Source organism: Microbispora rosea, assembly GCF_044460045.1.
Taxonomy (GTDB): Bacteria; Actinomycetota; Actinomycetes; order Streptosporangiales; family Streptosporangiaceae; genus Microbispora; species Microbispora rosea.
In genome coordinates this window covers 113,799-575,171 of the sequence record NZ_JBITJO010000003.1, presented here as the reverse complement: position 1 = coordinate 575,171, position 461,373 = coordinate 113,799, and the positions used below count along the sequence as shown (strand labels likewise).

Sequence of the window (461,373 nt, the reverse complement as noted above, 5' to 3'; positions counted from 1 at the left end):
CCGATCGGCTGGCCGCCGTAGATGGGCAGCACCCGCGTGCCGAGGTCGCGGCCGTAGCGGTGCATGGCCTCCGACACCTGCACGGCCAGTTCGCGGGTGGGCACCAGCACCAGCCCGCCGGGCTCGCCGCCGTCGGCTTCCAAGGCCGCAGGGTGGCCGGCATGCAGCCGCTGGAGCATGGGCAGGGCGAACGCGGCCGTCTTGCCCGTGCCGGTCGCGGCCTGCCCGAGGAGGTCGCGGCCCTCCAGCAACGGCGGGATGGCCTCCCGCTGGATGGGCGTGGGCTCCTCGTAGCCGAGACCGGTCAAGGCCTTGAGGAGCTCGGGGCCCAGCGCCAGATCGGCGAATCCGGGTCCTTCATCGATCTCGTTCACGACCATGTCCTGCTCCTGGTCCTGCTCCTGGTCCCGGCTGTGGCGGGGCGAATGTGCACGGGACGACCCTATGGTCTTTCCGCCCTTACCCCGAACGCCGCCCCCGGCACCCGCCCGGTGCGCCCTGGGTTCCAGGGCGCACCGGGCCGCGTGCCGCCGTCCTCGTGCGGGCCGTCAGCCCAGGTCGCGGGTGGTGCGCAGCAGTGTGGCCAGTTCGGTCACGGCCGGGTCATCGGTCCGCGCCGCCAGGCGGTCGGCCTGGTCGATCAGCTCGGCGAGGCTCCAGGTCCCGCCCTTCCCGGACCCCCGGCCGCGCAGATGCCCGGCGAGATCTGCGGCCACGGCGTCGACCTGGAGACGGACGGAGGCGCTCCCCCACAGGGCCGGGGCCAGCGCGAACACGTCGACGCTCCGGTCCGCCTCGGACGGCCGCCGGGTGTCGGGGTCCAGCCAGCGCACGGTGGCGGTGGCGAGCCGGCCGTCCGCGTCCGGGCGCAGGCGCACCCGGTAGAGCGCCGTGACCGAGTGACCGGGACCGATCTCCCCGCCGTCCTTGCTGTCGTCGCGGAAGTCCTCCGAGGTCAGCGCGCGGTCCTCGTAGCCGAGGAGCGAGTACGACTCGACCGCCGACGGGTTGAAGGAGACCTGCGCCTTGGCGTCCCGGGCGCGCACCTCCAGCGTGGTGGTGAGTCTTTCGGTGAAGGCCTTGCGCACCTCGTCCTCCGTGGAGACGTACACGGCCGCGCCGTCGCCCCTGTCCGCGAGCTGCTCCATGAGCTCGTCGCCGTACTCGCGGCCGACGCCCACGCACAGCAGGGTGATCTTCTTCCCCGCGTACTCGCTCACCCGGTCGAGGATCGCCTGCCAGGCGGTCTCGCCGGTGTTGGCCAGGCCGTCGGAGAGCAGGATGACGCGGTTGGTGGCGTCCTCGCGGAAGGCACCGGCCGCCAGCCGGTAGCCGGTCTCCAGGCCGTCCGACAGGTTGGTCGATCCGCCGGCGCCGAGCATGTCGACGGCCTCGTGCAGCTCGGACCGGTAGGTGACCGCCGTCGTCTCCGCGACCACCTGGGCCGTTTCGCGGAAGGACACGATGGACACCTGGTCGCCGGGCACGAGCTGGTCGACGAGCGTGTGCAGCGCCCGGCGCACGAGGTCGAGCCTGCCGGGCTCGGCCATGGACCCGCTGACGTCGACCACGAAGGTCAGGCTGACGGGCCGCCGCACCGACGCGTCCGGCTCGCGGGTCTGCAGGCCGACGCGGAGCAGCGCCGCCTGTTCCCCGGGCAGCCTGGCCCCGTCGAGGTGGACGGCGAAACCGTCGCCGTCCGGCTCCGCATAGTCCTGGCGGAAGGCGTTGACGAACTCCTCCGTACGCACCTGCCCCGGTTCTGGCAGGCGCCCCTCCTGCAGGACACGGCGGGCGTAGCCGTAGGAGGCCGTGTCGACGTCGAGGGCGAAGGTCGAGGGCTCCTCCGCGCGGTGCTCCCCCTCTTCCCTGTCGAGTGAGGGCATCTCCGCGCCGGTGTCGTCGTGCCGGGCCGAGTCCGGGAATCCCCGGGGAGCGGCCGGCGCTCTGGCCCCGGCGTCCGGCGCGGCCGGTCCGACGGCACAGGCGGTGGCGAACAACAGGGCGATCACAGTCAGAACCGCGAGGATCGGGCTGGACTTCTTCATGGGCGCCTCCGAGGTAGGTCCACCCTCTAGGACGGACCCCGGACGGCCGTGCGCCGCCTCGGTCATCCAAGTGAGGGCGAACCGTTCCCCGCTCGTGATCATCGAGGCCCGGTACGTCACCCCTGCCTCAGCGGTCACACTCCCGGAGCCGCCCAGGAGGACATACCGTGTTGGTCGTGGATCTTCGGGAGCTGAGACGGGCCAGGTTCGCGGTGTCGGTCACCTTCGCCCTGCACGGAGCGGTGACCGGCGGCTTCGCCTCCCGCATCCCCTGGATCCAGGACCACGTCGGGGCCGGGCCCGGCGGGCTCGGGCTCGCCCTGCTCGCGCCCGCGGTCGGCTCCATCCTCGCGATGCCGACCGCGGGACGCCTCACGCACCGGTTCGGCGGGCGGGCCGTCACCCGCGTCTCGATCGGCCTGTGGTGCCTGATCCTCGTCCTGCCCCCGCTGGCGCCGGACCTGCCCCTGCTGTGCGCGGCGCTCATGCTGTACGGCGCGGTGGCCGGCATCGGCGACGTCGCGATGAACGCCCAGGGGGTGGTGGTCGAGCAGCGGCTCGGCCGTTCGATCATGTCCGGGCTGCACGGCATGTGGAGCGTGGGGACCCTCGTGGGCGGCGCGGTGGGCACGCTGGCGGCGAGCACGGACCTCGACGCCCGGCTCCATCTGGGCGGCACGGCAATCGTGCTGTTCCTCGTGGCCCTGGCCGTCGGACCGCTGCTGCTCGACGTGCGGGCGGGCGAGGACGAGCCGGCCCCGCCCCACTTCGTGCTGCCGCCGCGCGGAGTGCTGCTCATCGGGCTGGTGGGCTTCTGCGCGGTGTTCGGCGAGGCCGCCGCCCAGGACTGGTGCGCGGTCTATCTCCGTCAGGTCGCGGGCGCGTCCCAGGCGCTGGGCGCCGCGGCGTACACGGCCTTCGCCTGCACGATGGCCGCGGGCCGGTTGTGCGGCGACGCGGTGGTGCGGCGGCTGGGTCCGGTGGCGACCGTGCGCGGCGGCGGCGCGCTGGCGGCGCTCGGCGGGCTGCTCGTCGTGGTCTCCCGTACCCCGGTGCCGGCGATCGCCGGGTTCATGCTGATCGGCCTGGGGATCGCCGTGGTCATCCCGCTGGTGTTCGCGGCGGCGGGCAACGCCGGGCCCTCACCGAGCGCAGGTGTCGCGGGCGCGGCCACCGTGAGCTACGCGTCGGGGTTCTTCGCGCCGAGCGCCATCGGCGGGATCGCCACGCTGGCCGGACTTCCCGTCTCGTTCGCGCTGGTCACCGCGCTGCTGCTGGCGGTCCTGCTGGGCGCGCGCAGGCTCGCGCCCTCGGCCGGGAAGGCGCGTCAGGAGACGCGGCAGGCCCCGCACGGGCAGTAGCGCCCGGACCTCTGCCGAGGTCTCCGTCGTACGCGTACGGGAGCCCGCCCAGCGGGACAGGCGACGGCCCAGGGACTGGGCCGGGCGCTCGACGGCGCGGTAGGTCAGCGCGGAGCAGGCGAGCACCACCCCGAGCAGAAGGACGGCCATGGCCAGGCGTTCGGCGAGGGAGAAGCGGCCCGGGTCCGTCGTCAGCCGCCGGAGCACCTGCACGGCGAGGGGATGCAGCAGGTAGACGGAGTAGCTGATCAGGCCGAGCCCCACGAGGGCGCGGGGCATCGGCCGGCGCCGCAGAAGACGGGCGGCCAGGAAGGTGGCCCAGGCCGCGGCGACGGCCGTGGACCAGCCCCAGGTGAACGCCAGCGCCTGGTCGGCGGGCATGCCCCAGCCGGGGCCGAACGCCCACGCGGCGCCGATGGACGCGACCGGGACGGACACCAGCGCCCACCCGCTCCTCTTCCAGCGCAGCCGCCCCTGGTCGAGCCGGTAGAGCACGGTGCCGGCGAACATCGTCGCGAGGATGGCGAGGCTCTGCCACGCCCCGATCCGGCTGTTGGCGCCGAGCAGCACGAGAGCCAGCACGGCCGCGGCCGCGGTGCCGCACACGCGCAGCCGCCCGCGACACGCCAGCGACGCGGCCGCCGCGAGCAACACGACCGCCGTGACGACCACGACCTGGGCGGTGCCGGCGCCCCTCGACAGCGCGCCCGCCGGAAGCAGTCCGCCCACGGTGACGGCCGCGGCGGCGAAGGCGAGCATGCCCGTGGTGCCGGCACGGTGCACGCCCGCCACGAACATCGCCGTCACGAGCAGGTAGAAGACCATTTCGTACGACAGCGTCCAGAACACGTTGACGACGCTGACCACCTGAAGGAGGTCCTGCAGCATCGTCAGGTGCGCCAGGGTGGAGATGCCCGGATTGTCGGCCAGCTGGCTCGGCAGCGTCGCGTACACGCCCGCGGCGCCGAACACCGTCCCGGCCGCCGCGGCGACGAACCACAGGGGATACAGGCGGAAGACCCGGTTGATCCAGAACCCGCCGACGCTGCCGCGGCGTTCCAGCGAAACCGGCACCACGTAGCCGCTGACGAGGAAGAACACGAGCACGCCGTACTGGCCGAAGTTGAACCACTGGCTCGCGCCCGCGCGCACCTCGGGAAACAGCGCGTCCACGCAGTGCTCGAACACCACGACGAGCGCGGCCAGGCCACGCAACGCGTCCAGCCATCCCTGCCGCGGCGACTGCGACGGCGGCCGCGGCCGCGCGGGTGACGCCTCCTCTCCGACACCGGTCCGGTTCGTTTCCACAACATCGACGAACATCCGGTCAGGGTAGGGGGTCAACCTGGGAAAAGCGTAAGCGCCCCCCTGGACCTTACGGCCTCAGGGGGCGCATACGTACCACTATGTCAGGTCTGCACAGTTTCGGGCGTCGGCGTCCCCAGCCGCGCCCGGCACCCACCGAACGTTCGCGAACGAGGCGGAGAACGCGCCGTCGGTGTAGACGAGGAACGGCGTGTTGACGTTCTCGAAGTCCAGGTTCGGCGAGAAGCAGGACACCGGGATCTTGACGGTCGCCTTCGTGCCCGCCGGCAGGTTCTGGAACAGCGACGTCGCCACGACCTCCGCGAAGCAGGGGTAGACGCAGTGCGCGCTGATCACCGTGCGGGCCGCCGGCGGCTGGTGGACGATCGTGTCGAAGACCAGCGCCGCATCGGCGTTCAGGTAGCCGCGCAGGTCGCTGCCGCCCGCGGGATCCTGCATGTAGAGCTGCGCCGCCCCTGCGCCGTTCCAGGTCGCCTTCAGCCCGTCGCCCTGAACGGTGACGTCCGACGGGACGACGGCGATCTCCGCGTGCGCCGCCTCGCCGTCCACGCCGATCTCCGTGCCGCCCCAGTTCTCGGCCGAGCCGATGTAGCTCTTGTACGGCGCCACGTCCTGGCGGTTGTAGACCTCCAGGTCCTCCGTCGCGGTGCCGCCGCCGCCCGTGCCGGAGCAGCCGGACCCGGGTGAGGTCTCGTCGAGTGTGCCGACCGACCCGGTCTGCCCGTAGCGCAGGCCGTAGCCCAGCGGGAAGAGCGGGTCGTAGCCCTCCTCACCCTGCTTCTGAGAGGGGGGATTCAGCGGCGACTGGCAGGCGCTCCTCGGCCACGAGTACGACAGCGTGCCCGTGTAGCCGGGGCCGCTGTGGCGGCTCCTGACCAGCAGGTCGGCCACGCCGCCGCCCTCGGTGCCGGGCAGCCAGGCGACCACGAACGCGTCCGACCGGTTGAGCTCCTTGTTCACATGCAGCGGACGGCCGGTGACGTAGACGGTGACGACCGGCGCGCCCTTGCCGGAGACCTTGTCGAGCACCGCGAGGTCGCCGGGGTAGAGAGCGGCCGCCTCCAGCGAGCGGCGGCCGAGGTCGCCCACGCCCTCGGCGTACGGCGTCTCGCCGATCACGGCGATCACCGTGTCGTACGCGCCGGGGTCCACGCCGTCGGCCGTCTCGCTGAAGGTCACGTGGTCCGCGCCGAGGACCTCCCGCAGGCCGCCCAGGATGGTCGTGCCGTTCGGGAAGTCGGCGTTGGTGTTGCCGGTGCCCTGCCAGCTGAGGGTCCAGCCGCCGGTCTGGTTCTGCATGCTGTCGGCGCTCTTGCCGACCACCAGCACCTTCGACCGGGGGGACAGCGGGAGCACCTTGCGGTTGTTCTTCAGCAGGACCTGCGACTCCCGCACCGCCTTCCTGGCCAGCGCCCGCGCCTCCAGGGCCTTCGCCGAGCCCGCGCCGGGGCGCGCGGAGGGCTTGGGCGCGTCGAACACGCCCGCCCGCAGCTTCACCCGAAGGATGCGCGTCACGGCGTCGTCGATCCGGGACATCGGGATCTCCCCCGCCTCGACCTGGGCGATCGTGGTGGAGATGAACGCCTTCCAGTCGTTGGGCACCATCACCACGTCGATGCCGGCGTTGATCGCCCGGGCGCAGTTCGAGTTCGTGCAGCCGGCGACCTGGCCGATGCCGTTCCAGTCGGAGACGACCACGCCGTCGAAGCCCATCTTCCGCTTGAGCACCTCGGTGAGCAGTTTCTCGCTGCCGTGCACCTTGCCCTCGGTGATGCCGAGGTCCTCGTTGGTCCAGCTGTTGAAGGACGCCATGACGGTCTGCGCCCCTGCGGCGAGCGCGCCGTAGTAGCCCTGGCCGTGGATGTTGACCATGTCGGCCTCGGACGAGGGGTTGACTCCCTGGTCCTGTCCCTTGAGCGTGCCGCCGTCGCCGATGAAGTGCTTGGCCGTCGCGATCACGCCCCGGTCGCCCAGCCCGCGTGGGCCGCCGCCCTGGAGGCCGCGGACGACCTCGTAGCCGTACGCGCGGGTGATGCGGGGGTCCTCCGAGTAGCCCTCGTACGTGCGGCCCCAGCGATCGTCCCTGACGACGGCGAGGGTGGGCGCGAAGGCCCAGTCCTGGCCGGTCGCGCGGACCTGTGCGGCGGTCGCGGCGCCGATGTCGTGCAGCAGGCACGGGTCGTGCGCCGCGCCGAGGCCGATGTTGTGCGGGAAGAGCGTCGCGCCGAAGACGTTGTTGTTGCCGTGGACGGCGTCGATACCCCAGATGACCGGGATCCTGGTCCTGGTGTTCACCGACGCCTGCCAGTATGCGTCGGCGAGGGCGAGCCAGTCCCCCGGGGCGGCGTGCTTGTCGCGGCCCGGCCAGGATCCGCCGCCGTTGAGCACGGAGCCGATGCCGTACTGCGCGACCTCCTCCGGAGTGATCGCGGAGATCTCCGGCTGGGTCATCTGGCCCACCTTCTCGGCCAGGGTCATCCCCGCGACGATCTTCGCGACGCGCTTCTCGTCGGCCGGGTTCCGCTTGATCTCGCTCGTGACGGCCGGCCAGTCGGGCAGCGCGGGCAGGCGCTTCTCGATGCGCGCGCAGCCGTGGTCCATGTCCGGCTTGCCGACCACCGGCCGGACCGCGGGATTTCCCGGGGGCTTCCCCGGCGGCTTCCCCTGCGGCTCGCCGGGGGGCGCCGCCGCGACGGCGCCCGGCAGCAGGGCGAGGCCGGCCAGGGCCGACAGCAGCCGCCGGCGGCCCGGCGGGCGAGGGGTGATGAGTCTGCGCATGAACGTCCGTTCTCCAGGAGCCACGTGGGCCAGATCGGGTGTTACGGGCGTGTTGCGCAGATCGTCACCCCGTAAGACCCATCGGTCAAGAGAGCGCTCTCCAGCCCCGGCGGGCCTCACCGAGGATGACTAGGAAACATTCCCCTCGGCGGGCGCGGAGTCGCCGATGGCATTTCCGGTGCGAGGCAGGACGCGCAGGACGGCCTCCCGGGACCCGGCGACCCGCAGACCCTGCTCCTCGGCGTCCGCGAGGCCGAGGCCGCCGCTGAGGAGGGCGAGGATGCGGGGCGGCGAGCCGGTGACGGTGGCGTCGGCGTCCGGGTCGGCGCCCAGGCGAAGCGAGACCCGGCCGGCGTCGGCGTCGATCACCACGCTCTGGTCCCCTGCGTGGATCTGGATCGAGGACGCGGGCCGATCGGGCTCGTGGTCGATGAGGAACATCCGGACAGGCAGGCGCAGCCACTGACCACGGAAGGCGTCCTCGGCCCGGTGGTCGCGCATCAGGGGCACGCCCCAGCGGCCGAGCGCGTCGATCACCGGCGCCAGCCCGGCGCCGCGCTCGGTGAGCCGGAACAGGGTGGTGGCGATCGGCGGCGGGGCGTCCTCGCGTTCCACGAGCCCGGCGGCCTCCAGCTCGCGCAGGCGGTCCGCGAGCAGGTTGGTGGCGATCCCCGGCAGCCCGGAGCGCAGGTCGGTGTAGCGGCACGGGCCACGCGACAGGAGCTCACGCACGATCAACAACGTCCATCGATCGCCGACGACATCGAGTGCTTTGGCCACCGAGCAGTACTGACCATAGGAGCGCATGGCCGGAGCCTACCATTCAACTTGAAACTATCACGTAGTCAGTTGACTTTCTTGTCTTATAACTTTAGAAGTACGTCATGACCAATCTCGAAAGGCGGGCGGCCGCCGCGGGCGCGAGCGCGTCCCCAAGCCCGCCCCCCTTCACTCCTCCCCCCTTCAATCCTCCACAGGGCGCGGGTGACCCGCGTGCCGTCTTCGCTGTGCTGGCGCTGGCCGTATTCGTTTCCACGCTCGACGTGTTCATCGTCAACATCGCCGTTCCGGCCATCCAGGCCGACTTCACGGACTCCACCGTGGCCGGGGTGTCCTGGGTCCTGAACGCCTACGCGATCGTCTTCGCCGCGCTGCTCGTGCCCGCGGGCAAACTCGGCGACGTCGTCGGACGGCGGCGGGTCTTCATCGCCGGGTTGTTCGCGTTCGGCCTGGGCTCGGCGCTGTGCGCGGCGTCGCCGTCCCTCGGGTTCCTCATCGCCGCCCGCATCCTGCAGGGGGCCGGAGCCGCCGCGATCACCCCGGCCTCGCTCGGCCTTCTGCTGCCCTCCATCCCACCGCGGAGCCGGGCGGCCGCGATCGGCGTCTGGTCCGCCCTGGGCGCGGTCGGCGCCGCCTCGGGTCCCTCACTGGGCGGGCTCCTCACCCAGGTGAGCTGGCACTGGATCTTCATCGTCAACGTCCCCCTGACCGCGATCGTGCTCGCCGGCGCGTACCGCGTGCTGCCCGAGATCCGCGACCCCGCCCGCCCGCCGCTGCCCGACGGTCTCGGGACCCTCGTCCTGATCGCCGCCGTCTCCCTCGCCACCCTCGGCCTCGTCCAGGGGCACGCGTGGAACTGGGACGCACGGGTGATCGGCTGTTTCGCCGCCGCCGTCGTGCTCGCGGCCGTGTTCGCCGCGCGCTCCCGGCGGCACCGCGCCCCGGTCCTGGAACTGAGCATCGTGCGCGTCCCGGCGTTCGCGCTGTCCGCCCTGTCAGCGGCCCTGTTCTCGGCCGCGTTCTCGGCGATGCTGCTCGCCAACGTGCTCTTCCTCACGGGGACCTGGCACTACTCGATCCTGCGGGCCGGGCTGGCCCTGACCCCCGGCCCCGTCGCGGCCGCCGTGTGCGCGCCGTTCGCCGGTAGGCTCGCGCAGCGCGTCGGCCCTGGCCTCGTCGGCGGTGCGGGCGCCCTGTTGTTCGGGATCGGATCGGTGATGTGGGTCGCGTTCATCGGTGCGGAGCCCGCCTACTGGTCGCTCTTCTTCCCTGCAATGCTCGTCGGCGGCGGCGGAGTGGGCCTCGCCCTGCCCGCGTTCACGATCGCGGCGACCGCCACTCTGGCGCCGCAGACGCTGGCCACCGGAATCGGCGCGCAGACCATGTTCCGTCAGATCGGTTCGGCCCTCGGCGTCGCCGCCTTCGTCGCCGTCTTCGGCACCCCGACCGCGGCGACCGTGATCGGCGCTCACGACGACGTCCGCTGGTTCATGATCGCCGCGGCGGCCGGCGCCGCCCTCGCCCTCGTATTCATCCGGCGCCCCGGCGGCGCCGACCGGCATCCGGCGCACCGGCAGCGCGACCAGATCGGGGAAGAGGCATGAACGAAGAGATCGCGGCGCTCTCCCAGGTCGCCACGTGGCCGAACGCCGACCGGCGCACCAGGATCGTGCTGGCGAGCCAGTTCACGGCCGCCGGGCTCGACGCGGAGGGTTTCGGGTTCTTCGCGGAACTGTCGTCCCGGACGCCGCGCGACGGTCTCCTGCTGGCGCTCGCCGGCGCCTTCCAGTCCCGGTTGGACGGCCAGGCCGAGGCGGCGATCGCCAAGCTCGACGCCGCCACCACGCTGGACCTCGGGCTTCCCCACTACTACCGCGGGATCTCCCTCGCCGGCCTGCCCGGGTGCGCGGGCCGCGCGGAGACCGTGGTCGCGGATCTGGAGTTCGTCCTCATGGTCAAGGACCAGTTCCCGCCGGGCTTCATGCGGCCCGTCCACGCGGCGCTGGCACGCGCGTACGACCTGCTCGGACGCGCCGAGGACGCCGCGCGGGCACGCGGCCGGGCCGGCCACCTGATCACCGGCTACTGGGCGAATCCCGAGGACGGGTTCCGTTTCGTCCCCCCGCGCCTGGTCGAGCACGCACAGGGCGTCCACGTGGCGCAGGGCTACGACTTCGCCGACGTCGGCTTCGTCGTCACCGGCACCGGGGTGGTCGCCGTCGACGCCGCCAGCACGCCCGAGCACGCGGCCGCGGCACTCGGCGCGCTCCGCGAGATCACCGAGCTGCCCGTCACCCACGTGATCCTCACGCATGCCCATCTGGACCATGTCGGCGGCCTCGACGCCCTCACGGCCGACGGCGCCACGGTGATCGCCCAGGCGAACTTCCCTCGCGAGCTCGCGATCCAGAACTCCGGCCCGCCGCCGCTGGGCTACTACCTTCCGCGTGGCCACGGCCGCCAGGCCCACGTCGTCCCCGGCCGGCTGGTGGACGCCGTGGAGAGCCTGACCGTCGGCGGCGTGGACTTCACGCTCATCCCGATCGCCGGAGGAGAGACCGAGGACGGGCTGGTCGTCCACCTCCCGGATCTGGGCGTGGCCTTCGTCGGCGACATGTGCATGCCCTATCTCGGCTCGCCGACCGTCGCGGAGGGCTCCGCGCAGGGCCTGTTCGACGCCATGCGGGTCGTCATGGACCTGCGGCCGCGCACGCTGATCCACGGGCACCCGGCGCTGACCGAGAACTACCCCGTCGAGGCCTTCCCCGGGCTGCTGGCCGCACTGCGCGACCTGGAGCGGATCACCGCGGCCGGGATCTCGGACGGTCTGACGCTCGCCGAGATCCTGCGGCTCAACCACCTGCCGGACGTTCTCCGGGACCACCCCGCCGCGGTGATGCCCTACCTCGTCACCCGCGACACCTTCATCCAGCGGGTGCACCGCGGGCGGACCGGCTACTGGCACAGAAGCGGCGAGGGCGTCGAGCGCTTCACCTCCGCCGAGCTGTCGGCCGCGCTGGACCTGCTGGGTGGCCGGAGCGCGGCGGCCTTCGTCACCGCGGGGCTCGAGCTCGCACGACGCGGCGAGCATCCGCTGGCCCTGCACGTCGTCGACCTGGGCCTGCTCAGCCACGCCGGCGCTCCCGAGCTCGCCGGCCTGCGGCAGAGCCTGCTGGAGTCGATGGTCGCGCGGAACCAGCTGCTCAACCCGTTCAAGTTCATGCACTACGCCTCACTCGCCGGGCTCGAACTGGACCCGGCCGAGTGACGGGTCCCGACGCCGCCTCGTGAAAGTTTCGGCTCTTCCGGCCCCGGAGGGCGGCCGGGGCCGAGGTCATCGCGTACGGGCCGGCAGGCGGGCGGGCCGGGTCTTGATCGCGTTCCCGGATCGTGTCTAAGGTCCGGGGAGCCTCGAAGCCGAAGATCGGCACTCCGTCCCCCGCGGCCACGTGACGCCCGGCGCTTCGCCTGGCTCTGCCCACGGCCCCGCCCGACCGTCCATCCCCCAGGTGAGGCACCATGAGACGCATCCGCGCGTGGTTCACGGCGCTCGGCACGACCATCCTGATGATCGCCGGGCTGTTCGCGCCCGTCCCGGGGTTCGCCGCCGCCGTGACGCTCCACCCCGGCGTCATGTGGTACGACACGGCGGGCAACCGGCTGCAGGCGCACGGCGCCGGGTTCTTCAAGGTCGGCTCGACGTACTACATGGTCGGCGAGGACAAAAGCGCCGGCGCCACGTTCACAGCGGTCGCCTGCTACTCCTCCACGGACCTGGCCACCTGGACCCGGGTGGGCAACGCGCTGAGCCGGCAGGGCAGCGGCGACCTCGCCGCGGGGCGCATCGTGGAACGGCCGAAGGTGATCTACAACTCGGCGACCGGCCAGTACGTGATGTGGGTGCACATCGACAACTCCTCCTACAGCGACGCGCGGGCGGGTGTGGCCACCAGCCCGACGCCGTGCGGGCCGTACACCTACCGCGGCTCCTCGCGGCCGCTGGGATTCGAGAGCCGGGATCTGGGCCTGTTCAAGGACGACGACGGCACGGCCTACCTGCTGACCGAGGACCGCAGCCACGGCCTGCGCATCGACCGGCTCTCCGCCGACTACACCCAGGCGGTGAGCACGACGGCGGTGCTCGCCGACCTGGAGTCTCCGGCGATGGTCAAGGTGAACGGACGATACTTCCTGTTCGCCTCGCACCTGACCGGCTGGTCCACCAACGACAACTCCTACGCCACCGCGACCTCCCTGTCCGGGCCGTGGAGCGGATTCACCACGTTCGCCCCCTCCGGCAGCCGCACGTTCGACTCCCAGACCTCCTCCGTCGTGCCGGTGTCGGGCTCGTCGGGCACCACGTACCTCTACGTCGGCGACCGGTGGAACCCGAACGACCTCAACAGCTCGACGCCCGTGTGGCTGCCGCTCACGATCAGCGGCTCCACCGCCTCCATGAACGCGTTCTACGACTCCTGGACCATCGACACGGCGACCGGCACCTGGGCGGCCCCGCAGGCCCCGCAGAACTTCACGCTCGTCGGCGCGCAGTCCGGGCGCTGCCTCGACGTCGCCGGCGGCGCCGCGACCAACGGCTCGACAATGCAGATCTACGACTGCAACGGCGGCGCGAACCAGAAGTGGTCCCTCACCTCCTCGGGCGAGCTGCGCACGTTCGGCGGGACGAAGTGTCTCGACGTGTTCGACCAGCGGACCACGGCGGGCGCGACGGTGGGCATCTGGGACTGCAACGGCGGCGCCAACCAGAAGTGGACGGTCAACTCCACCGGCACCGTCGTCGGCGTCCAGTCCGGCCTGTGCCTGGACGTGAACGGCAACCAGACGACCAACGGCGCCAAGGTGCAGCTATGGACCTGCAACGGCGGCGCGAACCAGCGGTGGACCCGGGCCTGACGGGCTCCCGCGGTTCCCCGCCGTCGGCGGGGAACCGCGGGGCCGGCTACAGCGACTTGAGGAAGGCCAGACCGTCCACGGCGAGGGAGTCCTGGCTTGGTGCGAGCGGCCGCCAGATGGAGGCCGCGGTGGCGATCGTCTGGTTGTGGGCGGTGAAGGATTCGATAACGAGGGGGCCCGCATAGCCCGCTTCATCCAGGGCCTGGGTGAAGGCGGGCCAGTCGAAGCGGTCGGCGCCTGGTGTGCCCCGATCCGTTCCGCAGACCTGCACATGCGCGATCCGGCCCGCCGCGGCACGTACGGCTTGCGCCGGATCCTTCTCCTCGATGTTCATGTGATAGACGTCGAGCGCCAGGCCGCATCCGCCGGGCAATGCGTCGAGAGCCTGCTCAACGGTGTTGAGCAGACTGGTCTCGTAGCGGTTGAGCGGCTCGACCGCGATCGCCACACCGTGCTCGCCGGCGTAGTCGACCACGGGTTCCAGGTTGTTCCGGAGCTCGGTGTAGATCGTCCGGCGCTCGTCGTTCGACATCCGCCAGGTCCTGCCGACGGAGGCGTAGGCGGGCCCGCCGATCACCGGGGAGCCCACGGCCGCCGCCACGTCCACGCAGTGCCGCAGGTAGTCCTGGGTCTCCTCGACGACCTCGGCCGTGGCCGCCACGAGCTCCCGCCCCGGCGGCATGACCAGCACCACCGATGCCTTCAGCCCGTGCTCGGCCAGCAGCGCCGCGGCCTTGTGAGGATCCCAGTCGCCGGGCCGCTCCACCGGCAGCTCGATGACGTCGAACCCCCAGGCCGCGACCCGGGGCACCAGGGACGCGAGGTCGTCGTCCGTCAGCGGCGACGCCCACACCCACGTGTTCACTCCGAGAGGGAACGCGCTCACCCCTTCTTACCGCCCCACTTCTCGGGGAATCCGGGCATGCCCTCACAGCCGCACAGCGCGTAGTGCAGCGGCGGCATGTTCGGCTGCAGGTACCGGTCGAGGGTCTCCGCCGTGATCTTGGGCTGCGGAAGGTTCCACACCTTCGGCACCTCCTCACCCTTGAGGATCTTCAAGGCGGCGATGATCGGTGTGCGCCACTGGTAGGTGGGGTACGTGGGAGCGACAGCGGTAAGACCGTCGTCCTTCCACTTACGCAGGAAGTCCTGCTGGTCCTCACCGGTCATCGGCGGGACGGGCACGCCGGCGTCCTCGAACGCCTCAGCGACGGCCACCGAGGTGGCTCCCGAGTCCATCCAGACGCCGTCGAGCTTGCCGTACCGCTGGATGTAGTCGTTGACGATTCCCTTGGCCTTGGCCGCGTCGCCGTCGGTGAACTCCACGCCGACGACCTGGAGGCCGCTGGAGTCGAAGGCGGCCTTCGCCGCGGACCAGCGGGTCTCCAGCACATCCACCCCAGGGCTGATGCGCAGCGCCAGAATCTTCCCGCCCGCCGGCACCTTCTCCACGAGGAACTCGGCCGCGTCGGCACCGAACGCGTAGCCGCCGATCGGCTTGATGAACGTCACCGGGCAGTCGGTCTCCACGCCCCGGTCGAAGACGATGACCGGGACCTTGCCGCAGGCGCCCTTGACGGCTGGAGTGAGCGTCGCCGTGGTGTTGGGCGAGACGATCAACGCATCGCAGCCCTTGGCCTGCAGCTCGGCGATGTCAGAGATCTGCTTGTCGTCCTTGCCCTCGGCGTCGAGGGCGGTGAGCTCGGAAATCTCCTTGTGCAACGCCACCTCGGCCTGCATGGTCTTCCAGCCGACCTGCCGCCAGGGATTGTCGACCGCCGCGTTGGAGAAGCACAGGTGGTACGGCCCGTCCTTCTTCTTGTACTCGGCGGTGGACACCATCTGCGGCGCGATGGCCTGCTCCCAGGGCTTGTCCGCCGGTCCCTCCGCCGTCTGCGAGCGCATCGCGAGCTGAGCGTCGTAGTCGGCCTGGACGAAGAACTTGGACTGCTCACCGGTTCCCGAGGCCGGCGCCGTCGAAGCGGCCGCGGGCGGCGCCGTGCCGGCGCCCGTGTCGGCGGCTGTGGTGGTGCTGGGCTTGTCGCTGGTGCAGCCGCCGACGGCGAACACCGTCAGAGCCGCGGCGGCGAGGATGAGCGGTCTATGAAACCGCATGGGCGTCTCCTTTTACTTTCGGGGCATCGAGGAAGGGAAGACGGATGGCTCCGGCCGCTACGGCGGCGATGAGGACGACGCCCTGCACGGTGAACTTCAGCGCCCCAGAGACGCCGTACAGGTTGAGCAGGGTGAACAGGGCCTCCAGGGTGAGCGCCCCGGCCATCGCGGCGATGACCGTGCCGCGACCGCCGCCCAGGACGACGCCGCCCAGGACGACCGCGGTGATTGCCTGGAACTCCAGTCCCTGGCCGACCTGAGCGGACACTCCGGCGAACCCGCCGAGCAGGATTCCGGCCACTGCGGCGGACACGCCCGAGAGGGTGAAGGCGATGAGCCTCACCCGGGTCACCCGTACGCCGGACAGGGCGGCCGCGCGCTCGTTGTCGCCGATGGCGATGAGTGTCCTGCCGAAGTTCGCCCGCATCAGCAACACGGCCGCGACGGCGACGACCACGAGGGTGAGCACAGCCCATCCGGTCTGCCTGCCGAACATGCGGAACGCTTGGGAGAGCGCGCCGCGCGGTGCGCCGCCCGTCCACAGGAAGACCGCGCCGGACAGCACGAGCATCATGCCGAGCGTGGTGATGAACGACGGCACGCGCAGGAGGGTCGTCACCGCACCGTTGACCAGACCGACGAACAGGCCGAGCACGATCAGCAGGGCCAGCACCGGCCAGGTCGCCGCCTCGTCCCCGTCGATCAAGCGGGCGGCGACGACCACCTCGACGGTGACCAGCGATCCGACCGACAGGTCGAACTCGCCGGAGACGATCACCAGGTACTGCCCGGCGGCGAGGATGACCAGGGGCGCGGCGCGCCTGACGAAGGAGAGGAACCCGGCGGGCTCCAGGAAGAACGGGTTGACGATCGCGATGGCGGCCAGCAGCACCGCCAGCACCGCGAGAATCGGCAGCGCACGCTTCACGTCCGCCTCCTTCCGATCAGGCCCGTACGCCGGGCGTAAACGGCAACGGCGACGACGATCACCACGCCCCGCACGACGTCCTTGAAGAAGGAGTTCACTTCCAGCTGGTTGAACACGCTGTCCAGGACGGCGAGCAGCAGCACGCCGCCCACGGTGCCCGCGACTCCGCCTCTGCCCCCGGCCAGCGCGGCGCCGCCGAGGACGACGGCGGCGATGGACTCGAGGTCGTATCCGCCGTCGGTGCCCACGGTCGGGGCTCCGGCGCCGAGCCTGCTGGCCAGCAGCAGCCCCGCGATGCCGGCACAGAGCGAGCACAGCACGTGCGTGATGATGATCACCCGGTCGGTGCGGATGCCGGACAACCTGGCGACCTCGACGTCACCGCCGACGGCGTACACCCGGTAGCCGTATTTGGTCCGTCTGAGCAGGAACCAGGCGACGAGTGCGACCGCGGCCCAGAGCAACGCCGAGACGGGCACGGGGCCCAACCGGTCGTAGCCGAGGTGCTGGAAGGACTCCGGCACCCGGCCGGCCGGGCCGTCGTAGAGGTCGCCCAGGATTCCCTTGATGATCAGTGAGATGCCGAGTGTGGCGATGAACGCGTGCACGCGCAACTTGCTGATCATCAGACCGTTGACCAGCCCGACCAGTGCGCTCACTCCCATGACGGCGCCGACCGCGAGCACGATGTTGGAGTCCTGGCCCGCCATGGTCACCGCCGCGACCAGCGAGGCCAGGCTGATCAGATAGGCGACCGACAGGTCGAGGGATCCCGCCAGGATGGCCAGCGTCTGGCCTACCGCGACGATCCCGAGCGCCGCCGAACGCTGCTGCACCCCGACGACGGTCTCCATCGTGAGGAACTGGCCACCGTCCACGGCTACCAGCGCCCAGCCCACGAGGATCACGCCGGCCAGTGCCAGGAAGACGACACTCGTGGGGTTCACCAGCGCCCCGAACCTGGCCCTGCCATCAGCGAGCACGTTCTGGGTCATGAGGACACCTCACCCGCGGCCAGGCTCATGACGGCCTCCTCTGAGGATCCTGCGGGAAGGGTGCCCGCGATGCGGCCCTCCCGGAGCACGACGATGCGGTCGCTCATGCCGATCAGCTCGGGCAGCTCGGAGGAGATCATCATGATCGCGACGCCGTCTTCGGCCAGCTCGCGCATCAGGTCGTGGATGGCCGCCTTGGCGCCCACGTCGACCCCACGGGTGGGCTCGTCGAACAGGAGCACCTTCGGGGCGACGGTCATCCACTTGGCGAGCACGACCTTCTGCTGGTTGCCGCCGGACAGATAGCGAACCTCCTGCTCCTCGCGGGGCGGCGTGAGCCGTACACGTTCCAGCAGTTCCCGCACCCCGCTGCGGCGAGCACCACGGCCCATCGCGCGGGTCACGAGAAGGGCGTTGTCGCGCACGGACTGGCGCAGGGCCAGGCCCTCGCTCTTGCGGTCCTCGGTCACCAGGCCGACTCCGGCACGGATTCCCTCGCGGACCGAGCGCGGGCGCACCGGCGTCATCTCGCCCCGGGTGAACGGCTCGGCACCGAACAGGGCCTTGGCCAGCTCCGATCGGCCGGATCCCTGAAGCCCGGCGATGCCGACGATCTCTCCCGCGTTCAGCTTCAGGTCGATGTCGTGCAGCCGGTCGTTGCCGCCGCCGGTGACCTGGAGCCGTGTCTCCCCGACCGAGGTGGAGCGTGGCGGGAAGTAACCGTTCAGATCGCGCCCGACCATGAGGCGGACCAGATCCTCGGAGGTGACGTCCTCGGTGGCGGCCGTGGTGACCAGCCTGCCGTCCTTGATGACCGTCACGTGATCGCTGAGGTCGAACACCTCGCGCAGCCGGTGAGAGATGTAGAGCACGGCGATGCCTCGCTCCTGCAAGCGCCGCACCAGCCGGTAGAGCAGTTCGACCTCGTGCTCGGCGAGCGCGGCGGTGGGCTCGTCCATCACGACGATCCGGGCATCGAGCGACAGCGCCTTGACGATCTCCACGACCTGCTGCTGAGCGACCGACAGGCGCTTGACCAGCTGTCGGGGGCCGAAGGAGTCCTCACCCAGTTCGGCGAGCAGCCGGGCGGTCGCGGTGTCCATCGCGATCCGGTCGACCAAGCCGCGCCGTACCGGTTCCCTGCCGAGGAAGACGTTCTCGGACACGGTCCGCTCGGGCAGCAGATTGAACTCCTGGTAGATGATCGCCACGCCGGCGCGCTGGGCCTCCAGCGGATGGCCGAACGATACGCGCCGGCCGTCGATCTCGATCGTTCCCTCGTCGTGTGCGTGCACTCCGGCGAGGATCTTCATGAGCGTGGACTTGCCCGCTCCGTTCTCCCCCACAATCGCGTGGACCTCGCCCGGCACGACCGCGAGGTCCACGCCGGATAACACCCGCACGCCGAAGAAGCTCTTGCCGATGCCCGTCATGGTCAGCATCGGGCCTACTCCGCCACGGGAACGGAAGACAGAAAAGCCTCGCTCATTCGGCCGTACTGCTGGGCTCGCTGGATTCTCGGCTCGGGCACGCCGTTAATACAGGTCATAAACTCGCTCCCGGCCCGGCACCCCGTCTGCTTGTCAGAACTTTAGGTGCGCCGCTACATATCGCCGCGAGCGTATACATGACTTATGACTTTGGTCAAGCAAAAGACGCGTAGGGTAAAACATAAGGAAACGTCGAGTAGTAAGGAGTGCCAGTGGCTCAGGGCATGCCCGGCGGGACCGGAGCGGGATCACTGCTCTCGATCCTGCGTGACGGGCGAGCGCGTACCCGCGCTGAGCTGGTCCAGCTCACTGGTCTGTCAAGAAGCGCGGTGTCCCAGCGGATTGACGCTCTGCTGCACCAGCGCTTGATCCTGCCCGCCGAGGACACGACTCCATCGGGCGGCAGGCCCGCCACCGCCTTCTCCTTCAACCGTGAGGCCCGCGTGGTGCTCGCCGCCGACCTCGGCGTCACCCACGCCAGGATCGCCGCCAGCGACCTCGGTGGAGCGGTCCTGGCGGAACGTGCCGCCGACCTGCCCATCGACCGCGGACCTGAGCCGACGCTGAGCTGGGTTCTCGACACCTTCCGCGAATTGCTCGCCGAGTGCGGTCATCCGGCGTCGGACGTCTGCGGAGTCGGCGTCGGCCTCCCCGGCCCTGTGGACCACGAAAGCGGCACGGCGGTCAACCCACCGATCATGCCGGGCTGGGACGGCTTCCCCGTACCCGGCTGGCTCGGCGAGCGGCTCGGCGTTCCGGTGCTCGTCGACAACGACGTGAACATCATGGCGCTGGGCGAGCACTGGGCCGTCCACCCCGAGGTCGAGCATCTGATCTTCGTCAAGGCGGGCACCGGCATCGGCTGTGGCATCATCGCCGGACGCCGGCTGCATCGCGGCGCCCGAGGGGCTGCAGGGGATATCGGCCACATTCGCATCCCCACCATCGACCAGGTGCAGTGCCGCTGCGGCTACGTCGGCTGCCTGGAGGCCGTGGCCGGCGGCGCGGCTCTGGTCGCCCGCCTCCGCGACGCGGGGCTTGATGTCGCCGACGGCCGGGATGTCGTCCGCCTAACCAAGGAAGGCAATCCCCTGGCCATCCGCCTTGTCCGGCAGGGCGGCAGAGAGGTCGGCAGCGCGCTCGCCTCGATCGTCAACTTCTTCAACCCCACAATGATCGTGATCGGCGGCGACCTGGTCGAAGCGGGCGATCACCTTTTGGCGGGCGTCCGCGAAATGGTCTACGGCCGCTCGTTGCCACTGGCCACCCAGAGTCTCAGCATCCGTGCCAGCGAGCTCGGTGACCGGGCGGGCGTTACCGGCGCCGCTGTCATGGTCATAGAGCGCATCCTGGATCCCAAGACCGTCGATCGGTCGGTTTCCACATAACTTCTGCCGAATCAAGGGTCTTCTATGAATATTGGGCCACCCCTACGGCGAGAAAGGGGTGGCCCGTTTCCTTTCCGGTCCCGCCGCCGGCTCAGGACTGGTTGAACAGCGACAGCGTCAGCGTCGAGTGATACTCACCGGCGGCGACGTCGACCGGAGTGCGCAGGGCCAGATCGGCGTTGACCTCCGAAGTGCCGATCTCGTCCGCGGAGTTCGCGATCGACACGAGCAACTCCTGGCCCTCCAGACCCACGGCGGGAGCGTCGCTGCCGTCGGAGATGACACTGGAGACCGGCTCACCGGCCGACACCGCCCCGGTTGAGGAGTCGGTCAGCAGGCGGGGCTTCCAGCCGAGGTATTCGGGGCCGATGGTCTTGGACGGGTCGTCGGCCGCGGTGAACTGGCCGGCCTGGCCGACGACCGCCCAGTACTCCCCATCGGGGATGTCCTCCGGGTTGCGGGTGTCGGACACCGTGACCGTCGGCAGGGTGCCGGTGAACTGGCGGGCGGCGGCGTCCGAGCCGTTCTCGGCGAGGGACACCCCGCTGTTGTCGGCGACCGTCATCGACAGCTGACCGGGCGTGGTGGTGGGCTCGATGTTCACCGACACGTCGATGCCGTCGCCGGAGCCGTCGCCGGGTCCGTCGGCCGCCATCGCGGGACCGACCACACCCGAAAGCGCCAGGCCGAGCACCGACACAGCCAGTATCCGGGTGGTTCTCTTGGTCTTCACGTGATGACTCCATCTTTTGGGAGGCATGGGGTGCGGGGCCGGCCGGCCAATCGTCCGGCCGGCCCCGGTCAGTGCTTTCAGTGCGGCGGTCAGGCGCAGCTGATCGCGTTGTAGGCGGCGTCGTAGGTCGAGGTGACCTGCTTGCCGCCGATCGTCGCGGTCCCCTTGACAGTCGCCTTGCCCGCGCCGATCTGCCCGGCACGCGCGTTGAAGGACTGGTACGCCTGCTTGCCCGGGGCCACGTCGGCCACGGTCGTCGAGCCGTACGGGGTCGACAACGTCACGCTCGCCGGCGCGTCGCCATCGTTGACCGCCGTCACCGCCACGTACGCCGACGTGCCCACGCAGCGGGACGTGGCGGTCACGGTCAGCGGAACGCTGGGAGAGGAAACCGGGGTGAAGCCGAACCGCTGGTTGTCGTCATTGCTGCAGGTCCACTGGATCAACGCGGCGCCGTCGGCCTGGGACTTGCCGTTGATGTCGAGGCACAGGCCGCTTACCGCCGAACTGATCTGGTAGGCGTCTCCGGACGGGATGAGATAGAACCTCTGGTTGACCTGGTCGGTATTGCCGTCGGGATGGCAGGAGTACTGGACGAGCTGGGTGCCCGTCGCGGTCGAGCCGGTCGGCACGTCAAGGCACTTGCCGCTCTTGACGTTCTTGAGCTGGTAGGCGCCCGCGGTGAAGGGAATGGCCTCCCACTGCTGCTCGCCGCCCTCCGTCGCACTCATCTGAACGATCTTGGCGTCGTTGGCGGTGGAGGCGTTCTGCGGCGCGACGTACTTGCCGCTGTGCTTGGGAGAGATGGTGTACACACCCGCGGCCCCTCCTCCGACCGTGATCGTCGTGACCATGCCCGCCCACTTCTTGCCGTCGAAGCCGGAGTGGAGCCTGCAGATGACCGTCCAGGTCCCTTCCTTGTTCAAGGTGTAGGAGACCGACGGACCTCCCGGCGAGACAGGGCCCTTGGTGACCTCGAAGATGTCGCCGCCGTTCGGGTCCGGATTGCCGCCGGGCGGCACGAGCCAGACATCGTGTGGCATCCCCGCATCCGCGTTGAAGTGCCAGGTGATGGTGCCACCGAGAGCGATCTCGCAGTTGCCGGGACTCCACCCCGTCCCCATGGCGTAGATGTCGCACGTCGTGGGGAGCGTCTTGCCGCCGTCGGCCACCGTGAAGACGGCGCTCTGCGGGGTGGAGGCGTTACCTGAGTAATCGGTGGCCCGGTAGTCGACCGTGTACTTCCCCGGGTTCTTGAACGGGACCGGCGCGTCGTAGGCGGTCCACTCTCCGCCGTTGACGCGATACTCCACCTTTTCCACCCCGGCACAGCCGACATCGTTGGCGTTGAGCTTGAGGGTGGCCGAGTCGATGTAGGTGTTCTGCTGGCTGGGGTGGGCCCGGCCCTCGATCTGGTGCGACACCGTCGGTGCCTGAGTGTCCTCGGCGCACGTGGTCGAGGGCTTGAACTCGATCTTGACCAGCTCCATCTTCATTGTGGAGTTGACCTGGCTGCGGCAGCAGCCGAAGGTCCAGCGCCCCATGTAGAGGGCGCCGTCGGGCCCGAACCTGGTCGGGATCACAAAGCTGCTGTTCGGCGTGCCGAAGTGGTTGACCGGCAGCCAGTCGTTGACCCGGAGCATCTGGTTGTTGTCCTCCCGCAGGCGGACCTCCTTCCAGAACCCGTTGTCTGCACCGCGGTTGGTGATCAGCCACGAGCCGTCGTAGTAGGGCGGGAAGGCGCCGGGACCGTAGCTGTCCTTGTATCGGTAGACCGGGCCGGTGACCGGCTGCATGCCCCCGGGGCCCAGGTCGCCGAAAGCCAACGGATCCTGACCGCCCGGGTTGTTGGGGTACTTGCGCCAGATCGTCGCCGGTTTCGCGGGGCCTGGGATTTCATCGAGGCCCTGGAATGTGGGTGGCGAGCTCTTGCCGCCCGGCGGAGCCCAGGCGAGGTCGGCCGGGATCTTGTCGAGCGTGCAGTCGTACTGCTGGCCGGTCGAGGAGTTGGTCTCGTAGTTCCAGCGCCACGTGGTGTTGGTCTTCGAGTTGTCGCCGACGCAGAACGGCCAGCCCTGGAAGCCGGGCCCGTCGACCAGATCCCACTCACAGGTGCCCGCCGGGGCACGGTTGGCCTGGTCCACCGAGTTGTCGTGGCAGTACTCGCCGACGACGACCGTACCCGGGTGGGCGGGGTCGGTGTGCACCGTGAAGGGCTGCCGGAAGCCCATGGCATAGATCTCCGGCCGGGTCTTCGGTGTCCCCGGCGGGAACATGTTGCCCTTCGGGACCGTGTAGGTCTTGTCCAGGCCGGGGTCGGGGGCGCTCCCTGAGGTCGGAGGCGGAATGTCCTCGATCGGTTTGATGCGCAGGACCTTGCCGCGCAGGTCGGCGGTGTTGGCCGCCGTCTTGCGCGCGTCCCAGCGCTCGGAGGCGCGATGGTCCATCGGCGGGTAGCCGTTGTGGCCGGGCGCGTTCGGGGAGGTGTCGTCGCCGACGCCGAGGTAGAGGTTGCCCTCGGAGTCGAACACGAGGCTCGCGCCGCCGACATGGCCGGGGCCGTTGTCGGTGGGGCCGCCCGGGAAGCCTGAGGGGTTGCCCGAGATCTTCGCCTTGGGCACGCGCAGGATCTGCCGCTCATCGTAGGGATGTGCCGGGTCACCGGCTCCGCCTGCTTGCGCGGGCTCGAACGCGGTGCCGGCCTCGTTCAACGTGAAGCGGCTGATCAGGTTGTAGCCGACCGTCTGCTGGTTGCCCGTGGTCGGCCAGTCGGGGTTGCGCGGGGAGTAGTAGACGTAGATGTCGCGCTTGTCTGGGTTCGATAGGTCGAAGCCCGGCTCCAGGCTCATCCCCAGCACGCCGTCCTCGGAGTTGCCGTGGTCGGCGCGCGTCGGGATCGTCGCGACCGTGGTCGAGTTGTTCGGCGGGCCGTTCGGATCGTGCATCTTCACGTAGCCCTGGGACTGGTAGCCCGTTGTGGGGCCGATCTCGGTCCAGTAGAGCTTGCCGTCCGACGCCACGTCGAGAGCCATCGGGCCGTTCGCGTTGTCGACCAGGGTCGTGCGAGTGAAGTTCGACCAGACGGTGCCCGAGCAGTCGGTCTTGTCGCCCTCGCCGGCGACCCAGCGCACCCCTCCGACGATCTGCTTGACCAGCGGGTTGTCGCCGCCGTTCTCGCTGTAACGCACGCCGAAGTGGCCCTGCGAGGTCACCCAGCTCCGTCCGTCGTTGTAGGACCGCGGGGTGGTGGTGCCGTCCTTGACCCTGTCGCCGTCGTAGAGCTTGCACCACGTCGTGGGGTGGTCCTGGCCCATCTTCTGGCTGCCGGTGTTGTAGGTGCGCTCGTCGAAGGTCTCGAGCACGTGGTGGGTGCCCCGGACGCTGCGGACGAAGTTGTAGTGCTCGTCGGCGATCTGGTAGGTGTCGGGCAGGTCTTTGGTGGAGAGGTGGTTGTGGTCGGCGACCTGGACGGTCGCGGCGTTGCCGGTGGCCGACCCGTTCGAGTGGGCGGTCATCGTCGTGCCGATGAGGCTGTCCGGCCCGCCGTCCCACCAGTCCCACACGGAGACGCCGGCGCCGGCGTCGGTCATGTTGTGCACGGCCGCGATCCCGCCGCTGTTCTGGGTGAAGCGGATCAACGCATCGCGCTGGGCCTGGTCGAGGAGCGGTCCGGGCCGGCCGCCGCCGGCCCACGACCACGATGAGTTCAGGAACAGGATCGCGTTGTATTGGGCCAGGTTCTGGTCGGTGAAGATCCGAGGGTTCTTGTTCGGGTTGTCGCAGTTGTTCGCGCCGCCACCGTTGTTGTCGCAATCCTCCCAGTCGACCTCGTAGCCCTCGGCCTCGAGAGCGGCCTGCACCACTGGGCGCCCGTTGTCGATCCCATCGGCGTGCCGGTATCCGGTCGTGCCGGTATAGATGAGGATTCTCTTGCCGTCCTCCGCCTTGGCCGGAGCCGCAAGGAAACCATTGTTGGCCGGCCCGGTGCTCGTCGCAGGGGCAGCAGCAGCAGCCTGGGGGGTGCTCTTCGCTTGGGCAGTGGTCGCCGGGGTGAGCATCTGAGCCCCGAGAGCGACCGTAGTCAGCGCGATCAGAGAACGCCTCACACTCCGCGCGGGCAGCGCGGCGTTCCGCATACCACTCACTTCCTCTCCCAATGCGGCGGCGACAGCCCCGCGGCCGGAGCAATATGGTTCGACCGCCCGAGGTTCAGACGTAGCGTCTGCACCTTTTGTCCATGTGTCAAGAACTTTCGCCTCGAAATCCAAAAAGTTGATGGCCGATCTGCCGTTGATTCCTTCGTCAAGAGCGTTAGTTGTCTTGATCCAGACGGTTTCGTCAGTTAGCGTCCCCGCTATGAGCGGTCAGAGGGTTCACCGGCGGCTTCTCAGCGTCGCTGCGGCCACAGTGTCGATCACCGTCGGAGCACTGGCTCTGGCGGGATGCAGCGACGATTCCGGGGAGGCGACGGCCAAGGGGCGCGACCTGACCGCGCTTCAATGCCCGATGGTGGAGACCGAGCAGAACGGGCTCAACCAGTACACGCCCGCGAAGAACGCCTTCGATACGGCGGAGCTGCTCGGCTTGGAGCTCGCTGAGGCGCGCGAGAAGGCGGCCCGTCACAACTGCGAGATCATCGTTTCCCGCGAAGACGACAAGAGCCGGCCCGTGCCGATAGAGATCGACCCGACGAGGATCTACGTCTACATCGCGCATGGCGTCGTCAGCCAAATAGAGGGGGTCGGTGGCGGTCTCTAAGGTCGGCGACCCGATGCGACTTCTCACCAGGGCTTCCGTGATCGCCGCCGGCCGGCGATCACGGTGGGTCGTGATCGCCGTGTGGCTCGCGCTCGCGATGCTCGCGGTGCCGCTACAGGCCAAACTCAGCGAGCGTGCCGCCGACGAGAGCGAGACCTTCCTCGTCCGGGGATCGGAGTCGGCGGCGGTCAAGCGGATCATCGACGAGCGGTTCCGGCGCGGCAGCGAGACGGCGGCGGTGATCGCCTACTTCCGCGAGAGCGGGATCACCGCGGACGACGGACGGCGCGCCGACACCGACGCCCTCGCGCTGTGCCGGTCCGGCGCGATCCCGAACTTGACGATGGTCGCCACCCCGTACCAACGCGCGTGCGGCGAGACCGATCCGCTCGACATGAGCTCGGGCGGTTCGCTGCTCACCTCACCCGACGACACCGTCATCCTGAGCACGGTCCTGATGACCGATGACTCGACGCCCAACGTTGAGCAGGCGGTCGCGGCGATCCGCGAGGTGGTCCCGCCGGCCACCGGCGACAAGAGCGGATTGAGGGCCTTCGTGACCGGCCGTGCCGGCTTCGAGGCCGATCGGCAAGCCGCGTTCGGAGGGATCAACGGAACCCTTTTGGCGGTCACTGTCGCCGTACTGCTGCTCCTGCTGCTCGTGACCTACCGCTCGCCGCTGGTCGCTCTGGTGCCGCTGGCCGTCGTCGCCCTCGCCTATCTGGTCACCTCCGGCCTCGCCTACGGCCTTGTCGCCGCCGGCCTCACCGAGGTCAGCGGCCAGACGACCTCGATCCTGGTCGTGCTGATGTTCGGTGCGGGCACCGACTACTGTCTGTTGATCGTGGCGCGGTTTCGCGACGAGCTGCGCCGGACGCGGGACGCCGAGGAGGCGATGGTCGCCGCCGCCCAGCGCACCGCCCCAGCGATTCTCTCCGCCGGAGCAATCGTCGCCGGCACGATGATGGTCCTCGCCCTTGCCGACTTCAACGCCACACGCGAAATGGGCCCGATCCTCGCCCTCGGTGTCGCGATCATGGTCTGTGCCGGCCTGACGCTCCTGCCCGCCGTGCTCATCGCCCTCGGGCGACGGGCGTTCTGGCCCGCGGTTCCCCGCCTCGAGCCCGAGTCCGCAGCCGCGGTCACGTTCTGGGGGCGCGTCGCGGGCCTCGTTCACGCACGCCCGGGAGTGATCGCCGCGGCGGTCACCGCCGTCCTCGCTGCGGGCGCGCTGGCCGGCATCGGCGCGCGTCCTGCGCTCGACTTCTCCGAGTCCTTCCGCGAGGCGCCGGACTCGGTCCGCGGCCAGCAGGTGATCCGCGACCACTTCATCCCCGGCCGGTCGGCACCGCTTCGCATCGTCGTGGCCGCCGAGGTAGGCGGGAAGGTCCAGAGCGCTCTCACCGAAGGCACGCACACACCGGTCGCCGACATGCACGCGGTGGCCAGATCGGTCGGGGCGGACGGAGACTCTCCGGGGGCGGAGGCGCAAGGCGAGCGAAGTTCGGCGAAGGACTTGCTCATCTTCGATGCGGACCTGCGAATGGATCCGTTCTCAGAGCAGTCCACCGACGCCGTCCCGGCGCTGCGCGAGGTCGCCGAGCGCGCGGCCGGCGGCCAGACCGTCCTGATCGGCGGGACCGTGGCCGAAAACTACGATGCCCGCCAGGCACTCGGCCGTGACACCAGGCTGATCGTCCCGGTCAGCCTTGCCCTGATCCTCGTCGTCCTCGCTGTGCTCCTGCGCGCGGTGGTGATGCCGCTCTACGTGATCGCGACCGTGATCCTCTCCTTCGGCTTCGCCCTCGGCGTCGGTTCCCTCATCTTCACCCACCTCCTGGGCCAGCCGGCCTCAGACCCGAATCTGCCGATATACGCGTTCATCTTCCTCGTCGCCCTGGGCGTCGACTACAACGTGTTTCTCCTCAGCCGGATCAGCGAGCGGCGTCGGCAGCAGGAAACCCGCCGTGCGGTGACGGAGGCCCTTGAGCGAACCGGTGGCGTGATCACCTCCGCCGGCCTCGTGCTCGCCGCCACCTTCGCCACTTTGATGGTGATTCCGATGGAGGCGCTGTTTCAGATCGGCTTTGTGGTCACCCTGGGCCTGCTCGCCGACACCTTCCTCGTCCGGGCCCTGCTCGTCCCCGCTCTCGCGACGATGCTCGGCGAGCGGAACTGGTGGCCGTTCAAGCAGACCGCTACCCCGGACTGACGTCGCCGGTGCCGTGACCCAGGCGCTGCGAGATCCACCAGCGCACGGCCGCGGCGGCGGTCTGCGGCGGCACCTGGTGCCCGCCGCGGAACTCCTCGTACGTCACCTCGTAACCGCTCTCCCTCAGCTCGGGCACGAGGCGCCTGCTGCATTCGTCGATCGGCAGCACACGGTCGGAGACGCCGTGCGAGACGAAGATCCGGGGTCGGCCGTGCCGGATCATCGGCGCCATGAACCCCGGGGAGAACGCGAGCACGGCCTGGAACAGGTCGCCGTTGGCCAGTCCCAGCGACAGCGCGTAGGAGGCGCCGTCGGAGAATCCGGCCACGGCCACCTCGCCGACGGCGACGGCCGTGCGGGAGAACGCCTCCTCCAGCGCGGCGTCGATCCTGGAGACGTCCGCGCCGTAACCGCCGACGATGACGTCCCAGGTGGCGGAGACGGCCTGCGGCGCGAGCAGCAGCACGCCGAGATCCGACGCCTGCGGGAGCAACCACTCCAGCGCCTGCTCCGCCGTGCCGCCCGCGCCGTGCAGCACGACGGCGAGCGGTAACGGCCCGGCCGCCCCGGCGGGCGGCACGGACAACAGGGCGCGCCCGTCCAGGCGGTGCACCCCCGGCTCGGGAGAGGACGCCGTCCGTGCGACGGCCACGGGGCGGGCGGACAACCGGCCGTGCCGCACGCCCTCCTCGGGCCCCGGATGGGGCCGGCTCCGCTCCGGCGTGCCCATCGGCCTCACCCCCCGCCCAGGGTCTACCCCTCCTGCCCGCGGGTCACCGCGGATACGGCCCGGCTTCAGCCGCGCGCCGCGGCGATCACCTCCGCGACCAGCGCGGGCGAGGTGACCCGGCGGACGTACTCGGGCTGGCGCAGCTCCCCGCCCATGAAGGGATACGGATTGCGGTGGACGGCCGGGCTGGGCTCGTCGACCAGGGCGGCGAAGTGGACCTCCCTGGCCCCGGTCGTCTCGACCACCCGGCTCACGTTGCGCGGGGTGATGCCGCCTCCCGGCATGACGACCAGCCGGTCGCCCGCCCGCCGCACCAGTTCGGCGATCAGCGGCGCGCCCTCCAGGGCCGAGCTGTCCTGGCCGGAGGTGAGCACCCGGTCGATTCCCAGGCCGGCCAGCGTCTCCAGCGCGGCGAACGGGTCGGCCGTCATGTCGAAGGCCCGGTGGAAGGTGACCGAGAGCCCGCCGGCGGCGTCGATCAGCCGCTTGGCCACCTCGGTGTCCACCTCCCCCGCCGGGGTGAGCACGCCGATCACGACGCCCTGCGCCCCGGCGTCCCGCACCGCCGCCACGTCGCGGACCATGGCCCCGACCTCGTGCTCGTCGTAGACGAAGTCGCCGCCGCGCGGCCGGATGATCACGTGGACCCGGATCGCCGACACCGCCGCGAGCGTGGCCTCGACCGTGCCCAGGGTGGGCGTCAGGCCGCCCTCGAAGAGCGCGGAGCACAGCTCCACGCGGTGCGCGCCGGCGCGCTCGGCGGCCAGTGCCCCGGCCGTGCTGTCGATGCAGATCTCGTACGTCAGGCTCATGTCTCCCCCTCGGAAAGCTGCCGCTCAGAAAACAGCCGCTCAGAAAACAGCACTGATCTCGCCGACCGGGACTCCCCCGCCCAGCACGGGGACGGTCGTGAACTCGGCCGCCGCAGAGACGTCCGCGCCGGCGGCCCGCAGCGCCGCGAGCGCGATCGCGGTCGTCGCCCGGGGCCCGCCGTCGATCGCCTTGACGGCCGCCGCGTGCCCGGAGGCGAGCGCCACGACCAGCACCCCCTCGGCGCCGCCCTTCACCACGGCCCCGGGCATTGCCCGCATCAGGCGGGTGTTCACGTGGCCGGTCCCGCCGACGTACTCCGGGTGCGCGCGCATGGCGTCGGCGACCGCGCGCGGCGGCGTCCCCTGCGCGGACACGACCATGGCACGAACCGCGCGGGCCAGACCCGTCAGCGAGATCCCGAACAGCGGGGCGCCGCAGCCGTCGACGGCGACGTGGGCGGCCTTCTCCCCCGACAGCTCCTCCACCACCGCCCTCACCCGTTCCTGCACGAAGTGGCCGGGGTCGAGGTAGGTGGCGGTGGGCGCGCCCGCGGCCACGGCGGCGGCGAGCATCGCGGCGTGCTTGCCCGAGCAGTTCATCCGCTCCCGCGACGGCCCGAGGCCCGCCCGGACCAGGGCCTGCCGGGCGGCTTCGTCCTCCGGCCAGTCCAGTGGGCAGCCCAGGTCGCCGAAGCCGAGCCCGGCCTCGGCGAGCATCCCGGCCACGAGCCGCACGTGGAAGTCCTCCCCCGTGTGGCTGCCCGCGGCGATCGCGAGCGCGGGGCCCTGCAGGTGGGCCCCGGCGAGCAGGCAGGCGAGGGCCTGGAACGGCTTGGCCGACGAGCGCGGCAGCACCGGCGCGTGCACCGGGCCGCGCGCGACGGCGACCTCGCCGCCCGCCGACAGCGCGACCGCGCTGCCGAAGTGCACGCTCTCCACGAAACCGGACCGCACGACCTCCGCGAGCGGGGCGTATTCAGCGAGGGACACGAGTGATCTTCCTCCTGCGCGCGCCGCCCCTGCCCGCAACGGAGCGGTCGAGGGAACGGGCGAGCGCGGACAGCGACGCGTTGACCACGAGGTAGACCAGCGCGACGACGATGTACGTCTGGATGAGCAGGCCGTTGTAGTTGGCCAGGACCTTGCCGCTGTAGAGCAGCTCGGCGTAGCTGACGACGAAGCCGAGCGAGGTGTCCTTCAGAAGGCCGACCGACTGGCTGACGATCGAGGGCAGCACCCGGCGGGCCGCCTGCGGCAGCACGACCAGGCGCATCGACTGCCCGTGGGTGAGCCCGAGGGCCAGGGCGGCCTCTCCCTGCCCCCGCTCCACGGACATGATCCCGGCCCGGAAGACCTCGGCGAACAGCGCCGCGTTGGACACGGCCAGCGGCGCCACGAGCTTCCAGAACAGCGGCAGGTCCAGGCCGTACCTCGGCAGCGCGAACAGCACGAGGTAGACCAGCAGCAGCGCCGGGATCGTCCGCACGGCCTCGACGTACGCCGCGGACGGCAGGCGGACCGCCCGGCGCCGCGACAGCCGTCCGAGCGCGAGCGCGATCCCGGCCGCCATCGCGAGCGCGGCGGACACGACGGCGGCCAGCGCCGTGGACCACAGCCCGCCGAGCAGGTAGCGCCACATCGGCCAGGTCGCGTACGGCTGCCAGCGCTCGGCGGCGAGCTGCCCGTTGGCGGCGAACTGGCGCACGGCCAGGGCCACCAGGGCGAGCAGCACCAGCACGCCCGCGACGGTGGCGAGGCGGATGCGGCGGCGGGCGCGCGGGCCCGGCTCGTCGAACAGCAGGTTGCTCATCGCGCCACCGCCAGCCGCCGTTCGAGCCGCCCGGTCACGAACCCGGCGCAGGCGGCGATCGCGGCGTACGCCAGGCCCGCCCCCACGAAGATCGGGATCGGCTGTGCCTCCAGAAGGTTCACCCGGTTGGCGGCGGCGGTCAGCTCGACCACGCCGACGGCCGCCGCGAGCGAGGTGTTCATCGTGAGCGCGATGAAGATGTTGCCGATCGGCTGCACGACCGTGCGCAGCGCCTGCGGCAGCACGACGTGGCGCAGCGACTGGCCGAACGTCAGCCCCAGCGCCCGGGCGGCCTCGCCCTGACCCGAGGAGATCGCGTTGACGCCCGAGCGGAGGGCCTCGGCGATGTAGGCGCCCTCGTACAGCGCGATCACCACGACGGCCGTGGTGGTCAGGCCGGCCTTGAGCCCGATCTCGGGCAGGCCGAAGACCGCGAGCACGAGCAGCACGAGCAGCGGGAGGTTCTGCAGGGTCTCGACGTAGACCGTCGCGACCGCGCGCAGGACCGGGACCGGCCCGACCCGCATCGCCACGATCACGAGCCCCACGACCGCCGCGCCGGCGAACGACGCCACGGTCATCTGGAGGGTCACGACCAGCCCCTGCCAGAACTCGGGCAGGTGATCAAGCAGCGCCGACATCAGGAACCCGGCACCGACCCGATCTCGGGCGGCGTGGGAGCCTCGCCCTGCACGACCGTGCCGAGGGAGTTCTTCCAGATGTCCTGCCAGACGCCGTTCGCCTGGATCTTCTTCAGCCAGTCGTTGACGAACGACTTGAACTGGTCGTCGGCGTGCTTGAGGCCGATGCCGTACGGGTCCTGGGTGAACGGCTTGGTCACGACCTGCAGCTCGGGGTCCTTCTTGGCATCGGCGACCAGCAGCGTCTCGTCCTGCACGTAGGCCACGCCGCGGTCCTGCTTGAGCGCCTGGACGCACTCGGGGTCGCCGCCGAAGGTGATGATCTTCGCCTGCGGCGCGAGCTTCTTGATCTCGGGAATCGCCGGCGTGTTGGCCCCGGCGATGACGGTCTTGCCGTTCAGGTCCTGCGGCGAGGAGATCCCCGTCGTGCCCTTCTTGACCGCGATGGACAGGCCCGAGGAGTAGTACGGCCCGGCGAAGGAGACCTGCTCGGCCCGCTCCGGCGTGATCGTGTAGGTCTGGAAGACCACGTCGACGGTGCCGTTGCTCAGCAGCGCCTCACGGGTCTCGGACGCCGCGTTGACGATCTTCACCTTCGGCTGCCCGATGATGTACTTGGCCAGAGCCTTGCCGAGGTCGGCGTCGAAGCCCTCCACCTCGCCGGTGGCGGGGTTCTGCTGGGACAGCAGCGGCGCGTCGAGCGAGCCGCCGACGATCAGCTCGCCGCGCTGCTTGATCTTCTCCATCGTCGAGCCGGGCAGGATGTCCGCGGCGGCGGCCACCGGAGCCTTGGCGAGCACGCCGCTCCCGCCGCCCTCGCTCGGGGCCGCGCCTGGCACGGCGGAGCTCGCCGAGTCCGTCCCGGCACAGGCCGTCAGGCCGGCCATCGCCACGGCGGCGACAGCGGCCACCCGCTTAATGGACACCATCGGGGTCCACCATCCTTTGCGATCAGTGCGTGAGTACCTTGGCCAGGAAGTCCCTGGCCCGATCGGTTCGAGGCGAGTCGAAGAAGGCGTTCGGCTCCCCCGTCTCGACGATCCGGCCGCCGTCCATGAACACCACGCGGTCGGCCGCGCGGCGCGCGAACCCCATCTCGTGGGTGACGACGACCATGGTCATGCCGTCGGCGGCCAGGCCCGTCATCACGTCGAGGACCTCGCCGACCATCTCCGGGTCGAGCGCCGAAGTGGGCTCGTCGAAGAGCATGGCCTTGGGCCGCATGGCGAGCGCGCGGGCGATGGCCGCGCGCTGCTGCTGCCCGCCCGACAGCCGCGCGGGCTGCTTGCCGGCCTGCTCGGCGATGCCGACCCTGGCCAGCAGCTCGTGGGCGGTCCGCTCGGCCTCGGCGCGGCTCACGCCGCGCACCTTCATCGGCGCGAGCATCACGTTCTCCAGCACGGTCTTGTGCTGGAAGAGGTTGAAGTTCTGGAAGACCATCCCCACGTCGGCCCGCAGCCGGGCCAGCGCGCGGCCCTCCGCGGGCACGGGCACCCCGTCCACGAGGATCTCGCCCGAGTCCGCCGCCTCCAGCCGGTTGAGGCACCGGCACAGCGTCGACTTGCCGGACCCGGAGGGGCCGATCACCACCACGACCTCGCCGCGCGCCACGTCGAGATCGACGTCGTGCAGCACGTGGTGCTCACCGAACCACTTGTTGAGGCCTCGTACCCGAATCATCGCCATCTTCCTTCGAAATCGAAGTTATGGCGGACCGTAATGGATGATTCTGGTCGAAGTCAACGCGTTGGCGCACTAAGTCACGTCGTGGTATCTCTTACCTCCATGCCAGGTAAAGAGAGGTTGCCGGTGCGGGGGGCGCAGGGCGACCTCCTGCGCCTCGTCGCCGCCGGCCACGCCGAGTCGCGGGCGGAACTCGCCCGCCTGTCCGGCCTGGCGGCCTCCAGCGTCTCGCTGCGCGTCGAAGAACTGATCGGCAGCGGGCTGCTGGTGGAGGAGGGCGCGGGCACCTCCCGCGGCGGCCGGCGGCCACGCCGGCTGCGGCTCAGCCCCAGCGCGGGACTGCTCGCGGTCGCCGATCTGGGCGCCCACCACGCGCGCCTCGGCCTCCTCGACCTCAGCGGCACCCCGCTGGTGGTCGAGGAGCGCCCCTGCGAGATCGCGGACGGCCCCGAGGCGACCATCGACTGGATGGCCGGCGCGTTCGAGGACCTGCTGGCCGCGCACGGCCCGCCCGGGGTCCCGCTGCGCGGGGTCGGCACGGGCATCCCAGGGCCGGTGGACCCCGGGACCGGCCGGGTCGTCGCACCCTCGCGCATGCCCGGCTGGAACAACTTCCCCGTAGCGGAGCGCCTCGGCGCGCACTTCGACCTGCCGGTGCTCGTGGAGAACGACGCCAACCTCATGGCGGCCGGGGAGGCCAGGTCGTGGCCGAAGTGCGAGACGCTGATGGTGCTCAAGGCCGGCAGCGGCATCGGGTGCGGTGTGATCGTGAACGGCACGCTCCACCGGGGGCGGGGCGCGGCCGGGGACATCAGCCACGTGCGGGTCAGGAGCGACTCGTCGGTCACCTGCTCCTGCGGCCACGACGACTGCCTTGAGGCCTACGCCAGCGGCGCGGCCCTCATGAGCGTGCTCAACGAGCAGGGCATCGAGGTGCGGCGGCCGGCCGACGTCGTCGCCATGGTGGAGGACGGGGTGCCCGAGGCCACCGCCCTCGTCCGCAACGCCGGCCGGCTCATCGGCGAGGTGCTGACCGTGCTGGTCAACTTCATCAACCCCGACGCGATCGTGGTCGGGGGCAGCCTGTCGCCGGCCGAGCCGCTGATCGCGTCGATCCGCGCGGCCGTGTACGAGCGGTGCCTGCCGCTGGCCACCCGCGACCTGGAGATCTCCACCACGCGGTCGGGGCCCGACGCCGCCCTGCTCGGTGCCGGATCCCTGCTGCTCGACGCCGTGCTCGCCTGAACACCGACCCTGAACGGACAGCCGTACGTGACCCGCTACTGCCTCTTCGACCTCGACGGCACTCTGACCGACCCCGAGACCGGCATCGTCGCGTCGCTGCGGCACGCCCTGTCCGCCGTCGGGATCGCGGAGGCGGAGCACGAGCGGCTCCGCGCCATGATCGGCCCTCCCCTTCCGGAGGGACTCCTCCTGCTCGGCGTGCCGCCGGAGCGTCTGGACGAGGCGATCCACGCGTACCGCGAGCGCTACACCGACAGGATGTACGAGAACGAGGTCATCGAGGGAATCCCCGCCGTGCTGGAGGCGCTCGTCGCCGACGGCTGGACCCTGGCGGTGGCGACCTCGAAGCCGGCCGTCTACGCGGAGAAGATCCTGGTGCACTTCGGGCTCGACGGCTTCTTCGCGTACGTGGCCGGGGCGACGCTCGACGGGTCACGACGGCACAAGGCGGACGTCGTCCGGCACGCGCTCGACGTCCTCGGCGCCCCGCCCGAGGCGGCCGTCATGATCGGCGACCGCGGGGAGGACGTCGCCGGCGCGGCCGCCTGCCGAGTGCGGAGCATCGCCGTCACCTGGGGGTTCGGCGACGTGGCCGACTTCGCCGATCCCGGCCTCATCGCCGTGGTGGACACTCCCGCACGCCTTCTCGAGGCGCTGTCCCAGACAGCCGCGGCCACCCCTCCGACGAGCTGAACGACGAGGATGAACCCAGCGTACCTGGCTGGGAGATGCCGGAATGAACAGGACGTTTTCCGGTTTGGCGGTGCCATAGGCGCGCCGCGGGGTGAAGTCCCTGTCGGGCATTAGAGACCTTTGATGGTAAGGGTTATATGGCCTCACCTCGGCGTGAGCTGGCAGCCGGTCGTCACTGTGCTACATGGGGTGCATGAGGTATTCCGATGGCGCGGCTTGACCGCCGAGCAGCGATTACGCCGCAAGCGGGTGCGGATGCAACCAGCCGACCGCCTCGCCGAAGGCGCCAGTGACGCCCAGATCGCGCAGGAGTTTCGCGTCTCGCGGATGTCGGCAAACCAATGGCGGCGAACCCCACGGCCTGAAACGAGTTAACGAGCAGGGTCGCACTGATGATCACACCGGAGATTCTTGCGAAGGACCTGACAGTTATCTAATATTCAGCCAGCATCTGCGCTATGGAGAAGCCCATGGAGGACAGCACTCTATCCGCGCTCGGCCTTGATGCCTTAAGCCAAGGTATTCGGTTCTTGTTCGAACAGGCAACTATAGCTCTGGGTAGACGCCGCGAGCGGAAGGACGAGGAGCGGACAGCCTCAGAGCCTGCGCCACTGGCGGGTGAACTAGAGCCGCTTGTCGCCGACGAGCCAACTCTGCACAGCCGTCACAAGCAAATTGAGACACTGATCGACGCCCTTCGGGACTACGCCGAAGGCTCCCGGGCTATCGCTATCGATCCTGAACTGCTCAAGAATACCGCTGCCCTTCGAGAGCACCTTGAAGCGATCTACGGACAGCGATTCACTATTGCAGGTGAAGCCCGCCCCGAGTCGGGCCCCCTGACGATACAAGAAATAAAAATTAAAAGAGTCGGCGTCGGAGCGGAGGCCATTGCAATCGAAGCGGACGAAATATTAGAAGGAAAGGTGCAGACCAAAGTTGAAATCGAAGACATAGAAGGCACGTTCAAGGGGCAAAAATTCGGGCGCATAGGAAGATGACGACACTTGGATTCCGACGCCTTATTTGAGTCGGCTATAGCTGACTATCTTGCTGATCATTTTGTTGATAGGACATGGCTTGTCGAGCGGATAGAACAGCACTTCGCGAATCCGGAAAACCGGTACATCCTCGTTACTGGAGGTCCTGGGACAGGTAAGAGCACCTTGGTTGCAGGGCTGACGCGGCGACATAGAATGTCGCCGCGTTATTTCATTCGCGGGAAAGATGTTAATACACTCATAGGTAGCGATGCCTGGACCATGCTCTTGACATTCGGATACCAGTTAATGGTCCTAGATCCTCGACTGATGCAGTCTTCCACCTTATCTTCGGTGCTACTGACTGTAGGACGGGTGAGGCCAGAAGGATCTGTCACACTATATGACATTCAAGAACTTTTCGCATCGCCTTTCTCTCGCATAGCTCTTGAGGGTTACGCAAACATAACAGACCTTGGTGGTGAGTTTATTGGCTTCAAGATAAATCGTATGGCAACCGAGTCCAGGGTGATTGATGTAGGAAATCTAGAGCAACTCGCCCTGCTTGAGCCGGCGAAGAGGCTCGCCACCCTAGAGCCCAATATCCAGCTGGTAGTTCTGATTGACGCTATCGACGAGTTGCGTTATCGCTGGAGCCGCCGAAGTGCCGCGGACGTTCTCGCCTGGCTGGAAGATTGTCCCGAACTTCCCTCCAACATGCGATTCCTGATTACATCGCGATCTGATGATGCGCTGTTGGAGGTGTTCCGGCGACGCCATGAGAGATCATTAGCCGAGATATCTCTTGACGTGGCAGCCGAAGAGCTTTCCGAACTTGATGCGAGCGATGATATTCGCCGGTATCTGAGTGATGTTCTTGCGGAGAAACACATTGCTGACCGGCTGTCGGATCCTTCCCTTGCCTACTGGGTTGCCGTTCGCGCTGCCGGTAACTTCCTTTATGCGACCTTATGGGCTCGCGCGGTGCGACAGGCAATCACCCAACGCGATGATGATCTCCTGTCTAGTCTAACGAACATATCCGGACTCCCCGATGGTCTACATGGCATCTATGACTACTTTATGATCCTTATCAGAGAATTAGTGAGGAGAAGGCATGGTCACTGGTCTAGCTGGGCAAGTGAATGGCAGGAGCTCTATTTTCCTGTTCTTTCCATACTTGCCGTGGCGCGAGATCACCTCTCTGTTGATAATTTACGGGACCTCTCAGGCATTCACGGCAGGTTGGACCTAGTTCTCTCGGACCTTTCTCCATTTCTACTTCGGAGTCCCAGCGGTGTACGCCTTTGGCATGAGAGCATGGCTGAATTCCTGACTACTTTCCAGGAGGGTGATTGGCCTGTGGATCCGGTGGCTAGTCACTTCACGATGGCCCAGCGCTTGATCAGCAGATATGGTGACGACTGGTCTCGATGCGATGACGAGTACGCTCTTGCGCACACTGCAATTCACCTTGTCGAATCCGCCGCCGGAACCACCGGTTCTGTTCATGAGCAGGCCGTTGGCCTATTATTAGAATTACTTGGCAACGCAGACTTCGGCACAGTCAAGGCCAGAAGACTAGGCATTGATAGAATTTTAGCGGACTACATAGCCGCAGAACAGCTATTCAAAATCAACCACTCGGATCAGGCGCCGTCCCTTATTGACGGACTCGCGATTGTGGTAGCCAAATACGCCGAATGGGATACCCAAAATGTCCCGGATGTACTCCATGCAATCCTTGGCTACCGCCAGGGCGCCGACGAACTCAACGTCCAGCTACTGACACGCCTACGTGATACTGATTTTCTCGCAGGGTTCGTGCCTGACGAACAAATGCGTGGCACTCTTCTAATTGGTCTCGCTCACGGTCTCGCCACTCGCATGCGACGAACCGGAAAGTCGGAATCCATAGGGGATGCATATCAACTACTTCAATGGGCAGCAGACACCGTGCATACGCTTACCGGAAATACAACAGTTGCGCGCCGACTATCTAGTATCTATTACGATTTGGCCTATATAGACTATCTGCGTGGAAATTGTGTCGAAGCAGCCGCGCTGTTCCAGCTGAGCATTGCAGCGGCCGTCGCTGCGGGTAATTCCATAGGGGCCATGACTACCCGCATTGTTTGGATGCGCATGGAGGTTATGTTGGATCAAAGCAGAGCGGACGAGTTTCGTCAATTACTTGACAGCGCGCTGCCGGTTTTCGTCGAGGGACCACATGCTCAGCGGCGATCGATGAACGTTCACGCTCATCAAGTGGAGCTTGCCCATATGATTGATAACCTGGAGCTCGCGATAGAACACCTCAGATTTATCGAAGAGGATTCTTGGCTACGAGCGAATCACCGAGAGGATCTATTGTTAGGGTTCCGGGCCCGCTGTGCCATCCTGCAGCACGAGTGGGATGTCGCGCGACGACACCTTGCCAGACTATTGCAGGAAGAGTTGCACGAAACGCCCTCTGGTCGCGAGGAGTTGTCGCGAGACCTGTTCGACTATGGTCGTGCCTTGCTGGGGACAGGTGACCCTGAGGGGGCACGGAAGGTTTGGGAGTTGGGGCTGCGTACTCCAGATTACGCTGCCAACTGGTACTGGAAACCACTGATCCAAAAGGCGATTGATCAGCTTGACCATCTACCTTGAGCTCAGTCGACGTGTTTGCCACTTCGCAGCGGCGCTGCGCCCTTGCGTAACAAGCTAACCGATTCGGCTACTCGCTTCAGTCCAGGAATATGCCCGAACACGCTTGTGGATGCCGTCGGAAACTTTGGCAGGCAGTTCCCGTGTTCACCGTGGTTCGCTCGACGGAGGCGCCCTGCCGTGCCCCTGCAGCCTCGCCGGGCACCGGCGTGCACCAGTGGCAACGCCGTGGGAAACGCAATGTCTGAGGTTACGGCCACTGCTCGTCCTTTCACGGCAACAGCCTTCTCGTCGCGTTCGGCGGCGCGGCGACAAGGGACCTGCCAGCTCCAGCCCAGCCGATGCAGCAGATAACACACCCCGCCCACGGTGTAACTCACGTGGAACAGGCGCCTGACCACCTCGGCGATTCGGGCCAGGGTCCAGCGCCGGTCGTACCAGCCGTAGGCAATCGGTCCTTTCCGAAGGGCCTGCTCCAGGCGGATGAGCTGGGCGTCGTCGCGCTAGCACGCCGCCCCGCCTGTTCCTTCGGAGGCAGGGGCCTCGCGTCCGCCGCCACCGGTTGGCCGACATCTGCGAGACCCGAAACTCCTGCGCGATCTTGGCATCACTCGCGCCTTCGGCGGAGCGGTCGGCTGCTTGCATCCGTATCTGCTCGCTACGTAATCACTGCTCGGCGGTCAAGCCACCGCCATCGGGATACCTCATGCACCTCAGGTAGCACCGCGACGACCGGCTGCCGGCTCACGACGAGGTCAGGCCATATAACCCTCACCTTGAAGGTCTCTAACGGTATCGAACACCCTTTAAGGGCGCTCAGCGGGCCGTGATGCACGAATACGCCCCTGTGCGTTGGGCGTTCGGAACGCGGCACGGCCTTCCGCCAGCGTACGGGGCGATATTGCCTTGACGTGATCGGGAGGGTTATGGCTACATCACTGTCGTGATCATCGCTTTCCTTCGGAAACTTCCCAGTCGTTCCAGCACATCCGAATCAGGAATTCATGAGCGCTCGTCGCCCCGCGAACAGAGCGGCAGATTCCATAAGTCATCAATCACCCGGCTGCTGGCCTGCCTCGCAACCGCTCTGGCGGTGACAGCCGGCCTTTTTGTCGTGCAAACACCGGCTGCCTCGGCCGCCGACATCACGACCGACCTGGGCATCACGGGCGGCGGTGACGTGGTGGCGGGAGGAGGCAGGGCCTTCATCGCCGGGAACGACCAACTTCTCGTCGTCAACGCCAACGGCACGTTCAACACCGCTGTCGGCGGCCTGTCCGCGCGGAGCCTTGCCATCACGCCGGACGGCACACGGCTGTATGCGGCACTACGCGATCCGAACTGGATCATGGAGCTCGACACCGCCACTCTCGACACCACCCGGGAGATCAGCCTGGCCGAATACCCATGCCCGACGAACTTGGCACTGTCGGGCAGATGGCTCTGGGTGGGATACGGGTGCGACCAATGGGATGGCGGTGTCGTCGGCATCGACTTGTCGTCCGGATACCGATCACGACTGATCCGGGTGGCGGCGACCTATGCCAGCCCCAAGGTCGCCGCCGCCGGAAATACTCTGGTGGTCGGCGACTCAGGGCTCTCCCCGGCAAACCTGACGGTGTACGACGTGAACCCGTTCCGGGTGACCCAGCGCGGCATCATCGACGGCCACGACTACCACACGGGCTTCCTGGGAGACCTCGCCATCACACCGGACGGCTCGACGATCATCGCGGCATTCCCCGATTCGGACGAATACGTCTCCTGGGACACGACCAGCCTCCAGAAGGTCCGCGCCTACGGCCCGGATCCGTCCTCCGGCTTCTACTCCCCGGTCGTCGCGGTCAGCCCGGACGGAACTCGCGTCGCGGCCGGACGTGGGACCGAGTCCGGACTAGGCGTGACCCTGTACGACAGCGCGACGGCGGCCCCGGTCTACACCGGCACCCTCACGGATCATGGCGGTCTGATGGACCTGCGGAGTCTCACTTTCTCAAATGACGACCTCTTCGCGGTATGGAGAGACCTGGACAGCGACCACCTGCACCTGTGGCGGCTGGAAACCGGCACGCTCCCGGCATCCACGTTGACCCTGACGGCTCCGTCCACCGGGACCGGGACCGGGGCCGACATACTCACCCTGACCGGCCGGCTCACGCTGCCCGACGGGTCGGCTCCGGGCGAGCAGCCGCTTTCGGTGACCCGCTACGTGAACGACAGCGCCGCACTCACCCGCGAAGTGACGACCGCGGAGGACGGCACGTTCACCTTCACAGACAGGCCGAGAAGCGCTGGGGTGATCAGATACGACGTGATCTGGAACGGCAGTCCGACCGTGCACTGGAGCACCGCCTCGGCGACCGTCACCTTGGTCAAGGCAGAGTCGTCGATCACCCTGTCCGGACCGGAGACGGGCACCGTCGGCACACAGCTCAAGGTGAGCGGTGTGCTTTTCCAGGGTGGTCAGCCCATGGGTACCACCACCCCGTTGAAAGTCCTACGCACGGTAATCACCAGCGAGGGCACCGTGGTCACCGAGCTGCCGCACCCACGCATGATCATCTTCGACGGAAGATTCACCTTCACGGATACACCCACTGAAGCGGGCGAGTACTCGTATCGCGTTGAGTTCGACGGCGACCGGGCGAGCCTGCCGACGACGGCCACCTTCGACGTGACGGTCGAAGAAGCGGGACAGGGATGACCCGGCTCTGACGGTGCGCGGCGGCCTCGGCCGGTCGAAGACAGGCCGAGGCCGCCGTCTCTGATCTCTAGGCCACCTGGCCGGCCGGGGCGGCGGCCGCGAGCCGTACGGCGTTGGCAGCGGCGTCGTCGATCTCACGCTGGGCGGCGAGGTCGGCCTCCACGCCGGAGCGGTAGGCGTCGATCTCCGCGCGCATCCGGTCGTCGTCCCAGCCGAGGACGGGCGCGATCAGCGCGGCGACCTCGGGGGCCGCCGCGAGCCCGTGGTCCCGCTCCTCGATGAAGACCCGGGTGCGCCGGACCAGGACGTCCTCCAGGTGCAGCGCCCCCTCATGCGTGACCGCGTACACGGCCTCGGCCTTGAGGTAGCCCTCCGCGCCGGGAATCGGCTCGCCCAGGCCGGGATCGGCCTCGACCAGCGCGAGCACCTCCTCGACGCAGGAGCCGTACCGGCCGAGCAGGTGCTCGACGCGCGCGACGGGCAGCCCCGCGCGCCCGGCGAGACGGCGCCTGTTGTTGCGCAGCGCCTCGAACCCGGCGGCCCCGAGGACCGGGACGCGGTCGGTGACCGACGCGGGCACCTTCTGGCCGAGGCCGGCCACCGCGACGTCGACGGCGTCCTTGGCCATCACGCGATAGGTGGTGTACTTGCCGCCCGCGACGATGACCAGGCCGGGCTCGGGCCGGATGACCGCGTGCTCCCTGGACAGTTTGACGGTCGGCGACGACGACCCCGACCCGCTCAGCAGCGGGCGCAGGCCCGCGTAGACGCCTTCGATGTCGTCGTGGGTGAGCGGCGTCCGCAGCACGGCGTTGACGTGCTCCAGGATGTAGTCGATGTCGGCCCGGGTGGGGGCCGGCTCGACCTTGTCCAGGTCCCAGGGGGTGTCGGTGGTGCCGACGATCCAGTGCGGGCCCCAGGGGATGACGAACAGCACGCTCTTCTCCGTGCGCAGGATCAGCCCGGTGTCGAGCCGGATCCGCTCCCTCGGCACGACGAGGTGCACGCCCTTCGACGCCTGGACCGTCACCGACCCTCCAGAGCCCGGGGAGCCCCCCGCGAGCCGCTGGATCTCGTCGGTCCACACGCCGGTGGCGTTGATCACCTGACGGGCTCTGACCCGCAGCTCGGTGCCGCCCTCCAGGTCGCGCACCACCGCGCCGGTGACCCGTGCCCCTCCGTCCGGCAACTCGTCGCGCAGGAACCCGGTGACCTTCGTGCGGGTGGTGACGCAGGCGCCGTACTGCACGGCCGTGCGGGCCACCGTCATCGTGAAGCGGGCGTCGTCGACCTGGGCGTCGTAGTACTTGATCGCCCCGACGAGCGCGTCGCTGCGCAGGCCGGGGGCCTCCCGCAGGGCCCGGCTGTGGCTGAGCTGGCGGTGCCGCGGCAGCACACGGGCGCCGCCGAGCGTGTCGTAGAGCAGCACGCCCGCGCCGACGTAGCCGCGCTCCCACACGCGGTGACGCAGCGGGAACAGGAACGGCACCGGACGCACCAGGTGCGGGGCCAGCCGGGTCACCAGCAGGCCCCGCTCCCTGAGCGCCTCCCGCACCAGCCGGAAGTCGAGCTGCTCCAGGTAGCGCAGCCCGCCGTGGATCAGCTTGCTCGACCGGCTCGAGGTGCCGGCCGCGAGGTCACGGGCCTCCACCAGCGCGACGGACAGGCCACGCGAGACCGCGTCGAGCGCGACCCCGGCGCCGACCACCCCGCCGCCGACGACCAGGACGTCGAACTCGTCCTCGGCCAGCCTCCGCAGCGCCGCCTCCCGAGCGCGGGGACCCATGGGTACAGACATATCGGTGTTGACTCCCTCGTTCTTGTCAGCCGGCCCTGTTCTGTCGGCCGGCTCAGTCGACGTCGACCCAGTCGAGCGTCCGCTGGACGGCCTTGCGCCATCCGGCGTAGCCGCGCTCGCGCTGCTCGTCGCTCCAGGTGGGCTCCCAGCGGCGGTCCTCGTGCCAGTTGCGCTTGAGGTCGTCGGTGGACTTCCAGAAGCCGACGGCGAGCCCGGCGGCGTACGCGGCGCCGAGCGCGGTGGTCTCGGCGACCACCGGACGCGACACCGGGACGCCGAGGATGTCGGCCTGCATCTGCATGCACAGCTCGTTGGCCGTCACGCCGCCGTCCACCCGCAGCACGTCGAGGACGACGCCGGAGTCCTGCTCCATCGCGCCGACCACGTCCTTGGTCTGGTAGCAGATCGATTCGAGCGTGGCGCGGGCCAGGTGGGCGTTGGTGTTGTAGCGGGACAGGCCGACGATGGCGCCGCGGGCGTCCGAGCGCCAGTAGGGCGCGAACAGGCCGGAGAACGCGGGCACGAAGTAGACGCCGCCGTTGTCCTCGACCTGCCGGGCGAGCGCCTCGCTCTGCGACGCCCCCGAGATGATCCCGAGCTGGTCGCGCAGCCACTGCACCGCGGAGCCGGTGACCGCGATCGACCCTTCCAGGGCGTACACGGGCTTGGCGGAGCCGAACTGGTAGCAGACCGTGGTGAGCAGGCCGTGCTGGGAGCGTACGAGCTCGGTGCCGGTGTTGAGCAGCAGGAAGTTGCCGGTGCCGTAGGTGTTCTTGGCCGTGCCGGGCTCGAAGCAGACCTGGCCGACGGTCGCGGCCTGCTGGTCGCCGAGGTCGCCCGCGAGGGGGACCTCGCCGCCGAGCGGGCCGCCGGCGCGGGTCACGCCGTACAGGTCGGGGTTGGAGGAGGGCCGGATCTCGGGGAGCATCTGACGGGGCACGCCGAAGAACGACAGCAGCTCGTCGTCCCAGTCGAGCGTCTCCAGGTTCATCAGCATCGTGCGGCTGGCGTTGGTGGGATCGGTGACGTGGACGCCGCCGTCGACGCCGCCCGTCAGGTTCCACAGCAGCCAGGTGTCGGTGTTGCCGAAGATCGCGTCACCGCGCTCGGCGGCCTCACGCACGCCGGGGACGTTCTCCAGGATCCACTGGATCTTGCCGCCCGAGAAGTAGGTGGCGGGCGGCAGGCCGGCCTTGCGCCGGATCACCTCGCCCTTGCCCTCCCGGTCCAGGGCCGAGGCGATGCGGTCGGTGCGGGTGTCCTGCCAGACGATGGCGTTGTAGTAGGGCCGGCCGGTGCGCCGGTCCCAGACGACGGCGGTCTCGCGCTGGTTGGTGATGCCGAGCGCCGCGAGGTCGGAGGCGTGCAGGCCCGCGGTCCGCATCGCGGTCTCGATCACCGCCCGGGTGCGCTCCCAGATCTCGGTCGGGTTGTGCTCGACCCAGCCCGCCTGCGGCAGGATCTGCTGGTGTTCCAGCTGGTGGCGGGCGACCTCGTTGCCGCCGTGATCGAAGATCATGAAACGGGTGCTGGTCGTCCCCTGGTCGACCGCGCCGACGTAGTCTGCCATTCTCGTTGCGCCTCTCGTTTCGGTGAGGTGGACGTTGCTGGTCTCGGCCCCGGGGTGATCAGCCGGCCTGCGCGGCAGGCTCCGGTGTGCGGCCGGGCTCGGGCGCGTCCGTACGCGGCAGGAAACGGGCGACCAGGAGCTGGTAGAGCCCGGCGCCGATGACGCCGCCGACCAGAGGGCCGATGATCGGCACCCAGAAGTAGAGCCCACCGTACTGGTCGCGGAACGCCGAGCCGTACCCCGTGAAGAACGAGGCGAGGCGCGGGCCGAAGTCGCGGGCGGGGTTGATGGCGTAGCCGGCGTCGGTCCCCCACGCCATGCCGATCGCGACCACGAGCAGGCCGACGATGACCGGCGCGAGGTTGGCGAGCGGCGCGGAGTTGCGCTCGTCGGAGATCGCGAAGATCAGGAACAGCAGGATCGCCGTGCCGATGATCTGGTCGCGCAGCGCTCCCCATTGGGTGACCGGCAGCGTGCCGTTGCCGGGGAGGGTGGAGAAGACCCCCTGTGTCTTGATCGTGTGGCCGGGGTCGACCTTGGCCAGGACCTCGGCGTAGTTCCACCGGACGAGCAGCGCCGCCACGAAGGCGCCCGCGGTCTGCGCCAGCGCGTACGGCAGGACCTTCCGCCAGGAGAAGTCCTTGAAGACCGCGAGGGCGACCGTCACGGCCGGGTTGAGGTGGGCGCCGCTGATGCGGGCGGCGGTGTAGACCCCGAGGGTCACCCCCAGCCCCCACGCCCACGCGATGCTGTCGTGGTCGCCGATGCCGCCCGCCACCACCTGGGCGACCACTCCGACGCCGAACAGGATGAGGATCGCCGTGCCCGCGAACTCGGCCGCGAGCTCACCCGCAAGTGGATTGAGTAGCCGCCGGTCGCTTCGCCCTTCCGCCATGTGTCTCCTCCTTGACCGCGCCCGTCACATCCAGAAGTGCCCGTTGTGAGCACTGCCGGTCGTCCGGACGTTAAACGCCGCCCAAGGGAGCGTCAACGAAAGATCGTCGGCATTGTCGAACACTGGTCACATTCAGAACCGCGTACTACGCTCCCCGGGTATGACGCGAACAATCACATTTCGCGCGAACCTGTCCCATTACCGAAGATCTTTCAGCAGCTCAACGCACCTGCACCGGCGGGGTGTCGGCATTGTCGAACACCGGTCGACAGCGCTAGGATCCGGGGCGTGCCAGGTCCGGTCCAGTCCATCGAGCGCGCCGCCGCGATCCTGCGGCTGCTCGCCCAGGGATCGGGGCGGCTCGGCCTCACCGAGATCGCGAACTCCCTCGGACTGGCCCGCGGCACGGCGCACGGCATCCTGCGCACCCTCCAGCTCGTCGGCTTCGTCGAGCAGGACGAGGCGACGGGCAAGTACCAGCTCGGCGCGGCACTGCTGCACCTGGGAACCAGCTACCTCGACGTGAACGAACTCCGCTCCCGGGCGATCAACTGGGCCGACGCCCTGGCCGCGCGCAGCGGCGAGGCGGTGCGGATCGGCACCCACCTGCAGGGCAAGGTCCTGGTCGTCCACCATGTCTTCCGGCCCGACGACAGCCTGCAGACGCTCGACGTCGGCATGCTCCTGCCCATGCACGCCACGGCGATCGGCAAGGTGCTGCTCGCCTACGACGCCAACGCGGCCGCCGCGCTGCACGACGCCGTACAGGACGGGGAGCTGGAGCAGTTCACCCGCCGCACCGTGCGAACGCACAGGGAGATGTCGCGCGTGCTCACGACCGTGCGCGAGCACGGCTGGGCGTCGGACGTCGACGAGGCCGGCATGGGCGAGGCGGGGGTGGCCGCCCCGATCCGGGGGTACGGCGGTCTCGTGGTGGGCGCGATGGGCATCTCCGGCGCCACCGAGCGGATCTGCGATCCCGGCGGGCGCCCCCGCCCCGACCTGGTGGGCTATGTGCGCGACGCGGCGCGGGCTGTCTCCCGCGACCTCGGCGCTTCCCGCTGGTGACCCTCTCCACTCCCCACACCGCTTCCGCCGCCAGAAGGTAGGCCCGCCGTGACCCAGCGTTATGTGATGTCCATCGACCAAGGCACCACCTCGACCCGGTGCATTTTGTTCGACCAGCGCGGCCGGCTGGTCTCGGTGACGCAGCGGGAGCACAAGCAGCACTTCCCCCGTCCCGGATGGGTGGAGCACGACGCGGTCGAGATCTGGCGCAACCTGGAGCGGATCGGGCCGGAGGCGCTCGCCCAGGCGGGCATCGGGCCCGGCGAGGTCGCCGCCGTCGGCATCGCCAACCAGCGGGAGACGGCGGTGCTGTGGGACCGGCGCACGGGTGTCCCGGTCGCCCCCGCCGTCGTCTGGCAGGACACCCGGACCGACACGCTGGTCGACGAGCTGTCCCGCCGCCCCGACGCGCACGTGGTGCGCGAGCGCTGCGGCCTGCCCCTGGCCACGTACTTCTCCGCCCCCACCGTCCGCTGGCTGCTGGACAGCACCGACGGGCTGCGGGAACGCGCCGAGCGCGGCGACGTCCTGTTCGGCACGATGGAGAGCTGGCTCATCTGGAACCTCACCGGCGGGCCGGACGGGGGCGTCCACGTCACCGACGTCACCAACGCCAGCCGCACGCTGCTGATGAACCTGCGCGACCTCGACTGGGACCCGGTCCTGCTCGGCTTCTTCGGCATTCCCCGCGCGATGCTGCCGCAGATCCGCCCGTCCAGCGAGACGTACGGCACGGCACGGCGGGTGCTGCCCGGCGTGCGGATCTCCGCCGCGCTCGGCGACCAGCAGGCCGCGCTGTTCGGGCAGACCTGCTTCCACCGCGGCGAGGCCAAGTGCACCTACGGCACCGGCGCCTTCCTGCTGCTCAACACCGGAACCGAGCCGGTCGCCTCCACCCACGGCCTGCTCACGACGGTCGGCTACCAGATCGGCGACCAGCCCGCGGTGTACGCCCTGGAGGGCTCCATCGCGGTCACCGGCGCGCTCGTGCAGTGGTTCAGGGACCGGCTCGGGATCATCAGCACCGCCCCGGAGATCGAGACCCTGGCCCGCACGGTCGACGACAACGGCGGCTGCTACATCGTCCCGGCGTTCTCCGGGCTGTTCGCGCCCCACTGGCGCAGCGAGGCCCGCGGGGTCATCGTCGGGCTCACCTCGTACATCACCAAGGGCCATCTCGCCCGCGCCGTGCTGGAGGCCACAGGCTGGCAGACCCGCGAGGTGGTGGACGCCATGAACGCCGACGCGGGCATCGCCCTCACCACGCTCAAGGTCGACGGCGGCATGACGTCCGACAACCTGCTCATGCAGTTCATCGCCGACGTGCTGGACGTGCCGGTGGTCCGGCCCATGGTCGCGGAGACCGTCTCCCTCGGCGCGGCGTACGCCGCCGGGCTCGCCGTCGGCTACTGGCCCGACCTGGAGGGCCTGCGGCGCAACTGGCACCGCGCCGCCCAGTGGACGCCGGCGATGGACCCGCAACGGCGCGAGGACGAATACGACAACTGGCGGCGGGCGGTCGAGCGCGCCCTCGACTGGATCAAGCCCACCGCCGGCTGAGACGAGGCCGGCTCGCGGGCCGGCCGGATCCCGCTGCCGCCGCCTTCGCGCCCATCACGTCGGCCGCTACGAAGTCCTGGCCCCGCCGCCATTGTCTTCAGTTCTGTGACCGGATAATGTCATCCGGTCAAACAATTGGGATGGGGATATGACCAGGGTGGGACGGCCCCCGCAGGATCCGGTGCGCCAGGTGGAGCGGGCGCACCGGATCCTCGACGCCGCCGCCGAGCTGATCGGCCGCTGGGGCTACGACAAGACGACCATCGACGACGTCGCCAAGCAGGCCGGCGTCGCCAAGGGCACCATCTATCTGCACTGGAGGACGCGCGACGCGCTCTTCGCCGCGCTACTGCGCCGGGAGCGGGTGCGGATGCTCGAGGAGGTGCGGCGGAGCGCTCCCGCCACCCCGCGTGAACTGTTCGCCGGGATCGCCGCGGGCTTGCTGCGCCGGCCGCTGCTCAAGGCCGCCCTGGTCGGCGACTCTGAGGTGCTCGGCAAGCTCGTCAGGCAGAAGCGGCACGGCCCCGGCGCGGTGAACCCGGGCGAGGCGTTGGACGCCTACTACGCCGCGCTGATCCAGGTGGGCGCGGCCAGAGACCTGTCGGGCGACCACGTCCTGGTGATCGGCTCGATCATTTACGGGTTCCTCACCGTGCCGTGGATGCTCCCCGGCGGGCCTCCCCCGGAGGAGCGACTCGCCCCGCTGCTCGCCGACATGGTCGAGCGCGCCATCGGCACCGGACGGGCGCTGCCCGATGACGCCGTAGACGCCGTGGAACGGGCCACCCTCGACTATCTCGACTCGATGACGGACGTCGCCCGGCGCAAGCTGGCGGACTCCCTGAGCTCTCCGAGGAGCGTGTGACATGAAGGTCGTCATCCCCCTTGACGACACCGGTGCCGACCTCGCCACCGTGGGCGGGAAGGGCGCCTCGCTGGCCACCCTCGCACGGGCAGGGCTGCCCGTCCCCGGCGGCTTCCACATCACCACCGAGGCCTACCGGGCCTTCGTGGCGGACTTCCGCGAGGAGACGCTGGCCGCCGCCGCGGCGGGCGACGCCGAGCGGATCGCAGCCCTGTTCGCCGGGCGCGAGCTTCCCGAGCCGATCGCCGCGGAGATCCGCGCCGCTCATGCGGCACTGGGCGACGACGTCCCGGTGGCCGTGCGCTCGTCCGCCACCGCGGAGGACCTTCCCGGCATGTCGTTCGCCGGGCAGCAGGACACCTTCCTCAACGTCAGAGCCGATGGGCTGCTCGACGCGGTCAAGCGCTGCTGGGCCTCCCTCTGGAACTCCCGCGCCATCGCCTACCGGGAGCAGAACGGCGTGCCACACGACGACGTCGCCCTGGCGGTCGTGGTGCAGGAGCTCGTGGACGCCGACGCGGCGGGCGTCATGTTCACCGCCGACCCCGTCACCGGCGCCCGCGACTCGACTGTGATCAACGCGTCGTGGGGCCTGGGTGAGGCCGTGGTCGGCGGCCATGTCATCCCCGACACGGTCGTCGTCTCCGGGGCCGCGGTCGTCGAGGAGCGCACCGGCGACAAGACCGTCATGACCGTCCGCGCCCCCGGCGGCACCCGCGAGGAGCCGGTCCCCGAGGACATGCGCCGGGCTCCCGTCCTCTCCCGGGCGCAGGCCCTGGCGCTGGCCGAGCTGGGAGCGCGCGTCCAGGCGCTGTACGGCACGCCGATGGACGTGGAATGGGCCATGCGCGCGGGCACGTTCGCCCTCGTCCAGGCCCGCCCGATCACCGCTTCCGGGTCACGGGTGGAGGAGTGGAACGACAGCCTGAAGGGCGACTACCTGTGGACGTCCGGCAACCTCGGGGAGGCCATCCCCGACGTCATGACGCCCATCACCTGGTCGTTCGTCCGTCTGTTCATCAACGAGGCCATGTCGGCCTCCGCGCTGCCCGGCTTCGACCTGGTCGGCAACATCGGCGGCCGTTTCTACATGAACCTGAGCATCGCGGTCTCCGTCGCCCGGGCGTTGGGCATGGGGAGCAGGCTCGGTGCGATCGAGCAGGTCTTCGGCAAGCTGCCGCCGGGCCTGGACGTGCCGCCGCTCGGGATGTCCCGGTGGCAGATCATCACAACGGCGGTGCCCTTGGCCGTACGCCGCCAGCGCAAGGTCAAGGCGAGCCTCGGAGGCATGCGGGCCTTCCTGTCCACCTCCCTGGAGCGATGCGAGGAACTGCGCGCCGCGATCCGGTCCACCTCGTCGGCGCCGGAACTGGCCGGCCTGTGGTCGCGGGCCGTCGAGCCGCATTTCCGCACGGCCTGCCGCATGCTGGAGGCCGCGGGCCGGCAGGGTGGCGGCACGCTCGTCTTCACCCGCGGCAGGCTGCGCACGCTGGTGGGCGAGACCGACGCGGACGCCATCCTGACGGGCGCGGGCGGCGAGGGCGAGCTGGCCAGCCTCGGCCTGATTACGGGGCTGGGCCGGCTGGCATCCGGCGAGATCACCAGGGAGACCTTCGCCCGGCTCTACGGCCACCGCGGACCGCACGAGTTCGAGGTGGCCGTCCCGCGCCCCGGGGAGGACCCCGCCTGGATCGACGCCCAGCTCGCGGGGCTGCGGGACACACGGGCCGACGCGGACGTCCTGCTGGCCCGGCAGCGCAAGGCCAGGGAGGAGGCGTGGGCGCGCTTCGCCCGGCGCCACCCCCGCCGGGAGGCCGGGATGCGGGCCAGGGTCGAGCGCTGGGCCGGGGTGGTGCGCGACCGCGAGGCCACCCGGTCGGAGGTCATCCGCGCGTTCTGGGTGCTGCGGGCGTTCGTCCTGCGGGCCGGCGAGCTGACCGGTCACGGCGGTGACCTCTTCCACCTCTACCTGGACGAACTGCTCGACGTGCTCCGCGGCGACGCCACTCCCTTGCAGCGGGTGCCCGTCCGGCGGGCGACGTACGAGATGTACGCGGCGCTCCCGCCCTACCCGACGCTCATCGTGGGCCGGTTCGACCCGGTCCGCTGGGCGGCAGACCCCCGCAGGCGCGCCGACATCTACGATGCCCGCGGCGGCGTCCCCCCGGCCGTGGACACCGTGACCGGCTTCCCCGGCGCGCCGGGCGTGGTCGAGGGTGTCGCCAGGGTGATCGCCCGCCCCGAGGACGGCGATCGGCTCCGCCCCGGTGAGATCCTGGTCACCACGCTCACCAACGTGGGCTGGACGCCGCTGTTCCCGCGCGCGGCGGCCGTGGTCACCGACGTCGGGGCGCCTCTCTCGCACGCCTCCATCGTGGCCCGCGAGCTGGGCATCCCCGCCGTCGTGGGCACCGGCAACGCCACCATGCGGGTACGCGACGGCGACAGGATCAGAGTGGACGGCGCGAACGGCACGGTGGAACTGCTCGGCATTTGAAGCCGCTGACCGAACTCGGGGCCGCTACCGGCGATGCGGAACGGCGGGCATGGCCCACCACCCGCCGGTCGCGGCGGCGGCGACGCCCCGCCATCCGCGCGGAGCCGGAACGGCTCAGGAGGTCGGGCCGATGTCGGGCTCGGGTTCGGGCATCGCCGACTCGGTCCCGGTCGGCGGCGGCGTCTCCGCGGCCGGCGTCTCGATGTCGGACACGTCGCCGATCATCTCCTCCAGGCCCCCGTCGTCCGGTTCCGGCGTCAGCGGCTCGGGCGAGGCGCCCCGCGCGTCCTTCGCTCCTGATCTGTCCGCCACCACGTCCGCGTCTCCTCCCACGTGTCCTCGCTGCTGTCCGCCGGTCCCCCCGGCCTGCGGATCGCGCATGACCGCTCACCTGCCCCCGTCGTACGGCCTTCATTCATCCTCGCAAAGGCCTGTCATGCGTACGCCCCGGCCTCCCGGGGGTAGACGACAGGTGATCGGAGCGAGGAGTGGACGGGATGGACAGGCGTCGGCGTGAGCTGGTCGACCGGGACCTCGACGAGGCGGCGGCGGACCTCCTGGCGCACGACCCCCGGCTGCGCGGCCTGGACGTTCGGATCCGCTTCGACGGCGGGGTGGCGCACGTCGAGGGCGACGTGCCGTCCGCCGCCGAGCTCGCTGTGCTGCGCGAGCGTCTCGGCCGCCTGGCCGGGGTGCTGGCGGTGTGGGACCGGGTGCGGGTGGCCGGCGTCTCGCCCCGCGTCATCGATCTCGGCTGCGGCGGCACCAAGCAGCACCGCGACAACATCGGCATCGACCTGCGCCCCGGCCCGGTGGTCGACGTGCTGGCCGACCTGGCGTACGGAGTGCCGCTGGCGGACGAGGCGGTGGACCAGATCTTCGTGGTGCACGTGCTGGAACACCTGGCCGACTACCTGCCCCTGCTGCGCGAGTGCCACCGCGTGCTGCGGCCGGGCGGCGTGCTGCACGTCCTCGCGCCCTGGTGGCGGCACGTCAACGCGGTGGCCGACCCCACGCACGTCAGGCTGATCGACGTGCAGACGTTCAAGCACCTGTGCCGGCCCGACGACGCGGGCCGGTGCTGGTATCCGCTGCTGGTCACGCGCGACGAGTCCACGGTCTTCGCGGACCTCGTCCCGGCGAAGGACGGCCGGGAGCCCGCCTGCGAGCGGCGGCTGGCGCGTTTCTTCGACTGAGCGGTCCGCCGGGTCGCCGAAGGCGCCCACACCGCGGCAATCCACCCGCACTGGGGTAATTCGTCGCCCAAATCGTCATGGTGTTCGGGCTGACACTACGGGTAGTGGCGCATCGTGGGTAGGTGACGGAGGACCACGGGGGTGGGCAGATGGAGCAGGGCATCCCCCCTTCTCATGATCGTGGGCTCATGCGCGCGTTGACGGGCATGCTGGAGGACAGCCATCTGGTGGCGTTCGAGGACATCCCGTCGCTGGTCGACCGCCACAAACGCGATGCGGGCTTCGCGGAGGTCGGCATCTACCTGGCCGACCTGCAGCAGAGCGTGTTGCGCCGGTTGTACGGCCCCGGCGGGGATGACGCCCAGCCGGAGGAGTTGAAGATCGACACCACGCTCGCCGGGCTCGCCCTGCAGGAGGTGCGCACGCTGCGGAGCGTCACGGAGGGCGACGCCCCCGACCAGTGGTGGGTTCCCGTGCTGGACGGCACAGAGCGCCTCGGCGTGCTGCACATGACCCCCACGTCGGAGGGCGACGACATCGAGGAGCGCATGCGGCACATCGCGTCCCTCATCGCGCTGATCGTCGTCAGCAAGCGCTCGTTCAGCGACTGTCACGCGCGGCTGGTGCGCAGCCGGGAGATGAACGTGGCGGCCGAGATGCAGTGGAACCTCATGCCGCCGCTGACCTTCGCCACGCCGGCGGTGACCATCGGCGCCGTGCTGGAGCCGGCGTACGAGATCGGCGGCGACGCCTTCGACTACTCCACCTCCGGCTCCATGGCGCACGTGAGCGTCTTCGACGCGATGGGCCATGACGTGTCGGCCGGGCTGACCGCGAACCTCGCCGTGGCCGCCTGCCGCAACCACCGGCGGCAGGGCATGAGCCTGGCGCGTAACAGCGAGGCGATCGAGCGCGTACTGATCGAGGAGTTCGGCCGGGGCGACCGCTTCGTCACGGCGATCATCGGCGACCTCGACCTCTCCACCGGCCTGTTCACCTGGGTCAACCGCGGCCACCACGCGCCGGTGCTGATCCGCCACGGCCGCTGGACGTCCACCCTGGACTGCCCGCCCGCCCACCCGATGGGGCTCGACCTCGGCCTGCCCGTCGTTCCGTGCCACGAACAGCTGGAGCCCGGCGATCGGATCCTTCTCTACACCGACGGCATCACCGAGATGCGCAGCCCCGACAGCGGCGAGTTCGGCCTGGGCCGGTTCGTCGAGTTCATGATCAAGCAGAACGCCGCCGGACTGCCGGTGCCCGAGACGCTGCGCCGCCTGATCCGGACCGTGCTGGAGTATCACGACAACCGGCTGCACGACGACGCGAGCGTGCTGCTGGTCGAGTGGCACGGCAACGCGCACGAGAAGCTCAGCCCTTGACCCGCCCCGCGACGCTCTCCCGCGTGATTCGGGGCGGAAGGGCCGAACCCCCGTCCGCCGCCGGGGACGTGCTCGCGCGGTCCCCGGCGGCGGGTGTGAGTGGGGCTAGCCGTTCCAGGTCCACTTCTGGTTGGTGCCGCCGTGGCAGGAATACAGCTGGATCTTGGTGCCGTTGCCGGTGCCCTGCCCGGTGGCGTCCAGGCACAGCCCGGACTGGACGCCCTGGATGGAGCCGTCGGAGTTGACGCGCCACTTCTGGTTGTCGCCGCCCCAGCAGCTGTAGATCTGCACCTTGGCGCCGTTGCCGGTGCCGGCCGCGTCCAGGCACTTGTTGCCGTACACGCGGATCTCGCCCGCGGAGGTGGAGGACCAGGTCTGGTTGGTCTGGCCGTTGCAGTCCCACAGCTGCACCTGGGTGCCGTCGGCGGTGCTCGCACCGGGCACGTCCAGGCAGCGGCCGGAGGCCACGCCCTTGACCGGCCCGCTACCGCCACCCGTGGTGGGGGTGGTGGTCGGGCTGGGCGAGGGGGACGGCGTCGTGGTGGTGGTGCCGTCGAGGCCGAGGAAGGAGATGGCGTAGGCGAGTTGGCCGTTCATCGGCAGTTGGTGGCCGACGCCGGAGATGCTGATGCCTTCGACGGTGGCCTGGGTGGAGGTGTTGCCGTAGCGGGTGCGGGTCCAGGAGGACTGGGGGTGGTCGGTGAAGGCGGGGGTCTGGCTGAGCCCGTTGAGGTTGGTCCACTGTTTGATCTCTTCGCCGTAGTTGGGGTAGGCGAGTGTGGTGTCGGTGGTGCCGTGCCAGAGTTGGATGCGGGGGTAGCGGCCGGTGTAGCCGGGGTACATGGCGCGGGCCTGGTCGCCCCATTGCTGGGCGGTTTTGATGAGCTGGCCGCCGGAGCACTGGCTGTTCCACAGGGAGCCGTTGGTGGTGGCGAAGCAGCCGGCGGGTACGCCGGAGTAGGCCGAGGCGGCGGAGAACACGTCGGGGTATTGGGCGGCCAGGACGTTGGTCATCATCGCGCCGGAGGAAAAGCCGCTGACCACGATGCGGGAGGGGTCGACGTTGTAGCGCTGGCGGGTGTAGGCGACCATGGCCATGATGCCGGTGGAGTCGCTGCCTCCGTCGCGGCGTAGCGCGGCGGGGGTGGACACGTCGAAGCATTTCTCGCTGCGGGTGGCTTCGGGGAGCACGATGATGTAGCCGTAGCGGTCGGCGGCGGTGACGTAGTCGTGGCCGTTGCCGTTGAAGATCGCGCTGGCCGAGCCGCCGCAGTAGTGGACCAGGACCAGCAGGGCCGGGCGTGCGGCGACCCTGTCGGGCACGTAGAGGTACATGTTCAGGTTCGTGGGGTTGGTGCCGAAGCCGGTGACCCGGGTCAGCGAGGCCGCCGCGGCGGGCCGGATCCCCAGGAGCATGCCCGCAACCGCCAGAGGCAAGGCAGCGGCCGCCAGTAGGACTCTGAGCCTTCGTTTCACGCCATGTCCTTCCATCTTGAGATGACGCGCATGCCGCGCGCGCTCGGCCTCGCTCCGAGGCGGCACCGCAGGCTCCATGGCACTCGAGGTAGCGTTGTTAGCGCTAACATCGAACTGGACGAGTCGGCCATTCCTCTCCTCGCGCGACCGGCCGGTGGTGATGCGCCGGAGCAAATACGAAGCGGGGAGGTGTCGTCAAGAGGACCGGCGTCCGCGTTTCACGGCGCCGCACGGGCCGGACGTCGTTCATCTGGAGTTATCGACGACGGCGGCCCCGCTGTCGGCCTCGCCGTCGTGCTGAAACTTTCATCGACAAATGTCCTCGCACGGCTCGACAATTGCCATGTTTTCGGAGGCAGGAAGGCTCATGGGAACGCGTTTGACGCGCATTCGGCGAGCGCGGTGGCCGAAAGTTTCAGAAGAGTCTTGACACATTTCGGGGAGATTTCCAGACTGAGTCCCCGAGGCGGTCTCCCCCTGCCAGGTCGGTGGTGAAGTGGCGGGGGGTTGCCGTCCGCAACGCCCTCGTGGTGTGCATCCCCGTGATGGGACGCGGTGCCGATCCCGCGGATGTCCGCTTTCCGTTGTTCAGTTGTGGAGGCTCAGGCATGGATACGAACGCCACCCCCTTAGATCGGCTCCGGCGGCCAGGCCGCGGCCGGGTGCTGCTCGCCGGCGCCCTCGGCGTTCTCAGCGCGATCACCGCCGTGGCGGTGTCGGTTCCCGCCGACGCGGCGGCGAGCACGCTGGGCGCGGCGGCCGCGCAGAGCGGCCGTTACTTCGGCACCGCGATCAGCGCGAGCAAGCTGGGTGACTCGAACTACACGACGATCGCGAATCGTGAGTTCAACATGATCACGGCCGAGAACGAGATGAAGATCGACGCGACCGAGCCGAACCAGGGGCAGTTCAACTTCACCAACGCCGACCGGATCTACAACTGGGCGACGCAGAACGGCAAGCAGGTGCGCGGGCACACGCTGGCCTGGTACTCCCAGCAGCCGGGCTGGATGCAGTCCCTGTCGGGCAGCGCGCTGCGCCAGGCGATGATCAACCACATCAACGGGGTGATGGCCCACTACAAGGGCAAGATCCCCTACTGGGACGTGGTCAACGAGGCCTTCGACGACAGCACCGGCGGTCGGCGCGACTCCAACCTGCAGCGCACCGGCAACGACTGGATCGAGGTCGCCTTCCGCACCGCGCGAGCCGCCGACCCCGCGGCCAAGCTGTGCTACAACGACTACAACATCGACAACTGGACCTGGGCCAAGACCCAGGGCGTCTACAACATGGTCAAGGACTTCAAGCAGCGCGGCGTGCCGATCGACTGCGTGGGGCTGCAGGGCCACTTCAACAGCGGCAGCGCCTACAACAGCAACTACCGCACGACCATCTCCAGCTTCGCCGCCCTCGGGGTCGACGTGGCCATCACCGAGCTGGACGTCGAGGGCGCCTCGGCCACCACCTACGCCAACATCGTCAACGACTGCCTGGCGGTCTCCCGCTGCGTCGGCATCACCGTGTGGGGCGTACGCGACAGCGACTCCTGGCGCTCCAGCCAGACCCCGCTGCTGTTCGACGGCAACGGCAACAAGAAGGCCGCCTACACCTCGGTCCTCAACGCCCTCAACAACGCCTCACCCAACACCTCGCCCAGCCCCACCCCGCCGGTCAGCCCAAGCCCGACCCCACCGGTCAGCCCTAGCCCCAGCCCGACCCCGCCGGTCAGCCCGTCTCCCGGCACCTCGCCCCAGCCGGGCGGATGCAGCGCGACCATGCGTACGATCAACTCCTGGCCCGGCGGCTTCCAGTCCGAGGTCACGGTCAACGCCGGCAGCTCGGCACTCAACGGCTGGACCGTGAAGTGGACCTGGCCCGGCGGCCAGACCATCAGCAGCCTGTGGAACGGCACGCAGAGCGTGTCCGGCTCCTCCGTGACCGTCCGCAACGCCCCCTACAACGGCTCCGTCGCGGCCGGCTCGTCCACCACCCTCGGCTTCACCGCCAACGGAAGCGCGGCCACTCCGTCCGTCACCTGCAGCTGACCCCTGACCCCTGAAGAAACCGGATCCGGTTCGGACGCTGTCCGGCCGGGTCCGGTTTCGCGCTGTCCCACCCGCGCCTTCGGGGGTGGAGGAGCGGACGCCGGCGGCGGGATGATGGCCGTGATGGACGGGACACTGCTGCTGCTGGACGTCGACGGGGTGCTCAACCCAGTGCGACGTTCCTCGCCGCGCTTCCGCCGCTTCGAGTGCGTGGCGGAGGGCGAGTGGTTCCGCCTGCTGCTCGATCCCCGGCACGGCGCCAAGCTGACCGCGCTGCGCCGGGAGACCGGTGCGACGCTGACCTGGGCGACGACCTGGGGCGAACGCGCGAACACGGAGATCGGCCCCAGGATCGGGCTGCCTCCGCTGCCGGTGATCCCGATCGACGGCGACCCTCCCCGCCCGCCCGGTGTGAACCTCAAGACCTGGCACGTCGCCGAGTACGTCCGGGGCCGGCCGTTCGTGTGGTTCGACGACGACCTCGGCCCGGCCGATCTGGAGTTCCTGCACGGCCATCCGGGGGTCGGTGAGTTCCTGGTCGTGGCGGTCGACCCCAGGGACGGGCTCGGCGACGCCCACCTGGACGCGGCCCGCCGATGGCTGACCGCGCGGAGGCGGCAAGCCGCCAGGTAGGACATGGTGGGGTCACAGGTGAGCGAGGGGCGGATTCTCAGGGATTTCCCCGGAAGCCCCGGTAGTCTCGCGGGCCATGACATGGCAGCGGAGGATCAACGGCGCACTCGTCAAGTTCACGGGAGTCCAGCTCACCCGAGTCCCGCCCGCCGCCCAGTCGTCGCCCGCGAGCCCGGCCCCTCCTGCGGCGCCGGAGGAGCTCGTGCGTCCTCCCGCCGACCCTCGCGCCGACCGCCTTCTGGTCGCGCCGGTGTTCATCATGTCCCCGGTGCGCTCGGGCTCCACCCTGCTGCGGTCGATCCTGAACGCCCACCCCGAACTGCACGCCCCGCACGAGATGCACGTCAGGCGGCTGACCGTGGGATTCGGCACGCCGCTGGCCCGCAAGGCCATGGATGCGCTCGGCCACAACCAGGCGGACCTGGAGCACATGCTGTGGGATCGGGTGCTCCACCGCGAACTGGTGCGGAGCGGCAAGCGGACCATCGTGGACAAGACCCCTGCCAACGCCTTCGCGTACGCCCGGATCGCCGCCTGCTGGCCCGACGCCCGATACATCTTCCTGCTGCGCCACCCCGCTTCCATCGCCGCCTCCTGGTACGAGGCCGATCCCGTCAAGCGCACCAGGGAGGAGGCCGCCTCCGACGCGCTGCGTTACATGAAGGCGGTGCAGCGGGCGAGGAAGGCGCTCACCGGGCTGACCGTGCGGTATGAGGATCTGACCGCCGAGCCGGAGAAGACGACCCGGGCCATCTGCGAATTCCTCGAAGTGGAGTGGGAGCCCGGCATGCTGGCGTACGGCGAGCAGAAGGTGGTGCAGAAGGGCCTGGGCGACTGGAGCGACAAGATCCGGTCGGGCACGGTGCAGCCGGGACGCGACCTGCCCGGGCCGGACGAGATACCCGACCTGCTCAAACCGATCTGCCGCAGCTGGGGCTACCTCCCCAAGGAGGAGGGCCGATGAGGATCCGTTACATGCTCCTGCACGCCTACGGCATGGGCGGCACGATCCGCACCGTGGTCAACCAGGCGAACGCGATGGCGGCGCTCGGCCACGAGGTGGAGGTCGTCAGCGTGGTGCGCCGCCGCGATGAGCCGCAGTTCCAGCTCCATCCCGACGTCGCGCTCACCACGCTGGTGGACCAGCGGACCGGCGTACGGGCCGACACCCTCGGCCGGCGCGTGTGGCGGAGACTGCGCGGCAAGATCGTGCCGCACGGCGAGTTCGCCGCGGGCTACTTCACCGAGCGGGTCGAGAAGGCCGTCATCGACTACGTGGCCTCGATCGACGACGGGATCCTCGTCACCACGCGCCCGGCGCTCAACCTCATCTCCGCGCGCCGTGCCTCCAAGAACGTCGTGCGGGTGGCGCAGGAGCACATGAACCTCGGCACCTATCCCGGCCCGCTGCGCGAGGAGATCATCCGGCACTACGGCGCGTTCGACGCGGTCGCCGTGCTGACCCCCAGCGACCGGCGCGAGTACGAGCAGGTGCTGCCAGACACGAGGATCGTCCGGATCCCGAACGCGGTGCACTCGGTGAACCAGGCGCCGTCGCGGCAGGAGCATCCGGTCGTGGTCGCCGCCGGACGCCTGGTCAAGCAGAAGGGCTTCGACCTGCTGCTGCCGGCGTTCGCCCAGGTGGTGAAGGAACATCCGGAGTGGCGCCTGCGCGTCTTCGGCACCGGCCCGAAAAAGGCGGCTCTGCGGGCGCTGATCAAAGAGCACGGCCTGTCCGCGCACGTGACGTTGATGGGCCGGACCAACCGGCTCGACGACGAGCTCGCCCGGGCCTCCATCTACGCGCTGAGCAGCCGGTTCGAGGGCCTGCCGATGGTCATGATCGAGGCGATGACCCACGCGTTGCCGATCGTGGCCTTCGACTGCCCGACCGGACCCGGCGACGTGCTCACCGACGGGACCGACGGCGTCCTGGTCCCCTCGGGGGACGTGGACGCCCTCGCCGCGGCCGTCAACCGGCTCATCGCCGACCGCGACCTGCGACTGCGCATGGGCGCCGCCGCCGCGGTCACCGCCGGGGAGTACGCGCCGCAGAACGTCATGCCGCTGTGGGAGAACCTGTTCACCGAACTCCTGCTGGCCAAGACGGGCAGCGACGCGCGGGCGCGGCGCTGACCCGGCCGCACGCGTACGCGGCCCCGGCCGGTCCGCCTCGCGCAAAGGCGGGAAGGGCCCTTGACCGGCGGTAACGCCGGTCAAGGGCCCTTCCGTCTGTTCGGCCTGCGTCAGCCGTCGTTGTCCGACGACGGGATGTAGGCGCCCGGCACCTGGTCCGGCGCGTAGATCTCGCCGTCACCCGGGTAGGGCTTCTTGTAGTCGTGCGCCTCGTACCACGAGAAGCGGTTCATCTGCTCCGGGTTCCCGGAGTCGGCCCTGGCGGCGGGCCCGTTGAACGCCTGGTGCGACTTCCAGGCGCCCCACTTCTTCGCGATCTCCTGCTTGTCCGCGGGCACCTTCGCCGACGGCGCCGCCGCCGCGGCCGGGTTCTGCGGCGCCGGGGTGTCCGCACCACAGGACGGCAGGGTGGAGCCCGACAGGCCCAGCGTCAGCGACGTGCGGTTCGGCAGGGCGGTGAACGGCGTGTAGTCGGGCTTGTTGGTGAAAGCCGCCGCCATCGGGGTGGCGGCGCTGTCCTTCTGGTTCATCGGCTGGATGCCGAGGATCTGCTCGATGGTGCGGATCATGGTGATCTGCGTGTAGTAGCGGCTGTCCACGGTGCCGTGCTTGGCCCAGGGGCTGATGATCTGGATCGGAGCACGGTGGCCGTCGACGTGGTCGGTGCCGGCCTGGGAGTCGTCCTCGACGACGAAGATCGCCGAGTCCTTCCAGTACTTGCTGTGCGAGATCTTGTCGACGATCTTGCCGACGGCCAGGTCGTTGTCGGCGACCTGGCCGGCGCCGTTCACCGGACCGCCGGTGTGGTCGCTGGACAGCCAGAACATGTTCAGGTTGGCCGGCCCGTTGGCGTCGAAGTCACGCTTCCAGATCTCGTACCGATAGATGTCCGGGACGCTGGTGTCGAACTTCGGGAAGCCGTGCACCGACACGTCGTTGAGCGACGGGATCGGCGAGGACGAGTTCAGGGTGTAGGCGGTGTTCGCCCCGGTGGCTTCCATGTTCTTGGTGTCGCAGTACAGGTTCTGCCACGTCGCGCCCGAGGGCTTGGTGAGGAACTGGTGGAACTCACCGAAGTTCCGCACGGTCTTGCCCGCGGCCTGCGCACCGCTCCAGATGAAGCCGGTCCGCTGGTGACCGAGGGCGTCGTCCTCGGTGTCGTAGCTGCGCAGGTACTGACCGGCCGAGGACTCGGTGTACTCCGGGTTGTCGGCCTGCATCAGCCAGTTGTGACCCTCGGCGGAGTTGGTGCCGATGTCGTAGGTGTTGTCGTACAGGCCGAACTGGCGCGCCAGCGCGTGCTGGTTCGGCGTCACGTTCTCGCCGTACTGGGCCAGCGACGGGTCGCCGTTGCCCTCCGGAATGTCACCGAGGACCTGGTCGTAGGTCCGGTTCTCCTTGACGATCAGGAAGACGTGCTTGATCGTCGAGGGGTCGCCGAGACGCTTCGGGACCGGCTCGGCCTTCTGCTTGTTGCCGTGGGCGATCTTGACGTCGTTCTTGCCCCAGCCGTTCTGCTCGAAGACCGTGGCCGTGGACTTGGCGATCTCCTTGTCGTCCGGCAGCGTGAACCGCTGCAGGCTCGACGTCGTGTCATGGGTGCCGTGCCCGGCGGCGGTGGTGGGGCGGCGGGCGTCGATACCACGGGTGTTGGAGATCAGCACCTGGTCGCCGACCGTGGTGATCTCCGCCGGGAAGTAGTCGGTCGGGAGCAGGCCGACGTAGCTGACCGGCTCCTGCGGGCTCGTGTACCGGTAGACGGCGACCGCGTTGGCGCGGCCGAGCGTCACCAGCAGGTGACCGTCGTCGGTGAGCGTCACGGCGTCGGGCTCGTAGCCGACGGAGGACTGCGGCCACGGCTGGGTGGCGATGGTCTGGACGACCTTGTCGGCGGCGGTGTCGATGACCGACACGTCGTTGGTGGCGGTGTTGGTGACGAACAGCGCGCCGTTCTTGACGTACAGGCTGGTCGGGTGCAGGCCGACGTCGATGCTCGAGGGGACGGCGGACGGGTTCGCCAGGTCGATGACGCTGACCGTGCCGGTGGTGGTGGCGCCGGTCTTCGGGTCGGCCGGCACCTGGGTGCCGTAGGAGTTGATCGTCGTCTCGCCGGGCTTGGCCGGACGGCCGCCCTCGTTGCTGACGTAGAGCTTGGTGCCGACCATGACCATGTCACGCGGGGCGTTGCCCACGGCCCAGCTCTGCTGGATGGCCCCGGTCGCCGCGTCCATGGCGACTACCCGGTTCTGACCGTTGACGGCGACGTACACGGTCTTGCCGTCGGCGGAGAACACCGGCTCACCCACCAGCGCGCGCTTCGAGCCCTGCGCGGCGATGGCGATGTTGACCGGGGCGGCGAGGGAGCCGTCCGGGTTCACGGTGAACCTGGTGAAGCCGTCGGCCCGGCCCAGCCACAGCTGCGAACCGTCGGGCGAGTACGTGGGGCCTTCCTGGCCCACAAGGTTGTCGGTGATGCGCAGGTTCGCCGCGGCGTTGTTGCCGACGACCTGCTGCACCTTCCAGTTCTTCAGGTCGACGATGACGAGCGCCATGCCGCCGTCGGTGACGGAGGCGGCGAGGTGCGTGCCGTCCGGGCTGAGCGAGGACGACATGATCTTGCCGTTGTCGATGACGAGACGCTCGCCGATCGGGTTGATGTACTGGTCACTCGACACGACCAGGCCCTTGTCGGTGGTCTGGCCGACTTGCTGGGTGCCGAATACGTCGGTGGACGCGTAGGCGATGCCGCCGCCGGTGACGACGAGAGCGGCGGTGGCGGCCGCGAGGAGGCGGGTCCGCCTGCCGGTGCGTCCGCTGAGGAGTCCGGTAGGGACCTTGGCGACGCGCTGGCGCGTGACGTGCATGAATCATTCCTTCGGGGTGCTTGCGAGCAGGTCGACGTTCCCGTCGAACTGCCAGAGGGGGTTGGGTGCGTCCCCGGCCGGGGTGCGCACCTGGAAGTAGCCGTTCACCTCCTTGGGTCCGTCTCCGTCGGCGACGTACCGCCCGTCCGCGGTGACGTCGAGCTGGTAGATGGCGGAGCCGACGGCGCTCGCGCCCGGCAGGTGCCAGGACACGACGCACCGCCAGTCGTTGCCCGGTCCCCGGTCGAGGACCCGGGAGCCGCCCTTGTCGCAGGACGCGGACGCCCCCAGCTGCGCCTCGGTGACGTCGGGGCGATGGAGCTCCCGCGTCTGCAGCCGATAGAGATGGGCGTACGCCGTGGCGAGCGAGTCCTGCAGCTTCCCCTTCTCGATCCCCGAGCCCGTGGCCGGGGTCGCGACGGCGATCACGCCCACGGTGAGGACGACCAGTGCGGCCAGCGGCAGGACCGCCGCCACGACGACCCGCCGGCCCGACCCGTCGTACGCGAGGTCGGTGAAGTCGCGGCGCAGGAACAGCCGGTAGGCCAGCGCGGTGGCGGCGACCGCCCAGACCACGCTCACCGCGATACCGATGAGGAGGGGGCCGGTCTGCGCCGGGCTGGTGAAGAGCCCGCGCCAGGCGATGAAGGCGCTGTTCGGCAGGGCCGTACGCACCGACACCGGCAGCGGGAGCAGCTGTGCGAGCTGCAGCACCAGGGCGAGCAGCGCGGGCATCAGCAGCCCCATCGGTGAGCGGCCCAGGGCCACCGAGCCGAGGAGCCCGACGGCGGCGAACGCCACCGTCGGCGCCAGCACGCACACCCAGGCGAGCAGAACCGTGGCGGCGGCGTCCGCCGGGGCGAGGAGATGGCCGTCCAGGCCGGCGAGCGGCCGGTTGCCGACCGCGGCCAGGCCGCCGATGACGCCCGACGCGGCCAGCCCCGCCACCAGCAGCAGGAGCACGGTCAGGCTGGCGAGGCCCTTCGTCACGAAGATCCGCCTCGGTGAGCGGACCGCCACGAGGAGGTGGCGCCAGGTGCCCAGCCGATCCTCGGCCGCGAAGACGTCGCCGGCGACCAGCGCCGTCAGCAGCGGAAGCGCCCAGCTGCACGAGAAGTCGAGTACGACCAGCGCCCCCGCCCAGCCGGTCGCGTTCATCCAGCGGCCGAAGACCGTGTCGGCGGGGAGCGAGCTCTGCAGGCTCACCGCGGCCACGAAGGCCGCCGGAGCGATCCAGCAGGCGAGCAGCAGCAGGCGGATGCGCCACTGGGAGAGCAGCTTGGCCAGCTCGAACCGGTAGCCGGGCAGCACGGGCGCCGGCCGGACGCCGACCGGGGGTTGGGTGACGGTTGCGGTCATCGCAGGTTCTCCTGATCGGTCTGCGCCTCCTGGCCGCTCCGCTCCTGCTGGCCGGTCCGCTCCTCCTCGGTCTGCGCAGGGGCGATGCCTGCCCCGGTCAGGGCGAGGAACGCGGCCTCGAGCGGCGTCACCACGGGCGCCAGCTCCCGGAGCGCCACGCCGGCCCGCACCAGCCGTACGACCAGCTCGTCGACGGCCGGCACGGGCCCGCGCACCACGAGTGCGTCGGCGTCGAGTCGTTGGGCGGGGTCGCGGCCGGGCACGACGCGGAGCCCGGGCGTCTCCGACGCCAGCCGGTGGGCGGCCGCGGGGTCGGAGGTGAGCAGCCGGTAGTCGAGCTCGCCGCTCTCGGCGGCGAGCTTGCTCACCGGCCCGGAGAAGACGACCCGTCCGGTGGCGAGGATGGTCACCTCGGAGCACAGCGCGGCGAGGTCGTCCATGCGATGGCTGGACAGGACCACGGCGGCCCCGTCCGCGGCGAGTCCGGCGATGACGCGGTGCACGTGGTGCTTGCCCGCGGGGTCAAGGCCGTTGGCCGGCTCGTCGAGGACGAGCAGTCGCGGCTTGGTGAGCAGCGCCGCGGCCAGCCCGAGCCGCTGGCGCATCCCCAGCGAGAAGCCCCGGACCCGGTCCTCGGCCACGTCGGAGAGCCCGACCTGCTCCAGCGCGTCGTCGACGCCGGTGGCGCCCCCGGCGTCGTACCGGCCCAGCGAGGCCAGGGCCGCGAGGTTCTGCCGCGCGGTGAGCGAGGGATAGAGCCCGGGCCCGTCGACGAAGCCCGCGACGCCGCCGGGGACGGCGAGCGTCCGCCCGACCGGCGTACCCAGGATCTCGAGGCGGCCGCCGTCCGCGACCGCCAAGCCCAGCAGCAGGCCGAGGAGCGTCGTCTTGCCCGCGCCGTTCGGGCCGACCAGGCCGTGGACCTGCCCGTACGCCACATCGAGGTCGACGCCGTCGAGTGCGGCCACATCGCCGAAGGACTTCGTGATCCCGCGAGCCCGGACTGCCGGGCTCCTGTTTTCGTCGACTTTTCCCATCCGTGTCCTTCCTCGGCAGCCGGCACTCGATCGCAGGTTCGTTGATCGGTACGGCAGCGAGAAAGTTAGACCCACTAAGGACGCTGGACGGTGTGCACCATGACAACACTGGGTTTACGCCGAGTAAACAAAGATCGTGACAGGCGGGAGACTTGGCCCGTGCGGTTAAAGATGTCTCCAGGCCACGTTCACCTGATGGTGGATTTTCGACCGTAATATCCCCGTCTTGCAAACAGATACCCACTTGGGGGTTTTACATGGGTTCCTCCCGCACGCGTCTGCTGCGGCTGCTTGTCCCGACGACGACTGTGGCCACGGCGGCGGTCGTCAGCGCGGTCCTCAGTCCCGGCCTGCCCGCGAACGCCGCCACCTCTCACCACGACGGGGGCCGGGCACGCAGCGTGATCTTCATCAACGGCGACGGCATGTCCGCGGCTCATCGCGAAGCCGGGCGGCTGTACCTGACCGGCCTCGGCGGACAGCTGGCCATGGACAAGCTCCCGGTCTCCGGGCAGCTGAGCACCAGCCCGCACGACCCCAAGACCGCCGTCACCGACTCCGCCGCGGCGGCCACCGCCTGGGCGACGGGGACCAAGACCTACAACGGCGCCATCAGCGTGGACGTCAATGGCAAGCCGCTGCCGATCCTGGGCCGGCAGGCCAAGGAGGCGGGCAAGTCCACCGGCCTCGTCACCACGTCTCAGGTGACCGACGCCAGCCCTGCCGCGTGGTTCTCCCAGACCGCCGACCGCGACTCCCAGGACGAGATCGCGCGGCAGTACCTGGCGGTCAGCAAGCCGGACGTCATCCTCGGCGGCGGCGAGGACTGGTGGCTCCCCGCGGGCACGCCGGGCGCATGGCCCGACAAGCCCGCCGAGGACCCCAGCGAGGCCAGCAAGGGCACCAAGGGCAACCTGATCGACAAGGCCAAGCGCGCCGGCTACCAGTACGTCTCCAGCGCGAAGGAGCTGGCCCAGGCGAAGCGAGGGAAGCTGCTGGGCCTGTTCAGCAACGAGGAGATGTTCCAGCAGAGGCCCGAAGGCCAGGGCGACGTCTACGCTCCGGCCGTGGACCTGGCCACGATGACCAAGAAGGCCCTCGACACCCTCAGCACGAACAAGAAGGGCTTCTTCCTCTTCGTCGAGGAAGAGGGCATCGACGAGTTCGCGCACGAGAACAACGGCTCCCGCGTTCTCCAGGCCATGGCATCCCTGGAGAAGGCCGTCAAGGTCGCCAGGGCGTACGTGGCCGCGCACCCCGACACGCTTCTCGTCATCACGGGTGACCACGACTGCGGCGGCCTCACCGTGGAGGACACCTCCGACACCGACGAGAGCGGCAGCGACCTGTCGACCGAGGACGGCCCGTTCCCGATCCACGGCAGCAACCTCAAGTTCGTCATGGACTGGACCACCACCGGGCACACCGGCGTGGATGTGCCGGTCACGGCCGAGGGACCCCTGTCCACCCTCTTCACCGGCAAGCACCCCAACACCTACGTGCACAAGGTGCTCTCCCAGGTGCTGACCTCACGGCACTGAACGGCCGCCCGTCGCGCCGCCGCCTCCGTCGGCGGCGGCGCGCGGATGGCGGTGCCCCCTCGGCGCCGGCGATGACCGCCGGCGATAACCGGTTGCCCGCCCCGACACGAGGTGGCGACACTCGGCGGCATGAACATTCCCTACAGGCAGATTCGTGCCTCCTACACCGAGGAGGCCGTCACCGTCTACCAGGCCTACGATCCGGACATCGCCGGCAGAGCCGTCGCGGCGCAACGGTTCGTGCCGCCGTTCAAACGGGAGCGGATGACCTGGATCAAGCCGTCGTTCCACTGGATGATGTACCGCAGCGGCTGGGCCGCCAAGCCCGGCCAGACCCGCGTGCTCGCCGTCGAGATCACCCGCGACGGCTTCGAATGGGCGCTCGCCCGTTCCTGTCCCAGTCATCCCGGCGCCGGCGACGACCACGCCTCGTGGGCCGCCCGGCTCCGCGACAGCCCCGTCCGGATCCAGTGGGATCCCGAGCGTGACGCCCACCTGAACCCGCTGCCGTACCGGTCGATCCAGATCGGCCTGTCGCGCGAGGCCGTCGACCGCTACGTCGACCAGTGGATCGTCGCCATCACCGACATCACGGACACACTCGGCGCGGTCCGGGCCGGCGCCTCCGCGCCGCCCGCCGAACGGCCCTATCCGCTGCCGGCCGCCCTCGCCGCCGTCGTCGGCGCCGCCTGAGCAGGGCGCGGTCTCCCGGCCTGTGCCAGACTTCGCGGCGATGGCGTCCGATCCCCTCACGCGCGCGACCGCATCCCTGTACGGCCTGGCATTGGGCGACGCGCTCGGTTCCCAGTTCTTCGTGCCCGCCAACCGCGAGGCGCTCACCACCCGCACTCTCCCGCCGGAGCGGGTGTGGAGCGACGATGACTGGGCGGTCATCCGGCTCGGCCACCGGCCCGTGGGCATGGACGACCGATGGTCCGCCTACGTGGAGAGCGACACGCTGCACCTGCACCGGAGCTGGACCGGCCACCAGATCTACGAGGCCCGCTTCGGCCGGACGCAGGGTGGCAGGTTCGTGGTCGCCGCCCGGGTCGAGGCCGACCGCGGGCGGCACCGGCGGGTCGGGGACGCGTACGACCGCCTGCTGCTGGAGCTGCTCGTCGACACGATCCTGCTGCAGCGCCACGACCCCCGCCGCTGGGACGAGCTGGCGTCCCTGCGGTGAGGCGGGCGGCCGTGCGGCCGGGATAATCCCGATGCCGTACGCCCGCGCACTCGATTATGGTCGTCGTCATGCCACAGTCCCCCCGCACCGGGGATGCGCCGGGAAGCGCCACGCCACCGGTGAGCGGCCCGGAGTTCAGGGGCCTCTTCGACATCCACCTGACGGTGGCCGCCGACGACATCGCGCCGCTCGCCGCCTGGGCGCGGGAGAACGACGCCAAGTTCACCCACATCGTGCTCGATCGTGGGACGGTCCGCTCCCAGCCGATGCTCACCGTCCGGGGCGCGGGCACGCTCAGCGCGCAGCGGACGGCCGCCGCAACGCACGTGGCGCGGTTGCGGGACGAGGGGTTTCGCGTGGTCCGGGTCAAGATCGAGGCGGCTCCTTGGAACGAGGACGTCCCTCCGACCGCCGAGGCCGCAGCGGCGATGCCGGACCGCTACTTCGAACATCACGTCAAGGTCGTCCTCCGGGGAGACCCGGCGCCCCTCACCGATCTCGCCGTGGTCCACGGCGCGCACGTGTCGCAGAACGCCCGCCGGCGGCGCGACGACGGTTCACACGAGCGTTTCGTCACGCAGCGATGCCGGGGTGTCGGGCTGGCCACGGCGGGCCGCCGATTCGAGGGACTGCTCGCCGACCTGGAGCGGCACGGCTACGCCGTACTGGAAGCCGAGCGAGAGTACGTCGTCCACGACGACAACCCGGATGCCGACCACGGCTGGATCGAGGAGAGATGACGTCGAGCTGGGAGCGGTTCCCGTATGTTTCCCTCCCCGAGGGAGTCACCGTCCCACCTCGCGGGACGCAGGGCTTCCCGGAGACCTACCTGCCGGTCGCGAACAGGCCGGGCATACGCCAGCCGCCGATTTTCGACCCGGCGCTGAAGCAGTTCGACCGTGCGTTCCGGGCCGGCGAACCGCTTTTCGACGACCCAGAGGCCGGGCGCCGGTGGCGGCGGGCCCGCCGCCAGGCGATCGATCATCTCGTCCGGGTCGTCGCCGAGTCCCCGTGGCACGAGAACCTCGTGCTGCGCGGCAGCCTGCTGCTCGAGGCGTGGGTGGGCGAGGAGGCGCGTGAACCGGGCGACCTCGACTGGGTCGTCGTCCCGCCCACCGTGGACATGGTCAGCCCGCTCACCGCCGAGATGTTCAAGGGCGTCATCGCCGCCGCCATGGCCGGACCGGCCGACGGCGCGGTGACCTTCGACCCGGGCGACATCGCGACGGACGAGATCTGGACCTACGACCGCGTCCCCGGGCGGCGGCTCGTGTTCACCTGGCGGGCCGGCGACCTTCCGCCGGGGACCGTCCAACTCGACTTCACCTTCAACGAGCGCCTGCCCGTCCCGCCGGAGGTCGCCCTGATCCCCCGCTCCGGCGGGGGCGAGCCCACGCCGATCCTCGCCGCCTCCCCGGAGTTGTCCCTGGCCTGGAAGCTGCTCTGGCTGGCCTCCGACATCTGGCCGCAGGGCAAGGACCTCTACGACGCCGTCCTGCTCGCCGAGCGCGTGACGCTCCCCCGCGATCTCATGCACGAGGTTCTGCGCGACGCGCTCGGGGAGCGCGAGGCCGGTGACTTCGGCCCGGAGACGATCCGTTCTCTCGAGGTGGACTGGGACGAGTTCCGCGCCGAGTATCCCCAGGTCACCGGGAACCCCTGCGACTGGCTGGAGCGGCTGGCGTGGGCGCTCGGCCCGGCCTTCGCGAAGAAGTGACCTCGGATCAGGTCAGGCGGCCGACGTAGGCGAGCGCCTGCTTGAGCAGCACGCCCTGACCGCCGGTCATCTCCTGCTGGACGATCGGGGCGGCCGCCTCCTCGGGCGTGAACCACTCCAGGTCCAGCGCGTCCTGCCGGGGCCGGCAGTCGCCGCGCACCGGGACGATGTACGCCAGGGAGACCGCGTGCTGGCGGGGGTCGTGGAACGGCGTGACCCCCGGGGTGGGAAAGTACTCCGCCACCGTGAACGGCGTCGGCGAGACCGGCACGCTCGGCAGCGCCACCGGCCCGAGATCCTTCTCCAGATGGCGCAGAAGCGCGTCGCGGATGCGCTCGTGGTAGTACACACGCCCGGACACCAGTGCCCGGCTCACGGTGCCGTCGGCGCCGATCCGCAGCAGCAGGCCGACGCGGGTAACAGTGCCCGTGTCGTCCACGCGCACAGGCACGGCGTCCACGTACAGGATCGGCATCCGGCCCCGCATCGACTCGATCTCGTCGGGAGCGAGCCAGCCTGGCGTCGTTTCGGTCATTTCGGTCACGGATCGATCGTACTTGCCGAGGCGGGGAGCGGTTCGCAGGTCGGCGCAACCCGTGCCGCGAGTCCGGCCACCTGCTCCCCTTGACGGCAGGCCGCGACGAGAAGCGGAGGGCCATGCCGGGTCATCCGGTGGCCGTGTTCACCCGGCCTCGGGCGCGGACCGTGTCGTTGTGACGCCAGATCCGCGGGTGGACGTCGGCGGGGGCCGATCCCTCGGGGACATCTGCCAGGACCTCGCGACGAGAGATCCCGGCGACGGCGACCCGCCGCCGATAGTCGGAGAAGATCTGCACTTCGCCGTCGCCCCAGCGCAGCGGGCTGTTCGACGCCTCCAGATAGACGTAGTCCATACCGTGGCGCATGTCGTCGCCCAGCGCGGCGACGTCGACGGCCCATTCCCGCAGCCGCGCCGGCGGGGCGCGGAAGACCAGCGCGCCCCCGATCCGTTCCACGGCGGCGCCGCGGTCTGCGGCCGGCGGCTCCCAGCCGGGCCATCGACCGAACTCCCGGCACTCGCGGACGCGCTCACGCATACGGGCAAGCTCGGCGTCGAGGCCCCATGTGTGCCAGCGGACCGTGCCCTGAGAGGGCTCGGCCATACGCCGGCGCAGCCGCCGGATCGCCTGCGCGGTGAGGGTCGTCAGGTGCGCCGGGACCAGCACGATCGGGTCGGCCGGCTCGGCGTCGAACGGGTTCTGGTCGAGGTGCGGCCGGTCGATCACGACCACGGTGCCCGGCAGGCGCTGGAAGGACAGGCCCCACAGCAACCTGCCCAGCAGGCGTGCGCCGTGCAGGTCGGACAGGATGTGCCAGGTCTCGTGGAAACGGTTGGTGGACAAGCGGGCCCGGGTGCCCGGCCGCAGGGTGATGACGCTGTAGTCGCGACCGTCCGCTCGCAGCGGGCGGCGGTGCAACTTGAGCCCATCACCGATGGCGGCCGCCGTACCCGGCCTCGGTCGCTTACGCTCCGGCACGTCTCACCAATCGTCTCCCTCCTTGAGCTCCGGCACTGCTCATGAAAGCCCCACGCGCACGTCGGCACAACCGAATTAGCCCGGCCGGCGCGACCGGTGGTCCTCGTCGTGCGGGGGGCCGAGCGGGCGGGCGAGACGAGGGTGCGGTTCACGCCGCTCCAGCCAATGGGCGGTCGACAGGGTCGCTCGCTCGATCATGTCCGCCGTACCGCGGAAGTCGACGGGCAGCACCTCGACGGGGCAGAGCGGCGGCAGCACGTGCAGGCGGGTCTGCCGCCTGTTCTGCCTGATCGAGGCGCTGATGCGCTGCTCGCTGAGCAGGTTGTAACCGTGCAGGGCCATGGCGATCGCCGTCGACGGCGCGGACGGCAGGTGGCAGGAGAACCCCGGCGCCAGCAGGTACGCCTCGTCGGCCCCGGCGTCCACCGCGTAGTCCAGGGTGGTCAGGTCGGCGACGCCGCCGTCCATGAGCACGCGGTCGCCGATCGTCACGGTGGGATACAGGGCCGGGATCGCGGTGCTGGCCAGCAGGGCCGGCAACGCGGGCTCCCGCGACAGGACCACCGGCCGCCCCGTCCGCACATCCGCGGTGAGCACCGACAGCGGAATCAGCGTCTCGTCCAGAGCGCGGATCGGCAGGATGCGTTCGAGGAACCGCCGCAGGGAGGAGTTCTCGAACAGGTAGTTGCGACGGCCCAGCAGGGCCGCGGCCAGCGTGGCCGGATTGAGCGGGAAGGTGTAATTCAGGACGCCGAACGCCTGCAGGGCTCCCCGCAGGGGATGCAAGGGAAGGTTTCCGGCCAGTGTGCGGAGCACGTCGGGCCCGCTCACCGGATACACGTCGTGGCTGCTCACGGACAGCCACAGCCGGGCCAGTTCCTCCACACCCGCGGCGTCGGGGCGGGAGGCGTAATAGGCGCCGTTGAGCGCCCCGATCGAGGCGCCCACCACCATGTCGGCGCGGATCCCGTGAGCGGTGAGCGCGCGGAGCATGCCGACCTGCGCGGCTCCCAGACTGCCGCCTCCCCACAGGATGAACGCCGTCGTCATCGGCCGCTTCCCCACACTCCCCCGGCCCCGGTTCCCCTTCCTACCCCGTACGACCCCCACGCCACCCGCCCTCCTCAAGAGGTGAGGGTTATGTGAGACGAGGGACTTTCACCGAGCCCTTGTTTATCCTGCCGGGGGCGACAGTCGAAAGGCAGGAATCCCCCCGATGGCCTACGCCGACAAGATCTCTCCAATTCTCCGCGCCACGCTCGAGCTCCTGCGTGAGGCCGGACGGCCACTGCGACCCGAAGAGGTCCGCAAGGAAGTCGAAGGGAGAGTGACGATACCCCCGGAGCTCCAGGGGCCCAACGCGCACGGCCAGGCGCGGTGGTGGGCGCAACTGGGCTTCCGCACGGGAGAGGCCGCGTCGCTCGGCTGGATGACCAAACGGAACGGCTGGGCGATCACCGAAACCGGCGTTCGCGCGCTCGACGACTTCGAGGGCACCGAGCTCTACCGCGAACTGGCGCGTCAGTACCGGGCGAGGCGACTGCCGCCGCAGGGTCGTGTCTACAGCGATCCCCGCTGGAGCATCGTCCTGGAGGCCCTCGAACGTCTGGAACCGGGCCACTGGACCACGTATGGCGACCTCGCGGCCCTGGTGGGCATGTCGCCGCAGTCGGTGGGAGGCTTCATGGCCGAGAGCGCCGACACCGACCATGCTCACCGCGTCCTGCAGTCGGGAGGGCGGATCTCCCCTCAGTTCCGCTGGCTGGACCCGGAACGGACCGATGATCCGCGTGAGGTGCTCGAGAAGGAAGGCCTGACCTTCGACCAGGCGGGCCGGGCCGACCCGCGGCGGCGCGTCAGCGCCGACCGGTTCCGCACGATCCTCGCCAAGGACGGCGTCGTCCTCCCGCCCGCGGGCGGCCCCCAGCCTCCGCCTCCCCCCGACCCGACTCCTGCCGCGTTCGAGCAATTCCAGCAGAACCTCGAGTACGCCCGGCAGCTCGTCGACGGCGGCCGCAGCCTGGAACGACTTGGGGTCGGCTCCTTCGACGTCACCGACCTCTACCGCGCGGCCTGGACCCAGGCCGTGGCGGCCCTCGACCATTGGGTCACGCGCGAGATCGTCGACCGGGCCGTTACCCTCGCGCTGACCCCGGGTGAGCCCCGCCCCCACAAGTTCACCAACCTGAGCATCCCCGTGGAGTTGTTCGAGGACATCCACCACCGCAACGAAGACCTCGGCAAGGCCTTCCGTGCACATCTCGAGCGCCATTTCGCCTTCATGACCTTCCAGAACCCGGACAAGATCAAGGAAGGATTCGCACACGTCAGCACGGTGAACCTCTGGGTGAGAGTCGCCGAGGTCCTGACCGGACAGGACGCGAAGAATCCGATCACCGCGGACGGCGTCCGTACGAGGCTGCGAGAGATCGCCTGGCGCAGGAACAACATCGCCCACACCGCCGACCACGATCCGGTACGCCCCGGGCAGAAGGCCTCGATCACCGCAGACGAGGCGGAGGCGACCATCGAGTGGCTCGAAACGATGGCCATCGCCATCCAACTGGCCCTCGGCGACACCCTTCCCGCCCCGAGCCCCGACGGCCCGAGCGAGATGCGAGGCGTCCCTTCGGCAGCCGGGGCAAGGCAGGCCGCCGGCTCCCGGGTGAAGCGCACGTGGGACGAGCCCGGCTTCCTCCAGGCCGTCGAGCAGTACTGTCCCGCCGACGTTCGCGAGACGCTACTGGCCGTTTATCGTCACGCCGAGAGCCACCCGTCCTTCCACGAGTACTACTTCGGTGATGGCGAGTATCCGTCGGTGACCGCCTGGTTCAACCTCGGCTCGGACACGGCATCCGTATGGAGCATCTACACGAGTCCGGCCAAGTCCGTCATGGCCGTCAACTTCGGGTCCATGCACAACCACGGCGCATCACGAGAGCGCATGGCACGGCTCGCCGAGAGGCTCGGCGTCCTTCCGGGATCGGCCCGTCTGCGCGACCAGCTCGAATCCGCCGGCTACGCGAAATACCCCTCGCTCCAGCCGGCCGCCCTCGCGCGTCCGGATTCGCGGGAGGTCATCATCTCGGCCCTGAACGAGTTCCTGACCGGCGAACCACCCCACTGACCGGAACACCAGGATGTCCCTCCGCGTAGGCGGGCTGGGAGACAGGGGTTCCGCCGGCGGCTGGAACGGCAGCCGCCGGCGAAGATCGGACGTGCACCTCATCGGATCGCTCTGCGCGCCGAGCAATCGGCGCCGCAGCCACCACTAACGGACGGGCAGGCCGGTGACGGCGCGGCCGATGATGAGGCGCTGGATCTCGCTGGTGCCCTCGAAGATGGTGAAGATCTTGGCGTCGCGGTGGAAGCGCTCGACCGGGTGCTCGCGGGTGTAGCCGGCCCCGCCGAGGATCTGGATGGCCTGTTCGGTCGTCCAGACGGCCGTCTCGCTCGCGACCAGCTTGCTCATGGACCCTTCGGCCTGCTCGAGCCGCCGGCCGTGCCGGGCCATCCATGCCGCCCGCCAGGTCATCAGCCGAGCGACGTCCACCCGGGTGGCCATGTCGGCCAGCAGGAACGCGACCGCCTGGTTCTCCCCGATCTTGCGGCCGAACTGCTCACGCTCTCGGGCGTAGTCGCGGGCGTACTCGTAGGCCGCACGCGCGACGCCGACGGCCATGGCGGCGACGAGGGGGCGGGTGGTCTCGAAGGTCCGCATCGCGGCCTGCTCACCGGACCGCTCGCCGGCGCGCACCCGGGCGAGCCGCTCGTCCAGCTTCTCCTTGCCGCCCACCAGGCACCGGCCGGGCACCCGTACGTCGTCGAGGACGACTTCGGCGGTGTGCGAGGCGCGGATGCCGTGCTTCTTGAACTTCTGGCCCTGGGACAGGCCGCGCGTGCCCGGCGGGACGATGAAGGACGCCTGGCCCCGGGTGCCGAGGGAGGGGTCGACCGAGGCCACGACGACGTGGACGTTGGCGATGCCGCCGTTGGTCACCCAGGTCTTCACGCCGTTGAGGACCCACTCGTCCTTCGCCTCGTCGTAGACCGCTCGTGCCCTGATCGCACCGACGTCGCTGCCCGCGTCCGGCTCGGAGGAGCAGAACGCGCCGAGCTTGACGTCGTCGGCGGTGCCGAACATCTGGGGCAGCCACTCCCCCATCTGCTCGGGGGTGCCGTTCGCGGCGATGGAGGCGGCGGCGAGGCCGGTGCCTACGATCGACAGGCCGATCCCGGCGTCCCCCCAGAACAACTCCTCGAACGCCACGGGCAGGCCGAGCCCCGACTCCTCGAACCACTGCTGGGCGAAGTAATCCAGCGAGTACAGCCCGATCTTGGCGGCCTCCTGGATGACCGGCCAGGGCGTCTCCTCGCGCTCGTCCCACTCCGCACCGGCCGGGCGGACGACGTCCCGGGCGAACTCGTGGACCCAGTCGCGCAGTTCGCGAAGGTCGTCGCTCAACTCGGGGCAGAAGGTCATCGGGGGCTCTCCTCTCCTTGGTGTTACCAACGGTAACAGCACGGCGGAGGGAGCCGATCAGCGCAGCCGGGACGCGTACTGCGGGACCGTGGCCATCGGCGGGCGCTCGGCCACCCCGACGTCCCGGGTCAGCGGGCGGTGCCCGGTGGGGCCGCGTTCGAACTGGACGAGCCGCGCGGACGGCTCGTGCAACGGAACGATCTTGTCTTGGCGCTCCAGCCGCGCCCAGGCGGTGTGCATGATCTGCCCGGCCATCCCGCCGAGCGCCTCCGTCGACTGGTGCGAGTGGATTCGGCGGCCCAGGTCGACCTGGGCGAGCGCGTCGAGCCCCAGCATGTCGAGGAGGTCGATGAGCAGTCCCAGCTCCACGCCGTATCCGGTGACGAACGGCACCCGTTCCAGAACCGCGCGGCGGCCGGCGTACTCGCCCGCGAGCGGCTGCACGAACCCGGCGAGCAGCGGCCAGTGCAGGTTGAGCAGCGGACGGGCGACCAGCTCGGTGACCCTGCCCCCGGCATTCGGTTCCGTCGCGCCGAGCAAGGGCCGGTCGTAGCACGCCTTCACGTATCCGACCGCGGAATCGGCGAGCAGGGGCCCCAGCAGGCCGGTGACGAACGAGGTCCGGAACTCGCGCAGGTCGGCGTCGACGAACACCACCAGGTCGCCGGTCGTCACCGCGAGGGACTTCCACAGAGCCTCGCCCTTGCCGTCGTAGCGCGGATCGTCCAGCTCGGGCAGGATCTCGTCCTGCGCGAAGACCTTCGCCCCGGCGCGTAAGGCCCGCGCCGCCGTGTCGTCGGACGACCGGGAGTCGATCACGACCAGCTCGTCCACGAGCGGCACGGCCTCGACGAGGTCGCGCCGCACGGCGGAGACGATCTCCCCGACCGTCTCCTCCTCGTTCCTCGCGGGCAGCACCACCGAGATCGTGACGCCTCCCTTGGCGGACAGCAGGGCGCGGGCCGGCCAGTCGGCCGCAGACGAGGTACGCCGACTCAGCCAGGCCTCCACCTCAGCCAGCACGCCCGTCCTCCCCCTGTCCGCCACGTTTACTGGCATCACCTTATGCGGCGGCCGGAGAAGGCGATCAGCGCGAGCCCCCCTCCGAGCTCCGGCATGAGCGCGGTGTGCCGCAGCGTCCGCAGCGCGGAGGGATCGCCGGCGATGCCCGCGGGGCCTTCCAGCCGCCGAGCAGGAATGCCGGCCGCCACCCGAGCAGGTCGACGAGCGCCTCGGCGGCGACCTCGGCGGCTACGCGGACGGCGTGACCGGGGACCGCAGGCCGAGCCACTGCTCGGCGCCCCAGGCTTCGAACCGCTCCACCTCGGTGAACCCCAGCTTCGCCGCGAGGCGCATCGAGGCGACGTTGGCGGTCTGGGTCGTGAGCACCACCGGCTCGCCGGGAAGGACGCCCTCGAACCAGTCGAGTGCCGCCGCGCAGGCCTCGGCGGCGTATCCGAATCCCCACGCTCGCGGCAGGAACAGGTAGCCGAGATCGGCCTTCCCCACGGCGGCCGGGCGACGGTGCTCGGTTGCTCTCCTGAGCAGGATCTGGCCGATCATCGCCCTGTCGAGTTCGACGACGAAGCTTCCGGGCCACCGCTCGGGCGCCCCGGGCATCTCGCGCTCGAGCTCGTCACGCGGGCGGGGGCCGCCGAGGTAGGTGTGCACCTCCGGCGACGCCAGCAGTTCGATGAACGCCGCGCGATCCCGGGCCTCGGGTGCGCGGAGCACGAGTCTGCCGGTCTTGATCGGTTCAGGCGGCCAGGCGACAGGCCCCAGGTCTGACATGCGCGCAGGCTAACAGCCCGAGAGCCGCTGGACGCCGGCAGCCGGCACAGCGGCGGAGGCCCGGCCCAGGTGTCCGGACCTCCGCCCAGGGCGTTTCACCCGATCGCCCTCATGCGCCGACCTGATGTCGGAGTCAGCTGCGCAGGCTCCACTTCTGGTTGGCCTGTCCGTTGCAGGACCAGAGGATGAGTTTCGTGCCGTTTGCGGTGCCGGCCGCGTTGGCGTCCAGGCACAGCCCGGACTGCACGCCGGTGATGGTGCCGTTGGAGTTGACGTTCCACTGCTGGTTGGCCTGGCCGTTGCAGTCCCAGATGATCACCTGGGTGCCGTTGGCCGTGCCCTGCCCGTAGGCGTCCAGGCACTTGTTGCCGTACACCTGCAGGCTCTTGCCCGAGGTGTAGGTGAACCGCTGGTTGGTGCCGCTCCCGCAGTCCCACAACTGCACCTGGGTGCCGTTGGCGGTGCTGGAGTTCGGCACGTCAACGCACCGGCCGGACTGGCCGCCCACGATCTGGACGCCCTGCTGCGGGTTGCCGCCGCCCGCCGGCGCGTAGCCCGCGGCGGCGATGTTGGCCTGCACGGCGTCCTCGGTGGCGGCGCTCGGATAACCGGAGGTCAACACGCCCTCGAAGAAGGTGCCGCGGCCGGAGACGCTGTTGTCGCCGCCGATGCCGAGCAGGATGGCGCCTTCCTTCTTCATCGGGTTGTAGCCGTTGGGGCGTCGTCCGTCGAAGTAGTTCGTCAGGCCGCCCGACTGCGCGTCGCCGCCCCGGATGGCCCAGTGGTTCGGCTCGCCCTTGACCATGGCCGTGACGAAACGGTGGTTGATCGACGCGAGGGTGTTGTGGCCCGCGTTCACCCCGGAGAACAGTCCCCACTCCAGGTCGGCCATGATCCAGGGGCCGGCTCCGTCCCCGTAGCCCCACTGCTTGTCGGCGCCGAAGTAGACGGTCTCCATGATGGCGGGGGAGTCGGCCTGGCCGTCGGTCTGCGCGTTGCCGTAGTCGAAGCAGCACCACTGGTTGTAGTGCGTGCCGTCGACGACGGCGTAGATGCCCTCGGGCTGGTCGCCGGTCGCCACCCCGTTGGTGTTGTTGTTGCGGTAGCCGGTGCCCGGCTCCACGCGGACACCGTAGGCCTTCTGCCCGCCGATGGTGATCGGGGCCGCCTTCGCGTCGGCGAGGTTGTCCCATCCGCCGGCGGCAGGACCCTTCCAGTAGCCGGGAGGCGCCTGGGTGAGGCGGTTGTTGCGGCCGGACTGGTCATAGATGATCGTGATCACGCAGTTCGTGTTGGCGCAGAACGAGTCCTGCGCGGCCGCGTTGACCACCCCGCCCGCGCTCAGCACGCCGATGTCGCGGGTGGCGTTGTCCGAGGAACGGCGCACCTGGTACAGCGGGCCGTTGTAATTGCCGTAGAGAGCGCGGGTCGTGCTGTGCGCCGCCGCACACGGCGTCCCGCCGGCGGCGTAGATGTCACACGGCTGCGACGTCGCGGCCTGGGCCGTACCACCGCCGGCACCACCCCCGACCAGACAGGCGCCGGCGAGCACCGCGCCCGCCCCTGCCGCGAGCGCCCTTCTCAGGCTCCAGAAAAGCTTCATTGCCTTCTTCCCTCGATCAGGAATCATGATCGGACGACGGCGACACGGCAGGCCTGGCCAGGCAATGTTAGCGCTAACATCATGCGACGCCCGACACCGATTCGCGGTTTGACGGTAGTGCGGAGTCAATTCGACGAAGGGTGCGGCGTCAAGAGGAGAGATGCGATGTCTCAGATGGGCAGGTGCCGTCGGCGCGCCGCCTGGGCTCTCTCCATGGCACGGTCACGCCGTGGTGATGGGATGTCGTGAAACTTTCATCGGGGCGGTGAGCCGCCGCCCGCCGTACCCGCACCCCCGACCGCGGACCGCTCAGCCGTGGGCGGCGTGGCGCTCCAGGAACGCGTACACGAACGCGGTGTAGAGGGCGACGAACGCGCCGAGGATCGTCAGCGTCGCGGCGTACACCAGGACCAGGCGGGGGTGCGCAGCAGCGCCGGGACGGCGGCGTAGGGGTTCGCTCCGGCACGGCGGTCGGTGTCGGGCAGCATCACTGGCGCCCGCCGACGGGTGCCACCAGTTTCGACCGCCGGGCGCACCGCTCGTAGAACTCCCGCACCTCTCCCGGGCTCTGGATGATGGGGTGCAGGTCCTCCTCGGGGGAGTTCAGCTCCGGCCGGCTCATCCCGCCCTGTCCCCTGAGGGCTCGCTGAGGGCGGCTTGCCGAGGGCGTCACCGGAGACTCCGGGGCCGCTCAAGGCCCTCACGCGCGGCCAGGTCGTGCTCGATCGACAACGCTCGCGACACGCCGCCGCGTTTCACCGCGCACTCCGCAACTCGCCCGCCGGTCAACCCCGTCCTCCATCGGCCGGCCGTGTCTCCGTCTCGTCCCCATCTCGTCCGCGCTTCGTCCGCACCGTGTCATGGTCGCGTCACGGTCGCGCCGACGGTGGCAGCCGTCGATGAACGGTGACATTCGGGGGACAAGGCGCGCACATGCCGCGTCGATCGTGGTGCGGCATGGACAAGCTGCAAACCATCCCGCTTCGGCCCCGTGACCGGCTCTACGCCGCAGTCACGCCCCTGCTCGCCGTGCTCCGGCCGCCCTCGGCGTTCCTTCGCCATCGCGCTACGACCTGCGTCCCGAAGCCGGCGATCACCGCTGCCCGCCTATGAGCGCCGTCCCTACGCACGACCCACGCGGGTGCGGGAAGCGCGCCCCGGTCTCTCGGAGGTGAAAAGCCCTTGCCATCTCGTCTTTCTCCCCTCACGCGGGTGCTCGGTGTCACCGCGTCCGCCGTCCTCGCCGTCGGGGGTTGGCTGGTCTACACCGGCGCGCAGGACCAGGACGAGCCACCGCCGTTGTCGAACTCCACGCCGGCATCGTTCACCTCGGCCGGGCCATGGGCTCTGCCCTGGCCGTCGACGGGGCAGGCGGCGGTCGAGGTCGCCGGGCGAGCGGACAGCCTCAGCGTGTACGGCGAGCAGCGGCCCGTGCCGATCGCGAGCGTCACCAAGGTGATGACCGCTCTGGTGATTCTTCGCGACCACCCGCTCGGCAGGAACGACCCAGGGCCGTCCATCCCGGTCGACCGGCAGGCGGCGATCGAGTCAGGAAACCGGGACGAGTCGACGGTGCCGCTCGCCGCAGGCCAGATCTTCACAGAGCGGCAGCTCCTCGAGCTGATGCTGATCCCCTCGGGGAACAACGCCGCGCGTCTGCTGGCCCGCTGGGACGCCGGCTCGGAGCAGGCCTTCGCCCGCAAGATGAACGCGGCCGCCGCCAAGCTGGGCATGACGAACACCACGTACACCGGGGCGAGCGGATATGAGCCCACCACGGTCAGCACGGCGGTGGATCAGCTCAAGCTGGCCAGGCAGGCCATGAAGAACCCCGTGCTGCGCGACATCGTCGCCACCGCCAGGACCACCGTCCCGGGCATCCCGGGCGAGATCGTCAACACCAACACGCTGCTCGAACTGCCCGGGGTGGTCGGCATCAAGACCGGCACCAGCACGGCGGCGGGCGGGGCGCTGCTGTGGGCCGTCCGTCCCATTTCCGGGGACCGCGACCGGCTGGTCCTCGGGGTGGTCCTGCGCCAGGGCGACCCCGGTGACACGCTCGAGGAGAAGAAGGAGGCCGCGTTCGATGCGAGCAGGAAGTTGATCGTGGCGGCCCTGCGATACCTGAATCCTGAAATGGTGCCGATTTCGTGAATGGCCCGGTCGGTCATCCCCTCTCGGGCGGCCCAGCATTCCCGAAGCCGCGACACGCCGCGAAGCAACGGATCAACCACAGGTCGGCGCGGTGGGGACTCCCGAGCTCGTGCTGCGCATCCGGCATGTCGCCGCAGCGCCCGTAAGACCGTTGCCGGGGACGTCCGCCGGCCCTTCGGCGACCGCCGATGGATCGCTACCGTCGCCTCGGGCAGTTCCGGGGGCCGACGCTCTGCCCAGCACCGACGACGGTGACCTGAACAGGGCTTTCCGGCGCCGAGGCGGCGACCGTGCACACGATCTGCTCGACGGCCAGAGAGGACAGGTCGCCGGCCGCGGCCGACAGGGTCACCACCACGTGGCCGGCCGGCCCGGCGGTCACCGAGAACGGGCCGGCCGCGGGCGGGATGTCGGAGGTCAGTCCGTCCGCCTGTTCCTCCGGAGTGGGTCCGGCGGCCAGCAGCATGAGCGTTTCCCCTGGGAACAGCGGACGACCGATGGGCCGCCGCGTCACCGCGCTGAGCCGGCCGTTCTTCACCAAGAAGAGGGTGATCGTCGTGGTGCGTGCGACGGCTCCGCTAGGCGGGTCGCCGCCGATGATGACGCCGCTGGGTCGCACACCGCAGCCGGCCACGGCGACGAGCGCAACCAGGCCCGCGGCGAGCCCGCGGCGGGCGAGCCCGGTCCTCACTCGGGGCCTCCGTCCGGATCGTGTGCCCGGCGCGGCAGCCGCAGCGTGAATACGGCGCCGCCGTCCGGGGCGTTGGTGACGGTGAGGTCGCCTCGGTGCAGGCGCGCGTTCTCCCGCGCGATCGCGAGGCCCAGGCCGCTGCCCTCGGACCTGGCCCTGGCCGCGCTGGCCTTGTAGAACCGGTCGAACACGTGCGGCAGCACCGCTTCGTCCAGCCCCGGTCCGTGATCGCGGACCTCGACGGCGATCCAGTGCGGGTCGGCGTGAAGCCAGACCGACACCGGTGGTTCGCCATGCCGCAGGGCGTTACCGACCAGGTTCGCGAGGATGACATCCACTCGGCGCGGGTCCAGCCGCGCCGTCACCGCGGTTGCAAGCTCGGTACGCACCAGATCTGACCAGCCCCGGACACGCAGGGTCGCGTGCACCAGCTCGGCCACGTCGACCTCGTTCAGCGCGAGGGCCACCACGCCGGAGTCGAACCTGCTGATCTCGATGAGATCGTTAACCAGAGAGGTGAGGTTGAGCGTCTCCTGGCTGACCAGCCTGGCGGCCCTGCCGGCGGGCTCGGGCAGCCGGACCGCCTCCTCGTCCAGGACGTCGGCGACCGCGGCCAGCGCGGCCAGCGGGGTACGCAGCTCATGCGACACATCGGCCACGAACCTGCGGGCGTCGGCCTCCATCTCGCGCAACTGCTCGACGTGCCGTTCCAGCTCCGCGGCGGTGGTGTTGAACGTGCGCGCCACCTCGGCCAGCTCGTCGGAGCCGCGCACCGCGATCCTGGTGCGCAACTCGCCCTCGCCCAGCAGGCGTGCCGCCCGGCCGAGCTCGCGCACCGGCCCCAGCACGCCACGGGTGGCCAGCAACGCGAGGACGACCGCGAACGCCAGGGCCGCCCCGCCGATGCGCCAGGCGCGTGCGGCGAGCTCATCGACGCTGAGCTGCTCGGGCAGCAGGCTGCGCGCGGTGTAGACCTCGATACCCGACACGCGCGCCGTCCGGTCCTGGTCGACGATCAGCAACGGCATGCCGATGATCAGGAAGGGCGCGTCCTGCCACACCACGCGTTGCCACGCGATGTCGCCGCCGGCCACCGCCCACCGCAGCCCCTTCGGAATCACCCCGGGAGTCAGGGCCGGCGGGTTCTCGCCCAGCGTCCGATTCCCCTGCGGCGGCCCGACCGGCGCGTCCGGGATCACCCCGGGATCCAGGGCCGGCGCGTTCCCGCCCAGCGTCCGATTCCCCTGCGGCGGCGGCCTGACCGGCGCGTACGTCTCGTGGTAGACGGCGATCGCGGAGCTGTACCGGTCGGTCACCGCGCCAGCGATCTCGCCGAGCTCGTCCGGGCCCGGCGCCGGACTCCGCAACGGGTAGAGCGCCTCCAGGCGGCTCTTCATCGCCTCCGCCGCGGCATCCTGGGTTCGCACCAGGATGGCGTTGCGGGCCAGGAGGTACATCCCGCCGGCCACCGCCGCCGCGGTGACCACACACAGCAGTGCGAAGGCGAACAACAGCCGGGCGCGCAGCCCCGGGCTCGGCCGAGATTTCACCGGCTGCTCACACCGGCCCGAACCGGTACCCGAACCCGCGCACCGTCTGCACGTAGACGGGCGCCGCCGAGTCGTCCTCGATCTTCGCGCGCAACCGCTGCACGCACGCGTCCACGAGACGCGAGTCGCCGAAGTACCCGTGCTCCCAGACCGACTCCAGCAGTTGCTGGCGGCTGTGCACCCGGCCCGGCGTGCCGGAGAGCTCGAGCAGCAGGCGCAGCTCGGTCGGGGCAAGGCTGACCGGGACGCCACCCTTGGCGACCACCAGCCCGGCCCGATCGATCGTCAGGTCCCCGTGCCGCTCCAGCTCCGCCTGGTCCCGGCCGATCCGCCGGAGCACCGCGCGGATGCGCGCCTCGAGCACCCTCGGCTGCACCGGCTTGACCACGTAGTCGTCGGCGCCCGCCTCCAACCCGGCCACCACGTCCATATCGTCGCCGCGCGCGGTCAGCATGATGATCGGCACCTCGCGGGCGGCCCGGATGCGGCGGCAGACCTCGAACCCGTCCATGCCGGGCAACATCAGATCGAGCAAGACAACGTCGGGAAGGTCCGCACGCAAGCGCTCCAGCCCCTGCTCACCGGACTCCACCACCCGCACCCGGTATCCGTGCAGGGTCAGGGCCAGCTCAAGGCCCTCCCGCACGGCCGGGTCATCCTCGATCAACAACACTCTCGGCACGCCGCCGGGTTTCACCGCACGCTCCGTAACTCTCCCGCCGGTCGACCCATCCACTGTCGGCCGGCCGTGTCCCCACCTTGTCCGCGCCGTGTCATGGTTGTGTCACGGTCGCGCCGACGGTGGCCGCCGTCATGAACGGTGACATGAGGCTGACAATGCGCCCACATGCGGCGTCAATCGTAGTTCGGCATGAAAGCGCCGCATACCACGACGCCGGGGCTTCTTCTGGCGAAAGCCTCGCGCAGGATGGACGTGACTCCCGCGCCGTCCCCGGGCACGGAGGACGAACGACTGACGAGATCGATGATGGGTGACTTGGGCGAGCGGGACACCGACTGGGACGAGCTGATGGCGGGGGCCGAGCCGGCCGGCTGCGTCGACGTGACGGCGACCGACCCGCTGTACATCCTCTACACCTCGGGCACCACGGGCAGGCCGAAGGGCGTGGTGCGCGACAACGGCGGCCACGCGGTCGCGCTGACGTGGTCGATGGCCAACGTGTACAACATTGGGGCCGGCGACGTGTGGTGAACCGCCTCGGTCGTGTTCGGCGGGTTCGCCGCGTTGAAGGAGGTGACGATCGTGGACGGCCTGCCGAAGACCCGCTCGGGAAAGATCCTGCGCAAGTCGATGCGTGCGATCGCCGAGGGTCGCGACGAGCCGGTGCCCTCCACGATCGAGGACCTGGGAATGCCGGCCTCGCTGCGCCCGCACCTGCGCCCGGAGTGACGCCCCTCCCCTTCCGCCGGGAGTGACACGCCTCAGCCGTGGGCGGCGTGGCGCTCCAGGAACGCGTACACGTCGGCCTCGTCCACCCCGGGGAACGAGCCGGGCGGCAGCGCGGCGAGCACGTGGGAGTTGGCGCGTGCCGACGGCCAGGCGTAGCCCTCCCAGCGCTGCGCGAGCTCGGCCGGCGGGCGGCGGCAGCACTCGCCGTTCGGGCAGTTCGACTTGGTGCGGTGGGTGGTCTCGCGCCCGCGGAACCAGCGCGACTCCCGGTAGGGCACGCCCAGCGTGATCGCGAAGTCCTTCTCCTGCGACGGGTCCACGTGGGCGATGCAGAAGTACGTGCCGGTGGGCGAGTCGGAGTACTGGTAGTACAGCGAGAACCGGTCGGGCGAGAGGAACACCTGGCGGCCCGACCACTGCTGGCACATCCGCTGGCCCTCGATCGCCCCCTGCTCGTCGGCGGGGAAGACGATCCCGTCGTTCTCGTACGCCTTGTAGATGATCCCCCCGGCGTCGTTGCGCACGAAGTGGCAGACGAGGTCGAGGTGGCGGGTGGCGAGGTTGGTGAACCGGTGCGCCGCCATCTCGTAGGACACCGCGAACACGTCGCGCAGGTCCTCCACCGACAGCGCCTTGTCCTGCTTGGCCTCCCGCAGGTAGGGGGCGGCCGCCGCCTCGGGCACGAGGACGGCCGCGGCGAAGTAGTTGGCCTCCACCCGCTGACGCAGGAAGTCGGCGAAGTCGCGCGGCTTGTGGTGCTGGAGCGCGATGTGCCCGAGCGTCTGCAGCAGCACGGTGCGCGGCGTGTGCATGCCCAGCTGCTGGCGCTTGACGTAGATGCGCCGGTTGCGCAGGTCGGTCACCGACCGCGCCGACCGCGGCAGGTCGGGCGCGGTGTGCACGGTGAACCCGAAGTGCGACACCAGCGCCTGGACGGTGCTCTCCGACAGCGCGCCGGTCCGGTAGCCGACGGCGGTCAGGGCCTCGGCGGCGGCCTTCTCGATCTCCTCGAAGTAGTTGCCCAGCTCGCGCTGCCTGCGGCGCAGCTCGGCGTTGGCCGCCCGTGCCTCCTCCGGCGTGGCCGTGCCCTTCGCCTCCCTGGCCTTGAGCTCCTCGAACAGGCCGAGGATGTGCTCGAGCACGTCGTTGGGCACCCGTGAGGAGACCTTCAGCCGGCTCAGTCCGAGCCCCGCGTAGAGCGGGTCGCGCTGCGCCTCCTCCAGGGCGATCTCGAGCTGGGCCCGCCGGTTCGGCGCCTGCCTGCGCAGCAGCTCCTCCACCGGCACGTTCAGCGCGGCGGCCAGCGACTTCAGCAGCGAGAGCTTGGGCTCACGCTTGCCGTTCTCCAGCAGCGACAGCTGACTGGGCGCACGCCCCACGCGCTCGCCGAGCTCGGAGAGCGTGAGACCGCGCTGCCTGCGCAGGTGCTTGAGCCGCTGACCGAAGGCCAGGAGATCGAGCTCGTGCGTCAAAGACAGCGGTTCTTCGCCCAGGACGGAGGTCATAACCCGATCCTATGCGGAAAATCGGCGTTTCTTCCAGCAGTACGTGATCGATCCGCCACGGATTGGTCTAGTCCATTGGGAAAACTCTGCGTTTCTTCACCCTCGAATACCCGCCAGTCTTACACAGACCGGAAGTCTTGGCGTTCTTTCGACCGATACCTCCTTGTGAGTGTCTTGATATCGACACAAACTCGGAAGCAAGCCCCAGGTGACGCCAACGCACGCAACAAGGGAGTGACCGGAGATGTCGGATCGCCTCACCGCAGCCGCCCAGCGGCTGCAGCAGGACTGGGAGACCAATCCGCGGTGGACGAACGTCGAGCGGACCTACACGGCCGAGGACGTGGTCCGCCTGCGCGGCTCGGTGCAGGAGGAGCACACGCTGGCCCGGCTCGGCGCGGAGCGCCTGTGGGACCTGCTGCACCACGAGGACTACGTCCACGCCCTGGGCGCGCTGACCGGCAACCAGGCGGTCCAGCAGGTGAAGGCGGGCCTCAAGGCGATCTACCTGTCCGGCTGGCAGGTGGCCGCCGACGCCAACCTCAGCGGTCACACCTACCCCGACCAGAGCCTCTACCCGGCCAACTCGGTCCCCGCCGTGGTCCGCCGGATCAACAACGCGCTGCTGCGGGCCGACCAGATCAGCTGGGCCGAGGGCGACCAGGAGGCCCCGCACTGGCTGGCGCCCATCGTGGCCGACGCCGAGGCCGGCTTCGGCGGGGTGCTCAACGCGTTCGAGCTGATGAAGGCCATGATCGCGGCCGGCGCTGCGGGCGTCCACTGGGAGGACCAGCTCGCCTCGGAGAAGAAGTGCGGCCACCTCGGCGGCAAGGTGCTGATCCCCACCGGCCAGCACATCAAGACCCTCAGCGCGGCCCGCCTCGCGGCCGACGTGGCGGGCGTCCCCAGCCTGATCATCGCGCGGACCGACGCCCAGGCCGCGACGCTCCTGACCAGCGACGTGGACCCCCGCGACCGCGCCTTCTGCACCGGTGACCGCACCGCCGAGGGCTTCTACCGGGTCCGCAACGGCGTCGGCGCCTGCATCGCCAGGGGCCTCGCCTACGCGCCGTACGCCGACCTGCTGTGGATGGAGACCTCCACGCCCGACCTCGACGTGGCCCGCGCGTTCGCCGAGGCGATCAAGCAGGAGTACCCGGACCAGATGCTGGCCTACAACTGCTCGCCGTCGTTCAACTGGAAGAAGCACCTGGACGACGCGACGATCGCCAAGTTCCAGCGCGAGCTGGGCCACATGGGGTACAAGTTCCAGTTCATCACCCTGGCCGGCTTCCACTCGCTGAACTACTCGATGTTCGACCTGGCCAGCGGCTACGCCCAGGACGGCATGACGGCGTACGTCGGGCTCCAGGAGGCCGAGTTCGCCGCCGAGCAGCGCGGCTACACCGCCACCCGCCACCAGCGGGAGGTCGGCACCGGATACTTCGACCTGGTCAGCACGGCCGTCGCGCCGGACTCCTCCACGACGGCCCTGAAGGGCTCGACGGAGGAGGCGCAGTTCGCCGGGGCTCACTAACCACAGCGGACATCTCGGACACAGGTCGGTGACGGGCCCCGCCACCTGTCCGCAGGTCACCCTCGGGGATCTGACGGATCGGCGGCGGGGCTTCGTCGTCGGGGCCGGTCAGACGCGCAGGGCGCGGGCGTACCAGCGGCCGTCCAGCGAGTCGATCCGCAGCCGCCGGCCGAAGCACTCGGACAGGTCGGGCCCGGTGAGCACCTCCCCCACGGGACCGGCGGTCAGGATGCGGGTGTCCCGCATCAGCAGGGCGTGCGTGGTGGTGGCCGGCACCTCCTCCAGATGGTGCGTGACCATCACGGTGGTGAGCCCTGGGCGGGTGCGGGCCAGATCCTCCAGCGCCTCGATCAGGTCCTCCCGCGCCGGCAGGTCGAGGCCCGCGAACGGCTCGTCGAGCAGCAGGATCGCCGGGTCGGCCATCAGCGCCCTGGCCACCCGGACCCGGGCCCGCTCCCCCTGCGAGCACACCTGGAACCTGCGGTCGGCCAGGTCCTTGCAGCCGAGATCGGCCAGCAGCCGGTGCGCCCGCTCCCGCTCCTCGTCGCCGTACCGGTCCCACAGCGGCGCGCTCGTCCCGGTGTGCCCGGTGAGCACGACGGTCAGCGCGGTGGCGCCCTCCTCCTCGAGCAGCGACTCGTCCACCAGCCGCTGGCTCGCCGCGACCAGGCCGATGCTCCGGCGCAGCTCCCGGAGGTCGACCCTGCCGAGCCGCCGCCCGAGCACCGTGGCCGTCCCCGAACTCGGGTGCCGTACGGCCGCGGCGACCGAGAGCATCGTCGTCTTCCCCGCTCCGTTGGGGCCGAGGATCACCCAGTGCTGACCGTGTTCCACGCGCCAGTCGGCGCCGGTCACCAGGGTCCGGCCGACCACGCGGACGGTCACGTCGTCGAGTTCGAGAGCTGCTTCCATGAACACACAGCATGCTGCACGCGGACAGCCGATCGGGACGTCGTATCAGGGTATGGACGGCGCGGGGGTGGTGACCACGCTGGGCGGCCCGCTCTCCGGCGGGGTGCTCGGGACAGGCGGCGGCGACTCCCCGTCGCCCCACTGCGGCTCCTGGCTGACCCCCGAGGACGGGACCGGAGAGTGGCCCTGCCCCGGCTGCCCCGGCTGGCCGGGCTGACCGGGATGCCCCGGCTGACCGGGATGTCCCGGCTGGCCCGGACGCCCGGGCGGGGAGGGCCGGGTGGGACGGCAGTCCCTCTGCCGCCCGGTGACGCAGCGCCCGTCCCCCGGACGCAGGGTCATCCCGGCCGGCGTCGGCGAGGGCGCCGAGGTCGTCCGCCCGTCGTCCGCGGTCGGCGGCCCGGGCTTCGAGCCGGGCGAGCCGGGTGTGCCGGGCGGCATGGTCCGCGTGGCCGTCACCGTCACCCTGGGCCGGGCGGCGTCCGCGATGGGCACCACCGGCGTCCGGGCGGTGCCGAGCACGTCCTCCGGCGGCAGGGCGCTGTCCTCGCCCGGAATGACCACCGGCGCCGCGGGTGGCGGATCCGCGGAGCTGTCCATATGGGCCGACCCGGCGCCCGCCGCGACCACCGTCACCGCGGCGATCGTCACGGTGGCGAGCGCCGCGAAGCCCGCGTGGGACACCTGCGCCCGCGACCGCGCCGCCTGGCGCCGCGCCACCCTGCCCTGAGTCGCCCCCTGCGCCGGTTCCTCCGGCGCTTGGGAGGCCCTGCCCTGTGTGCGCTGACCCTGCGTGGCCCGGCCGGGCATGGTCCCCGCCGGGTAGGGCACGGGCTGCCAGATCTCGTCGAGCACGGCGGCGACCGCCCGCCGGGGGTCGGCGGTCACCTGGACCCCGCCCGCCGCGAGCAGGGAGGCGAGCAGCCATGCCGCGTCCGGACGGTCGGCGGGCTCGCGCTGCAGCGCCGCCGCCACGCCGCCCCACAGCAGCCTCGGCACGGCGTCGAGCCGCGGCTCCTCGACCAGGATGCGCCGGGTGAGCACGTCGAGGTCGCCGGCGCCGAACGGATGCAGCCCGGTCGCCGCGAACGCGACCAGGCAGCCCCAGGAGAAGACGTCCGAGGCGGGGATGGCGTGATGGCCGCGAAGCCGCTCGGGTGCGACCCAGCCCGGACTGCCCATGATCTGCCCGGCCTGCGTGTGCGCCATCGCGACGTCGAGGTCGCGGGCGATCCCGAAGTCGATGACGAACGGCCCCCGCGGCGACAGCAGCACGTTGCCGGGCTTGAGGTCCCGGTGCACCAGCCCGGCCTCGTGCGTGGCCACGAGCGCGGCGGCCGTGCCGAGGGCCACGCCGTACGCGAGGTCGGGGGTGAGCGCCCCCCGGGTGGCGACCACCTGGGAGAGCGGGGGGCCGGGGACGTACTCGGTGACGAGGTAGGGCCGCTCACCGTCGAGGCCGTCCTCGATGACGGCGGCCGTGCAGAACGGCACCACGCGCCGGGAGAGCGCGACCTCCTCGGCGAAGCGGGCCCGCAGCGTGGGGTCTCCCAGGTGCATCGGATGCGGCGTCTTCAGCGCGACGTATCCTCCGCTCGGGTGCTCGGCCAGGTAGACGACGCCCATTCCGCCGCTGCCCAGCCGGCCGAGCAACAGGTAGCGCCCGATGACGACCGGGTCGCCCACGGTCAGCGGGCGCACACCGGGAGGCATGCCGTTACGGGAAGCCTTTCCGCCTCGTGCCATACGGAAGCTACCTCTCTCGAAGTGCCGCACAGCCACTGTGGCCGTTTGGAACGCGCCACGCGCTCAAGTAGCGCCAAGCGGCATGAGAGGTAAGACCAATGGCACCCTAAGGTAAGGCCCGCCGAGGATAACCGCAGGTCACATAGGCCTCATAAGCCACAAACCAGCGCCGCCCTCCCCGTGAACGGCGATCGGCGAAAGGTCCTTCAGGCGGCCTCCACGCCGGAGGCGGAGGTGTGGTCGTGGACGGCGTCGAGGAAGCGGGAGACGTGATCGAAGAACAGGCGGCCTTCGGGGAGGACGTCGGCGAGGAGGGGGAAGATGTGCGGCATGCGGTTCCACTCCTCGTAGGTCACCTGCACGCCGTTCTCGCGGGCGCTGACGGCGACCCGGCGGGCCTCGTCCCGCAGGACCTCGGTGGAGCCGGTGACGATCATCAGCGGGGGGATGCCGGTGTAGTCGCCGTACACGGGGGACACGAGGGGGTCGAAGCAGTCGAGGCCGTCGGTCCAGCGGCGGGCGAGCCATTCGACGCGGCCGGCGGGGAGCATGGGGTCGGACCAGATGTTGGCGCGGCGGCGGCTGGAGCTGAGGTCGGTCCAGGGGGACAGGCAGAGGCCGGCGACGGGGAGGGGCATGCCCCGGTCGCGGAGGGCCAGCAGCGTGGCGAGCGTGAGATGGCCTCCGGCGGAGTCCCCCGCCAGCACGATGTCCTGGGCGGCGTACCCGAGGCCGAGCAGGCACTCGTACGCCTGGAGCGCGTCCGACAGCGACTCGGCGAGGGAGTGGACCGGGCCTTGGCGGTAGTCGAGGGAGAACACCGGACGGCCGGCGGCGGCCGACAACCGCCACGTGATCGGCCGGTGGGTCGCCGGGGAGCAGACGAAGTACGCCCCGCCGTGGAAGTACAGCACCACCTTGCCCTCGTCCAGGCCGGGCCCGCCGTGCACCCATTCTCCCGTGCACGAGCCGAACCGGTCTGGAACGATGGACACGTGCTTGGGGAGGATGCCGGGAACCCGCTCGCCGAGGCACATGATGCGGCTGGCCACGGCCATCCCCGTGGTGTTGCGTACGAGGATGGTGGAGATCGGCTTCATGGTGCCCCGCAGGACCCCGTTGATCGCGGCGGCCTGCCAACTAACCGGATATTCCGGACGGATGTCTACGTTCAGCTCATGTCCCATGCAAGCCTCCCAAAAGGGACATTCCCCTTCTGGTCATCCGTTCTACCGGTAGGTATGTTTCACTCCCCTTACAGCGGTGTTACGACCAGATAACAGCGCAGGACATGAGGCATCCATTGACTGGTTATTCGGGGTCTTCGCTGCCCTGGACGCTCGGCGTCAAGCCCGGCCCCTGCGTGTCGCCGGTAAAGGCTCCGCAAAACCTGCCAACAAACGGTCACGACGAGGACTGCCCTCGCTTCGTCCACCGCTTCGACTACCGCCTCGCCGGCCGCTGATGCCCGGTCACGGCGCCGCCCTCTCCCTCTATCCGCGGCTGGCCTGGTACGGCTTCCGCAGGCACGCGACCTACTGGGCGGCCGCGCTGGCCGGGGCGTTCACCAACACCGTCTTCGGCGTGCTCCGCGCGTACGTGCTGATCGCGCTGTGGCAGGCCCGGCCCGGCCTCGGCGGGTACGACGTGGCCGGCGCGATCACCTTCGCGTTCCTCACGCAGGCGTTCATCGGCCCGATGCAGTTGTTCGGCGGCGGCCTGGACCTGCCGCAGCGGATCCGCACCGGCGACGTCGCGCTCGACCTGGTCCGCCCGGCGTCCCTGCAGATGTGGTGCCTGTCGGAGGACCTGGGCCGGGCGGCGTACCTCTTCGTCGTCCGCGGCGGCCCGCCGGCCCTCGTGGGCGCGCTGCTGTTCGGCATCGTCGCCCCGCACGCCCCGGCCGCGTTCCTGGTGAGTGTCGCCCTGGGCGTGGTCGTGAGCTTCGGCTGGCGCTACATCGTCGCTCTGGCCACCTGCTGGGTGATGGACGACCGGGGTCTCGTTGTGCTGTCGATGGTGCTCACGACGTTCTTCAGCGGGCTCATGCTGCCTCTGGCGATCTTCCCCGGATGGCTGGGGGAACTGTCCCGGGCGCTGCCGTGGTCGGCGATGGCACAGGTGCCCGCCGACGTCTATCTCGGCACGGCCGATCCCGCCCCCGCCCTCGGCTTCCAGGCCCTGTGGGCCGCCGTCCTGCTGGCCCTGGGCGCGCTCATGACCGGCGCCGCCCGCAGGAAGGTCGTGATCCAGGGTGGGTGAGCGGCCGTGATCAGGACGTACGCACTGCTCGCGTGGACGTGGACGCGGGCGGCGGCGCAGTATCCGTTGTCGTTCGCGCTCATGACGGCGGGCGGGCTGGTGGTCGGCGGCCTCGACGTCGCGGTCATCTGGGTGATCTTCGCCAACACCGGCGAGCTGGCGGGCTTCGGGCTGACCGAGGTCATGTTCCTGTACGGCGCGTCGCAACTGGCCTTCGCGCTCGCCGACCTGCTGTTCGGCAACGTCGACAAAATCAGCCAGCACATCGTGGCCGGCACGCTGGACGTCATGCTGATCCGGCCCGCGTCGCCCTTCGTTCAGGTCGCCGCCGACCGGTTCACGCCGCACCGGCTCGGCCGGTCGATCCAGGCCGGAGCCGTGCTCGCCGCCGGCCTGGCGGGGCTGGACGTCCCCCTCGGCCGGGTCTGGATGGTGCCCGTCATGGTCGTCTCGGGAATCGTGATCTTCGCGGCGCTCTTCACGCTCGGCGGCGCGCTGCAGTTCCTGCTCACCGCCGCCCCCGAGGTGGCCAACGCCTTCACCTACGGCGGGGCGACGCTCACGCAGTATCCGCTGAGCGTCTACGACCCCCGCATCGTGCGGGGGATGACCTTCGCGCTGCCGCTGGCGTTCGTCAACTGGCAGCCGGGCCTGTACGTGCTCGGCCGGCCCGATCCGCTCGGGCTGCCGTCCTGGACGGGCCTGCTGTCCCCCGCCGCCGCGCTCGCGCTGGCCGCCGTCGCCGCGCTCGCCTGGCGGGCGGGGATCCGCCGCTACCGATCGACGGGGAGTTGAGAACAGTGATCGAGACAGACGGGGTCGGGAGGACCTTCACGGTCCGCCGCCAGGTCGTGCACGCCGTACGAGACCTGTCCTTCCGCGTCGGGGCCGGGGAGTTCGTCGCCTGCCTCGGCCCGAACGGCGCGGGCAAGTCCACCACGATCAAGATGCTGACCGGGATCCTCACGCCCACGTCGGGCCGGGTCCGGGTGGCCGGTCTCGATCCCTCCCGGCGCCGTACGGCTCTCGCCCGCAGGATCGGCGTCGTCTTCGGCCAGCGGACGACCCTGTGGTGGGACCTGCCGCTCCGCGACAGCCTGGAACTGGCCCGGCTCCTTTACAAAGTAGATCGGAAGGTGTTCCGCGAGCGGCTCGACGAGATGTGCGACCTGCTCGACCTGGGCGGCTTCCTCGCGACGCCGGTGCGGCAGCTCAGCCTGGGCCAGCGGATGCGGGGCGACATCACCGCCGCCCTGCTGCACGACCCCGCCGTGCTCGTGCTCGACGAGCCGACGATCGGGCTCGACGTCGTCAGCAAGGCGGAGGTGCGCGACTTCCTGCGGCGGCTGAACGCGGAACGCGGGACGACGGTGCTGCTGACCACCCACGACCTGGGCGACGTGGAGCGGCTGTGCCGCCGCGTGCTGCTCATCGACCACGGCCGGCTGGCCTTCGACGGCACGGTGGACGGCCTGCGGGCGACCGCGCCGGGACGCGCCTCGATCGAGGACGTCGTGGCCGAGCTCTATCTCAGAAGCCGTACGACTCCTCGTACTCCTCCTGCTCCTCGTCCGGCTCCGGACGGGCCCAGCGCGACGGCATGAGCACCGGGAGGAACAGCGCGACGCCGAGCAGGCCGTACACGCCGGTCGACAGCAGCATGAGCATCCCGCGGCCGGCCTGCAGCAGCTCGGCCTGCACCGAGGGACCGGAGGGCACGAGGCTCGCGGCGCGCGACACGTCGAGGACGTAGACCACGGTCCAGGCCAGCAGCGCCATCGACGGCACGAACGTCGCCAGCGGGGACACCCGGCCGACCAGCACCAGCCCGAGCAGCAGGCCCACGACGGCCATCACACCGAGGGCGATCAGCATCCGGGTGTCCTTGGCCGGGTCGACGCTCTGTGCCGCTCCCCGGACCGCCTCCTGGGACGCCCATCCACCACCGAGGAGAAGAGCCGCCGCGACGACAACGCCAAGGAGCAGCCCGAAGAAGTGCCGCATGAACACCGCCTTGGGTGAGAGGTCCGCGGCAACACTAGCGATAAAGAACGGTAAAGGGCAGCACTTACGCCGTGATGTCCTTACTCGTGAAGCGCGACCAGGCGAGGGAGCCGAAAACCAGGACGTACGCGGCGAAGGCGAGCAGCCCCTGTCCCATCTGGTCGAACGCCACCGGTGCCCGCAACGCCCCGTCGAACGCCCCCCACCACGAGGTCAGCAGGGCCGGCCGTACGGCCGCCACCTGCGGGATCGCGCTCAGGACCTGGCTGACCACCACCAGCACGACGCTCGTGGCCACCGCCCCGATCGGCGCCTCGGTCAGCGTGGAGACCGCGAGCGCGACCGCGCCGAGCGCGGCCATCCCCGCGGCGGCGTACAGGACGACCACCCCGGCGCGCAGCAGGGCATCGGCGGCCGGGATCGTCGTGCCCGACAGCAGCGTCACCGGCCCGGCCGGGAACAGCACCAGCCCGGCCACCAGCGCCGACAGCGCCACGAGCGCGCACGCCGCGAGGCAGAAGACCACGACGTTGGCGTACTTCACCAGCAGCAGCCTCGTCCGGCCGGTCGGCGCGACGAGCAGGTAGCGCAGCGTGCCCTGGCTCGCCTCGCCGGCGATCGCGTCGCCGGCCACGACCGCCACGGTCAGCGGCAGCACGATCGGCGTCATGACGGCGAACGCGGCGAAGGTCAGCATCAGACCGTTGCCGGCGATCTGGCCGATGATCGAGCCGCCCACGTCGCCGCCCGACGCGACCCGCACCGCGACGCCGACCAGCACCGGCACGACCGCGAGCACCCCGAGCATCGCGAGGTTGCGCGGACGGCGGAACGTCAGCCCGATCTCGGAGGCCAGCAACCGCGTCAGGTGCCGCCTCCCGTTCTCACGCACCGACATCGAACCCCTCCCCCGTCAGGCCGACGAAGACGTCCTCAAGCGTGGGACGCACCACGGCGAACCCGCGCACGGCCACGCCCTCGCCGACGAGCAGCGCGCAGATCTCCTCCGGCGCCCGGGCGCCGATGACCGCCGTCACCTCGCCGTCCGCGGCGCGCACGTCGCCGAGCCCGGCCCTGGCCAGCACGGCCGCCGCCGCGTCCGCGTCCGGCGTCTCCACCCGCAGGCGCGGCTCCTCGCCCGACGCACGCAGCGCGGCGATCGGGCCCTGGGCGACGAGCCTGCCGGTGCGCATGACGCCGAGGTGGGTGCACATCTGCTCGACCTCGCTCAGCAGGTGGGAGGAGACGAAGACGGTCGTGCCGTCCTCGGCGATCCTCCTGATCAGCGTGCGGACCTCGCGGGTGCCCTGCGGGTCCAGTCCGTTGGTCGGCTCGTCGAGCACGAGCAGCTCCCTCGGAACCAGCAGCGCGGCCGCGATGGCCAGGCGCTGGCGCATGCCGAGCGAGTAGGTGCGGTAGCGCTTGCCCGCCGCCGCCGTCAGCCCCACCCGCTCCAGCGCCGCGCCGATCCTGGCGCGCGCCGTACGCGCGTCGGCCGCCGGATCGGCCGCGTCGAAGCGGCGCAGGTTGGCCTCGCCCGACAGGTACGGATAGAAGGCCGGCCCCTCGACCACCGCGCCGACGCGCGGCAGCGCCCGGGCCAGCCCGGCCGGCATGGGCGTCCCGAGCAGCGACCAGGTGCCCGAGGTCGGGGCGACCAGGCCGAGCAGCATGCGGATCGTCGTGGTCTTGCCCGAGCCGTTCGGGCCGAGGAAGCCGAAGACCGATCCGCGCGGCACGGCCAGGCCGACGCCGTCGACGGCCACCTGGCCGCCGCGGAAGCGCTTGGTGAGACCGGACGTGACGATGGCGGACGCCGCCGCGGCCTCGGGGGAGGGCGGGGGCGCCCCGGTGTCCTCCCGTGGCGCCCCCGCGCGCGTGCCCACCGTCACCGCGTCCACCGCGTCCACCGCGTCCACCGCCTCCACCGGGCCCACCGCGATCCCCGTTCGTCCGCGGTGCGTGGGCTCGGTCATCCCTTCACACCGGCCGCGCGGTAGAGGGCCTCCGGGGCCACGGCGCCGGCGAGCAGGCGGCCGTCGTCGGTGACCAGGATCGACACCACCTTCGTGCGCAGCAGCCGGCCGCTGCCCCACTCCCCGCTGACGGGGGTGGCCGCCCCCTTCAGGCCGTCGAGCAGCGCGGTCACGTCCATGCCGTCACGTCCCTTCCCGTCCTGCTGCTGGGCGGGAACGTCCTGCGCGGGAACGTCGGGCAGGGAGGTGACGAGCACGCTGTCCCAGCCGGAGCCGACGACGCGGCCCCGGTCGTGCGCCTCGGCGAGCGCCTCCGGCCGGTGGTCCTGCGGAGGGGTGGCCGTCCCCTGCTCGACCTTCGCGCCGGGCGGCGGCGTGAAGGAGAAGTTCTCCGGCGCGGGAGCGGTGAACGACAGCGACTCGAAACCGACCTCGAAGACCGGCTCGGCCGCCCCCTTGGCGTACACCTGGACGCGCAGCGGCATCAGCTTCTCGCCGTCGAGCGCCACCCGGACGTCCTTGATCAGCGAATCGGCCGACTTCGGCGTCAGCACGATCTGGTAGGCCGCGCGGCCCGCGACCGTGACGACGTCGCCGACGCTGATCGCCGTGTCGGTCCCGGCCGCCTGCAGCGCCTGCCGCGCGGCCTGTTCCGGCGTCGCGAACGGTGACGCGAACGGTGACGCGGCTCCCGGCCGCATCGGGAAGGCGCCGCCGTGCCCGCCGCCGTGCCCACCTTCGGGAGCCGCGGGGACGGTGAGACGGGTCGCCTTGTTGGCGGCGCTGTCCCACAACCACACCGTGCCGCCGTCGGCGACGAGGTCGGTCTCGCTCATCTCCCCCGGCAGCATGAGGCGGAACCTGTCCTCCCCCGCGTACCAGATCTTGAGCTGGTGCGACCCCGACAGCAGCGACGTTGGCGAGGCGCCGGACGGTCCGCCCGGCCCGGACAGGCCCGACAGGCCGGGCAGCGCGGGCAGGCCGAGCGACGCGGTCTCGACGATCGTGCCGGACATCTGCGGCATCCGGCCGTTCTGCCAGGTGCGCGCGACGTCGGCCAGCAGTTGCTCCGCCGTACGGTCCGGCAGGGACGGGTCGCTGCGCACCGCCGCGATCACCGGCCCCGTCCCCACGGCAGCCGCCACCACGGCCACCGCCGCCACCGGCACTCCCCACCTCACGGCGCGGGTTCTCTTCGCCATTTCACATCTCCCACTATGGGCGGAAAACCTGACAACCCGAGACTGCCGACACGTTCCTGTGCCGACGCTGAGACGGACTGAGAGGGCTCTCAGGCCGGCCGCGCCCGCGCAGGCGAAAGGGGCCACACTGGGGCAATGCGGGTTCTGGTGGTGGAGGACGAGCGGCGGATGGCGGCGGCGCTGCGCCGGGGGCTGCAGGCGGAGGGCTTCGCCGTCGACCTGGCGCACGACGGGAACGAGGGCCTGCACCTGGCGCGCGTCGGCGACTACGACGTGGTCGTGCTCGACATCATGCTTCCCGGCTTGTCCGGCTACAACGTGTGCAAGCAGTTGCGCGCGGAGGAGAACTGGGTGCCGATCCTCATGCTGTCGGCCAAGGACGGCGAGTACGACATGGCCGACGGGCTCGACCTCGGCGCCGACGACTACCTCACCAAGCCGTTCTCGTACGTGGTGCTGGTGGCCCGGCTCCGGGCGCTGCTGCGCCGGGGTGGCGGCCGCAGGCCCTCCGTGCTGCGCGCGGGCGACCTGTCGCTCGACCCCGCGGCGCGGGCGGTCGCGCGGGGCGAGGCGCCGGTCGAGCTGACGCCCAGGGAGTTCGCCCTGCTCGAATACCTGATGCGCCGGCCGGGCGAGGTGGTGTCGAAGCCGGAGATCCTGGAGCACGTGTGGGACACCTACGACACCGATCCGAACGTGGTCGAGGTGTACGTCGGATATCTGCGCAGGAAGATCGACACGCCGTTCGGCCGCGCCGCCCTGCAGACCGTGCGCGGCGCCGGCTACCGGCTCGCGAGCGACGGCGGCTGAGCGTGCCCGCGTCACCCCCGCCCCCATCATCCGCGCCCGGATCACGCGGCGCCGGTGTTGCCGTGCTCGCCCGCCCGGTGACGTGGTGGCGGCGGCAGAGCCTGCGGTTCCGGGTCACCGCGGCGGCGACGGCCGTGCTGGCGCTCGCCCTGGCCGGGTCGGCGTACGTGTTCGTCGCGGTGCTCGGCGAGGCGCTCGTCCGGAGCATCGACGACCAGGTCTACCAGCGGGGACGTGAGATCGTCGCGCTGTCGGACGCGAACCGGCTGTCCGATCCCGTCGTCTCGGTGGACAACACGATCGTGCAGGTGCTCGACCGGGACGGGCGGATCGTCGACGCCACCCCGAACACCGACCGCCTCGTCCCCCTGCTGTCCGCGCAGGCGCGGGAGGCCGCCGTGCGCACCGGCGAGCCCGACTTCCTCGACGGCCGGCCGTACGCGCTGCCGGGGCCGCTGCGGGTGCGGGCGCTCAGCGCGGACCGCGGCGTGACGGTGATCGTGGCCCGGTCGTTCGGCGAGGTGGAGAGCAGCCTGGTGACCATCGGTCACGTGCTCATCGCCGGCATGCCGCTCCTGCTCGCGCTGCTGGCGGCGGTCTCGTGGCTGGTCGCCGGGCGCACGCTGCGGCCGATCGCGCTGCTGCGGCGGGGCGCGGCCGAGGTGGGCGCCACCGCGCGGTCGCGGCGGCTGCCGGTGCCCGAGGCGCGCGACGAGGTGCACGCGCTCGCCACGACCCTCAACGACATGCTCGGGCGGCTGGAGGAGGCCGACGCGCGCCAGCGGGCGCTGGTCTCCGACGCGGCGCACGAGTTGCGCAGCCCGCTCGCGAGCATCCGGCTCCAGCTGGAGGTCGCGCTCAGCCACCCGGAGGGGCAGGACTGGAAGGAGACGGCCGAGGGGGTGCTGGAGGACACCCTCCGCCTGTCCCGCCTCGCCGAGGACCTGCTCGCCCTCGCCCGGCTCGACGAGGGCCGCACCGGCCGGCGGGAGCCGGTCGACCTGGCCGGGATGGCCCGCCGTACGGCCGAGCGGTACGGCCTCGGCCTCGACCTCCCGCCCGGCGCGGCTCCCGTCGTGCTGGGCGACGCGCTGGACCTGCGGCGGGTGCTCGCCAACCTCGTCGACAACGCCCTGCGGCACGCGGCGTCGGCGGTCAGGATCGGCGTACGCGCCGTGGGGAGCGCCGCCGAGCTCACCGTCACCGACGACGGGCCGGGCATCCCGCCCGAGGACCGGGAGCGGGTCTTCGACCGGTTCACCCGGCTCGACGACGCGCGCAGCCGCGACGACGGCGGCGCCGGGCTCGGTCTCGCGATCGTGCGCACCACGGTCGAGGCCCACGGCGGTACGGTCCACCTGGAGGACGCCTCCCCCGGACTGCGCGCCGTCGTCCGGATCCCCCTGGCACGTTGAGGAGTCGCATGCTTCCCGAACACGGCAGGCCCGTCACCGAGCTGCTCGCCGAGCTGACCGCCCTGAAGGCGGCCGACCTGCCGGTGCGCGGCGGCAAGGTGACGGCCTACGTCTACGACACCGGCCTGCCGGAGGTGCACGAGGCCGCGCACCGGGCGTACGCGGAGATGCTCGAGGTCAACATGCTCGACCCGACGGCCTTCCCCAGCATGGTCGCGCTGGAGCGACAGGTGGTCGGGGCGGTCGCCGAGTTGCTCGGCCGTCCGGGCGCGCCGGGGATATTCACCAGCGGCGGCACCGAGTCGATCATGCTGGCGGTGAAGGCCGCCCGCGACGCCCGCCCGGGCGCGACCCGGGTCGTGCTGCCGGTCACCGCGCACCCGGCGTTCCACAAGGCCGCGCACTACCTCGGCATGGAGATCGTGCCGGTCCCCGTCGACCCGGTGACCTACTGGGCCTCGGTCCCGGCGTTCGAGGCGGCGCTCGACGAGCGTACGGCGCTGGCGGTGGTGTCGGCCCCCTCCTACCCGCAGGGCGTCGTCGACCCGGTCGAGGAGGTCGCCGCGCTGGCCGCCGCGCGCGGTGTGCCGTGCCACGTGGACGCCTGTGTCGGCGGCTGGCTGCTGCCGTGGCTGCGCGAGGCGGGCGCCGCGATCCCGCCGTTCGACCTGGCCGTGCCCGGCGTCACCTCGATCTCGTGCGACCTGCACAAGTTCGGCTACGCGCCGAAGGGGGCGTCGGTGCTGCTGTTCCGCGACGCGGAGCTGCGCCGCCGCGCCTACTTCGCCTCGGCGGCCTGGCCCGGCTACACGATCATCAACGCGACCGTGCAGAGCTCGCGGTCGGCCGGGCCGCTCGGCGGCGCCTGGGCCACCCTGCAGGCCCTCGGCCGGGAGGGCTACCTGGAGCTCGGCCGCAGGACGCTGGAGGCGACCCGGCGGCTGGCCGAGGGTGTGGGGAAGATCCCCGGGCTGCGGGTGCTCGGGGAGCCGGAGGCCGCGCTGGTCGCGATCGCCGGATCCGCCGAGGTGGACGTCTTCGTGCTGGCCGACGAGGCGCGCCGGCTCGGCTGGTTCCTCCAGCCGCAGCTGTCGTACGCCGGGATCCCGGCCAACATCCACGTGACGGTGACCGGTGTGACGCTGGCAGGGGTGGACGCGATGCTGGAGGTGATCGCCGAGGCCGCCGACGCCGCCCGGCGACGGGGACCGGCCGACGTGCCCGGGGGCCTGCCCGAGCTCATCGCGTCCCTCGACCTCGACGCGCTGGACGACGCCACGTTCGCCGAGCTCGCCGCGTCGGTGGGAATCGACCTCACGGCGACGGGACAGCCCGGGATGGCGGTGGTGAACGCCGTGCTCGACGCGCTGCCCGCCGCCACCCGCGAGGCGATCCTCGTCCGGTTCCTGTCGGTCCTGTACTCCTGACGCGGCCGTCTTCCCGGTCTTCGCCTTCCGGCGTTCGTCGGCCGGCGGTCAGCGGCCGGCGGTCAGCGGCCGGCGGTCAGCGGCCAGCGTTCACCTTCCGGTGGTCAGCGGGCGGCGCGGCGCGTCGGGGACGCCGGCCGGCCGGTCGTCCCAGTCCTCCGCGCCGCCACCGCGAGCGCCAGCGCCAGCGCCAGCGCCACCAGCAGCGCGCTGACCCACAGCGGTGACCGGTAGCCCAACCCGGCGCCGATGGCGACGCCGCCCAGCAGGGGCCCGGCGGTCGCGCCCACGTTGAAGGCGGCGGTCGCGAACGCGCCGCCCAGAGACGGCGCATCGGCCGCCGCGTAGAGCGCTCGCGTGATCAGTGTGGAGCCGACGGCGAAGGACAGCGCGCCCTGCACGAAGACGAGCACGAGCACGACGGCCGGGTAGCCCGCGGCCACGGCGAACACGATCCAGCCGGTCGTCAGGGCCAGGCCGCCGGGCACCAGCAGCCGCATCGGCCGCCGGTCCGCCATCCGGCCGCCGATCGACACCCCGGCGAACGACCCCAGGCCGAAGAGCGCCAGCAGCACCGGCACCCAGCCCGGGCCGTAGCCGCCGACCTCGGTGACCAGCGGAGCCAGGTAGGTGAAGGTGCAGAACGTGGCGCCGTTCACCAGCGCGCCGAGCAGCAGGGTCACGAGCAGCCGGGGCCGGCGCAGCGCCCGCAGCTCGCGGCGCGCGGCGGGCACGGCCGCCTCCGGTGGCGGGGCCGCGTCCGGTGACATGGCCGTCCCCGGCGGGATGGCCGTCCCCGGTGACATGGCCGTTCCCGGCGGGATGGACGGAACGGCGACCGCGACCGCGACGACGGCCGGCACCGAGACGACCGCCACCGCCCAGAACGCCGAGCGCCAGCCCCACACCTGGCCGAGCACGGCGCCCGCCGGCACCCCGGCGACGCAGGCGAGCGTGATCCCGCCGAGCAGCACGGAGGCGGCCCGGCCCTTGGCGCCGGGCCCGGCCATGGCGGTCGCCGCCGCGAGACCCACGGCCAGGAATCCGGCGTTGGCCAGCGCTCCGGCGACGCGGGCGGCCAGGAGAACGCCGAAGCTGGTGGTGACCGCGCCGGCCACGTGGACGATCATGAAGATGGTCAGGAAGACGAGCAGCGCCCGCCGTCTCGGCCACCGCAGGCTGAGAACGGCCGTCAGGGGCGCGCCCACGATCATCCCCACGGCGAAGGCCGACGTCAGCGCCCCCGCGGCGGGGACGGACACCTGAAGGTCACGGACGATGCCGGGCACCAGGCCCGACAGCATGAACTCGGAGGTCCCCTGGGCGAAGACCGCCAGTCCGAGCATGTAGATGGCGATTGGCATGACAACTCCACACCGCGTCGTAAGAGGTCGCGAAGCCCACGAAGGCACGAAGGATCGCGAACGGTCGATGAGCACGCGGTGGGCCGCGGCGGACCACGGCCGGACACGAGGGGAGCGTCCGGCCGGGCACGCGGGATCACCGCGCGAACGAACCCGGGATCCGGCGGTGGAAGCACTCCATGACGGCGGCGACCGTGCGCGGAGCCCGGGAGAAACGGCCCGTACGACGGTCATTCGGCCGCAGGCGCCGCGCGGCGGCACTGCGAAGGCACAGCGACGGCACAGCGACGGCACAGCGACGGGCGCGACGGCGGTCCTCATCCGCGTCCCCTGTGCGGTGGCGTGCGGCGACGACGGGGCCGCGGCGATTCAGCGCCACTGCAGCCAGGCATGACGTGCAGCCAGGCATACAGCGGGGCGAGCACGGCGGGACATGCCGGCGCCGCGGATCAGCGCGCCACGTGAGCGGTACGACAGCTCAGTGCTGCCACCGCTCAGTGCTGCACCACTCAGTGCTGCACCACTCAGCGCTGCGGCCGTTCAGGGGTGCGACGATTCAGCCACCGAATGACCGGTGGCTAGCGTCTCGACGCCTCGGGGCTCGACATGGCCGACACGTTAGCCACGGCGCGAACGCCCTGTCCACCGCTTTGATCGCGACCCGCTTCCGGCACCGGCAGGACGGGCGCGGCCGGTCGTGGTGCGGAAGGGCCGAGGCCCAGGGCCCTGCCGGGGAGCCGTGCCGGGACCTGCCGGGACCTGCCGGGAGCTGCCGGGAGCTGCCGGGAGCTGCTGGGGCCTGCCGGCGCCCTGCTCGGGGTCTTGCCGGGGATCGAGGGCTAGGAGAGCGCGCCGCCGAGGCGGGCGACGACCGCGAGAGCCGTACGGGCGCTCGCCGCGTCGTGGACGCGGAACACCCGGGCGCCCTGCAGCGCCGACACGGCGAGCGTGGCCAGCGTGCCCGCGTGGCGATCCCCCACGGGCAGGCCGCCCAGCGTCTCGCCGACGAAGTCCTTGTTGGAGACGGCCACCAGCACCGGCCACCCTGTGGCGGTCAGCTCGCCGAGCCGCCTGCTGACCTCCAGCGAGTGCCACGTGTTCTTGCCGAAGTCGTGAGCCGGGTCGATCAGGATCGCGTCGCGGCGGACCCCCGCGGCGACCGCGCGCTCCGCGAGGTCCGTCGTGTACGCGACCACGTCGGCCACCACGTCGGCGTACGCGATGCGGTGCGGCCGGGTGCGCGGCTCCACCCGCCCGGCGTGCGCGCACACCAGGCCGATGCCGTACGCCGCGGCCACCTCGGCGAGCTTGGGGTCCACGCCGCCCCAGGTGTCGTTGAGCAGGTCGGCCCCGGCCTCGGCGACGACCTCGGCGACCTCCGACCGCCAGGTGTCGACGCTGATGATCACATCGGGGTGCCGGTCGCGCACCGCGGCGACGACCTCCGCCACGCGGCGTATCTCCTCGGCCGGATCGACCTCCGTGCCGGGACCGGCCTTCACGCCACCGATGTCCACGATGTCCGCCCCCTCCTCGATGAGGCGGGAGGCGGCGTCGACCGCGGCCGAGAATGCGTAGGTCGATCCCCTGTCGTAGAAGGAGTCGGGGGTCCGGTTCACCACGGCCATGACCGCGAAGTCGCCGGGACCGAAGGCACGGCCGCGCAGGCGCAGAACGGCCGACAGGCCAGGCGCCTCGGCGGGCATCGGCGTGGTGGACATCGCCGCCAGCGTACTAGGTGGACGCCGTCCTCTCGCGTGCCCGCCGGGAGCGGAGCCGTGGAACGGTCCAAAACGACGGCATGCGGTCACGCCGCCGAGCCGCCCTCGGCCAGGGCCACGAAATGCTGCGCCATCGCGGGGAGTCGCCGCCGGGCGTGCACGACCGCGATGATCTTGCGGAGCGAGGGATCGAGCGAGCGGACCACCAGGCCGGCCCTGGCCGCCTGCTCGGCCATGCCCCGATACCACAGCAGCGAGGCCCGCCCCTCCCGTACGGTCCGCAGCCAGCCCCGGCGCTCGTCGGACTCGACCGCCGCGATCGGCCGGACGCCGTGCGTGGCGAAGATCTGGTCGAACTCCCTGCGGCGGGGGCTGCCGGGAGCGGGCAGCACCAGCCGCATGCCGTCGAGCCTGGCCACGGGGACGGGGTCGGGCAGGTCGAAGCCGGGCGGGGAGATCAGCACGATCTCCTGGCGCTCGAGCGGGTGGCTCACCAGGTCGGTGGGCACCGGGAGGTCGGTCAGCCCGAGGTCGGCGCGCTGCTCGCGGACCGCGCTGACCACCCCCTCCCGGCCCTCGCACCGCACGATGTGCACCCGGATTCCCGGATGCTCGGCGGCGTAGGCGGGCAGCAGACGCCCGGCGAGACCGGGCTCCAGGCTCGGGGTGGACGCGATCCGCAGTTCGGCGCCGGAGGAGGTGCCCTGCGTCGCGAGGGCCTCGATCTCGGCCACCGCGTCGAGGGCCTCGCGGGCCAGCTTCACCACCCGGCGCCCCTGGGCCGTCACGACGACCCCGCGGCCCGAGCGGGCGAAAAGCGTCATTCCGAGTTCACGTTCCAGGTCGCGTATCGCGCGGGACAAGGCAGGCTGCGCGATATAGAGCGATCTGGCGGCATCGGTCATGGTGCGGTGCTCCGCAGTGGCGACCACGTAACGGAGCTGCTGCAGATTCATGCGAAAAACGCTAGGGCAGACGAGCCCGGCGATTCCGGAACATCGCAGAGATCACGTCGGTCGATTACACATCGTGCCCGACATCTGCTACATCCGTGATGGATGGGAAAACAGTATTCTTTTGCCCCAAATCCACAAAGGGGGCAATGTCGTGGCGCAGCAGTACCCTCCCCAAGAGCCACCCGGGGAGAGTTATCCCTATTCCGGGCCGCCGTATTCACCGCAACCGGAGGCCGTGCCCGGCACACCGGACGGATCGCGACCCCCCGGCGCGACGCCGGGGCCGTACGGGCCGCCGGGGTGGAGCGGCCCTGAGGGCGGCGCGTGGCAGCAGGCGCCCGGCGCCGCCCCCTACCCGCCGCAGGGGCAGCCGCAGAACGGCTCCCCGCCGCAGGGAGGTCAGCCGTACGGCGGCCCCTACCCGCCAGGGGCACATCCCCAGGGCCCGGCCGCCTACCCGGGGAGCGCCCCGTCTCCCGGCCCGGCCTACCCCGCGAACGCCTCACCCCAGGGCGGCCCCCCTCATTCCGGCCCCCCGCCTTCCGGCTGGCAGTCTCACGGCGCCGTCCCCGGCATGCCGCAGGGCTCCGGTGCGTACGCCGGATCTCAGCCGCAGGGCGGGGTTCCGCATCCGGGGCCGAACGGCGGCGGTGTCTATCCGCAGGCCGCGCCGCCCTACAGCTCAGAGTCTCATTCAGGGGCGGAAGCGCAGGGTGGCGCCTATGGGCAGAACGGCCCTTACCCCGGCGCGACGCCCTACCAGCCCGGGCCTCAATTCCAGGGCGGGGCACAGTTCCAGGGCGAGGCACAGTTCCAGGGCGGGGCGCAGTTCCAGGGTGGAGCGCAGCCTCGGCCCCAGGCTCCGGCGTGGCCGGATCCGGCGGGCGCCGGAGGGAACGCACAGCCTCCGGCGCAGTCGTACGCCGGGCCCTACGGGCAGCCCTACCCACCCCCGCCGTCCCCCGCCGCCCCGGCGGGCACGCCACCCGGCGCTCCGTACGCGCCGAACGGGCTCGGGTATCCGCAGGAGTTCCCGGGATCGCCCGGGAACACGGCCGCCCCCGGCCCTGCGCAGGGCATGCCGTTCCAAGCGGCGCCACCTCAGGCTTCACCAATACCGGCACCGCAGGCGGCGTCGTTCCAGGTGCCGCCGCCTCAGGGAGCGCCGTTCCAGGTGCCACCGCCGCAGGCGCCATCGCAGCAGCCGACGCCGCCCCAGGGGCCGGGGTGGGTTCCGCAGTCTCCGCAGTCTCCGCCTCCCCCGCGCGGGCCCGCCGCCCCCTATCCGCCGCCCGCCTGGCGGCCGCCCCGCCGCAAGTCCGGCGCGGGGGCGGTCATCGGCGCACTCATGGGCGTGCTGGCGCTGGTCTTCGTGCTCATCGTGGTCGTGAGCGCGCTGGTCGGCCTGTCCGACCACGACGAGACCGTGTCGCCGGTCGCGATCCCGACCTTCACCTTCTCGCCGTTCCCCACCGACGAGGCCACCACGGACACGGAACCGACGGGGAAGCCCACCTCCAAGCCGACGTCGCAGCCCACGACGCGGCCGACTCCGGTGCTCAACCGCACGACGAAGAACAACACTCTCTATCGGGCCGGGTCGCTGGCGAAGACGAGCTGCCGGGCCGGGAACGCGAGCATCTACAACCACACCCAGTTCAAGGCGCTGATCCTCAAGACCGGCGGGTGCATGGGTAAGGCGTGGGGGCCGGCGCTGAAGCGGGTCGGGATCGACTGGAGCCCGCCGAACTACATGATCGCGGCCCGCAAGGGCAGGGGCGCGTGCGGCGACTATCCCTCCCCCGGCAGCAACGTGCCGTACTACTGCCCGAGCAACAGCACGATCTACGCGTCCACCTCGGCCATGACGAGGGAGTACGGCCCGCTCGGCTCGTGGAACGGGATCATCGTCAGCATGATGGCCCATGAGTACGGGCACCATATTCAGAACCTGTCGGGCATCTCCGACTCCTGGTGGCGGCAGACGCTCGACTCCGGTTCGCCGAGCGGAAAGATGGCCCTGAGCCGCCGGCACGAACTGCAGGCGACGTGTTTCGGCGGCATGTTCATGCAGTCGGTCGCCGCCTCGTATCCGATCGACACCACCCGGCGCAACACGCTCCTGTGGGCCTACAGCCACCTGGGCGACCCGCCGGGAGGGCCTCGCGACCACGGGAACACGCGCAGCAACGCCGCCTGGTTCCGCCAGGGATACACGCGCCCGAAGGCCTACCAGTGCAACACCTGGGTTGTCGGCTCCACTTCCGTGTCCTGATCGACGCCTCAGTTTGCGTCTACCTTGTCCGGATATGGGGGCTAGAATCCCCCCACAGCTTCGGAGGAGAGAGCGGTGAACCATGCGAGGCGGGGGTCCCGCTGACGAGACCGGCAGGCCCCGGGAAGGTCAGCGGCCAGGTCAGCCCGGTGGGAACGCAGGTCAGCCCGATGGAAACGCGACTCAGCCCGGCGGAGGCCCAGGCCGGCGTAGCGATGGCGCGAGCCGGCCGGGAGACCCAGGTCAGCCCGGTGGGAACACAGGCCAGCCCGGTGGGAACGCCGCTCAGCCCGGTGGGAACGCAGGCCAGCCCGATGGAAACGCAACCCAGCCCGGTGGAGAGGCGGGGTGGCGTGGTGGGAGCGGGGACGGCCAGGCGCCCATGGGCCCGCCGCCCGCCGCGGCCCCGCGCGGTGGGCAGCCGCGTTTCGGCACCCCGCTGACCACCGCCTCCCTGATCGGCTGGACGGCGCTGTCGGCCGTCCTGCCCGGGGCGGCCCACCTGCGGGCGGGCAACCGCCGCACCGGGATCGCACTGCTCGCGACGTTCGGCGTCGTGCTGGTCGCCCTGGTGGTCCTGGGCCTGCGTCTGAAGGACAACGCGGGGGTCGCGCTGCGCGGCAGCACGATGACCGCCGTCATGGCCGGGGCCGCCGTGTGCGCGCTCGCCTGGTTCGCGCTCGTGCTCCTGTCGTTCGTCGCCCTGCGCCCGCAGCGCCTGACGCAGATCGGGCAGGTGGTGTCGGGCGTCGTCGCGGGCGTCCTGTGCGTGGCCGTGATGGCCCCGTTCGCCTTCACCGCGAACACGATCAGGACGGCCAGCCAGTTACTCGACGACGTCATGGCCCCGGTGGAGGGCTCGACCCCCGTCCCCGTACGCGCCGAGGACCCGTGGAACGGCCGTACGCGCGTGAACTTCCTGCTGATCGGCGGCGACGCGGCGGGCAACCGGGTCGGGGTGCGCACCGACTCGATGACCGTGGCCAGCGTGAACATCGCCACCGGCAACACCGTCCTGTTCAGCCTGCCGCGCAACCTCCAGTACGTCCGCTTCCCCACGACCAGCCCCCTGCGCAAGGTGTTCCCCAACGGGTTCGACGCCGAGGGGCAGGGCCTGCTCAACTCCGTCTGGTACTACGCCGACAACAATCCCCAGGTCATGGGCGGCAAGAACAGGGGCGCGCAGGCGCTGAAGGACGCGATCGGCTACACCCTGGGTCTGCACATCGACTATTACGCGATGGTCGACATGTACGGCTTCGCGGCCCTGATCGACGCGGTCGGCGGGCTGAAGATCCGGGTCGAGAAGGACGTCAAGTGGGGCGGCCACTTCGGCACCGCCGGGACCATCAAGGCCGGCTACCGGACGCTGAACGGCGAGGAGGTGCTCTGGTACGGCCGCTCGCGGGTGGACAGCGACGACTTCTCCCGCATGGCCCGCCAGCGCTGCGTCATCGGCGCGCTTGCCCAGCAGGTCACCCCGGCCACGGTGCTCGCCAACTTCAACAAGATCGCCTCCGCGGCCCGGCACCTGTTCCGCACCGACATCCCCCGCGACCTGCTGGAGCACCTCGTCCCGCTCGGCATGAAGGTGCGCAGCGCCAAGATCACCAGTCTCCAGTTCGTGCCGCCGCTCATCTACACGGGCAACCCGGACTGGGCCAAGATCAGGCGACTGACCAAGGACGCGATCCGCGAGTCGATGTCCGACCGGGGCGCCGTCGCGGCCACCGCATCGCCGATGACGTCCGCCGGATCGGCGGCGTCCGCCACTCCCTCCGGCGCCCACTCCCCGTCCGCGTCGCCGAGTCCGTCCGCCTCCCGTACGCCGGTCGTCGCCGGGGCGAGCCCCCGCACGACGCCCACCCCGAACGACAAGGCGGCCAAGAGCCTCTCGGACCTGTGCGGCTTCTGACCGAGCGCCGCTGAGCGGGGACTTCCGGGCGAAGGCTGCCGGGCGAGGGCTTCCGGCCGGGCGACACCGGGCCGTTTTTGCGCGAAGGCGTGGACGCCGCCTTCCCGATGCAGCAATGTGGTCACGTAACGTATCCACCCAGTCACTGTCCGCCTAACAAACGGAGTGGACTCGTCGTGCGCGTACTCATCCAGTTGCGTCCGTCCCCCGACCTGGTCGCCGCCGTCGCCGACCCGTCGGTCCCCTCGATGACGTCGGACGTGGCCGACGGCCTGCCAGGGGTGGTCCTCGACCACTCGTACGCCCCCGTGGCCGTGCCCCGTCCGATGCCCGCGTCCCCCGGCGGCGACCCGCTGTCGCTCAACCAGCCGCTGGTCTTCTCCATGGCGCCCCAGGACGCCTCGGTCGTGATCCGCGGGGAGATCGCCGACGACGAGGTCACCAGCAGGGTCGCCCTCCTGTCCGCGGCCCGCCGCGACGTGGTCGCGGTGTACGCCGACCCGGCGATCGAGACCACGCTCACCTGCGGAGGCGACCCCGCGGTGGGCGACTGGCACGACGTCGAACGGCTGCTGCGCGTGCCCGACCTGACGGCCGAGGGGCTGGACGGCTCCGGCGTCCGCCTCGCGGTTGTCGACACCGGCATCAACGCGGCGTATGTCAAGGCCGCCCGCGGGCACGACGTGACAGTGGATCACGAGCGGAGCTGGAACCCCGAGGGCGTCTCCGGAACCCCGGGGGACTTCCCGGTCGACCACGGCACGATGTGCGCCTTCGACGCGCTCATCGCCGCGCCCAAGGCGTCGCTGCTGGACGTGCCCGTGCTGCTGTCGCGGCGGCAGGGCGGCTCGACGCTCGACGGCCTGCTGTCCGACGCCATCGCCGCGTACGCCCACCTGCGCGATGTCCTCGACGCCCAGCCCGCCGAGTCGCGGGCGCTCGTGGTGACCAACAGCTGGGGGTCGTTCTCCCCGCGCTGGGACTTCCCGCCCGGGCACCCGGGCAACTACTCCGACAACCCGGCCCATCCGTTCAACCTGATCGTCGGCAGCCTGGCCGAGGCGGGGGCGGACATCCTGTTCGCCGCGGGCAACTGCGGGACGCAGTGCCGCGACGGCAGGTGCGCCTACCCCGACCGGCCCATCGTCGGGGCCAACTCCCATCCCAGCGCGCTGTCGATCGGCGGCATCGACACGGCGGGGACGCGGGTGGGCTACTCCTCGCAGGGCCCCGGGCGGCTGGCCGCGCGCAAGCCGGACGTCTGCGCCTACACGCACTTCGCCGGTTCCGGCGCGCTCGGCGACGGCGAGCCCGACTCGGGCACCTCGGCGGCCTGTCCCGTCGCGGCCGGGCTGGTCGCCGCCGTCCGGTCCCGCTGGCCCTCGACGGTGCTGCCGCCCTCCCAGCTCCGGACGCTGCTCCGCAGGACGGCCGATGATCGCAGTGCCGTAGGGTATGACGACGATTATGGGTACGGCGTGGTGGACGCCGCCGGCATCATCGCCGCGCTGCGCCGCCGCGCCGCGAAGGCGGCCTGAAAGCACAGCGCCGCGAAGGCGGCCTGAAGAGGCCACGCCGTCCGGTGACGAGAACGTCCAGCAGAGGGAGGCGGGGCCGGTGGCCAAGGTGCTCGTCACCGTGCGGCTCGCCGCGCCCGCGACGCTGGAGGGCGCGATGCGGCGGCTCGGCCTCACCGAGGACGAGGTCGACACCGGCTATGGTCTGGTGCCGGTCGATCCCGGCAGGAACCTGTACGTCCTGCGGGTGACGGAGGAGGCCGGGCGGCGCGTCGGCGACTCGGACGCCGGGGCGGCGGACGGCGGGCCCTACTCCGATCCGCCCATCGAGCCCTACGGCCCGCCGCGATGACCGCTCCCGTCTGGGTGGTCTCCGGTCCGCCGGGCGCGGGCAAGTCGACCGTCTGCGAGCTGCTGCTGGCCCGCCTCGACCCGGTGCCCGCCCTGCTCGACAAGGACACGATGTACGGCGGCTTCGTCGAGGCCACGCTCGCGGCGTACGGCAGGCCTGCGGGCGAGCGTGAGGGGCCGTGGTACGACGAGCACGTCAAGCGGCACGAATACGCCGGCATGACGGCGACGGCCAGGGAGATCCGCTCCCACGGCTGCCCGGTGCTGCTCGGCGGGCCCTTCACCTCCCAGGTGCACGACGCGGCGCTCTGGCACGCGTGGGTGGAGGCGCTGGGCGGGCCCGGCGTGCGCCTGGTCTGGATCCGCTCCGACGGCCCGACGCTGCGTGAGCGGCTCGTCCGCCGGGGTCTCGCGAGGGACGGGCAGAAGCTGGAGAGGTTCGCCGAATATCTGCGCGCCATCCGCGTCGACGAGCCGCCCGCCGTGCCGTACGACGAGGTCGACAACCGCCTCGGCGCGCCTGCGCTGGAGGTCCAGATCGACCGGCTGGTGACGAGGGCGTAGGCCGGCGGCTTCGGTCCTGCACAACCGTGCGGGGCGTCGGAACGCGGGATCCGAGGCAAGCGGTCGCCCGCCGTTCTCACTTCGGCCGGCCGGACGGTGGTGGCCGTTACCGTCCGAGGCGTGGAAGCTCCCTGCTTCTCCGGGTGCGGCCCGCCCGCGCGGCGCGCCGCCCCGACGATTCCTGCACAGGAGACGACAGTGAAGGCAGTCGCGATCCGGAAGTTCGGACGTCCCGAAGGCTTGGCGGTCATCGACCTCCCCGCCCCGGCCCCGGGCGCCGGGCAGGTGCTGATCGCCGTCGAGGCCATCGGCGTCGGCGGCGTGGACGCCGTGATCCGCAGCGGCGCTCTTGCCGCCTACGGCTTCGAGGAGGGTCACATCCCCGGCGGCGAGGTGGCGGGCACCCTGACCGCCGCCGGCGACGGCGTCGACGCGTCGTGGATCGGCCGGCGGGTATGGGCGTTCACCGGCGTGGGCGGCGGCTACGCCGAACAGGCGATCGCCCCGGTCGAGGAGGTCCTTCCCCTCCCCGCGGACCTGTCCGCCGCCGACGCGGTGACGCTCGGCAGCTCCGGTGTTGTGGCCCACTTCGGCCTTGCCCATGCCCGCTTCGCGCCCGGCGAGTCGGTACTGGTGCGCGGCGCGGCGGGCAGCATCGGGATCATGACGGTCCAGCTCGCGGCTCGTGGCGGTGCCGGTGCGGTGGCGGTCACCACCTCGTCGGCCGAGCGCGGCAAGCGCCTGCGCACACTCGGCGCGACCCACGTGCTGGACCGCGCCGGCGAGGGAGGCGAGGGCGCTCCCGCGGGCTACGACGTCGTCATCGACGTCGTAGCCGGTCCGGACCTGCCCTCCTTCTTCGCCAGGCTCAACCCGAACGGCCGGATGGTGGTCGTCGGCGTGGTCGGGGGCCAGCCTCCGGCGGACTTCGGCACGGCGATGATGTCGGCGTTCCGGAAGTCGATGTCCTTCGCCACCTTCAGCGCCGACACCGTGGCCGGACGCGACCGGCGTGCCGTGCGGATCGAGCAGTTCGCCGCGGCGAGTCGCGGCGAACTGCACACGGTGGTGCACGAGGTGCTGCCGCTGGAGCAGGCCGTGCTGGCGCACCGGAAGATGGACGCCGGCGAGGTGTTCGGCAGGATCGTCCTGACCCCGTAGCCCTCGCGGCTCACGCGGTCGCCGTCACACGATCTCGTGCCCGTACGCGGCCGCGAGCGGCCGTAGGTCGGGGACCCCGAAGACGGCGCACATCGACGCGAACACCTCGGCCTTGTCGTCGCCGTACCGGCGGACATGGGCCGCGTAGGCCTCGGCGGTGACGAACCTCGGCGGGTCGCTCTTGCTGTGGAACTTGTCGGCGAACATGACGAGCCGCTCCTCGGCCGACTCCGCGAGATAGTCGCGGGGAGGCAGCGGCAGGCCCTGGCGCAGCACGTCCTCCCTGCTGATCCCCACACCCGTGTGGTGGGAGCAGAACCGGCACAGGCTCTCGGGCAGGCCCTCCCCGCGGAGCAGTTCGTGGCCGAGGATCCCGTGGCGCACGTAACCGGCGTGGTCGAGCCGTCCGTCCGCGTCATAGAGGAGGTAGACGCCGATGTCGTGCAGGAGGCTTCCGGCCCGCACCACGTCGGTGTCGACGTCGAGCCCGGCGTGGTCGGCCAGGCGCAGGGCGATCGCGCAGACGATCTCGCAGTGCGTGTGGACGAGGTCGAACGCTTCCTCCGTGGGCGCGTGTTTCGCGTGCAGAGCGCGGATCTCGGCGTCCGTCGGAAGCCCCATGCGCGGAGTCTAGCAAGCGACGATCATGAGCGAAGGGGCCCGGGCCCGTACGTCAGGAGGGCACCCGTTCGCCCAGGCTCTCGCGCAGGCTCCTGATCTCCTCGCGCAGGGCCGACAGCTCGGCGAGCGTCGGGTTGTCGTCCCTGGCCTCCTCCTCCATGGCGCTCACCACGACCGCGATGAAGAGGTTGAGCACGACGAAGGTGCAGACCAGCACGAAGACGACGAAGTAGATCCACGACGAGGGGTGGCTCTCCATCAGCTGGCGGTTGATCTCCGACCAGCCGTCCCCCGTCATGACCTGGAACAGCGTGTACAGCGACGTGGGCAGGTCGCCGAAATACTCGGGCGCGGCGGTGCCGTACAGCTTGGTGCCCATGACGGCGCCGACGTACAGGACGAGGCCGAGCAGGACGACGATCGAACTCATCCCGGGGATGGCGGTGAGCAGCGCGGAGACCACCCGCCGCAGCGACGGCACCACCGAGATCAGCCGCAGCGCCCGCAGGACGCGCAGAGCCCGCAGCACCGACAGTCCTCCCGCCGTGGGGAGGAACGAGAAGCCGATGATCAGCAGGTCGAAGACGTTCCAGGTGTCGCGGAGGAACCGCCACCGGTAGACGTACATCTTGGCCAGGATCTCCGCCACGAAAATGTACAGGGCGATGTGGTCGGCGACGTGCAGTTCCGTGCCGTAGCGGGCAGTCGCCTCTGCGGAGGTCTCGACGCCCAGCGTCGCCGCGTTGACGAGGATCACCACAGTGATCACCTGCTGGAACCGCCGCGACTCGATCAGGCGGCGGACACGTTCACGCACGAAAAACTCCTGGGGGACATGGGAGATCGCCACAGAGCCTAGTGCCACCGCCCGGCATGTTCGTTCCCGGTCGGTTCGGCCCCGGCGGTGGCCGACCCGATCGAACACCCGGCGCGACACCTGGACGGAGCCGATGCCTTCGCTAGGCTGGACCGTGATCACGATGGATGAGGGGCTGCATGGCCGGAAGTCCGTTACGTGCCGGAGACCCGGAACAGCTGGGTGACTACCGCCTCATAAGCCGCCTGGGCGAAGGCGGCCAGGGAGTGGTGTATCTCGGCGAGACCCCGGCCGGGGAGAGGGTGGCGGTCAAGGTCGTACGGGCGCGGCCGCCCATCGGCGTTCCCGTGTCCTTGGCGAGGGAGCTGGCCGCGGTGCGCCAGGTGGCCGAGTTCTGCACGGCGCGCATCGTCGACGCCAGACTGGACGCCGCCCTGCCCTACATCGTGAGCGAGTTCGTCGACGGCCTGTCGCTCCAGCAGGTGATCGAGAACGGTGGCCCGATGAAGGGCGCCGCGCTGCACCGGCTGGCCATCGGCACCATCACCGCATTGGCGGCCGTCCACGGGGCGGGGGTGGTGCACCGCGACTTCAAGCCGAGCAACGTGCTTGTCGGTCCCGACGGGCCGCGCGTCATCGACTTCGGCATCGCCCGGCTGATCGACGCCTCGGCCACCACCGGTTACGCGGCCGGCACGCCGTCGTATATGGGGCCCGAGCACTTCCGCGGTGACCGGATCGGGCCTCCGGCGGACGTGTTCGCCTGGGCCTCCACCATCACGTACGCGGCCACGGGGGCGCCGCCGTTCGGCAGGGACACTCCCGCGGCGGTCGCCTATCGGATCATGCAGGGCGAACCCGTCCTCGGTGACCTGGCGGGCGGGCTGCGCGACCTGGTGGCACGCTGCCTGGACAAGGACCCGGCGCGACGGCCGACCGCCCGTGAGGTCCTCCTGATCCTCCTGGACGACGTGCCGTCCTCCGGAGGGGACGTCGCAGCGCTCCAGATGGGCCGGCAGGCGGCGGCCGGGCAGGCCCCTCGTCTCCTCGCGGCGGGGACGACGAGCGGCGGGCAGCACCGGCTTCCACGCCGGGCTCTGCTCGCCGGCACGGGCGCCGTGGTCGCGGCCCTCGCAGGGACCTGGATCGCGGTCGCCCGCCTACCCGGTCGGACCGCGACCGGCGGCGTTCCGCTGTCGGCGTCGGGGCCGGGGGCATCGCCCGTGCCGATGGCCGCATCCGGCTCCCCCTCCCTCGCCGGGCCTTCGGGCGGGTCCACCGCGAGCAACTCCGCCTCGGCGACCTCCGCGCCCGGCGGGACCGCTTCGCCGTCGGCAGGCCCGGCCCGCACGGCCGAGCCGTCCCCGGTCGCGGCTCCCCGGACGCCGGCGGAGCTGGGCGCGGCGATCGACGCCGCCGCCACGGCCACTCCCTCCGCGAGCTTCACCTGCTCGGGGGCGTTCACCCAGAGTGACACCTACCTGCAGGCCGACGGCAGGTTCACCCATGACCCGGCAGGCCGGTACGACAGCGATTCCTACGACATGCGCGTCAGCTATCCCGGCAGCGATCGCAAACGCGTCGTCGTCATCGCCGACGACGTCCACCTCCCGCACGGCGAGAAGCTGCCGCTGGATCTCGACCCGCAGGGGCAGGCCGCCGACGGGCGCGACAGCGCGGCGGCGGGCGCCGCGCTCTTCATCCTCGTCGGCTCGATTCCCACGATCCTGACCCTTGTCGGCGCCACCCCGAGGGTCTACCGCTCCGGGAAGGACGGAAGGACGTACTCGGGCGGGGTCCAGGTCGCCGACGCCGGTTACGAACTGCGCCAGTTCCTCGCGAGCTGGATGAGCTCGGCCCGCGGTCTCGACAGGTCCCGCATCTCGTACGTCGTGACGCTGGGCCAGGAGGACCTGCCGGTCAGGTTCGTGTTCACCTGGAAGGCGTCCGTGCCGCAGCTGGGACTGCTCTCGTCGTCCTTCACGACGTCCTACCGAGGGTGGGGCCCGGCCCGGCCGATCGTCGCCCCCGCTCGCTGAACCCTGCTCGCTGAACCCTGCTCGCTGAACCCTGCTCCCCCGAAGCCGGCTCCCCGAACCCTGCTCCCCTAAGCCGGCATCCGCCCGGGGGGCCGCAGCGCCCAGGACAGCACGGTGAGTGCGGTCAGGATGGCGAGCACCCCCACTTCGCCCACGGCATACCCGGTGGCCAGGTGGGAGACCACGGCCCCGGTGTAGGTGTAGAAGGCGCCCGTATACGCCCACTCCTTGACCAGCGCGCGACGCGGGACGAGCAGGGCGATCGCCCCCAGCACCTTCCAGGTTCCCAGCAGCACCAGGAAGTAGGACGGATAGCCCAGGTGCGTCATCAGGTCGCGGACGTACGAAATCCGCGCGATGTCCCAAACGCCGCCGGCCGCCAGTTCGGCCGCCACCGCCGCGGTGGCCGTCCAGTAGCCGGCCGCCCGCACGCGTGCGCGGCGCCTGGCGCTGCCCGAAATCGATGCCATGAGATGCTCCTTGTCACATCCGAGCGGGGTCCGGGTTCATCGCCATGAACCCCGGCGGCGGAAGGATGTGACAGATGGACGAGGCCAGGCTGGCCGTGCGCTTCGAGGAGCAGCGGCCCCGTCTGCGGGCGGTCGCCTATCGGATGCTGGGCTCGCACGCGGAGGCGGACGACGCGGTGCAGAACGCGTGGCTGCGTCTCAGCCGCGCCGACACCGCCGAGGTGGCCAACCTCGCCGGGTGGCTGACCACCGTCGTCTCCCGGGAGTGCCTGAACATGCTGCGCGCGCGCCGCAACCGCCGTGAGGAGCCCTTCGCCGGCACCACCACCGAGCCCTTCACCGCCGAGCCCTCCGCCGCGGGGCCCTCCAGCGCCGGGCCCTCCAGCGCGGGGCACGACGCCGGAGATCCCGAAGCCGAGGCCCTGCTGGCCGACACGATCGGTCCCGCGCTGATGGTCGTGCTCGACAGTCTCGCCCCCGCCGAGCGGCTCGCCTTCGTCCTGCACGACGTCTTCGCCGTGCCCTTCGACGAGATCGCCGCCATCCTCGGAAGGTCCCCGGCCGCCACCCGTCAGCTCACCAGCCGCGCGCGCAGACGGGTCGTGGGCGCGACCCCGCCCCGGCAGGTGGACCTCGTCCGTCAGCGGCAGGTCGTCCAGGCCTTCCTCGCCGCGCTGCGGCACGGTGACTTCGACGGGCTCCTCGCCGTGCTCGATCCCGACGTCGTCCTCAGAGACGGCGACGCGGGGCTGGTGCGGGGTGCGCGAGCCGTGGGCGCCCGCGCGCTCGTCTTCTCACGGGCCGCCCGGTTCGTACGGCCCGCGCTGGTGGACGGGACCGTGGGTCTCGCGATCGTCCCGCAGGACCGCCTCATCGGGGCGCTCGGTTTCACCTTCGGCCACGACAAGATCACCGCGATCGAGATGATCGGCGATCCCGGACGTCTGCGGCACGTCGGCCTGCTCGTGGGATGACGGACGGAAGGCCCAAGTTTCCGGACCTGTCTTCGAAGCCGTCCTTGGCACGTGCTGGGGCCGCCGGGAGAGTCGCGCCATGACACGGACGACACGCGACAGGCATGAGAAGGAGCATCGAAGCCTGGGGACGCTCATCCGGGCCTGGCGGGAGCGGGCGCTGCTGACCCAGGAGCAGCTCGCCGACCTGGCGGGCGTCAACGTCCGCACCATCGGCAGGCTCGAAGGCGACGCCGTGGGGCGCCCCCGTAGCGCGTCGTTGCAGCGGCTGGCCGAGGCGCTGGGCCTGGACGCGTGGGAGCGGGCCGCGCTCGCCGCGGCGGCCCGCCGCATGCCGGCCCGGCGCGGCGCGGCACAGGCCTGCCCCGGCATCCCGCGCCGGGGGGCGCCTGCGCACGAGGCCGGTCCCCCGGAGCGGGCGCAGAGCGGCACCGGCCTGACGGAGCGCGTGAGCGTGCCCGGCGACAGCACCGTGGCCGGGGAGTCCGATCACCGGCTCGTGCGGCGGTTGCCGGAGGCGTGCCTTCTCGTCGATCTGTCGGGCAGGCCGGAGCCCGACGAGGTTCTCCGTCATCTGTTGCGCACGCTCCGCCTGCCTCATATGGAGACCTCGAACCCCGGAGGCTGGGGCCGGCCCTACCGGACGGTCCTGACCGGCCACAGGCTGCTGATCGTGCTCGCGGACGCCGCGGCCGTGAGGGTCGAACCGGCGTGCCGGTGCGGGACACGCCGGGACATCCCGTGCTGATCGCCGGCCGGTGCCGAAGCGGCGAAACGCGGCGCCCTTCCGGGGAACGATCCGGAAGGGCGCCGCCGGTCGTGGTCTCAGGCGGCCACGGCACGGCTCGCGAGCGGCTCGTCGCCCCTGCAGACCACGCAGAAGAGCCAGAGCTGGACCGCGACGGTGCTGCCGCCGTCACGGATGTTCCGGCAGTAGGCGCGGTAGTTCCCGGTCGCCTCGTACGCGCTGCCCGCCGCCACGCACTTCCCGCACGCGTTGGGCTGGGAGTAGGTGGCCTCCAGGAAGGAGCCCGACGGGGGAAGCGAGGTCGAGCAGCTCACAGCGGGCGCGAGGCCGGCCGTGGAAGGCTCGGCCCACACCGGGGCCGCACTCGCGATTCCACCCGCCATCAGCGCGAGTGCCGCGCCCAGTCCTGTGGCCGTCTTCGTGAAGCGCACGGTCATGATGCGTTCCTTTCGATAGCGTCCGTTGGGCGTGACCGGCGCCACCGGTCGTCGCGGCGGTCAGCGGTCCGCGGAGCCGGCGCCGGCTGAGGCCGCCCACACTCCGTCGGCCCGGTCGCAGGCCTCGGCGGCATGCGCGGCGCTGACGCCGGTCTCCCTGAGCACGTCGTAGCAGAACACGTAGCCGCCGATCTCGCCGCTGGCGGCCCGCTCGCACGCCATCCTCTTCGCCGTCGTCTCGGGGTAACCCGCACCGGCGAGGTAGGAGAGACAGTCACTGGGGGACGCCTGGGCGGGCGACGCGACGAGGACCGCCGCCGCGGTCGCCGCCACGGCGGCAGCCACCGCCGTGGCCGCTCGGAGCCGTCTGAACATGCGAGTCTTTCCCTTCTGCCGGGCCGTTCCGGGGGAACCGCATGGTGCGGCCTTCACGGCGGCATCGGAGCGCGGACGAAACAGCGGCGCCCCTGCCGCGGATCGACGGTCACGCACCGGTCGTGGGATCCACTCTCCTGGCCGCCTACGTCACGGACCAGGGCATTCACCCGGCATTCGCCGGGCATTCGCGGCATGCCCGGCCGCCCGTGGGACTTCTAGCGGGCGGCGGCGTCGACGGCCTGGGCCGACAGGACGTGGTCGAGGACCATGAGGGCGCAGCCGGTGATGCCCGCGCCGGGCCCGAGGCGGCTGCGCTCGATGCGCAGGCTGCGGGTGGCGAGCTGCGTCGAGCGCCGGTAGACGACCTCGCGTACGCCCGACACCAGCGGCTGGAACATCTCGGCGACGTCGCCGCCGAGGACCACGACGGCGGGGTTGAGCAGGTTGACCGCGCCGGAGATGACCTCGCCCAGCCAGCGGCCCGCCTGCCGGACCACGGCCATGGTCTCCGCGTCGCCGGCCCGGACCAGGGCGGTCACGTCGGCCAGCGACATCACGTCGCGGCCCTTGGCCCGCAGCTCGCGCAGGATCGCGGTGCCGCTGGCGACCGAGTCGACGCAGTCGAGGTTGCCGCAGCGGCACAGCACTCCCCCGCCGTCCCGCACGGGGATGTGCCCGATCTCCCCGGCCGCGCCGAGCGCGCCGCGCAGGATGCCGCCGCCGGAGATGACCCCCGCGCCGATCCGGGTGGAGACCTTCACGAACAGCAGGTCGTCGAGTTCCGAGGCGTAGACGACCCGGTGCTCGCCCATCGCGATGACGTTCACGTCGTTGTCCACGAGCACCGGCACGCGGAACCGCTCGGCGATGATCGGCGGGATCACCACGCCGGTCCAGCTCGCCATCACGCGGGCGCTCTCGACCCGTCCTGCGGCGAACTCCACGGTCGCCGGCACGCCGAGGCCGATGCCGACGACGTCGTCCCGCCCGTCGAGCAGCTTCTCCCAGGTGTCCATGAGCAGGGGCAGGACGACGCCCGGCCCCTCTTCGACGTCGATGTCCAGGTCGGTGCGCTGCAGCACCTCGCCCGCGAGGTCGCACAGCGCGATCTGGGTGCGGCGGGCGCCGAGCGAGGCCACCGGGACGACTCCCCCGGAGGTGGCGAAGCGCAGCCGTACGGGCGGGCGGCCCCCGGTGGACGGCCCCTCGGCGTCCTCCACGATCAGCCCGCGCTGGAGCAGGTCGGCGACGCGGTGCGCGACGGCCGGGCGGGACAGGCCCGTCACACGGCCGATGTCGGCACGCGTCACCGCCTCTCCGCTCCGGATGAGCTGGAGGACCTCGCCGGGGGTGGCTAAACGTGACATCGAGCGTAAGTGAAGCACAGAAGCTCACCTAAGTTCAATGACTTATTCATTACAAGTTACAAAAGTGGGCTTGAAAAGTCGCATAACTTCCCGATACTGTCCCTTCCGTGCCCGATCGACACCTGGTGCCCGATCAACTGGTGCCCGATCAACGAATCGGGGGCCGGACGCGCCGACGGGCACACGTCCCGGGACGAAGGCCCCGGGGCGAGTTGGACCCCGCCTCGCGGCGGCCCCGGCAGGAGGAGGACCTTCCGTGACGCACCCCGTTATCAGCGAGGTCACCGAGCGCGTGGTCGCGCGAAGCCGCGAGAGCCGCGGGGCCTACCTGGAGCGGGTGCGCCGCGCCGGGGCCGAACTGCGTGAGCGGGGGCCGGCCCGGGGGCGGCTCGGCTGCGCCAACCTGGCCCACGGCTTCGCCGCCGCGCCCGCCGAGGACAAGCTCGGCCTGCGCGGTACGGCGAAGCCGGGGGTGGCCATCGTGACGTCGTACAACGACATGCTGTCGGCGCACCAGCCGTACGAGACCTACCCGCCGGAGCTGAAGCGGGCGGTCCGCGAGGCGGGCGGCGTGGCACAGGTGGCGGGCGGCGTGCCCGCGATGTGCGACGGCGTCACCCAGGGCCGGGCCGGCATGGAGCTGTCGCTCTACAGCCGCGACGTGATCGCCATGGCGACCGCGATCGCGCTGTCGCACGACATGTTCGACGCCTCCCTGCTGCTCGGGGTCTGCGACAAGATCGTCCCGGGGCTGCTCATCGGCGCCTTACGCTTCGGTCACCTGCCGGCGATATTCGTCCCCGCCGGGCCCATGACCTCGGGCCTGCCCAACAAGGTCAAGGCCAGGGCGCGGCAGGCCTTCGCCGAAGGCAAGATCGGCCGCGCGGAGATGCTCGACGCCGAGGCGGCGTCCTACCACTCCCCCGGCACCTGCACGTTCTACGGCACCGCCAACTCCAACCAGCTCCTCATGGAGGTCATGGGCCTCCACCTGCCGGGGGCGACGTTCGTCAACCCGCACACCGAGCTGCGGCACGCGCTGACCGCCGCGGCGGCGCGGCGGGCGGTCGAGATCACCCCGCACGGCGCGGAGTACACGCCCGTCGCCGAGGTCGTGGACGAGAAGGCGATCGTCAACGCGGTCGTCGCGCTGCTCGCCTCCGGCGGCTCCACCAACCACACGATGCACCTGGTCGCCATGGCGGCGGCCGCCGGCATCGAGCTGACCTGGGACGACATGGCGGCTCTGTCCAAGGTCGTGCCACTGATCACCCGCATGTACCCCAACGGCCAGGCGGACGTGAACCACTTCCAGGCCGCGGGCGGCATGGCGGTGTTCATCGGCGACCTGCTGGACGCCGGGCTGCTCCACGCGGACGTCCTGACGGTCGCCGGGCGCGGCCTCGGCCTCTACCGCTCAGCCCCGGCGCTCAAGGAGGGCGTGCTGGCGTGGGAGGAGCGCACGGAGCCCAGCACCGACACCGAGGTCCTGCGGCCGGTCGCCGTGCCGTTCTCCCCCGACGGGGGCATCCACATGCTGTCGGGCGACCTGGGCCGGGCGGTGAGCAAGGTCTCCGCCGTCAAGCCCGAGCACCTGGTGATCGAGGCCCCCGCCAAGGTGTTCGACGACCAGCTCGACCTGCTCGCCGCGTTCGAGCGGGGCGAGCTCGACGGGCAGGACTTCGTCGCGGTCGTCCGCTACCAGGGCCCCCGGGCCAACGGCATGCCGGAGCTGCACAAGCTCACGCCGCCGCTGGCCGTCCTGCTCGACCGCGGCCAGAAGGTGGCCATCGTCACCGACGGCCGCATGTCCGGCGCCTCGGGGAAGGTCCCCGCGGCGATCCACCTGTCTCCCGAGGCCGCCGACGGCGGGCCGATCGCGCTGCTGCGCGACGGCGACGTGATCCGCCTCGACTCGGCCGCGGGGACCCTCACCGTGCTCGCCGACCTCACCGGCCGTACGCCGGGGGGCGCACCGCTGACCGACGAGCAGTGGGCCGGCACCGGTCGCGAGCTGTTCGCCTCATTCCGCCGCACGGTCGGCCCGGCCGAGCGCGGGGCGAGCGTCTTCGGAGGTGCCGCGTGAGCCTTCCCTGGCTGGTCGCGGACATCGGCGGAACCAACGCCAGGTTCGGTTTGGTGGCCCGGCCCGGAGGGCAGCCGGAGGCGGTAGCCGTACTCGACGTTTCCCAGCATCTCGGCCTTGCCGATGCCGTAGCCGCCTATCTCGCAGACCATGCGGGCGGAGTTCGGCCGGGGGCCGCGTGCCTGGCGATCGCCGGTCCGGTCGACGACGACCGATACCGGCTGACGAACGCGGGATGGTCCGGGTCCGTGAAGGAGCTCGGCATCCCGCGTACGGTGCTGCTCAACGACTTCGAGGCGCTGGCGATCTCGCTGCCGCACCTGGCCGGGGACGACCTCGTGCCGCTCGGCGGCCCCCGGCCGACCGCCGGCCTGACGAAGGTCGTGCTCGGACCCGGCACCGGGCTCGGGGTGGCCGGTCTCGTGCCCGTACGGGAGGGCTGGCAGCCGGTGCCCGGCGAGGGCGGGCACGTGGCGGTTCCCGCCGTCACGGACCTGGAGATGGAGATCGTCCGGGCGCTGCGCGCGGACGGCCTGCCGTACGTGGACGCCGAGCACCTGTTGTCGGGCACCGGGCTGCCCCGTCTGCACCGCGGGCTCGCACTTGTGCGCGGCATCGCGCCCGAGCAGCTCACGGCCGCCCAGATGACGGCGGCGCAGATCACCTCTTCCGACGACCCGCTGTGCGCCGAGACCGTGGAGGTCTTCCTCGCCATGCTCGGCGGCTTCGCGGGCGGCGTGGCGCTCACCTTCGGCGCGCGTGGCGGGGTCTACCTGGGCGGCGGCGTGCTGCCCCGCCTGGTCTCGCGGATCCCCGGCAGCGCGTTCCGGGCCCGGTTCGAGACGACCGCGCCGGCGCTGACGGAGTACGCCGCCGCGATCGCCACCGTCCTGATCACCGCCGAGCAGCCCGCGCTGACGGGTGCGGCCGCCTGGCTCGCCCAACAAAACCCCGATGTGGAGCTGGTATGAGCAACCTTCTCGACCTCGCGCCGGTCGTCCCCGTGGTCGTCCTCGACGACGCCGAGAGCGCCGTCCCCCTCGCCCGGGCCCTGGTCGCGGGCGGGCTGCCGGTCATCGAGGTCACGCTGCGCACCCCGGCCGCCCTCGACGCGATCCGGCGGATAGCCGCCGAGGTGCCGGAGGCCGTCGTCGGCGCGGGCACCGTGCGCTCGCCCGGGGACGTGGAGGCCGCGGCCGGGGCCGGCGCCCGCTTCCTCGTCTCCCCCGGCACCACGCCCGGCCTGCTCGCGGCCATGCTCGCCGCGGGCGTGCCGTTCCTGCCGGGCGTCGCCACGGCCACCGAGGCGATGACGCTGGCCGAGCGCGGCGTGCGCGAGCTCAAGTTCTTCCCGGCCGAGCCGGCCGGCGGCGTCGCGTACCTCAAGTCGCTGAGCGGCCCGCTGCCCGACGTGCGGTTCTGCCCCACGGGCGGGATCACCCCGTCGAACGCGCCGGCCTACCTCGCCCTGCCGAACGTCGGCTGCGTCGGCGGGAGCTGGCTCACGCCGCGCAGCCTGGTCGCGGCGGGCGACTTCGCCAGGATCGAGAAGCTCGCGTCCGAGGCCGCCGCGCTGCGTCCCTGAGCGCTGCGTCCCTGAGCGCTGAGCCCCTGAGCGCTGAGCCCCTGAGCGCCGCGTCCCTGGGGCTCCCTCAGCTCGCCGGTCCGTCCTTCCTCCCTCGGCGGAGCCGGTGGCCATGCTCGTGTCCGCGACCCGGAGGCGTCCATGGGTGCCGGGCCCGCGACCGCTCACCGGCGGTGGCGGGCCTGGCGTCGTCTCACCGCACCGGCCCCGGTCTCACGACACCGCGCTCAACAGGGCGTCCAGGCCGATCGGGTCCTCGTGGGTGCCCTCGCTGGTGCACGCGTGCGCCCCGGCCACGCCGCCCAGCCGTACGCACTCCTCCAGGGGCCGGCCGGCCAGGCGGCCGTACAGGAAGCCGGACACGAACGCGTCGCCCGCGCCGTTGCTGTCGGCCACAGGCCCATGATTCGGCACGGGCAGCGGCTCGGCCGGGAAGCTGCGGACCTTGCCTTCGGCCAGCACGTGGCAGCCCTCGGCCCCGGCCGTGCACACGACGGCCGACGCCCGGCCCCGCTCCGCGATCGACCGCATGACCTCCTCCCGCCGCCCGCCGAGCTTCACCGCGGACAGGAAGACCAGGTCGGAGGAGTAGGCGAAGTCCTCGTGGTGCGGGTTCTCCCCGTCCCAGTCGTGCAGGTCGGTCGAGACCGTCGTGCCGTCCGGGATGTCGGCGTACACGTGCCGGGCGAAGTCCATGATCGAGACGTGGACGTGCCGGGCCGACCGGAGGGCGGGCAGGTAGAGATCGCGCGGCATCCGCTGGCCGGGGACGGCCCGGGGGTCGAAGAGCGACAGCCGCCTGCCGCCGGCGTCCACCAGCAGGACGCTGCGGCGGGTGCCCGCCTCCGACGCCGCGTGGGAGAAGTCCACACCCCGGGCGGCGAGATGGTCCCTGATCAGCGCGCCCTGCGGGTCGTCGCCGATCAGGTCGACGAACTTCACCCGCAGGCCGAGAGCGTGGCAGCCGAGGGCGACCCCCGCGCCGGTGTTGCCGATGCGGTCCACCACGGGCGGCACGGCGTAGGTGTCGGCGTACGGCAGGGGCAACTCAGGCACGTAGACGGTGGTGTCGACGCCGGCGCCGCCGACGACGAGAACGTCGAGTGCATGATCAGGAAGGGCGTCGTTCGAGGTCACGCCGGGCTCCACGGGGTTGGTGCATGATCACGAAGGGTGGACGCGCAGGTGAGCGGCCCTCCGTGCGACAAACTGCAAGATCACGGGGGGTGGGGGTGGTGGGGTCAGCGGTTGACCAGCGGGCCTGAGCTGGTGGAGCCGCGCACCACGAGCTCGGGCTGGTAGACCAGCTCGACGTGCTTGGCGGGAGTGCCGCCGATCTCCTCCAGCAGGGTCTCGACGGCGGCGGCCGCCATCGCGCCGATCGGCTTGCGGACGGTCGTGAGCGGCGGGTCGGTGAACGCCATCAGCGGCGAGTCGTCGAACCCGACGACCGACACGTCCCCGGGCACCGACAGCCCGCGCTCGCGGGCGGCGCGGATCGCGCCGAGCGCCATGAGGTCGCTCGCGCAGAAGATCCCGGTGCAGCCGCGGTCGAGCAGCGCCGAGGCGGCGGCCTGCCCGCCCTCGACGGAGAACAGCGAGTGCTGGATGAGGTCGTCGGCGTCGGCCGGGCCGAGCAGCTGCGCCATCGCCTGGCGGAAGCCCTCGATCTTGCGGATGACCGGGACGAAGCGCCGCTGCCCCAGCGCGAGGCCGATGCGCTCGTGCCCGAGGTCCACCAGGTGCTGGACGGCCAGGCGCGCGGCGAGCCGGTCGTCGGGCGAGATGAACGGCGCGGGGATGGCCTCGTTGTAGCCGTCCACGAACACGATCGGCAGCCCCCGGTCGGTGAGCCGGGTGTATCGGTCCATTCGCGCGGTGGTGTCGGCGTGCAGGCCGGAGACGAAGACGATGCCGGACACGCCCCGGTCGAGGAGCATCTCGGTGAACTCGTCCTCGGGGGCGCCGCCGGGCTCCTGGGTGCACAGGATCGGCGTGTAGCCGTGCTGGATCAGCGACTTCTCCATCGCCTGCGCGAACGCCGGGAAGATCGGGTTGCCGAGCTCCGGGATCACCAGGCCGATCAGGCCGTTGCTGCGCTGGCGCAGCCGCTGGGGGCGCTCGTAGCCCATCAGGTCGAGGGCGGTGAGCACGGCCTGGCGGGTGGCCGGGGAGACCCCCGCCTTGCCGTTGAGCACACGGCTCACCGTCGCCTCGCTGACTCCGGCCTGGGCGGCGATGTCGGCGAGCCGTGTGTTGTTCATGAGCTTTACTTTAGACATCTCTCGCGGTCCACCAGGTGGCGGAGTCGGGGGCGATCCGGACGACGTCGCCGGCGGTCTCCGGTCCCCCGCTGGCGAGCAGCAGGTCACCGTGCCCCGGCCCGATCTCCACCCACTCGGGCGTCATGTTGAGGACGCAGGCGAACGCGTCGCCGCGCCGGAACGCGAGCGTGCCGGCCGGGCTGTCGAGCCAGGTCAGCGTGCCGTCGCCCAGTTCCGGGTGCTCCCGCCTGAGGGCGAGGGCGGTCCGGTAGAGGCTGAGCATCGACGCGCCGTCCCGCAGCTGCGCCTCCACCGACAGGCCGCGCCAGTCCGGCGGCATCGGCAGCCAGCTCTCGTAGCTGCCCGGCGGGGTGAAGCCGTACGGCGGCTCGCCCGCGGTGGTCCACGGGAGCGGCACCCGGCAGCCGTCGCGCCCGCTGTCCGGGTCGCGCAGCCGCTGCGGATCCTGCAGATACTGCTCGGGCAGGTCGAGGACCTCGGGCAGCCCCAGTTCCTCGCCCTGGTAGATGTAGGCCGAGCCGGGCAGCGCCAGCATGAGCAGCGCCGCCGCCCGCGCCCTGCGCAGGCCGCGCTCGCCGTCGCCGTAGCGGGTGACGTGCCGCTTGACGTCATGGTTCGACAGCACCCAGGTCGGGGGCGCGCCCACCAGCGCCGACGTGCGCACGGACTCGTCGATGACCTCCCTGAAGCGCGCCGCGTCCCAGGGCGTCTTGAGGAAGTGGAAGTTGAACGCCTGGTGCAGCTCGTCCGGGCGGACGTAGTTGGCCAGCCGCTCGGGCGAGGGCGCCCACGCCTCGGCCACCCCGATCCGCTCGCCCTCGTAGGAGTCGAGGATGCGGCGCCAGGCCCGGTGGATCTCGTGCACGCCGTCCTGGTCGAAGAACGGCACGACCTGCGTGCCGATCATCTCGGCCTGGCCCCGGGCGCCCACGTCGGGCAGGCCCGGCGCCTTGACCATGCCGTGCGCCACGTCGATCCGGAAGCCGTCCACGCCGAGGTCGAGCCAGAACCGCAGCACGCCGGCGAACTCCTCGTGCACCTCCGGGTGCTCCCAGTTGAGGTCCGGCTGCTCGGGCGCGAACAGGTGCAGGTACCACTGGCCGTCCTCGACCCGGGTCCAGGCGGGCCCGCCGAAGATCGACTCCCAGTCGTTGGGCGGCAGCTCGCCCGCCGCGCCCTTGCCCTCGCGGAAGATGTAGCGCTCCCGCTCCGGGCTGCCCGGCCCGGCCCGCAGCGCCGCCTCGAACCAGGGGTGTCGGTCGGAGGTGTGGTTGGGCACCACGTCCACGATGATCCGCAGGCCGAGCCGGTGGGCGTCCGCGATCAGCGCCTGGGCGTCCGCCAGCGAGCCGAAGAGCGGATCGACGTCGCGGTAGTCGGCCACGTCGTATCCGAAGTCGGCCATCGGCGAGGGGTAGAACGGCGTCAGCCAGATCGCGTCCACGCCGAGGTCGGACAGGTACCGCAGGCGGCTGCGCACGCCGAGCAGGTCGCCGATCCCGTCGCCGTTGCCGTCCGCGAAACTGCGGACGTACACCTGGTAGATCACCGCGTCGCGCCACCACCGGGTCGCGACCGCGGACGGCTGGACGGCGAGTTCGGTCATTGGGATCCCCCGATTCTCATATAGGGTCACGCCTTCGTCGCACCGGCCGTCAGACCGGTGACGAGGTGGCGCTGGACGAGCAGGAAGACGACGGCCGCCGGGATGGCGATCAGCACCGACGAGGCCGTCAGCAGGCCCCACTCCGCCTTGTGCTGGCCGACGAACTGGCTCAGGCCGACCGCCAGCGTGTACTTGTCGTCACCCGTCATGAACGCGGTCGCGTACGCGACCTCCGCCCAGGCGGTGATGAACGAGTAGAAGGCGGCCACGGCGAGGCCGGGCTTGGCCAGCGGCAGGATGAGCCGCCAGAACGTGCCGAAGGGGGTCAGGCCGTCCACCCGGCCGGCCTCGTCGATCGTCACCGGGACGGTGTCGAAGTAGCCCTTCATCATCCACGCGCAGAACGGCACGGTGGAGGTGAGGTAGGCGATGACGAGGGACGGGAACTGGTTGATCAGCCCGAGCCCGGCCATCAGGTTGTAGATCGGCACGATCAGGATCGCCACGGGGAACATCTGCGTGATCAGCAGCATCCACATCACCGAGCGGAAGCCGGGGAAACGGAAACGGCTGACCGCGTAGCCGGTGGTGGCCGACAGCAGCACGCCGAGCACGGCCGTCATGAGCGAGACGACGACGGAGTTGGCGGCCCACGTCAGGAACCGGGTCTCCCCCAGGACCTGCGTGTAGTTCGCGAGCGTGGGGTGGTCGACCGGCGCGACCGAGGCGGTCTCGATGACCGTTCGCGGCTTGAGCGAGGTCAGCACCAGCCACGCGACCGGGAACACCGACACGATGCTGGCCGCGATCAGCGTGAGGTGCAGGGCGATCGACCTGCCGGGGCTGCGCCTGTCGCGACTCCACGCGCCGGCGGGAGCGGCCGGGCTCACCATGCCTCCCCCTGCTGCCTGAGCGCGCGCCGGTAGACCGTGGCCATCACGACGAGAAGGGCGAGGATCACCATGCCCCAGGCGGCGGAGCCCGAGTAGTTCCGGATGCCCTCGAACGCCTGGCGGTAGGCGTACGTCACGAGGATCTCCGTGGCTCCGCCCGGTCCTCCCTTGGTCAGCAGGAAGATGACCGGGAACTGGTTGAACGTCCAGATCGTGCCGAGCAGGACGACCGTGCTCGACACCGGGCGCAGGCCCGGCAGCGTGATGTGGCGGAAGCGCTGCCACGGCGTGGCGCCGTCCACTTCCGCGGCCTCGTGCAGCTCGCGCGGGATGGCCTGCAGGCCGCCGAGCAGCGCGAGCATCATGAACGGCACGCCCAGCCACACGTTGCAGGCGATCACCGAGACCTTGGCCCAGAACGGGTCGTCCAGCCAGCTGATCCCCGCGAACCCTGCGGCCCGGAGCATGGCGTTGACCACGCCGAACTCGCCGTTCAGCAGGTAGCGCCAGATGAAGGCGGACACGAAGGCCGGGACGGCCCAGGGCAGCACGAGCAGGATCCGGTAGAGCGCCCGCAGCCGCATGGGCCGGTTCAGCAGCATCGCCAGGCCGAGGCCGATGCCCACGTGCAGGGCGACGCAGACGACGGTCCACACGACCGTCCAGGTCAGCCGGCCGAGGAACTCCGAGGACGTCAGGATGTCGGCGTAGTTCCGCAGGCCCACGAACTCGTACGTGGAGGGGATGACGTTCATCCCGATCGTGCGGCCCATGTTGCCCTCGGTCGCGTCGGTGAGCGACAGGTACACGCCTCGCACGAGGGGGTAGCCGACCAGCACCAGCGTCACGACGACGACCGGCGCGGTCATCGCCCACGCGTACCAGTGACGCGACAGGAGGCGCCGCGCCCCGGAGCGGGGCGCGGCCCTTCTCGTCGCGACGACGTCAGCCGTCATCGCCTACAGGCTCCAGCCCTTGAGGATGCCCTGGTAGGCGGTGGCGACGTCCGTGAGCATGGGCTCGGTCGCCGTCTGCCCGCCCGCGAGCTTCTGGTAGCCCTCGACCAGCGGCTGGAACAGCGAGGCGGCCTCGGGGATCCAGGGGCGCTCGACGGCCGTCTCCATCGGCTTGGCCCACTGCGCGATCTTCGGGTTGGCCGTCGCCTCGGAGGCGCTGTAGGCGGGCTGGCGGGTGGGCAGCAGGCCGAGCTTGCCGGCGACCTTGGCCTGGCTCTCCGCGCTGTCCATGAACTGGACGAACAGGTAGGACGCGTCCAGGTTCTTCGAGCCCGCGTACACGGTGTAGTCGTGGCCGCCCAGGGGCGAGCCGGCCTTCGCCGAGCCGGCCGGGACCGGGGCGACGCCGAAGTTGTCCGGGTTGTCCTTGAACACCTTGCCACCGAGGTTGTCCGCGTTGGACCACGGGCCGTTGAAGATCATCGCGACCTTGCCGTCCTTGAACGCGGTCTCGGCGTTCGTGTAGCTGTCCTGCAGCGCGGGCTTGACGGCGGCGCCGGACGTGATCAGGTCCTCGACGATCTTCACCCCCGCCACGCTCTGCGGGGACGAGATCGTGATCTTCTTGTTCTGGACGTCGACGAAGTCGCCGCCCTCGCCATAAATGAACGGAAGCAGGAAGTAGGCGTCCACATTCAGGGCGAGGCCGCCCGCTCCGGTCTTCGACTTGACGTCGAGCGCCGCCTTCTTAAGGTCGGCCATTGTCGCCGGAGGCTCGTCGTAGCCCGCCTTCTTCAGTAGTTCCTTGTTGTACAGGAGGCCCAGGGTGTCCGTCACCTGCGGCACGCCGTACGTCTTGCCGTTGTACTTGCCGCTCGCCGCCGGGACCGGCAGGAACTCCTCGGGCTTGTCGACGGCGGGGGTGCCGTCGAGCGGCGCGAGGTAACCGAGCGAGGCGAATTCCGCGACCCAGCCCACGTCGGTGCGCAGCACGTCGGGCGCGCCGGAACCGGACTGCGCGGCGGTCTTGAACTTGTCCCGCGCCTCCGCGAACGGCACGTTGACGTAATTGACCTTGATCTTCGGATATTTCGCCTCGAAGTCTTTGACGATCTCCTGGAAGACCGGGCCCTCGGTCGTGGCGTCCGAGGTGTCCCACCAGGTGACCGTGCCGGACACCTCGGCGGGGGCGGCGCTCTTGGCCGGGGCTGATCCGGGGTCGCCGGAACCGTCGCCGCAGGCCGTGACCGCCAACGCGAGCGCCGCGGCAACCGCCGCGGACGTGAGGACTCGCCTCATCTGCGTCGCACTCCTTGCTCAGGGGGATTTGAGCGGAACGTAACAGGGGTGCGAAGGGGATGAAAGGCCTTACAGAAACTTTCAGCAAATTCGTTACATTTGACGCCACATAGAGGGCCGCAGGGAGGTCATGGCACAACCCTGACAGCCGTCTTTAGCAAAGGGAAAGTCGGGTGTAACGAGAAGTTGCAAGTAGATGCCGGATCTTTCACGACACGTATGGACACGAGTGCCCGCGACGCGATGTACTACCTCATCATTCACACCGAAGGCTGGGGATCCGGGCGTGCCTGCCCGGGAGGAACGAGCGCGCATGAGCACCGTCGTCCTCGACAACGTGACGAAGATTTACCCGGGGGGGTACCTCGCGGTCGACCGCATGAACCTGCGCGCGGACGAGGGTGAGCTCCTCGTCCTGCTCGGGCCGTCGGGCTGCGGGAAGTCCACGCTACTCCGCATGATCGCGGGGCTGGAGGAGATCACCTCCGGCGACCTGTGGCTGGGCGGGGAGATCGCCAACCACCTCGCGCCCCGGGACCGGGACGTCGCGATGGTCTTCCAGAACGGCGCCCTCTATCCCCACCGGACGGTGCGCGGCAACCTGTCGTTCCCGCTGGAGATCGCCAAAGCGGATCCCACGATGGTCAAGCAACGGGTCGTCGAGCTGTCGCGCGCGCTGCACATCGACGAGACGCTGGACCGGCGGCCGGGCACGCTGTCCGGCGGCCAGCGCCAGCGGGTGGCGATGGGGCGCGCCATCGTGCGCCAGCCCTCTCTGTTCCTGATGGACGAGCCGCTGTCCAACCTGGACGCCGGCATGCGCACCGAGCTGCGCATGGAGATCTCGTCGCTGGTGCGCGCCCTCGGCGTCACCACCATCTACGTCACGCACGACCAGGTCGAGGCCCTCACCCTGGCCGACCGCATCGCCATCATGAACCGGGGCGTGCTGCAGGACATCGGCACGCCCGCGCAGGTCTACAACGACCCCGCGACCGCGTTCACCGCCGCGTTCCTCAACTCCCAGCAGCTCAACCTGCTCGCGGCGACCGTGCGCACCCCGCAGAACCAGTTCATCATGCTCGACTTCGGCCCTCACCAGATCACGATGCCCTGGACCGATCCACGGGCGTACGCGGTGTCGCAGCACACCGGCACGCAGATCATCGTGGGAATCCGGCCGGACGGGCTGGTGCCGGTGCCGGAGCGGACGGAGGGCCCGACGTTCTTCGGCCGGGTCAGGACGCTGGAGTATCACGGCCACGAGTGGCTCGCCTACCTTGAGGCCGGGATCCCGGCCGTCAACGTGCCGGAACCGCCGGACCGCCGCCAGCTCAACGGCGCGGGAGGCGGCGGCAAGGCGCGGTCGATGATGCGCCGCCTGCTGAACGGCTCGGCCCCGGCGGAGGAGGAGCAGCAGCCGCCCGCGGCCTCGCAGTCGGGCACGCACCGCCGCGCGGATCTGATCGTCAGGCTCGGCAACCGGCCCGTGTGGCGCGCCGGCGACGCCGGCCGGGTCGCCGTCGACGTCTCCCGGCTCATGCTGTTCACGATGGACGGCACCCGCATCGACCCGCCGCGCAGGTAACGCCGTCAGACGGTACGGCTGACGCCGCCGGCCAGCACGGAGACGATGCCCACCAGGCGGGTGATCTTGTCCAGCTCGGCCCGGTGGAACGCGGGACCCTGGGACCGTGCCACCACCAGGTGGACGCCGTCCATCGGCACGCTCACCAGATGCAGCCCGCCCTCCTCGAAGGCCGAGGCGCGCAGCGGCGTGAGGTCGGCCGCGGGGACGGTCTCCGGCGCCTGCCAGCTTCCGTGGACGATCGTGCCGTCGGCCGAGTCGACCGCGACCGCCCACTCGGCGCTGACCAGGTCGGGCACCGCGTCGACGAGGGTGACGTACGCCCGGTCGGGGTCCGCGGCGACGTGGCCGAGCAGGTCGTAGTCGGGGGTCGCTCCGGGGACCTCCCGGGTCGGCCACACGGCCTCCACCCGCGTGCCGGGGACCACGCCGATCCTTTCACGCAGCTCGCCGGGTTCGAAGACGCCCGACCAGGAGACGGTGAAGTCGTCGACCGCGCGACCCGCCTGCCGCTCCAGCACGGTCACCTGCAGGATGTCCGCGCCCATCACGCCGAACGCGCGCGCCACCTGGCCCAGCACCCCTGGCCGGTCGGGGAGCGAGACCCGCAGCCGCAGCAGCATCCCCACCACCTCCTTCTCATGCGACACCAACAGTGTCGGACACACGTTTCGCGCCTGTTACGGCGGTGGGTCACGAAACTACTGCAATGTTTCTGGAACTTACCGCAAATTCTTGCATGCGCCTCGCCTCGGCGTGACCGGCCGCGAGGTGTGGAAACTGTCAGGTGTGGACGGATACCTGCTGCCGCGGCCCGCGGCCACCGGGGCGGACGCCGACCTGTCCAGGGCCACGGCCCAGTGGATCGCCCGGGACACGGTCGCGTGGAAGGGCGAGGCCGCCGAGGAGAACCACTACGCGCTGGCCTGCTCCCCCACGGGCGGCATCGCGTACGAGAAGGGCGACCTGACCGGGGACGCCCACCTGATCCGCCTGGCGCCCGGGCGGCTGAGCGACGCCCAGAAGGCCGCGTGGCCGCATCTGGCGTCTCCCGGCGCGGCGTACGGCGCGCTGAAGGTGGATCCGCGCGACGCCGGCCTCGTGCGCGACGCGCTGCGCGGCCAGGTCCTGGCGATCGAGCGCGGGCCCTCGGGCGCGCTGCTGACCGCCACCGGCGTGCAGATCCCCGGCGTGCTCGACGATCTGTACGCCGGGGCCGCGAAGGCTCCGCTCGGCCCCACCGGCCGCGGCGGGCTCGCGGTGTGGGCGCCGACCGCGCAGAAGGTCGAGCTGGCCCTCTACGACGGCCCGGCCACCGATCGCAGGACGGTCCACCGGATGCGCAGGGACGACGCGACGGGCGTGTGGTCGATCGACGGCCCGGCGTCGTGGCGGGGCAGGTACTACACCTACCTCGTCACCGTCTACGCCCCCGCCGCCGGGAAGATCGTGACCAACGAGGTGACCGACCCCTACAGCCTGTCGGTCTCGGCGGGCTCGGGGCGCAGCCAGATCGTCGACCTCGGCGACCGGTCGCTGCGGCCCGAGGGGTGGACGGGCCTGGAGAAGCCCCCGGCGGTGCGCCAGGACCGGGCGTCGATCTACGAGCTGCACGTGCGCGACTTCTCGGCCTCCGACGCCACCGTCCCGGCCGCCCGGCGCGGCACGTACAAGGCGTTCACCGAGACCGGCGGCGCCGGGATGACCGAGCTGCGGAGCCTGGCGAAGGACGGGCTGACCCACGTCCACCTGCTGCCGGTCTTCGACTTCGCCACCGTGCCCGACCGGAAGGCCGACCGCACCGAACCCCGCTGCGACCTCGCCGCGCTGCCGCCGGACTCCGACCGGCAGCAGGCGTGCGTGGCGGAGACGGCCGCGAAGGACTCGTACAACTGGGGCTACGACCCGCTGCACTACACCGTGCCCGAGGGGTCGTACGCGACCGACCCGGACCGCAGGATCAAGGAGTTCCGCGAGATGGTCGCGGGGCTCAACGGCGCGGGCCTGCGGGTGGTCATGGATGTCGTCTACAACCACACCCACGCCGCCGGGCAGGACCCCGCGAGCGTGCTCGACCGCGTCGTGCCCGGCTACTACCACCGGCTCATGGACGACGGCACGGTGGCCACGTCCACCTGCTGCGCGAACACCGCCCCCGAGCACGCGATGATGGGCCGGCTCGTCGTCGACTCGATCGTCACCTGGGCGAAGGAGTACAAGGTCGACGGCTTCCGGTTCGACCTGATGGGCCACCACCCGAAGGCGAACATCCTGGCCGTGCGCGAGGCACTCGACGCGCTCACGCCCGAGAGGGACGGCGTGGACGGCAAGTCGATCATCCTGTACGGCGAGGGCTGGAACTTCGGCGAGGTGGCCGGCGGCGCCCGATTCGAGCAGGCCACCCAGGCGAACATGGCCGGCACCGGGATCGGCACGTTCAGCGACCGGCTGCGCGACGCCGTGCGCGGCGGCACGCCGTTCGACGCGGACCCGGGCGTCCGGGGCTTCGGCTCCGGCCTGGCCGACTCCGCGCCAGCCGACTCCGCGCCGGCCGACTCCGCGCCGGCCGACCGGCTCGCGCACTACGAGGACCTCGTGAAGCTCGGGCTCGCGGGCAACCTGCGCGACTTCACGTTCACCGGATCGTCCGGCACGCCCGTCAGGGGCTCGGAGGTCGACCACAACGGCAGCCCGGCCGGGTACGCCGCCGAGCCCGCCGACACGGTGACCTACGTCGACGCCCACGACAACGAGACGCTGTTCGACGCGCTCGCCTACAAGCTGCCAAGGGACACCCCGATGGCCGACCGGGTCAGAATGCAGTCGCTCTCGCTGGCGACGGTCCTGCTCGGGCAGGGCACCGCGTTCGTCCACGCCGGCAGCGAGCGGCTGCGGTCGAAGTCGCTCGACCGCAACTCCTACGACTCGGGCGACTGGTTCAACCGCCTGCTGTGGGACTGCCACGAGGGTAACGGCTTCGGCGGCGGCCTGCCGCCCGCGAAGGACAACGAGGCACGCTGGCCGTACGCGCGGCCCCTGCTGGCCGACCCCGCGCTGAAGCCGGACTGCGCGGCGATCGGCGCGGCCCGGGCGAGGTTCGGCGAGTTGCTGCGGATCCGCTACTCCTCCCCCGCCTTCTCGCTCGGCTCCGCCGCGGAGATCGGCAGACGGGTCTCCTTCCCGCCGTCGGGCACTCCCGGCGTGATCGTCATGCGCATCGACGCCACCGGCGTCGATCCCGTGAACAAGGCGATCTACGTGGTGTTCAACGCCACCGGGAGGACCGCCGCCCCCGTCGTGCCCGCGCTGAAAGGCGCACGGGTCGCGCCGCACCCCGTGCAGGCGGAGTCGGACGACCCGGTGGTCCGGCAGGCGTCGGTGGATCCGGCGACCGGCACGGTGACCGTGCCCGCCCGCACGGCCGGGGTGTTCACCGAGACATCGTAGGGACGCCCGGAGGAGTGCGACCCGGCGCGGGCACCCGCGCCCGGTTGCACTCATTAAGAGAATTTGAGCATCTTTGGGGTGAGCTTTTCGCTGTCGCGAGTTTCCCTAAGGATGACCATAAGTAACCTCGGGTAATGCTCCTCCCCAGGCGCTCCCCGTCACTGCGAGCCCGGCTGGCCCTCCTCGCCACCGGGACTGCGGCGATCCTGCTGATCCCGCTCGCGATCGTGGTGCACGTGCTCGTACGCGACATGGTCGCGGACCGCATCTGGGACCGGAGCCTGGACACCGCTACTTCCGTCGCCGCGCAGATCCGCGACGGTCACCTCCCCAACCCCATTCCGACCGCCGGCAACGACATCGACCTGATCGAGGTGGCGGGACCGGACGGCCGGGTCGTCGCCGAGAGCCCGGCGGCCGAGGGCGTGCCCCGCCTGAGCCCGTTACGCCCGGCCTCCGACCGCGAGGTCACCCAGACGACGGCCTGCTCGCTCTCCGGGCGCGACTGCCTCTACGTCACGGTGCTGCGGGTCTCTCCGGGGCCCGGCTCCGATCTGGTCTACGCGGGCCGGGCGGCCCCCGCCATCCTCGACACCTCCGTCACGCTGCCCGCGCTGCTCCTGGCGGCCCTGCTGCTCACCGCGCTCGCGGGCTGGACCGCCTACAACGTGACGGGCCGCGCGCTGCGGCCGGTGGAGGCGATCCGGTCGGAGCTCGCCGAGATCACCGAGCGGAATCCCGGCGGCCGGGTGCCCGAGCCGCCCGGCGACGACGAGTTCTCCCGGCTCGCCCAGGCCGCCAACGACGCGCTGTCCCGGCTGGACACCTCTATCCAGCGGCAGCGGCAGTTCGCCGCCGACGCCTCGCACGAGCTGCTCACCCCCATCGCCGGCATCCGCGCCCAGTTGGAGAGCGCGCGCCTGCACCCCGAGGACACCTGTGAGGCGCTCTGCGCCGCGCTGCGCGACACCGAGCGTCTGGAGGCGATCGTCGCCGACCTGCTCCTGCTCGCGCGGATCCCGACCGCCCCCGCGACCGCCCGGGAGGAGGTCGACCTGTCCCAGCTGGTCGTCAGCGAGATCGCGCGGCGGCCGGAACAGCTGCCGACCCACCTCCACAACACCCCGGGCGTGACGGTCAGGGGTGTTCGCCGCCACCTCGTCCGGGTGGTGACGAACCTGCTCGACAACGCCGAGCGGCACGCGCTGACGGTGGTCTGCGTGCGGGTCACGCGCACCGAGGACACGGCCGTCCTGTGCGTGCGCAACGACGGCCGCCCGATCTCCGAGGCGGACCGCGAACGGATCTTCGAGCGGTTCTACCGCACCGACGCGGCGCGCAGCCGCGACCGGGGCGGCACGGGCCTCGGCCTGGCGATCGCCCGTGAGGTGGTGGAGGCGCACGGCGGCTCCATCCGGGTGGAGGACGTCACGGACGGCGAGCCCGGCGTGCGCTTCGTGATCACGCTGCCGCTGGCCCCGGACGCCGCGGACGATCCCGCTGAGAGACCCGCGGGCGATCCCGCGGGTGATCCCGCTGACGATCGCGCCGCCGACGGTCCCGCCGCCGGCAACGCCGCCCCGTGCGGCGACACCCAAAGTTAAGGACCGCGCCCCTGGTCGTTCAGCCCAGTAACCCCCAACGGGAGAACCTGCTGGCTAGTTTTCGGGACACCCCGGCCCCCTGGGGTTCCCGATGTCGCAGGTAGAGGAGTCACTCGTGCGAGTGCTGGCCGTCGTCCCCGCCCGTGGAGGGTCGGTGGGCGTCCCGCTGAAGAACCTCGAGAAGGTGGGCGGCGTCCCGCTCGTCGCCCGTGCGGTGGACGCCTGTCTGCGCGCCGAACTGGTGGACGACGTGGTCGTCAGCACCGACCACGAGCGCATCGCCGAAGTGGCGGAGGGCGCGGGCGCCCGGGTCGTGCGCCGGCCGGCCGAGCTCAGCGGCCCGGCCGCCTCCAGCGAGTCCGCCGTGCTGCACGCCCTGTCCGAGATCGCCGGCGAGGCGCCCGAGATCGTCGTGCTCGTCCAGTGCACCAGCGCGTTCCTCGATCCCCGCGACCTCGACGCCGCCGTCGCGAAGGTGCTGGACGGCGAGGCCGACTCGGTCTTCTCCGGCACCGAGACCTACGAGTTCGTCTGGACCGGCGCCGGCCACGGGGTGAACCACGACCCGGCCGTGCGCCCGCGCCGCCAGGACCGCGAGCCCGACTTCCGCGAGACCGGCGCGTTCTACGTGATGCGTACGGAGGGCCTGCGCGAGCGGGGCCACCGCTTCTTCGGCAGGGTCGCGGTCCAGCCGGTGCCCGCCCGGCACGCGGTCGAGATCGACACCCCGGAGGACCTGGAGATCGCCAGGGCGCTCGCGCCGTTCGTGGACGAGCCGCTGCCGATCGACGTGGACGCCGTCGTCACCGACTTCGACGGCGTGCACACGGACGACCGCGCGTTCGTCGACTCCGACGGCAGGGAGATGGTCGCGGTCAGCCGTTCCGACGGCATGGGGATCGCGCTGCTGCGCCGGGCCGGTGTGAAGGTGCTCGTGCTGTCCACCGAGCGCAACCCGGTCGTCGCCGCCCGCGCCGCCAAGCTCGGCGTGCCCGTGGTGCAGGGTCTCGGCGCCAAGGACGTCGCGCTGCGCGAGTGGCTGGCCGCCGAGGGCCTTGCTGCCGAGCGGGTGGCGTACGTGGGCAACGACGTCAACGACCTGTCCTGCATGGCGATCGTCGGCTGGCCGGTCGCGGTGCCCGACGCCCACCCCCGGGTGCGCGCCGCCGCCCGCGTCGTGCTGTCGGCCCCCGGGGGCGCCGGAGCCGTGCGCGAGCTGTCCGACCGGGTGCTCGCGGCCCGCCCCGCCGCCTCGGTGGAGACCGCCCCCGCCGCCGCGCCCGTCACCGGGTCCCGCCACCTCGGGCAGCCGCGGCCGGTGCGGATCGGCCGGTCGCTGGTCGGCCCCGGACAGCCCGTGTACGTGATCGGCGAGATCGGCATCAACCACAACGGCGACGTCGACATCGCCCGCAAGCTGATCGACGTGGCGGCCGACGCCGGCTGCCAGGCCGTCAAGTTCCAGAAGCGGACCCCGGAGATCTGTGTGCCGCTCGAGCAGCGCGACCAGATCCGGCAGACGCCGTGGGGCGAGATGACCTACATGGAGTACAAGATCCGCACCGAGTTCGGCGCGGACGAGTACGCCCACATCGCCAAATACTGCGATGAGCGCGGCATCGACTGGTTCGCCTCGCCCTGGGACGTGCCGTCGGTGGACTTCCTCGAGGACATGGACGTCGTCGCGCACAAGGTCGCCTCGGCCTCGGTGACCGACCACGAACTGCTGCGCGCGCTGGCCGCCACCCGCAAGCCGGTCATCCTGTCCACCGGCATGTCCACGATCGAGGAGATCGACGCGGCGGTGGAGATCCTCGGCACCGAGCGCCTGGTGATGATGCACGCCACCTCCACCTACCCGCTCCCGCCGGAGGAGGCCAACCTCCGCATGATCACCACGCTCCAGCAGCGGTACGGCGTGCCGGTCGGCTACTCGGGGCACGAGCGCGGGCTGCAGATCTCGCTCGCCGCCGTGACCCTGGGCGCGGTGACCGTCGAGCGGCACATCACGCTCGACCGGGCGATGTGGGGCTCCGACCACGCCGCCTCGCTGGAGCCCACCGGCCTGGACCACCTGGTCCGCGACATCCGCATCATCGAGACCGCGCTCGGCGACGGCGTGAAGCGCGTCTACCCGGGTGAGGAGGCCCCGCGGGCCCGCCTGCGCCGCGTCACCGCATGATCACTCTGTCCGTGGTCGTGCCGGTCCGGGACGGCGAGGCGTACCTCGGCGACGCCCTCGCGTCGCTGGTGCGCAACCGGACGCGCGAGTTCGAGACCGAGGTCGTCGTCGTGGACGACGGGTCCACGGACGCGACCGCGGAGGTCGTCGAGGAGTTCCGGCGCGATCTGCCGGGGCTCACCGTCGTCCGCAACCCGGTGCCGCTGGGACTGGCCGGCGCCCGCAACGCCGGCCTGAAGCTGGCCGCCGGCCGCTACGTCACCTTCCTCGACGCCGACGACTGGCTCGCGCCCGGCTACCTGCCCCGCCTCGTCGCCGCCATCGACGGGCTCGGGTGCGACTTCGTGCGCGTGGACCACGTCCAGGTCGAGGGCCGCAGACGGGAGACGCACCGGGCGCCGCAGCCCCGCCGCGGCGTCGTGCTGGACCCGCGCGACGGCATCCTGCCGGCCGATTTCAAGACGATGGTCGACTACCCCTACGCCTGGGCGGGGATCTACCGGCGGGAGCTGGACGACCTGCTGGTCTTCCCCGCCGGGCTGCACACCGCCGAGGACCGCCCGTGGATCTGGCGGCTGCACCGCCTGGCCCGGTCGTACGCCGTGGTCTCCCTCGCCGGGGTGTTCTACCGGCGGGGGCTCGCGGCCTCGCTCACGCAGATCGGCGACGAGCGGCAGCTCCACTTCTTCGACGCCTACGCGATGATCCTGGACGAGGTCGAGCCCCGCTACCTGCCGAAGGCGGCCCGCAACCTGTGCGCGCTGCTCGCCCACCACGTGGAGCTGGCCGGCCGGTTCACCCCGGCCGTACGCGCCCGGTTCGACGAGCGGGCGCGTACGGCGCTCGCCCGGCTGCCCCACGAGGCGCTGACCGAGGCGATCGGCGGGCTGGAGCCCGAGCGGGCCGCTCTGCTCGGCCCCTACCTACCGGGCCCTCACCTGACAGGAGGGCCGCGTGCCTGACTCCACGCTGTTCTACGCCTCCACGCTGTTCGGCGCGATGACGCTCGCCGCGGCGATCGACGAGGGGCGGTTCCGCGACGGCGGCCGGGTCCTCCTCGTGTCGAACAACACGGCGATCCCGGAGGTCACCCCGGCGCTGGACGAGGCGCCGGGGTTCGCCGCGCTGCGCGACCGGTTCGACCGCGTCCTGTCCTGGAACGAGATCATCGCGCCGCTGCACCCGTCGGACTGGAAGCCCCGCTCGATCGAGACGCCGATGCTCGGCCGTCTGCTGCGCGACCTGATCGGCGATCCGGACGAGCTGGTCCTGGAGTCGATCGCGGTGTCCCCGTCGCGCACGCTCGCGGGCCTGGTCAAGGACTGCCCGATCACCGTCTACTCCGACGGCCTGATGAGCTACGGGCCGACCCGCGACCCGCTCCCCCAGGAGATCGCCGGGCGGATCACCCGGCTGCTCCACCTCGACCTCGTCCCGGGCCTGGCGCCCCTGCTCCTCGCCGAGCACGGCGTGCCGGCCGAGGCCCTGACGGACGCGTCGTTCGCGAGCGTGGCGGGCCGGGTCGCGGAGGCGGCCGAGGCGGCGCCCCGCGCCGAGGCGGTGGTCCTCGGCCAGTATCTGTCCGCGCTGGGCCTGATCACGGATGCCGAGGAGGCGGCGCTGCACGAGCGCATGCTGCGCGGCGTCGCGGCGCGCGGCCATCGAACCGTGCTGTTCAAGCCGCACCCCGCCGCCGGGCGGCGGCACGCCCGCGAGCTGCGCCAGGTCGCCGCGGAGCTCGGCGTCGACCTCCTCGTGGCCCCCGAGACGACGCCCGCCGAGGCGTGCTTCGCCACGCACCGCCCCGAGCTGGTCGCCGGGTGCTTCTCCACCGCGCTGGTGACCGCGCGGCGGCTGTTCGGCCTGCCGGTCGCGACCACCGGCACCGATCTCGTGCTCGAACGGCTCACGCCGTACGAGAACAGCAACCGGATCCCGGCGACGATCGTGGACGCCACGCTGCCCCGGCTGGAGGCCGGCGGCACGGTCACCGAGCCGCCCGCCGCCGACCTCACCGCCCTCGTCGCCGCCGTGGGCTACTGCATGCAGAGCACGGCCCACCCCGGCCTGCGCGACACCGCGGCGGCCTACGTGAGCGCCCACGGACCGGCGCGCTACTTCAAGAAGCGCAGGCTGGAGTCGCTCGGCCTGATCGATCCTCCGCCTCCGCCCGCCCCGCCCGCGCCGCCGGCCTCACGCCTGCGCCGCCTGCTCGCCCGCTGACCCCGCCGCGCCCGCCGCCCCTGCCGCCCCTGCCGCCCCTGGGCGGTCGTGGGGGGTGCGGATGAGGAGGATCGCGTGCGCCTCCTCGCCGCCGAGGGCCGCGTAGACGTGGGGAACGTCCGCGGCCCACGACACGTGCTCCCCCGGGCCCGCGGTCAGCGGCGCGGCGGCGGGGCCCGTCCTGATCGTCCCCCCGACGACCGAGAGGTGCTCGGTGACCCCGGGCGGATGCGCGGGCGAGACCTGCTCGACCCCGGCGAGTATCCGCAGGCGGAACATCTCGTAGGTCGCGCCCGGGTCCCTGAACACCTCCAGCAGGGTGGACAGGACGGCCGTGCCCCGCACCGGCGAGGCGGCGCCGGCCGGGGCGCCGGGGTCCAGCGTCAGCGCGCTCATCGGGACCGACAACGCGGCCGCGATCGCGTACATCGTCTCCAGCGTGGGGTTGCGCGTTCCGTGCTCGAGCCCGGACACGGTGGCCTTGCCGACGCCGGCCCTGCGGGCGAGCTCCGACAGCGACAGCCCGCGTGCCTCCCGGAGCCCGCGCAGCCGCCGCCCGATGGCCGGGTCGATCCGGCTTGTCCCATCTGTACCCACCTGGCTATGGTGTCACCTGAAATCGTTCCGTAAACGGAACGGTCGTATTTTCGGGGAGGGGCGGTGCGGATCCTGCAGCCGGTGCTCACCGGCCTGGTCAGCGCGGTCGTCGGCTACGCCAGCGCGTTCTCGGTCGTCCTCGCGGGCCTGCGCGCGGTCGGGGCCGACTCCCGGCAGGCGGCCTCCGGCCTGCTCGCGCTGTGCGCCGGCATCGCGATCGCCGTCGCCGTCCTCTCCGTCCGCTATCGGATGCCCATCGCGATCGCGTGGTCCACTCCGGGCGCCGCGCTGCTCGTCGCGACCGGCCACGTGGCCGGCGGCTACCCGGCGGCGGTCGGGGCCTTCGCCGTGTGCGGCATCCTGACCGTGCTCGCCGGGGTCGTCCCGTGGCTGGCCCGCGGCGTCGCCGCGATCCCCGGCCCGATCGCGGCGGCCATGCTCGCCGGCGTTCTGGTCCCGCTGTGCACCGCCCCGCTCCACGCGATGGCCGAGGTCCCGCTGCTGGCGGGGCCGGTCACGCTGACCTGGGCCGTGCTGATGCGGTACGCCCGCCAGTGGGCGATCGCCGGGGCGCTGGTCGCGGCCGTGGCCGGCCTCGCGATCGGCGGCGCCACGTTCCCGGCCGCGTCCCTGCGCCCCGACCCGGTGTTCACGATGCCCGCCGTGAACCTGCCGGCCCTCGTCGGCATCGCACTGCCGCTGTTCCTGGTGACCATGGCGGGGCAGAACGTGCCCGGGGCGGCCGTCCTCGCGACCTACGGCTACTCCGTGCCGCTGCGCGGCGCACTGGTGACGACGGGGCTCGTCAGCACGGCCGCCGCGCCGTTCGGCGGGCACGCCGTGAATCTCGCCGCCATCACCGCCGCCCTGACCGCCGGGCCCGACGCCCACCCCGACCCGGCCCGGCGCTGGATCGCCACCCTGGCCCTCGGCGCCGGTCAGCTCGCGCTGGGGCTAGGCGCCGCCTTCGCCACCGCGCTCGTCGTGGCCTCACCGCCGGTCCTGGTCACCGCCGTGGCCGGGCTCGCGCTCCTCCCGGCCCTCGCCTCCTCGCTCGCCTCCGCCTTCACCGGGCCGGACCTGCGCGAGGCGGCGGCGGTCACCTTCGTCGTCACCGCCTCGGCGGCCTCCGTCGCGGGCATCGGATCGGCCTTCTGGGGGCTGATCGCCGGATCGCTCGCGCTCCTGCTCACCCGGCGCCGCACGGCGTCGCGACCACCCGAGCCACAGGCGCCGTCGGCCGAACCGGCACCGCGCGAGCGAACCGAGCCGGCCCGCTCGACATAGGTGACGGTTCGACATCGGACGGGTCCGTCTGGTCGGCCGTATCCGTCCGGCCGTCAAGGAGCGCTGTTCCGGGCTCGGGGTATCGCGGTCGCCAGAAGGCGCTTGTCCGCTTTGCCGTTCGGCGTCAGCGGCACCTCGCCGAGGACGGTGATGGTCGCGGGAACGCACTCGACGCCGAGCCGCTCGCCGACCAGCCTGCGCAGCGAGTCACGGTCGGGGGTCCGGTCCGCCACCGGTACGACGAACGCGTGCACCGCCTCGCCGGTGTCCTCGTCCGGGGCGCCGACCACGTACGCCTCCGCGATGTCGGGGGAGGTGGCCAGGACCCGCTCGATCGGGCCGGTGTAGTGGAGGTTGGCGTTGACGATGACGACGTCCCGTGTCCGCCCCGCCAGGTACAGCCGTCCGTCCTCGTCGAAGTGGCCCAGGTCGCGGGTGCGCACCCACCCGTCGACGAACACCTCGGCGGTCTCCGCCGGGTCGGCCCAGTAGCCGACGGCCTGAGCGGGGGTGCGGACGTACAGCTCGCCGTCGGCGCCGGGCGGGACCGGCAGGCCGTCCGCGTCCCGGATCTCGACGTCGACGACGTCGGGCGGGAACCCGACCGACGGGGGGACGTCCTGCGGCGTGGCCATGGAGATCGTGCCGGTCTCGGTCTGCCCATAGCCGTGGAACACGACCGGGCCGAGCACGTCGGACGCCTCGCGGAGCCGGGACGCCTCCAGCGGCGACCCGGACACCATGAGCGCCCGGAGGCTGCTCAGGTCGGCCGGGGCGGTGCGCTGGGCGGCGACGAGCCTGTACAGGCGGGGCACGGTGATGACGCTGGCGGTCGCCCGATACCTGGTGATCGCCTCGGGGAACGCGGGCGGGTCGGCGACGACCATGGTCCCGCCCGCGGCGAGCGTGAGCACGCCGTACTCCATCATCACCTGGCTGCTCAGCGACCCGAACACCAGATAGCGCCGCAGCCGGGAGGCCAGTTCGCGGATCGCGGGCGGCCACGCCGCCGGGCGGGCCGTCCACGCCGCGTCCATGGCGGCGTAGGTCTGTGCGCAGGCCTTGGGGGTGCCGGTGCTGCCGCTGGTGTAGACGAGCCGGGCGACGTCCTCCGGCCGGCCGGACAGGCGCAGCGGACCGTCCTCGCCGGGCGCGGCCAGCAGTTCGGAGACGGTCAGCGTGCGCCGCGCGTGCTCCGGAGCGGTGGCCGCGTCGGTCACGACCGCGGCGATGTCCTGGTGGAGCACGTGGCGCATCTGGTCGTGGGGCAGCCCGGGCCGCACCCCGACGGCCCGGGCTCCCACGACGTAGGCGGCGATCGTCGCGGCGAACGCCTCCGGGGTGACGCCGAGCACCATGGCGAGGCCGTCTCCGGGCCCGACGGCCGCCGCGCGCAGCCCGGCCGCGATCCGCCGGATGAGGCCGAGCATCCGCGCGCCGGTGACGACACGGGCGCCGTGCTCGAAGACGGGCTTGTCCCCGGCCACGGCCAGGAGGTCCAGAACAGCGCGCGGGTACGGCTCAGCCGGCGTCGGCAAGGCACTCCTTGACGAAGACGGCCAGCGGCTGCTGGTGCACCTGCGGCAGGTTCCACTGGTTCTCCAGGTTCTCCGCGAGGTGGTGGACGCCGGCCGGCGCGCCGTCCCGGTAGTGCCGCACCACCGGGTGCAGGTAGCTCGCGTCATGGGCGTTGACCGCGTCGTTCTCGACGACCCTCGGCACCGAGATGTCGAAGGGGTCGACGGCGTCGTGGTGCAGGCCGTACTCCAGGGTGACGACGAACGTGTGCGGGGGACGGCCGAGGCCGCCGTCCGCCACGTACGCCACCGGGACCTCCTCCTGGTACAGCGCGGTGGCTCCGGCCACGCCGACGACGTCGCCGAGCACGCCGAACTGCTGCCACAGCGCCGACGAGCGGTTGACCCGGGCGATGATCGCGTCGGCGATCGCGTCGGGCGTGGGCTCGACCCGCTCGGCCGGCCAGGCCTCGCCGTGGTAACGGGTGGTCAGGATCCGGTAGAGCGCGCGCACCCCGTACCGGAAACCGTGGATGAACCCGCTGGTGGCCTTCTTGAAGTCGCGTTGCTGGGTGAGCGTGCCGGCGAAGTACAGATCAGGCACGGTGACGGACTCGTACGCCGGCGTCTGCTCGGGGAAACGATCGTCGATGACCAGCTTGGGCCGGCAACCGTCGTCGAAGATCGAGGCGTCGAACCGGAAGCCGGTGCACACGATGACCCGGTCGTAGAAAAGCTCGCGCAGCGCCTCCACGGTGCGGGCATAGCGGAACATCACCCGGTAGCCGCCGTCGGCGCGGCGTTCGATGCTCTCCACCGTGCCGTCGAGCACCGAGTTCTGGGACTTCAGCTGGTAGCTGTCGAGAAAGTTGTTGTTCACCGCCCGCAGGTGCCCGACGTAATGCGACTGCCAGGCCATCCTGACGGAGTGCGGCCCGGCGACGTGGATGACCGCGGCCTGTTCCATGAGCGCGTCGGCGGTCTCGAACCCCGAGTTGCCCTTGCCGATCACGAGGACCCGCTGGTCGGCGAAGGACCGCGGGTCGGTCTCGAACGTGTCGTAGCGTTCGGCGTGCTCGATGCCCGGGATCGGCGGGACGTGGAGCTGGGAGACTCCGGTGGCCACGACCAGCCGCCGCCCCCGCCACGAGCGTCCGCCGCGGTCGGTGGCGGTGAACCCGTCGTCGTCCCGGCCGATCCGGACGACGTCGACGTCGTAGTGCGCCCGGACGCCGGTCGCCGCCGCGTAGTCGGACAGGTAACGCACGAAATCGTCGGCCTGCGGGAAGTACTTCTCGCTGTAGCGGGTGAACAGCAGGTCGGGATCGTCGCTCAGCAACGAGTTCCAGTCCATCCGCAGCCGCAGCTCCGGGTCGTCGTACCCGGTGTGCACCTTGTTGATGGAGATCAACTGGCGGTGCCGCGGGAACCGGGTGAAGAAGGTGCCCGGGCCGGCTCCGCGCTCCAGGACGACGTAGTCGTGACCGCCGTGTTCGAGCTCTGCGGCGAGCTGCAGCCCGGCCGGTCCGGCCCCGATGATCAGGTAGTCATGCGCCATGAGCCGGAAGCTACGGACGAATTCTCATAGGATTCTGAGAATCGGGTGCCTACAGTCCGGACATGTCCGCCGTCGAAGGCACCATCGACCTCAGCGCTCCGCTGCGCTCAGCCGACCTGCGCCGCGCCGCGGCACCGGTGTCCGTCGTGGTCGACGCGTCCGTCCGCGACCGCGTCGAGCGCGGCCGTGGCTTCCTCCGCGACGTGCGGGAGGAGGAACGTCCGGTCTACGGCGCGACCACCGGATTCGGCGCCCTCGTCGGGTTCGCCGGCCGGGAGGAGGAAGCGGACCAGTGTGACAACACCCTGGCCCACCTCGGCGCCGGGCAGGGGCCGGATCTGGCCCAGGACGTGAGCCGGGCCGCGATCCTCGTGCGTACGTGGTCGCTCGCCCAGGGGGCGTCCGGGGTTTCCGCACACGTGGTCGATGGGCTCGCCGCGATGTTCACGACGACGTTCGTCCCCGCGATCCCACGCTACGGGTCGGTCGGCGCGAGCGGGGACCTGATCCCGCTCGCCTATGCCGCCCAGGCACTGCGTGGCCGGGGACAGGCGTATCTCGACGGTTCGCGGATGCCCGCGTCCGAGGCGCTCCGCCATGCCGGGCTGACCCCGTTGACGCTCGACGGCAGGGACGCACTCGCGCTCGTCAACGGCACCTCCCTCACCACGGCCGCGACCGCCCTGGCCCTGGACAGCGTCCGGTCCTCGCACCGCGCGCTGCAGGCGCTCACCTGCCTGCTGGTCGATCTGCTCGGCTGCGACCCGGGCTTCCTCCACCCGCGCCTGCTCGGCGCCTACGGCCATCCCGGCGCGATCGACGTCGCCGACGGCATGCGCAAGACCCTTGCCGGCACCCTCCCCGCCGGCACCCGCCCGCTGCAGGAGCCGTACAGCATCCGCTGTTCGCCGCAACTGCTGGGCGCCGCCGAGGACGCCCTGCGCTACGTCGACGGTGTCGTCGGGGCCGACCTGTCCAGCGTCAGCGACAACCCGCTGTTCTTCCCCGACGACGACCTGGTCGTGCACGGCGGCAACTTCTTCGGGCAGCCGGCCGCGTTCGCCGCTGACGTCCTGGCGATGGTCACCGCTCAGCTCGGCAACCTCGCCGAGCGGCAGCTCGACCTCCTCGTCGACCCGGCCCGCAACGGCGGCCTGCCTCCTATGCTCGCCGCCGGACCCGGCCGCCAGCACGGGATGCAGGGGGTGCAGCTCGCCACGACCGCGTTCGTCGCCGAGATCCGCCGCGCCGCCGTGCCGGCCGGTATGCAGAGCCTGCCGACCAACCTGCACAACCAGGACGTGGTGCCGTTCGGCACCCAGGCCGCTCTGCGTGCCCACGACATGGCCGAACTGCTGCGGCTGCTCTGCGGATCGCTGGCCGTGGGGTTGCGGCAGGCGGCGCACGTCGGCGCCCGCCGGCCCACGGCCTCGGGCTGCGCCGCGCTCCTCGACACCCTGGTCGAGGCGATCCCCGCGGTCGATCCCGACCGCCCGCTCGACGCCGATGTCCGCAGGGCCGCCGACCTGCTCACCGCGACACCCCTGCTGTGAGCGTCTAGAACGCCTTGAGATAGCGGCGCACCCGGCGCTTGGCGCGGTAGCCGTACCGCAGGACCCTGGGCGGCACCTCCAGGCGCAGCCGGGCGCGCCGGCGGGCGGCCGCGTGCTCGGGACCGTCGAGGAGCGAGCGGGCCGGCTCCAGCGTCCCCGCGCGAGCCGCGGCGACCAGCGCGGCGACGCGGCCGGTCCAGTCGCTGGCCGAGGAGTCGTGGAAGTAGTTGGCCCGGCACCACTCCTCGGCGGGGACCCGGAAGTCCGCCGTGGCCAGGTCGTCGAGCGTGCCCAGGCAGCCGCTGCCCTCGAACACCAGATTGATCATCTCCGCACTGACCCCGAAGTCGGACAGCACGAGCAGCGGCACGCTCCCGGCGATCGCCTCGAGCGCGGCCGTCGAGCTGACCGTGACGAACCCGGCGGCGCGGCTCAGATGCTCGTGCATCGGCCCGGCGGCGAAGCGTACGGCGCCCGCGGGCACCCGGCCCTCGGCCTCCATCGCGGTCCACAGCCGTTCGTAGTGGTGCCGTTCGTTGTGCGTCTGCCGCTCGTCATCGCGGGCCCGCAGCTTGACCACCACGTCGAGGTCGGGCCTGGCCTGTCCGAGGCCGGCCAGGGCGAGCAGGATCCGCTCCCGCTCCTCGCGCCGCCGGGGCACCTTGGCCTGGGTGGCGAACACGACGCGGTCGCGTACGCCCCCGGCGCCGTGCGCGGCCGGTTCGCGGGGCAGGAGGTCGAGGTAGGGCAGGCGGGCCAGCGCCACCGCCCCTCCCCCGCCGAGCCGCGACCCGATCTCGGAGAACTCGGCGACCTCCCGGCCGCTGTGCACGACGAACAGGTCGCAGCCGCTGCGGAACAGCCAGGCCTTCTCCGTCGCGGGCACCGAGATGCCGGGCAGCCCCGACACCAGCACCGGCCGGGGCCGCAGCCCGGCCAGCGTCTCCGCCGCCAGCGCGTCCACCACCGGCCCGGTGCAGGCCAGCAGCACGGCGTCGGGCCGGAACCGTTCGACGGCCCGGCGCAGCTGCCGCGCCGTCAGCACCGGGGGAAGCGCCTCGCCCTGCGCGCGGGTCCCGCTCACCGCGGAGGCGATCTGCGCCGCGGAGGGGGTGATGGGCGTGCGGACGACGGCGAGGTCCGTGACCCAGTCCTCCGGAGTCGCGTCGAGCAGGCCCGCGGCCCACTTGAGATACGAGTCGGAGTCGGCCACGGCGAGCAGACGGGTCAAGGAGCGACCTTTCCGGGATCGTGCGTGAGGGGCTGGTGAGGTTCGTGCGCGAAGAGCTGGAGGTGGGAGCGCAGCGACGGTACGGCCGACGCCGTCCACCAGTCGTCCGGCACGTCCACGGCCTCCACCCGTACGCCCCGGGCCGACAGCAGGACGCGCAGCGAGGTCACCGCGGTGGACGGCAGGCTCAGCACCCGCTGGTCCGGCCGCAGGTCGCGCAGCGTCATCTCGGCGGGCGCCCCGGCGTCGTACACGGTCAGCCCGGCGATCCTGCGCACCCGGTCGAGGTCACCGGGATCCTCGCGCCGGTGGGGGAAGTACGCGACGGGCTCGTCGATCCGCTCCAGCCAGCGCAGGTAGCGGTCGCGATGGATGAGCCCGTTGCGTACGAGCGAGGTGCCGAGCACGACGGTGCGCTCCGGCGGCGGACGGTCGGCGGGCTGGGCGCGCAGCCAGGCGAAGTCGTGCCGGACCAGCGGCACGCCCGTGCGCTCCACCGCCTCGGCGAGGCCGGCGGGCACCGGGAGCGCGGTGAACGCCGTGGGCCTGCGGGTGCGCAGGCGGAACCCGGCGGCCGCGGCGAGCGCCTTACGGCCGAGGCCCGCGGTCCCGCGGGCGCGCAGCAGCGGGCGGCGCGCGACCAGCAGCTCGAGCAGGCGGATCGTGGCCAGCCCGTCGTCCACCAGCACCGTGCGGCCGGGGAGGGCCGTGGCGAGGGCGAGCTGGACGCGCCCGGAGAAGGCGTCGCCCACCGCCCAGACGCGGCCCGGCCGGGGCACCCGCTCGGCCGGCTCGGCGAACTCCAGCCCGTCGGGCAGCCCGAGCCGCTCAAGCTCGCGGCGGGTCATCCGCAGGGCCGGCAGCCCGGCCCGCGGCACCACCGTGGTGACGGATCCGAGGAGCCCCGCGTGGTGCGCCTCGACGACGCACAGCATCTGCAGGGGGGACTCCACCCACGCGACGGCCTGCCCCTGCTCGGCGGCGTGGCGCCGTCCCTCGTTCTCCACGCCCCGTAAAGAAACGTTCACGACGCGCTCACCCTAGCCGCGCGACACGACGAGGACGGGAACGCGCGGTGAACAGACCCCGAAGGGATCTCCTCGGCGCGTTACGGCAGCGTGGAGGGCATGGACGCCGTCACTCTCGGCGACGACACGCGCTCGGCCTGGCCCGGCAGCGGAGGATTCACCAGAAGAATCACCCACATAACGGACGCAGCGCGGTCGCGCGATCACGCTGCGGTGTTTCCCCCGGTGAACGCGTGGCAATGATTGCTGCCGTGCCCCAACCACGACCATCGAGAAAGCTGTGGGCCGGGCTCGCCGCGGCGCTCCTGCTGTGCCTCGCGCTCACCGGCGCCTCCCGTGCCGAGCCCGCCCCGGCGGCTCACCGGCCCAACATCGTGCTGATCCTCACCGACGACCTGGACGCGTCGGATCTGAGCCGGTTCCCCAACATCACCAATCTCCTGGTGCGCCAGGGGACCACCCTGTCCCGCTTCTTCGTCACCAACCCCTGGTGCTGCCCCTCCCGCTCGTCCATCCTGCGCTCGCAGTACATGCACAGCCACCACGTGGAGAGCAACCGGTCGCCGACCGGCGGGTTCCCGAAGTTCCGGCCGTTGGAGGCCTCCACCCTCGGGACATGGATGCACGACGCGGGGTACCGCACCGCGCTCATGGGCAAATATCTCAACAACTATCCCGAGGGCGCCCCGCGCACCTACATCCCGCCCGGCTGGGACGAGTGGCACGTCCCCGTCACCCGCCTCTACCAGGAGTACGGCTACGCCCTCAACGAGAACGGCGTGGTCCGGCGGTACGGCGACGACCCCGAGGACTATCTGGAGGACGTGCTGAGCGCCAAGGCCGCGGCGTTCGCGACCGATTCCACCAGAGGGGACACCCCGTTCTTCCTCTACCTCGCCCCCGTCGCGCCGCACCTGCCCGCGCACCACGCGCCGCGCCACGCCACCGCCTTCGCCGGCGAGCAGGCGCCGCGGACCGCGTCGTTCGACCAGGCCGACCTGTCCGCGGAGCCCCGCTGGCTCCGCGAGCGCACGCCGCTGTCGGCCGCCGACACACGCCGGATCGATCGCGTCCACCGCGACCGGCTGCGCGCCATGCTCGGTGTCGACGACATGGTCGGCGCCCTGGTCGAGGCGCTGAGCCGGGCGGGCCGCCTCGACGACACCTACATCGTCTTCACCTCCGACAACGGCTTCCACTTGGGCCAGCACCGGTTGCGGCCGGGCAAGACGACACCCTTCGAGGAGGACATCCGGGTGCCGATGGTGGTGCGCGGGCCGGGCGTGCCCGCCGGGGGCGTGATCGACGCGCTCACGTCGACGGTCGACCTCGCGCCCACGTTCGCCGAGCTGGGCGGGGCCACGGTCCCGCCCACGGCCGAGGGCCGCTCGCTCGTCCCGCTCCTGCGCGGGCAGCACGTCCCCTGGCGCGACACCGTGCTCGCCGAGTTCTACCACCCCTCCTACTCGCCGCACTCGCCGCCCACGTACGCGATGCTGCGGACTGGGCGGTACGCGTACGTGGAGTACGAGACCGGGGAGCGGCAGCTGTACGACCTGCGGGACGACCCGGCGGAGCTGCACAATATCGCGGCGACGGCCGACCCGTTCCTGACCTTGGCGCTCTCGGCCCGGCTCGCGCTGCTGCGGGCCTGCTCCGGACCGGCCTGCCGGCTGGCGGACGCCGCGGTCCCAGGCACAGGAGTCTCGGTGAGCGGCGGAGTGTCCGTGGGGACGGCCGGGGCGGCGCACAAGTGAGGTGATCGATCTTATCAGGGCGGGCGCCCCGGCAGGTTCGGGGCGTCCGCTATTCATTTCTGCCCATATGGATATGGGAGCGCTCCCAAGCGTGGTATGTCCTATTATGTCCCCTTGACCGGCTCTAACCACCCAGGGAGTAACAGTTAGGTTTCGGCATATTGACGCCTCGGTTGCTCATAGAGGACCCTTCGTGGGAGCGCTCCCAACGTGCTCGACACAGGGCGGGGAGCACCGAGCACAACCTTCGATCGCGGGCCGTGAGATCGGGGACCGGCCTGGGATGCACTCCCACAGACGATTCGGGATACCACCTGAGAGGGGTCCGGAATGATTGACAACTCGCGCCGCGGCAAACTGCTCGCGGTCGCCGCGGTGGCCGCGCTGGCTCTCGGCGCAGCCGCCTGCGGGTCCGACGACACGGGCACGGGCGCGGCAGCGGGCGGCGGGTCCTCGGCGGCGGCCGGCCCCGTCACCGTCACGCTCCAGACGTTCGGCGGCGGCAAGAACTTCGGCTACAAGGAGGCCGTCGACAAGTGGAACGCCGAGCACAAGGACATCCAGATCAAGTATGACAACCTGACCGACCAGTTCGAGCAGGTCTACTGGCCGCAGATGATCCAGTGGCTGCAGTCCGGCGCGGGCGCCGGCGACGTCGTCGGCATCGACGAGGGCGGCATGGGCCTCGCCAAGGCGCACCCCGAGTGGTGGGCCGACCTGGGCGAGTTCGGCCTGCAGAACCGCAAGGCCGACTTCGCCGCCTGGAAGTGGGAGAACGGCGTCACCGCCGACGGCAAGCTGTTCGGCCTCGGCACCGACGTCGGCGGCATGAGCCTGTGCTACCGCCGTGACCTGTTCGAGAAGGCCGGTCTGCCCGCCGACCGCGACGAGGTCAGCAAGCTCTGGCCGACCTGGGACGACTTCATCCAGGTCGCCCACAAGTTCCAGGACAAGATCAAGGACACCAAGTTCGTCGACGGCACCAACACGCTCTACAACGTGGTCCTGGTGCAGGAGGCCGCCAAGAACGGCAACGTCTCCTACTTCGACAAGGACAACAACCTGATCGTCGACAAGAACCCGGCGGTCAAGACGGCGTACGACTTCGCCCAGAAGATCAGCCAGGAGGGCCTCACGGCCAAGCTGCGCAACTTCACGCCGGAGTGGAACACCGGCATGAAGAAGTCGCAGTTCGCCACCCTCGGCTGCCCGTCGTGGATGCTCGGCGCGGTCAGCGGCGACGGCGGCGCCGGACCGGACTTCAAGGGCAAGTGGGACGTCGCGGCGGTGCCCGGCGGCGGCGGCAACTGGGGCGGCTCCTGGCTCGCCGTGCCGAAGCAGTCGAAGCACCCCAAGGAGGCGGCGCAGGTCCTCGACTACCTGACCGGTAAGGACGCCGAGGTCAGCGTCTTCAACTACGCCGGCAACATGCCGAGCAACATCCAGGCGCAGCAGGACCCGGCCGTCCAGGGTGCGAAGAACGAGTACTTCAACGACGCCCCCGTCGGTGACATCTTCGCCAAGTCGGCCGCCGCACTCCAGCCGGTCTTCCTCGGCGTGAAGCACGCCCAGGTCAAGAACGCCATCGAGTCGGTCGTCTCCGCCATCGACGACGGCTCGGTGCCGTACGCGAACGGCTGGAAGAAGCTCGTCGACGACGCCGTGAAGGCCGCGGGCTGATCCAGCCCGCCAGGTGAGCACCGGTCCGCCGCAGCGGCACCCCGCCGGCGGGCCGGTCGCCTGCTTTCACCCGAAAGGTAATCAATGAGCCTGCACGTCGACGCCGGGCACCCCACCCGGGCACCGATGCCGCCCAGCCGGAGGCATGTCCGGCCGAGACCGGGCCGGTCCTTCATGACCTGGCTGGACCTCAAGGCCGCACCGTACCTCCTGGTCTCTCCCTACTACCTGCTCTTCCTGATCTTCGGGCTCTTCCCGCTCGGCTTCACCCTCTACTTCTCGTTCTACGACTACGACCTCACGGGCACGGTCGAGTGGACGGGCCTCGGCAACTACACCGCCATGCTCGGCGACGCCGCCTTCTGGAAGGCGGTCGTCAACACCCTCGCGATGTTCGTCATCGCGACGGTCCCGCAGATTCTGCTGGCGCTGATGCTGGCCAACGCGCTGAACAAGCGGTTCAAGTTCCAGCTGTTCGTCCGGCTGGGCGTCCTGCTCCCCCTCGTGACCTCGGTCGTCGCGGTGGCGGTCGTCTTCACCCAGCTGTATGGCCGCGACTGGGGCGTGGTCAACTGGGTTCTCGGCTGGTTCGGGGCCGACCCCATCGACTGGAAGGCCGAGCGCCTCCCCTCCTGGCTCGCCATCGCGACCATGATCGACTGGCGCTGGACCGGCTACAACGCGATCATCTTCCTGGCCGGCATGCAGACGATCCCCAAGGACCTCTACGAGGCGGCCTCGATCGACGGCGCGTCCAAGCGGCGCCAGTTCTGGCAGATCACGATCCCGATGCTGCGGCCCACGATGATCTTCGTGGTCCTGAACTCCACCATCGGCGGTCTCACGCTGTTCTCCGAGCCGACGACGTTCTACAACGGCAACGTCCACGGCGGCACCAACAGCCAGTTCCAGACCGTCTCGATGTTCATCTACGAGCAGGGCTTCCGCGAGTTCGACTACGGCTACGCCTCCGCGGCCGCCTGGCTGCTGTTCCTGCTCATCCTCATCGGATCGGGCATCAACTTCCTGCTCATCCGCCGGATCGGGGGCAACAAGTGACCACGCTCTCCGCGCCCGCCACCACGCGGCGGCGCCGCAAGGCGCCGGGAGGTACCGGCGGTCTCTGGACCGCCACGCCGATGACGAGGCTCATCCTCGCGGTCACGATCATCATCTCGGCGTTCCCGCTGTACTACATGATCGTCATCGCCTCGCGCACCAACACCGAGGCGACCGACATGCCGCCGCCGTTCCTGCCCGGCGGCAAGCTCGGGGAGAACATCCAGCGCGTGCTGACCAACCCCGACGCGCACTACCTGACCGGTCTCACCAACTCCCTGATCATCGCCTGCACGGTGACGGTCTCGGTGGTGGTGATCTCGACGTTCGCCGGCTTCGCGTTCGCCCGGCTGAACTTCAAGGGCGGCAAGATCCTGCTGCTGCTCGTGCTGCTGACCATGATGGTCCCGCTGCAGCAGATGGGCATCGTCCCCCTCTACCGGCTCATGGTCAGCCTCGAATGGGTCGGCTCGATCAAGGCGGTGATCCTGCCCTACCTGCTCAACGGTTTCGGCGTCTTCCTCATGACGCAGTACACCCAGCAGGCCGTGCCCAACGAGCTGGTCGAGGCCGCCCGCGTCGACGGCGCCTCCACCCTGCGGATCTGGTGGAACGTCGTCCTGCCCGCCGTACGGCCGGGCATGGCGGTGCTGGGCATCAACACGTTCATGCTGATCTGGAACGACTTCATGTGGCCGTTGATCGTGCTGACGCCGGACAACCCGACGGTCCAGGTCGCCATCAACTCGCTCAACGCGAAGTACGGGACGGACTACGTGCTGATCTTCAGCGGCACGCTCATGTCGATTCTCCCGCTCATCGTCGTTTTCATCGCGTTCGGCCGACAGATCATCGGCGGACTCATGGAAGGTGCGGTCAAGGCGTGACAACGCAAGGCACACGTCCCGAGGCAGAGGCCCCCAGTGTGATGTTCCCCACCGGGTTCGTCTGGGGCGCCGCCACCTCCGCTTACCAGATCGAGGGCGCCCTCGCCGCCGACGGGCGGGGCCGCTCCATCTGGGACACCTTCTGCAGTCAGGACGGGCGGATCGTGGGCGGCGACACCGCCGAGATCGCGATCGACCACTTCAACCGGTATCGCGAGGACGTCAAGCTCATGGCGGACCTCGGCCTCACCGCCTACCGGTTCTCCGTCTCCTGGCCGCGGATCCAGCCCGACGGCTCCGGCGCGTACAACCGCAAGGGCCTCGACTTCTACAAGAGGCTCGTCGACGAGCTGCTCAGCTACGGCATCGACCCGTGGCTGACGCTCTACCACTGGGACCTCCCCCAGGCCCTGGAAGACGCGGGCGGGTGGCCGTCGCGTGACACGTCGAAGCGCTTCGCCGACTTCGCCGCGACCGTGCACGCGGAGCTCGGCGACCGGGTCAGGAACTGGAGCACGGTCAACGAGCCCTGGTGCGCCGCGTTCCTCGGCTACGCATCGGGCGAGCACGCCCCCGGACGGCGCGAGCCGGCCGCCGCGCTGCGCGCCGCGCACCACCTCAACCTCGCGCACGGTCTGGCCGTCCAGGCGATGCGGGCGCAGAACCCCGACTCGCTGATCGGCGGGTGCGTCAACGTCTACCCGGTCACGGCCGCCACGAACAGCGAGGCCGACCAGGACGCCGCCCGCCGCATCGACGGGCTGCAGAACCGCTTCTTCCTGGACGCCCTGCTCAAGGGCTCCTATCCGGAGGACGTGCTGGCCGATCTGAGCCACCTGTCCGACATGGAGTTCATCCACGACGGCGACCTGGCCACGATCGCGGCACCGATCGACATGCTGCTGATCAACTACTACAGCCGCTTCACCGTCTCCGGCGCGCCCGGCGGCGCCGCGTCCGCGGCCGCCGCGCCGACGGACTCCGGGTCGCCGTGGATCGGCAGCGAGCACGTGGGCTTCGTCAACGGCGGCCGCCCGGTCACCTCCATGGGCTGGGAGGTCGACGGCAGCGGCCTGCTCGAGATGCTGCAGCGGCTCACCGACGAGTATCCGCGGGTCCCGCTCTACATCTCGGAGAACGGCGCCGCCTACGACGACGTGATCGGCGAGGACGGCGCGGTGCACGACCCCGAGCGGGTGGACTACATCGACGCCCACCTGCGGATCTGCCACACGGCCATCGAGTCGGGCATTCCGCTGCAGGGGTACTTCGCCTGGTCCCTGATGGACAACTTCGAGTGGGCCTGGGGCTACGGCAAGCGCTTCGGTCTCGTGTACGTCGACTACGAGACCCAGGCGAGGACCATGAAATCAAGCGCTTTGTGGTACGCCGACGCCATCAGACACGGCGGGCTTCTGGGTCGGGCACAATAAGCGCAGACGCGATAAGGGGGCAGTATAGATGAACGGGGACCGCCGTTCCGGAGGCCGGCCGACTCTGGAAGCGGTCGCCGCGCGCGCCGGGGTCGGCCGCGGCACCGTGTCGCGGGTCATCAACGGCTCGCCGAAGGTGAGCGACCGCGCCCGCGACGCGGTGTTACTGGCGATTCAGGAGCTGGGCTACGTGCCCAACCGGGCGGCGCGCACCCTCGTGACCAATCGGACCGACACCATCGCGCTGGTGGTGTCGGAGTCGGAGCAGCGCGTCTTCGACGAGCCGTACTTCGCCGGGCTGATCCGCGGCATCGGCTCCGCCCTGGCGGAGACCGGCCTCCAGCTCATCCTGACGATGGCGCAGAACCGTGCCGAGCACGACCGGCTGGAGCACTACCTGACCGGCCAGCACGTCGACGGCGTGCTGCTCACCTCGGTGCACGGCGCCGACCCGCTGCCGGGACGGCTGGAGGAGCTGGGCGTGCCGACCGTGCTGGGTGGCCGCCCGGTCGGGCTCAACCCGTACAGCTTCGTCGACATGGACAACCGGGCCGGCGCCCGGCAGGCGGTCAAGTACCTGCTCTCCAAGGGCCGTACCAAGATCGCCACCATCGCCGGTCCGCAGGACATGGGCGTGGGTGTCGACCGTCTCGCCGGATACCGCGACGCGCTGCTGGCCACCGGTATGACCGAGCGCGTCGCGTACGGCGACTTCTCCGAGGAGAGCGGGGAGGCGGGCATGCGCGACCTGCTCGCCCGTCACCCTGACCTGGACGCCGTGTTCACGGCGTCCGACCCGATGGCGGTCGGCGCCCTGCGGGTGCTGAAGGAGCAGGGGCTGGTCGTGCCCGACGACGTCGCGCTGATCGGCTTCGAGGACTCCAAGGTGGCGCTGCACACAGATCCGCAGCTGACGAGCGTGCACCAGCCCACGGAGGCGATGGGCCGGCAGATGGTCCAGCTCCTGATCGCCCGGATCAACGGCGAGCCGCTGGAGCAGCCGGTCGTCATCCTCGACACGCACCTGGTGATCCGCACCTCCGCCTGACGCGCCGCGGCCGCGAGGAGACCGCAACGACGAGACCGCCGCGCACCCTCGGGTGCACGGCGGTTTTGTTTCGGACGGCGTGAGGCGGGCGCCCGGGAAACACAGGCGCCCGCCTCGCGGTCAGTGGTCGGCGGACGAGAGCAGCCGCTCGGCCTCCTCGTCCGAGAGCTCCTCCAGCTCGGCCACCAGCAGGTCCTCCAGCGCGACCGCCAGCTCGGCCACGGTGCGCCGCTCGAAGATCGTGCGGACCGGGACCTCCACCCCGGTCGCCCGGCGCAGCCGGGCCGCGATCCTCGTCGCGAGCAGCGAGTGCCCGCCCAGGGTGAAGAAATCGTCGTTCGCGCCGATGGAACCGACGCCGAGCAGCTCCGCCCAGATCTCGGCCACCAGGAGCTCGGCGTCCGTGCTCGGCGGGACGTGCCCGGCCGACGAAGCCCGCACCGGCGCGGGCAGCGCCGCGCGGTCCACCTTGCCGCGGCTGGTGAGCGGCAGCGCGTCGAGCACGACCCAGGCGGTCGGGACGAGATGGCGGGGCAGGGTCCGCGCGAGGTGCGCGGCCAGCTCCTCCCCGGTCACGGTCCCGGTCACGTACGCCACCAGTTCCTCGGCGTGGACGGTGACGAAGGCCTGGCCGACCCCCGGATGGTCGAGCAGCCGCGCCTCGACCTCGCCCGGCTCGATGCGGAAGCCGCGGACCTTGAGCTGCCCGTCGAGCCGCCCGAGGAACTCCAGAGTGCCGTCCTCGTTCCAGCGCGCCCGGTCGCCGGTGCGGTACCTCCGCGATCCCGGCGGCCCCAGCGGGTCGGGGACGAAGGCGGCGGCCGTGAGCGCCGGGCGGCGCAGGTAACCGCGTGCCACCCCGGCGCCGCCGATGACCAGCTCGCCGATCACGCCCTTCGGGACCGGCGCCCCGGCCGCGTCGAGCAGGTGGACCGTCGTCGCGCCGACGGGCCGGCCGATCGGGGGCCTGCCGTACGGCGTCGCGCCGAGGTCGGCCGCGGTCGCGATGACCGCGGCCTCGGTCGGGCCGTAGGTGTTCACCAGGCGGACGCGGTCGCCGAACCGGCCGCGCCAGCGCGTCACCGCGCCCCCGGACGCCTGCTCGCCGCCGATGACGACCAGGCGGAGCGCGGGCGGCCAGGCGATCTGGTCGATCTCCTCGACCAGGTGGTGCCAGTAGGCGGTGGGCAGGTCGAGCATCGTGATCCGTTCCCCGCCCGGCGCGGCCAGCAGATCGGGCAGCGTCGCCGCCCCGCCGGGCAGCAGCACCAGGGCCGCTCCCGCGGCGAGCGTGGGGAAGACCTCTTCGAGGTGGGTGTCGAAGCTCAGCGACGCGAACTGGACGACGCGCTCTCCGGGCGCCAGGCCGTACTCCTCCCGCATCCACCGGATCCGGGCGGCGATGGCGCGGTGCTCGACGGCGACGCCCTTGGGCCTGCCGGTCGAGCCGGAGGTGGAGATCACGTAGGCCACGTCACCCGGGCGCGCCTCCTCCGGTCCGTCCGGGTCGCCGGGGGCCGCGTCGTCCGCGCCGTCCGCGCCGTCCAGCGGGTCGACGGCGGTGAGCCCGGCGGGCAATGCCCGGGTCGTGATCACGTGCGTCGCCCCGGCGTCCGCGAGCGAGAAGGCCAGCCGTTCCTCCGGCTCGTCCGGCTCGAACGGCATGTAGGCCGCGCCGGCCCGCCAGACGGCGAGCAACGCGGTGATCGCCTCGACAGAACGGGGCAGGCAGACGCCGACCACGTCGCCGGAGCGCACGCCCCGGGCCCGCAGCGCGGCGGCGAGCCGCGCCGCCCGCCGGTCCAGTTCGGCGTAGGTGACCTCGGTCTCCCCGCAGACAACCGCGACGGCGCCGGGCGCGCGGCGGACGATCCCCGCGACCATCTCGGGAACCGTCGTCTCGGGAACCACGAGTCCGGCGGCGTCGGCGCCGTCGCCGGCCATGGCGCGGATGTCGCTCTCGTCGTCGCCGGTCCACAGGCGCAGCTCGGAGATCCGCCGATGCGGCTCGGCCACCGCCGACTCCAGCAGGAGCAGGAAACGGTCGGCGAGCCGGCGGACGGCCTCCGCCTCGTGGGGAGAGCCGCTGGACCCGTCGTGGCCGAACGACACGACGATCTCGCCGTCCTCGAACCACGCCTCGGCGTACAGGCCGAGCTTGACCTGCCGGTAGCCGTCGGGGAAGAAGCCGACGGACAGGTCGCCGAACGGCCGGGTGGGTCCGAGGTCCTGGGTGTGCAGGATGAACATGGTCGGCATCAGCGCCTCGGCGGGATGTCCGATCCGCTCGAACGGCACCGAGGGCCGGCTCAGCGCCGTCAGCGTCTCCTGCCTGGTGCGCCCGAGCAGGTCCGTGAACGACGGGTCGCCGTCGAGGTCGCCGCGCAGCACGACGGTCTGCGAGAGGTAGCCGATCATCGGCTCCAGCTCGACCCGGTCGCGGCCGGCCACGGCCGTGCCGACGAGAACGTCGGTGTGGCCGGTATGGCGGTGCAGCAGCACCTGGTAGGCGGCCATGAGCACGGTGAACAGGGTGGTCCTGTGGTCGCGGGCGAGCCGGTCCAGCTCGGCCGCGACCTCCCGGCCCAGCCGGACGACCTGGAAGTCCCCGGGACCCTCGCCCCCGTTTCCCACACCGCAGGGCAGCTCGGGCGGCGGCGGATCGGCCAGCCGCTCCTGCCAGTACGGCACCGCGCGCTCGGCGCGGCGGCGCTGCCAGCGGGCGTAGTCGGACGGCTGGACCGGCAGCGGTGCCAGGCTCGGCGCGCGCCCGTGCAGGCGCGCGGTGTAGCACTCCGCCAGGTCGTCGAAGAGGATCCCCAGCGACCAGCCGTCGCCGATGATGTGGTGCATCGTGACGCACAGCACGTGGTCCAGCGCGCCGATCGCGATCAGCGCGACGCGCAGCGGCACGCCCTCGGCGAGGTCGAACGGCGCGTTCACCCGCTCGGCGACGATCCGCCGGGCGTGCTCCTCGTCGCCGGCCTGGATCCGTTCGACCGGCGGGACCGACTCCGCCGCCCCCGGCGGCCCGGCGACCGCCCAGGGGACGCCGTCCTCCTCCTCGAACCGGGTGCGCAGGCCCTCGTGGCGGGCCACGACGTCGGCGAGCGCCCCTTCCAGGGCGTCCGCGTCGAGAGGTCCGCGCAGCCTGCGGACGGTGTACATGGTGTAGGAGGCGTCGGCGGGGTCCAGCCTCTGCAGCAGCCAGAGCCGTTCCTGGCCCGGGGACAGGGGCGCCCTCATCTGTCCGACGCCATCTCGTCGAGCACGGCCGCCAGGTCCTCGGCGCTGAGGCCGTCGAGCTCGTCGCGGAGCGCGGCGATCTCGGTCAGGTCCAGGTCGTCGTCGTCGAGCCGGTCCATCGCCGCCGCCAGCTCGGCCACCGTGGGGTTCTCGAACAGCACCACGATCGGCACGCTGGTCGCGAAGCGCGCCTGGATCCTGGCGATGATCTGGGTGGCGGTCAGCGAGTGCCCGCCCAGCTCGAAGAAGTCGTCGTCGACGCCGACCGGCTCGGCGATGCCGAGCACCTCCCCCCACATCGCCGCGAGGTCCTGCTCCAGCGGCGTGGACGGCTGCCGGTACGGCCGGCTCCGCGTCCGGGTCCACTCGGGCACGGGCAGGGCCTTGCGGTCGAGCTTGCCGTTCGGGGTGAGCGGCAGGGCGTCCAGCATCACGAGGTGCGCGGGCACCATGTATTCGGGCACGTCGCGGCGCAGCCGGTCACGCAGGGACGGCCACAGGTCGGCCTCCTCGGGCTCCCCGGACGCGCGCACGACGTAGGCGACCAGGCGCGGCAGCCCGTCGGGGCCGTCGCAGACGCCGACGGCGGCGTCGGCCACCTCGGGCGCGGCCCGCAGCACGGTCTCGATCTCGCCGAGCTCGATCCGGAACCCGCGCACCTTCACCTGCTGGTCGGCCCGGCCCAGATAGCAGAGCCGGCCGTTCTCGATCCTGGCGAGGTCGCCCGTGGCGTACAGGCGGGCTCCCGGCGCCGCGGAGAACGGGTCGGGCAGGAACCTGGCCGCCGTCTGGCCCGGCATGCCGCGGTATCCCCTGGCCAGGCCCGCGCCGCCGATGTGCAGCTCGCCCGCCTCGCCGGGCGGCACGGGACGCCCGTCGGGGCCGAGGATGTGCACCGTCGTGTTGCCGATGGGCTCGCCCAGGTCGACGGCGGCGGGCGACGGGCTGACGCGCCCGGCCGTCGACCAGACCGTCGTCTCGGTCGGGCCGTACACGTTCCAGAGCCCGGTGCTTCCCTCGAGGAGGGCATCGGCGAGGTCGCGGGGCAGCGCCTCGCCCCCGCACAGCCGGGTCGCGACGTTCTCGGGGACCCCGCCGGACTCGAGCAGGATGCGCCAGCTCGCCGGGGTCGCCTGCATGATCGTGACGGCCTCGGCCACGGCGCGCGACCGCAGGGCGCGGCCGTCCGCCGTCTCGTGCCCGGACGCGACCACCACGCGGGCGCCGCACGCGAGCGGCAGGAGGAGCTCGAGCACCGAGATGTCGAACGACAGCGTGGTGACCGCCAGCCAGGCGTCCCGCGGGGTGAGCTCCAGCAGGGAGGCGAAGGACTCCAGGAGGTTGACCACCGCGCCGTGCGGGACGGCGACCCCCTTGGGCCTGCCGGTGGAACCGGAGGTGTACATGAGGTAGGCCAGGTCGCCCACCGCGTCACCCACCGGGCCTTCGGCCGGCACGCCGCCGTCACCGGACGCCCCGCCCGCGACGGGAACGCCGTCCTGGGAAAGCTCGACGACGTCGGGGACGCCCTCGAGCAGCCGGGACTCGACGCCCTGGCCGGCCAGCACCAGCCGGATGCCCGCGTCCTCCCGCATGAAGCGGAGCCGCTCTTCGGGGAAGCCCGGGTCGAGCGGCACGTAGGCGCCGCCGGCCCGCCACACGGCGAGCAGGGCGACGACCATGCCGGGGCAGCGCTCCAGGCACAGGCCCACCGGGACCTCCGGGCCGACTCCGCGGGCGCGCAGCAGCGCCGCCAGCCGGTCGACCCTGTCGTGCAGCTCCCGGTATGTCAGCACGCCGTCGGCGCCGCTCACCGCGACCGCGTCGGGGCTCGCGTCACGCCACCGGCGGATCAGCGCGAGCGCCGTATCAGGGCTGGTCACGCCGCTCACCGCGTCACTCACTTTCAACACCTCTCACTTCGGGAACGGGCCGCCCAGCGCGGACAGCGGGAGGTCGGGGTCGGCCCCGGCCCGCCGTACGACCTCGGCGAAAGCGCCGACGAGGCGGCGCGCCGTCGCGGGCGCGAACAGATCGCTGCTGTAGTCGAGGACGCCGCCCAGCCCCTCCGGGCCCCGCCACAGGTCCATCGAGATCTCGGCCTTGGTGTGGCTGGGCGGGACCACGTAGACCTCCCGGTCGAGGTCGGCGAACCGGGTCCCCAGCAGATCGTCCTTGGGCAGGTTGTGCAGGTTGAACATCGCCTGGCACAGCGGCGGCCTGCTGATGTCGCGGGGGACGCGCAGCGCGGCCAGGACGTGCTCGAACGGCACCTCCGCGTGCCGCATCCCGGCCAGGGTCGCCTCGCGCACACGGTCCAGCAGCTCGTGGAACGACGGGTCGCCGGACAGGTCGGCGCGCAGCACCATCGTGTTGCCGAAGTAGCCGATCAGCGGCGCCAGCTCGCTGCGGGGCCGGCCGGCCACCGGCACGCCGACGCAGAAGTCGGTCTGGCCCGACGCCGATGCGAGGGTCGCCTGGTAGGCCGCGGCCAGGGCCATGAAGGACGTGCAGCGCCGCTTCCTCGCCACCTTCTCCAGCGGAGTGATCTCCTCCGGCGGCAGCAGCAGCTCCTCGCGTCCGCCGCGCCCCGACCAGCGGGCCGGGCGGGGACGGTCGGCCGGAAGGTCCAGCGTGGGAGCGCCGGCCAGACGGCTCGTCCAGTGCTCCAGGCCCTGCGTGTGGTCCCGCCGCCTCTCCTGCACGGCGAAGCGGGGATACTGCGTGGGCAGCTCCGGCAGCTCGGGCTCACGCCCCTCGCGCCCGGCGGCGTAGCACTCCGTGAGCTCGCGCAGGAGCACGTCGAGCGACCAGCCGTCCATCACGATGTGGTGCAGGACGATGCAGACGACCGCGTCGTCCTCGCCCGGCACGGCCAGGCCGACCCGCAGGGGAGGCGCGTTCTCCAGGTCGAACGGGCGCTCGACGAACTCCTTCAGCGCCCGGTCGAGGTCCGCCTCGTCGGACAGCGCGATCCTCTCCAGCGGCACCGGCTCCGGCGGCAGCACGACCTGCACGGGCGCGTCGCCGCGCAGGCGGAAGCGGGTCCGCAGCACCTCGTGCCGCTCCACGATCCGGGTGAACGCCCCGGTCAGCGCGTCCACGTCGAGCGGCCCGCGCAGCCGCATGCACCAGGGCGTGTTGTAACCGGTGTCGCCGGGGTCGAAGCGGCTGAGGAACCACAGGCGCTCCTGGCCCGGCGACAGCGGCCACTCCTGGCCGCCGGGGTCGCGCGACGCGCCCCCGAGGGAGCGCAGCAGCGCCGCCCGTCGCTCGGGGGGCAGCCCGGCAAGCTTCTCGATCAGCGCGGCGCGGCGCTCCGCGCTGGTCATCTGTCCCGGGAGCTCGGCGTCGCCGGGTCGCGTACGCTCAGCGGGCGCATGTCGGTCCACACGGTCTCGATGTGGTCCAGGCATTCCTGCCGCGTGCCGGCGAAGCCGGTGGCCCGCCACCCGGCGGGCGGCTCGCGGTCGCTCCACCATACGGAGTACTGCTCCTCGTCGTTGACGACCACGAGCATCGGGGAGTCGGTCATGTCACCTTCCCAAGACGGTCATTGCGGAAGACGGGGCCCGGCCACCGCCCTCGATCAGGCGGGGACAGGCGGGCCAGCCCGCGGGGCCGGCCGGCGGCGCCGCGCACAGGACGTAGTGGTGGGGGGCGAGCACGTCGGTCCGGCCGGCCGCGGCGCGCATCACGGCGCTGTGGACGGCCTCGGGCGTGTCCAGCCCGGGAGACGCGACGAGATACCCGGTCAGCCGGGCCGCCGCCCCGTCTCCGGCTCCGGCTCCAGCTTCGTCCGAGGCGTCCTCGACCACGACCGCGGCCAGGTCGGTCCCGCACGCGCGGCGCAGCAGTTCCTCGCTCGCCGGCAGGTCCACCCAGTCGTGGCCGATCGCGGTCCATCCGGAGGGGCGCGGCACCGGGTCCAGGCCCGCGACCTTCGCGACCCGGTCCAGCGGCACCTCCTCCGAGACCGCCCGGACCAGCAGTTCCTCCAGGCCGGTGAGCATCCGCCCGGCGACGTCGCCGGGCAGGAAGGCCGTGTCCACGAGCACGTAGAACTCGCAGGTGGACGGGGTCGGGCCGGTGGCGAAGAAGATCCTCGCCTTGACCTTCGAGTAGGCGCCGACGAAGAACGTGCGGGTCCGGCCCCGCAGTGCGGCGAGCGCCGCGGCGTCCCCGGGATCGACCGGCGGCAGGCCCTGCCAGCGGCCCGCCTGCCTGACGTCGTTGAAGAACGCGTCCAGGTCGATGTTGGCGCCGCGGTCCCACGCCTCCGCCTCCCGTGCGGCGTGCACGAGCGCGGGGTCGTAGTGCCCGTTGCGGTAGGTCGCCATGGTCCGGCGATGTCCGTGCCGCAGCGCGTCGGCGAACGTCGTTCCGGCCCCCAGCTCGATGACGCACAGCCCGTCCTGAGCGGCGGGCCCGGCCATCGCCTCCATCCCCGGGTGGTGCCGGTTCGACACGATGAGCTGCAGCGCCGCCGTACGGTGCCCGGTGACGGCGGCCAGCAGCGCAGCGCTCGCGACCGTGAGCACGCTGGACGTTGTCACGCCGTGCCGGGCGGCCAGCGCCTCGGCGGCGACGGCCGCCGCCGGGGAGTCCATCCCGTGCCGGACGAAGCGCGGCTCCTCGGGTTCGCGCATCGGAAAGTCGAACATCGAACGCGGGGCGGACGCCAGACCGGTCCGCCAGTGCCACAACGCCTGGCCGCCGGGCGGCGAGTCCGACCGCTCGAACGCCGCCTGGTCGAGCGGCTGCCGGCCCGGCTCGGGCAGGTCCTCCCCTGCGACCAGCCGCGGCCACTCCGCCGCCACCATGTTCAGCGACCAGCCGTCGAGCGCCAGGTGGGACAACGCGAGCGCCAGCACCCGCGGGCGGCCCCTCTGGCAGACGACCGCGCACCGGATCGGCAGCTCGGCCGCGTAGTCGAACCCGGTCGCGGCCAGCGCCGCGGCCAGCTCCTTGGCCGCGCTCATCGGCTTGGCCGCCGCCTCGTACACGCCCACGGTGAGCCGGCCCTCGCGGCTCACCCGCTGGACGGTGTCCTCCTCGCCGTCCTCCCCGCCTTCCCCGTCGCCTTCCCCGGCGCCTTCCCCGGCGCGGGCGAACGCCGTGCGCAGCGTCTCGTGCCGCTCGACGAGTCGGCCCACGGCGCGCAGCACGGCGTCCAGACCGGCCGCGCCGGTCACCGGCAGGGTCCAGGCCAGGTTGAAGTAGGGGTCGCCGTCGTCAAGCCACCGCGTGGAGCGCCAGATTCCCTGCTGGCCCCAGGTCAGCACGGCCTGCCCGCCCCGCGCGCCGCGGAACTCCACGGTGCGCGGCGGCAGGGCCGTGAGACCGGTGACCTGCGCCGGCGGGCTCGCGGTCACTTCCGCTGCCCCGCGATGTGCTCGACCAGGCCGTCGAGCGTGTCGAGATGGCCGCCGTCCAGGTCGACGTCACAGTCGAACTCGACCTCCAGCAGGTCGATCAGCCGGAGGTAGGCGATCGAAGTGAGACCGAGCGCGGGCAGGCTGCACTCCGCCGCCAGGATGTCGGCGACGGCCAGGTCGCCGCCGCTCGCCTTCGACACCAGCTCGGCAACGCGTTCCCGCATCACGCCTCCTCCCGCAGCCGGGCGACCTCCGCCGCGATCCCGGTGATCGTCGGGTCGTCGAAGAACACGTCGAAGGACAGCTCCACGTCCATCCGCTCGCGGACCTTCGCGATGATCTGAGTGATCGACAGCGAGTGCCCGCCGAGGTCGAACAGGTCCTCGTCCGGGCCGATCTCCGGCATGCCGAGCACCTCGCGCCAGATCTCGCCCACCTCCGCGAGGTACGGCACGGCGTCCGCCGCACCGCCCCGCGCCGAGGGGGACGGCTCCTCCGCACGGACGTCCCCGGCACGGGCGAAGGACGGCTCGACCGCGCCGTCGACCACCGGGGACGGCAGCGGCAGGTCGGCCACGTCGGCGTCAGGAGCGGCGGCCACGGCGCGCAGCAGGGCGAGCAGGTGATCGGCGACGCTCTCGCACCCGGAGCGGCTCAGGACGAGGGGGTTGAACTGCAGCCGGGCCGCGACGCCGTCCTGCGCGTCCACCACCTGCAGGTGCAGCGTGCCGCGCACCGCCTGGTTGAACGCCATCCAGTCCACCGACGCCTCGACACCGGGGAACTCCGGCTCGCTCCCGTCACGCCTGCGGTAGCTGACCGACACCGGCGTCAGCGCGGTGCGCGGGCTCACGCCGCCGACGGCACGCGCGAGCGGCACCTCACGGAACCGGTACGTGGCCCGCAACTCGTCGCGTACGGCGCGGGCGAACTCGGCGAACCTCCCGGCCGGGGCGGGGGCCGGCACCGGCAGCTCGTTCACGAACAGGCCGATGTGGCCCCGCGTCTCCTCGATCCTGGTGGACAGGTCGACGGACACCGCCGCGTCCTCGTTGCCGTACGCCGCGAGCAGCGTGTGCACGGCGGCGAGCACCAGCTCGAACCGGGTGACGCCCATCTTGTCGGCGGCGACGGAGAGATCGGCGGGAAGCGCGAAGTCGACGGCGTCGCCGGCCGCGGCGCGGATCGAGACCCCGGACAGCCCGGGAAGCCGCAGGTCCTGCCGGTCGCTCCAGCGGCCGTGCCAGAACTCGGCGGCGTCGCCGAGCAGCTCGGCCACCCGGGCGTTCTCCCGCTCGACGGCCTCGCCGTACGTCAGGGGAAGGGCGGGCGACGGCAGCCCGGCGTACGCGGCGGCCAGGCCGCGCACCAGGATGTCCTTCGACATGCCGTCGAAGACGGCGTGGTGGGCGACGAAGACCAGCAGGTGCCGCTCCGGCGCGAGCCGGAACACCGTGAACCGGGCGACCGGTCCGGTCCCCAGGTCCAGGGCGAGCGACGTCTCGCGGTCGACCAGCTCGCCGGGCTCACGCCCGGCGTCCTCGAACCCGGACACGTCCTCGAACCTGATCGGCGGCGGCACGGCGGCGGGCACCAGGCGCACCACGCCGTCCCGCTCCGCCAGGGCCGCGGCCAGCTGGGGATGCGCGCGGACCACGTCGTGGCAGGCGGCCAGCAGCCGGTCCACGTCGAGGGGGCCGTCGAGACGGATGGCCAGCGGCATGTGGTACGCCCGGCCCCCGCAGCCCATCTGTTCCGTTATCCACATGCCGTGCTGTGCGAGGGAGGCCTGCTCCCCCTCGCCGATGAGTGTCGGTGACATCTCACTCGCCTTCCGTCGTGCTGATCACGGAGCCGCCCAGCAGCGCGGGCAGCTTCTTCTTGATGACCTTGCCTGACTGGTTCCTGGGCAGGCTGTCGACCACGAGGACCCGTTCGGGCAGCTCGTGCCAGGCCAGCCGGTCCATCAGGAAGGCGCGCACCTCACTCTCGGACAGCCCCGGGCTGCCCGCCTGCCCCGCCTGCCTGGGCACGATCGCGGCGCCCAGCACGGAGCCCAGCACCGGATGCGGGAGCCCGAACACGGCCGCCTCGGCGATCCCCGGGTGCTCGTGAAGCGCGGCCTCCACCTGCAGCGTGGACACCTTGAACGCGCCGGTCTTCACCACGTCGCTCTCCCTGTCGACGAGGTAGAGGTAGCCGTCGGCGTCCACGTATCCGACGTCGCCCATGCGCACCCAGCCGTCGCGGAACGACCGGGCGCTGGCCTCGGCGTCGCCGTAGTAGGACCGGGTGGCGGTGGGCGACCGCATCCACACCTCGCCGGTCTCCCCGGGCGGGAGCGTGTCGCCCTCCTCGTCCGTGACGCGCAGCGACCCGCCGAACGCCGGCCGCCCCAGCGCGGCCGGCCGCGTCCGGTCGTAAATCATGATCGTCTGTGCGGGGGCGGCCTCGGTGGACGTGTAGTAGTTCGTCACGGTCGCGTTCGGGAAGGCCGCCGACAGCCGTTCCGACAGGGCGGGGGGAAGCGCGGCCGCCGCCGACCCGAGCAGCACCACGCTGGACATGTCGTGCCGCTCGTGCAGCCCGGCGTCGAGCAGCTCGATCGCCATGGAGGGCACCAGGAACACGGTGCCGGGACGGTAGGTCTCGATCAGCCGGGCGAACCGACCGGGGGTGAACCTCGCCGGGGTCAGCACGGCCGGCCGGGCGTCCAGCGCGTTGATCAGCATGGTCTGGCCGGCGTTGGTGCCGATCGGGAAGGCGTGCAGCAGGTGGCGCGAGTGGGCGAACCTGCGGTGCTTGGGCTGTGTGACGCACCCGTAGGCCAGGTTGGCGTGGCTCGCGCCGACCCCCTTGGGCCGCCCGGTCGTGCCGGAGGTGTAGAGGATCTGCGCCAGGTCGCCGGGCCGCACCCGCGGCCCTTCCGGCGCCGTCTCCGGCTGGAAGCCGGCCTCCAGCTCCGCCGGGGTCGCGGTCCACGGCTCCGCGGCGCCTTCCCCGGGCCCCGGGGGCGTGGTCAGGTCCCGGCCGAGCAGCACCGCCGACGCCGCGCAGTGCTCGATCATGTAGCGCAGCTCGGCCGGCGCCAGCCGGTCCGACATCGGCACGGCCACCGCGCCCGCCTTGAGCACCCCGAAGAACGCCACGGCGAAGTCGATCCAGTCGCGGCTGCCGAAGTGCAGCGCCACCCGGTCGCCCGGGGCGACGCCCCGGGCCGCCAGCCCGGCGGCGAGCGCCGCCGACCTGCGGTCCCACTCGGTGAAGGTGAGCGTCCCGTGCCCCTCCACGATCATCGCGACGCCGTCGGGTTCCTGCTCCGCGCGCAGCCGCAGCAGCTCCGGCACGGTGAGCGCGGGCACGCGCCGCGTCCTCGTCGTTCCCGTCATGCGTGCTCCTTCTCGCGCTCGAGGGCCGCCCCCGCGTCCGTCCGCGGGTCCGGCTGAGCGTCCGTGCGGGCGGTCGCCATGCGTTCGGTCAGCGCCTGGTAGCCGACGACGTCGTCCGGCAGGGCGTCGGGCACGTCGGTGTCGAACCGGCGCAGCACCCGGATCCGCAGCGCGACCAGCGCGATGATCGCGATCGCCACCGCGAAGCAGGCGTACATGAAGCCGATCCCGCGGCCCGCGCCGGTGCCGAGGAGGGCGCCCGCCGTGCCGGCGAGCGGCCCGTCGGGGGCGAGCAGCGGCTCGAAGACCTGCGCGCCGTACGGCGCGACCAGGCCGAACCCGATCGGCAGGGTGGACCAGGCGATCAGCGTGTTCAGCGCGATGACCCGGCCGTGGAACCGCTGCGGCACCTTGACCTGGATGATCGTGGCGTAGACGCCGTTCAGCAGGGTGAGGCACAGCGACATGCCGAACGCGCCGACCGCGATGAGGAACAGGTCGGGGCGCAGCCCGGTCAGCAGGCAGAACACCGACAGGGCGAGCGTCGACAGCAGCACGCCGAGCAGCCGCCTGCGGCGCGGCCCGCCCCATGCGGCCATGGCCAGGCCGCCGAGGAAGGCGCCGAGCCCGCCCGCGAACGACACCCGGCCGACCTCGGCCAGCGTCCCGAACGACAGCACCAGCGGCGAGATCATCATGAACAGCGGGGACAGGAAGATGTTCAGCACCGCGAAGTAGAACAGCATCGCGCGGAAGCCCCGGTTGCCCCAGGAGTGGCGGATTCCGCCCATCATCTCGGCGAGCACGCTCTCCCGCCGCTTCCAGGCCATCGTCCCCGGGAAGCGGATGAGCGCGACGGTGAGCGTGGCGACGACGTAACTGGCCACGTCGATGACGAGGATGCCCTCGAGCCCGATCGCCGCCATCAGCCCGACCGCGATCAGCGGCACGATGAGCTGCGCGGTGCCGGTGGCCATCTGGACGACGCCGTTGGCGTGCCCGAGGAACCGTTTGGGCACGAGCTGCGGGATCGCCGAGCCGTACGCGAGCCGTTGGAAGGTGAGCGAGACCGACAGGCAGACCAGCAGCGGATAGATGTGCCAGACCTGCAGGTTGCCGGTCCACAGCAGCAGTCCCAGCATGAGCTGGGTGCCGCCGGCGGCGGCGTCACCGGCGATCATGACCTTGCGCCGGTCGAACCGGTCGACGATGGCTCCGGCCAGCGGGGCGACGAGCATGCCGGGCAGCAGGCCGAGCACGGAGAACAGCGCGAACCTGGCGAGCGAGCCGGTGGTGAGGTAGATCCACAGCGGGATGGCGAACTCGGTCAGCGCGGAGCCGGTCATCGAGACGAGCTGTCCGGCCGCGACGACGAGGAACCGCCGCATGCTGGGCGGCGGGCCGACGCGCACCCGCGTGCCCTCCGCATCGTCCCTACCGTCCCCGCCGTCCCGCGCCCCGCTCGCCTCGGCCCCGGTCTCGGCGGACAGGGAGGTATGGGCCCGGCGCGAGACGCCCTGCAGCCACCAGGTGCGGCCTTCGTCCCGTTCCATTCCCTCCGTACGCCCGGAGGCGAGCGCGTGGTGGGTGCCGGTGACGATGTCGGCCAGCTCCTCGTTGCGATAACGCAGGAAGAAGTGCCCGGCCTCGTCGAGGACGACGCACGCCGTCTCCTCTGACAGGCAGTGCCACTCCTTGTAACGTTCCTGGTAGAACTCGGCCGCCGGGTCGCGTTCGCCGACCACGGAGATCACCGGCGCGCGCAGCGCCGGGCCGTCGCCCTCCTCGAAGATCCGCGTGAAGTACCGCTCGGCGGCGCGGGTGCCTTCGCGGCGGTTCTGCACGATGAGTTTGACCTGTTCCCGGCCGAGGTCCTCCACGTCGAGCCCGGCCGCGGTCAGGGCGTTGACCCGCTGCTGGTCGCTGGTGAGGCGGTCGAAGAAGGCCCCGAGCCAGTTCAGGCCGCGGCCGGGGCGGGCGAAGGGGAACACGCCGCCGAGGTACAGCGCGTCCACCGTGCGGCCGTCCGCCTCCAGCCTCCGGGCCATCTCGGCGGACAGCATGACGCCGAGGCCGCAGTGGCCGTACAGCACCAGCGAGCCGCCGTTCCTGTCCATGATCTCGGAGATCTCGGCCACGCAGTCGAGAACGACCTCGTCGAACGGCCGGGCCTGTTCGCCCAGCTCGTGGCCGGGCACGGCGACCGAGTAGAGCGCCCAGTCGTCCGGCAGCGCGTCGGCGAGCGGCTGGTAGACCACGGCGCTGCCCCCGCCGTACGGCACGCACACCAAAGTGGTGGTGGCGGTCCTGGCGGGGGTGAGCCGGTGCAGCAGGGAACGCGGCACGTCCCCCTCGGCGGTGAGCAGCCGGGCCAGCTCGCGAACGGTGCGGTGCTTGAACACGTCGAGCACCGTGATCTGCCGGTCCGGATGCGCCTTGCGCAGCCGGGCGATGACCCGCATCGCCAGCAGCGAGTGGCCGCCCAGGGCGAAGAAGTCGTCAAGCGCCCCCACGCGCTCGACGTCCAGCACCTCCGCCCAGACGCGGGCCACGTCCTCCTCGGCGCCGGGCGCCGGGGGGAGGTATTCGGCCGCCGCCACATCGGCCTCCGGCTCGGGCAGCCGCGAGCGGTCCACCTTGCCGTGCGACTTGAGCGGCAGCTCGTCCAGCCAGGCGTACCGCGAGGGGATCATGTACGCGGGCAGCCGGTCGGCCAGCCACGCGCGCACGGCCGCGGTATCCCCGGCCTCCCCGGCGGCGGGGACGAGGTAGGCGACGAGCTGCTCGCCGCGCGGCTCGACCACGGCCTGCGCCACGTCCGGATGGTCGGCCAGCACCGACTCGACCTCGCCGAGCTCGACCCGGTAACCGCGGATCTTCACCTGCAGGTCGCGGCGGCCGAGGAACTCCAGGTCGCCCGAGGCGGTCCAGCGGCCGAGGTCGCCGGTGCGGTACATGCGCGACCCGGGCGGGCCGTACGGGTCGGGGAGGAACCGGTCGGCTGTCAGGCCCGGCCGGTTCAGGTAGCCGCGGGCCAGCCGCTCGCCACCGAGGTAGATCTCCCCGGGCACTCCCGCCGGCACCGGCCGCAACCGCTCGTCCAGCACGTACGCCCGCGCCCCGGGCAGCGGCGTGCCGATCGGCAGGCTCACGCTCGCCTCCGCCGGGCCGTCGGGAGCGGGCAGCCGGGCGACGTCGTAGGTCGTCACGCCCACGGTGGCCTCGGTCGGCCCGTAGTGGTTGACGACCCGGCAACGGCCCGTCGCCGCCAGCTCGGCCGCCCAGCCGCGCGGGGCCGCTTCGCCGCCGAGGAGCAGCAGCTTCCTGGGCAGCAGGTCCTCGGGCCCGGCGTCGGCGAGCAGCGCGGCCAGATGGGACGGCGTGATCTTGAGATAGTCGATCCCGGTCCGCCGGAAGATCTCCGCCAGCTCGGGACCGGCGGTGCGCGAGGGCACCAGGTGCAGCGTGCCGCCGGTCATCAGGCACAGGTAGAAGACCGTGACGCCGAAGTCGAAGGCCAGGGACTGGAGCAGGGCGAAGGACGAGCCGGGCTCCACGCCCAGCCGTTCGCGGACCCCGGCGAGGTAGACCAGGACCTCGTGGTGCTGCACCGCGACGCCCTTGGGCCGCCCGGTGGTGCCGGAGGTGTAGATCACGTACGCGAGGTCGCCCCGCGCCGCGGGCTCCATGGCGTCACCGGGCTCCGGCGCGTCCTCCCCAGGATGCACGGCGAGGTGCACGGCGGTGACGTCATCGGGGAGCCGGTCGCGCAGGTCCGGGGTGGTCACGACGATCGACGCCGCGGCGTCGGCCAGGACGTATTCGAGCCGGCCGCGCGGGTGCTCCGGGTCGAGCGGCAGGTAGGCCGCGCCCGCCTTGAGCACGCCGAGCACCGCGACCGCGAGCCCGGTGGACTGCTCCAGGCAGATCGCCACACGGTCGTCGCGCCGCACGCCGAGCCCGCGCAGCCGCCGGGCGAGCCGGTCGGCCGCCGCGTCCAGCTCGGCGTACGTGAGCGCCTCGCCGCCGCACACGACGGCGGTCGCGGACGGGGTGCGGGCCGCCTGCGCGGCGATCACCTCGTGCAGCGACGACGCCCCGCCGAACGCGTCCGCGGCGGGCGCGTCGGCCTCGGGCGCCGCTCCCGCGAAAGCGAGCACGCGGTCGCGCTCGTCCGCCGGAAGCAACTCCAGGCCGGACACCCGGGCATCGGGATCGGCGACGATCGACCTGAGCAGATGCTCGAAGCACTCCGCCAGGCGCGCGATCGTGGCCGGCCGGAACAGCTCGGTGCGGTAGGTGATGTTGCCGTGCAGGCCGTCGCCCTGGTCCATCAGGTAGAGCGCGAGGTCGAACCGGCTGGCGGTCACCTCGAACGGGTATGCCGACATGGTCAGGCCCTGGGTGCGCAGCGGGGCCGACCGGTAGTTCTGCAGCGCGAACATCACCTGGAACACCGGCGACCTGCTCACGTCGCGCTCGACGCCGAGCTCGCCGACCAGCCGGTCGAAGGGCAGCTCCTGGTGGGCGTAGGCGTCCAGCGCCGTCTCGCGCACCCGGCCGAGCAGTTCGGTGAAGGTCGGGTCGCCGGACAGGTCCGCCCGCATCGGCAGCGAGTTGATGAAGAGCCCGACGACCCGCTCCAGCTCCGGCAGGTCGCGTCCCGACACGGGCGATCCCACCGCGAAGTCGTCCTGGCCGGAGTATCGCGCGAGGAGCACCTGGAAGGCGGCGAGCAGTGTCATGTACAGCGTCGCGCCGTTCGCCCCGCCCAGCGCCGTGAGCGCGTCCGCCAGCTCGCGGTCCAGCACGATGCCGTGGGCGGCCCCCGCGGAACCCTGCTCTGGCGGGCGGGGCAGGTCGGTCGGCAGTTCGAGCGGCGGCAGCCCGGCCAGCCGCTCCCGCCAGTAACGGATGTCGTCCTCGTGGGTCCGTCCGCGTTCCCAGAGCGCGTAGTCGCCGTACTGCACGGGCGGGTCGGCGAGACCGGCCTCGGTCCCGGTCCGGTACGCCTCGTGCAGGGCGAGCAGCTCCTCCATCAGGATGTCGCACGACCAGCCGTCGGTGACGGCGTGGTGCATGGTCAGGAGCAGCACGTGCTCGCGGGCGCCGAGCCGGACCAGGAGCAACCGCAGCAGCGGGCCTGCCGCCAGGTCGAACGGCCGGTCCAGCTCCGCCTGGACCTCCTCCCGCACGGTGGCGGGGTCGTCCGATTGCGACAGCCGCAGCTCCACGACGGGCTCGTCGTCCAGCACGATCTCCGGCGTCCCGTCGTCGGTGGTGACGAACCGGGTACGCAGGCTCTCGTGGCGCCGGGCCACCTCGATGAGGGCGCGCTCCAGGGCCGCGTCGTCGATCTCACCGCCGTCGAGCCGGACGGCGAAGGCGACGGTGTAGGCGGTGGTGCCCGGGGCGTACTGCTCCAGGAACCACAGGCGCTCCTGCGCGTGTGAAAGCGGTGGGTGGGTGCCTACCGGCCGCGGCGGCACGGTGACCCTCGCGGCTTTCCCGGCCCTGAGGCGCTGCGCCAGCAGCGCCTGCTTGGCCGGTGAGAGGCCGGTCCGGGTCACGACGCCGGCACCTCTGTTGAATTTTGTATTAAGAACATGGCATTCCTTTGTGCGCTCTGCGCCCCGGACGCCGGCGATTCGATGCGAAGACGCGGACGACCAACGGTCCGGCGACGGAATCACCGCCGGAGAGCTTCCATACTGGTGCCTGGGGCGGCGCGAATCCATGCCGCTCGCGCCGTTAACCCCCAATTTCGGACGCAGTAGTGGGAACGCTCCCACGGCAGTGGAGGCTAGGGATCACGGCTTTCGTTCGTCAAGAGTCATGGAAGTTTCTGTCCGTTATTAGCCCCAAGACGGGGAATGTGAGGATATTGCCGCAGATCACGGACAATGCGGTCGTAATCTCCCAAATTAGCCGTATGGCCAGGGATTGACACGGCCCCTTACCGCACTTACGCTCCGTGGGAGCGCTCCCAGGCAGGTTGCTCCTGTCGATGGGTGCTGGCGCTCCTGTCAATGGATGCTGCTGCTCCTGTGATGGATGCCGCGGTGCTCCTTTCCCTGGCAGCGGGGCCCGCCGTCGAGCGCGCCCTCGACCAGAGACGCACCAGGAGCCGACCACCTGTGATCGTCACCGCTGCACCGTCCCGGAGCCCGCGGCATGCTCTCAACGACGCGGACCTCCGCTCACTCCTGCTCATCCGGCACTTCGAACGCGCCCTGCTCGGCCTGTTCGAGCAGGGCGTGCTGAGCGGCACCACCCACACCTGCCTCGGGCAGGAGTACATCCCGGTCACGCTGTCGGCCCTGCTCCGCGACGACGACTTCGTGTTCAGCAACCACCGGGGGCACGGCCACTTCCTCGCCCGCCATCCCGACCCGCACGGCCTGCTCGCCGAGATCATGGGGCGGGAGGGCGCGCTGTGCGGGGGCGTCGGCGGCAGCCAGCACATCTACCACCGGCGTTTCCTGTCGACGGGGGTGCAGGGCGAGAGCCTGCCCGTGGCGACCGGGGTGGCCCTGAAACTTGCCGGCACGGGAGCGCTCGCCTGCGCGTACATCGGTGACGGCACCTGGGGCGAGGGCGCCGTCTACGAAGCGCTGAACATGGCGTCCCTCTGGCGGGTGCCGCTGCTCGTCGTGGTCGAGCACAACGGCATCGCCCAGTCGACCCCCACGTCCGCGCAGATGGCGGGCACGATCGCCGCCCGGGCGGCGGCCTTCGGGGTCCGGCACCACCACGTCGGCTCCACCGACGTCGGCGAGATCAGGCAGGCGCTCGCCCCGCTGGTCGACGCCGTGCGGGCCGAGCCGTCCCCGCTGGTGGTCGAGTTCGCCACCCACCGCCTCGGACCGCACAGCAAGGGCGACGACACCCGCCCGCCGGAGGAGATCCGCCGGGCCGCGGAGTCCGACTGGTACGACCGGTACGCCGAGGCCGATCCCGAGCGGTTCGCCCGGATCGACCGGGAGCAGCGAGAACTCGTCGAGCGCGTGGTCGCGGAGGTCTCCGCCCGCCCCCACGCCCGGCCGGGGGGAGCGGCGTGACCAGGGTCTCCGAGCACCTCAACCAGGCGCTGCACGATCTCATGGAGTCCGACCCCTCGGTCCACCTGCTCGGCGAGGACGTCAGCGACCCGTACGGCGGCGCGTTCAAGGTCACCCGCGGACTGTCCAGCCGGTTCGGCTCCCGGGTGAGGTCCACGCCGCTGAGCGAGGGCGCGATCGCCGGGGTCGGGGCCGGGCTGGCCCTCGCCGGCGACAAGGCCATCGTCGAGATCATGTTCGCCGACTTCGTGGCGCTGGCCTTCGACCAGATCACGAACTTCGCCGCCAAGTCCACCTCCATGTACGGCAGGCCCGTGCCGGTGCCGCTCGTCGTGCGCTGCCCCACCGGCGGCAACCGCGGCTACGGCCCGACCCACAGCCAGAACCCGCAGAAGCACTTCATCGGCGTGCCGGGGCTGTCCCTGTTCGAGATGACGCCGTTCCACGACGCGGGCGAGCTGTTCGCCCGGATGTTCGGGCTCGGGCGGCCCTGCCTGTTCTTCGAGGACAAGGTCCTCTACACGCGGCAGATGTACCGCACGGACGACCTGTTCCGGTTCGAGCTGGTGGACGACGTGGCGCGGGTGCACCTCGACGGCGCGGGGCGGCCCGACTGCACGCTGGTCACCCACGGCGGGCTCGTCCACCGGACGCTCGACGCCATGCGGGCGCTCCTCCTGGAGGACGAACTGGTCTGCGAGCTGCTGGTGCCCGCCCAGCTCTACCCCGTGCCGCGGCTGCCGGGGCTGGAGGCCGCGGCGCACGTCTGCGTCGTGGACGACGGCGCAGAGGGCGGCACCTGGGCGGCCGAGGTGGCCACGGCGCTCTACCCGCGCCTGTGGGACCGCCTGCGCCGCCCGATCACGTTGATCAACTCGGCCGACGGGGTGATCCCCGCCGCGCCCCATCTGGAACGCGAGGTGCTCGTGCAGGCCGACAGCATCCGGGCCGCGGTGAGGGAGGCGCTCTCGTGACCGAGTTCCGGGTGCCCAAGCTCAACAACAACGACACGTCGTACGTCCTGGTCGAGTGGCTGGCCGAGGACGGGCAGGAGGTGCGGGACGGCGATCCGATCGTGCTGCTGGAGACGTCCAAGGCGACCGAGGAGGTCGAGGCCCCGGCGGACGGCGTCCTGCGGCGGCTGCTCGCCGAGGGGGCCGAGTGCGAGCCGGGGCAGGTGATCGCCCGGCTGCTCGCGAGCGCGGACGAGCCGCCCGCGGAGAGCGCGGAGACCCCGGGCGCCGGCTCGGGCGGGAACCCGGGCGAGCCGCAGGCCTCGACGCCGCCCGGCGACGTCTCCGGCGTGATCGTGACGGCCCCCGCGCGCGAACTGATCGAGGCGCACGGCATCGCCATGGAGCGGGTGTACGCCCTGGGGCGCAAGGTGATCAGGCGGACCGACGTCGAGGAACTGCTCGGCGCGCAGGAGCCCTCCCCCGCCGTCGCGGACGACGCCACAGCGGGGAACGACGCCACAGCGGAGGACGACGCCACAGCAGGGGACGACGCCACAGCAGGGGACGACGCCACAGCAGGGGACGACGACGCGCAGTGGATCACGCTGTCGCGGGCGCAGCAGCGGACGGCCGAGGTCGTCGAGCGGTCCCGGCGCGAGATCCCGGCGGCCTTCACGGCGATGAACGTCGACGTGACCGAGGTCCTGTCGCTCGCCCGCGACCTCACCCGCCGGCTGCGCACCCTCGTCGGCCTGCCCGAGATGGTGGTGAAGGCGGCCGGCGGGCTGCTCGACCGCTTCCCGATGTTCTTCGCGGAGCCCGGCCCCGGCCCGCGGGCGAGAAGGGCCGCCACCGCCGACGTGGGCGTGACGGTCGACGTGGGCCGAGGGTTGTTCATCCCGGTCGTCCGCGACGTGGGCAACCGGCCGCTGGCCGAGATCGCCGGCGACCTGGTCGGCTTCCGCAAGACGGCGCTCACCGGGTCGTTCCGGGAACGCGACCTCCAGGGGGGCGCGATCACGCTCACCCTGCACACGCACGACGGCATCGTGTTCGCCGTCCCGATCGTCTTCCCCGGCCAGACGTGCGCGCTGTCGCTGACCGCGCCGCGCACGGAGGTCGTCCAGGACGGTCCAGGCTTCGCCGTACGCAAGACCGCCACAGTAGGCCTCGCATACGACCACCGTTACATCAACGGTCGCGATGCCGCGGAGTTCCTCGGCGAACTCCGCACGGCGCTCGAATCACCCGCGCGTTTCCTCACCGAGAATGGATGAAGCCATGAACTCACCCGCACGGTTTCCGGCCGACTTCGTCTGGGGGGCGTCCACCGCGGCGTATCAGATCGAGGGCGCGACGACGGAGGACGGTCGCGGGCCCTCGGTGTGGGACACGTTCTGCGCGGTCCCCGGCAACGTACGCGACGGCGACAGCGGAGAGCACGCCGCCGACCACTACCACCGCTACAACGAGGACCTCGACCTGATCGCCGATCTGGGCCTGGGCAGCTACCGCTTCTCCATCGCCTGGCCGCGGATCCAGCCGACCGGCTCGGGCAAGCCCAACCAGAAGGGCCTCGACTTCTACCGCCGGCTCGTGGACGGGCTGGCCGAACGCGGCGTCCGGCCGATGGCCACGCTCTTCCACTGGGACCTGCCGCAGGAGCTGCAGGACCGAGGGGGCTGGGAGAACCGGGACACCGCCGAGCGCTTCGCCGAGTACGCCGAGATCTGCTTCGACGCCCTGGAGATCACGGACTGGCTGACGATCAACGAGCCCAAGACCGTGGTCGACTGCGGATACCGCTTCGGCAGCCACGCGCCGGGCTTCAAGGACGACGCGCGCGCGTTCGTCGCCTGCCACCACCTGCTGCTCGCCCACGGCCTCGCCTCGCGGGTGCTGCACGAGCGGCACCCCGGACGCCGCATCGGCCCGGCGCTCAACCTGCACCCGACCTACCCGGCCGACGACACGCAGGAGGCGCGCGAGGCGGCCCACCACCAGGACGGGCTGGAGAACCGGCTCTACCTCGACCCCGTCTTCAAGGGCCGCTACCCCGAGGACACGCTGCGCTGGATCTCCGAGCGGGGCCCGATGGCCGACCACATCCTCGACGGGGACCTCGGCGTCATCAGCGAGCCCATCGACGTCCTGGGCGTGCAGTACTACACCCCGGTCTTCGTGGACGGCAAGGGCGAGCGGGTCTTCCGGCACGAGCGGGCCCAGGCCGAGTGGCTGGAGATCTACCCCGAGGGCCTGCACGACATCCTCGTCCGGGTGCAGCGGGACTACCCCGGGGTCCCGATGATCGTCACCGAGAACGGCCTGGCCGTCGTGGACGGAGTCGACGCCGACGGCCGCGTGCGCGACGACCGCCGGATCGCCTACCTGCGCGACCACCTGAGCGCGATGCACCGCGCCATGGAGGCCGGCGCGCAGGTCGAGGGCTATCACGTGTGGTCGCTGCTGGACAACTTCGAGTGGGCCGAGGGATACAGCCAGCGGTTCGGCATCGTGCACGTGGACTACACGACCCAGCAGCGCACTCCCAAGGACAGCGCGTTCTGGTACCGCGACGTCGTGAAGAGCGGCGAGCTGCGCTGACACCCACGCGGGCCGCGCTATTCGAATGAGCGACACCCGATGAACAGCAGCCGATAAACAGCACCCGATAAAAGGCTCGGCGAGCAGGCCCGGTGAGCGAGGCGATCTCGCGCCGCGCACCGGGCCGCACCCATGGCCGGACTCGGCCTGGGAGCGACGCACGGCACCCCATTCCGTCCCAATGGAGTGCGGTGGTGCGATGACGGCTGCCCGGAATTGCTGAAACTTTCAGCGCGCAATGGTGGGCGATCGCCCATGCACGTGCACGCAAGGACCGGCGTGCGGCAAATCGGTGCCGTTATACCGATCTACGCGATAATCCCGCGAATAAGTTGACGCGTCAGCCGAAAAGACTTAGCTTTACCCGAAGTGGGAGCGCTCCCACTCTCCTCCCACCCCGCTTGGATCAAGCGCGATGAGCTGGGATAAAGTCCCTGCATACCGTCAGATGACCCGCTTCTTGACGTCGCGTCAGCGAGAGGACTCCCCCGTGCCCGATTACACGATTGCCGCCGGCGGATACCAGGCCACGATCAGCGAGCGGGGCGGCGCGCTCCGGGTGCTGCGCCACGAGGGCCGCGATCTGGTGACGAGCTGGCCGGAGGGCGGGCCGGTCCCCTATTACAGCGGCACCGTCCTGGCCCCGTGGCCGAACCGCGTGGTCGGCGGCACGTACGTCTTCGAGGGGCAGCGCCGCCACCTGCCGGTCAACGAGCCCGACCGCGGCCACGCCCTGCACGGTCTCGTCTCCGGGCTCGACTGGAAGTGCGCGGAGCTGCTGTCGGTCGAGGACCACCACGGCCACGTGCGGCTGACGCACGTCGTGGAGCCCACCGAGGGCTATCCGCACCGGATCGCCCTGGAGGTGCGGCACTCGCTGTCCGAGGAGGGCCTGTCGACCACGCTGACGGCGCAGAACGTGGGCGAGACCGCCGCGCCGTACGGCTGCGGACCGCACCCGTGGCTGCTGGCCGGGCCCGACGTCACCGCATACGAGCTCTCCCTGCCGGCCGGGCAGGTGCTGCTCACCGACGACCTGCTCGCCCCCACCGACCTGGTGGAGGTCGCGGGAACGCCCTACGACTTCAGGACGCCGCACGTGATCGGGGACACCGCCGTCGACCACGCCTTCACGGGCGTGACGGAGGGACGCGTGCGCGCACTGGGGCCCGAGGGCGGAGTGGAGATCACCTGGGACCCCGCGGTGCTGCCGTGGGTCCAGGTCTGCACCGGCACGGGGCTCGGCCACCGGGGGCTGGCCGTGGAGCCGATGACCTGTCCGCCCGACGCGTTCAACTCGGGCACGGACCTGATCGTTTTGCAGCCGGGGGACAAGCACGAGGCCACGTGGACCATCGCGGTCACCACTGCGTCATTGGAAGGCTGAATGGACAGCAGGACGAAGAGGCGGTTGTCCCCCGCCCAACTCGACGAGATCACCCGCGACGCGCTGGGCTGCGGGGTGACCTCGTCGGAGGAGCTCACCGACGGCTACGCGAACGCCGTCTGGCGGCTCGGCCTCGACGACGGACGTCAGGTGGTGCTCAAGCTCGGCCCGCCGCCCGACCTGCGGCTGCTGTCCTACGAGCGCCACCTCCTGCGCACCGAGGCGATGGTCTACCACCTCGCCGAACCCGTGGGGCTGCCGATGCCCGCCCTGCTCAAGGCGTCGTTCGACGACCCGCTGCTGGGCGGCGACTATCTCATCCTGTCCGCGCTCGGCGGGGCGCCGTGGAACCGGACGACGCTCAGCCCCGCGGAGGAGAGCGCGCTCCGGTTCGAACTGGGCCGCCATCTCGCCCGCCTGCACACCATCCCGGGCACGGACGTCTTCGGCTACCCGTACGCCGGGCTGACCGGCCGGACCTGGCGGGAGGCGTTCCTCGTCATGGTCGGCGCGCTGCTCGACGACGCGGTCTACTACAACACCCCGCTCCCCGCCACGATCGTGGAGATCGTCGGGCTCGTGCACATGAACGCGCACGTCCTCGACCAGGTCACCACGCCGTCATTGGTGCACTTCGACATGTGGCCGGGCAACGTGTTCCTGGACGGCGACAAGCGCGTCCAGGCGCTCATCGACCATGAGAGGGCGTTCTGGGGCGACCCGCTCGCCGACTTCGTCACCCCCACGATCTTCGACGAGCTGCGCGAGGACGACCCGATGCTCATGGGTTACCGGCAGGAGGCCGGCCCCGTGCGGCTGGACCAGGCCGCGCGCGTCCGGATCACCCTCTATCGGGTCTACCTCTACCTGATCATGCTGGTGGAGGACGGCCCGCGGCAGTATCCGGAGGAGGCCTACGCCCGCACCCGGGACATCACCACGAGGTCACTGGTCGCCTGCCTGGACGTGCTGCGCGCGGGGTCCCGCAACCACGCGCACGTCTGAGGTCACGCCTCCAGCGTGAGGGACTGCGAGCCGCACCCGTTGCCGGTGTGCGGCTCGGAGTCGCCGGTCGCGGCGAGGGCCGCGGGCGCCCCGACGGTCAGCGACGCCACGAGGGACAGGACCATCGCCCCGGCCGCGACGCGACCCAGGTGACTGACACGAGCACTCACAGCGAACTCCAGAAGGCCGACTCCATTGATCACAAAATAGCGGTCCCGCACGCGCTCCGGTAGGCCCACTCTGGCGACCCGGCCTCCCGCGTGAGACAATTTCAGCGGGTGATGAATTATGGAGACGACATGTGTGATCGCGGGCGGCGGGCCCGCGGGGGCCATGCTCGCGCTGCTCCTGGCCCGCGCGGGCGTCGATGTCACTCTGCTGGAGAAGCACGCGGACTTCCTGCGCGACTTCCGCGGTGACACGATCCATCCCTCGACCCTCCAGGTCCTGAGCGAGATCGGCCTGGCCGAGGAGTTCCACCGGCTGCCGCACCATAAGGCGTACACGATGTCCGTACGGACCGACGACGGCGAGGTGGCCATCGCCGACCTGCGGCGCCTGCGGGGCAGGTACCGGTACATCGCCTTCGTCCCGCAGTGGGACTTCCTCGACCTCCTCACCCGTGAGGCGGGCGCGTATCCCAACTTCCACCTCCTGATGAACGCCAAGGTCGTCGACCTCGTACGGCACGACGGCGCGATCCGCGGGGTGCGCTACCGCGACGAGCGGGGCGAGGAGCACGAGATACGGGCCGTGCTCACGGTCGCCGCCGACGGCCGGCACTCCGAGATGCGGCGGGCGGCCGGGCTGGCGCCGAAGCGGTTCGGCGCCCCGATGGACGTCGTCTGGTTCCGGCTGCCGCGCGCCGAGGGCGATCCCGATCAGCCGTTCCTGCGGGCGTCGACCGGCCGGCTCATGGTCGCCATCAACAGGAAGACCCACTGGCAGCTCGCTTACGTCATCCCCAAGGGCGGCTTCACCGCGCTCGAGGCGAAGGGCGTCGACGAGCTGCGCCACGAGGTGGAACGGCTGCTGCCCTTCCTCAGCGGCAGGACCCGCGACCTGCACGGCTTCGACGAGACCGGCGTGCTCAGCGTCGAGGTGAACCGGCTCACGCGCTGGCACCTGCCGGGGCTGCTGGCCATCGGCGACGCGGCCCACGCGATGTCGCCGATCTTCGGCGTCGGGATCAACCTCGCGGTGCAGGACGCGGTCGCCACCGCCAACATCGTCGGGCCGGCCCTGCTGCGCGGCCGGGCCCCCGCGGCGCTGCTCGCCAAGGTCGAGCGCCGCAGGAGGGTCCCCACGGCCGTCGTGCAGACCGTGCAGCGGGTGGTGCAGGCACGCCTCATCCGGCCGGCGCTCGCCGGTCCCGTGATGCGGATCCCCGCCCTCACCCGCGTGCCGGTGGTGCGCTCGCTGGTGGCCCGGTTCATCGGGCTCGGCGTGCTGCCCGAGCATGTGCGGCTTACCGGTCAAGAAAAAAGATCTCAGCAAGTGGACAGGGAGGGGGCCGCACAGGACGCGGTGCAATAACCTTGGTGACCGTGAGCGCATCGAATCCCGACACCTCGCGTGCCCTGGACACCTGGCGTGACCTGCCCGCGGCCCAGCAGCCGGACTGGCCGGACCGCGGCGAGCTGGACAAGGTCGTCGCGGAGCTGGCGTCCCTGCCTCCGCTCGTGTTCGCCGGCGAGTGCGACCAGCTCAAGGAGAGCTTGGCCGCCGTGGCGCGCGGGGAGGCGTTCGTCCTGCAGGGCGGCGACTGCGCCGAGACCTTCGCGGGCGCGACGGCCGAGAACGTGCGCAACAAGCTCAAGACGCTGCTGCAGATGGCGATCGTGCTGACCTACGCCGGCCGCGTGCCGGTCATCAAGATCGGCAGGCTCGCCGGGCAGTTCGCGAAGCCGCGGTCCAAGCCCATGGAGACCCGCGACGGCGTGGAGCTGCCGGCCTACCGGGGCGACATGGTCAACGGCTTCGACTTCACCGCCGAGGCCCGCCGCCCCGACCCCAACCGGCTGCTGCGCGCCTACCACTCCTCCGCCGTCACGCTGAACCTCGCGCGGGCCTTCACCAAGGGCGGCTACGCCGACCTGCGCCAGGTCCACGCGTGGAACCAGGACTTCGTCGCGGAGTCCCCGGCGGGGCGGCGCTACGAGCAGCTCGCGCGGGAGATCGACCAGGCGCTCTCGTTCATGCGGGCCTGCGGGGCGGACCCGGAGGAGTTCCACACCGTGGAGTTCTACTCCTCCCACGAGGCCCTGATCCTCGACTACGACCGGGCGCTCACCCGGATCGACTCGCGCACGGGCCTGCCGTACGACGTGTCGGCGCACATGGTGTGGATCGGCGAGCGCACCCGGCAGCTCGACGGGGCGCACGTCGAGTTCTTCAGCCGCATCCGCAACCCGATCGGCGTGAAGCTCGGCCCGACGACCTCTCCGGAAGAGGCCCTCGCGCTGATCGACAAGCTCAACCCCGACAACGAGCCGGGGCGGCTCACCTTCATCACCCGGATGGGCGCCGGCAAGGTCCGCGACGCGCTGCCGACGCTGGTGGAGAAGGTCAACGCCAGCGGCGCGACCGTGGCATGGATCTGCGACCCGATGCACGGCAACACCTTCGAGGCGCCGAGCGGGCACAAGACCCGCCGCCTCGACGACGTGCTGGACGAGGTCGCGGGGTTCTTCGAGGTGCACCACGCGCTCGGCACCCACCCCGGCGGCATCCACATCGAGTTCACCGGCGACGACGTCACCGAGTGCGTGGGCGGCGGGCACGCGATCGTGGAGGAGGACCTGGCGCTGCGGTACGAGACCGCCTGCGACCCCCGCCTCAACCGCGGTCAGTCGCTCGACCTCGCCTTCCGCGTCGCGGAGCTGTACCGGTCGAGCTGACCGGCACCGGGCCGGCCCGCCCGTCACCGCTCGTCTGAATCCGCCGTCGCCCTCCGATCACTCGGACGGGGTGACGGCGGTTTCCGTTTCCGGGCGCGCGGCCCGGGGCCTCAGGAGTTCTTGGCCTCCGCCTCGATCTGGGCGCGGATGGCGTCCATGTCGAGTGCGCGCAGCTGCCCGATCAGGTCCTCGAGCGCGGGCGCGGGAAGGGCGCCCGGCTGGGCGAACACCACGATGCCGTCACGGATCGCCATGATCGTAGGAATCGCGGTGATCTCGAAGCCCTCCGACAGGGCCGGCTGCGCCTCAGTGTCGATCTTGCCGAACGTGATGTCCTCGTGCTCCTCGGACGCCTTTTCGAAGATCGGTGCGAAGGAGCGGCAGGGGCCACACCAGGATGCCCAGAAATCGAGCAGTACGATGCCGTTGTCGGCGATGTCGTTGAAGTTCTTCTCGGTTACCTCGATGGTCGCCACGGGCGACTCCTTTCGCTCGGTCTTCAGCGGGCATAACCAGCCGGACAATCCCAGCATTCCATTTCCCGATGAGCCTCGTGTGATTGGGCAGGAGACCTCCTTGACGTAGAAGGAGCACCCGGATGACGACTCATGCCGCACGGCCGAGCGACCTGACGGCCCAGAGGGGCACCGGCGCCCGGATCGCCTCATGGTTGTCGAGCACGGACCACAAGGTGATCGGCAACCTCTATCTGATCACCACGTTCCTGTTCTTCCTGATCGGCGGCCTGCAGGCCATGGTCATCCGGGCGGAGCTCTTCGATCCCGGCATGCAGTTCGTCACGTTGCAGCAGTACAACGAGCTGTTCACGCTGCACGGCACCATCATGCTGCTGTTCTTCGCGACGCCCTTGTTCGCGGGGTTCGCCAACGCGATCATGCCGCTGCAGATCGGCGCTCCGGACGTGGCGTTCCCGAGGCTGAACATGGCGAGCTACTGGCTGTTCCTCTTCGGCGGCCTGATGGTCCTCGGATCGACGGTGACCGGCGGGGCGCCGGCGTTCGGCTGGACGTCCTACACGCCGCTGGCGCGCGCGACCTTCACCCCGCAGCTCGGCGGGGACCTGTGGGTGATGGGCCTGGCGCTGTCCGGCGTCGGGACGATCCTCGGCTCGGTCAACTTCATCACGACGATCATGTGCATGCGCGCCCCGGGCATGACGATGTTCCGGATGCCGATCTTCACGTGGAACGTGTTCTTCACCTCGATCCTCGTGCTGCTGGCCTTCCCGGTGCTCGCCGCCGCGCTGCTGGCGCTGGAACTCGACCGGAAGGTCGGCGCGCACATCTATGACCCGCAGACCGGCGGTCCGCTCCTGTGGCAGCACCTGTTCTGGTTCTTCGGCCATCCGGAGGTCTACATCATCGCGCTGCCGTTCTTCGGCATCATCACCGAGGTGATCCCGGTCTTCAGCCGCAAGCCGCTGTTCGGGTACGTCGGGATGATCGGCGCGACGATCGCGATCACGGCGCTGTCGGTCACCGTGTGGGCGCACCACATGTTCGCCACCGGCCGGGTGCTGCTGCCGTTCTTCTCGCTGATGTCGTTCCTGATCGCCGTGCCCACGGGGGTGAAGTTCTTCAACTGGACGGGCACGATGTGGCGGGGCAGTCTCACCTTCGAGACGCCGATGCTGTGGGCCGTGGGCTTCCTCGTGACGTTCCTGTTCGGTGGGCTGACCGGGGTGATCCTTGCGTCGCCGCCGCTGGACTTCCATGTGACCGACACCTACTTCGTGGTCGCCCACTTCCACTACGTGGTGTTCGGCACGGTGGTGTTCGCGATGTTCTCCGGCTTCTACTTCTGGTGGCCGAAGCTGACCGGCCGGATGTTGAACGAGCCGCTCGGGAAGATCCACTTCTGGATGCTGTTCATCGGGTTCCACATGACGTTCCTCATCCAGCACTGGCTCGGCGTGCAGGGCATGCCGCGCCGGTACGGCGACTACGCGGCCGCCGACGGCTTCACCTGGATGCACCAGGTGTCGAGCCTCGGGGCGTTCCTGCTCGGGCTGTCCACCCTGCCGTTCCTCTACAACATCTGGTGGACCGTGCGGCACGGGGAGAAGGTGACGGTGGACGACCCGTGGGGGCACGCCAACTCGCTGGAGTGGGCGACGTCCTGCCCGCCGCCGCGCCACAACTTCGTGTCGATTCCGCCGATCCGCTCCGAGCGGCCCGCCTTCGACCTGCGTTATCCGCGTCTCGGCGGCAAGCCGGGCGAACCGCCGGCGACCAAGCGCGACTTCGTCGATCCCAACGCCTGACCGTCGAAAAGGGGCCCCCGTCGCCGGGGGCCCCTTCGCGTGCGGGTCGTCAGCCCTTGCCGCCGGGCAGGTTCAGCCCGATCAGCAGTGGGTCGTGGTCGGAGGAGCGGAACGCGTCGGGCCGGTAGAGGCTCGGCGGGTTGAACTCCAGGTTGTAGTCGAGGATGCGCGGCTCGTCGGCGTTGACGTGCCAGATCGTCGTCCCGGTCACCCGCTTGACGAGCTGCTTACCGGCCATCGCGTGGTCCAGCTCGCCCGACAGCCCGTCGAACAGGTAGCTGTAGCGCTGCGCCTCGGGGATGAACCGCTTGGACAGGCTGGTCAGGCCGCCCGCCTCCAGCGTGTGGATCGGGTCCTCCTCGCCGTAGGCGTTGAGGTCGCCGATCACCAGCGGGTTCGGCAGGTCCATCGAGTCGACGAGGCCGAGCACGGCCTTGGCCTGCCGTACGCGCTCGGCGTTGTAGCAGCTCTGCCCGTCGCCCTGGTCGGTGTCGCCGCCGGTGGCCTCCTCGTCACAGCCCTTGGACTTGAAGTGGTTGACGAGCAGCGTGAACGGCTGGCCGCCGCCCACCCGGCGGAAGGTCTGGATCAGCGGCGGCCGCCGGAAGACCGGGTCGGTCGAGGACCGCGTCGCCCCGACGGGGGCCAGCTTCGCCGGCTTGTAGATCGCGGCGACGTGGATGGCGTCGGTGCCCGGGTAGGGGTGGGTCAGGGCGGCGTACGTGCCCGCGCCCACCTCGGCGTTCAGCGCGGCGACCAGCGCGTTGAGCGCGGTCTGCCCGTTGTTCTCGACCTCCATGAGCCCGACGACGTCGGCGTCGAGGCCCTTGAGCGTGGCGACGGTCTTCTTCAGCTGCCGCTGCTGCTCCTCGGCGGTGTTCGCGCCGCGCGAGCCGAGCGTCGTGAACCAGTTGAGCGTGTTGAGGCTCGCGACGCGGACGTTCCCGCCGACCGGCGCAGGCGCCGGCAGCCGGGGATTGGTCCGCAGGAAGGTGATCGGCTTGGTCGGCTCCAGCCGGTAGGCCCCGAAGCCGTAGCTCAGCACGCCGGTGACGCCCGCCGCGGTGTCGCCCAGGCGGACGGCCTGCGGCGTCGTGTACGGGATCGTCGCCGGGTTCTCGGTGTTCGAGCCGTCGTCGACGAGCAGCGACCTGCGGGCGTCCAGCGCGGGGTCCACTCCCTTCCGGTCGGTCGGCTGGAACAGCCTGCCGCCCGCGGCGAGCGTCACCTCGCCGTACCGGCCGAGGTTGTAGTGGTCGGTCACGGTCAGCGGCTCGGGGAAGGTCACGAGCATGTTCTCGTACGGCTCGAAGGTGGCGCCGCCGGCCGGCGGCAGGTCATAGGCCTTCGGGTTGATCGTCCCGGTGCCGCAGACGTCCACCGCCGTGACCGGGGACAACTCGGTGAGCCCGTTGAACTCGGTGACCCGGCCGGTGACGAGCACCCGATCGCCGGCCTTGACGTCCTTGAACGACGCCCGGGCGAACGCGAACAGGCCGTCGGAGGTGGCCGGGTCGGAGTCGGGCGTCGGGTCCTGGAAGTAGAAGCCGCTCTGCTGGCCGGTCTCCTGGAAGTCGCCGGTCACGATGCCCTCGACCCGGACGGTCTGCCCGGCGAGCGGGGAGGCGTCGCCGCTGCCCTGGACCTCGGCGATCTGCCGGTTCGCCGGCAGATCGCACGGGTCGCCCGCGGGCGTGGGTGTGGGCGACGGGGTCGGCGAAGCGGACGGCGAGGCGGACGGCGAGGCGGACGGTGACGGCGAGGCGACACCGCAGGGAGCCGGGGGCGTCGCCGTGTTGCGCGGTGCGGGCGCGCCCGCGGTGAAGTCCGCGGCGTTGTCGTCGGTGTCCGCGCAGCCGCCGCCGGCGCGCACCGCGGCGGTGGAGTTGCTCAGGCCCGGGGCCGCCGCCGGACCCTCGAAGTAGTTGGCCGTGCCATACCCGACGAGGTCGGCGATCTGCGCCGCCTGCTCGGGCGTGCAGGGCGAGGAGCCGCCGTTGCAGGCGAGGCCGGTGGTCGAGCGGACCAGGGCGACCTTGCCGGCCGTGGCGCTCAGGCTCAGCGCGCCGACGGTGTCGGCTGACGGCAGCGCACCGCTCGGCGTCGATCCGGCGGCCAGCTGGATCAGGTGATACTGGCCCGGGGCGAGCGAGCCCGACAGGTTCTGCTTCTGGGAGCCGAACTGGCCGGTCCCGGTGGCACTCGTGTACTGGAGGGACCAGCCGTCCAGCGAGATCGCGGCGGCGCCGCGGTTGAACAGTTCGACGTAGTCGTTGGTGTAGGGGGCGCCGGAGTTGCCGCCGCCGCCGTACACCTGGCTGATCACCACGGCGCTCGGCTCGGCCGAGGCGGGCGCCGCCGCCGCGACCGTGACGCCGGCGATCAGGAGGCCGGCGGCCGCGAGCGCGGCGACCGCGCGAGCGCCGGGGCGGTCATCGGGGCAGGCCCGGGTTAGAGCACGCATGCCCCGGACTTTAGGGGGAGATCACCGCGACACCAGGACCAATAAGTGTCTTTATCACAAACTTGTAGGAATTTGCCGATTACCTGACGCCGCTACCGTAGGCCTGCTGCCCTTGCGCGTCACGGTCCGGGATGGATCGGTCCTATCGGTCCCCGCCCCCGGCAGCGCTCGGCAGCGCTCAGCAGTGGACGACGGCCACCGGACAGGTGACCGCGTCGATCAGCGGCCGGGTGACCGACCCGAGCCTGCCGAGCACCCCCCGAGCGCGGGTCGCGCCGACGACCAGCATGGTCGCGCCGGGTGAGGCTCCGGCCAGCCCGTCGAGCACGGGCCCCTCGACCGGCTTGAGCAGGGTGCGCACGTCCGGATACCGCACGCGCCAGGGCTCCACGGCGGCCTCCAGCGCCTCGACGGCCTCCCGGCCGGGGACGTCGGACATCACCATGGGCGCCATCCCCGCGCTCCAGGCGGCGGCCGGGTAGCGCCAGGCGTGCACCGCGACCAGCGGCAGCCCGCGCAGGGCCGCCTCGTGATAGGCGAAGGCGAGGACGTGGTCGTCGCCGCCGCCGACGCCGGCGACGACGGGGCCGGGGTGCCTGCGGTGCGGCAGCGGGCCCGTGCCGCGGACCACGACCACGGGGCAGAGGGCGTGCGTCGCGACGTGCCCCGCGACCGACCCCATCACGCGCCGGGCCGCCCCGCTCAGGCCGCGCGATCCCACGACGACGAGATCGGCCGTCTCCGACAGCGCGACGAGCCGGTCGGAGGCCGGGCCCTCGAACAGGTCCTCCCGGACGCGGACGCCGCTCGTGCACTGCCGGGCGCATTCGGCGCCGTGCCACAGCACGTGCTCGGCCGCGTGCTGCAGCGACGTGCGCGCGTCCTGGTCGCCGTCGCCGTACGGCGACTGCCAGGCGTGGCAGACGGTGATGGGCGAGTCGCGGAACTCGGCCTCGTCCATCGCCCAGTCGAGCGCCTGCATGGCGAAGTCGGAGCCGTCGTACCCGACGACGACGCCCGGGTCGGTGACCGGGCAGCCGGCTGGGGTGTTGGGCCGCATACGCTCATGCTCCGCCCGGGCCGTGCGGTGCGGCAGGGCGGAAAGTCCCGGGACCGGGAGGACATCCGGCCCCCGGGGAGGTCAGGTCAGGACCGGCTCCCGGCGAGCACTCCGGGCCGGCGGTCGTGCTCCATGCCGGGCAGCACGACGACGACCGGGCACCTGGCCCGCAGCAGGCAGGCGGAGACGACCGGGTTGAGCACGGGGTAGGGCTCGGACTCGGCCTCGTGCGCGCCCAGCACCAGCAGGTCGGCGCCCTCGGTCGCGCGCAGCAGGACCTGGGCGGGCGGACCCTCGACCACGACCGGCTCGACGTGACGCTCGCCGAGTTCGGCGACGGCCTGGGCGGCGACGTCGAGTGCGGTCCTGTGCTCGTCCTCCCGTGAGGTGCGGCTCGCGATCGGCGCGTAGTGGGCGTGCAGCCCGCCCATCCACTCCCAGGCGTACACCGCCTCCACCCGCGCGCCGCGCAGCGAACCCTCGGCGGCGGCCCACCGCAGTGCGGCCTGCGACGCCATCGACCCGTTGATACCCACCACGATCTTCGGCTGGTTCACGTTCCGCCTCGCTCTCCGCTCTCAGTCTCGCCGACCAGGGTTAACAGGGTGTTGCCGCGGCGAAACGGTCAGAAGACACCGCCCATAAGCATCCCTGTACCCACAAAAACCGCCTGTCCCTCGCGCCGCAAAAGGGACAGGACCATGTTTTGGGGGGCCGGGTTCGCCTGAGGACAGGGTATCTGCGAACCGGAGTGCTGCCGCTCCCCCCCCTTTGCCTATCCGAGGCCTCCGCTGACCGTCTCGTTGCCCGCTCCGCGTTCCTCAAGGAAAGCATCCGCCGGCCCGCGGCGGCAGTGCCGTACGGCTCGGGCGGCACGGGCCCTTGGGCCCAGGTCAGGGATGACCCTGATGCGGCCCCCGGGCTCCCGGCCGTACGCTTGCGGCAGACCGGGGAGGGACGATGGGAAACGCGGGTCCGATCGACGAGTACGTCGCGTCGATGCGTCATGCGCTGCGGGGCCCGGGCGGGGCCAGGCGCGACCTGCTGACCGAGGCGCGCGACAGCCTGCTCGACGCGGCCGAGGCGTACGAGGGCGAGGGTCTCCCCCGGGCCGAGGCCGAGCGGCTGGCGGTCGCCGACTTCGGGACCGTGCCCGAGGTCGCGCCGGGCTTCCAGGGGGAGCTGACGGTGAGCCAGGGCCGCCGCACGGCCGCGCTGCTGTTCCTCAGCGTGCCGCTCGTCGCGTTCATGTGGGCGGTGATCTGGCGGGTCTTCCCCGAGAGCCCGCATGTCGACGAGATCAAACCGGTGTGGTTCGGGCCGTTGGCCAGGACGGTGGATCTGCTCCAGCTCAGTGTGGGCGTGATGGGCGGCGTCGCGCTGCTCGCGTTCGGCCGCTGGGCGCGGCACATCCGCCGGCCCGCGCGGCTCACCCGCTGGCTGGGGTTGTTCGTCTGGATCCAGACGCCGCTGATCGGGGCGATGGGCCTGACGCTGGCGGCGGGCGCCCACGGCCCTGTCGGGTTCAGCGCCTACGTCCCCGGGCTGGCCGTGTCCGCGGTCAGCTACGCGCTCACCGTGTGGCAGCTGTACAGCGCCGCGCACTGCATGCGCTGCACCAGGGCGATCTCCGCGCTTGACTCGACGAATCTCAGCGCAGCGGATCGAGAACGCTCCCTATCGCGGTCGTGAACGACTGCCACGCCGACCGCTCCCCCGCCAGCGCCTTGCGCCCGGCGTCGGTGAGGCGGTAGGTCCGCCGTTTGCGCCCCCCGTCGGAGGCCCATTCGCCGGCGAGCAGTCCGGCGCGCTCCAGCCTGCGCAGCGCGGGGTAGACCGTGCCCGTCGGCACGTCGAGCGCGCCCCCGCTGCGCTCGCGCAGCGCCTCGATGATCGCGTAGCCGTGCAGCGGCTCGCGCTCCAGCACGGAGAGCAGCAGGGCGTCCATATGCCCCCGGAGCGCGTCGGCGTTCACGCCCGCAGCCTATCCCGGTTACTCATGCGACGAGTCTACATGTAGGCTGTCTATATGTAGACAGCCTACGCATGGAGAAATCAATGGACGTCGTCGATCTCGCCCGGACGCAGTTCGCGGTCACGGGCAGCCTCCATTTCCTGTTCGTCGTGCTCACGCTGGGACTGGCCCCACTGGTGGCGATCATGCACACCCGGTACGCCCTCGGCGGGAACCCCCTGCACGAGCGGATGACCCGCTTCTGGGGGCAGGTCTATGTGATCAACTACGCGCTCGGCATCGTCACCGGGCTCGTGATGGAGTTCCAGTTCGGGCTGAGCTGGAGCGGGCTTTCGCACTACGCGGGCGACGTGTTCGGCGCACCGCTGGCCATGGAGACGCTGCTGGCCTTCTTCCTGGAGTCCACGTTCCTGGGCTTGTGGATCTTCGGCTGGCACCGGCTGCCGCGCGCGCTCCATGTGGCCTGCATCTGGCTGGTGACGCTGACGGCGTACGCCTCGGCGCTGTTCATCATGGTCGCCAACTCCTTCCTGCAGAACCCGGCGGGCTCGGCCGAGGTGGGCGGACGGCTCGTGCTGCGCGACTTCGGCGCCCTGTTCACCAACCCGACCCTCGTCTTCGCGCTCCCCCACGTGCTGAGCGCCGGCCTGTGGGCCGGCGGGTTCGTCGTCATGGGCGCCAGCGCCTACCACCTGTTCCGGCGCACCCCGGAGCGGGAGTTCTTCACCCGATCCCTGCGCATCGGCGTGCTGACCGCCTTCGTCGGGTCGCTGTTCACGGTCGGGTTCGGGTACGCCCAGTTCGGGCCGGTCGGCTCCGTCCAGCCGGACAAGTTCCACGGGGCGGTCCCCGGCACCGCGCTCGAACTGATGATCGCGATCGGGCAGCTCGTCCAGTTCGCCGTGATGTTCGTGCTGACGCCGCTGCTCATCCGCGACGTGCTGGCCCGCTCGCGCTGGCTGCACCCGCTCCTCATGGTCATGACCCCGCTGCCGTTCGTCGCCGCGATCGCCGGCTGGATCGTCCGCGAGGTCGGCCGCCAGCCCTGGCTGGTGTACGGCAAGCTCTCCGTGGCCGACGCCCTCACCCCCGGGCTGACCCGGGCGGACGTCACCGCCTCCTTCGCGGGGTTCGCGGGCGTGCTCGGACTGCTCGCCCTCGTCGACTACGTCCTCATCGCCCGTGCCGTACGGCGCGGCCCGGGACCGGTCGCGCTCGGCGCCGCGGACCTTCCCGTCACCGCGGAGCCCGTCCCCGCCCACGCGCTGTAGAAGGACACGCTCCCCATGGACATCTTCTGGTTCCTGACCTTTGCCGTCCTGCTGGCCGGCTACTTCGCCCTGGAGGGCTTCGACATCGGGCTCGGCGTGCTGCTGCCCGTGCTTGGCCGCTCCCCCGCGGGCCGCGACCGCCTCGTCGGCGCGATGGCCCCGTTCGTGCTCGCCAACGAGGTGTGGCTGGTCGCGCTCGCCGGCGTGCTGTTCGGCGCGTTCCCGGTGCTGGAGGGCCAGGCGCTGAGCCGCCTGTATCCCCTCGTCGTCGCCCTGCTGCTGGCCTGGATCGTGCGCGACGCGGGGTTGTGGTTCCGCCGCAGGGCCGGCGGCGCCGCCTGGCGGCTGGTGTGGGACGGCGCGCTGTGCGCGGGCTCGGCCGGGCTGGCGCTCGCCTGGGGCGCGATCCTGGTGGCCGTCGCGCGCGGCCTGCCCGACTCGCCCCTCGACGTGCCCGGCGTGGCGGGAGGCGTGGCGCTGCTCGCGCTGCTCGCCTGGCACGGCCGCACGTTCGCGGCCTGGCGCCTCCAGGACGGCCCGCGCGGAAGCGGGCGCGCGCTGCTGCTGTCGGCCTGCGCCGCCGCCGCGCCCGCCGTCCTGGTCATCGCGGCCGCGACCGGCCACATGCTCGGCAACGCCGCCCCGGATCCGACACTGAGTGTGCTCAGTGTCATGGTGGTCCCGGTCGCCCCGATCCTCGTGGGCGCGCAAGTATGGGTGTGGCGCACCTTCTCCAGGGGCGCGCTGCCGACGTTCTTCTGATTGGAGACCGTTGCACAAGGATCTCCTCCGGCTGGCCCGCGCGGAGCGGGGCGTCCGCATCCATCTCGCCTGCTGCCTGGCCGCGGCGGTGGTGGCCGGGCTGCTCGTGCTCGTGCAGGCGGAGTTGCTGGCCGGGGTCCTGTCGGGCCGGTTCGCGGTCGCCGCGCTGCTGCCCCTGGCGCTCGTCGTCGGCTGCCGCGGGCTGCTCGGCTCGGCGCAGGGAGTGCTCGCGGGCCGCGCGGCCACCGCGCTGAAGTCGGCCCTGCGGCGGCTGCTCCTCGGCCGGGTGGAGGGTCTCGGGCCGGCGTACCGGTCGGGCGAGCTGGTGACGCTCGCGGGCCGTGGGCTGGACGCGCTCGACCCCTACCTGACCGGTTACCTGCCGTCGGTCGCCGTGGCCGGGATCGTGCCGCTCGCGGTCGTGGTCCGGCTCTTCGTGGCCGACCTGGCCACCGCCGTCATCGTGGTGCTCACGCTGCCGCTGATCCCGATCTTCGGAGCGCTGGTCGGGTGGACCACCAAGACCGTGACGGAACGCCAGTGGCGCGCGCTGTCCCGCCTCGGCGGCCACTTCCTCGACGTCGTGCGCGGCCTGCCCACGCTGCGGGCGTTCGGCCGGGCCCGCTACCAGGCGTCGGTGATCCGCGAGGTGGCCGAGGCGCATCGCGCGGCGACCATGCGCACGCTGCGGGTGGCGTTCCTGTCGTCGCTGGTGCTCGAACTCGTGGCGTCGCTGTCGCTGGCGCTGGTGGCGGTGCCCGTAGGGCTGCGCCTGCTGTCCGGCTCGCTCGACCTGCGTACGGCGCTGCTCGTGCTGCTGCTGGCCCCGGAGGCGTATCTGCCGCTGCGCGCGATGGGCACGCGCTTCCACGCCGCCATGGAGGGCGTCGCCGCCGCCGACGAGGCGTTCGCGGTGATCAACCCCCCGCAGGAGGCCGGGCATGAGGCCGGGCAGGTCGCCGCCAGGACGGGCGCCGGGCGCGCTTCGCGGGACGGCGGGCCGCCGGAGATCCGGCTGGAGGACGTCACCGTGCGCTACCCGGGGCGCGAGGAGACCGCGCTCGACCGCGTCTCGCTGGTCATCCGGCCGGGTGAGCGGGTGGCGATCGTCGGCCCGAGCGGCGCGGGCAAGAGCACGCTGCTGCACCTGCTGCTCGGGTTCGTGACCCCGTCCGAGGGTCGGGTGCTGGTGGACGGGACCGATCTGGCCGGCCTCGACCTCGACGAGTGGCGGCGGCGGCTCGCCTTCGTGCCGCAGCGGCCGCATCTGTTCGCGACCTCGGTGGCCGACAACATCGCGCTCGGCTCGGCCGCGGGACCCGCCGAGATCAGGGCCGCCGCCGAGGCGGCGCAGGTGGCCGAGTTCGCCGGCGCCCTGCCGCAGGGGTACGACACCCCGCTCGGCGAGCGCGGTGCGAACCTGTCGGCCGGCCAGCGTCAGCGGGTCGCCCTGGCCAGGGCCTTCTGCCGCCCCGCCGCCCAGGTGCTGCTGCTGGACGAACCCACGGCGCGGCTCGACGGCAGGAGCGAGGCGGCGATCGTGGAGGCCACGCGCAGACTGGCCGAGGGCCGCACGGCGATCATCGTCGCGCACCGCCCGGCCATGATCGACCTGGCCGACCGCGTCGTCCGCCTCGACGGCGGCGCCCTCGTCCACCCGGTTCCGGCGCCCTCGATCTCCACACAGGGCGGGGAGGCCCGATGAGCCACGCGGATGCCTCACCGCTGTCGGTGGTCACCGGCACCGGCATGGGCCGGCGGCTCGTGCTCGCCGCGCTCGCCGGGGCGGCGGCCGACCTCGCGGGGGTCGCGCTCATCGCGTCGGCCGCCTGGCTGATCACGCGGGCCGCCGAGCAGCCGCCCCTGGCGGCGCTGTCGGTCGCGATCGTCGCCGTGCGGGCGTTCGCGACCACACGCGGCGTGTTCCGCTACGGCGAGCGCCTGGCCGGGCACGACGTCGCGTTGCGCGCCCAGGCGGGCACCCGTGAGCGGCTCTACCGGGCGCTGATCCCGGCCGGGCCGCTGCCGCAGCGCGGGGCCGACCTGCTCAGCCGGATGGTGGACGACACCGACGCCGTGCAGGACCTGCTGGTCCGCTGCCTGCTGCCGGCCGCCGCCGCGCTGATCACCGGCGTCGCCGCCGTCGTCATCGCGGGCTTCCTGCTGCCCGTCGCCGCCGTCGTGCTCGCCGCCGGCCTGCTCGTCGCCGGGGTGCTGCTGCCCGCGGGCGCCGCGGCCGCGGCGCGGCGCTGGTCGGCGCGGATAGCCCCGGCCCGCGCCGACCTGGCCGCCCGGGTGGCCGACCTGGTCCACGGCGCGGCCGACCTCGCGGCGTACGGCGCGCGCGACCGGGCGCTGTCGGCGGCGATGGACGCCGACGGGCGGCTGTCCCGGCTGGAGCGGGGGCAGGCCCGGATCAACGCCGCCGCGCTCGGCCTCGGCATGCTGACGCAGGGGCTGACCGTCGTCGCCGTGGTCCTGGCCGCGCAGGCCGCCGGTCTCGACCGCGTCGCGACCGCCGTGGCGGCCTTGACCTCGCTGGTCGCCTTCGAGCCCGCGCTGCCGCTGGCGGCGGCCGGCGAGCGGTTCGCGGGCGTGGTCGCGGCGCTGCGCAGGCTCAGGGAGACCGCCGCCACTCCCCCGGCCGTGCGCGAGCCCGCGGACCCGGCGCCCGCGCCCGAGCCTCCGCTGACGATCGAGGTCGACGACCTCCTGGTGCGCCACGGCGAGCGCCGGCCCGCGCTGAACGGCGTGAGCCTGACGCTGACGCCGGGCCGCCGGGTCGCGGTGGTCGGCCCGAGCGGCGCGGGCAAGAGCACCCTGCTGTCGGCGCTGATGCGGACCGTGGAGATCGAGTCCGGCACGATCCGGCTCAACGGCACCGACGTGCGGCGCCTGTCCTCCGACGACGTGCGGGCGCTCGTCACGGGCCTCACCCAGGACCCGTACGTCTTCCAGGCCACGGTGGCGGACAACTTGCGCCTGGCCGGGCCGCAGGCGTCGACCGAGGAGGTCAAGGCGGCCGTGCGGCGGGCCCGGCTGGACGCCTGGACCGAGCGCACCGGCTGGGACACGGTGCTCGGCGAGGACGGCCGCACCGTCTCCGGCGGCCAGCTCCAGCGGCTCGCGCTGGCCCGGGCCCTGCTGTACGACCCGCCGGTGCTGCTGCTGGACGAGCCGGCCGAGGCCCTGGACGAGGAGACGGCCGACCTGCTGATGGCCGACCTGCTGGACGCCACCCGGGGCCGCACCACGGTGCTGGTCACCCACCGGCTGCACGGCCTGGAACAGGTCGACGAGATCGTCGTGCTGGAGGGCGGCAGGGTCACCCAGCGCGGCACGCACGCCGACCTCGTCGCCGTGCCCGGTTACTACCGCGACCTGTGGGAGTCCGAGGCCCTCACCCGCCACCGCGGCTGAACGCGCCCGCCCCGTCACTCCCTTCGTGTGAACCTTCCGTGACGAAGGCATTGCGGATCTTGTCAGATGTAAGTAATTTTCAGACAACGCGATGACCTTGCATGGCATTTACCTACACGCATGGCGCTCGCCGAACTGGCTACCAGCCGAAAGGGAGTCTCATGAAGAGAGGGTGGATCGCGGGAGCGATCGGAGTGCTCGCGGTGGCTCTGGCGGCCTGCGCGCCCGGGGGCGGCGCATCCGGCCAGAACGGCGACGCGCAGGGCGGCGAGGCGGGCGGTGACAAGGTCACGCTCAGCCTGTGGTCGTGGCGGGTGGAGGACGTCAAGGCGTACGACAAGATCCTCGCCAGGTTCGAGGAGTCACACCCGAAGATCCACGTCGAGTTCAAGCCGTTCCAGGCCACCGAGTACAACAACATCCTGGCCACCGGCCTGTCCGGCACCGCCGGGCCCGACGTCGCGCAGCTGCGCGCGTACGGCGGGCTCCAGCCGCTGGTCGAGGCGGGCCAGCTGGTGCCGCTGGACGGCAAGGTGGAGGCGCTGTCCGGCTTCGACGCCAAGCTGCTCGAAGGCGCCAAGGGCCACGAGGACGGCAAGATCTACGGCGTGCCGTTCGCCTACCAGACGCTCCAGGTGCTCTACAACAAGAAGCTGTTCGGCGACAACGGCATCCGGCCCCCCGCCACCTGGGACGAGATGATCGCGGCGGCCGGGAAGCTGAAGGCCGCCGGGATCACGCCGTTCGCCGTCGCGGCCGGGCCCGACGCGACGTGGACGCTGCCGATCGTCCACGAGATCTTCGGCAACGCCCGTTACGGCAGCACCAAGTTCCGGGACGCGCTGCTGAGCGGCGACAAGAAGTTCACCGACCCCGGCTTCACGGCCTCGGTCAAGCTACTCAAGGACCTGGAGCCGTACTTCCCCAAGGACGTGGTGGCCGTGAAGATCCCCGACGTCCAGGCGCTGTTCGCGACCGGCAGGGCCGCGATGTATCCCACGGGCAGCTTCGACCTGGCGCCCGTGCTCGCGGCCAACCCGAGTCTGGAGGTCGGCGCCTTCCAGGTGCCGCCGCCGCCCGGCTCCCCGGTGACCACGCCCGTCACGCCGGGCTGGGCCGACGGCTCGTTCGGGGTCAACGCCAAGTCGGCCCACCAGGCCGAGGCGCTCGAACTGGTCAAGTGGATGGCGACGCCGGAGTTCGGGCAGCTCTACGCGAGCGAGCTCAAGCAGCTGTCCGCGGTTCCCGGGGTCACGCCGTCGGACCCGCTGCTGGCCGAGATGGCGAAGAACTACGCCGCCAACGGCGCGCCGTACACGCTGCTCGTCGACTTCCGCTACGGCCAGCCGAACGGCGACGCGGTCTTCCGGGACGAGGTGCAGAAGATGCTGGCCGGCCAGACCGATCCCAAGTCGGTCGCCGAGAGCGTGCAGAAGGGCGTCGAGCAGTGGTTCAAGCCGGGGAACTGAACACGCCCCGGCGCTCCGCCGCACCTCGATGGCGGGTGCTGGCCGTCTTCCTGCTGCCCGCGCTCCTGCTCTACTCGGTCTTCATCGTCTATCCGCTGGTCACCGCCCTCGAGTACAGCTTCTTCGAGTGGCGCGGGATCCGGCAGGCGGGGTTCGCCGGGCTCGGCAACTACCGGGACCTGTTCGGCGTCTACCCCTACGACCAGCAGCTGTGGCGGGCGTTCGGGCACAACGCGCTGTTCTTCGCCGGGACCATGCTGATCCAGAACACGGTCGGGCTGCTGTTCGCCCTCCTGCTGTTCCGGTACGGCCGCGGCAAGCGGTTCCTGCAGGCCGCGTTCACCACGCCCTACCTGGTGGACCCGCTGGTCATCGGCTACCTGTGGAGCCTGCTGCTCAACCCGACGTTCGGCCCGGTCAACTCTCTGCTGGAGGCGGCCGGGCTGGACTCGTGGGCGTTGCCCTGGCTGGGCGACACCCGTACGGCGCTGCCGGTCGTCATCGTGGTGAACGCATGGCAGTGGGTGGGCTTCCCCATGCTGCTGTTCTCCGCCGCGCTCGCCGGGATCCCGGCCGAGTACCACGAGGCGGCGAGGGTCGACGGCGCGTCGGCCTGGCAGTCGTTCCGGCGGGTGACACTGCCGTTGCTCACCCCGGCGATCGGCGTGGTGAGCGTGCTGACGTTCATCGGCAACTTCAACGCCTTCGGGCTGGTCTACGCGATGGCCGGATCGACCGGGTCCCCCGCGGGCTCCACCGACGTGCTCGGCCTGCTGTTCTACCGGGTCGCGTTCGTGGAGGGCGGCACGGAGGCGATCGGGCGGTCGTCGGCGCTGGCCGTGCTGATGTTCGTGTTCATCTTCGGGGTGTCGCTGCTGGCCGGCTCGTACTTCCGCCGCCGTGAGCGGAGACTGCTGTGACGGCGCGGAGCCGGGCTCCGGGGCGCGTCGCCGTCCACCTGCTGCTGTGGGGCTACGGGGTCGTCGCGCTGCTGCCGCTGGTCGTCATGGTGCTCAACTCGCTGCGGCCCACGAGCGAGATCTTCACCACGCCGCTGGGGCTGCCGGCGTCCCCCACGCTGAACAGTTACGCCCGGGTGTGGACGGAGGCGTCGTTCAGCTCCTACCTCACGAACTCGCTGGTCGTCACCTGCGGCGCGGTGCTGCTCGGCACGGCGGTCTCCGCGCTGGCGGCCTATCCGCTGGCCCGCTACGACTTCGCCGGCAGCCGGGTGCTCGGGGCGTACTTCCTGGCGGGGCTGATGCTGCCGATCCGGCTGGGCCTGGTGCCGATCTTCTACCTCATGGACTCCATGGGCCTGATCGACTCGCTGCTCGGTCTCACGCTGCTGTACGCCGCGTCCGGGGTGCCGTTCTGCGTGTTCGTGCTGTCGGCGTTCTACCGTTCCCTGCCCGGCGAGCTGGACGAGGCGGCCCGGATCGACGGCGCCGGCGAGTTCCGGATCTTCGGGCAGATCATGCTGCCGCTGGTGCGGCCCGCGCTGGCGTCGGTGATGCTGTTCCAGTTCGTGCCGCTCTGGCATGAGTTCCTCTACCCGCTGGTGCTGCTGCGCTCCGACGAGAAGTTCACGATCCCGCGCGGGTTGTCGCAGTTCTTCGGCGAGTACACGACCGACTGGTCGGCGCTGTTCGCCGGGCTGGTCCTCGCCACGGCGCCGCTCTTCGTGCTGTTCGTCCTGGCGACCAAGCAGATCATCGCCGGGCTGACCGCCGGCATGAGCAAGTGAGGCAGGGCGGCCTGCGCCCCGGCGCGGGCCGCGATCGCGATTGGCGATCGCCGGCGGGCCGTCCCCCCAGAGGCCCGCCGGCGACGATCGTGGGCCGTCAGCCCGCGGACTGCTCCGCGAGCGCGGTGGTGATGGTGTTCTCCTTGCCGTCGCGGGTGAAGGTGATGGTCACCTTGTCGCCGGCGCGGGAGCTGCGGATGGTGCCGACCAGCGCCTCCGCGCTGTCCACCACCTTGTCGTTGATCTTGGTGATCAGGTCGCCCTCCTTGAGGCCGGCCTTCTCCGCCGGGCTGCCGGCCGTGATCGAGCTGACCACCGCGCCGGACGCGCCGCCGACCGCGTCGGCCACGCTCACCCCGAGGAAGGCGTGCGTCGCCTTGCCCGTCTTGATGAGCTGGTCGGAGACGAGCTTCGCGGTGTTGATGGGGATCGCGAAGCCGACGCCGATGTTGCCGGAGCTGGAGCCCGAGGTGGCGATCGCCGTGTTGATGCCGACGACCTGCCCGTTGGTGTTGACCAGCGCGCCGCCGGAGTTGCCGGGGTTGATCGCGGCGTCGGTCTGGATCATGCCGCCGATCGTGTTGCCCTGGCTCTGCGGCTGCTGCTGCTCCATCCCCCAGGGGAACTGCGGCTGCTGCTGCTCCTCGGGAGCCTCGGTCAGCGTGCGGTCGAGGGCGCTCACGATGCCGGAGGTGACCGATCCCTCCAGGCCGAGCGGGCTGCCGATCGCGAGGACCCCGTCGCCGACCTGGAGCTTGTCGCTGTCGCCGAGGGAGGCGGGGGTCAGGCCGGACACGCCCTGCGCCTGGATGACGGCGAGGTCCGTGGTGGGGTCGGTGCCCTTGACGACGGCGCTGGCGGTCTTGCCGTCGCTGAACTTCACGGTGACCGTGCCGCCGCCCCCACCGCCGATGCTCACCACATGGTTGTTCGTCAGGATCAGGCCGTCGGCCGACAGGATGACGCCCGACCCCTCGCCGCCGGCCGTGGCGGTCTTCACCTCGATCGACACCACCGACGGCATGATCGCCTTGGCCACCGCGGCGATCGTGGTGGTAGAGGAGTTGGAGACCCCCTTGACCACCGGGCTCGCGATCACGGTCTGCCCGCCGTTCACGCTGTTGGCGACGAGGGCCCCGGTGACCCCGCCGCCCAGTGCCACGGCCACGAGGGCGAGACCCGCGCCCGCCTTCTGGCGCGCGGTCAGCGTGCCCTTCCGCGCCGGAGGCGAAAACTGCGCCGTGTCATAAGGACCGCTGCCGTAGGCGCCGTACGACTGGTACGCCCCGGTGTACTGCCCGTGCTGCGGCGGAGTGCTTCCGAACTGGCTCCAGCCGTGACCGGGGAGTATCTGGGTGTTCTCGTCGCCGGGAACATGCTCAGGTGAGCTCATCGCCATCCCCCTCAATGGATTCGCCGGTGATCCCGGCTCTCCGCCGGTACACGTAATACGATGACGCATCGGCGATAAGGTCGCGCTAAGCGATCAGTGGGGGGGATCCCCGGGCGCCCTACGTGTACTTTATGTCAGCTCGTCCGGGGCCAGTACTCGTCCCTGAGCAGGCGCTTGTACAGCTTTCCCGTGGGGTGACGGGGCAGCTCGTCCCGGAAGTCGACCGACTTCGGGCACTTGTAGTGGGCCAGGCGTTCCCGGCAGTAGGCGATCAGCTCGGCCTCCAGGACGGGACCGGCGCAGGCCGGGTCCGCGGGCTGCACGACGGCCTTGACCTGTTCGCCCATCTCGGGGTCCGGCACCCCGAAGACGGCCACGTCGGCCACCTCGGGATGCATCGCCAGCACGTTCTCGGCCTCCTGCGGGTAGATGTTCACCCCGCCGGAGATGATCATGTACGAGCGCCGGTCGGTGAGGTAGAGGAACCCGTCCTCGTCCAGATAGCCGATGTCCCCCAGCGTGGTCCACCCGCGGCCGTGCGGGTCCTGGACCGACGCGGTCTTCGCGGGGTCGCCGTGATACTCGAACCTGGGGCCGTCGGAGAAGTAGACCGTGCCGTGCTCACCGGGCGGCAGCTCGTCGCCGTCCTCGTCGCAGACGTGGGGGACCCCGAGCAGCGGCCGGCCCACCGTGCCCTTGTGGGCGAGCCAGTCCTCCGGCCCCGCGTACAGGAAGCAGTTGCCTTCCGTGCCCGCGTAGTACTCGTGGATGATCGGCCCCCACCACTCCATCATCCGCTCCTTGACCTCGACGGGGCAGGGCGCGGCGGCGTGGACGGCGCAGCGCAGCGACGACAGGTCGTAGCGCCCGCGCACCTCCTCGGGCAGCTTGAGCATCTTGACGAACATGGTGGGCACCCACTGCGCGTGAGTGACCCCGAGGCGCTCGACAAGCGCCAGCGCCTCCTCGGGGTCGAACCTCTCCATCACCACCACGGTCGCGCCGAGACGCTGGAAGGACATGCTGTAACGCAGCGGAGCGGCGTGGTAGAGCGGCGCGGGCGACAGGTACACGCTGTCGGCCGAGGGCGCGAACAGGCCCTGGATGAGCTGCACCAGGACCCCGGGGACCTCCAGCGGGGCCCGGCTGAGCGGCGGCTTGACCCCCTTGGGCCGTCCCGTGGTGCCCGACGAGTAGAGCATGTCGGCGCCCTGGCACTCGTCGCCGAGCGGCGTCGCGGGCTGCCCCGCCACGGCCTCCTCGTACGACGTGAAGCCGGGGGCGACGCCGTCGACCATGAGCCGCAGCTCGACCCCGGGCGTCGCCCCGGTGACCGCGGTCGCGACGCCGGCGAGCTTCGCCGAGGAGATGAAGACCCGCGCCCCGCAGTTGTCCACGATGTACGCCAGCTCGTCGGCCTGCAGACGGGAGCTGATCGCGGTGTAGTACAGGCCCGAGCGGTGCGCGGCCCACGCGATCACAAGGAAGAGCGGATGGTTCTCCAGCATGAACGCGATGTGGTCGCCGGGCTTCAGGCCCGCCGCCCGCAGCAGGTGCGCGAGCCGGTTGGATTCCTCGTCGAGCTCGCGGAAGGTGACCACGCGGCCGGAGCCCGCCATGATCACCGCAGGCTTGTCCGGCGTCACCGCCGCGATCGCCCCAGGGTGCATAACCGAACGTTACTCGGTTTGCCGTCGATGTGGTAGGAGTCACATCCTGATGCGCCAGTGATCAGCTCTCCAGCGTCCGATAGGGGTCGCGCAGCGGTGCGGCCCGCTCGGCGAACGCCGCCTTGATCTCCGTCATCTTCGGCCCCGGCGCGTAGAAACGCCCCTTCGTCTCGCCGTACGGCTGGAGCCACCCGGTGGCCGCGAGCTCGCGCAGGTCGCGGGCGGCCTGGCCCTGGCTCAGCCCCTCGTCGGCCTGGTACATGCTCCGGCGCAGCCGCCGGGACACGAACACCTGGTAGAGCGCGGAGACCGTGCGGGGGTGCAGGCCCTGCGCCCCGGTCCGCTCCTCCAGCAGCATCCACACCTCGCCCGCCTCGGCGAGCCGGCGACCCACCCGCTGGGCCTGCATGTGGTGGCAGCGCAGCACGAACCGGACCCACGAGAGGGTCTCCCCGTGTGGGCTCCACCGGCGGCGTCCCACCTCGCCGAGCACGTCGTAGTAGTCGTAGGTGGTGCGGCCCTCGCCCAGCCACTCCTCGATCGAGGCGAACTCCGGCGTGGTGATCTGGTCGCGGCCGAGCACGAGCGTCTGCAGCGCCCGCGACATGCGGCCGTTGCCGTCCCGCCATGGGTGGATCTTGACGAGGTTGAGGTGGGCCATGGCGGCGCGGACGTAGCTGGGCGCGTCGAGGTCGCCCTCGTTGAGCCACTCGACCAGTTCCGCCAGCAGGCCGGGGACCTGCTCGTGGTCCGGCCCCTCGTAGACCACCTCGCCCGTGGCGGAGTTCCGGACGTAGATCCCGCCGGGCCGCACGGTGCCCGGCGTCTTGTCCACGTGGTGGCCGATCATCATGAAGTTGAGCCCGTGCAGCAGGCCCGCGTCGTACCGGAAGGCCCACGCCCGCGAAAGGGTGCCGATGCAGGTGAGCGCCTGCCGGTAGCCGGAGATCTCGCGCGCCACGGCCGCCGACGTCTCCAGCGGGTCCTCACCGGACATGATCGACTCGATGTCCTCGACGCTGGCGCGGTAGCCCTCGATGGAGTTCGACCCCTGGATCGCCCGCGCCTGCAGTTGCCGCCGGAGCAGGCCGTCCCAGCGGTGCGCCTCGGCCAGCCGGTATTTCAGGTCGCGCCGCATCTCCTCGATCTCGGCGAGCACCTTCTCGTCCGCGGCGTCCAGTGCCGGTGTGGCGTACAACATCTGGCCATGACAGCATGGACGAATCATTCAGTCAAGCGACTGGATGATTCGTCCATGTATGTGCCCGTCAGGTGGCGGGGATGACCGAGCCCTTGAAGGTGTCCTCGATGTACTTCTTCACCTCGGGGCCGGTCAGCAGCCCGGCCAGCGTCTTCACCCGCGGGTCGCTCTCGTGCCCCTGCGCGACCACCAGGCCGTTCGCGTACGGGTTGCCCTCGGCCTTCTCCAGCACCAGCGCGTCGGAGGACGGGCTGAGGTTCGCCTCCAGCGCGTAGTTGCCGTTGATCACGGCGGCGTCCACGTCGTCGAGCGAGCGCGGGAGCTGGGCGGCCTCCAGCGGGCGGAAGGTCAGGTTCTTGGGGTTGCCGGTCACGTCGCGCTCGGTCGCGGCGGTGCCCACGCCGTCCTTCAGCGTGACCACGCCGTTGTCGGCGAGCAGCTTGAGCGCCCGTCCGAGGTTCGTTGCGTCGTTGGGCACGGCGACCGTGCCGTCCTGCGGCAGTGAGGCGAGGTCCTTGACCTTCCTGGAGTACAGGCCGAGCGGCTCCAGGTGCACCGGGGCGACGAAGCTCAGCTTGGTGCCCTTGGAGGCGTTGAAGTCGTCCAGGTAGGGCTTGTGCTGGAAGTAGTTGGCGTCGAGCTGGCCGTCCTGGAGCTGCAGGTTGGGCTGCACGTAGTCGCTGAACTCCACGACCTCCAGCTTCAGGCCCTTCGCGGCGGCGAGGTTGTCCGCAACGTACTTCAGGATCTGCGCGTGCGGCACCGGGCTCACGCCGACCTTGAGCGGGGCGTCCGCCGCCGCCGTGCCGGAGGCGGTAGCCGTGCCGGAAGACGAGGACCCGCAGGCGGACAACACGAGCGCGACCACGGCGGCGATGACGAGGCCGAGCGTTCTACGCATGGGAAAGACTCCTTCGAAGGGTTAACGGTGGGAAAGACGACGGGCGACCGCGTCGCCCAGGGTCTGCGCGAGCTGCACCACGACGACCAGGACGACCACGGTGACGACCATGAGCGTGGTCTCGAAGCGCTGGTATCCGTAGCGGACGGCGAGGTCGCCGAGACCGCCGCCGCCGATCACTCCGGCCATGGCCGAGTAGGAGATGAGGGTGACCACGGTGACGGTCAGCCCGGCGACCAGGCCGGGCAGCGCCTCGGGCAGCAGGACGCGCGCGACGACCCTCGCGCGGCCCGCCCCCATGGCCTCGGCCGCCTGCACGACGTCGCGGCCCACCTCGCGCAGCGCCGTCTCGACCAGCCGGGCGAAGAACGGCACCGCGCCGATCGTCAGCGGGACCACCGCGGCGGCGGTCCCGATCGTGGTGCCGGTGAGCACGCGGGTGACCGGGATGACCGCGATCATGAGGACGATGAAGGGCAGCGACCGCCCGACGTTCACGACCAGCCCGAGCACGCGCCGCACGGCGGGCGCGGGGAACAGCCCGCCCCGGTCCGTCCCCGCGAGACAGACGCCGAGCGGCAGCCCGAACAGCACGGTGAACAGCGTGGACCAGCCCACCATCACGACGGTCTGCCCGGTCGCCTCCCACAGCAGGGGGCTCATCTCCGACCAGGTCATGTGTCCTCCTCCACCAGCAGCCCGCGCCCGCGCAGCTCCGCGAGGGCGGCGGCCGTGCCGGCTCCGGTGATCCGCAGCCGCAGGCGGCCGGCCGGGATCCCCGCCACCTGCTCGACCGCGCCCGCGGCGATGGCGACGTCCACGTCGTGCGTACGCGCGAGACGCGACAGCAGGGTCTGGTCCGCGGCCAGGGCGACCGTCACGGTGCCGGGCTCGGGGGACGGCAGCGGGAACAGCTCGGCCGCCAGGCGCGACCCGGGGGTGGCGAGCAGTTCGGGAATGGGGCCCGCCTCGGCGATCCGCCCGTCGCTCATGATCGCCGCCGAATCGCAGACGGCCTTGATGACGTCCATCTCGTGGGTGATGAGCAGGATGGTCAGCCCCAGCTCCCGGTTGAGCCGCCGGAGCAGGGCGAGGATCGACTGGGTCGTGGCGGGGTCGAGCGCGGAGGTGGCCTCGTCCGACAGCAGCACCGACGGCTCGGCGGCGAGCGCCCGCGCGATGCCGACCCGCTGCTTCTGGCCGCCGGACAGCTGCGCGGGGTAGGCCCCGGCGCGGTCGGCCAGGCCCACGAGGTCGAGCATCTCCGCGACGCGCCGGGCCCGGGCGGCCCGGCCGACGCCCATGACCTCCAGCGGGAAGGCCACGTTGCCCGCCACCGTGCGCGACGACAGCAGCGCGAAGTGCTGGTGAATCATGCCGATGCGCTGGCGGGCGCCGCGCAGGTCGGCCGCGCCGAGGGCGGTCAGCTCGCGCCCGTCGACGGTCACCACGCCCTCGTCGGGGCGTTCGAGCAGGTTGACGCAGCGCAGCAGGGTGCTCTTGCCCGCGCCGCTGCGCCCGAGCACGCCGAAGACCTCGCCCTTGCCGACGTGGAGGTCGACGCCGTCGAGCGCGACGACGTCGCCGTAGGCCTTGCGCAGGCCGGAAACCGTGATCACTTGCCGTCCTTCGAAGACGTGATCCGGCGCAGGATCGGATCGGGCAGCGGGGAGAGCGTCATTGGTGAGTGCCTTCGTGGGGAGGGTGCGGACCGACGATGTTCAGGCCGCGGGACACCCTCGCACGTGCGGGTTCACCAGGTTCGATACGCTCACGACCGGCTGAAACAGGATGTGAGGCATTCCTTATTCCATACCGGAAATGTGTGCTTTCTCACAGGAAAGGCCCGCGCCTCCGGGACGACGGAGACGCGGGCCGTGTGGAGTGAGTCAGGCCACCTCAAGCCACCGCCTGCCGGGCGACCGTCGCCGGGGTGAGAGCAAGGTCGAGGACCTCGCGCACGTCGCTCACCGCGTGGACGGTGAGGTCGGCCAGCACCTCGGCCGGGACGTCGTCCAGGTCGGGCTCGTTGCGCGCCGGGATGAGCACCGTGGTGATCCCCGCCCGGTGGGCGGCCAGCAGCTTCTGCTTCACCCCGCCGATCGGCAGCACCCGCCCGGTGAGGGACACCTCACCGGTCATCGCCACGTCGGCGCGGACCGGCCGGCCCGACAGCAGCGAGGCCAGGGCCGTGGTCATGGTGACACCGGCCGACGGGCCGTCCTTGGGCACCGCGCCCGCGGGCACGTGGATGTGCACCGACCTGTCCTTGAGCGACCCGACCGGCAGCTCCAGCTCGGCGCCCCGCGACCGCAGGAAGGACAGCGCGATCTGCGCCGACTCCTTCATCACGTCGCCGAGCTGGCCGGTCAGGGTCACACCGGTCGCCCCGGTCTCCGGGTCGGCCAGCGACGCCTCGACGTAGAGGACGTCGCCGCCGGCGCCGGTCACCGCGAGGCCGGTCGACACGCCCGGCACCGCCGTACGCTGCCGGGCCTCCGGCAGGGACGACTCGGGCACGTGACGCGGCCGGCCCAGGTAGGAGACCAGGTCGCCGGCGGTGACCGTCAGCGGGAGCTCGGCCTCGCCCAGGGCGAGCTTCGCCGTCACCTTGCGCAGGATCCGGGCGATGGAGCGCTCGAGAGAGCGGACGCCGGCCTCGCGGGTGTACTCGCCCGCCAGGCGGCGCAGCGCCGCCTCCTCCACCGTCACGTCGTCGGCGGTGAGGCCCGCCTTCTCCAGGTTGCGCGGGAGCAGGTGGTCGCGGGCGATGGCCACCTTCTCGTCCTCGGTGTAGCCGTCGAGCGTGACGATCTCCATGCGGTCGAGCAACGGCCCCGGCACCTGCTCCAGCACGTTGGCCGTGGCGAGGAACAGCACGTCGCTCAGGTCGAGCTCGACCTCCAGGTAGTGGTCGCGGAACGTGTGGTTCTGCGCCGGGTCGAGCACCTCCAGCAGCGCCGCCGTCGGGTCGCCCCGGTAGTCGGCGCCGACCTTGTCGATCTCGTCGAGCAGCACGACCGGGTTCATCGAGCCCGACTCGCGGATCGCCCTGACGATGCGGCCGGGCAGCGCCCCCACGTACGTGCGCCGGTGACCGCGGATCTCCGCCTCGTCGCGGACGCCGCCGAGGGCGACGCGGACGAACTTGCGGCCCATGGCGCGGGCGACCGACTCGCCGAGCGAGGTCTTGCCGACTCCGGGAGGTCCGGCCAGCGCGAGGACGGCGCCGCTGCGGCGGCCGCCGACCACGCCGAGCCCCTGGTCGGCCCTGCGCTTGCGCACCGCGAGGTATTCCACGATGCGGTCCTTCACGTCGTTCAGACCCGTGTGGTCGGCGTCGAGCACCGCGCGGGCCCCGGCGATGTCGTAGGAGTCGGTCGTGTGGACCTTCCACGGCATGTCGAGCACGGTGTCGAGCCAGGTGCGGATCCAGCCGCTCTCCGGCGACTGGTCGGAGGCCCGCTCCAGCTTGGCGACCTCCTTGAGCGCGGCCTCCCTGACCTTCTCCGGAAGGTCGGCGGCCTCGATGCGGGCGCGGTAGTCCTCCTCCTCGTCGGAGGGCTCGCCGTTCAGCTCGGAGAGCTCCTTGCGCACGGCCGCGAGCTGCTGGCGGAGCAGGAACTCCCGCTGCTGCTTCTCCATGCCCTCCTGGACGTCCTTGCGGATGGTCTCCGCGACGTCCAGCTCGGCGAGGTGGTCGCGGGCCCAGCCGACCAGCTTGTCCAGCCGCTCGGCGGGGTCGGCGGTCTCCAGCAGCAGCAACTTCTGCGGAGTCTGCAGCCAGGGGGCGTATCCCGCGCTGTCGGCGAGGACGGCGGGGTCCACGATCTGGTTGACCGCGTCGACCACCTGCCACGCGCCCCGCTTCTGCAGGATCGTGGTGGTCAGGGCCTTGTACTCCTTGGCGAGCTCCTCGGCTCTCGCTCCGGTCGTGACCGGCTCCAGCACGGTCGCCTCGACCCACAGCGCCGCGCCGGGGCCGGTGGTGCCGGTGCCGACCCGCATGCGGTCGACGCCGCGGACCACGGCCGCGGGCTCGCCGCCCGGCAGCCGGCCGACCTGTTCCACGACGGCGCTCACCCCCACAGGGCCGTAGCGGCCGTCTATGCGGGGCACCAGCAGGACCGTGCTCTCGCCACTGGCACGGGCTGCGTCGATGGCGGCGCGGACCTCGGCGTCCGACAGATCGAGGGGCACGACCATGCCGGGCAGGACGACCTCGTCGTCGAGCGGAAGGACGGGAAGGATCTGGGACATCAGCACTCCAGTAGGTTGAGTTATGTCGGCTCAACTAACAGGAGTCCGATCCTGTTCCCTGTTCTGCGTCAGTTCGCTGTGAGCGATCGTAATTGTGTAATCCACCTTGCCGTTGGGCGCGGCCACTCCTCCGGGTAACGCATGATGGCGTCCATGACATCCGGACATATCCGGCTGCGCTCGGCGCCAGGCCGGTGGGTGCTGCTCACCACGGTCCTCGGGTCGGGCATGGCGACACTCGACGGCACCGTGGTCAACGTGGCCCTTCCCGCTCTCGGGCGCGACCTGCACGCCGGAATGTCCGGCCTCCAATGGACCGTGAACGCGTACACGCTCACCATGGCCGCGCTGATCCTGCTGGGCGGGTCGCTGGGCGACCGGCTGGGCAGACGGAAGATCTTCGTCGCCGGGGTGGTCTGGTTCGCCCTGGCCTCCGCGCTCTGCGGGGCCGCGCCGAACACGCCCGTGCTCGTGCTCGCCCGCGCACTCCAGGGCGTCGGCGGGGCCCTGTTGATCCCCGGGTCCCTGGCGATCATCCAGGCGAGCTTCGCGCCCGACGACCGGCCGCGCGCCGTCGGCGCCTGGTCGGGGCTGGGCGGCGTGGCCGCCGCGCTCGGGCCGTTGTTCGGCGGCTGGCTCGTCGAGACGGCGGGCTGGCGGTGGGTGTTCCTGCTCAACCTGCCGCTCGCCGCCGTCGTGGTCGGCGTCGCCGCCCGGCACGTGCCCGAGACCCGGGACGCCGGTCCGCACGGCCGCTTCGACGTGCTCGGGACCGTCCTCGCCGCACCCGCGCTGGCCGGGCTGACGTACGGCCTGATCCTGGCGGGCGACGGGCTGGCGCCGCTGGCCGCCGGGATCGTCCTGGCCGCCTGCTTCGTGGTGGTGGAGATCCGGCGCTCCCCCCGGTCGCTCGTTCCCGTGGGGGTCTTCGCCTCGCGGGAGTTCACCGCGGTCAACGTCGTCACGCTGGTCATGTACGCGGCGATGGGCCTGGTGTTCTTCCTGCTGGTGGTCCAGCTCCAGGTGTCGGCCGGGTTCTCGCCGATCGCCGCCGGGTCGGCGATGCTCCCGGTGACGATCCTCATGCTGCTGCTGTCGCCCCGGGCGGGCGAACTGGCGAAGCGGGTGGGCCCGCGCCTCCCCATGACGGGAGGCATCCTGCTGTGCGCGGCCGGGCTGCTGCTGATGAGCCGCATCGCCCCGGACGCGTCCTACCTCGCCGACGTGCTGCCCGCGGCGGTCGTGTTCGGGCTCGGCCTGTCGTCGGCCGTCGCCCCGCTCACCGCGACCGTGCTCGCCACGGCGGAGGAGCGGTACGCGGGCGTGGCGAGCGGGATCAACAACGCCCTGGCCCGGACGGGCGGCCTCCTGGCCGTCGCCGCCGTCCCGCCGCTGGTGGGGCTGACGGGGGAGGCCTACGACTCCCCGGTGTCGTTCACCCGCGGGTTCCACACCTCGATGCTGGCCGCCGCGGCCATGATGGTCGTCGCGGCGGCCGTCACGTTCGTCACGATCAGGAGGAACGTCCTGGCGTCCGCGCCCGAGCCGCCCGCCCCCGGCTGCCCGGTCGAGGCGCCTACCCTCGGCCCCCGCCCGTCGGCGAGCTCGGACACCTGACGGGTTTGCGGATCAGGCCAGCAGTCTCTTGAGGTCCTCGCGCAGGGCCGCGGCGTCGTGGAAGTGGACGGCGGCCAGCCCCGCCCGCTCGGCCGCCGCGACGTTCTCCGGCCTGTCGTCCACGAAGACGAGGTCGCCGGGGGCCGCCCCGAGCCAGGCCACGGTCTCGTGGAAGATCTCCGGCTCCGGCTTCACCAGGCCCATCCGGCCACTGTAGAACCGGGGGCCGATCGGCCGCATGAACGGCAGCGTGTCGATGCTCTCGGCGATGCTGACCGGCATGTTGGACAGCAGCGCCATGGGAACCCCGACGCCGGCCAGTTCGTCGATGATCGCCACGGTCTCCTCGTTGGGCCGCGACCAGCTCGCCGCGTCGAGGGCGACGACCGCGTCCAGCTCGGCTCCGCCGATCGGCCTGCCGTACACGTGGGACCAGTACGCGGCCGGGTCGAGCGAGCCGCGGTCGAAGTCGAGCCGCACCTCCCAGTAGCGGTCCTCGAACCCCGGATCACCTCCCGCCATGCGCGCGACGTCCTCGGGGTCCTGGGGAAGTGACACGACGTTGCCGTAGTCGAAAAGCACAATCTTCATGGTCGTACGATCGTAACCTGTGTTCGGAATCAGGTCACATAGGGCTTGAGGTACTCGTTGGCGCTCCCGCAGCGCAGGTAGTTGCGCACGGTGTGGAAGTCGAGCCAGTCGATGTCGCAGGAGACGTCCCGCTCGACGCCGTCGAAGCACGACGCCAGCACCGCCGGGATCGCGGCGATGTCGTCCTTGTCGGCGATGTTGATCCAGCGGCGCACCCCCGGCGGGCGCGCCCCGCGCCCCCGCACCGGGACCGGCGCGAGCCGCTCGAAGACGACGTCGCGCATGCCGAGCGGGCTGCCCAGCGTCACCAGCAACTCGACCGAGAGATCGGGATGCGCCCACAGCGCCTCGTACGTCACGACGCTGCCGAGCGAGTGGGCGACCACCACCCGGGGACGGCGCCTGCGGACGACCTCGGCTACCGCGTCGCGGGCCCGCACGCGCGGGTCTCCTCCGCCCAGATAGGCGGCCACCTCCGGGCAGAAGTCCTGGGCGAACCGCACGGCCTGCGGGCCCATCCTCGTCAGCAGCCACTCGGCCAGCCGGTGCGCGAGACCGGTGAGCGACTCCCCCGCCGCGTCGCGGAACGGGCCGCCGAGCTGGACCGCCCAGTCGGCGAGGACCAGCTTGGCCGGCGCCTCCATCTGCCGCGGCGGCTTCGGCGGCCCGCCGTGCAGGTGGTGGGCGTAGTAGGCGATCTCGGCGAAGTACCGGCCCGCGCCGTCCGCCCGGCCGGTGAGCCCCTGGTGCAGATAGGTGTTCCACTTGGTCCGCACGGCCTCGGCGGCGCCGCCCGCCGACCCGCCGGCCTCCTCGTAGTAGTGGTACTTGCCGATGCCGTGGACGCCCACGATCGAGGTCATGCTCCCGCCCATCCCTGTCGACTGGAATACGGGGGTCACTGTGCACGACGCGTTGGACCGCGACAACCACCCGCCGCGTTTACGGTGATAAATGGCAAGCGGTGGTGATATTCACCGAGATAGGTTGGGCGTCCCGATCGAGGAAGGAACGTCATGACAGGCCCGTTGCACGTGCGCGGCTCGGTCGTCGTGCCCGAAGCGGAACTCGCCTGGCGATTCTCCCGCTCGTCCGGCCCCGGCGGCCAGGGCGTCAACACCACCGACAGCCGGGTCGAGCTGAGCTTCGACCTCGCGGGGACGACCGCCCTCGGCCCGGCGCTCAAGGCCCGCGCGCTCGAACGGCTCGCCGCCCGCCTGGTCGACGGTGTGATCACATTGGCCGCCTCGGAATACCGCTCGCAGCTGCGCAACCGGGAGGCGGCGCGGGAACGGCTCGCCGCCCTCCTCCGCGAGGCGATCGCGCCGCCGCCCAAGCGGCGCCGTCCCACCAAGCCGTCCAAGGGCGCGGTCGAGCGCCGCCTGACCGCCAAGAAACACCGCTCCGACCTCAAGCGCCTGCGCCGTACGGAGGACTGAGCCGCGCCACGCTGCCGCGCAGGTGGCCGATGCCCACGTCCAGCGCCGCCTCCAGGTGGGTGAGCCGGCCGGTGGACAGGTGGAGCAGCACGCCTCCTTGAATCCCCGCAAGCAGCGCGGCCGCCGCCTGCCCGGGATCGATGCCCAGGTCGATCTCGCCCGCGGCCTGCATGTGCCGCACGCCGGCGGCGATCTCCGCCTCCCACCGAAGCATCAGCTCGGTCACCACCGCCTGGGCGCCCGGTGTGCTGTGCCCCACCTGCGACATCACCACGTTGAGCGGGCACTGCCGCCCCTGCTCGCGGTAGCGCTCCACGACGCGGTCACGCCAGGCCTGCCAAGCCGTCCACGAGGTGAGCTCGCCCAGGTAGGGCTGCTGGTCGGCGAGCACCCGGTCGGCCTCGAAGCGGGCCACGGCCAGCAGCAACTCCTCCTTGCCGCCGGGGAAGTAGTGGAACAGCTGGCTCTTGCTGGTGCGCGTCCGGGCGCGCACGTCGTCAAGGGTGGTGTCCATCACCCCGCGCTCGCGGATCGTCTCGGCCGCACCCTCGACGATCCGACGCCGCGTGGCGGCCCCCTTCGTGGTCAGCGCCCCCATTGCCCCTCCTTCTTCTGGACTCACTGGTCCATTTTGCTGCAGGCGCGGCCGTCCAACAGGGCGGCTATCCGAGATGGGCGGCGATGGCGTCCTCCCAGGAGCGGAGGAACGCCGGGTAGTCGGCGGCGAAGGCGGCCAGGTCGGCCTCGGCCGCGGCGGTGAGCGGGGTGAGGTCGTAGGTGACCGTCACATCACTGTGCCCGCGCTCCGCCCGAGCGAGCGTCACGCCGACGGTGCCGGCGTGTACCCCCTCGCACACACGGGCGTAGGAGACCGACCGGCCGGGCTCACGGTGCAGGACGATCCATGTGGTGGTCGCCCCGTGCCCATGGGTCTGGAAGACCGTGCCGGGCGCCGTGTCGTCCGTGACCCGTTCCGGGAACCGCGGCTCCCATCCCTCCACCCAGTCCCGCTCGCCGTACGGGGTGAACAGCCGGAAGGCCTCGGCGGGCGCGAGCGCGACCCGGAGCCTACCGGTGAGGCGGCGACGCCGCGGCCCGGCACTCACCTCTCCTCCAGCCGGTGGGCGTCGGCGGCCGTCAGCGTCAGGCCGTAGACCTCCTTGAGCTGCCCGATCTTCGCGAGGGTCTCCGGCCCGAACGGCGACTTGCCCTCGAAGGCGTGCAGGACGATTCCCTCCACGAGGTCGCCGAGGGACATGTCCAGGTATTCGGCCAGGCCCTTGAGCACCTTCAAGGTGTTGCGCTCGACGCGAAGGCCGGTCTGCGTCCGCTGCACTGTTACCATGGTAACAACGTACCACTTTTTGGCGGACAGGCCGGCCTAGTCGAAGACGAAGACGCCGCCGACGACCGTGGCGACCACGGCGACCTCCTTGATCCGCTCGGGGGCGACCGCGAGCAGGTCGTCGCCCAGGACGACGAAGTCGGCCAGCTTGCCGCGCGACAGCGTGCCCTTGTGCCGCTCCTCCCCGGCGGCGTACGCCGAGCCGATCGTGTACGCGCGCAGCGCCTCGGCGTCCTGCTGCAGCAGCCCCCGGTTGCCCGGCTCCCCCTCGTGGTCGCAGCACATGGCGGTGCAAGGCCGCGAGGTCCCAGACGCCGTTGCCGGCCAGCCCGCGTCCGATGCCCGGCTCGGTGAAGCTGGTGGCCCTCGCCGGCCGCCACCCGGCCGGCCAGCGCGATGCCCTCGACGAAGTCCTCGAACGGCACCGGGCGCGGCACGGCGTCCGCCAGGCCCTGGGCTGGCGCTGACCGGGCTGGACATGCTGCTGCGGCACATCCGCTCGCGGGGTGCGCTGCGGCGTATCCCGGCTGGAGGACGCCTGGCTGGACGTCTTCGTCGGCGGCAGCAGGGAGCCGGCGGCCGAGCTCGCGCAGCAGGCGCTGGGCCCGCTGTCCGCCCTGGCCGGGTCGGGCTCGGTCGCCGATACGGCCGCGGCCCTGTACTGCCATCGCAACACCGTGCAGCACCGCTTCGCGCGCTTCCGGGAGCTCACCGGCCGGGACGTGCGCGTCCCCGAGGACGCCGCCGTCGTCGCCCTCGCGCTGCGCGCCGCCGACGCCCTCTCCTAGACGCGCTGTCCTAGAGCCGGCGGTCTTCCATCTCCCAGATGTGGTCGACCACGTGCCAGATGATGCGGCGCGCGGCGTATCGGACGGGCCAGCCCTCACCACCGGGCGGAAAGGCCTCGGCCGGCCGCTCGAGCACCCGCACGATGTCCTCGCGCATGGCGATGCGGCCGGCCTCGTCCTTGAAGGGCTTGTGCCGCACGCCGATCTTCCGGGCGTACGCGCGCTCGGCCTCCACGACGTGGGAGACCATCTTGTCCCGGTCCCTGCCGCCGCCCCTGGGGCCCTTGCGCAGTTCCTCCGGAGACGCCGCGGTCACCTCGGCGAACACCGCCCACGCCGCGCGGGCGAGGGCGGCCGCACGCGCGGCCTCCGGCGCGTCGACCGGCTCCCGGTCGAAGCCGGGGATGGCGGAGATCGCGCCGAAGTCCGTCGTGCTGTCGCCCTTGACCCGTGCGACGACCTCCGGCTCCCCCGGCGCGAACTCCAGCCCCGCCCGCTCGGCGATCACCCGGAAGCGCGGCGTGTAGTCCACGAGCGTGCCGAGCGCGGCCTCCTCCGTCTTGCCGATGCGGCACCAGCCCGGCCAGTCGATCGAGCAGGCGAAGACCTTCTTGGGGCCGAGTTCCAGGTAGACGCGATGGTTCATGCCGGCCAGCATGGCACCCGTACCTGACGGAACCCGTCAGGTTCAGACCAGGTCGATGAGGTCGGCCACGGAGTTGACCACCTGCGTGGGCCGGAACGGATAACGGTCGATCTGGTCCTTCTGGGTGACGCCCGTGAGCACCAGGATCGTGTGCAGTCCCGCCTCGATGCCGCAGACGACGTCGGTGTCCATGCGGTCACCGATCATCGCGGTGGTCTCGCTGTGCGCGTCGATCCGGTTGAGCGCGCTGCGCATCATCATCGGGTTGGGCTTGCCGATGAAGTACGGCTCCACTCCGGTCGCCTTGGTGATCATCGCGGCCACCGCGCCGCAGGCGGGAAGCGAGCCCTCGGTCGAGGGGCCGATGGGGTCGGGGTTGGTCGCGATGAAGCGCGCGCCGTTGTCGATCAGCCGGATCGCCCGCGTTATCGACGTGAAGCTGTAGGTGCGGGTCTCGCCCAGCACCACGTAGTCGGGGTCGAGGTCGGTCAGCACGTAGCCGGCCTCGTGCAGGGCCGTGGTCAGCCCCGCCTCGCCGATCACGTACGCCGAACCCTCGGGCCGCTGGTCGGCGAGGAACTTGGCGGTGGCCAGCGCGGAGGTCCAGATCGACTCGGGCGGCACCTCCAGCCCGGCCGCGCGCAGCCGTACGGACAGGTCGCGGGGGGTGTAGATCGAGTTGTTCGTCAGGACGAGGAACCGCTTCCCCGACTCCTTCAGGCGCCTGATGAACTCGTCGGCACCCGGCACCGGCTGCCCCTCGTGGACCAGCACCCCGTCCATGTCGGACAGCCACGACTCGATGGGCTTTCGCTCGCTCATGCGTCCAAGCATGGCAGGTGACGGAGTGCCGAAGCACATCCCTCACTACGTCCGGAAATATCCTGATGCGACCTCAGGTTGGGCCGAGCATGAGCGATGACAACATCCGTGGGGTGCCGCGCGGGACGGCCGAGGTGCCACTGTCGATCCTGGAGCTCGCGACCGTCGGCGAGGGCTCCACGCCCACCGAGGCGCTGCGCGACGCCACCGAAGTGGCCCGCCGGTCCGAGGAGTGGGGCTACCACCGCATCTGGGTCGCCGAACACCACGGAATGCCCGGAGTCGCCAGCTCCTCCCCGGCCGTGCTGATCGCGCACCTCGCGGCGGCGACCCGGTCGATCCGGATCGGCTCCGGGGGCGTGATGCTGCCCAACCACGCGCCGCTGGTGATCGCCGAGCAGTTCGGCACGCTGCACGCGCTGCACCCCGGCCGCATCGACCTCGGCCTCGGCCGCGCCCCCGGCACGGACATGGCGACGGCGAACGCCCTGCGGCGCTCCGCCGAGGTGGACCCCGACGAGTTCCCGCAGCAGGTGGCCGAGCTGACCGGCTTCCTCGACGGCGCATTCCCGCCCGGCCACCCGTACGCGAGGATCCAGGCGGTGCCGCGCGGTGACGACCGGCCGCCGATCTGGCTGCTCGGCTCCAGCGGATTCAGCGCCAGGCTGGCCGGGCTGCTCGGGCTGCCGTTCGCCTTCGCCCACCACTTCAGCGCCGCCAACACCGAGCCCGCGCTCGACCTCTACCGCTCCTCGTTCCGGCCCTCGGCGGTCCTCGACCGGCCGTACGCGCTGATCGGGGTGGCGGCCGTCGCGGCCGACACCGACGAGGAGGCGCTGCGCCAGGTCATGCCGGGCGCGCTGTCGTGGCTGCGCCTGCGGCAGGGGAGGCCTGGCCGTACGCCCACTCCGGAGGAGGCCGAGGCGTACCCGTACACCCCGATGGAGCGGGAGTTCGTCCACGAGCGGCTGTCGACGGTGGTGCACGGCGGCCCGCAGACCGTGCGCGACGGGCTGGAGGAACTGCGCAAGCGCACCGGGGCCGACGAGCTGATGATCACCACGCAGGTCCACGGCGGCGCGGCGCGCCTGCGTTCCTACGAGCTGATCGCCCAGGCGTACGGGATGGTCTAGCCGCGCAGGAACGCGACGACGGCGAGGACGCGGCGATGGGCGTCCTCGTCGGGAGGCAGGTCGAGCTTGGCGAGGATGTTCCCGATGTGCTTGCCGACGACGGCTTCCGACACCGCCAGCGCGCGGGCGATCGCGGCGTTCGACCTGCCCTCGGCCATCAGGGCGAGGACCTCGCCCTCCCTTGGGGTGAGCCGCCGCAGCGGGTCGCGGCGGCGGCGCAGAAGCTGACGCACGACCTCCGGGTCCACGACCGTCCCCCCGCCGGCGACGGTGGTCAGGGCGTCCACGAACTCCTCGACCTCTCCGATCCGGTCCTTGAGGAGGTAGCCCACGCCGGTGCCGTCCCCGGAGTCGAGCAGTTCCGCCGCGTAGGTCTGCTCGACGTACTGGCTCAGCACCAGGACGGCGAGCCCGGGGTGCGCGGCGCGCAACGCCACGGCGGCCCGCAGTCCCTCGTCGGAGAAGCCGGGCGGCATCCGCACGTCGGTGACGACGATGTCGGGGGCGTGCTCCTCCACCGCTTTCACCAGCCCCTCGGCGTCGCCGGCGGTGGCGGCCACCCGGTGGCCGAACCGGGCCAGCAGCGTGGCCAGTCCCTCGCGGAGCAGCACGCCGTCCTCCGCGATGACGACGGTCAGGGAAGCGCCGGCAGGCATTCGATCTCCGCGCGCAGCAGGGTCGGGCCGCCCGGCGGGCTCGACAGCATCAGCCTGCCCTCGACCGCGGAGACGCGGTCGGCGAGCCCGGCGAGCCCGGTTCCGGCGGTCACGTCCGCACCGCCCACCCCGTCGTCCCGGATCTCGACGGTGAGCAGCCGGCCGTCGAGCCGGCCCCGCACCCGGGCCCGCTCGGCCCCGCTGTGCTTGGCCACGTTGGCCAGGCCCTCGCTGACGACGAAGTAGGCGACCGACTCCACCGGTTCCGGTAGCCGGGGGACGTCCACGTCGACCTCGACCGGCACGGGCGACCGGTCGGCCAGCTCCGCGACCGCGGCGGGCAGCCCCCGATCGGCGAGGATGCGGGGATGGATGCCGCGGATCAGGTCGCGGATCTCGGCGAGGGCGAGCTTCGCCTCCTCGTGCGCCCTGGCCACGAGCTCGGCCGCCTCCTCACCCCGGGAGACCTTGGCCAGGCCGAGCGTCATCGTCAGCGCGACCAGCCGCTGCTGCGCGCCGTCGTGCAGATCGCGCTCGATGCGCCGCCGCTCGACCTCGAACGCCTCGACCAGGCGGCTCCGGGAGCGGGTCAGCTCGGCGAGCCGCTCGCCCGGCTCGCCCTTCCCGGACGTGAGCAGCAACCGGGCCAGCAGGGCGTGCGCGGTCGCGAGTGCGGTGATCGGGTACGCCGCCAGCATGAGCACCACGACCCCCAGGAGCGCGGCGGCGAACGCCTCGGTGAGCGAGCCGAGCGGCCAGAACTTCAGCAGCACGATGGGCCCCGCCTCCGCCACGCTGACCGGGGCGAAGATCATCACGAGCGGCGCCACCAGGCCGTACGTCACGGCGATCAGCTCGACCGGGCCGAGCACGACGGCCAGCAGGCCCGTGTAGGCGAGGGCCCGCCAGGTCGCCTGCTCCCGCAGGCGCGTCCCGAGCCAGCCGCGCGGGCCCGGGGGCGCGGGGCGGTGGGGGCTCGGCGCGGGCTCGGCGTCCATGATCCGCAGCCGCCGGCGTTCGAACGCGCCCAGCGGCACGGCGGCGACCACCGGGACCGCCAGCAGCGGCACGCCCACCAGGAAAACGGTGAGCAGCGCCCCTGCGGTCAGCGAGACGATCAGCGACGCCAGCACGACCACGCCGACGACCGCGCCCGTCACCAGGTAGGCGAGGGCGCGCCAGGGCAGCGAGGTCGCCAGCAGGTCCCTGCGGGCGAGGGCCTGCCACGGGCCGTTGAGGCGCACCCGACCCACCCTAGAGGCCGTCCGGGCCAGGTCGAAGACGGCCAGGCCCCCCAGCGGAGGTAGGGCTGGCCATACCCCCGCAGGGGGGCCGGGACGGCTGGCGGGCCCAGGTCGCGCACCGGTCTGATGGGCCGCATGAACGAGACAGTCCAGCAGGTCTCCGATCTGAGGGCGTTCGCGGGCGTGGCGCTGCGACGGCAGGGTGTCGTGGGGGCCGTGGCCCCGAGCTCGCGCTCGCTCGCGCGGGCCCTCACCGCCGTCGTCCCGACGAACGGTCCCGCCGTGGTCGTGGAGCTCGGCCCGGGCACCGGCGCGATCAGCGAGGCCATCAGGGAACGGCTCGCCCCCGGCTCCCGCCAGCTCGCCGTCGAGATCGACCCGGGGATGGTGGCGCACCTGCGACGCGCCCGGCCCTGGCTGGACGTGCTGCAGGGCGACGCGGCCCGCCTCGGCGCGCTGCTGGGCGAACGGGGAGTCTCGCGGGTCGACGCCGTGGTCAGCACGCTGCCGTGGACGCTCTTCCCCGAGGACGTGCAGGAGTCGATCCTCGGGGAGGTCGGGCGGGTGCTGCGCCCGACGGGGGCGTTCACCACGGTGACCTATCTGCCCGCGGTGCCGCTGGCACGGGCGCGGCGCTTCCGGCGGCGCCTGCGCGCCGCCTTCGACGAGGTGCTCACGACCGGGCCGGTCTGGCGCAACATGCCGCCCGGCCTGGCCTACGTGTGCCGCAGGCCGGTGCACCGTGGCTGAGCTGCTCGGCCGGCTTCCCGCTCCCCTCGTGCTCTCGGTCGCGGCGATGCTGATCGTCGCCGAGGCCGGCACGCTCGCCGGGGTGGCGCTGCCGGGGACGAGCGTGCTGGTGGCCCTCGGCTACCTCACCCGCCTCGGCGTGCTGCCGTTCGCCGGGACGGTCGCCGTGGCCGTGGCGGCCGCCGTCGCCGGCACGCAGCTGTCGTACGCCCAGGGCCGCAGACGCGAGGGCGCCGCCTCCATCCACCCTCTGGCGGACCGGTTCGCGCCCGCCGCGTGGGCGCGGGCCCGCCGCATGGTGGCGAGGAGAGGCGCCTGGGCCATCGCGGGCGGTCAGTGGCTCGGCGCCGCCCGCACCCTCGTCCCGAGGCTCACGGGCTGGGCGGGCGTGCCGTACGCGGCCTTCGCCCGCGTCAGCGTGCCCACGGCGGCGGCGTGGGCGGCGACCCTGGTGACCCTCAGCAGGTCCGTCCCCGACCTCGCGAACGCGATCACCGCCCACCTGGCCGTCGCCGGGCCGCTGGCCGTCGGGCTCGTCCTCGTCGTGTCCCTGACGGCGGTGGAGCTCACCGGGGGGCGAGAGCTTCCAGGGCCTCTTCGGCGCGTCGCATGGAGTCGCGGGGGTCGGCCTCGGGGTTGCCGATCTCGGGGTCGAAGTTGAGGTCGTGGAAGACCTCGGTCACGCCCTTGGCCTCGAGCGCCTCGACGTCCCGCCGGATCTTGTCGTACGACCCCGTCAGCGGGCCCTCCTCCGACGCGAGGACGCGGGTGACGCCGCGGACGACGAAGCGCAGCGCCCCGGGGTCGCGGCCCGCCTGCCGCGCCGCCTCCTTCACGATGGCGATCTGCTGGTCGATCGCGCTCAGATCGGCCCGGCTGGAGCTGATCCAGCCGTCGGCGATCCGCCCGGCCCGCTCGAGCGCCACCCGGGCCGTGCCGCCGAGCATCACCGGCGGCGGCGTCGCCGGCCTGGGGTCCTGGTGGGAGCGCGGCACCTCGTAGAACTCGCCCTTGTGCTCGACGACGTCCTCGGTCCACAGCCGCCGCAGCAGGCCGACGTACTCCTCCCCGCGCCTGCCCCGCCGTTCCATCGGCACGCCGGAGGCGGCGAACTCCTCGGGCAGCCAGCCGAGCCCCAGGCCCACGTCGAGCCTGCCGCCCGACACCTCCTGGAGGGAGGCGAGCTGCTTGGCCATCAGCACCGGAGAGACGAAGGGCAGGTTGAGCACCGCCACCCCGAGCCGCACCCGCTCGGTGACGCCCGCCAGGTACGCGAGCGCGACGACCGGGTCGTGCACGCTCCGGTAGACCGGGCCCATCGGGTTGCCGACGGGATAGAGCAGGCGCTGGAACGTCCACAACCCGTGGTAGCCGAGCTCGTCCGCGCGGCGCGCGATCCGCCTCATGTTCTCCGGAGTCGCCCACGAGCCCGACACCGGCACACCGAAACCAACCTTCATGACGACACCCTAGTGCCATACGCCTGAAATTCGTCGGATAAATACTTATCCTGATGCGTATGGGGAATCCGGGCCCGTCCGCAGTATCGATCGAGTTGACCGATGCTGAGCGGGTCTGGCTGCACGGCCTCACAGCGGGGGCGTCAGAGCTGGCGAGCCGAGCGAAGATCGTACTGGCCTGTGCCGAGTCCGGGGCCAGCAATGCGCAGGTGGCACGGGATCTCGGTATGAGCGTGGCGACGGTCCGCCGGTGGCGGACCGCCTATGCCCACGGGGGAAGGAACGCCCTGCTCGACAGGCCCCGGACGGGGCGGCCAAAGGCCGGGTTGACGCTGACCGACGCCGAACGCGCCACCCTGCAAGGATGGGCGCGTCGCAGTAAATCCTCGCAAGTCCTGGCGATGCGCTCGAAGATCGTGCTGGCGTGCGCGGACGGCAAGGACAACAAGCAGATCGCCCAGCAGTTGCGGGTCCACCCCGACACGGTGTCCAAGTGGCGCAACCGGTTCGTCAAGCTGCGCCTTGATGGGCTCATAGACGAACAGCGGCCTGGCCGGCCACCGTCCGTCACCCTTGACCAGGTCGAGCGGGTCGTAGTGGACACGTTGGAAAGGGCGCCCGAAGACGCCACGCACTGGTCCCGGGCATCGATGGCTCGTCGCAGCGGACTGTCGAAGTCCACGATCGGCCGGATCTGGCGGGACTTCGGGCTGAAACCCCACCAGGCCGAGACTTTCAAGCTCTCGACCGATCCGCTGTTTGTGGAGAAGGTCGTCGATGTCGTGGGGCTGTACCACAATCCGCCCGAGCGGGCGGTGGTGCTCTGCGTGGACGAGAAGTCCCAGATCCAAGCCCTGGACCGGTCGCAACCGGTGCTGCCGATGATGCCGGGCATGCCCGAGCGGCGTACCCACGATTACGTCCGCAACGGGATCACGAGCCTGTTCGCAGCGTTCAACGTCGCAGACGGCACCGTCATCGGTGAGCTGCACCGCCAGCACCGCGCCGCCGAGTTCAAGAAGTTTCTGATCACGATCGACAAGACGGTTCCCACCGAGTTGGACGTCCACCTGATCTGCGACAACTACGGCACTCACAAAACTCCGGCGATCAAGGCGTGGCTGGCCCGCCATCCGCGGTTCCACATGCACTTCACTCCGACCGGCTCCTCCTGGATCAACCAGGTGGAGCGGTGGTTCGGGTTCCTGACCGATCAGCTCATCCGGCGCGGGGTGCACAAGAGCGTCCAGTCCCTGGAGAAGGACATCCGCGACTGGATCGCTCAGTGGAACAACAACCCTCGGCCGTTCGTATGGAAGAAGACCGCAGAGGAGATCCTCGAATCCCTCGCACGATATTGCCGACGAATTTCAGGCGCAGGACACTAGGGTGTCCCCCGTGATCGAGGAACTGGCGCGGCTGGCGCGCCGCGACGGGCCGGTGACGGTGCTCAAGCAGACCCGCGTGCTCGTGGTCAGGGCCGGCGACGTCGTCGTCAAGGCCCATCCCTCCGGCACCGACGAACGCGCCCTGCGCGCCCGCCTCGACGCCGCCGCCGACCTGCCCGGCGTCATGCTGGCCCCTCTCGGCCTCGAACGGCTGGACGGCAGGCTCGTCACGATCTGGCCCGCCGGCGAACCACTCACCATCGACGACGTGGACGCCGGGACCACCCCGTGGGAGGAGGGCGGCCGGCTGCTCGCCCTGCTGCACTCCCGGCCGGCGCCCCCGGAGCTGCCGCCCGCAGGGGGACCGTCACGGCTGCCCAGGGCCATGGCCGACCTGGCCGCCGCCGGCGTCCCCGACGCCGTCGCCGCGCCGATCCGGGCGGCGTACGCGACGCTGCCGCCGGTCCGGGAGGGCGGCGCGCTGACGCACGGCGACTGGCACCTCGGCCAGATCGTCCGGCACGACGGCGCGTGGCTGCTGATCGACCCCGACGACCTGGGCCCTGGCGACCCCGCGTGGGACCTGGCCCGCCCGGCCGCGTGGTACGCCGCCGGCCTGCTCGGACCGTGGGACTGGGAACGCTTCCTGACCGCCTACCTCGCGGCGGGCGGGACCGCCGTCTCCGCGGACGACCCGTGGCGGGAACTCGACGCGCCGGCCCGTGCGTTGACCGTCCAACTGGCCGCGACGGCGGTGGCCACGGCGGCGCGGGCGGGGGAACCGCCCGACGACGCCGCCGAGGCCCTGGTGTCCGCCTGCAGGAGGATCGTCGCGGCCGCGGAGGCCGGGACCTGATCGAGGGAGAGTTCGTCACATGGAGTGCCCCAAGTGCCGTGGCCGGATGCGGACGTTCGACCGCAACGGGGTCCACATCGAGCAGTGCGACAACTGCCGCGGGATCTTCCTGGACTACGGCGAGCTGGAGACGCTGACCCGGATGGAGTCCCAGTGGGCCCAGCAGCACTACGCTCCCCCGCCGCCGGCGCACGGAGGCCCCGCCTGGGGCGGCCACCACGGAGGCCACCACGGCCACCGGCGCGACAGCTGGGTCGGCATGCTGTTCTCCAGCTGAGTTCTTCTTGACGGCTTCACCGGAGGCCGCGGCCCGGACCCGGGCCGCGGCCTCCGGCGTGCCCGGTCATGCCGGGAAGGCGTCCGGGTCCACCTTGCTGGTGGTGGCGTTCCCGCCGAACACGGCGTCGAGGGTGAGCGTCCAGTCGCTCCACCTCACGCTGTATCCGGAGTAGACGGTCTGGAACTTCAGCGCGTCGTCGAACTTGGAGAAACCGCAGTCCCTGGTGAAGGCACGGGTGGCCCTGTCGTAGTCCACCCCTGTCGTGAAGTAGACGCGGTAGGTGCCGTCCTTGATGTTCGCGACCTTCGCGGTCGACCCCTTGCGCACGTAGAAGCTGACCGCCTTGCGGCCGCCGCGCACGAGGGTCACGACGCCGTCCTGCGTGCCGCCGTTCTTCACGGTCAGGCTGCCCCGGCCGCCCCGGATCGCCGAGAGCAGCGTCGTCCCGTTGCCGAGGCGGCGGGCGTGCCGGGCCGGCGGCCTGATCTGGACCACCGGGTAGTCTCCGGCCTTCGCGAGGCCGCCCGCGGAAGCCCTCAGGTCCTTGAACTCGCCCGACCGGCCGAGACCGGCCAGCACGGCCGTCCCGCTGCACAGGGCGTGCGACGTCACATCCTCGTCCAGCGCGCCGAGCCTGCCGTTCAGGCCCCGCAGCGCCGCGACGTAGTCGGCGTGCTCGGGGGCGACGTCCGCGGGAGGCCGCAGACCGCCGAGCCGCTTCAGCGCGGACTCCAGGGAGCTCTGCGCCCGGTCGATGCGCTGGTGGAGCGACTTGAAGGTCCGCGCCTTGGCGATGTCGGCGAGCGCTGTGCGGGCGGGGCGGCCGGCGGCGGTGAGCGCGTTGCGGTACGCCTCCGGCGTCAACGCCGGCGGGCCGGAGGCCGTGGTCGTCGTGGTGGACGGGGCCGCCTCCTCGCCGGAGGCGGCCTTTCCGGATCCGCCGGGCGATCCCGTGCAGGCCGCGAGCGTGACAGACGCGGCCAGCACGGCGACGGCGCCGGCCGGGACGGTACGTGAGAAGGTCCGGGGGGTGATCACCCGAAACACTGTCAGGCGGTGAGCGGACGCTGTCAACACGTGTTCACGCCGACGACGTCACCCCCTCCGGGCCCAGCGTCACCCATCGGGTGATGCCGATCGACTCCAGAAACGGCAGGTCGTGGGAGACCACCACGAGCGCTCCCCGATATGCCGACAGCGCCTGCGCGAGCTGACGCACGCTGGCCAGGTCGAGGTTGTTGGTCGGCTCGTCCATCAGCAGGAGCCGCGGCGCGGGCTCGGCCAGCAGCAGCGAGGCCAGCACGGCGCGGAAGCGCTCGCCTCCCGAGAGCGTGCCCGCCGGCCGTTCGGCCCGTGCGCCGCGGAACAGGAACCGGGCGAGCCCGGCCCTCACGGCGTTGACCGACGCCGCGGGCGCGACCGCCCGCACGTTGTCGACCAGGCTGAGCGCGTCGTCGAGCACGTCGAGCCGCTGCGGCAGGTAGCGCACCGGGACGTCGAGCCGGACCGAGCCCTCACCCGGCGGGATCTCCCCCAGGATCGTGCGCAGCAGCGTCGTCTTGCCCGAGCCGTTCGGCCCCAGCAGAGCGACCCGCTCCGGGCCGCGGACGACCAGGTCGCCGATCGGCCCGGCGGCCGTGCGCAGGCCGTCCAGTTCGAGCACGGTGCGCCCGGCCGGCACCTCGGTGGCCGGCAGCGTCACCCTGATCTCGGCCTTGTCGCGCACCGCCTCCTCCGCCTCGGCCAGCCGCTCGCGGGCGGCCGCCACCTTCTCCTCGTGCATCGTGCGGTGCTTGCCCGCCGAGACCTCGGCCTGGCGCTTGCGCTCCTGCATGATGATCTTCGGCTCGCGCTTCTGCTCGTACATCTTGTTGCCGTAGCGCACGCGCCGCGCCAGCTTGGTCCGCGCCTCGATCAGCTCGCGCCGCTGGCGGCGCAGGTCGCCCTCGGCCACGCGGACCATCCGCGCCGCGGCCTCCCGCTCGACCGCGAGCACCTCCTCGTACTCGCCGAGCGTGCCGCCGAAGGTGCGGCGGGCGGGCAGGTCGGCGATCTGGTCCACCAGGTCGAGCAGCGCGCGGTCATGGCTGACGACGACCAGCGTCCCCGTCCACGACGCGACGGCGTCGTACAGGCGCCGCCGCGCGTCGAGGTCGAGGTTGTTGGTCGGCTCGTCGAGCAGCAGCACGTCGGGTTCGGCGAGGAAGCGCGCGGCGAGCCCGACCATGACGGTCTCGCCGCCCGAGAGCGTCGCGACCGTCCGGTCGAGATCCACCCCCGTCAGCCCGAGACGGTCGAGCTCGGCGCGAGCGCGCTCCTCGACGTCCCAGACCACCGCGTCGTAGTTCGCCTCGCTCAGGTCGCCCCGCTCGATCGCGTGCAGCGCCTCCCGCGCGGGCGTGATCCCCAGCAGGTCGGACACCGTACGGCTCGCGCCGAGCGGAAGGTTCTGCGGGAGGTAGCCCAGCCGCCCGGTGACCGACACCGAGCCGCGCGCCGGGGTCAGCTCCCCCGCGATCAGCTTGAGCAGAGTGGACTTGCCGCTGCCGTTGACGCCGATGAGCCCGGTGCGACCGGCGCCGAACGCGAAGTCGAGCTCCTCGAAGACGGACGTCCCGTCGGGCCAGGAAAAGGACAGATCCGTACAGACAATGGAATGAGACATAGGGCGGCTCCGGGTATCCCCAAGGGCGAATGGGTGAACGAACCGTGGAGACACCGCGGGCACGGGCCGCGAGGCGAGGGTCTGCCTGAGGTCGCTGCGCCGGACCGCCGATGGCGGCCGTAAGCGCGGTGTCGAGACCTCAGAGCTCCAAGTGACCCTCCAGGGTGCGGCGGCAGGACGTCCGTCACGATAACGGCGAGCGGAGACGGGACGCCACCGAATTAACCGCCTGCCGGATGCATCGCCTCAGGCGTCCCTGAAGGTGACAGAAGACCTACCCCGCTCCACGGGTTGGAGACCTTGTCGGTAAGGTGAACCTGCCCTAAGTTAGGTAAGGCTTACCGACAATCCCGGAGGCGATGTGTTCGCGAGCTATCTCATCGGCCTTCGCGAAGGCCTGGAGGCCACTCTCGTGGTCTCCATCCTGGTGGCCTTCCTCGTCAAGAGCGGCCGTCGCGAGCGGCTGCCCATGGTCTGGGCCGGCGTCGGCGCCGCCGTGCTCCTCTCCGTCGGGTTCGGCGCGCTGCTGACCTTCACCGCGGCCCATCTCGCGACGCAGCAGCAGGAGATGTTCGACGCGGTGACGTCCCTGGCCGCGACCGTCTTCGTCACCTTCATGGTCTTCTGGATGCGCACGGCCGCCCGCAAGATGTCGGGCGAGTTGCGGGAGAAGATGGGCGCGGCCCTCGAACTCGGGTCCACCGCCGTGGTCGTGGTGGCGTTCCTGTCCGTCGCGCGCGAGGGGCTGGAGACGACGCTGCTGTGGTTCGCCGCCGTCCAGGGCGCGACCAGCAGCGCGAGCCCGCTGATCGGCATCACGCTCGGATTGCTGACCGCGGTCGCGCTGGGCTGGGGGCTCTACCGCAGCGCCCTGCGGATCAACCTCACCAAGTTCTTCACCTGGACGGGCCTGCTGCTGATCCTGGTCGCCGCCGGAATCTTCAAGTACGGCGTGCACGACCTGCAGGAGTCGGGGCTGGTGCCCGGCCTGAGCACCTACGCCTTCGACATCAGCGGGGTGCTCGACCCCAGCGCCTGGTACTCGACGCTGCTGAGCGGGATGTTCAACATCACCCCCCAGCCCAGCGTGCTGGAGGCCGTGGCCTGGGTCGTCTACCTGGTTCCCGTCCTCATCCTGTTCCTGCGGCCCGCGGCCAAGACGCCGGCGCGCCCCGCTTCCAAGTCTCCCCAGCCCGCTTCCTGACCGGAGTCCACCGACATGCGCACCCCCACCGTCCTGGCCGCCGCGGCGCTGGCCCTCGCCGGCCTCACCGCCTGCTCGTCCACGGGCGCCGGCACCACGACCGAGGCGACCGCGGCCGGCGACGGGAAGATCGCTGTGGCCGCCACCGACACCGAGTGCACGGTGGCCAAGTCCGACCTGGCCGCCGGCACCTCGACCTTCTCGATCACCAACAACGGCACGAAGGTGACCGAGTTCTACGTGTACGCGGCGGGCGACCGGGTCATGGGCGAGGTCGAGAACATCGTGCCCGGCCTGACCCGCGAGGTCGTGGTGGAGCTTCCCGCAGGCGTGTACGAGACCGCCTGCAAGCCCGGGATGACCGGCAAGGGCATCCGCGGCCCCCTCAAGGTCAGCGGCGAGCACAAGCCGCTCACCGAGGACGCCAAGCTCGCCGAGGCCGTCGCCAGCTACAAGCGCTACATCAAGAGCCAGTCCGACACGCTGCTCGGCAAGACCAAGGAGTTCACCGAGGCCGTCAAGGCCGGCGACGTGGCCAAGGCCAAGGAGCTCTACCCGGTCGCCCGCACCTACTGGGAGCGGATCGAGCCGGTCGCCGAGGTCTTCGGCGACCTCGACCCGGCCATCGACGCGCGGGAGAACGACGTGCCCGACGGCGAGGAGTGGACCGGCTTCCACCGCATCGAGAAGGACCTGTGGGTCAAGAAGGACGTCGGCGGCGACGGCGCGATCGCCGACAAGCTGATGACCGACGTGAACACGATCGTGGCGAAGTCCGCGACGGTCGACCTGTCCCCCGTGCAGCTCGCCAACGGCGCCAAGGGGCTGCTCGACGAGGTGGCCACCGGCAAGATCACCGGTGAGGAGGACCGCTACTCGCACACCGACCTGTGGGACTTCGACGCCAACCTGCAGGGCTCGAAGGCCGCCGTCCAGGCGCTGCGCCCGGTGCTGGAGGAGCGCGACGCCGAGCTGGTGAAGACGCTCGACGCGAAGTTCGCGGACGCCGAGAACGCGCTCGCCGCCCACCGCAGCGGCGACGGCTGGAAGCTGCACACGGAGCTGTCCAAGGACGACCTCAAGGCGCTGTCCGACGCGATCAACGCCCTGGCCGAGCCGATCAGCAGGGTGGCCTCGGTGGTGGCCGGATGAGCGGCGCGGGGATCAGCCGCAGACGCCTGTTCGGCCTCGGCGCGGCCGGTGTGGCCGGTGTGGCCGCCGTCGGGGCCGGGGCGGTCGCCGGCCGGTCCCTCATCGAGGAGCCGGTCGCGCACGCGGCCTCGGCCTCCGACCCCGTGCCCTTCTACGGCCCGCACCAGGCGGGCGTCACCACTCCCGCCCAGGACCGGCTGCACTTCGTCGCGTTCGACGTGATCACGAAGGAGAAGGCCGAGCTCGTGGAGCTGCTCCAGGAGTGGACGGCCGCCGCGGCCCGGATGACCCAGGGCAAGGACGCCGGCACGTTCGGCGCCGTGGGCGGGTCGCCCGAGGCGCCGCCGGACGACACCGGCGAGGCGCTCGGCCTGCCCGCCTCCGGCCTGACGCTGACCGTCGGCTTCGGCCCGTCGCTGTTCGACGACCGGTTCGGCCTCGCCGGCCGCAAACCGCCCGCGCTCGCCGACCTGCCCGCCTTCCCCGGCGAGGACCTGCAGCCCGAGATCTCCGGCGGGGACATCTGCGTGCAGGCGTGCGCGCACGACCCGCAGGTGGCGGTGCACGCCATCCGCAACCTCGCGAGGATCGGCTTCGGCAAGGTATCCGTCCGCTACTCGCAGCTCGGGTTCGGGCGCACCTCGTCCACCTCGCGGTCGCAGGCGACGCCGCGCAACCTCATGGGCTTCAAGGACGGCACCAACAACCTCAAGCTCGAAGACACCGCCATGCTGCGCGACCACCTGTGGGTCGCGTCCGGCGACGGCCCGGCCTGGATGGACGGCGGCACCTACCTGGTGACCCGCAAGATCCGCATGCACGTCGAGACCTGGGACCGCGCCCCGCTGGCCGAGCAGGAGGCCATCTTCGGCCGCGACAAGGGCAAGGGCGCGCCGCTCACCGGGCACGGGGAGTTCGACCCGCCGGACTTCGCCAAGAAGGGCCCGGACGGCACGCCCGTGATCGCCGGCAACGCGCACGTACGGCTCGCGCACCCCGACGCCCACGGCGGGGCGCGGCTGCTGCGGCGCGGTTACAACTTCGTGGACGGCTCCGACGGCCTCGGGCGGCTCGACGCCGGCCTGTTCTTCATGGCCTACCAGCGCGATCCCCGCAAGCAGTTCGTCCCCATCCAGCGGATGCTGTCGCAGAAGGACGCGCTGAACGAGTACATCAAGCACGTCTCCAGCGGCCTGTTCGCCTGCCCGCCCGGCGTGGTCGACGGCGGCGACTACTGGGGCCGCACACTGTTCGCCTGACCCGGGTCACAGGCGCGACCCGTACACCGCCCTGGCCTTCTCGATCAGGTCGAGGTGGTCGCGCAGCTGGGCCCGGGTCCGCAGGCGGGCCCTGGCCCGCACCAGCTCGTCGAGCAGGTCGAGCCACCGCAGGCACCAGCGCACGTCCTCCTCTCGTGCCACGCGCCGTCCCCGCACGTCCAGGTAGACCGGGCTGGTGTGGGCGTACGCGCGCCCGCGCGGGGAGCGCGGATGGGGACCGCCGTGGGCCACGGCCACCACGTAGGTGGCGTCCGTCACCGGCAGCGAGGCGCCGATCTCGTGACCCGGCCCCTCGGCGAGCACGCCGGCCGCGGTCCTGATCTCGATGTGCTCCACCTCCGGCCCGACGGCCCGGGCCCGGATCGCGACCGTCTCGCCGCCCGCCAGGTCGAGCGTCTCCCCCGGCCCCAGGCCGTCCACCGTGAGCTCCAGCCAGGGGCCGGTGGTGGCGAACGTGCGGCCCCGCCGTACGGCCTCGGCGAACGACTCGGCGCTGAGCGGCCCGTCCACGCGGGCGTAGACGCGCTCCCATCCCGGCGGGCTGGAGACCGTGTCCTGGCGGGTGAACGACAGCATGGTGTCGGTCCCGGCCAGGGCGGCGAGCCGGTTGCCCGCGCCGAGCAGTCGCCGGTAGACCTCGGCGGTCCCCGGCGCGGGCGACAGGTCGCTGAAATGCAGCACCTCCACCCCGTCGACCATGCCGAGCGCGGCGTCCACCACCAGGGCGCGGCCGGTGCAGTTCCTGGTCCCGCTCGCGGCCACGTCCTCCGGGGAGGAGATCGGGCCGTGGAAGGGGTGGGCGTACCCCAGGACCGCGCGCGGCTCCCGCAGGTCGCCGCAGACCGCCGCGTTGGGCGGCCAGTCGGCGTCGGCGCCGAACCCCGTGTGGTAGACGGCGGGCGGCGCGGCCACCCCGAAGACGTGGACGTGCCCGAACAGGTCGTTGCGATACTCCACGCCCATCCGGGCCACGTGCCCGGCGTCCGACCACGGCAGGTCCCGCCCGGCCCAGTGCTGGAGCGCCTCCCGGTCGTAGACCCGGTCGCCCGCGACGTTCCCGGCGACGAGGTTCAGCACGTGCAGGTCCTCGCCGAGCTGCGCGGCGGCCGCCTCCGCCGGGACGGCGACCAGATCACCCGCCCAGTTCATGTGGACGTGCAGGTCGGCGCCGTACCAGCCGCGGGCGGCGGCGTCGTACAGCCGCTGGGGGGCGAGCCCGACCAGCGTCTCCTCCCCCGTCCGGGGGACGACCGTCGTCTCGGCGGTGTCATACTCCATGCCGCGCGTGACCCGGATCGTGACCGGCTCGCAGGGCACGGCGAGCACGATGTCGTCGCCGTGGAAGAACGGCCTGTCGTCGTTGTCGCGCCGTTCCGGCACTCCCTCCGGATACCACCCCTGGCCGCCGGCCGACGTCACGCTCCACCGGCACGGGAAGCCCGCGCGCAGCCGCAGCCGCGCGGCCGGCGCGGGCCGGGCCAGCCCCGACAGGTCCACCTCCTCGCCGTCCACCGTGAGCATGGTCGCGGTCGTCACGTCGAGGAGCCTGGCCCCGCCCGCGGCGATCCCGTACGGCACGCCGTCGGCCGTCACCTCGACCGGGTGGGGCAGCGCGGAGTCGACCAGCAGGATGACGGGCACCGGCCCCGGCGACAGCAGCGGCCGGGCCGGGCTGTGTTCCAGGCGATGCTTCAGGCGGTGCCCGTCCGCGGTCAGCCGCAGCGCGACCAGGCCCCGGGGGACCTCGCCGGCCAGCGTGTCGCGGAACTCGGCGTCGAGGTCGGGCCTGATGCTCATCCGGTCGGCCTCCTCAGGAAACCGGAGGAACGGCATCATCCGGACGTAGCCCAGCGGCGGCTCTCCCCAGGTGATCCCATGCGCGGCCAGTAACGCCCGGTACTCCCGCAGCGCGGCCTCCACCTGCGGCGGCATCATCGGATCGTGATTCATCGCACCTCCCCGTAATCGAAAGCGGCCACATGGTGGCACGGTTTCGGCCGGGGAAAACGTGCAACAGTGCATTCCCGGTCACACGGGTAGCGATCTTTCTCACTCGGGAGGAAAGGTGATGCCCCGGGTGTCATGAGAGGCGTCCGCCTGGTCTTCGGTGGCCAGGAAGGCCGCCAGGATGCGGTCGGCGGCCAGCGCGGGGGTGACGGCGCCGGCGAGGACCTGCCGCTCGATGTCCGGCGCGATCTCCGCGGTGGCGTCGCGGAGCATGGCCAGCACCCGCTCCCTTACCAGCGCCCACGTCCACTCGACCTGCTGGCGGCTGCGCCTGGCGGCGAGGTCGGCGCCCTCCTGGTGGCGCACGATGTGCGCCCACAGCTCCTCCAGCCCGGCGCCGGTGAGACCGCTGCAGGTCAGCACCGGTGTGGCCGAGCGCAGCAGCCGCAGCGCCCCGGACAGCTCACGTGCCGCCTTCCGCGCGGCCATCTCGTGCTCGCCGTCGGCCTTGTTGACCGCGATGACGTCGGCCAGCTCCAGCACGCCCTTCTTGATGCCCTGGAGCTGGTCCCCCGTGCGGGCGAGGGTGAGCAGGAGAAAGGTGTCGACCATGTCGGCGACCGCCGTCTCCGACTGGCCGACCCCGACCGTCTCGACGAGCACGATGTCGTAGCCCGCCGCCTCCACGACGACGATGGCCTCGCGGGTGGCCTTCGCCACGCCGCCCAGGGTCCCGGCCGTGGGGGACGGCCGGATGAAGGCGTCAGGGTCGGCCGACAGCCGGGCCATCCGGGTCTTGTCCCCCAGGATGCTGCCGCCGGAGCGCCGCGACGAGGGGTCCACGGCCAGCACGGCCACCCGGTGCCCCTGCCCGGTGAGATGGGTGCCGAGCGCCTCGATGAAGGTGGACTTGCCGACCCCGGGCACCCCGGACACGCCCACCCTGCGGGCCTTGCCGGCATGCGGGGTGAGCTCGACCAGCAGCCGCTGCGCCATCTCCCGGTGGTCGGCCCTGGTCGACTCCACCAGCGTGATCGCCCGGGCGGTCCACCGCCGGTCGCCCGACAGCACGCCCTTGACGTAGTCCTCGATCCCCGATGCGATCACCGATGCGATCCCCGATGACCCAGCCGGGCCGACAGCTCGCGCAGCAGCTCCAGGGCGGCGTCGGCGATCACCGTGCCGGGCAGGAAGATCGCCGACGCGCCCGCGGCCCGCAGCTCCTCGACGTCGTCCGGAGGGATCACCCCGCCGACCACGATCATGATGTCCTCCGCGCCGAGACCGGCGAGCGCCTGCCGCAGCGCGGGCACCAGCGTCAGGTGCCCGGCCGCCAGCGAGGAGACCCCGACCACGTGCACGTCGGCCTCGACGGCCTGCCGGGCGACCTCCTCGGGCGTCTGGAACAGCGGGCCGACGTCGACGTCGAAACCGAGGTCGGCGAAGCCGCTCGCGATCACCTTCTGGCCCCGGTCGTGACCGTCCTGGCCCATCTTCGCGACGAGGATCCGGGGCCGGCGGCCCTCCGCCTTCTCGAACTGCGCGCACGCCTCCCGGACCCGGTCCGCGGCGCCGCCCACCTCCGCGCGGTACACGCCCGATATCGTACGGATCTGCGCGGCGTGCCGGCCGAAGACCTTCTCCAGCGCGTCGGAGATCTCCCCGACCGTGGCCTTGGCCCTGGCGGCGTTCACCGCGAGCTCCAGCAGGTTGTCCCCGCCGGCCGCGCCCTTCGTCAGCGCCTCCAGCGCCTCGGCGACGGCACCGGCCGAGCGCTCCTCGCGCAGCCTGCGGAGCTTGTCGATCTGCTGGTTGCGCACCGCCGTGTTGTCGACCTTGAGCACCTCGATCGGCTCGTCGGCCTCGGGGCGGTACTTGTTGACGCCGATCACCGGCTGCCTGCCGGAGTCGATGCGGGCCTGGGTGCGGGCCGCCGCCTCCTCGATGCGCATCTTGGGCAGCCCCTGGTCGATGGCCCTGGCCATGCCGCCGGCCCGCTCGACCTCCTGAATGTGACCCCAGGCCGCCCGCGCGAGCTCGCGGGTGAGGGTCTCGACGTAGTAGGAGCCGCCCCACGGGTCGATGACCCGTGTGGTGCCCGACTCCTGCTGGAGCAGCAGCTGGGTGTTGCGGGCGATCCGCGCCGAGAAGTCGCTCGGCAGCGCGAGCGCCTCGTCCAGGGCGTTGGTGTGCAGCGACTGGGTGTGCCCCTGGGTGGCCGCCATCGCCTCGACGCAGGTCCGTACGACGTTGTTGAACACGTCCTGCGCGGTCAGCGACCATCCGGAGGTCTGGCTGTGGGTGCGCAGCGACAGCGACTTGGGGTTGGCCGGGTCGAAGCCCTTGACCAGGCGGGCCCACAGCAGCCGGGCGGCGCGGAGCTTGGCGACCTCCATGAAGAAGTTCATGCCGATGCACCAGAAGAACGACAGGCGCGGCGCGAACTCGTCGATGCCCAGCCCCGCCTGGACTCCGGCGCGCAGATACTCCAGCCCGTCGGCCAGCGTGTACGCGAGCTCCAGATCGCACGTCGCCCCGGCCTCCTGGATGTGGTAGCCGGAGATCGAGATCGAGTTGAACTTCGGCATCCGCCTGGAGGTGTACTCGAAGATGTCGGAGATGATCCGCATCGACGGGCCCGGCGGGTAGATGTAGGTGTTGCGGACCATGAACTCCTTGAGGATGTCGTTCTGGATGGTCCCCGCCAGCTTGTCGGGCGTGACGCCCTGCTCCTCGGCCGCGACGATGTAGAGCGCCAGGATCGGCAGCACCGCGCCGTTCATCGTCATCGACACGCTCATCCGGTCGAGCGGGATCCCGTCGAACAGCTGCCGCATGTCGTAGATCGAGTCGATCGCCACGCCCGCCATGCCGACGTCGCCGGCCACGCGGGGGTGGTCGGAGTCGTAGCCCCGGTGGGTCGCGAGGTCGAAGGCGACCGACAGGCCCTTCTGCCCGGCCGCCAGGTTGCGCCGGTAGAACGCGTTGGACTCCTCGGCCGTGGAGAACCCGGCGTACTGCCGGACGGTCCACGGCTGGGTGACGTACATCGTCGGGTAGGGACCGCGCAGGAAGGGCGCGGCGCCCGGGTAGGTCGCGAGGGACGGACCGTCCTCCAGGTCGGCCGCCGTGTAGAACGGCTTGACGGCGATGCCCTCCGGCGTCTCCCACACAGGGGTCTCCCACACAAGGGTCTCCCAGGCCGGGCCGTCCGGGATGTCCGCGGCGGCGGCGCCCGACCCCAGGTCAATCTCCGAGAAGTCCGGAATCATCGAGCCACTCCCAGATCGTCGAACGTCGCGCGGAGCACCCCGAGCGCGTCACAGCCCGCGTACAGGGTGGCGTCCACCCCCTCATACTCCCCCTTCCCCGCCAGCCAGACCGTGCGCGCCCCGGCCTCCCGCAGCGCCGCGGCCACCGCCGCCGCGTGCTCGCCGTACAGCCGGTCGCCGGAGCACAGGCAGGCCACGGGGGTGCCGGAGTCGCGGAAGGCGGCGGCGATCGCGGCCGGGTCGGTGCCCGGGCCGCTGGTGACGGTCGCCACGCCGCCCGCCGCGAACAGGTTGGCGGCGAACGCCGCCCTCGCGGTGTGCGCGGCGACCGGCCCGATCGTGGCGAGGAACACGGTGGGCCGGCTCGGCTGGGCGTCGGCGAGGTCGCGCAGCGCCTCGAACTCCTCGGCGTAGCGCGTCACCGGCAGCCCCTCACCGGACGTGGCCCCGGACGCGGCGGCGAGCCCGGGGCCGGGACGCCGGGACACCGCTCTCTCCTTCAGGTCGGGGAACTCGCTGACCCCGGTGATCGGATCGCGGCGGTGGGCGAGGTTGTCCGCGCGCCCGGCCCTGGTCGCCGCCAGCCGCTCGGGGACCAGCCGCTCCAGCGCGGCCGCCATGCCGCCGGCCCGCTCGATCTCCCGGAACCACTCCCAGGCCCGGGCGGCGAGATCCTCGGTGAGCCGTTCCACATACCAGGAGCCGCCGGCCGGGTCGGCCACGCGGGCGACGTTCGCCTCCTCCACCAGCAGCGACTGGGTGTTGCGGGCGATGCGGCGGGCGAACGCGTCGGGCAGCCCGAGGCAGGCGTCGAACGGCTGGACCGTCACCGCGTCGGCCCCGCCCACTCCGGCCGCGAAGCAGGCAACGGTAGTGCGCAGCATGTTCACCCAGGGGTCCCTGACCGTCATCATCGCCGAGGAGGTGACCGCGTGCTGGAGTTGGCCACCCGGCCCGCCGACCACCTCGGCGACCCGTGCCCACAGCCGCCGCGCGGCCCGGAGCTTGGCGATGGTGAGGAACTGGTCGGCGGTCGCGGCGTAGCGGAACTCGAGCTGCCCGAACGCCTGCTCGGCTGTCAGGCCCGCGCCTGTCAGCGCCCGCAGGTAGGCGACGCCGGTCGCGACCGAGCAGCCGAGCTCCTCGGCGTCGGCGCCGCCCGCGTCGTGGTACGGCAACGCGTCGACCGTGATCGCCCGCAGGCCGGGGTGATCGGCGGCGCAGCGGCGGGCGAGCGCCACGGCGGCGGCGGTGTCCACGGTCGCGCCGGTGCGGGCCGCCAGCCCGATCGGGTCGGCGCCCAGGTTGCCCGCGGGCACGGAGACTCCGGCGACGAGGCGCAGGAACGCCTCCGCCGCCTCGGCCGTACGCGGGCCGGCGTCGAGGACGACCGGGGCGAGGTCGAGCAGGACCCCGTCGAGCACGGCCGGCAGCGCGGCCGGGCCAATCGCGTTCACATCGAGCCACAGGGACGTGACGCCGTTCTCCAGGTCGGCGTGGATCGCCTCCCGCGTCGCGGCCGGATCCGGGTCGGCGTGCCGCTGGCGCACGTCCCACGGACCCGGCGCCCGCGCCGTCCGCGGCGCGGCCGGCAGGTCGGCGGCGTCGTAGAGCGGGGCGACCGCCACCCCGTCGTAGGTCGTGGTGGTCAGGGCGGCCTCGACCTCGTCCGGCGAACCGTCCCAGCCGGATCTGCGCAGCACCTCGGCCGCGAGCGTCCTCCACTGCTCCCGCGTGGCCTGCGGAAACCCCGCTGCGGGATCGGCGAGATCGTCGAGTTCAACAGGCGGCACCGTCATGAACCGGATGCTAGATGCACCGGCCCGGTCTCGGGGCCCCGGGGTCCCGGTCTGTGGACGACGCCGGGTGCCTCATGACGTGGCGAACGCGGCGTTCCAGGTGTCGGGGCCGACGATGCCGTCCACGTCGAGGCGCCGGTCCTTCTGGAACCTGCGGCACACGTCCCGGGAGTCCGGCCCGTACGCGCCGTCCACGACGATGTCGTAGCCGAGTTCCTTCATCCGGGCCTGCCAGGTGCGCACGTCGTCGCCGCGCATCACCGGCGGATATTTGAGCAGGCGGCCGGGCCACTGCTGCGTGGGCTGCGGTTCCGGCTCCGGTTCGGGATCCGGCTGCGGCTGGGTGGCGCCGGGACGCGGCGCGCCCTTCTTGATCCAGGCGTACAGCGGGTCCCCGGGGCAGTCGGTGGAGTAGCCGTCGCGGTGGCCCTTGATCTCCTTGCCCGCGCCGCCCTTGGCTCGCAGATACTCCACCGCGTCCAGGATCGCGTGCAGGATGCCGTCGGTCGGCTGGATCAGGCCGGCGTTGCCCACGAGGCCGAGCACCGCGTAGTGGCCGGAGTTCAGGCCGGGTCCGTTGGCGGCCGGCAGGTGCCCCGGCCCGCGTCCGGTGAAGACCTTCCGATGCGGACAGGCCACCATCGAATAGCCGATGTCGATCCAGCCGTTGCCGTCGATGTGAAAGTTCTGGATGGACTTCACCATGGCCACGCACTTGGCGTGGTCGGTGACGATGTCCGGGTCCACCCGGCCGCCGGTGTAGTGGACCTTCACGCCGCGCGTGGAGGTCAGCGACGAGTACGAGCCCCGGGGAGGACGCGCGCCCCATTCAGCGCGGGACACGAGATCGATGGCCACAGTGCTCTCCGTTGAAAACCGTACGACTGGACACCGAGCGTAGCGGTAACGCCCCAACAGCTACTGCCTTTTGCCCATAAGAAACTACTTAAACGGCAAGCAAAGTGAATACGTCGATAAATCCATTCGACAGAGCAAGTCGTACGTCGAGATCATCGCTGCATGTCCGTTCTCAAGGAGGTCGACTTCTCCCCTCACTCCACGCCCCCGCCGCCGGTGCCGATGCGGATTTGGCTCGACGACGCCGACAGCCCGGCCGACGTCATCGACGCCCTGGCGCTGTCGCCGTTCGCGACCGGCGAGCAGCCCTGGTCGCGCACCACCAGCCTCGGCCGGGTCCGCGCGGACGCCCCGCTGACCGCCGAGGGCGGCCGGCTGCTGCGGGTCGCCCAGCACACCGACGGCTACGAGACCCGGCTGATCGCGGGCGAGGGATGGACGCTTCGGGTGGCGCGCGGCGCGAACCGGTCGGCGACGCTCACCGCAACGGCGGTGAGCGAGGAACTGGCCGGCTCGGTCCTGGAGCAGGCGACCAGGGACGCGGAGGAGGCCGCCCCCGACGCCGACCACGTGCGGATGGGCTTCTGGTGGCGGTCGAGCCACGGGCCGCACCGCTCCGCCAAGCCCATCACCACCTCGTCCTGGCAGGACATCAGGCGGAACTACCCCCGGGCCGCCGCCGGCCGCCTGGACGCCCTCATGGCCACCACCGCGGCCGGCGTGACGGGCCGGCTGATCCTCCTGCACGGCCCGCCCGGCACCGGCAAGACGACGCTGCTGCGCACGCTCGCGCGCGAGTGGGCGTCGTGGTGCCAGGTCGACTGCGTGCTCGATCCCGAGCTGCTGTTCAACGACCCGGGCTACCTGATGGACGTCGCCGTCGGCTGGGACGGCCCGGGTGAGGACGAGGAGCCGCGCTGGCGGCTGCTCGTCCTGGAGGACTGCGACGAACTGATCCGCGCCGAGGCCAAGCAGTCGACGGGCCAGGGCCTGTCACGCCTGCTCAACCTGACCGACGGGCTGCTCGGCCAGGGCAGGGACGTGCTCGTGGCCATCACGACCAACGAGGACCTCAGCAGGCTCCATCCGGCCGTCGTACGGCCCGGGCGGTGCCTGGCGCAGATCGAGGTCGGCCGGTTCGACTCCGGGCAGGCGGCCGAGTGGCTGGGCCACGCCGAAGGCGCCGGTCCTGGCGATGCCACGCTGGCGGAACTGTTCGCCCTGCGGGACGGTCATCCGTCCGTATCGCCCGATCCTGCCCCCGCCACCGGCCTCTATCTCTGACAGGACCACGGCGGCCGATGCCGTACTGTCCGATGTGTCGGATACGTAAACCATCCGATGTGCCAGGTCGGGGCGGTAACAACAATCGGCGAGGTGGTCACCCTGCTGTCGGCCGGACCGAGCCCCCAGGTGAGCCCCGTCGTCCTCCACCGGTGGTCCGTCGAGGCCCGGGAGGCGGGGACGGCGAAATATCTGGACCCGTTCGCTCCCGGCGGCGAGCGGGAGTGGCCCTACCTCCGCTGGACGTCCCCCGAGCGGGAGATCGGCTTCGCGGCCACCGAACTGGTGCCGTCGTGGACGGCCGCCGCGCCGCCCGGCGCCTGGCTGGAGATCGAGATCCAGGCGCGGACGGTCACCGGCGAGCCGACCAAGTGGTACGTCATGGGCCGGTGGGCCGAGACCGACGCCGACATCCACCGCACGTCCCTGCCCGGGCAGGGGGACGCCGACGGGGACGTCGCGGTGGACACCTTCGTCGCCGCCCGCCCCGTCACCTCCTACCGCGTACGCGCCACCCTGTACGGCAGCGGCGGCGGCGTGCGCTCGCTCACCGTGATGGCCTCGGCCGTGGGGCAGGCGGGCAGAGGCGGCCCGCCGGGCCTGCGGGCGGTCGAGCTCGACGTGCCGCGCCGTTCGCAGAAGGCCCACACGGGGCACTACCCGCAGTGGGACGGCGGCGGGGAGTCCTGGTGCAGCCCCGCGTCGTTCACGATGGTGCTGGACTACTGGGGCCGCGGGCCCGCCCCCGCCGACCTCGCCTGGGTCACCCCCGGCGACCCGTGCCCCGCCGTCGACCACGCCGCGCGGGACACGTACGACCACAGCTACCAGGGCACCGGCAACTGGCCCTTCGGCGTCGCGTACGCCGGGAGGTACGGGCTGGACGGCTTCGTCACGCGGCTGCGCTCGCTGGCCGAGCTGGAGCGGTTCGTCGCCGCCGGGATCCCGGTGATCACCTCTCAGGCGTTCCGCGATCACGAGCTGCCGGGTGCCGGATACTCCACCGGCGGGCACATCATGGTCGTCACGGGATTCACGGCCGACGGCGACGTCATCGCGAACGACCCGGCCGCGCCGGACGACGGCGGCGTGCGGCGGGTGTACCCGCGCGCGGCGTTCGAGAGCGTCTGGCTACGCGCCACGAGCAGCGGGGGGATCGCGCACATCGTGCATCCCCCCGGCACTCCGCTTCCAGAATCCGGGGGGAACTGGTGACCATCAGAGCCGTCGACGTCGCGCGGGTGGACGACCGCCCGCTGTGGGTCGAGATCTCGGGGGACGAGGTCTGGTGGGACGAGCCGCGCCCGCGCGAGGGCGGCCGGCGCTGCGTGGTGCGGCGCAGGGCCGACGGCGTCATCGAGGACGTGCTCCCGCAGGGCTGGAACGCCAGGAACCGGGTCATGGAGTACGGCGGGCGGTCCTGGCGGGCGCACGAGGGCCGACTGGTGTTCACCAACTGGGCGGACGGCCGGATCTACCTGTGCACGCCCGGCGAGGAGCCGGTTCCGCTCACCCCCGAGGAGCCCGCCCGCTACGCCGACCTCGTCGTCCACGGCGACGAGGTGTGGTGCGTGCGCGAGCGGGGCGACGCCCGCAGCGGGGACCGGGACATCGTCGCGGTGCCGCTCGACGGCTCTCCCCTGCGCAGCGTGGTGAAGACCCACCATTTCCTGATGAACCCGCGCGTCTCGCCGGACGGGCGGACGCTCGCCTGGATCGGCTGGAACCACCCCGACATGCCCTGGGACGCCACCGAGCTCTGCGTCGGATCCGTGGACGGCGGCCCCCATCGCGTCCTGCTTTCCGGCGCGTCCACCTGCCAGGCCGAGTGGCGCGACGACGAGAGCCTGTACGCCGTCACCGACCCCACCGGCTGGTGGAACATCCACCTCGTCGGCCTGGACGGCGCCGCGCGCGACCTGACCCCGGTGCCGCTGGAGTTCGGCGACGCCACCTGGAAGATCGGCGCCACGTTCTTCGCCGTCGCGGACGGGCGGATCGCCGCCGTGTACGGCACGGCCGACGAGCGACGGCTCGGGGTCGCCGACGACCCGGCGGGCACCGGGTCGATCAGGGACGTCGGCGGCGGCTACACCTACTGGGCGCCCGCCCTGTCGGCCTCGGGCTCCCATGTCGTGGGGGTCGCGGGCTCGCCGCACCGGCCGTACGAGGTGGTGCGGGTCCACCTGGACACGGGGGCGCACGAGGTGCTGTCCCCCGGCAAGCCGATGCCCGAGGACGCCGAGCTGCCCACGCCCGAGGCGGTGACCGTCGAGGGGGTCCACGCGCACCTGTACGCCCCCGCGGCCCGGTCGGACGGCAGGCCCGCGCCGTACGTGGTGTTCGTGCACGGCGGGCCGACGAGTTCCGCGCCGCCGGTGCTCGACCTGGAGATCGCCTACTTCACCAGCAGGGGCATCGGCGTCGCCGAGGTCAACTACGGCGGCTCCACCGGCTACGGCCGGGCCTACCGCGAGCGGCTGCGCCACAGCTGGGGCGTGGTGGACGTGCGCGACTGCGAGACGGTGGCGCGGTGGCTGCTGGACAGCGGGCGTGCGGAGAAGGTGGCGATCAGAGGCGGCAGCGCGGGCGGCTGGACGTCGATGGCCGCCCTCGTCCACAGCGACGTGTTCTGCGGCGCGGTGTCCCACTACGGCATCTCCGACCCCGAACACTGGGCGGCGGAGACGCACGACTTCGAGTCGCGTTACCTCGACGGGCTGATCGGCCCGCTGCCCGAGACCCGGCAGCGCTACGTGGACAGGTCGCCCGAACTGCACGCGGAACGGGCCTCCGGGCCGGCCCTGCTCCTGCACGGCCTGGAGGACAAGGTGGTCGATCCCGCGCAGTCGGAGCGCTTCGCCGCCGCGCTGGCCCGTCACGGGCACCACTGGGCGTACCTCACCTTTGAGGGGGAACAGCACGGGTGGCGGCGCGAGGAGACGATCGTCCGGGCCCTGGAGGCCGAGCTGGCGTTCTACGGGATCGTCTTCGGCTTCCCCACCCCCGAGGTGCCACCGCTGACGCTCGACAAGGGGGAGACACCGTGAGTGAGGTCGCGGAGATCTGCTCGGAACTGCTGCGGATCGACACCACCAACGACGGGTCCGGCGACGGGCCGGGCGAGCGGCGGGCCGCCGAATACGTGGCGTCCCTGCTCGATGAGGTCGGTATCGAACCGGTGGTGTTCGAGTCGGCGCCGCGCCGCACCAGCGTGGTGGCCCGCATCCCCGGCGACAGCCGCGACGCGCTGCTCATGCACGGGCACCTCGACGTCGTGCCCGCCGACCCGGCCGAGTGGCGTACGCACCCGTTCTCCGGGGAGATCTCCGGCGGCTGCGTGCACGGCCGGGGCGCGGTCGACATGAAGGGCACGCTCGCCATGACTCTCGCCTGGGCCCGCGAGAACGCGCGCAGGGGCGTGCGTCCCCGGCGCGACCTCGTGCTGGCGTTCCTCGCCGACGAGGAGTCCACCGGCGAGTACGGCGCGGGCCACGCGGTCGAGCGGCACCGCGACCTGTTCGAGGGCTGCACGGAGGCGATCAGCGAGTCCGGCGGCTTCTCCTGGTATGAGGACGACGTCCGCATCTACCCGGTGGCCGTCGGAGAGCGCGGCACCGCCTGGATGCGTCTGACCGCGCGCGGCGTGCCCGGTCACGGGTCCAAGCCCGCCGTGGACAACCCCGTGGCCGAGCTGGCCCGGGCCCTCGCCCGCCTCGCCGACCACCGATGGCCCGTACGGCTGACGCCCGAGGTGGCCCGGCTGATCGACGAGCTGTCGCGGGCGCTCGGCCGGCCGATCGACCTCGACCGGCTGGAGGAGGAGATCGAGCGGATTCCCCGCGCGGCCGCTCTTTTCAAGGGCGTGCTGCGCAACTCCGCCAACCCGACCATGCTCGACGCGGGATACAAGGTCAACGTCATCCCCGGCACGGCCGAGGCCCACGTGGACGGCCGGTTCCTTCCGGGGCAGCGCGACGAGTTCCTGGAGACCGTCGACCGGCTGCTCGGCCCGAAGGTCACCCGCGAGTTCGTCAGCTTCGAGGAGGCCGTCTCCTCCCCCGCCGAGGGGCTGTTCGACGAGCTCACCGCCGCCCTGCTCGCCGAGGACCCCGCCGGCAGGCCGGTGCCGTACGTCATGACCGGCGGCACCGACGCCAAGTGGTTCGCCAGGATCGGCATCAGGGGCTACGGCTTCGCGCCGCTGCTGCTGCCGCCCGCCCTCGACTACTTCGGCATGTTCCACGGTCTCGACGAGCGGGTGCCCGTCGAGGGCCTGGAGTTCGGCGTCCGCGTCCTCGACCGCCTGCTTACGTCTCCAACGCCGAAATCGTGACATGGAATAGTTTCCTGACCGCACTGCCGAACACCTCGTGCTCTTGTTACTTTGCTTTACAGAACGGGAACGTGAGCGAGGGACAGTGGCCGATCAGCTTGTGCGGTGGGAGATCGACGGCGGGTCCGTCATCGTGGAAACCGACGAGGAAATCGCAGGCGGATGGGCTCCTGCGGGAGTCTCCGGCGAGCGGGTCGTCTATCAGTCGGCCGAGAGCCTGAGGAAGGCCCTGCACGGAGTACGGGACGCGGCACGGACGGCACTGGCCGCCTTTCGCGACTTTCCCGAGGGCCCTCAGGAGGTCGAGGTCGAATTCGGCGTAAAGCTAGCCGCCGAGGCCGGTGCGATTATCGCCAAAACGGCGATGGAGGGGCACTTAACGGTCAAACTTAAATGGACCGATAAAACACCCGATTCTGGGCGCGGATAGCCGGTGCCGCACGCCTGGCACGTCCGCGTCGACGGCATGAGGAACGGCAAGCGCGTGACCGGAGCCGGCCTGCTGGTCGATCCCCGTCACGTGCTCACGTGCGCCCATGTGGTCACCGGCTGCTCGGGAGTCCGCGTCAGCTTCGTCCAGGCCGACCGGCCGGACCTGCAGGACCTCCCCGCCGACCTCGCGTGCGCCGGGCCCTGGCGGAAACCGGGCGACCGGGGGGACGTCGCGGTGCTCACGCTGGCCGCCGAGGTCGCGATCAAGCCGGCCAGGCTGTCCCTCCGGGTTCCGGCGTGGGGTGATTTCGCCGCGCACGGTTTCCCTCCGGACGCGGGGCCGTTCGGCGCCACCATGCGGATCCGGACCGGCTCCGCTCACGGCATTGGGGAATGGCTCCACGTGGAGGGCGCCACCGGCCACGCCGAGATGCCCCGGGCCGGGTTCAGCGGCGCCGGGGTGTACAACGAGGTCACCGGCCACGTCTTCGGCATCATCAGCGACGCGTCGACGAGCCCGGACCGGCGAACCGGACGCATGATCCCACTGGCCTGGGTGCGCAGATACTGGGAGGACCTCGACGACCTCCTCGAACTCGGCTGGCTCAGCCGCGAGACCCGCCGGAAGCTGCGGTCGATCCTGCGCCGCGTCGGCACGGACGCCGACCTGACCGAGCTGGTCGAGACGGAGTTCCATCCCGCGACCGCGCCGCCCGAGTTCTGGTCCGTCTGGGACGCGGCCCGGTACGTCGCCGAGGAGCTCTACGACGACGACCGCCTGGGCAGGTTCCTTGAGGCGCTCATCCTTAGGGCGTCCGGCGGCCCGGCCGTGACGGCGCTCCGGGTCTGGATGGACCGGCACCTCGAGGCTCCCGCGCCGCACCCCGGCGTCACCTCCGTCGTCGTCCGACTGGACACGAAGACGAAGGGAGGCTACGAGCTCGGCTTCTCCCACTTCATCGACGGCAAGCCGTACCCGGGAGGCGCTCCGGCGACGGTGACGCGCAAGAGGTTCCGCAGGGAGGTCGAGGCGGCGCTCAACGGGCTCATGGCGAAGATCGCCCGGGCCGGCCGAGACGACCCGATGATCGAATTCCTGCTGCCGCGATCGTTGATCCTCAGCGAGCATGTGGACGAATGGTACGCGTGCCGTGAACGGGACATCCCGATGACCGCCTATCGCGTGGTCGTCCGGGATGTCGTACGGCTGGGCAACTACGACTACATCCTCCGGGACCAGTGGAAGAGCCGGTCCCGGCGCCTGCGTGACGGGGCCAAGCTCGAGAAGGCGGACTGCTCCCGCCTCGATCCCGAGGAGTTCTACCGGCGGCTCCTCAGCAACAGGGAGGCGTGCGTCGTCGTCTTCTCCGAAACGCCCGGCGATGCCGTGCTGACGAAGGGCCTCGACGCCGGGGTGCCGGTGATGCTGTGGCCGCGGGCCTCCTGCGCGGACGCCACGCCCGGCGAGTGCCCCTACGGGTCGCTCGACACGCTCGCGCTGCTGGTCGACACCGCCGCCCTGGACGGGCTGCCGGAGCGGGTGCGCCGGTTGCGGGTCGACCCCGGGCACGCCCGTTGCGGGCCGAGACTGACACTCCTCTGGGACGATCCGACGCGGATCCCCGATCCACCCACGTTTGTGGAGGACTAGCATGCCGGACTGGTACGTCTACACCGGCGTCCCCGACGCGACGGGCGACATCGGACGCCTGCCGCCCCCGCCGCCGTGGCGGGACTTCAAGGGCGCTGTTCCGGAGGAGGCCGCGGAACTCCCGGAGATCGACCCGGCGCACGAGCACCAGGCCAGGAGCTACCGGCCGGACCCCGACGCGGTCGAGCAGGTCAACGCAGCGCTCTACCTCCGCAGGCCGCTGCTGGTGACCGGCAGGCCCGGCACGGGCAAGTCCACCCTCGCGCACGCCGTCGCCCGGGAACTCCGGCTCGGGCCGGTCCTTTACTGGGCGATCACCAGCAGGGTCACACTCGCCGACGGCCTGTACAGCTATGACCCGCTCACCCGGCTGTACGACAGGGAGAGCGGAAGGGCGCAGGACGCCGACGACGAGATCGGCAAGTACGTCCGCCTCGGACCGCTCGGAACCGCCCTGCTGCCCGCGGTCAGGCCGCGGGTCCTGCTCATCGACGAGATCGACAAGAGCGACATCGACTTGCCCAACGACCTGCTCACGATCTTCGAGGAGGGGCGCTACGAGATCCGGGAACTCGCGCGCCAGAAATGGCCGACGCACCGGGTCTCGACCGCCGACGGCAGGACCGTACCCGTGACGGACGGCTCGGTCGGCTGCAAGGCCTTCCCGCTGGTGATCATGACCAGCAACGGCGAGCGGGAGTTCCCCGCGGCGTTCCTGCGCCGCTGCGTGACGCTGGCGCTGCCCGAACCCGGCCGGGACGAGCTGAGGGAGATCGTCAGGGCGCATCTGGGCGATCTGAGTGACGAGAGCGAGGACCTGATCCGGCTCTTTCTCTCCCGCAAGTCAGGCGGCCAACTGGCCACCGACCAGTTGCTCCACGCGGTCTACCTGACTCACCACGCCGCCCGGGACGGCGGGGTCGACCGCCTGGCACTGGCCGAGCGGATCATGCCGCACCTGAACTCCGGCGTGCCCGACGATGACGATTGACCGTCTGCGCGGGATCCTCTCCCGGACCGGCCTGGACGTGTCGGCCCGCGAACTGGCCGACGTGCTGTGGCTGGCCGCGCATCTGCCGCCGGAGACGCCCGGCGACCCCGGCTCGGCGGGAGTCCCGGCCAGTGCCGGTCCTATGGACGCGGCCGAGCCGATCCGATCGGCCCCGGTCGAGAAGACGGAGCCCGCCCTCGGGCTCGAACTCCAGGCCGAGGAGGACGGGACGGGCGGCGGCCACCGGATCCGGGTTCCGGCCGCGCCGATGCTCAAGCGCACCCTGGAGATCCAGCGCGCCCTGCGCTCGCTCAAGCGCAGCGTCCCCTCGCGGGTCCGCGACGTCATGGACGAGGCCGCCACCGCTGCGGAGATCGCGCGCACGGACCGGTGGCTGCCGGTGATGACCGGCGCCCCGGAACGCTGGCTCGACCTGGCGCTGGTCGTCGACACCGGAGCCACCATGCGGTCCTGGCGGCCGCTGGTCCGCGAGCTGCGGGCCGTCCTGAGCCAGGTCGGCGCCTTCCGCGACGTACACGTCTCATATCTGGTGGGCGACCGGCTCGCCATGGGCCCACGCGCCACGCCGGGCAACCCGGCGGCCCTGGTCGATCCCGCCGGGCGGCGGGTCGTGCTCGTGCTCACCGACTGTTCCGGACGGCACTGGTGGGAGGGCAGGGCCCAGCCCGTGGTGGCCATGTGGGCCCGCCGCAACGCGACGGCCGTCCTGCAGCCGCTTCCCGAGCGGCTGTGGCGGCGGACCGCCGCCCCCGTGATCCCGGGCCTCGCGACGCAGCGCCAGCCGTGCGGGCCGAACACGGGGCTTCGTTTCCTTCCCTTCGAGGAGACCCCGCCCGCACGCGGGATCCCGTTGCCCGTCATCGAACTGGATCCGGTGTGGATCGGCGACTGGGCCCGCCTCGTCGCCGGGGGTGAGGCGCTGAGCACGGCCATGACGTACGTCTCAACCCGCCCGCGCTCGCTGCGGGACCGGGTGACCGAGGAGAGATCCCTCGATGTCGAGGACCGGCTACTCCGCTTCCGCGCCACCGCCTCCCCGGAAGCCGTGAGACTGACCGGCTACATCGCGGTGTCCACCCCCGCGCTTCCCGTCATGAGACGGATCCAGCGCGCGCTGCTGCCGCGATCAGGGCCGCGGCATCTCGCGGAGGTGCTGCTCAGCGGCTTGTTCCGGCACGTGCGGGGAGATCACTACGAGTTCGTCAGCGAACATGCCAGGATGGCCGCGCTGAAGCTGCTGCCGCGTTCCGAGGCATGGCACGCCGTCGACGTCCTGAACCGCCTGTCCGCCGACATCGAGGCGAGCGCCGTGACGGCCGCCTCGACGTTCGGCGCTGTGCTCGGCGCCGAACCGGACGGCGCGATCCCGCGGCCATCGGGGCGGCGTCCCTTCGCCCTGCTGAGCGTGGAGGCCCTGCGGACGCTCGGCGACCTCGACATCCCGGTGCGTGGCACGGTCCGGCGGCCCCGCCCTGCCGCCGTACGGCAGGCCTCCCCTCAGACGCCCGCGGCGGCCCGCGAACCGGCGGCCGGGGTCCAGGATTGGTCGGCGAAGGGTGCGACCAGCCGCCGGCCGCGTCCGCCGGACGATCGGGCTCCCTACTTCTTCCTGAGCTACGCGCCCATCCCCCCGTACGACGCGACCAGCAAAAACGACCCGAACAGGTGGGTGGTGAAGCTCTTCGGGGACCTGTGCACGCACATCATGCAGATGACAGACGCGCCGGCAGGGCGGGCCGGATTCATGGACCTGGAGCCGCGTGCGGGCGACCACTGGCCGGACCGCCTCGCGGAGGCGCTCGCGACCTGCCGGGTGTTCGTCCCCCTCTACTCCCCCCGCTATTTCGAGAGCGAGCAGTGCGGCAGGGAATGGGCCGCCTTCCAGCGGCGGGTCGATTTCAGCGAGGGACCGGACGGGTGGATGCCCCCGGCGATCGTGCCGGCCCTGTGGGTCCCGGTGCGGAACGACGACCTCCCCGGCGTGGCCCGCTCCATCCAGTTCATGGACGACGCCATGGGGACCAGATATCAGGACCAGGGCTTCTATGGGCTCTCCAAGATCTCGTCCATGCGGAGGCATTACCAGCAGGCCACCTACGCGCTGGCCAGGCGGATCATCGAGGTTGCCATGAGCACTCACGTGAGCGTGCTGGATCGGCCGCCGAGGTTCGACGAACTGCGCAGCGCCTTCCACGACTCCCCCTCCCGGCGGCCTCTGCGGGTCACCGTTGTCGCGCCCGACCTCGACCACCTGCCTCACGGCCGCGCCCCGCACACGTACGGCCGGGCCCCGGAGGACTGGGCCCCGTTCCCGGAGGGGGGAAACCCGCGACCCCTCGCGTCCCAGGCGGAGGAGATCGCGGCGGCGCAGGGCTTCCGGGCCGAGATCGGATCCCTGGACGACCACGTCGCCGCGCTGGAGAGTGGAGATCCGCCGGACGGTCCCGTGGTGCTGGTCGTCGACCCGTGGACCGAACTGCCGCATCGGGCATGGGACGCCGTCACCCGGTCCGCCCGTCAGGGAACGCCCGTGATCCTGGTGTGGAACGCCGACGAGCAGACCTCCGCGCACCGGTTCGAGCTGTACGACCGCCTGCGCGATCGGCTGCCCCTCCGGCCGAGGTCCTCGATGATCGAGGTCATCTCCGCCGAGGAGTTCCGCCGGGTGATGCCGGACGCCATGAACCGAGCCGCCGCCGCGTTCCTCAAAACGGCGGTCGCCTACCCGCCCTCGCGCGAACAGACCAGCCGCCCCCGGCTCACAGGACCTGGAGAGCCCGATGAGTAGCGACGCCGAAGGAAAGATCGTCACCTTCTACTCCTACAAGGGCGGCACGGGCAGGACGATGGCGCTCGCCAACACGGCGTGGATCCTCGCGAGCAACGGGCTGCGCGTGCTGGTCGTCGACTGGGACCTGGACTCGCCGGGACTCCACAAATACTTCAAGCCGTTCCTCGACGCCGAGCTGGTCACGGTCACGGCCGGCGTGATAGACATCGTCAGCGACTACATGTGGGCGGCCGTCAGCCCGCGGGACCGCCGCCCGGACTGGCATCTCGACTATGCGCGCATCGTGCCGCACGCCGTCGCCGTGGACTGGGAGTTCCCCCACGACGGCACGCTCGACTTCGTGTCCCCCGGGCGGCAGAACCGCGGCTACTCGTCGCTGGTGTCCACCTTCGACTGGGACAACTTCTACGAACGGCTCGGCGGCGGCAGCTTCCTGGACGCGCTGCGCGCCGACATGAAGCGCAACTACGACTACACCCTGATCGACAGCCGCACCGGGCTCAGCGACGTCGCGGACATCTGCACCATCCAGATGCCCGACGTCGTCGTCGACTGCTTCACCCTGAGCGACCAGAGCATCGAGGGCGCCGCTTCGGTGGCGCGGTCCATCGACGAGCGCTACCCGTCACGCGGCATCAGGATCCTGCCAGTTCCGATGCGCATCGACGACGGCGAGAAGGTGAAGCTCGACGCGGGCCGGCAACTGGCCCGGAGCAGGTTCGACCGGTTCCCCCAGGATCTGACTTTCGAGGAGGCCAGGCGTTACTGGGGCGCCGTGGAGATCCCCTACCGGCCGTTCTACGCCTACGAGGAGACGCTGGCCGCGTTCGGCGACGCCCCCGGTTTGCCCACTTCGCTCCTGGCGGCGTACGAGCGGCTGACCTCGATGGTGACCGAGGGGCTGGTCGACTCGCTCCCGCCGATGGAGGAGGCCACCCGGCTCAGGTGGCTCGAGGCGTTCGACCGCCGCAGGCCGTCGGCCCCCGCCCGCGTACTGGTGAGCTACGCACCGGAGGACCGGATGTGGGCGGACTGGATCGGCGCGGTGCTGGAACAGGCGGGATGCGCGGTCACACCGCATGTGCCGGGCACCCCGCTGCCCGCCCATACCGGGGAGGGCCGGGCACTGGTGGTGCTGTCGGCCGCTTACCTCCGTACGCCGCAGGCCGGGGACGTCCTCTCGTGGCTGTCGTCGTCCCGCCGATTTGGGGACGGCCATATGGTCACGGTCCGCGTGTCGGACGCGCGGCCGGTTCCGTCAGACGGCGTCCCGTCCGTCGACCTCGTGCCGCTGGACGCCGAGCAGGCCGCCGCGGCGATCCTCCGCGCGTTCGGCAGGCAGGACTCCCCTCAGCTCCCCGGCTCATCGTCGCGAGTCACGAGGTTCCCCGGACGGGTGCCCCCAGTATGGGACGTCCCGCCGCGCGACGCCGCGTTCACCGGCCGGAACGTCCCCATGGAGACCCTGCGGGACCGGCTCCTCGGCGGCGATCCGGTGGTCCTGCACGGCCTGGGCGGGGTGGGCAAGACCCAGATCGCCCTCGAGTACGCCCACCGTTTCAAAGCCGACTACGACGTGGTGTGGTGGATCCCGGCGGAGCAGCCCGAGCTGATCACCACGGCCCTGGCCGAGCTGGCCGTACGGCTGGGCGTCCGGGTGGGCGACAGCGTCGCCGGAGCGGCGCGCGAGGCCCGTGAGGCGCTGCGGCGCGGCGAGCCGTACGCACGCTGGCTGCTCGTCTTCGACAACGCCGACGACCCGCTTGAGGTGCGGGACCACCTGCCCGGCGGGCCCGGGCACGTCATCGTCACCTCGCGGGACCAGTCGTGGTCGGCGGTGGCGACCCCGCTGGAGGTCGACGTCTTCACCCTGGAAGACAGCGTGGAGCACCTGTGCCGGCGCGTTCCCGGGCTGGGCTCCGGGGACGCGCGGCAGGTGGCCGACGTGCTCGGCCGCCTGCCCCTCGCGGTCGAGCAGGCGGCGGCCTGGCTCGCGGAGACCGGCATGGCCGCGTCCGACTACATCGAGCAGCTCCGCACCCGGGCCAGCGACCTGCTGACCGCCGATCCGCCGCCCGGGTATCCCCATCCGGTGACCGCGACCTGGAACGTGTCGCTCGCCCGGCTTAGGGAGCGGTCGCCGGCCGCGGCGCGGCTGCTCCAGTTGTGCGCGTTCTTCTCCCCCGAACCCATCTCCCTGTCGCTGCTTCAGGGCGACGAGATGATCGGCTCGCTGCTCCCCCACGACAGCTCACTGCGCGGCGAGAAGTTGATGCTGCACCGCCTCATCCGGGACATCACCAGGTTCGCCCTGGCGAAGGCCCACCCCGGCGGCGCCGCGATCCAGGTGAACCGCCTGGTCCAGGCCATGATCAAGTCGCAACTGACCGAAGGCGAGGCGGAGAAGACCCGTCACGTGGTCCACCGCGTCCTCGTCGAATCCCTGCCGGGACAGGGTAGTGTCGACGACCCGGAGAATTGGCCGGCCTACGACCTCATCTGGCCCCACCTGCTCGCGTCAGAGGCCGAAGCGTGCACGGAAGAGGAGACGCGGCAACTCCTCATCGACCGTGTGCGCTACCTGTGGAAGCGCGGGGAGTTCGACAACGCGCTGCAGCTCGGCCGGCGGCTCGCCGACTTTTGGGAAGCGACGTTCGGCGAGTCGGATCGTCAGCGACTGCAACTGCTGTTCAACATCGCGAACGTGCTGCGCTCGCGGGGGGCCCACCGGGAGGCGTGCCTGCTCGACGAGTGGACCTGGGACCAGCAGAGCGGGATTCTGGGCGACGGTCACCCGCACACGCTGATGACGGCCGGCGGCCTCGCCGCCGACCTGCGCGCCCTGGGCGAGTACAACAGGGCGCTGGAGATGGACATGCGGACCTACGCTCGGTGGAATGAGCTCTTCGGCGAGGACAACCCGCGTACGCTGAGCTCCGCCGACAACCTCGCGACCTCCTATCGCCTCGCCGGCATCCCCCACAGCGCGCTCTCCCTGCGTCAGGACGTCCTCGACCGGCGGCTCGTCGTGCTCGGGCCGGCGCATCCGTACACGCTGTTCTCGGCGGCCGGGCTCGCCGGGGACATGCGTGCGGCGGGTCGGTTCCGCGACTCGGCGGAGCTGCTGCGCCGGACCCTGGACGACTACCGGGAGAGTCTGGGCGAGGATTTCATCGACACGCTGGGCGCGGCCAGGAGCCTCGCGGTCTCGCTCAGAAAGGAGGGGCGACCGCACGACGCCCGGCTGATCGCGCAGGAGACCTACGAACGCCTCCGGCGTCTCCACCCCTCCGCTCCGGGCACGATGGAGGCAGCCCTTGAGCTCGCGTGCTGTATGTCGGCGCTGGAGGAGAAAGCGGGCGCCCGCGACATGGTCAGGAAGATCCATGACACCTGCCGGTCCCATCTCGGGGAGCGTCACCCGACCACGCTGGTCGCCGCGAACAACCTGACGATTTGCCTGCGCGGAACCGGCGAGCTCGCCGAGGCGTACGAGCTCGGCGCCGGGACGCTGGCCGCGCTGCGTGACGTGGTGGGCGACGCGCATCCGTTCACGCTGTCGTGCATGCTGAACGTCGCGAACTGCGCCGCGGATCTGGGACGGCCGCACGAGGCGCGGGGGCTGGAGCAGGAGGCTTCGGAGGGCCTGGCCCTGAGGCTCGGCCCGGAACACCCCGGCACGCTCGCCGCCCAGGTGAACCTGGCGATCAGCGCCGAGGCCGCCGGGCGGGCCGAGGAGGCGGAACGGCGGATGGCGGCTACGGTGAGCGCAATGCGACGGGTGCTCGGCGACGACCATCCGGATGTCGCGGCGGCGCTCTCGTGGCGGCGGCTCGACCTGGACCTCGAACCTCAGCCCACGTGAGGGTCAGCGCAGGCGGGGGTCGAGGGCGTCGCGGACGACGTCGCCGAGCATGAGGAAGCTCAGCACGGTGGCGGTGAGGAACAGCGCGGGGAAGACCAGCAGGTGCGGGTGGTCGGCGAAGAACGTCTGGGCGATGTTCAGCTGCAGGCCCCACGACACGTCGGGGTACTGCAGGCCGACGCCGAGGTAGTCGAGGGTGGCCTCGCCCGCGATGACGTTGCCGACGTTCAGCATGGCCACCACGATGACCGGTGCGATCGCGTTGGGCAGGATGTGCCGGAACATCAGCCTGCGGTCGCGCGCTCCCAGCATGCGAGCCGCGGCGACGAAGTCCATGTCCTTGACGGCGATGACCTGGCCGCGCATCAGCCGGGTCATGGTCGTCCAGCCGAGCAGCACGAGGACCAGCGTCATCGCCCATATCCCGTGGTCGGGGAAGGCGACCAGCACGACGGTCGCGCCCAGCACGAACGGGATGCCGAAGAACACGTCGGTGATCCGGGAGATGAGTGCGTCGGCGACGCCGCCGTAGTAGCCGCCGACCAGCCCGAGCACGATGGAGATCAGCAGGGCGAAGAGGGTGACCGCGACGCCGACCACGATGGACGCCCGGGTGCCGTGCACGACCTGGGACCAGTAGTCGCAGCCCTGCAGGTCGTACCCGAACAGCGCGCCGTCGGCCGGGCCGTGCTTCGACATGCGCAGGTCGCAGGCCTCGTTCGGGCCGAGGCGGGCGAACAGCCCGGGGAAGGCCGCCATCGCCAGGGCCACCAGCAGGACGGCGGCGGAGAACCAGAAGATCACCCGGCCGCGCAGCTCCGCCCAGGCGTCACGCGCGAGCACGGCGGATCCTCGGATCGAGCACGCCGTACAGCAGGTCGACGGCCAGGTTGGCGAGAATGAAGATCATGACGAGCAGGGTGACGACTCCGACGACGACCGGACCCTCCTGGAGCTGGATCGACTGGAACACCTGCTGGCCGATGCCGGGCAGGTTGAAGATGCCCTCGGTGACGACCGCCCCGGCCATCAGGTTGCCGAAGTCGACCCCGAGGTAGGTCACGACCGGGATGAGCGAGTTGCGCAGCGCGTGCAGCCCCACCACCCGGCGCCGGGACAGGCCCTTCGCGGTCGCCGTCCGCACGTAGTCGGCGCGCAGGTTCTCCACGAGGGAGGTGCGGGTGAGCCTGGCGACGTACGCCAGGCCGAAGGAGCCGAGGACCATGCCGGGCAGCAGGTAGCTGCCCGGCCAGCCCTCGTCGGTCCCCGCGGTCGGGAACAGCCCCAGATTGAGGCCCAGCACGATCTGGGCCGTGTACCCGACCACGAACACCGGGACCGCGATGACGAACGTGGTGCCGGCGAGGACCGCCGTGTCGGCGGCCCCGCCGCGGCGCAGCCCGGCCAGGACGCCGAGGCCGATGCCGACGACGAGCTCGAAGATCCAGGCGGTCAGCGCGAGCTGCGCGGTGACCGACCATCGGTCCTGGAGGAGCTCGCTCACCGGCTGGCCGGTGAAGGTCTCCCCCAGGTCGCCCTGGAACACCCCGAGCATGTAGTGGCCGTACTGGACGAGCAGCGGCTCGTCGAGGTGGTAGCGCGCCCGCATCACGGCGAGCACCTGCTCGGGCACCGGCTTGTCGCCCGCGAGCGCCAGGATCGGGTCGCCCGGCAGCGCGAACACCATCGCGTAGATCAGGAAGGTGGTCGCGAAGAACACCGGGATCGCCTGGGCCAGGCGCTGCGCGGCGTACCTCACCCTTGTGTCACCCCTGCTTCACGCTGATCGTGTACAGGTTCTTGCTGTACGGAGTCACGTTCACGCCGCTCAGCCGGCTGGTGAAGCCGACCTGGTTCTGCCAGTTCCACAGCGGGATCATCGGCATGTCGGCCAGCGCGACGTCCTCGGCCTTCTGGTAGAGCGGCAGGCTGGCGTCCAGGCTGGGCGCCGAGTTCGCCTGCTTGATCAGGTCGTCGAACTCCTTGTTCTCCCAGCCCATCCGGTTGCCCGCGCCCCACATGTACTCGAGGTAGTCCTGGGGGCTCGGGTAGTCCATGACCCAGTTGTTGCGGTACGGACCGTCCTCCTTGCGCTGGCGCAGGGTCGACAGGTAGTCGGCGGCCGGGATCTTGCGGAACTTGATGTCGGAGATGCCGAGGTTCTGCTTGAGCTGGTTGGCGACCGCGGTCATCCACTGCTCGTAGCTGGGGTCGGCGTTGGAGAACCACAGGTTCAGCGTGCCGCTGAAGCCCCCGGCCTGGTCGAACAGCGCCTTGGCCTTGGCGGGGTCGTACGTGCACGCCTCGCCGCAGGCGTTCTCCCGGTAGCCGGGCACCAGCGGCGCCAGCAGGGACGCCATCGGCTTGAACGCGCCGTCGTAGACCGCGTCCACGATGGCCTGCCGGTCGATGGCCATGGAGAACGCCTTGCGCAGGTCGGCGCTGGCGAACCGCTTGTCGAAGGTCGGGAAGCCCAGGTAGTCCATCGTGCCGTCGGGGGTCTGCACGAAGCGGTCGCCGAGCAGCTTCTTCGCCTCGCCCGTGCTGGCCGGCGGGACCGTCGTCATCAGGTCCACCCGACTGGCCCGCAGGTCGGTCCACGCCGTGTCGCGGCTGGCGTAGATCTTGAAGGTGACCGCGTCGGCCTTGGCCGCACGCTCGCCGGTGTAGGACGGCGACCGCTTGATCTTGATCTGCTGGTTGTGCTCCCAGGCGCCGTCGAGCACGAAGGGCCCGTTGCCGACCGGCGCCTGGTCGAACGCCTTGAGGTCGCTGAACGCCGCCTTGGGCATCGGCGCGAACGCGATGTAGGCGAGCGTGATCGGAAACTGGCTGAACGGCGCGGTGAGCGTCACCTCGAGCGTGGTGTCGTCCACCACCTTGAGGCCGCTCATCTTGTCCGTGGACGGGTCGCCCTTCTCGGGGTTGAGCTTGTCGTAGCCCTCGATGTTGGCGAAGTAGTAGTTGTTCGTCCACCCGTTGGGGCCGTAGGCCGTGGCGTTCCAGGAGTCGGCGAAGCTCTGCGCCGTGACCGGCTCGCCGTTGCTGAACTTCTGCCCCGCCTTGAATTTGATCGTCCAGACCTTCTGGTCGGTGCTGTTCACCGACTCGGCCGCCCGCATCACGGGCTTGCCGCTGGCCGCGTCGATGGAGACCGGAGTCTCGAAGAGCGTGTCCAGCACCGTGATCGAGTAGTCGCTGGAGGTGTTGCCCGGAGTGAGATGATCGGGTTCGGTCAGCGCGACCGAGAACGCGTTCGCTCCCTTGCCGCCACCGCCGCCGTCGTTTGACGACGACCCTCCCCCGCACCCGCCGCTCAGCATGATGGCCGCCACAGCGAGGGCGGCCGCCCGGCTTCTCGTGACCCTCACTGGCCCTCCACCTCTCCGTCGTGTTGCGGGTGAGGGTAGGAAACGGGGCCGCCGACTGCATCGGAGACTTTACGTATTCCTTGCGGGACCTTTACCCGGCAGGCTGAACATGGAGGATCCATGGACGCAATCAGCCTCAGCGCGCGGAGCCTGCACGCCGTCGCCGAACTCGGCTTTCAGGTGGCCCGGCAGGGGGCGCATGGGGCGATGACCGCATTGGGCGAGGTCATCCCCGTGGAGGCCTACGAGTTCGTCGCGTTCGACCCGGCGACCGGCCGGCACCGGTCGCTGGTGGCGTCGGGGTACGCGCGGGTGGACGACGACGCCGCGGAGGAGTACGCCCGGCTCGACGCCTACCGCCGGGCCATGTCGCTGCGCACGCCCGTCGTCATGGGCTCCCCCGGCACCGAGCGTTACTTCCGCCGCCATCTGGAACCGTACGGCTGGCGCGCGGGAATCACCACGCCGCTGTTCCTGACCGGCGGGCGCTACACCGGGCTGCTGCACGTCAACTCCCGCGCGGACCTGCCGCCCGAGGCGCCCGCGGTGATCAGCGCGGTCTCCCCCGCCCTGGCCCACCTCACCGACGTGACCCGCTGCGTCATCGACCCGCTCGGCCTGCCGCCCGGATTCCACGCCGTGGCGTACGAACGGGGCGGGCGGCGCAGGGACGTGGCCGGGTGGCCCCCGTCGGAGGCGCTCGCGGCCGAGCCGGCGATGGCGGAGCTGGCCAGGGCGTTCATCGACTCCCGCGAGCTGTCGCGCCGGGGACTATGGCTGGACGGCACCGGCCAGTGGCGCGAGCTGCGCCTCCACCGGGCCGGCGTCGGCTTCCACGGCTCCATCCAGGGCGCGGTCATCGCCGAGCGCCCGTGCGCCCTGCCCTACGACCTGACCTCGCGGGAGATCGAGGTGCTCACCCGGGTCGCGCAGGGCGACTCCAACCCGCAGATCGCCGCCGCGCTCGTCCTGAGCGTGCGCACCGTGACGACCCATCTGGAGCACATCTTCGCCAAGCTGGGCTGTGACAGCCGTACGCGTCTGACCACGAAGGTTCTGGCCGAGGGATTGTGCCGGCTCGACGTTCCGTGACCCCCGTAATGATCGCCCTCACGGGACGCGCCGAGGCCGGGTCCGACATTATTGGCGCATGTCGGTTCACGAGCGTCGGCGGCTCCCCACGGGCCTGGAGCTGCTGTTCGGCGACGGCGGCGACGGCCGGGTGCTGTCCGTCGAGCTGCCGTCCGGGTCCCTCGTGTGGCCGGACCCCGACTACGACAAGCTGCGCACCCATCACCACCCCTCGTTCTGGCTGAGCGACGAGCCGGTGCCGGCCGGGCTGTGGGCCCGGCTGCGCGCCGAGCACCCCCGGTCGGGCCTGTGGCCGGTGCTGCTGGAGGACGGCGTGCAGCCCTGGTCGGCCGGGCAGATCGCGCCGGACTCACCCGGCCAGATCGACTACTTCAGCGCGGCCGGGTTCATGACCGAGACGTGGCAGGACCTGCTGCTGGGCCACGAGGCCTACCTCGCGCCGTTCGGAGCCGAGTGCCCGGGGATCGCGCCGCCCGCCGCGCTCGTGGCCGACCCCGACGTGGTCGCCGACTGGTACGCGGACGTGGTGGCCGAGCGGATGACGCCGCTGGGACTCGCCGCGGTGCACCGCGGCGCCGACGCGATGGTCGCCATGGGCTGGCAGGGGGCGTTGCACCACAACGAGTGGACCGTGCCCCTGGCGGCCGTCGTGCGCAGCTGGGAGGAGCGGTTCGGGGCGCGGGTGGTCGGCATGGGGTTCAACACGCTGGAGCTCAGCGTCGCGGCGCCGCCCGCCACCCCCGCGCACGCGCTGCGCGTGGCGGCCGAGCACTGGACGTTCTGCCCCGACAGCATCCTGCAGGGCCCGGGCACGCTGGCCGACTACGCCGAGCAGATCGTGGGCCAGAATGCCTGGTCGTTCTGGTGGGATTAAGGAGATAATGACCGGCGGACTGATGATGCGTGAGGGAGGAGGCGGTTTGAGCGGCACGGAGCTGGGCGGGGGCGAACGGCCCGCGAAGATTGCGGGCCTCAGCACCGGCACCGCGAACATCGCCAGGATGAGCGACTACCTGCTCGGAGGCAAGGACAACTTCGCCGCCGACCGGGAGTTCGCCGAGCGGCTGATGACCATCGCGCCCGAGGTCAAGACGATGGCCGTGGACACCCGCGAGTTCCTGGAGCGGGTGGTGCGCTTCCTCGTCGGGCAGGGCGTGCGGCAGTTCCTCAACGTGGCGTCCGGGCTGCCGACCCGCCGCAACACGCACGAGGTCGCGCAGGAGCTCGCACCCGACGCCCGCGTGGTGTACGTCGACGACGACCCGGTGGTGCTCAACCACGCGCGGGCCATGCTCGCCCGCGACCGCGGCACCGGGGTGGTGGACGGCTCGATCCTGCGCCCGGCGGAGATGCTGGCCGATCCCGAGATGCTCCGCCTCATCGACTTCCAGCAGCCGGTGGCCGTGCTCATCCCGGCCCGGCTGCAGTACCTTCCCGACGCCGCCGAGCCGTACAAGTGCGTGGCCCGGGTGCGCGACCACCTCGCCCCGGGCAGCTACCTGGCCATCGGTCACGCCGTCTTCGACAGCCGCCCCGAGCTGGCCGCGCCGATCGTCGAGCTGTTCCGGCACATCGTGCCGCAGGCCCACGACGCGCCGCGGGACCGGGAGAAGGTGCTGCGCTTCTTCGACGGCACCGAACTCGTCGATCCCGGACTCGTCTACATCCGCCAGTGGCGGCCGGAGACCCAGCAGAGCACCGGCCAGGCGCAGCGGGTGTGGATCGTCGGAGGCGTCGGCCGGGTGGGTTGACGATCTACCGGATGAGCACGCAGGAGGGGGTGCCCACCTCCAGCGCCTGTTCGGCGGGCCCGGGCAGCCCGTCCTTGAGCGCCAGCACGGCGACGGAATCGGACCGCTGGTTGGCGACGTAGAGGCGGTCGCCGTCGATCGCGAAGTGGCGCGGCCAGCTTCCGCCCGACGGCACTTCGGCCGCCATCGTGAGGCGGGGCCCGTCGACCTCGAAGACGCTGACGGTGTCCGGCCCGCGGTTGGTGACGTACAGGTGACGGCCGTCTGCGGACAGCGCGATGTGAGCGGGCAGGTTGTCGCCCTGGGCGCCGCTCGCCCGCACCACGCCCGCCTCCCGCCACTCGCCGTCGTAGACGCGCACGGTGCCGTCGAGCTCGCCGGTGACGTACCAGTGCCCGTCGTGGTGCAGGAAGTGCCGGGGACCACTGCCGGAGGCCAGCCGTACGGGCCCGTCCGGATGCGGGCGCATGCCGGGCAGGAAGCGGCGCATCTCGTCGGTGCCGAGGTCGGTCACGTACAGCACGCCGCCGGGCCCGAAGACCGCCTGGTGCGCGTGCGGGCCCTCCTGCCGGTCCGGATGCGGGCCGCGGCCCTCGTGCGGGAACGTCAGCGGCCCGGGCTCGGGCATCCCGTCCGCGCCCAGCCGGTAGGCCGTGACGGTCCCGTCGCCGTAGTTGGCGATCGCCAGCCACCCGCCCTCGGGGTCGAGCGCCAGATGGCACGGCAGCGACCCGCCGCTGGGGTGCTCGGCCAGCAGCCGGGGGGCGGCGTCGCCGGGGTCGTCGGCGAAGACCGCGAGCCCGCCGTCCGCGGCGCGTTCGAGCACGGCGTACAGCAACGGCAGCCGCGGGTGCGCGACGACGAACGACGGCCCGGACGCGGTCGTCTCGGCCACCGCCTCCAGCCGCCCGTCCGCGTGCGGCCGGGCCACCGTCAGGCCGGGGCCCGACCCCTCCGTGTCGGGGGTGTAGCCGCCGATCACCAGACCGGGTCGCGACATTCGCCCTCCAAAGGCTCAAATCGTCGGGATACGCATGGTATCGGCCCGCCCGCGGCATAGCGTAGAGACATGATTCGGGTGTTCCTGGTGGACGACCACGAGGTCGTACGGCGTGGGGTGGCGGCGTTGCTGGACGCCGAGGACGACATCGAGATCGTCGGCGAGGCGGGGACGGCCGAGTCGGCCGTGGCCCGCATCCCCGCGCTGAAGCCGGACGTGGCGGTGCTCGACGTGCGCCTGCCCGACGGCGACGGCGTGGACGTCTGCCGCGAGGTGCGCTCGAAGGTGCCCGGCCTGGCCTGCCTCATGCTGACCTCCTACGCCGACGACGAGGCGTTGTTCAACGCGGTCATGGCCGGGGCGGCCGGTTATGTGCTCAAGCAGATCCACGGCTCGGACCTGGTGGGCGCGGTGCGCACGGTCGCCGGCGGGCAGTCGCTGCTCGACCCGCAGACCACGGCCGCGATGCTGCACCGGCTGCGCGACCAGGCCGCGAAGAAGGACCCGCTGGCCGCGCTGTCGGACCAGGAGCGGCAGATCCTGGAGCTGATCGGCGAGGGCCTGACCAACCGCCAGATCGGCGAGCGGATGTTCCTGGCCGAGAAGACGGTCAAGAACTACGTGTCCAACCTGCTGAGCAAGCTCGACATGCAGCGCCGCACCCAGGCCGCCGCGCTCGCCGCCCGCCTCAAGGCCGGACGACGCGCCGGGACAGAGTAATCCTTCGTGTAATCATCCGTGCCGGAGTTCCCCAGGACGCCGCCCTGGCCCAGCGATACGGGCATATGCCCTATGTCGCTTATATCCACTGACGCATGGGCGGGTGGTTGCCAGGTGTCTCGGCACTGCGCGGACGTCTTCAGAACCGATCTCGTCTCGGCGGTGCGGCGGCTTGCGGTGGCCGCGCTCGTCGTCTCGCTGGCCGGTCTCGCCGTCGCGGAATCGGCGGACGCGGCCTCCGCTCCGCTGCGCCGCAAACCGCACGCCGCCGCGGCCGCCGCCAAGGCGGCGCATGCGAAGGCGGCGCATGCGAAGGCGGCGCATGCGAAAGCGAAGGCCAGACCGAGGCCCGGCCCGCGCGGTTACCAGATGGCCCGAGGCGGGCGGACCAGCGCCAGGCAGTACAGGTCGGGCCGCGGCAGGAACATCCAGAACCTCAACGGCGTCTACACGCCCTCACTGCTGAGCGGCCCGCAGTCGACCACCGTCACGTCCGCCGGGAAGATCACCAGCCAGGGCGCCTACTGCGCCCCGGGCAGCCGCTCCTGCGACATCTCGCAGAGCATGAGGTGACCAGGACAGCGGGACGCTGATCCGGCGGCCTCAGATGTGGTGACGGCGCCATCTCTGGTCGGCCGCCGCCCAGGCGGCCTCCCAGTCGCGGTAGCGTCCGCGGTCCAGCCAGTGGCGCGTGAGCGCGAAGCAGGCCCAGGCCAGAACGGTGACGATCGCGACGACGCCGGCGGCGGCCAGTCCCGCCCTCGTCACCGTCTCGGCCCGATGCGGCGGCGGCGCGGCCGGTCTGCCCTCGGCGTCCACCCACAGCCGCGCCTTCATCGGGCCGTCCCGCAGGAGGAGCACCGCCGGGACCACGCCCTCCCGGACCTCGCCGGACGGCAGCGTCCACCGCGCCGAGCTCGCCGCGGGCAGACCGCGCCCGGCGGCCGGTGCGGCGGAGCCCTCCTCCGCGGCAGGGGCCTCGACCAGGGTGGCCTCGACCAGCTGCGGTGTCCCCGGCCCGACCCGCTCGGCCGCGACGCCGCCGTCGTACACGGTGCGAGCGGCCAGCGCCGCGGGCCACACAGCGAACAGGACGGCGGCCAGCGCCGCCGCCGCGATCGCCGCCTCGATCCGGTCGGAACGGCGGCGCAGCGGGTTGTGATCGGGCCGGTAGCGGCGTAGCCGCGACACGGCCCAGCGGGCGAGCGACCTCATCGGCGCACCTCCTGTCGGGCCACAGGAGGTCTCACTTCCCCGGGCGCGCCAAGTCAGTCCATCACGTCGGAGGCCGCGCGACGGACGCTCTCGCTCTCGTCGATGACGAACCCCAGCCGCATGATCATCTGCGGCGCCTCTTCCGAGCACAGGTGCCTGCGGATGAACTCCCGCAACTCCGGCATCTCGAGCGCCTGCGTATGGAACGCGACGCTGAGGCCGTACGCGGAGGCGTGCAGCAGCATCCGCTGCAGCGCCTCGCCCGCGCGCAGCCAGTCCTCCCGGCCGTCCCCCGCGGTGGTGAGGAGCGCCACCAGACCCGTCGAGGCGGACACCCGCTCGTCCGGCGCCATCCCCCACTCGTGGCCCCGGGCGTAGTCCCGCTGCGCGAAGTGCTGGGGTTGCGTACGCCGGGGATCGGTCGGATAACCCGCCGCGGGCACGCCGTCGCGGCGTGAGCTGCCGGGCGGCCGGGCCCAGCGCATGAGTTCGAGGACGAACAACCGGTTCTGCGACTGCACGTCCTGGGCCGCGCCCGTGAGCGCGGCGAGCACCCTTGCGGTGGCCTCCGACCCGACCGGCAGCAGGTGGCCGTCCTCGGCTGCCGCCTCCGCCACGAGCGCGTCGACCAGGCGGTCGGGCACCGGCAGCGCGGTGAACCCGGACCGGTGGGTGCGGCGGCGCTCGATCTCCGCGTGCAGCAGGCGGATGTGCTCGGCGGGCTCCCGCCCCGGCCGCACCCGTACGGTGGCCAGCAGCAGCGGGCGCTCCGGGTCGGGGAAGCGCCGCACCTGGGGCTCGTAACCGAGGGCCTGCAGTGTGATCCGCACGTTGAACAGCGCTGCGCCGCAACTGATCGTCATCTGCCGGCCGGTGGGGTCGGAGACCCGCAGCTTCCTGTCGGGGTCGGCGCGCAGGCAGATCTCGTCTCCCGAGACGCCGAACGACCAGGGCTGGGTGTTGTGGATCGATGGCGCCCACAGAGCCGCCTCCACCGCCGTTCTCGCGGCCTGCACGATCCCTTCAACGGTCCGAGTGTTCACGGTCTCCTCCCCTGGGAATCCTGGGGCTAGGTCACAGCAACGGCGGGGCGATCAGCAGGTCGTCCACGAGGAAGGCGAGGTCGGCGTCCACCTCGACGACGCCCTCGACCCGGCGTACGGCGTGCAGCAGCGGCTTGATGTCCGACCTGCGGGGCACCTGCCCGCTCATCGTGACCACGCCGCCGGAGACGGTGATCCGAAGGTCGTCGGGGCCGAGATTCAGCCGGGCCGCGACCTCCTCGATGTCGGCCAGGATGTCCTCCGCCGGGCGGACGAACACCCGCAGCAGGTCGCCCTGGTGAACCGTCCCCACGATGCGGCCGGTCATGGCGTCGATCACGGGGAGCTGCTTGATGCGGTTGCGGTGCATCAGCCGGGCCGCGTCCCGCACGGAGGTGCCGCCGGTGACCGTGATCGCGGGGCGCGTCATGATCTGGCCGGCCTTCGTGCCCGCCGCCTTCCGGTGCTCCTCGCGCCTGCGGGGACCGTCGAGCACGCTCTCGCCCGGATCGATCTCCTTCAGCAGGATGTCGTCCTCCGACACCACCCCGACCGGGCGCCGGTCGGCGTCGATCACCGTGACCGCGCCCACCTTGAACCGCTGCATGGTGGCGACCAGGTCCGCGAACGACGCGTCCATCGGCACCGCGATCGCGACCTTGCCCATGACATCCTTCACTTTCGCCGTCATGACGACGCCTCCCATCTCTCAGTGCCCAGCGTGCCTCGGCGCGTCTTCCGAGGTCAGCGGTGAAGGTCCTGACAGCCTGGGACTTTCGGCCACCCATCGCGCCACCCGGGGCAGGGCATGGCGAAGGGCCCCACGGCCAGGGTCCTCCGTCCCTACTCATCCGGCCCGTACAGGGCTGCGATGGAGTTGGGGAATGGCATACGGCCCGGAGAGGAGCCGATCATGCACATGAAGGTGCGGGACGTCATGACGAGCGAGGTCGCCTCCGTCAACGGCAGCACGCCGCTCAGGGACGTGGCCGGGGTCCTCATCGCGCACGACGTCAGCGCGGCCCCCGTCGTCGACGGCGAGGGCCACGTGGTCGGTGTGGTCTCCGAGGCCGATCTGCTGCGCAAGGAGGAGTTCCGGGAGCAGTTCTACCGCGAGGGCTACCGGCCGCCGCTACGCGCCCGCCTGCGCGAGGCCGTGGGGCACAGGGCCGCCAGGAGCCAGGAGAGGGCCCGTGGGGTGACCGCCGCCGAGCTCATGTCCGCGCCCCCGGTCACCACGCGTCCGTACACCAGCGTGGTCAGCGCGGCCCGGCAGATGAGCCAGCACGGGGTCAAGCGCCTGCCCGTCGTGGACGACGAGGGCGTGCTCGTGGGCATCATCAGCCGTCATGACCTGCTCAAGGTCCTCGCCCGAGCGGACGCGGACATCGCCCACGAGATACGCGAGGACGTCATCGGGAACTGCCTGTGGGCCGACCTGTCGGGCGTCGAGGTGTCGGTGTCGGAAGGCGTCGTGACGCTCACCGGCGGTCTGGAGCGCCGCTCGCAGGCGCGGGTGCTCACACGCATGGTCGAACGGACCAACGGCGTGATCGGGGTCGTCGACCGCCTGGAGTGGAAGGATGACGACGTGGGCCCCTGGGAGGAATCCTGATCCCGGAGCCCGGCCTCATGTTCCCGGCCCTGGTCATCATTTCCGTAGCCGTGTGGCTGCGAGTCGGTGGTAGGTGAAGGCCCAGCGGTCGGTGCCGGTTTGGCGGCGGGTGTAGCGGGGTGGGGGTGCTGGTAGCGGTCGCGGTTGTGGAACTGGCAGGCGGGTCCGAGGAGTTTCAGGTCGGTGAGTCCGCCGGTGCTCCAGCTGTCGGCGTGGTCGATCTGGCACATGGTGGCGGGGAGCGGGCAGCCGTCGACCCAGCAGGTGGCGTAGCTGGGCGAAGATCGCCCTGCGTTGGGCGGGGGTGGCCAGGCGGACCTTGCGGCCCATGTCGAGCACCTGCCCCTCGGCGTCCATGACCAGGCGCACCAGGACCGAGGTGCGGGCGAGGCGGTGCACGCTGGTGACGGGCAGCATCTGCCCGGTCGCCAGCAACAGCCCCGGCACCGTCCCCAACGCCGTCCCGGGCGCCGTCCCAGACAGTGCCCCGGGCGCCGTCCCGCGTAGCCTCCCCGGCGGCGCCCCGGGCGGCGTCCCCGGTGACGCTCCCTGCCCCGTCCCCGTCGTCCCCGTCTCCCGCGTTCCCGCTGTTCCCGGTGCCTGCGTCGCACACTCGCACCGCGCCGCATCGCCGCACCGCCACCCGCCCTGGCCATCCGCCGCATCCTGCCGAGCCCGGCCCTGCTCCTCGCCGCCCAGCTCCTCGCCGCCCGGCTCGTGGGGGCCCCGGTCATGGCGGTAATGGCCACAGCGCACGTCGCTGTGGTCCTCAGACGTGGTCTGCGCATGCCGGCAGTCCCTCGCAGGCCGATGCCCGGCGTGGGTGTGATGTGCGGAGTTGTCCTCGGGAGGAGGATTGGGTTGCGCTGCCTGAGTAGGCGCTGTGCCCGGGGGTGCTGTGCCCGGGGGTGCTGTGCCCGGGGGTGCTGTGCCCGGGGGTGCTGTGCAGGAAGGTGCTGTGCCCGAGGGGCGCCTACCGGTTCCGCGCTCGTAGGCTCCGTGCTCACCTGCCCCGCGCTCGTCGGGGCCTGGGTGGCGAGACTCCTCATCGCGGGGACCAGTGGTGGCACGGTCGGCGCTTCCGGCATCGGCGTCCGCGGCTCCATCGGCACCGGCATCGCTCCCCGCACCGGCGTCCGCCGCTCCATCGGCACCGGCATCTGCCTCAGTCTCGGCTTCGGCGGTGTCAGGGTCACGGCCACCCACCTCACTCAAGCGCGGAGCCGAATTAGATGGAGTCACAGACAGAAAAGCAATTCGACGTGAATGGCCCACTTTTGGCCAAGATCCGCCGCTTCCACGCGTAAGCCAGGACGGCGGCCGGACTCCGGCCTCTCAAGAGGGGGTGCTCGTCCCGGCGCGGCAAGCCGAGGAGCCCCGTACGGGTCCAGACGATTTCGGCAGAGGCCGAGGACGCCGTGCTGGCAGCCTTCACCTGCGACGATGCCGGGTTCCCCGGCGCAGTCGTCATGACGTAGCAGCGGCGAATTGCGAAAAAGGTGGTTTCCGTCCGCCCATCGGCGGTAGCCCAGTAAGGGACCGACCAAGCGAGAGACAAGGAGAAGCACGTGATCACTCACGAGCAGATCCCCATGGTGCTCGACAACCCGGTCCACGACCTCAACGGCGACAAGATCGGCGAGGTGGCGCAGGTCTTTCTCGACGACGCGACCGGACGGCCGAAGTGGCTGTGCGTCAAGACGGGACTTCTCCGCACCAAGGAGACCTTCGTCCCGCTGCACGAGGCGAACCTGACGGCCGGCCACGTCGAGGTCCCGTACGACAAGGAGCACGTCAAGAGCGCGCCCGATGTGGACCTGGACGCCGACGGACACCTGTCCGCCGAGCAGGAGCGTGAGCTCTACCGTCACTACGACATGGACTGGGACACCGCCTGGGAACGCGCGAACAGGCCCGACAGTCTCACCGGCTGGGCCGACAGCGCCGGGCGACGCGAACGCGAACGGCTGGAGACCGGCACCGGCGAGCCCGGCGACTACGCGGACTACGCCGTGACCCGCGGCGGGGAGCGGTACGGCGTCGACGACCCGTCACTCGGCTCCAGGGACCGGCTGGACGCGGAGATCCCCGGTACGCGCCCGGGTGAGCCGCTGGCGCAGCGGGAGCCCGAGACGCGGTCCGAGGAACTGTTCGGCGCGGGCGATCCCTCGCGCACGACGAGCGAGCGGTACGGCACGGAGGACCCGGCGGCCCGGTCACAGGAACGGTTCGGCACCGGCGATCCGATGACGAACGCCGGCGACCGGTTCGTCGCCGACCCGGACGCCCGTGATCGGGACATCCGACGCCGGGACATCCCCGACCAGGACGAGCCGCTCCTGTAACCGAACAACCGGAAGAACCCCGGACGAACCGGCAAGCCGTTCGTCGACCAGCCCCGTTGCCCCGGTGCGCCTCCGCCACCGGGGCAACGGCATGCCGGCCGTAATCACGTCAGTCGTCGACGACCTCGCCGTTCACCACGCGGCCCCGGCCCGCTCCGGCGGGCCCGCCGAAGCCACCCGCCTCGTCGAAGCCCCCGGCCCGGCCGAACCCTGCGGTCCCGTCGAAGAGCGGCGCGTACGGCGAGCGGGCGGCGAGTGAGCGCACCCGGCGGCCGAGGAACCACGACACCCAGCGGCGGGCGATCGGCCGGGTGAACGGCAGGATCATGAAGAAGCCGAACACGTCACTCAGGAAGCCGGGGGTCATCAGGAGAGCGCCCCCGGCGACGATCAACGCGCCGTCGGCAAGCTCCTTGTCGGGCATGCGCCCCGACTCGATCGCCGTGCGCAGCGCCGCCCACGCCCGCCGCCCTTCGCGGCGGACCAGCCAGGCGCCGAGGATGCTGTCGGCGATGAGCAGGGCGACCGTCTCCCAGCCGCCGATCACGGACCCCACCTGGATCAGGAACCAGATCTCCAGGACGGGAATCACGAGGAACGCGAGGAACAGCCCGATCCGCACCATGTCTTGCCCCACTCACCCGGCACTCGTACGTCTGCGTCAACGTCCCCGCGGCGGCTGGGGTTCCTGTGGATCGTGCCTATCGCCTCGGGCGAAACCGCTCGCCTAAGCCGGCGACCCCCCAGATGGCCACGCGCCAGAAGGCCTCGAAGATGATCTTCCGGCTCATCTTGCTGCTGCCCACGGTGCGCTCGACGAACGTGATCGGCATCTCGGTCACCCGCAGCCCCTGCCGTACGGTGCGGAGCGTGAGGTCCACCTGGAAGCAGTAGCCCTGCGACTCGACGTCGTCCAGCCCGATCTTCTCCAGCGTGGCCGCGCGGTAGGCGCGGAAGCCCGCCGTGGCGTCGCGCACCGGGATGCCGAGCACCAGCCGGACGTAGGTGTTGGCCCCCCGCGACAGCAGCTCGCGCGAGAACGGCCAGTTGACGGTCTTGCCGCCGGGCACCCACCGGGAGCCGATCGCCAGGTCGGCGCCGTCGGCCACCGCGTCGAGCAGCTTGTGCAGTTGCTCGGGCTGGTGGGAGCCGTCCGCGTCCATCTCCACCAGCACGTCGTAGCCCTCGGCCAGGCCCCACCGGAATCCGGCGATGTACGCGGCGCCCAGCCCCTGCTTGCTCGTCCTGTGCATGACGTGGATGTGGTCGTCCGCCTCGGCCAGCTCGTCGGCGATCCGGCCGGTGCCGTCAGGACTGTTGTCGTCGGCCACGAGGAGGTGCACGTCGGGCAGCGCCTCACGCAGGCGCCGGGTGATCAACGGGAGGTTCTCCCTCTCGTTGTACGTGGGAACGATCACGAGCACCCGCCCCGGGGTCCGCTCCATCAGCTCTTCCTCCGCCCAGAGATGGCCGCCACCGTCGCTCCGGCCCCCATGAGTATCATGATCCACTCTGGCAGCGCGCCTACCTCCGCCGCCACAGTGTTCTTGGTCCTGACGGGGACGTCCAGGACGTTCATCCCCGCCACCAGCTCGCCGGTACGCCAGCCGACCCGGCCGTCGGGGCCGACGTACGCGGAGATGCCCGTGGTCGCCGCGGTGACCACGGCGCGGTTGAACTCCACCGCCCGCAGCTGCGACATCGCGAGCTGCTGCGGCGGCAGGTTGGTGAGGGCGTAGCTGGCGTTGTTGGTCTGCACGACCAGCGGCGTGCCGCCGGCCCGCACCGTGTCGCGCACGGTGCTGTCGAACGCCACCTCGTAGCACTCCACCGTGCCGATCGTCACGGGCCCCATCCGCAGCGCTCCCGGCTTGTCCCCGGCGACGGACTGCCGGCCGACGAGCTGCGCCCGCGACGACAGCGCCAGGAACAGGTCCTTCATCGGGGTGTACTCGCCGAACGGCACCAGCCGCCGCTTGTCGTAGTAGACGCCGGGGCCGGTGACCGGGTCCCAGACCACGCCGCGGGTGGCCCGGTTCTCGGTGCCGATCTTGACCACCGCGCCGACGAGGATCGGCACGCCGATGTCCTTCGCGGCGGAGTCGATCACCTGCCGGGCGTATGCGCTGGAGTAGGGATCGATGTCGGTGGAGTTCTCCGGCCACACCACGATGTCGGGCCGCTGGAGTTTCCCGGCCCGCACGGCCTCGGCCATCCGGTGCGTCTCGTCCGCGTGGTTGCGCAGCACGACGGCGGGCTCGTCGCCGAGGAAGTACATCCCCCGCCCAGGGACGTTGCCCTGGATGACACCGATCCGCACTGTCCTGCCTTCGTCGCCGGGCCGGGGCACGACCAGCCCCAACACCGGTACGGCTATCGCGGCGAGGAGCGTCCCGGCAAGCACCCGGTCGGCCCGCAACCTCGGCGGACGCCGTGTGACCAGGGCGGCGAGCAGGGCCCCCGTGAGGGCGACCGTGAAACTTACAAGCGGGGCGCCGCCCAGCGCGGCGAAGCCGGTGTACGGCGACTCGCCCTGGCTGAAGGCCAGCCGCGCCCACGGGAAGCCTCCGACGGGGAACAGCCCGCGGGCCCACTCCTGCACGACCCACAGGCAGGCCACCCAGAGCGGCCACAGGCGCAGCCGCATGACGAGGACGGCCAGACCGGCCAGCGCGGCCCAGAACAGGCTCTCGATGCCCGACAGGGCCAGCCAGGCGTCGTTCCCGATCGGGCGGACCCAGGACAGCGTCGGCAGGAGGAACGCCAGCCCCCCGGCGTACCCCAGCCACGCCGCCCGGCGCGGCCGCAGACCGCGCAACGCGAGGGCGAGCAGCGCGACGCCCAGCGGCGCGCAGAACCACCACCCGATGGGCGGGAAGGCGAGGTAGAGCACCAGGCCGCCCACGACGGAGGCGGCGAGGCGGACCAGCACGCCCGGCACCCGCGGCTTCGGCGCCCCGGCGGCGGGCGGAGCCGCGTCCTGTGCCGTCTTCAGTGCCACGGAACAGTCTCTCCTCGCGTGTCGATGGGTCCTGGCGCAGAAAATCATTCCAGGTCAGGGTCGCAGACGGCGGCGTAGCCCGCCAAACCGTCTCCGCCACTCTACGGGCGGCGTCCAGGGGCGATCACGCGGATGAAGAGACGAAGAAGGGAAGGAGGCCCGGGCGGCCCTTCGGACCGGTTCCGTCCCGTCGGCGGCGGGCGCGGAGCTCCGTTGTCTACTGGGTGCCCGGGCCCCTCCTGGGTCCAACCCCCCGGCCGGATGGGGTGCCCCGCCCCGGCGGGACGCCGCCCTGCGCCTGGTGTGCTGACGGCGTCACGCTCCGTCATCGACGCAGAGGTCGGCGGCGCCATAGAGCGGCCAACCGGTCAGTCCCGTGCTGGACTGCGCAGCAAACTACCGACCTCAGCGCAGATGTCAACCGCGTCCCGATCAGCCAAAACACCACATTTCCGCAGGTAGGAGCGGTGCCCGTTCAGCGCGTTCCAGTCAGCGCCGTTCCAGGCCGTTCAGGACCGCGGGCAGCTCCTCCACGTGGACGACGCCGAGGCGGCTCGTGGCCCGGGTCAGCGCGACGTAGAGGTCGCTCGGGCCGCGCGGCGACTCACGCAGGATCCGGCCGGGCTCGACCACGATCACCGAGTCGAACTCCAGCCCCTTGGCCTCGGTCACCGACAGCACCGCCACGGGCGCGTCCAGCGCGGCAGGACCGGACCCGGTGGCGACGCCGGGAACGGCGGCCCGTACGATCGTCCCGATCTCCTCGGTCGTCCCCGCCGGGGCGATGACCACCAGGCGGCCCTCCCCGACGACCTCCGCCGCCACCACCGGGCCCGCCTCGGCGAGGGTGGCGACCCGCAGCGCCCACGGCCGCTCGCCCGTCTCCCGCACCGACTCCGGCGCCTTCAGGTCGGGGCCGACCAGTTCGAGCACGCGGGCGGCGACCTCCATCAGCTCGGCGGGGGTGCGGTAGTTGACGCTGAGGTGCTCCTCGCGCCAGCGGCCCGCGACGTACGGGCCGAGGACCCGGGCCCAGCTCGCCGCGCCCGCGGCCGACCCGGTCTGGGCGATGTCGCCGACGATCGTCATGGACCGGCTCGGGATGCGCCGCATGACCATCCGCCAGGCCATCTCGGACAGCTCCTGGGCCTCGTCCACGATCACGTGGCCGAAGGCCCACGTGCGGTCCCTGGCGGCCCGCTCGGCCGTGGTGAGGTAGGTCTCCTCGGCCTGCTGCCGTTCGGCGAAGCGCTCGGCGTCCATGATGTCGGCCAGGCCGGTCAGCTCCAGCACCTCGCGGGCGTAGGCGATGCGCTCCTCGCGCTCCTGCTCGGCCCGGCGCGCCGCCCGCAGCACCCCCTCGTCGATGTCCCCCAGAAGCTCGGCGGCCTCGTCGAGCAGCGGCACGTCGGCCGGGCTCCACCAGTTCTCCCCCGGCTTCTCCCCCGGTCTGGGCGGTTCGCGCAGCAGCAGGTCGCGCTCCGGCGCGCCCAGCCCGGCCGCCGCCATCCGGTCGCGGTCGGTGAACAGGCCGATCAGCAGCTGCTGCGGCGTGAGGTAGGGCCACAGCCGGTTGAGCGCCACCCGCACCGGCTCCTCGGTGCGCAGGTCCTCGCGCAGGTCGGCGAAGTCGGCGTCGTCGAGGTTGCCGCGGCCGAGCTGCCGGGCGGCCTGCCGGGTCAGCACGGTCAGCAGGTGCCGTACGAAGACGGACCTGGCCTGGTTGTGCGGACGGCGCGAGCGGCCGGCCTTCGACCTGGCCGCCTCCAGCGTCTGCCGGTCGAGCTTCAGCGTGAACTTGTCGAGCTTGATCTCCACGGGCGTGCGCGGCATCCGCTGGCGCTCCCGCACGGCCCGGGCGATCACGTCGGCCATCGCGATCCCGCCCTTGACCGCGGCCGCCTCGGGCCGCTCCTCGCGGGTCGCGGTGACGCCCGGGTACAGCTCGCCCACGGTGGACAGCAGCACGTCGGTCTCGCCGAGGGACGGCAGCACCTGCTCGATGTAGCGCATGAAGGTCGGGTTGGGCCCGAGGATCAGCACGCCCCGGCGTTCCAGGCGCTCCCGGTAGGTGTACAGGAGGTAGGCCGCGCGGTGCAGGGCCACCACGGTCTTGCCGGTGCCGGGGCCGCCCTGGACGACGAGCACGCCGTTCAGGTCGCTTCGGATGATCTTGTCCTGCTCGGCCTGGATGGTGGCCACGATGTCGCGCATGCGGCCGGTGCGCTTCTCGCCGAGCGCGGCCAGCAGCGCCGCCTCGCCGTTGAGCGAGGCCCGGTCGGCGTCGGTGAGGCTGTCGAGGTCGAGCAGGTCGTCGTCGATCGCGGTGACCCTGCGGCCCCGCGTGTGCAGGTGACGCCGCCGGGTGACGCCCATCGGGGCGGCCGGGGTGGCCCGGTAGAACGGCTGCGCCACGGGGGCTCGCCAGTCGATCAGCAGCCGGTGCTGGTCGTCGTCCGACAGGCCGATGCGGCCGATGTACAGCCGCTCGCCCTCCGCGTGGTCGAGCCTGCCGAAGCACAGGCCGTTCTCCACGGCCCAGAGACGGGCCAGCCGCTGGGTGTACATGACGGCGAAGCTGTCGCGCTCCGAGCGGTTCTGGTGGGTGCCGAAGGCCCCCTGGGCCAGCACGGCGTCGAGCTGCCCGCGCGTGCGCTCCCGCAGCACGTCGAGGCGCTCGTACAGCGCGGCGACGTACTTCTGCTCCCGGGCCAGCTCGCCCGTCGAAGACTCTGGCATAGGCCGCCAGATTCTACGTGCCGTCCCGCCCTTCTCCCGCATCGGGCACGGCCGCTCACGGGCGCGTCACAGATGGATCTCGGCGCGGATCACGCCCTTGACGGCGCCCCGGCCCGTTCGTACGGTCGCAGCCATAGTTAGGAAACTTTCCTAACATGCTCTGTCGCGGGAGAACGTATGACCCGGCCCATCGCGGGGACGCCGAGCCTGCTGCGTGCGATCAACGACCGCGCCGCGCTGATGGTCCTGCTCGAACACGGCCCGCTGACCCGGCCCGAGCTGGGGGCGCTCACCGGCCTGTCCAAGCCGACCGCCTCCCAGCTGCTGGCCCGGCTCCAGGAGGCCGGCCTGGTCGTCCTGGACGGCATCCGGGAGGGCCTGCCGGGCCGTACGGCGGAGCTCTACCGGATCAACCCCCGCGCGGCGCACGTGGCGGCGCTGGACGTCACGCCGGCGCGTATCGCGGTGGCGGTCGCCGACGTCACCGGAGCGGTCGTCGCCGAGCACCGGCTGGCCACTCCGGGGCGCACCGGTGGCGACGTGGTGGAGCGGGTCCGGGCCGCGCTCACGGGGGCGTGCGGCCCGGCCGGGCTCGACCCGACGGAGCTGAGCCGGGTGGTCGTCGGCATCGGCGGCGCCGTCGACCCCTCGACCGGCAGGCTCGGGTACGCGGCCCACATCCCGGGCTGGCACATCCCCGACCTGATCGGAACCCTCCGCGACGGGATCGGCGTGCCGATCGACGTGGAGAACGACGTCAACCTCGTCGCCCAGGGCGAACGGTCCAGGGGCAGCGCCCGGGGCCACCAGGACTACGTGCTGCTGTGGGCCGACGAGGGCATCGGCGCGGCCCTCGTCATCGGCGGCCGCCTCCATCGCGGGGCGACCGGCGGCGCGGGCGAGGTGGGCTACATGCCCGTGGTCGGCGCCCCCACCGCGAGGGACGTCGGCAGGCGGGCCAACCACGGGTTCCAGGCGCTGTCGGGCGGCCCGGCCGTGCTCGCCCTCCTGCGGGCGCACGGGGTGCGCGGCGTGCGCGGCTCCACGCCGAGCGGCGCCGTCCGCAACGCGGTCGCCTCGGCCGGACGCGGCGGCCCGGACGGCGAGAGCGCGCGCGAGGCCCTGCGCGACCTCGCCGGCCGTCTAGCGATGGGGCTGGCCGCGATCACGGCCGTGGTCGACCCCGAGATCGTCGTGCTGTCCGGCGGCGTGCTGCTCGCCGGCGGCGAGGTCCTGCGGGAGGTGGTCGAGCGGGAGCTGCACGCGCTCACCATTCCCCGGCCTCGTGTGCTGCTGTCCACTCTCGAGGGCAACCCGGTCCTCACCGGGGCCCTCGACCTCGCGCTCGGCGCCGTGCGCGAGGAGCTGTTCGGCGCGGTGAACGGCGCGGTGAACACATCCCCTTCGGCCCACTAGGGAGGCACCCCCCATGAAACGCCTTCTCCTCCTCTCCACGGCACTTCTCGTCGGCGCCGGGCTGCCCGCGCTCACCGCCTGTACGGCCGGCACCGAGAGCGGGCCGCCCAAGGTGGCCCAGAGCGGGGCGAGCCACGAACCGGTCACCATCGAGTTCTGGCACGGCTTCAGCGCCGACAACGAGCTCAAGGCCTTCGACGAGACCCTCGCCGGCTTCCAGAAGAAGTTCCCGTGGATCACGGTCAAGCCGACCAAGGCCGTCCAGGACAGCCAGATCCTCCAGTCCGTGCGCGGCGGCAACCCGCCCGACGTGGCCCTGTCGTTCACCACCGACAGCGTCGCCGAGTTCTGCAAGGCCGGGATCTTCCAGGACCTCAACCCGTATCTGAAGGCGAGCGGCATCGACCCGGCGGCGCTGTTCCCCAAGGTGATCGCCGAATACACGCAGTATCAGGGCAAGCGCTGCGTGATGCCGATGCTCGCCGACGCGTACGGCCTCTACTACAACAAGACGCTCATGCAGGGCCACCAGCCGCCGAAGACGATGAGCGAGCTGGCCGACCTCGCCAAGAAGCTGACGGTCAAGAACGACAAGGGCGACATCAAGGTCGCCGGGTTCGTCCCGACCAGCCAGATGTACGAGAACGCCCCCATCCACACCGGCGTGATGGTCGGCGGGAAGTGGACCAACCCCGACGGCACCTCGGCCATCGGCTCCGACCCGCAGTGGAAGAAGCTGATGACCTGGCAGAAGGACCTCACCGACTGGTACGGCTACGACAGGCTCGAGAAGTTCCGCAAGAGCTTCGGCGACGAGTGGTCGGCCGAGAACCCGTTCAACACGGGCAAGGTCGCCATGGCCATCGACGGCGAGTGGCGCACCGCCATGCTGGCCGCCGACGCCCCCGACCTCGACTACGGCACCGCGCCGCTGCCGGTGGCCGACGATCAGCCGCAGCGGTACGGCGCGGGCTACATCACCGGGACCGTCATCGGCGTCCCGCGCGGCGCCAAGCACCCGGAGGCCGCCTGGGAGCTGGTGAAATACCTCACCACCGACACCGGCACGCTGGTGACGCTGTCGAACGCGATCAGGAACGTGCCGAGCACGCTGCCCGCGCTCCAGTCGCCCGACCTCAAGAAGGACCCGAACTTCCAGACCTTCCTCGACGTCTTCGCCAACCCCAACAGCACCACGCTGCCGGCCCACGTCAACTCCGTCTTCAACCAGCAGACGCTGCAGGAGGCGCAGATCAAGTGGGAGTCGGGCCGCGCGTCCGACCTGGACGCGCTGCTCGCCGAGGTCGACAAGAAGATCGACGAGAAGCTCAAGCTGACGGCGGGCGGCTGAGCCCCCGATGCGTGGAAACCTGCGCGCCCTGCTCTACCTGTCCCCCTGGCTCGCCGGGTTCGCGATCTTCTTCGTCTACCCGCTGGTGTCCACGGTCTACTTCTCCTTCCAGCGGTACGACCTGTTCACCCTGGAGCCCGTCGGGCTGCTCAACTGGGAGTACTTCCTCAAGGACCAGGCGGCCTGGACGGCGATCCGCAACACCCTGTGGCTCGTCGTGGTGATGGTCCCGCTGCGGGTGCTGTTCGGCCTCGGCGTCGCCCAGCTGGTGACCCGGCTGAAGGCCGGCGCCGGGGTCTACCGCACGATCTTCTACCTGCCGGCCCTGGTGCCGCTGGTGGCCGGGACGCTGGGGTTCGTGTTCCTGCTCAACCCCGGCACCGGGCCGGTGGACGCGCTCCTCTCGGCGGTCGGGCTGCCCGCTCCCGACTGGTTCGGCGACCCGGCGTGGTCGAAGTGGGGGCTCACTCTGCTGGGCCTGTGGTCGGTCGGCGACCTGATGGTCATCTTCATGGCCGCCCTGCTCGACGTGCCGAAACAGCTCTACGAGGCCGCCGCCATCGACGGCGCGGACGGCTGGCGGCAGTTCACGTCGATCACGCTGCCGGTGATCCGGCCGGTGCTGATGTTCGCCCTGGTCACCGGGGTGATCCAGACGCTGCAGTACTTCACGCAGGCCGAGGTGGCCGCGCGGGTCGCGTCCGGGGCGACCGACTCGGCCGGGTCGGTCTTCACCCCCGGCTACCCCGACCAGTCCACGCTGACGTTCCCCCAGTGGCTGTTCCAGCAGGGCTTCCGCGACTACGCGATGGGCTACGCGTGCGTGCTCGCGCTGGTGCTGTTCGCGGTGGCGATGGTCTTCACGCTCATCCTGCTGCGGCAGTTCCGCTTCGCCGAGGAGGAGTCGTGACCCCGACAGCGAGACGGACCGCGACCCGGACCGCGCTGCTGTGGGTCGCCCGGCACGCGCTGGCCATCGCGCTCGCGCTGATGTTCCTCGGCCCGCTGGTGTTCATCGCGCTCACCGCCCTGATGACCGACCGCCAGGCGCTCACCTCCGACCTGTGGCCGCACACCTGGGACTGGGGCAACTTCACCGAGATCTTCGAGAAGGCGCCGCTGCTGACCTGGATCCGCAACACGCTGCTCTACTCGGTGCTCGCCACCGCGTTCATGCTGGTGTCGTCGATCCCCGTGGCGTACGCGCTGGCGCGGTTCCGCTTCCGCGGGCGGCGGCTGGCGTTCCTGCTGGTGATCACCACGATGATGCTGCCGCCGCAGGTCGTGGCGGTGCCGATCTACCTGATCTGGGCCCGCTTCCACCTGACCGGCACGCTGTGGCCGCTGATCCTGCCGATGCTGCTCGGCGACGCGTTCTCGATCTTCCTGCTGCGCCAGTTCCTCGTCACGATCCCGCGTGAATACTCCGACGCGGCGAAGGTCGACGGCTGCGGCGAGTTCCGCACGCTCGTGCGGGTGATCCTGCCGATGGCCCGCCCGGCCATCGCCGCCGTCGCGCTCTTCCAGTTCTTCTACTGCTGGAACGACTACTACGGCCCCCTGCTGTACGCCGGGACCGACCTGGACAACTGGACGCTGTCGCTGGGGCTCGCGGCGTTCCGGTCGGTGCACCGGGTGCAGTGGAACCTCACGATGGCCGCCACGCTGCTGGCCATGGCCCCGGTGATCGTCGTGTTCTTCTTCGCCCAGAAGGTCTTCATCGAGGGCGTCAAATTGACGGGAGTCAAATGAAGCTGGCCGTTGTCGGGGGCGGTTCCACGTACACGCCGGAGCTGATCGACGGTTTCGCCCGCCTGCGCGGCGAGCTGCCGCTGTCGGAGATCGCGCTCGTCGACCCCGACGAGCACCGGCTCGCGACGGTCGCCGGGATGGCCCGGCGGATGCTCGCCCGCGCCGGGCATCCCGCCGCGCTGACCACCGCCACCCGCGTGGAGGACGGCGTCGCCGGGGCAGCGGCGGTGCTGCTCCAGTTGCGCGTGGGCGGCCAGGCCGCCAGGAACGTCGACGAGACCCTGCCGCTGGAGTGCGGCTGCGTCGGCCAGGAGACCACCGGCGCCGGGGGCCTCGCCAAGGCCCTGCGGACCGTGCCGGTGGTGCTCGACATCGCCGAGAAGGTGCGCGCGCACGCCCCCGGCGCGTGGATCGTCGACTTCACCAACCCCGTCGGCATCGTCACCCGGGCGCTGCTCGACGCCGGGCACCGGGCCATCGGGCTGTGCAACGTGGCCATCGGGTTCCAGCGCCGCTTCGCCGCCCTCCTCGGCGTGACCCCGGAGCGGATCGCGCTCGGGCACGTCGGGCTCAACCACCTCACCTGGGAGCGGTCCGTGCTGCTCGACGGCGTGGACGTGCTGCCCCGCCTGCTGGACGAGCACGGCGAGGACATCGCCGAGTCGGTCGGCCTGCCGGTGGAGCTGGTCCGCCACCTGCGCGCCGTGCCGTCGTACTACCTGCGGTACTTCTACGAGCACGACCGCGTGGTGGCCGAGCAGCGGACCTCGCCGTCGCGGGCGGCCGAGGTCGCGGCGATGGAGTCCGCGCTGCTGGAGATGTACGCCGACCCGGCCGTGGACACCAAGCCCGACCTGCTGAACAGGCGCGGCGGCGCCTTCTATTCGGAGGCCGCCGTCGCCCTGGTCGCCTCGCTCATGGGCGACCGCGGGGACGTGCAGGTCGTCAACACCCGCAACGACGGCACACTGCCGTTCCTCGACGACGACGCGGTGATCGAGGTCCCGGCCGCCGTCGGAGCCGCAGGGGCCGTCCCGCTGCCCGTCGACCCCGTGGAGCCGCTGTATCGGGGCCTGATCGCCCACGTGTCGGCGTACGAGTCGCTCGCCCTGGAGGCGGCCCTGGACGGCGGCGAGGACCGCGTCAGGGACGCCCTGCTGGCCCATCCGCTGGTCGGGCAGGCGTCCCTCGCCGGCGACCTCGCCGCGCGCCTCGTGGACGCCAACCGCGCCTTCCTGCCGTGGGCGGTGGCGCGGTGACCTCGCCGCGCACCGTGCTGGCGGTGGACGGCGGCAACAGCAAGACCGACGTCGCCCTCGTCCGCGAGGACGGCACGGTGCTCGCCACCGCGCGCGGGCCCGCGTTCCTGCCGCAGAGCGCCGGGGCCGAGGCCGCCGTCGACGTGATCGGCCGGACCGTGCGGCGCGCCCTGGCAGGGCAGACCGGCGAGGCCGGGGAGGCCGCCACACCGCCGTACGCCGACCACGTCGCGGCCTACGTCGCGGGGGCGGACCTGCCGGTCGAGGAGGAACTGCTGCGGGCCGAACTGCTGGCGCGCGGGTACGCCGCGAGCGTGGTCGTGGGCAACGACACCTTCGCCCTGCTGCGGGCCGGGTCGTCCACCGGATGGGGCGTGGCCGTCGTCTGCGGCGCCGGCATCAACGCGGTGGGGGTCTCCCCCACCGGGCGGGTCGCCCGGTTCCCCGCGCTCGGCCGCCTCAGCGGCGACTGGGGCGGCGGCCACCACCTGGGCGAGGAGGCCCTCTGGCACGCCGCGCGCGCAGAGGACGGCCGCGGCCCGGCGACCGCGCTGACCGACGTCGTGCGCGCCTGCTTCGGCACCGCCACGGTCGAGGAGGCCGTCGTCGGGCTGCACTTCGGCGACCTTGCGGCCGACCGGCTGCACGCGCTCGTGCCGCCCCTTCTGGGGGCCGCCGCGGACGGCGACGCGATCGCCGGGTCGCTGGTGGAGCGGCAGGCCGAGGAGATCGCGCTGCTCGGCGTCGTCGCCATGCGGCGGCTCGGCCTGCTCGCCGCGCCCTGCGAGGTCGTGCTCGGCGGCGGCGTGCTGACGGCCCGGCATCCCCTGCTGACGTCGCTGGTCGAGCGGCGCTACGCCGAGCGCGCGCCGCTCGCCCGGATCGTCGTCGCCGGCGTGCCGCCGATCGTGGGCGCCGCCCTGCTCGGCCTCGACCACTTCGGTGCGCCCCCCGAGGCGTACGCCCGGGTGCGGGTGCACTTCCTCCCAGAGGCAGACGGCCCGGAGGAAAACGGCCCGGAGGAAGACGGCCCGGAGGAAGACGGCCCTCAGCCCTCGGCGGCGTCCTCCTCCGGCTCCTTCTCGATCACCGGGGAGCGGTAGTCGTACGGCGTGCTGAGGACGACGGTCGTGCGCGTGCTGACGTTGGCCGAGGCGCGGATCTGCTGGAGGAGCTCCTCCAGCGCCAGAGGGGAGGCGACGCGGACCTTGAGAATGTAACTTTCATCACCCGCGACGCTGTGGCACGCCTCGATGGCGGTCAGATGGCTCAGCCGCTCCGGCGCGTCGTCCGGCGCGGAGGGGTCGATCGGCTTGATCGAGACGAACGCGGTCATCGGAAGACCGATCTCGTCGTAGTCCACGAGAGCGGCGTATCCGCGGATGACACCACGCTTTTCCAGCCTGCGTACCCGCTGGTGCACGGCGGAGACCGACAGCCCGGTCTCCTTGGCCAGATCGGTGAAGCTCATCCGGCCGTCAGTCGCCAGCAGGGTGACGATTCGGCGATCGATCTCCTCCACCCCAGCAACGGTAGCGCCGCCCGAGACTGTCTCGTCCCTAAGCCACCGAATTGTCAGTGGCCCTGGCTAGCTTGCGATCATCATCGCCGAGACCGGAGGTCGACTGATGTATCGACAGGGTGACGTGTTGATCGTGCCCGTGACGGAGGAGTCGGCACCGCGCGGGCTTCGCCCGGTGCCGCGCGACCCGCGCGGGCGGCTGGTACTGGCGGAGGGCGAGGCGACCGGGCACTGTCACGCGATCCCGGGCCCGGGAACGCTGTACCCCGGTTTCCTGCACCTGCCCGCGGGCGGACGCCTCGTCCACGAGGAGCACGACCCGATCTCGCTGCCGAAGGGCTGGTTCCGGGTGATCCGCCAGCGGGAGTACGTGCCGGGCTCGTTCCGGACGGTGGCCGACTGATGGGCCGACTGATGGGCCGGCCGGCTGAGACGCTGACCTGGGAGCAGGTGGCCTTCGCCACCGGCGAAGGCGACCACGACGAGGCGTCGGCGGGAGTGCGGCTGGCCTACCGCGAGGCGGGCCTGCGCGAGCCCGAGGTGATCGTACGGCTGGCCTCCCCCGCCGCCGGGGCGATCGCGGCGGTGTGGCTGCTCGGCACCGACGAGGTCCGGGCGGCGATGGAGGAGATCGGCCTCGGGCGGCTGCGGGCCCTCGACGGCATCGACCCCGGGGTCTCGGTGCGCCACGAGGTCCGCACCCTGCCCTGGGAGAGCGCCAGGGCGGAGGCGAGCGCCGAGGCCGGACCTGCCGGCTGGGCCCGGTTGTGGGAGGAGACGGGCGGTCGGCTGTGGCCGCGCGTCGACCGGCTGGTCACCGAGATCCGCGGGGCGATCGGCGACCTCGGCGGCGACGTCCTGCGCCAGGCGACCCTCGACGCGGTGCTCGGCCAGCACGACGCGCCCTGGCTGTCGGCCTTCGACGGGCTGGAGGGTCTCAAGCGGGCCGCGCGGCACACGGGCTGGTGGTGGCCGTACGAGCGGGTCGCGATCGTCACCGACCGGCCGGTGGAGCTGCACCTGGACGACGCGGGGCGGCTGCACTCCAATTTCGGCTCCGGGACTTTCGGCTCCGGGGCCGAGCGCCCGGCCCTGTCGTACGCCGACGGCTTCGCGCTGCACGCCTGGCACGGGATGCCGGTCCCCGCGGGGTTCGGCGCGACCATGGCCGCGCTCACCCCCGAGCGCATCCGCGCCGAGGAGAACGCCGAGCTACGCCGGGTCATGCTGGAGCACTTCGGCCTCGACCGCTACCTCGCCGAGTCGGGCGCCCGGCCGCGGCACTCCGACGAGACCGGCGTCCTGTGGCGGATCGACCTGCCGGGCGACGAGCCGGTGGTGATGGTCGAGGTGGTCAACTCGACGCCGGAGCCGGACGGCACCCGGCGCACCTACTTCCTGCGGGTCCCGCCGTGGGTGACCAGGGCCCGCGAGGGGGTGGCGTGGACCTTCGGCGTACGTGAGGAGGACTACCGCCCCGAGCGGGAGACCTGATCCCCGGCGGCGTTCCAGGCGGCGGGGACGCGTTCCAGCACACCTCCCGCGAAGACGTCGTAGAGGCCGAGGGGCTCCAGGTGAACGTATCCGATGTGGCAGTCGCAGACGGGCAGCGGGCAGGCGCGGGGCCGCAGGGCGGGCCGGTAGGAGCCGTCGTAGAGGTTGCCCAGGACCTCGGGCACGAAGTGGCAGCGCCTGACCGTCCCGTCGCCGTCCACCGAGATCACGCTGTCCCCCGTGCGGCACGGCAGGCCCAGGCTGCGGTGCGCGTGCCGGCTGTGGCCGAACAGCGGGTCGATCGCCGTCCACTCGGCCGCCTCGGCGTCGCTGTAGACCCGGCCCTCCTGCGCGTTGACCCACAGATAGGTCTCGGGCGGCAGGTCCGCCCGGAGCCTGCGGGCGTCCGCCAGATGCGCGGGGTCGCCGACGATGCCGACGCTGTGCCGTACGGGCAGCGAGCGGACCTTGGGCAGGAATCGCTCGTAGGGCACCTGGGTGGGGTGGTAGGTCACCCACAGCGCCGCCCGGTCCGACGCCTCCGCGAGCCAGCCGGTGCGGCAGCTCAGGTTCGTCTGGATGGCCACCCGGCGCACGTTGCCGAGCCAGGACAGCCGCACCAGCGCCTCGCGATACCAGGACCGCACCAGTCCCTCGCCCCACGGGGTGAACAGCACGGAGATCTCGGCGTCCTGGGCCGCCACCCACGCCGTGAACCGCTCCAGGGCGGCCCGGTCGGCGCGCAGTTGTTCCGGGGCGTCCCTGCGCTTGGCGAACGGGCAGTAGCCGCAGTCGTAGTCGCAGCTCGCCAGCGGCCCCCGATAAAGGATGCTCAGCACGCGGCGTATCCCTCCATGAGGGCCCTCACGCGGGGCGAGAACAGCGCGGGGCCGATGGCGTCGGAGTGGGCGAGCCCGTCGGCGGTCGGGCGCACGGCGGACGCGTCCGCCGTCAGCCAGCCCGGAAAGCGGTCCAGCAGGGGGAAGTCGTCGAGCACGTCGCTGCCGAACCTGGACCGGTAGAGATTCCGCGACAGCCCCTCGGTCCGCAGCAGCGACTGGATGAGATGCCGTCTCCTGCGCTCCTCCTCGTCCAGGGCGAACCCCACGTTGGCCACGCCGAAGTCGTCGCGCCGCACGTAGTCGTCGATGATCGCCCGCACGTGGCGGGCTCCGACCGCGTACTCGAAGGAGTGGTGCAGGGCGCTCGTGTACGACCGGGCCCCGCAGCCGAGGCCGACCATGCCGTCGGTCTGGCAGCAGTAATCCGTGGACGCCGTCGTGTCGGGCGGCCCGGGCAGCCGGAACATCCGCATGGACACCTGTTCGTAGCCCGCGTCGAGCAGGTGGTCGCGGCCCAGGCGGTACAGCTCCATCCGCTGGTCGTCCCAGGCGCGGTCCTGCCTGCCCAGCCCCGTGAGAGGCCGGACGTACAGCGGGTAGAGGTACATTTCCTCCGGCCGCCACGCCAGGGCCGCGTCCAGGGAGTAGCGCCACGACTCCGGCGTCTGCCCGTCGATGCCGTAGATCAGGTCGATGTTGAGCGTCGCGATGCCCGACGCCCGGATCGCGTCGAGCGCGGCGTCCACCTCCGCGCGCTTCTGCGGCCGTACGGCCGCGCGGGCCTCTGCGTCCAGGAAGCTCTGCACGCCGATCGAGATCCGGCTCGCGCCCCGCTCGGCCAGCACGGCGAGACGGTCCGGCGTGGCGGTGGCCGGGGAGGTCTCCACCGACAGCGGGATCTCCCGCAGGCCGACGCCCATCGCCCGCTCGGTAAGATCGAACAGGCGGGTCAGCTCCCAGGGGTCAAGGTAGGTGGGCGTGCCGCCGCCGAAGGCCGCGGTCGTGAAGCTCGGCCCGTCCAGGGCGGCCCGTACGGCTCGCGCCTGCCGCTCCAGGGTGTCCAGGTAGGCCGTGGTGAGACCCTCCGGAGCGCCCGTGCGGGTGAACAGGTTGCAGAACCCGCACCGCATCTCGCAGAACGGGATGTGGACGTACAGCGCGCCCGCCTGCTCCCCCGCCCAAACCTCGCTCAGGGCCGGGCGCGGATCGAGCGGCCGGTAGGCGGTCTTGTGCGGGTAGGCGTAGACGTATCCCTCGTAAGGCGTCAATCGTGCTCCCCGTCGGGATGATCCAGGATGAACTCGGCGTAGGGCACCGTCCAGACGACCTCGTGGCCGATCCGGTGGCCGACGTGCCCGTCCTCGCCGTACGCCGTCCCGTGATCGGAGCAGACGATGACGAGGCAGGGCCGGCGCATCAGCGCGTACAGCCTGCCGATGTGCCGGTCGACGTATTCGAGCGCCGCGGCGTGGGTGTCCGGGCCGTCCCGGGTCGCGCCGGGAAGGTGGAAGTGGTTGGGCTGGTGCAGCGCCGACACGTTGACGAACAGGAATACCGGCCGGTCGCGCCGGGCCAGCGCCTCCTCGGCGCGGTCGATTTGCCGTTCCAGCGAGTGGGGGCCGGTCACCCCGAACTCCGGCTCCCAGTGGCTCTCCGCGAACAGCCCGGGCAGGGCCGCGCCCAGCGGGGTCAGCTTGTTGAAGAACCCGACCCCGCCGATGCACACCGTGTGGTAGCCGGCGCCGGCGAGCCCGGCCGGCAGGTCGGGCGCGTCGAACACCCAGGTGCCCGCCCCGGTCGTCTCGCTGCCGGGGAAGGTGGCGGCGAACAGGCGCGGGTGCGGCCCCGGCGTGACCGGCGTGGGCAGGAACCCCGCGAAGATCGCCGCGTGCGCGGCGTAGGTGAAGCTGCCGGGGCTGTGCCGCCGCTCCCACCTGCGGCCGCCGGGCAGCAGGTGGGGCAGCCGCCCGGCGTCGGCCAGCTCGGCCGCGACGTCGTAGCGGAGCGTGTCGAGCGTGACCAGGAGGATGTCGTGGGTTCCCACGACCTCGTTCATGTCCATCGCCGGCCCGAGATCGCCTCGGCCTGCTCGGCGTAGGTGTCCCGGCCCGTGCCCGCCAGATCGCCCAGGCCGGGCAGGAGGTCGCCGAACGCGTTGACCTCCGCCACGGCCACCGACCGCCGGTCGGCCCCGACCATGAGGTCGACACCTGCGGTCAGACTCCTTGGGAAGCACGCGGCGGTCCGGGCGGCCACGTCGAGCACCCGCTCCCACAGGCCGGGCCGCGCCCGGACCACGCCGAGGTCGCCCCGCAGGCCGCCGAGGTGCAGGTTGGTGATCGGCGTCCTGCTCGTGCGCATCACCGCGTGGGTCGGGCTCCCGGCCACGGTCACGACGCGCAGGTCGAACGTCCTGCCGCCCGCCGACGCCTTCGGGAACCACCGCTCCACGTGCAGCCCGTCGGGCGCGAGCGCCTCGACCAGCGCCTTCACGTCGGTCTCGTCCTCGTACGAGCGGACCCGCAGCGAGTTGCACAGAGTGCCGTCAATCCAGGCCGCCGACGTGACCGCCTTGACCCGGCCCGCGTGGGCCTGGAAGGCGACCACCCCGGAGGCCGACGAGCCGTGGGCGGGCTTGACGAACACGCGGGCCCAGCCCCGCTCGGCCATCCGCTCGCGCAGCTCGCCGTACGAACCGGTCTCGAGGGCGGGCGGCACCGGTACCCCGGCCGCGGACAGCCTGGTGTGACAGCGACGTTTGTCGAACATCACCGCGATCTCCTCGACGTCCCCGAGCAGACGGACGCCGGGGAGCGCGGCGATCCTCCGCAGCCCCGCCGTGAAGGCGGCGTACCAGGCGGCGCCCCCGCCGACCCGGGTGGGATCCCCCGGTCCGCGCAGCAGCGCGTCGGTCTCCGCGTCCTCGCCCGGCGAGTCGATCCGCACGAGCGTCCCCGGCGGCAGGCCGATCTCGCGTCCGGTCAGCACGTCACGCCAGGGGACCACCCGCGGCTCCGGCAGCCCCCTGGCCACGGCGGCGTCGCGGAACATCGTCACCCGCCGGTCGCCCGGCACGCCGACGACAGCGAGGTGCGGCGTCACTCGCTCACCGCCACGTAGCGCTCGTAGTCGGACTGCCGCTCGGACAGGTCCACGTCGACGCCGGGCAGGGACGCGGCGATCCGGGCCGCCATCGGTCCGCTGAGGTAGTGGTGGTGGAGGTCGAGCCGGCGCAGGTGGGTCAGCGGCTGCCCGCCGAGCAGCGCCTCCGCACCGGCGTCGGTGAGCTCGCCCATCGACAGGCTGAGCTCCTCCAGCCGGGCCACCACGGAGGCGGCGGCGACGGCCGCCGCGATCGCGTCCTGCGCCGGACTGTCGCACAGGCCGAGCCGCCGCAGCGCGGGCAGCCGCTCGCCGGACAGGATCGGCGCCAGGTCGGCGACGGTGGCGTTCCCGCCGTAGTTCTCGACCCCGAGCCACATCTCCAGGTGCTCCAAGGCGGGCAAATCGCAGGCCCCGACCGCACGCACCACCTCGGCGCGCAGCCCGCCGCACTCGAACCGCAGCACGCGCAGCCGCTCGTGCCGTACGGGCCGCAGGGTCAGCCCGTCCGAGCCGCGGACGTCCAGCCGCTCCAGATGGGGAAACGCCTCAAGCAGCGGGGTGACGTCCCCCTGCTCGATCCAGGAGATCTCCATCAGCTCCGTGCTGACGAACCCCAGGAAGACCGACCGGAGACGGGGCAACCGCGCCGCGTTGGCGGCCAGGAACGCGGGCACGTCGTGCCCATAGTGGACCAGTACGAGCGACTCGATCGCGTCGCCGCCCACCGAGTCGGCCAGGCGCCGAAGCTCCCGCTCGAGTCCCGGCTCACCCTCGTTGCCGGACAACCCGTTCGTGAGAGCCCACGCGACCGCCGAGGGGTCGGCGACCGTCTCTCCCGGCTCCACCACCGGCCTGCCGGCGAAGAACTGCCCGTGTTCCTCCCACTCCAGGCCGTACAGATAGAGGTCCTCGTGGACGAAGGTCTCGCCGGGGTCGGGCGTGGCCGTCACTCGCTCACCGCCACGTAGCGCCAGTCGTCTACGGGCTTCTCCCTGCGGGACAGGTCGACCTCGACACCGGGCAGCGCCTCGGCCACCCGGGCGGCCATCGCGTCGGTGAGGAAGTGGTGATGCAGGTCGAGCGTGTGCAGATGGGTAAGCGGCTGCCCCCCGAGCAGGGCCTCGGCCCCGGCGTCGGTGAGCACGCCCATCGAGAGGGCGAGGGACTCCAGCCGGGCGACGACCGGCGCGGAGGCCACGGCCGCCACGATCTCGTCCTGGATCTCGCTGTCCTGGAGACCGAGGTGGCGCAGCGCCGGCAGCCGCTCCCCGGAAAGGATCGGCGCCAGGTCGGCGACGGTGGCGTTCCCGCCGTAGTCCTGCACTCCGAGCCACAGGTCCAGGCGCTCCAGCCCGAGCAGGTCGCATGCGCCGACCGCACGCACCACCTCGGCGGGAAGTCCGCCGGTCTCGAAACGCAGCACGCGCAACGACTCGTGCCGCACCGGGCGGAGTTCCAGGCCCGTGCCGCCGCGCACCTCCAGCCGCTCCAGCCGGGGGAACGCCTCCAGCAGCGGCGTCACGTCCGACTGCTGGATCCAGGAGATCTCCGCCTGGTCGGAGCTGATCGCGCCGAGGAAAAGCGATCGCAGCCCGGGGAACCGGGCGGCGGCGTCGGCGAGCCGGCCCACGATGTGCTCCGACGAGGTCTCGTAGCAGTCCTCCCAGTCCCCGATCACCAGTGCCGGGACCTTGGCCGTGTCCACACCGTTGAGCAGGGCGTCGAACGCCTCATCGAGGTCCCAGTCGCCCCATCCGCAGCTGATCAGCAGCGCGACCGCACCCGCGTCCGGAATCTCCACGTCATGATGCGGAACCATCTCGATCACCGGCAACCCGGCGTAGGTGTCCTCATACTGATGCTCTTCGTCGAAGCGGGTGTCGTGCGGGATCATGGGATTTCCTTGGCTGGGGGATCTGGCGGGTCCGTCCTACCAGACCCCGCCGACAATTCCCCGATCACGCATCCGCGGCCAGCGCCCGTACGTCGGGGTGCATGCCGGGGGTCGCCAGCACGAGGGCGGCCAGCGAGCCGAGGATCGTCACGGGCCGCGTCCTCGACGCCTCCACGGCGGCCAGGTAGCGCCAGGCCACCAGCTCGGCCACGTCGCCGCGCGCGTCCGGGTCCACCCAGGCCGTGGCGATCATCGCCAGCAGGGCCGCCTCGGTCACCCAGTCCTCCGGCCCGTACGCCAGGTCGGTCAGCACGCTCCTGCGTTCGGACTCCGCCCACGCCTGGCCGGCCCGGTGATGGGCGATGCCCAGGCAGGCCCACGCCTGGACCTGCCTGATCCACAGCGGCACGGCCACCGGCTCGCCGTACGGCGACAGCGGCGGGTGGGCGAGCACGCCGAGCAGGTCGCCGAGGGACAGGCCCGACAGGCGTACGGCGTGGTCGTAGGCGGCCGGCAGGTGCGGCCAGCGCAGCGTCGCGACGGCGGCGACGGCCTCAAGCGCCTCCCGGGACGGCGGCGGCACGGCGGGCGCGGCCGTCACGCCCTCGTACCTCCACACGCGCCTGGCCACGCTCCGCACCGGGCCGTGGCCGTACACCTCCGGCACGGTCAGCCGCGCGTCCGGTTCCGGCGCGTCGGCGACGGTCACCGCGAAGCCGGGCACGACCAGGGAGAAGGCGAGCAGCGCGCTGGGCGGCTCGGGGGCGGAGACCGTGAGCTCGCCACCGGCCGGGACGTCCTCCTGCTCCACCACCTGGTAGAGCACGTCGATCACCGATTCCGTCGGGCCCGGGACGCGTCCCAGCCAGAGGCGCAGCGCGCAGTGGTCGCCGAGCACCGCGTCGCCGTGCTCGTTGCCGGGGTCGTCGCGCAGGTGGTCGGCCAGCTCGACCAGGTGCCGGACGTCCCCGTCGCGCTCGAAGCGCATCCCGCAGGCGGTCGGATAGGCGTTCGGGTGCCGGGGCTCACGCCGCAGCGCGCGCTCCACCCACTCCAGGCCCTCCTCCGGGCGGCCGCTGCTGTGCAGCATCTCGCCGATGTCGGTGTACAACGCGAGGTTGGCGGGGTCGTGCTCAAGCGCCCGCACCATGGCGCGCTCGGCCTCGGGCCACCGCTGCAGGTCGCGGCACGCGTATCCCTCGGCCAGGGCGGCCTGGAAGGACGGCGCCAGCGCGTAGGAGCGGGCGGCCAGCTCCGCCGCCTCCTCGGCCTCCCCCACCCGGCGCAGGAGGAGCGAGGCCAGCCAGAGCAGCGACGCGTCGTCCGGGTGGGCGCGCAGCCCGCCCCGCACCAGGGCGACGTACGGCAGCAGCGCCTCGCGGCCGTCCTCCGGCACGGCGCCGGGCAGCCCGGAGGCCAGCAGCGAGACGAGCGAGCACAGCTCGCCGGGCGGGATCCGCCCGGGCAGCTCGGGGTCGAGCACCCAGGGCACGTGCGCCCAGCGTCCTACCGGCTCGTGCCGCTGCACCGAGATCAGCAGGCGCAGCGCGGGCACGTGCTCGCCCCGCGCGGCCAGCGCGTGGGCGCGGGCCAGCGCGGTGCCGAGGAAGACCGGCTCGTCCAGCGGAAACAGGTCGGGACCGCCGCCCGGCCCGGCCAGCAGCCGCGCCAGCATCTCGTGGGCCTCGGGCAGGGCGGGGTCGTGGGCCAGCGCCGCCGCGACGTGCGCGGCGGCCTGCCCGGTCTCCCCGTCGGCCAGGGCAAGCCGCGCCATGCTGACCTCGCCCTCGGCCTGGGCGCGGGGGTCGTCCATGCCCTCGTCCATGCCCCCGTCGATGCCCTCGTGCGTCATGCGTCCTCCGATCCGGCAGTCGTGATCATCACTCTGCCAGAGCGGCGCAGAGCACGGCCGTGGGCATCAGTCCACGACGACCAGGTCCCTGGTCGTGTTGTTCACCCGCTCTCCTGCGGTCTCGCCGCAGACGACGATGTCCTCGATCCGGGCGCCGTGCCGTCCGGGCAGGTAGATCCCCGGCTCGACGGAGAACGCGAACCCCGGCCGCATCTCCTCGGTGTTGCCCGCGACGATGTACGGCTCCTCGTGCGTCTCCAGGCCGATGCCGTGCCCGGTGCGGTGGACGAAGTACTCGCCGTACCCCGCCTCCGCGATCACCTCGCGGGCGGCGGCGTCCACCGACTCGCAGCTCACGCCGGGCCTGACGTGGGCGCAGGCGGCCTCCTGGGCGCGCTTGAGCACCTCGTAGTAGGCCGTGAAGTCGGCCGGGGGCTCGCCGACGCAGTAGGTCCGCGTGGAGTCGGAGCAGTAGCCGCTCGGCATGACGCCGCCGATGTCGACCACGACGGGCTCGCCGGGCCGGATGACGCGGTCGGTCAGCTCGGCGTGCGGGCTGGCGCCGTTCGGGCCCGAGCCCACGATGACGAAGTCGACCCGGGCGTGTCCCGCGTCGATGATCGCCTCCGCGATGTCCTTGCCGACCTCGCGCTCGGTGCGACCGGCCTTCAGCAACTGGGGCACCAGGTTGTGCACGGCGTCGATGGCCGCCCCCGCCTCCGCGAGCGCCGCCTTCTCGGCGGGCGACTTGCGCATGCGCAGCTCGCGCAGGACGCTCCCGGCCAGCACCTGCTCGGCCTCGGGCATGACCGCGCGGAACCGCAGCGACTGCAGCGCCCACATGCGGTCGGCGAGCCCGACCCTGGCGACCGGGCCAAGGCGGCGGGCCACCTCGGCGTACGGGTCGTCGGTCTCGTCCCATGCGACGAACTCGACGCCGAGCCGGGAGGCGGGCGAGTGCTCGGCGGCCGGCAGCTCCAGACGCGGCACCATCAGGAACGGCTCGCCGGACGCCGGCACGACGAGGCAGGTCAGCCGTTCCAGCGGCAGCGCGTCGTATCCGGTCACATAGCGAAGATCGGGGCCTGGAGTCAGCAGCAGGGCGTCCAGGCCGGCGCGGTCGACGGCCTCGCTCACTGCGGCCGGACGGGTCGTGGGATACAGGTCGGAGGACTCCGGGGACATCGTTGTCACGCGACCTAATCTAACCAGCGCGGGCCGTGACGACGTACTCAGGTGCGCATACCACAGCCGCCACGCGGGCGAGCTTCGCGGGGCTCTGGCTTATTCCACGCCATAGAAGAAAACCAACCCCTGGGTAATGCAGGACTGCTACGCTCCGCGTCAGGGCGATCACAGAACGTCCGTACGGCAGTGCAAGAGCGGCATCGAGAGCGAGACAAATGGTCGGCGTAGTGGGCGGCACGAAGCCCGCCCTTCCCCCCGCGGACGACCGCGACCCGGACACGACTTCCGTCGCCGTCCCCCTCATGGTCCAGGACATCGGCATGGTCCAGGACCTCGCCGGACGGTGGGCGGAGCGCCGGGAACGCGCCGCCGAGGAGCGCCGCGTCACCCTGGCGCTGCGGGAGGCGATCCTGCCCGAGCCCGGCGCGTCGATCGACCTGCCCTACGCCCGGATCGCGGTCCGGTACGTCCCGGCGGGCCGGGCGTCGAGCCTCGGCGGGGACTGGTACGACGCCGCGCCGCTGCCCGACGGACGCATGTTCCTCGCGGTGGGCGACGTGTCAGGACACGGCCTGCCCGCGATCGCCGAGATGGCCCAGCTGCGTCACGCGCTGCTGGGTCTGAGCATGACGGGGGCCTGTCCCGGCAGGCTGCTGACGTGGCTGAACACCCTGGTCCTCACCCGGTTGGACGACACCACCGCGACCGCCGTGTGCGGCCACTTCGATCCGGCGACCCGCCTTTTCACGTGGGCACAGGCGGGTCACCCCGCTCCGATCCTGGTGCGTCGCGGGGGCGCGCGCCAGCTCGGGGCGCCGCGAGGAGTCGTGCTCGGGGCGACGTCGAGCCTGCCGTACGGGGTGGCCGACGTCCGCCTCGAGCCCGGCGACCTGCTGCTGATGTTCACCGACGGCCTGGTCGAGCGCCGCTCGCGCGACATCGGCGCCGGGGTGTCCCTCATCCTGGAGGCGGCCGCGGCGACCGGGCTCGGCACAGACCTCGACACAGGCCTCAGCACGGGCCTCGACGCGGGCCTCGACCGCCTGCTTGAGGCGATCGGCGGCCCCAACCCCGAGGACGACACCTGCCTGCTGGCCGTGGCGGTCACCGAAGAGGGTCCCCTGCGCCCCTGACAGGCGTGACAATGGCAGGGTGCTGATGCTTCTCGACACCCCGTCGCTGTACTTCCGCGCCTTCTACGGAATCCCGGATTCGGTGACCTCGCCGGACGGCATGCCGGTCAACGCGGTGCGCGGGCTCCTCGACATGATCGCCACCCTGGTCCGCCGGCACTCCCCCGCCCAGATCGTGGCGTGCATGGACGCCGACTGGCGGCCGGCGTTCCGGGTGGCGGCGATCCCGTCGTACAAGGCGCACCGGGTGGCGAGCGGCGACGAGGAGGAGGTGCCGGACACACTGGCTCCGCAGGTCCCGGTCATCGAGGAGCTGCTGGACGCGCTCGGCATCGCCCGCGTCGGCGTCGCCGGATACGAGGCCGACGACGTGATCGGCACCTATGCGACCGCCACGACCTCCGCCGTGGACATCGTCACCGGCGACCGCGACCTGTTCCAGCTCGTCGACGACGAGAAGCCCTGCCGCGCCCTTTACACAGTAAGGGGAATCCGCAACCTGCAGATCATCGACGAGGCGTTCGTCCGGGAGAAGTACGGCATCCCCGGCCGGGCGTACGCCGACTTCGCGACGCTGCGCGGCGACCCGAGCGACGGCCTGCCCGGTGTCGCCGGCATCGGCGAGAAGACGGCGGCGGCCCTCATCACGCGCTTCGGGTCGCTGACCGCGCTGCTCGCCGCGCTGGACGACGGCGGCGCCGACGGCTTCCCCGCGGGCGCGCGCAACAAGCTCGCCGCCGCCCGCGACTACCTGGAGGTCGCCCCCGCCGTGGTCCGGGTGGCCCACGACGTCCCGGTCCCGGACGCCGACATCACCCTGCCCGCCGCGCCGCGCGACCCCGAGCGGCTGGTCGCGCTGTCGGAGAAGTACGGCCTGGACAGCCCGCTCAACCGCCTGCTCGCCACACTGACCCGGTAAGGCCGTTTACAGCCCGGAATGTCCAGTCTCGGGTAGGTTGATCGCGTGCCGCGCACGACGATCCACCTCCACGACACCGCGGACGGGCTCCGCCCTGCAGTAGAAGCAGGGTTCGCCCGGATCCGCAGCGAGTTCGACCTGCCGGACGGCTTCCCCGCCCCCGTACGGGAGGAGGCCGAGCGGGCCGCGGCGGCCCCCGCCGTACCGCGGGAGGACCGGACCGGCCTGCCGCTGGTCACCATCGACCCGCCCGGCTCGATGGACCTCGACCAGGCGTTGTGCATCGAGCGGCGCGGGACGGGCTACCGCGTGTGGTACGCGATCGCCGACGTCGCGGCGTTCGTCCGGCCCGGCGGTGCGATCGACGCCGAGGCGCGGGTCCGCGCCGAGACCGTCTACATGGCCGACGGACGGGTGCCGCTGCACCCGCCCGTCCTTTCGGAGGGCGCGGCCAGCCTGCTGCCCGGGCAGACCCGCCCGGCGGCCCTGTGGCGGCTCGACCTCGGGTCCGACGGAGAGATCGAGGCGGCGGACCTGCGCCGCGCGCTGGTGCGCAGCCGGGAACGGCTCGACTACGAGACGGTCCAGGCCGCCGTGGACACCGGCCGTGCGGAGGGGACGCTCGCGCTGCTCGCCGAGGTCGGGCCGCTGCGGCTGGAACGGGAGCGGGCCAGGGGCGGGCTGTCGCTGCCGACCCCCGAGCAGCAGGTGGTCCCCGACGGAGACGGCGGCTACCGGGTGGAGTTCCGCACCAACCACCCCAGCGAGGCGTGGAACGCCCAGATCTCGCTGCTCACCGGCATGGCGGCCGCCCGGATGATGCTGGATGCCGGCGTCGGCGTGCTCCGGACCCTGCCCGAGGCGGGCCCGCAGGACGTCGGCAAGGTCCGCAGGGTCGCCGCCGCGCTCGGCGTGCCCTGGCCCGACGGCACGTCGTACGCCGAGGTCGTGCACGGGCTCGACCCGAAGATCCCCGGCCATGCCGCCTTCCTGCACGAGTCGACGGTGCTGCTGCGCGGCGCGGCCTACGTCGCGTTCGACGGCACGCCGCCCGGCCAGGCGCTGCACGCCGCCCTGGGGGCGCCGTACGCGCACGTCACCGCGCCGCTGCGGCGGCTGGTCGACCGGTTCGGCACCGAGGTCTGCCTGGCCGTGGCCGCGGGCCGCCAGGTCGCCGAGGAGGTCGCGGCGGCGCTGCCCGGCCTGCCGGAGCAGATGGCCGCGGGCGGCAGGCGGGCCGGCGCGGTGGAGCGGGCCTGCGTGGACCTGGTCGAGGCGACCGTGCTGCAGCCCAGGATCGGCGAGGTCTTCGAGGCGGTCGTCGTCGACGTCACCGACGGAAAGCCGGGCGGGCAGGTGCAGGTCACCGAGCCCGCCGTCATCGCCCGCTGCGACGGCGACCGCCTGCCGCTCGGCGAGCGCGTCCCCGTACGGCTCACGCGCGCCGACCCCGCCACCCGCGAGGTCCGCTTCACCACCGTGTGACCGGTCCAGCAGCGGCGGGCAAGGCCGCACCGGCCGCGCTCAGCGGCCCGCAGCGGCCAGCAACTGGTGGGCGTACGCCTCCCGCAGGTCCTCGACGATCCGCCGCTGCCATGACCGCCGGACGACAGCCCGGGTGAGCCGCCGGGCGGCCCTGGGCGTCGCGGCGACGGCCGCCGCGATCTCCCGGGCACGGGCCATGAGCCGGTCGCGCGGCAGCACCTCGTTGACCAGCCCCCACCGCAGCGCCGTCTCGGCGTCGATCCGCTCTCCCGTATACGCCAGATAGGCGGCCCGCTTGGCGCCGAGCAGCTCCCGCAGGACGAGGTGCATGCCGTCGCCCGGGACCGATCCCGCGGCGAAGTTGCCGTCACCGATCAGGGTGTCGTCGGCGCACAGGGTGATGTCGCACATCAGGGCCAGCTCCTGGCGCGGTCCCGGCCCGTTCAGCACTCCGATCACGGGGATGTCGACGTCGAAGGCGAGCCGCTCCAGCGGTTTGACGCCGTCGGAGTACTGCTCGTACAGGACGTCCGCCGGCCAGTCGGAGACGGGCTCGGCGAAGGAGCGGGGGTCGAATCCGCCGATCCACTCCTCGCCGGTGCCGGTGATGATCAGCACCTCGTTGTCCCGGTCGGCGCCGACGTCCCTCAACACCTGTCCCCAGGCGTTGAGCAGGCCGCGTGAGAAGACCGCGGGCCCATCGCCGGTGTGCATGCGAACCTCGGCGATCCCCGACTCCCTGCGGATGACGAAATGCTCGCGGTATCCGGTCGCATAGTCGTCGAGCCTCGGATGGGCGACGAAGCCGCCGAGACGGCGGTCACGGTCGTCCAGGATCTCGCTCACGATGGTCCCTTTCCCAGCGCCGGACGCTTCCGGGATCAGTTGACGGAGGAGTAGGCGACGACCCCGCGGCGCATGGCGTCGATGGCTTTGAGTGCGTTCTCGGCGACCTTGCTCCCCTTGGGCGCGGCGTCCCTGAGCTGGCCGAGCAGGTCGAGCAGCTGCTTGACCCAGCGGACGAAGTCGCCCGCCGCGAGATCGCAGTCGGTCAGCACGGCGTCGAGGCTGTGGCCCTTGGCCCAGCGGAAGGCCGCCCAGGCGAAGCCCACGTCGGGCTCGCGGACGAACGACAGGCCGTGGTCCTCCTCGATGCCCTCCAGCTCGCCCCACAGCCGCACCATCTCCCCGAGCGCGTCGCGCGTGGCCCCGGCGGGGATCTTCGGGCTGCGGACGTCGTCGGCCTGCCGCGATTCGTACACCAGCGACGACACGCACGCGGCCAGCTCGGCGGGGTCGAGGCGGTTCCACACGCCCGCCCGCAGGCACTCGGCCGTGAGCAGGTCCAGCTCGGTGTAGAGCGAGGCGAGCCGGCGACCCTGCTCCGTGACGGTCTCGCCGTTCAGGTAGCCGAGCTGGTCGAGCACGCCGCAGACCCGGTCGAAGGTCCGGGCGATGACGTGGGAGCGCCCCTCGACCCGGCGGCGCAGCCCATCGGTCTCCCTGAGCAGCTTGTGGTAGCGCTCGGCCCAGCGCGCGTGGTCCTCGCGCTCGTCGCAGCCGTGGCAGGGGTGCTGGCGCAGCTCCCGCCGCAGGCGCGTGACCTCCTCGTCCTCCTGGGCGTGGTCGCGCGCCCGCGGCGGCTTGCCGAGGTCGCGGTCGCCCAGCTTCGCGTGCACGGTCGAGACGAGGTTGGCCCGCTCCTTCGGCGAGCGCGGGTTGAAGCCCTTCGGGATCCTGATCTTGTCGACCGGCTCGACCGGCACCGGGAAGTCCGACGCCGACAGGCGCTTGACCTGCTTGCCGATCGTCAGCACGAGCGGCGAGGGACCATCGTGCCCCCGGCCGTTGACACCGGGGTCGAGCACGACCGCGATGCCCGCGCGGCGCCCGCCGGGCACCCGGATCACGTCGCCGGGCTTGAGCACCTCCAGCGACTGCACGGCCTGGGCGCGGCGGGCCGCCCCCCGCTGGCGCGACAGCTCGGCCTCGCGGTCCGACAGCCGCCTGCGCATCGCGGCGTACTCCTCGAAGTCGCCGAGGTGGCAGGTCATGGCCTCGGCGTAGCCCTCAAGGGCCTGCTCCGCCTTGCGGAGCTGGCGGGCCAGCCCGACCACGGCCCGGTCGGCCTGGAACTGGGCGAAGGAGTCCTCCAGCAGGGTCCGCGCCCGCTCCCTGCCGACCTGCCCGACGAGGTTGACCGCCATGTTGTACGACGGCTTGAAGCTGGAGCGCAGCGGATAGGTTCGGGTGCCGGCGAGACCGGCGACGGCGAGCGGGTCCATCCCCGGCTGCCAGACCACGACGGCGTGGCCCTCGATGTCGATGCCGCGCCGCCCGGCCCGCCCGGTGAGCTGGGTGTACTCCCCCGGGGTCAGGTCGGCGTGGGTCTCGCCGTTCCACTTGTCGAGCTTCTCGATCACCACGGACCTGGCCGGCATGTTGATGCCGAGCGCCAGCGTCTCGGTCGCGAAGACCGCCTTCACCAGTCCCTTGGTGAACAGCTCCTCCACGACCTCCTTGAACGCGGGGAGCATGCCCGCGTGGTGGGCGGCCAGGCCGCGCTCCAGGCAGTCGCGCCACTCCAGGTAGCCGAGCACCGCGAGGTCCTCGTCGGGCAGGTGCGCGGTGCGCTCGTCCACGATCTGGCGGATCTCGTGGCTTTCGGCCTCCGTGGTGAGGCGCAGCCCCGAGTAGAGGCACTGCATGACGGCGGCGTCGCAGCCGTTCCTGGAGAAGATGAAGGTGATCGCCGGCAGCAGGCCCTCGGCGTCGAGCTTCTCGATCACGTCCGACCGGCTCGGGGTCGTGCCCCGGCCGGGCCGCGAGTAGCCCCGCCTGCCCCTGGCCTGGGCCAGCCGCATCTCGTCGCGGGAGATCCGCATGAGCGACGGGTTGACCCGCAGGGTGCCGTCGCCCTCGTCGACGAACAGGTCGAACATCTTGTTGCCGACCAGCATGTGCTGCCACAGCGGGACCGGCCGGTGCTCGTCCACGATGACCGTGGTGTCGCCGCGCACCTCGCCCAGCCACTCGCCGAACTCCTCGGCGTTGCTGACCGTGGCCGACAGCGCCACCACCCGCACCGACTCCGGCAGGTGGATGATGACCTCTTCCCAGACCGCGCCGCGGAACCGGTCGGCCAGGTAGTGGACCTCGTCCATCACCACGTACGCGAGGCCGGTCAGCGTGTTCGAGCCCGCGTACAGCATGTTGCGCAGGACCTCGGTGGTCATGACCACGATCGGGGCCTCGCCGTTGACGCTGTTGTCGCCGGTCAGCAGGCCGACCTTGCCCGCGCCGTAGCGCCGGGCCAGGTCGTTGTACTTCTGGTTGGACAACGCCTTGATCGGCGTCGTGTAGAAGCACTTGCGGCCCTGTTCCAGCGCCAGGTGGACGGCGAACTCCCCCACCACCGTCTTGCCCGACCCGGTCGGCGCGGCCACCAGCACGCCGTCCCCGGCCTCCAGTGCCTGACAGGCGTCGATCTGGAACTCGTCGAGCTCGAAGTCGTATAGTTCGCGGAACGAGGCGAGAGCGGGTCCGGCGCCGGACTGCCCCTCACGGAAGGCGGCATAGCGTTCCGCTGGCGTACTCATACCGTCAACCCTACCGATAACGGGATTCCGGGCGTCCGTGATCGGTGTTCCTTCTGAGCGAACGTCTTTACGCCGTAGATCCCGGGACCAGGACGCGTAACACTCCCGGCTCGACGGCGCAGGTCAGCGGGGCCGGACCGGCCCGCTCGCCGTCGGCGTACGCGACAACGTCCCCGTCCAGAGCCTCGATCTCGACGCGCCGGGCCCGCCGCAGGGTCACGGCGGGATGCCCGGTGTGGCCGCCCCGGTAGACGCGGGGGAAGATGCGCAGGAACTCGCCCGTGGACAGCGCCCCGACCACGAGCACGTCGAGCAGGCCGTCGTCGGGCCGGGCGTCCGGGCAGACCCGCATCCCGGCGCCGTACGACCGGGTGTTGGCCACCGCCACGAGCATCGCCTCGTGCTCGGCCGCCTCGCCGTCGAGGGTGATCCGGAACGCGATCGGGGTGAACGACCGCAGCTCGCGCACGAGCGCGACCAGGTACTTCGCCATACCGGGCGGCCGGGTCATGGCGTTGGCCCGCTCGTTGACGCGGGAGTCGAACCCGCAGGCGAGGACGCCCGCGAACCATTCATCCGGCTCGTCACCGCCCGTGCCCAGTCTGGCGGCGTCGATCACCCGGCAGCCGCCCGCGGTCACGATGTCCGCGGCGGCGAGCGGATCCCTGCGTGGGATGCCGAGGGCGTCGGCGATGTCGTTGCCGGTCCCGGCGGGCACGATCCCGAGCGGCACGGCCGTCCCGGCGACGGCCTGCACGGCCAGGTGGACCAGGCCGTCGCCGCCGAAGGCGACGAGCGCTGCCGGCCCTGCGGTGACGGCCTCGCGGGCGCGGCCCAGGGCGTCCGCCGCCGAGGTCCCGACGATCACCGAGACCGGGCGGCCACCTGCCCGCAGCCGCTGGAGCACCGGATCGAGCAGGCGCAGCGTCCGGCCTCCGCGGGCGGCGGGGTTCACCAGGACGACGATCTCATCGGCCACAGGGGGAACCTACCGCCGCCCACCAGGTGATACCAGAGGGATGTTCGGTCAGTCCCTCACGTCGGCCGAGTCCACCGTGCCCTCGGGGGCGGACGGCCCGTCGAGCTCCTCCTCGATGGCCCGTGCGTGCGCCGCGTCGGCGGCGTCGCGCTTCTTGTCGTGGAAGTACATGAACGCCATGGCGACGAAGAACAGCGCGACCATCGGGAGCGCCAGGGCCAGCATGGTGACGGGGTCCTGGCTCGGCGTCGCGACGGCCGCGAAGACGAACATCAGGAACACGACCATGCGGGTGTGCTTGGACACGGTCTTGAAGCGGAGCACCCCGAGCACGTTGAGGAACACCAGCAGCAACGGCATCAGGAAGGAGACGCCGAAGATGATCAGCATCGCGAGCGCGAAGCTGAGGTACTCGTTGATGCTCACCAGCGTCAGCGTGCCCTCGGGGGCGAAGCCGAGCAGCAGGGACAGGCCCTTGTCCATCGTGACGTAGGCGAGGGCCGAGCCCGCGGTGAACAGCGGGACCGAGAGCCCGAGGAACGCCATGGTGTAGCGGCGCTCGTTCTGGTACAGCCCGGGAGTCACGAACGCCCAGAGCTGGTAGATCCAGAACACCGCCGAGACCACCACACCGAAGATCACGGCGACCTTGAGGTTGACGAAGAACGAGTCGAAGACCCCGTTCACCACCAGCGTGCACTTGTCGCCGTTGAGCTGGTGGGCCTGCGGCAGCCGGCAGTACGGCTGCTTGAGGAAGTTCCAGATGGGCTCGAAGTAGATGAACCCGACGGCGGTTCCGACGACCACCGCCAGAATGGCCTTGATCAGCCGGTTGCGCAGCTCGCGGATGTGCTCCATGAGAGTCATCCGCCCGTCCTCCGCCGCGGCGGCGGGAGTGGACCGTTTCAGCAGGGCCATCTAGCTCGTCCTGAGATCAGTGGGGATGCGGCACCTAGTTGGAGCGCTGCTCGTTCTGCGAGCTCACGGGCTGCTGGCTCTCACGCAGCTTCCGGTTCTCCTCCTCCAGGAGGCGCAGCCGCTCCTCGACGGACGGGGTGGCCGGCGGGATCTGCGCCGCCGGCGGAGCGACGGGCTCGGCCTGCGCCTTGACCGTCTGCCGCGCCTCGTCCTCCTCGCTCATCTTGCTGGTTTCCTTCTTGAACATGCGCAGCGACTGCCCCAGGGCCTTCGCGGTGTCCGGGAGCTTCTTGGCGCCGAAGAGAAGGATCAGAACCAGGAGGATCAGAATCCATTCCATGGGTCCGAGGTTGGGCATGTCGTGTCCTTACCGCGAGGGCCGTGGGTACTACCCCCCGATCGTACGCGCACCACGCGCCAAAGTTCACCTGTCCTCGGGCCTCAAAATCACATCAATCGTGGGCAAAGACCTCTATTCGGGCACGCCGAGCCGTCCCTTGGCCCGCTTGACTTCGGCGTGCAGGTCCCGCGCCGCGGCGAGCACCCGGACGGCCGGCCACACGAGGACGGCGAGCCCCGCCACGGTCACCGCGGCCAGGGCGAAGATCAAGGTCATGTCACCCGCCCCGGTCACACGGTCTCGTAGTTGGCCAGCGCCTGCTTGGCGGTGGCCGTGACCCGCTCGGCGAGGGACGCCGGCGACAGCACCCGGCCGCTGTCGCCCAGGCGGAGCGCGAGCCGCACCAGCCAGGACTGGTCGCGGGCCCGCAGGGAGACGCGCAGGCGCCCCTCACCGAGCTCGGCGACCTCCTCGCAGGGGTAGTACTCCGCCACCCAGCGGCCCGCCGGGGTCAGCTCCAGCTCCACCAGCTCGTCGCTGTCCGACGGCCGGAACACGCCCTTGGCGACGTCCATGGGCTCGGCCTCGGCCGGCGGATCGGCCGGAACGTCGAGGACCTCGACCTCGATGATCCGGTCGAGGCGGAACATGCGCATCGCCTCGGCGCGGTAGCACCAGCCCTCCAGGTAGTGCCGCCCGTCCACGAGCACGACCCGCAGCGGATCGACCTCCCTGGGGGTGATCTCGTCGCGCCCCGGCACGTAGTAGCGCAGCGACAGCCTGCGGCCCCTGCGAGCGGCGTCGGTGATGACGGCGTGGGCGTCCGGGGCCGCACCGATCTCCACCTGGACCTGGCTGCTCACCGTGGCCGCGCCCTCGCCCGCCGCCTGCTCCAGCTTGGCGATGACCCGGCCGAGCACGTCGCGGCCCTGGAACTCGGGCAGCTCGTCGAGCATGCGCAGCGCGACGAGCAGCGCGCTCGCCTCGTCCAGGCCGAGCTTGAGGGGCCGGGCGATCGCCTCGGCGTTGTCGATGAGGATCTCGCCGCCGTCCCACGAGACGTCGATCAGGTCGCCCGGCGTGTGCCCGGGCAGGCCGCACATCCAGACGAGCTGGAGATCGTCGACGAGCTGCTTCTCCGACAGGCCGAACAACCGCGCCACCTCGGGCACCTGCGCGCCCGGGTGCGACATCAGGTACGGCACGAGCGCGAGCAGCCGCGGCAGCCGGTCCGAGCTCACTGCAACGCCCCCTTCAGACGGCGGATCACGGCCTCGCGCGCGTCCGGCGGGTCCAGCACGACGGCGTCCGGGCCGAGGCTGGCCAGCCACCCGGCGAGCCGCTCCGCGTCGGCGAAGGTCACCTCGGCCTCGTCCCACTCCTCCGGCCCGGTGCGCACGGCCTGGGCGGCGTGCCGCAGGCCGAGGCAGGTGCCCTTGCGCACGCGCACCAGGGCGACCCGCTCGTTCGGCAGCTCCTGGTAGCCCACCATGGCCCGCAGGTCCAGCCCCTCAGGGACGGTGAATGCACCCGGCCGCCCGAGCGTGGACACGGCCCCGGTGATCCGGCTCAGCCGGAACACCCGGGCGGCGTCGCGGTCGCGGTCGTGCCCGACCAGGTACCACCGGCCGCGCCTGCTGACGACCCCCCACGGCTCGACCGTCCGCCGCAGCACCGACTCGCTGCCGGCCGACCGGTAGTCGAAGGCGACCGCGCGCCGGTCCCGCACGGCCTCCCACAGCGCCGGGAACGCGGGGTCGCGGGTGTCCACCCGCAGCTCCAGCGGGCTTTCGGCGAGGTCGGCGTGCACGCCGCCCGCGGTCAGCTTCAGCAGCGCCCCGCTGGCCGCCTCGGCGAGGCTCGCCCGCTGCCACACCTGCGCGGCCAGGCCGATGACGGCGGCCTCGTCGGGCTCCAGCGTGATCTCGGGCAGCTCGTACGCCTCGCGCACGATCCGGTAGCCGGGGTCGTCCTCCCAGGGGTCCTTGTGGACCTCGATGGGGATGCCGATCTCGCGCAGCTCGTTCTTGTCGCGCTCGAACATGCGCTGGAAGGCCTCGTCGTTGTCCGGGTCGTAGCCGGGGACGGCCTGCCGGATCTGCTCCGCGCTCAACGGCCGCCGCGTCGCGAGCAGGCAGATCACCAGATTGAGCAGCCGCTCGGTCTTCCGCCGCGACATCGGGCCTCCCTTCCGATGGAGAACGCTACCCTTTTCGGCGTGATCAGATGGCGCAAGGGCGAAGTGGTGCGGGTCCGGCGCGAGTGGCCGGGGGCGGTGGAACTCGACGTCGCCGTCGCCGAGGGCGAGTGCCGGGCGCTCGCCTATCCCCCGCTGGTGGGACGCCCTGAAGTGGGCGACACCGTGCTGCTCAACACGACCGCCCTCGCCATGGGTCTCGGTACGGGAGGGTACGCCATGGTGGTGGCCGTCCCCGACCGTTTGCCGCAAGATCCTTCAGGCCCGGGCCACCTGGTGAAAGCACGCTACACCCCGTTGCAGGCCACCGTGCTCGGCGCGGACGAGCAGGGGTCCCCGCATCACGAGGCGCTGCGGGAGGCCGACTCGGTCGACGGGATGCCCGTGGTGGTCGCCGACCTGCACTCCGCCCTGCCCGCGATCCTGTGCGGCCTCTACGCGGACTCCCCCGGGATCAGGGTGGCGTACGTGATGCAGGACGGCGGGGCGCTGCCGGCGTGGTTCTCGATGTCGTGCGCGACGCTGCGCGAGCGCGACTGGCTGTGCGGGGTGGTGACGACCGGCCAGTCCTTCGGCGGGGACGTCGAGGTGGTCACGCTCCACACCGGCCTGCTGGCCGCCCGCCACGTGCTCGGGGCCGACGTCGCCGTCGTCGCCCAGGGACCGGGCAACCTCGGCACCGGCACCCGCTGGGGATTTTCCGGCGTGGCCGCGGGCGAGGCCGTGAACGCCGCCGCCGTGCTGGCCGGACGGCCCGTGGCCGCGCTGCGGGTCAGCGAGGGCGACCGACGCGAGCGGCACGTCGGGGTCTCGCACCACTCGCTCACGGCGTACGGCCGGGTCGCGCTGGCCCCGGCCCAGGTGGTCGTGCCGGATCTGCCCGGTGAGTTCGGCGCGACGGTGCGCGAGCAGGCGGCGGCCCTGGCCACGCACCACGAGATCGTCACCGTGCCGGTGGACGGCCTGCACGAGGCGCTGAAGGCGTCACTCGTGCGGCTGTCCACCATGGGCCGCGGCCTGGAGGAGGACCTGGCCTACTTCGTGACCTCCGCCGCCGCCGGGAGGCACGCGGCGTCGCTGCTCTCGTAGAAGTCCTTGAACGTGAACGCCTCCGGGCCCGGCCCCTGCGCCCGGAGCAGGTCCAGGCGCGCCACGGCCTCGTCGAGCGGCGGCAGATGGCCCTCGGGCACCCACCACATCACCGTGTACGGCTCGGCGATCCGATGGAACCACTCCCGGCGGCGGCGCATCACCTCCAGGTGGGCGCTGCGGTAGACGAAGTTCCACAACGTCTCGCGGGACTCCCAGACCGAGAGGTTCACGACCAGCATCGGTCCGTAGTCGTGCTGGATCAGGTCCGTGGGCGCATCGCCCTCCTTCATGCGCCAGACGAAGCCGGGCGCGGCGTCCGACACCTGGTAGATCGGCGCCAGGGCGTCGAGGAAGCCGGTCAGCGCGGGCGAGTCGAGGGGTTCCCTGAGATGGGCGACGTTGAGCTGGGCGAGATGCATGCCGCGATTCTATGTCAATCTACGTTGTTTTTAGAAGACGTCCCGGCAGACGTGAAGGCCACACAGCACTCTCCCGGTCTCGGATCGAGCGTCGCGACGACCCCGGTCTCGCCCAGACCGGCCAGCATCCCCCGGCAGAGCGCGAGGTTCATCGAGCACACGAGCAGCGGGTGGCTTTCGGCCAGCACGTGGAAGGGACAGTTGCGCAACCGCACCCGTCCGTCCTCCTCATACGGCTCGTAGCCGCGCCCGCGCAGCACCTCCACGAGGCCGGCGGACTCGCCGGCGGCCAGACGCTCTCCGGTCCGCCGGGCGGCCTCCTCGGCCTTCTCCTCTCCGCCCAGCAGGTCGACGGTCTCCGCCAGCACGAGCGCGAGCGTGCGGTAGTCGCGGGGCGGCAGGCTCACGGTCCGCTCCTCGCGCGCCCGCCGGTAGACCTTCGCCGGGCGGCCGCCGCCCGGGCCGGCCTTGCCGCTCAGCCGCTTGAAGGCCGACTCCAGCAGGCCCGCCTCGACCAGCTTGTCCAGGTGATGGGCCGCCAGCGTGCGCTGGACGCCGGTCGCCTCGGCCGCCTCGTTGCGGCCCACATCCCGCCCCTGCTCGGCCACGTACCCGTACAGCGCCCGCCGTACGGGATCGCCGAGCACGCTCATCGACTCCAGGTCGTCGCTCGTCACAGCCGGAGTCTAGGTCGTGCCGCCGCCGGGACCGTTGACACCGCCGTGCGGCACTGCTTTTCTTAGGAAACCTTCCTAACTAATTCCCCTCACGAGGGCTCACCCCCGCCCGCGCCCCCTTCCCGCCACGACGCACGGCCGCGGGCGGAGAACGGAGCGACGCACGTGAAAGACCCGCTGACCAGGCGCACTCCCCCGCGCACTCCCCGGCGCACTCCCCGGCGCGCGGCTCTGCTGCTCGTGGCCGCCGCGGCCGTACTCCCCGCGAACGCGGCGGTAGCCGGCACCGGCGGCCCGGCCGCCGCCGGGGAGACCGTGAAGGTGGTGGTCAAGGCGGTGCCCGCCGACCTCACGGACCCGGAGAAGAAGGAGATCGCGATGGAGCTGGTCTCCAGCGCGGAGAACTCCTCACTCGACTGGAAGGCCCAGTACAAGTACATCGAGGACATCGACGACGGGCGCGGCTACACCGCCGGGATCGTCGGCTTCTGCTCGGGCACCGGCGACATGCTCGACCTGGTCGAGCTCTACACCGCGCGCAGGCCCGGCAACGTGCTGGCGAAGTACCTGCCCGCGCTGCGGAAGGCGAACGGCACCGACTCGCACCGGGGGCTGGACCCGAACTTCCCCAAGGACTGGCGCACCGCCGCCGCGGACCCCGTGTTCCGGCAGGCGCAGAACGATGAGCGCGACCGGGTCTACTTCGATCCCGCCGTGGCCCAGGCCAAGGCCGACGGCCTGCGCGCGCTCGGGCAGTTCGTCTACTACGACGCCATGGTGATGCACGGCCCCGGCAGCGACCCGGTCAGCTTCGGCGGCATCCGGAAGACTGCCATGAAGAAGGCGAGGACCCCGGCGCAGGGCGGCGACGAGGTCGCCTACCTCAACGCGTTCCTCGACGCCCGCAAGGCCGCGATGAAGACCGAGGAGGCGCACAGCGACACCAGCCGGGTCGACACCGCCCAGCGGGTGTTCCTCAAGAACGGCGACCTCGACCTCGATCCGCCGCTGCGCTGGAAGGTCTACGGCGACAGCTACCAGATCCTCGGCTGACGCCCATACGCGAAGGGCCCCTCTCACCGGACCGGTGAGAGGGGCCCCTGTCGTAGCGTGGCTGTCAGGCCGCGCCGAGGACGTCCACGACGAAGACGAGCGTGTCGGTGCCCTTGATGCCGCCCTGCGCGTTGCCCTCCTTGCCGTAGCCGAGGTCCGGCGGGATCGTGATCAGGACGCGGCTGCCGACCGGGACGCCGGTCAGGCCCTGCGCCCAGCCCTTGACGACCTGGTCGAGGGCGAACGTCGCGGGCTGACCCCGCTCCCAGCTGGAGTCGAACTGCTTGTCGGTGCCCCAGATCTTGCCGACGTAGTGGGCGAGGACCGTCTGATCGGCCTTCACCTCCGGGCCGCCACCCTTGATCACGGTCTTGACGACCAGCTTCTTGGGCGCCTTCTCGCTGGTCTTGGTGGTCAGCGTCGGGGCCTTGTCGCCCGCGGCGTTCTCGACCTTCACACCGGCGACGCCGGGGTCGACGGCGGTGCCCTGGACGGACTTCAGCGCGGCCCCCACCACGTCGATGACCAGCACCTGGGACGTGGTGTTGAAGTCCTGACCCTGCTGCTTGGCCTGGTCGACCTGCTCCGCGCTCAGGCTGTCCTTCGCGACGACGGCCATGACCCGGCCGCCCGGCTTGGCGCCGACCAGCGCCTCGTGCAGCGCCTTGGGCAGCTGCGGGCTGACCGAGACGAACTCCGACTTGCCCTGGTCGTAGTCGGACCCGGCCGCCTTGTTCTCCTTGCCGTCCCAGTTGTAGACGGTGACGTTGGCGGTGAGGACGTCGCCGTCCTTGGCCGGGGTGCCCTGACCCTCGATGACCTTGACGGAGGCCGACGTGAGCGACGGCTTGCCCGCCGGGAAGGTCAGGGTGGGCTTCTTGCCGGCCTCTCCCGTCACCTTGATGGCCGAGGCGGCGGCCTGGCCACTGGAGGTGGGGCTCGCGCTGGACGCGCTCTTCTGCGCGGTTCCGCAGGCGGCGGCGAGCAACAGGGGCAGGGCGGCGACGAGTGCCGTACGACGGCGCATATGGGAATCCTCAAACAGACAGCGGGTCCGGGCTAGGCTACCCGAACCCGCCGTCAGAGCGGTGTAAGAGATCACATGCCCGCGATGAGCTTCTCGACTCTCTCGTCCACGCTGCGGAACGGGTCCTTGCACAGCACCGTCCGCTGGGCCTGGTCGTTGAGCTTCAGGTGGACCCAGTCAACCGTGAAGTCGCGCCGCTTCTCCTGGGCCTTGCGGATGAACTCCCCGCGCAGCTTGGCCCGTGTGGTCTGCGGCGGAACCGACTTCGCCTCGAAGATGCGGACGTCGTCGGCCACCCTCTCGACGGCCCCCCGCTTCTGCAGGAGGTAGAACAGCCCGCGCTTGCGGTGCACGTCGTGGTAGGCCAGGTCGAGCTGCGCGACGCGCGGCGACGACAGCGGCAGGTCGTACTTCTGCCTGTAACGTTCAATCATCTGGTACTTGGTGACCCAGTCGATCTCCCGGGAGACCAGGTCGAGGTCGCCCGTGTCGACCGCCCGGAGCGTGCGCTCCCACAGCTCCAGCACCCGCTTGGCGATGGCGTCCCCGCCACGCCTGTCGACGAAGTCCTGCGCCTTTGTCAGGTACTCCTGCTGGATCTCCAGCGACGAGGCCTCGCGGCCGTTGGCCAGGCGCACCCTCCGCCGGCCCGTCATGTCGTGGGACACCTCCCGGATCGCCCTGATCGGGTTCTCCAGGGACAGGTCGCGCATCACCACCCCGGCCTCGATCATGCGCAGCACCAGGTCGGTGGCGCCGACCTTGAGCAGCATCGTGGTCTCGCTCATGTTCGAGTCGCCCACGATGACGTGCAGCCGGCGGAACCGCTCGGCGTCCGCGTGCGGCTCGTCGCGGGTGTTGATGATCGGCCGGGAACGGGTGGTCGCCGAGGAGACGCCCTCCCAGATGTGCTCGGCCCGCTGGGAGACGCAGTAGACGGCTCCGCGCGGGGTCTGCAGCACCTTGCCCGCGCCGCAGATGATCTGCCGCGTCACCAGGTAAGGGATCAGGACGTCGGCCAGCCGCCCGAACTCCCCGTGCCGGCCCACGAGGTAGTTCTCGTGGCAGCCGTAGGAGTTGCCGGCCGAGTCGGTGTTGTTCTTGAACAGGTAGATGTCTCCCGCGATGCCCTCCTCGCGGAGCCGCTTCTCGGCGTCCACGAGGAGTCCCTCCAGGATTCGCTCCCCCGCCTTGTCGTGGGTGACCAGCTCCACGACGTTGTCGCATTCAGGGGTGGCGTACTCGGGATGGCTGCCCACGTCCAGGTAGAGACGTGCGCCGTTGCGCAGGAATACGTTGCTCGATCGGCCCCAGGACACCACTCGCCGGAACAGGTACCGCGCCACCTCGTCCGGTGACAGCCTCCGCTGCCCGCGGAACGTGCAGGTGACGCCGTACTCGTTCTCCAGCCCGAATATGCGTCGATCCATCACCTCACACTATTCCCATAAACCGGCGGCCGAACAGTGATCAGGCGGTGGAATGCGAGAAGAAGGGCTCAGGCGGCGTAGATCTCCGTCACCTTGACGATCTGCCCGCCCTTGACGGTGATGAGCGCCCGCAGGTCGCCCGCGTCCGCCCGCAGGACCAGCTTGTCCCGGGAGCAGCGCTGGGAGCCGAGGTAGTCGCCGTCGATGGTCTGGTCCTTGCCGTCGCAGCCGACCGCGCTGAGGAACACGACATCGCCGGCGATCGGCGCGGCGAAGGCCGTCACGTCCCCCTCCGGCGGCCCCTCGAAGTGGCCGCTGGTGCTGCCGCCGTATTCCTTGACGAACTTGATGGGCCGGTACTCCGCCACGTTCTCGTCGTGCATGGCCACCAGCTGACCGCGTACGACACCGTCGCTGCTGGGGCTGAGCCCCTTCGTGAAGTCGTGCCCGGGGTCGGACTGGAGGGTCCCGCCGAAGGGGGCCGGCGTCTTGTCCGTGATAGGCGGCCCGGCCTTGCCCGGCTTCGCCGTCGGGGCGGTCGTGCCCGAGTCGGTGGGCGTGTCCGCCGCCGGAGCGTCGGAGGCGGCCGGGTCGGCGGACGGCTCCGCGGGCGACGCCGGGGCCGTCACCGTCACGGTGGCGGTCACGGTGGGCGAGGCCGCCGTGCCGGAGGCTCCGGAGCACGCGGTCAGCGACAGGAGGGTGACGGCGACGGCCGGAACGCCCGCTCGCCGAAAGAGATCAAAAGTCGTCATAACGGCATGAGACTAGCGAAATCGGAGGTCGACCGAGCCGAAACTCCCGAGCCGCCCCCATGACACGGCGGCGCCGCGCCCCCTGGTGAGGACGCGGCGCCCGGCCGTACGGCGGAAGGACGGGGCTACTCGCCGGAGCCCGTGTCGATGTCGCCCTCGGGGGCGATCGGCGGGGCGGTGTCGGGAGCCTGCTCGGCCGATGCCTGCTCCTCCTGGGCCTGCTCGGCGGCGGGCTGCCGCGCGCCCTCCTGGCTCTCCTTGGCGGCCTCAAGGAGCTTCTCCAGGCGGGGCCCGGTCAGGCGCAGGAACTTGCGGTGCTCCCTGCCCCGGTCGAGGACGGCGACCTCGATCTGGGTGACCGGGGGACGCTCGCCGCCCGGCTCGGTCAGGGCGGTCAGCGCGGCGTCGAGGGCCTGCGGCAGCGGCAGTCCCTCGACGTAGCGCTCCTTCAGGCGTCCTCCGACGGCTTCGGCCTGGCCGCCGATCACGGCCATGCCCTGCTCGTCGAAGACGGAGCCGTCGAAGGTGATCCGGTAGATCTGGTCGTCCTCGGCCGCCTCGCCGACCTCCGCGACGACGATCTCCACCTCGAACGACTTGATCGACTCGGTGAAGATCATGCCTAGCTGCTGGGCGTACAGGTTCGCCAGGCCGCGGCCGGTGACGTCGCTGCGGTTGAACGTGTAGCCGTTGATGTCCGCGTAGCGGATGCCGGCCAGGCGGAGCGACTCGAACTCGTTGTAGCGCCCCACCGCGGCGAAGCCGATGCGGTCGTAGATCTCACTGATCTTGTGCAGTGCCTTGGACGGGTTGGGCGCCACGAACAGGATGCCGTCGGCGTACTGCATCACGACCACGCTGCGACCGCGAGCGATGCCCTTGCGGGCATACTCCGCCCTGTCCCGCATGATCTGCTCGGGCGAGGCATATCCTCCGAAGGGGATGGACACCGGGGGTGATCCTCTCTTGGGTTAGCGCAGCGGCGCGGTCGGGCCTTCGGGGGCGGTCATCCGCCTCTCCAGCATGGACTCCACGAACTCCGCGACCTCGTCGTCCGGGAGGCGGCGGAAGCCGTCCGTGGTGATGACGGACACGACCGGCCAGATCTTCCGCATCACGTCGGGACCGCCTGTCGCCGAGTCGTCGTCGGCGGCGTCGTACAGGGCGTGCAGGCAGGCCAGGACCGTGTCCTGCGGGCTGGCGTTCTCCCGGTAGAGCTTCTTGAGCGACCCCCTGGCGAAGATCGAACCCGAGCCTATCGAGTGGAACTCCCTCTGCTCGTACGGCCCGCCGCCCACGTCGTAGCTGAAGATCCGCCCGACGTCGCCGGCCGGGTCGTAGGCCGCGAAGAGCGGCACGACCACGAGGCCCTGCATCGCCATGGGCAGGTTTCCGCGGATCATGGTGGCCAGGCGGTGCGCCTTGCCCTCGGTCGACAGCGAGCGGCCTTCGGTCTTCTCGTAGTGCTCCAGCTCGACCCGGTAGAGCCGGGCCAGCTCAAGGCCGGTGCTCGCGGTGCCGGCGATGCCCATGCAGGAGTAGTCGTCGGTGCGGAACACCTTCTCGATGTCCCGCTGCGAGATGATGTTCCCGGAGGTCGCACGCCTGTCGCCCGCCATCACCACGCCGCCGGCGCAGGTCGCCGCGACGATGGTGGTCGCGTGCGGGATCTCGTCGACCACCGGCGCCGCCAGCGACTCGTTGCGGGCGGGCAGCAGGTTCGGCGCGTACGCGCCGAGGAACTCCGAGAACGACGACGATCCCGTGTATGTGAAGAGGCTGTTCATCCAGGCTGGCTGAGATGCCACGCGACTCCCTCCAAGCGTGCGTTGTTACGCCCGACCATACTCAGGTCTCAGCACTGGTTGCACTCTTCCCGATCAGCTCAGCGCGAACCAGACATCCCGCAAGAGGCCGGACTCACGGCCGTTACCCGTTCGCCGGACCGCTTCTTTACGTGCCGGTAATCCCATGCGAGTGTCGATCTCCGGGGAGAAGGGGGCGTCCGGAGGGAAGGTGGCGGTGATGAAGAACCTCGGCTCGCGGGGCCGGCGGGTGGGTGACGCGTGACCACCAGGGCCGCGATCAGCGGGACGTGGACGCTGGACGACCGGCTGGCCGGGCCGGTGGCGGAGGTGCCGGTGGAGGTGCGGCCCGGCACGGCCGCCCTCACGGTGCGCCTGTCCTACGACCGGTCGGCCGGCGTGCTCGACCTCGGCTGCGCCGGGCCCGCCGGGTTTCGCGGCTGGTCGGGCGGCGCACGCTCCGAATACACGATCACCCCCTCCTGGGCCACCCCCGGCTACCTGCCGGGCGAGATCGAGCCGGGGGTGTGGCGGGTGCTCGTCGGGCTGCACCGGGTGCCCCTCGGCGGCCTGCCGTACGAGATCCGGGTGATCAGGCACGTGCGGCCGCCCGCCCGGCCGCGCCGGCGCCGCACCCGCTTCTCCCGCGTGCCCGGGCCCGTCCCGCCCGAGCCCGCCGCCGTACGGCGCCGCCTGCCGTCGCCGCCGGGATACCGCTGGCTCGCCGGGGACCTGCACGCGCACACCGACCACTCGGACGGCACGCTCAGCGTCTACGAGCTGGCCTGCGTGGCGGCCGCGGCCGGGCTGGACTTCCTCGCGGTGACCGACCACAACACCGTCAGCCACCACGCGGAGCTGGCGGCGGCCTCGGCGCTGGCCGGTCTCGTGCTCGTGCCGGGGCAGGAGGTGACCACCGATCTCGGGCACGCGGGCGCTCTCGGGGACGTCGGCTGGATCGACTTCCGGCAGCCCCCCGACGAGTGGGCGAAGGCCGTACGCGACCGGGGCGGGGTGCTGTCGGTCAACCACCCGGTGGCGACCGACTGCGCCTGGCGGCACCCGATGGCCGACCGGCCGCGGGTGGTCGAGCTGTGGCACTGGAGCTGGTGGGACCGCAGCTGGGGCGCGCCGCTGGCCTGGGGGCAGGCCTGGACGCGCGATTCGGCCGGAGACCCGGCCGGCGGCCTCGTGGTGGTGGGCGGCGGCGACTACCACCGGCCCGAGGAGGGTCACCCGCCCGGTGCGCCGACCACGTGGGTGCTCGCCGAGGGCGACGGCCGCGGAGCCGAGGCGGCCGGAGCGGTCGTACGGGCCGTGGCGGAGGGCCGGACGGCGGTGTCGGCCTCCCCCGGCGCCCCGCTGCTGCTGCGGCTGGAGGACGAGTTCCTCGCCGTGGACGCCGACGGTCTGGTGCTGTGGGGCCCTCAGACGCGGCGGGTGGTCAGGGGAGACCGCGTCCTCCTGCCCGCGGGTCCCGGGGTGCACCGGCTGGAGACGCCCGCCAACGAGGTGGTCGCCGTCTGCACGTGACGACCGGGGTTGCGTTCCGCCGCCGATGGGGAGGTGCAGGGCAGGCCGCCGAGCGGAGGAAGGTGAGGACGTGGAGACGGTGAAGGTGGGGATCGCCGGACTGGGCGTCGCCGCGCAGGTCGTCTACCTGCCCCTGCTGGCACGGCGGCGCGACCTGTTCCGGGTCGCGGCCGTGTGCGACCTCGACCGCGGGCACGCCGAGACCGTCGGCCGGGAGGCGGGCGTCCCCGCGTACGACGACCCGCTGACGATGCTCGACAGGGGCGGGTTCGACGCGCTGATCGTCCTCACGCCCGGGTCCCACGGGCCTCTGCTGCGGGCCGCCCTCGAACGCGGGCTGTGGGTGCTGTGCGAGAAGCCCGTCGCCTACAGCCGCGCCGAGCTGAGCGGCTTTTCCGGCGAACGGCTGATGGCCGGCTACATGAAGCAGTACGACCCGGCCTCCCAGCGGCTGCTGGAGGCGCTGCACGAGGCCGGCGGGCCGCGGGTCGTCCGCCACCTGGACACCACCGTGCTGCACCCGTCGGAGGAGTCGCAGCTGCTGTTCGCCCGGGCGCGGCCCGGCCGGCCCGCCCCCGAGCGGGTGGCGCCCTACGCGGAGGCCGACGAGCGGGCCCTCGGCGCCGCGCTCGGCACGTCGTCGGAGCGGCTGCGGCGGCTGTACGCCGAGGTGCTGCTGAGCAGCGTGTGCCACGAGCTGTCGCTGATGCGCCTGTTCACCGGCTCACCGGACACGGTGGACCACGTGGCCGTGTGGCCGGTGGAGGCGTTCCCGCCGTCCCTGGAGGTGAGCGGGACGCTCGGAGGCGAGTGCTCCGGCAGGTACGGCATCCGGTGGCACTACCTGACGAGTTATCCGGCCTACCACGAGGTCATGACGCTGCACCACGAGCACGGCTCGCTGGAGCTGCGCTTCCCCTCTCCCTATCTGCTGAACGCGCCCACCCGGCTGACGGTCACCTGCCGCGTCGGCACCACCGAGCGGACGGTCGTCAGCGAGGACGTCGCCGAGGCGTTCGAGCGCCAGCTGCGTGCCTTCCACCGCTTCGTCACCCAGGAGGAACCGCCACTCACCGGACTCGACGGGGCTCTGGAGGATATCGTCACGGCGCAGCGGATCGTGCACAGGTACGCGCGGTGGGCGGGCATCCCCATCGGCGGGGAGTGCGCCCGCGAGGTCACCGGCGCCCCGCGGGAGGCGACCGCCGGGGCCGGCGGCAGCGACGCCGAGGAGGGCGGGAGTGGAGCCAGCGGTCACGCCGAGGAGAGCCTCAGCAGATAGCGACAGGATCGTGGTGGTCCCGCACACCCACTGGGACCGGGAGTGGTATCTGCCCTTCCAGCGGTTCCGGGCCGGGCTGGTGCGGATGCTCGACGAGGTCCTGGACGCCATGGCCGCCGACCCCGCCTACCGCTTCACTATGGACGGCCAGCTCGCGGCGGTCGAGGACTACCTGGAGATCCGGCCCGCGCGGCGCGGCGACGTCGCCCGCTTCGTCGCCGAGGGGCGACTGGCCGTGGGGCCCTGGCTGATCCTCGCCGACGAGTTCCTGTGCGCCGGGGAGACGCTGCTGCGCAACCTGGAGTACGGCATGCGGGGCGCCGCCGCGCTCGGCGGCGCCATGCCCGTCGGTTATCTGCCCGACCAGTTCGGCCACTGCGCCCAGATGCCGCAGATGCTGGCGCTGGCCGGGCTGCGCCGGGCGTGCCTGTGGCGCGGGGTGCCCGCGCACGTGGACCGCGACGCGTTCGACTGGACCGGCGCCGACGGCACCACGATCAGGACCAGGTATCTGCCCGGCGGGTACGGCAACGCGTTCGGCCTGTTCACCGGCCCGGCCGAGGAGATGCCCGACCGGGTGACGGCCTTCGTCTCCACGGCGGAGGGCTGGGCGGCCGGTGGCACCCTGCTGGCGATGTACGGCGCGGACCACTCGGCTCCGGCCCGCGAGATCACCGCGTCCGGGCTCCGCGTCGCCACCCTCGCCGAGGCCCTGACCGGCGACCCGGGCGGCGGCGCGGCCGACGGGCAGGTGCCGCGGGTCGTGGGCGAGCTGCGCTCGCACGCGCGGGCCAACATCCTGCCCGGCGTGATCTCGGCCCGGGTGCCGCTCAAGCAGGCCATGGCGCGGGCCGAGCGGGTCCTCACCCGCTACGCGGAACCGCTGTCGGCGCTGTGGCTCTCCGGCGACTCCGCCTGCGAACGCCTCATCGACATGGCCTGGCGCTCGGTGATCGCCTGCAGCGGGCACGACTCCGTCACCGGGTGCGGCTCGGACGAGACCGCCCAGCAGGTGGCCGCCAGGATCGCCGAGGCCGGGCAGACGGCCCAGGCGGTCGTGGACCTGGTCGCGGCGTCCCTCTCCGAGGCCGCGCCCAAGGGCTCGCTCGTGGTCGTCAACCCATCCCCGTTCGAGCGGACCGGCCTGGTGCTCGCGGACCTGCCGGAGGACCGCGCGTCCCTGGTTGACGCCTCGGGCCGGTCCGTCCCCGCGCAGCGGCTCGAACACGCCGCCACACTGCTCGACGAGACCGTCATGGACGACCTCTCCCGGCTCCTCGGGCGCGTCCACGAGCGGGAGCTGTACGGCCACGAGATCGTCTCCTGGCACGCCGGGGACGGCGTGTTCACCGTGACCGTGAGCAGGCACGCCTCCGGCGCGTACGCCTACGAGGACCTGCGCAGGGCCGTCGTGGAGGCCGGTCCGGGGCCGTGGGTCGTCCGCACGGTGGCCGAGCCCGTGGTCACCGTGGCCGCGCTGGTCACCGTGCCGCCGCTCGGCCGTGCCGTCCTCACGGCCCGTCCGCCCGAGCCCCGCCTGCCCGCACCCGTCGCGAACGCCCTGAGGACCGACGCGTACGGGTTCGAGCCGGTGCTGGACAACGGGCTGCTGCGGGTGCGGGTGGCCGGCGACGGGACGCTCTCGCTGCGCGGCGCGGACGGGACCGAGGTCCACGGCGTCGGGCGGATCGCCCACGGCGGGGACGCCGGGGACACCTACAACTACGCGCCGCCGCCCGACGACCGGCTTGCCGACCGGCCCTCCCGCGTCGTCGTCGAGGAGATCTGCTCGGGCCCGCTGACCGGCGCGTACGAGATCACGCGGGTGTACGACTGGCCGGCCGGCCTCGGCGGCGACGCCGGCGACGAGACCGACGCCGAGATCGTGCCGACGGCCGTCACGACCCGGGTGGAGATCAGGGCCGGAGAGCCGTTCGCGCGGTGCGAGATCACCATGGACGTGCGCTGCCGCGACCACCGCGTCCGCTGGCACGCGCCGCTGCCCCGCGCGGCGGCCGGGTCGTACGCCGAGGGACAGTTCGCCGTGGTGCGGCGCGGCCTGGCGGCCGAGGGTGGAGACGGGGGCGGGGACGGAGACGGGGGCGGCGAGCAGCCGATCCCGACCTTTCCCGCCGAGTCCTTCGTCGCCGCCGGCGGCCTGGCCGTGCTGCTCGACCACGTCACCGAGTACGAGATCAACGGGGACGAGATCAGCGGGGACGGGACCGAGCTGGCGCTGACGCTCGTGCGGTCCGTCGGCTACCTGTCGAGGAACCGCAACCCCTACCGCGACGAGCCCGCCGGGCCCGAGGTGCCCACCCCGGCCGCCCAGTGCCAGGGGCCGCTGACCGTGCGCTTCGCCGTCCTGCCGTACGCGGGAGAGTGGCACGAGGCCGGGCTGCCGAGGCTCGCCGAGGAGTTCCGCCACGACCTGCTCGCCGTGCCGGGCACCGGCGCCGCCAGGGCGGGGGCCGGGGACGCGGACGAGGACGGCCCGGGCGGAGGGGGTCGCGTCGCGATCAGCGGGGACGGCGTCATGATGGCCGCTCTACGCGAGCGGGGCGGACGGCTGGAGGTCCGCCTGGTGGCCGAGCATCCCACGGCCACCGAGGCGGTCGTCCGGGGAGATTTCACCGCGGCCTGGACGGCCGGCGTGCTGGGCTCTCCCCTGAGCCCTCTGGAGGTGTCCCGCGACGATCTGTTCCGTGACGATCTAATCCGTGACGAGGTGTTTCCCGATGATGGGGCGGACGGGCGGGGACCCGCGGCGTACCCGGGGTCATGGCGAACGGTGCGCGTCCCGCTGACGCCCTTCGCGATCGCGACCGTTCATCTTGGCGAAGCCTGACGCCCGCGCGTCATCGCCTGCGCGTAATCGCCTGCCGCCGGGGTCGCCGAGGGCGCGTTCGACGGGAGTCTCCGGGCCCGACGGCGGGCCTGCCGGGAGACGGTCCCCCGGCGCGGCCGCCACCGGCCCGGACGCCTCTCGCCGGGGCTACTGCCCGCCCTTCTGCACGTAGGAACGGACGAACTCCTCCGCGTTCTCCTCGAGGACCTCGTCGATCTCGTCCAGGATCGCGTCCACGTCGTCGGTCAGCTTCTCGTGACGCTCCTGGACGTCCGGGGACGCCTGCGCCTCGACCTCTTCGACTTCCTGCTCCTGCCGCCCGGTCTGCTTCTGGCCGCCGGTCTCCTTGGTCGCCATCCCTGACACCTCCGCTGCTCGGGGGGACGCCTCTCCCCATATCTTCCCCGAACCGACCGACAATGCGCGCGAAAGAGCGTGCGATCTTCGGCCCGGCCACTGTGGCCAGACAACCCGGTGAGCGCCGGGAAGGCAAACGCACGGGGATCCGGCCGTGTTACCGGCATACCCGCCCGCGGGAACCGCCATCGTTAGACCGGATCGTTATCGACCTCACACTCCGCGTGGCCGCCTTTCGGCGCAGCGCTACCGTGTCCGGGACGACAATTGAGGGATCACGGCACGACCTAGCGCACGGGTGGTCGATGGCATCGCACGCACGGCAACTGCTGGCGGATCGCTACAAGCTGCTGACGCCCTTCCGGCGTGACGGCGGCGGGATCATGTGGCAGGCGCACGATCTCCGCCTCAAGCGCGATGTCGCGATCAAGGAAGTCCAGCCGCCGTACCGGGTGGACGTGGCCGATCTGCAGGCCGCCCGCCGGCAGGCGCTGCGGGAGGCCCGCTCGGCGGCGCGGCTCAGCCATCCGGCCGTCGTCACCGTGCACGACCTGCTGGAGGACAAGGGCCGGCTCTGGATCGTGACAGAGCTCCTGCAGGGCCTCACCATGGGCGACACCGTCAGCCACCTCGGCCGGCTGCCGGTGCACTGGGCCGCCTGGGTGGGCTTCCAGCTCCTGTCGGGCGTACGGCACGCGCACTCGATGGGCGTCGTCCACGGGGACATCCGGCCCGCCAACGTCATGCTGACCGAGGACCGGGTGGTGCTGACCGACTTCGGCATCGCCGCGTTCGACCGGGATCCCGCCGGGTCGACGACCGTGCCCGTGGGGCGGTCCGGCGCCTATCTCGCCCCCGAGCGGCTGCGCGGGAAGGGCCTGGCACCCGCCGCCGACCTGTGGTCGTTCGGCGCCACGCTGTACTGCGGGGTGGAGGGGCGGCCTCCGTATCCGGCCACGGAGCGGCTGCCGGCCCCGGCGCTGCTGGGCCGCGAGCCGGAGCCGCCGCGCCGGGCGGGCCTCCTGCGGCCGCTGATCGAAGGCCTGCTGCGGCACGACCCGGAAGAACGGCTCACCGTCGACCAGGCGATGCACGTGCTCGTGGACGTGTTGCGACGGCAGGGCATCCCGGCGGCGACGCCGGGCCGGACGGCCGGCGAGCTGCCGAGCCGCGGCACACCGGCCGCCGCGCCGAATGCCGCGCCGAATGCCGTGCCTAATACCGCGGCCGGCGCGGCGCCCAAACCGAGCGGGGCGTATCCCCTCGGCCGATCCGCCGGCCACGGGTGGCCCCTCGCGCCCCGGGAATTCACGGCGCCCCGGGAATTCGCGACGCCGGGGGAGCTCACGACCGGGCGCTTCTTCGACGTGGAGTCGCGTCGCCGGGGCAATCCCTACTGGCCCTCCCTCACGACGGGACCGCACCGGCCCCGGCCCCCGCACCTCCCGTAGCCCCGGGCCGGGCGGCTCCCCGCGTCCGTGGGAGAAGCCGCCCGCCCCTGCCTTCCTGCGGTCAGTCGTCGTGCTCGGCGCGGAACTTGACGATCCGTCCGGTCGCGATCGCGACGTAGACCTTGTACTCCATGTGGCCCTTGCGCAGCTCGACCTTCCAGGTCCGGTGGCCGTGCTCCCACTCGCGTTCGATCTCGGTCACCCGCGCGCCGGGCACCCGCTTCTTCGCGATCGCGACCGCCTGGCTCCGGGTGACCGAGTACTGAGTGACCGCGGCCTGGGAGACGGAGGTTTGAGTGACCGCGGCCTGGGAGACGGCAGCCGTGGTGGTCGAGGAGTGAGAGGCGGGCGCGGCGGCGACGGCGGTTCCCCCGGCGGCCAGAGCGGTGACGGTGACGGCGGCGGCGAGAGCGATCTTCGTTGTGTGTCTCATGCGTCGAGGTTCGCAGCGATCATGATAGGGCCGCGCTAAGCGATCCCTAAAGCATGGATTCCCCCTGCCCGTCGCGGATCGAGCCCAGGAGTAGGCGCAGGAGCAGGCGCACCTCGGCGCCGCCGGGGTCTGATCGGCCGACGGTCAGGGAGCCGCCCGAGTCCTCGGCCACGCGCCGGGCGATGTCCAGCCCGAGCCCCGTCGAGCCCGCGCCGCTCTCCCCGCGTCGCGGCAGGTCGCCCGGGCCGAAGCCGGGCCCGGCGTCCGAGACCGTCAGAGCCACCGCGTCATCCGGCCCGGGGGCCAGGAGCACGCGGAAGGACGTCCCGTCGGGGGTGTGCGCGAAGACGTTGCCGAGGAGGGCGTCGACGCAGTCGGCCAGGTCCTCGGCCGCGGCCGCGACCGGCAGCGGGCCGGGCGCGAGGTCGAGGGAGAAGGTCCTGGACTGGTCCTCCGCCAGCACCGACCAGAACTCCACCCTGTCGCGCACCACCGCGACGGCGTCGCAGGAGGCCCGTTCCCGCGACCGGCGGCGCACGTCGTTGATGACGGCGGTGACCGCTCGCTCCAGCGCGTCCACGCGGGCCTCCATTCTGGCCGCCTCGCCGGGATCCGCCAGCGACTCCGCTTCGAGCCGCAGGCCGGTCAGAGGAGTGCGGAGCCGGTGGGAGACGTCCGCCGCCGTCTCGCGCTCCTCGGCGAGCAGGTCGGAGATGCGTCCCGCGAGGTGGTTGAGGGCCAGGCCGGCCGTACGGACCTCTGGCGGGCCCTGCGGGGTCGCCCTGGCGGTCAGGTCGCCCTTCGCGAGACGGTGGGAGACCTGGGCGAGCGCCGTGGTGGGCCGCACGACCGCGCGTGCGAGGCGGTCGGCGACGAGGATGCCCAGCCCGACCAGGGCGACTCCGAGGATCAGCAGCGCGAGCCACGTCCGGTGGACGCCGCGGTCGAGGTCGGCGTCGGCGAGGAAGGCGCGCACGACGGCGGTGCCGCCCGGCGCCCCCTGCACCGCCACCAGGATCTCCCTGCCGCCCGGCACGACCGCGGTCAGGCTCCGGCCGCGTGCGGCGAGGTCGACGGCGCGGGAGCGGGCCGCCACGGCCCCGAGCACGCGGCCGTCCGCGAGGAAGACCGTGACGGGGTGCCCGCTCGACGCGCCCGCCTGCTCGGCGGTCAGCCGCAGCGTCTCCTCGTCCACCGCGCCCACGGCCACGGCGACGGACTCGGCGGCCCGGGTCGCGGCGGCGACGGCCTCGCTGTGCGCCACCGACCGGACCAGCAACGCCAGCGGCACCAGAAGTGAGACCAGGACCAGCGACGTGGTCGCCGCGACGAGGGCCGCCAGCCAGCGCCTCATCGGCTCATTCCGCGGGCGAGGGCGGCGCGGTCAGGCGCACGCCCACCCCGCGGACCGTCTGGAGATAGCGCGGCCGCTGGGCGGTCTCGCCGAGCTTGCGGCGCAGCCAGGACAGGTGGACGTCGACCGTCTTGTCGGTGCCCCCATAGGGGATGCGCCAGACCTCGGTGAGCAGCTCGCGCTTGGTGACGACCTGCCCGGCTCGTGCCGCCAGATAGTGCAGCAGGTCGAACTCCCGCGGCGTCAGGTCCAGCGCCGCGCCGTCGAGCGTCGCCTCCCTGGCGCCCGGGTCCACGCGCAGCGTCCCGACCGTCAGGGAGGTGTCCGCGCGCCCGGTGTCGACCCGGCGCAGCACGGCGCGGATGCGCGCGTCGAGCTGCGCGGCGCTGTAGGGCTTGACCACGTAGTCGTCGGCGCCGGCGTCGAGCAGGCGGACCATGTCGGCCTCCCCGTCCCTGGCTGTGGCGACGATGACCGGGACGCGGCTCACCGCGCGGAGCATGCGCAGCAGGTCGGCGCCGTCCATGTCGGGCAGGCCGAGGTCGAGCACGATCAGGTCGGGGCGGTCCTCCACGACCGACCGCAGGCCGTCGAGGGCGGTGGAGACGGAGGAGACGGCATGCCCGCGATCCCGCAGGCTCCGGGTGAGGGAGGTGCGGATGGGGGCGTCGTCTTCGATGAGCAGCACGCTAGGCATTTGAGCGCTACGGTAGCCGTCCGGCGGAAGCGGCATAAGCCCGTTATCCGGGCCTTAGCCCTCCCTTAGCGTTCGGAGTGGGAGAGTGGCGGCGTGAACAGCCGCCTCCTCCTCGCCGTCGCCGGGTGGCTGCTGGCCGCCGCCCTCGCCACCGGCACGGGCGTCGCCGTGCTCGGCCTGCTCGGCCGGCCGCTCACGGGCCCGGCGGAGCGGCCGATGACGGCCGAGGAGGTCCGCCTCGCGCTCGCCCGGGACACCGCGGCCCCGCCCTCCCCCGCCGCCGCGACCACCGGCCCGGCCCCGGTGGACTCGTCCGGCGGAGGAACGCCGGGCGACGCGCCCGCGACCGGGCGCAGGCTCGTCTCCACGAGCGCGGGCACCGTGATCGCCCGATGCGACGGCGGGCTGGTCCGGCTCCAGTCGTGGACGCCGGCGCAGGGCTTCGAGGTGGACGACGTCGACCCGGGGCCGGACGACCGGGCCCGGGTGAAGTTCGAGTCGGACGAGGACAGGCTCGAGGTGGAGGTGCGCTGCTCCGGCGGGGTGCCGGTTCCCCGGATCACCCGGCACGACGACTGACCGGGGGCGCCGGCCGGCGCCGGTCCCGCGTCAGCCCTCGCCGGTGAGGGCGGCGACGAGGTCGGCGGCCGTACGGCACCGGTCGAGCAGGTCGCCCACGTGCGCCTTGGTGCCGCGCAGCGGCTCCAAGGTCGGCACGCGCTGGAGCGACTCACGGCCCGGGATGTCGAAGATGACCGAGTCCCAGGAGGCGGCGGCGACCGACTCGCTGTACTGCCGCAGGCACCGCCCGCGGAAGTAGGCCCGGGTGTCGGTGGGCGGCAGCTCGACCGCCCGGTCGATGTCCTCGTCGGTCACCAGGCGGTGCATGCGGCCCCTGGCGACCAGCCGGTTGTACAGGCCGCGGTCGGGGCGGATGTCGGAGTACTGCAGGTCCACCAGTTGCAGCCGCGGGTGCGACCACGGCAGGTTGTCGCGGGTGCGGTAGCCCTCCAGGATCTCCAGCTTGGCGACCCAGTCGAGCTCCCGGGACAGCTGCATCGGGTCCTCCGCGAGCCGGGTGAGCACCGACTCCCAGCGGTTGAGCACGTCCTTGGTGAGGTCGTCCACGCCCGCGCCGAAGCGGTCCTCGACGTACTTGCGGGCCTGCTCCAGGTATTCCATCTGCAGTTGCACGGCGGTCATCTTCCGCCCGTTGCGCAACGCGATCTCGTACTTGCAGGTCGGGTCGTGGGAGACCGCGCGCAGCGCCGCGACCGGCGACTCGGGGGTCAGGTCGATGGTGAGGAACCCCTCCTCGATCATCGCCAGCACCAGCGCCGTCGTGCCCAGCTTCAAATAAGTCGAAATTTCCGACATGTTGGCGTCGCCGATGATCACGTGCAGCCGCCGGTACTTCTCCGGGTCGGCGTGCGGCTCGTCCCGGGTGTTGATGATCGGCCGCTTGAGCGTGGTCTCCAGCCCGACCTCGACCTCGAAGAAGTCGGCCCGCTGGCTGATCTGGAAGCCTTCGGTACGCGAGTCCTGGCCGATGCCGACCTTGCCCGCGCCGCAGACGACCTGGCGCGACACGAAGAACGGCGTGAGGTGCCTGACGATGTCGGCGAACGGCGTCGCACGGCGCATGAGGTAGTTCTCGTGGCAGCCGTACGACGCACCCTTGGCGTCGGTGTTGTTCTTGTAGAGCTGGATGGGGGCGTTGCCGGGCGTGGACGACGCCCGCACCGCGGCGTCGTACATCACCCGCTCGCCCGCCTTGTCCCAGATCACCGCGGCCCGGGGGTTGGTGCACTCGGGCGTGGAGTACTCCGGGTGCGCGTGGTCCACGTAGAGGCGCGCGCCGTTGGTGAGGATCACGTTCGCGAGCCCGAGATCCTCGTCGGTGAGCTGACTCTGGTCGGCCACCTCACGGGCCAGGTCGAATCCTCGGGCATCGCGGAGCGGGTTCTCCTCCTCGAAGTCCCACCGGGCCCGGCGAGCCCGGGCGGCCGACGCCGCCAGGTACGCGTTGACGACCTGTGAGGAGGTCACCATCGCGTTCGCTCCCGGTTGACCGGGCACGGCGATGCCGTACTCGGTCTCGATGCCCATCACCCGCCGAACCGTCATTCGCACCCCGCCTGCTTCAGGCCGTCGTAGTCATATCCGAGCCTAGCCCTTTCTCTATGCCCTGCTACCGAACAGTTACGGCACAGATGCCTCGGGACTTTGCGCCGGAATGGTCGTCGCAGTCCGGGAGGTACCCCCTCGGCCCCGGGGACGGGACCGCCGGAAGCGGTCGAGCAGGGCCCCCAGCCTGGCACGAAGCCAGCGCTGACCAGGCTTGTCGACCATACGGTAGATCAGGTAGGCGAGCCCGATCGAGATCGCCATCGTCATCGCGACCAGCAGCCACGGGTCCACCGCGTCCCGGTACGCGGGGATCACGACGGCCGAGACCGTCTGGTGCAGGAGATAGAGGGGATACGTGAGGGCCCCGAGAGTCACGAGGCGACGCCAGCGCACCCACCGCAGCCAGCCGAGGGCGACCGCGGCCATCAGGAGGTAGACGACCGTGATCGCGACGACGACGGCCTCCGGGGGCGCCGGGTAGTGCTTGATCCCGACCAGGCGCACCCGCTCCCCCACGCGCTCCATGGCGGCGTACAGGGACATCCCGTAGCCGGCGGCGACCAGCAGCCACGGGACGAAGGCACCGGAACGCGCGCCGAAGCGGTGGATCAGGAAGAAGGCCATGCCCGCGATGAAGTACGGCGCCTGCCGCGGCATGAAGACGAAGACGAGCGTCTCGTTCTGGGTGAGCTCGGCCAGCAGCGCCAGGCCGCACCAGGCCGCCAGGAACACCAGGCAGCGCCGCAGCGTGATCCCGACGAGGGAGAACAGCGCCAGGAGGACGTAGAACCGCAGCTCCACCCAGAGGGACCAGAAGACGCCGCCGGCGTGGCCCACGCCGAACGCCCCCTGCATCATGGTCAGGTTGAGCAGATACTCACCGTCTTCGAGCTTGGGGTCGAACCCGGCGACCCCGCTGAAGCGGTACATGATGAAGATCACGAGCACGGCGAACCAGTACGCGGGATACAGCCGCGACACCCGGGAGACGGCGAACTCGCCGACCGTGTGCCCCCAGACGCTCATCAGGATGACGAACCCGCTGATGAGGAAGAACAGCTCCACGCCGAGGATGCCCAGCGTGGTCAGGCGGGCGACCGGCTCGAACAGCTTGGTCGGGTACTCGTCCCACAGCGATTTGCTGGCCGCCATGAAGTGGAAGGACATGACGGCGAACGCGGCCACGAAACGCAGGACGTCGAGCTCGACCAGGCGGCGGCCCTTGGCGGCCGCGGCGCTCGGGGCCGGGACCGTGCCCGGAGCGGCCGAGACCGGATCGGGCTGTCGCACGGGCCGTACGGGCTGTCTCACAGGCTGTCCCACAGCGGTCAACCGCGCGAGCCAAGGAAGATCATGCCCTCTTTGACGTGATCACTCGGGGTTTCGGTTCCCTCGGAGCACGATCGTTATCAAAGGCCACTTGTGCCCCGTCTGCTGCCGTCCTGTCCGCGTCCCGACGCCGGAAGGGCCCGGAAATGCGGAGGAGCGGCGCGACCCGAGGTCGCGCCGCTCCTCGACGGCACCGGTCCGGCCGGAGCCGGGGGTGTTACAGGTACTGACCGGTGTTGGCGACCGTGTCGATCGACCGCCCGGCCTCGGTGCCCTGCTTGCCCTGCACGAGGGTGCGGATGTAGACGATCCGCTCGCCCTTCTTGCCGGAGATGCGGGCCCAGTCGTCGGGGTTGGTGGTGTTGGGCAGGTCCTCGTTCTCGGAGAACTCGTCCACGCAGGCGGCCAGCAGGTGCGAGATCCGCAGGCCCTTCTGCCCGGTGTCGAGGAACTCCTTGATGGCCATCTTCTTGCCCCGGTCCACGATGTTCTGGATCATGGCGCCGGAGTTGAAGTCCTTGAAGTAGAGGACTTCCTTGTCGCCGTTGGCGTAGGTCACCTCGAGGAAGCGGTTCTCCTCGCTCTCGGCGTACATCCGCTCGACGACCCGCTGGATCATCGCGGCGATCGTGCCCTCGCGGCTGGTGCCGTGCTCGGTCAGGTCGTCGGGGTGCAGCGGCAGTTCGCTGACGAGGTACTTCGAGAAGATGTCCTTCGCCGCCTCGGCGTCGGGCCGCTCGATCTTGATCTTGACGTCCAGGCGGCCGGGCCGCAGGATCGCCGGGTCGATCATGTCCTCGCGGTTGGAGGCGCCGATGACGATGACGTTCTCCAGGCCCTCGACACCGTCGATCTCCGAGAGGAGCTGGGGAACGATGGTGTTCTCGACGTCGGAGGACACACCGGAGCCGCGGGTGCGGAAGATCGAGTCCATCTCGTCGAAGAACACGATCACCGGGGTGCCCTCGGAGGCCTTCTCACGCGCCCGCTGGAAGACCAGGCGGATGTGCCGCTCGGTCTCGCCGACGTACTTGTTGAGAAGCTCGGGGCCCTTGATGTTGAGGAAGAAGCTCTTGCCGGACTGGCCGGTCTTCTCCGCGACCTGCTTGGCCAGGGAGTTGGCCACCGCCTTGGCGATGAGCGTCTTGCCGCAGCCGGGCGGGCCGTACAGCAGCACGCCCTTCGGCGGCCGGAGCTTGTGCTCGCGGAACAGGTCGGCGTGCAGGTAGGGCAGCTCGATGGCGTCCCTGATCTGCTCGATCTGCCGGCCGAGGCCGCCGATCTCCTCGTAGGAGATGTCGGGGACCTCTTCGAGGACGAGCTCCTCCACCTCCGACTTGGGGATGCGCTCGTAGACGTAGTTGGAACGGGGTTCGAGCAGGAGGCTGTCGCCGGCCCGCAGCGGCTGGTCGAGCAGCGAGTGGGCGAGCTTGACGACCCGCTCCTCGTCGGCGTGCGAGATGACGAGCGCGCGGTCGCCGCTCTCCAGCAACTCCTTGAGCATCACGATCTCGCCGACGTCCTCGTAGCCGAGGGCCTCGACGACGTTGAGCGCCTCGTTCAGCATGACCTCCTGGCCACGCTTGAGCGAGTCGACGTCGACCGCCGGACTCACGTTCACACGGAGCTTGCGCCCGCCCGTGAACACCTCGATCGTGCCGTCATCCCTGGCCTCGAGGAAAACACCGAATCCGGACGGTGGCTGTGCCAGCCGGTCGACCTCCTCCTTGAGGGCGACGATCTGGTCGCGGGCCTCCTTGAGGGTGGAGACCAAACGCTCGTTCTGGCTAGTGAGGGCGGCCACCTGTGCCTGCGCCTCGTGGAGACGCTCCTCGATGACCCTGGCCTGCCGGGGAGACTCGGCCAGCTTCCGGCGCAACGCGGTGATCTCCTCTTGCAGGAAGGAGACCTGTGTTGTGAGATCCGCGACCTCCCGTTCGCGCTGCGCGGCTCGAGCCTCAGCGTCGTCGCGAGCTGCCACGCCCCGTCACCTCCTTCCCCGTCGAGAACGACTACTCAAGACCCTACCTATCTTGGCGCTGTACGTAACCTGGCCGGGCAGTGTTCGTGTAGTTACGTTGGGTGTTCGGCGTTTGATACCTTATGGACCGATTGTTCGGTTCACCATTAGGAACACACCCAAATGTTCCCGTGTCACGTGGCTTTGCCGGGTTGTGGCTGAATCGTCACACTTGTTCGATCCCCTCTCCGTACGCCCCCTTGGCGGGACGCCTGCGCCGCGGCGGGGGCGTGACGCCGTCCGCCATGCGACGGGCGGTGACGAGAAATCCCGTGTGGCCGACCATCCGGTGGTCGGGCCGTACGGCGAGACCTTCGACATGCCAGTCGCGAACCAGGGTCTCCCACGCGTGAGGCTCGGTGAAACTCCCGTGCTCCCGCAGGGTTTCCACCGTTCTGGACATCTGGGTCGTTGTCGCAACGTAGCAGCAGATAACTCCCCCAGGGGTAAGGGACTTCGCCGCCGCGTCAACGCACTCCCAAGGCGCGAGCATGTCGAGGACGACGCGGTCCACGTCCGCCTCGTCCAGCGCGTCGACGAAGTCGCCGACCACGAGACGCCACTGCTCCATCGGGCCGCCGAAGAACTTCTCCACGTTCTTGGTGGCCACCTCGGCGAAGTCCGCGCGCCGCTCATAGGAGGTGACCTTCCCCTCCGCGCCGACGGCGCGCAGCAGGAAGCAGGTGAGCGCGCCGGACCCCACGCCGGCCTCGACCACCCGGGCGCCCGGGAAGATGTCGGCCATGGCGACGATCTGGGCCGCGTCCTTCGGGTAGACCACCGCGGCGCCGCGCGGCATCGACACCGCGTAGTCGGCGAGCAGGTGCCGGAACGCCAGGTAGGCCGTGCCGCCGGAGGACCGCACCACGGACCCCTCGGGCTGTCCGATCAGGTCGTCGTGCGGGATCGACCCCTTGTGCGTGTGGAAGACGCCGCCCTCTTTCAGCGTCACCGTGTGCCGCTTGTTCTTGGGGTCAGTGAGCTGGACCTGATCTCCGGCCTGGAACGGGCCGTGCCTGCGAAAACCCATGCGGAAAAGGCTAGTGCCGCGACCGACGAGATTCGCCCGACGGAGCGGTGTCCAGAGTGGTGCTTCACGGGCGGGGGCGGCAACGCGGCGGGGGGCGGGAAAACACCTGGCCGGTGCGGTGTCGCTGCTGGTAACAATGGGACATGTTGCCCCAAAAGGCGATCCCTACCGGGCCGGCCGTACTGCGCCTGCCGGTCGAGGGGGACGCCGACCAGATCGCCCGAGCCTGCTCCGACCCCGAGATCGCGAAGTTCATCCCCTTCGTTCCCTCGCCGTACACGAGGGACGACGCGCTGGCGTGGATCACGAAGACCGTGCCCGCCACCTGGGAGAACGGGGGCGCCGACTACCTCATCGCCGACGCCGCCACGGACGAGGTGCTCGGCACCGCCGGGCTCAAGCCGTCGGACCGGTTCGGCGCGACGGAGGTGGGTTACTGGCTCGCGCCGTGGGCCCGCGGGCGCGGCGTCATCACGGCCGCCGTGCGGACGCTCGCCGAGCATGCCTTCGCCCGGGGCGTCCCGCGGATCGGGCTGCACGCCGACGTGGAGAACGTCCCGAGCCAGCAGGTCGCCCTGCGGTGCGGCTTCGCCCCCGAGGGCGTGCAGCGCGGGGCCGGCGTTCCCCGGGGCGGCGCCTCCGCCGACGTCGCCCTGTTCGGGCGGCTGAGCACCGACCCCGGCGACCCGATCCCGCCCTTCCTGCCGTTCTTCCCCGGGGGGTTCCCGGGCGGCTCGCTCACCGACGGCGTCGTCCGGCTCACGCCGCTGACCGCGGCCGACGCCGCCGACTATTTCGCGCTGGCGTCCGTCCCCGACGTGATGGACTCGCACGTCCCGCCGGTGCAGCCGGAGTTCGCGGACTGCGAGGTCGTCTGCCGGCACGCCGGCCACCGGTGGCTGACCGGCCAGCGGGCGGACATCGCCATCAGGGACGCGGCGACCGGCGAGTTCGCCGGGGACATCCAGCTCACCGGCGTCGTCCCGCCGCTCGGCCAGGCGATGCTCGGCTACTGTCTCCGTCCGGAGTTCCGCGGCAGGGGCCTGGTCACACAGGCGGTGGACCTGCTGGTCGAGTGGGCGTTCGCGAACACGCCCCTGCGCCGGATCGTCGCCGGGACCAACCCCGGCAACACGGCCTCCCACCGCGTGCTCGAACGGGCGGGCTTCGTCCGGGAGCACCTCGTCAAGGGGCTGCTGCCCGGCCCCGGAGGCACCCGGCTGGACGACATCCAGTGGGCGCGGACACGCCCCTGACCGGGGCGGACCTGCCGCGCTCGGGCGCCGCCCGGAACCCGGCACCCGAGCGCGGGCCGTCCGCGGCGCGGCACGCCCGCAGGGCGTCCCGGCCACGCCGGTGAAGGCCGCTCCCTCAGTCGGCTCCGTACGCGGCCCGCAACTTGGCGAAGGCGGCGTCGGTGCCCTGGAGGGCCCGGTCGATCTCCTCGTCGGTGTGCGCGGCCGACAGGAACCAGTTGTGCCAGGGGTGGAGGTAGACCCCCTCCTCCAGGCAGGCCCCGGCCCAGGCGATGCCCTTCTCCAGGGTGGCGTCGCCCTCGAAGGACAGCCACGGCACCTGCACCGGCCCGGTCTGGCGGACGACGAAGCCGTGCGCCTGCGCCTGGGCGGCGAGGCCCTCGCGCAGCCGGGTCCCGGCCCGGTGCATGAGCGCGACGCCGTCGGTCTCGCGCAGGATCTCGATCGTCGCCTTGGCGGCGGCCATGGCCGCGGCGGAGAACCAGAAGGAGCCGGTCGAGTACAGCGTCTGGGCCGCACCGCGCAGCGCGTCGGTCCCGGTGAGCGCCGCGATGGGGAAGCCGTTGGCCATCGCCTTGCTCCAGGCCGTCAGGTCGGGGCGCACGCCGAGCGGCTCCCACGAGCCGCGCAGGTCCAGCCGCCACCCGGCGCGTACGTCGTCGATGACCAGCGCCGCCCCGATCCGGTCGGCCAGCGCCCGCACGCCCCGGGCGAACTCCGCGTCGGCGTCCTCCTGGTCCTCGAAGGAGTCGTGCTTGAACGGGGTGACGAGGATGGCGGCGACGTCGCCGTCCGCCTGGGCGGCGGCGGCCTCGGCGCTCGCGAGGTCGTTGTAGGTGAACTCGATCGTGTCCGCCCGCTGGTTGGGGGTGACCCCGGACAGGCCGGGCGTGCACCAGGGGTCGGCGCCGTGGTAGGCGCCGTGGGCGACCAGCGCCTTGGTCCTGCCCGTCGCCGCCCTGGCCACCATCAGGGCCTGAGTGGTGGCGTCGGTGCCGTTCTTGGAGAACATGGCCCAGTCGGCGGAGGGGATGAGGTCCACCAGCAGTTCGGCGAGCTCCACCATGACCGGGCCGGGGCCGTTCAGGCAGTCCCCTTCCGCCTGCTGCGCGGCGGCGGCGGCCTCCACCCGCGGGTTGCGGTGGCCGACGATCATCGGCCCCCAGCTGCACATCAGGTCGACGTACTCACGGCCGTCGGCGTCCCACTGCCGGGCGCCCTCGGCCCGGACGAAGAACTGGGGGTAGCGGTCCCCGTGCAGGGCCGCGTTGAGGTGGCCGTACATGCCACCGGGGATGACCTTCGCGGCACGGGCCCGCAGGGAGGCGTCGAGGGACATGGGCGGCACTCCTGGGATCGGGGAATCGGGGAGGTCGGGAGGTGGTGGAGCCGGAGGTCAGGCGTCCTGGCCGGCGTCGCCGGGGACGAAGCCGTCCAGCCCGGCGTCGGAGCCGAGCCCGCCCGCGACCCGCGCGGCGACGGCCGTGCCGAGGCGTGCGGCGCCGAGGACGTCCCGGCCGTGCAGCAGTCCCGCGGCGAACCCGGCGCAGTACGCGTCGCCGCAGCCCGTGGTGTCGACCACCGGCACGTCCAGGGCGGGCACGCGGGTGATTCCGGCGGCGGTGGCCACGAGGCTGCCGTCGGCCCCCAGGGTGACGATCACGCCCTTCGGGCCCTCGGCGAGCAGCGCGGCCGCGGCCTCCTCCGGCGTCGCCGCCCCGCTGAGCATGAGCGCCTGTTCCTCGTTCGGCAGGAGGTAGTCGACGTGGGGCAGGAACGCGCGGACGCCGGGCATGAGGTCGGGCATGTTCGACAGCAGGTCGAGCGTGACGGTCGTGCCGCCTTCGCGGGCCTTGTCGAGCAGCGCGAAGAAGGCAGGGTCGTGCAGGCCCCAGGTGACGTCCATGCCGCCGAGGTGCACCACCTTCGCGCCGGTGAGGCGGTCCGCGTCGAGGTCGGCGGTCGCCAGGCCCAGGTTCGCCCCCGGCACGTGGAACGACGGCCGTCCGCCGTCGGGGCGGATGGGCAGGATGGAGGCGGCCGTCTGCTCCCCCGGCCTGCGCACCACGCCGCTCACGTCGACGCCGCGCCGCTCCATGATCATCAGGAGGAAGTCGCCGAGCTCGTCGTCGCCGACGGCGCCCACCGAGGCGACCGGCACGCCGATCTTGGCGAGGGTCACGGCCGTGCCGGCGGCGGCGCCGGCCGCGGTGATGCGGATCTGCTCAAGCAGGTGGGTGTCCTGACCGGCCGGGATGGACTCGACCGGGCGGGCCAGGACGTCGACGATATGCACGCCGACCGTCACTACCGTCATGAGCGGATAATAGACGGGCGCCCGACTAAAATGTCAACCGAGGTGGTGGGCCATGCCGAAGATCGTCAATCACGAGGAGCGCAGGGGCGAGGTCGTCGCGGCGGCACGCCGGATCATCCTGCGCGAGGGCATCGATGCCGCGACGACGCGGGCCATCGCCAAGGAGGCCGGCTACTCCAACGGGGTGCTCACGCACTACTTCGCCGACAAGGACGAGATCCTGCTGTCTGCCCTGGAGGCGTCCCATCGGCGGATCGCCGACCGGCTGCGGGAGAAGCTGTCGGGCCGCACCGGCCTGGCGGCGCTGCGTGAGCTGCTGCTCGACAACGTGCCGCTCGACGACGAGCGGGCCGGGGAGACCGGGCTGGAGGTGGGCTTCTGGGGGCGCAGCCTGACCAGCCCCGCGCTGCTGGAGGTCCAGCGGCGTGAGGCCGCCGAGCTCCGCTATGTGATGACGAGCCTGCTCAGGTCCGCCGCCGAGGCCGGTGAGATCCGTACGGACGAGGACCTGGAGGACGTGGCGGAGCGGCTGCTGGCGCTCGTGGACGGACTGAGCGTGCACCGGCTGCTGTATCCCGGGCACGTCACCGGCGAGCGGCTGGAACGGCTGATCCTCGGCGAGATCGACCGGCTGCGCGCCTGATCCGGCCGCCGGGAGCGGCGTGGTCCCGGCGGCCTCGGAGATCGTCAGGCGTTGCGGTGGGGCTCGTACCGCATCGTGCGCGAGACGCCGACCCGGACGGTGGTGCCGGGCAGGATCGGCACCGGCTCGTTCGGCGGGATGTCGTAGAAGTTGGGGTCGCCGGGCGGCTGGATCTGGGTGCCGTTCACCGAGCCCAGATCGAGCAGGTTGACGTCCCAGTTCTCCAAAAAGACCCGCAGGTGGCGGCGCGACACCGAGCCGTCGGGGCTGGTGACCCTGGCCGGCCTGGCCTCGCCCGACTGCACCTCGGGCGCGCGCTCGGGGTCGCGGCCCAGCAGGTAGTCGGCCTCCAGCGGCAGCGCCATGCCGTCGTCGAGCAGCAGCACGCCGAGCAGCGGCCGGGGACCCTTGTACGGCACCACGGCCCGCTGGTCGATCGGGATGCCGCAGACCGCGCAGTAGGGCGCGCGCGGGTCGTTGAAGTGGTCGTTCTTGCAGTCGACGCCGTAGACCATCGGCCGCTGCTCCAGCTCGGGCGCCGCGTCCATCTGGGTCGCCTCGCCCGGCTCCTCGTCCGCGAGCGCGTGCGGCGCCGGCTCGAACGGTCCGCTCGGCGGGCCGTCCGGTCCGCCCAGGTCATGCGGTGCACCCAGCTCGTACGGAGGATTGGGGTCGTACGGAGGGCTGAGGTCGTACGGGGGGTTGAGATCGTGCTGCGGGCTGAGGTCGTGCGGCGGGTTCAGGTCGTGCGGCCCGCCCCGGTCCTCGGCGGGCTCGGGCAGCGGGGGCAGCGGCTGCGGACCCGAGTGGTGCGCGGGCCCCGGGTCGGGGAGGGGGGACGGCAGCGGCTGGGAGACGTGCGACGACGGCTGGACGGGCGGCGGCGCCTGCTCCCCCGACGGTCCGCCGCCGGACAGCGGACCGGCGAACGGCGACACGGGCGGCGGCGGCACGGTCGACGGCACCACGGGCCCGCGCGGGGCGATCGGCTCAGGAGCGCCGATGGGCGGGGGCTGCACGCCCTGCTGCTGCGGCTGGGGCGGGCGCGGGGGCAGCGGCGGGAAGGCGAGGTCACCGTGCCGGGTGAAGTCGCACTCCAGGCCGGCCCCGGTGACCACACCGCCGTCCAGCCTGGCGTACGGGCTCGACGGGCCCGCTCCCGGCAGGCGCAGCTCGACCCGGGACACCGGGCCGTTGACGAGACGATCGGTCCAGGTCAGCGCGTCGTGCCCGGCGAGTCGGACCTCACCGTCGGGACCGCCGGACACGGTCGCGTACGCGGCCCCGCTGACCAGCACGGCCGCCCCGCCCCCTGCGGGCCCGGCGACCGCGCAGGCCACCGGCTCCCCGCCGATCGACCTGTCCATGGCGCGCGCGAGGACCTGGGCCACCCGCCGGGCCAGCGCCCGGCCGTCCCCGCCCGTCGTGGCGGTCTCGTTAAGCGCCGACAGCAGGTCCTCTACCGGCTGGTCGCCGCCGGTGGCGCACACGAGCAGCAACCCGTTCAGATGGGCGACCACGCCCTCCCCCGGCAGCGGGCGGACCAGCCCCACGCCCTGTTCCGTCACAGAAGTTCTCCCTCCGGAAACGCCACCGGATGACCGGCACCATCGCCGGCACGCCGTGTGCCGGATCGATCCCCCCAGAAAGTAGCAAAAAAGAACGGTGAACCGGCCTGCGGGAGCATGCGACGGGCGCCCGGACGGCGGCCGGCCCCGGCCCCGAGCGGCACCCCCGTCTCCGGGAGCCCGCCGCGCGAGCGCGCGGGACGCCCCGGCGGGCCGGGCCGTTCCGCGGGCGGCTCACACACCGTCTCACACACCGCTGAACATGCGGTTGACGTCGGCCGTGGCGAGCACGCCGTAGATCTCGCCGCCACGCTCGACGAGCAGGTATTCCGGCGCGGGGGTCTCCCGCATGGCGTCCAGCAGGGACTCCCCCTCCAGGTCGACGCCCAGCACGAGCGAGGGTTCCAGGGCGCGGGACAGCGCGCCGACGTTCACCCACGGCCTGCGCTGCTCGGGAGTGGCGTTGACCGCCGCCTCGTTGACGATGCCGACCGGCCGCCCGTCGTGGTCGACCACCACCATGGCCCCCGCCCCGGCCTCCCGCGCCCGGCGCAGGCCCTCGGACAGCGGCACCTCGGCGGTGACCGGGATCGCCCTGCGGGCCAGCGTACGGGCCCGCAGCTGTGGCAGCCGGGCCCGTACGCGGGCCACCCGCAGCGACTGGGAGGCCCCGAGCCAGATGAACGACGCCAGCACCACCGTCCAGAGCATGCTCCCGATGCCGGGCTCCTGCCCGGCCATCAGGTTCATCAGCAGCGGCACCACGACCACCGCGATCGCGACGCCGCGGCCGACCCACGCGGCGGCCAGCGTGCCGGTGCCCGCGTCGCGCCTGATCTTCCACACGGCGGCCCGCAGCATCCGGCCGCCGTCGAGCGGCAGGCCGGGCAGCAGGTTGAACAGCCCGACGATGAGGTTCGACAGCCACAGCTGCCACACGAGCACCTGCGCCAGGCCGCCCGACGGCACGACGAACGCCTCCGCGAGGGCCCCGATCCCGGCCAGCCCCAGCGACAGCAGCGGCCCGGCGAAGGCCACGTTGAACTCGCGGCCCGCCGTCTCCGGCTCGCGCTCGATCTCCGAGACGCCGCCGAGCATGTAGAGGGTGATCCGGCGCACCGGCAGGCCGTAGTGCTTGGCCACGACGCAGTGCGCCAGTTCGTGCAGCAGGACGGAGACGTACAGCAGGACGGCGAAGGCCAGCGCGACCGCGTACGCCGCGGTCTCGCTGTATCCCGGCAGCATGTCCGCGAACTGGGGCTGGAAGCTGATCGTGATGAACGCCGCCACGATGAGCCAGGTGGGCGACACGTAGACGGGGATGCCGAAGGGCCGTCCCATCCGCAGTCCGGTGGACTCCTTGACAGGTGTGCTCATGTGGCCGCCTTCCCCTCCCGCGCCCCTCGATGCTACGTGCCGGAGCGTGAGATCAGCCTATGAGCTCGCCCGCCCGCCGCGCACCGTGAGATCTGCCCCATGTGGACCTTGCGGGGCGGGGCGGGAGCGTTCTGTCGGCCCGGTGTCCTACAGTTCGGGCATGACCCTCGCCGAAGAGCGCGCCGTCATCGGGGCGCTTTCCCCCTCCCGGGCCGGTGACTTCATGACCTGCCCCCTGCTCTACCGGTTCAGGGTGATCGACCAGCTCCCCGAGCGGCCCTCGGCCGCCGCGGTCCGGGGCACGCTCGTTCACGCCGTGCTGGAACGGCTCTACGACCTGCCCGCGGAGGCGCGGACGGTCGCCGCCGCCCAGGACCTGCTGGAGCCCCAGTGGCGGCGGCTGCTCAGCGAGGAGCCCGACTACGCGGGGCTGTTCGAGGACGACGCGGAGCGGGACGCCTGGCTGACGCAGGCCCGCGGCATGGTCGAGCGTTACTTCACGCTGGAGGACCCCCAGCGGCTGGAGCCCGCCGAGCGCGAGATGTACGTCGAGGTCGTGCTCGACAGCGGGCTGCTGCTGCGCGGCTACATCGACAGGCTCGACGTGGCCCCGACCGGCGAGGTGCGGGTCGTGGACTACAAGACGGGAACGGCGCCGGGGCGCGACTGGGAGGCCAAGGCGCTGTTCCAGATGAAGTTCTACGCGCTGGCGCTATGGCGGCGCAGCGGCCAGGTCCCCCGGATGCTCCAGCTGATGTACCTGGGCAACGGCGAGATCATCCGTTACGTCCCCGACGAGGCCGACCTGCGGGCGACCGAGCGCAAGGTCGAGGCCCTCTGGGCGGCCATCGAGCGTTCGGTGCGCACCCGTGAGTGGCGCGCCCGCCGCTCGCGGCTGTGCGACTGGTGCGACCACCAGGCGCTGTGCCCGGAGTTCGGCGGCACCCCGCCGCCCGTGCCCGACCGCGAGCCCGGGCTGTCGGCCCGCGTGAGCAGAAGGTCGGCCAGCGACGAGCTCTGACGCCTGCCGGGCTCCTGGCGGGCTCCTCCGTGAGGAGGAGGGGGATATCCCTCCCGGGCAGGGTGGTCGCGGACGGCGAACGCCTAGATTTGGTACGTGCGCACCACCCCCGGCAGTACGCGGTCCTGGCTTCGGGCTCATCCCCTGATCTACGACTCGGTCCTCGCGGTGGTGCTGACGACCGCGTCCCTGTGGTGGATCGTCTCGGCCGGCCCCGGGGAGGGGGCCGGTTGGCTGCGGTCCGCGGCGCCGCGCCCGGCGGACGCGCTGAACCTTATCCTGGCGGCGGCCTGCACGCTGCCCGTGGCCCTGCGGCGTAGCCGGCCCTTCGTGCTGCTGGTGGCCACCTGCGTCCCGCAGGCGATGCTCGACACGCTCCACTACGACCCCGGCCTGAGCGAGTTCGGCGGGCTCGTCCTGCTCTATTCGGTGGCCGCCTGCCGGGGGCTGGCGCTGAGTCTGGCCGCCCTCGTCGTCTCCTTCGCCTCCTACCTGGCCAGTGCCGTCTCCGGGGTCATCAGCCCGTCCTGGACCGACCACGTCGTCGTCACCGCCGTCCTGCTGCTGTGCTGGGTGTGCGGCCGGGCGCTGCGGCTGCGCCGCGCCTACCTGGCCGAGCTCGTGCAGCGGGCCGACCGGCTGGAGCGGGCGCGGGAGGCCGACACCAGGGCCGCCAGGGCCGAGGAACGCTCCCGCATCGCGAGGGAGCTGCACGACGTCGTGGCCCACCACGTCAGCGTGATGACGGTCCAGGCCGCCGCCGCCCGCAAGATGCTCGACACCAAGCCCGACGTGGCGCGGGACGCCCTGTCCGCCATCGAGGAGATGGGCCGTACGGCGATGGCGGAGATGCGCAGCATCGTCGGCGTGCTGCGCACCGACGGCCCGGCCGAGCGCGGGCCGCAGCCGGGCATGCACGATCTGCCCGCGCTGGTGGAGCAGATGCGCGAGGCGGGGCTGCGGACGCAGCTGTGGATCGAGGGCGAGCGGCGCGGCCTGCCGCCCGGGGTGGATCTGGCCGCCTACCGGCTCGTGCAGGAGGCGCTGACCAACAGCCTGCGGCATGCCGGGCCCGCCGCCCGCGCCTGGGTGACCGTACGGCACGAGCCGAACGAGCTGAGCATCCACGTGGAGGACGACGGGCGCGGCGCGGCGGCGGAGCCGGCGCGGGTCGCAGGCAAGGGGCACGGGCTCGTCGGCATCCGCGAGCGTGTGGCGCTCTATGGTGGAGTCCTGCGGATCGGTCCCCGCACCGGGGGCGGGTTCGAGGTCCGCGCCCAGTTCCCATTGAGTGACAGCCCCCTCAGCCACAGCCCCCTCACGTAGAGCCCCTCCGAGGACAGACCATGACGATCAGGGTGTCCCCCTCCGCCCGGCGACCCGCCGCCCATCCCAGGACGGACGCATCATGACGATCCGGGTGTTGCTGGTCGACGACCAGCCGCTGCTGCGCACCGGGTTCCGGTTCATCCTGGAGGCGGAGCCGGACGTCACCGTCGTGGGCGAGGCGGGCGACGGCGCGGTGGCCATGGAGCAGTCCCGGGCCCTGCTGCCCGACGTGGTGCTGATGGACGTCCGCATGCCCGGAACCGACGGCATCGAGGCGACCCGCCGCATCGTGCGGGAGGCCCCGCCGAGCGCCCACGTGCCGAAGGTGCTCGTGCTGACCACGTTCGACCTGGACGAGTACATCGTGGAGGCGCTGCGCGCGGGCGCGAGCGGGTTCCTGCTCAAGGACGTGCCGCCCGACGAGCTGGTCCAGGCGATCCGCGTGGTGGCGGCCGGCGACGCGATCGTGGCGCCGAGCGTCACCCGGCGGCTGCTGGACAAGTTCGCCACCCGGCTGCCCTCCGCCCGCCAGCAGGCCACCCCCGCGCGGGTCGACCGGCTCACCGAACGCGAGCTCGAGGTGCTGCGCCTGATCGCGAAGGGCATGTCGAACGCCGAGATCGCCGCCCAGCTCGTGGTCAGCGAGACGACCGTCAAGACCCATGTGGGCAACGTGCTGACCAAGCTGGGGCTGCGCGACCGGGTCCAGGCGGTCGTGCTCGCGTACGAGACCGGGCTGATCGTTCCCGGCGCCCTCTCCTGACCACCGGCCTACGACCACGGGAGGAGCGAGGCGCGCCGGGTCCTCCCGTGGTCGCGGGCGAGAGCCGTACGGAAGGCCGATGCCGGGCGGGGACGCGCCCCGGTAGCGTCGTGACAGGGGCGTGACCGAGGTGGCGGAACACGCCCCGCCGGTACGGCTCCCGCGGACCGTCTGGGGGGAAGACGGCGGGGGCCGTACCGGCGGAAAAGACCCGGCGCGGAAGAACGGCGCGGAAAGACGGCGCGGAGGGACTCAGTCCGCGGGTGCGGCGGCCGTCTGCGCGGGCGCCGTGGCCGTGTCGCCGGAAGGGGCGTTCTCGGGGAAGTGGCAGGCCACCTCGTGGTTGGGGGCGAGCGTCACCAGCGGCGGCTCGACCTGCTTGCAGATCTCCTGCGCCTTCCAGCAGCGGGTGTGGAACCGGCAGGCGGGCGGCGGGTTGAGCGGTGAGGGCACGTCGCCCTGCAGCCGGATCCGCTCCCGTTCCGTGCGCCGCTTCGGGTCCGGGATCGGGACCGCGGACAGCAGCGCGTTGGTGTACGGGTGCATGGGCGACTCGTACAGGCCCTTGCGGTCGGCGATCTCGACGATCTTGCCGAGGTACATCACCGCGACGCGGTCGCTGATGTGCCGCACCACCGACAGGTCGTGCGCGATCACCACGTAGGTGAGGTCGAGCTCCTTCTGCAGGTCCTCCAGCAGGTTGACGACCTGGGCCTGGATCGACACGTCGAGCGCGGACACCGGCTCGTCCGCGATGATCAGCTTGGGCTTGAGCGCGAGCGTCCTGGCGATGCCGATGCGCTGCCGCTGACCGCCGGAGAACTCGTGCGGATAGCGGTTGTAGTGCTCGGGGTTGAGGCCGACCAGTTCGAGGATCTCCTGGACCGCCTTCCTGGTGCCCTGCTCGGTCTTGATGCCCTGGATCCGGAACGGCGCGCCCACGATGGCGCCGACCGTGTGCCGGGGGTTGAGCGAGCTGTAGGGGTCCTGGAAGATCATCTGCACGTCCCTGCGCAGCGGGCGCAGCCGGCCCTGGGACATGTGGGTGATGTCGGCGCCCTCAAAGACGATCTTGCCGGCGGTCGGCTCGATCAGACGCGTGATGAGGCGTCCGCTGGTGCTCTTGCCGCATCCCGACTCGCCGACCAGGCCGAGGGTCTCACCCTTCTTCACGTCGAAGCTGATGCCGTCGACGGCCCTGACCGCGCCGACCTGCCGCTTGAGCAGGCCCTTCGTGACCGGGAAGTGCTTTTCCAGCCCCTGTACGGACAGCAAGGGCTCCTCGTTCACGAAGCCTCCAGGTTCGGCTTGATCTCGTTCTCCCAGATGGCGCGCCGCCGCTCGCGCGGCAGGTGGCAGCGCACGAGGTGGCCGCCCTCGGTCTCCAGCAACTCGGGGACCTCCGTATTGGCCCGCCCGCCCGTGCGCTCCTCGAACACGCAGCGCGGATGGAAGGCGCAGCCGGACGGCACGTTGATCAGCGAGGGCGGCGAGCCCTTGATCGGCATCAGCCGCTCGGTCGGCTCGCGGTCCAGCCGCGGCATCGAGCCGAGCAGGCCCCACGTGTAGGGGTGCTCGGGCCGCTCGAAGATGTCGTCGGAGGTGCCGTACTCGACGCACTTGCCGCCGTACATCACGAGGATGTCGTCGGACAGCTCGGCGACGACGCCGAGGTCGTGCGTGATGATGATCAGCGCGGCGTTGAAGTCGCGCTGCAGGTCGCGCATCAGATCGAGGATCTGCGCCTGCACGGTCACGTCGAGCGCGGTCGTCGGCTCGTCGGCGATCAGCAGCTCGGGGTCGCAGCTCAGCGCCATGGCGATCATGGCACGCTGCCGCATGCCGCCGGAGAACTCGTGGGGGTAGCTGTCCGCGCGGCGCTCCGGCTGCGGGATGCCCACCCGGCCGAGCATGTCGATCGCGTGCTTGCGCGCGACCTTCTTACTGACGTCGTTGTGGATGCGGTAGGCCTCGATGATCTGGTCGCCGACCGTGTAGAACGGGTGCATCGCCGACAGCGGGTCCTGGAAGATCATCGCCATCTTCTTGCCGCGCAGCCCCCGCACGTGCTCCTGGCTGGCGCCGACGAGCTCCTCGCCGTCCAGCCAGATCTCGCCGGAGATGCGGGCACGCCCGCCCTTGTGCAGGCCGAGGATGCCGAGGCTGGTCACGCTCTTGCCGGAGCCGGACTCGCCGACGATGCCGAGCGTCTTGCCCCGCTCCAGGGTGAACGACAGCCCGTCGACGGACTTGACCAGGCCGTCGTCGGTCGGGAAGTGGATCCGCAGGTCCTTCAGTTCCAGGAAGCTCATCCCAGCCTCACCCTCGGGTCCACGACGGCGTACAGGAGGTCGACGATCAGGTTCGCGAAGACCACGAAGAACGCGGCGACGAGCGTCACGCCCATGACCTTGGGCAGGTCCTGGTTGGTGATCGCGTCGATCGCGTACTTGCCCATGCCGGGCAGCGAGTAGGTGCTCTCGGTGAGCACGGCGCCGCCGAGCAGCAGGCCGAGGTCGAGGCCGAAGATCGTGAGGATCGGGGTGAGCGCGCCGCGCAGGCCGTGTTTGACCACGACCCTCCGCTCGTTCAGGCCCTTGGCCCGTGCGGTGCGGATGTAGTCCTCGCTCATCGTCTCCAGCATGCCCGCCCGGGTGAGCCGCGCGTACCCGGCGGCGTACAGGAAGGCCAGCGTGATCCACGGCAGGATCAGGTTGTAGGCCCACATCGCCGGGTTCTCCTCGAACGGCGTGAAGCTGCCGCCCGGGGCGGTGATCCGGAATGGATGACCGTAGCTGAAGATGACCAGCGAGACGATGCCGGTGAAGAAGATCGGCAGTGACACGCCGGCCAGGGCGACGCCCATCGCGGCGCGGTCGAACAGGCTGCCGCGTCTCAGCGCGGACAGCACGCCGGTCGCCACACCGGCTAACACCCAGATGACGGCGGCCCCGATGGCCAGCGAGAGCGTCACGGGCAGCCGGTCCAGCAGGTCGGGCCAGACGGGGAGCCGGGTGAGGAACGAGTAGCCGAAGCAGGGCGCCGGGCAGCGCTCCACGCCGGGGCCGTAGTCGTAGTCGGCGCCGGCGACGATGCCCTTGGCGAACCGCCCGTACTGCACGATCAGCGGATCGTTGAAGCCGAGCTTGTCGGCGGCGATCTTGACCTGTTCCGCCGAGGCGGTGCGCCCAACGTAGCGCGCGGCCAGGCTCTCCGAGGTGGCGCCCGCCAGGCGGGGCACCAGGAAGAAGATGGCGAACGTGATGATGCTCACGATGGTGAGCATCACCACCGCCCAGATCAGCCGCCGGATGATGTATGTGACCACAGTCCCCCCGGCTCCGGGGGCCGGCCCTGTGGGACCGGCCCCCTTGCCGCGTTCACGCGTCTATCGGATCTGTCTGGTCTCGGCGGACGCTTACTTGACGCCCATGCCGAGGTAGTCGTACATGCCGTACGCGTCGTTGACGAAGATGTTCGTGGCGTTCTTGCTGCGCACGAGCAGGGTCTTCGTCCACACGTTCGGCAGGATGAAGGAGTCCTCCATGACCTTCTTGTCGATCTGGGTCCAGATCGCGTTGCGGGCGTTGGTGTCGGTCTCCTTCATCGCCTGGTCGATCAGCTTGTCGACCTCGGGGTCGCGGACGCTGATGTTGGAGGAGCCACCGGTGTCACGGATGACGCGGCTGTCGACGATCTGCTGCAGGAAGCCGAAGCCGTCGGGCCAGTCGGACTGCCAGCCGTTCATGGCCAGACCGATCTTGTTGTCCTTGGCGTAGCCCGGCTTGCCGGCGTACAGGGCGAAGTAGTCGGCCTGCGGGAACGGCTTGAGCGTGAGCTTGATGCCGACCCGGCCGAGGGACTGCTGCAGCGCCTCGGCGGCCGCCTTCTCCTTGGGCCTCTCGGCGCGGTAGGAGATGTTGGTCTCGAAGCCGTTGGGCTGGCCGCAGGCGGTCAGCGCCTCCTTGGCCTTGGTCAGGTCGCCCTTGTTGTCGGCGCCCGGCGGGTAGAGGTTGAAGTCCTCGTGGCCGGGGATCGCCGGCGGCAGCAGGCTGGTCGCGATCTGGCCGCCGGAGAACTCGCCGCCCCAGGCGGTCTGGAGGGACACCTTGTCCGTGGCGTACTGGACGGCCTTGCGGCAGTCGATGTTGTCGAGCGGCGGGACGTTGCCGTTGATCGACGTGTACCAGAGGCGGGTGCTGGTCGGGTTGTCGGAGTTCGCCTTCAGGGCGGGGTCCGGGAGGACCCGGCCGAGGGCCGCCGACTGGATGCCGATGCCCGCGACGTCGATGTCGAGGTCGCCGGCGAGGATCCGGTTGTCGATGTCGTCGGCGTTGACGTTGGTGGAGACCTCGTAGCCGTCCGGCAGCGCCTTGCGGTTCGGGTCGGTCGCCGGGTCCCACTGGTCGTTGCGGACCAGCGTGAAGCCCTTGCCGATCTCGTTCTTCTCGAACTTGTACGGCCCGGTGGCGATGACGTGTTCCTTGTACTTCGCGCCGGTGTCCTTGTCCTTGGGGACCGGGATCGTGGCGGGAAGCTGGGCGAAGTAGTCGAAGTTGCTCAGCGGCTGCTTGAGGTGGAAGACGATCGTGGAGTCGTCGGGCGTCTCGATCGCGCTGTCGGTGTTGACGTCCTTGGACTTGTAGGCGCCCTTGTAGTCCTTCGGCCAGTCGAGGAAGTCGTTGAAGTAGGTGTACCCGTCCGGGAACACCTCCTTGTCGAACGACCGCTCCACGGCGTACTTCACGTCCTTGGACGTGACCGGGGTGCCGTCCTCGAACTTGATGCCCTTCTTGAGCTTGTACGTCCAGGTCTTGGCGTCGTCGCTGGGCGTGCCCATGTCCTCGGCGAGGTCGGGGGTGAGCTGGTTGCCCTCCTTGCCCACGGCGGACTTGAACATCAGCAGCGACCGGCCGTACAGGCGGATGAAGTTCCAGGAGTAGCCGTAGTAGGTGTCGCCCGGGTCGAGGGAGTCCCAGTCACCGCCGTTGGCGAACTTGAGGATGCCGCCCTTCTTGTCCGACGGGTTCACGACCCCCGTGAGGGCGGCGTTGAACTCGCCGGTCGCGGCGGCGCCGCCGCCCGCGGCGTCGCCGGTGGACGACGGCGAGCTGCTGCCCGAACCGCCGCCGCAGGCGGCCACGGCAAGGGCGAGCACGGCGCCGATGGCCGCCACACCCAGTCTTCTTCTTAGCATTGCAAACCCCTTGGTGATAGGAGCCGGGGACTTTACGAGGAAGGGAGGGCTCAGCGGGCCTTCGGGTCGAGAGCGTCCCGCAGGCCGTCGCCGAACAGGTTGAACGCCAGGACCGTGATGAAGATCGCCATGCCGGGGAAGAACATGAAGTGCGGGATCGTGTAGAACCGCACCGCGTCCGCCAGCATGCCGCCCCAGGTGGGGGTGGGCGGGCGCACGCCGACGCCGAGGAACGACAGCGCCGCCTCGAACAGCACGTTCGTGGGGATCAGGAGCGTCGCATAGACGAGGATGGGCGCGATCAGGTTCGGCAGCAGCTCACGGAAGATGATGTACGGCCCGCGCGCCCCGAGGCTCCGCGCCGCGTCCACGAACTCCCGCTCGCGCAGCGACAGGGTCTGCCCCCGGACGATCCGCCCGATGTACGGCCAGTTGAAGAAGCCGATGATGAACACCAGCAGCGAGACGCGCAGCGTGTCGCCGGTCAGGCCGAACGCCGAGTCGGGGACGATGCCCGCCAGCGCGATCGCGAAGACCAGGAGCGGGAAGGCCAGGAAGACGTCCATGGTCTTGCTGATGATCGAGTCGACCAGGCCGCCGAAGAAGCCCGCGGTGACCCCGAGCAGGGTGCCGATGACCACCGAGAGCAGCGTGGCCAGGAAGGCGATGAGCAGCGAGATCCGCGCGCCGTACACGACCCGGCTGAAGATGTCACGGCCGTTCACCGGCTCGATGCCGAACAGGTGGTCGGCGCTGATGCCGGTGCCCGTCTTGGGCACCATCGTGGAGGAGTCGATGAGGTCGGAGTTGAACTGCGTCGGGTCCTGCCCGAGCAGCCCGACGATCACCGGCGCGAAGACCGCGACCAGGATCAGGAAGATGACGATCAGACCACCGGCGAGGGCGACCTTGTCGCGCTTGAGCCGCATCCAGGCGATCTGACCGAGGGACCTCCCCTGGATCGCCTTGTCGCCCGACGCATCGACGACGGCCTCCGGCGTGGCCTCTGTGTCCCCACCGGTGACGTCCATCGGCGCGGTCATCGATCCTCCTTCGCCCTGCCCGAACGGACCGCATCCGCGGTGACGCGCTCGGGGTAGCCCGGGATCGATCCGGCGACGGAAAAGCGACGGCCGCTCACGACCTTGCCTCGCACGGCCATTTGGTGCAGGCCCCCTGGATCCCAGACGACATTGTCCGAAGGGGTCGCGTGGTGTGCGACCCCCGGACGCAGAATCTATGGTCTGAGCTGGGCTGACCAGTCCCCAGAGGCCCGCTGTGGCTCAACTGTGATTCACGCGAAACTCATTCGTGTTGATCTTGAAGGGTTTGTCCGCATCCCGTTTCGATTATGTCGTGGAACTGTAACATTGCACTGGCCGGTAACTTGGTCCCACGATGTGGGATGTTCAGCTGATCCCGCGGCGCTTGAGAATGTCCTCGATGTCCGAGAAGTCATCTGCTGCGGGCTGTTCCACCTGCCGTGGTGCCGTCTTCCCGGTCTGTCCCGTTTTAGGCGTGGCCGTTCTGGGCGTGCCAGAGCGCTCAGGGGCCGCGGCGGCGCCCCCCTGCTCCGGACCCGCCGTACGGGCCCGGGACAGGGCGCGGCCGCGCAGCGTGCCGGAGACGACGAACAGCAGCGCCGACAACCCGGCGAGGACCACCCCGGCCCACACCGCGGGCGACAGGACCAGGCCGGTCACGAAGCCCACCACCGCCGCGCCGATGTTCCAGAGCGTCTGCAGCGCGCCGGTGAGGTAGGCGGCCAGCGGCAGCAGGGACCAGGCGGTGGCCCGCAGGCCGGCGGTCACCCCCCTGCGGCGAAAGGCCAGGTAGCCGAGCCCGATCCCCACCGCGGTGAGGCCGGCACACAGCGGCAGCCAGGCGATGTCGTTGTATGTCATGGCGGGTCCCCTTCGTCCACGGCGTCCCTCCCATCCTGGCACCCGGGAGGCGACGGCGCGGGGGCCCGCGCTACCGGACGAGCGAGCGCAGGAAGTCCACGTCCACGTCGAGCAGCGAGGGCATCACGACCCGCCCCGGCGCCTGGGCGATCGGCAGGACGCCCGGCACGGCGACGACCCGGCACCCGGCGGCGGTGGCGGAGGCGACGCCGTTCGGCGAGTCCTCCAGCGCGACGCACCGCTCCGGGTCCACCGACAGCAGGCCGGCCGCGGTCAGGTACGGCTCCGGGTGCGGCTTGGTGCACGTGACGTCGTCGGCCGTCACGACGACCTCGAAGTGCTCCCGGCCGACGGCCTTGAGCACGGCGTCGGCGATGATCCGCAGCGACGAGGTGACCAGCGCGGTGCGCACCCCCTGGTCGCCGAGCCCCCGCAGCAGGTCGAGGGCCCCCGGCATGGGCTCGACGCCTCGCGTCAGCCGGCTCTCCATGCCGTCGATCAGCCACTCCCCCACGAGCGCGGGGTCGGCGTCGGCCTGCGTCAGCTCCAGCATGTACGCGACGGTGCGGTCCCAGGACCCGCCCACGAGCTGCTCCTGGTGCTCCGGGCCCCAGTCTCCGCCGAGGCGGGTGACCACCTCGGTCTCGACCTCGAACCACACCCCTTCGGTGTCGACGAGCAATCCGTCCATGTCGAACAGCACGGCGTCCACGTGGCCCCTTCCCCCGGCGAGACCCCCGATGAGGGGGGACCAACATGGTAAGGGGCGCCCGTGAACGCCGGTGCGGCCGGTCAGACGTTGAAGTACTTCGCCTCGGGGTGGTGGACGACCAGCGCGGAGGTGGCCTGCTCGGGGTGGAGCTGGAACTCCTCCGACAGCGTCACGCCGATGCGCGCGGGGTCGAGCAGCTCCATGACCTGCACCTGGTCCTCCAGGTTGGGGCAGGCCGGGTAGCCGAAGGAGTAGCGGCAACCGGTGATGTTGACCTTGAGCATGTCGTCCAGCGACTCGTCGCCGCCGATGCCCAGCTCCGACCGCACCCGCGCGTGCCAGTATTCGGCCAGCGCCTCGGTGAGCTGCACCGACAGGCCGTGGAGCTCCAGGTATTCGCGGTAGGCGTCCTTGGCGAACAGCTCGGCCGTGGCCTCGCTGATCCGGTTGCCCATCGTGACCACCTGGAAGGCGACGACGTCGGTCTCCCCGGACTCGCGGGAGCGGAAGAAGTCGGCCAGGCACAGGTGCCGGTCGCGCCGCTGCCGCGGGAAGGTGAAGCGGGTCCGCTCCTTCCCGTCGTCGTCCAGGATGATCAGGTTGTCGCCCTCGCTGACACAGCGGAAGTAGCCGAAGGCGACCGCCGCCTCCAGCAGGTTCTCCGTCTGCAGCCGCTCCAGCCACATCCGCAGCCGGGGCCTGCCCTCGGTCTCGACCAGTTCCTCGTACGACGGGCCCTCGCCGCCCCGGGCGGCCTTGAGGCCCCACTGGCCCATGAACGTCGCCCGCTCGTCGAGGAAGGCGGCGTAGTCGGCCAGCGGGATGCCCTTCACGATCCGGTCGCCGAAGAACGGCGCGGTGGGCACCGGAATGTCGGCCGCGACGTCGGAGCGGGCCGGCAGGTCCTCCTCGGCGGTCCGCTTCAGCACCGCGCCGGTCTTCACCCGCCGCGCGCGCAGCGGCGGCAGCGTCGCGCCGTCCTCGCCGCGCTTGACCGCCATGAAGGCGTCCATGAGCCGCAGGCCCTCGAACGCGTCACGCGCGTAGCGGACCTCACCCCGGTAGAGGTCGGCCAGGTCCTGCTCGACGTACGCCCTGGTCAGGGCGGCGCCGCCGAGCAGCACCGGGAACCTGTCCGCGATCCCCCGGGAGTTCAGCTCCTCGAGGTTCTCCTTCATGACCACCGTGGACTTGACCAGGAGCCCGGACATGCCGATCACGTCGGCGCGGTGCTCCTCCGCGGCCTCCAGGATCGCCGACACCGGCTGCTTGATGCCGAGGTTCACCACGTCGTAGCCGTTGTTGGACAGGATGATGTCCACCAGGTTCTTGCCGATGTCGTGGACGTCGCCCTTGACCGTGGCCAGCACGATGCGGCCCTTGGTGCTGCCCTCGACCTTCTCCATGTGCGGTTCGAGGTAGGCCACGGCCGTCTTCATCACCTCGGCCGACTGCAGCACGAAGGGCAGCTGCATCTCGCCGGAGCCGAACAGCTCGCCGACGACCTTCATGCCGTCGAGCAGCACGTCGTTGATGATCTCCAGGGCCGGCCGCTGGGCCAGGGCCTCGTCGAGGTCGGCCTCCAGGCCCTTGCGCTCGCCGTCGATGATGCGCCGCTTGAGCCGCTCCCACAGCGGCAGCCCGGCGAGCTCGGCCGCCTTGCCGGCCTTCATGGACGCCGCGTCCACGCCCTCGAACAGCTCCATGAACCGCTGCAGCGGGTCGTAGCCCTCGCGCCTGCGGTCGTACACGAGGTCGAGCGCGACCTGCCGCTGCTCGTCCGGGATCCGGTTCATCGGCAAGATCTTGGAGGCGTGCACGATCGCCGAGTCGAGCCCCGCGTTGACGCACTCGTTGAGGAAGACGCTGTTCAGCACCATGCGGGCCGCCGGGTTGAGGCCGAACGACACGTTGGAGAGGCCCAGCGTGGTCTGCACGCCCGGGTAGCGGCGCTTGAGCTCGCGGATCGCCTCGATCGTCTCCAGGCCGTCGCGCCGGGTCTCCTCCTGGCCGGTGGCGATCGGGAACGTCAGGCAGTCGACGATGATGTCCTCGACCCGCATGCCCCAGCCGTGCACCAGGTCCTCGACGAGGCGGGTGGCGATCCGCACCTTCGCCTCGGCGGTGCGGGCCTGGCCCTCCTCGTCGATGGTCAGCGCGACCACGGCCGCGCCGTGCTCCTTCACCAGGCGCATGATCTTCTGGTAGCGCGAGTCCGGGCCGTCGCCGTCCTCGTAGTTCACCGAGTTGACCACGGCCCGGCCGCCGAGCATCTCCAGCCCCGCCTCCAGCACGGCGGGCTCGGTGGAGTCGATCACGATCGGCAGCGTCGAGGCGGTCGCGAACCGGAACGCCAGCTCCTTCATGTCGGCGACCCCGTCGCGGCCGACGTAGTCAACGCACAGGTCGAGCATGTGCGCGCCGTCACGGGCCTGCGCCCTGGCGATCTCCACGCACTCCTCGTAGTCGCCGACCAGCATCGCCTCGCGGAACGCCTTGGATCCGTTGGCGTTGGTCCGCTCGCCGATGGCGAGGTAGGAGGTGTCCTGCCGGAACGGCACGTGCTGGTAGAGCGACGCGGCCCCCGCCTCGGGACGGGGCCGCCGCTCGCCGCGGGCGCGGCCGCCCACCCGCTCGACCACCTGGCGCAGGTGCTCGGGAGTGGTGCCGCAGCAGCCGCCGATCAGTGCGAGCCCGTAGTCGCGGGTGAACGCCTCGTGCGCGTCCGCCAGCTCGCCCGGGCTCAGCGGGTAGTACGCGCCGTCGGACGTGAGCTGCGGCAGGCCGGCGTTCGGCATGCAGGAGATCGGGATCCGGGAGTGCCTGGCCAGATAGCGCAGGTGCTCGCTCATCTCGGTCGGGCCGGTGGCGCAGTTGAGACCGATCAGGTCGACGCCGAGCGGCTCGATCGCGGTCAGCGCGGCGCCGATCTCCGAGCCGAGCAGCATCGCGCCGTTGGTCTCGATGGTGACCTGCGTGATGATCGGCACGTCCCGCCCGGCGGCCTCGACCGCCCGCTTCGCGCCGACGACCGCCGCCCGCACCTGCAGCAGGTCCTGGCAGGTCTCGATGATCAGGGCGTCCGCCCCGCCGGCGATCAGGCCGGCGGCGTTGTCGCGGTAGGCGTCGCGCAGCGTCTCGTACGGCAGGTGGCCAAGCGTGGGGAGCTTCGTGCCGGGGCCCATCGAACCGAGGACGAAGCGGGGCCTGTCCGGCGTGGACCAGTGGTCGGCGCGCTCCCTGGCCAGCCGCGCGCCGGCCTCGGAGAGCTCGAAGATGCGGTCCGCGATGCCGTACTCGCCCAGAGCCGCGCGGTTGGCGTTGAAGGTGTTGGTCTCGACGCAGTCGACGCCCACCTCCAGGTATGCGTCGTGCACGGCCCGCACGATGTCGGGACGGCTCACGTTGAGCACGTCGTTGCAGCCCTCGTGGCCCTGGAAGTCGTCAAGGGTGGGGTCGTAGGACTGCAGCATCGTCCCCATCGCTCCGTCGGCGACAAGAACTCGCTCGGACAGCACTTCTCGGAACGACGGTCTGCTGGTCATGAAGGCAAGCCTATCGGCCCCGCCGGATGGAATATCGTCCGCGCGCGCGAAACGGGAATACCGGGTGCGTGAGGGGACGGCGGGCCGGCGCCCGCCCGGATGGCGCCGCAGGCGGGCCAGCGCGACGGGCCGGTGCCCGCCGGAGGTGACGTACGGGGCCCCTCACCGAATAGTCTTGGACTGAGCCATACTGCACAAGGCCAGTGAGGAGGCGGCGCGTGATCGAGTTCGAAGGGCTCCCCGAGCTCGTCGACCCGGTGCTGATCGCCGCGTTCGAGGGATGGAACGACGCCGGCGAGGCGTCCAGCGGCGTGCTCGCGCACCTCGAGTCCGAGTGGAAGGCCACCCCGCTCGTCGAGCTGGACCCCGAGGACTACTACGACTTCCAGGTGACCCGGCCGGTGGTCGAGCTCGGCGACGGCGTGACCCGCTCCGTCGTGTGGCCGACCACCAGGCTGCTGCTGGCCCGCCCGCCGGGCGCCAAGCGGGACGTGGTGCTGCTGCGCGGCATCGAGCCCAACATGCGGTGGCGGTCGTTCTGCGCCGAGATCGTGGGGCTCTGCCACGATCTCGGCATCGAGCTGGCCATCCTGCTCGGCGCGCTGCTCAACGACTCGCCGCACACCCGGCCGGTGCCGATCACCGGCTCGGTCAGCGACCCCGGCATGGCCCGCGCGCTCAACCTCGAGCTGACCAAGTACGAGGGCCCGACGGGCATCGTGGGCGTGCTGCAGCACACCCTCGGCACCGCCGGGCTTCAGACGGTGTCCCTGTGGGCGTCGGTCCCGCACTACGTCGCCCAGCCGCCCAACCCCAAGGCCACCCTGGCGCTGCTGCGCCGCATCGAGGACATGCTCGACATCCCGATGCCGTACGGCGACCTGGCCGAGGAGGCGCGGGCCTGGGAGCACGGCGTGGACGAGCTGGCGGCCCAGGACAGCGAGGTGGCCGAATACGTGCGGGAGCTGGAGGAGCGCAAGGACGCGGCCGAGCTGCCCGAGGCCAGCGGCGACGCCATCGCGGCGGAGTTCGAGCGCTACCTGCGCCGCCGCGACCGCGGCACCGACCGCTGACCCCTGTGGCAGCAGGCGCAGCCGGAGCGGTGGGAACGGTCAGGCCGGCCACCAGCTGAGGTAGCGCTCACCGGTGTCCGGGAAGATCGTCACGATCGTCCGCCCCGACAGGTCCCGGCGGCGGGCGAGCTCGGCGCAGCCGTACGCCGCCGCGCCGGAGGAGACCCCGACCAGCAGCCCGGTGGTGGCCGCGATGCGCCGGGTCATGGCGGCCGCCTCGCCGTCCGGCACGGTGATCACGTCGTCGATCAGCGTGACGTCGGTGACGGGGCTGATGAAGCCGCCGTTGAGGCCGGGGATCCGGTGGGGCCCCGGCGCACCTCCCGACAGCAGGGGTGAGCCCTCCGGCTCCACCGCGACGACGCGCAGCGCGGGGTTGCGCTCGCGCAGGTAGCGGGCCGTTCCGGTGAGCGTGCCGCCGGTGCCGACCCCGCAGACCAGCACGTCGATCCGACCGCCGGTGGCGGCCCAGATCTCCGGTCCCGTGGTCGTGTAGTGGGCCATGACGTTGGCGGGGTTCTCATGCTGGCGGGCGTACCAGGACCCGGGGACGGCGGCGTGCAGCTCCCTCGCCCGGTCCACGCATCCCTGGAAGCCGAGGACGTGGTCGGTGAACTCGACCCGGGCGCCCAGCATGCGCAGCACCAGCGTGCGCTCCCGCGACGCGTTGTCCGGCATCACGACGACGCACGGGTGTCCCCGGCTCACCGCGAGCGCCGCCAGGGCGATGCCGGTGTTGCCCGAGGTGGACTCGATCACGGTCGCGCCGGGGGTCAGCGCCCCGGACGCCTCGGCCTCCTGGATCATGCGCAGCGCCACCCGGTCCTTGATGCTCGACAGCGGGTTGGCCGCCTCCAGCTTGGCGAGCACGGTGGCGTCCGGGGGCAGGCCGTCGAGGGCGAGACGGATCAGGGGCGTGCCGCCGATGAGGTCGTCGATCCTGGTCGCGACGTCGCCGCCGATCAGCGGGATCATGCCTGCTCCTTCTCGGCCACCAGCAGGTATTCGTGCGAGCGGTTGGTCACCATCGGGTCGTCGTCGCTCACCGGCCGGTCGTAGCAGTGGATCCGCTCGTCGCCGAGCGTCAGATGCCGGCCGAGCACCCGGGCGACGTCCCAGGCCAGCGGCACGAACCTGCCCGCCAGGCGGCGGTTCTGCACGGCGAGCACCGCCCGCGCGCCGGGCCGCATGACCTTCGTCACCGCGGCGAAGGCCTCGTCGATCGCGCTCAGGTAATCGTCGTAGTCCCGCAGCGCGTAGAACTGGCCCTCCACCGTGGAGTGGGTGTCGAGGTTGGTGCCGAAATAGGGCAGGTCGGCCAGGACGAAGTCCACCGACTCCGGCGGCAGCGGCGGCGTGCGGGCGTCGGCGCACAGCATCGTCTGGCCGGGGTACGCCTCCAGGCGCTTTCGCGCCTGCTCCGCACGCTCCGGCGAGACCTCCAGGCCGATCCCCTTCCGGGACTCGACCGCGCACGCCACCAGCGTGGTCCCCCAGCCGGCGAACGGGTCGAGCACGACGTCTCCCGGCTCGGTCATCTCCACGATCAGGGGCCTCAGCTGGCTGACCCAGCCGCACTGGCCCGCGGCCTCCGGCAGCGCGTACGCCGGGTCCTCTCCCTGCAGAACGTGCCAACTCGATCTGCCCATCACTCCACACCAGCCTTCTCTGTCGCCGTCGCGGCGCGACGGTCTTCCGTATCTGTCTCTTCGTGGTCTTCGGGGATCCGCGCGTGGACGGCCCGGGCGGGCAGCCGAGGCTCCAGACGGAGCATGGTGAGGGCCGAGCAGGAGACGCCTCCCGCGAGCAGCAGCCACATGGAGACCGGCGACAGGCTCAGCAGCGCGGTCAGCACGGCCGGAGCCAGTGTGATCGGGATCGCCCAGGAGAACTGGTAGACCGCCATGTATCTGCCGCGGGTCTCCTCGGGGGCCGCGCTCGACACGAGCGCCGACAGCGGCGCGCCGTGCAGCATCTCCCCCAGCGTGAACAGCGCCGTCGCGGCGAAGACCCCGGCCAGGGCGACCGGCCGTACGGGAACCCCGGCCAGCAGGGCGAACGCCGCGAACGACGCCGCGAACGTGGCGGCGCCCGCCGCGACCGTGCGGGTGCGCCGATACCGGATCAGCCGCCGCGTCACCGGGATCTGCAGCAGCGCGATGCCGACGGTGTTGACCGCGTACAGCACGCCGACCAGCGACGCGGGGACGTCCAGCTCCTGGGTGACGTAGACGGGCAGCGCCACCGACAGCACCATGTAGCCGAAGGCCGTCGGCACGTTCTGCAGGGTCAGCGCGAGGAACGTCCGGTCGCGCAGGACGAGCCGGTATCCCCCGCTCCGCCGGCCCGCCTCCCTCGGGGCCGTACCGGTCCGCGCACCGGGAACCGGGCCGCCGGGGACGGGGATCGTACGGAGGATCAGCGCGGCGCCGGCGAACGCGGCGGCGCTGACGAGGACGATCACCCGGTAGGCGGCGTCGCTGCCCAGGCCGAGCGCGGCGCCCGCGATGAGACCGCCCGCGCCGAGGCCGGCGTTGCGCAGGCTGCGCTGCGCGGCGAGGAGCCTGTCGCGGTCCGCGCCCTGCGCGATCGCGGCGACGAACGACTGGATCGACGGCGGGTAGGAGCCGTCGCCGAGCGCCACCAGCGCCACCGCGAGGAACATCGTCAGCGGCGAGTCCACCAGCGGGTAGGCGGCGAACCCCACGGCGCGCACCAGGTAGCCGCCCACGACGACGGCCCGCGCGCCGAAGCGGTCGACGAGCACGCCCGCGATCGGGTTGGCGACCAGGCTGAACAGCGCGGCCCCGGTCATGATCACGCCGACCCGTTCGATCGGCAGCCCGGTGACGTGGTGGAAGAACAGCAGGGACAGGGGCAGGTACATGCCGCTGCCGGTGGCGTCGACCACCATTCCGGCCATGTAGCGCACCCGCGTCGACGGGCGGATCACGACGGCACCGCCCCGATTCGCACCTGCTCCTCCAGCCGCGCGCCGAGCGAGCGCAGCCTGCGCTCGCACTCCGCCCGGGTGGGGGCCGAGGCGATGGCCACGGTCAGGAAGTCGGCCGAGCCCGAGGCGGGCGGGACCACCTGGCCGGTCTCCGCGTAGAGCCAGAAGTGCTCCACCCACGGCTCCTCCGGCGCGTCGGGCAGCGCGTGGATGAGCCCGGGCCGCTTCATCATCAGCACCTGACCGGCCATCCGCGCCGGCTCCGGCCGCCGCCCTGGTCGTACGGCCCGCGCCACGTCGGGCAGCGGAAGGCCGAGCTGGGCCCGGATGGAGCACTCGGCGAGGTTGACCCCGAACAGGGTGTGGAAGACCTCGCGGATCTTCCCGCCGCCGGACCGGCAGGCGATCTCGCACAGCACGAGCCGGTCGTCGGGCGTGTGGAAGATCTCCGCGTGGAAGGCGTGGTCGCGCAGCCGCCCGCCGGGCAGCCGCAGCGCCGCCAGCGTCCGCCCGGTCAGCTCCAGCAGGCGGCCGGTGAGCGGGTCGCCGGGGTCGAGCGCCAGGTCGACCCGGGAGCCGGGGTCGGTGCCGAACGACGCCAGCTCGTACTGGTACTGCGAGGGCCAGGCCAGCACGACCTCGCCGTCCACCACCAGCCCGTCGACGTGGCACATGCGGCCGGGCACGTACGCCTCCAGCAGCAGGTCGTCCCGCTGCTCGTCGCGCTGCTCGTCCGGCTTCGAGCCGTACGCCTCGGCGAGGAAGGCCGTCAGCGCGTCACTGTCGCGCAGGATGCGCAGGCCGATGGAGTTGAAGCCGGACCTGTTCTTGACCACCAGGGGGAACCCGTGGACGCCGGCGAAGGCCAGCACGTCCGCGGCGGTCCGCGGCACCGTGTGCGGCGCGACCTCCACGCCCGCCCGCGCCGCGTGCTCCTTCATCAGGGCCTTGTCCCGGAACGGCAGCACGTCGGCGGCCCGCGCGCCGGGCAGCCCGAGCTCCTCGCGCAGGGCGGCCACGCGCAGCACGTCGGCCTCGTGCTCCCCGATCAGGTGCGTGGCGCCGTACTCGGCGACGAGGCGCGCCACCCGCCCGGGCACCTCGTCGTCGTGGTCGAAGAGCTCCAGATGCGTGTAGCCGAGGTTCCCCTCGGGGATCCGCTCGCCGAACGGCTCGAACCTGTCGCGGGCGGCGAGGACGACCACCGGGCCCTCGTGGTCGCGCAGCCAGCGGTCGTACGGGAACGGCTCCAGCGGATTGCGGTGCACAATAACGACGTTCATGCCGGCACCTCCGCCAGGGACCGGGCCTCGGCCGCGTGCGCGAGCCAGGTCCGCCCGTCCTCGCCGACGACCCGGATCCGGATCGCGTCGCCGATGACCTCCGCGCCGCGGCGGATCGCCGCGTCCGTGTCGGGGCCGGTCACCGCGACCAGGCCGAGCCGGTCCCAGTTGTCGCGCAACGCGTGAACGGTGTCGCCGGGCTTGGCCGTGACGCGCACGTCGAGCACGCCGTCGCACGCCGCTGCGTCGGCGACGCCCTCCACCGACTCGACCCGCCCCGGCTCGCTCACCAGGGAGCGCACGCTGGCCCCCGCGTGCGCCTCCGGCCGTTCCGGCAGCTCGGGGACCAGCCGGAACGGCCAGCCCAGGGCGTACTCGACCAGGTCGATGCCGTACGCGCCGCGCACGAGCTCCGGGATCATGTCGCCGGCGACGCGGTTATGGCTCTCGATGATCGCCGGGCCGTGCGGGCCGAGCCGCAGCTCGGTGTGCGTGACGCCGTCCCTGAGGCCGATCAGGTCGAGGAAGCGGCGCACGCTCGCGCCGATCCGCTCCCGCACCGGCTCGTCCAGCCGGGCGGGCACGGCGTGGCCGAGCTCGGCGAACCGGTCGGCGTGCACGAACTTCTCGGTGATCGCCACGACGACGTGGCGGCCCGCGAAGCTGAACGCCTCGACGCTGAACTCCGGCCCCTCCACGTACTCCTCCATCAGGAAGTCGCGCAGGAGGTACATGGTCGAGACACGGTCGGTCCGGGTGCCGCGCAGCCCTTCCACCGTCGCCCAGACCCGCTCGGCGTCCTGCGGTCCCCCGATCCGGAAGACCCCGATGCTCGCGGTCGCGTCGGTCGGCTTGACGATGAACGGATAGCCGTGGGCGGCGCCGAAGGCGTCCAGGTCCTCGCGCCGCAGGAGCGGCGCGGCGGCCACCGTGGACGGATCGAGGCCGGCCAGGTGGCGGCGCATGGCCAGTTTGTCGCGGAACAGCCGCGTTACCTCGTAGCCGGTGCCGCCCAGGCCGAACAGGTCGTTGACCCGTCCCGCGTTCTCCAGCCCGGGCTCGGTGATGGACAGCGCGACGCGGAACCCCGGCTCCCGCCACAGTTCCCTGGCGACCGGCTCGACGGCCGCCCAGTCGGTGTAGTCCAGGACGCGCAGGACGTCGGCGAGCTCCTCCTGTTCGGGGCTGACCTTGGTGGGGTGCTGGAGCAGCAGGACGGTCAGCCCCAGCTCCTTGGCCTTGCGCACGGTTTCGTCGGTGGCGCCGACTATCAGGACCGTGCTGTCCGGATTCATCGATCCATTCCTTTCGTCGGGGGGTCGGGACAGGTCGGCTCTGGTCGTACGGGGCGATGTGCCGCCGGAAGGCGGTGACACGGTCCCGGCAGGGGCGAGGGCGCGCGCGCCGGCGGGCACGTCGCCGAGGACCAGCGCCCGCGCCCCGATGACGGCGTCGTCGCCCACCCGGACCGGGCCGAGAACGGTCGCGCCGGCGCCCAGCACCACACGGGCGCCGATCACCGGGTGCCGCCGTTCCCCGGCCGCGCGCAGGTTGTCGCGCCACCAGCCGACCGCGCCCAGGGTCACCTGGTGGTAGATGGTCACGTCGTCGCCCACGACCGCGGTCTCTCCGATCACCACGGCCGCGCCGTGGTCGACGAAGACCCTGCGCCCCAGCGCCGCACCCGGGTGGATCTCCACTCCGGTGACGCACCGTGCGAGGAGCATCAGCAGCCGGGCCGGCACTCGCCGGCCGCGCCGGTGCAGCCGATGGGCGACCCGGTGCAGCCACAGCGCCGGGAGCACCGGGTGCAGCAACGCCTCCTTCCGGTCGCGTACGGACGGGTCCCGCTCGACGATCGTCCGCAGGTCCTCGGCCAGGAGGCGCAGCAGTCTCTCCGGCCGTTCGCTTCCCGGCGGCGGCGGAGAAGACCTGAAATCGGCATGAGGCATCTTCGCCTCCTCACATTCACCTCGGCGAATGAACCATTAGTGAAACCCCGGATTCATGGAATGGCAGACTGCCACTGGCCTGGAGATCCCCTACGACCATTTCCGGGAGAGTGAATTACGGACCCTTTTTCCTCGGTTATTGGGTAAGCGTGAGGGCCCTGGAACCACAGGTCAACCCCTACCCGCTCGGCCCTTGACCGGTAATCAGCGGGCCGCCGACCCCGACAGGACAGGCGTCGTACCGAATTCTCCGAGCCCATGGGGGAGATTCCCGCGATCGGCGGAGCCGGAAAACGCGTGCGCGCCGGCCCGTGAACGGACCGGCGCGGCGAAAAAGAAAAAGGAGCGGACGCGGTCCGCTCAGACCGGAGTGCCGGTGGCGAACGGCGCGCGGGCGGGCGCCTCGCCGAGAAGTACCCTCAGGTGATCCACGCGATGCCGACCGCGTTCAGGAGGAACGAGCCATGACCGAGTACACCGGCCCCTGGCCCCCGGAGGACGTCGAGCTCGCCGTGGACGACGAGTCGGACGTCGACCTGGGCACGGAGGAGCTCTACGACAGGCGGGGGAATCGGATCGACGAGGCCTACGTCGAGGCCGCGGTCGAGCATGTGCGCCGGACGGTCGGCCGCCCCTCTCTCACGGCACCGGGCAGGCGCTCGCCGCAGGTGACGTTCCGCCTGAGTCCGGAGGAGAAAGCGGCCGCCAGGGCACTCGCGGAACGGGAGGGCAAGACCGTTTCGCAACTGGCCAGGGAGGCGTTCGCCCAGTACCTCCGCGACCACGCGGCCTGATCCGGCGTTCAGAAGGCGCGGACGCGGTCCGCTCAGGCCGGAGTGCCGGTGGCGAACGGCGCGCGGGCGGGCGCGCCGGGCGCGCCGGCCGGGCGGCGCCGGGCGAGGGCCTCGTCGAAGCGGGCCCAGACGAGGGCGGCCAGGTCGTCGTCCACGCCGAGGGGCGGGCTGACCAGGTCGGCGCCGCTGCTCACCAGCCGGTCGTGGAAGAACCCGGGCGCGAGCAGGTAGGAGGCGACGGCGACGCGCGGGGCGAGGCCGGCTCTGGTGCGCTCGAGCGCCTGGGCGAGCGTGGGCGTCCCGGCCGAGGCGAACGCGGCCGTGACCGGACGCGAGAGCCGTACGGACAGCAGCCGGGCGGCGGCGCGGACGTCGTCGAGGGCGGCGGGGTCGGACGAGCCGGCCGCGCCCAGGATCACGGCGTCGCAGGGCCGCAGGCCGGCCGCGGCCAGGCGGCGCGCCAGCACCGAGGTCAGCAGCCGGTGCGGCCCGAGCTGCCCGGCGACGAGCGCGTCGGGCCGGGTGCGGGCGACGACGGCCGGCAGGTCGATGTGCGCGTGGTATCCCCCGGCGAGCAGCATCGGGACCACCACGACCGGCCCGGCCACCCGCGACAGCACGTCGGACAGCAGCGGCGCGCTGATCTCCAGGAACCCCAGCTCGACCGGCGCGCCCGGCCTGGCGCGGCGCACGCGGGCCGCCAGGGAGTCCATGACCGACTCCCAGTGGCCGCTGCGTGCCCCGTGCGCCGCCATCACCAGGGTCGGGGTCATCGCTCGTCCCTGCCGCAGGCGAGGCGGTAGCCGCGCTTGACGACGGTCTCGACGATGCCCGAGGGACCGAGCGCCCGGCGCAGCCGGGTGATCGCCATCTCCACCGCGTGCTCGGCCGAGTCGCGGGAGGGGCCGCCGGGCAGCACGACCCGCAGGTCGGCCCGGTTCACGACGTGCCCGGGGCGCTCGGCGAGCCGCTTCAGCACGGCCATCGGGGCGGGCGGCAGCGGCTTGAGCTCGCCGTCGACCACCACGGCGTGACCGCGGATCTCCAGCTCGTGCCCGCCCGCGACGAGCCGCGTGACGCCGCTTTCGGGCAGGTGACGGGCGAGGGTCCGGGCGAGCGCGCCGAGGCGGGCCCGCTCGGGCTGGACGGCCCGCACGCCGCGCTGGGTCAGCGGCCCGGCCGTGACCGGGCCGACGCAGGCCGCCACCACGCGGCTGCCGAACGCGGCGAGCAGCGCGTCCTCCAGCCCGTCGGCGCGGGCGGCGCCCAGCATGGCCAGCACGGCGGGCGCGCTGGTGAAGGCCACCGCGTCCACCGAGCCGGTGATCGCCTGACTGATCAGGCGGCGCAGCGGCGAGGTGTCGCGGTAGGGCAGCCACCGGTAGACCGGCACCTCGATCACCTCCGCGCCCGCCTCCCGCAGCGACGCGACGAAGCTGTCCAGCGGCTCGCCGTGCAACTGCACGGCGATGCGGCGGCCGTGCAGGTCCTGCGCGAGCAGGTACTCCTTGACCTCCTCGCACGACTCCGTGGCCGGCGTCCAGAAGTCCACCAGGCCGGCCGCGCGGACGGCCCCGCGCGCCTTGGGGCCGCGGGCGAGCAGCCGCGCGCCGCCCAGGTGCGCGTTCAGGTCGGCGGACAGGCCCCAGCCCTCCGCCGCCGCCATCCACCCGCGGAACCCCACCCCCGTGGTGATGACCACGTCGTCGACGGGCGCCTCCAGACAGGCCCGGGTCGCGGCGAGCAGCCCGGCGTCCTCCGCGAGCGGCACGATGCGGATCGCGGGCGCCCGCACGACCCGGGCGCCCCGCCGTTCGAGGAGCGCGGCCAGCTCCTCGCTGCGGCGGGTCGCCGTCACCCCGATCGTGAACCCGGCCAGCGCGTCCGGCGCCGTCTCCAGGCTCATCGGGGTCTCGTCCACCAGCGCGGTCATACCACGCTCACCTCCACGGTTCCGTCGGTGACCCGAACGGGATAGGTCGGCAGGGCTACGCCGGTGTCGTCCGCGCACACGCCGGTCGCCAGCGAGAACACCTGCTTGTGCATGGGCGAGGCCACGGTCGGCTCGCCGTTCCTGGTGCCGACGATGCCCCTGGACATCACGTACGCCCCGCTGAACGGGTCGAGGTTGTCCAGGGCGTACAGGGCGCCGTCGAAGGTGCGGAAGACCGCCACCTGGCGGTCGCCCACGAGCACCGCCGCACCCCGCTCGGGCAGCAGGTCGGTGTAGGTGCAGACCGGGGTCCATTGGCCGGCAAGGGCCGGCATCTCGTCGAGGATGGTCATCTGCGGGTCACCTCCAGTGGAATCAGCACCGGTTTGATCTGGTCGCGCTCGGTCTCGAAGGAGATCGAGGGGTCGGGAACGCCGGGGGCGTTGACGAAGCTGACGAAGCGGCGCAGTTTGTCGGGGTCCTCGATGGTGGCGCGCCACTCGTCGGCGTATGTGGACACGTGCCGTTCCATCTGCGCGTCGAGTTCGGCGCAGATGCCGAGCGAGTCCTCCATGATCACCTCACGGAGGTAGTCGAGCCCGCCGTCCAGGTTCTCCAGCCAGGCGGCGGTGCGCTGGAGCCGGTCGGCGGTCCTGATGTAGAACATCAGGAATCTGTCGATCGTCCTGACCAGGTCGTCGGTGGACAGGTCGGACGCGAGCAGGTCGGCGTGACGGGGCTTGAAGCCGCCGTTGCCGCCCACGTAGAGGTTCCAGCCCTGCTCGGTCGCGATGACGCCGAAGTCCTTCGACCTGGCCTCGGCGCACTCCCTGGCGCAGCCGGAGACGGCCGACTTGAGCTTGTGCGGCGAGCGCAGCCCCCGGTAGCGCAACTCCAGGGCGATGGCCATGCCCACCGAGTCCTGCACGCCGTAGCGGCACCAGGTGGACCCGACGCACGACTTCACCGTCCGCAGCGCCTTGCCGTACGCGTGGCCGGACTCGAAGCCGGCATCGACGAGGCGGCGCCAGATGGAGGGCAGCTGCTCGACCCGGGCCCCGAGCAGGTCGATGCGCTGCGCTCCGGTGATCTTCGTGTAGAGCCCGAAGTCGCGGGCCACCTCGCCGATGACGATGAGTTTGTCCGGGGTGATCTCCCCGCCCGGAATGCGGGGGACGACCGAGTACGTGCCGTTCTTCTGGATGTTGGCCAGGAACTGGTCGTTGGTGTCCTGCAGCGCGGCCTGCTCGCCGTCGAGGATGTGGCCGCGGCCGAGGGAGGCGAGGATCGAGGCGACCGCCGGCTTACAGATGTCGCAGCCGCGGCCGGTTCCGTGCTCGGCGATGAGCTGGGAGAACGTGGTGATCCCCCGGACGTTGACGATGTCGAACAGCTCGGCCCTGCTGTGCGTGAAGTGCTCGCACAGCGCCTTGCCGACGTCGACGCCGGACTTCACCAGGATCTGCTTGAGCATCGGCACACAGCTTCCGCAGGTGGTGCCGGCCCGGGTGCAGTCCTTGACGCCCTGCACGTCGGTCAGGCCCTTGTCGGCGATGGCCGCGCAGATCTTTCCCTTGGTGACGTTGTTGCAGGAGCAGACCTGCGCGTCGTCGGGCAGGTCGATCGACGCCTTGCCCGCGCCGGCGAACAGCAGGTCGCTTGGCGCGCTGGGCAGCGGCTTGCCGACGAACGGCCGCAGCGCGTTGTACGGCGCGGCGTCGCCGACGCAGATGCCGCCGAGCAGGGTCTTGGCGTCGTCGCTGATGAACAGCCGCTTGTAGACGCCGCCGACGGGGTCCATGTAGGTGACGTCGAGCGCGCCCGACATGGCGCCGAACTGGGCCACCTCCACGCCCAGCAGCTTGAGCTTGGTGGACATGTCGGCGCCGGTGAAGGCGGCCTGCCCGTCGAGGATCCGTTCGGCGGCCACCTCCGCCTGGGTGTTGCAGGGCCCGACGAGGCCGTAGACCATGCCCCCGGCGAGCGCGCACTCGCCGATCGCGTAGATGTGCTCGTCGGAGGTGCGCATGCCCTCGTCGACCACGATGCCGCCGCGCTCGCCGACCTCCAGGCCGCAGGCGCGGGCGAGCTCGTCGCGCGGCCGGATGCCGGCCGAGAAGACCACGATCTGCGCCTCGATCGCCTCGCCGTCGGGTTTCACGAGCGCCGTGACTTGGCCGTCCTGGCCGGCCTCGATCGACCGCACGCCCGCGCCCGTGTGGATCGTCAGCCCGAGCCCCTCGATGTGCCCGCGCAGCACCGAGCCGCCGCCCTCGTCCACCTGGCGCGGCATGAGCCAGCCGCTCATCTCGATGACGTGGGTGTCGAGGCCGAGCCCGCGCAGAGCGTCGGCCGCCTCCAGGCCGAGCAGGCCGCCGCCGATGACCACGCCCGCGCGAGCGTCCCGCGACGCGTCCCTGATGGCGTCCAGGTCGTCGATCGTCCGGTACACGAAGCAGCCCGGCAGGTCCCGGCCCGGCACCGGCGGCACGAACGGCGCCGACCCGGTGGCCAGCACCAGCACGTCGTACGGCTCGCTGTCGCCGGCGTCGGTGGTGACGGTGCGGTTCGCGCGGTCGATCGCGGTGACCCGGACGCCGGTCCTGAGCGTGACGCCGTCCGGCACCGGGTAGGTGAGGTCCTCGACGCTCCTGCCGCTGAGGTAGGAGGTGAGCGCCACCCGGTCGTAGGCCGGGCGGGGCTCCTCGCCGAAAACGGTGACCGTCCCGCCGAAGCCCCGGCCGGAGAGCGTCTCGATCAGGCGGTGCGCCGTCGGGCCGTGTCCTACGACGACGAGTCTCATGCCCTTACGGTCCTCCATGCGCTCACGGTCCTTCATGCGCTCACGCCTTCCTGCTCACACAGCCAGCCGACGATGCCCTCGACCGCGTCGCGGCAGCTGCCGCAGCCGGTGGTGGCCCTCGTCGCGGCGGCCACGGCCTCCACGTTCCGCGCGCCGGACTCCCAGCACGCTCTGATCTGACCCTTCGTCACGTTGTTGCACTGGCAGACCCGGGCCGAGTCCGGCATCCGGGTGGGGCTGTCGGCCACCGCCGCGCCGCCCATGCCCGCGAGATCGGGGAACAGCAGCCCGGTGCGGTCGCCGGGCAGGGGACCTCCCCGGTCGAAGAGCTGGGTCAGCGTGCCCACCGCGGAGGTCTCGCCCAGCAGGATCGCGCCGACGAGCCGGCCTTCGCGGATGACGAGTTTGCGGTAGGTGCCCTTGTGCCGGTGGGAGAAGCGGACGATCTCCGCCTCGTCCTCCGTCAGCTGGGTCTCCCCCATCGCCGCGAGCTCCACGCTCCTGGCCTTCAGCCGGGTGACCAGCCGCGAGCCCCGGTAGCGCGCGCCCTTGTCGGCGCCGGTGACGAGGTCGGCCACGACCGACGCCTGTTCCCAACCAGGGGCGACCAGCCCGTAGACCAGGCCCGCGTGCTGGGCGCACTCCCCGATCGCGAAGATCGACGGGTCGTCGGTGCGCAGCTCGTCGTCCACGACGACGCCGCGCTCGACCTCCAGCCCCGCGTCGCGGGCGATCCCGACGACCGGGCGTACGCCGCAGGCCAGCACGACCAGGTCGGCGTCGATCAGCTCGCCGCCGGACAGTTCCACGTGCCGCTCGCGGATCGCGCTCACGGTGACGCCCGTGCGGATGGCGACGCCGAGCGCGCCGAGCGTCTCGCGGAGGATGAGCCCGGCCTCCTCGTCGAGCTGGCGCTCCATCAGGTGGCCGGCCAGGTGCAGCAGCGTCACCGGGACGCCCCGCCCGGCCAGGCCCCGCGCGGCCTCGATGCCGAGCAGCCCGCCGCCGACCACGACCGCGCTGCGCGCGCTCACGGCGGCCTCCCTGATCCGCTCGCAGTCGTCCAGCGTGCGGAACGCCGTCGCCCGCTCCACGCCGGGGATCGGCGGGACGACCGGCTCGCTGCCGGTGGCGAGCACGAGCACGTCGTACGGCTCGCGCGTCCCGTCGGCGGCGACCACCGTCTGGCAGTCCCTGTCGATGGCGGTGACCGCGACGCCGATGCGGGCGGTCACGCCGTGGTCGGCGTACCAGCGGGAGTCCAGCAGCCGGACCTGGTCCGGGCTCGACGTGCCGGCCACCACGTTCGACAGCAGGACCCGGTTGTACGGCTGCCACGTCTCGGCGCCGAACACCGTGATCTTCGCGTCCTTGTCCCGGGCGCGGACCTCGCTCACCAGGCGCGAGCCCGCCATCCCGTTCCCCACCACGACAAGCCTCACGCGACACGCTCCCCGTCTTCGGCGCACCGCTCGATGGCGGCGGCGCAGACCTTGAACTCCGGCATCCGCGACGTCGGGTCGAGCGCCGGGTTGGTGAGCAGGTTGACTCCCTCCCAGTGGAACGGCATGAACAGCGTGTCCGGCCGGATCGAGGCGTTCACGCGGGCCGCGACCTCGGCGGCGCCCCGGCGGCTGCGCACCCGGACGCGGTCGCCGGTTGCGACGCCCAGCCGCTCGGCGAGGTCCGGGTGCAGCTCCACGAACACCTCGGGCGACGCCTTGGTGAGCGGGCGGATGCGGCGCGTCTGCGCCCCCGACTGGTAGTGGGCGAGCACCCGCCCCGACGTCAGGTAGAGCGGGAACTCCTCGTCGACGTCCTCGGCGGGCGGGCGGTGCTCCACCGGCACCAGGCGGGCCCGGCCGTCCGGCGTCGCGAAGCGGTCGAGGAAGGGCCGCGGGGTTCCGGGGTGCGGGTCGTCCGCCGTCTCGGGACACGGCCAGAACACGCCGGTCTCGGCCGCGATCCGCTCGTAGGTGATGCCGGAGTAGTCGGCGACGCCCCCGGCGGAGGCCCGGCGCAGCTCGTCGAAGACGGTGCGCGGGTCGGCGGGGAACTTCTCGCCGCAGCCGAGCCGCTCGGCGAGGCCCCGCAGGATCTCCAGGTCGCTGCGCGCGTCCGGCGGGGGCGCGGCGGCCTGGCGGCGCAGCAGGACCCGGCCCTCCAGGTTGGTCATCGTGCCCGCCTCCTCGGCCCACTGGGTCGTGGGCAGCACGACGTCCGCCATGGCCGCCGTCTCCGACAGCACGAAGTCGGAGACCACGAGCAGGTCGAGCGCGTCCAGCCGCCGGGCGACGTGCCCGGCGCGCGGCGCGGAGACGACGGGGTTGGAGCCGAACAGCAGCAGCGCCCTCGGTCCCTCCGGCGTCCCGAGCGCGTCCAGCAGCTCGTACGCCGACCGGCCGGGACCGGGCAGGTCGGCGGGGTCGATCCCCCAGACGGCCGCGACGTGCGCCCGCGCCGCCGGGTCGTCGATCTTGCGGTAGCCGGGGAGCTGGTCGGCCTTCTGGCCGTGCTCCCTGCCGCCCTGGCCGTTGCCCTGGCCCGTCACGCAGCCGTAGCCGGAGCCCTCACGGCCGGGCAGCCCGAGTGTGAGCGCCAGGTTGACGAACGCCGTGACCGTGTCGGTGCCCTTGGCGTGCTGCTCGGCGCCCCGGCCGGTCAGCACCATCGCGCGCTCCGCCTCGCCGAGGATCCGTACGGCCTCGCGCATCTGCGCGACCGGGACGCCGGTGACGCGCTCCACCCGCTCGGGCCACCAGGCCGACACGGAGGTGCGCACCTCCTCGAAGCCGGTCGTGCGGGCGGCCAGGTAGTCCAGGTCGGCGTACCCGTCGGCGATCGCGATGTGCAGCAGACCGAGCGCGAGCGCGAGGTCGGTGCCCGGGGTGACCTGCAGGTGCAGGTCGGCCGACTTGGCGGTCTGGGTGACGCGCGGGTCGACGACGACGAGCCGGCCGCCCCCGGACCGCATGGCGCTCAGGTGGCGCACGAAGGGGGGCATGGTCTCGGCGACGTTGCCCCCGGCGAACAGGACGGCGTCCGCGCGGGCGATGTCGGTGATGGGGAACGGCAGTCCCCGGTCCATGCCGAAGGCCCGGTTGACCGCGGCCGCCGCCGAGGACATGCAGAACCTGCCGTTGTAGTCGATCTGGCTGGTGCGCAGCGCGACCCTGGCGAACTTGCCGAGCTGGTAGGCCTTCTCGTTGGTCAGCCCGCCGCCGCCGAACACCGCCACGGCGTCCGGCCCGTGCGCGGCCCTGATGGCCTCGATCCGGGCGGCGACGTAGTCGAGCGCCTCGTCCCAGCTCACCGGGCTGCCGTGCAGCAGCGGGGTGGTGAGCCGTTCCGGCGAGGTGAGCAGTTCCGCCGCCGTCCAGCCCTTCTGGCACAGGCCGCCGGCGTTGGCCGGGATGTCCTCCCGCGGGGTGATCTCACCCTTCGCCACGTACATGCCGCACTGGAGCGCGCAGTACGGGCAGTGGGTGGCCGAGCCCACGGTCGTGCCCGCGGTGGCCTGTGACATCACAGGACCGGGAGCGTGCAGTGAGATCGGCATGGATCCGATGGTGCTGACAGGCGGTTTCACCGCTGGGTCCCTTCTGTTACCGCTGTGCTACAAGGCGCCAACCGCGCTAACTTCGGCGAGCGCGGCGTGTGAGAGACCCCGTCGTCTCGAAAGCTCACTTGTGCTGTCGCCGCTTGTGAGGCATGAGCCCGGAAAAGGCGGGCGCCGCGCGGGCGCCCGCGAGTGGCCGCGTCTCAGACCCGGGCGGCCGCCAGGCTCGGCGCCGACTTCGCTCCGAGGGTGCGCATGTAGCAGAACCAGGTGAGCGCGAAGCAGACGACGTAGAAGGCGGCGAAGGCCGCCAGCGCCGCCCCCGCGCCGCCGGTCGCGGAGATGGAGCTGCCGAACCCGCGGTTGATGAAGAATCCGCCGAAGGCGCCCACCGCGGAGATGAACCCGATGGCCGCCGAGGCGTCACGCTTGCCGGTCGCCAGCGCCTCCTCGTACGCGGGGGTGCCGGGCTCGACGCCGGCCACCGCCTTGGCCCGGAAGATCGCCGGGATCATCCGGTAGGTGGAGCCGTTGCCGACGCCCGCGGTGCCGATCAGCAGCATGAAGGCCGCGAAGAACAGCGGGAAGCTGTGCGCCGACATGGCCTGCCAGACGAGCAGGACCGAGACGGTCATCGCGCCGAAGTTCCAGAACGTCACCGAGGCGCCGCCGAGGCGGTCCGACAGCCAGCCGCCGACCGGCCGGATGAGCGAGCCGACCAGCGGGCCGAGGAACGCGAGCGAGGTCAGCGCGGCCTGCTCGGGGAACTGCGACTTGATGAGCAGCGGGAACGCGGTCGAGTAGCCGATGAACGAGCCGAACGTGCCGATGTAGAGGACCGACATGATCCACGTCTGCGCCCGGCCGGCGGCCTTGGCCATCTCCCTCGGCTCCGCCTTGGCGGAGGTGAGGTTGTCCATGCAGAAGTACGCCCCGGCTGCGGCCGCCAGGACGAAGGGCACCCAGAACAACCCGGCCGCGGCCAGCCCGAACCCCGCGATGACCAGCGGTATCAGCAACTGCACGGAGCTGACGCCGATGTTGCCGCCGGCGGCGTTCAGGCCGAGGGCGGCGCCCTGCCTGTTCTGCGGGTAGAAGTAGGTGATGTTGGCCATGCTGGAGGCGAAGTTGCCGCCGCCGAGCCCGGCCGTCGCCGCGATCACCAGGAAGGCCCAGTAGGGCGTGCCCGGGTCGTTCACCGCCACCGCAAGTAGGACTGCGGGCACCAGCAGCAGCAGCGCGCTGACCACCGTCCAGTTCCGGCCGCCGAACCGCGCGGGCGCGAAGGTGTAGGGGATGCGCAGCGTCGAGCCCACGAGGTTGGGCAGCGAGACGATCCAGAAGAGCTGGTCGGTGGAGAACTTGTAGGCGCCGAGCTTGACCGCGACGATGCTCCAGACGGTCCACAGTGTGAAACCCAGATGCTCGGCCAGGATCGAGAACACCAGGTTCCGCCGGGCCACCTTCTTGCCGGTGCTCTCCCAGAACGCGGGATCGTCCGGTCGCCAGTCACCGATCCAGCGGCCCTTCCTGGGTTCTTCCGGGGCCGTGCGTGCCGCCTGCGTCGCCGTCATCGCTCCTCCTGCGTCCTTATCGGCTGGGGCCGGTAACCGAAGCTAGGAAGAGCGCGTTACGCACTTTGACCATGCGTGACCGTGCGGCCGTTACATGTGCCGCACCCGCGAAACATGCAATCCACAGGCATAACGGACGCAACATCGGGTTAACACGGGCCCGCCTCTCGTGTAGCCCCTGTTTCGTCCGCGTGACCCCCGCCCGGCCCGCCGCCATCACTCATGGTCAGCACACGGGCCGCGACCCGTACGCGGGGTATTTCAGGAAATTCCCGCGATCGCGGTAGTGCCATTCCGTGACCGGACTACGGCATTTTCCACTGCGGCATGGCCCAGACATTTCGGTTGACATGTGACCGGTTTTCGCTCGCAGGAATATCCGCGGCGGGGAGGGGGGATATCGATGCCGCCTCCCGCCGGACGAGGGCCCCCGAGGGCCCCGCGCACTCGGGGAGGACGGATGTCTGCGGTCTCGCGCCGCGCGTTTCTTTCGACGGGGGTCCGCTGGTCGGCGTGCCTGCCGGCGGCGATGCTGACGGTGCAGAGCGGGCTCGTCGCGGCGGCCACGCCCGTCTTTGCCGGGAACCGCCCGCGGCAGCCGCGCGTGTACACCCGGTCGGACTGGAAGGCCGATCCGCCCAGGAGCAAGGCCGAGGTGCTCGACCACGCGCCCGACCGGCTCGTCGTCCACCACACGGCGACGGCGAACACGGGCCCGACCGACCTCGACGCCGCCTTCCGGCTGTCCCGGACGATCCAGCGCTACCACATGAAGCACAACGGCTGGGAGGACATCGGCGAGCAGTTCACCGTCAGCCGGGGCGGATACGTCATGGAGGGCCGCAACCGCTCGCTGCCGGCCGTCGAGTCGGGCAAGCACGTGATGGGCGCGCAGGCGGCCGACCACAACGACCACACTCTGGGCATCGAGACCGAGGGGACCTACACCTCCTCCCTGCCCCCGGACCGCCAGCTGTCCGCGCTCACCGCCCTGCTGGCCTGGCTGTGCGACGTCTACGCGCTCGACCCGCACGAGGCCATCATCGGCCACCGCGACCTCAACAGGACCGCCTGCCCGGGCGACCGCCTCTACGCGTACCTGCCCCGGTTGCGGGACGACGTCGCGCGCCGCCTGGGCGGGCGCGGGGCCGGGCGGGACGAGCCCCCGCCTCCGCGGCTCGCGCTGCCCGGCGATCCGGAACAGAGGCCCGCGCTCATCGGCGACCTGCCACTGGAGCACGGTCCCGCCGTGGGCCCGCACGACCTGTCCCACTGAGACGGCCACGGGCGGTCCCCTCAGAAAGGGAACCGCCCGAGTGGCGCTTTCGCGGCTGACTGGCGCTTCTCATCAGATCCGCTCGACGTTCGGCCCCCGGCAGCGATTGCGCGTGTCGAACACGAAGGCGCTCTCGCGCTGGACGAGGGCGTAGTCGAAGCAGTCGTGGTCGGTGAGGACCACGACGGCGTCGGCCGCCGCGATCTCCCGCGGCGACGCCTCGGCGATCGCCACCCCCTCGGGCACGAGGGCGAGGTCGACGTGCGGGTCGGCCGCGTGCACGTCCGCGCCCAGCTTGCGCAGGTGCCTGGCCACCTCGATCGCCGGGGACTCGCGGCAGTCGCCGGTGTTCTTCTTGTACGACAGGCCGAGCAGGAGCACCCGGCTGCCGTTCAGGGCCTTGCGCCGGTCGTTCAGTGCCAGCACCAGCCGGTCGACGACATGCGCGGGCATGTGGTCGTTGACGTCGTTGGCCAGCTCCACGAACCGGAAGTTGTGCCCCAGGCTGCGCTTGACCTTCCAGGACAGGTACGACGGGTCGATCGGCAGGCAGTGACCGCCGACGCCGGGCCCGGGAGTGAAGCGCATGTAGCCGAACGGCTTGGTCGAGGCGGCGTCGATGGCCTCCCAGACGTCGATGCCGAGCTGCCCGGCGAAGATCGAAAGCTCGTTGACCAGGGCGATGTTGACGTGCCTGAAGGTGTTCTCCAGGAGCTTGCACAGCTCGGCCACCTGCGGCGAGGACACGGGGACGACCCGCTCGACGACGGCCTCGTAGAAGGCGCGGACCCGCGCGAGGGCGGCGTCGTCGAGACCGGACACGACCTTCGGCGTGTTCTCCAGGCGCCACCGCGCGTTGCCGGGGTCGATCCGCTCGGGGCTGTAGCCGAGGTGGAAGTCACCCGGGGCGCGCAGGCCCGATCCCTCCTCCAGAATCGGGCGCAGGTACTCCTCCGTCGTCCCCGGATAGGTGGTCGACTCCAGCACCACGGTCGCGCCCGGCCGCAGGCGCGGGGCGAGCGACCGGCCGGCCGCCGCGATGTGGCTGAGGTCGGGCACGCCGTCGGTAAGCGGCGTCGGCACGGTGATCACGCAGACGTCGAAGCCCTCGGCGTCGGCGTAGTCCGCGCTGGCCCGGTAGCGGCCCGTCGCGTGCGCGGCGGCGAGCGCGTCGTCTCCGACGTCCTCGACGTATGACTGCGCGGCGTTGAGCCGCTTGACCCGCCACTCGTCCACCTCGACGCCCACCACGTCGAATCCGGCGTGCACCGCGCGGACGGCCAGCGGCAGGCCGACGTACCCCTGCCCGACCACGACCAGTTTCTCCATCAAGGACCCCCGTCCCTTGTCTGTCACAAACAGGCGGTCTCAGCCGCGGCGGTTCAGAAGCGGGCGCCACCAGTCCTGGTGGTCCCGATACCAGCGCACGACGTCCGCGAGCCCCTCGTCGAAGTCCACCCGGGGCTCGTAGCCGATCGCCCTGATCTTGCCGCTGTCCAGCGCGTAGCGCCGGTCGTGCCCGGGCCTGTCGGGCACCTGTTCGACCATCTCCCATCCCGCGCCGAAGGCGTCGAGGATGCGGCGGGTGAGGTCGATGTTGCTCAGCTCGACCCCGCCGCCGATGTTGTAGACCTCGCCGGGCTCCCCCTTGTCCAGCACGAGCTGGATGCCCCGGCAGTGGTCGTCCACGTGCAGCCACTCCCGCACGTTGCGGCCGTCGCCGTAGAGGGGCACGGGCCGCCCGTCGATCAGGTTCGTGACGAACAGCGGGACGACCTTCTCCGGGTACTGGTACGGCCCGTAGTTGTTGGAGCACCGGGTCACCCGGACGTCCAGTCCGTACGTGCGGTGGTAGGCGCGGCAGAGCAGGTCGGCCCCGGCCTTGGCCGCCGAGTAGGGCGAGTTCGGCAGCAGCGGCTCCGCCTCCGTCCAGGTCCCCGCGTCGATCGAGCCGTACACCTCGTCGGTGGACACCTGGACGAACGTGCGGACGTCCGCCTCCAGGGCGGCCTGCAGCAGCCGCTGCGTGCCCAGGACGTTGGTCGTCACGAAGTCGCCCGCGCCGGTGATCGACCGGTCGACGTGCGTCTCGGCGGCGAAGTTCACGACCACGTCGTGCCCGGGCACCAGCTCGCTCAGCAGCTCCGCGTCGCACACGTCGCCGTACGCGAACGTGAAGGCGGGGCTGTTCTCCACAGGGGCGAGGTTGGCCGGGTTGCCGGCGTAGGTGAGCGTGTCCAGCACCGTGACCCGGGCGTCCTCGTACCCGGGATAGGCGCCCGACAGCAGCGAGCGGACGTAGTGGGAGCCGATGAAGCCGGCCGCGCCGGCGACGAGCATCTTCACGCGCGCACCTGCACCTTGCTGTGGTCTCCGATCATGAGCTGATAGGCGTTGGGCACCCCGGTCGCCTTCGTGACCTCCGCGTTGCGGCCGATCAGCGAGTGGGTCATGCCGCGCACGCCCCGGATGGCCGAGTCGGCGAGCACGATGCTGTAGTCCACCTCGGCGTCCTCGATCACGCAGCCCTCACCGATCGAGGTGTACGGCCCGACGTACGAGCCGATGATCTTGGTGTCGGCGCCGATCACCACCGGGCCGCGGATGACCGAGCCCTCCACGACGGCGCCGGGGGCGATGACCACGCGCCCGCTCACCTCCGACAGCCCGTCCACGGTCCCCGCGACGTCGGGCTCGACCGCCTCCAGCACGATGCGGTTGCACTCCAGCATGTCCTGCAGCCGGCCGGTGTCGCGCCAGTAGCCGGTGACGAAGTGCGACCGCACGCGGTGTCCGCTGTCGATGAGCCACTTGATCGCGTCGGTGATCTCCAGCTCGCCCCGCGCGGACGGCCTGATCGCGCGCACGGCCTCGTGGATCGCGGGCGAGAACGTGTAGACCCCGACGATCGCCAGGTCGCTGCGCGGATACTCGGGCTTCTCCTCCAGCGCGACGATCTCCCCGTCCGGGCCGAGCTCGGCCACGCCGTAGAACTGCGGCTCGGCCACCCGGGTGAGCAGGATGCGGGCGTCGCACTCCTCCGCGCGAAAGGCGTCGACGAGGCCGCGGATGCCGCCGACCAGGAAGTTGTCGCCCAGGTACATGACGAACGGGTCGCCGGCCAGGAACTCCCGCGCGACGAGGACGCAGTGCGCCAGCCCGAGCGGCTCCTCCTGGGGGATGTAGGTGACGTCGAGCCCGAACGCCGAGCCGTCGCCGACGGCCTCGCGAACCTCCCGGCCCGTGTCGCCGATGATGATCCCCACGTCGGTGATGCCGGCGTCCCTGATCGCCTCCAGCCCGTAGAAGAGCACCGGCTTGTTGGCGACGGGGACGAGTTGCTTGGCCGAGGTGTGGGTCAGCGGGCGCAGCCGCGTGCCCTTTCCCCCCGCCAGGACGAGTGCCTTCACCGCTGTTCGCGTCCTTCCCCGATATCCGGTGGGCGGCTCATCGCGACTCACCTCGGAGCAGCGAGTAGAGGACCTGGTCGTGCCAGCCGCCGTCGCGCCACTGGGCCCGCCGCAGGACGCCCTCACGCACGAACCCGATCTTCTCGACCGCGCGCTGCTCGCCGATGTTGGCCATGTCGGTGAAGCACTGGAGGCGCTCGGCCCGGGTGTGCGCGAACAGGTAGTCCGCCAGCAGGCGCTGGGCCTCGGTGCCGACGCCGCGGTTGCGGAAGCCCGTGAAGACGCAGATTCCGATCGTCCAGCACCAGCACGTCGTCTCGGGTCCCCAGGACATCTTCCACCAGGCCACCCATCCGGCGGTGTCCCCGCCGGAGTCGATGGTCAGCCGTCCGTAGTCGTCGCCGAGCAGGCCGTTGTCCGCGAACTGACGGCGCAGCGCGCCGGAGGGGCGATATCCGTACCACTGGAATTCGCCCCGCGCCTCGGGCGTCGCCCGCTCCGCTTCGAAAACGTCGAGGTCCGCCTCGCGGACCGGCCTCAATGTGACGTCCATGATCTCCCCTCATCGGGCATGCGGAAGCCGCACGAAGGAACGGAATCGTCCCGCGCGTTTTCTTCCGGGCGGGGCCGCGGAAATTGCCGATCGGCCGCCCGCCAGTCGCCAATGCTATGCGTGGACCCGCCCGGACCCGGCGGGCCACATTGCGAACGAGCGTGAAAGGTCCGGATCGGGTTTCTCAATATCCCGCAAATTCGGATGTGCGGCATGAGGAGGCCGACGGCCGCTCATCACAATGACGCCATGACCAACGTATCCGTTGTGATCCCCTGTTACCGATCCGCCCGGACGCTGCCGGCCCTGGTGGAACGCCTTCTCGCCGTGCTGCCCACCGCCGCGGACCTCTTCGAGGTCGTGCTCGTCGTGGACGGCTCGCCCGACGACACGTGGGAGGTGGCCCAGAGCCTGGTCGAGCGGCACGACAGCGTCCGCGCCGTGCTGCTGGCTCGAAACTACGGGCAGCACAACGCCCTGGTCGCGGGCATCCGCTGCGCACGCTACGAGGTCATGGTGACGATGGACGACGACCTGCAGCATCCTCCGGAGGAGATTCCCCGGCTCCTGGCGGGCCTGCGGCCCGACCTCGACATCGTGTACGGAGTCCCGAGCGGCGGAACGCACGGGCGAATCCGCGATATCGCCTCCAAATCGCTGAAGACTGGTCTTTCCGGGCGGTTCGGCGCGGAGAACGGCGCGGACATCTCCGCGTTCCGCGCCTTCCGGAGTTTCCTGCGGGAGTCGCTGGACGGCGTCGGAGGTCCGCACACGCAGATCGACATCGCCTTCTCCTGGGCGACCACCCGGGTCGGCACCGTGGAGGTGCGGATGCAGAGCCGGCTCGTCGGCCGCTCCAACTACACGCCCGCGATGCTCGTCCGCCACGCCATCGGCGTGTTCGTCGGATACAGCACGCTCCCGCTGCGCCTGGTGACCTATTTCGGCCTGCTGACCGGGGCGCTCGGCATCGTCCTGCTGACGGTCTTCCTGTGGACGTACTGGTCGGGCGACAGCACGGTCAAGGGCTTCACCTCGACCGCGTCGATGATCGCGTTGTTCGCGTCCGCCCAGATGATCGCGCTGGGCATCATCGGGGAGTACCTCGGCAGGATCCACGTCGAGAGGATGGGACGACCCACCTACATCGTCCGCACCCGAGTGGAGAGCGGTGCGGCGCAGCCGATGACGGTGACGGGCGGGCCGGAGGGGTGGAGCGCGTGAAGCGGGTCGCCATCGTGCAGTCGAACTACATCCCCTGGAAGGGGTACTTCGACCTGATCGCGCACGTCGACGAGTTCATCCTGTTCGACGACGTGCAGTACACCGACAGGGACTGGCGCAACCGCAACCTGATCAAGACGGCGGCCGGCCCGAAGTGGCTGTCGGTCCCCGTACGGCGGGGCCCGCGCAGCCGCCTGATCAACGAGGTGGTCGCGAGCGACATGGAGTGGCCCCGCGCACACTGGCTCCTGCTCGCGCAGACCTACCGCAAGGCCCCCTGCTTCGAGGAGGTCGCGCCGGCGGTCGAACGGCTCTACCTCGACTGCCGCGCCGAACGGCTGTCGGACATCAACCGGCACTTCCTCCAGGGGCTGCTGGACCTGCTCGGCATCCCGGCGACCCTGAGCCGCGCCGAGGACTACGGCGCGGCGGGCACCAAGACCGAGCGCCTCGTGGACCTGTGCCGCAAGGCGGGCGCCGACGAATACCTCACCGGGCCGGCCGCCCGCGCCTACCTCGACGAGAGCCTCTTCGACCGGTCCGGGATCGGGGTCCGGTGGTTCGACTACTCCGGCTATCCGGAGTATCCGCAGGCGCACCCGCCGTTCGACCACCACGTCAGCGTGCTCGACCTGATCTTCAACACCGGGCCGGCCGCCGCCGGTTATCTCAAGAGCGCCCAGCTTCTCAGGAATGCTCAGCGCCGCGCCGGCGGGCCGGCGACCTCGTAGACGGTGAAGTCCCCGGAGCGGAACCGCAGGGCGGCGGCGTCTCCGAGCCTCGCGCCGGGGACCGTCAGCCGCTCGTCCACGAACAGCCAGCGCACCCCGTAACGGTCCCGCAGCGACCGGGCCGCCTGCGCCGAAGGCGCGGCGAACACCGCCTCGTTCGCCCGGAGCCGCTCGCGGTCCCAGAACGGCAGATACCAGAGCACCTGGCCCGGACTCCACCGGTCCAGGCTCGCCGTCGCGTACGCCCATCCCTCGACGAGCACCCGCCGCTCGGCCAGCGCCGACACCCAGGCCGCGCGGCTGTCGCAGGGGCCGTCGACGCCGAGACGGCAGTGCAGGTTCGTCGCGACGAAGTCGCCGGGGCGGGAATGGTCGCGCAGCCAGCGCGCGGCGGTGACGATGCCCTGCGGCATCGCCTGGGCCCGTGCCGCGCGGTCGGCGTCCTCCGCCGCGTTCACCGGGGTCTTGTACGTCACCGGAAGGACCCGGGTGAACCAGGCGGCCGGCGTGGCGAACGCCGAGGTCACCACGAGCGTGAGGGCGAACGAGCGCAGCGCGCCGCGCCGCGCGGCGGCCAGCGCGACCGCCGTCAGCGCCACGAAGACCAGCAGGGCGGCGTACGGCAGGGCGAGCACGCGGAGCGGCTCACCGTCGGGCAGCGGGACCCGCACGTCGCACAGGATGCGGATGCAGTAGGCGGCGACGGCCCCGGCGCCGGCGGCGCACACGATGGGCAGCGGCGACGTCCCCGACCTGCGTACGACGGTGACGAGTCCGTAGACCGAGACGATCGCCAGATAGGGATAGGGCGCCTGGAGGAAGTAGATCTCCGACAGGCCGGGATGCCCGAAGCAGAGCGCCACGGCCAGCCCGGCCAGGCTCATGCCGAGGGTCAGCACGACGGAGGGCCTGGTGAGCGCCCGGGGCCGGCTGAGCAGGCCGAGCGTCCCGCACCAGGCGACGGCCCCGGACAGGACGCACAGGAGGGTGAGCCCGAGCACCGTCGTCAGCGGCCCCCCGAGCGGCCTTCCGTCGCCGACCACGCCGCCCCACGTCACGCGCATCAGGGACAGCGGGGCGGCCGTCGTCCCGCCGCGTACCCCGCCGTACAGGACGAACTGGGCGTAGAGCAGGCAGGCCGCGCTCATGCCCAGTGCGACAAGGGCGGGGCCGTGCGGGCGACGGCGCCGCACCGACCCGGCGACGGCCACCGCCGCCAGGCCCGCCGTGAGCAGGGGCAGGTACGTCGCCTTGGCCCCCATGACGGCCGCCAGGAAGACCCCCAGCAGGAGCCACTCGCGCGGGTTCCGCCGCCCGTTCTCCGGCAGCCGCCGGTTCTCCAGCAGATCGCTCAGCAGGAGGAAGACCGGGACGAACAGCAGCGCGCCGAAGGTCTGGGTGGGGCTCGACCAGGACTGGACCGGTTTCCAGACCAGCGCCCCGCCGGCCGGGCCGATGTAGAGGTTCGGCGCGGCGACGAGGAAGACGGCGGCCAGGGCGATCAGGGCTCCGGCCCGCGACCCGATGACACGCCGGGCGGCCATGCCCAGCAGAACCACGAGCGCCGCGATCATCGGCAGCATCCCGAGGCGGAACAGCAGCACCAGAGGCTCGACGCCGGTCACCCAGCTCGCCGCCGCGTAGTGGGCGTAGACGAACCAGTGGTACGGCAAGGGCTCCCCGGCGACGATCGGCATCGTCGGGGGCACGTGGTGCCGCAGCTCACCGATGAACGCCAGATGCAGGGGCATGTCGGGGTACGACGCCCCGAGCGCCGGCCAGGTGAGGGCCTGTGTACGGAAGAAGTTGACCGCGCTCCAGACCACTAGGTAGGCGACGACGAGGGCCAGCGACCAGGACCACCAGATCGGCGACCGGGCCGTTGCGGGGGCGCTTCTCCAGTGCCGCCGCAGGCGGGGCACGAGGAGGAAGGCGGCGTACGTCGCGACCGGCCAGGCGAGGACGAGCAGCGGCGCCCCCACGGCCCGGCCCGCAACGTAGGCGAACACCTCCAGCGCGTATCCGAGGGCCAGCCCGAGCGCGAGCTCCTCGCCCCGGGAGCGGTCACCCCGATAGAGGGCGCGGACCAGCAGCGTTCCCGGGACCGCGAGGCAGGCGACGACGTAGCCGCAGAAACGGGCCATGTCCGAGACGCGGACGCCGTAGCGGCTCAGCGCGGCCGCCGTCAGCGCGAGCACCACGACGGCCGGCGCCCATCTCACCAGCATTCGCCGTGCCGGTGCGCCGTTCGCCGGCGCGCCGTTCGTCGCCGCACCGATCGTCGATTCCTGCCGGGATTTCACCGGGCTCCGGGTCCGCGCGCTTCCTCCGGTCGCGCTCCTCGCGACCGAATCGAACAGCGCTTTCTCATCCGATCGGGACGGGCCCGTCGCAGGGATTTCCCGAGGCGAGGTGTCAGCCATGCGTGCGATTCTGGCGGCGGCGGCACCGCGAATTCGCCCGCGACCTCGTTCCGAGCGAATTCCTTGACATTCTTTTGCGGGTGTCCCGCTCGCCGGCCGGAAACGCGGAAATCGCGAAATCGCATTTCCGGCGTCCTGCGAACCTCCGTCAGGAAGGACGGTGCGCCCGCACGACCAGGGTGACCCCCGGAAACGACTTGACGGGCAGATATCGCTCGGCCGCGACCACGGCGCCCAGTCCCAGGTTGACCAGCAGCGGCACGGCGGTGACGTCGGAGCCTCTGGTGCGCTTCCTGCGCCAGGCCACGACCGGCCGCATCAGCACGTTCCAGCTCCACATGCGGTCGACGACCAGCCCGGCCCCGCGCAGCAGGTCGGTCAGTTCCTCCCGGGCGTACCTGCGGAAGTGGAAGGACGCCACGTCGTGCGCCGACCACAGCGCCATGTCGCACGGAACCGTGATCAGCGCCCGGCCCCCCGGCCGCAGCACCCGCACCAGCTCGCGGGCGGCCGTGTGGTCGTCCTCGATGTGCTCGAGCACGTCGAACGCGAGCACGAGGTCGAAGGACTCGCCGGGCAACGGCAGGTCGCACGCGTCGGCGTGGATCGCCCGCAGCCCTCGCCGGAGGGCCAGCTCGACCGCGGTCTCGGAGTAGTCGGCCGCCAGCGCGTCCCACCCGTGCTCGACCAGCACCCGGGTGTTGCCGCCGCCCGCGGCGCCGATGTCGAGTGCCGTGCCGGGCGGACCGAGCCGCCGCAGTTCCCGGGCGAGCATGGCGCGCCGCTCCCGGTACCACCAGTGCCGGTCCTCCAGCTCGACCGTACGGCGGATGTCAGTGGCCTCCATGGGCAGCCTTTCCTAATGATCAGTTCTTACGTCGGGCCGGAAACGTCCAGAGTCTGTGCACGAGGTAGGTCAGCGGCACGTTCACGACGATGACCAGCGCCTGCGCCACCATGATCGGAATCCCGGCGAGCTCGACCAGGAGCGGAACGCCCGTGACCGACGCCGCCAGGAAGCCCAGCCCGACGGCGTAGAACCGCAGGTTGCCCAGCAGCCAGGACGATCCGGACACGCGGAAGACCATCAGCCGATACCACGGGTAGACGACGACCGAGGCGGCGAACTGGCTGGTCACGAGCAGGATGAGGTAAGGGACCCGATGCCCGAGCGCGGCCAGTTGCACGCCGAGGATCGCGTAGTACACCAGGGCCGACATGGTGCCGCCGCCCAGGTAGAGCACGCGCCGCCGGTCGAGCGCCGCGGACAGGACCCGCCACGCGAGGCGACGGCGCACCGCGCGCGGGCGGCGATCGTGACCCGGGCCTGGACGTCGAGCGGGTGCCGGTGCCGGTCCCGTCACCAACCCGGCCGCGTTCCTTCTCACGTCAGCGCACCTCGTAGCCGCGCACCGCGTCGACGACCCGGGCCGCGCCGGCCTCGCCGAGACCCGCGAACAGCGGCAGCCGTACGAGCCGGTCCGCGACGCTCTCGGTGACCGGGCAGCCGCCGGGGGCGGTCCTGCCGTGCCGCAGACCGGCCGGAGAGCTGTGCAGCGGCTGATAGTGGAACGCCGCCTGCACGCCGCGCGCCGCGAGGTGGGCGATGAACGCCTGCCGGTTGCGCAGGTCGGGCAGGAGCAGGTGGTAGAGGTGCGCCGGATGCGCCCGGTCGCCGGGGACCGACGGCTGTGCCACCCCGTTCTCGGCCGCCCAGTCCGCCAGGCCCTCGTGGTAGCCGCGCCAGACCGCCTGGCGCAGCCGCTGGATCGTGTCGAACGACTCCAGCTGGGCGGTCAGCATGGCGGCGAGGACGTCCGAGGGCAGATAGCTCGACCCGACGTCGACCCACTGATACTTGTCGACCTGTCCTCGGAAGAAACGGCTGCGATCGGTGCCCTTCTCCCGGATGATCTCGGCCCGTGTGGCGAGGGCGGCGTCGTTGACGAGCAGGGCGCCCCCCTCCCCGCACTGCACGTTCTTCGTCGCGTGGAAGCTCTGCGTCGCCATGAGCCCGAACGACCCGAGGGGCCGGCCCCGGTAGGACCCGCCCAGGCCGTGGGCGTTGTCCTCGATCAGGGCCAGGCCGTGGCGGCGCGCCACCGCGCCGATCGCGTCCATCTCGCAGGCCACCCCGGCGTAGTGGACGACCACCACGGCCCTGGTCCGCTCGGTGATCGCGGCCTCGATCAGGCGTTCGTCGATGTTCAGGGTGTCGGGCCTGCAGTCCACGAACACCGGCACGGCTCCGCGCAGGGCGTAGGCGTTGGCGGTCGACACGAACGTGAACGACGGCATGAGGACCTCGTCGCCGGGCCGCAGGTCCAGCAGGATCGCCGACATCTCCAGGGCGTGCGTGCAGGAGGTCGTCAGCAGGGCGCGGCCGGCGCCGGTCAGCTCGCACAGGAGCCGGCCGGCCCGCTCGGTGAACGGCCCGTCCCCGCAGGTGAACCCTTGGCGTACCGCCTCGGAGAGGTAGGCGAGCTCGTTGTCAGCGACGTGGGTCCGGTTGAAGGGGACAGCCTTCAGGCTGGTGGTGCTCACCGCCGTAGTGAACAACGGCCCCGCGTCCCAGCCCCGCCGCCGCCGCGCGTGGTTGGCGAATCATGGCGCAAGCCTTACGGCGGCGGCGGGGAACGGGGCCCGACGGACTATCTCGCGGTGACGACCTGCACCACTTCGTTCGAGGTGCTGGGCGCGAAGCGCACCCACGCCTCGGCCTGCGCCGTGAGGCCGCCGAGGTAGACGGCGGTGATGTGGTGCTCTCCCACCGACAGCGCCGAGGTCGTGAACGTGGCGGGCGTGTCGGCGCCGGTCTGCATCCCCGAGCCGATGACGACGCCGTTGTCCTTGAAGAGCACCCTCCCGGCGGGCACCAGCGTGCCGCTGCGGGGATGCACCCGCGCGGTGAACGTGACCGGGAACTTCGCCCGGGAGGGGTTCGGCGAGGAGGTCAGCTCGGTCGTGGTCCCGGGGTCGAACGGCAGCGTGACGCGGGTCGGCGGCGGGACGATCGCGTCGACCGTGTTCGCGCGGTCGATCCCGTTGTCCGTCTCGGTGGTGCCCTCGATCGTGACCGTGTTGTCGAGCAGAAGGGTCCGCCCGTCGATGACGGCGCCCTCCTGGACCTTGATCGAGCCGCGGGCCAGGACGGTGCCGCGGAAGGTGGAGTACGTCCCGAGGGTGGCGCCCTCGGTGGCCTGCCAGAAGACGTTGTCCGCCTGCGCTCCGCCCACGAGCATGACGTTGCTGACCTTGGCCGTGGTCAGCGTGCTCGCGCGGAAGATGAAGACCGCGTCCGGGTTCCCCGCGGCGTCGATGGTGAGCGTCCCGTCGATGCGGAACGTCCCGTCCGACGAGTCGTAGACGCCGGGGGTCCTGCGGGTTCCACCGAGCTCGCCGGGCACGGTGACGGCGGGGCCCCGATCCGCGATGTCGTCGTAGGCGGCGGTCGCGTCCGCCATCACCTGCGCCGCCTCGGCGTCACCGGCGTGGATGTCCCCCTCGATCACGCCCGGCGGGAAACCGGTGACGGCGGTGCCCGGGCTCACGTCGACGTCCCCGGTGATCAGAGTCGCGTTCGTGCTGATGACCGTGCCCGCCGCCAGCACCGCCGTGTGCTCGGCCGCGCCCAGGTCCACCGGGGGCTGATCCGCGCTCGCGCGGCCGTCCATCACGACGAGGACGCCCGCGACCAGGGCGGCGACGAGGGCCGCGTACAACCACACCGCGGTGGCGCCGCGTGGGAGAAACCGGCGGTGACCGGCGACTGCCGCCATGAGAGGACTCCTCCTTCTCGGGGATCCGGCCTTGCCGCGGGATCGGCCCGGGCGGGTCGATCGGCGGGTCGCGGCGGCCTGCCCGCGCGTAAGCATTGGGTAAGGGGATCGGCAGGGGCGCGGCCGGACACCGGGCGGGGGCGTTTCGTTGCCCGTTCTTTGCCCGGCGCCGGCCGTTTCGTTCAGCCCTGCTGGAACACGACGTCGACCCAGTAGTTCGACGATCGGAAGGTGCTGGACGGGAAGGTGTCGGTGGCGCTGTAGGCGTACACCCCGTTGCCGCCCGCCGCGCCGTCGGCGGGCGCGGTCAGGGGCCCGTTGCTGCGCGGCGAGGTGAAGTACGGCCTGGTCACCGAGTAGCGCCCAAAGGTGTGGTACGAGACGACGTAGGTGGTGCCCGCGGTGATGGGGACCGGGTCGGGGAAGTCGACCTGCTGCCACCCGCTGGCGGTCTCGTTCGTGAAGGTCGCGGTCGCCAGCTGCGTGCCGCCGGACGTCCACAGGCTGCCGATGTGGGTCCCGGTGTTCTGCGGGCCCTTGTAGAACCGGACGCCGGTGACCAGGCCGCCGGTCGCGGAGGTGAACTTCACGCCGAGCACCGCGTCCTGGTCGTCGGGCTGGTTGACGACCCCGGGGACGTCGGTGTTGTCCCAGAGCGTCGCCGAGGGAGTGAACATCACGTCGACCCAGTAGTTCGACGCCCGGTAGCTGCTGTTCGGGAAGGTGTCGGTGGCGCTGTAGGCGTACACCCCGTTGCCGCCCGACGCGCCGTCGGCGGGCGCGGTCAAGGGCCCGTTGGTGTACTGCGTGGTGAAGTACGGCCGGTCCATCGCGTAGAAGCCGGACGTGGTGTGGTACGACGCGATGTACGTGGTGCCGGAGCTGATGGCCACGGGGTTGGGGAAGTCCATCCGCTGCCAGCCGGTCGCGGTCTCGTTCGTGAAGGTCACGGTGGCGAGCTTCTGGCCGTCGGCCGTCCATAAGCTGCCGGTGTGTGTCCCGGTGTTCTGCGGGCCCTTGTAGAACCGGACGCCCGTGATCACGCCGTCCACCGCCGGCTGGAACTTCACGCCGAGCACCACGGCCTGCGGGTCGTTGCGTGACGCCTGGTCGGGGGTCGCGCTGTCGCTCCACAGGCTGACGCTCGACACGCTCTGCACCAGCTCCGGCGAGGTGCTCGGGGCGAAGTGGATGACCTGCTCTCCGTCGAAGGTGTCGCCGCCGAGGTAGACGGCGGTGATCCGATGCTGCCCTGCGGCGAGGCTCGACGTGGTGAGCCTGGCGGGATGCCCGTCGTCGTGGTAATCCGTGCCGATGACCGTCGTCCCGTCCTTGAACGCCACGTAGCCCGCGGGGACGATCGACCCCGACTGCGCCTGGACGTTGGCCGTGAAGGTCACCGCGTCCCCCGTGTCGGACGGGTTGAGCGAGGAGGTCAGGGTCGTGGTCGTGGGCGGGTTGTTCGGCACCGTCACGCGGGTGGCCGGGAGGCTCGTGGTGCCCTGCAGGCCGATCGTGTTGTTGAGCGAGAACAGCCGTCCGTACACCGCGGCACCCGAGCTCACCGACACCGCGCCGGAGGCGAGCACGTTGCCGCGGAAGGTGCAGAACGTGCCCAGCGACACGGTGCCCGTGAGCTCCCAGTACACGTTGTCCTCCTGGGCGCCGTTGATCAGGGCGATGTTGCTCACGCCGCCGGCGGTGAGGGTGGAGCCCCGGAAGACGAAGAGGGCGTCGGGGTCGGCCTGCGCGTCGAGCGTGAGCGTGCCGTTGATCGTGAAGGGGCCGCCGCTGGAGTCGTAGACGCCGGGGGTCCTGGTCGTCCCGCCGAGGGCGCTGGGGATCGTGGCGGTCGAGGACATGCCGGCGATGGCGTTGTACGCGCCGACCACGTCGGCCTTCGCGCCCGCGGCGGCGGCGCCGGTCCGGATGGAGCCGCTTACGGTGCCCGGCGGGAAGCCGGTCACCGTGGTCCCCGGGCTCACCCCGAGGTCTCCGGTGATCGAGGTGAGGTTGGTGTTCGTCACCGACGTCCCCGCCAGCACCGCGTACGTGTCGCCGTCGCCGATCGTCAGGGACGGGGCGGCGCTCGCACCGCCGGGGATCGCGGCTCCCAGCGCGATGACCGTCAGCAGAGCCGTGAGCGTGGCAGAGAGGCGGCGCCGGACGGTTGCGCCGAAGCCGAGGCGGCGTCCGCCGGCCGCCTTCCGTAGGGCGGGCTCACGCCCGCGTTTCATCTCATTCGCATTCATTTCCTGACCTTTCTCGCATAATCCGGGCAAATGCCACATAAGCGCACGTCGCGATGGGACTTTCTATGCGAACCGGCTGGTGGAGCCGGCAGATGCGATGCGCAAACGATGACGCGAGGAAGGCCACCACGGAATAGGTGATTGCCGCGCCGATAAACAGGATCTATACGCGGACAGAAAAGATCTACGAAGTTACCGCTTGGGTTGGATAGTACTCCAGGGTTCGCGGAGCTTCCATACGATCCGCTCTTTTTGCTGCGTCCGGCTTCCCTTTCATCGCATTTCCAGATAAGCGCACGGCCTCTTTTTCTCCGGACGTTTCCGACCACCGTCGGGGCCGGGCGGGAGCGCCACCCGGCCCCGGACGGGTCAGGACAGGACGGTGAACGGACGGCAGTTGCCCGGCCAGGCGGGGACGCCGCCGGTGCCCGGGGCAGGGAAGACCGTGCACCGGGTCTGCGCCACCTGATCGGCGGTGGCCACGGTCACGTACAGGTCGTTGCCCGTGCCCGCGAGCTCGGCGTCCACCGAGGCGGCCAGCACGCCGGCGGGGTAGCCCTCGACGTGGGACAGGTCGTACCAGGTGTTCGTGCGGGGATCCCTGACCAGCGTCCTGCCGTCACCGGGGACGCGGCCGAGGAACGTCAGGAGCGATCCGGGATTGCCGACGAACGAGCTCGAGTCCACGCTCGTCGTGGGACCGGCGGGCCCCGCCGGGCCCGGAGGCCCTGCCTGCCCCGCCGGTCCGGCCGGGCCCTGAGGTCCCGCCGGGCCCGCGGGCCCGGCTGGTCCTTCCGGTCCGGCCTCTCCCTCGGGACCTTGGGGTCCTTCCGGCCCTGTCTTGCCCTCGGGTCCTTCCGGTCCTGCGGGTCCTTCCGGCCCGGGTGGCCCCTGCGGCCCCCGCTCACCGGTCTCCCCCGCGGGTCCGGCCGGGCCCGTGACTCCCCGCTCGCCGGACGAGCCGATCGGGACGAACGGACCGGTGGGGCCACCCGCTCCGGACAGCCAGGGCGGCATGGTCATGAAAGGCCCGGCGGCGCCGCCCGAGTCGCGGGGCCCGCCGTCGTCGTCCCACACGGGTACGGCCGGCCGGACCGGCGCGGCGGCCCCCACCGCATTCGTCGGCCCGGACGGCGGCGCGGCGGCGGCGCCTTCTCCGGCCTCGTCGTCCCACGGCCAGGGCGGCGCGGCGAACGTCGTGGTGCCCCCTCCCCGTGCGCCCCGGCCGTCCGTCGCGCGGGCGCCCCGCGGCGCGCACTGCCGCTTCTTCGCCTTCTTCGCGCCGCGGGTGGCCGAACCGTGCGCACGCCCGGGCCTGGGACCGCATTCCGTATCCGCCTTCGGCCCTCGCGGGCCGTGGCCGAAGAATACGGACGCGGTCCCGCTCGCCGTGACGCCCGCGCCGGCCGGAGCGGACAGCGCCATGACTCCGCCGGCGACCACCCCGGCGACCACCGCGGCGACGGTACGCCGCAGTGCGCCCGCCCCGCCGGGCGACCGCGACGTCGCCCCACTTTCCCGAGGATTCACCCGAACCCGTCCTTCCAGCGAGAAATCCAGCTTCTGATGCCCCATCGCGGGCCGGTGCGAAATCCCGGCGAATTCTTTTCCGGGGATACCACCACGTAAGCCTTCCGGCCGTCGGGCGGCCGGGGCGCGCCGATTCCACGCGCATCCCTTGCCCCGCTCTTTGACGGCGGTTTACCCGGCCCCGCGCCGGAGGCGCGCACAGGGTGCACGAAATGAGAAACGGTATCCGCCCTGCAGGGAACTCTCCGCTTCCGCGCATGTCGCCGGGCGATATTCGGTCACCGCTATCCTTCGCTAGCCGTCCTCAGCTTAAGGCGTTCCGTCGCGCGAACCAGAGGTTGTACATGCCAGGCGAATGGAAAACAGTGGGCGCTGCCCGGAAAACAGGAATTCCCCGCACCGCGCGTATCTTCGGCACTGTTGTGACGGCCGCGGCCGTCCTGCTCGCCACAGCCTGGGCTCCGGTCTCCGCCGGAGACTCCGCCACAGACCTGGGCCAGGGCGACGTGAAGATCGTAGGCACGCCCCCCTCCGGCTCGCCGCAGGGCACGCCCACGCCGAACGCCAAGGTTTCCCCCGGTGCCTCCACAGGCGCCCCCGCGCCCCAAGCCCCCGGAGTCCCGGCGACCCCCACGGCACCCGGCACGCCCGGCGGCCCCGCCGGACCCGCGGCGCCCGAGCCGCCCGGATCCGTGCAGACGGCCGACGCGGTCGAGGCGAGCCCCACGACGGACGCGCAGGCCGCGCGCCTCGGCGGCTGGGGGCACCTCCGGAGGGGACAGGGCCGGGCGTCCCGTCAGACCTGCCCGCCGGGGTCGATCATCTGCGTCGAGAACAGCCTGCCGGGGAGTCCGCCCTCCGAGTGGGACGTGCCCGGCGCGGGCAGCCCGACGATCACCGGCTACGCCACCCAGATGAGCGTCAACGCGGGACAGACCCAGCAGTTCAAGGTGAACGCCCCCTCGATCACCTCCTACCGGATCGACATCTACCGGGTCGGTTACTACAGCGGTCTCGGGGCGCGGAAGATCGCCACCGTCAACCCCTCGGTCCCGCTGCCGCAGGCGCAGCCGGCCTGCCTGAGCAACACGACGACGGGCCTGGTCGACTGCGGCAACTGGAGTGTCTCGGCGTCCTGGGCCGTGCCGGCCGACGCGGTCTCCGGCGTCTACCTCGCGAACTTCACCCGCACCGACGGCACCAGCGGAGTCAGCCAGAACATCTTCGTCGTCAGGAACGACGCGCGTAATTCCGACATCCTCGTGCAGACCTCCGACGCGACCTGGCAGGCGTACAACACCTACGGCGGCAACAGCCTGTACAAGGGCCTGCCCGTGGGCCGCGCTTTCAAGGTCAGCTACAACCGCCCGGTCATCACCCGCGCCGGATGGCCGGAGACCTATTTCTTCAACGCCGAATACCCCATGATCAGGTGGCTGGAGTCCAACAGCTACGACGTGAGCTACACCAGCAGCGTCGACATGGTGACCAGCGGCTCCCAGCTGCTGAACCACAAGGTGTTCTTCTCCTCCGGGCATGCCGAGTACTGGTCGCAGGAGATGCGCGACAACGTCATCAACGCCAAGAACAAGGGCGTCAACATCGCCTTCTTCACGGGCAACGAGATGTTCTGGAAGACGAGGTGGGAGAGCAGCATCGACCCCTCGGCGACCCCGAACCGGACGATGGTCTGCTACAAGGAGACCGTCGCCAACATGAAGATCGATCCGAGTCCCACCTGGACCGGGACCTGGCGGGATCCGCGTTTCGCCCAGCCGCCCAACGGCGGCTATCCGGAGAACGCCATGACCGGGACGCTCTTCATGATCAACGGCAACGTCAACAACGCGATCACCGTTCCGGCGGAGTACGCCCCGATGCGCCTGTGGCGTAACACCTCGATCGCGAACCTGCAGCCCGGGCAGGTCGCCACCTTCCCGAACGGGACGCTGGGCTACGAATGGGATGAGGCGCCGGACAACACTTTCGCTCCGGCGGGGCTGGTCCTGTTCTCCAAGACCACCGTGGCCACCACCACCAAGTTCCTGCTCGACTTCGGCGCGACGTACGGCGCCGGAATCTCCACCCACAGCCTCGTCCTCTACCGCGACCCGAGCGGCGCGTACATCTTCGGCGCGGGGACCATCCAGTGGTCGTGGGGGCTGGACGCGGTCCACGACCGGCCGGGCACGCCGACGGACATCCGGATGCAGCAGGCCACCGTCAACCTCCTCGCCGACATGCGGACCCAGCCGGCCACCCTGCAGGCAGGTCTGGTCCCGGCCACGCCGTCGACCGACACCGCTCCCCCGACCTCGACGATCACCACCCCGTCGAGCGGCGCCTCGGTGCCCGGCGGCACCACCGTGACGGTCGCCGGATCCGCCGCCGACACCGGGGGCGGCGTCGTGGCGGGGGTCGAGGTGTCGGTCGACGGCGGCACCACGTGGCATCGGGCGACCGGCCGGACGGCCTGGACGTACGCCTGGACGACGACGAGCGGCCAGGGCCCGGTCACGATCATGTCCCGGGCCGTCGACGACATCGGCAACATCCAGCGGACCCCGGCCAGCAGGCCGGTCACCGTCAACGCGGGCTGCCCGTGCTCCATCTGGTCGCCCGACACCGTGCCCGCCAACGTCACCAAGGACGACAACAAGGCCATCGAGGTCGGTGTGCGATTCCGGGTCCGCAGCCCCGGCTACATCTCCGGGATCCGGTTCTACAAGGGCCCGCTGAACACCGGGACGCACGTCGGCAGCCTGTGGACCAACACCGGGCAGTTGCTGGCCCAGGCGACCTTCACGAGTGAGACGTCGACAGGCTGGCAGCAGGTGAACTTCTCGACGCCCGTGCCGGTGAACAACGACGTCACGTACGTCGCGTCCTACCACACCAACACCGGGTTCTACTCGGTCAACCGGGACTACTTCGTCACGCAGTACTCCAACGGCCTCATCACCGGACTGGCGGACGGCGCGGACGGCGGCAACGGGCTCTACACCTACAGCAAGACGAGCACGTTCCCGACGAGCACCTACCGGGCCAGCAACGCCTGGGTCGACGTGGTCTACTCGCAGGCGACCACGCTGTGGGACGAGTCGGCGACACCGGACGTCGTCGCCCAGCCCGACAACAAGGCGGTCACGCTGGGGGTCAAGTTCCAGTCCTCCGTGTCGGGCGCCATCCGGGGGATCCGGTTCTACAAGAGCACCCAGAACACGGGTGTCCACGTCGGCAGCCTGTGGACCACCGACGGGCAGTTGCTGGCGAACGTCACGTTCACCAACGAGACGCCGTCCGGCTGGCAGCAGGCGCTCTTCTCCACACCCGTGAACATCACGCCGGGCACCACGTACATCGCGTCGTACTTCACGCCGACCGGGTTCTACGCGCTGGACCGGTTCTACTTCACCACGCAGTACAGCCGCGGCCCGCTCACCGCTCTGGCCGACGCCGCGTCCGGCGGCAACGGCGTCTACACCTACGCCGGGACGAACACGTTCCCGACCGCCACCTATCGCGCCTCCAACTACTGGGTGGACGTGCTGTTCGACCCCGCCCAGGCGCAGGCTGCGCAGGCCGCCCGGCGGGCGTTGCGCTACGGAGCCGACCGGGCGTACGGGAACCCGGTGCCGCACTCGCTTCCGGGGCGACGGCCCGCGGCGCCGTACGCGCCGGCCCCGCTCGTCCGAGGGACCGGCCGGGCGCAGCGCGACGCCGCGAGGGCGCCGATGCTGGAGAGGTTCTCCTACCTGGCACGGCCCCCGCGGTCCGGGGCGTTCCATCCGGGAGGCCGCGGGCACGCGCGGCATCCCGGCGGTCGGCCGGGCTCCCGGTCGTGAGAGGCCGACCGCGCGCGATCAGCCGCGCGCGGTCTCGCGGCAGGGCCGGGAGCGGCGCGCCGGTTCACCGGCGCGGGCCGCCTCGTACCAGTTGTCGATGACGGCGGCCGTGCGCGGCCAGTCGAGATCCGAGACCGCCCGCCGCCCGCGCTCCACCATCCGGACTCGGGCGGCGGCGGTGTCGAGCACCGACTTCAGGTGCGCCACCAGGTCCTCGGCCGACCCGCTGCGGAACACCCGATAGGCGTCCCGATCGGCTACCACCGGGCCGAGCGTGGCGTCGGAGGACACGACGACCGCCGTGCCCAGGGCGAGGGCCTCCAGGGCGGCCGTCGGGATCCCCTCACCGATGGACGCGAGCCTGCGCGAGGCGAGCACGAAGACCTCCGCCCGGCTGACCAGCGCGTGGACGTCGTCGCCGGACAGCTGCCCGGCGAACTCCACGCCCTCCCCGGCGAGCCGTTCGAGCCGGGCCCGCTCCGGTCCCTCCCCCGCGATGACGAGGCGCACCCCCGGGCGTACGGCCCGCAGCCGGTGGAACGCCTCGATCGTCAGAGCGTGGTTCTTCACCGGCACGAGGCTGCCCACGCTGACGATCAGTCCGGGTTCCACGACCGTCCGCGCCCTGATCGCCTCCAGGCGGGGCAGGTCGAGGCCGCTCGACATCGTGCGGATCGCCTCGGCAGGGACACCGGCCCTGCACAGGTCGGCCGTCGGCCGGGCGCCGATGGCGACGAACCCGGCGACGTGACGGAAGGCCCACGGCATCACCGCGCGCTGCCCAATCGCCAGCGCGCCGTGAACGGTGAGCAGCAGCGGGACGCGCAGCCGGCGGGCGGCCGGGCCCAGGAAGAGCGCCTCACGGTGGTCGCCGTGCAGGTTGACGACGTCCACCGGCCCCAGGCCGGGGAGCGCTGCCGCGCACTCCAGTGCGAACGCGACCGGGTCGGACCTGCGGGCGGCGACGCGGCCGAGGCGGGTCGGCGTCAGTGTCACGGCCTCCGCACCCGGCGGGACGTCGCCGCGCCGCCGGGCGACCAGCACCTCGTGCCCGCGCAGCACCTGCTCGCGCGCCAGCCGCGCGATGTAGCGCTCCTTTCCTCCGGGGTCCGGGGGCAGCCGATATCCGATGTGCAGAATCCTCACGTCATCCTCCCCGAGATCGATCTGTCCGCCCCGCGCGAGGCGTGCGAAACGCTGCGCCCCCGCGACACGGCGGCGGCGGCCCATCGGACATCGCGGGCGCCGGGCAGCAGGTCACGGGCGCCCAGCCCGGCCACCCGGGCGAACCACCCGACCTCCGCCACGGCCATGGCCCCGTAGCTCACCGTGGAGGCCAGCGCCGCCCCGGCCGGTCCCCACATCGGAATGAGCACGGCGTTCAGCGCGACGTTCGAGGCGAGGGCCCCGGCGGCGACGCCGGTCATCGTCATCGGGCGGCCCAGCCGCACCAGGTACTGCTCGACCGGCCGCAGCAGGGACCACGCGACGGTCCCCGGCGCGAGCGCGAGCAGCGGGAGCACGCTGCCCGTGAAGGCCGCGCCGTACAGTCTCGGGATCAGCAGCGGCGCGGCGCACGCGAGCACGCCGACGGCGGCCGACGCAAGCATCAGGTTGAGCCGGATGGCGCGCGCCGTGACCGCGCGGGCGTCGGACTCGTCCCTGACCGCCTGGCGGGACAGCACGATCTGCGCCAGCGCGTCGGTGGGCACCCTGGACAGCGACAGGAACGACGTCGCCACCGTGTAGAGGCCGACCTCGGCCGGCGCCGCCCAGGCGGTCAGCAGCAGGACGTCCACGGTCAGCAGGAGATGGAACGCCACCGCCCCGAGGTGATACCGGCCCGACAGCGCCAGTTGCCTGCGGGCGAGGGCCGCCTCCCCGCGTACGGGCAGCCCGAGTGGACGGGCGAACAACACGAACGGCATGAGCGTGGAGACGGCCCAGCAGGCGACCACCGCGGTGAGCGTGAGTCCACCGGCCACGGCGAGCAGCAGGATCGGGACGTACAGCACCACGGCGGACAGCACGACCGACCGATTGGCCAGCCCGACCCGGGACTCCAGCAGCGCGATCCCCCTGAGATTGACCGCCGCGACGCCGAACGGCACGGCGAGCAGCGCCACGACCACCAGGTGGGTGGCGGCGGTCAGGGCCAGGGCGCTCACCGCACCCAGCGTCAGCAGGGCGGAGGCGGCGCCGAGGAGCAGCCCGAGGACCGCGGCGTTGCCGACCAGGGGCCGGTGGCGCTCCAGGACCGGCCACAGCGCGATCTGCGACCTTCCGACCGACAGGTGGCCCAGCACGGTCGCGATCCCGGCCGTGGTGGTGATCGTCGCGTAGACTCCGCGCCCCTCCGGTTGCAGGCAGCGGGCGAGGAACACGCCCGCCACCGCGGCCAGGACCAGCGGGATCGCCTGGCTGGCCATGGTCTGCAGGAGAGTCCTGACGCCCGTCCTCATCCGGTCTACCTCCCGCGGCGAGCCGCGAGCAGCCGCTGGTACATGCCGAGGTGCTCCTCGGTGACGGCCTCCATGTCGAGGTTCTTCCACGCCCACGCCCGCGCGGCCGCGCCCATCGACGCGGCGAGCGCTCGGTCGTCGAGCAGCCGGGCGATGCCGTCGGCCAGCGCCTCCGGCGCCGCGGGGGGCACCAGGACGCCGCGGTCCTCCAGCAGTTCCGGCGTGCCGCCCACGGCCGTGGCCACGACCGGGCGGCCCGCCGCCATCGCCTCCATGACCGCGTTGCTCAGGCCCTCCTCCGTCGACGGGAGCGCCACCACGTCGGCGCGGGCCAGCAGCCCCGCGTTCTCCTGGCGGAAGCCGAGGAACCGCACGTCGACCCCGGCCTCCTCGGCCTGCCGCTCCAGCCTTCCGCGCTCGGGCCCGTCCCCGACGAGCACGAATGTGCAGGGCCGGCGCCGCCGGGCGAGCAGCGCCGCCGCCTCGACGAGGAACCGCTGCCCCTTGTTGTCGCTCAGCCGGGCCACGCACGCGACCACCGGCAGCGCGCTGCCGACCGGCTCGGGCTCGGCCCGGTCGAAGGCCGACGGCGCGAGCCCGTTGTAGATCACGCTCACCTTGCCGGCGGGCACTCCCTCGACCTCGCGCGTGCCCTGCGCGATGGCCACCGAGTTGGCCACGACGTGGTCGGTCATCAGGTTCACCAGGTGCTCGAACGCCGCCGTCCAGGGCGCCTTCGGCCTCAGGTAGCCCTGCGTGCGCCGGGCGGTGACGACCACCGGGACCCCGGCCAGCCGCGCGGCGGGCGTGCCCAGCAGGTAGCTCTCGTAGAGGAAGCCGTGCACGATCTCGGGCCGCAGGCGGCGCAGCAGCCGCACCAGCCGGGCGAACGCCCGCAGGTTGCGCGCCGGCGACACGACGCCCCGGGAGAAGCCGAGCCGGTGCACCGGGATCCCGGCCGCGCGCAGGTCGTCCTCGTGCGGGCCGCCCCTGGACAGGACGAACACGTGGACCTCGACGCCCCGGTCGCGCAGCCGCTCGGCGAGCAGGCACAGTTGCCGCTGCGCGCCCCCGAGGCCCAGATGCCCGATGAGGAGCACGACGCGCTGCACCTTGCATTCGTCCGTGCCTTCGTCCGCGATTGCCATACGAGGGACCTCAGGTTCTGTGTACGAGTGAGTCGGAGGGGTCGGGGTCGGCGGACCTGCCGTCCCGCGGCGTCCTGGTCCACGCGACCGCGGCCAGCAGACTCGCGATCATCACGATCGGCATGCGCTGCCGGAAGATGAGGCCGATGTTCGACATGGTCGTGGCGTACGCGACGGAGCCGGGGATGACGAACAGCAGGATGATCAGGAGCATCCGCCGGTCGTCGCGCCAGAGCCGGCGCGCCCCGAGCACGGCGCAGCACAGCAGCCAGTACCACAGAAGCGTGTCGATCTTCCCGAGTTGGAGCGCCAGGCTCCCGCCCATCCACGGGAAGGGGGACAGCAGCGTGTAGACGAGCTTCGGCCCCAGGGCGTTCCAGGCGCTGCCCTCGTCGTCGAAGACGACGCCCGAGCCGCCCTCCGCGTTCGCGAGCCGGGTGTGCTCCGACTGCCCGCGGTCGAGTTGCTCCTGCACCGCGCCGAACGGCCCGTTCTGGTCGGCACCCCTGTCGACGCCCAGGTCGATGCCCTGCAGGAGCAGGAGGACCGGGATCAGCAGCGCGGCGAAGACGACCAGCCCGCGACCTGACAGCGCGCGCCTGATCCGGGCGACGCCGACCAGCAGCGGCAGGGCGCACATGAACACCATGTACGGCCGCACGTTCCACAGCGCCCACAGCAGCGGCAGCAGGGCGATCACCTTGCGCGGGTCGAAGCGTTGCATGTTGGACGCGCCGAGGCCCAGGCAGGCCACCACGAGGAACGCGTTGAAGCCGTCCTTGAAGGTGTCGGAGGTGTGCAGCAGGAAACCGGGCAGGAACGCCGTGATCACCAGCAGCCGGAACGCCGCCCGCTCGTCGGCGCCGACGACCCGGGCGAACCGGTAGAGGACGACGCACACGGCGCAGGCGATCAGTGCCACCACGGCGGTGCAGGCGAGCGGGGCCGGCCCCCCGCACAGGTACATGACGAGGGCGAAGACGTGACACGGCACCGCCACCCCGTAGACCGAGCCGAGCTCGTCGGACGTGACGAAGTGCACTCCGCTGTGCCGCCACAGCTCGACGATCCCGAGCGCCCTGGCCTCGTACGAGAGGTTGTCACCGCCGTACCCGAGGCTGTTGGACCGCAGGATGAGGACGTGGACGACCAGCCGGAGCGCGAAGGCGGCCAGCAGCACGGGCAGTGCGCGCCGCGCCACCGGCGGGGCCAGAGTCGTGTGCGCCATCACGACCAGCAGCACCGCGACGACGATGACGACGATGTACTCCACCTGGGATCACCTGGAGTTTCCGGCGCACGCCTCGGCGTACAGCGCTTCGAACCACTCCGCGGCCCGCCCGATGTCCACCAGGTCGGCGCTCTCCCCCGCTCCCGCCCGGAGCCGCGCCAGTGTGCCGGGCCGCATCGCCCGAAGGATGCCCTCGGCGAGCGCGTCGGCACTGCCGGGCGGGGTGAGGATGCCGTTGCGCCCGTTCTCGACAAGATCGGGCACGCCGCCGACGGCGGTGGACACCACGGGCACCCCGGCCGCGAGCGCCTCCATGACGACGACCGGCAGCCCTTCCCACGAGGAGCTGAGGACGAGCAGGTCGGCGGCGGCGATCAGCCGTCCCGCGTCGGGCACGTGGCCGGCGATCCGGACGGCGTCGTCGAGCCCGAGCCCGGCGATGCGGCGGCTCGTCGGCTCCAGCTCCGGGCCTGACCCGGCGAGCAGGAACACGGCGCGCGGATCGGCCGCCACGACCCTGGCGGCGGCGTCGACCAGCAGCCCGTGGTTCTTCTGCGGCCGGAAGTTCGCGACGTTCACGATGAGGAAGGCGTCGTCGGGGACGCCCCACTCCCGCCGGGTGCCCGCGGCCAGCGTGGCCCGGTGCCGCTGCTCCGCCACGCGCACCCCGTGCACGCAGGTGTCCGGGGCGCGGCCGCGCCTGCCGGTCCGCGCCCGGGCGACCTGGGGCGAGACCGCCACGGTGCGGCTGTCCAGCCACCCGGTCAGCCGGTCGAGCAGCATGGTCACCGGCCGGTAGCGCACGTTGTGCACCGTCGAGACCAGGACCGGCCGGGGCCGCCACAGCCGGGACACCGGCCGCAGCAGCGCTCCGGGCAGCGGCGAGTGCAGGTTGACGACGTCCGGCCGCAGCCGTCTGACCTCGCGGAGCAGACGCGCGAGCCGCAGCGTCCGCGGACAGGCGGTGAGGTCGACGACCTCGATCCCCGCCGACCTGAGCCGCCCGGTCAGTTCGCCGGTGGACGCGCTCAGGCACACCACCGTGTAGCGGTTCGCCGGACGCGACGTGGCCAGCAGCCGTTCGACGAGGAGCACCTCGGCTCCGCCGACGTCGAGCGTCTTGATCACTTCACAGACATGGACACCGCGCATCGCGCTCGATCCCCTCGAAAGGCGTTCCATCGGGGTGCTAGCGGCGCTCGACGGCCCGCAGCCCCGAGCCCGTGACGCCGATGTACTTGCCCTCGTAGGCGAAGACGCGGAAGAGCGGCTGCCGCTCCGCGTACTCCCGGAAGACCAGGTTGTCCTGGATGTCGTCCATGACCATGACGTGCCTGCCGGTCAGATGGGGCCGCACCCGCCGGAGGAAGAACTCCCGCCCGTCTCTGGTCTTGTCCGAGTCGTAGTGGACGAGGTCGACCATCGTGTCCGGGGACAGGAATTCCTCGAGATTGCGGCGGTCGCCCTTTATCCGCAGCGACCACCGGCTTTTCAGGTCGTTCGGCACGACATATCCGATATAGCGCTCCGGATTGGCGATCCGGAAGAACGGGAAATCGCTGGACATCAACCGTCCGGTCCCGTTGACCCGCATCGCGGCGAGCATCGCCGCGGTGGACCAGCCGGCCGCCACTCCCGTCTCCAGGGCGAGCGCGGGCCTGACGACCCTGGTCAGCAGATAGAGCAGTTCCAGGCCGCCGGCCCCGCCCAGGTCCACCCCCGCGGCGGCGAGCGCCTCCATGCGCGGCCGGGCGAGGTCCGCGAGGGACTCGGCGAACTCCTTGCCCTCCCGCCACAGGACCGGGTCGACGGCGTTCCCCCACGTGTCCATGTCCTGCGCGTGTTTCGCCGCCCAGGCACGGGCGGCGTTCCGCTCCCGGTCGTGCCCATGGCTCAGCCGCGACCAGATTTTCCGCGTCATCACGGGGAGATAAGCGGGACGGGCGGCATTCCTGGCGACGACGCGAATATTCATAACCGAAGGATACGAGCGCCGTTCATTCGTCATCGGGAGCGCCATCGGAATATCTCGGAAAACGGAGCGGAAGAAAAATTCACCGGAGCCGGTAGACCGCGTAATCGCCGGAGCGGTACGCCGGCGTCGCGCCGGCCGGCGCCTCCGGATCCCCCGGCCGCCGCTCGGACACCAGCCACCGTACGCCGTACCTGTCGCGCAGCAGCCGGCCCGCCGGAGAGGCGGGGTCGCGGACCGCGGCGTCGTTGTCCCGCAGCAGCCGTTGGTCCCGGAACGGGATGTCCTGCACCCGCACACCGGGGCGCCAGCGCGCCATGTTCGCCGAGGTGTACGTCCAGCCCTCGACCAGCACGCGCCGTTCGGCCAGTGCCGCCAGCCAGAAATGCCGGCTGTCGCACGGGTTCTCATGGCCCCATCGGCAGTGGGCGTCCGTGGCGACCAGGTCGTCCGGGCTCGAATGGGCCCGCAGCCACCTGGCCGCCGCCACCGTCCCCTCCGGGACCGTCCCCCCGGACACCCCGGCCTCGGCAGCGTCCTCCCCCGCGCCGCCTGGAACGGCGCCGCCGTTCGGGAGCGCCCTGGTGACCCACGCGGCGGGCAGGCCGAGGGCGCCGACGAGGAACACCGTGCACGCCCACAGGCGCACGCCCCGCCATCCCCTGAGCGCCAGGACGCCGACGACCAGGGCCACGACCAGGGCCAGCACGCCGTAGGGCAGATAGAGGAGCGCCTCGGGCCGCCCGGGCTCCAGGGGAACCCGGACGCCGCACAGCCACCGCACCAGGACCTCGATCAGCACCCCGGCCGCGACCGCCAGGCCCGCGGTCCGGTACGGCAGGCGTGCACGGGCCCGGGCCGCGGACAGCCCGCGTGCCGCGACGACCATCAGGTAGGGATAGGACCCGGCCAGGAAGTAGATCTGGCTCATCTGGCAGTGCCCGAGCAGGAGCACCGCGCCGAGACCGGATCCGCCCATGCCGAGCATGAGGAGCACCCCCGGCGGTGTCCGCGTCCCCGGCCGGCCCGCGAACAGCCCGAGGACGCCGAACCAGATCAGCGCCCAGCACACCGCGTACAGGGCGGCGACCCCGAGCAGCGAGGCGGTCCCCGGGCGCGCGTCGCCCCGGCCGGTCAGCTCGCCCCAGGTGACGCGTACCAGCGAGAGGGGATCGACGACGATGCCGTTGCGCGCGCCGCCGAACAGCACGAACTGCGCGAAGAGCAGGCACACCCCGGTCATCGCCGCCAGGGCGAGCAGCGCCGGAGAGAGCCGGCGCCGCCTCACCGCCCCGACCGCGCCGGCCGTCGCCAGGCCGGCGGCGAGCAACGGCAACTGGGTGGCCTTGGCGCCCATCACCCCGACGAGGAGGACGCCGAGCATGGTCCATCGGCCCGCACCGCCGCGGCCTTCCAGGAGGTCGGCCGCGAGCAGGACGACGGGCGCGAACAGCAGCGCCCCGAACGTCTGGGACGGGCTCGTCCACGACTCGGCCTTCCAGGTGAACACTCCCGTGCTCGGGCCGAGGTACAGGCTCGGCGCCACGACGTAGAACGTGCCCGCGACGGCGGCCAGCGCGCCCGCCCGCGAGCCCGCGCCGCGCCTGGCGACCATCCCCAGCAGGACGACGAGCGCGGCCAGCACGGGCAGCATGCCGAGCCGGAACAGCAGCACCAGCGGCTCGACGCCGGTGATCCAGCTCGCCGCAGCGTAGTGCGCGTACACGAACCAGTGGTAGAGCAGCGGCTCCCCCGCGACCATCGGGGTCGCGGGCGGCATGTGGTGTTTCAGCTCCCCGATGAGCGCCAGGTGGTAGGGCAGGTCGACGTTGGCCGAGGCCATCTCCGGCCAGGTCAGGGCGGTGTGCCGGAAGAAGGTCACCGCGCTCCAGGCGACCAGGCTCGCGACGGTCAGCGCCAGCGCCCACGACCACCACACCGGCGCCGGCGTGCGCAGCGCCCTCGATCCGCGTCCGCGCAGCCGGGGGACCACGGCGACGGCCGCGAACGTGGCGACCGGCCACGCCAGCACGAGCAGCGGCGCCCCGGCGGCCCGGGCGGCCGCGTAGACGACGACCTCGACGGCGTAGCCCAGCGCCACGCCCAGCGCGATCTCCTCGGCCAGCGTGCGGCGGCCCCGGTAGAGGGCCCGCACCAGAAGCGTCCCCGGCAGCGCCACGCAGACGGCGAGGTACACCGCGAAAAGGCCGAGATCCCTGACGGAGACGCCGTAGAACAGCGCCACGCCCGCGGTGAACGCGGTCACCGACACCGCCGGCAGCCATCTCAGGAGAAGGGCCGGGGCGGATCGGCCGGGCCGGCCGTGAGGACTGCGCCCCTCGACCGGTCGCTGTGGGGTGAGTGCTGTTTCGGCCATGCGGGCAAGCCTCGCGACCGCCGAAGGTCCGCCCGGGGCACGACGCCTGCCCCCGGCGGAGTCATTGCCACTCCTTTGTACGCGGAGACCGCCCCTGCGGCGAGGAAAAGGCCGTGGAGACCGCGCGATCGGCGGCATTCCGCTTCCCACCATTGCTTTACCTTTCCGTCCGGCCCGCGCCGATCGGCCTGAATCATGCCTCGGTAGGGAATGCGGAAAGGCTTCGCCGCCGCCGTGACGGTGTCGGCGAAAAGCTCAAATCGCGGGTTAGCTTCTCCGACGTGAACAGGCTCATCACCGAAGAGCCCGTGGTGAGACCGGACGGCCGAATTCGGGTCATGGAAATCATCGCGCGCATGAACATCGGCGGCCCGGCGACCCAGATCCTGGGGCTGTACGAACGACTCGACACCGAGGAGTTCGACCACCGCCTCTACACCGGGCAGGTCGAGGAGACCGAGGGCGACCGGCTCAGGGAGGCGGCGGAGCGGGTGCACCGCGTCCCCGGCCTCGGCCGCTCGATCCGGCTGGGCGACGACTGCCGCGCGCTGCTGCGGCTGGCCGCAGAGATGCGCGCCTTCCGGCCGCACATCGTGCACACCCGTACGGCCAAGGCCGGCGCGCTCGGCCGGGTGGCCGCGCGCCTCGCCCGGGTCGGTTCTGCTCGGGTGCACGTCTTCCACGGCCATCTGCTGGACGGCTACTTCTCGCCGGCCAAGCGCCGCGTCTACGTGTCGGCGGAGCGGCGGCTGGCCGCCATGACCGACCGGCTGGTGACGGTGGGCGCCAACGTGCGCGACGACCTGCTCGCGGCCGGGATCGGCCGTCCCGGGCAGTACGTCGTGATCCCGCCGGGCGTACGACTGGGCCGGGTGCCCGGCCGTGAGGCCGCCCGCGCGGAGCTGGGCCTTCCCCCGGACGCGCCGGTCGTCGCCTTCGTCGGCCGGCTGACGGGGGTGAAGCGGCCCGACCGGTTCCTCGCGGTGGCGCGGGCCGTGCGCTCCCGCCTGCCCGCCTGCCGGTTCGTCGTCTGCGGCGGCGGCGAGCTCACGGACGAGGTGGAGCGGGCCGCCGCCGCGGCGCAGGGCGCCTTCCACCTTCTGGGGTGGCGGGCGGACGTCGAGACCGTCTACGCGGCGGCGGACGTCGTCCTGCTCACCTCCGACAACGAGGGCACGCCGCTGACGTTGATCGAGGCCGGCATGGCGGGCACTCCCGTCGTCGCCACCCGTGTGGGCAGCGTCGAGGAGGTCGTCCGGCACGGGGTCACCGGCCTGCTGGCCGCCCCGGACGCGGGAGAACTGGCCGAGCACGTCTTCCGGCTGCTGACCGACCCGGTGCTCGCCTGCCGCATGGGCGAGTCCGCCCGCCGCTGGACGACGGAGTCCTTCGCGGTCGAGCGCCTGGTGGCCGACACCGAGGCGCTCTACCGGTCGCTGTACGCCGCGTCCAGCCCGTCGTTCCCAAGGAGCATCGCATGAGAGTCCTCGTCACCGGAGGCGCCGGGTTCATCGGCGCCAACCTCTGCCGGGCGCTGACCACCCGGCCCGAGGTCGAGAGCGTCACCGTGCTCGACGACCTGAGCAGCGGGGACGCGGCCAACCTCGCCGACGTCGGGGCCGACCTCGTGACCGGCAGCATCCTCGACCGCGACCTGCTGGCCGAGCTCGTGCCCGGCGCGACGCACGTGATCCACCTCGCCGCACGGCCCTCGGTGCCCCGGTCGGTGAAGGACCCGCTCGCCTCGCACGCCGTCAACGCGACGGGGACGCTGCACGTCCTGGAGGCGTGCCGGGCCACCCGCCCGCACGTGATCCTGGCCTCGTCCTCCTCGGTGTACGGCGACAGCGACGAGACGTGCAAGCACGAGGACCTGCCGACCCGGCCGCTGAGCCCGTACGGCGCGAGCAAGCTGGCCACCGAGGCCTACGCGCTGGCGTACGCCGCCAGCTACGGCCTGCCGGTGCTGCCGTTCCGCTTCTTCAACGTGTACGGCCCGCTCCAGCCGGCCGGGCACGCGTACGCCGCGGTGATCCCGGCGTTCGTCAGTGCCGCGCTGGCGGGGCGGCCGGTCCCGATCCACGGTGACGGGCGGCAGGCGCGCGACTTCACCTATGTGGGCTCGGTGGTGGACGTCGTCACCGACGCCGCCGTCCGCCGGGTCACCGGCGACACGCCGGTCAACCTGGCGTTTGGCACCCGTGTGTCCCTGCTCGACCTCAAGGACGCCCTGGCCGCCGTACTCGACCGGCCGGTCGAGGCGGAGTTCCTGCCGCCCCGCGCGGGCGACATCCGTGAGTCGCAGGCGTCGGCCCGCCTGCTGCTCGACCGGTTCCCCGGCGTCCGGCCGGTGCCGCTGGAGGAGGGCCTGCGCCTCACCGTGACCTGGTTCGAGAAAACGTCCGGCGCCTCGTTCGCCTGACCTACCACCTTTGCGCACGCAGTCCTATTGCGATCCTGTCAACTCCACTTGCTGGGAGAAGGCCTTGACCACGTCAAGCGGGAACACCTATCTGATCACGGGCGGAAGCGGCTTCGTCGGGTCCCACCTGACCGACGCCCTGCTCGCTCGCGGCGACTCGGTCGTCGTCCTGGACAACATGTCGACCGGCCGCCCGGCCAACCTCGCGCACCACGCGGGTGACCCGCGCCTGCGCGTGGTCCAGGGCTCGGTCCTGGACGAACTCGTCGTGGACGAGCTCGTGCACGAGTGCGACGTGGTGGTCCACCTTGCCGCCGCCGTGGGGGTGAAGCTGATCGTCGAGCAACCGTTGCGCTCGCTCACCACCAACATCCGCGGCTCGGAGATCGTCGTCGAGGCGGCGCACCGCTACCGGCGGAAGATCCTCGTGACCAGCACGAGCGAGATCTACGGGAAGAACTCGGCCGGCCCGCTCCCCGAGTGGTCCGACCGGATCCTGGGCAGCCCGGACGTCGTCCGCTGGGCCTACAGCACGGCCAAGGCGGTGGAGGAGATCCTGGCCAACGCCTACCACGGCGAGCGCGGCCTGCCGACGGTCGTCGTCCGGCTGTTCAACACGGTGGGGCCGCGGCAGAGCCCGGCGTACGGCATGGTCATTCCCCGGCTCGTCCGGCAGGCGCTGACGGGCATGCCGCTCACCGTGCACGGCGACGGCACGCAGACCCGCTGCTTCGCGCACGTGCGCGACGTCGTACGGGCCCTCCTCCTGCTGCTCGACGACGACCGCGCGGTCGGCGGGACGTTCAACGTCGGCTCCAGCGACGAGGTGAGCATCCTGGAGCTGGCCAAGCTCATCGTCGAGCTCACGGAAAGCACCTCCGGCGTCGACCTCGTTCCGTACGCCGAGGCCTACGGCAAGGGCTTCGAGGACATGACGCGCCGCGTTCCGGACACCGGCAGGCTGCGCGCGCTGACCGGGTGGACGCCGGCCCTGTCGCTGGACGACATCCTGCTGGAGACCATCGCCGACGCCCGCGCCGAACTCGCGGCCCCGGGCCGGTGAGCGGCAACGCCGCCCTGGTCACCGCGATCAGCGCCTTCACCGGCAGCGCGGCGGCGACCCCCGTGATGCGGCGCCTCGCACTGCGCTGGGGGCTCACGGACCGGCCCGGTGGGCACAAGTCGCACCGGCGTCCCACGCCCTACCTCGGGGGGATCGCCATCATGCTGGCCGCGGTCGTCCCTCCGCTCGCGTTCGCCGGCCCGGCCGTCACGCGGATCGCCGGCATCCTCGTCGGCGCCGTCGCCATGGCCCTGCTCGGCCTGATCGACGACGTCGCGCCGCTCCCACCGCCGACCAGGCTGGCCGTGCAGGCGCTGGCGGCCGGGGTGGCCGTGACAAGCGGGGTCGTCGCGCCGGTGACCGGAGCCTGGCCGGACGTGCCGATCACCCTGCTGTGGATCGTCGTGGTGACCAACTCGTTCAACCTGCTCGACAACATGGACGGCGCGCTGGGCGCCGTCACCGTGGTCAGCACCGCCCTGCTGGCCGCCGCCGCCTTCGTGTCCGGGCGTCCAGAGATCGGCCTGCTCCTGGTCGCCCTGTCCCCCGCCGCCTTGGGGTTCCTGCTGTACAACTGGGCGCCGGCGCGGATCTTCATGGGGGACGCAGGTTCGCTGTTCATCGGGTTCGTGCTGGCGTCCTCGGCGGCACTGGTGATCACCGGAACCGGGACCGGAACGGCGGTCGCGGGCCTGCTCCTGCCGACCTTCGTCGCGACCGTCGACACCGGGATCGTGCTGCTGTCGAGGCGCAGGGCAGGCCGGCCGCTGCTGCAGGGCGGCTGCGACCACCTCTCACATCGACTGCACCGGCTCGGTCTCGGCAAGCGGCTCACGGCCCTCGCGCTCGCCGTGCTCGCGGCCGCCGCCGGTCTGGCCGACCTGGCGATGACGCTGGGCTGGATCGCGCCGGCCGCCGCGGCGATCGGCGGCGTCGCCGCCGCCTGCGTCGCCGTCGTGCTGCCGCAACGCGTGCCGGTCCACCCGCCGGCCCGCCCCCAGACCTCTATCCCTGTAAGGGGCTGACACCCATGGAACTGATCTATTACGCGCGGCTGATGCGCAGATACTGGCCGCTCCTGCTGCTGTCCGTGCTGGCGGGAGTGGGGACCGCCCACGTCGTGACCATCAACACCCCGCCCAGGTATCTCGCGTCGATCACGATGCTGGTGTCCGCCGACACCAGCGAGGGCGGTCTTTCGACCGCGCTCCAGGCGGGGGCGCTGTCCCAGCAGCGGGTCCAGTCGTACGCCACCCTGCTGACCAGCCGCCAGGTGGTCGGCCGGATCGCCCGCGGGGAGGACGTCGACGATCTGCAGGCCAGGATCACGGCCGGTGCCGTCCCCGACACCACGCTGCTGCGGGCCACGGTCGCCGACAGCGTCCCGGCCCGGGCGGCCGCCCGGGCGAACGCGCTGGGCGCCGCGTTCGCCCAGCTCATCGACAAGATCGAGCGGCCCACGCCGAAGAGCCCGCCCACGATCCGGGTCACGGTCGTCGACGGGGCCGAGGTCCCCAAGGAGCCGGTCGCCCCGCAGCCCCTGACCGACATGGCACTCGGCGCGCTCATCGCGCTGTTCGCCGTCATCGCCGGCCTCGTCCTGCGCGACCGCCTCGACACCACCGTCAAGACCGCCGAGACGCTGCAGCAGGTCGCCAGGAGTTCGATCCTCGGGGTCATCGGCTACGAACGGGACGCCAAGCGGCATCCGCTGATCCTGCGCGACCGGGGCCGTTCGTCGCGAGGGGAGGCGTTCCGGTCGTTGCGGACGAACCTCCAGTTCATCGGTGTCGACAGGCAGCCCCGGTCGCTCGTCGTGACCAGTTGCCTGCCGGGCGAAGGCAAGTCGTCCACGTCCGCCAACCTCGCGATCACCATGGCTCAGGCGGGGTGGCGGGTGGTCCTGGTCGACGCCGACCTGCGGCGCCCGAGCGTCCCCCGCTACCTCGGCATCGAGGGCGGCACCGGGCTCACCGACGTGCTCATCGAGCGGGCACGGCTGCACGACGTCATCCAGACGTGGGGGCAGCCGGGCCTTTCCGTGCTGCCCAGCGGCCGGATCCCGCCGAACCCCAGCGAGCTGCTCGGCTCGCGGGGCATGCGCTCGGTGCTCGCCCAGCTCACCGAGGAGTACGACATGGTGATCATCGACGCGCCGCCGCTGCTGCCCGTCACCGACGCCGCCGCCCTCGGCGCGATCTGCGACGGCGCGCTGCTCGTCGTGCGGCACGGCAGGACCCGGCGCGAGCAGGTGCTGCGGGCCGGCGAGCTGCTGTCATCGATCAACGCTCGCCTCGTCGGCACGGTGTTGAACTTCGTGCCCGCCAAGCACGGCTCCTACTACGGCTACGGCTACGGCTACGACTCGGCGGCGCAGGAGACCATGCCGGAGACGCCGCAGGCCCAGGCGCCGATGCCGGTGTAGCGGACGAACCACCTGCGTGGGGCCGCGTCGTGTGACGCGGCCCCACGCATGCGTGCCCGGCGACCGGCGGCGTCAGGCCGACGTGTGCGTCAGCAGGCGGATCGGGACGGCGAGCGCGTCCGCGATGCGGCGGGCCGCCTCCCGGTAGGCCCTGCGGGGGCCTCCGTAGGGGTCGGCGATGTCGGGCCGCTCCACCCGGACCAGCCCGCGCAGCGCTCCGGCCTCCTCCAGCAGGGCCCGCGCCCGGCGCGCGGGATCCCCGTGGCTCAGCACCCTGCCGGGCGGAACCGCGTGGGCCAGCGCGCCGAACTCGGCGATCGTGAACGCGCGCGCGGCCGCATGTGGATGCAGGGCCACCGCCGCGGCGCGGTGCTCGGACGAGGCCGCCAGCACGAGATCGGCGCGGGCGACCGCCTCGGCGGTGAGCGTACGTGAGGCGAATCCCTCCGGGTCTCCACCCAGCCGCAGCAGCACCTCGCGCGCCCGCTCCGCCATCGGCCACCCCGTCCGCGCGTGCGTCCCCGCGCTGCCCACGAGGATCGGCGAGTCCGGTCCAAGCGCGGCCAGAGTCAGCCGCTCGGCCATGGCCGACCTGCAGATGTTCCCCGTGCACACGAACAGGACGCGGAAGGTCCCCGAGCCCTCCGGGGTATGCGTACGGTCCATGGGCGGGACGCTAGGCCGAGCCCGGCGCGCCGCCGCTCGCGGCACGCCGGGCTTTAACGGTTCCTGCCGGTTCCCCTCGAAGTGCTCAGGATCCGCAGCCCCTGCTGTCGGCCGTCACCAGCGTCCGCTGCGGGCGGACGAGCGGCTGCACGGGCACCGCGGGGACCGCCGCCGAGTACGGCTCGACCAGGTCGACATCCAGCGTCCTCGACTGGCCGGGAGCGAACTCCAGGACCTTGGAGTAGACGGGATGGGACCGCTCGGTCTCCGCGTAGTACGAGATCGGCCGCCCGTCGAGGCGCATTGCCGCCGCCTTGGCCCCGACCGGGCCGTACAGCGACACCCACAGCAGGTTGGAACCGGCGGCGTGCGGGTGCCCGCGGTCGTCGAACCGCCCGGTGACGTACGCGGGCAGCGGCCCGCGCGGCGCGTCGTTGGTCAGCCGGATCCGCACCCTGGAGGTGCGCATCCCGTCCGGGCGGCACGGGCCGAGCTCGTAGGTGACCGAGCGGTCCAGGTAGTAGTCGAGCTTGGTACCGGCCGAGTTGTTCACCACCAGTCCGGCGTACGGCCCGCGCCGCTCGGGCAGCACCCCGCCGAGCGGGGTGGCCGCCAGGCGGCGCTGCTCGTCCTCGGCGCGGCTCCAGACGGTGAGCCGGCGCTCGCTCACCATGCGGGAGAAGGCCGGCAGCAGTCGTGTGGGCCGGTCCAGCGCGCCGGTCAGCGCTTCGCTGACTGCACCGGCGATCCTGATCAGGTACTTCTTGCGCTCCGCCGGGTCCGGATAGCGGGCGTAGGCCTCCCGCTCGGTCAGGCCGACGACGTTGCCGGCCGTCACCGTCTCGCCGCCCGGGAGCTTCACCGGCCCGATCGCGCCGAGGATGTAGGAGAGGCCGACCGGATCGGTCGCGATGGCCCCGTCGAGTTCCTGGCCGGTCTGGCGGCGCCACAGCCCGGTCCAGGTGGCCGCGGCGTAGGGGAAGTGCGGGGACAGGTTGGACACCGACAGTGTCGTGGTCGCGCCCCGTCCGTACCGGGAGGCGAAGGCGGAGCCGAAGTCGGCGACCGGCTTGGTGCCGCCCGCCATGCCGGTGTTGGCGGACAACCGGGCGACGGACACCCTGCCTCCTTCGGCCTTCAGGACGCCGAACGCGCCGACGAGGCCACCGGTGCCGCGGGCCTCGGCGTTGGTCTCGAACGCCAGGAAGTAGCGGCGGGGACCGTCGCGGCCCAGCATGGGCGGCAGGAGCGCGGCCGCGTCCGCCCCCTGGCGCAGCAAGCCGTGCAGCCGGGCCGCCTCGCGGAGGACGGTTTCGCGTGCTCCGTCCAGAGCGGCCAGCCCCGTGGACGCCGGGGTGCCCGCCACGCGTGACCTCGCGGCGTCCACGCGGGTGGCGCCGTCGCGCAGCACGGGCGCCATCGCGTCGAGGGCGGCCAGAGCGGGTCGCAGGTCCCCCGGCGCCCGTGCGCTCGCGGACAGCAGCGGCGCGGCCGCGCGCTCCACCCGGGTCAGCACGTCGGTGACGTCCGCGACGGACGCGGCCAGCCCCCGGGTCGTGGCCGCGCCGTCGCCCACCACCGGAAGGCGGGTGAGCAGCGCCCAGTACAGACCGCCGGTCAGCCGCCGCGCCTCCGCCGCGTGGGCGTGTGCCTCGGCGAGCGTCGCGGCGGCGGTCCGGGCCGACTCGATGCCGCCAGGCCGCAGCCGGAGCAGGGCGGCCCGCGTCGCCTCCAGATGGTCGCGCACGCTCAGCCCGAGGTGGGCCGCCCAGCCCCCGGCCAGCACGAGGCCGAGGGCCAGCGACGGCAGGCCGACGAGGGCCAGCCGGCGATTTCTCCTACTCGGCACCGCTCGACCGGCGGCGTCGCGCGGAGACGAGGGTGCAGCCCAGAGCGACGGCCAGCAGGCCGGCGCCCGCGGCGGCCACGCCCACCGGCGCACCCGTGAACGGCAGCTGACCGCCCGCCGGGCCGCCGGCGACCGGTGCGGGACCGCCCCCGCCCATGGTCTCCTCAGGGCCCATGCCGGGCGGCGCCTCCTCCTCGAAGCTCTCCTCCTCCGGCGCCTCCTCCTCGGAGGTCTCCTCCTCGGGGAACTCCTCCGACTCCTCCTCGCCGGGCTCGGCCTCCTCGGCGGCCCCCGCCGGAGCTTCCTGAGCGGACTGCACCGCGTTCTGCACCGGCAGGACGCCGCCGTTGCCGCCCGCGCCGACGGGCGCGACCACGGGCTGCGTGTTGCCGTTGTTGGTGTCGGTGTTCGTGTAGGTCTGCGGCCAGTTCCAGCCCTGCCAGTTCTGCTGCGGCCAGAACCAGCCGTTGTTGTTGCAGTTGTTGCCCTCGCAGACGGTCTGCGGCTCCGTCTGCTCGTTGTTCTGGATTACCGGCTGCACCCTGGGTTCCACGACGTTCTCCACCGTGATGGGCCTTGGCGGATAGACGCCGTCGCCCGAAGGCAGCACGGTGAAGCCGACAGACTGCGCCGCCGCGGCCCCGGGCATCCCGAGGGCCAGGCCGCCGGCGACCGCCGCCGCCAGGAAAATAGGTATTTTGGTTCGCGCCACTTGGACTCCCGATAACGGCCGCTCGATTAATTGAGCTTTTTGCCCGGATTGCCAGCGATATTTCGCTGCTCGACTGTTATATGCGCCGGGCGAAGAGCCGCTCCATCACGGCGCACGGTGCTTACCGAAGGATCGTCCAGGTTTTCGCTTCGTTGACCACAGCCGAACAGCGGTGCCAAAGAGTTCGCCAACGCCCCCCGTGAGACCGCCGCCGGTGGACGCCGGACGGCCATACTCGATCCGTGCGCGGAGCAGAGGACGGAGCCGTGAGAGCGGTCACGCGGGTCATCGGCGAACTGTGCCTGCCGGTGGGGCTGGTCCTGCTGCTCTTCTACGCGTACCTGCTGTGGGGCACCGGCGCGGAGACCGAGCGGGAGCAGGAGGTCCTGCAGCGACGGCTCGGCGAGGTCTTCGCCAGGCACGACGGGCACCCGGGCTCAGGCACGGGTCCGGTACGGCTCGGCGACGCGCTGGCGCTGCTGCACATCCCGCGGCTGGGCGCGCACTACCGGTTCGCCGTCGTCGAGGGCGTCGGCCCGGCGGAGCTGCGCAAGGGCCCCGGCCACTACCCCGGGACGGCGCTGCCCGGCCAGCTGGGCAACTTCGTGCTCTCGGGCCACCGCACCACCTACGCCGCGCCGTTCAACCGGATCGACCAGCTGCGGCTCGGCGACGACATCGTGGTGGACGCGCGGGACGCCCGCTACACCTACGAGGTGACGCGCAAGGAGGTCGTCGACCCCGGCGAGGTCGACGTCGTCGATCCCGTCCCCGGTCATCCCGGGCGGCGGCCCACGACCGCGGTCATGACGATGACCACCTGCCACCCCAAGTTCTCCGCGGCGCAGCGCCTGATCGTCCAGAGCGTGCTCGTGCGCCGCGAGGAACGCCAGGACTGACCGAGGGAGATCCGGCGTGTACCGATTCCTCTGGCGGCGGCTGCCCGGCGGCACCGCGCTCCGGCTGGCCGTCGTGCTGCTGCTGACCGGCGGCGCCGTGGCCGCGCTGTGGTACGTCGTGTTCCCCTGGCTGGCGCCGCGGGTGCCGATCGGATAGCGACGCCTGCCATATCACGAAAGTAGGGGAAAACTGGCCTGTCCCCCGCCGCACCCGCCCGGCGTACGTTGGCGGGTGCCTGACCCGAGTCCCCCCGATCACCGGTGCGCCTCGCGGTGGTCGTCCCCGACCGAGGAGACCCCGATGCGAATGTCCCCGACGCACACGGCACGGTTCCTCCGCGCCGTCTCGGCCCTGCTCCTGGGACTGGCCGTGCTGTGCACCGCGTCGCCGGCCGGGGCGGCCGCACCGGCCGGCGGATCGGCGGCGAGCGCCGTGCGCGTGCTGCGGTACGACGCGAGCCGCGCCGCCGAGTTCCGGGCGGTGATGGACCAGGCGGCACAGGTCTGGAACGCCGACGTCGCCAACGTCAGGCTGGTCGCGGGCACGCCCGCCGACTTCGTGGTGCTCGCCGACAACGGCTGGCCCCGGACGAGCGTCACCCGGCTGGGCCGGGGCACCATCTGGATGGGCAGGGAGGCGACCGCCGAGGGCTACTACCCCCTGCGCATCGCCACCCATGAGATCGGCCACATCCTCGGCCTGCCCGACCGGCGCACCGGCCTGTGCACCGACCTGATGTCCGGTCACAGCGCCCCGGTGAGCTGCACCAACGCCAACCCGAGCGCCGCGGAGCGCCGCGCGGTCGACGCGAACTTCGCCGGCTCCGCCCTCGCCGCCGCCGAGCGCACCGGCCGGCTCTTCGTCGACCGCGCGGACGCCGCCGGCGATCTGGTCCCCGCACCGTAAGGACCTCCGGGGATCCCGGACCCGAGGACGCCGTTCGCAGGGCGCCGTTCGGTTCCGTGAAACGCGGTTCGGTGAAACGCGGTGACGTGAGCGCGGCTCAGAGGGCGCGGCTCAGAGGGCGACACCGAGGAGCGCGTCGGCGACGTCGCGCACCAGCGCCGGAGCGGAGGCGTCGTCGCCCTCCTCCGCCGCCCAGGCGTCGATCGCCGCGAGCGCGCCCGGGGCGTCGAGATCGTCGGCGAGGCGCTCGCGCACCGCCGCCAGCACCGCGGCGCCCGCGGGGCCCGCCGGGCGGGCCACTGAGGCCCGCCACCGCGCCAGCCTCTCCTCGGCCGCGGCGAGCTGGTCCGATGTCCACTCCCAGTCCGCGCGGTAGTGGTGCGCCAGCAGGGCCAGCCGGATGGCCATGGGGTCGGCGGTCTGCCGCAGCCTGGAGACGAACACGAGGTTGCCCCTGGACTTCGACATCTTCTCGCCGTCCAGGCCGACCATGCCCGCGTGGACGTACGCCCGCGCGAACGGCCACTCGCCGGTGGCCACGTGGCCCTCGCAGGCGCCCATCTCGTGGTGGGGGAAGATCAGGTCCGAGCCACCCCCGGCGACGTCGAAGCCGCTGCCCAGGTTGCGCAGGGCGATGGCGGTGCACTCGATGTGCCAGCCGGGCCTGCCTCGGCCGAACGGCGACTCCCAGGACGGCTCTCCCGGGCGTTCCGCCCGCCACAGCAGCCAGTCGAGCGGATGGCGCTTGCCCTCCCTAGCGGGGTCGCCCCCGCGCTCGCCGAACAGCTCCAGCATGGTCTCCTCGGAGTAGCCCGAGACCGCGCCGAACTTGGGCGCGGACGCGACCGAGAAGTAGACGTCCCCGTCGATCTCGTACGTGGCGCCGCGCTCGGCCAGCCCGGTGATCAGGTCGGCGATCTCCCCGACGGTCTCGGTGACTCCGACGTACTCCCGGGGCGGCAGGATGCGCAGCGCCTCCATGTCGGAGCGGAACAGCTCGATCTCGCGCTCGCCCAGGGAGCGCCAGTCGGTCCCGGTCGCCTCGGCCCGCTCCAGCAGGGGGTCGTCCACGTCGGTGGCGTTCTGGGTGTAGTGCACGTCGTGGCCGGCGTCCCGCCACACCCGGTTGACCAGGTCGAAGGCGAGGTAGGTGTTGGCGTGGCCGAGATGGGTGGCGTCGTACGGCGTGATGCCGCAGACGTAGAGCCGGGCCTCGCCGGAGGGGGCCGTCTCCCGCACCTCGCGGGCGGCGGTGTCGTACAGACGGAGCATGAGGCCCGAACCGGGCAGCCTGGGGACATTCGGAGCAGACCACGATCGCATGGTGTGAAGCCTATCCGCGCCGCCGGCGGACCCGGTCAGCCGGTGCGCCCCACGAGGTGTCGATCTCGTGCCAGGTGGCGGGGTCGTCCGGCTGGGGGCAGAAGTCGTAGCGCAGCCCCTGCTCCGCGACGGCGACCAGCGTGACCGAGAGGCTGGCGAAGACCCGCCCGTCCGGCAGCCGCCGCCGCATGATCAGCGCGCGGGGGTCGTCCCAGGGCACCCCGGCGCCCGAGGCGGGATCGAGCCACTCCCCCCAGAACCGCTCGGGCGAGCCCCCCGTGGTCCACCCGGGCCGGGCGGCCCTGGCGAAGCGGGGCCGGAACCAGGCGGTGCGCGGCTGACTCTCGTCGCGGTCCCAGCCCGTGTTCACGATCACGTGCACGCCCTCGGGCAGCTTCTCCTCGGTCAGGGACCTGCCGTCCCAGCTCCACAGCCGTACGCCGTCGAGCCCGCCGAGGACGAGATGAAAAGGGTCATACCACGACAAATCGAGCGCCGGAAACTCTCCCGCGGCGGCGGCGAGAAGCGGCAGCTCGCCGCGCGAGTGACGCCTGCCCGCCGGGGCCGCGACGCCGTCGCCGTTGAGCAGCGCGGCCACCCGCAGCCCGGCGGGGTCGGCGGCCAGCCAAGTGCCGCCCGCCTCGAGGTCACGGCCTCCGATCAGGCCGGGGTACGCGGGCCAGTGCCGGTCCGGCGACATCCACGGCCGCGTGACGAACTCGTCACGCACTCCCGCCAGGAGCACAGGCGTGCCGGCCTCCGGCTCGACGCTCACGATGACCGTACACAATGCGTGTTCCCTCCAAAAACGGTAGAGACCCCTGCAGAGTGCACAATTCGCACGTTTTGCGCAAGCCTGTCTCGGTAGATCAAATCGGGGGCCACGGAATCGCCGGCCAGTCCTCGGACGGGTGCGGGTGGACCCCCGTGGCCAGCAGCCTCTTGACCCGCTCCCACGTGGCCTCCACCTCGGCCTGGGTCAGCAGCTCGCGCAGGCGCCGGCCGAGGCGCCCCCGCTCGATCTCGCGCTCCAGCCGCACCAGCACGTTGACCGCCTCACGCGGGAGCGTCTTGCCGCGCCACTGCCACAGCACGGTGCGCAGCTTGTCCTCCACCGCGAAGCAGACCCCGTGGTCGACCCCGTACACGTGCCCGTCGGGCAGCGGCAGCAGATGGCCGCCCTTGCGGTCGGCGTTGTTCACCACGGCGTCGAACACGGCCATGCGGCGCAGGGCGGGGTTGCGGCTGCGCATCAGGGCCATCAGGTCGGTCTCGGGATCGGCGTCGATCCACAGCTGCACCATCCCGGGGCCGAAGGGACCGTCCCGATAGACGGTCGGCGGGACGATGCGCCATCCGGTGGCGGCCGCCACCTCGTATGCGGCCACCTCACGGGCCGCCAGCGTGCCGTCGGGGAAGTCCCACAGGGGACGCTCCCCGCGCACCGGCTTGTACACGCACGCCGCCGCGTGCTCGCCGTTCCTGATGGAGCAGTAGAGCGTCATGTTCGTGGCCTCGACGAGTCGTCCCGCCACTTCTAAGGTGCCCTCCCGCAGCAGGCTCATGGCCGCCGCGTCGTCCAGCCCCGGCCCGTCCACGTCGTTGATGCTCGCCTCGCCCTCGGCCGTCATCCGGTTCCTCGCCCGCGCGGCGCGAGGACGCCCTGCCACCCGTTCACACCGCGCCACATGCCGCGCCTCATGCCGACAGTCCTCCGGGGTGGTGGCCGTTGAGGCGGACGCAGATGTGGCCCTCGGGGTCGAGGGGCCGGCCGCACAGCGGGCACGGCGGGCGGCCCGCGGCGACCACCTCCAGCGCCCGGCGGCTGAACGCGCGGGCGGCGGCGGCGCTGATCCGCACCCTGAGGACGGCGGGCTCGGGCCGGTCGTCCAGCGGCGGCTCCTCGTCCTCCTCGTCGTCGCCCTCGGTGGCCTCCTGCGCCTCGATGATCACCTGCGCGGTCTCGGGATCCCAGGCCAGCGCCATCGTGCCCACGCGGAAGTCCTCGTCGATCGGCAGGTCGAGCGGGCCCTGGTCGGCCAGCTCCGTGGGGGCCATGGCCGGGACCGGCGCGCGCCCGCCGCTGCGCCGCAGCACCTCGTCGAGAAGCTCGTCGAGGCGGTCGGCCAGCACGGCGACCTGGAACTTCTCAAGCGCCACCGTGGTGATCCTGCCCTGGCCTCGGGCCTGCAGGAAGAAGGCTCGCGCGCCCGGTTGCCCCACGGCACCGGCCACGAACCTGTCAGGCGGATCGTAGTCGAAGACCGGCATAGCCCGACCTTATGTGGTCCCGGGTCCGCCGCCGACGGCGGCATCGCTTCCGGTGATGGTTTCTCCCCCGTCTTCGTCCTCCGACACCTCCGGCGGGGGCACCAGGTTGGCCACTCCCCCGCCCACGTCGTTGGCCCTGAGCAGGAAGGGACGCAGGGGGGTGTAGCGGATCACCGTGACGGACGCGGGGTCGGCCGTGATCCGCTGGAACTGGTCCAGGTGGAGGCCCATCGCGTCGGCCACGATCGCCTTGATGACGTCCCCGTGGCTGCAGACCAGATAGGTGGCCTTCTCGCCGAGCCGCTCGTTCCAGTCGCGTACGGCCCGCACGGCCCGGTTCTGCACCTCCGCCAGAGCCTCGCCGCCGGGGAAGACCGCCGCGCTCGGATGGGCCTGCACCACCCGCCACAGCGGCTCCTCGGCGAGCTCCTTCAGCGGCCTGCCCGTCCAGTCGCCGTAGCCGCACTCGCCGAACCTGTCGTCGGTCTGCACCGAGACGGGGCGGCCCTGCGCGATGGCGGCGGCGGTCTCCAGGCACCGGTCCAGCGGGCTGGACACGACGGCGTCCAGCTCCAGGGGCGCGAGCCGTTCCGCCACGGCGCGCGCCTGCTCCCGGCCGCGCTCGTCGAGGTGGACCCCGGGGGTCCAGCCGGCCAGCACGGGGCCGGTCATCGCGGTGAGGCCGTGCCGTACGAGGAGGACGGTCGTCATGACTGCACCACTCCGAGGGCCAGCAGGGTGAGGAGGAACGTTCCGGCGAAGACGCGGTAGACGACGAAGACGATGGTCGAGTGGCGCGCCACGTAGCGCAGCAGCCAGGCGATCGAGGCGTACCCGACGACGAACGACACGACGGTCGCGATCAGGGTCGGCACGACCGGGGGCCCGCCGCCGTCGCCGACGTGCCGCAGCTCGAACAGCCCCGAGAGGATCACCGCCGGGATCGACAGCAGGAAGGAGTAGCGGGCGGCCGCCTCGCGCGTGTAGCCGAGGAACATCGCGCCGGTCATCGTCGAGCCCGAGCGGGAGGCGCCGGGGATCAGCGGCAGCATCTGCCAGGCGCCGACGATCAGGCCGTCGCGCATGTTGAGGTCGGCGACCTCCTTCTTCTTTCGGCCCATCTGATCGGCCACGAGCAGCAGCAGGCCGAAGACGATGAGCATGACCGCGTTCAACCACAGGTTGCGGGCCGGGCCCTCGATCGCGTCCTTGAACAGCAGGCCGGCGACGCCGATCGGGATCGTACCCAGGCCGATGTACCACCCCATGCGCGCGTCCAGGTCGCCGCGCAGCTCCGGCGTCCAGAGGCTGCGCAGCCAGGCCCAGGTGATCCGGACGATGTCTCGCCAGAAGTAGATGAGCACCGCGAGCATGGTGCCGAGCTGGATCACCGCGGTGAACGGCGCACCGGGGTCGCCCCATCCGGCCAGCTTGGGCACGATCAGCAGGTGGGCCGAGCTGGAGATGGGCAGGAACTCGGTGAGGCCCTGCACGAGCCCGAGCACGATCGCCTGTAGTACGTCCATGGTGCGGACAGCCTATCGGCTAGTCTGTCCGCACCATGGACCAGCGACTAGTCGGGCGCAGCGGTCTGTCGGTGTCCAGGATCGGGCTCGGCACGATGACCTGGGCCCGCGACACCTCCGCCGAGGAGGCGACGGCGCAACTCACCGCCTTCGCCGAGGCCGGCGGCACGCTGATCGACACCGCCGACGTGTACGGCGGCGGCGACGCCGAGCGCCTGATCGGCCGGCTCATCCGCGACGTGGTGCCGCGCTCGGAGCTGGTCATCGCCACCAAGGCCGTGCTCACCCCCGGCGGCGAGCGCGACGCCTCCCGCCGTCACCTCATCCGCGCGCTCGACGCCTCCCTCGCCCGGCTCGGCCTGGAGGAGGTCGACCTGTGGCAGCTCCACGCGTTCGACCCCCGGGTGCCGCTGGAGGAGACGCTCGCCGCCGTCGACTACGCCGTCTCCACCGGGCGTACGGCCTACGCGGGCGTGTGCAACTACACGGGCTGGCAGCTCGCCGCCGCCGCCACATGGCAGCGGTGCGGCGACTCGCGGGCCCCGATCGCCGCGGCGCAGGTGGAGTACTCCCTGCTGGCCAGGGACGCCGAGGAGGAACTGCTTCCGGCCGCCGGGCACGTGGGCGCCGGGGTCCTCGCCTGGTCGCCGCTGGGACGCGGCGTGCTGACCGGGAAGTACCGCACCGGCATCCCCGCCGACTCCCGCGCCGCCACTCCGCACTTCGCCGAGTTCGTCCGGCCGTACCTCGACGAACGGTGCCGCAGCATCGTGGAGTCGGTGACCACGGCGGCCGAGGGGCTCGGCGCGTCACCGCTCGCCGTGGCGCTCGCCTGGGTGCGCGACCGCCCGGGCGTGTCGTCGGCGATCGTCGGCGCGCGCACGCACGCGCAGTTGCTCGGCGTGTTGCAGGCCGAGAAGCTCACCCTGCCGTGGGAGATCCGCGAGGCCCTGGACGACGTCTCCGACCCCTGACCGCCGCGCCGGGCGTGCGAGGCGAACGAGAATCGTCCTCACGTATCACACATCGATACCGAACTGCAACTTTCTACTGCATAACCCCGCGCTCGGGCGAAGAGTGGCGGGTATGTCGGGGGATGGACCAGAGCACTGCGGAAGGGGACACATGGGGATCGTAGGCAAGGCCTCCGCGATCTCCGCCGGGGCTCTCGCGATCACCCTGGCCGGAGGCCTCCCTCTCGCCGCATCCCCGGCACAGGCGTTCGACTGCACAGGAGGCGGCGGCCTGGTCTCGGGCATCACCGGCGGCGTCTGCTCCCTGGTGAACGGCGTGGGCGGACTGGCCGACGGCGTCACCGACGTCGCGGACAAGGCCACCGGCGGCCTGACGGCGCCGGTCACGAAGACCGTGGACGACACCGTGAAGACGACCACCGACGCCGCGGGCACGGCGGTGAACGACGTCGGAAAGGCGGTCGACACGGCCGGCCGGACGCTCACCGGTGCGACGGACACCGCGTCCGGAGCGGCGAGATCGGCGGACACCGCGGGCGGAGCGACGGGCGCGGTGAGCGGCGTGAAGGAAGCGGTGAGCGGCGCGGCGGAAGCAGTGGACGGAGCGGCGGACGCGCTGACGGGCGGCGGATCCGGAGCCACGCACAGCCCTGCCCCGAGCGTCCAGAAGCTCACCGACGGGCTGACCCGCGCGGTCGAGGACACCTGCCTGCCTCTGGTCGCGGGCGAGGGCTGCGCGTCCCACGAGAGCGACGAGGGCGCGAGGAGCGCCGGGAAGACGGGGGCGGCCGGCAAGAAGACGACACGGCCCAAGGCCTCCATGACGCCCGAGGGCACCCTTTCTCCCGAGCCCTACCGGCCGCGTCTCGTCGCGGCGCGCGACGACGCGCTGGAGACGGGCCGCGCGGCGAAGGTGGACCCGGACGAGGACGGCGTGATCCCCCTCCTCTGGCCCGGGCAGAAGATGCCCGAGCTGCCGGAGCTGCACGGCGACCCCACGGGCGCGCGCACGCGGGCCCATAGGTCGTACGACGCGGCGGGAACGGCGCTCACCGCGGTTCTGCTGCTCTCGGCGCTGCTCGCCACCCGCGTGGTCTCGGCTCGGCGGGCCCGCGCGGGACAGCAGGAGCCGAACGAGTCGATCCCCTTCGAGGGCGGCCTGCGGCTGCCGGGGAAGGCCGGGCGCCACCGGCTCGCCTGAGGGCGACGTTGGCGCACCGGCTCGATCTGCGCCGTGCCGATTTGATGGGTTGATGCGAACCCTGGCCGGACGATCGCGCATCAACTTCGGGCCGGGTTATCCATGCCGTGGTGGCACCGACAGGTGCCCGGGACCACGGAAGGATCAGCTCGGGATGAGATGGAGCATCGCCCTCAGGGCGCTTGCCGCCCCGGCGGCGGCGGCCGTCGTGCTGACGACGACGGCGACCGGCGCGGCCGCCGGATCGGGAGACGGGCCGGGGCTGGGGTCGGGGTCGGCGTCCGGATCGGGGTCGGTGTCCGGATCGGCGTCCAGGTCGGCGTCGGGCCGGACCGGCGCGGTGCGGCCCGACGACATTCCGCGCGGCGGGACCGCCAAGCTCCCGCCCCGCGTCTCCGACACGCTGTGCGACCGGGGGAGGAAGAGCGCGCAGACGTGTGACGGGACCGACCCGATCGCGAGCCGCTGCGCCGGCGGGGCGTACACCGTGGTGAGTTCGCCGCTCTGGTATCACGACGGCCGCGGACGGGCCACGCGGCCCGCCGGAGCCACCGTCGAGTTGCGGTACTCCCCTCGGTGCGGGACCAACTGGTCGCGGATCACGCTCGACAAGGGGCGCAGCGCGCCCGTGCGGGTTCTCGTGTGCCGGGGCGAGGGCTCCGGCGACTGCACCGAGACCTACGCGACCCGCGGTGGCACCGCGTACTCCGACCAGCTCTACGCGAAGGACGTGGAGGCGACGGCGTACGCGCTGTGTTGCGGCGCCTGGCCGGACATCGCCTCCGCCTGGGCCCGGGGCTGAACCGGCCGCGGGCCGGCGGTCCCGCGGCCGCGCCCCGCCCGGCGCGGGGGCAGCGGGCGCGGGAACGGGGACGGTGGACGGGGACGGGGACGGTGGACGGGAGGCCGCGGGACCAGCGCGCGGCGACCTGGTGAGCGGAACGTGCGAGGTCATCCCGCGCAGCGGGTTCTCGCGTGGGGGCCTTCCCCCTGCTCGGTGACCACCCATCCCTCCACCCAGACGCATCCGCGCGCGAGGGAGAGCATGTCCCCGTAGGCGCCCGGCGGCGTGTTGTTCTGCCATTGGGAACGCACCTGGGCGTTGTCCGCCGGACGATGCGCGGCGAGCCACACCGTGTAGAGCCGGGGATTGTCGAAGTACGCCGAGGCCCAGGCCGTGTCGCAGTCGGGACTGCGCCGCAGCCGTAGCGTCCCGAAGCGGGTGCCGTCGGGCAGGTTCAGCGAGACGGCGTCGAGCGTGTCGATCCTCTCGAGGTCGCGCCCGCACCCCCGGGCCCGGGGGTCGTCGCCGTCCATGTCCTCGGCCCGGCTCACGTCCCCCGCCCGGTCGATGACGTGCTGGTTGCTGGAGATCCAGCCGGGCGCGAGGTCCACGCCGCGCGCGGCGGCGCCCAGCGCCACTCCGCCGGCGACCACGACGACGACCACGGCCACGAGCAGGCGCCCGCGCCGCCGCACCCAGCCCGCGAGGCCGCCGCGCCCCGCCCCCGCCTCAGGCCCGGCGTCCGGCCCTGCATCAGGACCGCCGGCGCGCCCGCCGCCGTCTTCGGCGGGTACCGGCGGTTCCTCCGCTCGCCCCGAGATCTCCTCGCTGACCCGATGCCAGCGCCGCGCCCACGCGTCCTCGTCGCCTCCGCAGGCCCGTACGAAGGCGAGGGTGACCTCCAGGCTCGGGAAGACGCGGCCGCCCGCGGCCCGCGACAGCACCGTGGCCGAGTAGTGCGCCCTCTCCGAGAGGGCCCGGTAGGTGGGTGACCCGGCATCCTCGCGCAGCCGCCGCAGCGCGACGGCGAACGCCTGCACAGGCCCTTCCTCCGGGCTGAGGTCGCGCTCTGGTCGTCCCATGGTCCCCACACGAGTTCGACGGCCACGTCGCCGCGGGCGACGCCGTCCGAGGCGTACGGGGACGGGGGAGCCCGGGCATCACGCTCGTGCCTGACGGCTCATGCCGACTGCGGAGAACCGCGAGCGTCAGACACGCCCAGATGCTAAGCGCAGCGACGGGCCGCGGCAAGATTCGCCGGCCGCGGCCCGTGAGCCCGCCTGATGCGGGAGGCGGGATGTCGTGCGCAGGGTGTCGTCAGGCGCCCATCGCGTGCACGCCGCCGTCGACGTGGACGATCTCACCGGTGGTGGCGGGGAACCAGTCGGACAGCAGCGCGACGCACGCCTTCGCGGCGGGGCCGGTGTCGGCCAGGTCCCAGCCGAGCGGCGCGCGCTCCGGCCAGGAGTCCTCGAACTCCTTGAACCCGGGGATGCTCTTGGCCGCCATCGTGCGCAGCGGGCCGGCGGCGACGAGGTTGACCCGGATGCCGTGCGCGCCCAGGTCGCGGGCGAGGTAGCGCGAGCACGACTCCAGCCCGGCCTTGGCCACGCCCATCCAGTCGTAGACCGGCCACGCCTTGGTCGCGTCGAAGTCCAGGCCGACGATCGAGCCGCCCTCCTTCATCAGCGGCAGGCACGCGACGGCGAGCGACTTGAACGAATACGTCGAGACGTGGACCGCCGTGGCGACGTCCTCCCAGGAGGTGTTGAGGAAGTTGCCGCCCAGGCAGGACTGCGGGGCGAACCCGATCGAGTGGACGATCCCGTCCAGCCCGTCGATGTGCGCGCCGACGCGGTCGGCGAGCGTGTCGAGGTGCTCGTTGTTCTGGACGTCCAGCTCGATCACCGGCGGCGGCTCGGGCAGCCGCTTGGCGATGCGCTCGACCAGGCTGAGGCGGCCGAAGCCGGTCAGCACGACCTGGGCGCCCTCCTCCTGGGCCAGCTTCGCCACGTTGAAGGCGATCGACGCGTCGGTGAGGACGCCGGTGACCAGCAGTCGCTTCCCGTCCAGCAAACCCATGTCCAGCTCCAGTCAGTCGGGTGTCCGGCTCAGTGGCCCATGCCGAGGCCGCCGTCGACGGGGATGACCGCCCCGGTGATGTAGGAGGCGTCGTCGCTCGCCAGGAACCTGACGACCCGGGCGATCTCCTCGGTCTGCGCCTGCCGCCCGAGCGGGATGCTCTTGCGGATCTGCTCCTGCTGCGCCTCGTCGAGCACCGCGGTCATGTCGGTCTCCACGAACCCCGGCGCGACCACGTTGACCGTGATGCCGCGCGAGCCGAGCTCGCGGGCCAGCGACCGGCCGAAGCCGACCAGGCCGGCCTTGGAGGCGGCGTAGTTGGTCTGACCGGCCGAACCGGACAGGCCGACGACGGAGGAGATCAGGATGATCCTCCCGCGCCGCAGGCGCAGCATGGGCCGCACGGCCCGCTTGGCGACGCGGTAGGCGCCGGTCAGGTTCGTGTCGATGACGTCGGTGAAGGTCTCCTCCTTCATCATCGGCAGCAGCGTGTCCTTGGTGATCCCCGCGTTGGCGATGACGACCTCGACCGGGCCGTGCTCGGCCTCGGCCTTCTCGAAGGCGGCGTCGACGTCGGCGGAGCTCGTCACGTCGCAGCGAACTCCGAACAGCCCCTCGGGGGGCTCGCCGGAACGGTAGGTGACGGCGACGGCGTCTCCCGCGGCGGCGAGCTCGCGGGCGATCGCGAGGCCGATGCCGCGATTTCCGCCGGTGACGAGAACAGAGCGAACCATGCGACCGACCGTATCGGCTACTTGGGGGTAGTCCACTTGTCCGCAGGGCACAAGATCACAGGGTTAGGATCGTGGACATGCGCCAGATCGACCCCGACTTCCTCGCCCTGCCGCTGCGGCGGCTGGCGGACGCGGCCCTGCAGCGCGCCCGTGACCTGGGAGCCGAGCACGCCTCGTTCCGGCTCGAACGTGTGCGCGCCGAGACGCTGCGCCTGTTCAACGCCCGGCTCGAGGGGTCCTCGGACGCCGACGACCTCGGCTTCGCCGTACGGGTGATCAAGGACGGCACCTGGGGCTTCGCGTCCGGGATCGAGCTGACCCCGGAGGCGGCGGTCCTGGCGGCCGAGGAGGCCGTGCGGGTGGCGGCGGTCAGCGCGCCCATCAACCGCGAGCCGGTGGAGCTCGCCCCCGAGCCGGTGTACGACGACGTGACCTGGGTGTCGGCCTACGAGGTCGACCCGTTCGACGTGCCGCTGCCGGACAAGGCGGCGCTGCTCGCGGAGTGGTCGTCCGGCCTGCTCGGCAGGGTCGACCACGTCTCTGCCTCGCTCATGCAGGTCAAGGAGCAGAAGTTCTACGCCGACACGGCGGGCACGGTCACCACGCAGCAGCGCGTGCGGCTGCACCCCGTGCTGACCGCGATGCGGGCCGACGGCGACCGGTTCGACGACATGCGCACGCTGGCCCCGCCGGTCGGCCGGGGGTACGAGTACCTGACGGGCACCGGCTGGGACTTCCCCGCCGAGCTGGCCGAGATCCCCGACCTGCTCGACGAGAAGCTCAAGGCGCCCTCGGTCGAGGCCGGGCCGTACGACCTGGTGATCGACCCGTCGAACCTGTGGCTGACGATCCACGAGTCGATCGGCCACGCGACCGAGCTGGACCGGGCGCTCGGCTACGAGGCGGCTTACGCCGGCACCTCCTTCGCCACCTTCGACCAGCTCGGCAGCCTGCGCTACGGCTCGCCCGTGATGAACGTGACCGGCGACCGCACGGTCGAGCACGGCCTGGCCACCGTCGGCTGGGACGACGAGGGCGTGGCCGGTCAGTCGTTCGACATCGTCCGCGAGGGCACGCTGGCCGGCTACCAGCTCGACCGCCGGATGGCGCTGCTGAAGGGCCTCGGGCGGTCGAACGGCTGCGCGTTCGCCGACTCCCCCGGCCACGTGCCGATCCAGCGGATGGCCAACGTGTCGCTCCAGCCCGCCGCCGGCGGCCCCTCCACCGACGAGCTGATCTCCCGGGTCGGGCGCGGGATCTACGTCGTCGGCGACAAGAGCTGGTCGATCGACATGCAGCGATACAACTTCCAGTTCACGGCGCAGAGGTTTTACAAGATCGAGAACGGCCGCCTGGCCGGGCAGCTGCGCGACGTGGCCTACCAGGCGACCACGACGGACTTCTGGCGCTCCATGGAGGCCGTCGGCGGCCCGGAGACCTACGTGCTCGGCGGCGCCTTCAACTGCGGCAAGGGCCAGCCGGGCCAGGTCGCGCCGGTCAGTCACGGCGCTCCGGCGGCCCTGTTCCGCGGCGTACGGATTCTCAACACCGTCCAGGAGGGTGGCAGCAAGTGAGCGACCGGGTGACCACACCGCAGGAGACGGTGGAGCGGGCGCTCGCGCTGAGCGAGGCCGACGGCTGCGTCGTCATCGTGGACGAGGGCTCGACCGCCAACCTGCGCTTCGCCGGCAACACGCTGACGACCAACGGGGTCGCGCGCTCCTCCCGGCTCACGGTGATCTCCGTCGTGGGCGCCGGGGTGGGGGTCGTCTCGCGCTCCGCCGTACGGGCCGGCCAGCTGGCCGACGTGGTGGCCGCGGCGGACCGCGCCGCGCGGGAGGCCCGGCCGTCGGAGGACGCCCGTCCCCTGGTGGAGGGCGCCGCCGGGGAGGGCTGGGAACGCCCGGTGGAGCCGACCTCCATCGACGTGTTCGGGGGGTTCGCGCCCGCGCTCGGCGAGGCGTTCGCCGCCGCCGACGCCTCGGGACGCAGGCTGTACGGCTTCGCCGAGCACAGCATGACCTCGACGTTCGTCGGCTCGTCCACCGGCCTGCGGCTGCGTCACGACCAGCCGACCGGGCGGCTCGAACTCAACGCCAAGTCCACGGACATGACGCGCTCGGCGTGGACGGGCGTGGCCACCCGTGACTTCACCGACGTGGACGTGGCCGCCCTGGACGAGACGCTCACCCGGCGGCTCGACTGGGCCAAGCGGCGGATCAGCCTGGAGCCGGGCCGCTACGAGACGCTCCTGCCGCCGACGGCGGTCTCCGACCTGATGATCTACCTCTACTGGTCGGCCGGCGCGCGGGACGCCGCCGACGGCCGCACAGTGTTCTCCCGGCCCGGCGGCGGCACCCGTGTGGGCGAGCGGCTCTCGACGCTGCCGATCTCCCTCCACAGCGAACCGGCGCGGGCCGGCGTCGAGTGCACGCCGTTCGTCGTCGCGCACGCCTCCAGCCGGGAGCAGTCGGTCTTCGACAACGGCCTGCCGCTGGACCACACCGAGTGGATCAGCGACGGCACGCTGGCCAACCTCGTGCAGACCAGGCACTCCGCCGAGCTGACCGGGCTCGCCGCCACGCCGCAGATCGACAACCTGATCATGACAGGACCGGAGGGCGGCCGCTCGCTGGAGGAGATGATCGCCTCGACCGAGCGGGGCCTGCTGCTGACCTGCCTGTGGTACATCCGCGAGGTCGACCCGCAGTCGCTGCTCCTGACCGGCCTGACCAGGGACGGCGTCTACCTGGTCGAGAACGGCGAGGTCGTGGGCGAGGTCAACAACTTCCGGTTCAACGAGTCGCCGGTCGACCTGCTCGGCCGCCTCAGCGAGGTTGGCCCGAGCGAGCAGACGCTCCCGCGCGAGTGGAACGACTGGTTCACCCGCGCCGTCATGCCGCCGGTCCGGGTGCCCGACTTCAACATGTCGACGGTCAGCCAGGCCAGCTAGGAAACGGTCACCACGCGCGGGTTCCAGCCGGGGCCCGGCACCGGCCGTCGCGGGCGCCGAGCGCTCGCGAACACCGGTCCTATTCGGCGTCCTCGAGGCGGAAGCCGACTTTCATGCCGACCTGGAAATGGGCCACCTCGCCGTCCTCGATGTGCCCGCGCACCTCGGTCACCTCGAACCAGTCGAGATGCCGCAGCGTCTGGGCGGCCCGCCTGACGCCGTTGCGGATCGCCTGGTCGACGCTCTCCGCCGAGGTGCCCACTATCTCGGTCACCCGATAGGTCCGGTCCGACATCACGTCCTCCTGCCTGCGCGTCTCTCGCGTGATCGTATCGCCGTGCGGGCGTCACCCCCGCCTCCCTCGGGGTCTACCGTGGAAATCGTGAATCCATGGCGCAGGTTGCGAAAAGACCGCCCGGTCGTTCACCAGGTGACGGACGCTCAGCCGTCGCTGACCGACGACGTGCGCAAGCGGGAGATCAGCTACCTCATCAAGATGGGCATCCGGCTCGTGTGCCTCATTCTGGCCGTGGCGGTGCCGGCCCCGTGGCCCGTCAAGGCCCTGTTCGTCGGTGGGGCCGTTCTTTTGCCATACCTTGCCGTTATCGGGGCCAATCAGAGAGGTCACGAGCCTCCTCCACCCCCCGACTTGACCTCGTCTAACCAAAACGAGATACCACGCCATCGACGCGAGATCGGGTCGTGACAAAGTCTTGACGCAACCCATGGGTTGGAGGTGTACAGTTTAGCCAAGCGCTCTGGTCCCCCGTCGGAGCGCTGGTGCCGGCGTTCCGGGCCCCCGTCGGAACGCCGATGAAGCGGCGCCGGGTGGTTTGCCCCCGTAACCACCCGGCGTCGCCCTTTTTCCACAGAGTTCACACGGGCCTCACGGACCGGCCGTCGAGGTCGTCCCCGGTGGGGACGGCCCTTCCGCCGAACGGCCCCCGGCGCCCGCCCTTCCCCTCCATGCGGCGCGCCGGGGCCGTGGAAGCCGGTGTCAGGAGTCGGACGCGTCAGCAGCCGCGCGCGTCTCCGCGTTCGCCCCCGTGTCCGTCTCCGTGTTCGCCCCCGCCCAGTCCTTCGCCATCCGGGACAGCCGCTCCACCACATCCGGCGGCGCGGTGCCGGCCCCCTGCGCCAGCCCCATCAGGTAGGCGGTCAGCGGGGCGGCGGGCCGCGCCACTCCGTGCGCCACATCCCTGGTCAGGTCGAGCACCGCGGTCCTGTCCACCCGGGCGGGATCGATGCCCAGCTCGCGGCAGACCAGGGCCGTCCATTCCTCCAGCACGTTCACGCGCTCTCCCTTCACCCGCGCCCTCCGGCCCGCTCGCGGGCCGCGCGGAGATCGTCGACGGTGTCGCAATCGAACCACGGCGGGGTCTCTCCCGGCGCCACCGGCGGGCGTACGGGCACCGGCCCCAGCGGGCCGAGCAGCCCGCGCAGCGACCGCCCCTCGTACGTGCCGAGCGCGTCCTTCAGAGCGGCCGTACGCCACGCACCGGTGAGCCACTGCTCACGGCCCCCGTCGTCCACGAGCACCGCCCCCGCGCCGTCCTCGGGCACGGCCGCCAGGAGCGCCCTGACGTGACCGGCGACGACGAACGGCAGGTCGGCCGCGAGCAGGACGACCAGCGGGGACGTCACCTCGGCGAGCCCGGCGCGCAGCGCCGGCACCGGCCCGCCGCCCGGCGGGTCCTCACGGGTGAACAGCACGCCCGGCATGTCCCTGGGCGGGCCCACCACGACCACCGCGCGGGCGTCGCCGACCGCCGCCGCCACCCGCTCGACGAGAGGCAGCCCGCCGACGAGCGCACCCGGCTTGTCCGCCCCGCCGAGCCGCTCGGCCCGGCCGCCCGCCAGGATCACGGCGTCGTACGGCGGCGGGCAGGCCGCCTCACCGGCGCCGGCTTCGGAACGGGGACGCACGGGTGCTCCCTGGACTCCCTCTCGCGGCTCTCTCGGACTCTCTCGGGCTCTCCGGTGGCTCCGTCAGCCGCCGATGGCCGACATCGGGCGGGCCGGCTGGAGGAACGCGGGGTCGTCGATGCCGTGCCCGGCCTTCTTTCCCCGCACCGCCGCGACCCACCGCGCCGCCAGCTCCTCGTCCGTGGCGCCCGAGCGCAGCGCCGTACGCAGGTCGGACTCCTCTGTGGCGAACAGGCAGTTGCGGACCTGGCCGTCGGCGGTGATGCGGACGCGGTCGCAGGCGCCGCAGAACGGCCGGGTGACCGAGCCGATCACGCCCACCCGGTGCGGGCCGCCGTCCACCAGGAAGAGCTCGGCGGGTGCGCTGCCCCGCTCGCGCGGGTCGTCCTCGGTGAGGTCGAAGGAGTCCTTCAGCAGGCCGAGGATCTCGTCGGCCGTGATCATGTCGTCGCGGCGCCAGCCGTGCTGGGCGTCGAGCGGCATCTGCTCGATGAAGCGCAGCTCGTATCCCTGGTCGAGGCAGTAGCGCAGCAGCGGCGCGGCCTCGTGCTCGTTGACGCCGCGCATCAGCACCGCGTTGACCTTGACCGGCGTGAGGCCCGCCGCGGTGGCCGCGGCGAGCCCGTCCAGCACGTCGCGGAGCCGGTCGCGGTGCGCCAGCCGGACGAACACGTCGCGGTCCAGCGTGTCCAGCGAGACGTTGACGCGGTCGAGACCGGCCCGCGCGAGGGGCTCCGCGAGGCGGGTCAGGCCGATGCCGTTGGTCGTCAGCGACACCTGGGGACGCGGGCGCAGCGCGGCGGTCGCGGCCACGATCTCGGGGAGCTCCCGCCGCAGCAGCGGCTCGCCACCGGTGAAGCGGACCTCCCGGATGCCGAGCCGCTCCACGCCGATCGTCACCAGGCGGACGATCTCCTCGCCGGTGAGCAGCTCGGGCTTGGGCAGCCAGTCGAGGCCCTCGGGCGGCATGCAGTACGCGCACCGCAGGTTGCACCGGTCGGTCAGCGACACCCTCAAATCGGTCGCGACCCGGCCGAACGAGTCAACCAGCACGAGAGGACCTCCAACCCCAGAGAGCCTCAAGCCTAAGCCCTGCCGTCACGATGACGACAACCTCGGTCGTCCCTGCGTGATTCCCCCACTCCGGACGGAACGCATCCGTCTCCGGCGCGGCCATCTCCCTTCCCGGACGACGGGCGCGGCGCGGGGCAGACTGATGGGCATGGAGCCGATCTCTCTCGACACGCGTGCCAGGGAACTACTCGAACGCGCCGCCACCGCCTCCAGCGGGCGCGCGGCCGACACCGTGCACGGCGGCCACGCGCAGGCGCTGCGCCAGACGCTGCTCGCTCTCATGGCCGGGACCGGCCTCGCCGAGCACGAGAGCCCGGGTGAGGCGACCCTTCTGGTGCTGCACGGTCATGTACGGCTGAGCAGCGGCGACGCCTCCTGGGAAGGGCGCTCCGGCGACCTGCTGACCATCCCGGACGCACGGCACGCGCTCGACGCCGTGGGGGACAGCGCGGTCCTGCTCACCGTCGTCAAACGCCCCTGAGCGCGGGCCGCGGACGGAAACGGAAGAAGCCGCTAAGCGGCCTGGAGGACGCAGCCCAGGGCGAGCAGCGACAGGACCTTCACGATCTCCAGCGCGACGTAGTAGAGGTGCGCCCTCGACCTGTGCCGCGCCGGGTCCTCACCGGACAGGACGCGGTCCGACCTGCGGTTGAGCGGCGGGCGTACGACCGCGACCTGGATCACCAGAACGACCGCGGCGACCGCCGTGAGCGCGACCGCGGCGGTGCCGGGCGATCCGGTGGCGACCGCCACGATCACGACGACCGCCAGCACGGCCTCGGCGGCGTTGAGCGCCCGGAAGACGAGCCGGCCGATGCCGAGCCCGATCGGGATCGTCACCCCCGGCGCACGGAACTTCAGCGGCGCCTCAAGGAAGGAGATCGCCAGCACCATCCCGAGCCAGACGAAGGTGGCCGCACCGCCCACAGCGGCCGAGGCGGAGTTCATTCCCGCTCTCCTCTCGCACGCGCGAAACCGGCGGAGCGGGGGCCGGGCTCCGGTGAGCCGCCTCACTTGTCATGACTTCCGCCGCCCTCGCCCAGGGTTCCACGCGTGCTCGCCGGTTCCCCATCCAGGGTCACGTGCCGGCGACGTCCGCTCACGGCACGGCCGCGGGGGTCACCTCCAGCCGGTCCGTCGCCGCAGCCAGGCCAGCGCCGCCCGGCCCTGCGCGAGCTGGAAGGCGCGGAGCGTGGGCAGGCCCGGCGGCGCGGGAAGGCTTCCCCGCTGCAGGAAGAAGCCGGTCACCGCGGCCAGGACCGCGGTGACCGCGTCGGGGTCCGCCTTCGCCGCGACGGGATGACGGTCGAAGACCTCGGCGGGCCGCGGCCCGCCCTGCATGACCACGCTCGGGAGCATCCCGAGCAGGTCGAACCACGGGGCCGCCAGGCACGCCCAGGGCCAGTCCACCACGTAGACGCGACCGTCCGCGGTGAGCAGCAGGTTGTCGGCCCGGAGGTCGGCGTGGGCCAGCGTGTCGCCCTCCACCGCCCGGTCCCAGGCCACCTCCAGCTCCGCCAGCCGGTCCAGGTGCCGCCGTGCCCACGCGGCATCGGGTCCGTCCCCGCCGAGGCCGCCCAAGCCGAGGCCGCGCGGGCCGGCGGCCAGGCGCCGCCATCCCTGGAATTCCTCCGCGAACCGCTCACCGGCCGGCGGCACCGCCACGGGTGCGGGGGTGAGCGACTCGGCCAGCTCGGCCATCGCGCCGAGCACGAGGTCGAGTTCCGCCGCCGTCCAGGGCTGGGCCGGCGTGCGGCCCTCGACGTCCTCGAACAGCAGGACCACCCAGCCGTCCTCGTCGAAGGACGCGAGCAGCCGGGGCGCGGGCGCCGTGGCCGGCAGCGCGGCGGCCACCTGGGCCTCGGCCCGGTGGATGCCGGGGCTGATCGGGTTCGGCTCGGGCCCGACCGCCTTGACGAAGGCCCTGCCCCCGCCCGCGAGCCGCAGGCGGGCCGCCACGCCCGGGGAGAATCCGCCGGGCTGGGTGACGGCCTCGGTCACGCGGTCCCCGAGGTGCCGCTCGACGGCCAGCCGCAGGTGCGCGGGCACCGCGGTCCACGGCAGTCGTACGCCGCCGGCGGGCGGGGGCGGGCCGTCGTCACCGAGGCGACGACGCTCCCCCTCGTCCGGACCACCGGGGTCCTGGGATTCGTCGCTCATCCCGGCATGATGGGCGACGGGCGGGTAGGGCGGCAAACGACTTTCCGCCGCGATATTCGGTTGGGATTCCAGCCTGGCGCCCGGCACAGTGGATCTCGACCAAGGAGGAGTTTCCACCATGCCGAAGCACATCGCCCCGAAGCTGCTGTCCTGGGCGAGCGAGATCGACGACGGGACGATCGACCAGGCCGCCCGGGCGGCGCGCCTGCCGTTCGTGCCAGGTCACGTCGCGCTCATGCCGGACGCGCACGTCGGCATCGGCGCGACGGTCGGCTCCGTCATCCCGACGGAGGGCGCGATCATCCCGTCCGCCGTCGGCGTGGACATCGGCTGCGGCATGGTCGCGACCGAGACCACGCTCACGGCCGCCGACCTGCCCGACTCGCTCGACCCGCTGATGCGGCTGGTGGAGCGGCGCATCCCGGCGGGCGTGGGCAAGGGGCACGACGACCGGGCGGTGGACCGCGCGCTCGGCGACCTGGGCCGGCCGCACACCGGCCTGACGCCCAAGCAGGAGAACACCGTCGCCTGCCAGTTCGGGACCCTCGGCTCGGGCAACCACTTCGTGGAAGTCTGCCTCGACGAGCGCGACCGGGTGTGGACCGTGCTGCACTCCGGCTCGCGCGGGATCGGCAACCAGCTCGCCACCGCGCACATCAACGGCGCGAAGCGGCTCATGCGGAGCCTGGGAATCGGGATGGAGGACTACGACCTCGCCTACTTCACCCAGGGCACCGCGGAGTTCACGGCGTACATCGAGGACATGCTGTGGGCGCAGCGCTACGCGATGGCCTCGCGGGCGCGGATGGACAAGGTGCTGGGCGACGCGCTGTTCCGCGTGGCCGGCGCCGGCGCCCGGGTCCGGACGATCAACTGCCACCACAACTTCACGCAGTTGGAGACCCATCAGGGCAAGGAGCTGTGGATCACCCGCAAGGGCGCGATCAAGGCGGACACCGGGGACGAGGGCGTGATCCCCGGCTCGATGGGCACCCGCTCCTACATCGTGCGCGGGCGGGGCAACCCGCTGTCGTACAACTCCTGCTCGCACGGCGCGGGGCGCAGGATGTCGAGGAGCCGGGCGAAGCGCGAGCTGTCGTCGGCCTCGCTCAGGGAGGCGATGCGCGGCCGGACCTGGAACTCCGACCGGGCCGCCGCCCTGGTCGACGAGCACCCCGAGGCGTACAAGCCGATCGACCAGGTGATGGCGGACCAGAAGGACCTCGTGGAGGTCCGGCACACGCTGCGCCAGGTCTTCAACTACAAGGGGTGAACCGCCGGGCGCGGTCGTTTCGCCCCCGCCGTCTCGGGGGGCGCGGCCGCCCCGGCCGGCAGCAGGACGAAGCCGCTCGCCACCCGGGCCGGAATCCGGTAGGGCGAGATGGTGAGGTCCTGCTCCGGCACGGTGTAGTCCAGCCGGGCCAGCCGCGGCGCGAGGGCCTCCAGCAGGCCCACGGCGACCGGCTCGCCCGGGCACCGGTGACCGGTCGCCGGGTCGCCCCCGCCCTGCGGGATCAGGTCGTACGGGCCGATCTCGCGTCCGATGAAGCGGCGCGGGTCGAACGCGCAGGGGTTCGGCCAGAGCGCCGGGTCGTGGTTCTGGCCCCAGACGTCGAGCAGCACGAGCCAGTCGGCCAGGATCTGCTCGCCCTTCCAGGTGAGGTCCTTGACGGCCTTGCCCGCCACGAACGGCGCGAAGGGGTAGAAGCGCCGCACCTCATGCGCGAACGCCTCCGCGTACGCGCCGTCGGCGTCCTCGGCCAGGCGGACGCGGGTGACCGGCCAGCAGTGCTGCGCGTGCGCGGCGAACGTGACGAACCAACTCACGGCGACGGTGGGACGCACGAGGTTGAGCAGTTCGACCGCGGCGATCCGGGGGGCGAGCAGTTCCCCGTCGGGCTCCCGGTGGCGGGCGGCCACGGCGAGCGCCGAGGAGTCCGGCGCCCGCAGGGCCCCGCGCCGCACGTCCTCGACCAGTCCCGCCAGCCACGCCTCGCGGCGCCTGCGGGCGGCGCGGGCCCGCCAGTGCCGCGGGCCCGGCGACCCGAAGCCGTCGACCATCGCGACGAGGTCGGCGGCGAGGGGCCCGGTCTCCTCCTCGGTGAGCGGGATGCCCGCCCACCGGCACGCCCCCCGGGTGATGACTCGGGCGGCCTCGTCGAAGAGCACGACGTGGCCTTTGTCCGGCCACGTCGCCACCGCCGCGTCCCAGGCCGCGGTGGTCTCACCGACCAGGGCGGCGACGCTTTCCGGCGTCATCAGGGACATGAACATGCCCTTGCGCGCCCGGTGCGCGGCCTGGTCGAGCGTGTGCACCGCGCCGTGGCCGAACAGCGTGCTCTTGATCGGCTCGGGCAGCGCGGGAGCCCGCTGGACGTGGTCGTCGTCGTAGAAGAAGCGGACGGCGTCCGGCCCGCGCAGCACGACGGCGCGCTGGCCCATCAGCCGGGTGTGGACCATCTCCCCCTGGGTCTCCCGCCAGCGGGCCGGCAGCCAGGCGTAGCCCTCGAGCAGCAGGAGCAGCGTGGTGTCGAGCAGCGGCATATGTCCTGACTGCCCGCGTCCGTCCGCCGGAAACGGCGGACGGACGCCCGTCCGGCCGGGGCCGGACGGGCGGCGGAGGTCAGCCCCTGATGCAGGTGCCGCCGTTCAGCGTGAAGCCGGTGGGATCGGGATTGGCGCCCGTGAGCGTGCCGTTGAAGCCGATCTGCACCGACGCGCCGCCCTGGATCACCGAGTTCCACGGCATGGCCGCGGCGGTGACGTCCTTGCCGGACTGCGACCAGGTGGCCGACCAGCCGCTGGCGACCTTCTGTCCCGCGTCGGGGAGGACGAGGCGCAGCGTCCAGTTGTTCATCGGTGTCTGACCCAAATTGATGATCTTCACGTTGGCGGAGAAGCCGCCGCTCCACGACCACGCGGTGTACTCGATCTTGCAGCTGACCGGGGGCGGCGTGTAGGTGGGGTAGCCGCCCGACGCCGTGGCCGTCACCAGGTCGGACGGCAGGCTGAGGTTGCCCGCGGCGTCCTGCGCCACCATGAAGTAGACGTACGACTGGCCGGTGACGAGGTTGCCCTCGGTGAAGTACGTGCTGATGGGGGTGCCCACCGGGATCCAGGCCGTGTCGGTGCGCCGGTAGACGTCGTAGCCCGTCACCCCGACGTCGTCGGTCGACGGGGTCCAGCAGAACGACGTCCCCTTGAAGTCGGGCAGGCAGTTGGCCTGCATCCCGGTCGGCCTGGTCGGCGGCGTCGTGTCGCCCGTGCCGGGGCTCGGCGACACGGACATGCCGGTGACCGCCGAGGTGCTGAACGGCGCGGTGGGCCTGCTGGTGTTGCCCGCGGCGTCCTTGGCCACGATGTAGAACGTGTAGGTCCGGCCGATGGTCAGGCCGGAGACGACGGTCACCGTGCTCGTGGGGGCGGTCGCCCTGACGAAGCCGTCCGCGGTGAGGCGGTAGACCTCGTAGCCGGTGACGCCGACGTCGTCTGCGGACGCCGTCCAGCACAGGCCGACCACACCCTGGGGCGTGCCTCCCGTGGGCAGCGGCGGCGGGCAGGCCCGCACCTCACCGGGCGTCGTGGGCGGCGTGGTGTCCGTCCCCGCCGGGCCGCTCGCCGTCGGCTGCGGCGTGGGTTCGCCCGAGGCCGCGGAAGCGGCGTACGCCGTCGACACACTCGTCGCGAGGACGGGCGGCGCGGCGATGTTGGCCGCCAGCAGCGCGGCGGCCACGGCGCCCGCCGCGGTCCACGCGGCCGGCCACGACAGTCTGGACACGAGCCACCTCTCCGGGACGATCCGCCGACGACATCGCCCGGATCATCGATCGCCGGGGCGGGCCCGTCAAAGCCCGCTCGCATCCGTGCCGGTCGACCCGTAAGGAACTTGAAACTTTCAGCGTGGCGGGCCGTCGCTAGCGTGGCGGGATGAAGATCGTGGTCACCGGCGCGGCCGGTTTCATCGGGAGCGGCGTCGCCTCCCTGCTGCGCGACGCCGGGCACGAGGTGCGGGGCTTCGACCTGCGCGGCAGCGTGGACGTCACGCAGGGTGACGTGCGGGACGAGGACGCCGTCGGCCGCGCGCTCGACGGCGCCGACGCCGTCGTGCACCAGGCGGCCAAGGTCGGCCTCGGCGTCGACGTGTCCGACCTGCCGGAGTACGTGTCGGTCAACGCGCTCGGGACCGCGGTGCTGCTCGCCGCGATGGCGCGGCACGGGGTCTCCCGGCTGGTCCTGGCGTCGTCCATGGTGATCTACGGCGAGGGCGTCTACGACTGCGCGGAACACGGCCGCCGGCGCCCCGGCCCCAGGGCCGAGGAGGACCTGGCCGCCGGGCGGTTCGAGCCGGTGTGCCCGCGCTGCGGGCGCCCGTTGACGCCGGGGACCGTGGACGAGGACGTCCCGCCCGATCCGCGCAACGCGTACGCCACGAGCAAGCTCGCCCAGGAGCACCTGGCCGCCAACTGGGCCCGCGAGACCGGCGGCGTTGCGGTCGCCCTGAGGTATCACAACGTGTACGGGCCGGGGATGCCGCGCGACACCCCCTACTCGGGGGTGGCCGCGATCTTCCGGTCCGCGCTGGAGGCCGGGCGGGCGCCGCTGGTGTTCGAGGACGGCGGCCAGCGCAGGGACTTCGTCCACGTCGGCGACGTCGCGGCGGCCAACCTCGCGGCGCTGGACGCGCTGGAGTCCGCCCCGCCCGGCCGGCTCCGCGCGTACAACGTGGCCAGCGGCGAGCCCCACACGATCGGCGACCTGGCGGACGCGCTCAGCGCGGCGCGGGGCGGACCGGCCCCCGAGGTCACCGGCCGCTACCGGCTGGGCGACGTCCGGCACATCGTGGCCTCCCCGGACCGCGCAGCGGCCGACCTGGGTTTCCGGGCGCGGATCCGCTTCGCCGACGGCATGCGGGAGTTCGCCCACGCCCCGCTGGCGACGGCCGGCTGAATCACCAGGGAGATCTCACGAACCCCTGCAGCAGCAGGCCGAGCACCGCCTGCGCGGCGAGCAGGCGGCGGTCTCCCTCACGCCCGGCTCCCTTACCCCCGGCTCCCACACGCCCGGCCGCCGCCACCACCCACAGGGCGAACGGCAGCCAGATCCGCTCCACCTCGCCCCTGGTGACGCCGCTGACGTCGAGGGCGAGCACCGCGACCAACGCCGCCAGCGGCAGGATCCGGTCGCGGGCCCGTCCCGGCGCCACGAGCCCGGCGGCGGCGGCCGGGCCCGTCACCAGGGCGAGCACGGCCAGGTTGGCGACCAGGAAGTACAGGTACGGCCGGGCCGCGCCGGGGTCGGCCGCCCACTCGGCGTGGGTGGCGAGCACACCGGCCGGCCACCAGAACCCCCCGGCGGCGAACAGGGCGCTCACCGCGGCCATCCCGGTCAGGCAGGCGACCACGGTCGCCCGCGGCACTCCCACGGCGACCGCCGCGACGAGCGGGACGAGCAGGTAGGGCACCAGGCCGTAGCTGAGGTAGGGCAGCGCGCCCAGGGCCAGTCCCGCGCCGAGGCCGAGCGTCACCCGGCCCGCCCGGCTCCGCGCCCCGAGCACCAGCAGCGCCGTCCCCCACGCCCCCACGCCCGCGAAGAACGCGTCCATGGTCGTAGCGATCCACACCGCCGCCGGGCACAGGGCGAGGTAGGGCAGCACGCGCCGGGCCGCGTCCTCCCCCGCGACGCGCCACACGGTCAGGCCGATCGCGGCCGTGGCCGAGCACCCCGTCACGACCACGAGGACGGCGGCCCAGAACGGCCCGGGCAGCCCGGCGGCCGCCAGCGCCCACAGCACCAGCACCGGCAGCGGCGGATGGCCGCGTACGTGCGTGGGATAGGCCGGCAGGTCCCGGGTGAACCCGGCGAGCCAGCCGAGGGGGTCGTCCCCCACGGCCCCGAGCCCGGCCAGGTATTCCTGCGGGTGGGTGAACGGCCACGCCAGCCCCTCCCCCGACACCGCCAGCAGGACCGTCCACGCGAGCGACGCGGCGAAGGCCGCCGCCAGCGCCGCGCGCATCGGCAGATGCGCCGTCAGCCGGGGCAGCACGGGGACCGCGACCGCGGCGAAGGCCACGGCCGGAAGCAGCGCGGGCGTGGGCAGGCGCGCCAGCGCGTGCAGCGGCGGGAGGTGGTCGATGCGCAGCACCCCGTGGGCGTGCAGCAGGCCGCCCACCGCGAACGCGCCCGCCACCAGGACGGCCCATCCGGCCAGCGCCCGCTGCCGTGCCGTGAGTGCCCGTCGTCGCACCGCAGGCGCCCCCCGCTCTGCCGCTGACGCTCCCTGCCGTTCCGCTGGCGCTCCCTGACTTGCCGCAGGTGCTCCCTGCCGTGCCGCAGGCGCTCCCTGACTTGCCGCCGACGCTCCCTGCTCTGCCGCCGACGCCCCCTGCCGTGCTCTCACGACCGCCACCGTAGGCGGGCCGGGGAAGCCGTCCACGCCCTCCGGGCGCCCCGTAGTCACTTCGTAAGAACTCGGCGGCCCCCGCGGCTCTAGCTTCTGCGACATGCAGATCGATGTGGTGCTTCCCTGCCTCGACGAGGCGGCGGCGCTGCCCTGGGTGCTCGGCCGCATGCCGGACGGCTGCCGCGCCATCGTGGTGGACAACGGATCCACCGACGGGTCGGCCGAGGTCGCCGCCCGGCACGGCGCGCTCGTGGTGAGCGAGCCCAGGCCGGGCTTCGGCGCCGCGTGCCACGCGGGCCTGGAGGCCGCGACCGCCCCCGTCGTGTGTTTCATGGACGCCGACGCCTCCCTGGACCCGCGGCAGATCCCGTACGTCGCGGAGGGGGTGGTGAGCGGCGCCGCCGACCTGGTGCTGGGCCGGCGTAGGCCCGTCACCGCGTCGGCGTGGCCCGCGCACGCCCGGCTGGGCAACCGGGTGCTCGCCTGGCGGCTGCGCCGCCGCACCGGCGCGCCGCTGCACGACCTCGGCCCGATGCGCGCGGCCCGCCGTACGGCGCTGCTGGCCCTGGGCCTGCGGGACCGGCGGTTCGGCTACCCGCTGGAGATGGTGCTGCGGGCGAGCGAGGCGGGCTGGCGCATCGGCGAGGTCGACGTCGACTACCTGCCTCGGGTGGGCCACTCGAAGGTGACGGGGACCGTCCGCGGCACCGTGCGTACGGTGCGCGACATGTGGCGGGCGGCGTGACGCCGGCCACGAGCGGGACCGCGGCGCAGCTCGTCGTCATCGCCAAGGCGCCCGTGCCGGGGACCGTGAAGACCCGGCTCACGCCGGCCTTCACCGCGCGGGAGGCCGCCGCGCTCGCGGAGTCGGCGCTGCGCGACACGCTGTCGGCCGTCGCCGCCGCCCCGGCCGCGCGGCGGGTGCTGGCCCTGCTCGGCGAGCCGGGGCCCTGGCTGCCCGCGGGGTACGACGTGGTCGCCCAGCGGGGAGACGACCTGGCCGCACGGCTGGCCGCCGCCTTCGCCGACGCGTGGACGGCCCTTCCGGTCCCGGTCGTGCTGATCGGCATGGACACCCCTCAGGTCACCCCCGCACTGCTGGCCGAGGCGGGACGGCTGCTGGACGGGCACGAGGTCGTGGTCGGCCCGGCCGCCGACGGCGGGTTCTGGCTGCTCGGGCAGCGCACGCCCGACCCCGCCCTGCTGGCCGGGCTGCCGATGTCCCGGCCCGACACGGGGGCGCTGCTGATGGAGCGGATCCGTGCCGCGGGCGTGCGGGCCGCCCTGCTGCCCGAGCTGACCGACGTGGACACCGCCGCGGACGCGCGCGCGGTGGCCGCGCGGATCCCCTCCTCGCGGTTCGCGGCGACGCTGGCGGCCCTCGGCGCGGACATCCCGGCGTGATCGGCCCCCTCTACGCCGAGTCGCTGGACGGCGCGCGGGTCGAGGTCGAGTCGGCCGACGGCGGCACGTGGCCACTGGAGGCGTGGCGCTGGCTCCACGACGCCGAGGGGGACGAGGCCATGCTGGCCCGCTGCGCCGACCCCACACTCGACGTGGGCTCGGGACCGGGGCGGCTGACCGTGGCGCTGACCAGGCGCGGGGTGCGGGCGCTCGGCATCGACGTCACCCCCCGGGCCGTCCGCCTCACCCGCCTGGCCGGGGGGCGCGCCCTCTGCCGTGACGTGTTCGGCCACGTGCCCGGCGCCGGCCGCTGGGGCACGGTGCTGCTCGCCGACGGCAACATCGGCATCGGCGGCGACCCCGACGCCCTGCTGCGCCGGGTCCGCGAGCTGCTGCGTCCCGGAGGCGAGGTCGTCGCCGAGCTGGATCCGCCCGGCGCCGCGACCCGTGCGGAACGGGTGCGGCTGCGCAGGGAGGGCAGGGTCACCGGCTGGTTCGCCTGGGCGCGGGTCAGCGTGTCCGACATCGGGCCGCTCGCCGCGCGCACCGGCTTCCGCCCTGCGGAGGTGTGGACCGAGGCCGGCCGCTGGTTCTCGGTCCTGAGCTGAACCCAGGGCAAGGCTCGCCGTGCCGGCCGTCCCGGCACGGCACGTCCGCCGGTCACGCGCCGGTTCCCGGCCGCGCCGCACCTGCACGGATAGGCTGCCGCAGGGAGCAGGCGGAAGCGAACGGGACGGATGGCGGGGATCGCGCGCGCGGCCGCACGGACGGTCGCACGACGGTGGCGGGCGCGGCGCGGCGACCCCGTCGGCGGGAACGGCCTCGCCGCGAACCTCGTCACACCGAACCTCGTCACCGGGAGGCTGCCCCGCAGGGACCTCGTCCGCGTCTCGGCCCTCACCGTCGTGGCGGCGGCGCTCTACGCGTTCTACTCGTGCGTGACGCTGGCGCGGTTCCGGGCGGGCGCGTACGACCTGGTGATCTTCGACCAGGCGATCCGGTCGTACGCGCGTCTCCAGGCACCGGTCTCGATGCTGAAGGGCGTGCACAACGGCTTCGGGCCGGGGTTCTGCGTGCTCGGCGACCACTGGTCTCCGGCGCTCGCGCTGCTGGCGCCGCTCTACTGGATCCACGACGGGCCGGCGACCCTGCTCGTCGCGCAGGCCGTGCTGCTTGCGCTGTCGATCCCGCTGGTGTGGGCGTACGCCTTCCGCGCCTCCTCGGCGGTCACGGTTTCGGCGGACATGGTTTCGGCGGGCACGGCGGGGCGGCGCGTCGCCTATCCGGTCGCGGTCGCCTACGCCCTGTCGTGGCCGATCACCGAGGCCGTGGCCTTCGACTTCCACGAGGTGGCGTTCGCGCCGCTGCTCACGGCGGCCATGCTGGAGCGTCACCAGGCCGGGCGCAGGGGGGCCGCGGTCCTCGCGGGGCTGGCACTCCTGCTGGTGAAGGAGGACATGGGCCTGCTGCTCGCGGGGTTCGGGCTGTTCCTCCTGTCCCGCCCCCGCGACCGGTGGCTGGGCGCGCTGCTCGTCGCCGTCGGCCTCGCCGCGACGCTGGTGGCGACGCGGGTCCTCATCCCGCACTTCGGCGGCAGGGCCGGCTACTACTGGGCGTACTGGACGCTGGGCCCGGATCTGCGCCGTGCCGCGGTGCACGCGGTCACGCGGCCCGGCGACGTCGTCGCGCTGCTCGCCGATCCGCCGCTGAAGCTGCGCACGCTCGTGCTGACGCTCGCTCCCGTGCTGTTCACCGCCGTGCTGTCCCCGCTGGGCCTGGCCCTGCTGCCGCCGCTGCTGGAACGGCTGCTCGCCAGCACCTACCCCAACTGGTGGACGCCGCGATACCACTACACGGCCTTCGTCGTCGCGATCGTCTTCGCCGCCGGGATCGACGGGGCGCTGCGGGTGGCCGCCCGTTTCCCGGAACGGGCCGGAAGGCTCGTGCGGGCATGGGCGCTGCTCGTGCTCGCCACCTCGGTCGCGCTCGTGCCGTTCTTCTCGTTCGGCGCGCTGTTCACCCCCTCCTTCTACGCCGAGACCGCCCGGACCCGCGCGGCCGGACGCGCCGTCGCGGCCGTGCCCGACGGCGTGCTGGTCGAGGCGGCCGGGTCCCTCGCCCCGGCCCTGTCGCCGCGTACGCGGACCCTGCTGTGGGACCGCACGCCGCGCGGGGCGCCGTGGGTCGCCGCCGACGTGGGGGCCAGGACGTTCCCCTTCGGCTCGCTCCGCGCGCAGGTCGCACGGGTCGAGGCCCTGCGGGCGCGGGGCTACCGGGTGGTGTTCCGGGAGGCCGGCTACGTGGTGCTCACCCGGCCGTAGCCGGCCGCCTCACCCGCGCACGTACGCGTGCGGGGTCGTGCCGAAGGCGTGCTTGAACGACTGGATGAACGCGCTGGGGCCGCTGTAGCCGCAGGCGGCGGCCGTCGAGGTCACCGACCGGCCGCCGGCCAGCAGGATCAGCGCGCGGTGCAGCCGCAGCTGGGTGCGCCACTGCGGGAAGCTCATGCCGGTCTCCGCGCGGAACAGCCTGCTGAGCGTGCGCTCGGAGGCGCCCACCACCGCGCCCAGCTCGGCGAGCGTCCGGCCGTCCGCCGGATCCGCCTCGAGGATCGCGGCCACGTCGCGCAGCCGGGGGTCGGACGGCGTCGGCAGGCACAGCGGCAGCGCCTCGACCTTGCGGAGCTGGTCGAGCAGCACGCGTTCCAGGTTGGCCCGCTGGCTCGCGGTCGGCTCGTCGTCGCCGGTCAGGGCGACCACCACCTCCCGTAGCAGCGGCGTGATCGCCAGGACCGTGGGCCGGTCCAGCCGCAGCGGGTTGACCCACGGGTCGAAGACCAGCGCCCGCATCTCGGTCGGCCCGTACGCCTCGTGCGCGTGCGCGACCCCTGCCGGTATCCACACGCCCCGGTGCGGCGGCACCACCCAGTCGCCGATCGGGGTCGAGATCCGCAGCACCCCGCGGTGCGGGTGGATGAGCTGGTGCGAGGCGTGGTCGTGCCAGTCGATGCGCTCGCGGTGGGCCAGCGGCACGCGGGACGCGCCGCCGCCGGCGGGTTGGCGCGCGGGTTGGCGGGCGGGTTGGCAGGCGGGTTGGCGGGGCGCCGACATGACTCGGCAGAGTATCGCTAGTTCGCCGACGGGGTCGTCCGTGATGCTCGACGGAGCCTCTCAAGGAGACGATCAGTGACACAGACATCCGTTCAGGCTTCGGCGGCGCGCGCGACGTCCGCGTGGCGGCGCATGTGGCTGTGGGCGGCCGCGCACGCCGTCGACGACCTCTACCAGGGACTGGTGCCGGCCTGCGTGCCCTATTTCGTGCTCGACCGGCACTACGGCTACGTGGCGGCCTCCGGGCTGACGCTGGCCGCGGCCCTGGGCAGTTCGATTCCGCAGCCGTTCATCGGCCTGGCGGTCGACCGTTTCCGCCTGGGCTGGATGGCCGCCGCCGGTGTCGCGCTGGCCGGGCTCGGCCTCGGCCTGTCCGGGCTGGTGGAGCCGTACCCCGCGGTCTGGGCCCTCGTCCTGCTGTCCGGGCTCGGCGTGGCCATGTTCCATCCGGCGGCGGGCAAGGGGGCCAGGGAGACGGCGGGAGACAGCGCCACGGCCATGAGCGTCTTCGCGGCGGGCGGGAGCGTCGGCTTCTTCCTCGCGCCGGTGCTGGCCACGCCCGCCCTCATCGCGATGGGCGTCGGCGCCACGGTCCTGTTCATCCCGCCGGCCCTGCTCGTCGCGTTCGCGCTGCTCAGGAACCGGCCCTCGGCCCGGGCCGCCGTGGCGGGCACGCGCGCGGGCACCGACAGGTGGGCGCCGTTCATGGTCCTCACCGGCATCGAGGTCGTCAGGTCGGTGACGTTCTTCGGCGTGCTCACCTTCATCGAGCTGTTCTGGATCAGGCATCTGGAGGCCGGGCGCGGCCTCGCGGGCGCGGCCCTGGCCTGCTTCCTGGTCGGCGGGGTCGCGGGCACCCTGATCGGGGGGCGCCTCGCCGACCGGATCGGACTCGTGCGGACCGTGCAGATCGGCGGTCTGCTCGCCATACCCGCGCTCGCCGGGCTGCGCCTGCTCCCGGGGCCCTCCCTGCCGCTGCTGTTCGCCGTGCTCGCGGGCATCGCGATCAACATCCCGTTCGCCGTGCTGGTGAAGCTGGGCCAGGACTACCTGCCGAACCGGCCGGGCACCGCGGCCGGCGTCACGCTCGGGCTCGCCGTGAGCGTCGGCGGGCTCGCCGCGCCGGTGTTCGGCGTCACGGCGGAGGCGTACGGCCCGCAGGGCGTCTTCACTGTCCTCTGCGTGGTGCCGATCGCGGCCGTGGCGCTGGGACTGTTCCTCCCCCGCAGGTGATCCCGCAGATGATCCCTGCGGGCGCCCGCAGGCCTCAGCCTCCGGTGACGACGCCCGGCGTGGCGGCCAGCAGCAGGACGTCGATCCCTGCGGCGCCGATCGCGGCGGCGAAGGGCGCCACGGGCACGCGCCGGGCGAGCAGCAGACCGGCCGCGGCGCACGCGGCCACTCCGGCGAGCGCGAGCCATCGGACCGGACCCGCCGGTCCCGGAGGCGCGACCACCAGCAGCGCCGACGCGGCCAGCAACGGCAGCGGCAGGAGAACCCGCACCCGGGCGGGGCCGAGACGCTGCGGCCAGCCCCGCACTCCCGTCGCGACGTCGGTCTCGATGTCGGGCAGCACGTTCGCGAGGTGCGCCGCGCAGCCGAGCAGCGCCGCGGCGAGCACGGCCCACCAGGCCGGCGGTGAGACCGGGAGGTCGTGGCGCGGCGTTCCGGCCGCCACGAACACCGGCACCGCGCCGAACCCGGCCGCGTACGGCGCCCACGAGGCCGCCGTGCCCTTGAGCCACAGGTTGTAGACCCAGGCCGCGGCGACGGCGACCAGGTGCGTCGCCCCCGCCACCAGGCCGCAGGCCAGCGAGAGCGGCACGCAGGCCGCCAGCGCGGCGAACGCCGCGACGCGCACCGTACGCGCGGACACCAGGCCCGCCACGATCGGCTTGGACGTCCGGCCGGCCGCGGCGTCCCTGGCGGCGTCCACGGCGTCGTTGCACCAGCCCACGGACAGCTGGCCGGTCAGCACGGCGAGAGCCGTCAGCGCCGTCCCCGCCGGGCCCCACCCGGCGACCGCCACGAGCACCGTGACCAGGGTCGTCACCGCCACCGCCGGGCCCGGGTGACATGCCCGGGCCAGCCCGGCCGCCGTACGCGCCACCCCGGCCGCCGCCTCGCCCGCGATGCCCGCCGGGGCGGAGCCCGCGTGACGCACGCCCCGAACCGGCACGGCGGCACCCGCGCCGCCGTCGGCCGCCGCGTCGTCGGGCAGTTCCCGTGAACCGGTCACGATTGCGAGCGTAACCGGGCATCTCTGAAACAGATCACGATCCACCCCTGAAGGCATGCAGCGGCCCGTTAACGGGCAGGAGGGATTTATCAGGGTTTTCGCCTGCACAAGGATGTGAGATGACGCGGATCGCGGCCGTCCATGGTGTCGTTCCCCCGCATCGCCACTCGCAGGCGGAGATCGCGGACGCGCTGGCGCGGGTCTGCCTCCCGCCGGGCGCCGATCGCCGGCTTCTCGACCGGCTGCACGCCGGCGCCCGGGTTGAGCACCGCAACCTGGTGCTGCCGCTCGACCAGTACGGCAAACTCGACGGCTTCGGCGCGGCCAACGACCTGTTCATCGAGGCCGCGCTCGACCTGGGCGCGCAGGCCGTCACGGGGGCTTTGGACGCGGCCGGCCTCACCCCTGCGGACGTCGACATGATCATGTGCACCTCGGTGACCGGGGTCGCCGCGCCGTCGCTTGACGCGCGATTAGCCAACCGGATCGGGTTCCGCCCGGACGTGAAGCGGGTGCCGGTGTTCGGCCTCGGGTGCGTGGCGGGAGCGGCGGGGATCGCCCGGCTGCACGACTACCTGCGCGGCTGGCCCGGCCACGTCGCGGTGCTGCTCTCGGTCGAGCTGTGCTCCCTCACGTTGCAGCGCGACGACACCTCCACGGCCAACCTCGTGGCGGGCGCCCTGTTCGGGGACGGCGCCGCCGCCGTGGTCGCGTACGGGGACGAACGGGAGCCGCCACGGGCGGACGCGGCGGGGCCCGCGGTGGTGGGGACGCGCAGCCGCCTGTACCCCGGATCCGAACGCGTGATGGGCTGGGACGTCCGCGACAGCGGCTTCCGGATCGTGCTGGACGCCGGGGTGCCCGAGATGGTCCGCGCCTATCTGGGCGACGACGTGCAGGGGTTCCTCGGCGACCACGGCCTGGCCGCGGACGACGTCACCGCCTGGGTCTGCCACTCCGGCGGCCCCAAGGTCCTGGAGGCCGTCGCGGAGACGCTCGCGCTCCCGGACGGCGCGCTCGACCTCACCTGGCGTTCCCTCGCCGCCAACGGAAACCTGTCGTCGGCCTCCGTGCTGCACGTGCTGCGCGACACCCTCGCCCTGCGGCCCCCGCCGCCGGGCACGCCGGGCCTGCTGCTGGCGATGGGCCCGGGGTTCTGCTCCGAACTCGTCCTGCTGCGCTGGTAGGGAGGAGCCGTGTCGCCCGTGTCGCCCTGGTATGTGCTGCTCATCGCGCTCGTCGCGGCGGAGCGCCTCGCCGAACTGGTCGTCGCGCGCCGCAACGCCCGCTGGAGCCTCGGCCGGGGCGGCGTGATGTACGGCAAGGGCCACTATCCCTGGATGGTCGCCCTGCACACCGGCCTGCTGGCCGGATGCCTGCTGGAAGTGTGGCTGGCGGACCGGCCGTTCGTCCCCGGCCTGGGCTGGCCGATGCTCGGGCTGGTCCTGGCCGCGCAGGGACTGCGGTGGTGGTGCGTCATCACGCTCGGCCCTCAGTGGAACACCCAGGTCATCGTCGTGCCCGGTCTCCCGCTCGTGCGGCGCGGGCCGTACCGGTTCGGGTGGCTGCGCCACCCCAACTACGTCGCGGTGGCGGTGGAGGGCGCGGCGCTGCCGCTCGTGCACTCCGCCTGGCTGACCGCGCTGGTCTTCACCCTGCTCAACGTGCCGCTCATGGCCGTACGCCTGCGCTGTGAGAACGCCGCCCTCGCCACCGCGGCCACCGGCTCGGCCGCGCCCGGCGCCGGGGCGGAGACCGCGGCGTGATCGACCTGCTGGTCGCCGGCGGCGGGCCCGCCGGGCTGGCCACGGCCATCAACGCGGCGCTGGCCGGAATGGAGACGGTCGTCGTCGAGCCGCGGACCGGCCCGGTCGACAAGGCGTGCGGGGAGGGCCTGATGCCCACCGGCGCCGCCGCGCTGGCGGATCTCGGGGTGGCGGTGCCGGACGGCAGGCCGTTCCGCGGCATCCGCTATGTCGACGGGCCGCACCGGGTGCAGGCGGAGTTCCGGGACGGTCCCGGGCTGGGCCTGCGCCGCACGGCCCTGCACACCGCGCTCGCCCTCCGCGCCAGGGACCTCGGCGTCCGCGTGGTGCCCGGCCGGGTGGACGCGGTGCACGCCACCGGTGAGGGCGTGCGCGCCCGCGTGACGGGCGGCCCGGAGCTGTGCGACCCGAAGCTGTGCGACCCGGAACTGAGTGACCCGGAACTGAGTGACCCAGAACTGCGCGGGCCGGGGGCGCGCGGCCGGGAAGGGCGTGGCCCTGAAGGGCGTAGCCGGGAAGGGCGTGGCCCGGAGTCCCGGGGCCTGGAACGGTATGGCCGCGAACTGGGCGCGCGGTGGCTGGTCGCGGCCGACGGGCTCCACTCGCCGATCAGGGCGCGGCTCGGGCTCGACCTGCCTTCCTGCGGCCCCCGCAGGTACGGCCAGCGCCGCCACTACCGGGTCGAGCCGTGGACGGACTTCGTGGAGGTGCACTGGGCGGCCGGCGGCGAGGCGTACGTCACGCCGGTGGGCGACGACCTGATCGGCGTGGCCGTGCTGAGCAGCGAGCGGCGGACCTACGACGAGCACCTGGCGCGGTTCCCCGACCTGCTCGCCCGGCTGGACGGCCCTCCCGCCACCCCCGTGCGCGGGGCCGGGCCGCTGCGCCAGCGGGTGCGGCGGCGGGTGGCCGGACGGGTGCTGCTCGTCGGCGACGCCGCCGGCTACGTCGACGCGCTCACCGGCGAGGGGATCTCGCTCGCGCTGCTGTCGGCCCGCGCCCTGGTCGCGTGCCTGCGGGCGGGCCGCCCCGAGGAGTACGAGACCGCCTGGCGGCGCCTGTCGTGGCGGTCCCGCCTGCTGACGGCCGCGCTGGTGGGGGCCAGGCGGCATCCTCCCGCCGCCCGGATGATCGTGCCCGCCGCGAGGCGCCTGCCCGCGGTGTTCGGGGCGGCGGTGCGGTCGCTCGCCTGAGCGCGGCACCTCCTGCGACCCCGTGACTTCCGCGATCCCGCGCCTTCCATGCGAAACCGGTACAGCACCCCTGAATTGTTACAGCCGGATTCACAATTCATGAATGCCCGTTTTTAGGACGCCCCGGAGACTCCTATACGCGGCAGTAATAGAACCTACTTCGAGAATGACAAAGTAGCCATATTTCGTGACCGGTATGCAAAGATCTGGTGTGTGTACCGAATGGCGAGGCCGATGTTACGGCAAGGATGACTGGAGGGTCGTCACTTGCCCCACGTGCCGCACATCGTCCTGCTCACCCTGCTAGCCCTGCTCGGTACGCTCCCGATCGCCGCGCTGGCCGTCCTCGCGACGCGCCTGCGCCGGCTGCGCGCCATGCAGGCCGAGGCCGCGCGGCAGGCGGCGGCCGAAGCGCGCGAGCAGTTCGGCCGCGATGTGCACGACCTCGTGAGCAGCCGCCTGTGGCTGGCCACCCTGCGCAGCGAGCTCGCCTACCGGCTCGCGGACGACGACAGCCCCCTGCGACCGGCCCTGGCCGACGTGGTGCAGTCGATCCGCCAGGCGTCCGCCGACATCCGCAACGTGACCCGCTCCTTCCGTGACGTCTCGCTCACCTCGGAACTGGCCAACGCGCGCGCCGTGCTCCGGGCGTACGGCACCGACTGCAAGGTCGATGTCACCGAGGCGGAGCCGGGCGACGAGGTGAGCGCCGTGTTCGCGATCATGGTGCGGGAGGCGGTGACCAACGTCCTGCGGCACAGCAGGGCGACCCTGTGCACGATCGAGATCGTCGTGCGGGGCGGCATGGCGACGCTCACCGTCGCCAACGACGGCGTCGACCCCTCCACACCGCCCGGCGACGGCAGCGGACTGGACAACCTCCGCACCAGGGCGGCGGCGCTCGACGGCGTCGTGGGAACGGTCCTCGACCCGGACGGCTGGTTCCGCCTCATCGCCGAGATCCCCCGCAGGAGCGGGGACCGCCGCTAGACGCCGGCCGCGTTCACCGGCCGCGCTCACCGGCCCTGCTCACCGGCTGGGCGGCCCGGCTCCCGGGATGCCATCCACGGGTCTCACCCAGCGGCCTCACATAGCGGGCCTCATACCTCTGTGCGCGCCCGCAGGCCACGCGCAGGCGCGTCGGGCACTGCCCGGCCCCCGGCCCCCTCACCCGTACGCGGCCCGCCGCGCGCCCCCGGCCGGCCCGCCGCGGCGGCGTCGCGCGTTTGACCAGCCCCTTGACCGAATAGTCCGTTCGTCCTCCCGACGACCGCCATGAAAAGCATCATCGCCGACCCATGACTGCGTCACGGTTCGTTACGTGCAGATTTCACATAGCGCAGTTGACGGGCGTAACTTGGCCCTTCTCTTTATTTCCGGAATTCTTTGATGTGACCGGCCTGAGGGGACATCTGGTGATTAGTAAGTACGAGATTTACTGCCTCGCAGATCCCTTGTTCTACGACACGCTCGACACCAAGCGCGCGGAGCACCCCGACTTCGCCATCGCCGCCCGGCCCACTCCCGACGGGTGGGCGCACGCCGAGAGCGAGACCTGGCTGCACTACGCGCCGGCCGGCGCGGCCCTGCCCACGCAGGGCTGGAAGATCCACATCTCCTCCTCCGTGCCGGAGGCGGAGCGGGTGATCGCGGCGGCCTGGGACTACTGCGTGCCCCGCGGGCTGGCCTTCAAGTTCCTGCGCGGCCGGCGCGTGATGACGATGCAGAACTCCAAGTACGCCTTCCGCGGGTCGAGCGGCAAGCTGGTCACCATCTATCCCGTCGACGAGGCCCAGCTTGAGCTGACGCTCAAGGAGCTCGCCGAGATCCTCGACGGCGTCGAGGGCCCGTACATCCTCAGCGACCTGCGTTACGGCGAAGGACCCCTGTTCGTCCGCTACGGCGGGTTCGCCGAGCGCCACTGCCTCGACGACAACGGGGAGCGGGTGCTGGCGATCGAGAACGCCGCCGGCAAGCTCGTCCCCGACGTGCGCGGTCCCGCGTTCGCCCTGCCCTCCTGGGTGACCCTCCCGGCGTTCCTCGAACCCCACCTGGCCGCGCGCAACGCGGTGACGCTCGAAGGCGTGCCGTACGCGGTGGAGGGCGTCCTGCACTTCTCCAACGGCGGCGGCGTCTACCTGGGGCGCGACAGTCGCACCGGCGAGAAGGTGGTGCTCAAGGAGGCCCGCCCGCACGCCGGGCTCGACGTCGAGGGACGCGACGCCGTCACCCGCCTGCGCCACGAGGCCGCGATCATGGAGCGTCTTGCCGGTCTCGACGTCGTGCCGGCGCTGCGCGACTACTTCACGGTCGGCGAGCACCACTTCCTGGTGCAGGAGTACGTCGACGGCACCTCGCTCAGCCAGCTCATCGCCCAGAAGCACCCCCTCACTCGGGCCGACCGCACCCCCGAGCTGGACGCGGACTACGCCGAGTGGGCCATCGGGATGCTCGCCAAGGTGCGGGCCGCGGTCTCGGCGCTGCACGGGCGCGGCGTGGTGTTCGGCGACCTGCACCCCTTCAACATCCTGGTGGAAGGCGGCGTGGACGGCGACCGCGTGGTTCTGATCGACTTCGAGGTCTCCTCCCCGGTCGAGGAGCGCAGGCGGCCCACGCTCGCCAATCCCGGCTTCGTGCCGCCGCGCGAGCTGGCCGGCGTCGAGGCCGACGAGTACGCGCTGGCCTGCCTGCACCTGGGTGTGTTCGCCCCGATGACCACCATGCTGCTGCAGCTCAACCGGCCCAAGGCCGCCCAGCTCGGCCGGCTGATCGTCGAGACGTTCCCGGTGCCGCCGGCGCTGATCCAGGGAGCCGTACGGACGATCCTGGGGCAGGACCCGCCCGCGCCGGAGCCGAGCCGGCTCCCCCGGCCGGGCCGGCTCACCCAGGGCTGGCCCGCCCTCCGGGAGGCGCTGGCGAAGGCGATCCTCGCCTCGGCGACGCCGGACCGCGAGGACCGGCTGTTCCCCGGCGACATCGTCCAGTTCGAGCCCGGCGGCGGGGTGAACCTCGCCAACGGCGCGGCGGGCGTCCTGTACGCGCTGGCGGCGACCGGGGCGGGGCGCTTCCCCGAGCACGAGGAGTGGCTGATCAGGCAGGCCGCCAGACCCGGCATCGGGCCCGGTTTCTACAACGGGCTGCACGGGGTGGCGTACGCGCTGGAGGCGCTCGGCCGCCGCGAGGAGGCGCTCGACGTGGCGCGGCGCTGCGGCCGGGAGCTCCCGGAGGGGCTGGACCTGAGCCTCTACCGCGGCCTGCCCGGCATCGCCCTCGCCCTGATGCACCTGCACGACGTGACCGGCGAGCCGGAGTTCCGCGAGCGGGCCGCGCGTGTCGTGGCGCTGGTGGCCGACCGGCTCGGCGGCCCGGACGACGTGCCCGAGATCAGCGGCGGGAGGCATCCGCACGCGGGGCTGATGTACGGCTCCTCGGGACCCGCCCTGATGTTCCTGCACGCCTACGAGCGCACCGGCGACCCCGGCCTGCTCGACCTCGCGGCCATCGCGCTGTGGCAGGACCTGCGCCGGTGCGTCGGCCGCGAGGACGGCCAGCTCCAGGTGCAGCAGGGCTGGCGGACCAACCCCTACCTCGACGAGGGGTCGGCCGGCATCGGCCTGGTGCTGGACCGCTACCTGACCCACCGGCACGACGAGACCTTCGCCGAGTCGCTGGCCGCCATCCGGCCGGTCACGACGCTGCACTACTACGTCCAGTCGGGGCTGTTCGCGGGCCGGGCCGGCATGATCGCCTGCCTGTCGTCCGGCTCGCACCCCGACCCCGAGGCCGCCGCGGCGCAGATCGCCCGGCTGGCCTGGCACGAGCTTCCCCACCAGGGCGGGCTGGCCTTCCCCGGAGCCCAGTTGCTCCGGCTGTCCATGGATCTCGCCACAGGGAGCGCCGGCGTGCTGCTCGCGCTCGGCGCCGCGCTGCACGACGAGCCGGTCAGTCTCCCGTTCCTCGAGCCCCCCGGACGGTCCAAGGCGCAGGGGCCCCTGCGCACCGCCGCCGGGTCGAACGTCCCGACCAGCCCCGGAAGGAGGTGAACGCACAATGGCGCTCCTCGACCTGCAGACCCTCGAGGCCCCCGGCGGCCACAGCGGTGGCGGTGGCGGCGGCAGCAACCTGAGCCTGCTCGGGTGCACCCCGCACGAGAACAGCAGCCTCAGCATCATCTGCGGCTGAGACCCTCCCGTGAACATGATCTTCAGCCTCATCCCCGGCTGATGAAACCCATACAAGGAGATGATCCAGATGGCGCTTCTCGACCTCCAGAACCTCGAGGTTCCCGGCGGCCACACCGGCGGCGGTGGCGGCGGCAGCAACCTGAGCCTGCTGGCCTGCACCCCGCACGAGAACAGCAGCCTCAGCCTGATCTGCGGCTGATAGCACGCTGAGGGAGTCCTGGGCGGTCGTCGCGGCCGCCCAGGCTTCCGCGTTTCCGGCCCCGGCCGGCCGCGGGAGCCGTCCCCGTCTGTCCTGTCCGGCCTTTCACCTCTGGAGGATCCGGTGAGCTCACGTCCGGCGGACCTGCTGATCGCGCGGGCCGTACGGCGCGGCGGCCCCTGGCTCGCGGTGCTCGCGGCGACGGCGCTGCTGGGCGCCGCGGCCGACCTGCTGCTCCCGGCGGCGCTCGGCCGCGCCGTCGACGCCGTGGTGCGGATCGGGGCGCGGGATGGAGCGGGGGCCGAAGCCGGGTTCGGGCTCACCGGCGCGCTCGGGACCGCCGCCCTGCTGGTCGCGCTGGTCGTCGCGTGTGACGCGCTGGGCGTGCTCGCGGCCGGGGTGAGCGGGGCGCGGGCGGCGCAGTGGCTGCGCTCCCGGGTGGTGGCCCACACCCTGTCCGTCGGCGCCGGCATGACCCGTCACTTCACGCCAGGTGAGATCGTCACCCGCGCCGGGGTGAACGTGGAGGAGGCCGGGCGGACCCCCGAGGCCGTCGTCACCGCCGCCACGCTGGTCGTTCCGGCGGCCGGCAGCGTCGTCGCCCTCGCGTTGATCGACCCGTGGCTCGCGGTCACGCTGGTGGCCGGTCTGCTCCTGATCGTGGCCGTGCTGCGCGCGTTCATGCGCAGGACCACGGCGGCCTCCGGCGGCTACCAGCAGGCCCAGGGGGAGATCGCGGGCATGCTGGTGGGCGCGCTCGCCGGGGCCCGCACCATCACCGCGGCGGGAACCGAGGACCGGGAGGCGGCGCGCGTGCTCGCCCCGCTCCCCCGCCTGCGCGCCCACGGCCTGGCGCTGTGGCGCCTGCAGGCGCGGGCCGGCGTCCAGGCCGCCGTCGTCGTCCCGCTTCTGGAGATCGCCGTGCTCGCCGTCGGCGGGCTGCGCCTGTCGGCCGGCGGCCTCACCGTCGGGGAACTGCTCGCCGCCGCGCGCTACGTCGTGCTCGGGGCGGGCCTGGGGTCGGCGCTCGGGTACGCGGCGCGCATCGCCCGCGCCCGGTCGGCCGCCCAGCGGCTGGAGCAGCTGTTCGCCGTGCCGCCCCCGGCGTACGGGGACCGGCCGCTGCCGCCGGGCCCGGGCACCCTGGAACTGCGTGACGTGACCGTGCGGGCCGACGGCGTGCGACTGCTGAGCGGCGTCACCCTGGTGGTGCCCGGCGGCACGTGCACGGCCGTGGTGGGCCGCTCGGGCTCGGGCAAGTCGTCGCTGGCCGCCGTCGCCGGCCGGCTCGTCGATCCCGAACGCGGCGCTGTCCTGCTGGACGGCGTGCCCCTGCGTGAGATCGGGCGGGAGCCGCTGCGCCGCGCCGTCGGATACGCGTTCGAGCGGCCCGCGCTGTTCGGCGAGACGCTGGGCGAGGCCGTCGCCTTCGGCCTCGGCCCGGCGGACGACGCCGGGGAGCGTAACGAGAACGCGGCGCGGGCGGCCGCGGGCGCCGCCCGCGCCGACGCCTTCATCCGGCGGCTGCCGCTCGGGTACGACACCCCGGTCGGCGAGGCGCCGATGTCCGGGGGCGAGACCCAGCGGATCGGCCTGGCCCGCGCGTTCGCCCAGGCCGGTCGGCTGCTGATCCTGGACGACGCCATGTCGAGCCTGGACACGGTGACCGAGCGGCAGGTCGGGCGGGCGCTCACCGGAAGCCTGTCCGACCGCACCCGGCTGGTGGTGGCCCATCGCGTGACGACGGCGGCGCAGGCCGACCAGGTCGTGTGGCTGGAGAACGGGCGGGTCCGCGCGGCCGGCACGCACGAGCGGCTGTGGCACGACCCCGGCTACCGCGCGGTCTTCCGCGCCGAGGAGGCCTCGTGAAGCGCCGCGCACCCGGGGGAGGGCGGCCGGGAGCGGCCGCCGGGCGGCTGGTCGTGGGGGCGCTGCGGCGCGAACCCTCCCGGCTGCTGTGGCTGGCCTGCTGGTCGGTGGCGGAGGCCCTGCCCGCGCTGACCGGCGGGTACGCGATCGCGCGGGCCGTGGACGACGGCTTCGCCGCGGGGCGGCCCGGCGCCGGCCTGATGTGGCTGGGCGTGCTGGCCGCCGCGTGGGGGGTGGCCGCGGTGGCCGCCCGGCAGGTGCTGCTGCTCATCGCGGGGATCGTCGAGCCGTTCCGCGACGACCTGCTCGAGCGTGTGGTGACCGGGGCGCTGCGCGCCGGGCGGGGCGGCGACAGCGCGGCGGTCGCCCGGATGAACCATCAGGTCGAGCTGGCCAGGGACGCCTTCGGCGCGATCATCACGGTGGTCAGAACCTTCGTGTTCACGGTGGCCGGCGTGGCGGTCGGGCTGACGACCCTGGCCCCGGAGATCGTCCCGCTCGTGCTGGCGCCGGTGGCCCTGGGGCTCGGCCTGTTCCTCGTCTCCCTGCCCGCCCTGGCCCGGCGTCAGCGCGAGTTCATCGTCGCCGACGAGCGTACGGCCGCCGCGGTGGCCGCGATGGCGGGCGGCCTGCGGGACGTGACCGCGTGCGGCGGTGAGGCCCGGGTCGCGGCGAGCGTTGGGCGGGAGGTCTCCCGGCAGGCGAGGGCCGCGCGGGCGCTGGCCCGGGTGACGGCGTCGCGCACGCTGTCGCTGGCGGTGGGAGCGTGGCTGCCGGTGGTGCTCCTGCTGGCCGGCGCGCCCTGGCTGGTGCGCCAGGGGGTCACCGGCGGGGTGATCCTCGGCTCGCTGACCTACGTGATGCAGTCGCTCTCCCCCGCGCTCGGCGGCCTGGTCCAGGGCCTCGGCGTCAGCGGCGTCCGGCTGGCCGTCACGCTGGAGCGCATCCTGCACGCGCCCGGCCCGCCCGTGCCGCACGGCGACAGGGAACCCGGCGGGGTCCGGCTGGAGCTGCGCCGAGTGCGCTTCGCCTACGGCGCCGCAGGGCACAAGGCCCCCGAGCCGGTGATCGACGGCCTGGACCTCGACGTGCCCGAGGGCGACCACCTGGCGGTCGTCGGCCCGAGCGGGATCGGCAAGTCCACGCTGGCCGCGCTCGTCGCCGGCCTGCTGACCCCGGACGACGGCGAGGTCCTCGTCGGCGGCGTCCCGGCCGCGCGGGTCCGCCCGGCCGCCCGCGCGCTGATCCCCCAGGAGGCGTACGTCTTCCCCGGCACCCTGGCGGAGAACCTGACGTACCTCGCGCCGGGGACGCCTCCCGAGCGGGTGGACGAGGCCGTGGCGGCGTTCGGGCTGACGGAGCTCGCGCGGCGCACCGCGGGCGGCCCGCTCGACCCGGCCGAGCTGTCCGCGGGCGAGCGGCAGCTCGTCGCGCTGGCCAGGACCTACCTGTCCCCCGCCCGGCTGGTCGTGCTGGACGAGGCGACCTGCCATCTCGACCCCGCGGCGGAGGCCCGGGCGGAGGCGGCCTTCGCGGCGCGCGGGGGCACCGTGATCGTCGTGGCGCACCGGATCTCCTCGGCCCTGCGGGCCCGGCGGGTGCTGGTCATGGACGGCACTCGCGTCCTGCTCGGCACGCATGAGGAGATGGTGGCCTCCTCACCGCTGTACGCCGACCTGGTGGGCCACTGGGAGGGCCCGGGGAGGCTACCGGCGGGGGCGGTAGCGGAGAATGCCGAGGTCGCGGCCGGCCGCGGGCCACAGCCAGCCGCACTCGGAGGCGATCTGGATCGCCTCGACGCGTGAGCGGGCGCCGACCTTGGTGAGGATGCGGGACAGGTAGTTGCGGACCGTTCCCCGCGACAGCGACAGGCGGTCGGCGATCTCGCCGACGGTGGCGCCGCCGGCCGCGGTCTCCAGGACGTCGAGCTCGCGGGCGGTCAGCGGGTTGCTCTCGGCGTCGAGCGCGGCCACCGCGAGCTCGGGATCGATGACCCGTTCCCCCTTCGACACGCGGCGGATGCAGTCCACGAGGTGGCCCGGCGAGGCGTCCTTCACGACGAAGCCGCGCACGTTGGCGTCCAGCGCCTTGCGCAGCGCCATGGGCGTCCCGAGCCCGGTGAGGACGACGGTCCTGCAGGAGGGCAGCCGGCGGTGCAGCTCGGCCGCGGCGGTGATGCCGTCGACGCCGGGCATCCCGATGTCGAGCACGGCGACGTCGGGGCGCCGCAGGCAGCCGAGCCGGACGATGTCCTCGCCCTTGTCCGCCTCGGCCACCACCTCGAGGTCGTCCTCGCTCGACAGGAGGGCGACCAGCGCCTTGCGGATGAGGTGCATGTCCTCGGCGAGCATCAGTCGGATCAAATTAGACCCCCTACACGCGGTGCGAGCGGGTGCTCGCCGTTGGTGACCGCGGCGCTTCACTCACTATGAGGGTTTCGCGCGCATGCCGGGACCTCTCTACCCCAACTGTCACCTTTAATCAGGAAGCGCGTCACAGAAAAGCCGACGCCCGGCCCCTTCACGGAAGCCGGGCGTCGCGGTCGGGTCTTCTAGTGCCAGACCTTCACGTAGTCGGTCGCCTGGGAACCCTTGAGCCCGCGGGTGCCGTCGAACCGCACCGCCCAGGTGCCGGAGCGGAAAGCCCGGACCTTGGTGGCGAAGTCGCCGTCGCCGGCGGTCTTGACGGTGCTGACGTACTGCCACTTGTGGGAGCCGGAGGGCTGGAAGTAGACCTTCACGTTCTGCGAGCCCAGCCAGTGCCAGTTGTTCCAGTAGTTGTGGCTGTCGGAGCAGAAGCGGTCGCCGCCCTGGCGGCCGGAGAAGTCGTTCCACCCGTCGTAGTACCAGTCACCCCAGCACTGCGCGACCTGCAGCGAGCCCTTGAGGGTCAGCGAGCGGCCCTTGCGGACCGGCTCGGGCGTGGCGTCGAAGCCGGCGATGCGGGTCGCCTTGGGACCCGTCGGGCGCGGCGCGTGCCACTCGTTGCGCTTCACCGTGAAGCTGCGGTCGGTGGTGTACTTCTTGCCGTCGAGCCCGATGGCCTCGACGTGCACCTTGTAGGTGCCGGCGCGGTCGCTCCAGTCGAAGCTCCACGAGCGCGAGGCGCTGTCGAACTTCGGACCGTCGTTGTGACCGCTCTTCTGCTTGCCGAACCAGTGGTCGCCGCCGTGGTCGCCGTGACCCTGCGGACCCCACAGGTCGATGTCCACGCTCTGGACGTCCTTGGTCGTCACCCGGGCGGTGACCCGGGCGGACCGGCCCTTGCTCACCACGACGACGTTGGGATCGACGTCGACCGAGATGATGCGGGGGTCGGCCTTGTACGGCTTGTGGAAGTCAGGCTTGTGGAAGTCAGGCTTGTGCGGCTTGCGGAAGGTGTCCCCAGCGGTGGGGCTCGGCGTGGGCGACGGCGTAGGCGCGACAGTGTCCGCGTACGCGGGCGCAGTCGCGAGCGCCGTGGCGCCCATGGCGACCGCTACCAGGGTGGTAGCAGCTCGTTTCACCATGAGGGTTATTCCTCTCCCCGTTCAGGAACGCACCCCCGGTTTGGGGTACGCCAACGTCATAGACGTCACAAGCGAGAGAAAAGTTGCCTCACAGGTTCAGGAAAGACATAACAAAAGAGTAACGCCCTATTTGTCCGTTTATCTCTTTTGTGGTAATAGGGGCTGTTTACGCCTCGCGTTGCGGACTGGCATCGGCGGCGTACCGGGAGGTGCCCGCGTACTCGGCACGCCAGGCGCCCTCGCCGTCCGCACGGACCCGGGCGGTGAACCAGCCGTCCCTGCGGGTGACCGCCTCCCCGACGGTCTTCCAGCGGGACGACCCCTCGGGGCGGAAACGGATCCTGACCCGCTGCCCGGCGAAGGGCCGGTAGTCGACCTTCCCGACCGGGTCGACCCGCATCAGCGTCCCGGTGACGCGCACGCCGTTCCCCTCGCGGGCCACCTTGAGCCCCTCGATCTCGGTCTCCCGGCGCAGGTTGAAGCCCGCGTGGGCGACGACCCGCTCGCCCCGCCCGTTCACCGCGGTCGCGACGACCGTCCAGGGGCCGCTCGGATACCACCGCGACAGCGCCTTGTCCGGAAGGAACCGCCAGGTCTCCCACTCCCCGGACGAGATCCGCCGGGCCGGCCTGCCGTCGCGTGACGCGCCCGTCACGCCGGGCACCACGGCGGACGCCAGCCCGCCCAGGCCCGGCAGGGGCACGGCGGCAGGCACAGCGGCGGGCACGGTGCCGGGCACGGTGGCCGGCACGGTGGCGCCCGGGGGGGCAACCGGGTCCGGGGAGACGGACGGCACCGGAACGGCGTCGCCGGACGGCGGCGAGGGGGTGACGTCCGGCCCGGGCTCCTCGCCGGGCTCGTCGTCTTCCGCGGGGGCGCGGCCGGGTTCCAGGACGACGGAGACGCGGTCCGCGCCGCGTGCCACCACGTCGACGACCAGCCGCACCGATCCGCTCGGGCCCACCACGGGGTCGGACGGGCGCACCACGACCGAGCGGATGGCCAGGTCTCCGGAGGCGGGGGCCGGCGCGGCCGCCGCCGCCGTCGTCGCCGTCGCGAGGACCAGCGTCGCGAGCAGAGGTCTCATCATGCCCCGTGACCGTACGCACGCCCGCGGGCCGTCCCGCCCCCGACACACTCCCGGGCCGGTAAAGATTCGGCCCGGCGAGTCTTCGGCGCAGGGGCTTCGGCGCCGGGGGATTCGGCGCGGGGGGATTCGGCGCGGGGGGATCCCGCGCGGTGGGGATCCAACGCGGCGAGGACCCGCCTCGTGATCAGCCGGTCGCGTACAGCTCCTCGATCACCTCGGCGTACCGGGCGTGGACGACCCGGCGCTTGAGCTTCAGGCTGGGGGTGAGCTCCGCGGTCTCGGCCGTCCACTCGACGGGCAGCAGCCGCCACCGCTTGACCTGCTGCACCCGGGCGAGCTTGCGGTTGGCGGCCTCGACCGCCGCCTCGACCTCCTTCAGCACGTCGGGGTGCGCGGCCAGGTCGGACAGGGAGCCGAAGGCGATGCCGCGCGCCCTCGCCCACTCGGGGGCCACCTCGCCGTCCAGGGTGAGGATCGCCACCGGATAGGGCCGGCGGTCCCCGTACGCGAGAGCCTGGCCGATGAGCGGGTGCTCCTTCAGGTGGCCCTCGATGGCGGCCGGGGAGACGTTCTCCCCTCCGGAGGTGATGAACAGCTCCTTCTTGCGGTCGACGATGCGGACGAAGCCGTCCTCGTCGATCGACCCCACGTCGCCGGTGTGCAGCCAGCCGTCGTCGTCGAGGAGCTCGGCGGTGGCCTCCGGCAGGCCGAGGTAGCCCCGGGTGTTGAGCGGGCTGCGGGTGAGGATCTCGCCGTCCTCGGCGATCCGCACCTCGACGCCCGGCTCGGCCCGGCCCACCGTGCCGAGCCTGAAGACCTCCGGCGAGTTGACGGTGAAGGCGCCGGTCGTCTCGGTCATGCCGTACACGTCGATGACCTTCAGGCCGAGGCCGGCGAAGAACCGCTGCACCTCGACCGGCATCGGCGCGGCGGCGGTCGCGCACCAGCGGGCCTGGTCGAGCCCGATCAGGGAGCGGACGACCGACAGCAGCGCGGCGTCGGCCCGCTCGTACGCCTCCCGCACCTCGGGCGTGACCGTGTGCCCGTGCTGCTGCCCCTCGACGTACGCGAGCCCGGCGGCCATCGCCGCCCGCACGTTCTCCTGCTGCTCGGGCGGCTGGGTGGCCAGCAGGGCCTGCAGCCTGGCCATCATCTTCTCCCAGACGCGGGGGACGCCGAAGAAGAGCACGGGACGCACCTGGCCGAGCGTGGCGCCGAGGTTCGCCATGTCCGTGCAGAAGTAGACGTGGTTGACCTTGACCAGCGGCAGATAGAGACTCAGCACCCGCTCGGCGATGTGGGCGTAGGTGAGGTAGGAGATCTGCGTGCCGTGCGTGGGCAGTTCGATCATCCGCTGGGTCGTGACGATCTCGAACAGCACGTTGGCGTGCGTCAGCGGGACACCCTTGGGGTTGCCCGTCGTCCCCGAGGTGTAGAGGACGGCCAGCGTGTCCTCCGGGGTCACCGCGCGCCAGCGCGCGTCCACCGCGGCCCGGTCGGCGGCCAGCGCGTCGGCGCCGAGCTTCAGGAACGCCTCCCAGCTCAGGAAGCGCTCGTCGCCCTCGGGCGCGCCCTCCAGCATGACGATCCTCGTGAGCGCGGGCAGCTCGCCGAGTACCGGCTCCCAGCGGGCCAGGTCGGCCGGGCCGCCGAGCACCGCGATCCGCGCCCCGACGTCGCGGGCGACGTACGCCACCTGCTCGGGGGCGAAGGTCGCGTAGATCGAGCAGGGGACGCCGCCCGCGTGGACGGCCCCGAGGTCGGCCAGCACGTGCTCGCTGCGGTTGACCAGCATCAGCGCGACG

General features: G+C 71.9%; 391 protein-coding genes and 2 pseudogenes (2 of these 393 running past the window's edge). 171 read left to right on the top strand and 222 right to left on the bottom strand.

What is annotated here, in order from left to right:
• Positions 1-380 carry the start of a DEAD/DEAH box helicase gene (locus ACIBK1_RS14935; protein ID WP_030511864.1) on the bottom strand. The gene continues 1,336 nt to the left of window position 1, outside the view, so 380 of the gene's 1,716 nt are visible here — the first part of the coding sequence; its start codon is at positions 378-380; its stop codon lies off the left edge, out of view.
• Positions 381-548: 168 nt separating this feature from the next.
• A complete protein-coding gene (locus tag ACIBK1_RS14930; protein WP_396735173.1) occupies positions 549-2,048 on the bottom strand; it encodes a vWA domain-containing protein in 1,500 nt (499 codons plus the stop codon).
• Positions 2,049-2,215: 167 nt separating this feature from the next.
• On the opposite strand from ACIBK1_RS14930, the pseudogene ACIBK1_RS14925 reads away from it, so the two are divergent.
• Positions 2,216-3,187 (top strand): annotated as a pseudogene (locus tag ACIBK1_RS14925) (MFS transporter); the annotation flags it as partial.
• 3 nt (positions 3,188-3,190) lie between these two features.
• On the opposite strand, the gene ACIBK1_RS14920 reads toward ACIBK1_RS14925, so the two are convergent.
• The 3 genes from ACIBK1_RS14920 to ACIBK1_RS14910 form a co-directional block, all read right to left on the bottom strand.
• The gene (locus tag ACIBK1_RS14920; protein WP_449566883.1) at positions 3,191-4,732 is read right to left on the bottom strand and encodes an acyltransferase family protein; all 1,542 of its coding nucleotides are present in this window, start codon (positions 4,730-4,732) and stop codon (positions 3,191-3,193) included.
• 81 nt (positions 4,733-4,813) lie between these two features.
• Positions 4,814-7,513 (bottom strand): glycoside hydrolase family 3 N-terminal domain-containing protein, encoded by a 2,700-nt coding sequence (locus tag ACIBK1_RS14915; RefSeq protein ID WP_396735167.1) that lies wholly within the window; start codon positions 7,511-7,513, stop codon positions 4,814-4,816.
• A gap of 129 nt (positions 7,514-7,642) precedes the next feature.
• Entirely contained in the window at positions 7,643-8,320 is a 678-nt protein-coding gene (locus ACIBK1_RS14910) for a winged helix-turn-helix transcriptional regulator (protein WP_396735164.1), read from the bottom strand.
• Positions 8,321-8,397: 77 nt separating this feature from the next.
• Between ACIBK1_RS14910 and ACIBK1_RS14905 the strand changes: the two genes are divergently transcribed.
• The 3 genes from ACIBK1_RS14905 to ACIBK1_RS14895 all read left to right on the top strand — a co-directional run bounded on the left by ACIBK1_RS14905 (position 8,398) and on the right by ACIBK1_RS14895 (position 13,207).
• Positions 8,398-9,897 (top strand): MFS transporter, encoded by a 1,500-nt coding sequence (locus tag ACIBK1_RS14905; protein WP_396735161.1) that lies wholly within the window; start codon positions 8,398-8,400, stop codon positions 9,895-9,897.
• Positions 9,894-11,561, top strand: a complete 1,668-nt coding sequence (locus ACIBK1_RS14900; RefSeq protein ID WP_396735158.1) for an MBL fold metallo-hydrolase — start codon at positions 9,894-9,896, stop codon at positions 11,559-11,561. The genes ACIBK1_RS14905 and ACIBK1_RS14900 overlap by 4 nt, the downstream gene beginning before the upstream one ends.
• Before the next feature lie 251 nt (positions 11,562-11,812).
• Positions 11,813-13,207 carry a lectin gene (locus tag ACIBK1_RS14895; protein ID WP_396735155.1) on the top strand — a complete coding sequence of 465 codons (1,395 nt, stop codon included), beginning with the start codon at positions 11,813-11,815 and terminating at the stop codon, positions 13,205-13,207.
• Between the two features lie 46 nt (positions 13,208-13,253).
• On the opposite strand, the gene ACIBK1_RS14890 is transcribed toward ACIBK1_RS14895, so the two are convergent.
• Genes ACIBK1_RS14890 through ACIBK1_RS14870 form a run of 5 tightly spaced genes read right to left on the bottom strand, consistent with a single transcriptional unit; the run spans position 13,254 to position 18,687 of the window.
• Entirely contained in the window at positions 13,254-14,072 is an 819-nt protein-coding gene (locus ACIBK1_RS14890) for a sugar phosphate isomerase/epimerase family protein (RefSeq protein WP_231514157.1), read from the bottom strand.
• Positions 14,073-14,089: 17 nt separating this feature from the next.
• Positions 14,090-15,322 (bottom strand): substrate-binding domain-containing protein, encoded by a 1,233-nt coding sequence (locus tag ACIBK1_RS14885; RefSeq protein WP_030511854.1) that lies wholly within the window; start codon positions 15,320-15,322, stop codon positions 14,090-14,092.
• Positions 15,309-16,250, bottom strand: coding sequence for an ABC transporter permease (locus ACIBK1_RS14880; protein ID WP_051762642.1), 942 nt, complete (start codon positions 16,248-16,250; stop codon positions 15,309-15,311). Before ACIBK1_RS14880 ends, ACIBK1_RS14885 begins: the two co-directional genes overlap by 14 nt.
• Positions 16,247-17,245, bottom strand: coding sequence for an ABC transporter permease (locus tag ACIBK1_RS14875; protein ID WP_076441346.1), 999 nt, complete (start codon positions 17,243-17,245; stop codon positions 16,247-16,249). Before ACIBK1_RS14875 ends, ACIBK1_RS14880 begins: the two co-directional genes overlap by 4 nt.
• A complete protein-coding gene (locus tag ACIBK1_RS14870; RefSeq protein ID WP_396735150.1) occupies positions 17,242-18,687 on the bottom strand; it encodes a sugar ABC transporter ATP-binding protein in 1,446 nt (481 codons plus the stop codon). Before ACIBK1_RS14870 ends, ACIBK1_RS14875 begins: the two co-directional genes overlap by 4 nt.
• A gap of 272 nt (positions 18,688-18,959) precedes the next feature.
• On the opposite strand from ACIBK1_RS14870, the gene ACIBK1_RS14865 reads away from it, so the two are divergent.
• Positions 18,960-20,123: an ROK family protein gene (locus ACIBK1_RS14865; RefSeq protein ID WP_030511850.1), complete on the top strand. Its 1,164-nt coding sequence runs from the start codon at positions 18,960-18,962 to the stop codon at positions 20,121-20,123.
• A 91-nt stretch (positions 20,124-20,214) separates the two neighbouring features.
• On the opposite strand, the gene ACIBK1_RS14860 is transcribed toward ACIBK1_RS14865, so the two are convergent.
• A complete protein-coding gene (locus ACIBK1_RS14860; RefSeq protein ID WP_030511849.1) occupies positions 20,215-20,856 on the bottom strand; it encodes a hypothetical protein in 642 nt (213 codons plus the stop codon).
• Positions 20,857-20,945: 89 nt separating this feature from the next.
• Positions 20,946-24,914, bottom strand: coding sequence for a ThuA domain-containing protein (locus ACIBK1_RS14855; protein ID WP_396735998.1), 3,969 nt, complete (start codon positions 24,912-24,914; stop codon positions 20,946-20,948).
• Positions 24,915-25,212: 298 nt separating this feature from the next.
• Here ACIBK1_RS14855 and ACIBK1_RS14850 point away from each other — a divergent pair, with 298 nt between their 5' ends.
• A complete protein-coding gene (locus ACIBK1_RS14850) occupies positions 25,213-25,614 on the top strand; it encodes a hypothetical protein (RefSeq protein WP_396735147.1) in 402 nt (133 codons plus the stop codon).
• A 13-nt stretch (positions 25,615-25,627) separates the two neighbouring features.
• Entirely contained in the window at positions 25,628-27,826 is a 2,199-nt protein-coding gene (locus ACIBK1_RS14845) for an MMPL family transporter (RefSeq protein ID WP_396735144.1), read from the top strand.
• Here the strand turns inward: ACIBK1_RS14845 and ACIBK1_RS14840 are convergent.
• The 7 genes from ACIBK1_RS14840 to ACIBK1_RS14810 form a co-directional block, all read right to left on the bottom strand.
• Positions 27,813-28,556: an alpha/beta hydrolase gene (locus ACIBK1_RS14840; RefSeq protein ID WP_396735141.1), complete on the bottom strand. Its 744-nt coding sequence runs from the start codon at positions 28,554-28,556 to the stop codon at positions 27,813-27,815. The genes ACIBK1_RS14845 and ACIBK1_RS14840 overlap by 14 nt on opposite strands.
• A gap of 65 nt (positions 28,557-28,621) precedes the next feature.
• The gene (locus ACIBK1_RS14835; protein ID WP_396735138.1) at positions 28,622-29,368 is read right to left on the bottom strand and encodes a copper homeostasis protein CutC; all 747 of its coding nucleotides are present in this window, start codon (positions 29,366-29,368) and stop codon (positions 28,622-28,624) included.
• Positions 29,369-29,407: 39 nt separating this feature from the next.
• Positions 29,408-30,358: an asparaginase gene (locus ACIBK1_RS14830; protein WP_396735135.1), complete on the bottom strand. Its 951-nt coding sequence runs from the start codon at positions 30,356-30,358 to the stop codon at positions 29,408-29,410.
• Positions 30,345-31,178: an amino acid ABC transporter permease gene (locus ACIBK1_RS14825; protein ID WP_036408961.1), complete on the bottom strand. Its 834-nt coding sequence runs from the start codon at positions 31,176-31,178 to the stop codon at positions 30,345-30,347. The genes ACIBK1_RS14830 and ACIBK1_RS14825 overlap by 14 nt, the downstream gene beginning before the upstream one ends.
• The gene (locus ACIBK1_RS14820) at positions 31,175-31,819 is read right to left on the bottom strand and encodes an amino acid ABC transporter permease (RefSeq protein WP_030511841.1); all 645 of its coding nucleotides are present in this window, start codon (positions 31,817-31,819) and stop codon (positions 31,175-31,177) included. Before ACIBK1_RS14820 ends, ACIBK1_RS14825 begins: the two co-directional genes overlap by 4 nt.
• Positions 31,819-32,748: a glutamate ABC transporter substrate-binding protein gene (locus tag ACIBK1_RS14815; RefSeq protein WP_030511840.1), complete on the bottom strand. Its 930-nt coding sequence runs from the start codon at positions 32,746-32,748 to the stop codon at positions 31,819-31,821. Before ACIBK1_RS14815 ends, ACIBK1_RS14820 begins: the two co-directional genes overlap by 1 nt.
• Positions 32,749-32,770: 22 nt before the next feature.
• Positions 32,771-33,499 (bottom strand): amino acid ABC transporter ATP-binding protein, encoded by a 729-nt coding sequence (locus tag ACIBK1_RS14810; RefSeq protein WP_030511839.1) that lies wholly within the window; start codon positions 33,497-33,499, stop codon positions 32,771-32,773.
• A gap of 105 nt (positions 33,500-33,604) precedes the next feature.
• On the opposite strand from ACIBK1_RS14810, the gene ACIBK1_RS14805 reads away from it, so the two are divergent.
• The 5 genes from ACIBK1_RS14805 to ACIBK1_RS14785 all read left to right on the top strand — a co-directional run bounded on the left by ACIBK1_RS14805 (position 33,605) and on the right by ACIBK1_RS14785 (position 39,075).
• Entirely contained in the window at positions 33,605-34,747 is a 1,143-nt protein-coding gene (locus ACIBK1_RS14805; RefSeq protein ID WP_036408958.1) for an ROK family protein, read from the top strand.
• Positions 34,748-34,774: 27 nt separating this feature from the next.
• Positions 34,775-35,440 (top strand): HAD hydrolase-like protein, encoded by a 666-nt coding sequence (locus ACIBK1_RS14800; RefSeq protein ID WP_396735132.1) that lies wholly within the window; start codon positions 34,775-34,777, stop codon positions 35,438-35,440.
• A 123-nt stretch (positions 35,441-35,563) separates the two neighbouring features.
• A complete protein-coding gene (locus ACIBK1_RS14795; protein ID WP_396735129.1) occupies positions 35,564-35,815 on the top strand; it encodes a helix-turn-helix domain-containing protein in 252 nt (83 codons plus the stop codon).
• Positions 35,816-35,898: 83 nt separating this feature from the next.
• Complete coding sequence (locus ACIBK1_RS14790) at positions 35,899-36,441, top strand: hypothetical protein (RefSeq protein WP_156081218.1); 543 nt, start codon at positions 35,899-35,901, stop codon at positions 36,439-36,441.
• 6 nt (positions 36,442-36,447) lie between these two features.
• The gene (locus tag ACIBK1_RS14785) at positions 36,448-39,075 is read left to right on the top strand and encodes an ATP-binding protein (RefSeq protein WP_396735126.1); all 2,628 of its coding nucleotides are present in this window, start codon (positions 36,448-36,450) and stop codon (positions 39,073-39,075) included.
• Positions 39,076-39,077: 2 nt separating this feature from the next.
• On the opposite strand, the gene ACIBK1_RS14780 is transcribed toward ACIBK1_RS14785, so the two are convergent.
• Both ACIBK1_RS14780 and ACIBK1_RS40605 read right to left on the bottom strand, forming a co-directional pair.
• Complete coding sequence (locus ACIBK1_RS14780; protein WP_449566885.1) at positions 39,078-39,491, bottom strand: helix-turn-helix domain-containing protein; 414 nt, start codon at positions 39,489-39,491, stop codon at positions 39,078-39,080.
• A 139-nt stretch (positions 39,492-39,630) separates the two neighbouring features.
• Positions 39,631-39,723, bottom strand: a pseudogene (locus ACIBK1_RS40605) (hypothetical protein); the annotation flags it as partial.
• Positions 39,724-40,015: 292 nt separating this feature from the next.
• Between ACIBK1_RS40605 and ACIBK1_RS14770 the strand changes: the two are divergent.
• Positions 40,016-41,776 (top strand): WD40 repeat domain-containing protein, encoded by a 1,761-nt coding sequence (locus tag ACIBK1_RS14770; protein ID WP_156081216.1) that lies wholly within the window; start codon positions 40,016-40,018, stop codon positions 41,774-41,776.
• A gap of 67 nt (positions 41,777-41,843) precedes the next feature.
• On the opposite strand, the gene ACIBK1_RS14765 is transcribed toward ACIBK1_RS14770, so the two are convergent.
• The 3 genes from ACIBK1_RS14765 to ACIBK1_RS14755 all read right to left on the bottom strand — a co-directional run bounded on the left by ACIBK1_RS14765 (position 41,844) and on the right by ACIBK1_RS14755 (position 46,039).
• A complete protein-coding gene (locus ACIBK1_RS14765) occupies positions 41,844-43,562 on the bottom strand; it encodes a glycerol-3-phosphate dehydrogenase/oxidase (protein ID WP_197042917.1) in 1,719 nt (572 codons plus the stop codon).
• A 64-nt stretch (positions 43,563-43,626) separates the two neighbouring features.
• Entirely contained in the window at positions 43,627-45,144 is a 1,518-nt protein-coding gene (gene glpK / locus ACIBK1_RS14760; RefSeq protein ID WP_030511834.1) for a glycerol kinase GlpK, read from the bottom strand.
• A 58-nt stretch (positions 45,145-45,202) separates the two neighbouring features.
• Positions 45,203-46,039 carry an MIP/aquaporin family protein gene (locus ACIBK1_RS14755; protein WP_396735118.1) on the bottom strand — a complete coding sequence of 279 codons (837 nt, stop codon included), beginning with the start codon at positions 46,037-46,039 and terminating at the stop codon, positions 45,203-45,205.
• A gap of 288 nt (positions 46,040-46,327) precedes the next feature.
• On the opposite strand from ACIBK1_RS14755, the gene ACIBK1_RS14750 reads away from it, so the two are divergent.
• The 4 genes from ACIBK1_RS14750 (at position 46,328) to ACIBK1_RS14735 (ending at position 52,029) form a co-directional block, all read left to right on the top strand.
• Complete coding sequence (locus tag ACIBK1_RS14750; protein WP_030511832.1) at positions 46,328-47,107, top strand: IclR family transcriptional regulator; 780 nt, start codon at positions 46,328-46,330, stop codon at positions 47,105-47,107.
• A 48-nt stretch (positions 47,108-47,155) separates the two neighbouring features.
• Positions 47,156-48,667 (top strand): glycerol kinase GlpK, encoded by a 1,512-nt coding sequence (glpK, locus tag ACIBK1_RS14745; protein ID WP_030511831.1) that lies wholly within the window; start codon positions 47,156-47,158, stop codon positions 48,665-48,667.
• A gap of 148 nt (positions 48,668-48,815) precedes the next feature.
• Entirely contained in the window at positions 48,816-49,532 is a 717-nt protein-coding gene (locus ACIBK1_RS14740; protein WP_051762638.1) for a TetR/AcrR family transcriptional regulator, read from the top strand.
• A gap of 1 nt (position 49,533) precedes the next feature.
• Positions 49,534-52,029 (top strand): PEP/pyruvate-binding domain-containing protein, encoded by a 2,496-nt coding sequence (locus ACIBK1_RS14735; RefSeq protein WP_396735116.1) that lies wholly within the window; start codon positions 49,534-49,536, stop codon positions 52,027-52,029.
• 114 nt (positions 52,030-52,143) lie between these two features.
• Here ACIBK1_RS14735 and ACIBK1_RS14730 read toward each other — a convergent pair whose 3' ends face one another.
• Positions 52,144-52,410 (bottom strand): hypothetical protein, encoded by a 267-nt coding sequence (locus ACIBK1_RS14730; protein ID WP_143734690.1) that lies wholly within the window; start codon positions 52,408-52,410, stop codon positions 52,144-52,146.
• Positions 52,411-52,526: 116 nt separating this feature from the next.
• Here ACIBK1_RS14730 and ACIBK1_RS14725 point away from each other — a divergent pair, with 116 nt between their 5' ends.
• Together ACIBK1_RS14725 and ACIBK1_RS14720 are read left to right on the top strand one after the other, a co-directional pair.
• The gene (locus ACIBK1_RS14725) at positions 52,527-53,225 is read left to right on the top strand and encodes a methyltransferase domain-containing protein (RefSeq protein ID WP_030511827.1); all 699 of its coding nucleotides are present in this window, start codon (positions 52,527-52,529) and stop codon (positions 53,223-53,225) included.
• A gap of 188 nt (positions 53,226-53,413) precedes the next feature.
• Positions 53,414-54,607, top strand: coding sequence for a PP2C family protein-serine/threonine phosphatase (locus ACIBK1_RS14720; RefSeq protein WP_396735113.1), 1,194 nt, complete (start codon positions 53,414-53,416; stop codon positions 54,605-54,607).
• Between the two features lie 105 nt (positions 54,608-54,712).
• On the opposite strand, the gene ACIBK1_RS14715 is transcribed toward ACIBK1_RS14720, so the two are convergent.
• Positions 54,713-56,023 (bottom strand): extracellular catalytic domain type 1 short-chain-length polyhydroxyalkanoate depolymerase, encoded by a 1,311-nt coding sequence (locus tag ACIBK1_RS14715; RefSeq protein WP_396735110.1) that lies wholly within the window; start codon positions 56,021-56,023, stop codon positions 54,713-54,715.
• Between the two features lie 668 nt (positions 56,024-56,691).
• Between ACIBK1_RS14715 and ACIBK1_RS14710 the strand changes: the two genes are divergently transcribed.
• The 4 genes from ACIBK1_RS14710 (at position 56,692) to ACIBK1_RS14695 (ending at position 60,900) form a co-directional block, all read left to right on the top strand.
• Positions 56,692-58,131 (top strand): endo-1,4-beta-xylanase, encoded by a 1,440-nt coding sequence (locus ACIBK1_RS14710; protein ID WP_396735107.1) that lies wholly within the window; start codon positions 56,692-56,694, stop codon positions 58,129-58,131.
• A gap of 123 nt (positions 58,132-58,254) precedes the next feature.
• Positions 58,255-58,764, top strand: a complete 510-nt coding sequence (locus tag ACIBK1_RS14705; RefSeq protein WP_143734400.1) for an HAD domain-containing protein — start codon at positions 58,255-58,257, stop codon at positions 58,762-58,764.
• 76 nt (positions 58,765-58,840) lie between these two features.
• The gene (locus ACIBK1_RS14700) at positions 58,841-59,728 is read left to right on the top strand and encodes a sulfotransferase family protein (RefSeq protein ID WP_030506929.1); all 888 of its coding nucleotides are present in this window, start codon (positions 58,841-58,843) and stop codon (positions 59,726-59,728) included.
• On the top strand, positions 59,725-60,900 hold the full coding sequence (locus ACIBK1_RS14695) for a glycosyltransferase family 4 protein (protein WP_030506930.1): 1,176 nt from the start codon (positions 59,725-59,727) through the stop codon (positions 60,898-60,900). The genes ACIBK1_RS14700 and ACIBK1_RS14695 overlap by 4 nt, the downstream gene beginning before the upstream one ends.
• A 110-nt stretch (positions 60,901-61,010) precedes the next feature.
• Here ACIBK1_RS14695 and ACIBK1_RS14690 read toward each other — a convergent pair whose 3' ends face one another.
• Genes ACIBK1_RS14690 through ACIBK1_RS14680 form a run of 3 tightly spaced genes read right to left on the bottom strand, consistent with a single transcriptional unit; the run spans position 61,011 to position 66,160 of the window.
• A complete protein-coding gene (locus tag ACIBK1_RS14690; RefSeq protein WP_387073000.1) occupies positions 61,011-63,764 on the bottom strand; it encodes a bifunctional YncE family protein/alkaline phosphatase family protein in 2,754 nt (917 codons plus the stop codon).
• Between the two features lie 3 nt (positions 63,765-63,767).
• Positions 63,768-65,123, bottom strand: coding sequence for an ABC transporter permease (locus ACIBK1_RS14685; RefSeq protein ID WP_396735102.1), 1,356 nt, complete (start codon positions 65,121-65,123; stop codon positions 63,768-63,770).
• Positions 65,120-66,160 carry an ABC transporter ATP-binding protein gene (locus ACIBK1_RS14680; protein WP_396735099.1) on the bottom strand — a complete coding sequence of 347 codons (1,041 nt, stop codon included), beginning with the start codon at positions 66,158-66,160 and terminating at the stop codon, positions 65,120-65,122. The genes ACIBK1_RS14685 and ACIBK1_RS14680 overlap by 4 nt, the downstream gene beginning before the upstream one ends.
• Before the next feature lie 257 nt (positions 66,161-66,417).
• Here ACIBK1_RS14680 and ACIBK1_RS14675 point away from each other — a divergent pair, with 257 nt between their 5' ends.
• The 5 genes from ACIBK1_RS14675 (at position 66,418) to ACIBK1_RS14655 (ending at position 70,601) form a co-directional block, all read left to right on the top strand.
• Positions 66,418-67,701 (top strand): alkaline phosphatase, encoded by a 1,284-nt coding sequence (locus ACIBK1_RS14675; RefSeq protein WP_030506934.1) that lies wholly within the window; start codon positions 66,418-66,420, stop codon positions 67,699-67,701.
• Between the two features lie 129 nt (positions 67,702-67,830).
• Positions 67,831-68,394: a DUF4291 domain-containing protein gene (locus tag ACIBK1_RS14670; RefSeq protein ID WP_396735094.1), complete on the top strand. Its 564-nt coding sequence runs from the start codon at positions 67,831-67,833 to the stop codon at positions 68,392-68,394.
• Positions 68,395-68,434: 40 nt separating this feature from the next.
• Positions 68,435-68,884 (top strand): hypothetical protein, encoded by a 450-nt coding sequence (locus ACIBK1_RS14665; protein WP_396735091.1) that lies wholly within the window; start codon positions 68,435-68,437, stop codon positions 68,882-68,884.
• 68 nt (positions 68,885-68,952) lie between these two features.
• On the top strand, positions 68,953-69,624 hold the full coding sequence (locus ACIBK1_RS14660) for a hypothetical protein (protein WP_396735088.1): 672 nt from the start codon (positions 68,953-68,955) through the stop codon (positions 69,622-69,624).
• Positions 69,621-70,601: a nucleotidyl transferase AbiEii/AbiGii toxin family protein gene (locus ACIBK1_RS14655; RefSeq protein WP_396735085.1), complete on the top strand. Its 981-nt coding sequence runs from the start codon at positions 69,621-69,623 to the stop codon at positions 70,599-70,601. The genes ACIBK1_RS14660 and ACIBK1_RS14655 overlap by 4 nt, the downstream gene beginning before the upstream one ends.
• Positions 70,602-70,608: 7 nt before the next feature.
• Here the strand turns inward: ACIBK1_RS14655 and ACIBK1_RS14650 are convergent, their stop codons facing one another.
• The 3 genes from ACIBK1_RS14650 to ACIBK1_RS14640 all read right to left on the bottom strand — a co-directional run bounded on the left by ACIBK1_RS14650 (position 70,609) and on the right by ACIBK1_RS14640 (position 73,168).
• Entirely contained in the window at positions 70,609-71,145 is a 537-nt protein-coding gene (locus ACIBK1_RS14650; protein ID WP_244303586.1) for an NUDIX hydrolase family protein, read from the bottom strand.
• Between the two features lie 121 nt (positions 71,146-71,266).
• Complete coding sequence (locus ACIBK1_RS14645) at positions 71,267-72,118, bottom strand: hypothetical protein (protein WP_396735082.1); 852 nt, start codon at positions 72,116-72,118, stop codon at positions 71,267-71,269.
• Positions 72,119-72,193: 75 nt separating this feature from the next.
• Complete coding sequence (locus ACIBK1_RS14640) at positions 72,194-73,168, bottom strand: patatin-like phospholipase family protein (protein ID WP_396735079.1); 975 nt, start codon at positions 73,166-73,168, stop codon at positions 72,194-72,196.
• A 277-nt stretch (positions 73,169-73,445) separates the two neighbouring features.
• Between ACIBK1_RS14640 and ACIBK1_RS14635 the strand changes: the two genes are divergently transcribed.
• Complete coding sequence (locus ACIBK1_RS14635) at positions 73,446-75,245, top strand: MGMT family protein (protein ID WP_396735076.1); 1,800 nt, start codon at positions 73,446-73,448, stop codon at positions 75,243-75,245.
• Between the two features lie 144 nt (positions 75,246-75,389).
• On the opposite strand, the gene ACIBK1_RS14630 is transcribed toward ACIBK1_RS14635, so the two are convergent.
• The 6 genes from ACIBK1_RS14630 to ACIBK1_RS14605 all read right to left on the bottom strand — a co-directional run bounded on the left by ACIBK1_RS14630 (position 75,390) and on the right by ACIBK1_RS14605 (position 80,617).
• Positions 75,390-76,601, bottom strand: coding sequence for an acyl-CoA dehydrogenase family protein (locus tag ACIBK1_RS14630; RefSeq protein WP_030506941.1), 1,212 nt, complete (start codon positions 76,599-76,601; stop codon positions 75,390-75,392).
• Between the two features lie 57 nt (positions 76,602-76,658).
• Positions 76,659-77,624 (bottom strand): glucosyl-3-phosphoglycerate synthase, encoded by a 966-nt coding sequence (locus ACIBK1_RS14625; protein WP_396735073.1) that lies wholly within the window; start codon positions 77,622-77,624, stop codon positions 76,659-76,661.
• 35 nt (positions 77,625-77,659) lie between these two features.
• Positions 77,660-77,812 (bottom strand): hypothetical protein, encoded by a 153-nt coding sequence (locus ACIBK1_RS14620; RefSeq protein ID WP_396735070.1) that lies wholly within the window; start codon positions 77,810-77,812, stop codon positions 77,660-77,662.
• 40 nt (positions 77,813-77,852) lie between these two features.
• A complete protein-coding gene (locus ACIBK1_RS14615) occupies positions 77,853-78,392 on the bottom strand; it encodes a GNAT family N-acetyltransferase (protein WP_396735067.1) in 540 nt (179 codons plus the stop codon).
• Positions 78,393-78,525: 133 nt separating this feature from the next.
• Positions 78,526-79,995 carry an arabinofuranosidase catalytic domain-containing protein gene (locus ACIBK1_RS14610; protein ID WP_396735064.1) on the bottom strand — a complete coding sequence of 490 codons (1,470 nt, stop codon included), beginning with the start codon at positions 79,993-79,995 and terminating at the stop codon, positions 78,526-78,528.
• A gap of 487 nt (positions 79,996-80,482) precedes the next feature.
• A complete protein-coding gene (locus tag ACIBK1_RS14605; protein WP_396735061.1) occupies positions 80,483-80,617 on the bottom strand; it encodes a hypothetical protein in 135 nt (44 codons plus the stop codon).
• A gap of 560 nt (positions 80,618-81,177) precedes the next feature.
• Between ACIBK1_RS14605 and ACIBK1_RS14600 the strand changes: the two genes are divergently transcribed.
• Entirely contained in the window at positions 81,178-82,149 is a 972-nt protein-coding gene (locus ACIBK1_RS14600) for a D-alanyl-D-alanine carboxypeptidase family protein (protein ID WP_396735058.1), read from the top strand.
• Positions 82,150-82,345: 196 nt separating this feature from the next.
• On the opposite strand, the gene ACIBK1_RS14595 is transcribed toward ACIBK1_RS14600, so the two are convergent.
• Genes ACIBK1_RS14595 through ACIBK1_RS14585 form a run of 3 tightly spaced genes read right to left on the bottom strand, consistent with a single transcriptional unit; the run spans position 82,346 to position 85,072 of the window.
• Positions 82,346-82,840 (bottom strand): GerMN domain-containing protein, encoded by a 495-nt coding sequence (locus ACIBK1_RS14595; RefSeq protein ID WP_396735055.1) that lies wholly within the window; start codon positions 82,838-82,840, stop codon positions 82,346-82,348.
• Positions 82,837-84,390, bottom strand: coding sequence for an ATP-binding protein (locus ACIBK1_RS14590; protein WP_396735052.1), 1,554 nt, complete (start codon positions 84,388-84,390; stop codon positions 82,837-82,839). Before ACIBK1_RS14590 ends, ACIBK1_RS14595 begins: the two co-directional genes overlap by 4 nt.
• 7 nt (positions 84,391-84,397) lie before the next feature.
• Positions 84,398-85,072, bottom strand: coding sequence for a response regulator transcription factor (locus tag ACIBK1_RS14585; RefSeq protein WP_030506948.1), 675 nt, complete (start codon positions 85,070-85,072; stop codon positions 84,398-84,400).
• 306 nt (positions 85,073-85,378) lie between these two features.
• On the opposite strand from ACIBK1_RS14585, the gene ACIBK1_RS14580 reads away from it, so the two are divergent.
• A complete protein-coding gene (locus tag ACIBK1_RS14580) occupies positions 85,379-85,603 on the top strand; it encodes an AMP-binding protein (RefSeq protein ID WP_357327322.1) in 225 nt (74 codons plus the stop codon).
• A 12-nt stretch (positions 85,604-85,615) separates the two neighbouring features.
• Complete coding sequence (locus tag ACIBK1_RS14575) at positions 85,616-85,801, top strand: hypothetical protein (protein WP_396735047.1); 186 nt, start codon at positions 85,616-85,618, stop codon at positions 85,799-85,801.
• A 32-nt stretch (positions 85,802-85,833) separates the two neighbouring features.
• Here the strand turns inward: ACIBK1_RS14575 and ACIBK1_RS14570 are convergent, their stop codons facing one another.
• Positions 85,834-87,306, bottom strand: a complete 1,473-nt coding sequence (locus ACIBK1_RS14570) for a helix-turn-helix domain-containing protein (RefSeq protein WP_051761483.1) — start codon at positions 87,304-87,306, stop codon at positions 85,834-85,836.
• A 244-nt stretch (positions 87,307-87,550) separates the two neighbouring features.
• On the opposite strand from ACIBK1_RS14570, the gene aceA reads away from it, so the two are divergent.
• Positions 87,551-88,843, top strand: a complete 1,293-nt coding sequence (gene aceA, locus ACIBK1_RS14565; RefSeq protein ID WP_030506951.1) for an isocitrate lyase — start codon at positions 87,551-87,553, stop codon at positions 88,841-88,843.
• A gap of 108 nt (positions 88,844-88,951) precedes the next feature.
• Here the strand turns inward: aceA and ACIBK1_RS14560 are convergent, their stop codons facing one another.
• From ACIBK1_RS14560 to ACIBK1_RS14550, 3 genes are all read right to left on the bottom strand, one after another.
• On the bottom strand, positions 88,952-89,755 hold the full coding sequence (locus ACIBK1_RS14560; RefSeq protein ID WP_076436720.1) for an ABC transporter ATP-binding protein: 804 nt from the start codon (positions 89,753-89,755) through the stop codon (positions 88,952-88,954).
• A gap of 45 nt (positions 89,756-89,800) precedes the next feature.
• Positions 89,801-91,468 (bottom strand): serine/threonine-protein kinase, encoded by a 1,668-nt coding sequence (locus ACIBK1_RS14555; RefSeq protein WP_396735043.1) that lies wholly within the window; start codon positions 91,466-91,468, stop codon positions 89,801-89,803.
• A gap of 239 nt (positions 91,469-91,707) precedes the next feature.
• A complete protein-coding gene (locus ACIBK1_RS14550) occupies positions 91,708-92,688 on the bottom strand; it encodes an alpha/beta hydrolase (RefSeq protein ID WP_357323762.1) in 981 nt (326 codons plus the stop codon).
• Between the two features lie 277 nt (positions 92,689-92,965).
• Between ACIBK1_RS14550 and ACIBK1_RS14545 the strand changes: the two genes are divergently transcribed.
• The 3 genes from ACIBK1_RS14545 to ACIBK1_RS14535 are packed head-to-tail and all read left to right on the top strand — an operon-like array spanning position 92,966 to position 95,367.
• Positions 92,966-93,763 carry an ABC transporter permease gene (locus tag ACIBK1_RS14545; protein ID WP_030506955.1) on the top strand — a complete coding sequence of 266 codons (798 nt, stop codon included), beginning with the start codon at positions 92,966-92,968 and terminating at the stop codon, positions 93,761-93,763.
• Between the two features lie 6 nt (positions 93,764-93,769).
• The gene (locus ACIBK1_RS14540; protein WP_030506956.1) at positions 93,770-94,558 is read left to right on the top strand and encodes an ABC transporter permease; all 789 of its coding nucleotides are present in this window, start codon (positions 93,770-93,772) and stop codon (positions 94,556-94,558) included.
• A gap of 5 nt (positions 94,559-94,563) precedes the next feature.
• On the top strand, positions 94,564-95,367 hold the full coding sequence (locus tag ACIBK1_RS14535) for an ABC transporter ATP-binding protein (RefSeq protein WP_081903382.1): 804 nt from the start codon (positions 94,564-94,566) through the stop codon (positions 95,365-95,367).
• Here the strand turns inward: ACIBK1_RS14535 and ACIBK1_RS14530 are convergent.
• From ACIBK1_RS14530 to ACIBK1_RS14515, 4 genes are all read right to left on the bottom strand, one after another.
• The gene (locus ACIBK1_RS14530; protein ID WP_030506958.1) at positions 95,294-95,767 is read right to left on the bottom strand and encodes a hypothetical protein; all 474 of its coding nucleotides are present in this window, start codon (positions 95,765-95,767) and stop codon (positions 95,294-95,296) included. The genes ACIBK1_RS14535 and ACIBK1_RS14530 overlap by 74 nt on opposite strands.
• 64 nt (positions 95,768-95,831) lie before the next feature.
• Positions 95,832-96,665, bottom strand: coding sequence for an ABC transporter permease (locus tag ACIBK1_RS14525; protein WP_051761485.1), 834 nt, complete (start codon positions 96,663-96,665; stop codon positions 95,832-95,834).
• The gene (locus ACIBK1_RS14520) at positions 96,652-97,743 is read right to left on the bottom strand and encodes an ABC transporter ATP-binding protein (RefSeq protein WP_396735037.1); all 1,092 of its coding nucleotides are present in this window, start codon (positions 97,741-97,743) and stop codon (positions 96,652-96,654) included. Before ACIBK1_RS14520 ends, ACIBK1_RS14525 begins: the two co-directional genes overlap by 14 nt.
• Complete coding sequence (locus ACIBK1_RS14515; RefSeq protein WP_030506961.1) at positions 97,740-98,945, bottom strand: LolA family protein; 1,206 nt, start codon at positions 98,943-98,945, stop codon at positions 97,740-97,742. The genes ACIBK1_RS14520 and ACIBK1_RS14515 overlap by 4 nt, the downstream gene beginning before the upstream one ends.
• 135 nt (positions 98,946-99,080) lie before the next feature.
• On the opposite strand from ACIBK1_RS14515, the gene ACIBK1_RS14510 reads away from it, so the two are divergent.
• From ACIBK1_RS14510 to ACIBK1_RS14500, 3 genes are all read left to right on the top strand, one after another.
• A complete protein-coding gene (locus tag ACIBK1_RS14510; RefSeq protein WP_030506962.1) occupies positions 99,081-99,755 on the top strand; it encodes a response regulator transcription factor in 675 nt (224 codons plus the stop codon).
• Between the two features lie 62 nt (positions 99,756-99,817).
• Positions 99,818-101,170: a sensor histidine kinase gene (locus ACIBK1_RS14505; RefSeq protein ID WP_396735032.1), complete on the top strand. Its 1,353-nt coding sequence runs from the start codon at positions 99,818-99,820 to the stop codon at positions 101,168-101,170.
• 8 nt (positions 101,171-101,178) lie between these two features.
• Entirely contained in the window at positions 101,179-102,597 is a 1,419-nt protein-coding gene (locus ACIBK1_RS14500; RefSeq protein WP_396735029.1) for a pyridoxal phosphate-dependent decarboxylase family protein, read from the top strand.
• 104 nt (positions 102,598-102,701) lie between these two features.
• Here ACIBK1_RS14500 and ACIBK1_RS14495 read toward each other — a convergent pair whose 3' ends face one another.
• The 3 genes from ACIBK1_RS14495 to ACIBK1_RS14485 form a co-directional block, all read right to left on the bottom strand.
• Positions 102,702-103,961, bottom strand: coding sequence for a Cmx/CmrA family chloramphenicol efflux MFS transporter (locus ACIBK1_RS14495; protein ID WP_396735026.1), 1,260 nt, complete (start codon positions 103,959-103,961; stop codon positions 102,702-102,704).
• Between the two features lie 839 nt (positions 103,962-104,800).
• Entirely contained in the window at positions 104,801-105,682 is an 882-nt protein-coding gene (gene folP, locus ACIBK1_RS14490) for a dihydropteroate synthase (protein WP_396735023.1), read from the bottom strand.
• A gap of 86 nt (positions 105,683-105,768) precedes the next feature.
• On the bottom strand, positions 105,769-106,638 hold the full coding sequence (locus ACIBK1_RS14485) for a LysR family transcriptional regulator (RefSeq protein ID WP_396735020.1): 870 nt from the start codon (positions 106,636-106,638) through the stop codon (positions 105,769-105,771).
• Positions 106,639-107,812: 1,174 nt separating this feature from the next.
• Between ACIBK1_RS14485 and ACIBK1_RS14480 the strand changes: the two genes are divergently transcribed.
• From ACIBK1_RS14480 to ACIBK1_RS14455, 6 genes are all read left to right on the top strand, one after another.
• Positions 107,813-108,913 (top strand): neutral zinc metallopeptidase, encoded by a 1,101-nt coding sequence (locus ACIBK1_RS14480; RefSeq protein ID WP_396735017.1) that lies wholly within the window; start codon positions 107,813-107,815, stop codon positions 108,911-108,913.
• Positions 108,914-109,295: 382 nt separating this feature from the next.
• Positions 109,296-110,828 (top strand): LCP family protein, encoded by a 1,533-nt coding sequence (locus tag ACIBK1_RS14475; protein ID WP_036405650.1) that lies wholly within the window; start codon positions 109,296-109,298, stop codon positions 110,826-110,828.
• Between the two features lie 176 nt (positions 110,829-111,004).
• On the top strand, positions 111,005-112,366 hold the full coding sequence (locus ACIBK1_RS14470; RefSeq protein ID WP_030506970.1) for a S8 family peptidase: 1,362 nt from the start codon (positions 111,005-111,007) through the stop codon (positions 112,364-112,366).
• A gap of 79 nt (positions 112,367-112,445) precedes the next feature.
• Positions 112,446-112,697, top strand: coding sequence for a hypothetical protein (locus ACIBK1_RS14465; RefSeq protein WP_231513803.1), 252 nt, complete (start codon positions 112,446-112,448; stop codon positions 112,695-112,697).
• Positions 112,694-113,260: an AAA family ATPase gene (locus ACIBK1_RS14460; RefSeq protein WP_030506972.1), complete on the top strand. Its 567-nt coding sequence runs from the start codon at positions 112,694-112,696 to the stop codon at positions 113,258-113,260. The genes ACIBK1_RS14465 and ACIBK1_RS14460 overlap by 4 nt, the downstream gene beginning before the upstream one ends.
• Positions 113,261-113,458: 198 nt before the next feature.
• Positions 113,459-114,421 (top strand): zinc-binding dehydrogenase, encoded by a 963-nt coding sequence (locus tag ACIBK1_RS14455; protein ID WP_396735012.1) that lies wholly within the window; start codon positions 113,459-113,461, stop codon positions 114,419-114,421.
• Positions 114,422-114,445: 24 nt separating this feature from the next.
• Here the strand turns inward: ACIBK1_RS14455 and ACIBK1_RS14450 are convergent, their stop codons facing one another.
• The gene (locus ACIBK1_RS14450) at positions 114,446-115,042 is read right to left on the bottom strand and encodes an HD domain-containing protein (RefSeq protein ID WP_363531891.1); all 597 of its coding nucleotides are present in this window, start codon (positions 115,040-115,042) and stop codon (positions 114,446-114,448) included.
• 52 nt (positions 115,043-115,094) lie between these two features.
• Positions 115,095-115,859, bottom strand: a complete 765-nt coding sequence (locus ACIBK1_RS14445; protein WP_030506975.1) for an ion transporter — start codon at positions 115,857-115,859, stop codon at positions 115,095-115,097.
• Between the two features lie 179 nt (positions 115,860-116,038).
• Here ACIBK1_RS14445 and ACIBK1_RS14440 point away from each other — a divergent pair, with 179 nt between their 5' ends.
• Complete coding sequence (locus tag ACIBK1_RS14440; protein WP_396735009.1) at positions 116,039-117,898, top strand: serine/threonine-protein kinase; 1,860 nt, start codon at positions 116,039-116,041, stop codon at positions 117,896-117,898.
• A 68-nt stretch (positions 117,899-117,966) separates the two neighbouring features.
• Here the strand turns inward: ACIBK1_RS14440 and ACIBK1_RS14435 are convergent, their stop codons facing one another.
• Complete coding sequence (locus tag ACIBK1_RS14435; RefSeq protein ID WP_396735006.1) at positions 117,967-118,368, bottom strand: DoxX family protein; 402 nt, start codon at positions 118,366-118,368, stop codon at positions 117,967-117,969.
• 74 nt (positions 118,369-118,442) lie between these two features.
• Here ACIBK1_RS14435 and ACIBK1_RS14430 point away from each other — a divergent pair, with 74 nt between their 5' ends.
• Entirely contained in the window at positions 118,443-119,342 is a 900-nt protein-coding gene (locus ACIBK1_RS14430) for a sigma-70 family RNA polymerase sigma factor (protein ID WP_396735003.1), read from the top strand.
• 79 nt (positions 119,343-119,421) lie between these two features.
• Positions 119,422-120,090, top strand: a complete 669-nt coding sequence (locus ACIBK1_RS14425) for a helix-turn-helix domain-containing protein (RefSeq protein WP_396735000.1) — start codon at positions 119,422-119,424, stop codon at positions 120,088-120,090.
• A gap of 77 nt (positions 120,091-120,167) precedes the next feature.
• Here the strand turns inward: ACIBK1_RS14425 and ACIBK1_RS14420 are convergent, their stop codons facing one another.
• The 3 genes from ACIBK1_RS14420 to ACIBK1_RS14410 form a co-directional block, all read right to left on the bottom strand.
• Positions 120,168-120,527: a hypothetical protein gene (locus tag ACIBK1_RS14420; RefSeq protein ID WP_396734997.1), complete on the bottom strand. Its 360-nt coding sequence runs from the start codon at positions 120,525-120,527 to the stop codon at positions 120,168-120,170.
• 60 nt (positions 120,528-120,587) lie between these two features.
• Positions 120,588-120,902, bottom strand: a complete 315-nt coding sequence (locus ACIBK1_RS14415) for a hypothetical protein (RefSeq protein WP_396734994.1) — start codon at positions 120,900-120,902, stop codon at positions 120,588-120,590.
• Between the two features lie 218 nt (positions 120,903-121,120).
• Positions 121,121-122,272: an ROK family transcriptional regulator gene (locus ACIBK1_RS14410; protein ID WP_030506981.1), complete on the bottom strand. Its 1,152-nt coding sequence runs from the start codon at positions 122,270-122,272 to the stop codon at positions 121,121-121,123.
• Positions 122,273-122,528: 256 nt separating this feature from the next.
• On the opposite strand from ACIBK1_RS14410, the gene edd reads away from it, so the two are divergent.
• Genes edd through eda form a run of 3 tightly spaced genes read left to right on the top strand, consistent with a single transcriptional unit; the run spans position 122,529 to position 125,943 of the window.
• On the top strand, positions 122,529-124,358 hold the full coding sequence (gene edd, locus ACIBK1_RS14405; RefSeq protein ID WP_396734991.1) for a phosphogluconate dehydratase: 1,830 nt from the start codon (positions 122,529-122,531) through the stop codon (positions 124,356-124,358).
• Positions 124,355-125,329 carry a glucokinase gene (locus ACIBK1_RS14400; protein WP_396734988.1) on the top strand — a complete coding sequence of 325 codons (975 nt, stop codon included), beginning with the start codon at positions 124,355-124,357 and terminating at the stop codon, positions 125,327-125,329. Before edd ends, ACIBK1_RS14400 begins: the two co-directional genes overlap by 4 nt.
• Complete coding sequence (gene eda / locus ACIBK1_RS14395) at positions 125,326-125,943, top strand: bifunctional 4-hydroxy-2-oxoglutarate aldolase/2-dehydro-3-deoxy-phosphogluconate aldolase (protein WP_030506984.1); 618 nt, start codon at positions 125,326-125,328, stop codon at positions 125,941-125,943. The genes ACIBK1_RS14400 and eda overlap by 4 nt, the downstream gene beginning before the upstream one ends.
• Positions 125,944-126,156: 213 nt before the next feature.
• Here eda and ACIBK1_RS14390 read toward each other — a convergent pair whose 3' ends face one another.
• The 6 genes from ACIBK1_RS14390 to ACIBK1_RS14365 form a co-directional block, all read right to left on the bottom strand.
• Positions 126,157-127,080 (bottom strand): carbohydrate kinase family protein, encoded by a 924-nt coding sequence (locus ACIBK1_RS14390; protein ID WP_396734983.1) that lies wholly within the window; start codon positions 127,078-127,080, stop codon positions 126,157-126,159.
• Positions 127,081-127,184: 104 nt separating this feature from the next.
• Positions 127,185-128,207, bottom strand: a complete 1,023-nt coding sequence (locus ACIBK1_RS14385) for a LacI family DNA-binding transcriptional regulator (RefSeq protein ID WP_030506986.1) — start codon at positions 128,205-128,207, stop codon at positions 127,185-127,187.
• A gap of 10 nt (positions 128,208-128,217) precedes the next feature.
• Complete coding sequence (locus ACIBK1_RS14380; RefSeq protein ID WP_030506987.1) at positions 128,218-129,834, bottom strand: glycoside hydrolase family 13 protein; 1,617 nt, start codon at positions 129,832-129,834, stop codon at positions 128,218-128,220.
• Positions 129,835-129,860: 26 nt separating this feature from the next.
• Positions 129,861-130,727, bottom strand: coding sequence for a sugar ABC transporter permease (locus ACIBK1_RS14375; protein WP_030506988.1), 867 nt, complete (start codon positions 130,725-130,727; stop codon positions 129,861-129,863).
• Entirely contained in the window at positions 130,721-131,683 is a 963-nt protein-coding gene (locus ACIBK1_RS14370; protein ID WP_030506989.1) for a carbohydrate ABC transporter permease, read from the bottom strand. The genes ACIBK1_RS14375 and ACIBK1_RS14370 overlap by 7 nt, the downstream gene beginning before the upstream one ends.
• 3 nt (positions 131,684-131,686) lie before the next feature.
• The gene (locus ACIBK1_RS14365) at positions 131,687-132,982 is read right to left on the bottom strand and encodes an extracellular solute-binding protein (protein ID WP_076436577.1); all 1,296 of its coding nucleotides are present in this window, start codon (positions 132,980-132,982) and stop codon (positions 131,687-131,689) included.
• A gap of 313 nt (positions 132,983-133,295) precedes the next feature.
• Here ACIBK1_RS14365 and ACIBK1_RS14360 point away from each other — a divergent pair, with 313 nt between their 5' ends.
• Positions 133,296-134,570 carry an ABC transporter ATP-binding protein gene (locus ACIBK1_RS14360; protein WP_030506991.1) on the top strand — a complete coding sequence of 425 codons (1,275 nt, stop codon included), beginning with the start codon at positions 133,296-133,298 and terminating at the stop codon, positions 134,568-134,570.
• A 5-nt stretch (positions 134,571-134,575) separates the two neighbouring features.
• On the opposite strand, the gene ACIBK1_RS14355 is transcribed toward ACIBK1_RS14360, so the two are convergent.
• Positions 134,576-135,220 (bottom strand): ACT domain-containing protein, encoded by a 645-nt coding sequence (locus ACIBK1_RS14355; protein WP_231513804.1) that lies wholly within the window; start codon positions 135,218-135,220, stop codon positions 134,576-134,578.
• Positions 135,221-135,359: 139 nt separating this feature from the next.
• On the opposite strand from ACIBK1_RS14355, the gene pulA reads away from it, so the two are divergent.
• From pulA to ACIBK1_RS14330, 5 genes are all read left to right on the top strand, one after another.
• Positions 135,360-138,017 carry a pullulanase-type alpha-1,6-glucosidase gene (pulA, locus tag ACIBK1_RS14350; protein WP_396734977.1) on the top strand — a complete coding sequence of 886 codons (2,658 nt, stop codon included), beginning with the start codon at positions 135,360-135,362 and terminating at the stop codon, positions 138,015-138,017.
• A gap of 134 nt (positions 138,018-138,151) precedes the next feature.
• A complete protein-coding gene (locus ACIBK1_RS14345; protein ID WP_396734974.1) occupies positions 138,152-139,621 on the top strand; it encodes a sensor histidine kinase in 1,470 nt (489 codons plus the stop codon).
• A 115-nt stretch (positions 139,622-139,736) separates the two neighbouring features.
• A complete protein-coding gene (locus tag ACIBK1_RS14340) occupies positions 139,737-141,803 on the top strand; it encodes an N-acetylneuraminate synthase family protein (protein WP_396734971.1) in 2,067 nt (688 codons plus the stop codon).
• The gene (locus ACIBK1_RS14335) at positions 141,800-142,765 is read left to right on the top strand and encodes a glycosyltransferase family 2 protein (protein ID WP_396734968.1); all 966 of its coding nucleotides are present in this window, start codon (positions 141,800-141,802) and stop codon (positions 142,763-142,765) included. The genes ACIBK1_RS14340 and ACIBK1_RS14335 overlap by 4 nt, the downstream gene beginning before the upstream one ends.
• The gene (locus ACIBK1_RS14330) at positions 142,758-144,026 is read left to right on the top strand and encodes a polysialyltransferase family glycosyltransferase (RefSeq protein ID WP_396734966.1); all 1,269 of its coding nucleotides are present in this window, start codon (positions 142,758-142,760) and stop codon (positions 144,024-144,026) included. Before ACIBK1_RS14335 ends, ACIBK1_RS14330 begins: the two co-directional genes overlap by 8 nt.
• On the opposite strand, the gene ACIBK1_RS14325 is transcribed toward ACIBK1_RS14330, so the two are convergent.
• Positions 143,997-144,623: a helix-turn-helix domain-containing protein gene (locus ACIBK1_RS14325; RefSeq protein ID WP_396734963.1), complete on the bottom strand. Its 627-nt coding sequence runs from the start codon at positions 144,621-144,623 to the stop codon at positions 143,997-143,999. The genes ACIBK1_RS14330 and ACIBK1_RS14325 overlap by 30 nt on opposite strands.
• 63 nt (positions 144,624-144,686) lie before the next feature.
• Between ACIBK1_RS14325 and ACIBK1_RS14320 the strand changes: the two genes are divergently transcribed.
• Positions 144,687-145,910, top strand: coding sequence for a benzoate/H(+) symporter BenE family transporter (locus ACIBK1_RS14320; protein ID WP_396734960.1), 1,224 nt, complete (start codon positions 144,687-144,689; stop codon positions 145,908-145,910).
• 53 nt (positions 145,911-145,963) lie between these two features.
• On the opposite strand, the gene ACIBK1_RS14315 is transcribed toward ACIBK1_RS14320, so the two are convergent.
• Both ACIBK1_RS14315 and ACIBK1_RS14310 read right to left on the bottom strand, forming a co-directional pair.
• Positions 145,964-147,448, bottom strand: a complete 1,485-nt coding sequence (locus ACIBK1_RS14315; protein WP_396734957.1) for a class I adenylate-forming enzyme family protein — start codon at positions 147,446-147,448, stop codon at positions 145,964-145,966.
• A complete protein-coding gene (locus tag ACIBK1_RS14310) occupies positions 147,432-148,985 on the bottom strand; it encodes an NAD(P)-binding domain-containing protein (protein WP_396734954.1) in 1,554 nt (517 codons plus the stop codon). The genes ACIBK1_RS14315 and ACIBK1_RS14310 overlap by 17 nt, the downstream gene beginning before the upstream one ends.
• Before the next feature lie 62 nt (positions 148,986-149,047).
• Between ACIBK1_RS14310 and ACIBK1_RS14305 the strand changes: the two genes are divergently transcribed.
• The gene (locus ACIBK1_RS14305; protein ID WP_396734951.1) at positions 149,048-150,538 is read left to right on the top strand and encodes an aromatic amino acid ammonia-lyase; all 1,491 of its coding nucleotides are present in this window, start codon (positions 149,048-149,050) and stop codon (positions 150,536-150,538) included.
• Positions 150,539-150,542: 4 nt separating this feature from the next.
• On the opposite strand, the gene ACIBK1_RS14300 is transcribed toward ACIBK1_RS14305, so the two are convergent.
• A complete protein-coding gene (locus ACIBK1_RS14300) occupies positions 150,543-151,769 on the bottom strand; it encodes a DUF6716 putative glycosyltransferase (RefSeq protein ID WP_396734948.1) in 1,227 nt (408 codons plus the stop codon).
• Positions 151,766-152,797 (bottom strand): hypothetical protein, encoded by a 1,032-nt coding sequence (locus tag ACIBK1_RS14295; RefSeq protein WP_051761489.1) that lies wholly within the window; start codon positions 152,795-152,797, stop codon positions 151,766-151,768. The genes ACIBK1_RS14300 and ACIBK1_RS14295 overlap by 4 nt, the downstream gene beginning before the upstream one ends.
• A gap of 251 nt (positions 152,798-153,048) precedes the next feature.
• Here ACIBK1_RS14295 and ACIBK1_RS14290 point away from each other — a divergent pair, with 251 nt between their 5' ends.
• The 6 genes from ACIBK1_RS14290 (at position 153,049) to ACIBK1_RS14265 (ending at position 160,661) form a co-directional block, all read left to right on the top strand.
• Positions 153,049-154,554, top strand: coding sequence for a sulfatase (locus ACIBK1_RS14290; protein WP_396734945.1), 1,506 nt, complete (start codon positions 153,049-153,051; stop codon positions 154,552-154,554).
• 330 nt (positions 154,555-154,884) lie between these two features.
• Positions 154,885-156,234: an ABC transporter substrate-binding protein gene (locus tag ACIBK1_RS14285; RefSeq protein WP_076436547.1), complete on the top strand. Its 1,350-nt coding sequence runs from the start codon at positions 154,885-154,887 to the stop codon at positions 156,232-156,234.
• Positions 156,235-156,318: 84 nt separating this feature from the next.
• Positions 156,319-157,293, top strand: a complete 975-nt coding sequence (locus ACIBK1_RS14280; protein WP_396734940.1) for a carbohydrate ABC transporter permease — start codon at positions 156,319-156,321, stop codon at positions 157,291-157,293.
• Positions 157,290-158,180, top strand: a complete 891-nt coding sequence (locus tag ACIBK1_RS14275) for a carbohydrate ABC transporter permease (protein ID WP_363405174.1) — start codon at positions 157,290-157,292, stop codon at positions 158,178-158,180. The genes ACIBK1_RS14280 and ACIBK1_RS14275 overlap by 4 nt, the downstream gene beginning before the upstream one ends.
• A 41-nt stretch (positions 158,181-158,221) precedes the next feature.
• On the top strand, positions 158,222-159,613 hold the full coding sequence (locus ACIBK1_RS14270) for a GH1 family beta-glucosidase (RefSeq protein WP_076436542.1): 1,392 nt from the start codon (positions 158,222-158,224) through the stop codon (positions 159,611-159,613).
• 28 nt (positions 159,614-159,641) lie between these two features.
• Positions 159,642-160,661, top strand: coding sequence for a LacI family DNA-binding transcriptional regulator (locus tag ACIBK1_RS14265; RefSeq protein ID WP_030507009.1), 1,020 nt, complete (start codon positions 159,642-159,644; stop codon positions 160,659-160,661).
• Between the two features lie 120 nt (positions 160,662-160,781).
• On the opposite strand, the gene ACIBK1_RS14260 is transcribed toward ACIBK1_RS14265, so the two are convergent.
• Genes ACIBK1_RS14260 through ACIBK1_RS14220 form a run of 9 tightly spaced genes read right to left on the bottom strand, consistent with a single transcriptional unit; the run spans position 160,782 to position 178,244 of the window.
• A complete protein-coding gene (locus ACIBK1_RS14260) occupies positions 160,782-163,907 on the bottom strand; it encodes an amino acid adenylation domain-containing protein (RefSeq protein ID WP_396734936.1) in 3,126 nt (1,041 codons plus the stop codon).
• Entirely contained in the window at positions 163,904-165,811 is a 1,908-nt protein-coding gene (locus ACIBK1_RS14255) for an amino acid adenylation domain-containing protein (protein ID WP_396734933.1), read from the bottom strand. Before ACIBK1_RS14255 ends, ACIBK1_RS14260 begins: the two co-directional genes overlap by 4 nt.
• A 12-nt stretch (positions 165,812-165,823) precedes the next feature.
• Positions 165,824-167,239: a condensation domain-containing protein gene (locus ACIBK1_RS14250; RefSeq protein ID WP_396734930.1), complete on the bottom strand. Its 1,416-nt coding sequence runs from the start codon at positions 167,237-167,239 to the stop codon at positions 165,824-165,826.
• A complete protein-coding gene (locus ACIBK1_RS14245) occupies positions 167,236-167,442 on the bottom strand; it encodes an MbtH family protein (protein ID WP_396734927.1) in 207 nt (68 codons plus the stop codon). Before ACIBK1_RS14245 ends, ACIBK1_RS14250 begins: the two co-directional genes overlap by 4 nt.
• Position 167,443: 1 nt before the next feature.
• Complete coding sequence (locus tag ACIBK1_RS14240; protein WP_396734924.1) at positions 167,444-169,282, bottom strand: condensation domain-containing protein; 1,839 nt, start codon at positions 169,280-169,282, stop codon at positions 167,444-167,446.
• Positions 169,279-169,509: a hypothetical protein gene (locus tag ACIBK1_RS14235; protein WP_076436535.1), complete on the bottom strand. Its 231-nt coding sequence runs from the start codon at positions 169,507-169,509 to the stop codon at positions 169,279-169,281. The genes ACIBK1_RS14240 and ACIBK1_RS14235 overlap by 4 nt, the downstream gene beginning before the upstream one ends.
• The gene (locus tag ACIBK1_RS14230) at positions 169,509-171,107 is read right to left on the bottom strand and encodes a condensation domain-containing protein (RefSeq protein ID WP_396734921.1); all 1,599 of its coding nucleotides are present in this window, start codon (positions 171,105-171,107) and stop codon (positions 169,509-169,511) included. The genes ACIBK1_RS14235 and ACIBK1_RS14230 overlap by 1 nt, the downstream gene beginning before the upstream one ends.
• 1 nt (position 171,108) lies before the next feature.
• Complete coding sequence (locus ACIBK1_RS14225) at positions 171,109-172,674, bottom strand: class I adenylate-forming enzyme family protein (RefSeq protein WP_396734918.1); 1,566 nt, start codon at positions 172,672-172,674, stop codon at positions 171,109-171,111.
• A complete protein-coding gene (locus ACIBK1_RS14220) occupies positions 172,671-178,244 on the bottom strand; it encodes an amino acid adenylation domain-containing protein (RefSeq protein ID WP_396734915.1) in 5,574 nt (1,857 codons plus the stop codon). The genes ACIBK1_RS14225 and ACIBK1_RS14220 overlap by 4 nt, the downstream gene beginning before the upstream one ends.
• Positions 178,245-178,736: 492 nt before the next feature.
• On the opposite strand from ACIBK1_RS14220, the gene ACIBK1_RS14215 reads away from it, so the two are divergent.
• From ACIBK1_RS14215 to ACIBK1_RS14190, 6 genes are all read left to right on the top strand, one after another.
• A complete protein-coding gene (locus tag ACIBK1_RS14215; RefSeq protein ID WP_396734912.1) occupies positions 178,737-179,735 on the top strand; it encodes a thiamine pyrophosphate-dependent dehydrogenase E1 component subunit alpha in 999 nt (332 codons plus the stop codon).
• Positions 179,732-180,709, top strand: a complete 978-nt coding sequence (locus ACIBK1_RS14210; RefSeq protein ID WP_363537029.1) for an alpha-ketoacid dehydrogenase subunit beta — start codon at positions 179,732-179,734, stop codon at positions 180,707-180,709. Before ACIBK1_RS14215 ends, ACIBK1_RS14210 begins: the two co-directional genes overlap by 4 nt.
• A complete protein-coding gene (locus ACIBK1_RS14205; protein ID WP_396734908.1) occupies positions 180,706-181,968 on the top strand; it encodes a 2-oxo acid dehydrogenase subunit E2 in 1,263 nt (420 codons plus the stop codon). The genes ACIBK1_RS14210 and ACIBK1_RS14205 overlap by 4 nt, the downstream gene beginning before the upstream one ends.
• Positions 181,969-181,972: 4 nt before the next feature.
• On the top strand, positions 181,973-183,295 hold the full coding sequence (locus ACIBK1_RS14200) for a GH1 family beta-glucosidase (protein WP_231513807.1): 1,323 nt from the start codon (positions 181,973-181,975) through the stop codon (positions 183,293-183,295).
• A 490-nt stretch (positions 183,296-183,785) separates the two neighbouring features.
• Positions 183,786-184,682 carry an aldose 1-epimerase family protein gene (locus ACIBK1_RS14195; protein WP_030507021.1) on the top strand — a complete coding sequence of 299 codons (897 nt, stop codon included), beginning with the start codon at positions 183,786-183,788 and terminating at the stop codon, positions 184,680-184,682.
• The gene (locus tag ACIBK1_RS14190) at positions 184,683-185,687 is read left to right on the top strand and encodes a phosphotransferase family protein (RefSeq protein ID WP_030507022.1); all 1,005 of its coding nucleotides are present in this window, start codon (positions 184,683-184,685) and stop codon (positions 185,685-185,687) included.
• Positions 185,688-185,689: 2 nt separating this feature from the next.
• On the opposite strand, the gene ACIBK1_RS14185 is transcribed toward ACIBK1_RS14190, so the two are convergent.
• Positions 185,690-185,857, bottom strand: coding sequence for a hypothetical protein (locus ACIBK1_RS14185; protein ID WP_156080843.1), 168 nt, complete (start codon positions 185,855-185,857; stop codon positions 185,690-185,692).
• 118 nt (positions 185,858-185,975) lie between these two features.
• Between ACIBK1_RS14185 and ACIBK1_RS14180 the strand changes: the two genes are divergently transcribed.
• Positions 185,976-187,223, top strand: coding sequence for an FAD-dependent oxidoreductase (locus ACIBK1_RS14180; protein ID WP_036405669.1), 1,248 nt, complete (start codon positions 185,976-185,978; stop codon positions 187,221-187,223).
• 11 nt (positions 187,224-187,234) lie between these two features.
• Positions 187,235-188,587, top strand: coding sequence for a class II 3-deoxy-7-phosphoheptulonate synthase (locus ACIBK1_RS14175; protein WP_051761510.1), 1,353 nt, complete (start codon positions 187,235-187,237; stop codon positions 188,585-188,587).
• A 110-nt stretch (positions 188,588-188,697) separates the two neighbouring features.
• On the opposite strand, the gene ACIBK1_RS14170 is transcribed toward ACIBK1_RS14175, so the two are convergent.
• Positions 188,698-189,063, bottom strand: a complete 366-nt coding sequence (locus ACIBK1_RS14170) for a thioredoxin family protein (protein ID WP_396734902.1) — start codon at positions 189,061-189,063, stop codon at positions 188,698-188,700.
• Between the two features lie 122 nt (positions 189,064-189,185).
• Here ACIBK1_RS14170 and ctaD point away from each other — a divergent pair, with 122 nt between their 5' ends.
• Positions 189,186-190,871: an aa3-type cytochrome oxidase subunit I gene (gene ctaD, locus ACIBK1_RS14165; protein WP_396734899.1), complete on the top strand. Its 1,686-nt coding sequence runs from the start codon at positions 189,186-189,188 to the stop codon at positions 190,869-190,871.
• Positions 190,872-190,920: 49 nt separating this feature from the next.
• Here the strand turns inward: ctaD and ACIBK1_RS14160 are convergent, their stop codons facing one another.
• From ACIBK1_RS14160 to ACIBK1_RS14150, 3 genes are all read right to left on the bottom strand, one after another.
• Entirely contained in the window at positions 190,921-193,335 is a 2,415-nt protein-coding gene (locus tag ACIBK1_RS14160) for an ExeM/NucH family extracellular endonuclease (protein WP_396734896.1), read from the bottom strand.
• Between the two features lie 178 nt (positions 193,336-193,513).
• Positions 193,514-194,395: a universal stress protein gene (locus tag ACIBK1_RS14155; protein WP_396734893.1), complete on the bottom strand. Its 882-nt coding sequence runs from the start codon at positions 194,393-194,395 to the stop codon at positions 193,514-193,516.
• Positions 194,396-194,481: 86 nt separating this feature from the next.
• Positions 194,482-194,952 (bottom strand): universal stress protein, encoded by a 471-nt coding sequence (locus ACIBK1_RS14150; RefSeq protein ID WP_051761495.1) that lies wholly within the window; start codon positions 194,950-194,952, stop codon positions 194,482-194,484.
• Between the two features lie 403 nt (positions 194,953-195,355).
• On the opposite strand from ACIBK1_RS14150, the gene ACIBK1_RS14145 reads away from it, so the two are divergent.
• Positions 195,356-196,087, top strand: a complete 732-nt coding sequence (locus tag ACIBK1_RS14145; protein ID WP_051761496.1) for a permease prefix domain 1-containing protein — start codon at positions 195,356-195,358, stop codon at positions 196,085-196,087.
• Here the strand turns inward: ACIBK1_RS14145 and ACIBK1_RS14140 are convergent.
• A complete protein-coding gene (locus ACIBK1_RS14140) occupies positions 196,047-196,370 on the bottom strand; it encodes a PadR family transcriptional regulator (protein WP_030507032.1) in 324 nt (107 codons plus the stop codon). The genes ACIBK1_RS14145 and ACIBK1_RS14140 overlap by 41 nt on opposite strands.
• An 83-nt stretch (positions 196,371-196,453) precedes the next feature.
• Here ACIBK1_RS14140 and ACIBK1_RS14135 point away from each other — a divergent pair, with 83 nt between their 5' ends.
• From ACIBK1_RS14135 to ACIBK1_RS14105, 7 genes are all read left to right on the top strand, one after another.
• Entirely contained in the window at positions 196,454-197,641 is a 1,188-nt protein-coding gene (locus tag ACIBK1_RS14135; RefSeq protein ID WP_396734888.1) for a cytochrome ubiquinol oxidase subunit I, read from the top strand.
• Positions 197,642-197,656: 15 nt separating this feature from the next.
• The gene (locus tag ACIBK1_RS14130; protein WP_396734885.1) at positions 197,657-198,403 is read left to right on the top strand and encodes a cytochrome d ubiquinol oxidase subunit II; all 747 of its coding nucleotides are present in this window, start codon (positions 197,657-197,659) and stop codon (positions 198,401-198,403) included.
• 10 nt (positions 198,404-198,413) lie between these two features.
• On the top strand, positions 198,414-200,108 hold the full coding sequence (gene cydD, locus ACIBK1_RS14125) for a thiol reductant ABC exporter subunit CydD (protein WP_051761497.1): 1,695 nt from the start codon (positions 198,414-198,416) through the stop codon (positions 200,106-200,108).
• Complete coding sequence (cydC, locus tag ACIBK1_RS14120; RefSeq protein WP_396734881.1) at positions 200,105-201,823, top strand: thiol reductant ABC exporter subunit CydC; 1,719 nt, start codon at positions 200,105-200,107, stop codon at positions 201,821-201,823. Before cydD ends, cydC begins: the two co-directional genes overlap by 4 nt.
• 161 nt (positions 201,824-201,984) lie before the next feature.
• On the top strand, positions 201,985-203,292 hold the full coding sequence (locus ACIBK1_RS14115; RefSeq protein WP_030507037.1) for an extracellular solute-binding protein: 1,308 nt from the start codon (positions 201,985-201,987) through the stop codon (positions 203,290-203,292).
• The gene (locus ACIBK1_RS14110) at positions 203,271-204,212 is read left to right on the top strand and encodes a carbohydrate ABC transporter permease (protein WP_231513809.1); all 942 of its coding nucleotides are present in this window, start codon (positions 203,271-203,273) and stop codon (positions 204,210-204,212) included. Before ACIBK1_RS14115 ends, ACIBK1_RS14110 begins: the two co-directional genes overlap by 22 nt.
• Positions 204,209-205,039, top strand: a complete 831-nt coding sequence (locus tag ACIBK1_RS14105; protein ID WP_396724948.1) for a carbohydrate ABC transporter permease — start codon at positions 204,209-204,211, stop codon at positions 205,037-205,039. Before ACIBK1_RS14110 ends, ACIBK1_RS14105 begins: the two co-directional genes overlap by 4 nt.
• Positions 205,040-205,136: 97 nt before the next feature.
• Here ACIBK1_RS14105 and ACIBK1_RS14100 read toward each other — a convergent pair whose 3' ends face one another.
• The 7 genes from ACIBK1_RS14100 to lon all read right to left on the bottom strand — a co-directional run bounded on the left by ACIBK1_RS14100 (position 205,137) and on the right by lon (position 214,464).
• Positions 205,137-206,432, bottom strand: coding sequence for a S1C family serine protease (locus ACIBK1_RS14100; RefSeq protein WP_030507040.1), 1,296 nt, complete (start codon positions 206,430-206,432; stop codon positions 205,137-205,139).
• Between the two features lie 134 nt (positions 206,433-206,566).
• A complete protein-coding gene (locus tag ACIBK1_RS14095) occupies positions 206,567-208,102 on the bottom strand; it encodes an acyl-CoA synthetase (RefSeq protein WP_030507041.1) in 1,536 nt (511 codons plus the stop codon).
• Positions 208,103-208,163: 61 nt separating this feature from the next.
• On the bottom strand, positions 208,164-209,303 hold the full coding sequence (locus ACIBK1_RS14090) for a Fic family protein (RefSeq protein WP_030507042.1): 1,140 nt from the start codon (positions 209,301-209,303) through the stop codon (positions 208,164-208,166).
• Between the two features lie 67 nt (positions 209,304-209,370).
• Positions 209,371-210,204, bottom strand: coding sequence for a MetQ/NlpA family ABC transporter substrate-binding protein (locus ACIBK1_RS14085; protein WP_030507043.1), 834 nt, complete (start codon positions 210,202-210,204; stop codon positions 209,371-209,373).
• 21 nt (positions 210,205-210,225) lie between these two features.
• Complete coding sequence (locus ACIBK1_RS14080) at positions 210,226-210,882, bottom strand: methionine ABC transporter permease (protein ID WP_396734875.1); 657 nt, start codon at positions 210,880-210,882, stop codon at positions 210,226-210,228.
• Positions 210,879-211,823, bottom strand: coding sequence for a methionine ABC transporter ATP-binding protein (locus tag ACIBK1_RS14075; protein WP_396734872.1), 945 nt, complete (start codon positions 211,821-211,823; stop codon positions 210,879-210,881). Before ACIBK1_RS14075 ends, ACIBK1_RS14080 begins: the two co-directional genes overlap by 4 nt.
• Positions 211,824-212,103: 280 nt before the next feature.
• Positions 212,104-214,464, bottom strand: a complete 2,361-nt coding sequence (lon, locus tag ACIBK1_RS14070; RefSeq protein WP_030507046.1) for an endopeptidase La — start codon at positions 214,462-214,464, stop codon at positions 212,104-212,106.
• A gap of 153 nt (positions 214,465-214,617) precedes the next feature.
• On the opposite strand from lon, the gene ACIBK1_RS14065 reads away from it, so the two are divergent.
• Positions 214,618-216,081, top strand: coding sequence for an MFS transporter (locus ACIBK1_RS14065; protein WP_231513810.1), 1,464 nt, complete (start codon positions 214,618-214,620; stop codon positions 216,079-216,081).
• Between the two features lie 12 nt (positions 216,082-216,093).
• On the opposite strand, the gene ACIBK1_RS14060 is transcribed toward ACIBK1_RS14065, so the two are convergent.
• Both ACIBK1_RS14060 and ACIBK1_RS14055 read right to left on the bottom strand, forming a co-directional pair.
• Positions 216,094-216,672, bottom strand: a complete 579-nt coding sequence (locus ACIBK1_RS14060) for an HAD-IA family hydrolase (RefSeq protein ID WP_030507048.1) — start codon at positions 216,670-216,672, stop codon at positions 216,094-216,096.
• Between the two features lie 29 nt (positions 216,673-216,701).
• Positions 216,702-217,535 (bottom strand): hypothetical protein, encoded by an 834-nt coding sequence (locus ACIBK1_RS14055; RefSeq protein WP_036405673.1) that lies wholly within the window; start codon positions 217,533-217,535, stop codon positions 216,702-216,704.
• A 153-nt stretch (positions 217,536-217,688) separates the two neighbouring features.
• Between ACIBK1_RS14055 and arfB the strand changes: the two genes are divergently transcribed.
• A complete protein-coding gene (gene arfB / locus ACIBK1_RS14050; protein WP_030507050.1) occupies positions 217,689-218,111 on the top strand; it encodes an alternative ribosome rescue aminoacyl-tRNA hydrolase ArfB in 423 nt (140 codons plus the stop codon).
• On the opposite strand, the gene ACIBK1_RS14045 is transcribed toward arfB, so the two are convergent.
• From ACIBK1_RS14045 to ACIBK1_RS14030, 4 genes are all read right to left on the bottom strand, one after another.
• The gene (locus ACIBK1_RS14045) at positions 218,083-218,709 is read right to left on the bottom strand and encodes a TetR/AcrR family transcriptional regulator (protein WP_030507051.1); all 627 of its coding nucleotides are present in this window, start codon (positions 218,707-218,709) and stop codon (positions 218,083-218,085) included. The two genes, arfB and ACIBK1_RS14045, sit on opposite strands and share 29 nt — an antisense overlap.
• A 64-nt stretch (positions 218,710-218,773) precedes the next feature.
• A complete protein-coding gene (locus tag ACIBK1_RS14040; protein ID WP_396734867.1) occupies positions 218,774-219,217 on the bottom strand; it encodes a hypothetical protein in 444 nt (147 codons plus the stop codon).
• The gene (locus ACIBK1_RS14035) at positions 219,214-219,447 is read right to left on the bottom strand and encodes a hypothetical protein (RefSeq protein WP_197042529.1); all 234 of its coding nucleotides are present in this window, start codon (positions 219,445-219,447) and stop codon (positions 219,214-219,216) included. The genes ACIBK1_RS14040 and ACIBK1_RS14035 overlap by 4 nt, the downstream gene beginning before the upstream one ends.
• Positions 219,448-219,492: 45 nt before the next feature.
• Complete coding sequence (locus ACIBK1_RS14030; protein WP_030507054.1) at positions 219,493-219,741, bottom strand: amidohydrolase family protein; 249 nt, start codon at positions 219,739-219,741, stop codon at positions 219,493-219,495.
• Positions 219,742-219,794: 53 nt separating this feature from the next.
• On the opposite strand from ACIBK1_RS14030, the gene ACIBK1_RS14025 reads away from it, so the two are divergent.
• Both ACIBK1_RS14025 and ACIBK1_RS14020 read left to right on the top strand, forming a co-directional pair.
• Entirely contained in the window at positions 219,795-219,923 is a 129-nt protein-coding gene (locus ACIBK1_RS14025; RefSeq protein ID WP_269321775.1) for a hypothetical protein, read from the top strand.
• A gap of 39 nt (positions 219,924-219,962) precedes the next feature.
• Complete coding sequence (locus tag ACIBK1_RS14020; protein WP_030507055.1) at positions 219,963-220,244, top strand: helix-turn-helix domain-containing protein; 282 nt, start codon at positions 219,963-219,965, stop codon at positions 220,242-220,244.
• A gap of 10 nt (positions 220,245-220,254) precedes the next feature.
• Here the strand turns inward: ACIBK1_RS14020 and ACIBK1_RS14015 are convergent, their stop codons facing one another.
• Both ACIBK1_RS14015 and ACIBK1_RS14010 read right to left on the bottom strand, forming a co-directional pair.
• Positions 220,255-220,890, bottom strand: coding sequence for a hypothetical protein (locus tag ACIBK1_RS14015; RefSeq protein WP_030507056.1), 636 nt, complete (start codon positions 220,888-220,890; stop codon positions 220,255-220,257).
• A gap of 42 nt (positions 220,891-220,932) precedes the next feature.
• A complete protein-coding gene (locus ACIBK1_RS14010; RefSeq protein ID WP_030507057.1) occupies positions 220,933-221,712 on the bottom strand; it encodes an HAD-IIA family hydrolase in 780 nt (259 codons plus the stop codon).
• 89 nt (positions 221,713-221,801) lie between these two features.
• Between ACIBK1_RS14010 and ACIBK1_RS14005 the strand changes: the two genes are divergently transcribed.
• Positions 221,802-222,845 carry an LLM class flavin-dependent oxidoreductase gene (locus tag ACIBK1_RS14005; RefSeq protein WP_143734395.1) on the top strand — a complete coding sequence of 348 codons (1,044 nt, stop codon included), beginning with the start codon at positions 221,802-221,804 and terminating at the stop codon, positions 222,843-222,845.
• Here the strand turns inward: ACIBK1_RS14005 and ACIBK1_RS14000 are convergent.
• Together ACIBK1_RS14000 and ACIBK1_RS13995 are read right to left on the bottom strand one after the other, a co-directional pair.
• The gene (locus ACIBK1_RS14000; protein WP_030507059.1) at positions 222,842-223,501 is read right to left on the bottom strand and encodes a response regulator transcription factor; all 660 of its coding nucleotides are present in this window, start codon (positions 223,499-223,501) and stop codon (positions 222,842-222,844) included. The genes ACIBK1_RS14005 and ACIBK1_RS14000 overlap by 4 nt on opposite strands.
• Positions 223,480-224,745 (bottom strand): sensor histidine kinase, encoded by a 1,266-nt coding sequence (locus tag ACIBK1_RS13995; RefSeq protein ID WP_396734862.1) that lies wholly within the window; start codon positions 224,743-224,745, stop codon positions 223,480-223,482. The genes ACIBK1_RS14000 and ACIBK1_RS13995 overlap by 22 nt, the downstream gene beginning before the upstream one ends.
• Before the next feature lie 135 nt (positions 224,746-224,880).
• On the opposite strand from ACIBK1_RS13995, the gene ACIBK1_RS13990 reads away from it, so the two are divergent.
• Together ACIBK1_RS13990 and ACIBK1_RS13985 are read left to right on the top strand one after the other, a co-directional pair.
• Positions 224,881-225,495 (top strand): class I SAM-dependent methyltransferase, encoded by a 615-nt coding sequence (locus ACIBK1_RS13990; RefSeq protein WP_051761499.1) that lies wholly within the window; start codon positions 224,881-224,883, stop codon positions 225,493-225,495.
• Positions 225,488-226,156, top strand: a complete 669-nt coding sequence (locus ACIBK1_RS13985) for a DedA family protein (RefSeq protein WP_396734859.1) — start codon at positions 225,488-225,490, stop codon at positions 226,154-226,156. The genes ACIBK1_RS13990 and ACIBK1_RS13985 overlap by 8 nt, the downstream gene beginning before the upstream one ends.
• Here ACIBK1_RS13985 and ACIBK1_RS13980 read toward each other — a convergent pair.
• Complete coding sequence (locus tag ACIBK1_RS13980; protein WP_396734856.1) at positions 226,062-226,955, bottom strand: TIGR03619 family F420-dependent LLM class oxidoreductase; 894 nt, start codon at positions 226,953-226,955, stop codon at positions 226,062-226,064. The two genes, ACIBK1_RS13985 and ACIBK1_RS13980, sit on opposite strands and share 95 nt — an antisense overlap.
• A 59-nt stretch (positions 226,956-227,014) precedes the next feature.
• On the opposite strand from ACIBK1_RS13980, the gene ACIBK1_RS13975 reads away from it, so the two are divergent.
• From ACIBK1_RS13975 to ACIBK1_RS13965, 3 genes are read left to right on the top strand one after another with little or no spacing between them, the layout of a single operon-like run.
• Positions 227,015-228,343: an IS630 family transposase gene (locus ACIBK1_RS13975; protein ID WP_396734853.1), complete on the top strand. Its 1,329-nt coding sequence runs from the start codon at positions 227,015-227,017 to the stop codon at positions 228,341-228,343.
• Between the two features lie 10 nt (positions 228,344-228,353).
• Positions 228,354-229,199 (top strand): phosphotransferase family protein, encoded by an 846-nt coding sequence (locus ACIBK1_RS13970; protein WP_231513811.1) that lies wholly within the window; start codon positions 228,354-228,356, stop codon positions 229,197-229,199.
• Positions 229,200-229,218: 19 nt separating this feature from the next.
• Positions 229,219-229,476 carry a TFIIB-type zinc ribbon-containing protein gene (locus ACIBK1_RS13965; protein ID WP_081903398.1) on the top strand — a complete coding sequence of 86 codons (258 nt, stop codon included), beginning with the start codon at positions 229,219-229,221 and terminating at the stop codon, positions 229,474-229,476.
• Between the two features lie 66 nt (positions 229,477-229,542).
• Here the strand turns inward: ACIBK1_RS13965 and ACIBK1_RS13960 are convergent, their stop codons facing one another.
• Together ACIBK1_RS13960 and ACIBK1_RS13955 are read right to left on the bottom strand one after the other, a co-directional pair.
• A complete protein-coding gene (locus ACIBK1_RS13960) occupies positions 229,543-230,517 on the bottom strand; it encodes a hypothetical protein (protein ID WP_051761500.1) in 975 nt (324 codons plus the stop codon).
• A 43-nt stretch (positions 230,518-230,560) separates the two neighbouring features.
• Complete coding sequence (locus tag ACIBK1_RS13955) at positions 230,561-232,144, bottom strand: ABC-F family ATP-binding cassette domain-containing protein (RefSeq protein ID WP_396734849.1); 1,584 nt, start codon at positions 232,142-232,144, stop codon at positions 230,561-230,563.
• A gap of 361 nt (positions 232,145-232,505) precedes the next feature.
• On the opposite strand from ACIBK1_RS13955, the gene efeU reads away from it, so the two are divergent.
• Genes efeU through efeB form a run of 3 tightly spaced genes read left to right on the top strand, consistent with a single transcriptional unit; the run spans position 232,506 to position 235,759 of the window.
• Positions 232,506-233,348, top strand: coding sequence for an iron uptake transporter permease EfeU (gene efeU / locus ACIBK1_RS13950; RefSeq protein ID WP_396734846.1), 843 nt, complete (start codon positions 232,506-232,508; stop codon positions 233,346-233,348).
• Positions 233,349-233,363: 15 nt separating this feature from the next.
• Complete coding sequence (efeO, locus tag ACIBK1_RS13945; protein WP_396734843.1) at positions 233,364-234,500, top strand: iron uptake system protein EfeO; 1,137 nt, start codon at positions 233,364-233,366, stop codon at positions 234,498-234,500.
• Complete coding sequence (gene efeB, locus ACIBK1_RS13940; RefSeq protein ID WP_363422100.1) at positions 234,497-235,759, top strand: iron uptake transporter deferrochelatase/peroxidase subunit; 1,263 nt, start codon at positions 234,497-234,499, stop codon at positions 235,757-235,759. Before efeO ends, efeB begins: the two co-directional genes overlap by 4 nt.
• A 6-nt stretch (positions 235,760-235,765) precedes the next feature.
• On the opposite strand, the gene ACIBK1_RS13935 is transcribed toward efeB, so the two are convergent.
• From ACIBK1_RS13935 to ACIBK1_RS13915, 5 genes are all read right to left on the bottom strand, one after another.
• The gene (locus ACIBK1_RS13935) at positions 235,766-237,730 is read right to left on the bottom strand and encodes a CehA/McbA family metallohydrolase (protein ID WP_396734839.1); all 1,965 of its coding nucleotides are present in this window, start codon (positions 237,728-237,730) and stop codon (positions 235,766-235,768) included.
• A 99-nt stretch (positions 237,731-237,829) separates the two neighbouring features.
• The gene (gene meaB / locus ACIBK1_RS13930) at positions 237,830-238,834 is read right to left on the bottom strand and encodes a methylmalonyl Co-A mutase-associated GTPase MeaB (RefSeq protein WP_396734836.1); all 1,005 of its coding nucleotides are present in this window, start codon (positions 238,832-238,834) and stop codon (positions 237,830-237,832) included.
• A complete protein-coding gene (scpA, locus tag ACIBK1_RS13925; protein ID WP_396734833.1) occupies positions 238,831-240,999 on the bottom strand; it encodes a methylmalonyl-CoA mutase in 2,169 nt (722 codons plus the stop codon). The genes meaB and scpA overlap by 4 nt, the downstream gene beginning before the upstream one ends.
• Positions 240,996-242,798 (bottom strand): methylmalonyl-CoA mutase subunit beta, encoded by a 1,803-nt coding sequence (locus tag ACIBK1_RS13920; protein WP_396734830.1) that lies wholly within the window; start codon positions 242,796-242,798, stop codon positions 240,996-240,998. The genes scpA and ACIBK1_RS13920 overlap by 4 nt, the downstream gene beginning before the upstream one ends.
• 72 nt (positions 242,799-242,870) lie before the next feature.
• Complete coding sequence (locus ACIBK1_RS13915; protein ID WP_030507075.1) at positions 242,871-243,656, bottom strand: peptidoglycan recognition protein family protein; 786 nt, start codon at positions 243,654-243,656, stop codon at positions 242,871-242,873.
• A 162-nt stretch (positions 243,657-243,818) separates the two neighbouring features.
• Here ACIBK1_RS13915 and ACIBK1_RS13910 point away from each other — a divergent pair, with 162 nt between their 5' ends.
• From ACIBK1_RS13910 to fxsT, 9 genes are all read left to right on the top strand, one after another.
• Complete coding sequence (locus ACIBK1_RS13910) at positions 243,819-244,940, top strand: DUF5925 domain-containing protein (RefSeq protein WP_396734826.1); 1,122 nt, start codon at positions 243,819-243,821, stop codon at positions 244,938-244,940.
• A 93-nt stretch (positions 244,941-245,033) separates the two neighbouring features.
• Positions 245,034-246,155 carry a C39 family peptidase gene (locus tag ACIBK1_RS13905; protein ID WP_363531027.1) on the top strand — a complete coding sequence of 374 codons (1,122 nt, stop codon included), beginning with the start codon at positions 245,034-245,036 and terminating at the stop codon, positions 246,153-246,155.
• Positions 246,152-247,990: a S9 family peptidase gene (locus ACIBK1_RS13900; RefSeq protein WP_396734823.1), complete on the top strand. Its 1,839-nt coding sequence runs from the start codon at positions 246,152-246,154 to the stop codon at positions 247,988-247,990. The genes ACIBK1_RS13905 and ACIBK1_RS13900 overlap by 4 nt, the downstream gene beginning before the upstream one ends.
• Positions 247,987-249,276 (top strand): M20/M25/M40 family metallo-hydrolase, encoded by a 1,290-nt coding sequence (locus ACIBK1_RS13895; protein ID WP_396734820.1) that lies wholly within the window; start codon positions 247,987-247,989, stop codon positions 249,274-249,276. Before ACIBK1_RS13900 ends, ACIBK1_RS13895 begins: the two co-directional genes overlap by 4 nt.
• Before the next feature lie 85 nt (positions 249,277-249,361).
• Complete coding sequence (locus ACIBK1_RS13890) at positions 249,362-249,706, top strand: CU044_2847 family protein (RefSeq protein ID WP_036405680.1); 345 nt, start codon at positions 249,362-249,364, stop codon at positions 249,704-249,706.
• Between the two features lie 3 nt (positions 249,707-249,709).
• A complete protein-coding gene (locus tag ACIBK1_RS13885) occupies positions 249,710-251,359 on the top strand; it encodes a VMAP-C domain-containing protein (protein WP_396734816.1) in 1,650 nt (549 codons plus the stop codon).
• 1 nt (position 251,360) lies between these two features.
• Entirely contained in the window at positions 251,361-252,350 is a 990-nt protein-coding gene (locus tag ACIBK1_RS13880) for an AAA family ATPase (protein ID WP_396734813.1), read from the top strand.
• Positions 252,340-255,159, top strand: coding sequence for a TIR-like protein FxsC (locus tag ACIBK1_RS13875; protein WP_051761502.1), 2,820 nt, complete (start codon positions 252,340-252,342; stop codon positions 255,157-255,159). The genes ACIBK1_RS13880 and ACIBK1_RS13875 overlap by 11 nt, the downstream gene beginning before the upstream one ends.
• A complete protein-coding gene (gene fxsT, locus ACIBK1_RS13870; protein WP_030507084.1) occupies positions 255,152-259,027 on the top strand; it encodes an FxSxx-COOH system tetratricopeptide repeat protein in 3,876 nt (1,291 codons plus the stop codon). Before ACIBK1_RS13875 ends, fxsT begins: the two co-directional genes overlap by 8 nt.
• Before the next feature lie 3 nt (positions 259,028-259,030).
• On the opposite strand, the gene ACIBK1_RS13865 is transcribed toward fxsT, so the two are convergent.
• The 3 genes from ACIBK1_RS13865 to ACIBK1_RS13855 are packed head-to-tail and all read right to left on the bottom strand — an operon-like array spanning position 259,031 to position 262,398.
• Entirely contained in the window at positions 259,031-259,870 is an 840-nt protein-coding gene (locus tag ACIBK1_RS13865; RefSeq protein WP_363531009.1) for an ABC transporter permease, read from the bottom strand.
• Positions 259,857-260,786 (bottom strand): ABC transporter permease, encoded by a 930-nt coding sequence (locus ACIBK1_RS13860; RefSeq protein ID WP_030507086.1) that lies wholly within the window; start codon positions 260,784-260,786, stop codon positions 259,857-259,859. The genes ACIBK1_RS13865 and ACIBK1_RS13860 overlap by 14 nt, the downstream gene beginning before the upstream one ends.
• A 7-nt stretch (positions 260,787-260,793) precedes the next feature.
• On the bottom strand, positions 260,794-262,398 hold the full coding sequence (locus tag ACIBK1_RS13855; RefSeq protein ID WP_396724924.1) for a peptide ABC transporter substrate-binding protein: 1,605 nt from the start codon (positions 262,396-262,398) through the stop codon (positions 260,794-260,796).
• A 120-nt stretch (positions 262,399-262,518) separates the two neighbouring features.
• Between ACIBK1_RS13855 and ACIBK1_RS13850 the strand changes: the two genes are divergently transcribed.
• From ACIBK1_RS13850 to ACIBK1_RS13840, 3 genes are read left to right on the top strand one after another with little or no spacing between them, the layout of a single operon-like run.
• On the top strand, positions 262,519-263,490 hold the full coding sequence (locus ACIBK1_RS13850) for a helix-turn-helix transcriptional regulator (protein WP_076436388.1): 972 nt from the start codon (positions 262,519-262,521) through the stop codon (positions 263,488-263,490).
• 58 nt (positions 263,491-263,548) lie between these two features.
• On the top strand, positions 263,549-264,364 hold the full coding sequence (locus ACIBK1_RS13845; RefSeq protein WP_357317130.1) for a DUF4253 domain-containing protein: 816 nt from the start codon (positions 263,549-263,551) through the stop codon (positions 264,362-264,364).
• A 46-nt stretch (positions 264,365-264,410) separates the two neighbouring features.
• A complete protein-coding gene (locus ACIBK1_RS13840; RefSeq protein WP_231513815.1) occupies positions 264,411-265,241 on the top strand; it encodes an SAM-dependent methyltransferase in 831 nt (276 codons plus the stop codon).
• Between the two features lie 4 nt (positions 265,242-265,245).
• Here ACIBK1_RS13840 and ACIBK1_RS13835 read toward each other — a convergent pair whose 3' ends face one another.
• Positions 265,246-266,241: a lactonase family protein gene (locus ACIBK1_RS13835; protein WP_396734807.1), complete on the bottom strand. Its 996-nt coding sequence runs from the start codon at positions 266,239-266,241 to the stop codon at positions 265,246-265,248.
• Between the two features lie 69 nt (positions 266,242-266,310).
• On the opposite strand from ACIBK1_RS13835, the gene ACIBK1_RS13830 reads away from it, so the two are divergent.
• Both ACIBK1_RS13830 and ACIBK1_RS13825 read left to right on the top strand, forming a co-directional pair.
• Entirely contained in the window at positions 266,311-266,961 is a 651-nt protein-coding gene (locus ACIBK1_RS13830; protein ID WP_396734804.1) for a response regulator transcription factor, read from the top strand.
• A 162-nt stretch (positions 266,962-267,123) separates the two neighbouring features.
• Positions 267,124-267,534, top strand: coding sequence for a hypothetical protein (locus ACIBK1_RS13825; protein ID WP_357323994.1), 411 nt, complete (start codon positions 267,124-267,126; stop codon positions 267,532-267,534).
• 30 nt (positions 267,535-267,564) lie between these two features.
• On the opposite strand, the gene ACIBK1_RS13820 is transcribed toward ACIBK1_RS13825, so the two are convergent.
• From ACIBK1_RS13820 to ACIBK1_RS13810, 3 genes are read right to left on the bottom strand one after another with little or no spacing between them, the layout of a single operon-like run.
• Positions 267,565-268,176: an Rv1733c family protein gene (locus ACIBK1_RS13820; RefSeq protein ID WP_357323991.1), complete on the bottom strand. Its 612-nt coding sequence runs from the start codon at positions 268,174-268,176 to the stop codon at positions 267,565-267,567.
• Between the two features lie 53 nt (positions 268,177-268,229).
• Positions 268,230-269,219 (bottom strand): Acg family FMN-binding oxidoreductase, encoded by a 990-nt coding sequence (locus ACIBK1_RS13815; protein ID WP_030507097.1) that lies wholly within the window; start codon positions 269,217-269,219, stop codon positions 268,230-268,232.
• A gap of 31 nt (positions 269,220-269,250) precedes the next feature.
• Positions 269,251-269,910 (bottom strand): CBS domain-containing protein, encoded by a 660-nt coding sequence (locus ACIBK1_RS13810; protein ID WP_030507098.1) that lies wholly within the window; start codon positions 269,908-269,910, stop codon positions 269,251-269,253.
• A gap of 222 nt (positions 269,911-270,132) precedes the next feature.
• Here ACIBK1_RS13810 and ACIBK1_RS13805 point away from each other — a divergent pair, with 222 nt between their 5' ends.
• Both ACIBK1_RS13805 and ACIBK1_RS13800 read left to right on the top strand, forming a co-directional pair.
• Positions 270,133-270,834 (top strand): CBS domain-containing protein, encoded by a 702-nt coding sequence (locus ACIBK1_RS13805; RefSeq protein WP_030507099.1) that lies wholly within the window; start codon positions 270,133-270,135, stop codon positions 270,832-270,834.
• Between the two features lie 1,568 nt (positions 270,835-272,402).
• Positions 272,403-273,179 carry a PRC-barrel domain-containing protein gene (locus tag ACIBK1_RS13800; protein ID WP_076437385.1) on the top strand — a complete coding sequence of 259 codons (777 nt, stop codon included), beginning with the start codon at positions 272,403-272,405 and terminating at the stop codon, positions 273,177-273,179.
• Between the two features lie 109 nt (positions 273,180-273,288).
• Here the strand turns inward: ACIBK1_RS13800 and ACIBK1_RS13795 are convergent, their stop codons facing one another.
• The 4 genes from ACIBK1_RS13795 to ACIBK1_RS13780 form a co-directional block, all read right to left on the bottom strand.
• Positions 273,289-273,804: an FxsA family protein gene (locus ACIBK1_RS13795; RefSeq protein ID WP_030507102.1), complete on the bottom strand. Its 516-nt coding sequence runs from the start codon at positions 273,802-273,804 to the stop codon at positions 273,289-273,291.
• Between the two features lie 76 nt (positions 273,805-273,880).
• Positions 273,881-274,624: a polyprenol monophosphomannose synthase gene (locus tag ACIBK1_RS13790; protein WP_030507103.1), complete on the bottom strand. Its 744-nt coding sequence runs from the start codon at positions 274,622-274,624 to the stop codon at positions 273,881-273,883.
• Entirely contained in the window at positions 274,624-276,180 is a 1,557-nt protein-coding gene (lnt, locus tag ACIBK1_RS13785; RefSeq protein WP_231513816.1) for an apolipoprotein N-acyltransferase, read from the bottom strand. The genes ACIBK1_RS13790 and lnt overlap by 1 nt, the downstream gene beginning before the upstream one ends.
• 489 nt (positions 276,181-276,669) lie before the next feature.
• Positions 276,670-278,919, bottom strand: coding sequence for a HelD family protein (locus ACIBK1_RS13780; protein ID WP_030507105.1), 2,250 nt, complete (start codon positions 278,917-278,919; stop codon positions 276,670-276,672).
• 177 nt (positions 278,920-279,096) lie between these two features.
• On the opposite strand from ACIBK1_RS13780, the gene ACIBK1_RS13775 reads away from it, so the two are divergent.
• The 6 genes from ACIBK1_RS13775 to ACIBK1_RS13750 are packed head-to-tail and all read left to right on the top strand — an operon-like array spanning position 279,097 to position 285,800.
• The gene (locus ACIBK1_RS13775; RefSeq protein ID WP_396734797.1) at positions 279,097-280,335 is read left to right on the top strand and encodes an ROK family transcriptional regulator; all 1,239 of its coding nucleotides are present in this window, start codon (positions 279,097-279,099) and stop codon (positions 280,333-280,335) included.
• Positions 280,336-280,348: 13 nt separating this feature from the next.
• Positions 280,349-281,686 (top strand): ABC transporter substrate-binding protein, encoded by a 1,338-nt coding sequence (locus tag ACIBK1_RS13770; RefSeq protein ID WP_357325415.1) that lies wholly within the window; start codon positions 280,349-280,351, stop codon positions 281,684-281,686.
• Between the two features lie 7 nt (positions 281,687-281,693).
• Positions 281,694-282,596 carry a carbohydrate ABC transporter permease gene (locus tag ACIBK1_RS13765; protein WP_030507108.1) on the top strand — a complete coding sequence of 301 codons (903 nt, stop codon included), beginning with the start codon at positions 281,694-281,696 and terminating at the stop codon, positions 282,594-282,596.
• Positions 282,593-283,438: a carbohydrate ABC transporter permease gene (locus tag ACIBK1_RS13760; protein ID WP_363535924.1), complete on the top strand. Its 846-nt coding sequence runs from the start codon at positions 282,593-282,595 to the stop codon at positions 283,436-283,438. Before ACIBK1_RS13765 ends, ACIBK1_RS13760 begins: the two co-directional genes overlap by 4 nt.
• On the top strand, positions 283,435-284,697 hold the full coding sequence (locus tag ACIBK1_RS13755) for a 6-phospho-beta-glucosidase (RefSeq protein WP_396734794.1): 1,263 nt from the start codon (positions 283,435-283,437) through the stop codon (positions 284,695-284,697). The genes ACIBK1_RS13760 and ACIBK1_RS13755 overlap by 4 nt, the downstream gene beginning before the upstream one ends.
• On the top strand, positions 284,694-285,800 hold the full coding sequence (locus ACIBK1_RS13750; protein ID WP_396734791.1) for an N-acetylglucosamine kinase: 1,107 nt from the start codon (positions 284,694-284,696) through the stop codon (positions 285,798-285,800). The genes ACIBK1_RS13755 and ACIBK1_RS13750 overlap by 4 nt, the downstream gene beginning before the upstream one ends.
• Here the strand turns inward: ACIBK1_RS13750 and ACIBK1_RS13745 are convergent.
• On the bottom strand, positions 285,746-286,219 hold the full coding sequence (locus ACIBK1_RS13745) for an Lrp/AsnC family transcriptional regulator (RefSeq protein WP_030507112.1): 474 nt from the start codon (positions 286,217-286,219) through the stop codon (positions 285,746-285,748). The two genes, ACIBK1_RS13750 and ACIBK1_RS13745, sit on opposite strands and share 55 nt — an antisense overlap.
• Positions 286,220-286,325: 106 nt before the next feature.
• Between ACIBK1_RS13745 and ACIBK1_RS13740 the strand changes: the two genes are divergently transcribed.
• Together ACIBK1_RS13740 and ACIBK1_RS13735 are read left to right on the top strand one after the other, a co-directional pair.
• Positions 286,326-286,622, top strand: coding sequence for a hypothetical protein (locus tag ACIBK1_RS13740; protein WP_030507113.1), 297 nt, complete (start codon positions 286,326-286,328; stop codon positions 286,620-286,622).
• Positions 286,622-287,713, top strand: coding sequence for a DUF6745 domain-containing protein (locus ACIBK1_RS13735; protein ID WP_396734788.1), 1,092 nt, complete (start codon positions 286,622-286,624; stop codon positions 287,711-287,713). The genes ACIBK1_RS13740 and ACIBK1_RS13735 overlap by 1 nt, the downstream gene beginning before the upstream one ends.
• Here the strand turns inward: ACIBK1_RS13735 and ACIBK1_RS13730 are convergent.
• The 8 genes from ACIBK1_RS13730 to ACIBK1_RS13695 form a co-directional block, all read right to left on the bottom strand.
• The gene (locus ACIBK1_RS13730; protein WP_396724263.1) at positions 287,689-288,552 is read right to left on the bottom strand and encodes an STM4011 family radical SAM protein; all 864 of its coding nucleotides are present in this window, start codon (positions 288,550-288,552) and stop codon (positions 287,689-287,691) included. The genes ACIBK1_RS13735 and ACIBK1_RS13730 overlap by 25 nt on opposite strands.
• Positions 288,546-289,823, bottom strand: a complete 1,278-nt coding sequence (locus ACIBK1_RS13725; RefSeq protein ID WP_396734785.1) for an STM4012 family radical SAM protein — start codon at positions 289,821-289,823, stop codon at positions 288,546-288,548. Before ACIBK1_RS13725 ends, ACIBK1_RS13730 begins: the two co-directional genes overlap by 7 nt.
• Complete coding sequence (locus tag ACIBK1_RS13720) at positions 289,820-290,611, bottom strand: STM4013/SEN3800 family hydrolase (RefSeq protein WP_396734782.1); 792 nt, start codon at positions 290,609-290,611, stop codon at positions 289,820-289,822. The genes ACIBK1_RS13725 and ACIBK1_RS13720 overlap by 4 nt, the downstream gene beginning before the upstream one ends.
• Positions 290,608-291,657, bottom strand: a complete 1,050-nt coding sequence (locus ACIBK1_RS13715) for an STM4014 family protein (RefSeq protein WP_396734779.1) — start codon at positions 291,655-291,657, stop codon at positions 290,608-290,610. Before ACIBK1_RS13715 ends, ACIBK1_RS13720 begins: the two co-directional genes overlap by 4 nt.
• Positions 291,654-292,610, bottom strand: a complete 957-nt coding sequence (locus ACIBK1_RS13710; RefSeq protein WP_396734776.1) for an STM4015 family protein — start codon at positions 292,608-292,610, stop codon at positions 291,654-291,656. Before ACIBK1_RS13710 ends, ACIBK1_RS13715 begins: the two co-directional genes overlap by 4 nt.
• Positions 292,607-293,554, bottom strand: a complete 948-nt coding sequence (locus tag ACIBK1_RS13705; RefSeq protein ID WP_081903407.1) for an STM4015 family protein — start codon at positions 293,552-293,554, stop codon at positions 292,607-292,609. Before ACIBK1_RS13705 ends, ACIBK1_RS13710 begins: the two co-directional genes overlap by 4 nt.
• A 64-nt stretch (positions 293,555-293,618) precedes the next feature.
• A complete protein-coding gene (locus ACIBK1_RS13700) occupies positions 293,619-295,406 on the bottom strand; it encodes a tetratricopeptide repeat protein (RefSeq protein WP_063754585.1) in 1,788 nt (595 codons plus the stop codon).
• Positions 295,407-295,472: 66 nt separating this feature from the next.
• Positions 295,473-296,591, bottom strand: a complete 1,119-nt coding sequence (locus ACIBK1_RS13695) for a M24 family metallopeptidase (RefSeq protein WP_030507122.1) — start codon at positions 296,589-296,591, stop codon at positions 295,473-295,475.
• A gap of 230 nt (positions 296,592-296,821) precedes the next feature.
• Between ACIBK1_RS13695 and ACIBK1_RS13690 the strand changes: the two genes are divergently transcribed.
• The 3 genes from ACIBK1_RS13690 to ACIBK1_RS13680 are packed head-to-tail and all read left to right on the top strand — an operon-like array spanning position 296,822 to position 300,131.
• On the top strand, positions 296,822-297,727 hold the full coding sequence (locus ACIBK1_RS13690; protein WP_231513819.1) for a PP2C family protein-serine/threonine phosphatase: 906 nt from the start codon (positions 296,822-296,824) through the stop codon (positions 297,725-297,727).
• A 25-nt stretch (positions 297,728-297,752) separates the two neighbouring features.
• Positions 297,753-298,646 (top strand): 5'-3' exonuclease, encoded by an 894-nt coding sequence (locus ACIBK1_RS13685; RefSeq protein ID WP_030507124.1) that lies wholly within the window; start codon positions 297,753-297,755, stop codon positions 298,644-298,646.
• Between the two features lie 45 nt (positions 298,647-298,691).
• Positions 298,692-300,131 carry an RNB domain-containing ribonuclease gene (locus ACIBK1_RS13680; protein WP_396734771.1) on the top strand — a complete coding sequence of 480 codons (1,440 nt, stop codon included), beginning with the start codon at positions 298,692-298,694 and terminating at the stop codon, positions 300,129-300,131.
• A gap of 39 nt (positions 300,132-300,170) precedes the next feature.
• Here ACIBK1_RS13680 and ACIBK1_RS13675 read toward each other — a convergent pair whose 3' ends face one another.
• From ACIBK1_RS13675 to ACIBK1_RS13640, 8 genes are all read right to left on the bottom strand, one after another.
• Positions 300,171-300,977, bottom strand: a complete 807-nt coding sequence (locus ACIBK1_RS13675) for an enoyl-CoA hydratase/isomerase family protein (protein ID WP_357327721.1) — start codon at positions 300,975-300,977, stop codon at positions 300,171-300,173.
• A 35-nt stretch (positions 300,978-301,012) separates the two neighbouring features.
• On the bottom strand, positions 301,013-303,730 hold the full coding sequence (locus tag ACIBK1_RS13670) for a DEAD/DEAH box helicase (protein WP_076437424.1): 2,718 nt from the start codon (positions 303,728-303,730) through the stop codon (positions 301,013-301,015).
• A gap of 67 nt (positions 303,731-303,797) precedes the next feature.
• Positions 303,798-304,709: a diacylglycerol/lipid kinase family protein gene (locus ACIBK1_RS13665; RefSeq protein ID WP_396734767.1), complete on the bottom strand. Its 912-nt coding sequence runs from the start codon at positions 304,707-304,709 to the stop codon at positions 303,798-303,800.
• 48 nt (positions 304,710-304,757) lie between these two features.
• Positions 304,758-305,627 (bottom strand): twin-arginine translocase subunit TatC, encoded by an 870-nt coding sequence (gene tatC / locus ACIBK1_RS13660; RefSeq protein ID WP_051761518.1) that lies wholly within the window; start codon positions 305,625-305,627, stop codon positions 304,758-304,760.
• A gap of 34 nt (positions 305,628-305,661) precedes the next feature.
• Positions 305,662-305,985, bottom strand: coding sequence for a Sec-independent protein translocase subunit TatA (gene tatA, locus ACIBK1_RS13655; protein WP_051761519.1), 324 nt, complete (start codon positions 305,983-305,985; stop codon positions 305,662-305,664).
• A 114-nt stretch (positions 305,986-306,099) separates the two neighbouring features.
• Positions 306,100-306,243, bottom strand: coding sequence for a hypothetical protein (locus ACIBK1_RS13650; RefSeq protein WP_156080850.1), 144 nt, complete (start codon positions 306,241-306,243; stop codon positions 306,100-306,102).
• A 14-nt stretch (positions 306,244-306,257) separates the two neighbouring features.
• Complete coding sequence (locus tag ACIBK1_RS13645; RefSeq protein ID WP_030507130.1) at positions 306,258-307,208, bottom strand: helix-turn-helix transcriptional regulator; 951 nt, start codon at positions 307,206-307,208, stop codon at positions 306,258-306,260.
• Positions 307,205-308,146, bottom strand: a complete 942-nt coding sequence (locus tag ACIBK1_RS13640) for a helix-turn-helix transcriptional regulator (protein WP_030507131.1) — start codon at positions 308,144-308,146, stop codon at positions 307,205-307,207. The genes ACIBK1_RS13645 and ACIBK1_RS13640 overlap by 4 nt, the downstream gene beginning before the upstream one ends.
• Before the next feature lie 39 nt (positions 308,147-308,185).
• On the opposite strand from ACIBK1_RS13640, the gene ACIBK1_RS13635 reads away from it, so the two are divergent.
• A complete protein-coding gene (locus tag ACIBK1_RS13635; RefSeq protein ID WP_396734762.1) occupies positions 308,186-309,253 on the top strand; it encodes a DUF3866 family protein in 1,068 nt (355 codons plus the stop codon).
• On the opposite strand, the gene ACIBK1_RS13630 is transcribed toward ACIBK1_RS13635, so the two are convergent.
• Entirely contained in the window at positions 309,199-309,675 is a 477-nt protein-coding gene (locus ACIBK1_RS13630) for a DUF3291 domain-containing protein (protein WP_030507133.1), read from the bottom strand. The genes ACIBK1_RS13635 and ACIBK1_RS13630 overlap by 55 nt on opposite strands.
• Positions 309,676-309,689: 14 nt before the next feature.
• Positions 309,690-310,352 (bottom strand): helix-turn-helix transcriptional regulator, encoded by a 663-nt coding sequence (locus tag ACIBK1_RS13625; protein WP_197042534.1) that lies wholly within the window; start codon positions 310,350-310,352, stop codon positions 309,690-309,692.
• A gap of 165 nt (positions 310,353-310,517) precedes the next feature.
• Between ACIBK1_RS13625 and ACIBK1_RS13620 the strand changes: the two genes are divergently transcribed.
• Positions 310,518-311,405: a chitosanase gene (locus ACIBK1_RS13620; protein ID WP_396734757.1), complete on the top strand. Its 888-nt coding sequence runs from the start codon at positions 310,518-310,520 to the stop codon at positions 311,403-311,405.
• Between the two features lie 64 nt (positions 311,406-311,469).
• Here the strand turns inward: ACIBK1_RS13620 and ACIBK1_RS13615 are convergent, their stop codons facing one another.
• The 5 genes from ACIBK1_RS13615 to prcB all read right to left on the bottom strand — a co-directional run bounded on the left by ACIBK1_RS13615 (position 311,470) and on the right by prcB (position 316,404).
• A complete protein-coding gene (locus ACIBK1_RS13615; protein ID WP_051761520.1) occupies positions 311,470-312,432 on the bottom strand; it encodes an FKBP-type peptidyl-prolyl cis-trans isomerase in 963 nt (320 codons plus the stop codon).
• 71 nt (positions 312,433-312,503) lie between these two features.
• Positions 312,504-313,862, bottom strand: coding sequence for a Pup--protein ligase (gene pafA / locus ACIBK1_RS13610; protein WP_030507137.1), 1,359 nt, complete (start codon positions 313,860-313,862; stop codon positions 312,504-312,506).
• A gap of 68 nt (positions 313,863-313,930) precedes the next feature.
• Positions 313,931-314,617, bottom strand: coding sequence for a hypothetical protein (locus tag ACIBK1_RS13605; RefSeq protein ID WP_051761521.1), 687 nt, complete (start codon positions 314,615-314,617; stop codon positions 313,931-313,933).
• A 125-nt stretch (positions 314,618-314,742) separates the two neighbouring features.
• Complete coding sequence (gene prcA, locus ACIBK1_RS13600; RefSeq protein ID WP_363532767.1) at positions 314,743-315,567, bottom strand: proteasome subunit alpha; 825 nt, start codon at positions 315,565-315,567, stop codon at positions 314,743-314,745.
• Positions 315,568-315,588: 21 nt separating this feature from the next.
• Positions 315,589-316,404, bottom strand: a complete 816-nt coding sequence (gene prcB, locus ACIBK1_RS13595; RefSeq protein WP_030507140.1) for a proteasome subunit beta — start codon at positions 316,402-316,404, stop codon at positions 315,589-315,591.
• Between the two features lie 279 nt (positions 316,405-316,683).
• Here prcB and ACIBK1_RS13590 point away from each other — a divergent pair, with 279 nt between their 5' ends.
• The 3 genes from ACIBK1_RS13590 (at position 316,684) to ACIBK1_RS13580 (ending at position 322,085) form a co-directional block, all read left to right on the top strand.
• On the top strand, positions 316,684-317,955 hold the full coding sequence (locus ACIBK1_RS13590) for a CehA/McbA family metallohydrolase (protein ID WP_396734754.1): 1,272 nt from the start codon (positions 316,684-316,686) through the stop codon (positions 317,953-317,955).
• Between the two features lie 70 nt (positions 317,956-318,025).
• Positions 318,026-319,237, top strand: a complete 1,212-nt coding sequence (locus ACIBK1_RS13585; protein ID WP_063754586.1) for a Gfo/Idh/MocA family protein — start codon at positions 318,026-318,028, stop codon at positions 319,235-319,237.
• Between the two features lie 10 nt (positions 319,238-319,247).
• On the top strand, positions 319,248-322,085 hold the full coding sequence (locus ACIBK1_RS13580; RefSeq protein WP_396734751.1) for a glycoside hydrolase family 38 N-terminal domain-containing protein: 2,838 nt from the start codon (positions 319,248-319,250) through the stop codon (positions 322,083-322,085).
• 147 nt (positions 322,086-322,232) lie between these two features.
• Here the strand turns inward: ACIBK1_RS13580 and ACIBK1_RS13575 are convergent, their stop codons facing one another.
• On the bottom strand, positions 322,233-322,442 hold the full coding sequence (locus ACIBK1_RS13575) for a ubiquitin-like protein Pup (RefSeq protein WP_030507144.1): 210 nt from the start codon (positions 322,440-322,442) through the stop codon (positions 322,233-322,235).
• Between the two features lie 305 nt (positions 322,443-322,747).
• On the opposite strand from ACIBK1_RS13575, the gene ACIBK1_RS13570 reads away from it, so the two are divergent.
• Positions 322,748-323,893 (top strand): serine/threonine-protein kinase, encoded by a 1,146-nt coding sequence (locus ACIBK1_RS13570; RefSeq protein WP_051761522.1) that lies wholly within the window; start codon positions 322,748-322,750, stop codon positions 323,891-323,893.
• Between the two features lie 61 nt (positions 323,894-323,954).
• Here the strand turns inward: ACIBK1_RS13570 and ACIBK1_RS13565 are convergent, their stop codons facing one another.
• From ACIBK1_RS13565 to ACIBK1_RS13555, 3 genes are read right to left on the bottom strand one after another with little or no spacing between them, the layout of a single operon-like run.
• On the bottom strand, positions 323,955-324,326 hold the full coding sequence (locus tag ACIBK1_RS13565; protein ID WP_396734748.1) for a PepSY domain-containing protein: 372 nt from the start codon (positions 324,324-324,326) through the stop codon (positions 323,955-323,957).
• A 46-nt stretch (positions 324,327-324,372) separates the two neighbouring features.
• On the bottom strand, positions 324,373-325,680 hold the full coding sequence (locus ACIBK1_RS13560; protein WP_396734745.1) for a sensor histidine kinase: 1,308 nt from the start codon (positions 325,678-325,680) through the stop codon (positions 324,373-324,375).
• Positions 325,681-325,684: 4 nt separating this feature from the next.
• Positions 325,685-326,377: a response regulator transcription factor gene (locus ACIBK1_RS13555; RefSeq protein ID WP_030507148.1), complete on the bottom strand. Its 693-nt coding sequence runs from the start codon at positions 326,375-326,377 to the stop codon at positions 325,685-325,687.
• A gap of 93 nt (positions 326,378-326,470) precedes the next feature.
• On the opposite strand from ACIBK1_RS13555, the gene ACIBK1_RS13550 reads away from it, so the two are divergent.
• Positions 326,471-326,956 (top strand): hypothetical protein, encoded by a 486-nt coding sequence (locus ACIBK1_RS13550; protein WP_030507149.1) that lies wholly within the window; start codon positions 326,471-326,473, stop codon positions 326,954-326,956.
• 30 nt (positions 326,957-326,986) lie between these two features.
• On the opposite strand, the gene dop is transcribed toward ACIBK1_RS13550, so the two are convergent.
• The 4 genes from dop to ACIBK1_RS13530 form a co-directional block, all read right to left on the bottom strand.
• Entirely contained in the window at positions 326,987-328,504 is a 1,518-nt protein-coding gene (gene dop, locus ACIBK1_RS13545; RefSeq protein WP_030507150.1) for a depupylase/deamidase Dop, read from the bottom strand.
• 75 nt (positions 328,505-328,579) lie between these two features.
• Positions 328,580-329,797, bottom strand: a complete 1,218-nt coding sequence (locus ACIBK1_RS13540; RefSeq protein WP_396734741.1) for an acyltransferase family protein — start codon at positions 329,795-329,797, stop codon at positions 328,580-328,582.
• Positions 329,798-330,053: 256 nt separating this feature from the next.
• Positions 330,054-331,817, bottom strand: coding sequence for a proteasome ATPase (arc, locus tag ACIBK1_RS13535; RefSeq protein WP_030507152.1), 1,764 nt, complete (start codon positions 331,815-331,817; stop codon positions 330,054-330,056).
• 205 nt (positions 331,818-332,022) lie between these two features.
• A complete protein-coding gene (locus tag ACIBK1_RS13530; protein WP_030507153.1) occupies positions 332,023-332,886 on the bottom strand; it encodes a tRNA (adenine-N1)-methyltransferase in 864 nt (287 codons plus the stop codon).
• A gap of 143 nt (positions 332,887-333,029) precedes the next feature.
• On the opposite strand from ACIBK1_RS13530, the gene ACIBK1_RS13525 reads away from it, so the two are divergent.
• Complete coding sequence (locus ACIBK1_RS13525; protein WP_396734738.1) at positions 333,030-334,142, top strand: GNAT family N-acetyltransferase; 1,113 nt, start codon at positions 333,030-333,032, stop codon at positions 334,140-334,142.
• Between the two features lie 115 nt (positions 334,143-334,257).
• Here the strand turns inward: ACIBK1_RS13525 and ACIBK1_RS13520 are convergent, their stop codons facing one another.
• Positions 334,258-335,481 (bottom strand): aminotransferase class III-fold pyridoxal phosphate-dependent enzyme, encoded by a 1,224-nt coding sequence (locus ACIBK1_RS13520; protein WP_076437476.1) that lies wholly within the window; start codon positions 335,479-335,481, stop codon positions 334,258-334,260.
• A 57-nt stretch (positions 335,482-335,538) separates the two neighbouring features.
• Complete coding sequence (locus tag ACIBK1_RS13515; protein WP_030507156.1) at positions 335,539-336,459, bottom strand: carbohydrate kinase family protein; 921 nt, start codon at positions 336,457-336,459, stop codon at positions 335,539-335,541.
• 52 nt (positions 336,460-336,511) lie between these two features.
• Here ACIBK1_RS13515 and ACIBK1_RS13510 point away from each other — a divergent pair, with 52 nt between their 5' ends.
• Positions 336,512-337,102 carry a TetR/AcrR family transcriptional regulator gene (locus tag ACIBK1_RS13510; protein WP_030507157.1) on the top strand — a complete coding sequence of 197 codons (591 nt, stop codon included), beginning with the start codon at positions 336,512-336,514 and terminating at the stop codon, positions 337,100-337,102.
• 44 nt (positions 337,103-337,146) lie between these two features.
• Here ACIBK1_RS13510 and ACIBK1_RS13505 read toward each other — a convergent pair whose 3' ends face one another.
• Both ACIBK1_RS13505 and ACIBK1_RS13500 read right to left on the bottom strand, forming a co-directional pair.
• Positions 337,147-338,670, bottom strand: a complete 1,524-nt coding sequence (locus tag ACIBK1_RS13505) for an FHA domain-containing protein (protein ID WP_396734733.1) — start codon at positions 338,668-338,670, stop codon at positions 337,147-337,149.
• A gap of 246 nt (positions 338,671-338,916) precedes the next feature.
• Positions 338,917-340,047, bottom strand: a complete 1,131-nt coding sequence (locus ACIBK1_RS13500) for a site-2 protease family protein (protein WP_363423068.1) — start codon at positions 340,045-340,047, stop codon at positions 338,917-338,919.
• A 160-nt stretch (positions 340,048-340,207) separates the two neighbouring features.
• Between ACIBK1_RS13500 and ACIBK1_RS13495 the strand changes: the two genes are divergently transcribed.
• From ACIBK1_RS13495 to ACIBK1_RS13485, 3 genes are all read left to right on the top strand, one after another.
• Positions 340,208-341,068, top strand: coding sequence for a RecB family exonuclease (locus tag ACIBK1_RS13495; protein ID WP_036405807.1), 861 nt, complete (start codon positions 340,208-340,210; stop codon positions 341,066-341,068).
• A 96-nt stretch (positions 341,069-341,164) separates the two neighbouring features.
• Entirely contained in the window at positions 341,165-342,394 is a 1,230-nt protein-coding gene (locus tag ACIBK1_RS13490) for a sensor histidine kinase (RefSeq protein WP_396734729.1), read from the top strand.
• A gap of 82 nt (positions 342,395-342,476) precedes the next feature.
• The gene (locus tag ACIBK1_RS13485) at positions 342,477-343,160 is read left to right on the top strand and encodes a response regulator (protein ID WP_030507162.1); all 684 of its coding nucleotides are present in this window, start codon (positions 342,477-342,479) and stop codon (positions 343,158-343,160) included.
• Between the two features lie 252 nt (positions 343,161-343,412).
• On the opposite strand, the gene ACIBK1_RS13480 is transcribed toward ACIBK1_RS13485, so the two are convergent.
• The 8 genes from ACIBK1_RS13480 to metH all read right to left on the bottom strand — a co-directional run bounded on the left by ACIBK1_RS13480 (position 343,413) and on the right by metH (position 354,518).
• On the bottom strand, positions 343,413-344,450 hold the full coding sequence (locus tag ACIBK1_RS13480; protein ID WP_156080851.1) for an ABC transporter ATP-binding protein: 1,038 nt from the start codon (positions 344,448-344,450) through the stop codon (positions 343,413-343,415).
• Positions 344,447-345,472: an ABC transporter ATP-binding protein gene (locus ACIBK1_RS13475; protein WP_396734725.1), complete on the bottom strand. Its 1,026-nt coding sequence runs from the start codon at positions 345,470-345,472 to the stop codon at positions 344,447-344,449. Before ACIBK1_RS13475 ends, ACIBK1_RS13480 begins: the two co-directional genes overlap by 4 nt.
• Entirely contained in the window at positions 345,469-346,488 is a 1,020-nt protein-coding gene (locus ACIBK1_RS13470; protein ID WP_030507165.1) for an ABC transporter permease, read from the bottom strand. Before ACIBK1_RS13470 ends, ACIBK1_RS13475 begins: the two co-directional genes overlap by 4 nt.
• A gap of 90 nt (positions 346,489-346,578) precedes the next feature.
• Entirely contained in the window at positions 346,579-348,336 is a 1,758-nt protein-coding gene (locus ACIBK1_RS13465) for an ABC transporter substrate-binding protein (RefSeq protein ID WP_396734722.1), read from the bottom strand.
• A gap of 71 nt (positions 348,337-348,407) precedes the next feature.
• Positions 348,408-349,400: an ABC transporter permease gene (locus tag ACIBK1_RS13460; RefSeq protein ID WP_030507167.1), complete on the bottom strand. Its 993-nt coding sequence runs from the start codon at positions 349,398-349,400 to the stop codon at positions 348,408-348,410.
• Positions 349,401-349,766: 366 nt separating this feature from the next.
• Entirely contained in the window at positions 349,767-350,261 is a 495-nt protein-coding gene (locus tag ACIBK1_RS13455) for a cellulose synthase (RefSeq protein WP_363535358.1), read from the bottom strand.
• A 70-nt stretch (positions 350,262-350,331) separates the two neighbouring features.
• Positions 350,332-350,973 carry an HAD family hydrolase gene (locus ACIBK1_RS13450; protein WP_030507169.1) on the bottom strand — a complete coding sequence of 214 codons (642 nt, stop codon included), beginning with the start codon at positions 350,971-350,973 and terminating at the stop codon, positions 350,332-350,334.
• Between the two features lie 80 nt (positions 350,974-351,053).
• Positions 351,054-354,518, bottom strand: coding sequence for a methionine synthase (gene metH, locus ACIBK1_RS13445; protein WP_396734718.1), 3,465 nt, complete (start codon positions 354,516-354,518; stop codon positions 351,054-351,056).
• A 218-nt stretch (positions 354,519-354,736) separates the two neighbouring features.
• On the opposite strand from metH, the gene ACIBK1_RS13440 reads away from it, so the two are divergent.
• Positions 354,737-355,591 carry a PAC2 family protein gene (locus tag ACIBK1_RS13440; RefSeq protein ID WP_030507171.1) on the top strand — a complete coding sequence of 285 codons (855 nt, stop codon included), beginning with the start codon at positions 354,737-354,739 and terminating at the stop codon, positions 355,589-355,591.
• A gap of 39 nt (positions 355,592-355,630) precedes the next feature.
• Here ACIBK1_RS13440 and ACIBK1_RS13435 read toward each other — a convergent pair whose 3' ends face one another.
• The 5 genes from ACIBK1_RS13435 to epsC are packed head-to-tail and all read right to left on the bottom strand — an operon-like array spanning position 355,631 to position 361,779.
• Positions 355,631-356,566, bottom strand: a complete 936-nt coding sequence (locus ACIBK1_RS13435; RefSeq protein ID WP_030507172.1) for a PLP-dependent cysteine synthase family protein — start codon at positions 356,564-356,566, stop codon at positions 355,631-355,633.
• Entirely contained in the window at positions 356,563-357,240 is a 678-nt protein-coding gene (locus ACIBK1_RS13430) for a TRM11 family SAM-dependent methyltransferase (RefSeq protein WP_051761524.1), read from the bottom strand. The genes ACIBK1_RS13435 and ACIBK1_RS13430 overlap by 4 nt, the downstream gene beginning before the upstream one ends.
• The gene (locus ACIBK1_RS13425; protein WP_396734713.1) at positions 357,240-358,544 is read right to left on the bottom strand and encodes an MFS transporter; all 1,305 of its coding nucleotides are present in this window, start codon (positions 358,542-358,544) and stop codon (positions 357,240-357,242) included. The genes ACIBK1_RS13430 and ACIBK1_RS13425 overlap by 1 nt, the downstream gene beginning before the upstream one ends.
• Positions 358,541-359,827, bottom strand: a complete 1,287-nt coding sequence (locus ACIBK1_RS13420; protein WP_396734710.1) for an ATP-binding protein — start codon at positions 359,825-359,827, stop codon at positions 358,541-358,543. Before ACIBK1_RS13420 ends, ACIBK1_RS13425 begins: the two co-directional genes overlap by 4 nt.
• Entirely contained in the window at positions 359,824-361,779 is a 1,956-nt protein-coding gene (epsC, locus tag ACIBK1_RS13415) for a serine O-acetyltransferase EpsC (RefSeq protein ID WP_396734707.1), read from the bottom strand. The genes ACIBK1_RS13420 and epsC overlap by 4 nt, the downstream gene beginning before the upstream one ends.
• 464 nt (positions 361,780-362,243) lie before the next feature.
• On the opposite strand from epsC, the gene ACIBK1_RS13410 reads away from it, so the two are divergent.
• Positions 362,244-362,573, top strand: a complete 330-nt coding sequence (locus tag ACIBK1_RS13410) for a plasmid mobilization protein (RefSeq protein WP_363410526.1) — start codon at positions 362,244-362,246, stop codon at positions 362,571-362,573.
• Positions 362,574-362,605: 32 nt separating this feature from the next.
• Here the strand turns inward: ACIBK1_RS13410 and ACIBK1_RS13405 are convergent, their stop codons facing one another.
• The 7 genes from ACIBK1_RS13405 to ACIBK1_RS13375 form a co-directional block, all read right to left on the bottom strand.
• Complete coding sequence (locus ACIBK1_RS13405; RefSeq protein ID WP_396724294.1) at positions 362,606-363,346, bottom strand: sirohydrochlorin chelatase; 741 nt, start codon at positions 363,344-363,346, stop codon at positions 362,606-362,608.
• A complete protein-coding gene (locus ACIBK1_RS13400) occupies positions 363,343-364,506 on the bottom strand; it encodes a uroporphyrinogen-III synthase (RefSeq protein ID WP_081903411.1) in 1,164 nt (387 codons plus the stop codon). Before ACIBK1_RS13400 ends, ACIBK1_RS13405 begins: the two co-directional genes overlap by 4 nt.
• Positions 364,503-364,859, bottom strand: coding sequence for a nitrite reductase small subunit NirD (gene nirD, locus ACIBK1_RS13395; protein WP_030507178.1), 357 nt, complete (start codon positions 364,857-364,859; stop codon positions 364,503-364,505). Before nirD ends, ACIBK1_RS13400 begins: the two co-directional genes overlap by 4 nt.
• Positions 364,856-367,309 (bottom strand): nitrite reductase large subunit NirB, encoded by a 2,454-nt coding sequence (nirB, locus tag ACIBK1_RS13390; RefSeq protein WP_396735992.1) that lies wholly within the window; start codon positions 367,307-367,309, stop codon positions 364,856-364,858. The genes nirD and nirB overlap by 4 nt, the downstream gene beginning before the upstream one ends.
• Before the next feature lie 32 nt (positions 367,310-367,341).
• Complete coding sequence (locus ACIBK1_RS13385) at positions 367,342-368,751, bottom strand: FAD-dependent oxidoreductase (protein ID WP_396734703.1); 1,410 nt, start codon at positions 368,749-368,751, stop codon at positions 367,342-367,344.
• Positions 368,748-370,835, bottom strand: a complete 2,088-nt coding sequence (locus ACIBK1_RS13380) for a molybdopterin oxidoreductase family protein (RefSeq protein WP_051761560.1) — start codon at positions 370,833-370,835, stop codon at positions 368,748-368,750. Before ACIBK1_RS13380 ends, ACIBK1_RS13385 begins: the two co-directional genes overlap by 4 nt.
• Positions 370,836-371,071: 236 nt before the next feature.
• Positions 371,072-372,442: an MFS transporter gene (locus ACIBK1_RS13375; protein WP_396724296.1), complete on the bottom strand. Its 1,371-nt coding sequence runs from the start codon at positions 372,440-372,442 to the stop codon at positions 371,072-371,074.
• A 460-nt stretch (positions 372,443-372,902) separates the two neighbouring features.
• Between ACIBK1_RS13375 and ACIBK1_RS13370 the strand changes: the two genes are divergently transcribed.
• On the top strand, positions 372,903-373,718 hold the full coding sequence (locus ACIBK1_RS13370) for a peptidoglycan recognition family protein (protein WP_396734700.1): 816 nt from the start codon (positions 372,903-372,905) through the stop codon (positions 373,716-373,718).
• Between the two features lie 72 nt (positions 373,719-373,790).
• Here the strand turns inward: ACIBK1_RS13370 and ACIBK1_RS13365 are convergent, their stop codons facing one another.
• The 4 genes from ACIBK1_RS13365 to ACIBK1_RS13350 are packed head-to-tail and all read right to left on the bottom strand — an operon-like array spanning position 373,791 to position 377,681.
• Positions 373,791-375,047, bottom strand: a complete 1,257-nt coding sequence (locus ACIBK1_RS13365; RefSeq protein WP_030507184.1) for a nucleotide sugar dehydrogenase — start codon at positions 375,045-375,047, stop codon at positions 373,791-373,793.
• A gap of 39 nt (positions 375,048-375,086) precedes the next feature.
• Positions 375,087-376,064 (bottom strand): dTDP-glucose 4,6-dehydratase, encoded by a 978-nt coding sequence (gene rfbB / locus ACIBK1_RS13360; protein ID WP_030507185.1) that lies wholly within the window; start codon positions 376,062-376,064, stop codon positions 375,087-375,089.
• Entirely contained in the window at positions 376,061-377,128 is a 1,068-nt protein-coding gene (locus ACIBK1_RS13355) for a glucose-1-phosphate thymidylyltransferase (RefSeq protein ID WP_030507186.1), read from the bottom strand. The genes rfbB and ACIBK1_RS13355 overlap by 4 nt, the downstream gene beginning before the upstream one ends.
• Before the next feature lie 37 nt (positions 377,129-377,165).
• The gene (locus ACIBK1_RS13350) at positions 377,166-377,681 is read right to left on the bottom strand and encodes a GNAT family N-acetyltransferase (RefSeq protein WP_030507187.1); all 516 of its coding nucleotides are present in this window, start codon (positions 377,679-377,681) and stop codon (positions 377,166-377,168) included.
• 249 nt (positions 377,682-377,930) lie between these two features.
• Here ACIBK1_RS13350 and ACIBK1_RS13345 point away from each other — a divergent pair, with 249 nt between their 5' ends.
• On the top strand, positions 377,931-378,905 hold the full coding sequence (locus ACIBK1_RS13345) for a glycosyltransferase family 2 protein (protein ID WP_036405813.1): 975 nt from the start codon (positions 377,931-377,933) through the stop codon (positions 378,903-378,905).
• On the top strand, positions 378,902-379,636 hold the full coding sequence (locus ACIBK1_RS13340; protein WP_396734695.1) for a WbqC family protein: 735 nt from the start codon (positions 378,902-378,904) through the stop codon (positions 379,634-379,636). Before ACIBK1_RS13345 ends, ACIBK1_RS13340 begins: the two co-directional genes overlap by 4 nt.
• Here ACIBK1_RS13340 and ACIBK1_RS13335 read toward each other — a convergent pair.
• From ACIBK1_RS13335 to ACIBK1_RS13305, 7 genes are all read right to left on the bottom strand, one after another.
• Positions 379,603-381,858 carry a hypothetical protein gene (locus tag ACIBK1_RS13335; RefSeq protein ID WP_396734692.1) on the bottom strand — a complete coding sequence of 752 codons (2,256 nt, stop codon included), beginning with the start codon at positions 381,856-381,858 and terminating at the stop codon, positions 379,603-379,605. The two genes, ACIBK1_RS13340 and ACIBK1_RS13335, sit on opposite strands and share 34 nt — an antisense overlap.
• Positions 381,859-382,207: 349 nt before the next feature.
• Positions 382,208-382,906, bottom strand: a complete 699-nt coding sequence (locus tag ACIBK1_RS13330; RefSeq protein ID WP_030507191.1) for a class I SAM-dependent methyltransferase — start codon at positions 382,904-382,906, stop codon at positions 382,208-382,210.
• Positions 382,907-382,925: 19 nt separating this feature from the next.
• Positions 382,926-383,357, bottom strand: coding sequence for a GtrA family protein (locus ACIBK1_RS13325; protein WP_030507192.1), 432 nt, complete (start codon positions 383,355-383,357; stop codon positions 382,926-382,928).
• Between the two features lie 91 nt (positions 383,358-383,448).
• Positions 383,449-384,603, bottom strand: a complete 1,155-nt coding sequence (gene rffA, locus ACIBK1_RS13320; protein WP_396734688.1) for a dTDP-4-amino-4,6-dideoxygalactose transaminase — start codon at positions 384,601-384,603, stop codon at positions 383,449-383,451.
• Positions 384,604-384,710: 107 nt separating this feature from the next.
• A complete protein-coding gene (locus tag ACIBK1_RS13315) occupies positions 384,711-385,838 on the bottom strand; it encodes an ice-binding family protein (RefSeq protein WP_396734685.1) in 1,128 nt (375 codons plus the stop codon).
• Positions 385,839-386,020: 182 nt separating this feature from the next.
• Complete coding sequence (locus tag ACIBK1_RS13310) at positions 386,021-388,075, bottom strand: DUF4082 domain-containing protein (RefSeq protein WP_396734682.1); 2,055 nt, start codon at positions 388,073-388,075, stop codon at positions 386,021-386,023.
• Positions 388,076-388,459: 384 nt separating this feature from the next.
• A complete protein-coding gene (locus ACIBK1_RS13305; RefSeq protein WP_396734680.1) occupies positions 388,460-389,620 on the bottom strand; it encodes a hypothetical protein in 1,161 nt (386 codons plus the stop codon).
• 422 nt (positions 389,621-390,042) lie between these two features.
• On the opposite strand from ACIBK1_RS13305, the gene ACIBK1_RS13300 reads away from it, so the two are divergent.
• Positions 390,043-393,465, top strand: coding sequence for a DUF4082 domain-containing protein (locus tag ACIBK1_RS13300; protein WP_396734677.1), 3,423 nt, complete (start codon positions 390,043-390,045; stop codon positions 393,463-393,465).
• Between the two features lie 18 nt (positions 393,466-393,483).
• Here the strand turns inward: ACIBK1_RS13300 and ACIBK1_RS13295 are convergent, their stop codons facing one another.
• From ACIBK1_RS13295 to ACIBK1_RS13265, 7 genes are all read right to left on the bottom strand, one after another.
• On the bottom strand, positions 393,484-394,611 hold the full coding sequence (locus tag ACIBK1_RS13295) for a glycosyltransferase family 4 protein (RefSeq protein WP_396734675.1): 1,128 nt from the start codon (positions 394,609-394,611) through the stop codon (positions 393,484-393,486).
• Positions 394,608-395,927, bottom strand: coding sequence for a lipopolysaccharide biosynthesis protein (locus ACIBK1_RS13290; protein WP_156080854.1), 1,320 nt, complete (start codon positions 395,925-395,927; stop codon positions 394,608-394,610). The genes ACIBK1_RS13295 and ACIBK1_RS13290 overlap by 4 nt, the downstream gene beginning before the upstream one ends.
• A 5-nt stretch (positions 395,928-395,932) precedes the next feature.
• On the bottom strand, positions 395,933-397,075 hold the full coding sequence (locus ACIBK1_RS13285) for a glycosyltransferase (RefSeq protein WP_396734671.1): 1,143 nt from the start codon (positions 397,073-397,075) through the stop codon (positions 395,933-395,935).
• Positions 397,076-397,085: 10 nt separating this feature from the next.
• Positions 397,086-398,348 (bottom strand): hypothetical protein, encoded by a 1,263-nt coding sequence (locus tag ACIBK1_RS13280; protein WP_396734668.1) that lies wholly within the window; start codon positions 398,346-398,348, stop codon positions 397,086-397,088.
• A gap of 6 nt (positions 398,349-398,354) precedes the next feature.
• Positions 398,355-399,458 (bottom strand): glycosyltransferase, encoded by a 1,104-nt coding sequence (locus tag ACIBK1_RS13275; protein WP_197042542.1) that lies wholly within the window; start codon positions 399,456-399,458, stop codon positions 398,355-398,357.
• 37 nt (positions 399,459-399,495) lie between these two features.
• The gene (locus tag ACIBK1_RS13270) at positions 399,496-400,227 is read right to left on the bottom strand and encodes a class I SAM-dependent methyltransferase (protein WP_030507204.1); all 732 of its coding nucleotides are present in this window, start codon (positions 400,225-400,227) and stop codon (positions 399,496-399,498) included.
• A gap of 133 nt (positions 400,228-400,360) precedes the next feature.
• Positions 400,361-402,655 (bottom strand): hypothetical protein, encoded by a 2,295-nt coding sequence (locus tag ACIBK1_RS13265; RefSeq protein WP_396734664.1) that lies wholly within the window; start codon positions 402,653-402,655, stop codon positions 400,361-400,363.
• Between the two features lie 338 nt (positions 402,656-402,993).
• On the opposite strand from ACIBK1_RS13265, the gene ACIBK1_RS13260 reads away from it, so the two are divergent.
• From ACIBK1_RS13260 to ACIBK1_RS13240, 5 genes are all read left to right on the top strand, one after another.
• Complete coding sequence (locus ACIBK1_RS13260; protein ID WP_231513823.1) at positions 402,994-404,136, top strand: glycosyltransferase; 1,143 nt, start codon at positions 402,994-402,996, stop codon at positions 404,134-404,136.
• Positions 404,133-405,077 (top strand): NAD-dependent epimerase/dehydratase family protein, encoded by a 945-nt coding sequence (locus tag ACIBK1_RS13255; protein ID WP_396734660.1) that lies wholly within the window; start codon positions 404,133-404,135, stop codon positions 405,075-405,077. The genes ACIBK1_RS13260 and ACIBK1_RS13255 overlap by 4 nt, the downstream gene beginning before the upstream one ends.
• Positions 405,078-405,141: 64 nt before the next feature.
• On the top strand, positions 405,142-406,140 hold the full coding sequence (locus tag ACIBK1_RS13250; RefSeq protein ID WP_030507208.1) for an NAD-dependent epimerase/dehydratase family protein: 999 nt from the start codon (positions 405,142-405,144) through the stop codon (positions 406,138-406,140).
• Entirely contained in the window at positions 406,137-407,165 is a 1,029-nt protein-coding gene (locus ACIBK1_RS13245) for a glycosyltransferase family 4 protein (RefSeq protein ID WP_051761530.1), read from the top strand. Before ACIBK1_RS13250 ends, ACIBK1_RS13245 begins: the two co-directional genes overlap by 4 nt.
• A 5-nt stretch (positions 407,166-407,170) precedes the next feature.
• Positions 407,171-408,565, top strand: a complete 1,395-nt coding sequence (locus ACIBK1_RS13240) for a polysaccharide biosynthesis tyrosine autokinase (RefSeq protein WP_051761531.1) — start codon at positions 407,171-407,173, stop codon at positions 408,563-408,565.
• 72 nt (positions 408,566-408,637) lie between these two features.
• Here the strand turns inward: ACIBK1_RS13240 and ACIBK1_RS13235 are convergent, their stop codons facing one another.
• The 3 genes from ACIBK1_RS13235 to ACIBK1_RS13225 form a co-directional block, all read right to left on the bottom strand.
• On the bottom strand, positions 408,638-409,231 hold the full coding sequence (locus tag ACIBK1_RS13235) for an arsenate reductase/protein-tyrosine-phosphatase family protein (RefSeq protein ID WP_030507211.1): 594 nt from the start codon (positions 409,229-409,231) through the stop codon (positions 408,638-408,640).
• An 85-nt stretch (positions 409,232-409,316) separates the two neighbouring features.
• Complete coding sequence (locus tag ACIBK1_RS13230; RefSeq protein WP_396734655.1) at positions 409,317-411,080, bottom strand: DUF4012 domain-containing protein; 1,764 nt, start codon at positions 411,078-411,080, stop codon at positions 409,317-409,319.
• Positions 411,070-411,792 (bottom strand): hypothetical protein, encoded by a 723-nt coding sequence (locus tag ACIBK1_RS13225; RefSeq protein ID WP_030507213.1) that lies wholly within the window; start codon positions 411,790-411,792, stop codon positions 411,070-411,072. The genes ACIBK1_RS13230 and ACIBK1_RS13225 overlap by 11 nt, the downstream gene beginning before the upstream one ends.
• 266 nt (positions 411,793-412,058) lie before the next feature.
• On the opposite strand from ACIBK1_RS13225, the gene ACIBK1_RS13220 reads away from it, so the two are divergent.
• From ACIBK1_RS13220 to ACIBK1_RS13210, 3 genes are all read left to right on the top strand, one after another.
• Complete coding sequence (locus ACIBK1_RS13220) at positions 412,059-412,691, top strand: class E sortase (RefSeq protein WP_030507214.1); 633 nt, start codon at positions 412,059-412,061, stop codon at positions 412,689-412,691.
• A gap of 16 nt (positions 412,692-412,707) precedes the next feature.
• Positions 412,708-412,848, top strand: a complete 141-nt coding sequence (locus ACIBK1_RS13215) for a hypothetical protein (protein ID WP_167769271.1) — start codon at positions 412,708-412,710, stop codon at positions 412,846-412,848.
• Between the two features lie 144 nt (positions 412,849-412,992).
• Positions 412,993-413,598: a snapalysin family zinc-dependent metalloprotease gene (locus ACIBK1_RS13210; protein WP_396734650.1), complete on the top strand. Its 606-nt coding sequence runs from the start codon at positions 412,993-412,995 to the stop codon at positions 413,596-413,598.
• Between the two features lie 111 nt (positions 413,599-413,709).
• Here the strand turns inward: ACIBK1_RS13210 and mshC are convergent, their stop codons facing one another.
• The 6 genes from mshC to ACIBK1_RS13180 form a co-directional block, all read right to left on the bottom strand.
• On the bottom strand, positions 413,710-414,921 hold the full coding sequence (gene mshC / locus ACIBK1_RS13205) for a cysteine--1-D-myo-inosityl 2-amino-2-deoxy-alpha-D-glucopyranoside ligase (protein ID WP_030507216.1): 1,212 nt from the start codon (positions 414,919-414,921) through the stop codon (positions 413,710-413,712).
• 10 nt (positions 414,922-414,931) lie between these two features.
• Positions 414,932-415,711: an NRDE family protein gene (locus ACIBK1_RS13200; RefSeq protein ID WP_051761532.1), complete on the bottom strand. Its 780-nt coding sequence runs from the start codon at positions 415,709-415,711 to the stop codon at positions 414,932-414,934.
• Between the two features lie 79 nt (positions 415,712-415,790).
• A complete protein-coding gene (locus tag ACIBK1_RS13195; RefSeq protein WP_030507218.1) occupies positions 415,791-416,552 on the bottom strand; it encodes an SCO1664 family protein in 762 nt (253 codons plus the stop codon).
• A gap of 67 nt (positions 416,553-416,619) precedes the next feature.
• Entirely contained in the window at positions 416,620-417,192 is a 573-nt protein-coding gene (locus ACIBK1_RS13190; protein WP_030507219.1) for a DUF3090 domain-containing protein, read from the bottom strand.
• 9 nt (positions 417,193-417,201) lie between these two features.
• Entirely contained in the window at positions 417,202-417,903 is a 702-nt protein-coding gene (locus ACIBK1_RS13185) for a histidine phosphatase family protein (protein WP_030507220.1), read from the bottom strand.
• A complete protein-coding gene (locus ACIBK1_RS13180) occupies positions 417,900-418,718 on the bottom strand; it encodes an undecaprenyl-diphosphate phosphatase (protein WP_030507221.1) in 819 nt (272 codons plus the stop codon). The genes ACIBK1_RS13185 and ACIBK1_RS13180 overlap by 4 nt, the downstream gene beginning before the upstream one ends.
• Positions 418,719-418,753: 35 nt before the next feature.
• On the opposite strand from ACIBK1_RS13180, the gene ACIBK1_RS13175 reads away from it, so the two are divergent.
• The 3 genes from ACIBK1_RS13175 (at position 418,754) to ACIBK1_RS13165 (ending at position 421,695) form a co-directional block, all read left to right on the top strand.
• A complete protein-coding gene (locus ACIBK1_RS13175; RefSeq protein ID WP_030507222.1) occupies positions 418,754-419,692 on the top strand; it encodes an aldo/keto reductase in 939 nt (312 codons plus the stop codon).
• Positions 419,693-419,843: 151 nt separating this feature from the next.
• Positions 419,844-420,893 carry a hypothetical protein gene (locus ACIBK1_RS13170; RefSeq protein WP_396734644.1) on the top strand — a complete coding sequence of 350 codons (1,050 nt, stop codon included), beginning with the start codon at positions 419,844-419,846 and terminating at the stop codon, positions 420,891-420,893.
• A 154-nt stretch (positions 420,894-421,047) separates the two neighbouring features.
• The gene (locus ACIBK1_RS13165; protein ID WP_396734641.1) at positions 421,048-421,695 is read left to right on the top strand and encodes a DUF2690 domain-containing protein; all 648 of its coding nucleotides are present in this window, start codon (positions 421,048-421,050) and stop codon (positions 421,693-421,695) included.
• A gap of 149 nt (positions 421,696-421,844) precedes the next feature.
• Here the strand turns inward: ACIBK1_RS13165 and ACIBK1_RS13160 are convergent, their stop codons facing one another.
• From ACIBK1_RS13160 to fabG, 3 genes are all read right to left on the bottom strand, one after another.
• A complete protein-coding gene (locus tag ACIBK1_RS13160) occupies positions 421,845-422,759 on the bottom strand; it encodes a helix-turn-helix domain-containing protein (protein WP_396734638.1) in 915 nt (304 codons plus the stop codon).
• 235 nt (positions 422,760-422,994) lie between these two features.
• Positions 422,995-423,759 carry an enoyl-ACP reductase FabI gene (gene fabI / locus ACIBK1_RS13155; protein ID WP_030507226.1) on the bottom strand — a complete coding sequence of 255 codons (765 nt, stop codon included), beginning with the start codon at positions 423,757-423,759 and terminating at the stop codon, positions 422,995-422,997.
• 29 nt (positions 423,760-423,788) lie between these two features.
• On the bottom strand, positions 423,789-424,493 hold the full coding sequence (fabG, locus tag ACIBK1_RS13150; protein ID WP_396724317.1) for a 3-oxoacyl-[acyl-carrier-protein] reductase: 705 nt from the start codon (positions 424,491-424,493) through the stop codon (positions 423,789-423,791).
• A gap of 77 nt (positions 424,494-424,570) precedes the next feature.
• Between fabG and ACIBK1_RS13145 the strand changes: the two genes are divergently transcribed.
• Both ACIBK1_RS13145 and ACIBK1_RS13140 read left to right on the top strand, forming a co-directional pair.
• Positions 424,571-426,067, top strand: coding sequence for a TldD/PmbA family protein (locus ACIBK1_RS13145; protein WP_396734635.1), 1,497 nt, complete (start codon positions 424,571-424,573; stop codon positions 426,065-426,067).
• The gene (locus ACIBK1_RS13140; RefSeq protein ID WP_030507229.1) at positions 426,064-427,446 is read left to right on the top strand and encodes a metallopeptidase TldD-related protein; all 1,383 of its coding nucleotides are present in this window, start codon (positions 426,064-426,066) and stop codon (positions 427,444-427,446) included. Before ACIBK1_RS13145 ends, ACIBK1_RS13140 begins: the two co-directional genes overlap by 4 nt.
• Before the next feature lie 79 nt (positions 427,447-427,525).
• Here the strand turns inward: ACIBK1_RS13140 and ACIBK1_RS13135 are convergent, their stop codons facing one another.
• Positions 427,526-427,741 (bottom strand): dodecin, encoded by a 216-nt coding sequence (locus ACIBK1_RS13135; RefSeq protein WP_030507230.1) that lies wholly within the window; start codon positions 427,739-427,741, stop codon positions 427,526-427,528.
• Positions 427,742-427,828: 87 nt separating this feature from the next.
• Here ACIBK1_RS13135 and ACIBK1_RS13130 point away from each other — a divergent pair, with 87 nt between their 5' ends.
• Complete coding sequence (locus tag ACIBK1_RS13130; RefSeq protein WP_036405835.1) at positions 427,829-428,152, top strand: DUF3099 domain-containing protein; 324 nt, start codon at positions 427,829-427,831, stop codon at positions 428,150-428,152.
• Positions 428,153-428,443: 291 nt separating this feature from the next.
• On the opposite strand, the gene ACIBK1_RS13125 is transcribed toward ACIBK1_RS13130, so the two are convergent.
• From ACIBK1_RS13125 to moaA, 3 genes are all read right to left on the bottom strand, one after another.
• A complete protein-coding gene (locus ACIBK1_RS13125; protein WP_051761562.1) occupies positions 428,444-428,740 on the bottom strand; it encodes a DUF6457 domain-containing protein in 297 nt (98 codons plus the stop codon).
• An 11-nt stretch (positions 428,741-428,751) separates the two neighbouring features.
• Positions 428,752-429,372 carry a molybdenum cofactor guanylyltransferase gene (gene mobA, locus ACIBK1_RS13120; protein ID WP_051761534.1) on the bottom strand — a complete coding sequence of 207 codons (621 nt, stop codon included), beginning with the start codon at positions 429,370-429,372 and terminating at the stop codon, positions 428,752-428,754.
• A gap of 63 nt (positions 429,373-429,435) precedes the next feature.
• Positions 429,436-430,425, bottom strand: a complete 990-nt coding sequence (gene moaA, locus ACIBK1_RS13115; RefSeq protein WP_030507234.1) for a GTP 3',8-cyclase MoaA — start codon at positions 430,423-430,425, stop codon at positions 429,436-429,438.
• A gap of 169 nt (positions 430,426-430,594) precedes the next feature.
• Between moaA and ACIBK1_RS13110 the strand changes: the two genes are divergently transcribed.
• Positions 430,595-430,927: a cupin domain-containing protein gene (locus ACIBK1_RS13110; protein ID WP_030507235.1), complete on the top strand. Its 333-nt coding sequence runs from the start codon at positions 430,595-430,597 to the stop codon at positions 430,925-430,927.
• Between the two features lie 32 nt (positions 430,928-430,959).
• Here the strand turns inward: ACIBK1_RS13110 and ACIBK1_RS13105 are convergent, their stop codons facing one another.
• Complete coding sequence (locus ACIBK1_RS13105; protein WP_030507236.1) at positions 430,960-431,394, bottom strand: hypothetical protein; 435 nt, start codon at positions 431,392-431,394, stop codon at positions 430,960-430,962.
• A 171-nt stretch (positions 431,395-431,565) separates the two neighbouring features.
• On the bottom strand, positions 431,566-432,606 hold the full coding sequence (locus ACIBK1_RS13100; RefSeq protein WP_081903444.1) for an aminoglycoside phosphotransferase family protein: 1,041 nt from the start codon (positions 432,604-432,606) through the stop codon (positions 431,566-431,568).
• Between the two features lie 118 nt (positions 432,607-432,724).
• On the opposite strand from ACIBK1_RS13100, the gene ACIBK1_RS13095 reads away from it, so the two are divergent.
• A complete protein-coding gene (locus ACIBK1_RS13095) occupies positions 432,725-433,879 on the top strand; it encodes an RtcB family protein (RefSeq protein WP_396734629.1) in 1,155 nt (384 codons plus the stop codon).
• Here ACIBK1_RS13095 and ACIBK1_RS13090 read toward each other — a convergent pair.
• Positions 433,867-435,150: a cytochrome P450 gene (locus ACIBK1_RS13090; RefSeq protein ID WP_030507239.1), complete on the bottom strand. Its 1,284-nt coding sequence runs from the start codon at positions 435,148-435,150 to the stop codon at positions 433,867-433,869. The genes ACIBK1_RS13095 and ACIBK1_RS13090 overlap by 13 nt on opposite strands.
• A gap of 79 nt (positions 435,151-435,229) precedes the next feature.
• Positions 435,230-436,384, bottom strand: coding sequence for a cellulose binding domain-containing protein (locus ACIBK1_RS13085; RefSeq protein WP_030507240.1), 1,155 nt, complete (start codon positions 436,382-436,384; stop codon positions 435,230-435,232).
• Between the two features lie 149 nt (positions 436,385-436,533).
• Between ACIBK1_RS13085 and ACIBK1_RS13080 the strand changes: the two genes are divergently transcribed.
• The gene (locus tag ACIBK1_RS13080) at positions 436,534-437,553 is read left to right on the top strand and encodes an NAD-dependent epimerase/dehydratase family protein (RefSeq protein WP_030507241.1); all 1,020 of its coding nucleotides are present in this window, start codon (positions 436,534-436,536) and stop codon (positions 437,551-437,553) included.
• Position 437,554: 1 nt separating this feature from the next.
• On the opposite strand, the gene ACIBK1_RS13075 is transcribed toward ACIBK1_RS13080, so the two are convergent.
• On the bottom strand, positions 437,555-438,850 hold the full coding sequence (locus tag ACIBK1_RS13075; protein WP_051761535.1) for a hypothetical protein: 1,296 nt from the start codon (positions 438,848-438,850) through the stop codon (positions 437,555-437,557).
• Positions 438,851-439,106: 256 nt separating this feature from the next.
• Between ACIBK1_RS13075 and ACIBK1_RS13070 the strand changes: the two genes are divergently transcribed.
• The 4 genes from ACIBK1_RS13070 (at position 439,107) to ACIBK1_RS13055 (ending at position 442,731) form a co-directional block, all read left to right on the top strand.
• Entirely contained in the window at positions 439,107-439,751 is a 645-nt protein-coding gene (locus ACIBK1_RS13070; protein WP_030507243.1) for a glycosyltransferase family 2 protein, read from the top strand.
• Positions 439,748-440,410: a TIGR04282 family arsenosugar biosynthesis glycosyltransferase gene (locus tag ACIBK1_RS13065; RefSeq protein ID WP_030507244.1), complete on the top strand. Its 663-nt coding sequence runs from the start codon at positions 439,748-439,750 to the stop codon at positions 440,408-440,410. Before ACIBK1_RS13070 ends, ACIBK1_RS13065 begins: the two co-directional genes overlap by 4 nt.
• Complete coding sequence (locus ACIBK1_RS13060) at positions 440,407-441,018, top strand: methyltransferase domain-containing protein (RefSeq protein WP_030507245.1); 612 nt, start codon at positions 440,407-440,409, stop codon at positions 441,016-441,018. Before ACIBK1_RS13065 ends, ACIBK1_RS13060 begins: the two co-directional genes overlap by 4 nt.
• Positions 441,019-441,147: 129 nt before the next feature.
• Positions 441,148-442,731 (top strand): DUF2079 domain-containing protein, encoded by a 1,584-nt coding sequence (locus ACIBK1_RS13055; RefSeq protein ID WP_396734622.1) that lies wholly within the window; start codon positions 441,148-441,150, stop codon positions 442,729-442,731.
• Positions 442,732-442,740: 9 nt separating this feature from the next.
• Here the strand turns inward: ACIBK1_RS13055 and ACIBK1_RS13050 are convergent, their stop codons facing one another.
• Positions 442,741-443,520, bottom strand: coding sequence for an AraC family transcriptional regulator (locus ACIBK1_RS13050; protein ID WP_396734619.1), 780 nt, complete (start codon positions 443,518-443,520; stop codon positions 442,741-442,743).
• Positions 443,521-443,595: 75 nt separating this feature from the next.
• Between ACIBK1_RS13050 and ACIBK1_RS13045 the strand changes: the two genes are divergently transcribed.
• Positions 443,596-444,753, top strand: a complete 1,158-nt coding sequence (locus tag ACIBK1_RS13045) for an MFS transporter (RefSeq protein WP_396734616.1) — start codon at positions 443,596-443,598, stop codon at positions 444,751-444,753.
• A gap of 34 nt (positions 444,754-444,787) precedes the next feature.
• On the opposite strand, the gene ACIBK1_RS13040 is transcribed toward ACIBK1_RS13045, so the two are convergent.
• Positions 444,788-445,759 (bottom strand): UbiA family prenyltransferase, encoded by a 972-nt coding sequence (locus ACIBK1_RS13040; protein WP_396734613.1) that lies wholly within the window; start codon positions 445,757-445,759, stop codon positions 444,788-444,790.
• A 119-nt stretch (positions 445,760-445,878) separates the two neighbouring features.
• Here ACIBK1_RS13040 and ACIBK1_RS13035 point away from each other — a divergent pair, with 119 nt between their 5' ends.
• From ACIBK1_RS13035 to ACIBK1_RS12995, 9 genes are all read left to right on the top strand, one after another.
• Complete coding sequence (locus tag ACIBK1_RS13035; RefSeq protein ID WP_030507250.1) at positions 445,879-446,946, top strand: type III polyketide synthase; 1,068 nt, start codon at positions 445,879-445,881, stop codon at positions 446,944-446,946.
• Between the two features lie 9 nt (positions 446,947-446,955).
• The gene (locus ACIBK1_RS13030) at positions 446,956-447,525 is read left to right on the top strand and encodes an isoprenylcysteine carboxyl methyltransferase family protein (RefSeq protein WP_396734610.1); all 570 of its coding nucleotides are present in this window, start codon (positions 446,956-446,958) and stop codon (positions 447,523-447,525) included.
• Positions 447,522-448,718: an NAD(P)/FAD-dependent oxidoreductase gene (locus ACIBK1_RS13025; protein ID WP_396734607.1), complete on the top strand. Its 1,197-nt coding sequence runs from the start codon at positions 447,522-447,524 to the stop codon at positions 448,716-448,718. Before ACIBK1_RS13030 ends, ACIBK1_RS13025 begins: the two co-directional genes overlap by 4 nt.
• Before the next feature lie 276 nt (positions 448,719-448,994).
• Positions 448,995-449,708, top strand: a complete 714-nt coding sequence (locus tag ACIBK1_RS13020; RefSeq protein ID WP_051761537.1) for a sensor histidine kinase — start codon at positions 448,995-448,997, stop codon at positions 449,706-449,708.
• 425 nt (positions 449,709-450,133) lie between these two features.
• Positions 450,134-452,761 (top strand): class III lanthionine synthetase LanKC, encoded by a 2,628-nt coding sequence (gene lanKC / locus ACIBK1_RS13015; RefSeq protein ID WP_396734604.1) that lies wholly within the window; start codon positions 450,134-450,136, stop codon positions 452,759-452,761.
• 7 nt (positions 452,762-452,768) lie between these two features.
• On the top strand, positions 452,769-452,900 hold the full coding sequence (locus ACIBK1_RS13010) for a SapB/AmfS family lanthipeptide (RefSeq protein ID WP_142618893.1): 132 nt from the start codon (positions 452,769-452,771) through the stop codon (positions 452,898-452,900).
• 69 nt (positions 452,901-452,969) lie between these two features.
• A complete protein-coding gene (locus ACIBK1_RS13005; RefSeq protein ID WP_156080858.1) occupies positions 452,970-453,101 on the top strand; it encodes a SapB/AmfS family lanthipeptide in 132 nt (43 codons plus the stop codon).
• A 123-nt stretch (positions 453,102-453,224) separates the two neighbouring features.
• On the top strand, positions 453,225-454,970 hold the full coding sequence (locus tag ACIBK1_RS13000; RefSeq protein ID WP_396734601.1) for an ABC transporter ATP-binding protein: 1,746 nt from the start codon (positions 453,225-453,227) through the stop codon (positions 454,968-454,970).
• Positions 454,967-456,775: an ATP-binding cassette domain-containing protein gene (locus tag ACIBK1_RS12995; RefSeq protein ID WP_081903422.1), complete on the top strand. Its 1,809-nt coding sequence runs from the start codon at positions 454,967-454,969 to the stop codon at positions 456,773-456,775. Before ACIBK1_RS13000 ends, ACIBK1_RS12995 begins: the two co-directional genes overlap by 4 nt.
• Here ACIBK1_RS12995 and ACIBK1_RS12990 read toward each other — a convergent pair.
• The 4 genes from ACIBK1_RS12990 to ACIBK1_RS12975 all read right to left on the bottom strand — a co-directional run.
• Positions 456,677-457,333: a response regulator transcription factor gene (locus tag ACIBK1_RS12990; RefSeq protein WP_030507257.1), complete on the bottom strand. Its 657-nt coding sequence runs from the start codon at positions 457,331-457,333 to the stop codon at positions 456,677-456,679. The two genes, ACIBK1_RS12995 and ACIBK1_RS12990, sit on opposite strands and share 99 nt — an antisense overlap.
• 188 nt (positions 457,334-457,521) lie before the next feature.
• On the bottom strand, positions 457,522-458,478 hold the full coding sequence (locus ACIBK1_RS12985) for a hypothetical protein (protein ID WP_156080859.1): 957 nt from the start codon (positions 458,476-458,478) through the stop codon (positions 457,522-457,524).
• A gap of 166 nt (positions 458,479-458,644) precedes the next feature.
• Complete coding sequence (locus tag ACIBK1_RS12980) at positions 458,645-459,568, bottom strand: hypothetical protein (RefSeq protein ID WP_030507259.1); 924 nt, start codon at positions 459,566-459,568, stop codon at positions 458,645-458,647.
• Between the two features lie 184 nt (positions 459,569-459,752).
• Positions 459,753-461,373, bottom strand: partial view of an AMP-dependent synthetase/ligase gene (locus ACIBK1_RS12975; protein WP_396734595.1) — the 3' portion only. 221 nt of this gene lie beyond the right edge of the window; the window shows 1,621 of its 1,842 coding nt (coding positions 222-1,842); its start codon lies off the right edge, out of view — the gene reads right to left on this strand; it ends in the stop codon at positions 459,753-459,755.

Bases quoted from the DNA above. Each gene is read 5' to 3' on its own strand.
- ACIBK1_RS13650 (WP_156080850.1), bottom strand. From the start codon at position 306,243: ATGACCTTGATCTTCGCCCTGGCCGCGGTGACCGTGGCGGGGCTCGCC.
- ACIBK1_RS13485 (WP_030507162.1), top strand. From the start codon at position 342,477: ATGACGATCCGGGTGTTGCTGGTCGACGACCAGCCGCTGCTGCGCACC.
- ctaD (WP_396734899.1), top strand. From the start codon at position 189,186: ATGACGACTCATGCCGCACGGCCGAGCGACCTGACGGCCCAGAGGGGC.
- ACIBK1_RS14055 (WP_036405673.1), bottom strand. From the start codon at position 217,535: ATGACCTCGATCGTGGGCGTCCACGGCATCGGCAAGTACCACTACTAC.
- ACIBK1_RS14685 (WP_396735102.1), bottom strand. From the start codon at position 65,123: ATGACCGCAACCGTCACCCAACCCCCGGTCGGCGTCCGGCCGGCGCCC.
- ACIBK1_RS14430 (WP_396735003.1), top strand. From the start codon at position 118,443: ATGGACGAGGCCAGGCTGGCCGTGCGCTTCGAGGAGCAGCGGCCCCGT.
- ACIBK1_RS14380 (WP_030506987.1), bottom strand. From the start codon at position 129,834: ATGACCGAACTCGCCGTCCAGCCGTCCGCGGTCGCGACCCGGTGGTGG.
- ACIBK1_RS14555 (WP_396735043.1), bottom strand. From the start codon at position 91,468: ATGCCTCCCGGTGTGCGCCCGCTGACCGTGGGCGACCCGGTCGTCATC.
- ACIBK1_RS14570 (WP_051761483.1), bottom strand. From the start codon at position 87,306: ATGACCTCCGTCCTGGGCGAAGAACCGCTGTCTTTGACGCACGAGCTC.
- ACIBK1_RS14730 (WP_143734690.1), bottom strand. From the start codon at position 52,410: ATGCGCGATCCGCAGGCCGGGGGGACCGGCGGACAGCAGCGAGGACAC.
- ACIBK1_RS13850 (WP_076436388.1), top strand. From the start codon at position 262,519: ATGGACGCAATCAGCCTCAGCGCGCGGAGCCTGCACGCCGTCGCCGAA.
- ACIBK1_RS13770 (WP_357325415.1), top strand. From the start codon at position 280,349: ATGAAACGCCTTCTCCTCCTCTCCACGGCACTTCTCGTCGGCGCCGGG.
- ACIBK1_RS14305 (WP_396734951.1), top strand. From the start codon at position 149,048: ATGTCCGCCGTCGAAGGCACCATCGACCTCAGCGCTCCGCTGCGCTCA.
- ACIBK1_RS13755 (WP_396734794.1), top strand. From the start codon at position 283,435: ATGAAGCTGGCCGTTGTCGGGGGCGGTTCCACGTACACGCCGGAGCTG.
- ACIBK1_RS13380 (WP_051761560.1), bottom strand. From the start codon at position 370,835: ATGTCACAGGCCACCGCGGGCACGACCGTGGGCTCGGCCACCCACTGC.
- ACIBK1_RS14875 (WP_076441346.1), bottom strand. From the start codon at position 17,245: ATGACCCAGAACGTGCTCGCTGATGGCAGGGCCAGGTTCGGGGCGCTG.
- ACIBK1_RS14660 (WP_396735088.1), top strand. From the start codon at position 68,953: ATGCCACAGTCCCCCCGCACCGGGGATGCGCCGGGAAGCGCCACGCCA.
- ACIBK1_RS13795 (WP_030507102.1), bottom strand. From the start codon at position 273,804: ATGGTGCGGATCGGGCTGTTCCTCGCGTTCCTCGTGATTCCCGTCCTG.
- ACIBK1_RS13005 (WP_156080858.1), top strand. From the start codon at position 452,970: ATGGCGCTTCTCGACCTCCAGAACCTCGAGGTTCCCGGCGGCCACACC.
- ACIBK1_RS14840 (WP_396735141.1), bottom strand. From the start codon at position 28,556: ATGGGCACGCCGGAGCGGAGCCGGCCCCATCCGGGGCCCGAGGAGGGC.
- ACIBK1_RS13365 (WP_030507184.1), bottom strand. From the start codon at position 375,047: ATGGAGAAACTGGTCGTGGTCGGGCAGGGGTACGTCGGCCTGCCGCTG.
- folP (WP_396735023.1), bottom strand. From the start codon at position 105,682: ATGTCCACCACGCCGATGCCCGCCGAGGCGCCTGGCCTGTCGGCCGTT.
- ACIBK1_RS13500 (WP_363423068.1), bottom strand. From the start codon at position 340,047: ATGAGCACACCTGTCAAGGAGTCCACCGGACTGCGGATGGGACGGCCC.
- ACIBK1_RS14135 (WP_396734888.1), top strand. From the start codon at position 196,454: ATGGACGTCGTCGATCTCGCCCGGACGCAGTTCGCGGTCACGGGCAGC.
- ACIBK1_RS13640 (WP_030507131.1), bottom strand. From the start codon at position 308,146: ATGTCGCGGCGGAAGACCGAGCGGCTGCTCAATCTGGTGATCTGCCTG.
- ACIBK1_RS14060 (WP_030507048.1), bottom strand. From the start codon at position 216,672: ATGAAGATTGTGCTTTTCGACTACGGCAACGTCGTGTCACTTCCCCAG.
- ACIBK1_RS14015 (WP_030507056.1), bottom strand. From the start codon at position 220,890: ATGAACCATCGCGTCTACCTGGAACTCGGCCCCAAGAAGGTCTTCGCC.
- ACIBK1_RS14345 (WP_396734974.1), top strand. From the start codon at position 138,152: ATGCTCCTCCCCAGGCGCTCCCCGTCACTGCGAGCCCGGCTGGCCCTC.
- ACIBK1_RS14025 (WP_269321775.1), top strand. From the start codon at position 219,795: ATGCCCGGCTCGGTGAAGCTGGTGGCCCTCGCCGGCCGCCACCCGGCC.
- ACIBK1_RS14000 (WP_030507059.1), bottom strand. From the start codon at position 223,501: ATGCCTGCCGGCGCTTCCCTGACCGTCGTCATCGCGGAGGACGGCGTG.
- ACIBK1_RS14900 (WP_396735158.1), top strand. From the start codon at position 9,894: ATGAACGAAGAGATCGCGGCGCTCTCCCAGGTCGCCACGTGGCCGAAC.
- ACIBK1_RS13530 (WP_030507153.1), bottom strand. From the start codon at position 332,886: ATGGGTTTTCGCAGGCACGGCCCGTTCCAGGCCGGAGATCAGGTCCAG.
- ACIBK1_RS13260 (WP_231513823.1), top strand. From the start codon at position 402,994: ATGGAAATCATCGCGCGCATGAACATCGGCGGCCCGGCGACCCAGATC.
- pafA (WP_030507137.1), bottom strand. From the start codon at position 313,862: ATGGATCGACGCATATTCGGGCTGGAGAACGAGTACGGCGTCACCTGC.
- ACIBK1_RS13810 (WP_030507098.1), bottom strand. From the start codon at position 269,910: ATGACGGCGAAAGTGAAGGATGTCATGGGCAAGGTCGCGATCGCGGTG.
- ACIBK1_RS14550 (WP_357323762.1), bottom strand. From the start codon at position 92,688: ATGGGACATGAGCTGAACGTAGACATCCGTCCGGAATATCCGGTTAGT.
- ACIBK1_RS13210 (WP_396734650.1), top strand. From the start codon at position 412,993: ATGCGAATGTCCCCGACGCACACGGCACGGTTCCTCCGCGCCGTCTCG.
- ACIBK1_RS14310 (WP_396734954.1), bottom strand. From the start codon at position 148,985: ATGGCGCATGACTACCTGATCATCGGGGCCGGACCGGCCGGGCTGCAG.
- ACIBK1_RS14700 (WP_030506929.1), top strand. From the start codon at position 58,841: ATGACATGGCAGCGGAGGATCAACGGCGCACTCGTCAAGTTCACGGGA.
- eda (WP_030506984.1), top strand. From the start codon at position 125,326: ATGAGCAACCTTCTCGACCTCGCGCCGGTCGTCCCCGTGGTCGTCCTC.
- ACIBK1_RS13790 (WP_030507103.1), bottom strand. From the start codon at position 274,624: ATGGAGCGGACCCCGGGGCGGGTGCTCGTGATCGTTCCCACGTACAAC.
- ACIBK1_RS14440 (WP_396735009.1), top strand. From the start codon at position 116,039: ATGGCCGGAAGTCCGTTACGTGCCGGAGACCCGGAACAGCTGGGTGAC.
- ACIBK1_RS14815 (WP_030511840.1), bottom strand. From the start codon at position 32,748: ATGGTGTCCATTAAGCGGGTGGCCGCTGTCGCCGCCGTGGCGATGGCC.
- aceA (WP_030506951.1), top strand. From the start codon at position 87,551: ATGTCGGATCGCCTCACCGCAGCCGCCCAGCGGCTGCAGCAGGACTGG.
- ACIBK1_RS14460 (WP_030506972.1), top strand. From the start codon at position 112,694: ATGACCGCTCCCGTCTGGGTGGTCTCCGGTCCGCCGGGCGCGGGCAAG.
- ACIBK1_RS12985 (WP_156080859.1), bottom strand. From the start codon at position 458,478: ATGGTGAAACGAGCTGCTACCACCCTGGTAGCGGTCGCCATGGGCGCC.
- ACIBK1_RS13975 (WP_396734853.1), top strand. From the start codon at position 227,015: ATGGGGAATCCGGGCCCGTCCGCAGTATCGATCGAGTTGACCGATGCT.
- ACIBK1_RS14715 (WP_396735110.1), bottom strand. From the start codon at position 56,023: ATGCTCCTGGGGATCCGGCCCGCCGCGGCGGCCTCGCTGACCCGGGTC.
- ACIBK1_RS14190 (WP_030507022.1), top strand. From the start codon at position 184,683: ATGGACAGCAGGACGAAGAGGCGGTTGTCCCCCGCCCAACTCGACGAG.
- ACIBK1_RS14790 (WP_156081218.1), top strand. From the start codon at position 35,899: ATGGAGAAGCCCATGGAGGACAGCACTCTATCCGCGCTCGGCCTTGAT.
- ACIBK1_RS14670 (WP_396735094.1), top strand. From the start codon at position 67,831: ATGAACATTCCCTACAGGCAGATTCGTGCCTCCTACACCGAGGAGGCC.
- ACIBK1_RS14095 (WP_030507041.1), bottom strand. From the start codon at position 208,102: ATGCACCCTGGGGCGATCGCGGCGGTGACGCCGGACAAGCCTGCGGTG.
- ACIBK1_RS13695 (WP_030507122.1), bottom strand. From the start codon at position 296,591: ATGTCCCCGGAGTCCTCCGACCTGTATCCCACGACCCGTCCGGCCGCA.
- ACIBK1_RS14630 (WP_030506941.1), bottom strand. From the start codon at position 76,601: ATGACCTTCTGCCCCGAGTTGAGCGACGACCTTCGCGAACTGCGCGAC.
- ACIBK1_RS14145 (WP_051761496.1), top strand. From the start codon at position 195,356: ATGGGAAACGCGGGTCCGATCGACGAGTACGTCGCGTCGATGCGTCAT.
- ACIBK1_RS13845 (WP_357317130.1), top strand. From the start codon at position 263,549: ATGTCGGTTCACGAGCGTCGGCGGCTCCCCACGGGCCTGGAGCTGCTG.
- ACIBK1_RS14370 (WP_030506989.1), bottom strand. From the start codon at position 131,683: ATGACGGCTGACGTCGTCGCGACGAGAAGGGCCGCGCCCCGCTCCGGG.
- ACIBK1_RS13255 (WP_396734660.1), top strand. From the start codon at position 404,133: ATGAGAGTCCTCGTCACCGGAGGCGCCGGGTTCATCGGCGCCAACCTC.
- ACIBK1_RS14695 (WP_030506930.1), top strand. From the start codon at position 59,725: ATGAGGATCCGTTACATGCTCCTGCACGCCTACGGCATGGGCGGCACG.
- ACIBK1_RS14605 (WP_396735061.1), bottom strand. From the start codon at position 80,617: ATGAGCCGGCCGGAGCTGAACTCCCCCGAGGAGGACCTGCACCCCATC.
- ACIBK1_RS14690 (WP_387073000.1), bottom strand. From the start codon at position 63,764: ATGCACGTCACGCGCCAGCGCGTCGCCAAGGTCCCTACCGGACTCCTC.
- ACIBK1_RS13875 (WP_051761502.1), top strand. From the start codon at position 252,340: ATGACGATTGACCGTCTGCGCGGGATCCTCTCCCGGACCGGCCTGGAC.
- ACIBK1_RS14085 (WP_030507043.1), bottom strand. From the start codon at position 210,204: ATGCGTAGAACGCTCGGCCTCGTCATCGCCGCCGTGGTCGCGCTCGTG.
- ACIBK1_RS14010 (WP_030507057.1), bottom strand. From the start codon at position 221,712: ATGAGCGAGCGAAAGCCCATCGAGTCGTGGCTGTCCGACATGGACGGG.
- ACIBK1_RS14520 (WP_396735037.1), bottom strand. From the start codon at position 97,743: ATGACCGAGCCCACGCACCGCGGACGAACGGGGATCGCGGTGGGCCCG.
- ACIBK1_RS14090 (WP_030507042.1), bottom strand. From the start codon at position 209,303: ATGTTGTACGCCACACCGGCACTGGACGCCGCGGACGAGAAGGTGCTC.
- ACIBK1_RS13165 (WP_396734641.1), top strand. From the start codon at position 421,048: ATGAGATGGAGCATCGCCCTCAGGGCGCTTGCCGCCCCGGCGGCGGCG.
- ACIBK1_RS13370 (WP_396734700.1), top strand. From the start codon at position 372,903: ATGTCTGCGGTCTCGCGCCGCGCGTTTCTTTCGACGGGGGTCCGCTGG.
- ACIBK1_RS14510 (WP_030506962.1), top strand. From the start codon at position 99,081: ATGCGGGTTCTGGTGGTGGAGGACGAGCGGCGGATGGCGGCGGCGCTG.
- ACIBK1_RS13135 (WP_030507230.1), bottom strand. From the start codon at position 427,741: ATGTCGGACCGGACCTATCGGGTGACCGAGATAGTGGGCACCTCGGCG.
- ACIBK1_RS13670 (WP_076437424.1), bottom strand. From the start codon at position 303,730: ATGAGTACGCCAGCGGAACGCTATGCCGCCTTCCGTGAGGGGCAGTCC.
- ACIBK1_RS13955 (WP_396734849.1), bottom strand. From the start codon at position 232,144: ATGTCTCATTCCATTGTCTGTACGGATCTGTCCTTTTCCTGGCCCGAC.
- ACIBK1_RS14265 (WP_030507009.1), top strand. From the start codon at position 159,642: ATGAACGGGGACCGCCGTTCCGGAGGCCGGCCGACTCTGGAAGCGGTC.
- ACIBK1_RS14525 (WP_051761485.1), bottom strand. From the start codon at position 96,665: ATGTCGGTGCGTGAGAACGGGAGGCGGCACCTGACGCGGTTGCTGGCC.
- ACIBK1_RS13055 (WP_396734622.1), top strand. From the start codon at position 441,148: ATGGCGGGGATCGCGCGCGCGGCCGCACGGACGGTCGCACGACGGTGG.
- ACIBK1_RS13180 (WP_030507221.1), bottom strand. From the start codon at position 418,718: ATGGACGTACTACAGGCGATCGTGCTCGGGCTCGTGCAGGGCCTCACC.
- ACIBK1_RS13315 (WP_396734685.1), bottom strand. From the start codon at position 385,838: ATGGCGGCAGTCGCCGGTCACCGCCGGTTTCTCCCACGCGGCGCCACC.
- ACIBK1_RS13700 (WP_063754585.1), bottom strand. From the start codon at position 295,406: ATGACGCACGAGGGCATCGACGGGGGCATGGACGAGGGCATGGACGAC.
- ACIBK1_RS13275 (WP_197042542.1), bottom strand. From the start codon at position 399,458: ATGCGCGGTGTCCATGTCTGTGAAGTGATCAAGACGCTCGACGTCGGC.
- ACIBK1_RS14475 (WP_036405650.1), top strand. From the start codon at position 109,296: ATGGGCCCGCCGCCCGCCGCGGCCCCGCGCGGTGGGCAGCCGCGTTTC.
- ACIBK1_RS14420 (WP_396734997.1), bottom strand. From the start codon at position 120,527: ATGACCGTGCGCTTCACGAAGACGGCCACAGGACTGGGCGCGGCACTC.
- metH (WP_396734718.1), bottom strand. From the start codon at position 354,518: ATGACCAGCAGACCGTCGTTCCGAGAAGTGCTGTCCGAGCGAGTTCTT.
- dop (WP_030507150.1), bottom strand. From the start codon at position 328,504: ATGACGGTTCGGCGGGTGATGGGCATCGAGACCGAGTACGGCATCGCC.
- ACIBK1_RS14385 (WP_030506986.1), bottom strand. From the start codon at position 128,207: ATGAACAACACACGGCTCGCCGACATCGCCGCCCAGGCCGGAGTCAGC.
- ACIBK1_RS14835 (WP_396735138.1), bottom strand. From the start codon at position 29,368: ATGAGCCTGACGTACGAGATCTGCATCGACAGCACGGCCGGGGCACTG.
- ACIBK1_RS14740 (WP_051762638.1), top strand. From the start codon at position 48,816: ATGACCAGGGTGGGACGGCCCCCGCAGGATCCGGTGCGCCAGGTGGAG.
- ACIBK1_RS14810 (WP_030511839.1), bottom strand. From the start codon at position 33,499: ATGATTCGGGTACGAGGCCTCAACAAGTGGTTCGGTGAGCACCACGTG.
- ACIBK1_RS13720 (WP_396734782.1), bottom strand. From the start codon at position 290,611: ATGAACGAGGTCGTGGGAACCCACGACATCCTCCTGGTCACGCTCGAC.
- ACIBK1_RS13835 (WP_396734807.1), bottom strand. From the start codon at position 266,241: ATGTCGCGACCCGGTCTGGTGATCGGCGGCTACACCCCCGACACGGAG.
- ACIBK1_RS14805 (WP_036408958.1), top strand. From the start codon at position 33,605: ATGCCAGGTAAAGAGAGGTTGCCGGTGCGGGGGGCGCAGGGCGACCTC.
- ACIBK1_RS14845 (WP_396735144.1), top strand. From the start codon at position 25,628: ATGCGACTTCTCACCAGGGCTTCCGTGATCGCCGCCGGCCGGCGATCA.
- ACIBK1_RS14160 (WP_396734896.1), bottom strand. From the start codon at position 193,335: ATGCGTGCTCTAACCCGGGCCTGCCCCGATGACCGCCCCGGCGCTCGC.
- ACIBK1_RS14495 (WP_396735026.1), bottom strand. From the start codon at position 103,961: ATGCCAATCGCCATCTACATGCTCGGACTGGCGGTCTTCGCCCAGGGG.
- ACIBK1_RS13175 (WP_030507222.1), top strand. From the start codon at position 418,754: ATGGACCAGCGACTAGTCGGGCGCAGCGGTCTGTCGGTGTCCAGGATC.
- ACIBK1_RS13265 (WP_396734664.1), bottom strand. From the start codon at position 402,655: ATGGCCGAAACAGCACTCACCCCACAGCGACCGGTCGAGGGGCGCAGT.
- ACIBK1_RS14065 (WP_231513810.1), top strand. From the start codon at position 214,618: ATGACATCCGGACATATCCGGCTGCGCTCGGCGCCAGGCCGGTGGGTG.
- ACIBK1_RS14580 (WP_357327322.1), top strand. From the start codon at position 85,379: ATGGGTGACTTGGGCGAGCGGGACACCGACTGGGACGAGCTGATGGCG.
- tatC (WP_051761518.1), bottom strand. From the start codon at position 305,627: ATGGCCCTGCTGAAACGGTCCACTCCCGCCGCCGCGGCGGAGGACGGG.
- mshC (WP_030507216.1), bottom strand. From the start codon at position 414,921: ATGCGATCGTGGTCTGCTCCGAATGTCCCCAGGCTGCCCGGTTCGGGC.
- ACIBK1_RS13080 (WP_030507241.1), top strand. From the start codon at position 436,534: ATGAAGATCGTGGTCACCGGCGCGGCCGGTTTCATCGGGAGCGGCGTC.
- ACIBK1_RS13070 (WP_030507243.1), top strand. From the start codon at position 439,107: ATGCAGATCGATGTGGTGCTTCCCTGCCTCGACGAGGCGGCGGCGCTG.
- ACIBK1_RS14655 (WP_396735085.1), top strand. From the start codon at position 69,621: ATGACGTCGAGCTGGGAGCGGTTCCCGTATGTTTCCCTCCCCGAGGGA.
- ACIBK1_RS14855 (WP_396735998.1), bottom strand. From the start codon at position 24,914: ATGCTCACCCCGGCGACCACTGCCCAAGCGAAGAGCACCCCCCAGGCT.
- ACIBK1_RS14710 (WP_396735107.1), top strand. From the start codon at position 56,692: ATGGATACGAACGCCACCCCCTTAGATCGGCTCCGGCGGCCAGGCCGC.
- ACIBK1_RS13820 (WP_357323991.1), bottom strand. From the start codon at position 268,176: ATGAGGTCGCTCGCCCGCTGGGCCGTGTCGCGGCTACGCCGCTACCGG.
- fabI (WP_030507226.1), bottom strand. From the start codon at position 423,759: ATGGGTTTGCTGGACGGGAAGCGACTGCTGGTCACCGGCGTCCTCACC.
- ACIBK1_RS13345 (WP_036405813.1), top strand. From the start codon at position 377,931: ATGACCAACGTATCCGTTGTGATCCCCTGTTACCGATCCGCCCGGACG.
- ACIBK1_RS14615 (WP_396735067.1), bottom strand. From the start codon at position 78,392: ATGTCAGACCTGGGGCCTGTCGCCTGGCCGCCTGAACCGATCAAGACC.
- ACIBK1_RS14905 (WP_396735161.1), top strand. From the start codon at position 8,398: ATGACCAATCTCGAAAGGCGGGCGGCCGCCGCGGGCGCGAGCGCGTCC.
- ACIBK1_RS14915 (WP_396735167.1), bottom strand. From the start codon at position 7,513: ATGCGCAGACTCATCACCCCTCGCCCGCCGGGCCGCCGGCGGCTGCTG.
- ACIBK1_RS13740 (WP_030507113.1), top strand. From the start codon at position 286,326: ATGTATCGACAGGGTGACGTGTTGATCGTGCCCGTGACGGAGGAGTCG.
- ACIBK1_RS13910 (WP_396734826.1), top strand. From the start codon at position 243,819: ATGTCCGTTCTCAAGGAGGTCGACTTCTCCCCTCACTCCACGCCCCCG.
- ACIBK1_RS13350 (WP_030507187.1), bottom strand. From the start codon at position 377,681: ATGGACGTCACATTGAGGCCGGTCCGCGAGGCGGACCTCGACGTTTTC.
- arfB (WP_030507050.1), top strand. From the start codon at position 217,689: ATGACAGGCCCGTTGCACGTGCGCGGCTCGGTCGTCGTGCCCGAAGCG.
- ACIBK1_RS14870 (WP_396735150.1), bottom strand. From the start codon at position 18,687: ATGCTGACCATGACGGGCATCGGCAAGAGCTTCTTCGGCGTGCGGGTG.
- ACIBK1_RS13735 (WP_396734788.1), top strand. From the start codon at position 286,622: ATGGGCCGACTGATGGGCCGGCCGGCTGAGACGCTGACCTGGGAGCAG.
- ACIBK1_RS13780 (WP_030507105.1), bottom strand. From the start codon at position 278,919: ATGCCAGAGTCTTCGACGGGCGAGCTGGCCCGGGAGCAGAAGTACGTC.
- ACIBK1_RS13520 (WP_076437476.1), bottom strand. From the start codon at position 335,481: ATGTCCCTCGACGCCTCCCTGCGGGCCCGTGCCGCGAAGGTCATCCCC.
- ACIBK1_RS13830 (WP_396734804.1), top strand. From the start codon at position 266,311: ATGATTCGGGTGTTCCTGGTGGACGACCACGAGGTCGTACGGCGTGGG.
- ACIBK1_RS14930 (WP_396735173.1), bottom strand. From the start codon at position 2,048: ATGAAGAAGTCCAGCCCGATCCTCGCGGTTCTGACTGTGATCGCCCTG.
- scpA (WP_396734833.1), bottom strand. From the start codon at position 240,999: ATGATTCCGGACTTCTCGGAGATTGACCTGGGGTCGGGCGCCGCCGCC.
- ACIBK1_RS14200 (WP_231513807.1), top strand. From the start codon at position 181,973: ATGAACTCACCCGCACGGTTTCCGGCCGACTTCGTCTGGGGGGCGTCC.
- ACIBK1_RS13965 (WP_081903398.1), top strand. From the start codon at position 229,219: ATGGAGTGCCCCAAGTGCCGTGGCCGGATGCGGACGTTCGACCGCAAC.
- ACIBK1_RS14435 (WP_396735006.1), bottom strand. From the start codon at position 118,368: ATGGCATCGATTTCGGGCAGCGCCAGGCGCCGCGCACGCGTGCGGGCG.
- ACIBK1_RS13525 (WP_396734738.1), top strand. From the start codon at position 333,030: ATGTTGCCCCAAAAGGCGATCCCTACCGGGCCGGCCGTACTGCGCCTG.
- ACIBK1_RS14080 (WP_396734875.1), bottom strand. From the start codon at position 210,882: ATGACCTGGTCGGAGATGAGCCCCCTGCTGTGGGAGGCGACCGGGCAG.
- ACIBK1_RS14825 (WP_036408961.1), bottom strand. From the start codon at position 31,178: ATGAGCAACCTGCTGTTCGACGAGCCGGGCCCGCGCGCCCGCCGCCGC.
- ACIBK1_RS13105 (WP_030507236.1), bottom strand. From the start codon at position 431,394: ATGAACTCCGCCTCGGCCGCTGTGGGCGGTGCGGCCACCTTCGTCTGG.
- ACIBK1_RS13775 (WP_396734797.1), top strand. From the start codon at position 279,097: ATGACCCGGCCCATCGCGGGGACGCCGAGCCTGCTGCGTGCGATCAAC.
- ACIBK1_RS13095 (WP_396734629.1), top strand. From the start codon at position 432,725: ATGCCGAAGCACATCGCCCCGAAGCTGCTGTCCTGGGCGAGCGAGATC.
- ACIBK1_RS14755 (WP_396735118.1), bottom strand. From the start codon at position 46,039: ATGGCGGAAGGGCGAAGCGACCGGCGGCTACTCAATCCACTTGCGGGT.
- ACIBK1_RS14360 (WP_030506991.1), top strand. From the start codon at position 133,296: ATGAGCACCGTCGTCCTCGACAACGTGACGAAGATTTACCCGGGGGGG.
- nirD (WP_030507178.1), bottom strand. From the start codon at position 364,859: ATGACCATCCTCGACGAGATGCCGGCCCTTGCCGGCCAATGGACCCCG.
- ACIBK1_RS14285 (WP_076436547.1), top strand. From the start codon at position 154,885: ATGATTGACAACTCGCGCCGCGGCAAACTGCTCGCGGTCGCCGCGGTG.
- ACIBK1_RS13035 (WP_030507250.1), top strand. From the start codon at position 445,879: ATGACGCGGATCGCGGCCGTCCATGGTGTCGTTCCCCCGCATCGCCAC.
- ACIBK1_RS14665 (WP_396735091.1), top strand. From the start codon at position 68,435: ATGGCGTCCGATCCCCTCACGCGCGCGACCGCATCCCTGTACGGCCTG.
- ACIBK1_RS13050 (WP_396734619.1), bottom strand. From the start codon at position 443,520: ATGTCGGCGCCCCGCCAACCCGCCTGCCAACCCGCCCGCCAACCCGCG.
- epsC (WP_396734707.1), bottom strand. From the start codon at position 361,779: ATGCCTCATGCCGATTTCAGGTCTTCTCCGCCGCCGCCGGGAAGCGAA.
- ACIBK1_RS14910 (WP_396735164.1), bottom strand. From the start codon at position 8,320: ATGCGCTCCTATGGTCAGTACTGCTCGGTGGCCAAAGCACTCGATGTC.
- ACIBK1_RS14045 (WP_030507051.1), bottom strand. From the start codon at position 218,709: ATGGGGGCGCTGACCACGAAGGGGGCCGCCACGCGGCGTCGGATCGTC.
- ACIBK1_RS13145 (WP_396734635.1), top strand. From the start codon at position 424,571: ATGCGCCAGATCGACCCCGACTTCCTCGCCCTGCCGCTGCGGCGGCTG.
- nirB (WP_396735992.1), bottom strand. From the start codon at position 367,309: ATGAGACTCGTCGTCGTAGGACACGGCCCGACGGCGCACCGCCTGATC.
- ACIBK1_RS14365 (WP_076436577.1), bottom strand. From the start codon at position 132,982: ATGAGGCGAGTCCTCACGTCCGCGGCGGTTGCCGCGGCGCTCGCGTTG.
- ACIBK1_RS14410 (WP_030506981.1), bottom strand. From the start codon at position 122,272: ATGTCACGTTTAGCCACCCCCGGCGAGGTCCTCCAGCTCATCCGGAGC.
- ACIBK1_RS13330 (WP_030507191.1), bottom strand. From the start codon at position 382,906: ATGGAGGCCACTGACATCCGCCGTACGGTCGAGCTGGAGGACCGGCAC.
- ACIBK1_RS13405 (WP_396724294.1), bottom strand. From the start codon at position 363,346: ATGACCCCGACCCTGGTGATGGCGGCGCACGGGGCACGCAGCGGCCAC.
- ACIBK1_RS14765 (WP_197042917.1), bottom strand. From the start codon at position 43,562: ATGGGTCCCCGCGCTCGGGAGGCGGCGCTGCGGAGGCTGGCCGAGGAC.
- ACIBK1_RS14610 (WP_396735064.1), bottom strand. From the start codon at position 79,995: ATGAAGCTTTTCTGGAGCCTGAGAAGGGCGCTCGCGGCAGGGGCGGGC.
- ACIBK1_RS13935 (WP_396734839.1), bottom strand. From the start codon at position 237,730: ATGAATCACGATCCGATGATGCCGCCGCAGGTGGAGGCCGCGCTGCGG.
- ACIBK1_RS12980 (WP_030507259.1), bottom strand. From the start codon at position 459,568: ATGATGAGACCTCTGCTCGCGACGCTGGTCCTCGCGACGGCGACGACG.
- ACIBK1_RS13565 (WP_396734748.1), bottom strand. From the start codon at position 324,326: ATGAGACACACAACGAAGATCGCTCTCGCCGCCGCCGTCACCGTCACC.
- ACIBK1_RS13880 (WP_396734813.1), top strand. From the start codon at position 251,361: ATGCCGGACTGGTACGTCTACACCGGCGTCCCCGACGCGACGGGCGAC.
- ACIBK1_RS14560 (WP_076436720.1), bottom strand. From the start codon at position 89,755: ATGGAAGCAGCTCTCGAACTCGACGACGTGACCGTCCGCGTGGTCGGC.
- ACIBK1_RS13560 (WP_396734745.1), bottom strand. From the start codon at position 325,680: ATGAGGCGCTGGCTGGCGGCCCTCGTCGCGGCGACCACGTCGCTGGTC.
- ACIBK1_RS13410 (WP_363410526.1), top strand. From the start codon at position 362,244: ATGACCGAGTACACCGGCCCCTGGCCCCCGGAGGACGTCGAGCTCGCC.
- cydC (WP_396734881.1), top strand. From the start codon at position 200,105: ATGAGCCACGCGGATGCCTCACCGCTGTCGGTGGTCACCGGCACCGGC.
- ACIBK1_RS13310 (WP_396734682.1), bottom strand. From the start codon at position 388,075: ATGAAACGCGGGCGTGAGCCCGCCCTACGGAAGGCGGCCGGCGGACGC.
- ACIBK1_RS14425 (WP_396735000.1), top strand. From the start codon at position 119,422: ATGACACGGACGACACGCGACAGGCATGAGAAGGAGCATCGAAGCCTG.
- ACIBK1_RS14515 (WP_030506961.1), bottom strand. From the start codon at position 98,945: ATGGCGAAGAGAACCCGCGCCGTGAGGTGGGGAGTGCCGGTGGCGGCG.
- ACIBK1_RS14130 (WP_396734885.1), top strand. From the start codon at position 197,657: ATGGACATCTTCTGGTTCCTGACCTTTGCCGTCCTGCTGGCCGGCTAC.
- ACIBK1_RS13160 (WP_396734638.1), bottom strand. From the start codon at position 422,759: ATGGGACGACCAGAGCGCGACCTCAGCCCGGAGGAAGGGCCTGTGCAG.
- ACIBK1_RS14155 (WP_396734893.1), bottom strand. From the start codon at position 194,395: ATGCGGCCCAACACCCCAGCCGGCTGCCCGGTCACCGACCCGGGCGTC.
- ACIBK1_RS13430 (WP_051761524.1), bottom strand. From the start codon at position 357,240: ATGGGCAGATCGAGTTGGCACGTTCTGCAGGGAGAGGACCCGGCGTAC.
- ACIBK1_RS14260 (WP_396734936.1), bottom strand. From the start codon at position 163,907: ATGAGGGCGCCCCTGTCCCCGGGCCAGGAACGGCTCTGGCTGCTGCAG.
- ACIBK1_RS13515 (WP_030507156.1), bottom strand. From the start codon at position 336,459: ATGACGGTAGTGACGGTCGGCGTGCATATCGTCGACGTCCTGGCCCGC.
- ACIBK1_RS14545 (WP_030506955.1), top strand. From the start codon at position 92,966: ATGCCCGGTCACGGCGCCGCCCTCTCCCTCTATCCGCGGCTGGCCTGG.
- ACIBK1_RS14795 (WP_396735129.1), top strand. From the start codon at position 35,564: ATGGTAAGGGTTATATGGCCTCACCTCGGCGTGAGCTGGCAGCCGGTC.
- ACIBK1_RS14640 (WP_396735079.1), bottom strand. From the start codon at position 73,168: ATGACGACGGCGTTCATCCTGTGGGGAGGCGGCAGTCTGGGAGCCGCG.
- ACIBK1_RS13570 (WP_051761522.1), top strand. From the start codon at position 322,748: ATGGCATCGCACGCACGGCAACTGCTGGCGGATCGCTACAAGCTGCTG.
- ACIBK1_RS14530 (WP_030506958.1), bottom strand. From the start codon at position 95,767: ATGCGGCACTTCTTCGGGCTGCTCCTTGGCGTTGTCGTCGCGGCGGCT.
- lon (WP_030507046.1), bottom strand. From the start codon at position 214,464: ATGTCCCAGATCCTTCCCGTCCTTCCGCTCGACGACGAGGTCGTCCTG.
- ACIBK1_RS14725 (WP_030511827.1), top strand. From the start codon at position 52,527: ATGGACAGGCGTCGGCGTGAGCTGGTCGACCGGGACCTCGACGAGGCG.
- prcB (WP_030507140.1), bottom strand. From the start codon at position 316,404: ATGAACAGCCTCTTCACATACACGGGATCGTCGTCGTTCTCGGAGTTC.
- ACIBK1_RS13435 (WP_030507172.1), bottom strand. From the start codon at position 356,566: ATGATCCCGCTGATCGGCGGCGACGTCGCGACCAGGATCGACGACCTC.
- ACIBK1_RS14235 (WP_076436535.1), bottom strand. From the start codon at position 169,509: ATGCGGGAACGCGTTGCCGAGCTGGTGTCGAAGGCGAGCGGCGGCGAC.
- ACIBK1_RS13555 (WP_030507148.1), bottom strand. From the start codon at position 326,377: ATGCCTAGCGTGCTGCTCATCGAAGACGACGCCCCCATCCGCACCTCC.
- ACIBK1_RS14450 (WP_363531891.1), bottom strand. From the start codon at position 115,042: ATGGGGCTTCCGACGGACGCCGAGATCCGCGCTCTGCACGCGAAACAC.
- ACIBK1_RS13400 (WP_081903411.1), bottom strand. From the start codon at position 364,506: ATGACCGCGCTGGTGGACGAGACCCCGATGAGCCTGGAGACGGCGCCG.
- ACIBK1_RS14705 (WP_143734400.1), top strand. From the start codon at position 58,255: ATGGACGGGACACTGCTGCTGCTGGACGTCGACGGGGTGCTCAACCCA.
- ACIBK1_RS14820 (WP_030511841.1), bottom strand. From the start codon at position 31,819: ATGTCGGCGCTGCTTGATCACCTGCCCGAGTTCTGGCAGGGGCTGGTC.
- ACIBK1_RS13285 (WP_396734671.1), bottom strand. From the start codon at position 397,075: ATGGCAATCGCGGACGAAGGCACGGACGAATGCAAGGTGCAGCGCGTC.
- ACIBK1_RS13615 (WP_051761520.1), bottom strand. From the start codon at position 312,432: ATGCGCCGTCGTACGGCACTCGTCGCCGCCCTGCCCCTGTTGCTCGCC.
- ACIBK1_RS14735 (WP_396735116.1), top strand. From the start codon at position 49,534: ATGAAGGTCGTCATCCCCCTTGACGACACCGGTGCCGACCTCGCCACC.
- ACIBK1_RS13270 (WP_030507204.1), bottom strand. From the start codon at position 400,227: ATGACGCGGAAAATCTGGTCGCGGCTGAGCCATGGGCACGACCGGGAG.
- ACIBK1_RS14865 (WP_030511850.1), top strand. From the start codon at position 18,960: ATGCCCGGCGGGACCGGAGCGGGATCACTGCTCTCGATCCTGCGTGAC.
- ACIBK1_RS14280 (WP_396734940.1), top strand. From the start codon at position 156,319: ATGAGCCTGCACGTCGACGCCGGGCACCCCACCCGGGCACCGATGCCG.
- ACIBK1_RS13630 (WP_030507133.1), bottom strand. From the start codon at position 309,675: ATGCATCTCGCCCAGCTCAACGTCGCCCATCTCAGGGAACCCCTCGAC.
- ACIBK1_RS14100 (WP_030507040.1), bottom strand. From the start codon at position 206,432: ATGAGCTCACCTGAGCATGTTCCCGGCGACGAGAACACCCAGATACTC.
- ACIBK1_RS14225 (WP_396734918.1), bottom strand. From the start codon at position 172,674: ATGACGGGAACGACGAGGACGCGGCGCGTGCCCGCGCTCACCGTGCCG.
- fabG (WP_396724317.1), bottom strand. From the start codon at position 424,493: ATGGTTCGCTCTGTTCTCGTCACCGGCGGAAATCGCGGCATCGGCCTC.
- ACIBK1_RS14680 (WP_396735099.1), bottom strand. From the start codon at position 66,160: ATGGGAAAAGTCGACGAAAACAGGAGCCCGGCAGTCCGGGCTCGCGGG.
- ACIBK1_RS13235 (WP_030507211.1), bottom strand. From the start codon at position 409,231: ATGGACCGTACGCATACCCCGGAGGGCTCGGGGACCTTCCGCGTCCTG.
- ACIBK1_RS13980 (WP_396734856.1), bottom strand. From the start codon at position 226,955: ATGAAGGTTGGTTTCGGTGTGCCGGTGTCGGGCTCGTGGGCGACTCCG.
- ACIBK1_RS13170 (WP_396734644.1), top strand. From the start codon at position 419,844: ATGGGGATCGTAGGCAAGGCCTCCGCGATCTCCGCCGGGGCTCTCGCG.
- ACIBK1_RS14375 (WP_030506988.1), bottom strand. From the start codon at position 130,727: ATGGTGAGCCCGGCCGCTCCCGCCGGCGCGTGGAGTCGCGACAGGCGC.
- ACIBK1_RS13510 (WP_030507157.1), top strand. From the start codon at position 336,512: ATGCCGAAGATCGTCAATCACGAGGAGCGCAGGGGCGAGGTCGTCGCG.
- ACIBK1_RS13240 (WP_051761531.1), top strand. From the start codon at position 407,171: ATGGAACTGATCTATTACGCGCGGCTGATGCGCAGATACTGGCCGCTC.
- ACIBK1_RS13685 (WP_030507124.1), top strand. From the start codon at position 297,753: ATGCTTCTCGACACCCCGTCGCTGTACTTCCGCGCCTTCTACGGAATC.
- ACIBK1_RS13495 (WP_036405807.1), top strand. From the start codon at position 340,208: ATGACCCTCGCCGAAGAGCGCGCCGTCATCGGGGCGCTTTCCCCCTCC.
- efeO (WP_396734843.1), top strand. From the start codon at position 233,364: ATGCGCACCCCCACCGTCCTGGCCGCCGCGGCGCTGGCCCTCGCCGGC.
- ACIBK1_RS14030 (WP_030507054.1), bottom strand. From the start codon at position 219,741: ATGTGCTGCGACCACGAGGGGGAGCCGGGCAACCGGGGGCTGCTGCAG.
- ACIBK1_RS13420 (WP_396734710.1), bottom strand. From the start codon at position 359,827: ATGAACGTCGTTATTGTGCACCGCAATCCGCTGGAGCCGTTCCCGTAC.
- ACIBK1_RS13920 (WP_396734830.1), bottom strand. From the start codon at position 242,798: ATGACGGTGCCGCCTGTTGAACTCGACGATCTCGCCGATCCCGCAGCG.
- ACIBK1_RS14500 (WP_396735029.1), top strand. From the start codon at position 101,179: ATGCTTCCCGAACACGGCAGGCCCGTCACCGAGCTGCTCGCCGAGCTG.
- ACIBK1_RS13290 (WP_156080854.1), bottom strand. From the start codon at position 395,927: ATGAGGACGGGCGTCAGGACTCTCCTGCAGACCATGGCCAGCCAGGCG.
- ACIBK1_RS14895 (WP_396735155.1), top strand. From the start codon at position 11,813: ATGAGACGCATCCGCGCGTGGTTCACGGCGCTCGGCACGACCATCCTG.
- ACIBK1_RS13805 (WP_030507099.1), top strand. From the start codon at position 270,133: ATGCACATGAAGGTGCGGGACGTCATGACGAGCGAGGTCGCCTCCGTC.
- ACIBK1_RS14920 (WP_449566883.1), bottom strand. From the start codon at position 4,732: ATGTTCGTCGATGTTGTGGAAACGAACCGGACCGGTGTCGGAGAGGAG.
- ACIBK1_RS13475 (WP_396734725.1), bottom strand. From the start codon at position 345,472: ATGAGCTTCCTGGAACTGAAGGACCTGCGGATCCACTTCCCGACCGAC.
- ACIBK1_RS13990 (WP_051761499.1), top strand. From the start codon at position 224,881: ATGAACGAGACAGTCCAGCAGGTCTCCGATCTGAGGGCGTTCGCGGGC.
- ACIBK1_RS13455 (WP_363535358.1), bottom strand. From the start codon at position 350,261: ATGACATACAACGACATCGCCTGGCTGCCGCTGTGTGCCGGCCTCACC.
- ACIBK1_RS13605 (WP_051761521.1), bottom strand. From the start codon at position 314,617: ATGACGACTTTTGATCTCTTTCGGCGAGCGGGCGTTCCGGCCGTCGCC.
- ACIBK1_RS13575 (WP_030507144.1), bottom strand. From the start codon at position 322,442: ATGGCGACCAAGGAGACCGGCGGCCAGAAGCAGACCGGGCGGCAGGAG.
- ACIBK1_RS13010 (WP_142618893.1), top strand. From the start codon at position 452,769: ATGGCGCTCCTCGACCTGCAGACCCTCGAGGCCCCCGGCGGCCACAGC.
- ACIBK1_RS14415 (WP_396734994.1), bottom strand. From the start codon at position 120,902: ATGTTCAGACGGCTCCGAGCGGCCACGGCGGTGGCTGCCGCCGTGGCG.
- efeB (WP_363422100.1), top strand. From the start codon at position 234,497: ATGAGCGGCGCGGGGATCAGCCGCAGACGCCTGTTCGGCCTCGGCGCG.
- ACIBK1_RS13190 (WP_030507219.1), bottom strand. From the start codon at position 417,192: ATGCCGGTCTTCGACTACGATCCGCCTGACAGGTTCGTGGCCGGTGCC.
- ACIBK1_RS13100 (WP_081903444.1), bottom strand. From the start codon at position 432,606: ATGAGCGACGAATCCCAGGACCCCGGTGGTCCGGACGAGGGGGAGCGT.
- ACIBK1_RS13185 (WP_030507220.1), bottom strand. From the start codon at position 417,903: ATGACGACCGTCCTCCTCGTACGGCACGGCCTCACCGCGATGACCGGC.
- ACIBK1_RS14675 (WP_030506934.1), top strand. From the start codon at position 66,418: ATGGGTTCCTCCCGCACGCGTCTGCTGCGGCTGCTTGTCCCGACGACG.
- ACIBK1_RS14720 (WP_396735113.1), top strand. From the start codon at position 53,414: ATGCGCGCGTTGACGGGCATGCTGGAGGACAGCCATCTGGTGGCGTTC.
- ACIBK1_RS14850 (WP_396735147.1), top strand. From the start codon at position 25,213: ATGAGCGGTCAGAGGGTTCACCGGCGGCTTCTCAGCGTCGCTGCGGCC.
- ACIBK1_RS13195 (WP_030507218.1), bottom strand. From the start codon at position 416,552: ATGACGGCCGAGGGCGAGGCGAGCATCAACGACGTGGACGGGCCGGGG.
- ACIBK1_RS14335 (WP_396734968.1), top strand. From the start codon at position 141,800: ATGATCACTCTGTCCGTGGTCGTGCCGGTCCGGGACGGCGAGGCGTAC.
- ACIBK1_RS14115 (WP_030507037.1), top strand. From the start codon at position 201,985: ATGAAGAGAGGGTGGATCGCGGGAGCGATCGGAGTGCTCGCGGTGGCT.
- ACIBK1_RS13375 (WP_396724296.1), bottom strand. From the start codon at position 372,442: ATGACGGCGACGCAGGCGGCACGCACGGCCCCGGAAGAACCCAGGAAG.
- ACIBK1_RS14230 (WP_396734921.1), bottom strand. From the start codon at position 171,107: ATGTCACCGACACTCATCGGCGAGGGGGAGCAGGCCTCCCTCGCACAG.
- ACIBK1_RS14485 (WP_396735020.1), bottom strand. From the start codon at position 106,638: ATGAATCTGCAGCAGCTCCGTTACGTGGTCGCCACTGCGGAGCACCGC.
- ACIBK1_RS14245 (WP_396734927.1), bottom strand. From the start codon at position 167,442: ATGACCGACTCCCCGATGCTCGTGGTCGTCAACGACGAGGAGCAGTAC.
- tatA (WP_051761519.1), bottom strand. From the start codon at position 305,985: ATGCCCAACCTCGGACCCATGGAATGGATTCTGATCCTCCTGGTTCTG.
- ACIBK1_RS14180 (WP_036405669.1), top strand. From the start codon at position 185,976: ATGGAGACGACATGTGTGATCGCGGGCGGCGGGCCCGCGGGGGCCATG.
- ACIBK1_RS14005 (WP_143734395.1), top strand. From the start codon at position 221,802: ATGAGCGATGACAACATCCGTGGGGTGCCGCGCGGGACGGCCGAGGTG.
- ACIBK1_RS13460 (WP_030507167.1), bottom strand. From the start codon at position 349,400: ATGACCGCGCCGATGGACGTCACCGGTGGGGACACAGAGGCCACGCCG.
- glpK (WP_030511834.1), bottom strand. From the start codon at position 45,144: ATGGCAGACTACGTCGGCGCGGTCGACCAGGGGACGACCAGCACCCGT.
- ACIBK1_RS13765 (WP_030507108.1), top strand. From the start codon at position 281,694: ATGCGTGGAAACCTGCGCGCCCTGCTCTACCTGTCCCCCTGGCTCGCC.
- ACIBK1_RS13110 (WP_030507235.1), top strand. From the start codon at position 430,595: ATGGAGCCGATCTCTCTCGACACGCGTGCCAGGGAACTACTCGAACGC.
- ACIBK1_RS14250 (WP_396734930.1), bottom strand. From the start codon at position 167,239: ATGACCAGCGCGGAGCGCCGCGCCGCGCTGATCGAGAAGCTTGCCGGG.
- ACIBK1_RS14270 (WP_076436542.1), top strand. From the start codon at position 158,222: ATGTTCCCCACCGGGTTCGTCTGGGGCGCCGCCACCTCCGCTTACCAG.
- fxsT (WP_030507084.1), top strand. From the start codon at position 255,152: ATGAGTAGCGACGCCGAAGGAAAGATCGTCACCTTCTACTCCTACAAG.
- ACIBK1_RS13090 (WP_030507239.1), bottom strand. From the start codon at position 435,150: ATGCCGCTGCTCGACACCACGCTGCTCCTGCTGCTCGAGGGCTACGCC.
- ACIBK1_RS13705 (WP_081903407.1), bottom strand. From the start codon at position 293,554: ATGATCCCGCACGACACCCGCTTCGACGAAGAGCATCAGTATGAGGAC.
- ACIBK1_RS14885 (WP_030511854.1), bottom strand. From the start codon at position 15,322: ATGCGGTTTCATAGACCGCTCATCCTCGCCGCCGCGGCTCTGACGGTG.